We start from the raw sequence: 361,778 nt of genomic DNA on the forward strand, positions 1-361,778 counted from the left end.
AGCGTCGCGATGCCGGCACCGCTCACCTGCCCGCGCGCATCGACCAGACAGTAGAAGTCGACGTTGCAGGTGAACGATGGCAAAGGCAGCTCGGCCGTGGTGCGGGCACCACGACCGGCATTGATGTCCGCGTTCGAACTCCAAATGACGATGTTGCCGCCCTGCTCGGTGAACACGCGGCTCTGCGCCAGCAGCAGGCTGCGATCGGTGAACAAGCGGATGTCGCCCTGTTCCAAGCTCAGCAGACCCTGCGTGCCGGGGCCTGCAAACAGGCGGCCCTGGGCATCGGTCGCGAACGGCGGTGCCGACGTGCTGCCCAACAGCGCCTCGCCGCCGGGCCCGAAGATCGAGATCGTGCCGCCCTGCTGGCTCTGCACGGTGGTGCCGCGCAGATCCAGATTGCCGGTCGAGGCCAGCATCGGATTGCCGGCGGCATCCAGCAACGCGCCGTTGGCACCGACGCCGGTCAGATTATTCGCGGTGTAACCGAGTGCGCTCGGGAACAGCGTCTCGATCGCCTGATAGCCGCGCACGTACTGGCCGTTGAACGGGCTGTCCGGATTGCCGAAGTCAATGCCGACTGTCCGCAGCACGTCGAAGAACACCTGGCCGACGAAGCGCTGCTGGATGTACGTCGGCAATGCCCGGAACACGGCATAGGCCTCGCCCGGTAGCAGCGCTGGCGGCAACGGACGCTGATCGCGGACGAAGCCGGTGTTGACGTCGAGTCCCTGCTGGTAATCCTGAATGAAGCGCACCAGTTCCGCGTCATAGCGACGCACGCCGGGCGCCGGCGCGGCCGTTGCCGGATCGATGTAGCGATCGATGAAGGCCTGTGTCGCCATGCCCGGCCCGACGCCGAACTGCACGGTGATGTCGGCACCATCGCGCGGCAGGAATGGATTGAACAGATTGCCGACCGAGTTGATGCCGGTGATCGGCGCGCTGCCGACATCGCGCGGCACGCTGTTACTGGGGTCCACGGGCCGCGAGCGACCGTCGATGATCTGGTTCTGGTTGGTCAGCGGGCCGATGTTGCGGCCTGCCACGATTTGCAGCTCTCCCGGACCGGCCAGGACCAGACTCGGTTCGGAGCCGAAGACATTGCGGCCGTTGACCGATTCGTCGATGCCGCCCGTGGTGTCGAGCAGATCGCGACCGGCGACGATGCGGCTGACGTCGCTGTTGTGGACATGCTGGCCCTGGAATGACAGGTTGACGATGTCGCGCCCGGCCTGCACCAATGCGGCCTTGTCCGGCGCCAGCACCAGCGCATCGCGCAGGATGCCGTCGCTGCCGACCACGCCGCCGCGGATGTCGCCCGTCAGCGCGTAGATCCGTGCCGGGGTGTAGTCGGTGCCGTGCAGCGCCGTCTGCGCGTGCAGCAGCGCGTTCGACGTGCTGCTGATGTAGCGATAGCCGGTCGTCAGCGATGGCGCGAGGTTGGCGGCTCCGGCGGCTGTCGGTTGGTTGAGTGCCGATGGCAGGTTGGTCGGGTCCGCGTCGATCAGGCCGAAGTAGCGATCGTCGCGGCTGTCGTTGCCATCGTCGATCAGGTTGATCGTCATCGTGCTGGCGAACCGGATCGAATCATTCGCGAACAGGTTCAGATTGCCGATCGACGACGGGAACAGACCGCCGCTCTTCTCGATCGACAGCGATCCATCAAGCGCCGTCAGGCGCACCGTGGCCGGCAGGATGTCGCCATCGCGGCGCACGCTGCCGTTGCCGGGCAGACTCAGGCCGGTGCCAAAGACATCGTTCGAAAGATCGATCGGCAGGCTGCCGTAGCGCAGATCGCCAGTCGTGGCGGTGACACTGATCGCCGAGCGCGCGCTGTAGGCCTGCGAGTTGGCCGAGAACAGCGGTCCCGGCAGCGACGCCGGCAGGTACGACGGGTTGTACAGGCCGGCCAAGGTCACGCTGCCGCGCGCGGCGACATCAAGCACGCCGTCCTGCACGGCAAGGATCGTGGCCAGTCCATTGACGCCAGTACCGCGACTGCTGCCGATCTGGCCATCGGTGCGGATGCGACCCTCGCCCTGCGCGACAAAATAACTACCGCTGAGCAGGTCGCCGCCGGCGTGCACACGCAGGTCCCCGCCGCCGGCGGTGTTGATGACCTGGCTGCCGTCTTCGCCGGTGCTGCGGAAGTAGGTCGTCGGCAGCGATACGCTGAGACTGGTGATGTTCCGGCCGGCGTCGATGTCGATATCGCCTCCAGCACTGAGGAAGCCCTGCCCGAACGCGCCGAAGTTGATCGAAGTCGACAGCACTTCGGCAATGCCGCCCGCCACCAACTGCGTGTTGCCGAAATGCAGTGAATCGAGCGAATGGCGCACGTCGTTGCCGGTATCGAGCCACTGCCACCAGTACTGGCCCGCGTTCGAACTGTTCGAGTAAGCGGACTGCACACCCGTGATGTCGCGCTGTGCCACCAGCCGGATGTCGCCTGCCGCTTCCGGCTGGACGATGCCGCTGACGATGTACTGGCCAACGGCGACATCGCCGATCACGCCATCGGTGTATCGCGGATCGAACAGGCCCGGCTGCAGGATACGGCTGCCGGTTTCGGCAACCGTGCCGGCGCGCGGTGCCCCGGCGGTGTAGACGACACCCGGGGCAATACCGTCGTTCAGCTCGAAATCACGGGCGGCGGCGATGTCGATGCTGCCAGTGCCCGTGCGGATCATCGTCGGCTGGAACGCAATGCCGCGAGTAACCGGATCGGTGTAGCTCGTGTTGCCGCTGACGAAGACATTGCCGCCGTTGGTCAGCACGCCAACCGCGCCCGTGAACGCAGAGCTCGGGCGCAGCGCGAGCACATTGGCACTGGTGCTTTCTGCGCCGGCAATCAGGCGGAAGCTGCTGCTGGCACCGCCGGCGAGGCTTGCCGCGGCCAACGGCAATGGGTTTTCGGCGGTCGAGACCGGGGACTCGCTGTTATCGACCGTTGCCAGCGCTGCGCCGGTGAACACCGGTGCCAGCATCGGCCGCGGCGCGTCCGGCAGTGCGATGCGGCGATTGAGGAAGCCACCTTCGATCCGCGCGAGATAGGCGTTGTAGTCGAGCAGATACTGGGCATAGCCCTGCGCGTTCAGCGGCAGCTGCGGCGCACCCAGACCGAGCCGCGCGACACCCAGCAGTTCGATGCGCGACGCGGGCGCCAGCGCCGTGATGGGCCTGGAATCGAGCTGCCCGACCGGCAGCAGCCCGTACAGCAGGTAGTTCAGATACTGCTCATACAGGCCGTAATACTGGGCGATCTGCGCATCCTGCGCGGGCGAGCCGTCGCCCGTCAGCATCGCTGGGGCATCGATCTGTCCGGCCAGCGCCGGGTACGCGCGGGTCAGCACCTCGTAGAGCGCTGCGACTTGCGCGAGGCTGCGCGCGCGCGGCGCCTGCAGGCCCAGCGGATTCGACAGCTGCACGAAGCCGTCGCTGAGGCTGGCATTGACCTGCACATTGTTCGCGGCCCGCAACGTGACCACCGGCGCTTCATCGCCGTGGCGGTAGCGGAAGCGCACGACGTTGCCGTTGGCATCGAGATCGGCCGCGCCAAGGTTCCAATTCGAGGCGACGGTGATGTCGCCGTTGTTGACGGTCAGATCCGGATTGCGCAGCTCGATGCCAAGCCGGGTCTTGAGCCCGGCAACGCCCGCCAGACGTGTCTCGAACGCCAGCGGACCCTGCTGCAGGAAGCCCTGCAAGTTGGTCGCATAGAACGCCGGGTTGCTGGCCGGATCGATCACGCCATTGAAGCCGCTGCCGGCATCGGCCGCGCTCCACACGGCATACGCCTCGACACCGACTTCGCGCGCGCCGGTGATGGTCGCACCGGCGTTGATCTCGACATTGACCTCGCCGCCGTCGACCAGACCGGCACGTAGATTCAGCGTGCCGCCTTCGAGCCCGCCAGCACGGCCACCGCTGACGTCGACCGTGGAACCAGACCCCAGCACGATGCGCCCGGCATTGGCCGCCGCGATCGCCTGATAGCCGAATGTCGGATCCAGGGCCGCGCCAGGGCCGCCGGTGGCTGGCGTTGCCACGGTGCCCGTCGACAGGCTCACGCGGCCGCCACGTTCGGTGGCCGAACTGCCGCGCGCCAGCAGGCTGCCGTTGACGGCAACGCCACTGAAACCGTTCAACGCGATCTGGCCACCCTTGATGCTGGAAGCGTCCAACGTGCCGTTGATCACGACGTTGCCATGCTCGGCGCTGATCGCCGGCACGGCGGCGGAACCTTCCACCGGCGTCAGCGGCACATCGGCGGTCAGACTGATGTCGCGTGCGCTCAGTCGATTGCCGCGGTCCAGCGTCAGGTTGCCGCGACGGCTGTGGATCGCGATCTGCTGATTGACGCCGCCGGCAGTCAGCGCCAAGGCAACCGCGTTCAGATCGACCGAGCTACCGATATCGAGCCGGTAGCTGCCGCCTTCATAGCTGCTGGCAGCACCGCCGAGCACGCGGCCCGTGCCGACAAAATCCAGACTCTGATTCAAGGCGCTGATCGCGATACTGCCGGCGTCGCCACCGGCTGCAGCGGCGCTGATGTCAAACGTGCTGGCGCCGTCGAGCACGACATTGCCAAGCGTGGCATCGAGGCTGATCGCTCCGGCGGACGCAAACTGCGTGGTGTCGAAGAACGTGCGCGCCAGACCGGACACGCTCAGCTCGGCCGCCGCCCCGAGGCGCAGGTCAGCGGATGTGGCCTGCAGGTTCAGCAGGCCGGCACGCGCGGCAACGCGCGAGTCGATGTCGAGGGCCGCCGCGGTCAGGCTCAAGGCACCGCCGAGGCCACCGTCGAGACTGGCCGCAGTCGATGCCGCATCGCTCAGCGACAGGTTGCCGAGCGTCAGCAGCCGAGTGTCGGCAGCGGTATCGACTGTGAACAGCGGCGCGGTCAGCGCCACCGTGCTGCGATCGAAATCGAAGCGGCCGATGCCGCTGCCGATGATCCGGTCGCGCACCGCGGCATTCACCGCGCCAAAGCCGACGAAGCGGGTGCTGCCGGCGCCGAAACGCAGGCTACCGACATTCAGCTGCAGGGCGTTCGTCGATTCGCCAGGTGGCGCGACGGCCGAGGCGCTGTCGCCGATGCCGCCGAACGACAGGCTGCGCGCGGTGATCGAGACCGCGCCGCCATCGCTGACGAAGCCGGTGGCGCGCAGATCAAGCGCGCTGTTGCCGAGCACGATATCAAGCGGTGCGAGGTCTGGCGTGGCGGCGCTGCCGCGCTGGCCAAGGAACGAGATCAGGCCGCTGCTGCGCAGGCGGATGCTGTCCGAAGCGGCCAGCTGTGCGAGCGTGCCGCTGCCGATTACGAGGCCGCCGGTCGTGGTGCTGACGCCATCGGCGACAAAGCTGATCGAGCCGGCATTGGCCTCGATCACGCGCGCCGAGAAGCGGGCTGTCGGGTCCACGATGACATCGCGGCTGGCATCGAGCACCAGGCTGCGGCCGCCGGACACGCGGGCGCCGTTGCCGAGCTGCAGCAGGCCCCGCCCGCCGTCGGCGCTGACGTTGCTGCGGATGATGGGCGCCGCGTCGCGGTTCGAGACCCGCAGCAGCGCGCCGTCGCCAGCGAGCAGCAGCGGCGCACCGGTGGCAACCGGCTGGGCCGCGTCTTCGTCGGACAGCGGTGTCGTGCGGATCACCGAACCGCTATCGATCAACAGGCCGTTCGCGGCATTCGGATCGGCGTCCGCGCTGCCGGCGGCGGCAGCGTCAGTGCGCGTCACGAGAATCAGCTCCGAGCCGGCCAGTGCGGACGCTTCGTCGTTGCTGACGACGACGCTGTTGGCCAGCGCACGGATCGTGGTGCCGGCGCTGTCGGTGCTGCGCACACCGCCCACGAGCAGGCTGGCCGCACCAATGCCGTTGAGATCACCGACCGCGAGCTGCACGTAGCCATCGCGCGTGGTGGCGCCGGCACCGATGATCTGGATGTCGCGCGCGGCGATGTCGACCTGCGCGGTGGTGCCGCGTTCGATCACGGTGCTGCCGTCGGCGCGGACGATCGAGCGCTGGCCGCCGCTCGCGTTCAGCGTGGCATCGAGATTGACGCTGCGTGTCGCCGCCAGCACCAGCTGCCCGGCATCGAGCGGACGCTGGGCGGCCACGGTGCCAGCATCGGCAGCGAGCCGCGAGAAGTAGTCGTTGGCGCTGGTCAGCGTGTACTGCGAGTACTGCTGCCAGACGGCATTTGTCTGCACGATGAAGCGGGTGCTGCGGGCATCGCGCGCCGACTCGTTGCGGCCCACGCGGGCGTAGCCGTCCTGGAAGTAGCCGGCACTCAGATAGCTGCCATCAGGCAGTACGACGTTGGCCGCGGCGATCGAATCACGAGCGCCGGTGTCCTGCACCACGCGGTAAGCGCCAGGCAAGGTGGCGTAGCGCGCCGGCAGCAGGATGTAGTCGCCCTCGGGCAGGTCGCCGACGCCGCTCAAGTGCACCGAGCGGCCGACCAGCGCACCGCTGCCGCTGCTGTCGATCGCCGGATCGTAGGCGCCCGCTGGCGCTCGGTACCCCGGCAGGATCGCGTAGACCTCGCGACCGTCCGGGAACAGGCTGGTGGTCTGCGTGCCGCCGGGCGCGGTGCTGCTGCGCGCCAGCACGTCACGCGTGCCGCCCGTGCCGGGCACGAATTCCTGCGCCTGCAGGTCACCGCCGCCGGACAGATCGACCTGCGCGCCGGCATCGAGCGCAATGTTCGCGGCCTCGATCGAGACCTGCTTCGCCGGTGGCGCCGACAGCAGACTGGCCGCCGCCGGCAGCTGCGAGCCGAACACGGCGTCGTATTGCAGTTCGCGGCCATCCACAGTGAAGCCGTACGGCACCACCAGCCCGGCGCTCGACACCGAGGTCAGGCTGCCGCGAGCCAGTTGGACATCCGTGGTCGCGACCAGCGGCAGCGCGCCGACGCTGACGGTGCCATCGCTCGTCGCCAGCCGGAAGCCGCCGAACAGCGCCAGCGATGCCGGATCGAGCGGATCGCTGATGCCGAGCCGAATCAGGCCGGACGGCGCGCGCAGGGTGCCGGCCTGCTCGATGGTTGCCGCATCCACCAACAGGCTGCCCCCGGCCGAAAGCGGCAATGCGGTGGGTGCTGCAGCGGTCTGCTCGAAGCGGATCGTGGTCGGGTTCGGGCCGGCAGCGGCGAGGATGTAGCGATTGCCGGACGCCGGATAGATTTGCGCAGCGGCGAGGGTCAGGTTGCCGCCGGTGAACAGCGACCCCGGCACCAGCGCGGTGCTGGCCGAGTTCAGGTTGTTGCCGACCGGCGAATACAGGCGGATATCGCCCTGCGTGCGGAACGTCGACTGGGCGAAGTTCTGCAGCGCGAAGTTGCCGACCAGATCCAGTCCGCGCGTCGCGTTGACGGTCAGCACGGCATCGTTGACCCGGGACTGCACATCGAGGCCAAGGCGGCTGTTGAACGTGGTGCCACCGAAGCTGACATACGCTGCTTCGAGGTTGATCTGCGGCGCGCCGATCGACTCGGCATCGGCAGCAGGAATGATCAGGCTGCCAGCGGGCAACGCCAGGTAGCGGTGCGCGGCAATGGTGATCGAGCCCGGCACGGCCAGCCGCACGTCGCCGGCGAAGGCGATGGTCAGCGGCTGGGTCAGCGGCGACAGGTCGAGCCGCTGGCCGATCACCAGGTCATCGATGCCGGAGCCGTTCAGGCGGTCGGCCGCGAAATACAGCCGGCCGGAGGTCGATGGCGTGGTGCTGTCAGGCCGGCTGATGCCTTCCTCGATCTGCTCGCCCGGCAGCAAGCCTTGTGGCACGAACGTGCCGCTCTGGCTGAACAGGATCGAGCGCGCGGACGCCACGAAGAAGGCCGATTCACTGCCTGCGCTGTCGGCAGGCTGACGCAGGTTGAACGGTGCGTCCTCGGCAATGATCGACAGCCGCCCGCCGCGGGCCTCGGCGCTGCCGGCCGTCGCACGCAAGGTGCCGTCGAACAGCAGGCCGCCGGCGGTGCCGAGCCGGATCTCGCCGCCGTCGCTGTAGACCGCGGTCGACGTACCGCTGCGGCGGAAGCGCTGGCCAGGAATCAAGGAGCCGGTGGCTTCCAGCAGGTCGTAGCGATCCTGCGTGCCTGAAGCTTCGATCACCGAGCCGGCAAGCGCGATCACATGGCCGCTGTCGCTGGTCAGGGTCACCGTGCCGCCGTCGAGCACGCGGCCGATGCGCGGCGTCACGCGCTCGCCGCTGGCGTCGAGCACTGATGCCGCCTGCGGGTCGAGCAGCGAGACGCCGGAAACGTCGAGCCGCGCCTGCGCGCCCAGCCACACCGACTTGTCGAGCGTGGTGTAAATCAGCGCGAACGGATCGCTAGGCGGCGACAGTCCGCTATTGGAATTGCTGCCGATTGCCCGGGAGCTGTCGCCACTGAGCGTGATGCTGCCGCCGCGAGCGGTGATGCTGCCGAGCACAGTGACCTGATTGGTCGACGCCAGCCGGATGTCGGCCCCGGCATCGGCGACGATCGAAGACCCGGCGCTGAGCAGCGTGGTGCCGGTCACGTCGCCATCGCGCGGCGCGTTGCGGCGCGTGAAGATGTTGGCGTTGAGGTAGTCGCCGGACGTCAAGTTGAAATCGGTCGCCGTGCGCCGGAAATCGTCGAGCGTCGCGAGCGTCGAAAACACGGTACCGTCGGCCGCTGGTGCGTACAGGTCGGCGCCAGTCGCGGCTGACAGGATGTCGACAAAGCCGGCCACGAGATTGCGATGGCTGACGCGCACCGTGGTGTCGCCGGCGATCGTTGCGTCCCATGCGGCAGACAGATCGTAGTTCGCGAAGCCCTGGCGGCTGAAGAAATCCGGGCTGAGATACAGCGCTTCACCGACCTGTGCCGGATCGCCGCCAATCTGCAGGCCCAGCGTGCGCAGGCGCAAGGTGCCGCCGCCACTGAAGCCATAGGCCAGCAGGTGGCTGGCGAGATCGCCATCGCCGGGCTTGATCCTGCCGACTTCCGCCTGTGCCGTCGGCAGGATGCCGATCGCGCCCTGCTGACCGACGCGAGGGTAAGTTGCAAGGCTGATGTTGCCGCCGCTGCCGAGCGGCACGAGGTCGCGCTGTGCAACGCGGCCGTCGGCATCGACATAGCCGCCGCCGCTGACATCGAGGAGGCTGCCGATGCCGAGAACGAGGTTGCCGGTCGTGTCGAGCGTATCGCCGAGCACCGGCGCATTGTCCCCGGTGCCGCCGCGGATGCCGGAGATGAGCGGACGGGCTTCGGTAGCACCCACGCTGAGCGAGATGCTGCCGCCATCGATGAAGGCGCGGCCATGGCGCAGATCCGGCGAGAGATAGGCGTCGTTGACAAAGCGGCCGCGGGTGCTCAGCGTCACGCCATCGCGGATCACGAGGTCGCCGGTCAGCAGCGGCGCGGTGCTGGCGGGATCGACGAAGCTGATGCTGGTCAGATCCGGTCGGCCGGACGCAGCCGATTGCAGCGTGATGCTGCCACCGGCAGTGACCAGATCGGCACCAATGTCGATCCGGCCACCGCTGAGCGCGATGCGGCTGCCGGCCTGCAGTTGCAGGCCCTGCCCCGCTTCGACGATCACCTGCGACGCCGCGAGGTTCAGTAACGAGAAGCCGGCATTTGACAGTTGCACGCCGGACAGCGCCGTCCAGTACTGCAGGTTGGCCGGGTCCTGCGGGCTGCGGCCGGCCGCGATCGCCGGACTGATTTGCGTGGTGGCGTTGAAGTTCGCAGCCAGATCGCCGGGCAGTGGGCTGGTATCCCGGATAACCAGCGCGCTCAGCGTGTCGAGATCGAAGCTGCCGCCACTCGGCAGCGAACCGTTGCGAACCTGCTCGCGGCCGGCCAAGGCTTGGGCGCTGACATCACCGCCGAATAGCAGCAGTCCGTTACCGCTGCCGGGCGCGCCGACATTGGCCGTGACCTGCAGCGAACCAGCATTGCCGCCTTCGATGTAGCTGTCGGCGAGTCGTGCGGCGCGGCCGCCGATGATCGGATCGACGAAGGTCTGGGTGATGCTGTATCGCGAATGCTCGATCACCTGCGTGCCGGCGAAACCGGCGATCGCGCGCAGGGCATCGGCCTCGCCGATGTTGACCAGGTGACCGTCGGCGGTGATGAGCCGGGTGCTGGCACGAGCGGCATCGCCGTAGCGCAGGTAGCCGCCATCAAGATTGATCAGCGAGCCTTCACGGGTGATGAACTGTGCGCCGCTGATGCTGATCGAGCCGCCGCGCGTCAGCAGTTCGTCGATCGCGCGCGGCGTCTGCTCGACAAAGCCGGTGGCGTTCAGCAACGGGCTGCCAACCCAGGGCGTGCCATCGGCGCGCACGCCGCGAAGCTGGCCATCGACCACGACATTGGTCTGGCGGAATAGGAAGGCGTTGCGCTGTACCGGCGAGTTCGCCAGTTCGTTCTGGCCGACGCGGGCCACGGTGACCAGGGTCGAGCCGGCCAGCGGCGTGACATTGGCGAGGCCGGACAGATCAAGCTGGGCACCGCGATCGACGAACACGCGGCCCGGCAGGCCTGCTTCGACAACCTCGGTCGGCAGGCCTTCGGCCCGGATGTCGAGCCGGGCACCCGGCGCCTTCAGCAGTGCGTTCTCGCCGAAATTGACGATGCTCGCATCGATCTCGATCCGGCCCGGCTGGAAGCTCTGGGTCGCGGCACTGCTGGAAGTGGTGGTCTCGCTGACCGCGCGATCCGGCAGAATCGCGGTCACCGCATCACGGCCGAAGCTCACGCGGCCGGTGCCGAGGCCACCGTCGCTGCCGGCGACACCGGATCGGCCATCGCTCAGCACGATACTGCCCGGGTTGGAGATGCCGCTGGTGACGCTCAGTACGCCGTTCTGCTGCACATCGCGAGCGATCAGCGTTGCGTTGCCGCGCGTCGATTCGATCAGGCCGGTGTTGCGCACCGAGGTATCGGCAACCATGCCGGCCACCGTGGCGGCATACGGACGCAACCGGGCAGCGGTTCGCGTGGCGTTGCCGCCATCCGGCTCCAGCAGCACGTTGCGGGCACCGATCAGGATGGTTTGGCCATCCTGCGCGCGGATACGGCCAGCGTTGGTCACGTTCGGGCCAGCGATCAGCGAAAAGCCCAGCGGCGCAGTAGTGATGCTGGCGCCGCGCTCGATCTCGATGTTGCCGGCAGCACCGCCCGCCACGCCTGGATCGACCAGAACGCTGCCCGGCGGCAGCTCCTGCGATACCTCGCCTACGAAGCGGGTGATGCCCTGGTTCGGATCGAGGAAGGTGCGATTGCCGCTCGCTGCGTCGTTGCTGTAGAGGTTGAGCGACGTCGCAATCAGCGAATTGGTGTTTACCTGGCTGCCGGCACCAAACACGATTCCGTTGTTGTTGATCAGGTAAACCGTGCCTTCTGCCTGCAGCTTGCCGAGGATTTGGCTAGGCGCTGCACCATTTCCCTCGACCCGGTTCAACGCGATCCAGTCGTTGCTGCCGCGCGTGGTGGTGCCACCGCTCTGGTCGATGTGCAGCGTGGTATCGCGGCCAATGTTGAAGCTGTCCCAAGTCAGCAGTGCTCGGGCTGCCGTCTGTTCGACCGTGACCACTGTGCCAGCGCTGCCAGAGGTCTGCGTCGGCAACTCGGCGTTCTGCCACGAGCTGGGATCGATCGCGACGCGCGCCGCCACTTGAAGGCCGCCCGGAGCGAGCCCGTTTGGCACGTCGGATGGCAGATCCAGCGCGATCGCTGCCGCCGCATTCTGGGCACTGCGTGCGCCGGCAATCGCTTCTGCCGCGCGCGACAGATTGGCCACCGACCGTTGCGTGCGCTGAGTGGCCAGTTCCACCGTGGTCACCGATCCGGTGCCGCGAGTGACGTCGATCCGTCCCGCCCCCGCGGCTGCCGTTCCCGCCGGAGCCTGAGCGCCGGCGCGCTGGGCGCTCCAAGCTGGTGTGCCGAACGCAGGCCCCGCAGCCTGCGAGGATGGCGACGCCATCGCGAAGCCACCCAGCGAAAGGCCCATGCCGCTGAGCAGCGCCAGCTGCCGCAGACGACCCGCGGGCGACAGGTTCAGGCGCGGCTCAGCAAGCCCTACGTCAGCACGTGACGACTTCGTTGCCGGGATCGCGTGTCTGACCATCGCCTTCTGCTCCGCTGGTGTGGGGGACTGCTGGTTGTGCAAGTACTGCGTGCGCCGTGAGGTGTGCGCCGATCAGGGCGATGGTGGTGGCGGCACCGGCGCGGCCTCGAGCGGCACTTCCGGCAGACGCTGATCGGCGATCTTTCCAGCGAACTCCTGAGCCAGGTTTTCGTAGCGCACCTTGGCCAGACCGGTTAGCGGCTCGGATGCGACGAGGATTGCAAACACGCCCTTGTCGCGATAACGGTCCAGCACCTGCTGGCTGATCTGCACCAGCTCGTGGTTCTTCGCGGTGCAGGATTTCTCGAACGCGGCCGCTTGTGTCGCGAGGTCGCCTAGCCGCCGCAGTTCGCCATCACGCTGACGGGCAACGTCGGCTGCCTCGCGGTAGGCCAGCTCCCACTTTTGCTGGGTCTGCCTAGCCGTCGCCAGTTCCGCATGTGCGGCATCGAGTTCGCGAGTCTTCGCTTCCAGTGCCCGCACGGTGCGGGGATCGACCACTGGCGCGACCGGTGCCGGCTTGGCGGCGACGGCGGCCGCCACGGCCTTCAGCGCTTCGTTCTCGGCCTTGAGCCCCGCCAGTTGTTCGCGCGCGGCACGCAGCTCGAGCGTGGTCTGCTTCAACTGGTTGCGCAGGCGATCATCGCCAGCATTACCGCCGCTCTGGGCCAGCACCGGCAGCGTGCAGACGCTCGCCACGATCCATAGCAATCGGGACACACGCATGCTCAGAACCTCGCTTCAAAGTCGAGCTGCAACACGTCGATGGCCAGCGGCGCACCGGTGACTTCGGTGGCGCTGAGCCAGCGCGTCTGCAGCCAGATGTTGTGACCGACACCCAGACGGCCGCCAATGGTGTAGCCCTTGGCATTGGTGCCACCCAGGCGGAAATCCGAGTCGGTGAAGGCATCCACCACGGCGTCGCTTTCCAGTCGGCGATAGCTGCCGCTGATGCTCCATTGGCCAAGCTCGCTCGCATCCGGATAGCCGACGAGCAGATTCACGCCATAGGCCGCGCGTCCGCCGCTGTAGACCCCGTTGTCATCGAAGTTGTTGACCGGCGAGAGTGCTGCCACGCGGCCCTGCCGGTAGCCGAGGTTGTAGACGTACTCACCGGACAGCACGCTGTGGATGCCGCCGCCATAGACGGCGTCGAAGCGCGTGGTGAACGCCAGCTCGCGGAATGACGAGGCCAGCCCGAAGTACTGGAATTGCGGACCGTCAGGATTGGCGGGATCGACCAGCAGGTTGCGCAACGCGAACTGCGTGTTGCCGCCTTGACTGAAGCCGGGGCGCGTCAGGTCGCTGTCGCAGGCGTCCAGATCGGTCAGCGCCAGACATGGTGACGACAGCTCGCCATTGAGCTTGTCGAAGTAGTAATACGCCACTCCAAATTCGGCCTTGCTGGAATCGCTGAAGTCGATCCGGCTGCCGAGTTGCGCGCCGTACAGATACTTGTCGCGGCTGGCCACCTTCTGCGCTTGCGCCGACGGGAAATCGAGATCGGTGTTCTGCACCGAGTACGCGCCCACCGTGATGAACGGCGTCACTGCACCAAGTCGGTAGTCGTAACGAGCGGTAATGCCATCGAAGTTGAGGTCTTCGTCCCAGACCAGATCGGTGGACAGCCATGGGTTGGGACCGCGTCCGCCGCGCAGGTTCAGTCCGGGCAGTGCGCGCCATTCGATGTACGCAGTATCCAGCGTCAGTGTCGTCCGGTTGAACGTGGTTCCGAGTGTCTGGTTCGTCGATACCGGATTGCGCGCGTTGCCGGAGGCCAGCCGGAAAACCGCATCGAGATCGTCATTGACCGCAGCCTTGATGTCGAGCCGCGCGCGGAAGCGCGGCACGGCCCGGTCACGCTGTGTGTTCAGCAGCGGCGGCAGGTTGACGTTGTTCTGGCTGACGTCATACGCGTTACCGGCATTGAGCGTGTTGAAGTCGATGAAGAACGGGCTGTTGTTCGAATCGAACAGATCGCGCTCGAACCGCAGCCGAAGGTCGCCGCCAATGGTGATGCGGCGGGTCCACGCCGGCAGCGTGTTTGGCTGTGCCCAGTTCTCGGCCTTGGCAGTTTCCAGCACTTCGGCCTTGATCTCTTCGCGGATGCGCTGCTTTTCGGCTTCCGGCAGGTAGACGACGCGCACCGTGCCCCTCTTCGGCGCATCCGCTCCGCCTGGTGCTGCGGCAGCGGCTGCGGCGGCGATCTCCTCGGCGCTGGCGGCCACAGCCGAACCCGCCGCGGGAACCGACTTGGCCGCAACACGTTTCGCCGCCTGCTCGCGCAGCTTGCCGACGAGGCGCGTGGCTTCCGTTTCGTTCAGCAGTCCCTTGGCGGCGAGGATGTCGATCAGTTCGCGGGTGACATCGTCCTGCGCCTGAGCCACGGCCGGCGGCGTTGCATCGGTCACCGGCACCACGGCCAGCGGCGTCGATGGCTTGCGCGCGGCCACGGCCTCGTCGACCGGGGCTTCGGCTGCCACGGCGCGGCCAGCCGACAGGAACAGCAGCGCGGCGATCGTGGACAGGCGCGGCGTGCGCAGTCGGGAAGACATGGTGACCACTCCGGCAGGGTTCGGGTTCATCGGATTCAAGGCGTTCAGCGAATTCAGGACGAGCTGACCTGCAGCACGACGGGCTGCGGCAGGTCGCTCGGCGGGGTCTGCGGCACGCGAGCCATCTTCAGCAGCGCATCGCGCAAGTTGCGGTCGGTATCGCTGCTGCCGGTCGAGCCGATCAGCTCGACCCGCTCAGGCTCGCCGTCGGCCTTCAGCCAGATCTGCACGCCAAGGCGATAACGGGCGCTCTGCAGCGATTTCTTCTTCTGCAACTGCTGCTGGATGTGGCTCTGGATCAGGGCGGCATAGGTGCCGAACTTGCTACCGCCACCACCGCTGCCGGTGCCGTCACCACCGCCGCCGAACGCGGCACCGCCGGGCTTGCCGGCAAGGCCGAAACCATCGGCCGGGCCTTCGCCCTGCGCGTCGAGCGCCGCAGGCCCCGGCGGTTCCGGTGCGGATGCCTTGGGCTCGACCCTTTCCAGCGGCGCCACCTGCACCACTTCCTGCTTGAGCTTCGGTGTCTCAACGGGCGGCGTCGGCGGCGGGGGTGGCGGGGGTGGTGGCGGCGGAAGCAACTTGATTGCAACCGGCTCCGGCGCCTTCTTGCGCTTGGGCTTGCTGTCACCGCTGACCAGATAGACGAACGCAACGAGCGCGAGCACGGCTGCCCCGCCGATCGCCAACCGCTGACGCCAGCGGCCTCGGCCGCTCGTGTCGTCGCTGTCGTCGTGGCCACGGTGCGGGGCGTCGTCGCGCATCGCTACTGCACCAGCTTCTGGGTGACGAGGCCGAGCTGCGTGATGTCGAGCCGCTGCAGCAGCGCCAGCACGTCGATCACGTTGCGGTACTGGGTTTCGCCATCGCCGCGCACCACGACCGGCAGATCCGGGTTCTGGGCTTTCTTCTGCTGCAACCGCGTCGACAGTTCGTCAAGCGATACTGGAATGGCGTCCATGAAAATCTTGCCGTCGCTGGCGATGGTGATCGCCACCGTCTTCGGCTTTGCCAGACTCGGCGCGTCAGCTGCCTTCGGGAGGTTGACCTTGATGCCCTGCACGGCAGCCGTGGTCATGATGATGAAGATCACCAGCAGCACGTACGACAGGTCCAGCATCGGCGTGATGTTGATGTCGTCGTATGGCTTCGCGTCGCCCTGTGCCTTCATGAGTAGGTCTCGGCGATGCGGGTGACGTACGCATCGAGGAACACGGCCATTTCATTGGTCGCGTCCTTGATCCGGGTGAGCAGGTAGTTGTAGCCAAACAGCGCCGGGATCGCGACAGCGAGACCGGCGACGGTGGCCAGCAGCGCGGCCGAGATACCCGGGGCGATGGCGTTGACGTTGACGTCGCCGGCGGCAGCGATCGACGCGAACGTGATCATCACGCCGACCACGGTGCCGAGCAGGCCGAGAAACGGGCCGCCGGAGATGGCGATGGTCAGCATCACGATCAGCTTGTTCAGCGACTGCGACTCGCGATTGAGCTGCGCTTCGAGCGTCGCGCGGATCGCGGCGATGGCCTGATCGGACAGCACCGGCTTCGCTTCACCACGGCGCGCCGCCGCATCGATGCGCTGCTGCACTTCTTCAAGGCCGACGGCGAACAGTGCCGTCAGCGGCGCATCCTGGGCGCGCTTGCCTTCGCCATTCGCAAGCCGGGTGCGCAAGCCTTCGAAATCGCCGGCGCTCTTGCGGAACAGGTCTAGGAACACGGCGTTGCCGCGCGTCACACGGCCAAGCTGTTGGCCTTTGGACCACATCACGTACCAGGAGTAGATCGCCATCAGCGCGCATAGGCCGATCACGACCCAGGCATCGATGGTCACCGACTGCACGATCACCGCGAAATGACTGCCGCCACCGCCGCCGGCTTCATCGGCACCGAAGCTGACCAGCTTGTCGCCGGTACCCTGGTTCAGCGCCAGCAGCGCGATGTAATCCGGGCCACGCGCAACCTTGGCAATGGCGAGTTCGTCAATCTCGCCGCTGTACGCTGCCCCGCCCTGCGCTGCCGCAGCGCCCAGCGAGGCGGTCGCCGACAGTGCCGGCAGTGCTGCAGGCACCGTGCCGCTCGCAGCACCATCGATGTACAGGGTCACCGCCTGCGCCGTCGCAACGACCGCGACATGGTGGTAATTGGCGAGATCCAGCGGCGCCAGCGGCGCGCTGCGCTGTCGGGCGCCATTTCTCGTCAATTCGACGAACGGCGCACCGTTGGCCAAACCAATCGCCAGCGCAGTCACCGCATCGCCCTGACGCAGCAGCACCACTTCGTTGGCCGCACTGGCCGGCTTGATCCACAGCGACCAAGTGCGCGACTCGCCGGCGGCCACCGCTAGGGACGCAGAATCAGGCAGCGCCAAACCGATGGCGCCGTCGAACTTCGCGCTGGAACCGATCAGGCCGCTGTCGACCGAGCCGATCGGAGCCGTCGCATTGTTGGCGTAAACCGTGGCGTCCTGCGCAGGCGTGCCGCTTTCGGCGAAGTGCCAGTCGAGAATCTGGCTGGAATCAAAGGTCTTCTGCGGCTCCGAGCCCTTCGGCGCGCTGGCATTGCCGTAGTACATCCAGATTTTTTGGATCTGCCCCGGCGCAAGCTTCGGTACCTGCACCCAGACGAAGCCCAGATTGAAAACCGAGTCGAACTTTTCGACATGGAACTTCAGCGGAGTCTTGTCATCTTCGGCGACGAAGCGCAGATCGCTGCCATCTTGCGCGGCCTGCGCGAAGTCGAGCACGCCTTCGTGCAGCCTCACCAGGACCGGGAATTCGTCGACCGGACCCTGCAGCGCGGCCCCAGTGGCGCTGGTGTCGATCGTGATTTCCTTGCGCGCAGTCCATGCCTCGTCCCACCAGGCCTGCGCTGTGATCGGTGCGATCAGCAGGGCCACTGCCAGTAGCGGCAGGCCCTGTGACAGCGAGCGGAGAACACGGGCAGCGAATGTCGAATGGGCCATCGATCAATCCATCAATAAGAACTGGAAACACGGAACAGCAGGCGGCCGTCGCCCTTGCGCTGCGACGGTCCATCGAGCAGCGGCACGGCGTAGTCGAGATTGCCGTCAAGATGCGAAAACAGCGTGAAACTGAAGCCGGCGCCGCTGCTCAAGAGGTCGAAGCGCGACTGCTGATCCGGCAGCGCGTCGCGCACGCGCAAGGACGCTCCGTCCACAAATCCATAGACGCGCAAATTGCTTAGCGGCGAGAACCCTTCGGCGAACTCGAAGCCATCGGCCAGCGGGGCATAGCGCAGTTCGGCGCTGCCGCTGAAGCCGTAGTCGGCCAGCGCTTCAGATTCCAGATAGCCGCGCACGCTGTCGGCGCCGCCGACGCTGTACTGCTCATTCGAGATCAGCGGCTGGTCGGTCAACTGGCTGCTCAGGCGCACGTCGGCAGTGAAGCGGTACGGGAGCGACTGCGTGCGCGAGATCGACTGCTTGAACGTCAGCTGTTGGCCACGCGCTAGGAAGCGGCTGTCATCGAAATCCCGCGTCGTGCTGCCGATCTGCGGCGATGCCGCGCTGAACGTGAAGCTGCCCTGCGTCACGCCGTTGCCGCCGGGGGCCACGAAGTTGAAACCGGCGATGATCGGCACGTAGGTAATCGGCGTGTTCAGCGAATTGCCGTCTAGCGCAATCGAGCTGCGGAAGTGCTTGTAGTCGAAGCCGATGCTGGCCGACGGAAAGTAGCTGTCACCGCCCGGCAACGTCGCCAGCAGGCGCAGACCGACAATCTCGCCTCGGCCGAGCACGGCAGCACCGCCGACGGTCGAGACATTGCTGTTCGACTTGATGCCATTCAGCAGCAAGCTGAATGGGCTGCGCCCAAGCGGAGCCAGATAGGACACGAATAGCACCTTCGCGTCTGCCGGATTCCGCGGCGCGGTCTGGTAAGAAACCGACAGGCTGTGGCCGATCTGGAAGAGGTTGTTATAGGAAACCGAGCCCAACACGCGCAGGTCAGTCGTGTTCTGGCTTCGCCGGTTGTTGACCTCGACCGAGGCCTTGATCGGGAGTGAATCGGTCACCGCCAGATCCACCGCAACCGTGCCCGGCGTGCTGCCGGCACGGATGCTCGGCGTGACCTTGCGATCGTCGCTGCGATTGAGCGCGACGATATCCTTCTGCACTTCGTCGAAATCCGGGACCTGACCTTCGGCCAGCGACGGCGCCTCGAGCTTGATCTGCTCCAGCGAGTGATAGCGCGAGCCGACGACCGTCAGCCGCTCGACTCGCCCTTCGACCACCTGCAGCCGGACGATGCCGTCCTTTGCCGTCTGCCGCGGAATGGTGACCGACACCGTCTTGTAGCCGAGGCTGCGATAGCGGGCCTCGAGCGCGTCACGGGCGCGGTCCACATCATCGAGCGTGCGGTTCGGCCCGAGGTAGGCCTGCAGAATCGAATACAGCTCGACTTCGCCGAGCAGCGAATCGCCCTCGACATCGATCGCCCACAGGTCCAGCCGGGGTGCCGACGACGGTGCCGCGGGTCGGTCGGCACCACCCGCATCCCGCAATGGTTCCGCAGCTAACGCAAGCGGGCACAAAACCCCGGCCACAAGGCTCAGGCACGCCGCCACTGTCGCCGCGTGGCGCCTGGTTTTCGATCGATTCATGGCCCTGGCAGTTGATGACGAACCTCACGTCACCCCTGTCAACGGAACAGGCGCGCGCATCGTCGTTTTCACGCGCACCTTAAGAATCGGCAATGACATCCTCATGACATCTCGATTGCGGGATTACGGGGTGGTCGGGAATCTGCCAACAGCCGCTTCAGCCGGCTTTTTTCCACCTCTAGCGCCTTCACCCGCCGCGAGTCACTGACGTCCATGCCGCCGAACTTGCGGCGTCACAGGTAGTAGCTCGCTTCCGAGAATCCATGTCTCCGGCAAAGATCCTTCACCGCAACCCCGGCATCGACTTCCCTCAGAGACCCGATGATCTGTGCTTTGCTGAGCCGCATCTTCACGTCCGATTTCCGACTTCATGATCGGACGCTAACAGCCACTGCTACTCAATTTCGGGGGAAGTCGGGTCGACCATCGGTGAGCCGCGACAGAGCAGATCCGCCGCATGCCGCAACGAAGTCATGGCTCCGCCTAAACGGCAGGGCTCGCGCGAATCGGTTCGGTTTTTCGTACTTCCCGAGTAAACAGGTCATCTCAGCCGGACACTTCGGACGCCGCCGACACGCGAAATTTTTCCTTCCCCGGGGCGAAACAGGTCACTCCCTCGCCCCATTGATCGGTTCGTCTGCGGTTGAGGTACGCAAACAGGATAAGACCCGGGAGGAAGCCGACACGCTCACATGAGCAGACCCATCAGATGATCAGAACCTACAATCCAAAAGCACCGAGGGCTACCGCCCTCGGCTTCCAGCCCTGATCAATTTTCAATCGGTACGGCTGGTCAACTTTCGGTCGGCAGCAACAGGTACTGGGCCGGGCCTCGATACTCGATCCCTGACGGAAGTTTTTTGGCAGCAGGCACTGGCGGCAACCGGTTCAATTTGCACCAGGATTGCACCAAAAAACGGCCGGACAAAAACAAAGGGGCCTACATCTTCATGTAAGCCCCTGAATTTACTACCACTTTGTTTGGCTGGGAGACTAGGACTCGAACCTAGATAAACAGAGTCAGAATCTGTTGTCCTGCCATTAGACGATCTCCCAAAAAGCTTGAAGCCCTCGATGCTGGCGACGCCGGTGATGGCATCGCCAGACACATCGATTAACGCTTCGAGTACTGCGGAGCGCGACGGGCGCCGTGCAGGCCGACCTTCTTGCGCTCGACTTCGCGCGCATCGCGGGTCACGAGACCGGCGGCACGGAGGCCCGGACGCAGCGCTTCATCATACTTGATGAGCGCGCGGGTGAGGCCGTGGCGGATGGCGCCGGCCTGACCGTTCGGGCCGCCACCGGCGACCGTCACCTTGATGTCGAAACGGCCGACGCAGTCGGAAACTTCCAGCGGCTGGCGAACCAGCATGCGCGAGGTTTCGCGGCCGAAGTAGTTCTCGACGGTCTTGCCGTTGATCGTGATGTCGCCCTTGCCCGGGCGGATGAAGACGCGGGCCGAGGCGGTCTTGCGACGGCCGGTGCCGTAATGCTGGTCAGCGGGCTGCTTGAGCGTGGCCATGATTAACCCTTGATCGTGAAGGTGGTCGGCTGCTGGGCGGTGTGCGGGTGCTCGGCACCGGCGTAGACCTTCAGCTTGCGGTACTGCGCGTAGCCCAGCGGGCCCTTGGGCAGCATGCCCTTGATCGCCTTCTCGATGACGCGTTCCGGGTGCTCGGCCATCATCTTGCCAAGCGTGGTGAACTTGATGCCGCCCGGGTATTCGGTGTGGCGCCAGTAGATCTTGCCTTCGGCCTTGTTGCCGGTGGCGCGGATCTTGTCGGCATTGATCACGATGACGTAGTCACCGGTATCGATGTGCGGCGTGAATTCCGGCTTGTGCTTGCCGCGCAGGCGACGCGCGACTTCCGAGGCGAGACGGCCAAGAACAACGCCTTCGGCGTCGATCAGGGTCCAATCACGCTTCGCATTTTCATTCGTTGCGAAATAAGTGCTCATTTTCGGCTCAGATGCCTCGCAGGCTTGCGTCTGGAGGTGGTTATTGTTCGGTCGCTGCGATGCCCTGCAGGCGACGTCGGGTACAAAGAGGCGCGGATTGTAGTGTGCGAGCCGGCGCCGCGCAACCAAAAAACGGGGTTTGCGGAGCCGTCCGGCAATTTGAGCCGGCATTCCGCCGGATTCCGGGCATTGCGGCGTTCAATTCGACAGTTTCGGGACACCACATCGAGCGGATGGGCCATCAGTCACCGCCACCACCGCCGCCGTCATCCCCGCCACCGCCGCCACTGTCGCCACCGCCACCGCTGCTGTCATCGCCACCGCTGGCCTCAGCGGCGTCACCGTTGCCGATGTGACTGCCGGCGTCGTCGATGATCGCGTCGGAACGACTGCGTTGGCCTGCGCTGGCCTTCGGGCCGAGGTTGCGGCGACTGCCGGCAGATCGTGAGCCCGCAACCACGATGAAGAGCAGGACGAGCGCCAACAGGATGATCGCCGCACCGCGGGATTCCGACATCGCCCGTCCTCCATTCAGGGCATACGAACGAGTTGGCGAACTCGAAGACTCCGGTCAGTGGCCGAAGTTGATCTTCGCTTCGAGATTGGTTCTGGAGTCAGCGTTCGCCAGCGCCTCTTCAAGCTCGATCTGACCATCCTTGTACAGCTTGAACAGCGACTGGTCGAAGGTCTGCATGCCGCGGTCGGACGACTGGTTCATCGCATCGCGAATCTCCTCGATGCGCTGGCCGAGGATCAGGTCCTGGATGTACGGCGTGTTGATCAGCACTTCGACTGCCGCCACGCGCCGGCCATCCTTCTTGCGCACCAGGCGCTGCGAGATGATCGCCCGCAGCGTCAGGCTGAGATCGAGATACAGCTGCGGCCGCAGGCTGTCCGGATACAGGTTCACGATGCGCTGCAACGCCTGATAGGCGTTGTTCGCGTGCAGGGTCGAGATCGCGAGATGGCCGGTGTTGGCCAGCTGCAGGCAGGCGTCCATCGTTTCGCGCTTGCGCACCTCGCCGATCTGGATCACGTCCGGCGCTTCACGCAGGCTCGACTGCAGCGCGCGGTCATAGCTCAGGGTATCGACGCCGACTTCGCGCTGGTTGACGATCGACAGCTTGTTGCCATGCACGTACTCGATCGGGTCCTCGATGGTCAGGATGTGGCCGGCCGAGTGCTCGTTGCGGTGATCGACCATCGCCGCCAAGGTGGTCGACTTGCCGGAACCGGTGGCGCCGACCATCAGGATCAGGCCGCGCTTCTGCATCACCAGCTCGCGCAGGGTCTCCGGCATGTTCAGCTCGGCCAGTTTCGGGATCGTGGCGCGCACATAGCGCAGCACCATTGCGATCGAGCCGCGCTGGGTGAAGACATTGACGCGGAAGCGACCCAAGCCGCCCGCTTCGGTGGCCACATCCAGCTCGTGCTGCACGCGCAGCTGTTCGTGCTGATCCGGCGTCAGGATCGACTCGGCCAGCTCGCGGATAAACTCGCCGGTCAGCGGCGTGCGGCCAACGCCGAGCATCTCGCCTTCGATCCGCAGCATGGCCGGCGCACCGGCGCTGAAGTAGATGTCGGAAGCGCTGCGTTCGACCGCGAGCTTCAGGTACGGAATGATCTTCTGCATGGTTCCGGGCGTTCGATCAGCGGCGGACGAGCTGTTCGCGCTCGGTTTCCGGCTTCATCTGCAGGCGCTTCACCGCCGGATCGTCGAGCAGGTTCTCGCGCATGCGGCGCGACTCCAGCTTGACCTTGAGGCGCAGCTCGTTCTGCGAGTCGGCATTGCGAATCGCTTCCTCGTAGCTGATCGCGCCGGCCTCGAACAGCTGGAACAGGTACTGGTCGAACGTGACCATGCCCTGCTCGCCCGAGCGCGCCATCACTTCCTTGATGCCGATGACCTCGCCCTTGAAGATCAGGTCCGCGATCAGCGGCGAATTCAGCATGATCTCCACCGCCGGCACGCGACCGCCGCCCTCGCGCCGGATCAGGCGCTGCGAGATCACCGCGCGCAGGTTCAGGCTCAGGTCCATCAGCACCTGCTCGCGCTTGTCCTCCGGGAAGAAGTTGATGACGCGATCGAGCGCCTGGTTGGCGCTGTTGGCGTGAAGCGTCGACAGCACCAGATGCCCGGTTTCCGCGAAGTTGATCGCGTACTCCATCGTTTCTCGCGTGCGGATTTCGCCGATCTGGATCACGTCCGGCGCCTGACGCAGCGTGTTCTTCAGCGCGTTTTCCCAACTCAGCGTGTCGGCGCCGACTTCGCGCTGCGTGACCATGCAGCCGAGATGCGGGTGGACGTATTCGACCGGGTCCTCGATGGTGATGATGTGGCCGCGCGAATTGGCATTGCGATGGCCGAGCATTGCCGCCAGCGACGTGCTCTTGCCCGAGCCGGTGGCGCCCACCATCAGGATCAGCCCGCGCTTGGCCATCACCACGTCGGCGAGGCGCGCCGGCAGCGCCAGCTGTTCCAGCGTCGGAATCTCGGTGGTGATGGTGCGCAGCACGCCGCCAACCTGCCCCATCTGCACGAACGCGCTGACGCGGAAGCGGCCGATGCTCGGCGGGTTGATCGCGAAGTTGCACTCGTTGGTCGCTTCGAACTCCTTGATCTGGCGATCGCTCATCAGCGCCCGCATCAGCAGGGCGGAGTTCTGCGCGGTCAGCGGCTTGTCGGTGACCGGCGTCATCTGGCCATCGAGCTTGATCGCCGGCGGAAAGCCTGCGGTCAGGAACAGGTCGGACGCGCCGCGTTGCCGCATCTGCACCAGCAGGTGCTGGATCAGCTTGATTGCTTCGTCGCGTTCCATGATCGATCCCGAATCAGTTCAATGAATGCCCGTCCGGGCATGAAACAACCGCTGCGAACCGTGTTCGCAACGCGCTTTTGCGCAGCGCCGTTACGACGCGAAGTCCAGCTTGTTCTCAGCCTTGGCGCGCGCTTCGGCACTGCTGACCACACCCTTCTTGACCAGCTCTTTCAGGCATTGATCGAGCGTCTGCATGCCGTCCTTGGAACCGGTCTGGATCGCCGAGTACATCTGCGCGATCTTGTTTTCCTTGATCAGCGAGCGCACCGCCGGATTGCCGATCAGGATCTCGTGCGCCGCAACCCGGCCACCACCGTTGCGCTTCAGCAGCGTCTGGGCGATGACCGCGCGCAAGCCGGTCGACAGCATCGCGCGAACCATGTCCTTCTCCGCGGCGGGGAACACGTCGACCACGCGGTCGATGGTCTTCGCGGCACTGGTCGTGTGCAGCGTGCCGAACACCAGATGGCCGGTTTCGGCAGCGGTGAGCGCCAGCCGGATCGTTTCCAGATCGCGCATTTCGCCGACGAGGATCACATCCGGGTCTTCACGCAGGGCCGAGCGCAGCGCTTCATTGAAACCCAGCGTGTCGCGATGCACTTCGCGCTGGTTGATCAGGCACTTCTTCGACTGATGCACGAACTCGATCGGGTCCTCGACGGTGAGGATGTGCCCGTAATCGTTCTCGTTGATGTGATTGATGATCGCGGCCAACGTGGTCGACTTGCCGGAGCCGGTCGGGCCGGTCACCAGTACCAGGCCGCGCGGCGTTTCCGCGATTTCGCGGAAGATCGGCGGGCACTTCAGGTCTTCCAGCGACAGAATCTTTGACGGAATGGTGCGGAACACGCCGCCGGCGCCACGGGCATGGGTGAAGGCGTTGACGCGGAAGCGCGCGAGGCCGGGAATCTCGAACGAGAAGTCGGTTTCGAGAAACTCGTCGTAAGCCTTGCGCTGCTTGTCGTTCATGATGTCGTACAACATCGCATGAACCTGCTTGTGCTCCATCGGCGGCAGGTTGATGCGCTTGATGTCGCCATCGACCCGGATCATCGGCTCCACGCCGGCGGACAGGTGCAGGTCGGAAGCGCCCTGCTTCACACTGAACGTCAACAGCTGCGCGATATCCAAAAGCGATTTCCCCCGATCCCGGTTTCAACTGGCAGAACGCGCCCAAGTGGCGGTCATTGCTGGCAAATTATCGGCAATGACACCCTACAGCAACCACCATGACCGAGCTTTGTGACCGGCTGACGGAGATTCGCCGACGAATGGCCGCGGCCTGTGCCCGTGCAAGTCGCGCGCCGGCTGACGTCGAACTGATCGCCGTCAGCAAGACCTTCGACGCCGACACCGTCGCGCAGGCTGCCGACTGCGGCCAGCGGTCGTTCGGCGAAAGCTACATGCAGGAGGCGATCGACAAGATCGGTCTGGCCGAAACGCTGGCCGCGACACGGCTGGACTGGCATTTCATCGGGCCGATCCAGGGCAACAAGTGCCGTGCACTGGCCGGCGCGTTCGCGTGGGCACACGGCGTCGATCGCCTGAAGATCGCCGAGCGCCTGTCGAGCCTGCGCGGGGACGACCAGCCGCCGCTGAACGTCTGCGTGCAGGTCAACATCTCCAGCGAGGACAGCAAGGCCGGCGTGCCGGTGGCGGAGGTCGCCGCGCTGTGCACGGCGATCCGCGCCCTGCCGAACCTGCACCTGCGCGGGCTGATGTGCATTCCGGCCCCGGTCGATGATCCGGAGGCGTCGCGCCCGGCGTTCCGCGCGATGCGGCACCTGCGCGAACGGCTGATCGCGGAAGCTGTCGTCGACGGCGCCAGCTTCGACACCCTGTCGATGGGCATGTCCGACGACTTCGAAGTAGCGATCGAGGAAGGTGCCACCCTGATTCGCGTCGGCTCGGCGATCTTCGGCAGCCGCCGCGGCTGACCGACGCGCGTCTCGCGGAAAAAGCATGCGCCGCGCGCAAGCCTCAGCCACACTGCCGCCGTGGTTTCCCACCTGAACTTCCCTGCTCCATGGACCAGAATCAAGCCAAGCAAGCCGCTGCCGAAGCGGCGCTCAAGTACCTCGTTCCCGGCGAAGTGATCGGCGTCGGCACCGGCTCGACCGTCAACTTCTTCATCGACGCGCTGGCCGCGCATCGCGATGACATCGCCGGCGCCGTGTCGTCGTCGAACGCCAGCACCGAACGCCTGAAGAAGGTCGGCATTCCGGTGGTCGAGCTGAACGACGCGGGCGAACTGTCGATCTATGTCGACGGCGCCGACGAATCGGACCCGCACCTGCGCCTGATCAAGGGCGGTGGCGGCGCACTGACCCGCGAAAAGATCGTGGCGGCGGCCTCGCGGCAGTTCATCTGCATCGCCGACGAATCGAAGCTGGTGCCGGTGCTCGGCACGTTCCCGCTGCCGGTCGAGGTGATTCCGATGGCGCGCAGCTATGTCGCGCGGGAGCTGGTCAAGCTCGGCGGCCAGCCGAAGCTGCGCGAAGGCTTCGTCAGCGACAACGGCGGGCTGATCCTCGACGTGGCCGGCCTGTCGATCACCGATCCGCGCAGCCTCGAAACCGCGATCGGGATGCTGGCAGGCGTCATCAGCGTCGGCCTGTTCGCGCACCGCGGGGCCGACGTGCTGCTGCTCGGCGGTCCGAACGGCGTGCGCGAACTGACCGCCTGAGCCAGCGATGCAGGACGATCCGGATGCCTGGGTGACCGTTGCCCGGTTCAATGACCCGGTCGATGCGCAACTGCTGCAGGGTCGGCTGCAGGCCGAGGGCGTGACCACGTTCCTCGCCGACCAGAATCTGGTGCAGACGCATCAGTTGCTGGCGATCGCGGTCGGCGGCGTCCGGGTGCAGGTCGCGGCCCGAGATGCCGATCTGGCCGCCGAGATCATCGCCGCGCTCGACAGTGGCGACTACGCGCTGGACGAGGATTTCGATCCGGGGCCCACCGTCGACGACTGACCTCGGGGACCGGGCGCCCACAAAAAAGCCGCCTCGTCCGGCGATGCGGGCGAGGCGGCTGATTGAAGCGCCGGACTTCCGCGCTTCGGTTGCCGATCAGTGGCCGTTTAGTGGCCGATCATTGGCCGATCAGCGACGCGGACCGCCCGGGCGGCCGCCCTTCTTGTCGTCCTTCGGGCGCTCTTCGTTGACGCGCAGCAGGTTGCCGCGCAGCTCCTTGCCATTCAGGCCGGCGATGGCGGCACGTGCTTCGTGACCTTCCATCTCGATGAAACCGAAGCCGCGGCACTTGCCCGAGAACACGTCATGCGCCAGCTTGATCGAGCGGACGCGACCATGCGTCGAGAACAGCTCGGTCAGTTCCTTCTCGGTGGTGTCGGTCGGCAGGTTGCCTGCGTAGATACGCTTCATCCAAATACTCCTTCTTCGATAAATCGTTGACGAACGGCGCGAGCGCCGCTCCCTGGAAACCGCGTCAGCGAGGACGCTGGCTGCTGCTGTTGCTGCGGCCGGCCGGACGGGCCGCGCCACCATCCCGCGATGCCGGACGGGCATGGCGGGCATTGCCATTGCCGGCGCCGGCACCACCGCCACCCGGGCGACGGTTGCCACCGCTCGGGGCATGACCACGGCCACCCGGCGCGCGCGGGCGATCGCGCTCCGGCGGCATCGGCGGACGCGCTGCCGCGGCCGCCCGCTCTTCCGCGCTCGGCTGCGAGCCCGGCTCGAAGCCCGGCACGGTCGACGACGGAATGTCCCGCTTCAACAGGCGCTGGATGTCCTTCAGCTCCTGCCGCTCTTCGCTCGACACGAGGCTGATCGCCTCGCCTTCGGCACCGGCGCGACCGGTGCGGCCGATGCGGTGGACGTAGTCCTCCGGCACGTTCGGCAGCTCGTGATTGATGACGTGCGGCAGCTGGTCGATGTCGATGCCGCGGGCAGCGATGTCGGTGGCCACCAGCACGCGAATCTTGCCGGCCTTGAAATCGGCCAGCGCGCGGGTGCGGGCATTCTGCGACTTGTTGCCGTGAATCGCGTCGGCCAGGATGCCCTCGCGCACCAGCTGCTCGGCCAGCCGATTGGCGCCGTGCTTGGTGCGGGTGAAGATCAACACCTGCTTCCAGTCGCCCTGCTTGACCAGATGCGCGATCAGCGCGGTCTTGCGGCTCTTGTCGACCGGGTGCACGCGCTGGGCGACGGTCTGCGCCGCGGTGTTGCGCGGGGCCACGTCGACACTCGCCGGGTCGTGCAGCAGGCCTTCGGCCAGCGCGCGGATGTCCGGATTGAAGGTTGCCGAGAACAGCAGGTTCTGGCGCTTCGACGGCAGCGCCTGGATGACCCGACGGATGTCGCGGATGAAGCCCATGTCGAGCATGCGGTCGGCTTCATCGAGCACCAGCATCTGGATGCCGGACAGGTTGACGGTGCGCTGCTGCAGATGGTCGAGCAGGCGACCCGGCGTGGCGACGATCAGGTCGACGCCGCGACGCAGCTGGTCGATCTGCGGATTGATCCCGACGCCGCCGAAGATGATGGCGGTCTTCAGCGCCGGCAGGTGGCGGCCATAGGTGCGCACCGACTCACCGACCTGCGCGGCGAGCTCGCGCGTCGGCACCAGCACCAGCACGCGCGGCAGCAGGCGCGGTCCGGCCGGCGGCGGTACCGACTGCAGCTGCTGCAGGATCGGCAAGGTGAATGCGGCGGTCTTGCCGGTACCGGTCTGCGCCGCACCGAGCAGATCGCGCCCCGACAGCACGACCGGAATGGCCTGCGCCTGAATCGGGGTGGGCTGCGTGTAGCCTTCATCAGCGAGGGCACGCAGCAATTCGGGGCAAAGCCCCAGATCAGCAAACAGCATTCTTTGATAACTCCTGAAGCCGCCACACCGCGCACGGATCGCCGCACACAGAACCGGTTCAGGCAGTGGACTGAGAGAGTTCGAACGCACCAGGCTGGCACGCCGAAGGTCTGCTACTGGAGGACAACGGGGACCCGGCAGGCCAGCGTGGCCGCGAATCCGAAGGGGTCATCAAGCAGGGGCGCAACCGGAGCGCCTCGTCAAACGCCGCTGAGTATACGCGATCACTCGTCCCCTTGCCCTGAGCGCGCACGCGATGCGGCGCGGTCAGCCGGTATGCTGATGTCGGCAACCCCGCCCACATTGGAATCACCCCCATGACGAGAAAACCGCTGCTGTCGCTGTTCCCGACGCTGCTGCTGTCCGCTGCCGTGCTCGCCGCCGGCTGTGCCAAGAAGGAAGAACCCGCCGCCGCACCTGCCGCCGAACCTGCTGCAACACCGGCCGAGCCGGCGGCCGCCGCACCGGCAACACCGTCGCCCGAGGCACCGGCCGGTGCCAAGGTGTTCTTCGTCGACCTGAAGGATGGCGCCGAGGTGAGCAGCCCGCTGGTGGTGAAGTTCGGCATCGAAGGCATCGAGATCGCCCCGGCCGGCGACGAAAAGCCCGGCACTGGCCATCATCACCTGATCATCGACGCCGAACTGTCGCCGCCGGACGCACCGGTGCCGGCGAACGAGCACTACATCCATTTCGGCAAGGGCCAGACCGAAACCACGCTGACCCTGACCCCGGGGCCGCACACGCTGCAGCTCGCGTTCGCGAACTATCTGCACGTGCCGTTCAATCCGCCGCTCGCGTCGGACAAGATCACGGTCATCGTGAAGTAGCCAGAGGTCGCATTCGGCAACGAAAACAAGGCGGCGACGGACCGTTCGTCGCCTTGTTGATACAGCCCGGCGGCTCGCGTCCGGGCCGCTGTCGCAGCACGAAAGCCGTTCATCGAATGGCGCGACAAGGGCAGAAAAGCGCCCTCATAATCCGGTGAATGCCGACCGTTGCCGTGACATCCTCCAGCGCGTGATCCGGACCATCGACCTCGTCCGGGCGCGTTGCTGCGGCCCGGTTCCCTGCCGTTGCACAGCGCCGGTGCCCGCCCGGACGGGCGTCGACCGCGCGCCGTGAATGCACCGCTCTACTTCGGCCCGATGGCGCAGCCGTTGTTCGGCATGCTGCATCGGCCGGCGGGTGCCGTGCGCCGCACCGGCATCGTGCTGTGCACGAGCTGGGGCACCGAATACCTGCGCAGCTATCGGGGTCTTCGCCAGCTCGCACAGGCCTTGAGCCACAGCGGCTTCCCGGTACTGCGCTTCGACTACTCCGGCACCGGCGATTCCGGCGGCGATGGCCGCAGCGCCCGGGTCGATACCTGGACTGCGGACATCACGCTGGCGGCCGCCGAGCTGCGCACCAGCACCGGCTGCGACAGCATCTGCCTGCTGGGCCTGCGCTTCGGCGCACTGCTGGCGCAGGAAGCGATCGCCACCGGCGCGGTCGCGGCATCGGCCATCGCGCTGTGGGATTCGCCGCCGAGCGGCGAAGTCTTCGTCCGCAATCTGCAGCAGATGGACGAGGCACTGAACGAGAAGGTCAGCCAGCAGCGCCGGCGCCGCTCGCAGCTGCCACCACCGGCGCGCGACGAACTGCTCGGTCACGAATGGCCGGAAGGCCTCGCCGCGGACATCGGCCGCCTGCCCGGCCTGCGCAAGGAACTGCCGGGCCGGGTGATCTTCGTCAGCCGCGATCGCACGCCGCCGGACAGTGTCGAGTCGATCCGGCTGCCGGACGCCGGCCACTGGAGCGATGTCGAGCGCATCCACTCGCCGTGGATTCCGGGGCCTTCGATCCGGATCGTCGCCGAGCGTCTCGCCGACGGCCTGCCATGAACGAGCGGGCAATCTCGTTTGGCGAAAGCGGTTCGCTGTTCGGCATCCTGAGCCAGCCGGACGTCGCCGATCCGCTGCGCCCGGCGGTGCTGATCCCGAATACCGGCGTCAGCCACCGCGCCGGCCCCAGCCGCATGCACGTCGAACTGGCGCGCGCGCTGGCCGCCGCCGGCGTCGTGTCGTTGCGGATCGACAATGCCGGTCTCGGCGACAGCGAGCCGATTCCGGGTCGCCTCGGCGATCCGTTCGCGCCGGACCTGCGCGCGGCGATGGACGCGCTGGACGCCCGAAACCTGTCGAGCGGCTACATCGTGCTCGGCATCCACAGTGGTGCGCACGATGCCCATCAGGCCGCGCGCGGCGATCCGCGCGTGGTCGGCGCCGCGTTCATCGACGGCTACACCCATCGCACGCCGCGCTACTGGATCAACCGGACAATGGACCGCCTGGCCGACAGCGCCCGCCGCGCCAATGCCGAGCTGCGTCCGCAGATCGGCCTGACCCGGCAATCCGGCGATGCGCTGCACGACGCGCTGCTGAACGAGATCCACTATTACGATCTGCCGACGGCCGCGCGCATGCAGCTGGATCTGGTCGAATTCATGCGCCGCGAGATGTCGCTGCTGTACATCTACACCGGCGATGTCGAGAACGAATACAACTATCCGGGGCAGCTGATCGAGGCATTTCCGTTGCTGCGCGGCTACCGCCGCATGACCTTGCGTCACATTCCGGAGGCCGATCACCGCTTCATTCGCCGCGCGTCGCGCGAAGCGATGATCGACGTGCTGGTCAGCTGGGTCATCCGCGTTCCCGGGCAGCCGCACTAGCTGCGCGGCGCGAATCACGACGCCGGCTCAGCGGCCGGCCAGCAAGGTCAGCACGAAGCCATTCCGGCGCTGCCAGTGGCCGTGCCAGTGCAGGCCAGCGAACGCGCGGCGGGCCTGGTCGCTCAATGCGGTTGCGGTGAACGTGGTGCCGTCAGGATCGAAACCGATGGCCACTTCATCGAACTCCAGAAAAATCTCGCGCAGCGGATGCACGCACTTGTGGACGCATTCCTTCGCGCCGAACGCGGGCAGCGCCCAGTGCGCGAGCCCGCCCGGCAGCGCGGCCAGCGCACGGCGCTCGGCCTCGGACAAGGCATAGCCGGCAACGTCGTCCGGCAACGGCACGTCCGGCTCGATGTCGATGCCGAGCGCCTGCCAGTGAACCGTCGCCGCGACAACGGCCAGTGCCGCGCCTTCGCAGTGGGCCACGCTGCCGACAACGTCGGCCGGCCATTCGACACCCCCGCCGGGCGCTCGCCGCAGCGCGGGTACCGGGCGGCCCAGCGCCTGCAGCGCTGCATGGGCGCAGGCCCGGCCCGCAGCAAAGTGCCGGCGCCGACGCGGGGCCACGGCCGCCACCACGGCCGCCTCGTCCGCGGCCAGCGGGGCATCGTCCGGCATCGGCTGGGCCAGCACGCAGCGGCTGTGGGGCAACCAGGGAAGCGTCTGCAGGCTCATGACCGCATCATCGACAAATCCGCCGCAACGCGCACCGGGCATGCGCAATCACGCACACTGCCGGCCATGACTCCGACACCGTTGTCGCGCCTGCCGTCCGGACGGCCACGGCTCCCGCGCGCATGAATCTGCTGCTGCTCGATGCCACGGCGGATTCCGCGTCGCACGCGGCCTTGCACCGGCTGGCCGTCGCGCTCGCGGATGCCGAACACGGCATCGCGATTGCCGGTGCAGCAGGCAGCGCACTGCTGATCGACGCACCGTGCGCAGCATTTCCGATTGCGCTCGGCCCGCGCTGGACGCTGCGCGCATCGCGCCAGATACGCGAGCTTGAACGGCGCGCGGCGATCGACGTGATTCTGGCGTTCGACTCCTCGAGCCTCGCCGCCTGCCTGCCGCTGCATCTCACCGGCACGCCGGTGTTGTTCCTGTGTGCCGAGCCACGGTCCGACAATGGCGCAATCCGCTCGCCTTGGCGGCTGAACCACGGCTGCCGGGGCGTGATCGCCGGATCGCAGGGCATCGGCAACCGGCTGATCGCCCGCGGCGTTGCGGCACGCCGCATCCATGTCGTCGATCTGACGCGTCCTCTCGCGGCGGCCGTCGCGGTGGCAAGGATCTGCACGGACAGCATCGGCTGAGCCCGTCCGGCCGGCGCCGGATCAGTGCCGCCGGAGGAAATCCAGCACGTGCGCCGCGAATGCTTCCGGCGCTTCCAGATTCATGAAGTGGCCGACACCCGCCATCTCGACCAGCTCGTAGCCGGCGCTGAACAGGTGTTCGGACTCGCTGAACGAGTCGCGCAGGATGCAGGCGTCGTGCTCGCCGATGACCACGCGCGTCGGCACCGCGATCGGCTGCAGCAGGAATTGCCAGGCCACCCGCTTGAACAGCGTGGCGGGCAGCGCGCGGTAGTAGCCGATGGCCGCCTTGACGCGCGCCGGATCGGCGAAATTGGCCTTCAACGGCACCAGATAGTCGTCGCCGGGAATCCAGCCCGGCGACCAGCTGCGCGCGAGGTCGACCAGCCAGGCGAAATCGTCCTCGCGGATCGTGCGCTCGGGCCACAGCGGCAGCTGGAACTTCCAGATGTAGTGCGAGGCGCGGAGCTGCGCCCGCGACGGGCGCAGCAGGAAGCGGCGCAGGTGCGGCACGGCCGACGTCACGATCGCGCGAATCCGGTCCGGCCGCAGGGACGCCGCAGCATATGCGGTGACCGCACCCCAGTCATGGCCGACGATGTAGGCGCGATCGACGCCGAAGTGCTCGATCAGCGCCAGCACGTCCTGACCGAGCGTCGGGATCGAATAGTCACCGCTGTCCGGAATCTCGGTCGGGGCGTAGCCGCGCATGAACGGTGCGATGGCGCGATAGCCGGCGGCGGCCAGCGCATCGATCAAGGGGGCGAAGCTCCACGCCGTGTCCGGAAAGCCGTGCAGCACGATGACCAGCGGCGCCTGCTCAGCGCCCGTCGCGGGCAAGGCTTCGAGGTAGGCGAACTCGAGGCCGTTGGCCTGGATGTAGCGCGGCGTGCGCGGTGCGACGGGTTCGGGAAGATCGGTTTCAGTCATCGGTTGCGGTGCAGTCGAAGGGCGGCGCGACGGGCTCGCTAAACTAACGCATGACGTCCTGCTGCGGAGCGCTGATGGAATTCTCGCTGGAACAACTGAAGACGCCGGAGCGCTGGATCGAACTGGCCTTGCCGGTCGGCGTGAAGATTCTCGTCGCGCTGCTGATCTTCTACCTGGGGCGCTTCGTCGTCCGCACGGCGGTCAAGGTGCTGCGCACGGTCATGCAGCGCAGCAAGGCCGACGAGACGCTGACCGGCTTCCTCGGCAACGTTGCCTACGGCCTCGGCTATGCGCTGGTGATCATTTCCGCGCTCGGCCAGATCGGCATCAACACCAATTCGCTGGCGGCGGTCGTCGGTGGCGCCGCGCTGGCAGTGGGCCTGGCGCTGCAGAACCAGCTGTCGTCGTTTGCAGCCGGCGTGCTGCTGATCCTGTTCCGGCCGTTCAAGGTCGGCGATTACGTCGATGCGGGCGGCATCAAGGGGACGGTCGAGGAGATCAAGATCATTCACACGATCCTGCGCACGCAGGACAACCAGGAAGTGATCGTGCCAAACAACACGATCACGGCCACCACCATCACCAACTACAGCGCCCGCGCGACGCGCCGTCTCGACATCACCATCGGCATCGACTACGGCTCGGATCTGAAGCTCGCGAAGTCGATCCTCGACGAACTGCTGGCAACGCATCCACGCGTGCTGACCGCGCCGGAACCGAAGGTGCAGGTGCGCGCGCTCGGGGCCAGCTCGGTGGATTTCGCGGTGTGGCCGTGGGTCGCGACGTCCGAATGGTTCGAGGTGCAGTGCGAGCTGCTGGAACAGATCAAGCTGCGCTTCGACGCTGCCGGCATCGTCATCCCGTATCCGCAGATGGACCTGCATGTCCGCAGCGATCGTGCCGACGTGGTTCACCTGCGTGCGGATCGCGAGGGCGAGCCCGCAAGCTGAGTGCGCGCCGCGCAGGGCGGCGTCAGTTCTTCATCAGCCAGCGCGTCACCGACGCCCCGAGCGCGCGCGGCATGAAGCGCGTGCTGAACGCCTGCACGGCGTTGATCCAGCCGGTGACGAGGTGCGACGAGCCTCGCAGCATGGCATTGATGCCGCTCGCGGCAACCGAGGCGCTGCTCATCATCGTCGCCCGGTGGTACCAGTTGCGCTTCTGGCCGGAGACCAGCAGGAAGTCGGTCGCGGTGACGCCCGGGCAGACCGTGGTGCAGGTCACGCCATGCGGCTTCAGTTCATTGTTCAGCGCGATGCCGAAGCTCAGCACATAGCTCTTCGATGCCGAATACGCGGCGTATGTCGGGCTCGGGCTGAAGGCGCCGGTCGACGCCACCTGCAGGATGCGGCCATGGCCGCGCCGGATCATGCCCTCGGCGAACAGGCGGCTGAGATGGGTCAGGCCGACGACATTGACCTGCAGCATCTGATCGAGCCGCGGCCAGTCGGTGTCGGCAAATTCGCCATAGACGCCGAAGCCGGCATTGTTGACCAGCAGGTCGATCGAGGTGCCGCTGGCAGCGAGATCCGCGACCAGTTTTTCGCGCGCTTCGGCCACGCCGAGGTCGGCCGGCAGCACCTGCACCGCCGTGCCGTAGGACTGCTTGAGCTCGCTGGCCAGCGCCGCCAATGCTTCGGCCCGCCGTGCGACCAGCACAAGGTTGGCGCCGCGCCGCGCCAGTTCCCGAGCGAAGTCGATGCCAAGGCCGCTCGATGCGCCAGTGACCAGCGCCGTCCTTCCTTTCAGTTCCTGCGTCATCCTGTGATCTCCTGAGTGTGCCGCGGCAGACCGGCGAGCAGCGGCGTCAGCACGCTGCGCAGTTCGGGGCCCAGCGTGATGTCGAACAGCGTCAATCCGGGGTCATGCGCCATGGCCCGCTGCACCATCGGCGCCGGTGCGGCCATGTGCTGCAGACCGATCGACAGCGCATGCAGCCACAGCAGCAGCCGCGCACCGGCTGCGGCATCGAGCAGCTTCAGGCGCGCGGCGAGCGCGCTGCCGGCCTCGATCACATGCCGCGCCAGCATCCGCTTGAAGCGCAGGGCCGCGTCGAACGCGATGTTGTGCTCGAGCACGGTGTGCAGCAGCGCGATCAGGCGGAGGAACAGCGGCCGAGCTTCGAGCGAGGCGATCAGCCAGTCGACGAACGCGGCATCGGCGCTGTCGTTAGCGTCGGCCGGAGACGGCTGACGCAGTTCGTCGTGAAGCGCGGCGAACCAGTCCTCGAACTGCGCATCGAGCAGTTCGAGAAACAGCGCTTCCTTCGTCGGGTAGTACAGGTAGACCGTGCCCTTGGCGATGCCGGCCTCGGCCGCCACCTCCGCCATCGTCAACCGCGCGAACGGCACGGTCTCGAACAGGCGCAGCGCCGCTGCCGTGATCGTCTCGCGGCGGATGTCCTTGTCGCGGTCCTGCCGCGCACGACGACCGGCTTCCAGTACTTTGCTGACCATGGGTCATTTTTAACTGACCACGGGTCATTTGACAACCGGCGCTTGCTGGATCGCCGTGATCGACACCATCGGGCGCTGCGGCAGCACCTCGCTGCCGCCACGAAAAAGCCCCGGACCGTCATCGACGAGCCGGGGCTTCGGCGTGCGGCGGCCAGACGCCGCCGCCACGTGCAGGACCTTACTTGGCCTTCTTCTTGGCCTGCTTCTCCGCCTTCTTTTCCTTCATCGTCTTCAGCGGCGCTTTCTTCTCGCTCTTCTTTGCATCCATGCCTTTGGCCATGGCTTCGCTCCGGTGGTGGTGGGTGGTGCCCTAGTCTTTCACAGAGCCCGGTGTTGCACGAGATTCAGCACGCGTCGCGATTGGCGCCCGTGCGCAGACGCTGGCCGTTCAGGCGAATCGGCAGCAGCGCGAGCCCTCTGGCGAGGGACCCACCGGGCTTTTCGGTGGGATCGGCAGCAAGTCGAGCGCTGCCAGAGGGCTTCGCTGACCGACGCTTCAGCGTCCGTCGCGATTGGCGCCCGTGCGCAGACGCTGGCCGTTCAGGCGAATGAAGCAGCAGCGCGAGCCCTCTGGCGAGGGACCCACCGGGCTTTTCGGTGGGATTGGCAGCAAGGCATGCGCTGCCAGAGGGCTTCGCTGACCGACGCTTCAGCGTGCGTCGCGATTGGCGCCCGTGCGCAGACTCAGACCGTTGAGGCGAATAAAGCGGCAGCGCGAGCCCTCTGGCGAGGGACCCACCGAGCTTTTCGGTGGGATCGCCAGCAAGGCGAGCGCCGCCAGAGGGCTTCGCTGACCGGCGCTTCAGCGTGCGTCGCGATTCGCGCCCGTGCGCAGACGCAGGCCGTTGAGGCGAATGAAGCGGCAGCGCGAGCCCTCTGGCGAGGGACCCACCGAGCTTTTCGGTGGGATCGCCAGCAAGGCGAGCGCTGCCAGAGGGCTTCGCTGACCGGCGCTTCAGCGTGCGTCGCGATTGGCGCCCGTGCGCAGACGCAGGCCGTTGAGGCGGATGAAGCCCTCCGCGTCCTTCTGGTTGTACGCGCCGCGATCGTCTTCGAAGGTCGACAGCGTGGCGTCGAACAGCGAGTCCTTCGAGCGGCGGCCGAGGTTGTAGACCGCGCCCTTGTACAGCTTCAGGCGCACATCGCCATTGACGCGCTGCTGCGAGTCGTCGATCAGCGCCTGCAGCATGCGGCGTTCCGGGCTCCACCAGTAGCCGTTGTAGATGAGGCTGGCGTACTTCGGCATCAGCTCGTCCTTCAGGTGCGCCTGTTCGCGATCGATGCACAGGCTCTCGATGGCGCGATGGGCCTTCAGCAGGATCGAGCCGCCCGGGGTTTCGTAGCAGCCGCGCGACTTCATGCCGACGTAGCGGTTCTCGACCAGATCGAGCCGGCCGATGCCGTGGCGGCCTCCCAGCGCGTTCAGGCGATCGAGAATCTGGAACGGCGTGCCGGTCACGCCATTGATGGCGACCGCGTCGCCCTTCTCGAAGCTGACGGTGATCTCTTCGGCTTCGTTCGGAGCGTCTTCCGGGTTCTTGGTCCAGCGCCAGATGTCGTCCGGCGGGCACCACCACGGATCTTCCAGACCGCCGCCTTCATACGAGATGTGCAGCGCGTTGGCGTCCATCGAGTACGGGCTGCCGCCGCCCGGCTTCTTGGCGATCGGAATCTCGTGCTTCGCGGCATACGCGAGCAGCGATTCGCGCGAATTCAGATCCCACTCGCGCCATGGCGCGATGACCTTGACCCCCGGCCACAGCGCATAGGCGCCGAGCTCGAAGCGGACCTGGTCGTTGCCCTTGCCGGTGGCACCGTGGCTGATCGCATCGCAGCCGGTGGCGCGGGCGATCTCGACCAGACGCTTGGCGATCAGCGGCCGGGCGATCGAGGTGCCGAGCAGGTATTCGCCTTCGTAGACGGCGTTGGCGCGGAACATCGGGAACACGAAGTCCCGCGCGAATTCCTCGCGCAGGTCGTCGATGAAGATTTCCTTGACGCCCAACTGCTGCGCCTTCGGCCGCACATGGTCGAGTTCCTCGCCCTGGCCGATGTCGGCCGTGAAGGTCACGACCTCGCAGCCGTAGGTGTCCTGCAGCCACTTCAGGATGACGGAGGTGTCGAGGCCGCCGGAATAGGCGAGCGCGACTTTGCGGACCTGGGGTTTGCTCATTTGTGCGGACACCGGCGGCAGGGGGACAGGGCCGCGAATTATAGCGATGCCGCGTTGGCTGCACGGAAACCGGGCCGCGTCGCAGCGCCCACTCGGGAGAGCCGCGGGCGCGGCCGTTCAGCCGCCGATCAGCGTTGAATCAGCGCTGGATCGGCGCCAGCTCAGGCAGGCAGTGCCGCCGGAGGACCCGGCAGGCGCACGGTTTCGCCATCGTCGATCGCGACACCCTGTCGCATGCTCGCTCGATACAGCATCAGCAGGACCATCGCCGCGCCGAACAGGATCGACGACTGCAGCAGGTTGAACGGCGCGGCCACCCACTGCTTGGTCACGCCGAAAAACGAATCGGCGACCAGCACGAAGGCCACCACGAACCAGGCTTCCGAGCCGCGGCCGAACGGACGGCGGCGCAGTGCCTCCGGCGCCAGCAGCAGCAGGATCGGCAGGACCACGCCGTAGTGATGCTCCCAGGCCACCGGCGAGGCCATCGTCAGGCTCAGGATCGCGATCGCCAGGTCGAGCACACCCGGCGTCTCGCGCCAGCGGTGGAACAAGGCCAGACCGATCAGCAGCAGCGAGGTCAGCAGCGAACTGACATGCACCGGCAGCTGGTAGTCCGGGTAGCGATGGTCGTCGAAGCTCAGCAGGTCCTGCGGATTGACCAGGCGATTGACCAGTCCGTTGACCGACTGATTCGCGTAATACGCTTCGCCATGCTCGCTGATGTAGCGCAGTACCGACAGATAGCCGGTGACGCTGTCGGTGCCGTAACGCGCGGCGGCAACGGCGGTCAGGGCGCCGAACGTGGCAGCCAGCGCGGCTGCCATGCCGACCTGCCGCCGCAATAGCGCCCATGGCAGCATCACCAGCCACTGCGGCTTGAACGCGCAGCAGATGCCGAGCAGCACGCCGGCGAGCACCGACCAGCGCTGCTGCCAGGCGACGAAGGCCAGCACCACCAGCAGCGTGATCGGCGTCTGGATCTGCCCGGCCTGATACGACAGCAGCAGCGGATAGAACGTGATGGTGGCGATGCCGGTGATCAGCAGCAGCCCGGCGGCGTAGACCAGCCGCTGGCTTTGCGCGATCGGTTGCAGCGCGGTGGCCTGCGTCCAGACCAGCCGGGCACCGAGCGGCACGGCCATCAGCAGCACCAGCCAGCACAGCTTGTTGATCAGTACCGTCAGATGCGCCCAGTCCCAGCCCAGCCGCTGTTGCAGCAAATCCATCCAGACCAGCGAACTGATCGGGTAGATGAACTTCAGATGCATGTTGAAGAACAGCGACTGATACAGCGGCACATCGGGATGCTCGCGCAGATGGTCGATCGCGGTGGCCATGAACCGCCACGAGTCCGCCCAGGCGTTGCGCGTGGCGAAGTTGATCAGCGATGACAGTGAGGTTTCATCCAGGTGTCCGGCGATGCCGACCGAGATCAGGCAGGAACCGAGCGCAGCGAGTACGGCAATCCCGATCAGTGCAACCGAGCGGTCGAGCAGATGGCCGTCTGGGTGCCGCTGACGCGCAAGCCTGATGACGACCCGAGTCACCCAGACCAGAGCCAGACATCCGACCAGCAGACAGACCGAGCGGCCCGCAGTCCCCACACCGTACTCCGCATCATCCCCTGCGTCATTGTCAGGTCAACGCAGCGCGGAACACGACTGCAATTCATCAGATGGACGAAAGTTAATGTGACAATCGAGCCGCCCGCATTGTCGCTTATGCACGGGAATGAGCGTGGCGCTCTGCGTCACTCCGGCAAGCGGGGCGACGCGCTGTCATCCGACTCCGCCAGCACCGCGAAACGGCTGCAGCCGAAAAGAATTGCCGCAACGCCAAGGTAGGACAGCGCCAGCAACGGCGTCTTGCCGATGCCGATCGCCTCGGCATGCATGAAGCCGAAGAAGGTCAGCACGGCACCGGCCACGGCGAAGCCCGCGGCCCTGGCAAACGCGCGATCGATGACGAAGGCTGCGATGGCGGCGAGAATCAGGCTGCTCAGGATCGCACCGCTGCCCAGCAGTTCCAGCCCGCGGTACAGCACGCCCGCCTGTCCGAGCTTGTCGATGCCGACGGCATCCGCCGTGGTGCCGGCGGCACCGAGCGCGTTGTCGATCATCAGCTTGCCCCACGCCGCCACGTGCGGGAGCAGCGACAACACCACCGCCGGAGCATGACGCTTCGGCGTTTCCTGGAACGCCTGCGCACCGATCAGCATGCCGATGTACAGCAGGATCGGCGAGATCGCGACCACCGGAATCAACGCCATCAGCAGCGCGACGATGCCGAACCATGACAGCACCAGAATCATCACGCCGGTTGCGGCGGAATAGCCGATCCGTCCGCCAATCGCCTTCCAGCCCGGATGGCCGATGTAGACGGCATTGATGAACGGATTGCCGAGGCAGCAGCCGATCAGGCTGACCACGCCATCGGCGGTCAGCACCCGTGTGGTCGGGAAATGGTCGCCGCCAGCATCGGCGCTTTCGACGTTGTCCATCGCTTCGACGAGATCGTAGATGCCGAATGGAATCGCGGTGACGAGAATCACGCCCAGATGCTCGAAGCCGGAAAACACATGGCCGAGCTGCGGCAATGGAATCGAGAACCCGAAGCTGGCCATTGCATCGCGGACGCCGGCCGGCGACAGGCCACCGAGGTCGAGTCCGAACAGCGTCGAGCCCCACGCGATGATCGAACCGACGGCGATGGCCACCAGCCCGGCCGGCATACCCCTGTAGTAGCGAACGCCGCCGAACCAGCTCGCCAGCAGGATCGCGAAGCAGACCATGCCGATCGCCGGCTGCAGGTACATCTCCAGTGCCGGGCGCATCGAGATGAGCGCGATCGACACGCCCGCCAGAGCACCCAGCAGCGCTGCGCGCGGCGTGATCCGTCGAATCAGCGGGGCCACGAAGCCACCCGCCATCAGCACGAAGCTCTGCACGAAAACCCAGGTCAGCCCGGCTTCCCAGCCCTTGATCGCATCGCCGGTGCTGCTGGCGATCGGCAGCATGATCACGAACACGACGACGAACAGGTGCGGCACGCTGATCCCGGACGGCAGCGCGCAGACGGTATCGCGCTGTTCCCGCTTCGCCAGCCGGTACGCGAGCCACGCGTAGTAGACGGTCGACAGGAACAGCATCAGGCCCGTGGCCGGCAGGATTCGGCCGAAGATCAGCGTGTCCGGCAGCTTCAGCACGTAGCGCAGCAGCGCGGTCAGGGTCAGCAGGTTGACCAGCACATTGGTGCCGAAGCCGAAGAGCGCGTTCCAGTCGCCCGGCGTCCACAGTCTCGGCGTGAAGCCGTTCGATGACGCCGTCGCTGCGGTCGCTGCCATGGCAGTCCTCTCGTGGCCGATTGATCGACGCGCTATCGACTGCCATCCGACGGCAGTGCCGCGAGCAGATCGCGCGAATGCCCGACCCAGCCGAAGATTCCACCCTGCGCCTTGATCATCCGCAGGCCGCAATCCTGAAATTCCGGGAAGTACGAACCCACGCAATCTTCGGGCACGAAGCAGTCGTAGCCGCGATCGTTCGCTTCGCGGACCGTGGTGTGGACGCAGACCTCCGTCGTCACGCCGGTCACCACCAGTTGCCGGATGCCGCGATGCTGCAGGATCGCGTGCAGATCGGTCGCCCAGAACGCCCCCTTGCCCGGCTTGTCGATCACCGGCTCGCCGGTCATCGGCAGCAGCTCTGGAATGATCTCGTGCCCGGCCTCGCCACGGACCAGGATGCGCCCCATCGGCCCGTGATCGCCGATGCCGGTCTCGCCTCGGCCACGGCGCTTCTTGGACGGCGGCAGGTCGGCCAGATCGGCGCGATGACCTTCGCGCGTGTGCAGCGCGAACAGCCCGGCCGCCCGCCAGGCCGCAAGCAGGTGGACATTCGGAGCGATCGTGCGGCGCAGCTGCGACACGTCATTGCCGAGCCTGTCGCCGAAGCCGCCGGGCTCGAGGAAATCGCGCTGCATGTCGATGATCAGCAGCGCGCAGTGCGCAGGCTCGAACGTGAAGGCGTAGGGCTCGGCGGGGACTTCCAGCGTCAGGACATCGTTCGGCATCACGGTTCTCGGGCAGCGACCCGGCCAAAATAGCCGGTCTCGCCGCCGATTCCGATACCCGCAGGCGGCGGACGCGGCCTGCGGCGGCGTGCCTCCTGCACTGCCTTCGGCGGCACGACTGGGTGCGCTTCGTTGACGATACTGCGTCGGCAAATGCCAGTGATCGGCGACCCGTTGCCAGCCCGCGAGATCGAGACCCGACGCGAGGAATCGGTGTTCGGCGGAAAGCCGCAGTCGCGATATCCGGTCGTGGCGGCGGCTCGGCTCGATCCATCCTGCGTGGCCTGCACGCGCCCGCACCGTTGGCGCAATCGCGTGCATTGCCAACGTGCGATGGAGCCCTGCCTCGTGCCCGTCGTGCTCGATCAGGCAGCCGGCTCGCCCGCTTCGCGCACCCGGTCGGTGCGGACCGCACCGCCTCAGCGCAGGCTGCTTTTCTTGGCCGCCGCCTTGCCCGTGCTTCGGGCAGTACTTTTCGCCGCGCGCTTGGCAGCGGCGAGCTTGGTCATCGTGATCCGCGCCTCGTGCAGCATGTGCAGGGTGATCTTGCGGACCTCGTTCTTGCTCTGCGTGATGTGCGCGCGCAGCAGGATCGACGCCTCCGCGCTCTTGCGCCGGAAGATCAGGCGCAGGATCTTCGCGTGTTCCTCGTAGGTGGCGTCGATGCGCTTGTCCTTGAGGAAATCCAGCCTGCGGATGATCCGGATCTTTTCGGTCAGCTCCAGATGCGCCTTCAGGATCTCGCGATTGCCGGCGGCTTCGACCAGCGCGCAGTGGAAGCCTTCGTCCAGCGCCGCCATCTTGTGCGCATCGGTCTCGCGATCGGCCAGCGGCACCAGCCAGATCGCCCGAAGGGCATCGAGCGGCACGGTTTCCATCTGGCACAGGCGGGTGATCGCGGCTTCCTCGAGCAGGATGCGCAGGTCGTACAACTCGTCGAATCGCACGAAGTCGAACGGGCTGACGCTCCAGCCGCTGCGGAAGCCGACGTCGAGATAACCCTCGCGTTTCAGCCGGTACAGCGCGTCGCGCACCGGCGTGCGCGACACGCCGAGTCGACCCGCCAGATCGGTCTCGGTGAATCGATCGCCCGGCAGCAGGTGAAAGTCGAAGATTTCATCCTTGACCCTCAGGTAGACCTGCTCGGCGAGCGGATTGGCGGGCTGCAGGGCCATAACGGGAACGCGGCGATCAAGAGGGACCTGACAAGCTTATCAGCAGCGGCCGTGCCATCCGGCCGGGACCGACCCGCGGCACCGGCCTTGCGGGCGAGCGGATCATTGCGCCGAGACGGCCGATGGATCGATCAGGCTGACGTGCGCGGCAACGATCAGCCAGCGTCCGTCGAACCGCACCCAGGTCTGCGTCTGGCGGCCGATCATGGCCGTGTCCGGTGCGGTGAATTCGCAGCAGGCGCTGCCGAAATCGTCGCCGAAGGTCTGGATCACGACCCTGCGAAGGCGGCGGCCGGGATGCACCGGCACTGCAGTCGCCCGGTAGCGACGGATGGCGTCGATGCCGTAGCCATGCTCGGCGACGCCGTAGCGAACGGTGGCAGCGTCGTCATTGAAACAGGCGTCGAGAAAGGCGATGTCATGCCGCAGCAGTGCCGCTTCGTAGGCGTCGAACGCCTCGCGCAGCGATGACAGCACTGCAGGCCGGTTGATCAGGTCCGGGCTCATGGCGCTTGGGCGGAAGGAAGCCCACCGTGTTCGCGACGGCTGGATTCCGCTGCCGGGTCGGGGACCGGGACGACCTGCGCGAGCGCAGCCAGCACGGCGTCCGACGTCGCCACCGCGCCGAACACCCCGCCCTGCATCTTGATCATCTTCAGCGCCGCTAGATGGTTGCCGTGATCGGTGGCGCCGCAGCAGTCCTCGATCAGCACGCATTCGAAGCCGCGGTCGTTCGCTTCGCGCATCGTCGTGTGCACGCAGACATCGGTGGTGATGCCGGTCAGCACCAGATGGCTGATGCCGCGTGTCCGCAGGATCAGCTCCAGATCGGTCGCGCAAAAGCTGCCCTTGCCCGGCTTGTCCAGCACGATCTCGCCGGCTGCCGGAAACAGCTCCGGGATGATCTCCCAGCCCGGCTCGCCGCGAACCAGGATGCGACCGCAGGGCCCGTCGTCGCCGATGCCGGCACCGATCCGGCGTGAACGCCAGCGCTTGTTGGCCGGCAGGTCCGACAGGTCCGGCCGGTGACCTTCGCGGGTATGGATGATGGTGAAACCGAGTGCACGCATGCGGCCGAGCACTCGCCGGATCGGCTCGATCGGCGCCCGCGTCAGCGACAGGTCATAGCCCATCGTGTCGACATAGCCGCCGATGCCGCAAAAATCGGTCTGCATGTCGATGACGATCAGCGCCGTGTCCGCTGGCGTGAACTGGCCATCGAACGGCCATGGGTATGGCTCGGCGGCAATCGCTTGAAACGGCATGTCGAAGTCCTCGATCGGAGACCGCACCGCGCGGCGCCGGCAACAACGAGTGTGCCAGCGCGCACGGCGTACGCGGAAGCCTGCTGCGAGCATGGCTTGCCGAGCGGTGATTGCCGCGTTGCCGTCCTCGCTCGGCCTGTGTGTCGTATCTCCAGCGGCATCTTGAAGCTATCGCCGCATGCGAAGTCGCTGCAGGAACGGCTGCTCGTGCATCCCGCGGCAGTGGGATCGTCGACAAGAATCGCGACTCGGCAAAAGCTGCGCGTGGCTTGCTGATCAATGCTCGGATCAAGGTGCATCTGACAGTCCGACCACAGCGCGGGCCACCGGATTAAGCTGGGGCATGAATGTCTCGATTGCCGAACCCTCGATGAACGCTGCCGCACCGACGGCGCGGCCGCATGCTGCGCCGGGCTGGCACGCCGAACTGGCGCTCGGCTTCACCTGCGAAACCGTCGATGGCGCGACCCGCACCACGCTGAGTCACCGCCGGCACCTCGGCCCGCTGCGGGTGCAGCGGCCGTTCTACCCGGACGGCCCGGTCTGCAATGTCTACATCGTTCACCCGCCCGGCGGCATCGTCGGCGGCGATCGACTGGACCTGCGGGTGAAGGCGCATCCCGGCGCCCATGCGCTGCTGACGACGCCGGCCGCCGGCAAGTTCTATCGCAGCGCCGGCCCGGACGCGCGACAGCGGGTCGAGATTCGCGCCTGCGACGCGACCATCGAATGGCTGCCGCAGGAAACGATCTACTACCCCGGCGCGGCAGTGCGGCAGCAGACCGTGATCCGGCTCGACGGGCAATCCCGATTCATCGGCTGGGACCTTGGCTGCTACGGGCTGGCGTCGCGCGGCGAGCATTTCGACAGCGGCCAGATCCGGCAGGATTTCGAGCTGTGGCGAGATGATCGCCCGCTGCTGCTCGATCATCTGCGGCTGGCCGGCGACGGCGCCGCGTTCGGCAGCGCCTGGGGACTCGCCGGCCACCCGGTACTCGGCACGTTTGTGGCATGTCCAGCGACGGCGGCGGATGTCGACGCAGCGCGGGAAGCTGCGACAGGTCTGGCCGATGTCACGGTCGGCCTGAGCCTCGTGGATGGCGTCATCGTCGGACGCGTGCTGGCCATGCAGGCCGACGCCGCGATGCGCGCGTGGCTCGCGATCTGGCGCGTGCTGCGGCCACGGCTGATGCAGCGCGACGCGGTGCTGCCGCGAATCTGGGCGACCTGAGAACGACAAGAGACGACACGAAATGGAACTGAGTCCCCGCGAGAAGGACAAGCTGCTGATCTTCACCGCCGGCCTCGTGGCCGAGCGGCGCAAGGCGCGCGGCGTGAAGCTGAACTATCCGGAGGCCGTGGCCTACATCTCGGCGGCGATCCTCGAAGGCGCGCGCGACGGCAAGTCGGTCGCCGAGCTGATGAGCTACGGCACCACCTTGCTGAGCCGCGCCGACGTCATGGACGGCATCCCGGAAATGATTCCGGACGTGCAGGTCGAGGCGACGTTCCCGGACGGCACCAAGCTGGTCACCGTCCACAACCCGATCCCGTGAGGCGCTACCGATGATCCCCGGCGAACTGCTGCCTCTGGATGGACCCGACATCGAACTGAATGCCGGTCGCGCGACCGTCAAGCTGCGGGTCGCGAACCTCGGCGACCGGCCGATCCAGGTCGGCTCGCACTATCACTTCTTCGAAACCAACGACGCGCTGCGCTTCGATCGCGCCGCCGCGCGCGGCTGCCGCCTGAACATCCCGGCCGGCACCGCGGTGCGCTTCGAGCCGGGCCAGGAACGCGACATCGAACTGGTCGCCTATGCCGGCGACCGCATCGTCCACGGCTTTCAGGGCAAGGTGGAGAGGGCACTGTGAAGATCAGCCGCGCCGACTACGCCAGCCTCTACGGCCCGACCACCGGCGATCGCCTGCGCCTCGCCGACACCGCGCTGATCATCGAGATCGAGCGCGACCACACCGTCTACGGCGACGAAGTGACGTTCGGCGGCGGAAAGGTGATCCGCGACGGCATGGGCCAGAGCCAGCGGATCAGCGCGCTGACCGCCGACACGGTGATCACCAATGTCGTGATCGTCGACCACTGGGGCATCGTCAAGGCCGACATCGGTTTGAAGCGCGGGCGCATCAGCGGCATCGGCAAGGCCGGCAATCCGGACGTGCAGCCGAACGTCGACATCGTCATCGGCCCGGGTACGGAGATCATCGCCGGCGAAGGCCAGATCATCACCGCCGGGGCGATCGACTCGCACATCCACTACATCTGCCCGCAGCAGGTCGAGGACGCGATGATGTCCGGCACCACGACGATGATCGGCGGCGGCACCGGGCCGGCCACCGGCACCAACGCCACGACCTGCACGCCGGGGCCGTGGCATCTCGCGCGGATGCTGCAGGCGGTCGAAGGCCTGCCGCTCAACTTCGGCTTCCTCGGCAAGGGCAATGCGGCCCTGCAGCCGGCGCTCGACGAACAGATCGAAGCCGGCGCCATGGGCCTGAAGCTGCACGAGGACTGGGGCACGACGCCGAAGGCGATCGATACCTGCCTGAACGCCGCCGAGAAGTACGACGTGCAGGTGGCGATCCACACCGACACGCTGAACGAGTCCGGCTTCGTCGAAGCCACGCTCGCCGCGTTCAAGGGCCGGGCGATCCACACCTATCACACCGAAGGCGCCGGCGGCGGCCACGCGCCGGACATCATCAAGGCGGCCGGCGAGCCGAACGTGCTGCCGTCGTCGACCAACCCGACGCGGCCGTACACGGTCAACACCGTCGACGAACACCTCGACATGCTGATGGTCTGCCACCACCTCGACCCCGGCATTCCCGAGGATGTGGCCTTCGCCGAGTCGCGCATCCGCCGCGAAACCATCGCTGCCGAGGACATCCTGCACGACCTCGGTGCCTTCTCGATGATCTCGTCGGATTCCCAGGCGATGGGCCGGATCGGCGAAGTGATCACCCGCACCTGGCAGACCGCGCACAAGATGAAGGTGCAGCGCGGTGCGCTCGGCCCGGACCCGGCGCGGCACGACAACTTCCGGGTGCGCCGCTATGTCGCCAAGTACACGATCAACCCGGCGATCACCCACGGCGTCGCCCATGAAGTCGGCTCGATCGAGGTCGGCAAGCTCGCCGATCTGGTCATGTGGCGACCGGCGTTCTTTGGCGTGAAGCCGTCGATGATCATCAAGGGCGGCATGATCGTCGCCGCGCCGATGGGCGATCCGAATGCCTCGATCCCGACACCGCAACCGGTGCACTACCGGCCAATGTTCGGCGCCTTCGGCAAGGCCGTCGCCGAGACCTCGGTGAGCTTCGTGTCGCAAGCGGCACTCGATGGCGGCCTGCGCGAGCGGCTGGGGCTGGGCAAGCGGCTGGTCGCCTGCCGGAACACCCGCGCGATCAGCAAGCGCGACCTGATCCTCAACGACCTGATGCCGAAGATCGAAGTGGATCCGCAGACCTACGAGGTGCGCGCCGATGGCGTGCGCCTGCATTGCGAGCCGGCGGCGGTACTGCCGCTGGCACAGCGCTACTTCCTGTTCTGATCGGCGGCCCGATGCTCACGATCACCAAGCATCTCGGCGGCAACGACAGCGCCGCGACCGTCCGCATCGAGCTGCCGTTCGACCTGCGCACCCGCAGCCGCCAGTTGGCGAAGCTGTCGACCGGCGAGGAAGTCGGGCTGCATCTGGAACGCGGCCTCGTGCTGCGCGGCGGCGACCGGCTGCTGGCGGATGACGGCCGCATCGTCGAGATCGTCGCGGCGAACGAGGAGGTGTCGACCGTCACCTGCGACGATCCTTGGCGGCTGGCGCGCGCCAGTTACCACCTCGGCAACCGCCACGTGCCGGTGCAGATCGGTGCCGGCTGGCTGCGCTTCCGCCATGACCATGTGCTGGACGACATGCTCAGAGGCCAGGGCTTCGACGTGATCGTCGAGGAAGCGCCGTTCGAGCCCGAAGGCGGTGCCTACGGCGGCGGGCACGGGCACGGCTGATGGCCGGCACGCCGCTGCTGCATCTGCTGAAGCTGACCAGCCCGGCGCTGCCGATCGGCGCCTATCACTTCTCGCAGGGGCTCGAAGACGCGGTCGAGCATCGGCTGGTCCATGACGAGCGCAGCGCCGCCGCGTGGATCATCGGTCTCGCCCGCCACAGCCTCGGTACGCTCGATCTGCCGATGCTGCTGCGCCTGCACGCGGCATGGCGCGAGCGCAACGCGAAGCGGGCGTTCAAGCTCAGCGCGCGCCTGATCGCGTCACGCGAGACCGCGGAGCTGCGTGCCGAGGATCGTCATCTCGGCAGTTCGCTGGCGCGGGTGCTGGTCGAGCATGGCGTGACGGATGCGCAGGCCTGGCTGCAGCACCCGGACGCCACGCACGCCGCGCTGTTTGCGCTGGCAGCCGTGCACTGGGACATCGGCGACGGCGACGCCGCCACTGGCTACTGCTGGGGCTGGTGCGAGAACCAGGTGCTGGCCGCGATCAAGCTGGTACCGCTCGGCCAGAACGCCGGCCAGCGTGTGCTGACGCAACTGATTGCGGTGATTCCGGAAATCATCGAGCACGCCGCGATGATCGAGGACGACGACATCGGCATCGCGACACCGATGCACGGCATCGCCAGCGCGCGGCACGAAACCCAGTATTCGCGTCTGTTCCGGTCCTGAGCGCGGCGCGCACCGGCCGCGCGCCAGGCCCCGTCGTCGCGCCGCTCAGGCCGCTTCGCGCAGCATGCCCTGCTTGACGATGAAGGCGATGACCTCGTCCAGCCCCTGCCCGGTCTTCAGGTTGGTGAAGATGAACGGGCGCTCGCCGCGCATCTTCCTCGCGTCGCGGTCCATCACGTCGAGCGACGCACCGACATACGGTGCGAGATCGATCTTGTTGATGATCAGCAGGTCGGACTTGGTGATGCCCGGCCCGCCCTTGCGCGGCACCTTGTCGCCGGCGGCGACGTCGATCACGTAAAGCGTCAGGTCGGACAGTTCCGGGCTGAACGTGGCGGCCAGGTTGTCGCCGCCGCTCTCGACGATGATCAGGTCGAGATTGTCGAAGTCGCGGTTCAGTTCGTCGATCGCCGCGAGGTTCATCGAGGCGTCCTCGCGAATCGCGGTATGCGGGCAGCCTCCGGTTTCGACGCCGCGGATGCGCTCGGCCGGCAGGGCCTGACTGCGGATCAGGAATTCCTGATCCTCGCGCGTGTAGATGTCGTTGGTGACCACGCCGATGTTGAAGCGGTTGCGCATGCGCTTGCACAGATTGTCGACCAGCGCTGTCTTGCCGGACCCCACCGGTCCGCCAACACCGAGTCGCAAGGCTTCGGTCCGCATCGTCATCATCTCCCGATCATCGAGCGCGGCACCCGAATGGCACCGCTGGCCGATGTTGACGCAAGCGCCGTACCGCGGCGAGTCCGATCGAACGGTTCAGAACGCCGGCAGCACCGCGGCCACGATGCCGCGCCCGGCACCGTCGCGCTCGTAGTCCTGCCAGACCACGCTGGCGCGGCCGACCGCGTCGAACGCCAGATTCGGAAGCAGCACATTGCCCGGCGCCGCGCCCTGGTCGACGCGTCGCTCGCTGCCTACCGCCGCGCCCTGTGCGTTGTAGCGCTGCAGCACGATGCCGGCACCCTGAGCGACGACGGCGAAACCGCCATCGGGCGTCGTGGCAACCGCTGGCGAGCGCAACGGCAGGTTGCCGCTGCCAATGCGGAACTCGCCCCCGCGCGCGACGCCATCGGCGCCGTAACGACGTCCGTAGGCGCCGAGCGACGAGAAATCGGTGCCGGTGCGCTGCCAGACCACGACGAAGTCGCCGGCCGGCCCGACCGCGATGTTCGGGCGGTCGGAGAACATCGTCGGCGGGCCATTGCCGATCGGCAGACGCAAGCCCGCGAGCGGGTTGCTGGCGGCTGCCGCGTCGACCTGGAACGAGGCGCCCTGCGCCACGCCGGCCGCGTTGTAGCGGCGGCCGTAGATGCCGACGCCGGTGCTGTTGAAGCTTTCGACCGGGATCAGCGGCGCCGCGGTGGACTGCCAGACGATGACGAAATCGCCATTCGCGGCGACCCCGACCGTCGGCAGGCGCAGGTTGGTCGGTATCGATTCCTCGACCTTGAGCTGATCGAGCTTGATCGCGTTGCCGTTGTCGAAGATGCGCAGATTGATGCTGGCCCGACGAATCGACGCGAACACCGGAATCGGTGCCAGCCGTTCCGGCCAGACGAAGATCGCGTTGCCGGCATCGTCCAGCGCCACGCTGATGCGGGTGAAGATGTCCTCGCCCCCATTGTTGATCCGGAACTCGCCGCCGCGTGGCGTGCCATCGGCGTTGTATCGCTGGGCGTACGCGTTCAGCGCCGGCGTGTCCTGACCATCCGAATCCCAGGCCACGATGAACTCGCCGGAGGCATTGATCGCCACGGCCGGGAACACCTGCCGGTTGGCGCGGAAGCTGTTGACGATGAATTCCGGCCCCAGCGGCGTGCCATCGGCGGCGTGCCGGCGGGCAAAGATGTCGGTCACGCCGCGGCCATCGACGTCCCCTTCCCAGACCACGACGAAGCGACCGTCCGGCGCTCGTGCCACGGCGGCGTTCTGCTGGTCACCGGCAGTGGTCTCGTTGACGCGGACTTCGGTCAGCGGCAGCACCGGCGGGGTCAGCGCCTGCGCCACGCCGGCCACGAACGCCGCCGCCAGCAGCACGGCGGCCAGCGGGCGGCGCACGCGTGGCCGCTGTTGCGCGGCGCACGAGGCAATGGCGGCGGGCGCGTCGCAGGTCCGGATTCGCGCGCGGGTGTTGTCCTGCATGGTCGGCTCCGGGCTCATGGGCGCGCGAACTGGCGGAAGAACTGCCACATCGTCGGCGTTGCCGCGACGTCCTGCGTGGTCAGCCCGAGCGGCGTGGAAAAGCTCAGCGAACCCGGCCAGGTGTGGCCGCCGCCGGCGATGATGTAGTGATCCACCCGCGCGCCGCCGCTGCAGTTGCCGTAGCGGTTCAGCTGCACCGAAGTGCCGTCGTCGGTACCGTCGATCACGCCGAGGTTCTGCGGCACCAGGCTGCAACCGGCGCGGCTTGCCCAGAGTTCGGCAGTCTGCAGCGACGAACTGAACAGCAGGTTGCCGTTGAAGTTGATCTGCTCGTCTGCGGTGCCATGGAAGATGATCATCGGCGTCGGGACGGAGGCCGCGCAGCGCAAGCGATCATCGTGATGGATGCTGCCGGAAATGACCGCCCCGGCCGCGATGCGCGACGGCTGATCGCAGATATAGCGCTGCGTCATCTGCGCACCGTTGGAATAGCCGCCCATGTAGATGCGGCGGGCATCGATCGGGAAGCGCCGCACGGCGTCGTCGATCACCGCGGTGAGGAAGCCGACGTCGTCCTGGGTCAGCGCGAACGAGGTGGCGCCGTAGTTCCAGCGGCCGTTCGACGAGGCCGGCAGGATCACGTAGACCCCGAAATCCCGCACCAGCGCGGAGGCTTCGGTCAGGTCCGCCATGTCGACCGGCGTGCCTCGCAGGTACTCGAGCAACAGGATCGCCGGCACCCGCTCGGTCGTCGTCGGGACCGTCGGCTTCAGCATCATCACGCTTCTCGGCCGGCCGTTGACGACCAGCTGCTCCTGCACCGCCGTGACATTCTCGAAGCTGCCGATGTCGCGCGCCTGCACCGGGCCGAGACCGGCGATGACCAGCATCGTCGCGAGACACCAGCGTCCGATGCCGGAACTGAAAAACTCCCTGTCCATGACTGACTCCACGCGGTTATTCCACTGCCGTCGACGTGACGCTCTCATGATCCGTGCCGGACGCCGTTGATGCTGCTCAAGCCGATCGCCTGCCGCCTGCCACCTGCAAGGATAGGTCATCGGTTCGACGGCGACCGTCGAAAAAATCTCCGCTTGGGCATCGCATGCCGCGCGGAAGCAAGCGGTCAATGCCGTCTACGGCTTGATCGACGGTTTGGATCAGGTCCGCGTGCGCGACCATGATCCGGATTCAGAGCAGCAGCGCACCCTCGTGCCGCAGCAGCCATTCCTTGCGATCGAGCCCGCCGCCATAGCCAGTCAGATTGCCATTGGCGCCGATCACGCGATGACACGGGATGATGATCGAGATCGGATTGCGGCCGTTGGCGAGACCGACCGCGCGCGAGGCCTTCGGATCGCCGAGGCGCGTCGCCAGTTCGCCGTAGCTGATGGTCACGCCGTGCGGAATGTTGAGCAGGGCCGTCCAGACCCGCTGCTGGAACGGCGTGCCGACCGGCGCCAGCGGCAGGTCGAACACGGTCCGCCGGCGGTCGAAGTAGTCGTGCAGCTGGGCGATCGCGGCCTTGAACGGCGCTTCGTCCCAGCGCCAGTCGGGCTGCTTCTGCGGCCAGACGTCATGGCTTTCGAGATACAGACCCTGCAGCGCGTGGCCGTTGCCGAACAGCAGCAGTTCGCCGATCGGGCTCGGCGCAATGCAGTAGACCGTGGCCTCGATGGCCCGCGCGGTCGGCACGACGCCGGCCACTGCCCGCTTCAATTCCCCGCGTCCCAGGGTCATGGTTCAGCCACCCGCCTCGCGCCCGGCATTCGATGTTGCAAGGCTGCGCCACAGATACAGCGCCGCGTAGGCCCGCCACGGTCGCCACGCCGCGCTGCGGGCTTCGGCCTCGCGCGGCTTGACCCCGCCCAGCGCCTTGCACAGCGCCAGATCGCCGGCCGGAAAGGCATCGGCATCGCGCAGCGCCCGCATCGCGACATAGCTCGCAGTCCAGTCGCCGATGCCGGCAATGGCCTTGAAGCGCGTTAGTTCGGCCGTCGTGTCGACACCCGGTTCCAGCCGCAGCGCGCCGTCGGCGTGATGCTGCGCAACGTCGCGGATGGTCTGCGCCCGACGCTGGGTGAGCCCCAGATCGATCAGCTGCTGCAGCGGCGCGTCGGCAACCAGCGCTGCCTGCGGGCTCAAGTGGCGCAGCGCCTCGAACGGCGTCTCGATCGGCTCGCCGTAGGCCTTCGCGAAGCGGCCGAACAGCGTGGTCGCGGCCTTGACCGTCACCTGCTGACCGAGAATCGCGCGCAGCACCAGTTCGAAGCCGTCGAAGGCGCCGGGCACGCGCAGGCCCGGCGTCGCCTGCAGGTGCGGCGCCAGCACCGGATCCTGCTTCAGATGCCCGGCGATCGCCGGCGGCGACGCCTGCAGGTCCAGCAGCTGTCGCAGCCGCTCCGCGACGTTCGCGGCCACCGGCGCGAGCGACGGCGACAGTTCCACGGCCAGCGTGCCGTCATCGCTCGGCGGCGAGACCGCCAACCAGCCGCGATGCGGGCCGATCCGCACCGTGCGCAGGTAGCGATCGTCGACCACCGCTTCGACCCCGGCCGCACCACGCCCGCCGAGAAACGCCAGCAGCGCGTCCCAGGCCAGCGGCGGCTGGTAATCGAGCCGCAACGACGGTGCCGCGGACGCGGCAGCCCGGCTCATCGCCGCGTCACGACGCGAACCGCCGGACGCGCCATCAGTCGGCCTTCGCGTCCGGCTTGGCCAGCGCCTGTCCGGTCAGCAGGCGCGCGCGCAGGCGACGCAGCGCATCGGCATCCACCTCGTCGCCGAACAGTGCGCGGCTGCGGCGACTGCCGTCGGCGAGCCTGAAGTTCAGCACCAGCACGCGCCCGTTCACCAGCGATGACGGCAGCAGTTCGGCGTCGCGCTTCGTACCGCGTGCCGTTTCGAGACTCCACGCCGTGCCGCCGGCATGCCAGGTGAGCCGCGTCAGTGCCTTCGGCCCGAAGCCGATGATCGGATGCCGGCGCAGACTGAACCACGACAGCAGCAAGGCACCGGACAGCAGCAGCCCGAGCTGATCCGGCGGCTGCGCGAGAAAGGCCAGACCGATGGCGGCGACATGCAGCACGACGAGCGCCTGCATGCCGCGCAGGCTGTGCGTCGGCCGCAGGTCAATCGTTGCGCTGAAGGCGTTCGATGACATGGGCGTACTGGGCCGGTGGCGGGGTCTGACCGATGATCCAGGCCCAGAGGTCCGGGTCCTCGCATTCGAGCAGGCGCAGGAACACCCACTTTTCTTCGGAGGTGGCGGTTTCGTAATGGCGGGCCAGGAAGCCGCCGAACAGCACGTCGAGTTCCTTCATGCCACGGCGGCACAGGAAGCGGAGACGGTCGAGATCGCTCATGAACGGGAGGGGTTGGAAAGTGGTGCCCGATTATCGCCGATGGCAGGCAATCGAGGCGCAACGGTCCTGTCGCTCGGCCGTCGGAGCGACGGGCGCGCGGCGTTCAGACCAGCACTTGCCGCGTCCGCCTGGCGAACCAGTGAATCCGCTGCTCGACCACGGGCGCGATCATCCGCTCCGGCTTCGCGCCGCGTGGACACGGCAGGCTCGGCGTGGTGCCGAACAGCCGGCAGATCAACGGCCGCTGGTCATAGACGGTGCAACCCTGCGGGCCAAGATGCGGGCAGCTCAGGGCTTCTAGCGCTGCGTCTCGCGCCGCACGGCTGCGACGCGGCAGCCGCGCCATTTCCGTCGACGAGGCCGTGACCGGTCCGCAGCAGTCGTGGCAGCCGGACACGCAGGTGAACGCCGGAATCCGCGCGCGCAGCGTGTCGATGATCAGGTCGTCTTCGGACAGGCTCATGTCGGAACTCCGGGCGGCGCACGGCGCAGCTTGCGCCAGAACGACAAAGGCGGCCCGAAGGCCGCCTTTGGGTTCCACGTGGTAACGGCCGGAAATGCGGCTTTGTGCTGTCCTTGCCCTTCGCGTCGCTGCGGGCGTTCGAAGCTGCTGCGAACGGTGCCTTGCGCGCCGGTCAACCTCGCCCCGGCCCGCCCGCTACCGCGGACGGGCGTTCGCGAGCGCGCGAGGCAGTGCTCGCAAAGCCGCAGCTTCTGTGCCGGCCCTTCGCTTCGCTGCGGGCGTTCGAAGCTGCTGCGAGCAGTGCTCGCAAAGCCGCAGCTTCTCCGCCGGCCCTTCGCTTCGCTACGGGCGTTCGAAGCTGCTGCGAGCAGTGCTCGCAAAGCCGCAGCTTCTCACCCCCTCCGCTCGACGAGCATCTTCTTGGTCTCGGCGATCGCCTTGGCCGGGTTCAGACCCTTCGGGCAGGTCTTCGCGCAGTTCATGATCGTGTGGCAGCGATACAGCTTGAACGGGTCTTCGAGCTGGTCCAGACGCTCGCCCGTGGCTTCGTCGCGCGAGTCGACCAGCCAGCGGTACGCGGCCATCAGCACGGCCGGGCCGAGGTAGCGGTCGCCGTTCCACCAGTAGCTCGGGCAGCTCGTCGAGCAGCACGCGCACAGGATGCACTCGTACAGGCCATCGAGCTTGGCGCGGTCTTCTTCGCTCTGCAGGCGCTCGCGGGTCGGCGCCGGCGTGTCGGTCTTCAGCCACGGCTCGACCGAGGCGTACTGCGCGTAGAAATGGGTCAGGTCCGGAATCAGGTCCTTGATCACCGGCATGTGCGGCAGCGGGTAGATCTTGACCTCGCCTTTCACGTCATCGCAGGCCTTGGTGCAGGCCAGCGTGTTCGAGCCGTCGATGTTCATGGCGCAGCTGCCGCAGATGCCTTCGCGGCACGAGCGGCGGAAGGTCAGCGACGAATCGATCTCGCTCTTGATCTTGATCAGGGCGTCCAGAACCATCGGACCGCACTTGTCCATGTCGATCTCGTAGGTATCGACTCTCGGGTTGGCCTGGGTGTCCGGATCGTAGCGGTAGATCTTGAACGCACGAACGTTCTTGGCACCCGCCGGGGCCTTGAACACCTTGCCGGCGCTGCGATCGATCTTCGAGTTCTTGGGAAGCGTGAGCTGTGCCATGACGATGCTCCTTCAATGAAACGCAAATGGAAACTTAGTTCAGGACGGAATCTTTGAGCTGGTCGTACGCGGTCACCGGCAGCACGATGTCGACCAGCCGCCAGCGCAGGCCGGCGCGGTCCATCACGATGGTTGCGGCGACCTGCCCGCTGCGGCTGAGCGCGGCGCTGAAACGGTTGATCGACTCGAAGCGGACATCGCTCAGGGAGCCTTCGATGTCGCAGCTGGTGGGCACAGTGCCCTGCACGGTCAGCGCGCCGCCGTCGCAGATCGCGGCGATCAGCCCGGACGGCGTCAGCAGGCGTTCGACCACCGGCTCTACCGGCACCCGCACGGCCACCTGCTCGTAGCGCGCGTGGATGCGCGCCGCGATGTTGCCGCGCAGCCGGTCCGGTTCGACCAGCGCCGCCAGCGCTTCGCTGTTCCGCGCCACCAGGGCATCGCGCAGGGCCTGCAGCCCGAGCAGCGGTGACGCCACGGCCGCCGTCACGCCGATCAGCGCGACGACGACGACAGCAGTGATGACGGAGCGGCTCATGGGCTGCGCGGCGACGATCGACGGCTCAGTACGTGCGCTTCTGCGGCGGGATGACCTTGGCTTCGTCGTCGAGCACGTTCATGTGCACCGGGCGATAGCCGAACTTCACGCCGGTGTTGCCGTCGCGCCAGGCCAAGGTGTGCTTGGTCCAGTGGTCGTCGTCGCGGTCCGGGAAGTCCTCGTGGGCGTGGGCGCCGCGCGACTCGTGGCGGTTCTCGCCGGAAGCCACGGTGATCAGCGCCTGACCGAGCAGGTTGTCGAGCTCCAGGGTTTCCATCAGGTCCGAGTTCCAGACCAGCGAGCTGTCGTTGACCTTGACGTCGGCAAACGACTCGATGGTCTTCTGCATCTTCCGGACGCCTTCGGTCAGCGACGCCGAGGTGCGGAACACGGCCGCGTGGTTCTGCATCGTCTTCTGCATCTCGAGACGGATTTCCGCGGTGCCGCGGCTGCCCTTGGTCGAGTGACGCAGCTTGTCGAAGCGGGCGATCGCCTTCTCTTCCGATTCGGTCGAGATCTTGCCGTGCTTGGAGCCCGGCTTGACGATCGTCGCGGCATGGAGTGCTGCGGCACGGCCGAACACGACGAGGTCGAGCAGCGAGTTCGAGCCGAGACGATTCGCACCGTGCACCGACACGCAGGCGGCCTCGCCGACCGCCATCAGGCCCGGAATCACGGTATCGGTCTTGCCGTCGAGGCTGGTGACCACTTCGCCGTGGAAGTTCGCCGGGATGCCGCCCATGTTGTAGTGGACGGTCGGCAGCACCGGGATCGGCTCCTTCGTGACATCGACGTTGGCGAAGATCTTCGCCGTCTCGGAGATGCCCGGCAGGCGCTTGTGCAGCACGTCCGGACCGAGGTGCTCGAGATGCAGGTGGATGTGGTCGCCTTCCGGACCGACACCGCGGCCTTCGCGGATCTCGATGGTCATCGAACGGCTGACGACATCGCGCGACGCGAGGTCTTTGCGGTTCGGGGCGTAGCGCTCCATGAAGCGCTCGCCCTTCGAGTTGGTGAGATAACCGCCTTCACCGCGCGCGCCTTCGGTGATCAGGCAGCCCGAGCCGTAGATGCCGGTCGGGTGGAACTGCACGAACTCCATGTCCTGCAGCGGAATGCCGGCGCGCTGCGCCATGGCATTGCCATCGCCGGTGCAGGTGTGGGCGCTGGTCGCCGAGAAATACGCACGGCCGTAGCCGCCGGTGGCGAGGATGACCTGCTTGGCGCGGAAGCGATGCAGGCTGCCGGTGGCCAGATCCCAGGCCAGCACGCCGTGGACCGAGCCGTCGGCGTCGGTCAACAGGTCAAGCGCGAAATACTCGATGAAGAACTCAGCCTTGTTCTTGAGGCTCTGCTGGTACAGCGAGTGCAGCATCGCGTGGCCGGTACGGTCGGCGGCGGCGCAGGTGCGCTGCGCGGTGCCCTCGCCGTAGTTCGTGGTCATGCCACCAAACGGACGCTGGTAGATCTTGCCTTCCGGCGTGCGCGAGAACGGCACGCCCCAGTGTTCCAGCTCGATGATCGCCGGGATCGCTTCGCGGCACATGTACTGGATCGCATCCTGGTCGCCGAGCCAGTCGGAGCCCTTGATGGTGTCGTACATGTGCCAGCGCCAGTCGTCCTCGCCCATGTTGGCGAGCGCGGCCGAGATGCCGCCCTGGGCAGCGACGGTATGCGAACGGGTCGGGAACACCTTGGTCAGCGCCGCCGTCTTGAGGCCGGCCTGGGACAGGCCGACGGTGGCGCGCAGGCCAGCGCCGCCGGCACCAACGACGACGACGTCATACTCGTGATGAACGATGTTGTAGGTCATTTCTATCAGGCTCCGAGGGCGATCTTGAGCACCGCGAACACGGCCGCGGCACCGAATGCGAACAGCGCGAACTTGGACAGCACGATGCTGACCAGCTTCACGCCTTCATTGCCGACGTAGTCCTCGATCACGACCTGAACGCCGAGCGCGGCGTGATAGAACATCGCCGCGAAGTACAGCACCAGCGCCACCGCGACCAGCGGCGACTTGATCCACGCGATCATCGTCGCGTAATCGAGCAACGGGAACCGCGCGACGCTGAACACGAACCACAGCGACAGCGGAATCAGGGCAATGGCGGTCATGCGCTGCATCCACCAGTGACCGACACCCTCCTTGGCTGAACCCAGGCCACGGGCCTGTGACAGCGGCGATCGAAGACTCATGCGGCTAGCTCCTGACAATCAAGTGAAATCGGGGTTGCGACGGGGACTGCGGCGCGCGCTTCAGAGCGCGAACGCGGCGACCCAGGTCAGCACGGTCAGCACGATCGACGCGCCGACGACGGTGTAGCCGCTGGTGTACGCGGCCTTCAGCTCGAAACCGCGGCCGGTATCCCAGACCAGGTGACGAATGCCGTTGCACAGGTGATAGGTCAGCGCCCACGTGTAGGCGAACAGCAGGATCTTGCCGACGATCGAGCCGGCGATGGCCGAGAACGTGCCGAACGCGTCCGGCCCGGTGGCGGCGGCGGTGACCCAGGCGGCGAGGAAGATCGTGCCGAAGGCGAGCGCCAGCCCGGTCAGACGATGGGTGATCGACAGCATCGACGTCAGCTGCGGCCGGTAATACGGGCCGATCATGAACGGTGACAGCGGACGGTTCGACGTTGCGGGCTTCACGGACATGGGTTGCGTCACCTAGGGTCTGAGGGGATTACGTGCGAGGCGGCTGTCGGGAGGCGCCTAGAAATCGATGCAGCGACCGCCCTTCTCCCAGTCACCGAACCGCGTCGGGTCGGTACCGTCCCGGCGTCCGCCAATCTCGGGAACGGTTTCGGAAATGGCTTCGGGCGCGGCTTCCGGCGCTGGCGGCACGGCGATCAGGCCGTCAGTTCCGCATTGCGGTGCAGCATTTGGCGGGGTGCCGTCTGCTGCGGGTACGTCGGAAGAGTTGGGGGAGGTCACGGAGGAGTGCGGTCTGCGAAACCCCGTTAGTGTGACAAAATTCACGCATTCATGGCAACGAAGCGTGTCAGTTGAACCACCTATGCCCGGCCTCCATGCCTCCTGAAACCGTTGCATCGCCCTCCCTTTTCCCGACCACGGCCACCATCGACCCGGTCGCGTCCGAACGCCGCTGGCCCACCGGTTTCGACTGGCTCGCAGCCCTCGGCGCGCGGCTCGGAAACGACGGCCTGCCGGACTTCGGGGATCGGCGCGACGAGGCCGCCGCCGTGCTCGCCGCCGATGTCGTCGCCCCGCTGGCCGATCGCGGCACGATCCGGGTCACCGGGGCCGATGCCGATGCCTTCCTGCAGGGCCAGTTCAGCGCCGACATCCGCGAGCTGACGCCGACCCGCGGCCAGCTGACCAGCTATTCGAACCCCAAGGGCCGGGTCCTGGCGATCTTCACCGCGATTCGGGCCGGCGATCAGATCTGGCTCGAAACCAGCCGCGCCGTGCTCGGCGACGCGCTGAAGCGGCTGCGGATGTACGTGCTGCGCTCGAAGGTCAGGCTCGACGATGCCGGCGCCGAGGTCGTGTCGATCGGCGTGGCCGGCCCGAATGCCGACCGGGTGCTGGCCGAGGCCGGCCTGCTGGTGCCGAGCGTGCTGTGCCTGTGCGCGGAAGTCGGCGGCATCGTCGTCATGCGCCGCCGTGGCGAGCGCAACCGCTACACGCTGCACGGCCCGGCCGCGACACTGGCCGCGCTGTGGCCGAAGCTTGCGGCACATGCGCGGCCGGTCGGCACCGAAGCCTGGCGGCTGACCGACATCCTCGCCGGCTTCCCGTCGCTGAGTGCGGAAACGCGCGAGCAGCATGTCGCGCAGATGATGAATCTGGACAAGCTCGAAGGCATCAGCTTTTCGAAAGGCTGCTACCCGGGTCAGGAGATCGTGGCGCGGCTGCATTACCTCGGCAACCTGAAGCGCCGGATGTATGTCGGCCGCACGGCGGCAGACGCCGTGACGCGCGGCGCGCCCGTGTTCGTCGCCGGCAGCACGGCGCCGGTCGGCGATGTGCTCGACGCCGCCATGAACGCCGATGGCGGCCACGCCGTGCTCGTCGTGCTGCAGACGGCGCAGGCCGAAGCCGAAGACCTCCGCATCGGCGCGCCGGATGGCCTGCCGCTGACGCTGATCGCCTGAGCCGCCGCCGGCAGGCGGTGATCGAGGGTGCCCCGTTTACGGCCCGGGGCGCGGCCTGATCGGCCGGCGTCGCGCCGCGCGAGGCGATTCGCGCGGCGGTGGACGCCGGTCGGTCAATCGAAGCTGTACTTGATGCTGCCGACGACGTTGATCAGCGGCTGCGGATCGAAGATCACCGGGCCGTTCAGGAACGCGAAGTCCGAGGTGAAGCGGTTCGGCTGGTAGTCCACGCCGAGCGTCGCCGCGATCCGGCCGCGGCTGACCCGGCTCTTGATGCCGTAACGGATGAAGCCGTCGTCGTAGACCCGGCCGTCGGCCGTCAGCGGTCGCTGGCCGACGCGCTGGCCGAAGAGATCGACATTGACCCGATAGCCGCGGCCGACATCGCCGAACCATGAGGCGCTGAAGGTCTGCGTGTTGTCCGGCACGGTGATGATGCGGCTGGCGCCGGCCACCGCGATGTCCTTGATCTCGGTCTCGACGCCGACATGGCTCGCCTGGAAGCGCAGGTTGCGCAGCGCCTGCCATTCGATCGACAGCTCGTAGCCATCGCGCTGCGAGGTGCCGATGTTGACGACATCGAACGAGTTGTTGGCATTGGCGCCACGCCGCAGTTCGCGCTTCGAGGTGGTGGTGAAGACATCGCCGGACAGCTTCAGGCCGAACGGCAGCCAGGCGTTGACGCCGGCATCGGCACTTTCCAGCTTGGCCACGCCGAGCGCGTCGTTGAACGTGGCGCCGGCACGGTTCTGCGACAGCTCGGTCGCCGCCGCGGTGCGGAAGCCGCCGCCATAGTTCGAGAAGAACTCGAGTTGCCGGATCGGCGTGAACACGGCGCCGATCTTCGGCGTCAGCGTGCTCTGGTCATGCTGGCCGGAGTTGTTGGCATAGCGGTTGTTGATGACGTCGGTGCCGGCGTAATCCCAGCGCAGGCCGCCGACCAGCTTGAAGGTCTTGTGCAGCAGCACCTGCCCCTGCGCGAAGACACCGGCCTGGATCGTTTCCGCTCGCTGGTTGCGCGACTGGTTGGCGACGACATCCTCGATGCCGCCCGTGGCCGTGGCGGTGCCGGAGACCACGGTGCCATCGTCGAACTGGCCATCGCTGCCGACGGTCAGCAGCACCCGGTCCTGCCAGAGGTCGTTCGACGTGTGCTGCACGCGCCAGCCGGCGTAGCTGCGGTCGGATCGCGCGAACGACGCCGGTTCGTAGGTCGGGTCCGCCGGGTTGGGCGAAGCGCTCGGCGTGTTGAACGCGGTGTCGACGAACAGGAATTCGTCGCGGCCGGCATACGCCGTTGCGGTGACGCCGGTCGGGCCTTTCGGAATGTAGTTGGCCACGAACGTGTAGTAGTCGTTCTTGCCGCGATCGAACTGCGAACCGGCCGTGGCGCTGCGTCGGTCGACCACGCCGGCGCGCACGTCGTCGGCGCTCAGGAAGCCATTGCCGCGGTAGTCGCGGAAGCTGGCGTTGAAGCGCAGCGACAGGTTGCCGTCGAGCACCGGAAAGGTGAACTTGTTGAAGCTGTTGACGCGCTTGTAGTCGCCGCGCTCGCGGTAGCCATCGCGGTCCAGATAGTCGAAGGCCACGAACGGCGTGATGCCCTGATGCTCGCGGCCGTAGATCGCGCTGCCGCTGTAGTTGCCGTACGAGCCGGCCTGCGCCGAGACGCTGGTCTTGTCCTTCGACTTGGTGATGATGTTGATCGCGCCGGACAGGTTGTAGTTGCCGTACAGCGCCGAGAACGGACCCTTGACGATCTCGATCCGCTCGATCAGTTCCGGCGTCAGCCAGTTTAAATCGACCGCGCCGTGGCGGTTGGCGCCGTTCGGCGCATTGACCGGCACGCCGTCGATGAACACCGCCGCATCGGCGCCGTGGAAGCTCGAAAAGCCGCGGATGCTGATGTCGTCGCCGATGTCGCCGGTCGGGCTCGACGGCCCCAGCGTGATGCCCGGCGTCTGGCGCAGCAGATCCGTCGCATCCGAAAACGGCAGCGCCTGAATGCGGTCCCGATCGATCACGTAGGTCTGGCCCGGCAAGCCGTCGATCCGGTCGGTCAGCTCGATCTTGCCGGCATCGCGCTCGCCGGCCACCTTCACTTCGGACAAGGTGGTGACGGTGGCGACCTCGGTCGCTTTCGGCGCAGCGTTCGCGGCTTCGGTCTGGGCCAGCGCCGGCAGGCTGACGGCGGCGGCAGGCAGGCAGAACGCGAGGCGGATGGCTGCCGTCATCGCGGCAGCAGGAGTCGTCTTCATGGGTGCGGAGCGGGTGTGGGCGAAAAGGGGAGGAAGCGCAGCCGTCCGCCGTCGCGGACCGGCGAGGTCGCGGGTCAATCGCGCATGTGTTCGAGGTACAGCGCTTCCAGATCGGCATGGCCGATCTCGCTGGCACGCAGGGTCTGGCGCAGCTTGCCGGCGCGCATGATCCCGATCCGGGTGCCGGTTTCGCGGGCGCGGAACAGGTCGTGGGTCGCCATCAGGATCGCCACGCCTTCACCACTCAGGCGGGTCAGCAGCTCGCTGAATTCGTTCGACGCCTTGGGATCGAGTCCGGAGGTGGGCTCGTCCAGCAGCAGGGCCTTGGCGTCCTTGGCCATGGCGATGGCAATGCCGACCTTCTGGCGCATGCCCTTGGAATAGGTGCCGACGCGCTTCTCGGCCGCGCCGTCCGGCAGGCCCGCGGATTTCAGGATGCTGCGCAGCTTCGTCATGCCGAAGTCCTCGCCGGTGGCGAGGCTGGCGAAGAAGCGCAGGTTCTCGAGCCCGGTGAGGTTGCGGTACAGCGTCACCTGTTCCGGGATGTAGGCCACGAACTGCTTGGTTGCGAGCCCGTTCTGGTGGACGTCCAGGCCGTTGATCAGCGCCGCGCCGGAGGTCGGCTCGATGAAATCCAGAAACAGGTTGATGGTCGTGGTCTTGCCGGCACCGTTGGCGCCGAGCAGGCAGAAGATCTCGCCCGGCGCGATCTCCAGATCGAGGCTGTCGAGCGCCGTCTGATCGCCGTATTTCTTGGTCAAGGCTTTAGTTTGCAACACGTTATTTCCCCACACGAAAACGGCGGAAGCCGCGCGCGGCGAGCAGCGCGAGCAGCACGGACGGCCATGCGAGACCGAGCCAGTCGGCGATCAGGGCCGAGCCGCGCCGCGGTGCCGGCATCACGAACGCCGGGATGCGGTCGAGATCGTCGGCGGTCATCGAGGCACCGGCTTCGATCTTCGGAACGAAGTAGCCGCGAAACGCGGCCTGGTAGTCGCGCACCGCGGCGATGAACTGCTCGGTGCGACTGCGATCGGCCCCGGCCAGCCGGTTCAGGGCCGACTGGAAACTGAGCGCCGGCGACAGGAAGCGCAGGCGCTCGGCCAGCCGCTGCTGTGCGGACAGCCGCCGCTCGAAGGCATCGGCGATCGGCGCGACCGCCGCTTCGCTGGCCTGCGCGACCAGCCACGACTTCAGGATCGCCTTCGGGCTGTCGAAGTTGTCGCGGCCGTTGGCATCGCCGCGGATCGGCTGCTCGGCATGCTGCAGGTTGAAATCGCTGACCAGATTCTTGCCGCCGTTGCGGGCGTTGACCACGGTGGCGCGCAAGCGGTTGGTCAGCTCGGCCCGATCCGGTGGCGGCTGCAGACCCAGCACCAGCAGGTTCAGCAGCGACGGAATCACCAGCACCAGCGCCAGCCACCAGCCGCCGAGCCGCAGGGCATTCGACGACGACGAGCGACCGCGGACATTGACCCAGGCGCTCAGCAGCAGCCAGAACAGGCTGTAGCTGACGATCATCAGGAGCAGCGCGCCGAGATCCCGCCAGGCCGCGGCCGAGGCCGGCACCCCGGCGAACAGCAGCAGGCCGACGACGATCACCGACAGCGCCGGCAGCAGCAGCACCGCCGCGCGCGACAGCAGCTTGGCCAGCACCACCCGCGTCATCGCTACCGGCTGCACCGCGACCAGCGCGAGCGTGCCCTGCTCCAGTTCCGACGACAGCAGGTTGTGACTGAACGCGAGCAGCAGCAGCGGCAGCACGGCCGTCAGCAGGAACACCAGATCGAAACGGCCGACCGCCAGCGTCGCCGGGTTCTGGGTCGAGGCCCGGGCATCGTCGAACAGGGCGTAGCGGCTGGTGGCAACGCGCATCGTCGCGAGCGCGGGCTGGACCTCGCCGGCATTGCTGGCCATCAGCGCCAGCGGCAGCGATGCCAGGCCCGGCCGGGCATCCGGCGCCAGCGGCGACTTGATCCAGCCGGGGTACCAGCCGGGCTTTTCGCCCAGCGTGGCGCCCTGCCCAGCTTCATAGATGCGCAGGTCCGTCTGGAAGTCCGCCGTGCGCTGTTTCGACTGCGCGGCGGCGAGCGCCACATCGGCCTCGCGGCCCCGCAGCCAGGCCGCGCCGGAAGCCAGCGCATACAGCGTGGCGGCGGCGAAAATCGCCAAGGCGATCAACAGGCTGCGATCGGCCAGCGCCATGCGGCGCTCATGCCGCAGGAGGATCGACAAGGTCTTCGGCGGCGCCATGCGATGGGTCGAGGCGCTCATCTCAGATCTCCACCGACGTGCGGCGAATCGCCCACAACGCCAGCCCGAGCGCCGCGCCGGACCACAGCACCAGCAGCGCGAAATCCGGCAGCGTCGGCATCAGCGCGGCCTGCATCGACGGCTCGACGTACTGGAAGCGCGGCACCTTCGCCCACAGCTCCGGGCCGCCGGCGTCGTCGGTCCACTGATCGAGCTTGCCGTTGACCGTGTAGTCGTCGTTGATCAACTGGATCGACTGGCGCCGGTACCGCTCGGCCTGCTCGGTGAAATCGCGCTGCACGGTGAGATCGGTGCCGGCCAGCGCCATCGAGACCGGCTTCACTGCCAGCAGCGGCGTCAGCAGCGCGAAAGCGCGCTGCACCAGCGCCTGCCGCTGGTACTGCTGCCAGAGTTCGCCGTAGCGCCGATCCATCACCAGCGCGCCGTAGCGCTCGCCTTCCGACAGCGCGATGCCGTCGAAATTGATCGGCAGATCCTCGATCCGGCTGACGCCGTACTGCTTGAACAGCGCGGCCTTGACGCTGCTCAGCCGCGCGTCCTCGGCATCGTGACCACTGATGCCGTTGCGGACGTCGTCGGCCAGCACCTTGCGGAAGCTGGCCACGGTCGGCACCGGTGCGAGGTGGTTGGCGGCGTCCACCGCGAGGCGCGGCAGCAGCAGGCTGGACAGCAGCCAGAAGCCGAGCAGCACGACCAGCGCCTGTCGCGAGGACGGCGCCCGCGCCGACACCGCCAGCGTGATGCCGGCGAAGGCGATGAAGTACAGCAGGTAACCGACGCTCATCAGCGCCAGCCGCAGCAGATCGATCGCGCCATGGCCGCTGACCAGCAGCGCCGCCGAACCGATCACGGCCACCGGCACCAGGATCGCCAGCAGGCTCGCGCTCAGGCCCAGCGCCTTGCCGAGCACCAGCGCCCGGCGCGTCACGCCGACACTCAGCAACTGCCGGAACGTGCCGTTCTCGCGTTCACCGCTGAAGCCGGCGAACGCCACGAGAATGATCAGCAGCGGCACCAGCAGCTGCAGCACCAGGGCAGCGGTCAGTTCGCCGAACACCGGCAGCAGCGCGGCATCGTCGGCCGGCCGCGCGCGCGACGGCGTCTGGACATGCGCTTCCAGATACACGGCGCTGCCGGCATACGGGTTGACGCCTTCGTCGACGAACGCCAGCGCTCCCTGTGGCTTGAAGATGTAGCGCCCGAAGTGCGCCGCGCTGTGCGGGTTGAGCTTGCCCTGCGACAGCCAGATGCGCGTGTCTTCCGCCTGCGCGGTCTTGCGCGCCGCGTCGGCCCGGGCCTGATGCTGCAGCCCGACGGCCAGTGCCAGCAGCAGCAGGCCGATCAGGATGGCGCCGGCAAGGCGCACCTGCCCGCCACGCCAGGTGTCGAGGATCTCTCGACGGGCGATGGTGATGATCACGTTGTGAATCCCCGGTACCGCGTGAAAGGAGTGACGCCGCCGGCCGCGTCGAACGCGCGTCACGGCTTCGTTCGCACAAGTGCGGACGTATGAAATTTATATCTTACGTGTGACACATCGGCGATTGATCGCGATCAGCGGCGTCGCGCCGCATCGGCGCTGCTCGGCGCGGCGCGGCCAGGGCTCGGCGGCGTCCCGTGCAAATCACTGATAACGAAATATTTTTTGCGCGGCAGATGCCGGGTGCGCGGTCGGTGACCAGGTGATGGCGCCGTCCCAGCGCGATGTCACCGACGGCGGCATCGCGCCGGTGCCTGCCCGTCGGGACGCCGTTCGACGCGTCATTGACCGATGTCGCTGGCGTCGGCGCCCCACCGCAAAACCCGTGTTAAGCGAAGTCACGACATCGTATGATCGGCAGCTCTCCCGACGTGCTGACCGTGCTCATGGCCTGTTTCCGGTTTCTCCGTTCGTGCGCCGCGGTGCGCCGCGACACCTGGCGGCTGCCGTGGCCGGTTGCGCCATTGGCACCAACGCGGGTGCCGCAGATGGTGCTTGCGGCGCTGCTGCTGATTCCGTCGCTGGCCATGGCCCACAGCGGCGCCGGTGGTCTGAACGGCTTCCTCAGCGGCTTCCTGCACCCGGTCTCGGGCCTCGATCACGTCGTCGCCATGGTGGCGGTCGGCATTTGGGGCGCGCAGCTCGGCGCGCCGGCACTGTGGGTGCTGCCGGCGACGTTCCCGGTGGTGATGGCGTTCGGCGGCGTGCTGGGCGTTTACGGCGTGCCGCTGCCGGCCATCGAATACGGCATCGCCGGCTCCGGCATCGTGCTGGGCCTCCTGATCGTCTTCGCCGTGCGCCTGCCGCTGTCGCTGGCCGGCATCGTGGTGGCGATCTTCGCCATCTTCCATGGCTATGCCCATGGCGCGGAACTGCCGTCGTCGATCGATCCGATCTCGTACTCCGGCGGCTTCGTGCTGGCCACCGGCCTGCTGCACCTCGGCGGCATCGCCATCGGCCTGCTCGATCACTGGAAGGCCGGCGCGCTGTTCATGCGCGCCTGCGGCGCGGGCATCGCGATGGTCGGCTTCCATTTCCTGCGAGAAGCGCTTGCCTAGCCGTCGTCGGAGACTACCGATGGGCTGGCTGAGCCTGCTGCTGGCGCTGCTGCCACTGCACGCGGACGCCCATCTCGGCGGCGTCAAGACCGATGATTTCTGGCTGGGCGTGCTGCACCCGCTGACCACGCTGGAGAACGCGCTGGCGATGCTGGCGCTTGGCCTGCTGGCCGGTCAGAACGGGGAAAAGGCCGGGCTCCGGGTGGCTGGCGTCTTCGCGCTGGCGATGACCGCCGGTGCCGTGCTCGGCATGCTCGGGCTCGCCGGAGCCGGGGCGACGTGGGCCAGCCTGCTTTCGCTGATCGTGCTCGGCGGACTGGTGGCGCTGGCCCTGCCACTGCGCCCGTCGCTGCTGATCGGTCTCGCCGTGCTGTGCGGCCTCGCCCATGGCGCGACCAACGGCGTCGAGATCGTGCCCCCGGTCAAGCCCGTGCTGTTCATTTCCGGGCTGACCATCGCCGGCTTCATGGCGACGTTCTACGCCATGTTCGTCATGCTGCACGTCAAGCCATGGTGGCTGCGCATCGGCGTCCGCGTGGCCGGCAGCTGGATTGCGGCGATCGGGCTGCTGGTGACCGCGCTGAACAGTCTCGGCAGGCCGTCCGGCCTGTAGCGCACCGCGCAGCCAGCGCGCGTCAGCCGGCCTTGTCGTCCGGCGTCTCGTGGTCTTCCCACAGGCCTTTCTGCTTCTCGCAGGCCGCACGGCTGCGGATGTCCGGATGGTCGACCGACTTGCCGCTGGCGTCGGCGATGTGACAGTGCAGCTCATGATGCGACCAGTTGCCGCCCTTGGCCTTGCAGTCCGACTTGCGGGTCAGCGACTTGTCGTCGACCGAAACGCCTTCGGCATTCGTCACATGGCAGTGGGCGCTGTGCGCGGCGGCGGAACCGGCGAACAGCAGGGCGATGACGGTCAAAGCAATCTGGGATTTCATCGAGTCTCTCGATCGGATGGCGGGAACGGCCGGACGCCGGCTGTCGCGGATGGCAGCAGTCTGTCGGCGGAAACGGCGATCGGCAATCGGTTGAAGTCAATGCCGATTCGGCGGGTCCTGTGCTGTCGGCCGCCGTTCCCGACGATCACGGCGTTGCCGCCGCAGTCGTCCGGACCCGCGGCCCCGCCGGGACGGGCCGCGCCCGGCCGTGGCTCGGGCGAGCGTCAGAACGCGCTGTAGGTCAGCTGCACGAACAGCAGGTTCGAGGTACCGCCCCGCCCGGCCTCGCGCAGGAACTCGCCCGCCTTGAAATAGGCGTACAGGACCTCGGTCTGGAAGTGCCGGGACTGCCGCCAGACCACGCGCGCGTCGACCTCGTGGCCGAGATAGGTCCCGCTCCGACCACTGGGATCGCGCAGCCCGGTGTTGTTCCAGCGGTCGGTCGCCGAATTCAGCGAATACCAGTTGAAGCCGGCGTCGAGCTGCAGGTCTCGGGTCGGCGAGATCTCGATCCTCACCTTCGGCGCTTCCAGGTTCTCGAACACGAAATAATCGTTCTGCGAGAACGGCCGTGCGAAGCCGAACAGGCGCTCGAATCGGCCGCTCTGGCTGTCGGTCGGGTTGTCGTCGCCGGACGCGTAGTTGTACGCGGCGCTCAGCCGCGGCTTCCACGGATGGGCGAAGGTGTAGCCGAGTTCGCCGGTGTAGGCCTGCGAGTCCTGCTTGCGCGGACCGTCGTTGCCGCGCTGGCGGTAGTACGAGAAGTCGTAGTCGAAGCCGGTCTTGGCGACGACGCCGTAGCCGCGCACGCCCAGGGTATGGATTTCGCGTTCGACGCCGCTCGGCGCCCGCTCGCCGTCCTGCTTCAGCACCAGATACAGCGGCTGCACGGTGATGATGTTGGAGAACTGGCGGTAGTCGCCGATCACGCCGACCAGCGTGTTGGCCTTGTCGCGGCGATCGAAGCCGTTGTCGTCGCGCAGCACCGGCTGCAGCAGCAGCGCATCGACCTGCCAGGCATCGGACTGCTTGCCGAGGATCGCCCGGATGCCGTCGAAGTTGTTGGTGGTATTGCGGAATTCGTTGCGCGCCAGCAGTCGCCGATCCAGATATTCGAACGCCTGCCGGCCGAATTTCACGCTCAGCTGCTGGTTCGCCAGCCACGACTGCTTGAAGAACAGCTCGCCGTAGAGCTGGATCGGTTCCTGGAGATTGGTATCGCGCACGTCGCGCGCGAAATCGGTGTTGTAGCGCCGCGCATCGCTGAACTCGACGGTGAAGCGCAACGGATCGAACCGGTTCTTGACCGCGAGAAAGGCGCGCGTGCGCAGCAGGAACGGCTGGTCGACGGTGTTGATGCTGCGCCGGAAATCGTTGTCGCGAATCTCGAAACGGGTGCGGTGGTCGAGGCCGATGTCGAGCCAGTCGATGTCGCCGAAGCCGTCGAGCTTGCCGAGCCAGGTCTGGTTCAGCTGCTGTACGTACGACGGCGGCTCGCTGACGCGACGGGTGCCGTAGCTGCGGCGTTCGACGTAGTAGTTCCGGCTGTCTGCGGTGGCGCCATCGGCCGGAACCGGGTCCGCGGCCCGCACCGTCGCGCACGGCACGCCGGTGGCGGCAACGATCGGAAGACCGACCGCGACAGCGCGCAGCAGGGTGGACTGCCACCGACGTGCCGTGGCCGGACTCAACAGGCGAGTGTTCATCTGCGCGGGACCTGGAAGGGCCGCAGACAATCCCGGCTTTTGCCGCGCGATGCAAGTGCTTGACGCCGGTCGGGCCACCCACCTCCGAAAACGAGCAAGGCCCCTGTCGGGGCCTTGTCGTGACAACGGCGCCGGCCGGAACCGGCGCCTGGTCAGGTGCTGCTGGCTCAGAACTCGGTGCGGAACGTCACGCCGAAGGTCCGCGGATCGCCCGGCTGGCCGACGTAGACGCCAGTGCCACCGAAGCCCGGCGACAGCAGTTCGAGGTACTCCTTGTCGAGCAGGTTGCGCGACCAGAACCACAGGTCCCAGCCGTTGGCGCTGCGGAAGCCGATGCGGGCGTTCACCAGTTCGTAGCCCTCGACGTTCAGCACCGTCGACGGCGTGGCCGATGACGAGAAGCCCGAGCGGTAGCTGACATCGACGCCGAAGAAGAAGTCGCCTTCGCGCTTCAGGAACGAGGTCGGCGTGAAGAACTCGCCGCCAAAGCTGGTCGAGAACTTCGAGATGCCCGGCAGACGCTGGCCGGAAACGTCCTGAATGTCGTTCGGGCGTGCCCGGCCGGTGTTTTCCAGCGACAGCGGCGCGTTGGTGAACCGCACGTACTTGCCGTCGGTGTAGGCCGCCGACACGTAGGTGCTGAAGTGCTGACCGATCCGCGCATTGCCGTCGAACTCGACGCCGCGAACGCGAACCTTGTCGGCATTGGCGAGATAACCGCGCGACGTCGCCGCCGTGTTGTCCTGCACCTGCGCCTGGAAGTCCTTGATGTCGGTGTTGTACAGCGACAGGTTGGCGGTCACGCGGCGGAACGGCCGGGTCTTGATGCCGATCTCGTAGTGCGTCACTTCTTCCGGCGCGACGGTGGCGAGATCGAGGCGCGGCTGGTTGTTATCGGTCGGCACGCCGGCCGTGTTCAGACCCACGGTCTTGAAGCTGCGCGAGTAGGTGGCGTAGGTATCGACGTTGTCGATCGGGTTGTAGGCGATCGTGATCTGGCCGGACACGTTGGTGTCGTCGATGTCGGCGAAGTAGGTCTGCTGCGGCAGCTGGGCCAGCTGCACGGCGCGCAAGGTCGGGTTGTTGCGGGTGTCCTGACCGCCGGTCACCTGCGCGTCGTAGTCGACTTCCTTGCGGTCGTAGTTCAGACGCAGACCCGGCAGCACGCGAATCTGGTCGGTGAGCTTCCACTCGAGCTGGCCGAACAGCGCGGCGCTGTCGAAGATCGACTTGACGTCGATCTGCTGGGTCAAACCATCCAGGAGCGCGGCGTTGTTGGCGTTCGCGGTGCCCGCCAGCAGGTAGCGCGAGGCCGCCGAACCGAGCGCCGTGGTCTGGCGCGGATTCGACTTGATCGTCTGGCGGAAGCCGAACAGGCCCACCACGTAGTTGATGTCCTTGGTGATGTCGCCGGCGAAGCGGAATTCCTGCGAAATCTGCTGCTGGTACGAGGTTGCGGCCGAGACCGTGTTGACCGGAATGCCGAGGAAGTCACGATCGTTCGACGGGTTCCAGTCCCAGAGGCGGTACGCGCTGATCGAGCTGAACTTGCCGTAGTCGGAGGTCCAGTCGACCGTCACCGAGCCGCCACCGAGGTCCTGATACGAACGGATCGGGGAATCGACGTCGGTGAGGCGGGCGAACGGGTTGAAGCTCGGCGGGGTGTAGTTCAGCGACGCTGCGATCGCGGCGTACTGGCGGTTCGCCGCGCGCAGCGTCGGCGTGACGCCGGCGACGACCTGCGTGTAGCCCTCCGGCCGCTGGCTCGTCCAGTCGGCCGACGCGGTGATGGTCACGTCTTCCGAGGCTTTGATCAGGAACTGACCGCGGATGCCGAGGTTGCTGAGGTCGTTCAGATCGTCCTGAGTGCGGACGTTGTAGAGGAAGCCGTCGCGCTGCGTCCCGACGAACGAGATGCGGGCGGCCACATTGTCCGACAGCGGGCCGGTCAGCGAGGCCTTGGCCTGAATGAACGTGTAGTTGCCGTAGGACAGCTCGACCGTCGAGCCCGGCGTGAAGCTCGGCTTCCTGGTGGTGACGTTGACCGCACCGGCCGTGGTGTTCTTGCCGTACAGCGTGCCCTGCGGGCCGCGCAGCACTTCGATCTGATCGATGTCGATGAAATCCAGCGTGGCGGCGGCCGGACGGGCGTAATAGACACCGTCGATGTACAGGCCGACACCCTGCTCGATGCCGTCGTTGGTCAGGCCGTACGGCGCACCGAGGCCGCGAATGTTCAGAGCCGAGTTGCGCGGGTTGGTCGAGTAGAACTGCACGCTCGGCAGCACTTCCTTCAGGCGGTTGACGTTGAAGCCGCCGATTTCGTTGAGAAAATCGCCACCGATGACCGACACGGCGATCGGCACCTTCTGCACGCTTTCGGTCTTGCGACGCGCGGTGACCTGCACTTCCTCGAGCACGGCCGCGACGCGGCTGCCCGACTTGCCGGCCTGCGCCACCTCGGCCTGCGCGACTTCGGACTGGGCCACTTCGGCCTGTGCGACCTCGGTCTGGGCAACATCGACAGCGGCCACGCCGACCGATTCGGCGGTGGTGGCCGGTGCGGTGGCATCGGTGGCGGCACCCGCAGCCTGCGCCGTGGCGCCGAACAGGAACAGGGCGCTGATCGAGGCGGCAGTCCCCAACGGCAGGCGACGACGCAGCCGGCGCGGCGCCGGCGAAGTCGGAACATCACGGGAAAGCAGGGTGTCTGGGGTACTCATCGTCTTCGGAGCAGTGAAAAGCCGTTGGAGGTGTCGTGGCGCCAGAGACTACCGATCTTAAAAAGAAAAATTAAATATCCAAAAGCGCTAATAAAAGACGCAGAAAATGCTGACGGTTTCCTTTTTTATTCGGTTATCGAATAATTGGTCGGACGGCGGACCGGGGGCTTATGTTTCTTTATGCTTCCAAATAATCGAAACAGTCTTTTTTGTTCTAACGCCGTGCCGACGCACTGCCGCCCTGTGTCACTCTGTTATTAATGCGCGCCCGCCACCTGACCCGACCCGCATGAACGTCCGCCCACTGCTGTCACGACTGATCCGCCCCGCGCTCGCCGCCGTTCTCGCGGGTACGGCCGCCGTCGGCCACGCCGATCTGCTCAATGTCAGCTATGACCCGACCCGCGAGCTGTACAAGGCGGTCAACGCCGAGTTCTCGGCCGACTGGAAGGCCAAGTCCGGCAAGGGCACACGGATCCAGACCTCGCATGGCGGGTCCGGCAAGCAGGCGCGGTCCGTGATCGACGGCCTCGAAGCCGACGTCGTGACCCTAGCGCTGGCCTACGACATCGATTCGATCGCCGAACGCGCGAAGCTGCTGCCGACCAACTGGCAGCAGCGCCTGCCGAACAACTCGTCGCCGTACACGTCGACCATCGTGTTCCTGGTGCGCAAGGGCAACCCGAAGAACATCAAGGACTGGGACGACCTGATCAAGCCGGGCATCGCGGTGATCACGCCGAACCCGAAGACGTCCGGTGGCGCGCGCTGGAACTATCTGGCGGCCTGGGGCTACGCGCTGCGCAAGTACGGCAACGATCCGGCCAAGGCCGAGGCCTTCGTCGCCAAGCTGTTCAAGAACGTGCCGGTGCTCGACACCGGTGCCCGCGGATCGACCACCACCTTCGTCCAGCGCGGTCTCGGCGACGTGCTGATCGCGTGGGAAAACGAAGCGTTCCTGTCGGTGGAAGAACTCGGCCCGGACAAGTTCGACATCGTCGCCCCGCCGCTGTCGATCCTGGCCGAACCGCCGGTGGCGCTGGTCGACGTCAATGTCGACAAGCACGGCACCCGCAAGGAAGCCGAGGCCTACCTGCAGTATCTGTACACGCCGGCGGCCCAGAAGCTGATCGCCCGCAACTTCTATCGCCCGTATCGGCCGGAAAACGCCGACCCGGCCGACCTTGCCCGCTTCCCGAAGATCGAGCTGTTCAAGCTGAACGACGTGTTCGGCTCGTGGGCCAAGGTGCAGGCCACCCACTTCGCCGATGGCGGCGTGCTCGACCGGATTCTTGCAAAGTAGCGCGCTGGACCCCGCCGCCGGCGCCAGCGCCGTGCGGCCCGGGCATTTCACGACCTTTCGATTCCCGACACGATGAGCGCCACCGCCACGCTGCCTGCCCGGCGCCCGACGAAGCGAGCCATACCGGGCCTTGGGCCGACGCTGGGCTTTTCGTTGTTCTACCTCGGCCTGATCGTGCTGATTCCGCTGGCCGGAGTCTTCTTCAAGGCCTCCGGCCTCGGCGTCAGCGGCATCTGGCACGTGATCACGTCCGAGCGCGTGCTGGCGGCCCTGCGCCTGAGCTTCGGTGCCGCGCTGATCGCGGCACTGATCAACGTCGTGTTCGGGTCGATCGTGGCCTGGGTCTTCGTCCGCTATGACTTTGTCGGCAAGCGCCTGTTCGATGCCTTCATCGACCTGCCGTTCGCGCTGCCGACGGCGGTGGCCGGCATCGCGCTGACGGCGCTGTACTCGCCGAACGGCTGGATCGGCTCGCTGGTGGAGCCGCTCGGCATCAAGATCGCGTACACCCCGCTCGGCGTGATCGTGGCGATGACCTTCATCGGCCTGCCGTTCATCGTGCGGACGGTGGAGCCGGTGCTGCGGGAAGTCGACCGGGATCTGGAAGAGGCCGCCGCCACCCTCGGCGCCTGGCGCTGGCAGACGGTGGTCCGGGTGATTGCGCCGGCGGTGTTTCCGTCGGTGGTCACCGGCTTCGCGCTGGCCTTTGCCCGTGCCGTCGGCGAGTACGGCTCGGTGATCTTCATCGCCGGCAACTTTCCGCTGGTGTCGGAAATCGCGCCGCTGCTGATCATCATCAAGCTCGAGGAGTTCGACTATCAGGGCGCCACCGCGGTGGCCGCGACGATGCTGGTGATCTCGTTCGTGCTGCTGCTGATCGTCAACCTGCTGCAGGCCTGGGTGAGGAAGCGCTCGTGAGCCAGATCGAAAACACCGCGCCCGCCGACCCGGCCCCGATTCCGTTCGAGCCACTGAAGCAGACCAACTCGGTCGTCACCGAAGCGACGTGGGTCCGCTGGCTCCTGATCGCCATCGGCGTGGCCTTCCTGAGCCTGTTCCTGATGCTGCCGCTGCTGTCGGTGTTCGTCGAAGCGCTGCGCAAGGGCTTCGGGCCGTTCTTCGACGCCTTCAGCGATTCCGACACCATCGCGGCGATCAAGCTGACGCTGCTCGCCGCAGCCATCGCGGTGCCGCTGAACCTCGTGTTCGGGTTGTGCGCGGCCTGGGCGATCACCAAGTTCGAGTTCCGCGGCAAGCAGTTGCTGATCACCCTGATCGATCTGCCGTTCTCGGTGTCGCCGGTCGTGGCCGGCCTGATCTATGTGCTGATCTTCGGCGCGCAGGGCTGGGCCCAGCCGTGGTTCGGCGACCACGTCGGCAAGGTGCTGTTCGCCGTCCCCGGCATCGTGCTGGCGACGATCTTCGTGACCTTCCCGTTCATCGCCCGCGAGCTGATTCCGCTGATGCAGGAACAGGGCACGGAAGACGAGCAGGCGGCGCTGAGCCTGGGCGCCACCGGCTGGCAGACCTTCACCCGGGTCACCCTGCCGAACATCAAGTGGGGCCTGCTGTACGGCGTGCTGCTGTGCAATGCCCGCGCGATGGGCGAGTTCGGCGCGGTCAGTGTCGTGTCCGGCCACATTCGCGGGCTGACCAACACCATGCCGCTGCACATCGAGATTCTGTACAACGAGTACGAGTTCGTTGCCGCGTTCGCCGTGGCCTCGCTGCTGGCGATGCTGGCCATGGTGACCTTGGCCGCCAAGTCGTTCCTCGAGTGGCGCTACGCCGACCAGCTTGCCGCCTCGCGCCGCCACTGACGCGCCGTCCCGCTTCGGCGGAGAATCACGAAACACCGTTCTCCACCGCGTTCCGACTCCCATCTGACGCTTCCTGCCTCACGAGCCCATGGACATCAAGATTCGCGCCGTTCACAAGCACTACGGCAGCTTCCACGCGCTGCGCGGCATCGATCTCGACATCGAATCCGGCGAACTGCTGGCGCTGCTCGGACCATCGGGCTCGGGCAAGACCACCCTGTTGCGCGCGATCGCCGGCCTGGAGCCGCTCGATGCCGGTCAGGTGCTGTTCGGCGACATCGATGCCACTTCGCTGACCGTGCAGGATCGCAAGGTCGGCTTCGTGTTCCAGCAGTACGCGCTGTTCAAGCACATGACGGTGTTCGACAACGTCGCGTTCGGTCTCACCGTGCGTCCCAAGCACGAGCGTCCGTCGACGTCCGAGATCGCCAAGCGCGTCGGCGACCTGCTGGAACTGGTGCAGCTCGGCGGCCTCGAAAAGCGCTATCCGGCGCAGCTGTCCGGCGGCCAGAAGCAGCGCGTGGCGCTGGCCCGCGCGCTGGCGATCGAGCCGCGCGTGCTCTTGCTCGACGAGCCGTTCGGCGCGCTCGATGCCAAGGTTCGCAAGGACCTGCGGCGCTGGCTGCGCAAGCTGCACCGCGAAACCGGCTACACCACGATCTTCGTCACGCACGATCAGGAAGAAGCGCTGGAACTGGCCGATCGCGTCGTCGTGATGAGCCGCGGCCGGATCGAGCAGGTCGGCTCGACCGATCAGGTCTATGACTATCCGCAGACGCCGTTCGTGTTCGATTTCCTCGGCTCGCCGAACGTGCTGCCAGCGGTCGTGCGCGATGGCCACGTCTACCTCGATGGCGCGACCGCGCCGCTTGACTCGTACAGCGGCCCGCTCCTGGGCCCGGTCGACCTGTACGCAAGACCGGACGATTTCCGCGTGGTCCACTCCGACCCGGCCGGACTCGCCGGCACTGTCGTGGAAACCCAGCGCACCGGCGTGCTGATCCGCCTGACCATCACGCTGGCCGCTGGCGGCCACGGCATCGAGATCGAGATTCCGAACCCGGACCCGGAAATGCAGGTCTGGGGCGCTGGCGACACGATCAGCGTGCGGCCCGCGCACTTCAGCGTGTTCGCGGTCGGCACCCCGGCCAATGGCACCGCCTCGCAGGCCCCGGCGGCGACGACGCCGGGTCTTGGGACCTCCCACACGGTGGTGGAAAGCCGTTCGCGCGGTCGTTGACCGCCAGCTACCGAAAACTTTCACCAAGGACGGCCTGCTGTTTGCTTAGACTTGAGCGAACAGCAGGGAGTCGTCAGGGATGGGCAATCAGGCAAGCAAACCGGTGATCGCGATCATCGGCGGCGGATTCAGCGGCACGATGATCGCGGTGCACCTGCTGCGGACGGCCGTGACGCCGCTGCGCATCGTGCTGATCGAACGTCATGACGAACCGGGGCGCGGCGTCGCCTATCGCGATCAGCCGGAATGCCATCTGCTGAACGTGCGCGCCGAGGCCATGAGCGCGTTTCCGGCCGAGCCGGACCATTTCCTGAACTGGCTGAACACGACGTACAGCCCGTGCCACCCGGTCGGCACCACCGAATTCGTGCCGCGCCGGCTGTACGGCGCCTACGTCCAGTCGATTCTGGAGCAGGCGCGCAGCACCGCCCGCCGCGGCGTGAGCCTGGAACAGCGCGCGGACGAGGTGCTGGGCCTGCGCCGCACCGAGGCCGGCACCCGCCTGCGGTTGAAGACCGGCGCCACGCTGAACGTGCAGCAGGTGGTGCTGGCGCTCGGCAATCCGGGGCCGGCCGATCCGCCGATCAGCGATGCCACGTTCTATTCGAGCGCCCGCTATCAGGGCCATGCCTGGTCGACCCAGGGCCTGCTGTCGATCCAGCGCGACGATTCGGTGCTGCTGATCGGTTCCGGCCTGACCACCCTGGACTGGCTCGCCGCACTGCGCGATCGCGGTCATCGCGGTCAGGTACATGTGGTGTCGCGTCGCGGCCTGATGCCGCAACTGCATCGCGCCGCGCCGGCCCATCACCTGAGTTTCGACCCGTTGAGCCTGCCGCCGCGCGTATCGCTGCTGCTGAAACGCCTGCGCAGCGAAATCGAGGCTGCCGAGGCGAAAGGCGGCGACTGGCGCGGCGTGATCGACAGCCTGCGCCCGTATACGCAGCGCCTGTGGCAGCGCCTGCCGGCCGCCGAGCAGCGGCGCTTCCTGCGCCACGTCCGCCCGTACTGGGAAATCCATCGCCACCGCGCCGCACCCAAGGTCGTCGAAACCGTCTACGAACTGATGCGCGCCGGCCGCCTGCAGACGATGGCGGCACGCCTGCTCGGCTTCGAGGAAACCGCGGACAGCGTCAACGTGCTGCTGCAGCCCCGCGGCACCGAAAAGCTCGTGACCCGCACGGTGCAGCGCGTGATCAACTGCACGGGCCCGGAATCGAACTACCGCCGTCTGAACCATCCGCTGGTGCGCGATCTGCGCGAACAGGGGCTGATCGAAGCCGATGCCCTCGGCCTCGGCCTGAACACCGACGATCACGGCGCGCTGCGAGCGACCACCGGCGAGGTTTCGCGCTGGCTGTACACGCTGGGCCCGTCACGCAAGGGCCAGCTCTGGGAAACCACCGCGGTGCCGGAAATCCGCGTTCAGGCGCAAGCGCTGGCGCACCGGATGCTGGCGGAACTGCCGAGCGTCACCGTGGACCGCGCCGTACGGAAGCTGGAGCTGCGCTCGCAGCCCTGAAACCCGGCACGCGGCGATCCGATGATCGTCGCGTCTGCGTGACACCGGCCGGCCGATGACCGTCGCGTCGGCTACCGACGCCGGCGTCGCGCGATCGATCAGCAGTAGTCCGGATGCCGCCAACGACTCACTTCTTGCGCCCGCCGATCGGCCCCGGCGGCGCTGGACAGGCACAGCACGGTGTAGCTGAGCTCGCCGTGGTGCTCGATCAGGTAGTCGTCGCGACCGTCGCCGTCGGCATCGCCGACCCAGATCGCCGCATACGCTTCCGGGCGTCGCGACGCCACGTCATCCGCCATCGGCGTGCGGTCTGCAACCCCGACCCGGCAGGTGGGCGGACCGTCCTCGCGCGATACACAGGTATCGACGATCGCCAGATTCGACGGCAGCGAAAGCGTGCTGTGTCGGCCATCCGCGTGCTCGGTCAGGCCGCGGCCGGTGAAGCCATGCGGAGACAGTCCCGGCACGTTGCGAAGGACATAGGCCGGCTTGATGGCGCCCTTCGCGACGATCTTGAACAGCGACTGGCCGGAGCCCTCGCCGAAGTAGAGGTCGCCATCGACCGCCTGCGCCTCGACCGTGACCGGGCGAAGCGCAAACCGATGGTTGTCGAGCCGGTAGAACCCCAGCCAACCGTCGGCGCTCGGCACGTCGGCGGGATGGACAGTGGTCTCAGGCGCGAGCATTTCGGGCGCCGCCGGTGGCAGCGCGTCGGCAGCCGCGATCAGGGCCAAGCCACCCAACCTGAGAACCCACGGTTTCCGCAGCTTCATCGCGCACACTCCTTATGCCGAACGACGTGCGGATGCTGCGCCGGTCGACGTCAGGCCGGCAATCGCCGGCGGGCCTCGACTGCGATGCAGGTGACGCTTGGCACTTCATGCCGGACAAGCGCGTGGGGCTTGGGGCCCCGCGCACTTTTTCCGTTCGCCGCGCTCGGCTCAGGCTTCCGGACGCATCTGCGGAAGCGAGCCCGGGATTTCAGGAAGTGCCAGTGGCACTTCCTGCCGGGCGAGCGCGTGGGGCTGGGGCCCCGCGCACTTTTTCCGTTCGCCGCGCTCGGCTCAGGCTTCCGGACGCATCTGCGGAAGCGAGCCCGGGATTTCAGAAAGTGCCAGTGGCACTTCCTGCCGGGCGAGCGCGTGGGGCTGGGGCCCCGCGCGCTTTTTCCGTTCGCCGCGCGCGGCTCAGGCTTCCGGACGCATCTGCGGAAGCGAGCCCGGGATTTCAGGAAGTGCCAGTGGCACTTCCTGCCGGGCGAGCGCGTGGGGCTGGGGCCCCGCGCGCTTTTTCCGTTCGCCGCGCTCGGCTCAGGCTTCCGGACGCATCTGCGGGAAAAGCAGCACGTCGCGGATCGACGGCGAGTCGGTCAGGAACATGACCAGACGGTCGATGCCGATGCCGACGCCGGCCGTCGGCGGCAGACCGTATTCGAGGGCGCGAATGTAGTCGGCATCAAAGTGCATCGCCTCGATGTCGCCGGCGTCCTTGGCTTCGACCTGCTTCCTGAAGCGTTCGGCCTGATCGTCCGGGTCATTCAGCTCGGAGAAGCCGTTGGCGACTTCGCGGCCGCCGACGAAGAACTCGAAGCGATCGGTGACGTCCGGGTTGCTGTCGGAGCGACGCGCCAGCGGCGAGACCTCGGTCGGGTATTCGGTGATGAAGGTCGGCTGGATCAGGTTGCCTTCGACCGTCTTCTCGAACAGCTCGGTCAGGAGCTTGCCGGCACCCATGTCCGGCTTCACCGGCACGTGCAGTACGCGGCAGGCTTCGGCGAGGTATTCGCGATCGGCCAGACGGCTGCGGTCGAGGTCCGGATTGCGTTCGGCCACGGCGTCGGTCATCGACACGCGGCGGAATGGCTGCGACAGGTCGAATTCCACGCCCTGATAGCTCAGCTGCGTCGTCCCGAGCGTGGCACGGGCCGATTCACGGATCAGCGCTTCGACCAGATCCATCGCCTCGATGTAGTCGGCGTAGGCCTGATAGAACTCCAGCATCGTGAATTCGGGGTTGTGCCGGGTGCTCAGGCCTTCGTTGCGGAAGTTGCGGTTGATCTCATAGACCCGCTCGAAGCCGCCGACGACCAGCCGCTTCAGGTACAGCTCCGGCGCGATGCGCAGGAACAGGTCACGGTCGAGCGCGTTGTGATGGGTCACGAACGGGCGCGCGGTGGCGCCGCCGGCGATCGGCTGCAGCATCGGCGTCTCGACCTCGACGAAGCCCAGCGCATCGAGATGCGCACGGATCGTGCGCACGGTGCCGGCGCGAATCTGGAACGTGCGCCGCACCTCCGGATTGACGATCAGATCGACGTAGCGCTGGCGGTAGCGAATTTCGGTATCGGTGAGCCCCGCCCACTTCTCCGGCAGCGGCCGCACGGTCTTGACCAGCAGTTCGATCGCATCGGCCTTCACCGACAGCTCGCCGGTCTTGGTCCGGAACATCGTGCCGGCCACCCCGATGATGTCGCCGACGTCCCAAGTCTTGAACTCGGCATAGCGTTCGGCGCCGACGGCATCGGTCTGCACGAACGCCTGGACGCGGCCGCTCATGTCCTGGATCTGGGCAAAGCTGGCCTTGCCCATCACGCGCTTCGCGATCAGGCGGCCGGCCAGCACATGGCGGCCGCTCGCGGCTTCGACCTCGGCGGTTTCGGCCAGCGCGCCGTAGCGGTTATGGAGTTCGTCGGCCAGCGTATCGCGGCGGTAGCCGTTCGGAAACGCCTGACCGGCCGCGCGGAGCTTTTCGAGCTTTTCGCGGCGCGTCGCAATGATGTGATTCTCGTCCTGCGGCTTCTGGTCGTCGGTCATGGGGGGGGGTGAAACTCGTGCAGCTGAACAGGGGATGACGCCGCGAACGGCGTCCGGTGCTTTACAGCCCGGACTTCAGGCTCGCTTCGATGTACGGATCGAGATGCCCGTCGAGCACTTTCTGCGTGTCGGCGATTTCGACGCCGGTGCGCAGGTCCTTGATCCGGGACTGGTCGAGCACGTACGAACGGATCTGGTGACCCCATTCGATGTCGCTCTTGGAGTCCTCCACTTTCTGCTTTTCGGCGTTGCGTTTCTGCATTTCGCGGTCGAACAGCCGCGAACGCAACATTTTCATCGCGGCGTCGCGATTCTTGTGCTGGCTGCGCTGGGTCTGGCAGGCCACGATGATGCCGGACGGCACGTGCGTGATGCGGATCGCCGATTCGGTCTTGTTGACGTGCTGGCCGCCGGCACCGGACGAACGGAAAGTGTCGACCTTCAGGTCCGCCGGGTTGATGTCGATCTCGATCTTGTCGTCGATTTCGGGCGAGACGTAGACGCCGGCGAAACTCGTATGGCGGCGGTTGCCGGAATCGAACGGCGACTTGCGGACCAGACGGTGCACGCCGGTTTCGGTGCGCAGCCAGCCGTAGGCGTACGCGCCCTCGATCTGCAGCGCGGCCGACTTGATGCCGGCGACGTCGCCATCGCTCAGTTCCAGCAGTTCGACCTTGAAGCCCTTGCCCTCGGCCCAGCGCGTGTACATGCGCAGCAGCATCGAGGCCCAATCCTGCGCTTCGGTGCCGCCGGCGCCGGCCTGGATGTCGAGGAAGGCGTTGTTCGCGTCGGCCTCGCCGGCGAACATGCGCTTGAACTCCATGTCCTCGGCGCTGGCGCGGAAACTGTCGACTTCGCGGGAAATCGACGCCACCGTCGCCTCGTCGCCCTCGTCGGCCGCCATCAGCAGCAGTTCAAGGGCATCGGCGAGGCCGGACGTGGCCTTGTCGATCGGCTCCAGAATCTGTTCGAGCGCGCCGCGCTCCTTGCCGAGTGCCTGGGCCCGCTCCGGGTTGTCCCAGACGTCGTTCTGTTCGAGTTCCTTGATGACTTCGTCGAGGCGCTCGCGCTTGACGTCGTAGTCAAAGATAGCCCCGCAGGGCGTCGAAACGCTCCTGCAGGGCTGTGATCTCGCTCTTGATCGGATTGATTTCCACGATGAAACCGGGAAGTTGAGGGGCGCGCAGTATAGTCAAGGGCGCGCAGGCGGTCATTTTCAGGTTTTCGCGCCGCAGGCCCTTGGCCGGCCGGAAGTCTGGCCCCGCAACTTGAACAGTTGTCCGCCATGCGAGGCGCGTGATAAAAACCGCTTCGCGAAAAAGTCGCGGCATTGCCGTGTGCGGCACCGCCTTCCTACAAAATTGTCAACAAAATCGCAGGGGACCCGATGAACAACTTCCGCATCCGACCCTATGGCCTGCTGCTGGTCGCCATGGGCACGGGGGTGACTGCCACCGCCGCCAACGCTGATGCTGGCGACCGTCGCTTCTATGTCGCGCCGCTGGGTTCCTACACCATCGCCGACAACAATCGGGGCGGCGACAACGGCTACGGCGGCAGCATCGCCGTCGGCAAGCGTTTCACCGATGCGCTGGAACTCGAACTGCTCGGCTTCTACACCAACTACCAGTCGAAGGGCAGCGTGCCGGACGCGCGCCTGTACGGCGCCGGCGGTGCCGCGAACCTGTTCCCGTTCTCGTCGTCGCCGATCTTCGGTGGCCTGCATTTCCACCTCGGCGTGGCGCGCGGTCAGGGCAAGGATTCGCCGGGCCTGCGTCCGGACTACACCAGCACCGTGTTCGACGCCGGCATCGGCTACGACTTCGTGCTGACCAGCTCGTCGTTCGGTCCGTTCGCACCGGGCATCGCGCTGCGCGCCCAGGCGCTGTACCGCCATGACGCCCACGGCACCGACCAGGTCGGTACCGGCAACAACCAGTATTTCCAGGACGTGGTGTTCAACCTCGGCTTCCGCATTCCGCTGGGCGGCCGCAGCTCGCCGGCTCCGGTCGCGCCGACCGAGGAAGTCGCCGTTGTGCCGGTCGAGGAAGCCCCGGCTGAAGCCGCACCGGAAGCCCCGGCCGCCGCTCCGCCGTGCGAGCCGCCGGTTCCGGGCCAGCCGATCAACCTCGACGGCTGCAAGGAAGGCGACACCATCGTGCTGCGTGGCGTGAACTTCGAGTTCAACAAGGCCAACCTGACCCTGAACGCGAAGGCGCTGCTGGATCCGGTGGCCGATGCGCTGATCGCGCGTCCGGGCATCAAGGTCGAAGTCGACGGTCACACCGACTCGAAGGGCAGCGACGCCTACAACCAGAAGCTGTCCGATGCCCGCGCCGCATCGGTCATGCAGTACCTGGTGAGCCGCGGTGTCGAGGCCGGCCGCCTGACCAGCAAGGGCTTCGGCGAATCGAAGCCGATTGCCGACAACGCGACCGACGAAGGCCGCGAAATCAACCGTCGCGTCGAACTGACGATCACAGACGACGGCAGCGCGGCGGCGGCTCCGGAAGCGACTGCCGAGGCGGCGCCGGCTGAACCGGCGGCCGAGGCCGCCCCGGCCGACGCACCGGCGGACGCCGCCCCCGCCGAAGCGGCGCCGGCCGATGCGCCAGCCGCCGATGCAGCCCCGGCCGATGCCCAGGCAGCGGATGCAGCACCTGCGGATGCTGCGGCAGAGGCCGCACCTGCGGACGCGGCGCCGGAGGATGCCGCGCCGGCCGAGGCAGCGCCGGAAGAAGTCGCACCGGCCGATGCAGCGCCGGCGGATGCTTCGGCCGAAGCCCCGGCCGAAGCGCCGGCGGAAACGCCGGCGAACTGAGTCCTGACGCAGCGGGCGATCCGGCAACGGATCGCCGATGTCGCCGCTGCAGAGTCACCGGCCCCGCATCAGTCGCCTGATGCGGGGCTTTTTCATGGCCGAGCGATCAGCCCGCGCGACGGCCGTAGACGTGGATCGTCGGCAGGGTGCCGAGATCGGCGACCAGGCGCGCCGGCGCCGCATCCTGGCTTGCGTAGACGTTTTCGCCGTCGGTGCCGGCCTTGATCAGCGCCAGTGCGAACGACATGTGGAAGGCCACCGCCGCGGTGACGGCGGCGGCATAGAGCAGGATCGGGTTTTCACCGTGGCTGGTGAGGCGGTTGCGGATGGTGGTCATGGCGTCTCTCGGTCGGAGGGCCCGAAGTCCCGGGCCAGGGTGGTCGTGTCGTGCGCCGCTTCTGTTGTCGGCACGTTTTGGATGCGGCGGAAGTGCCCGCCGGATTAAAGCGATTCGCAGAAATTTTCGTGACGCCAGTCACTTGCGTGAGCCGAGTGTCCGCGGTCACGGCGGATCTGTCCGGGGACAGCGCCGCGAACCCCTTTGGCGGCGCAAACGGGTGCCCGGCCCCCGTTCGCTATAATCACGCCCTTCCCTCCCCGCTTCGCCATGAGCACGACCCCGCCCTCCAAGGTCTTCATCAAGACGTTTGGCTGCCAGATGAACGAGTACGACTCGTCGAAGATGGCGGACGTGCTGAAGGCTGCGCGCGGCTATGAGCAGACGCAGGAACTCGACGACGCCGACCTCGTGCTGCTGAACACCTGCTCGGTGCGCGAAAAGGCGTCGGAGAAAGTGTTCTCCGACCTCGGCAAGCTGAAAGCCTGGAAGGCCGCGAAGCCGGGCCGCATGGTCGGCGTCGGCGGCTGTGTCGCCAGTCAGGAAGGCGATGCCATCATCCGGCGCGCACCGGCCGTGGATCTGGTGTTCGGCCCGCAGACGCTGCACCGGCTGCCGGAGCTGATCGACCAGACGCAGCGCACGCAGCGCCCGGCGATCGACGTGCGCTTCCCGGAAATCGAGAAGTTCGACCGCCTGCCGGAACCGCGCGCCGAAGGCGTCACCGCCTATGTCTCGATCATGGAAGGCTGCTCGAAGTACTGCACGTTCTGCATCGTGCCGTACACGCGTGGCGAGGAAATCTCCCGCCCGCTCGACGACGTGTTGGCCGAAGTCGATGCGCTGCTCGCGCAGGGCGTGCGCGAGATCACCCTGCTCGGCCAGAACGTCAATGCCTACAACGGGGCGATGGGCGACGGTGGCCGCTGCGATCTGGCACTGCTGCTGCACATCCTCGCCCGCTTCGACGGCCTGGGCCGCGTGCGCTACACGACCTCGCACCCGGCGCATTTCACCGATGCGCTGATCGAGGCCTACGGCGCGATCCCCCAACTCGACAACCAGCTTCATCTGCCGGTGCAGAGCGGTTCCGACCGCATCCTGGCGATGATGAAGCGCGGCTACACGCAGGCCGAGTACCTGCAGAAGATCACGCGCCTGCGCAAGCTGCGTCCGACGATCAGCCTGTCGACCGATCTCATCGTCGGCTTCCCGGGCGAGACCGACGACGACTTCGAGCAGACGATGCAGCTGATCCAGCTCGCGAAGTTCGACGCCGCGTTCTCGTTCGTCTACTCGCCGCGCCCGGGAACCCCGGCCGCGAACCTGCGCGACAGCGTGCCGGCCGACGTCAAGCAGGCGCGGCTCGAACGGGTGCAGGCCGCGGTTCGTGCCCATGGCGATGCCTTCGCCGCACGCCTCGTCGGCACCGTGCAGTCGGTGCTGGTCACCGGTGCCTCGCGCCGTGGCAACGGCCAGCTCACCGGCAAGACGCCGTGCAACCGCGCGATCAATTTCGATGGCCCGGCGATCGGCGGCGAACGACTGATCGGCCAGTTCGTCGAGGTGCGCGTGACCGACAGCCTGACCAATTCCCTGCGTGGCGACATCGTCGTTGCCGACGCCGCCCTGATGTCCTGAACTGGCCTCTTGAACAAGACCCCCTACGAATTGAACACGCCGAGCCTGAGCCAAGCGGATCCGGTCGCGATCTCGCGCCGCGACTTCACGCTGGAACCGGACGATGCCCTTCGCATCGCCAATCTGAACGGCGCGTTCGACTCGCACCTGCGTTCGCTCGAAGTCGGCCTCGGCATCGAGATCCGCAATCGCGGCAATCGCTATGTCGTGATCGGCCCGGAAGACGAGGCCGACGCCGGCGAAGCGGCGCTGCAGGCGCTGTACGAGCAGACCGAAGACGGCCCGATCGACGCCGAACACGTGCACATGACCTTGCGCGAGTTCTCGCCGCGCAACCGCCTGAGCGCGATCCCCGGCGCCCGCCATGGCGACGACGTGGTGATTCGCACCAAGCGCGGCGTGGTGCGCGGCCGCTCGGCGCTGCAGAAGGCCTACCTGGCCGACATCGCGAACAACGTGCTGAGCTTCGGCATCGGCCCGGCCGGTACCGGCAAGACCTATCTGGCGGTCGCCAGCGCCGTCGAGGCGCTGGAACGCGATCGCGTGCGCAAGCTGGTCCTGGTGCGTCCGGCGGTCGAGGCTGGCGAGAAGCTCGGCTTCCTGCCGGGCGACATGGCGCAGAAGATCGATCCCTATCTGCGCCCGCTGTACGACGCGCTGTACGAAATGCTCGGCTTCGAGAAGGTGGCGCGGCTGATCGAGCGCAGCGTGATCGAGGTTGCGCCGCTCGCGTTCATGCGCGGCCGCACCTTGAACGAAGCCTTCGTGATTCTCGACGAGGCGCAGAACACCACGGTCGAGCAGATGAAGATGTTCCTGACGCGCCTCGGCTTCGGATCGGTGGCCGTGGTCACCGGCGACGTCACCCAGATCGACCTGCCGAAGCATGTGCCGTCCGGCCTGACACACGCGATGAACGTGCTGCGCGGCGTCGGCGAAATCGGCTTCACCCAGTTCGGATCGAGCGATGTCGTGCGTCATCCGCTGGTGCAGACCATCGTTCGCGCCTACGAGGATTACGAGGCCAGCGAACGGGCTTCCAAGGACTACCGCTGAGATTCAGGGAATGAGCGTCAGCCACAACATCACGATTCAGCGCCGGGTGCCGCCGGCCGGCGTGCCGGCACCGGCCGCGCTGCGCGAGTGGGCGCTCGCCGCGCTCGGGCATACCCACGGCGAGCTGACGATCCGCATCGTCGACGAAGCCGAAAGCGCGCAGCTCAACAGCCGCTATCGCGGCAAGGACTACCCGACCAACGTGCTGTCGTTCCCGTACGACGCCGAGGGCTTCGAGGAAACCGAAGACGGCCCGCCGCTGGGCGATCTGGCAATCTGCGCGCCCGTGGTGGCACGCGAGGCCGACGAGCAGGGCAAGGACCCGCGCGCGCACTGGGCGCACATGGTCGTGCATGGCGTGCTGCACCTGCTGGGTCGCGATCATCTCGACGACGCCGAAGCCGAGGAAATGGAAGCCGAGGAGCGCACGATCCTCGCCGGGCTCGGCTTTCCGGATCCGTACTGACGGCGCCAGCCGCCGCAAAGCCCCTCGCAGGCCGACGCAAGCCGCCACAAAGCCTCGGAAAAGCGCTGTTCGGCAGCGCCACGGAAGCGCAAACCGTTTGCGCTAGACTTCGTCAACCCTCCAGAGCGCGCGCGGCCCGGTCCGTTGCGCGCCACGACGCTCTCCGCCGAACGCGGCCGCTGCACCGCGGCGTTCGGCATGGTTCTTGGTATCACCTTCTGCTTTATGAACGACGGCCCCAGTAGCCCGCACACCGAACGCGACCACGATGCCGGCCCCGCCAGCTGGTGGCGGCGCCTGACCCAGCGTCTGGCCGGTGGCCCGCGCACCCGCGAGGACCTGAACGACCTGCTCGACGGGGCCCACGAATCCGGGTTGGTCGACGCCGATGCCGCGTCGATGATCCGCGGTGTGTTCGAGACCGGACAATTGCAGGTGCGCGACATCATGGTGCCGCGCGCGCAGATGGTGGTGGTCGAGCGCGACTGGCCGCTGGAGCAGCTGCTGCGCGAAGTGGTCGACGCGGGTCACTCGCGCTTTCCGGTGATCGGCGATTCGCGCGACGAGATCATCGGCATCCTGCTGGCGAAGGACCTGCTGCGCTTCACCTCGTCCGATGTCGAGACGTTCGATTTGAACCGCTGGCTGCGGCCGGTGGCGTTCGTGCCGGAATCCAAGCGCGTCAACGTGCTGCTGAAGGACTTCCGCAAGAGTCGCAATCACATGGCGCTGGTCGCCGACGAGTACGGCGGCGTCGCCGGCCTGGTCACGATCGAGGACGTGCTCGAGCAGATCGTCGGCGAGATCGACGACGAGCACGACGAATCCGAAAGCGCGCAGATCCAGAAGCAGGACGATCGCCGCTTCCTGGTGCAGGGCCTGACGCCGATCGACGAGTTCAACCGCTACTTCAATGCCGAGTTCTCGGACGAGGATTTCGACACCGTCGGTGGCCTCGTCATGCACGAGCTGGGTCACATGCCGCGCCGTGGCGAAAGCATCCAGATCGACCGTTTCCAGTTCAATGTGCAGCGGGCCGACAGCCGTCGCGTGCATCTGCTGCAGGTGATGCTGTCGCAGACTTGAGCGTTGTCTCCACCCACCTGACCCCGGATCGGATCGTAAGGATGCTGCCGCGCCTGTCGTGTCTCGTGATGAGCTGGCCCGCCCGGCTCCGGAAGGCGGCGCTGGCCGCATGGCTGTTCGTGCTGGTGCCGCTGCAGCTCGCCGCGGCGCCGTTCGCGCCGAGCAACCTCCCGGCCGAGAACCTGACCGCCAGCATCGTCACGTTCCAGCCCGGCACTGCGTACTGGCAGCGCTTCGGCCACAACGCGTTGCTGCTGCGGGAAGCCGCCACCGGCACCGCGATCACGTTCAACTACGGCATCTTCGATTTCGGCGCGCCGAACTTCTTCGCCAACTTCGCGCGCGGCCACATGGTCTATCGCGTGGTGCCAAACCATCTGCAGAACGATCTCGTCGGCTATCAGGCCGAGGGTCGCTGGGCGGTCGAGCAGCGGCTGAATCTCGATGCCCGACAGGTCGGCCTGCTGCGCGACTATCTCGAATGGAACGTGCTGCCGGACAACACGAACTATCGCTACGACTATTTCCTGTCGAACTGCTCGACCCGCGTGCGCGATGCGCTGGACTATGCGATGGGCGGCCAGCTGAAGTCGCAGCTGCAGGGCCGCGCGACATCGGCGACCTATCGCAGCGAAGCCACGCGGCTGATTTCGCCCGATGCGCTGCTGATGGCGGCGATGGATCTGGCGCTCGGCCCGACCGCCGATCAGCCGATCGATCTCTGGCAGCAGAGCTTCGCGCCGCTGGTGCTGATGCAGGCGCTGCGCACGTCGACCGTCAGCGACGCCGGCGGTCGCACCTTGGCCTTGGTCGGCCACGAAGTGCGCCTGCTGAACGGCAGCACCGCGCATGACCCGCCGGACCGAGCGCCGGACCTGCGCCTGCAGTTCCTGATGCTGGGCCTGCTGCTCGCCGCGATCCTGATCGGCCTGTCGCAAGTCCGCGCGCTGGCCACCGCCCGCTGGGCGTTCATGCTGATCGCGTCGACCTTCGTCCTGCTGTGCGGAGCCGGCGGCGCGATTCTCGCTGCGCTGTGGGGCTTTACCGAGCACTGGGCCGGCTGGCGCAACGAAAGCCTGCTGCTGATCAACCCGCTGTGCCTGCTGCTGCTGCCGGCGCTGCTGATGTACCCGCGCCTGCGCTGGCGGCCGGCGCTGTTCACGCGGCGTGTGGCCCTCGTGATCGTCATCATCGCGCTGGCGGCGCTGCTGCTGCGGGAACTGCCGGGCATGGCGCAGTCGAACCTGCACTGGGCGCTGCTGGTGTTGCCGGTGCACGCCGCCATCGCCCTGATCTTCGCGCGAGCGAAGCGGCCGGACGACGAGTTCTGAACCGCGTTGCCCCGCCCCCGCACCTTCCGCCCGAGCCGACCATGACGATCGCCTGCACCGAATCCCTGCTGGACCAGTTGCCGGAAACTGACCGCGCGCTGATCGCCGCCGCCCGCGCCGTCGCCGCGAACGCCCATGCGCCTTACTCGAAGTTCCATGTCGGTGCGGCTGGGCGCTACGCCAGCGGCGAGACCGTGGTCGGCGCCAACTTCGAGAACGCCTCGTTCGGCCTGAGCCTGTGCGCGGAGACGGTGATGATCGCCACCGCCAGCGCCCAGGGCCGCTTGCGCGAGCTGACCGCCGTCGCGATCTTTGCCGACGGCGATCTCGATGGCGCCGACATCGGCGCCTTCATCGCGCCGTGCGGCCGCTGCCGCCAGATCCTCGCCGAAGCCGTCGGCCTGTGCGGGCGTGATCTCGACGTGCTGATGATGTCGATGGATGGCTCCAACCGCGTCCGCCGCACCACGGCGAAGGCGCTGCTGCCGCTGGCGTTCGGTGCTGGCTGAAGCCTGCGGTCGCCGTCGAGCAGACTGCGCGAACGGCTGAGCGCAGCATCGGTCCAAGCGGTAATCCTTTCCCGCTACGAGATCCCCCGATGACCCCGAGCTTCCCCGCTTCCCGAACGCGCCTGCGTCCGCTGCTGCTGACCGCGTTCACTGCCGCGCTGCTGTCCGCCTGCGCCGGCTCGCCGGCGCGACCGCCGATCCAGACGGCTGCCAACGTCGACCTGCCGCGCTTCATGGGCGACTGGTACGTGATCGCCTACACGCCGACCTTCATCGACAAGGACGGCTACAACCAGATCGAAAGCTACAAGCTCAACGAAGACGGAACCGTCGCCACCACCTTCACGTTCCGCGATGGCGGCTTCGACGGCAAGCCAAAGAAGTACCAGCCGAAAGGCTTCGTCGTGCCCGGCACCGGCAACGCCGAATGGGGCATGCAGTTCATCTGGCCGTTCAAGGGCGAATACCTGATCACCGAACTGGCCGACGACTATTCCAGCGTGGTCATCGCCCGCAACAAGCGCGATCTGGTCTGGCTGCTGGCGCGCAAACCACAGATGAGCGATGCCGACTACCAGCGCCATCTCGACCGCATCGCCGCAATGGGCTACGACCTGTCGAAGGTCAAGCGTGTGCCGCAGCAGTGGCCGTGAGCAGCTGAGCGGTTCCGAGCAACCATCGCCCCACCCCGGCTCAGTTCGCCAGAATCTCCGCCCGCACATCGCGCGGCACACGCGGCGGCGGTCGTGGCGGACGCGGGCCGGTTGGCACGCCCGGATTGAGGCCAGGATTGACTACCGGCTTGCTCGGGACATTGCCGTTGTAGCCGGAGCCGGGCGGCAGGTACGGCCCGCGATCATTGCGGGGGCGGAACGGCACGAACACCGGATAGGCAGGTTCGAGCACGATGCAGCGGCCGTCACCGTCATAGGCCTCGCAGTCGGCGCGACGCGGGGGCAGCGCCGGGCTCAGCGCGGCGGTGGCGGCCTGTGATTCGGTTTGTGCCCGCAGGCGTGCGGCCTCGGCGTCATCAGCGGCCGCCTGCTCGCGGCGCTCGGCGGACTTCTGATCGAGAAAGCGCTGGTAGCGGGCGCTGACCGCCGCGCCATCCTCCGCCGGCGGCGGCGCGTTCGGCACGACCTCGCCTTCTCGGCCATCGCGCGCTTCGCGGGTGCCCGGCGATTTCGCGCAGGGCTGGTCCTGGAAGATCGGCGAATTGTCGAGCGCGTGGCAGCGGTAGATGGTGCCGTCGGCGGCGATGGCCGATGACGGGGCGCAGGCCGCGAGCATCAGCAGCCCGGCCGCCGTCAGTCGCTGGGTTATGGCGTTCATGTCTATTTGGACCCCGCTCGTCCCGTGAAATTCCGGCGCGACCCTCAGCCGCGCGTGCCGCGCATCGCCCGCACCTTGGCTTCGAGCGCGGCGGCGGTCAATCCGTCCGGCGCAATCGGCGCGTCGCCGACCAGTTCGATCTCCGCCCGGAACCGGCGCGGCAGGCGCGCGCGGCGCATCCGCGTGTCGAGGCGCGACCACATGCTGCCCCACAGTCCGCGCACGGCGAGCGGCACGACCGGCACCGGCGTCCGGGCGAGGATCTTCTCGATGCCCGGCTTGAATGGCTGGATGTCGCCATCCGGCGTCAGGCCGCCTTCCGGGAACAGGCCGATGATCTCGCCGTTCTTCAGCGCCCGGTCGATTTCTTCGTAGGCGCGTTCGAGCATCACCGGGTCTTCCTTGAACGGCGCAATCGGGATCGCGCGCGCGGTGCGGAACATGAAGTTCATCACCGGCACCTTGAAGATCTTGTGGTACATCACGAAGCGCAGCGGCCGGCGCACGCTGCCGCCGACGATCAGCGCATCGACGAACGACACATGGTTGCAGACGACGATCGCCGGCCCTTCTTCCGGAATGTTCTCGAGGCCCGACACGCGGATGCGATACAGCACGCGGATCAGCATCCACGCCATGAACCGCATCAGGAATTCCGGCACGAGGCCGTAGATGAAGACCGCGACCCCGGCGTTCAGGATCGCTGCCGCCAGAAACAGCTGCGGGATGTTCAGGCCGGCCTTCAACAGCACGATCGCAAGGATCGCCGACGCGACCATGAACGCCGCATTCAGGATGTTGTTGCCGGCGATGATCCGCGAGCGGTGGCTGGCTTCCGACCGCGTCTGGATCAGCGCGTACAGCGGCACGATGAACAGGCCGCCGGACACGCCGATCAGGGTCAGGTCGATCAGCAGTCGCACACTGCCGGGCTGCGCCAGCCACGCGGCAGCACCCAGCCCCGTCGCCGTCGCATTGCCGGGCGCTGCGAAGTACAGATCGATGCCGAACAGCGACAGGCCGATCGAACCGAGCGGCACCAACCCGATCTCGACCTTGTGGCCGGACAGCCGCTCGCACAGCAGCGAACCGAGGCCGATGCCGAACGAGAACACCGTCAGCAGCACGGTCACCACTTCCTCGTTGCCGCCGAGATTCAGCTTGGTCCAGTTCGGCAGTTGCGCGAGGAACGTCGCGCCGTAGAACCAGAACCACGAGATGCCGAGCACCGACAGGAACACCGTACGATTGCCGCGCAGGAACGCGATGTTGCGGCCGGTTTCGGTGAACGCGTTCCAGTTGATCTCGAGTGCCGGCGCGGCCGCCGGCGCGTCCGGAATCGCGCGAGCCGCCACGTACCCGAGAACCGCCACGCCCACGACCACCGCGCTGACGCCGGCCAGCCCGAACGACTGCGCGATCAGCCAGCCGCCGAGCATGGTGCCAAGCAGGATTGCGAGGAACGTTGCCGCCTCGACCCAGGCGTTGCCGGTGATCAGCTCGGACGGGTGCAGCGCCTGCGGCAGGATCGAATACTTCACCGGCCCGAACACCGCCGCCTGCGCACCCATCAGGAACAGCACGGCGAGCAGGAACGGCACGTGGCCGAGATACAGGCCGACGACGCCGAGCAGCATGATGCCGATCTCGGCCAGCTTGATCCACCGGATCAGCTGCGATTTCTCATGCTTTTCAGCCAGTTGCCCGGCCGTGGCGGAGAACAGGAAGAACGGCAGGATGAACAGGCCGGCGGCGAGGTTCACGTACAGGTTGATCTGATCCTGGCTCAGGCCGGCGATGCCGAAGCTGACCAGAATCACCAGCGCATTCTTGAACACGTTGTCGTTGAACGCGCCGAGTGTCTGGGTCCAGAAGAACGGGCCGAATCGGCGGGTGCCGAGCAGGTTTTCGCGCGGGTGCTCTTGCATGCGGGGTCTCGTCCTGAAGACGGCCGAAGCGTGGCATGAAGCCTCTGTCGCGGCCAGACAGCCACCGTAGGGCCGGATCGGCCCGAACGACGCGGCGAGCCGATGTGCGGGTCGATCGGCGCGCTCCGCATCGCGGCCCGAACGAATCCGTGCGGATGTCGATCGGTAAGCCGACGTACCGCCATCGACGCGCTATCGTGTCGCCCTCGCAATCGCAACATGAACGGATCACGCCCATGGATTTCTCGCCCAGCCCGCGCACGCAGGACCTGCTGCGCCGCATTCGCGCCTTCATCAAGGATCGCGTCCTGCCGGTGGAGGAGCAGCATTTGCGCGAGATCGCCGAGCGCAAGGTCGGCGGCGACTGGACGCAGTGGACGGTCAGCCCCGAATTCGAGGCATTGAAAGCCGAAGCCAAGGCGCAGGGCCTGTGGAACCTGTTCCTGCCGGACGAGGAACTGGGCGGCGGCCTGAGCCATGTCGAATACGCGACCCTGGCCGAGGAAATGGGCCGCAGCCTGCTGGCGCCGGAAGTGTTCAATTGCTCGGCCCCGGACACCGGCAACATGGAGGTGCTCTACAAGTACGGCAGCGCCGAGCAGAAGGCGACCTGGCTCAAGCCGCTGCTGGCGGGTGAGGTCCGCTCCGCGTTCTGCATGACCGAGCCCGATGTCGCCTCATCCGACGCCACCAACATGCGCGCCACGGCGATCGTCGAAGGCAACGAGGTGGTGCTGAACGGCAAGAAGTGGTGGTCGTCCGGCATCGGCCACCCGAACTGCAAGGTCGCGATCTTCATGGGCCTGTCGGAGCCGGAATCGGCCCGTCACAGCCAGCATTCGATGGTGCTGGTGCCGCTCGACACACCCGGCGTCACGATCAAGCGGATGCTGCCGGTGTTCGGCGAATACGATCCGCCGGCGGGTCACGGCGAAGTGCATTTCGACAACGTGCGGCTGCCGGTGTCGGCCATCATCAAGGGCGTCGGCAAGGGCTTCGAGATTGCGCAGGGTCGCCTCGGGCCGGGCCGCATCCACCATTGCATGCGCTGCCTCGGCGCCGCCGAACGTGCGCTGCAGCTGCTGATCGAACGTGGGCTCGATCGTGTCGCCTTCGGCAAGCCGCTGATCAATCTCGGCGGCAACCGCGAGCGGATTGCCGACCTGCGCATCGCCATCGATCAGGCGCGCCTGCTGACCCTGTATGCCGCGTGGAAGATCGACAAGGTCGGCGCGCTGGCCGCGCTGACCGAAATCTCGGCGATCAAGGTCGTCGCCCCGAACGTGCTTCAGAACGTGGTGGACGCGGCGATCCAGATCCACGGCGGTGCCGGCGTGGCCTACGAAACGATCCTGCCGATGCTGTTCGCGCAGGCCCGCGTGCTGCGCCTGGCCGACGGCCCGGACGAGGTGCATCGCGGCATGATCGCGAAGGTCGAGCTGGCCAAGTACGGCAGCCGTCTGGCCAAGCTCAAGGAGAGCCAGTCATGACCCGCGTCTTCATCACCGGCGGTGCCTCAGGCCTCGGCCGCGCACTGGCCGAAGCCTATGCCCGCGATGGCGCGAAGGTCTGCATCGGCGACGTCAACGCGATGCGGGGCAGCGAAACCCTGGCCGCTCTCGATGCGATGGGCGCCACCGCGCATTACCTGCCATGCGATGTCACGAAGGAAGCCGATCTCGAAGCCGCCGCCGCGTGGCTGCAGACCCATTGGGGCGGCGTCGATCTGGTGTTCAACAACGCCGGCGTCGCCGATGCCGGCGGCATCGACGAGATGCCGATGGCCGACTGGCACTGGATGGTCGACATCAACCTGCTCGGGGTCGTGCGCGGCTGCAAGGTGTTCGCGCCGATGATGAAGGCGCAGGGCAGCGGCCATCTGGTCAACGTCGCATCGATGGCGGGGCTGATCCATCCGCCGATGATGTCGGCCTACAACGCGACCAAGGCAGCGGTCGTCGCGCTCAGCGAAACCCTGCAGGCCGAGCTGTTCCCGCACGGCATCAAGGTCAGTGTCGTCTGCCCGGCGTTCTTCCGGACCAACCTCGCCGAATCGGTGCGCACCGCCAACAGCGACATGGCGGCAATCACCAAGAAGCTGGTCAACAAGTCGAAGATCGGTGCCGACGAGATCGCGGCACTGGTCAAGGCCAGCGTCGCCAAGGGCGATTTCCACGTGCTGACGCATCCGCGCGAAAAGCGCATCTGGCTGTTCAAGCGCGCCGTGCCGTTCCAGGTCTATGCCGCGGCGATGCGGCGGCAGATGGCGAAGATGATGAAGAAGCGGCCCGCTGCGCCGGTGCCGTCAGCGGACGCCCACAAGGCCTGATCAACCCCACCGGTACCGCGAGCCGCCGAGCAGCGGCGCGCGGCTCCGCATTGACGCGTCAGTCGATATATATGACGCTACATATCGTATTGACTGAAGCCTCGCCGCCATGTTCCGGATTGCCCGCGCTGCCCGCCTGATCGGCTTCGCCCTGCTGGTCGTCACGGCAGCCCGCACGGAGGCCGAAGACGCGGTGCGCGTGTTCGCGGCCGCCAGCCTGACCAACGCCCTGAACGACATCGGCAAGCAGTGGGCCGATGCGGGTCACCGAACGCCGAGCCTCGCGTATGGCGCGAGTTCGGCGCTGGCGCGGCAGATTGCCGCCGGCGCGCCGGCCGATGTCTTCGCATCCGCCGATCAGATGTGGATGGAGCACGTCGCGCAGAGGGGCAAGGTTGCCACCGGCTCGCGGATCAACATGCTCGGTAACACGCTGGTGCTGATCGCGCCGAAAGGCCGCGCATTCTCCGTGAAGATGGACACCGGCTTCGACATCGCCGGCGCCTTCACCGGCAAGCTCTGCACCGGCGAGCCCGGCGTGGTGCCGGTCGGCATCTATGCCAGGCAAAGCCTCGAAGCACTCGGCTGGTGGCAAGCGCTGCAAGGCCGGATCGTCGGCACCGACGACGTGCGCACCGCGCTCGCCTTCGTCGAACGCGGCGAATGCCCGGTCGGCATTGTCTACGCCACCGATGCCGCGATCAGCGACAAGGTCGACGTGCTGGCGACTTTTCCGTCCGCGAGCCACTCGCCGATCGTCTACCCGTTCGCGCTGATCGCCGGCGCGCGCCCGGAAGCCGTCGCCTTCCTGACGTATCTCAGGACCTCGCCAGCGGCGGCCGCCACGTTCCGGCGCCACGGTTTCGCCGTGCTCGCGCAGCCGTGACCCGGGTTCCGATCACGCAATGAACCTGACTCCCGAGGAATGGCAGGCGCTGGCCCTGTCGACCCGTGTCGCCTTTTTCGCCACGCTGATCTGCCTGCCGTCCGGCATCGCGCTGGCGTGGTGGCTGGCGCGTCGCGATTTTCCCGGCAAGCTGCTGGTCGACGCGCTCGTGCAGTTGCCGATGGTGTTGCCGCCGGTCGTGCCCGGCTATCTGCTGTTGCTGCTGCTCGGCACGCAGGGGCCGGTCGGGCACTGGCTGGAAGCGACGTTCGGCATCGTGCTGGCGTTCACCTGGAAAGGCGCGGTGCTGGCCTCGGCGGTGATGGCGTTTCCGCTGATGGTGCAGCCGGTCAAGCTGGCGTTCCGGATGATCGACCAGCGCCTCGAACAGGCCGCGAGCACGCTCGGCGCGCGACCGTGGCGGGTGTTCGCGACGGTGACGCTGCCGCTCGCCGCCCCCGGCATCATCGCCGGCACCTTGCTGACGTTCTCGCGCAGCCTCGGCGAATTCGGCGCGACGATGGCCTTCGTCGGCAACATTCCTGGCGAAACCCGGACCCTGCCGCTCGCGATCTACAGCTACACCCACGTGCCGGGCGGCGAAGCGGCGGCGATGCGGCTGACGGGGCTCTCGATCGCGCTGGCCTTCGTCGCGCTGATCGCGAGCCACCTGATCACGCGGCGCACCGAGCGCCTGCTCGGCCAGTTCGATTCGAGGGGGCGCGATGGCCGCGCCTGAGTCCGTCGCCGCCGCGCAGCAGGCTGCGCCGGAGCTCGCGTTCGATCTGCGCTTCACGCGCGGGGCCTTCACCGTGCAGGCGGCCGCGACCATCGGCCGCGGCGTCACCGGCATCTGCGGGCCGTCCGGCTCCGGCAAGAGCACGCTGCTGGCGCTGATCGCCGGTCTGCTGAAGCCGCAGCACGGCAGTCTGCACTTCGGCCACGACACGCTGGTCGATACCGCCAACAAGCGCTTCGTTCCGGCGTGGCAGCGGCATTTCGGCCTCGTGTTCCAGGACGGCCAGCTGTTCCCGCATTTGAGCGTGCGCGACAACCTGCTGTACGGCTGGCGCCGGCTGGAACCGGGCACGCGGCGCTACGAACTGCGGCAGATCGCCGAACTGCTCGACATCGCGCCGCTGCTCGACCGGCGGCCGCTTCAGCTCTCCGGCGGCGAGCGCCAGCGCGTGGCGCTGGGCCGGGCGCTGCTGTACTCGCCGCGCCTGCTGCTGCTGGACGAGCCGCTATCGTCGCTCGATGACCGCCTGAAGCAGCAGATCCTGCCGTTCCTGAAGCGCATCAAGCTCGAGACGGGCATCCCGATGATCTATGTCAGCCATGCGCTGGCGGAGGTCGATTTCCTGGCCGATCGCGTGCTGACTGTCGACGCGGGGCGCCTCTCCGGAGCTGGTGCCACGCGCTGACCGCGGCAACCGCTGCGCGTGGCCCGACGCTACAGGCTGACGCCGAGGATCACGCTCGACGCCTTGAAGATCGCGGTGGCCGGCATGCCCGCCACCAGCGCCAGTTCCTGCGCCGAGGTGTTGGTGATGATCGCGGCGACCGAATTGCCGCCACCGAGCGCGATGACCACTTCCGTGTTGACCGCGCCCGGCGTGATCTGGCGCACCGTGCCGCGCAGCTGATTGCGGGCGGACAGCTTGAGGTGCGGGCCGTCGCCGCTTTCGGTCGCCACGATCACCCAGGACGCCTTGACCAGCGCCACCGCCGGCGAACCGAGTTTCAGGCCGAGGTTCTCGGCACTTTCGTGCGTGACGGTCGCGGCAATCCGGTCGCCGCCGGACAGTTCGAGCTCGACCTCGTCGTTGACCGCACCGGCCTTGATCGCGACCACGGTGCCGGAAAAATGGTTGCGCGCGCTGGTCATCATGGTCAGTCGTCCGAGGATCGTCAGGTCCTGCTGCTTGTGACCGCCGCCGCTCTCGATGCGGGCATTCATCATCGACAGGAAGCGCTGGTTCTCCGCTTCCACGGCGCGAAACGTGGCAACCAGTTGCTGCCCGCGCGCGGTCAGCACGGTGCCGCCGCCGCCCTTGCCGCCCTTGGTCCGCGCCACCAGCGGCGCATCGGCGAGGTTGTTCATCGCATCCACCGCATCCCAGGCCGCCTTGTAGCTCAGATGCACCGCGCGGGCCGCAGCCGAAATCGAGCGGGTCTCGCCGATCGCGGCGAGCAGTTCCATCCAGCGCTTGCTGGTGGAAACGCCGGCGCGCAGCTCGACCGTGGTCGCACTGCCAACGACGATCGGTGCCGGATCGGTCATGCGCTCACATCACGCCGCTGGCGACTTCCGGAATCTGTTCGAGTGCGTCCTCGATGATCTCCAGCGAATGCAGGCACTCCTCCCGGGTCGAGATGCCGCCGAGGCAGACCCGCACCGCTTCCGGCGCCGGACCGGTGACGGTGAAGGCGTCGGACACCACGACACCGACGCCGCTGGCGCGCAGATGGGTCGAGAACTCGATGCGGTTCCACGGCGGCGGCACGTTCAGCCACAGGTGGAACGCTTCCGGATCGGCCTTGAAATCGGCCCGGCGCAGGATCTTCCGGGCCAGCGCCTGCCGCGCGCGCGACTCGTCGCGGATCGCGTCGGTGGCCTGCTTCACGGTGCCGTCGTTGATCCACTGCGTGGCGAGGAACGTCGTGATCGGCGACGCCATCACGCTCGACGTGCGCAGGCTCGACGCGAGGCGCGCCGTGTAGCGCGTGTTCGGCGCCGCGAGATAGCCGACGCGCAGGCCGGCACCGACGCACTTGGCGAAGCCGGTGACATGAAAGGTCAGCTCCGGCGCCAGCACGGCCAGCGGCGTCGGCGGCGCACTCGGCAGGAATCCGTAGGCATCGTCCTCGATGATCGGTACCGAATAGCGGCGCGCGATCTCGACGATCGCTTCGCGACGCGCCTGCGACATCGTCACCGTGGTCGGGTTCAGCATCGTCGGATTGCAGTACAGCGCCTTCGGCAGCAGCGAGGCGCAGGCGGCGCCGAAGGCTTCCGGATCGATGCCTTCGTCGTCGCACGGCAAGCCCATCAGGCGAATGCCAAGCTGGGCCGCGAGGCCCTTCACGCCGGGATACGTGACCGATTCGCAGCAGATGGTCTCGCCGGCGCGCGCCAGCACGCTGAACAGCGACAGCAGTGCCGACTGCACGCCGGGCACCACCAGCACGCGATTCGGCGGCAGCGCCGGAATGCGCTCGCCGAGCCAGCGGGCACCGGCTTCGCGATCCGCCGGACCGCCGCCGAATTCCTGATAGCGCAGCAGCGCGTGCAGGTCCGGCACCTCGCGCAGGGATCCGAGCCCGTTGCGCAGCATCTGGTGGATCGCCGATTCCTGCGGCTCCGGCGGCATGTTCATGGTCATGTCGATCAGGCCCACGGCCGCCGGCGAGCGCACCACCGTCGACGGCACCGGCGTGGCGGGCACCACGAACGTGCCGCGGCCGGCCTGGGAATCGATCAGCTTGCGCCGCTGCGCTTCGGCATAGCCGCGCGAGACGGTGGTGAAGTTCAGGTCGAGATGCTTGGCCAGCGCGCGCAGCGGTGGCAGGCGCTGCTCGGCGGCGAGGCGGCCGGCGGCGATGTCCTCAGCGATGGCGTCGGCAATCGCGAGATATGCCGGCTTGGTGCTGGCGCGGATCATCGCGGCCCAGCGGTTCGGCGTCGTGCCCATCGTGGCTGTCCTGTCGTGCGGCGCCGCGTTAGTCGCTGCACCGGGAACGGGCAGCGGCAACTGCGGATTGGAGTTCGGTGGGCCATCGCGAGACGTGCAGCCGCCGCGAGATGGCGGATCGAACCGACGCCTGGCGCGGTGCCGTCGCCTACGGCGTTGCCGGGCGGCCAACAAATATCACGTCATTTCATCGGTCTGGCGCAATGATCGCACGATGATCGCAGACCAGAAAGCGGGCCTTGGCACATCGCTTGCGCGGGTTCGATCACTGCGCCGTGCAAGGCGCAGCAATTCGATCAGGCAGCATTGTCCGAGGGCTGCCGCTCGCATCCGCACAGGAGACTGGACATGCCCGAAGTCCATTTCCGCGTTCGCTGGCCCGATCACACGGCCACGCGCTGCTATTCCCCGTCCACCACGATTCGCCGCACGCTTGGTGCCGGCCGCAGCTTCCCGCTGGGCGAGTTCGTCGAGATCAGCCGCGCCGCGCTCGAACGCGGCAGCGAGCGAGTGCGCCGCAAGCACGGCTTCGCCTGCGGCCGGGCGGAAATGCAGATCGCGATCATCGAAAGCTTTGCCGCGCGCTACGCCGGTCAGCCGGATGCGCGGGTGACGATCGAGGCGTACGAGGAATAAGGCTGCCTCGCGGTGCCTGCGCACAAGATCAAGACGCAGACGGAAGCGACGCCCTGCCCTTCCACCCGCGTGACCTGCCTCGAGCGTGCCCCCCAGCGGGCCTGTCGGCTTTCGATCAGGCAGCCACCGGCTTGGCCAGCTTGCCGGCGCTCAGCAGGTAGGCAAAGGTCGAGGCATAACCGATCACCGTCGCCGGGATCGCCGAGAACACTGGCAGATTCGCGGCCAGCGCCATGCAGGCCGTGGTCGCTCCGACGACGATCGCCGGCCACATCGCACCCGGCAACGGCACGGGCACGTTGAGAATGATCAGCGATGCCACCGACGCCAGCACCACGCCGAGGCTGCCGCAGATCACCCGATTCTTGAACGCCTCCTTGCTGCCGCCGAGGGCGACACCCATGCAGGTGGCGAGGAATACGGCCCAGATGAAGAACAAGCCGTAGGACAGCGCGAGGCAGGTGAGCAGCGCACCGATCACACCGAGCGGAACCGCAAGCGCATTGACGAATTTCATGAAGTGACTTCTCGGCAATTGGATGAGCAACGAAGGAATGGAAACTTCATGACGAGAACGGCCGGATGCCCGCAGCAGCGCGCGAGACCCGCAGGTCACAAAGACCGGATGCCTGACGCGGCCGTTTCACGGCAGGCATCCGGGTACCGCGACAACTCGGTTGCAGCCCATCGATCAACGCGACGGCGCGCGTCGACCTCACGCAAACATCAGAACGAGATGAAGAAACCGAAGTTGAAGTTCGAGGTATCGACGGTCTGATTGTTGTTGGCCTTGGACTTGGCGTCGGTGTACTCGCTGGTCAGCGTCAGGTTCGGCAGCAGCTTGTGGTACAGGCCGACCGTGTACTTGCTGTTGGCCTTCAGCAGCGTGCCGCCATCGACATCGCCATCGGTCGAGTTCAGGCGGCTGATGCCGTAGTTCGCGCCGAGCGTGGTCTTGCCGTAGGTGTACGTCGCCTGGATGTAGCCGCCTTGCGAGATGCGCGCCTTGCCGGTCGGCGAAAAGCCTTCGATGAAGTACGAGTACGCCCCCAGACCTTCGCCGTAGTAGTAGTGACCCACGAGTGCGGCGCCGCCGTACGCGACCTTGCCGGTGAAGTCGACACCGATCGCGACCGGGTTGCTGTCGGTCAGTACGGCACCGCCGCCCGGCGCGGTCAGCTCGTGCTTCTGGTACAGGCCGCTGAATGAGCCGAAGCCGTTGAGACCCTTGGCATCGCCGAACTTGTACTTCACCTGGCCCTGCAAGCCCGGCGCCGGCTTGGCGGAACTGGACGAACTGGCGCTGATGCCGGTCACGCTCAAGCTGTCCAGCGGCTGGAAGATGCCGATCGCACCGCTCAGGCCGCCGAAGTCCGGCGAGAGGTAGGTGATGCCGGCGTTCGGGGTCGAGAACAGATGGCCGAAGCCGATGGTGCCGAGCGTGGTGTTCGCCGGCGACAGCGCCGTGCGGACGCTGGCGACACCGACGGCGATCAGGGTGATGTCGTTGACGATCGCATCGAAGCCGAGGAACGAGTAGTCGCGGCCGATCTTCAGCGTGCCGAGCGACTTGTTGCCGAACGTCGCGTACAGCTGGCGAACATCGAGATTCGGCGTGCCGAGGGCCACGTTGCCCGAGCCGCCGGTCTGGATGTTCGGGCCGTTGCCGAACGCGAAATCATTGTTCGCGACACCCGGGTAGAAGCCGTAGTACACCGCCGAATCGATGCCTTCGAACGTGGTCTTCACGCCGAGCACGATGCCGTTCGGCAGGTTGCCGGAGTTCAGGCTCGACGCGTGGTTCGACGCGCCTGGCGGTGCGGCGCACAGCAGGCTGCCGGCCACCGCACCGGGCGTCTTGTCGCAGGTCGTGAACGTGTAGTTGGTGTTGACGTTGCCCGTGACGCTGAACGTCACGCCATTGGTTTCGACGGCGAAGGCCTGGGCGGCACCGCTGATGCCGAGGCCAGTGCCGAGGAACAGCAGGGCGGCGCTGCCGCGCGTCAGGATGCGGGTATTGCAGGTCATGGTTTGACTCCCTTGTGGTTGAGCGATCGGATGCCGCGTGGCTGAAGGTCGAACCGGCAGCCCGTGCCGGATTCGCTGATCGCCGGAGCAACCGATATGCCAACTGTTTCGTTTTTTATGCGATCACTTGACCCAAATGTTTCGCAATGTGTTGCTGCTCAAGGGAATTCCGGGCCGAACAATTTTTTCGGAAGCGTCGCCCGCCCGGCGAACGAGGGACGACGCGTCGCGACGCGGGCAGACCGCATTGCGGTGACGGGTTTTAGAGTTCAATGAATTGATTTTATTGAACTTTAACCGGATACACCGTGCGGCTCGCCGGATCTTCGCCAGCCTCGCCACATCGCGCGGGCCGCTGCGGCATTCGCGATCACACAGCGATCACGCTGCTCGGAGACACCGCGGTGCCCGACCGGACGGCGCTTGCACCACAACGGATCGCACGCAGAACACCGTGCAACAGTCAGTCGACTTGAAATCGCGATCTATCAATCACTTGGGGTGATTGTTTCATCGTGGTGCGCATTCGCGCGATCACGGTGCCGCGCCAGGCGCTGCCACGCATGCCGCTCGATCGGATCGACCGACTCTTGCCCTGTGGTTTCGAGCGTGCAGCGGCTCGCGGCTGGCGAAGGGCATTCACGCGCGATGCGCCGGAATCCTCGAGAAAAACAGGCCCTGTCGATCTCGCGGGACTTGTGCACCGTTCGCGAGCACCCATTCGGACCGCCTGCGCCGTTTTCTGGCATGCGCAGGCAAGGCAAGTCGTCCGCGTGGCGACGCGGCGCGATCACGAACGGCGGCGACCGCAGCCACAGGCCGCAAATCTCCTGAAAAACCAACAGTCTTGCCGATTGATCGCATTTTGATCGCATTTTCGGGCGAAGCGATGGCACACGGCTTGCGATGACCCTTCCGTGCAGCCGGACCCGGCGCACAGCCCGCCGTCCCGCAGACCCCACCGCCGATTCCCAACAGGAGCAAACGCCAATGCCAGCCGTCACCACCCCGCCGACCAAGAAGGGCGATTTCTTCGTCGATTACGAACAGAAGGTTTTCGAAGATGTGAAGGCCAAGCCGGGCGAGAAGGCGCTGGTCACCTTCCACACCGTCGCCTTCGAAGGTTCGATCGGCCTCGTCAACATCCTTCAGGCCAAGCGCCTGCAGCGCAAGGGCTTCGAGACCTCGATCCTGCTGTACGGCCCGGGCGTGACCTTGGGCATCCAGCGCGGCTTCCCGACCATCGGCGATGAAGCCTTCCCCGGCGCGCAGAACTTCTCCGGCCAGCTGAACGCGTTCATGGCCGAAGGCGGCAAGGTCTATTGCTGCCGCTTCGCGCTGCAGATGCTGTACGGCCACGGCGAGCATTCGCTGCTGCCGGGAATCATTCCGATCAACCCGCTCGATGTCCTGGACCTGTGCCTGCTGCATCGCGAAGGCGCGTTCGTGATCCACACCTGGACGGTCTGAAGCCGGTTTCTTCCTGCCCCACCCGCTGATCGTGCCCGTCGTGACCACGTTCCCCAATGCGTGCGAACGACGCTCGATCAGCCGGGTGGCGGCGTTTTTGCTGCATTGAACTCGCGGCCACCCGCCCTCCGCCACGGACCCCGCCATGCCCGCCAGAAACATCGTCAGAGTCGCCGCCGCCCAGCTGAATCCGGTGCTCGACTCCGCGACCGGCACCGTCGACAAGGTGCTGGAAGCGATCGCCGACGCCGCGCGTGAAGGCGCGCAGCTGATCGTGTTTCCGGAAACGGTGGTCCCGTACTACCCCTATTTCTCGTTCGTCACGCCCGCCGTCTCGATGGGCGCGATCCATCTGAAGCTCTATGAACACTCACCGAGCATTCCCGGGCCGGTGACCGATGCCATTGCTGCCGCCGCCAAGGCGGCCGGCATGGTCGTCGTTCTTGGCGTCAACGAGCGTGACCACGGCACGCTTTACAACGCGCAGGTGATCTTCGATGCCGACGGCACGATGCTGCTCAAGCGCCGCAAGATCACCCCGACCTACCACGAGCGCATGGTCTGGGGCATGGGCGACGGCGCCGGCCTGAAGGTCGTAGACACCGCTGTCGGCCGGATCGGCGCGCTGGCCTGCTGGGAGCACTACAACCCGCTGGCCCGCTACGCGCTGATGGCCCAGCACGAGGAAATCCACTGCTCGCAGTTCCCGGGCTCGCTGGTCGGCCCGATCTTCGCGGACCAGATGGAAGTGACGATGCGTCACCACGCGCTGGAATCCGGCTGCTTCGTGGTCAACGCCACCGCCTGGCTGACGCCGGAGCAAAAAGCGGCGCAGGCGCCGACGCCGGAGCTGGAAAAAGCCTTCGCCGGCGGCTGCTACACCGCGATCATCACGCCGGAGGGCCGCCACGTGGTCGAACCGCTGCGCGACGGCGAAGGGCTGCTGATCGCCGACTGCGACCTCAACCTGATCACCAAGCGCAAGCGGATGATGGATTCGGTCGGCCATTACGCGCGCCCGGAAATCTTAAGTCTGGTGCTGGATTCGCGCGCCACCACCCCCGCATCCGGTCTGCCTGCCGCCACTGCACCGCTGCCGATCACCGTTCAGGACAACGCCGAACAGGCGCCGTCCGAGCGCGTCGTTGCGCTTCCATCCGCCACCGACGCCCGCAAAACGGCGCTGCGCTGATTCTTGCTTCACCGCATCACCCGTTCACTGCCGGAGCTGTCCATGGAACCCGCCAACACCTCGCAGTTGCTGACCGAGCTGCAATCGCAGGGGCTGCGTCTGGCCGATGACAGCGCCGGAGCGCCCAGCCGCCGCGGCGGTGCCGGACCCAGCGATCACAAGGCCGTGACCATTGACGGCCGCACGATCATGGTCCCGGTGCATTCGGCCGATGCGCGTGCGTCCGCGTTCGAAGTCGGCCTGCCGCGCGCCGATGGCGGCGTCACGCTCAAGCGCAACAGCATTCCGATCAAGGAAATCTCGTTTCCGAAGCAGCCCCGCTTCTACAAGCTGCAGACCTTCGATGGCGTGCCGTACTGGAAGATCGCGACCCTGCATGGCGCCGACGTGCTGGCGACCACCGTGCTGCAGACCTGCGTGCGCTACGGCCGCCGCAGCACCTCGTGCCAGTTCTGCGCGATCGGCGAATCGCTGAAGGGCGATCGCACGATCAACCGCAAGACGCCGGAACAGCTCGGCGAAGTGGCGCGCGCGGCGATGCTGCTCGACGGCATCCAGCACATGGTGATGACCACCGGCACGCCGAACTTCACCGATCGCGGCGCGGAAATCCTGCGCGAAAGCGCGTTCGGCGTGAAGGCGGCAACCGTCAACCACGCTGGCTTTGCCAGCGGCCTGCCGATCCAGGGCCAGTGCGAGCCGCCGGATGATCCGCGCTGGTACCAGCGGATGAAGAACGCCGGCATCGACACGCTCGGCATGCACATCGAAGCGGTGTCGCAGTCGGTGCGCGAGCAGATCATGCCGGGCAAGGCGACGGTCACCGTCGATCACTACCTGACCGCGTTCGAGCAGGCGGTCGCCGTGTTCGGTCGCGGCCAGGTGTCGACCTACATCCTGTACGGATTGGGCGACACCCGCGAAGCGGTGCTGTCGATGAGCGAAAAGCTGATCACGCTCGGCGTCTACCCGTTCGTGGTGCCGTTCGTGCCGATCGCCGGCACGCCGCTGGAAAACCAGCGCTCGCCGGATGCCGCGGAGATGCGCGAGCTGCTGGCCCCGCTTGGCAGGATGCTGGTGAGCGGCGGGCTCAAGTCGGCCGAGATCAAGGCCGGCTGCGGCAAGTGCGGCGCCTGCTCGTCGCTGTCCGCCTACGAGAAGGCCTAAGCGATGCGCGCCGCCGACTGGATTCCCGCCTGCGCCGCCAGCGAAACCGTCGCCGACTATCGGCCGGTCGAGTACCGCGTGAAGCTGGCGACCGAAGCCTGGGAACTGCGCGAAGCGCGCGCCTTGCGCCGCGCGGTGTTCTGCGCCGAGCAACGCTTGTTCAACTTCACCGATGCCGACGATGTCGATGACGACAAAGCTGCAATCACGCTGGTCGCCGTGTCCTGCATCCACAGCATGTCCGAGGATGTGGTCGGCACGGTGAGAGTCCACGCGCTCGGCAACGATGTCTGGCAAGGCTCGCGGCTCGCCGTGCGCCGCGACTATCGCGGCCAGGCCTGGCTCGGCAGCGAGCTGATCCACCTCGCCGTCAGCCTCGCCCATGCGCGCGGCGCGCAGCGCTTCGTCGCCCAGGTCCAGCAGCAGAACGTGGCGCTGTTCGAGCGCCTGCACTGGCGCGCCCTGGAAGCGATCGAACTGCGAGGGCGACCGCACTGGCGGATGGAAGCGGATCTCGCGCATTACCCGCCGTGCGGAAGTGTCGAGCGCGGCTTCATCACAACCTTGCGGAGTGCCGCGTGAGCGCGTCGCTGTCGCAATTGATCGCCGCCCTGCACTGCAGCCGCGGGGTTGCCCACAAGCGCGACATCAGTGCCGTGGTTGCCGCACTCGGCATTGGTGGCGACAGCGCCATCAAGGTCGGCGATGACTGCGCGGCGATCCCTGACCCGTCCGGCGACGGCTGGCTGCTGCTGGCGATCGAAGGCTTCCTGACCGAGTTCGTCGAGCGCGAACCGCGCTTCGCCGGCTGGTGCGGCGTGATGGTCAATGTCTCGGACATCTATGCGATGGGCGGCCGGCCGATCGCCGTCGTCGATGCGATCTGGAGCCGCGATGCCGTGCACGGCAAAGCGATCCTCGACGGCATGGCCGAGGCAGCACGCGTCTACGGCGTGCCAGTGGTCGGCGGTCATGCCAATGCCCGCGCCGGCCATGAGCAACTGTCGGTGGCGATCCTCGGTCGCGCCAGCGCGCTGCTGTCGAGCTTCGACGCGAAGCCCGGCGATGTGCTGATCGCCGCCACCGACCTGCGGGGCGGCTATCGCCCGCATTTCTCGAACTGGGACGCCGCCAGCGGCAGCGACCCGGAACGCCTGCGCGGCGATCTCGACATCCTGCCGACACTCGCCGAAGACCGGCTGTGCTGTGCCGCCAAGGACATCAGCAATGCCGGCCTGCTCGGCACGCTGCTGATGCTGCTGGAGTGCTCGAACGTCGGGGCCGAGGTCGATCTCGATCAGGTACCGATGCCGGCGGACGCTGACCCGCTGCGCTGGCTGCTGCACACCTTTCCGAGCTACGGCTTCCTGCTGGCGGTGCGGCCGAGCAAGGTCGACGACGTGCTGGCGCGTTTCCTCGCGCGCGACATCTCGGCATCCGCCATCGGCCGTTGCACGGCGGCGCGACAACTCCATCTGACCGACGACGGCGACCGCGCGCTGGCCTGGGATTTCGAGCAGCAACCGCTGATCGGCTGCGCGCCGACGATCGCAGCACCGGTCGCACAGCGCCGCGCCGCCTGATCACGACCCTTCATCCTTTCGAATCCCGATGCCTGAACTCCGCTTCGAAGTCCGTTGGCCCGATGACACCACGACGCTGTGCTATTCGCCGTCATCGACGATCCGCGACTACTTCACGCCCGGCCAGCCGTATCCGCTGAAGGACTTCGTGCGCCTGAGCCAGGCCGCGCTGCATCTGGCCAGCGAGCGCGTGCGTCAGCGTTACGGGTACGCCTGTTCGAGTGCCGCGCACCAGATGTCCGAAATCGAACGGCGCGCCAGCCAATACCAGACCGATCCCGCCGCGACGGTCACCGTCGTCCGCTTCAGTTGATTGCCGCGCCTCACGCACACCCCTGGAATCCATGAACGCCATGACTCGCTCGCTGCCACCCAACCACTACCCCGTCATCGTCATCGGTGGCGGCCAGGCCGGCCTGTCGGCAAGCTGGCATCTGAAGCAGCGCGGCATCGCCCACGTGGTGTTCGAGAAGCAGCGCATCGCCCATGAATGGCGCGAGCATCGCTGGGATTCGTTCTGTCTGGTCACGCCGAACTGGCAGTGCACGCTGCCCGGCTTCCCGTATCAGGGCAACGATCCGTACGGCTTCATGCTGAAGGACGAGATCGTCCAGTACATCGAGGCCTTCGTCGCGAGCTTCGAGCCACCGGTGCTTGAAGGCGTTGCCGTCACCCGCGTCAGTCAGAACGACGGCGGTGGTTACACCGTGATGACCTCGATCGGCGAGTACACGGCCAATGAAGTGATCGTCGCCAGCGGCGCGTATCAGGTGCCGGTCAAGCCGGCCAGCGCCGAGCGCCTGCCGCAGACGATGCTGCAGATGCATGCGCCGCAGTACCGGAATGCCGATGCGCTGCCGCCCGGCGCGGTGCTGATCGTCGGCACCGGCCAGAGCGGCTGCCAGATCGCCGAGGACCTGCATCTCGCCGGGCGCAAGGTGCACCTGTGCGTCGGCGGTGCGCCACGCGCACCGCGCCGCTATCGCGGCAAGGATGCCGTCGAGTGGCTGAACCAGATGGGCTATTACGACATCGGAATTCACGAGCATCCGAACAAGGAGCGCGTGCGCTCGAAGTCCAACCACTACCTCACCGGCCGTGACGGCGGCCGCGAGATCGACCTGCGCAAGTTCGCGTCCGAAGGCATGGAACTGTATGGCCGGCTCGACGACATTCGCGGCACCACGATCACCGTCAAGCCGGATCTGGAAAAGAACCTCGACAGCGCCGACGCGACCCTGGAATCGATCAAGGACAGCATCGACGCCTACATCGCCCGCGCCGGCATCGACGCGCCGACCGAGCCGCGCTATGTGCCGGTTTGGAAGCCGACCGCCGAGCGCACGGCGTTCGACTTCGCCGAAGCCGGCATCACCACGGTGATCTGGTGCATCGGCTACAAGGCCGACTTCCGCTGGATCGACGTGCCGGTGTTCGACGGCCGCGGCTACCCCGGGCACGATCGCGGCATCACCACCGTACCCGGCCTGTATTTCATCGGCCTGCCGTGGCTGTACACCTGGGGCTCGGGCCGCTTCTCCGGCGTGGCGCGGGATGCCCAGCACATCGTCGATCGGATCGCGTCACGGCTGCACAGCACGCCGCGGGTGGCGACCGGCCTGAATGCGCTGGCGCTGGGCAGCTAGACGACGCGGCCGGCCGGCGGTCATTCGTCGTACGGGTCCTTGACCTTCGGCAGGATCAGGTCGCGGGTGCAGAACAGGAACTTCGACACGACTTCGCGGTGCGGCAACGGATGCGGCAGTTCGAAGCGCTCGACACCCTTGGCGCGCTTCACTTCGAGGCGCCCGCCGACCGTCGACAGCTCGCGCACGAGCAGCGCGAGGGCATCGTCATCGCCGAGCAGCGCTTCGGCGCGCAGGGTTTCGCCAGCACGCGGCGCCACCTTCTTCAGCATCTTCGCGGTATCGGCACTCGGCGTGACCAGACGCGCCGAGCGCACGCCGACGCCGGTCACCGCGAGCGCGGTGACAAAGCCTTCCGGCGTCTCTCGTTTCTCCAGCACGGCGACGAGGCCCTGCGCCGGGTCGTCGAAACGCATCGCGCAGACACCGGGCTGCGGCGGCTGCAGATCGCGCACGGCAGTGGCGTTCCATGTGACGGTCAGCAGCAGCGAGGCCAGCAGGTTCATCGGATGCTCCGAAAGGAAGTGGCGTGTCGCGCGTCGGCATCCAGCTCAGGGCTGGACCAGATCGCCGGCGCAGTTCAGATAGCCGCCGGTGACGTCGCGCGGCAGCGGATGCGGCAGTTCATGATGACTTTCGGTGCCGTTCCGCGAAACGGTGAGCTGGCCGCCGGCCACCGCCAGATCGCGAATCAGCAGCGCGCCGGCATCGCGATCTTCCAGCAGTGCTTCGGCACGAAACTGTTCGGTGGCGCGCGCCGCGACGGGCTGCAGCACTCGCGCGCTATCGACGCTGGCGGTCTGCAGCCGCGCGTCGGTGACTCCGGCACCGGTGACCGCCAGTGCGGTGACGATGCCTGTCGGCGTCACGCGCTTCTCGATCAGCAGTGACAGGTCGGCCGCGGCGTCGTCGTAGCGGATCACGCAGGCCACCGGCATCGACGATCCGGGCTGCCGGCCGAGATCGGCAATCGCCTGCGCCTGCCAGGCCGCCAGCAGCACGGCCAGACTCATGGCGTGCCGAGCCGCTCGTGGAACGCGAGGAAGGCGTCGAGTACGGCCTCCGGCGCTTCGGTCTGCGGGTAGTGGCCGATGGTCGGCAGCAGCACGATGTCCGGATTCGGGATCAGCTCGCGGTAGCGCTCGGCCATGTGCGCGCCGGAGATCGGATCGAGGGCGCCGTCGATGAAGCGGCGTGGCACGCCGGTGTGCTGCAGCGCGCCGACCCAGCGTTCGCGGTTCGCGCGGCGCTCCGGGATGTAGCGGATCAGCCGGTGCATGTTGCGCTGACCGCGGTTGAAATCGATCGTGCGCCAGAACGCCCGCAGTTCCTCGGTCGACGGCTTCGTGTCCGGTCCGAACACGGCCGAGAACTTCGGCATGAAGTTCTGCTCGGTGGTCAGCCACGAGATCAGCGGCCCGATCGGCGACAGCAGCAGCTTCTGCACGCGTGCGGCCCGATGGGTTTCCGGAAACAGGCCGCCGTTCAGGAGAACCACGGACTGCAGGATCAGCGAATCGTCGCCGCGGGCGCGACGGTCCTCGTGCCGCGCGATCAGTTCCTGCGCGACGGTGTCGCCGTAGTCGTGGGCGAAGATGTGGAATCGGGTGATGCCGCGCGCACGCAGCAGCGATTCGAACAAGTCGGCCTGGTCGAATATGGAGTAGTGGTAACCGCGTGGCTTGGCAGAAAACCCGAAGCCGATCATGTCCGGCGACAGCACGCGGGCGAAGCGCCGCTGCAGTGCCGACCACAGTGGCTGCCAGTCGAACGACGAGGTCGGAAAGCCGTGGATGCAGATCAGCGTCTCGCCGCCGGCAGCGGTCGGGCGGCCGGCTTCGGCGAGAAAGACTGTGTGGCCCCGGTGGTCGACCTGCCTCCCGGCGCGCTGCCACGCTTCCAGTCGCTGCAAATGACTCATCGACATTCCTGATCGCGGGCGCCCGACCGCCGGGCGCTCGCGGCACTGTACCGGTCGTCGACCCTGATCGCGAATGGAACGTCACCGTGCACCGGAATTGGGCGCGCGGACGCGGTGCTGCGCGGAATCGGTTCATTTCCGAGCGACGCGAAGTGGAGACCACGCGTCGCTCCAGTCGGCGTCAACGTAACGTTCAAGCGCCTTCTATGCGCTTGTTTACATTGCTTAACGAATCTGTAATAACTCGCGTACGGGTGATTGGGCTGCTCGGGTGGGGCAGCCGAAAGGGACACGTCGACGACCACGATAAGGTCGCGGCGCTTATCAATTTTTCTTAGTTCGGGGGTTACATGAGCAAGCACAGATGGGCTCGCACGGCGAGTCGGGGCAGCGCGTTCGTCGCGCTTGCATCCATTGCATCGCCTGCGCTGCATGCGCAGGAAGGCGCACCGGCAGCGCCTGCGGCGCCAGGTGAAGTCAAGGCACTGAATGAAGTCACGGTCACCGGTTCGCGCATCAAGCGCGACGGTTTCGTGTCGCCGACTCCATTGACGGTGATCAAGGCCGAGGACATCAAGGCCAGCGGCGCGACCACGATCGGCGAACTGCTGACCAACACGTCGCAGCTCGCATCGACGTTCACGCTGTCGAACTCCAATCGGTTCATCGGCACGGCCGGTCTGAACCTGCTCGACCTGCGCAACCTCGGCACCTCGCGCACGCTGGTGCTGGTCAACGGTCGTCGCCATGTCGGCGGCTCGGCCGGCGACACCGCCGTCGACGTCAACACGATTCCGATCGAACTGATCGAACGCGTCGAAATCATCACCGGCGGTGCCTCGGCCATTTACGGTGCCGATGCCGTCACCGGCGTCGTCAACTTCATCCTGAAGGACAGCTTCAGCGGCTTCACGGCGCGCGCGCAGTCCGGCAAGGCGGACGACAGCGACTTCTCCCGTACCCTGTTCGGCTTCACCGCCGGCCGCAATTTCGATGGCGATCGCGGCAATGCCGTCGTCTCGTTCGAAACCACGCAGCAGGATCGCCTGGTTGCCACCGAGCGCAAGTCGACGCGGATCCAGACCACGACCATCGTGCGTCCGAACGATCCGTTCAACACCCAGTACATCGGCCTGAACGGCGGCAACTACGCGATCACCGCGGGCGGTCGCTTCACGACCACCAACAGTGCCACCACCGGCACGCCGTACGTGTTCAATCCGGATGGTTCGGTCCGCCTGCAGAACATCGGCAACCTGGCCGATGGCACCCGCTCCGTCGCCGGCACCAACTGCCTGAACTGCGACTATTTCGACAGCCGTCGTCATACCGACCTGCAGCCGGACTTCGACACGTACAACTTCAACACGGTGTTCAGCTACAAGCTGACCGACTACGCCCGTGTCTTCACTGAAGCCAAGTACTCGCGCAACAAGGTCTTCACCCTGACGCAGCCGGCCTTCAATGCCGGCAACTCGGCCCCGGCCAGCAACAGCCGCCCGATCCGCATCGCGTCGGACAACGCCTACATCGGCGCTGACCTGCGGCAGATCCTGACGGCGAACAACCTGAGCTTCATCAACGTCACGCGCCTGAACTTCGACGCCGGCTTCCGCGGCGAAGACATCTCGCGCGAGACCAGCCGACTGGTCGTCGGTGTCGACGGTACGCTGTGGGACAAGTGGGACTACACGCTGTCCGGCAACTACGGTCGCCTGTCCGAGCGTCGTGACAACCTCAACAATCGCATCAACGACCGCTTCTTCCTGTCGACCGATGCCGTGCGCAACTCGGCGGGCCAGATCGTCTGCCGCGCCACGATCGACCCGAACGCGGTCGTTCCGGGCACGCAGGCCGCGAACGGCACCGGTGGTCGTCGTCCGTCGCAGAACGACATCAACGGTTGCGTGCCAACCACGGTGTTTGGCGACGGCCGGCTTGATCCTCGCGCAGCCGCCTACTTCAACAGCCGCGCGTTGTCGTCATCGACGGTCGAGCAGGGCGTGTTGAGCGGCTCGTTCGGCACCAACGACCTGATCGACCTGTGGGGCGCCGGCTCGATCGGCACCGCCGCAGGCTTCGAGTTCCGCAACGAAAAGAGCGTGCAGACCACCGACTCGCTCGCTGCCACCGGTGCCACGTTCCTGAACGTGATCCCGGGCTCGGGCGGCAACTACAACGTCGCGGAAGGCTTCGCCGAAGTCGACGTGCCGCTGCTGAAGGATCTGCCGCTGATCAAGTCGCTGAACGCGAACGCCGCAGCCCGTTACGCCGACTACAACACCATCGGCTCGACGCTGGCCTACAAGTTCACGCTCGACTGGACCGTGACCGAAGACGCGCTGTTCCGCGGTTCGTATTCCCGCGCACTGCGTGCTCCGAACATCGGCGAACTGTTCTCGCCGCAGAGCCAGAACTTCTTCGCGATCAACGATCCGTGCTCGCAGCAGTTCCGCACCACGGCACCGAACCGCGCCGTGCGTGATGCCAACTGCGCCGCGCTCGGCATTCCGGCGAACTACGTGTCGACCGTCACCGCGACCCGTCAGGGCGTGTCGGGCGGCAACCCGGACCTCGACCGCGAACGCAGCACGGCGTACACCGCCGGTCTGGTGCTGACGCCGCGCTACATCAAGAACTTCGGCGTGTCGATCGACTACTGGTCGATCCAGATCGATGACGTCATCAACTCGACGAGCGGCCAGCAGATTGCCAACCGTTGCGTCGACGCTGCCGGCGGCATCAACAACGAGTTCTGCGGCCGCGCCCAGCGTGCGCCGGGCACCGATCCGAACCAGCCGTACGAGATCATCTTCATCACGCAGACCTTGCAGAACCTGACGAAGCTGAAGGCTCGCGGCATCGACCTGAACGTCAACTACACGACGCCGGTTCCGTATGTCGGCGGCAGCCTGTTCCTGACCGCCACCGGCACCCGCCTGCTCGAACGCCGCTTCTTCCCGTTCCAGGGCGAGAACTCGAGCGAGCAGTACAACGGCCTGCTCGGCGATCCGGAATGGGATTTCCAGTTCAGCGCGACCTATCGCCTGAAGCCGGTCCGTTTCCGTGCCAACGTGCATCTGCTGGATGACCAGATCATCGGTCCGACCACGCGTGCCTCGTTCAACGCGAACCAGAACCAGCGCAATCCGATCTTCACCGGCGTCAAGATCTACACCGACTTCAACGTCGCGTACGAGATCACCAAGAACCTCGAGTTCTACACCGGCATCAACAATGCCTTCGAGGAAAATGGTCCGCTCGGCCAGGTCGGCAATGGCGCCGGTTCGGCGATCTTCGACAACATCGGCCGTTACTACTACGGCGGCATCAACGTGAAGTTCAAGTAAGCCTCGGCGCTTACCGCAGCACGAAAAAGCCCGGCATTGCCGGGCTTTTTCTTGGGCGCTCGGTATCGAACGCGTCAGTCGCGGTACGACGGATCGATCCGGTCGAGCTTGCGCAGCAGCCCCGGCCAGACGAGGCCGGCGCCCAGACCCTTCGTCACCTGCGCCAACTGCGCCTTGGCACCGTCGAGGATCGGCTGCGGAATCCGGATCAGCTCGCCGCCGCCGGCTTGTGCCTTGATCTGGATCGCGCAGGCGCTTTCGAAGATGTACATCGACAGCCAGGCCTCGGCCGGCGAGCTGCCAACGGTCAGCAGGCCGTGGTTGCGCAGCATCAGGAAAGTGTTGTGGCCGAGATCGCGGACCAGCCGCGGCTTCTCATCATCGTTCAGCGCCACGCCTTCGTAGTCGTGATACGCAAGGCCGGCCTGCACGAAGATCGACTGCTGCGAGATCGGCAGGAAGCCCTCCTTCTGCGCCGAGACCGCGATGCCGTTCGCCGAGTGCACGTGCAGCACGCACTGCGCGTCGGCGCGGGCAGCGTGGATCGCGCTGTGGATGGTGAAGCCGGCCGGATTGACCGGGAACGGCGAGTCCATGACCTTGCGGCCGTCGAGATCGATCTTGACCAGGCTCGACGCGGTGATCTCGTCGAACAGGAAGCCGTACGGGTTGATCAGGAAGTGGTGATCGTCACGGCCCGGCGCCGACGGCACCTTGGCCGAGATGTGGGTGAACACGAGGTCTGACCAGCCGAACAGCGCGACCAGCCGGTAGGCGGCAGCAAGATCGACTCTCAGCGCCCATTCCTCCGGCGACACCTGGTCGCGGACACTGGGAATCTGCAGCTTTTCGTGGGCAGTCATCGGGGTCTCCTCGGTCGTGGCCATGGCGGCTCTGGTCAGCGCAGACGATGCCACGCGGCCAACAAAAAAGGCAGCGCGGGAGGACCGCGCTGCCTTTCGCTTGCCTGCTCGAATCCGTTCGCCGCAGGTCGGGCTTCCGCCGGACCCGCGAACGCTCGGATCAGCCGGCCCGCCGCTCGCTCAAACCGTTTCGAGCGTCGCCGTCGCGACCCGGCTGCGGCCGCTGATCGCGGCAAGCGCGTTCAGCACCCGTTCGACATGCTGCTCGCTGCAGCTCTGACCCATCAGGCCGATGCGCCAGACCTTGCCGGCGAAATCGCCGAGGCCGCCGCCGATCTCGACCCCGAACTCGTTCAGCAGACGGCCGCGACCGGCGGCGTCGTCGATCCCTTCCGGAATCCAGACCGAGTTCAGCTGCGGCAGGCGCTCGCCTTCCGGCACCACATAGCGGAAGCCCAGCGCTTCGAGCCCGTCGGCCAGCTGCTTGTGCACGCGCGCATGCCGCGCCCAGCTCGCTTCGAGGCCTTCCTCGTGCAGGATCAGCAGCGATTCATGCAGGCCGAACAGGGCGTTGACCGGTGCCGTGTGGTGATAAGTGCGCCGCGCGGTGGAGTTGCCGCCGCTGCCCCAGTAGCTCATCACCAGCGCCAGATCCTGGAACCACGAGACGACCGGCGTCTTGCGCGCCTTCACGCGCTCGACCGCCCGCGACGAGTAGCTGACCGGCGACAGGCCCGGCGGCGCCGACAGGCACTTCTGCGTCGCGCTGTACACGGCGTCGATGCCCCAGGCATCGACTTCCAGCGGCACGCCGGCGAGCGAGGTCACGGCATCGCACAGCGACAGCGCACCGTACTGATGGGCCAGCGCGCTGAGCGCCTTGGCATCGGACAGCGCGCCGGTCGAGGTTTCCGCCTGCACGAACGCGACGACGCGAGTGCCCGGATTGGCCTTCAGCGCCGCTTCGACACCTTCCAGATCGACGGCACGGCCCCACGGCGTGGCGACCTTCACCACCTTGGCACCGGCACGCTCGGCCATGCTGACCATGCGGCCGCCGAAGACGCCGTTGACGCAGATGATGATGGTGTCGCCCGGCTCGACCAGGTTGATGACGCTGGTCTCCATGCCGATCGAGCCCGGTGCCGAGATCGCGAACGTCAGATCGTTCTCGGTGCGGAAGGTCGCGCGCAGCAGCAGCTTGATCTCGTCCATCAGCCGGACGAATTCCGGATCGAGGTGGCCGATGGTGTTCTGCGCCATCGCGGCCAGCACGCGCGGGTGGACATCGGACGGGCCCGGACCCATCAGGACCCGTTTCGGGGCCGAAAACGCGCCGACCGAGGCCAACACGCCACTGCGGGCGGCGGCGCTCATGACGCGCGCTCCGAACGCGGCAACGAGCGGGAAAGCGGCTGCGACGCCGCAAGGTTCAGTGAGGACAAGGCGTTGGCGCGCATCGGATACCTGCCGGTGGTAGTGGAATCCCGTGCATCTGGAACAGGCTGCTGCCGATACTCGCGTCTACCGTCTCGTCTCGACGCCGCGGCACTGAGGCCTGCTGACACATGCTGCATATATGCTTTTATTAGCCGAAAGCCGAGGTCAAAACGGCGACCGGCACTGCAGTACAAGCCTCAGGCGCTTTCGCGTCAAGGGTTTTGCAACTGTCGGGGTCTGTCGCAATCGGCTGTAGGACAGCCGATGGCTGTCGTGAAGGCCGCATCTTGCCGCTTGGAAAGCCCGCAGCCATGCGGCATCGTCGCAGCATCTCCGACCTCGATCCGGTGCCGTTCGATGGCGAAAGCCCAGCCGTATTTCACTCCGAAGTCCCTCGCCTTCCTGCGCGATCTCGCGGCCAACAACAACCGCGCGTGGTTCACCGCGAACAAGGCCGAATACGAGCAGCACGTGAAGCTGCCGTTCCTGCGGCTGATCGGCGATCTCGATGCGCCGCTGAAGGAACTGAGCGGGCATTACGTGGCGAACCCGAAGCCGGTCGGCGGCTCGATGTTCCGGATCTACCGCGATACCCGCTTCGCGGCCGACAAGACGCCGTACAAGCCCTGGGCGGGCGCCAGCTTCTACCATCAGGCCACGCGTGCGGTGACGCGCGGCGGCGACGCCGATCAGGGCACGATGGGTCGGCTCGATGCACCCGGCTTCTACCTGCATCTGGAGCCCGGCGGCACCTTCGTCGGCGGCGGGCTGTGGCATCCGCAGCCGGAAACGCTGAAGCGCATCCGCGCCTATCTGCTGAACAACCCGGCGAGCTGGAAAGCGGCCACGCGCTCGGCCGCGTTCAGGAAGACCTTCGGCACCTTGGGCGGCGACAGCATGAAGCGCGTGCCGCTCGGCTTCGACCCGGCGCACGAGCTGATCGACGACATCAAGCGCAAGGATTTCGTCTGCTCCGCACCCCTGGCCGACGAGGCGCTGTTCGCGCCGGACCTGCCGAAGACGATCATCAAGCACTTCAAGCTCGCCAGCCCGCTGATCGACTGGCTGTGCGGCGCACTGGACCTGGATTTCTGAACCGCCGAGGCCGCCGCCGCAGACCGTGATTCAGTCGGCGGCGGCAGCGCTCACCGCCACGCCAGCCGATCGCGCAGCGTCACCACTTCGCCGACGATGACCATGCTGGCGCCCTTGACCCCGGCGGCGATCACCTCGGCCGGCAGGGTCGCCAAGGTGCCGGTCAGCACGCGCTGCTTTGCCGAAGTGCCTTCCTCGATCAGCGCGACCGGCCAGTCGCCCGGCAGACCGTGCTCGATCAACTTGGCGCACAGCATCGGCAGCGAGCCGAGGCCCATGTAGATCGCGAGGGTCTGGCCGGGCCGGGCCAGTGCGTCCCACGGCAAGGTCAGCTGGCCGTCGGCGCGTGGGTGGCCGGTGACGAAGATGCAGGCCTGGGCGTAGTCGCGGTGGGTCAGCGGGATGCCGGCGTAGGTCGAGCAGCCGCTGGCGGCGGTGATGCCGGGCACGACCTGGAACGGAATCCCGGCCTGCGCCAGCCGTTCGATCTCCTCGCCGCCGCGGCCGAAGATGAACGGATCGCCGCCCTTGAGGCGCAGCACGCGCTTGCCCTGCCGCGCGAGGCGGACCAGTTCCTCGTTGATCTCGTCCTGCGGCACCGTGTGCTGGTTGCGCCGCTTGCCGACGAAGATGCGCTCGGCATCGCGCCGCACCAGATCGAGGATGCCCTGCCCGAGCAGCCGGTCGTACAGCACGACATCGGCCTGCTGCATCAGGCGCAGCGCGCGAAACGTCAGCAGATCCGGATCGCCCGGCCCGGCGCCGACCAGATAGACCTCGCCGAGCGGGGTGTCATCGGCCAGCAACTGATCGAGCACGGCGTCGGCCGCCGCGGTGTCGCCGCGCAGCACGGCTTCGGCGCCGGCGCTGTCGAGGAAACGTTCCCACAGCGCACGCCGGGCCGGGGTGGCGAGCACGGCCTTGACCTGGTCGCGCCGGCTCTGGGTGTAGGCGGCGAGGTCGCCGTAGGTCTGCGGCAGCGCCGCTTCCAGCCGCTCGCGCAGCCGCCGGGCCAGCACCGGCGCGGCACCGCCGGTGGAGATCGCGACGGTCAGCGGCGGGCGTTCGATGATCGCCGGCGTGATGAAGGTGCTCGGTTCCGGGTCATCGACGACGTTGACCGGGATGTTGCGCGACCGCGCCTCGGCCGCCACCTGCCGATTCAGTGTCTGGTCGTCGGTGGCCGCGATCACGAGCCGCGCGCCGTCGAGCTGTTGCGGCTCGAAGGCCTCGGCGAGATGGCGCACGCGGCCGGCTGACGCGAGTGCGGCGACTTCCGGATTCAGCTCGCGCGCGACGACGTCGGCCTGCGGCCCGGCCTTCAGCAGCAGGCGCAGCTTGCGCGCGGCGATCTCGCCGCCGCCGACGACGACGATGCGGGCATCGTCCAGCCGCAGCGTGATCGGGAAATAGCGCGGCGTGGCGTCGACGGAATCGGTCATGGCGGCAGCAGTCGGAGAGCCGGAATTCTGAGCGAATTTCGACGGCCGGGGAGCCGTTGGTCACTTCCGATCAAAATTACTTACATTGAATAACAAAATGCTTTTATAGTTCTTTATTGCATAACTCGACGCGCCTACAGTGCCGCATCAAATCGCCAGCCCGTCGTTTTTCGAAAAAAAGGAATAAGCAATGGTCATCCACGCCATCAACAGCCGCAACCAGCTGCAGGGTCGCATCGTCGAGATCGTGCTCGGCCCGGTGGTGTCCGAAGTCGATGTCGAAACCGACTCCGGCATCGTCACCTCGATCGTCACCACCCGTTCGATCCGCAATCTGAATCTGCAGGTCGGACAGGACGTGCTCGCGATCTTCAAGGCCACGGAAGTGATGATCGCCAAGATCTGACGGCGGCGTCCCGGCTCGAAACACGTTTGCAAGTGACGGAAAACATTCGCGCATGTGCCTGATCATCCATCAACCCGAGGGCGCCGTGACGCCCGTGGCGCTGCTGCGCTCGGCGGCGGAATACAACCCGGACGGCTTCGGATTCATGGGTTTCGATCATGCCGGCCGCACGCGCATCGAGCGCTCCGGCGAGCAGGGGCTGGCGCTGGCCACGCGGCTGGCCGACGAGTTCGCCGGCCGCAACTGCGTGTTCCACTTTCGGCGCCGCACGCGCGGTTCGTCGAACGACGAGAACCTGCATCCGTTCAAGGTCGCGCCGGGGTTGTACCTGATGCACAACGGCACGGCGCGGGTCGAAATCCGCCTGGCCGGCCGCTCCGACACCTGGCATCTGGTCAACGACTACCTCGGGCCGTTCCTGAGCAGCCGGCGCCGGCTGATCTATGACCGCAGCTTCCGCCACATCCTCAATGCCTGGCTCGGGCCGCAGAACCGGATCGTGTTCCTCGACGAAAGCGAGGGCCGGATCGAACTGCTGCACCGCGCCGAAGGCCTCGAATGGAACGGCCTGTGGCTCAGCAACGCCCGCTGGGTCGATCGAGCGCTGCTGTCGCTCGACGGCACCGACGGCGTCTACCGCGCGACGGACACGGCGTTCTGCTGATGCCTCCGGCGATGACAGTCCGCCGCGCTGCCGGCACCTGCAGGCCGATGCCCGGCCTGGCCGGCGATCACCTCCCTACTGAATCCAAGACCGAGTATCGGCCATGAAACTTCGCCAATTGCACTACATCCAGGAAGTCGCCAAGCGCGGCCTCAATGTCACCGCGGCCGCCGATGCGATGTTCACCTCGCAGCCCGGCGTGTCGAAGCAGGTGCGTCTGCTCGAGGAAGAGCTCGGCGTCGACATCTTCATCCGCAACGGCAAGCACATCGCCGAGATCACCCCCGCAGGCAAGCGCATCCTCGAGTACACCCGCCGCCTGCTGCTGGAGGCGGACAACATCCGCAACATCGCCGAGGAGTTCCGCCAGACCGACAAGGGCGACCTCAGCGTGGCAACCACCCATACCCAGGCGCGCTACGCGCTGCCGGCGGTGATCCACAAGTTCCGGACGGTCTACCCGCAGGTGGCGCTGCACCTGCATCAGGGCAGCCCGCAGCAGATCGCGAAGATGGCGGTCGAAGGCACGGCCGATTTCGCGATCGCGACCGAAGCGCTGGAGCATTTCGACCAGCTGGTGATGCTGCCGTGCTACCACTGGAACCGCAGCGTGCTGGTGCTGCCGGATCATCCGCTGGCCAAGAAGTTCGGCCCCGGCGCGCCGGCCGGCAGCCCGAAGATGAGCCTCGCCGACATCGCCGAGCACCCGGTCATCACCTACACCTTCGGCTTCACCGGCCGCTCGAAGCTCGATCAGGCCTTCGCCGCCCATGGCCTGCGCCCGGACGTGGTGCTGACCGCGGTCGACGCCGACGTGATCAAGACCTATGTCCGGCTCGGTCTGGGCATCGGCATCGTCGCGTCGATGGCCTGGGACGAGAAGCTCGACGCCGATCTGGTGCACCTGCCGGCCGATCACCTGTTCGAGCCGAGCACCACGCACGTCGGCTTCCGGCAGGGCATGTTCCTGCGCGGCTACATGTACGATTTCATCGGTCAGTTCGCACCGCACCTGACGCGCGAGCTGATCGACGAAGTCAGCGAGATCACCGACGCCGAGGCCCGCCAGCGCCGCGTGCACGAGCTGATCGCCCGCCTGCATCTGCTGTGACGGAATCCGCGCCGGGCCTCGCAGTCGCCCGGCGAACGGCATCCAAGCTCCGGAAAGCACAGTGTTTTCCGGAAAGTTATTAGGATATTCCGGTTCACTGCAATTACAGTGCGCACCCGCCAGCCACGGGCGGCCTGAGGGTGGACGTTCATGTATCAGTACGACGAATACGATCAGAAGCTGGTCGACGAGCGCGTTGCCCAGTTCCGCGACCAGACCCAGCGCTTCCTCGCCGGCCAGCTGCCGGATGACGAATACCGCATGCTGCGGCTGCGCAATGGCCTGTACGTGCAGCGTTTCGCGCCGATGCTGCGCGTCGCCGTGCCGTACGGCCTGCTGGCCTCCAAGCAGCTGCGCATGCTCGGCCACATCGCCCGCAAGTACGACAAGGGCTACGCCCACCTGACGACGCGCCAGAACGTGCAGTTCAACTGGCCGACGATCGAATCGGTGCCGGACATCCTCGCCGACCTCGCGACCGTGCAGATGCACGCGATCCAGACCAGCGGCAACTGCATCCGCAACTTCACCTCGGATCACCTCGCCGGCGTGGCTGCCGACGAACTGGTCGACCCGCGTCCGTACTGCGAGATCGCGCGCCAGTGGGCGACCTTGCATCCCGAATTCAACTGGCTGCCGCGCAAGTTCAAGATCGCGATCAGCTCGTCGACCACCGACCGCGCCGCGACGCGCGTGCACGACATCGGCGTCCACATCGTCCGCAACGAAGCCGGCGAACTCGGCTACACGATGTATGTCGGCGGCGGCCTCGGCCGCACCCCGATCATCGGCGTCAAGATCCGCGACTTCCTGCCGGAAGCCGACCTGCTGAGCTATTGCGAAGCGGTGCTGCGCGTCTACAACCGCCTCGGCCGTCGCGACAACATCTACAAGGCGCGGATCAAGATCCTGGTCAAGGAAACCGGCCCGGCCAAGTTCGCGGAACTGGTCGAAGCCGAATGGGCGCAGATCAAGGACGGCTATCTGAAGCTGACGCAGGCCGACCTCGATCGCGTCAAGAAGCACTTCGCGCAGCCGACCTACGCGAGCGACGCCGCCGACGACCCGAGCTACTCGCAGCATCTGGCGAGCCACCCGGCGTTCGCGGCCTGGGCGCGCCGCAACATCAAGGCTCACCGCGTGCCGGGCTACTTCGCCGTGTTCGCGTCGCTGAAGGCCAAGGGCGTGGCGCCCGGCGACATCACCGCCGACCAGTTCGATGCCGTCGCCGATCTGGCCGACCGCTATTCGTTCGGCGAGGCCCGCGTCACCCACACCCAGAATCTGGTGTTTGCCGACGTGCAGCAGAAGGACCTGTTCGCGGTCTGGCAGGCGCTCGACGCGATCCAGTTGGCCACGCCGAACATCGGTCTGCTGACCGACGTGATCTGCTGCCCGGGTCTCGATTTCTGCAGCCTGAGCAACGCCAGCTCGATCGCCGTTGCCGAGGAAATCTTCGAACGGTTCGAAAGCCTCGATGACCAGTACGACATCGGCGAGATGAAGCTGAACATGTCCGGCTGCATGAACGGCTGCGGTCATCACAGCGTCGGCAATATCGGCATCCTCGGCGTCGACAAGAAAGGCGAGGAGTGGTATCAGATCACGCTCGGCGGTTCGTCCAGCAACGATGCCAGCCTCGGCGACCGCACCGGGCCGAGTGTCTCGCGTGCCGACATCGCCGACGCCGTGCAGAACCTGATCGAAACCTATCTCGACGAGCGCGCGAACGAGGACGAAAGCTTCGTCGCCTGCTATCGCCGCGTCGGCATGACGCCGTTCAAGACCCGGCTGTACGCGCAGGTCGCGGCGGAGGCATGAGCATGACCCTGATTCGCAACCTGCAGCTCGATGCCGACGACTATGCGCGGCTGGCCGATGACGCGCCGTTGCCGGCGTCCGGCAAGGTCATCGTCAGCCTCGCCCGCTGGCAGCAGGATCACGCCACGCTGGCCGCGTCCGGCCTGACCATCGGCGTGCAGGTGCCGAACACGGTCGATGTCGCCGCCGTGCTGCCAACCCTGGCCGACCGGCCGCTGATCGCGCTCGAGTTTCCGGCGTTCCCCGATGGCCGCGCCTACTCGCAGGCGCGCCTGCTGGCGGAGCGCTTCCAGTTCCGCGGCGAACTGCGCGCCACCGGCAAGGCCGTGGTCCGCGATCAGATCGGCTTCATGGCGCGCTGCGGCTTCACCAGCTTCGAACTGCGCGAAGGTCAGGACCCGGCCGCGTGTCTGGCCGCGGTCCACGAATTCACCGTGCCCTACCAGCAGGCCGCCGACGCGGTGACGCCGATCTTCGTCCAGCGCCGCCGCAGCGGGCAGTGACGCGCATCAAGTGCGCGCCCATCGGCTGAAAGCAGCATAAGCGCGCGCTGCCATCACGCCGATGGCAAGCCGTATAATGGCGGATGACCTTGCTGCCCCGCCCGACCGCCACGCCTCCGGCCCCGATCCACGATCGGTTCGGCCGCATCAAGCGCAAGCTGCGGATTTCGCTGACGGATCGCTGCAATTTCCGCTGCCCGTACTGCATGCCGGAAACCCCGGAATTCATGGAACGGGCCGATCGCCTGAGCCGCCCGGAGCTGTCGCGCATCCTGATGCTGTTCGTCGCCGAACTCGGCGTGAACCGGCTGCGCCTGACCGGTGGCGAGCCGCTGCTGCGGCGTGACCTCGAAGGCATCATCGAAGACGCGCAGGCGCTGCGCGCGTTCGGGCTCGAACGGATCAGCCTGACGACCAATGCCGCACTGCTCGAAAAGCGCGCCGCCGGGCTGAAAACTGCCGGCGTCGATGACCTGAACATCAGCCTCGATGCGATCGACCCGACGATCTTCGCGAAGCTTTCCGGTGGCCGTTCGATCAAGCCGGTGCTCGCCGGCATTCCCGCCGCCCGCGACGCCGGCATCCCGATCAAGCTGAACGCGGTGATCATCCGCGGCATCAACGAAGGCGAAATCCTGCCGCTGGCCCGTTACGCCGCGCGCGAACGGTTGCCGTTGCGCTACATCGAATTCATGCCGCTCGACGGCCGTGGCGAATGGACGCGCGAAAGAGTCGTGCCGCAGGCCGACATCCTGGCCGCGCTGCGCACCGAATTCGCCGTCCATGCGCTGCCGCGCTCGAACGATCCCGCGGCGTACTACGAACTCGACGACGGCAATGCCCAGAAAAACGACGTCGGCATCATCGCCACCGTCAGCAACCCGTTCTGCGCCAGCTGCGACCGCCTGCGGATCACCGCCGACGGCTCGCTGTACCCGTGCCTGTTCTCGAAGACCGGCATCAGCCTGCGCGATCCGATGCGCCGCGGCGCCGACGATGCGGCGCTCGCGCAGCTGATCCGCACCACGGTCTGGAACAAGGACGCCGGCTACGCAGCCAATCCGGGCTATTCGGATCGGCCGATCGCGATGAACTCGTTGGGTGGGTGAGCCGATGCGCTTTGCAATCACTGATTGCTGCATCGGCGAACGCCCGAGCGCTGGCGCGAGGGCCGGACACGCCATGCGCTTTGCCATCACCGATCGCTGCATCGGCGAACGCCCGAGCGCTGGCGCGAGGGCCGGACACGCCATGCGCTTTGCCATCACCGATCGCTGCATCGGCGAACGCCCGAGCGCTGGCGCGAGGGCCGGGTAAGCGATGCGCATCACCGTCGAGTGCTACGGCGCCAGCGCGCGCTGGTGCGGATCGGACGCGATCACGCTGGACCTCGCGACCGGCGCCACCGGCAATGACGCGCTCGATGCCCTCGCCGACCGCTTTCCGGATTTCGCGGCCCGTCGCAGCAACGTGGCGATTGCCAGCGGTGACGCCATCGCCTCGCCGACCGCGCCGCTGGCCGATGGCGACGTGATCGCGCTGATTCCGCCGGTCAGCGCCGGTTGATGCGATGAGCGAACTCCGGTCCCGACCGCGCCTGCGCGACGGTGCGCTGAACCTCGCCGACTGGCTCGCCGAACCGCAGCCGGCCACTGCCGGCGCGCTGAACGTGTTCGCCGGCACCGTCCGCAACACGCACGAAGGCCATGCCGTCGGCAGCATGACCTACCACGCCCATCGCGCGCTTGCGGAAGCGCGGCTGCGCGAAATCGAAGCCGCGGCGGAAGCGCGCTTCGGGGTCAGCGCGCTCGTGGCGCATGCGGTCGGCAAGCTCGAGATCGGCGAGATCAGCGTCATCGTCGTGATCCGCGGCGGCCATCGCGCCGAAGGCTTCGAGGCCTGCCGCTGGACCATCGACGCAATCAAATCGGCCGTGCCGATCTGGAAGGAAGAACACTATCTCGACGGCGAGGCGCGCTTTCTCGAAGGCGTGCCGATCCAGCCGGTGGAATCGCTGTGAGTGTCGCCAAGGTCCCGTCGTCCCCGCGCAGGCGGGGATCCAGTCTTGCCGACTTCGGTACCGCGCGCACCGTGGATTCCCGCCTTCGCGGGGATGACGCCGGAAGTGACCGTCGTCCCCGGTCTTCGCCTGACACCCACCTTTTGAATTCGCTGAAAGCCCCATGAGAGACGTCAGCCCCAAGGAAGTGACCCTGCGCGTGGCCGTGGCGCAGGCGGTGGTCGACGTGCCGCCGGATGTGCTGCAGCGCCTGAAGGACCGCACGCTGGACAAGGGCGATGCGCTCGAGATTTCCCGCGCCGCCGGCATTCTGGCCGCCAAGCGCACCTGGGAACTGCTGCCGCTGTGCCATCCGATTCCGGTCGAGCGGCTTGATCTCACGTACACCTTCGGCGCTTCCAGCGTCACGGTGCTGGTCGAAGTGGCGACCCACGCCCGCACCGGCATCGAGATGGAAGCGCTCACCGCCGCGAGCGTGGCGTCCCTGTGCCTGTACGACATGCTGAAGCCGCATGCCGGCACCGACCTGCGCATCCGCGATGTGCTGCTGCTGAAGAAGACCGGCGGCAAGTCCGGCGATTTCCTGCGCGCCTGACGCGCGCCTCCCCCACCAGGATCATGACCATGTCCGTTGACGCCACCCGCAAGCTCCTCGCCGACTACTACGGCGCCTTCAACCGCCGCGACTGGCCGACGTTTCTCGGCCTGCTGACCGACGACGTCATCCACGACGTCAACCAGGGCGGCCGCGAAATCGGCAAGGAGGCGTTCGGCAAGTTCATGGACAAGATGAACCGCTCGTACTCCGAGGAGATCGTCGACATCTCGATCAACGTCAATCTCGACGGCTCGCGCGCGGCAGTCGAATTCCTCGTGCTCGGCAAGTACCTGAAGACCGACGAAGGCCTGCCGGAAGCGAACGGCCAGACCTATCGCCTGCCGGCCGGGGCCTTCTTCGACATTCGCGACGGCAAGGTCGCCCGCGTCACCAACTACTACAACCTGAATGACTGGTTGAAGCAGGTCGGGGCCTGAGAGCCACATCTTTGCGTTGAGAAACAGCAACGGCAACCGTTAAACGCGGAGGCGCAAAGGGAAAAGAAAGGACGCAAAGAAAATTGTCGATAAAGCTGAAAGTCGACGCGCGGGCCGTACCGCGCTTCGGCAAAAGGCTTTCGCTGTCCCTCTCTTTGCCGTTCTCCTCTTGGCTGTTCTTTGCGACTTTGCGTTGAACTTTTGACGTTGCTTTTCAAGCAATCACGAGCGCACGGCCCGATGCCTGAACTCAGAATCGAACAACTCCGCGGCAGCGAGATCGCGCGCCAGATCGACGCGCTGGCCGACGTGAGGATCAACGTGTTCCGCGCGTTCCCGTACCTGTACGAAGGCTCGCGCGCGTACGAGGCGCATTACCTCGATCTGTACGTGAACTGCCCGCGCAGCCTCGCGATCCTGGTTTGGGATGGTGATCGCTGCATCGGCGCCTCGACCGTGCTGCCGCTGGCCGATGCCGGGGCCGAGGCACAGGCACCGTTCATTGCCGGCGGTCATGCGATCGACGAGATCGACTACTTCGGCGAGTCCGTGTTGCTGCCCGAATATCGCGGCCACGGGTTGGGCGTGAAGTTCTTCGAACTGCGCGAAGCGCATGCGGCGGCGCTGGGCCTGAAGGTCTGCGCGTTCTGCGCCGTGCAGCGGCCGGACGATCATCCGGCCAGGCCCGCCGCCTACGTGCCGAACGATCGCTTCTGGGGCAAGCGCGGCTACGTCAAGGCGCCGGAAATCGTCACCACGTTCTCGTGGCCGGATATCGGCGAAACCGAGAACACCGCGAAGCCGATGACGTTCTGGCTCCGTCGCCTGCCGGACGCCACGTCATGAGCATCACGCCGAGCCGCGTGTTCACGGTGGCGGCGGCCCAGTTTCCGGTGTTCTCGCCCGGCGCCTGGGACGATGTCGAAGCGCTGGTCACGCGCTGGGTGATCGAAGCGGTGGGCCGCGGCGCGAAGCTGCTGGTGTTCCCGGAATACGGCTCGATGTCGCTGGCGCATCTCGATGCCGCCACGCGCTCGGACCTGCATGGCCAGATCGCAGCGATGCAGCGGCATCGCGACGCCTGGAAGGATCTGCATGTCGCGTTGGCGCAGAGGCACCGCGTCTACATCGTCGCCGGCAGCTATCCGTGGACGCTCGACGACGGCCGCACCGTCAACCGCGCGTGGTTCTGCGCGCCGGACGGCACGGCGGACTATCAGGACAAGTCGGTGATGACGCGCTTCGAGCGCGAGCAGTGGAACATCGCGTCCTGCCCGCCGCTGAAAGTGTTCGACACCGCGCTCGGCAAGATCGCGATCAACATCTGCTACGACTCGGAATTCCCGCTGCAGGCGCGTGCGCAGTGCGAAGCCGGCGCGGAAATCATTCTCGTGCCGAGCTGCACCGACACGCTGGCCGGGTACTACCGGGTCAAGGTCGGCGCGCAGGCGCGGGCGCTGGAAAACCAGTGCTACGTGATCCAGTCGCCGATCGTGGGTGAAGCGGCGTGGTCGCCGGCAGTCGACGTCAACATCGGCAGCGCCGGCGTCTACGGCCCGCCGGATCGCGGCTTTCCGGACGACGGCGTGATCGCCCTCGGCCCGCTGAACGAGCCGCTGTGGCTCTACGCCGAGATCGACCCGGCCAGGGTCGCCGACGTGCGAGAACACGGCGCAGTGCGGCCGTTCCGGCACTGGCCGGAGACCGAGCACGTCGCCGTGAGCACCGTCCGGCTGTAGCCCAGCGTTCGCAGCTGGATCACAGGGTCGATCACGCCGCCTAAACTGAAGCGCGTCTGCGGATCGCTCGTCGCCACTCGCCCCTCTCTTCCCGCCTCCCACCTGCATGACCACCCCCACCCACAAGCAGCTGCTGACCCTGCAGCGGATGGAAATGTCGCTGGTGCGCGCGGTGCTGGCGCTGCCGAGCTTTCTCGTCCATCGCGAATACAGCCAGCTGCGCTATCTGCTGAGCTTCGCCCGGCTGCACGTGTTCGCGCCCGGCGGCGTCGACGGCAGCCCGCGCCGCGCCGATGTCGAACTGGCGCAGGACATCATCGCCCCGCTGCGCGAGCAGGTGCTGGCCCATCTGTTCAAGCCGCTGCGGCGCGAGGACAAGCCGGATGCGCGGCTTGGTGGCGCGCTCGAAGCGCTGCGCGCGCTGTATCCGTCGCTGGTGTCGTCCCGGCGCACCCTGCTGCGGCGGCACCAGAACGATTTCTCCGAAGCCGAGCTCGATGCCGAAGTCGGCCGCAAGGCGCTGGTCACGATCGCCGGCGGCGGTGGCGGCGCCGGCTATGTCTACATCGGCGCGGCGGCGCGGCTCCGGGCCGAGGGCAAGGCCTCGGACTATCTGGTCGGTGCCTCGATCGGCGCCCTGATCGGTGCCTTCCTGACCCGCTCCCGCCAGCTCGACATCGACGCCGTGCTCGACTGGGCCAAGTCGCTGAAGACGCGGGACATCTTCGCGCCGACGCACGTCGGTGCCGCGCACACGCTGCCGGGCCTGATGCGCCTGCACCTGTCCGGCATGCAGCGCACGATGAGCCACCCGGACGGCACGCCGCTGCGGATCAGGGATCTCGAGATTCCGTACGAGGCGGTGATCGCCGGCGTCCGCAAGAGCATCTACGACCACATGCCGGCGACGATGCGCGAGCTGATCGGTGCGCGCATCCGCGGCCGGCGCCTGTCGCGGCTGGTGACCGAACGCATGCTGCTGGTCGGCACCTTCTTCAACCCGCGAGTCGTGAAAGCGATCGTGCTCGGCCGCGACGACGCGACGCGCGACCTGCGCGTGATCGATGCCGTCGGCCTGTCGGCGGCGATTCCGGCGGTGCTGCAGTACGAGCCGCGCCAGCGCGACGCGATCAGCGACAGCATCCTCGCCGACCTGCGCCAGCAGCACGACGTGGCGCTGTTCGCCGATGGCGGCGTCGCGGCGAACGTGCCGGCGCGCATCGCCTGGGAAGGCGTGCACGGCGGCCGCATCGGCACCCGCAACGCGTTCTATCTGGCGCTGGACTGCTTCCACCCGCAGTTCGATGCCCGCCACCTGTGGCTGTGGCCGGTGACGCAGGCGGTGCAGCTGCAGCTGCCGTCGCAGCGCCCGTACTTCGACTGGCTGATGCGCTTCGAACCGACGCTGTCGCCGGTCAATCTGCTGCCGTCGGCCAGCGATTTCGACCTTGCGTTCCAGTGGGGCTGGAATCAGGCCGACGTGATGATGCCGTTCCTGCTGAAAGCGCTCGAACCGATCGAATGGGTGCCGTGACGCGCGGCAACGCCGGACGCGCCGCCGCGTGATCGGCCTCGACCCGAGCATCCGCTTCGGGCCGTGGAGCACCACGCTCGGGCTGGGCGCGCTGTTCGGGCTGGTGGTGGCGCTGCTGCTGCTCGGCACGCGGCGCAACCGCAGCGCGAACCGGCTGCTGGCGGCACTGATCCTCGTGCTGGTGCTGCTGCTGATGCCGTACGTGATCGGCTTCGCCGGCTTCTACGACGCCTATCCAGGCCTGAGTTTCGCGCCGTTCGGCTGGGCGCTGGCGATCGGCCCGCTGTTGTACCTGCACGTGCTGCGGCAGACCTCGTCCCGCCTGCCGCCCGGCTGGGGCTGGCATCTGCTGCCGGTCGCCGTGAAGATCGTCTACACGACGGTGATCTTCGTGCAGCCGCTGCCATTCAAGGACGACTGGGATACGCGCATCCATTCCCCGATCATCAGCCCGATCGAAAACGTGCTCGCGTTCGGCGGCATGGCGATCTACCTGGTGCTGGCCTGGCGCGTGCACCGCCGCTACCAGCGCTGGCTCGCCGACCATGTCAGCAACCGCGAGGAATTCCGCCTGACCGCCCAGCGCAACGTGCTGATCGCGCTCGGCATGCTCGTGTTCGTCTGGATGCCGTACGACCTGATCGGCACGCTGCTCGATTTCAACTACTTCGACCGCTACCCGCTGTACGTGCTGATGGCGGCACTGGTCTGCGCGCTCGGGCTCGAAGGCTGGCGCAACGCCGAACTGCGCTACCCGGTGCCGGATGATCTCGCCGAAGCCGCGCCGGCATCGTCGAAGCCCGAGCCGCCGGCTGCGGCCGAGCCACCCGAAGCCGCCAGCCGCGACTGGTCCGCCGACGGCGCACGCTGGTACGCGAAGACTCGCGACGCCGGCTGGTGGCGCGATCCCGAGCTGAACGTCGAGCGGCTGGCGCGGCATCTCGGCACCAACACCGCCTACCTGTCCCGCGCGTTCAATGACGGGCTGGGTGTCAGCTTCAATGACGGGATCAACCGCCTGCGGGTCGAGGCCGTGCAGGCGCAACTGGCGGACCCCTCCGACACGCGCGACCTGCTGGAGATCGCGTTCGCCGCCGGCTTCAGCTCGAAGTCGAGCTTCAACCGGGTATTCAAGGCGCAAACCGGCGAAACGCCGTCCCGTTTTCGCGAAAAAGCCCGCGGCTGAGCGCCCTCGGCGTCCCAATTCCCGAATTTCACGCCGGTTTCCCGCTTTCAGGACGCCGGTTCGAGGGCCGCAGGCGACGCTGGGGCACCTTTCCGAACCCGGACACCCTGCAATGATTCGCGCCCTGCTCGCTGCCGCCCTGCTGACCGTCACCACGGCCCTTGCCGCGCCGCTTCCAAGCCAACCACACGCCAAGCCGCTGACGGCCGCCGATGCCCAGCGCGACCTGCGCATCCTGCGCAAGGCCCTGGTCGAGATTCATCCGGGCAACGACCGGTACGTGACGCTCGACGCGCTCGAAGCCGAATTCGCCCGCGCGCAGGCCGAGGTCGCGAACGGCGCGACGCAGGGCCAGATGGTCTTGATCGCCAGCCGGCTCGCCGCCTTCGTCCGCTGCGGCCACACCTGGACCAATCCGCTGAACCAGCGCGGCGACGTGCAGGCCGCGGTGTTCGGCGCCGCCGACAAGCTGCCGCTATGGCTGAAGCGCGTGGCCGGGCGCTATCTGGTAACGGCCAGCAGCGATCCGCGGATCAAGGCCGGCGACGAACTGCTGTCCATCGAAGGCCGCGCGATGACGGCACTGACCGCCGAGATGCTGCCGTACCTGCGCGCCGACGGCAGCAGCGACGGCAAGCGGCTGGCGCAACTCGATACCGACAGCAACGGCGGCGCGCTCGATCGGCTGTTGCCACTGCTGCACGCGCCGGTCAACGGCCGGTACACGCTGCAAGTCGCAAATCTATCGGGCAAATCCCGCGTCGTGACGGTGGCCGCGACGAGCGTCACCGCGCGCGACGCGCTATTGGCCAGGCGCGGCATCCAGCCCCGCCGCGACGACTGGGCGTTCCGGGTCGATGCCGACGGCATCGCCGTGCTGACGATGCCGACCTTCGCGTTCTGGAATGACCCGTTCGACTGGAAGGCCGCCATCGATCGCGCGTTCGCCGAAGTCGATTCCGGCCGCGTGCGCGGGCTGGTGCTGGACCTGCGCAACAACGAAGGCGGCAGCGACACGATCGGCGACACCGTGCTCGCGCACCTGATCAAGGCGCCGTACACCAAGCCGGCTGCGGTGCCGTACGTCCGCTACGAGCGCATGCCGTACACCTTGTCGCGCTACTTCGACACCTGGGACTACGACTACTTCGACCGCACCGGGCAGGTCACGAAGCTGGCCGAGCGCTGGTACCGCGCCGACAACCGCGTCGAGCCCGCAGAAGTGATCCAGCCGATTCCGGGCTTGGTCGCCGCCGGCAAGGTGCCGACAGTCGCGCTGACCGGCCCGCAGATGAGTTCCGCCGGCTACATCATCGCGCGCGACCTGCGCGACAGCGGCGCGGCGCATCTGATCGGTCGCACCACCGGCGGCAATCGCCGCGGCCTGAACGGCGGCGAACTGGCCTGGCTGACCCTGCCGGCTTCAGGTGTGGCGGTCGACATCCCGCTGATCAGCTGGCGCCCGACGAGCGATCAGCCGGACATCGGCATCGTGCCGGACCTCGACGTGCCGGAGGATTTCGACGCCGCCCGCGCCGGGCGCGATGTCGACATGGAAGCCGCCCGGGCCTGGCTGGCAGACGCCGCGCGCTGAGCCGTCGGGCTAGCCGTCGCCGAGACGCTTGCGGAACAGCAGCAGCGAGAACGCCGCGTTCGTGGCCAATGCCGCGCGGCGTTCGAGCGCGGCGCGGCGCTCGGGCTTCGCCTTCCAGACGTAGGGCGTCATCGCGAGCAGCGCGCGCAGCTGGTCGCCGGTCAGCGCCAGTTCGGCGCGGACGTCGACCCGGTCGACCCGGTCGAAGCGCTCGCCGAAACTGGCGATGAACTTGTCCGGCGCATGCGGCTGCACGTCGTCGAACAAGCCGGCGCGCAGCGACCACAGATGATCCGGCGCCGGTGTCACCACCAGCACGTGGCCGCCGACGCGCAGCGCGCGGTGCATCTCGTCGACATGCAGCTGCGTGAACAGGCAGGTGATGACGTCGAGCGACGCTTCCTCCACCGGCAGCGCCGCGCCACTGCCGACGATCCACGTGATCTCCGGGCAGGCAATCGGCGCGTAGGCCTTGGCCGCCATCCGCACCGCCGGCTTGGCGATGTCCAGACCGATGATGTCGCTGGCGATGTCCGGGAAGGCGCTGGTGTACCAGCCTTCGCCGCAGCCGATGTCGAGCAGGGTTTCCGCGCGCAATGGCTTCAGCATCGCGAGCACGGCGGACCGCAGTGGCTGGTAGTGACCGGCGTTGAGAAAGGCGCGGCGCGCGGCCAGCGACTCGGCACTGTCGCCCGGGTCCTTGCTGGCCTTCTGCTGCACCGGCAGCAGGTTGATGTAGCCCTCGCGGGCAACATCGAAGCTGTGCCGGTTCGGGCAGGTCCAGGTCTTCGGCGCGCGATCCAGCGCCTGCTGGCACAGCGGGCAGACGATGGTCAGCCGCGGGGTCAGCACGCTGGGCGCGTCGTGCGCGGACTCAGCCAATGCGTTCGAGGCCGCCGAGGTAGCTGCGCAGCGCGGTCGGCACGGTGATCGAGCCGTCGGCGTTCTGGTAGTTCTCGAGAATCGCGACCAGCGTGCGGCCGACCGCAAGCCCGGAGCCGTTCAGAGTGTGCAGCAGCTCGGTCTTCTTGGTTTCCGGATGGCGGTAACGCGCGAGCATGCGGCGAGCCTGGAAATCCTCGAAGTTCGAGCAGGAGCTGATCTCGCGATAGCGGTTCTGGCTCGGCAGCCAGACCTCGATGTCGTAGGTCTTGGCCGCGTTGGCACCCATGTCGCCGGTGCACAGCACGACGGTGCGATACGGCAGTTCGAGCTTCTTCAGGATGTTTTCGGCGTGCGCGGTCAGTTCCTCGTGCGCGGCGTACGAGGCGTCCGGCGTCGTCGCCATCACCAGCTCGACCTTCTCGAACTGATGCTGGCGGATCATGCCCTTGGTGTCGCGCCCGGCCGAGCCGGCCTCGGCGCGAAAGCACGGCGTATGCGCCACCCACTTCTTCGGCAAGTTCGCGGCGTCGAGAATCTCGTCGCGCAGCAGGTTGGTCACCGGCACTTCGGCCGTCGGAATCAGGCCCCACTGCGCGCCGTCGCCCGGCACGTTGGTCAGCCAGAACAGGTCATCGCCGAACTTCGGCATCTGGCCGGTGCCGCGAAAGCTCGCGGCATTGACGATGAACGGCACGTACAGCTCTTCGTAGCCATGCTCGTTGACGTGGACATCAAGCATGAACTGGCCGATTGCCCGGTGCAGCCGGGCCAGCCCGCCGCGCAGTACCGTAAAGCGCGCGCCGGTGAGCTTGGCGGCGGCGGCGAAATCCATCAGGCCGATCGCCTCGCCAAGATCGGCGTGATCCTTCGCACCCTCGCTGGCCCGCGGCGTGCCCCAGCGGCGGATTTCGACGTTGTCGTCTTCGCTCTTGCCGTCCGGCACCGACGCGTGCGGAACATTCGGCAGGCCGCTGGTGAGTTCCTCGAACTCGGTCTGCAGCGCGGTCAGCGCCGTTTCGTTGCTTGCGAGCTGGGTCTTGATCCGGTCCATGTCGGCCAGGATCGGCGCAACGTCCTCGCCCTTGGCCTTCGCCTGACCGATGCGCTTGGAGCCGCTGTTGCGCTCGGCCTGCAGGTTCTCGGTTTCGGTCTGCAACTGCTTGCGCCGCGCTTCCAGCGCGTTGAAGCGGTCGAGATCGAACACGTAACCGCGGCGCGCAAGCTGCGCGGCGATCGCGGCGGCATCGGTACGAAGGCGCTTGGGATCCAGCATCGAAGAAATTCCGGGCGAAAAGTGCCGCGAAGTATAGCGGCGCAGGGGCAGCGCCCCGCCCGGCGTGTTGACTGATCCGCCGAGCCGTCGGCCGGGATGTCAGCCGACTTGGCGTCCGAGCCACAGGCCGATCGCGCAGGCCGCGAGGCTCAACACGACATTCGCCGCGATGTTCGCAAACGCCGCCGCAGCCGCGCCATCGCGCCACAGCAGCATCGTCTCGACCGAAAACGCCGAGAACGTGGTGAAGCCGCCGAGGATGCCGGTGGTCAGGCCGAGCCGCAGCGGGTCCGACAATGCCCCCGGCTTCGCCAGCGCATAGGCCGTGATCGCGCCCATCGCCAAGCCGCCGACGACATTGACCAGCAAGGTGCCCCATGGAAAGCCGGGCGCTGCGGCACGCAGCAGCGTACTTGCGACATAGCGCGCCACCGACCCGAGCGCGCCGCCGGCGGCGACCGTCAGGATCGTGATGAGGTTCATGGGATGTGGACTTCTGCACCATGGGTGCAAGGCAGCAAGCCCATCTCGCGCCAGTGATCACTCATGTTCGTGCGCCATCGAGTTTTCATTGATGGAGTCCTTGAACATCAGGATGGACGCTTCTACCGTCGCGAGATCGACGTCTTTCGCGAAAACGGTCATGTAAGTACGACGCTCCGAGTCGTCCCGGAATATTTCCATGACGCAACATTCGTCGACATAGGTTTCGAGGCCGATGCCGTCTCTGGAGCCAACATCGCTCGCGACCAAATAGCTGATGCGTGGTGCCGATTTCACTTCCGCGTTCATCCTAGGCCCAACCTCCTCATTTCGAACACGCTCGCTAAAGCCTAGGCATTGAATCTGCTGAGTTTTGTGCCAGCATCCAGAGCCGAATCAGGAAATCTTCAACCGTTAATCAGCGGGCTGCCGCGGCCATTGCCGGCTGTCCTCACCATGACCGTCCCACGCGATGGAGCCGCGCAATTTGCGCAGTTCCTGCTGATGATGGGCTCGGATCAGCATGCGCAGGCCATCTTCAATGGCCTGCTTGCGACTGAGTGCTCCGGTCACGGACATCGCATCGCGCATCAAGCTGTCATCGATTTCGAGCCGGATTCGCATCGAATCTCACCTGCAGGTTGGGGTCAGCAAATCATGAACGAGCGATGGTGTGCCGTCAGCGCGTCGGCTTCTGCCGCGCCACCGCCCGCAACTGCGCCAGCCGCTCGCCGATCTTGATCTCCAGACCTCGCGGCTTCGGGCTGTAGAACTCGGTGCCGAGCAGCGCGTCCGGCAGGAACTGCTGGCCTTCGGCGACGCCGCCGTCCTCGTCGTGGTCGTAGCGGTAGCCATCGCCATAGCCGAGGTTCTTCATCAGCTTGGTTGGGGCATTGCGAATGTGCAGCGGCACGTCGAGCGAACCGTGCTTTTCGACCGCCGCGCGCACGTTCTTGTACGCCCGATAGACCGAGTTGCTCTTCGGCGCCACCGCCAGATAGACCACTGCCTGCGCCAGCGCCAGTTCGCCTTCCGGGCTGCCGAGGCGCTCGTACGTGTCCCACGCGGCGATGCACATGGCCTGCGCGCGGGGATCGGCGAGGCCGATGTCCTCGACGCTCATCCGTAGCACGCGGCGGGCGATGTAGGCGCCGTCGACGCCGCCATCGAGCATGCGCGCGAACCAGTACAGCGCAGCGTCCGGATCGCTGCCACGCACGGATTTGTGCAGCGCGCTGATCTGGTCGTAGAAGTTCTCGCCCTGCTTGTCGAAGCGGCGCAGGCCCTTGCCGATCAGCTTGTCGAGCAGTGCATCGTTCTTGTCACCCGCGGCGCGGCTCAGTTCGACCGCGGTTTCGAGCAGGATCAGCGCCCGTCGCGCGTCGCCGTCGGCCGAGTCGGCGATGCGCGACAGCCAGCTTTCGGGAATGGCATCGGCCGCCTGCCCCATGCCGCGCTCGGTGTCGGTCAGCGCCCGCAGCAGCAGGCCGCGGATCGCGGCTTCATCGAGCGAACGCAGCACGAACACGCGCAACCGGCTGAGCAGTGCGCCGTTCAGCTCGAAGCTCGGGTTTTCGGTAGTGGCACCGATCAGCGTGACGGTGCCGTCCTCGACATACGGCAGCAGCGCATCCTGCTGGCTCTTGTTGAAGCGATGGATTTCATCGATGAACAGCACCGTACGGCGCGGCGGCTTGGCGTTGCGCTCCATCTGCGCGTTGACCATCGCCTCGCGTATGTCCTTCACGCCGGCCATGACCGCCGACAGCGTCAGGAACTGTGCATCCGAGTGGTTCGCGATCATCCGCGCCAGCGTGGTCTTGCCGACCCCGGGCGGGCCCCAGAACACGATCGACGGAATCCGGCCGGATTCCATCGCGATGCGCAGCGGCGAACCGGGGCCTAGCACGTGTTCCTGCCCGACGACTTCGTCGAGCGTGCGCGGGCGCATGCGTTCGGCCAATGGCGCGTGAGCGTTCATCACGGGATTATCGCCGTTGTCGGTGAATCATCGCGCGGGCGCCGGCGTTGCGGATCGCCGCGTTTCGCGGCGAGACCCCTCATGAAATGCCGCCCGCCGAATCCGTCATTCCCGCGAAAGCGGGAATCCATGAACCGCCGTATCGCGCGTAAGCGTCAAGCGATGGAAGCAAGCGCTGGATTCCCGCCCTCGCGGGAATGACGAGGTTGAAGGGGGCGGCGCGTGGCCGACTCAGTGCTTGTCGACCGTCGCCCCAGCCTGCGGCGCGCTGTCGCCATCGACCACTTCGGTACCCTTCGGCGGCGTGAACTGGAACTGCTTCGCGTCGATCGGCTGATTGGTCTTCGTGGCACTGAACTGCACCACGGACGAGCCGCCGATCGGGTCTTCGAAGCGCATCTTCTGCGGTGCGCCGGACTTGTCGAGCGTCAGTTCGATCAGCTTGAAATCGCCGTCCTTCGCCTTCGGCAGCAGGCGTACGACGCGCCAGTCGGCATTGCCGGCGCTGTCGCTGCCGCCGTCCTGGACGATGAAGGCCTCGGTCAGGCCGCCGCGCTGCGACAGCAGCGCCGCCGGCGTGCCGGCCAGTGCCGTGCGGGCATTGCGGACGGTCACCTGATTGAGGTCCGGGTCATAAGCCCACAGCTTGCTGCCATCGCAGATCGACAACTGCTCGTACGGCTTGACGTAGGCCCAGCGGAAACGGCCGACGTCCGAAGCCTTGGCACCCGGCGGTGGCCGCGACAGCAGAAAGCTGCCGTTGGAGCGCCCGGTGACCTTGCCGCGCTCGTCGGTCTGGACCTGCTCGAAGGCGGCATCGAAGGTCTGCACGCCATCGACGAAGCGCTTCAGCGCGTCCTGAATCGACTCGGCACGGGCCGTGCCGGACAGCAGCGCGAGCGAGACCAGCAGCAGCGATGACAGCGTCTTGACCATGGGCGGAGCGTGCAGTCCTTGTCGATTCGGGGCTTCAAATTATCGCCGGGATGCTGAGGCCCTGCTGAACCGGCCGGCAGCCCGATGCGCTTCGATCGCCGATCGACACCCAAGAAAAAAGGCCCCGAAGGGCCTTTTCTCGTGCTGCAGTGGAACGGGAAACGAAGGCTTACTTCGTTTCGAGCAGCTTCTTCAGGTTGTCGAGACCCGAGGTGTACACGCCTTCGATCGCGGTGGTCGCGGTCGCGTCATCGGCGCCGTTCGCCTTGAACTTGCTCGACCAGGTCACAGTGGCCGACTTGCCATCGGCATCGGCGGCCACGGCGAAGGTCGACGAGTAGCCGGCGACCGGCAGCGGGCCTTCGAGGATTTCGTACGAGAAGGTCTTGGCGGCGTCATCGAGGGCCGTCAGCTTTTCCTTGATCGTGGCCGGGGTTTCGCCGGCCAGCGTCAGCACGCGCACGGCGCCGACGGTGTTGTTGGTGCCTTCGACGATTTCCGACTTGGCGATGGCCGGGTGCCAGGTGCCGAGGCCATTGAAGTCCTTGGTCTTGGCCCAGACGGCGTCGGCGGTGGCGGCGATCGTGATCGACTTCGAGACCGACAGCTCGGCGGCGGCAGCCGGAGCAGCTTCGGCAGCCGGGGCAGCTTCAGCCGGCGCAGCCGGGGCGGCTTCCGGAGCCGGGGCCGGCTTGCAGCCGACGGCGACGATCGAAACCAGAGAAATGGCAGCAGCGGCGTAGATGGACTTCATGGACAGTGTTCCTCTCGGGGACGTTTTGCAGTGATGTTGGGGCCAGCGATCGACGACCGTGATCGCCCGGCGGCGTCTTTTTTCGGCCCCGGGGAGCCGAAACGCGGCGTAATTTGACACAGCGCGCGGGCCCGCGAAAGGCAAGCGGCGCAATCGGACTATCGATGGAAGGCGCGCCAGACCCGAAGGACGGGCTAATCGCGACCGCCCGGCGCCAGAATCTCGCGATTGCCGCCGGGCCCGCTTGGCCCGACGATGCCGGCCGCTTCCATCTGTTCGACCATCCGCGCCGCGCGGTTGTAGCCGATCGACAGCCGCCGCTGCACCCACGAGACACTGGCCTTGCGCGTTTCCAGCACCACGGCGACGGCCTTGTCGTACAGCGGATCGGATTCGGCTTCCGCGGCCGACGGATCCGGCGCTTCGCGCTGTTCGGGTTCGCCGGCGAGAATCTCCGGCAGGTAGTTCGGCTCGCCGACCTGCTTCAGGTACGCCACGACCTTGTGCACTTCGTGGTCATCGACGAACGCGCCGTGCAGACGCTGGATGCGCGAGGCACCGATCGGGCGATACAGCATGTCGCCATGGCCGAGCAGCGTTTCCGCGCCCATCTCGTCGAGGATCGTGCGGCTGTCGATGCGGCTGGCGACCTGGAACGCGACGCGGCTCGGGATGTTGGCCTTGATCAGGCCGGTGATGACATCGACGCTCGGGCGCTGCGTGGCGACGATCAGGTGGATGCCGGCGGCACGCGCCTTCTGCGCGATGCGGGCGATCAGCTCCTCCACCTTCTTGCCGACGACCATCATCATGTCGGCCAGCTCGTCGATGATGATGACGATGTGCGGCAGCGGCTCCAAGGTCAGCGGGTCCGGAGCGCCGACCAGGTCGGTGTCGGCGAACAGGTCCGGCACAGCCGACAGCGGATCGACGATCGGCTCGCCGCTTTCGATCGCGTCGAGCACCTTCTTGTTCATGCCGGCGAGGTTGCGCACGCCGAGCGCGGACATCAGCCGATAGCGCCGCTCCATTTCCGCCACGCACCAGCGCAGCGCGTTCGCGGCGTCCTTCATGTCGGTGACGACCGGCGTCAGCAGGTGCGGAATGCCCTCGTAAACCGACAGCTCCAGCATCTTCGGGTCGATCAGGATCAGGCGCAGCTGCTCTGCCGTCGACTTGAACAGCATCGACAGGATCATCGCGTTGATCGCCACCGACTTGCCGGAGCCGGTGGTGCCGGCCACGAGCAGATGCGGCATCTTCGCCAGATCGACCGCCAGTGGATGGCCGGCGATGTCCTTGCCCATGCCCATCGTCAGCGGCGAGGACCCGCTGGTGTACGACGACGACGCGAGAATCTCCGACAGGCTGACCATCTCGCGCTTCTGGTTCGGAATTTCGAGGCCGATCACGCTCTTGCCTTCGATCACCTCGACCACCCGGACCGATGCCACCGACATCACGCGTGCCAGATCGCGCGACAGGTTGGTGATCTGCGACCCCTTCACGCCGGACGCCGGCTGCAGCTCGAAGCGCGTGATCACCGGGCCCGGCATGGCATCGACCACTTCGCCCTTGACGCCGAAACTGGCCAGATGCCGTTCCAGCTCGCGCGACAGGCGATCGATCTCTTCCGGCGTGTAGCGACGCCCGCCCGGCTTCGGCGGGTCGAGCAGATACAGCGGCGGCAGCGGATCGCCGTTGTAGGCCGGCATCGGCACGGCATCGGGCTTGGCCAGCTTCTTCGGCTTCGGCGCGTTCGGCGGCGGCATCATGGTCGCGACCGTGGCCGGCACCGGCGCGGGAGTCGGGGCCGGCTCGACGTACGGCTCGGCTTCAGGTTCGAACCTGATGTCCGAAGCCCACGGCGGAGCAGCGTCGGCGTCCAGCATCGCGGCGTCGGCTTGCACGACAGCCATCGGCACCGCCGGACGTTCGGCTGCCGACGGCAGGTCCTCGTCGTCATCCGGCGCGAAGCTGGCAATCGCTTCGGCGCGCGCATCGGCCTCGGCCAGCGTCGGCGGCGTTTCGCCGAGCGTCGGCATCGCGCGCGCGGCGCTGACCGGTTCGGGCACGGCGAGGTCGAGTTCCGGCGTGTCGAGCGACGGCTCGACCCGGTTCCGGCGGCGGCGTGGCTCCTTGACCACCGGTTCGTCGAGCGTGGTGTCCACTTCGTCGCCGATCACCGATTCGGCGATGACCGTGCGGCTGGCCTGCCAGCGCTCCCACAGCTTCAACGAATGGCCCCCGACGAAATCGAGCACGGTCATCCACGAAAAGATCATCGCCAGCGGCAGCGCGGTGACGAACAGGGTCAGCAGCACCAGGGTCGCGCCAACCGGATTCAGCACGCTCTTCAGGCCGCTGCCGAACAGGCTGCCGGCGATGCCGCCGCCGCCCTGCGGCAGCCAGCGGCTGGCGTCGCCCCCGTACAGCGCGGCAAGTCCGGCCAGAGACAGCGCGGCGATGAACCAGGCGGTGGCACGCACGCCGATCGGCAGATGCAGCGGCGCGGAAAAGCCCTGGAACGCGCGCAGGCCGAGCCACATCACCGCCCAAGGCGACAGGAACGCAACGTAGCCGACGCCGCTCAGCAGCGCGTTTGCCAGCCAGGCGCCGGCCGCACCGGCCAGATTGCGGGTATCGCCGCCGACGCCGGACGACGACCAGCCCGGATCATCCGGATGGAAGCTGACCAGCGCGACCAGCAGGAACAGGGCAAGGCCGGCGCAGCCCAGCAGGACGGCCTCATTCGGCAGTCGTTCGATCCACGTGGCATCGGCGGCGGTCGCGCTGGCAGCCCCCTTCCGTGTCAACGGTTTGGCGGCTTGTTTCTTGCTTCCGAAGCTGAAGAATCGAGCGATCGAGGGCACGGTGGCGGGGCTTGCGAGGTCGGCCGAGTATATCAGCGGCTCCCGCGCCAACCGGCCGTCGCTCGGCCAGCCGGCACCGGCCACCACTTGTACGTTTCGTCTCTTGAAAACGGTCGGCAAAGGCTCATTCTTCGATCATCAGGAATTCAATTCGGGAGCAAGGCCATGTCGATGGAAGTTCGTCATTACGTGCTGGCACCCAGTGGCGAGATCCGCGAGTTCTCGCCGGAGGAAGCCGCGCTGATCGCGGCCGGCTCGAACCGTCTTCCGGAGTTCGCCGAGCGCCGCGTCCGCTACCTGCAGGTCTCGTGGGATGACGAAGCCGCGACCGAACTGAAGATTCAGACGGCCGGTGCCGCGATCAAGTTCGACGCCGAAGGTCGGCTGGCCGAAGCGGCTCCGCCGTCCGAGGACGAGAAGATCTCGCGCTTCGAGCACGACACCTGCGTGCAGTGGGCGCTGCGCGGCGCGGAAGTCGCCGCGCTGACGTTCCACTGATCGTTCGCTGCTGACCGCCGGGATCGCCCCCGGATCACCTGCACCGGAGTCCCGTTTCGCGCATGCGCGTCCGACACCTCGAACGCGCCTCGGCGCTGTCAGCCGATATCTGGGATGCGCTGTTTCCCGCCAGCTATCCGTTCACCCGTCACGCCTTCGTTGTCGCGCTGGAAGAACACGGCTGTGTCGGACCCGAGATTGGCTGGTCGCCATGTCACACCGTGCTGTCGGATGACGAAGGCATCGCCGCGATCGCGCCGATGTACGCCAAGGGGCACTCGTACGGCGAATTCGTCTTCGACTTCGCGTGGGCCGATGCCAGCCGCCGCATCGGCCGGCCGTACTACCCGAAGCTGATCAACGCGATTCCGTTCACGCCGTGCAGTGGTCCGCGGCTCGGCGCGCGTGACGACGCCGCCCGGCGCCAGCTCGCGGCGCGCCTGCCGTCGGTCGCCAAGGCGTCCGGCCTGTCCGGCTTTCACGCGCTGTTTCTGGATGAGGCCGACTTTGCCGCGTATCGCGATGCCGGCATGGTCGAACGCAACGACGTGCAGTTCCACTGGTACAACGCGCCGGCTGCGGATGGCCGCGCGGGCTACGCCGATTTCACGGCGTTCGTGGCGACATTCACCAGCGACAAGCGCAAGAAGATCCTGCGCGAGCGGCGCCGCGTGGCGGAAGCCGGCATCCGCTTCGAGGTCCGTCCGGGCGATGCCCTGAGCGAGGCCGAGTGGCACCGGGTCTACGCGCTGTATGCGAACACCTACGCCGAACGAGGACAGGCGCCCTATCTGACGACAGAATTCTTTCTCGACTACGGACGACAGCCGAATACGCCGGTTAGACTCGTGCTCGCTTGGGAGGGCACGACGATGGTGGCAGTCGCGATCACGCTGGAGGGTGGCGATACGCTGTACGGGCGTCACTGGGGCGCGGCCGACCACTACCACAGCCTCCATTTCGAGACCTGCTACTACCAGGGCATCGACTACTGCATCGCAAGGGGACTGCGACATTTCGATGCCGGCGCCCAGGGCGAGCACAAGCTGTCGCGCGGCTTCGTGCCGACGATCACCCGTTCGATGCACTGGCTGGCCGAGCCGCGGCTGTTCGAGGCGGTGGCCGATCATCTGGAACGCGAGCGCGAGTACGTCGGCCAGCGCGAGGCCCTGCTCGACGAACATTCCCCGTACAAGCGCGTGGCGGGCACGACGCCCGCCGCCAACGATGGCTGAACCGCGACATGGATAATCCCGTCCGCCTGCACTGGCTCGATCCGCGTGATCCGAACCAGCCATTCCCGGCCCCGAACCGCGCGATGCGCGATCCGAACGGCCTGCTCGCGATCGGCGGGGACCTGTCGGTCGCACGTCTGGTGCGGGCGTACTCCGGCGGAATCTTCCCGTGGTACAACCCGAACGAGCCGATCCTGTGGTGGTGCCCGGACCCTCGCGCGGTGCTCGCGCCGGGCGATTTCCACGTGTCGCACTCGCTGGAGAAGCGCATCCGCAAGCCGGATTACGCGGTCAGCCTCGATCGCGCGTTCGGTGACGTGCTCGAAGGCTGCACCGCCACCCGGCGCGGCAGCCACGGCACCTGGCTCGGTGCCGACATGAAACGCGCGTATGTCGAACTGCGAGAAGCCGGCCACGCTCATTCGGCGGAAGTCTGGCGAGACGGTCGCCTGATCGGCGGGCTGTACGGCGTCGCGCTCGGCCGCGCGTTCTTCGGCGAATCGATGTTCTCGACCGAGACCGACAGTTCCAAGCTCGCCCTGTACTGGCTGTGCCAGCAGCTGAAGGCCTGGGATTACGAGCTGATCGACTGCCAGATCGCATCACAGCATCTCAAGACGCTCGGCGCGGTCGAGATTCCGCGCGAGCGCTTCCTGCAGCGCCTGCGTGCCGCGCTCCAGCATCCGGGCCGCAGCGGCCACTGGCGCTATGAGATTCCGGTGCCGGATGGCGACACCCATCTGAGCGGGCCGCATCGCGCCGTCGCGGCGCGGGAGACGCAGTGATTCCTCGCGCATCGTTCTTGCATCGAATTCCTTCATGAGCATGCAAAGCCTCCGCCTGCTGATGGGAAGCGCCCACGCCTGCGGCTATCTGCCGGAGCGCCACGCCTGCAGCGCCTTCGTCGACCCGGCGTTCCCGCTGGAGCCGGCGCTGTACGGCGCCCTGCTCGATCAGGGCTTCCGCCGCAGCGGCGACTACGCCTACCGGCCGATGTGCCTGAACTGCCGTGCCTGCCAGTCGGCCCGGATCGTCGCCGACGAATTCGTGCCGGATCGTGCGCAGCGCCGCTGCGCCCGGCGCAATCTCGATCTGAACCTGACGATTTCGACCCGACTGACCGACGAGCACTACGCGCTGTATCGGCGCTATCTGGCGTCGCGTCATCGCAATGGCGGCATGGACCCGGACGATGCCGAGGCCTTCCGCGAGTTCCTCGCCTGCGGCTGGGGCGCAACCGAATTCTGGGAATTCCGCCTGGGACCGGACGCCGACTCGCCGCTGATGGCGGTCTCGGTCGTCGATCGCATTCCGCGCGGGCTGTCGGCGGTCTACACATTTTTCGAGCCGCAGGCGCCCGAGCGCGGCCTCGGCACCTACGCGATTCTGGCGCAGGTCGAGCGCGCGAAAGCCGAGGGGTTGCCGCATGTCTACCTCGGCTACTGGGTGCCGGGCAGCGCGAAGATGGATTACAAGAAGCGCTTCCACCCGCTGGAAGTGTTGCGCAACACGGGCTGGCAGCGGCTGCCGGACGACTGAGCCGCGCGCGAAGCCATCGCTTCCGCGCGTCTGGACCCGGCATCGGGGTTGACAACGCATTGCCAGTCCGGTGCGCTTCCCGGATAATCCCCGCTCCCCAAACTCTGTGGCCCTAATGGCAAAAGAAGATCACATCGAAATGCCCGGCATCGTCGCCGAAACGCTTCCGAACACGACGTTCCGAGTCAAACTCGAAAACGGCCATATCGTCACCGCCCATATCTCCGGGCGCATGCGCAAGAACTACATCCGCATCCTGACCGGTGACAAGGTCACGGTTCAGCTGACGCCGTATGACCTGACCAAGGGTCGCATCACGTTTCGCGACAAGTGACATGGTCCGGGCGCTGACGTTGGGATTGCTCCTTTCGTTGGCCGCCTGCGACAAGCAGAAGCAACAAGAACGGCTCAAGGAAGCCGGCATCGACCCCAATTCTCCAGTCGGTGTCATCGCTGCAATCCCGACCAGCGACAACATCGAGAACACTCGGCTGTTGCTGACGCAGCCCGCGGTGCTTGCGGGAAAGATAGTGCAACCGCTGCAGGATTCGATTCCTTCCGACGAGATCGTCCAAATCCCGCCTCAGACCATCGAATCCTGCTTCGAGAAGTCCGGGAAAATCATCAACGAAGTCTTCGCGAAATGCCGCCGTGGCAGCCGCGAGCGGTGGCACGTCTATCGCGACGGCCGACGCGTGTTCATTCAGGAACTGCCGGTCAACTAATCGACGGTTTCCCATGGCGCCATTCAAGAAAAAGCCCGCTTTCGCGGGCTTTTTCATTTTGCAGCAGCGACTCAGGCCGGCTCGACCACCGGTGCCGCCTTTTCCTTCGCTTCGATCTCGAAGCCGATCTTGTCGTCGTCGGTGACCTTCACCGTCACGCGGCCACCATGGGCGAGCTTGCCGAACAGCAGTTCCTCGGCGAGCGGGCGCTTGATGCTTTCCTGGATGGTGCGCGCCATCGGGCGAGCACCCATCTTGACGTCGTAGCCGTGCTCGGCGAGCCAGTCGCGAGCTTCCTGCTCGACTTCCATCACGACATGCTTCGCCGCCAGCTGCTCTTCCAGTTGCATCAGGAACTTGTCGACGACACGGGCGATCTCGGTGCGGCCGAGCGGCGCGAACGGGATGATCGCGTCGAGACGGTTGCGGAACTCCGGCGAGAAGCCGCGGCGGATCACTTCCAGCGCGTCGGTAGAGTGGTTGGCCTCGGTGAAGCCGATGCCGCGCCGCGACGATTCCTCCGCACCGGCGTTCGTCGTCATCACCAGGATCACGTTGCGGAAGTCCGCCGCGCGGCCGTTGTTGTCGGTCAGCGTGCCGTGATCCATGACCTGCAGCAGCAGGTTGAACACATCCGGATGCGCCTTCTCGATTTCATCGAGCAGCACCACCGAATGCGGGTGCTTGATCACGGCCTCCGTCAGCAGGCCGCCCTGATCGAAGCCGACATAGCCCGGAGGCGCGCCGATCAGGCGCGACACGGTGTGCCGCTCCATGTACTCCGACATGTCGAAGCGGATCAGCTCGATGCCAAGCTGGCTCGCCAGCTGGCGCGTGACTTCGGTCTTGCCGACACCGGTCGGACCGGCCAGCAGGAAATTGCCGATCGGCTTGTCCGGATTGCCGAGGCCGGAGCGTGCCAGCTTGATGCACGACGCGAGCGTTTCCACCGCGTGGTCCTGACCGAAAATCACGAGCTTCAGATCGCGTTCGAGCGTCGCCAGTCGGTCCTTGTCGTTGCTCGACACGGACTTCGGCGGAATGCGCGCGATCTTGGCGATGGTTTCCTCGATGTCGCGAACCTGCACGGTCTTGCGGCGCTTGGCCTCGGGCAGCAGGCGCAGGCGGGCCGCGGCTTCGTCGATGACATCGATCGCCTTGTCCGGCAGATGCCGGTCGGTGATGTGCTTGGCCGCCAGCTCGACCGCGCTGCGGATCGCGCCGCTGGTGAAGTGCACCTGGTGGTGCTCTTCGAAGCGGGCGCGCAGGCCTTCGAGAATCTGGATCGTTTCCGGCACGGTCGGTTCCGGCACGTCAACCTTCTGGAAGCGGCGCGACAGCGCGCGATCCTTCTCGAAGATGCCGCGGTATTCCTGATACGTGGTCGAGCCGATGCAGCGCAGTTCGCCGTTGGCCAGCATCGGCTTCAGCAGGTTCGAGGCGTCCATGACGCCGCCGGAAGCGGCACCGGCGCCGATGATCATGTGGATCTCGTCGATGAACAGGATCGCGCCCGGGGTGCGGGCCAGTTCCTGAATCACGCTCTTGAAGCGCTTCTCGAAATCGCCGCGGTACTTGGTGCCGGCGATCAAGCTGCCGAGATCAAGGCTGAACACGACGCCGTCCTTCAGCAGTTCCGGCACGCGGTTCTCGGTGATCAGCCAGGCCAGGCCTTCGGCGATCGCGGTCTTGCCGACGCCGGCTTCGCCGACCAGCAGCGGGTTGTTCTTGCGCCGACGGCAGAGCGTCTGCATGACGCGCTCCATCTCGTGCGCGCGGCCGATCAGCGGATCGATCTGGCCCCGGATGGCGCGCTGGTTCAGGTTGACCGCGAACTGCTCGAGCGCGGACTTGCCGCTGCTCTTGCCGCCGTCGTCCTTGTCCTCGGCCTCGTTCTGCTGCTCCTGCGGCGCAGCCGGCTGATTGTTCTTGGCAATGCCATGGCTGATGTAGTTGACGACGTCGAGCCGCGTCACGCCCTGCTCGTTCAGCAGGTAGACGGCATGGGTGTCCTTCTCGGCGAACAGCGCCACCAGCACGTTCAGGGTCGAGACGCGCTTCTTGCCGGAAGCCTGCACGTGATAGATCGCACGCTGAAGCACCCGCTGGAACGACAGCGTCGGCTGCACTTCCTGATTGCCGGCGGCGTCCTTGTTCGAGTGGATGTTCTGGGTGATGTACTCGCGCAGCCCGGTTTCGAGCTTGTCGAGATCGCCACCGCTGGCGGTCAGCACTTCGCTGACGTTGGAATCGGACAGCAAGGCCAGCAACAGGTGTTCGACGGTCAGAAGTTCGTGACCATCGCTGCGTGCCGCCAGAAACGCGGCATCGAGGGCTTTCTGCAGTTCGTCGCTGAGCATGATCGCTTCCTGATTAATGGCTGAACATCACAGTGGGGCCGGGGGCTACCTTTTCCAGTCCCATCATGCATCGGTTTCCCGCGGATTGGGAACACGCAAAAGACGCACCACGTCAACGGAAATGAATAGCCGCAGGCTATGCCCTGCCCACGTCCCGGCAGACGGTATTGATGCTGGTCATGGACGTATGGACAGGCCTCGAAGATCACGCCTCAATGCGGTTTCCGCAACGCTGAACGGCGTTCCGACACCGGACGCAGCGTTGCACTATCCGTCAAAAATACGACGGCGCAACTGACAAAAAGCGGCGGCTCGATCCGCCACTCGCCATTGGAGGATGCTCATGCCTTTACTTCATCGATTCAGAATTTTTGCGGCGCTGCTGCTGCTCGGCTTCGGCGGCGCGGCTCAGGCCATGCCCTGCCTGATCTTCGTTCACGGCAAGTCCACCAACACTGGGACCTTTACCAGCTACACGACGGCCCGCAACTACTGGGTCAACGGGTCGGCCGATTTCGTCCGCACCGCCACCCGCAACCTCACGGTTCCGTACTACGTGGTCGGCTACAACGGCACGCAGCGCTATTACGAGAACAATGCCGCCGGTGAAGTGGCGCGCGAAATCGTCGCGGCGACCAATGGCGTGGCCGATGGCGGCGGTCGTCGCTGCGCCACCACCTTTGCCAACGGCGGCACGTTCGTCGTCGTCGCCCACAGCATGGGTGGCACGGTGATGGACTACATTCTCGGCAACAACGACGCCAGCGATCCGAACTTCAATTTCGGCGGCGCGCCGTTCTCGACGGTGGCAGCACGGGTCAGCTACGTCATCACCACCGGCGGCGCCCATCGCGGCTCGCAGGGTGCCGATGCGGTCTGCGGACAGTCGAGCGGCGGCTGCAACTTCGCCGCCAGCTTCATCCAGAGCTGCGATGACGCGACCTACTGGCTGCGCTCGGGCGAAGACGTGCAGGTGCGCAACTTTGCCAATGCCCCGGCGCGGCTGATCTATCTGACCGGCGGCTACGAAGCGATCTTCGGCGCCAGCGTCTGCCTGTCCGGTGAAGACGACGGCGTGGTCCAGTACGCCTCGCAGTACGCGTGCGGCGGCTCGGCCGGCGCCAGCTACGACAACAGCAACGTCTGCCGCAACAACGCGAAGCAGGAAACCAGCGGCTTCCGCAATCTCGACGCCGCCCACGAGAACCACAGCGACGAGCGCGACGACAGCGATTCCGACGTGCGTCGGTCGATCCCGGATGGCAACTGGCAGTGCAACGGCGTCGCCTGCGCACCGAACACCCAGGTGCAGAGCTCGATGACCACCGCGCGCTACATCAGCACGCTGTACTGATCCCGGAATCCCGATCCATGAAAATCCAGACTCTCGTTGCACTGGCTGCCGGCATCGTTGCCAGCTCCGCTGCCGTGGCCCAGACCGCGGTCAACGCCACGCCGCGGCCGCTGGCGGAAGAAGCCGCCGCCGCCTACCGCGATCAGGCGCGCTACCCGCGTTCGTCGCGGCCGATCCTCGACGCCGTCGATCCGATCCTGAAGAAGCGCGAAATCTCGAAGCAGACCCTGCCCGGCCCAAACGGCGAAGGCCCGTTCCTGTCGGTGTGGACGTCGGCGCTGTCGTACGAGCCGGGTGAAACCGCCGAGCTGTATGCGGAGCTGACCGATGGCCCGACTCGCGCGCCGAGCCTCGCCAACCTGCTCGACAAGACCCGCCGCGACGAAGCGCAGACCATCACCGCCAAGCTGATCGCCGAAGAGAGCGGCCTGCTCGGCGAAGTGACGTATCGCGACGACGGCCAGAACGGCGATCGTCGCGCCGGAGACCGCATCTACACCGCCCGCTTCACGATGCCGCAGGCGCGGGCGCCGGAAGCCGGGTTCGCCGAATCGATCGCGGTGCATGTGCAGGCAGTCACCGCGCGCGACGGCGCGCGTGCCGCGCTCGGCGGCCTCCTGTACTCGAACCCGGGTGCGCAGCTGACCGGCCGTTACAAGGACACGATGCGCGACGGCAACCTGGTGATGTCAGCGGAAATCGACGTGAAGACGCCGGGCCGCTATCACATCGCCGGAACGCTGGCCGGCAAGGTCGGCCGCCTCGCAGGCGAGCGTCCGATGGCCTGGGCCCAGAACGCGCAGCTGATGACCGCCGGCAAGCAGTGGATCGACCTGCCGTTCTACGGCCTGATCTTCCGCGACATGGACACCGCCGGCCGCTACACGCTGAGCTCGGTCACGCTGACGTCGGCGCTCGGCATGCCGAACGCGATGTCGTCGGTGCGGCGCGATGTCCATCAGACGCGCAGCTACGCGCTGGCGGAGTTCCTCGCCCGCCCGTTCGGCGACACGCAGCTGCTGGAGTCGGTGAAGCGCCTCGAGAACAGCGCCAACTGAGCTGACGAAAAAGGCCGGGCGGATCGTCCGATCCGTCCGGCCTTTGCGTTTTCGAAGGACTGTTGCCGCGAAACAGGACCACCGCTGCCGGCGCCGGTCCGCCGTTCAGGTCTTTTCCATCACCGTCAGCAGCGGGTGGTGGTTCTTGCGGGCGAAGCCGTTCGCCTGCGCCACCTTGGTTTCGGCGATCTCCGCCGGATAGATGCCGGCGGTGCCGCGGCCAGCCTGATGCACCTGCAGCATGATCTGCACCGCCTGCTCGCGCGAGTGGTGAAAGAACGTCTGCAGCACCTGCACGACGAATTCCATCGGCGTGAAGTCGTCGTTGATCATCACCACCTTGTACATCGGCGGCTGTTGCAGGCGCGGTTTCGCCTCCTCGACGGCGAGGCCACTGCCGGAATCCTGGTCGGTACGGGTATTGCGATCAGCCATGAGAGAAGTGTACCGCAGAGCAATTGCGTCAAGACCTCTGACAATGCGGCGGCTGCCGCGGCATTCAAGCTACCCGGCGACGGCAGCGGATCGGCGGTGATGGGCCTGCCGGCGGCGCAAGGTCGACAGCACGGCCGCTGGCCCCGGCGCCAGCCTGTCTGAACCTGCGTCAAGACCCGCAGTCCGGGCCATGCAGCAAATGTTCCCGCCCGTCACAAACCCCCGTTATGATGCTGATGATGGCTACTTTTTCCCCGCCCAGACTCAATACCCTGCCCGCCTCGGTGCCGGCGCTGTACGCCCGCTACGGCCGACGGCTGCCGGAACTGGCGAGCCTCGTGCTGGTCATCGTCATCGCGAAACTGGCGGCGCAGCTGCTGTGGGCGCTGGTGCCGACGCCGGAAGCCGCGCGCTGGCAGCCGGCCCCGCCGACGCAGCCGAAAGTCACCGCGGCCGCCGGCGTCGACCTGAACCGCATTGCCGGCGCACACCTGTTCGGGCAGTACACGGCACCGTCGGACCCGGCGCTGAGCGATCTGGCCAACGCGCCGGAAACCCAGCTCAACCTGACCCTGCTTGGCATCCTGTCGAACGGCCGCAACAACAAGGGCTCGCGAGCGCTGATCTCGACCCAGGGCGGCGAAGAAAAGCCGTACTCGGTCGGCGACGACGTCGGCCGCGGCGTGCAGCTGCAGGCGATCTTTGCCGATCGCGTGATCCTGTCGCGCGGCGGCAAGCTCGAAACGCTGCGTCTGGACAAGGACAGCACCGGTGGCCTGCCCGGCCTGCCGCCGCAGCAGCTGCAGGAGGAAACCGGCCAGGCCGACGGCGGCGCTGCCGAATCGCTGGCCGCGATCCGCACGCAGCTGCTGACCGATCCGTCGAAGGTCGCCGACTACATCCGCGTGCAGCCGGTCAACAACGGCAGCGGCATCAGCGGCTACCGCATCTACCCGGGCCGCGATCGCTCGGTGTTCGCCGCTGCCGGCCTGCGCCCGGGCGACATCGTGACCTCGGTCAACGGCGTGGCGCTGAATGACCCGTCGCGCTCGCTGCAACTGCTGTCCGATCTGAGCCAGAGCCCGCAGATCAACCTGACCGTCGATCGTGGCGGCCAGCCGCAGAACTTCAGCCTCAACCTCGCCCAATAACACCCGCGCCGCACGGACGCGCCGTATCGTCCGGCTGCCGAATCGCCGCTCAGCCCGAAGCCCGCCATGAATGCACGCAACACCCTGAAAACGCTAGGCCTCGCGCTGCCATTGGCCGCCGTCGTCGCCCTGTCGGCCGGAAGCTCCTGGGCGCAGGGCCGCAGCCGCGGCGCGGAAGTGACGCTGAACCTGAAGGACGCCGAAATCTCGACGCTGATCGCGACCGTCAGCGAGGTCACCGGCAAGAACTTCATCATCGATCCGCGCGTGCGCGGCAAGGTCACCGTGGTCTCGGCGACACCGATGGATGCCGCCGGGGTCTACCAGACGTTCCTGGCCGTGCTGCAGGTGCAGGGTTTCGCGGCGATTCCGGCAGGGGATGCGATCAAGATCGTGCCGGAAACGAATGCCCGCACCGACGGCGGCGGCCTGATCTCGAACGGGCGCGGCGTGCCGCTCGACGAAATCGTGACCCACGTCTACACGGTGCAGAACGTCTCGGCGTCGCAGCTCGTCGCGATCCTGCGGCCGCTGATTTCGCAGAGCGGCCACTTCGCCGCGTATGCCGGCAACAACTCGCTGATCATTTCCGATCGCGCCTCGAACGTCGCCCGCATCGAGCGCCTGATCCAGCAGATCGACCAGAGCGGCGACCGCGAAATCGACGTCATCAAGCTCGAGAACGCCGCCGCGACCGATGTCGTCCGCATCCTCACCACTCTTTCGCAGGCCAGCAAGCAGGCCGACCCGACCGCGCAGGCCGGCACCACGATCGCCGACGAACGCAGCAACAGCGTGCTGATCAGCGGCGAGAAGTCCGAGCGCGCGCGCATGGCCGAGATCGTGCGCAAGCTCGATGCGCCCGGCCCGAGCGGCGGCGACACCCAGGTCTTCTATCTGAACTACGCCAGCGCCGAAAATCTCGCGCCGATCCTCGAAGGCTATGCCAAGGGTTCGAGCTCGACCTCCCGTGCCGGCGCCGGCGGCGCGGCCGCCACCATTCCCGGGCAGGCCCCCGGTGCCGCGGCGCCATCCGGTGGCGGCGGCAGCCCCGACGGCACCCGCGTGATCGCCGACAAGGACACCAACTCGCTGGTCGTCACCGCGACGCCGAAGGCGATGCTGGCGATCCGCAACGTCATCAATCAGCTCGACATTCGCCGCCGTCAGGTGCTGGTCGAAGCGATCATTGCCGAAGTCAGCGCGACCAAGGCCAGCGAACTCGGCCTCGACTACGCGGCGTACAGCCCGAACACCGGTGCGATCACCGGCATCCTGAACCAGTCGACGCAGAGCGCGCTGTCGAGCCTCGGCACCGCCGCGGCCGGTGCCGCGACCGGGGGTGCCAGCACCCTGGTGACGGCGGCGGCCTCGCTGATCGGCCAGGGCGCGACGGCGGCCGGTGGCGGCTTCACCTCCGGCGGCTCGTTCTTCGCCGTGCTGCTGCGGGCACTGGCCTCCGACGGCGACACCAACATCCTGTCGACGCCGCAGCTGACCACGCTCGACAACGAGGAAGCGAAGCTCAGCGTCGGCCAGGAAGTGCCGTTCCTGACCGGCAGCTTTTCGAACTCCGGTTCCGGCGGCAACAACGGCTCGGTCAACCCATTCCAGACGATCGAACGCAAGGAAGTGGGCCTCAAGCTCGGCATCACGCCGACGATCAACGAAAACAACGGCCTGAAGCTGAAGATCGACCTCGAAAGCTCGGGCATCGCCAGCGGCGGCGCCGGCACCGCGAGCCTGATCACGAACAAGCGCACGGTCACCAATTCGGTGTCGGTGGAAGGCGACCAGATCCTGTTCATCGGTGGCCTGATCGACAACCAGCTGACCGATTCGCAGAGCCGCATCCCGCTGCTGTCGAGCATTCCGGGCATCGGCGCGCTGTTCAAGTCGCGTTCGGTGCGCAAGGCCAAGACCAACCTGATGATCTTCATCCATCCGGTGATCCTCGACGACCGCAGCGACGCCGATTACTACACGAAGAAGCGCTACGACGGCGTGCGCAATGCCGAAGTCCGCGCCGCGCAGGGTGCGGTGCCGCTGATCGGCGGTGCCCGCCCGGTGCTGCCGCAGTTCGATGGCTACGACGTGCCGCCGCCGGCAGCGCCGAAGGCCGCCGATGCCGCCCCGGCCGGTCCATCGGCATCGACTGCTCCGGCAGCCGTCCCGCCGTCTGCCGATGCCGCCCCGGCCGCCGCCGCAGCGCCGGCCCCCGCGACGCCGACGGCGGAAGCGCCGGCGGCCGCGCCGTCTGCCAGCCCGTCCACCGCACCCGCACCGGAAGCAGCGCCGGCACCGGCCGCCACGCCGTAAGCTGCCCGCCATGGAAGCTGCCAGCACTGCCCTGCGCCGGCCGCCGTTCGCGTTTGCGAAACGGCATGGCCTGATCGTCGCCGATGACCTCGGCGATGCCGTCGAACTCGTCTGCCGGCCCGGCATCAGCATCGATGCCGTGCAGGAAGCACGGCGCTTCGTGCGCCGCCCGGTCAAGCTGAAGAACGTCACGCTCGATGAATTCGATGCGCTGCTGCAGCGCACCTACGAAGGCCAGACCGGCGCGAGTGCCGCGCTCGCCGACGGCCTGGAGGAAGACAAGGCCGATCTCGACACCCTGAGTCAGGCGCTGGCCGAAGCCCAGGATCTGCTCGAAACCGACGACGACGCGCCGATCATCAAGTTCATCAACGGCTTGCTGGTCGAAGCAATCAAGGAGAACGCGTCCGACATCCACATCGAGACCTTCGAGACCCGGGTGACGGTGCGCTTCCGCATCGACGGCGTGCTGCGCGAAATCCTCAATCCGCCGCGCTCGCTGGCGCCGAAGATCGTGTCGCGCGTCAAGATCATGGCCAAGCTCGACATCGCCGAGAAACGCCTGCCGCAGGATGGTCGCATCAGTCGCGCGTTCGGCGGCCGCAAGGTCGATGTCCGTGTCTCGACCATCCCCACCGGCGGCAATGCCGAGCGCGTGGTGATGCGTATTCTCGACAAGCAGGCCGAGCGACTGGACCTCGAGCAGCTCGGGCTCGGGCCGGTGCAGACCGCGACGCTGAAGCGGATCATCAATCGCCCGTACGGCATCATGCTGGTCACCGGCCCGACCGGCTCCGGCAAGACCACCACGCTGTATTCGGCGCTGTCGACGCTCAATGACCGCAGCCGCAACATCATGACGGTCGAGGACCCGATCGAGTACTACATCGACGGTGTCGGCCAGACCCAGGTCAACCTGCGCGTCGAGATGACCTTCGCCAAGGGCCTGCGCGCGATCCTGCGTCAGGACCCGGACGTGGTGATGGTCGGCGAAATCCGCGACCTCGATACCGCGCAGATCGCCGTGCAGGCATCCCAGACCGGTCACCTCGTGATGTCGACCCTGCACACCAACACCGCCGTCGGCGCCGTCACCCGCCTGCGCGACATGGGGGTGGAGCCGTACCAGTTGTCGTCGTCGCTGGTCGGGCTGATGGCGCAGCGCCTCGTCCGCACCTTGTGCAAGCACTGCAAGGCGCCGTACCAGCCGAAGCTGGCCGAACTGGAACAGCTCGGCGTGCCGCAGATGACCGATCTGGTGCTGTACAAGCCGGTCGGCTGCCCGCAGTGCCGCCACACCGGTTTCGCCGGCCGCAGCGGCATCCACGAGATCATCGAAGTCGATCGCCGGCTGGAATCGCTGATCCACGACAACGCCTCCGAGCAGATTCTCGAAGCCGCCGCGCGCGAGCGCAGCCCGGGCATCCTGCAGTCGGGCCGCAACAAGGTCATCGCCGGCGACACCACGCTGGCCGAAGTGCTGCGCGTGACGATCGAGGAATAAGCGCGTCATGGCGGCCTACGAATACAGCGCGCTCGACGCTCGCGGCCGCCAGCTCAAGGGGCTGATCGAAGGCGATACCCAGCGTCAGGTGCGCCAGACGCTGCGCGAACGCGGCCTGACGCCGCTCGACATCAAGGAAGTCGCCGAGAAGGCACTGCGCAGCACCAGCGGTGGCGGTTTCAGCCTGAACCGCGGCGGCAGCTTCAATTCCACCGAACTGTCGCTGTTCACCCGTCAGCTGGCCACGCTGACCCGCTCCGGCCTGCCGCTCGATGAAGCGCTGGCCGCGGTCTCGCAGCAGAGCGAATCCAAGCGCGTGCAGCGCGTGACCCTCGGCGTGCGCTCGCGGGTGACCGAAGGCAACAGCCTGGCCCGCGCGATGAGCGATTTCCCGGGTGCCTTTCCGACCCTGTTCCGCGCCACGATCGAAGCCGGCGAATCGGCCGGCAAGCTCGATTCGGTGCTCGAGCGCCTCGCCGACTACGCCGACCGTTCGCAGGCGATCAAGAGCAAGGTAATGCTCGCGACGTTCTACCCCGCGACCTTGACCCTGGTCGCGATCGGCGTCATCAGCCTGCTGATGTCGTACGTCGTGCCGAAGGTCGTCGGCGTGTTCGACTCGATCGGCGCCGACCTGCCGCCGCTGACCAAGGGCCTGATCGCCAGCAGCGAGTTCCTGCAGAACTACGGCCTGATGCTGCTGCTGGCACTGATCGCCGGCATCGTCGTCTTCACCCGCGCGCTGAAGAACGATGCCTTCCGCCGCAAGTATCACCTGTGGCTGCTCAGCGTTCCGCTGATCGGCCGTCTGGTGCGCGGCGCCAATACCGGCCGCTTCATGCGCACGCTCGGCATCCTGTTCGGGGCCGGCGTGCCGATTCTCGATGCCATGCGCATCGGCGCGCAGGTGGTCGAGAACCTGCCGATGAAGGAAGCGATCGACGCGGCGGCCAAGCGCGTTCGCGAAGGCGCGTCCCTGAACAAGTCGCTGGCCGAAAGCCGCCTGTTCCCGCCGATCACGATGCACCTGATCGGCTCCGGCGAAGCCTCCGGCAAGCTCGACGAGATGCTCGACCGCGCCGCCGAGAACCAGGAAAAGGAACTCGAGACGCTGATCGCCGCGCTGATGAGCCTGTTCGAGCCGGTGCTGATCCTGACCATGGGCACCGTCGTGCTGCTGATCGTGCTCGCGATCCTGCTGCCGATCTTCAACCTGAACCAGCTGGTCCAGTAGCGCCGAGCCATCGCCGCAGCGCGACCCGGCCCCACCGGCGCGGCGATGGCGACCCTCCCGGCATCCGCGGTCAGACCGCGGGCAGACCGCGAGCAGACCGGGCGCACGGCGTGGGCACACCGGGAAGTTTTCCCATGGGCCTCCGACCAGGCATTGCCTAGCATCCCCCGACATCGCCCGACACGGGCATGAGCGCTGACCGGCACTCGGCAGCCTGACGTGACACCAGATCACGACCGCAAGTCACTCGGGGAGCACTATTCGGATGAATTCGCCGCTGGCGGGCTGGCGCTGCCTCGCGCGCACGGGCGGGTTGAGCCTGTGCCTGCTGCTGGCCGGCTGTCCGGACGATGACGGCCGGGCCGCGACGCCGCCGCCGGCACCGCAGGCATTCGGCGGCGTCATCGCCCTTGCCGGGGAGATTCCGACCACGAGCGTCACCATCGGCGGCAACGGCGTGTCGCCGCGCTCGACCCGTGCCGATGCCGATCGTCGCTACCGCGTGTCGGCGTCCGGCCTGACCGCTCCGGTGGTCATCCGCCACGAACTCGGGCCGACCTACGCCGTCGCCGCGACCGTCGGTGCGGTCGGCAATGTCAGCACGCTGACCCAGCTTCAGGCGCTCGAAGCGCTGCGCGATGAACCGGAAACCGTGCTGCAGAACGCGCTCGACCCGGTCAGCCGCGGCGTCGCCGTCGACTACTCGCCGCTGACGCCCGCCGGGCTCGATCGTGCCCGCCGCCGCGTCGCCAGCCTCGTTGCCGAACGCTTCAACTACACCTTGCCCGCAGCCATCGCCAACGCCGACTTCGTCTCGACGCCGTTTGCCGCGGTCGCCGGCGATCCCACGTTCGATGCCTTGGTGGCGCTCGACACTGCGATCGCCGCGTCCGGCACCGACCTCGCAAGCTTCACCCGCAGCCGCGCGCGCGAACTGGAACCGTGCCGCCGCTTCTTCCTCGACCTGAGCCTGCCGCAGGGCCTCAACGAGTTCTGCGCCAACACCCGCGAAACCATCGCCACCGGCGGCGGACGACGCGAGTACCGGCAGGTGGCCCGCGACGGCGCCACGCTCGTCATCGCCGCGGACGGCACCGGCATTCTGGACGCGGCGCTGTCGCTGGCCGACGGCCGCAGCTTCACCTGCAGCGGCAGCGGACCCGGCGCCGGCACCTGCGCCGGGCTGACCGCGATGCCGGAACAGGCCGATGGCAGCCGCACGCTGGTGTTCGCGGCGCTGGCCCTGATCGATGCCGGCACCGGCGACCGCGCCGTGCTCGATGGCCGCTTCGTCACTGCGATTCCCGGCCTGCCGCCACTGGATTGCGATGGCGCCGCCCGCAGTCCGCAACCGCTCTATCGCGTCGATGACGACGGCAGCATCAGCGGCGTCTGCATCGGCCTGCAGCCCAGCGATGCCGGCGAACGGACGCTGTACGGCACCGTCTTCGGCAGCGAACCGGAACTGGAACTGCTGGCCGATGACAGCACCTTGCACGGGCTGACGATTTATCAGCGCGGGGCCCTTGGCGCGCCGGTGGCGCAGTACCGCTGCGTGGCACCGGCCTGCACCGGCTACCGCGTCACGCCGTTCTTCCCGCTGCCCGGCTTCCCGCGGGTGCGCGAGTTGGTGCTCGACAACACGCCGGTGACGCGCGTCGGCCTCGGGCCCGGCAGCACGAGCCAGCGCCTGCGCGGACGCTTCGTCGTGCTGTTCGGCAGTGCCCGGGGGCGACCCGATTGCAGCCGCTCGCCCGAAACCGAGCGGGTCCGGGCCCGGGTCAGCACCGAATCCGCCGATTGGGATGTCTGCCCGCCGTACGATCTGGTCGAGAACCAGCGCGTCACCGTGCGCCGTGTGCTGCCGGCCGATTTCGGCGGCCGCTATCTCGGCGGCACCGTCTACGAATTCCGCAATGCGCTGAACAGCAGCGGCCAGATGCTGGTGGTGACCACGCTCGGGCTGGTCCGCCGGGTCGAATACGGCCGCAGCGAAGCCGAACGTTTCGTCTGCGAAGACCTGCAATGCCGGGGCGCGCGGTTCGGCGCGGCCGATGCCAGCAGCGCCCATCCGATCACCTTCGCCGGAACCACGCTGGTCGACCAGCGGCTCGATGGCTCGGCGACCGATCGCAGCGTGACGCTCAACGGCGCGCTGCGCTCGGCACCGGATTGCCTGCTGAACGAGGCCGGCTGCCCGTGAGCCGTCCGGTCTGGCTGGCCGGGGCGCTGCTGTGGCTGACCGCGCCGGCCGCCCTCGCGGCCGACAGCCGCGCCAAGTCGCCGCCGCAAACGCCGCAGGTGGTGCCGCTGTCGGGACCGGACGAAGGCGATGCGCCGACCCGGTCGCCCAGCGGCAGCGCCGATGTCGCGCCGCCGGCGACGATTCCGGCGCAGCCGGACGCCGTGGTCGCGGTGCCGGCGGTGAAGCTCGGCACCGTGGCCGTGAAGGGTCAGCGTCGGCCGGTGCAGGTCGGCCCGCTGCCGGGGCTGAACCTGACCCGCGACCAGATTCCGGCCGCGCTGCAGAGCGCCACCGCCGCGGACATCGCCGAATCGCGCGCGCTGAGCCTGACCGATTTCCTCAACACGCAGCTGCAGTCGGTCAACGTCAATGATTTTCAGGGCAACCCGTTCCAGCTCGATCTGAGCTTCCGCGGCTTCACCGCCGGGCCGCAGGTCGGCACGCCGCAGGGCCTGTCGGTGTTCTTCGACGGCACCCGCGTCAACGAGCCGTTCGGCGATGTCGTGAACTGGGATCTGATTCCGCTGAACGCGATCGACCGGCTCGATCTGTTTCCCGGCTCCAACCCGGTGTTCGGCCTGAACACGCTCGGCGGCGCGATCGCGCTGCGCAGCAAGAGCGGCTTCACCGCACCCGGCGTCAGCGCCGACGCCAGCGGCGGCTCGTTCGGACGGCGGCAGGCGAAGGCGGCCGTCGGCGCCAGCCACGGCCCGCTGGCCGGCTTCGCGGCGCTGACCTACTTCGCCGAGGACGGCTGGCGGCGCAACTCGCCCAGCGAGGTGCAGCAGGGCTTCGCCCGTGCCGACTACGAGCTGGGCTTCGGCCAGATCACCGCGAGCGCGCTGCTGGCCGACAACGATCTGGTCGGCAACGGGCTGGTGCCGATCGAGGATTACGAAGCCGACCGCCGTGCGGTCTACACCTCGCCCGATCGCACCCGAAACCGGCTTCACCAGTTCAACCTGTCCGGGCTGTTCGAACTGACGCCGACCTTCAACCTGACCACGCAGGGCTATCGCCGCGACAGTCGCCGTCGCGGCGTCAACGGCGATGTCTACGAGGCGTTCGACGACATCGGTCCGAGCAGTCCGCTGGGCAACCGCTTCATCCGCAATGGCGACCAGCCGATCTGCCAGTACGCCGACACCGATGGCGACGGCCGGCCCGACACGCTGTCCGACGGCACCACGCAGGCGCCGCCGCTGAACGATCCGTTCCGCACCGGCCAGTGCGAGAACGTGCAGTACGCCGGCACCCCGCGCAATGGCGCCTACGTGACCCGCGATGGCCAGTTCGGCGTCGGCCCGGGTGTGCCCGACGGCTCGCCCGTGGGCCTGCTGACGCGGACCCGCATCGGTCAGGTCACCTACGGCGGCGCGGTGCAGGCGAACTGGAATCTCGACCGGCATCGCCTGCTGATCGGTGCGTCGGTCGACAGCGGCCGCGCCGGCTATTCGGCCGAGCAGCAGCTCGGCCTGATCGACGCCCAGCGGCGCGTGTTCACCGATCCGTCGCAGGTCGATGAACTGTTCCGCGCCGCGCAGATTCCGCTGACGATCAATCGCTTCAACGGCACGTCGCGCACGCTCAGTGCCTATTTCAGCGAGACCTGGACCGCGCGCGACAACCTGTTCGTGACCGTGGCCGGCCGCTACAACTGGACCCGCGTGCACAACGAGGTCGATGCCCGCATCGGCATCGACCTGCACGAAGTGGTCAATCGCCTGCCGACCTTCATCCTGTGCCCGGAGAACGACGTCGCCTCGTGCCCGTCGACGCTCGGGCCGGTGGTGATCAACGACCTGTCGCGGGAGACGCTGGCGCCGACCGAGGAGCGCTTCACTTTCTCGTCGCTGAATCCGTCATTCGGCTTCAACTGGCTGCCGTGGAAGGACCTGAACCTGTTCGGCAACGTCTCGCGCGGCGCGCGGGCGCCATCGGTGATCGAGCTCGGCTGCGCCTTCGACGCCACGCCGGTGGTGATCGTGCCGGCGTTCGTCGATCCGGCCACCGGCGTCAACGTGCCGGCGCAGACCGCGCCGCGCAGTCTCGTCGGCCCGACCTGCAGCCTGCCGACCTCGCTGTCCGGCGATCCGTTCCTGCCGCAGATCCGCTCGCTGTCCGGCGAAGTCGGCGCCCGGGGCCGGGTGTTCGGCGGCGTGCAGTGGAACCTGAGCATCTATCAGACGGACATCCGCAACGACATCTACTTCGTCGGCGCCTCGCCGTCGCGCAGCTACTTCGACACCATCGACAAGACCCGTCGGCGCGGACTCGAACTGGGTTTCAAGGGCCGCTGGCGCTGGTTCGACTACAAGTTCGGCTACGCCTACACGGCGGCGACGTTCGAGTCGGAGTTCTTCGTGCTGAGCCCGCACAACGCGAGCGCCGACTTCAACCGCACCAATGCCGGCAGCGGCAGCGGGCCGACCGCCACCTCGAACAACGGCCTCGGCACCTTCCGCACGATCCGGGTCGAGCCGGGCGCGATCCTGCCGGCCAGCCCGCTGCACAACCTGAACCTGAATCTCGATTTCGCGCTGACCGAACGGCTGAAACTGGGCCTGACCACGGTGTTCCATTCGAAGTCCTTCGTGCGCGGCAACGAGAACAACGCGCACAGCCCGACCGGCACCGATCAGGTCACCGACGGCTTCGGGCCGGTGACCGATTTCGGCAGCTTCAATGGCGGCCGTCCGTTCACCACGCAGGGCTCGCTGCCGGAGTACGCGGTGGTCAATCTCGATCTGACCTGGCAAGTGCTGCCGACGCTGTCGATCTACGCGCAGGTGACCAACGTCCTCGATCAGGACTACGCCAGCGCCGGCCGCCTGGGCATCAACCCGTTCGTGGCCGGACCGAACGGCGCGCGCGGCGACAACGGCTTCAACTACAACTCGATCGAGCACCGCAACACGACCTTTGTCGGTCCCGGTGCGCCGCGCGGCTTCTTCGCCGGCCTGAACTACGACTTCCGGTTTGCCCCGCCGTGATCGGCTCGATCGTCCGGCTTCACCCACCGTCGTCCGGAATCTCCGGTCGGCGGTCATTTCCCTAGGTACGACAGGAGTCTCCCCATGCGTCATGCCCCGCTGTATTCCGCCGTTGCCGCCGCCGCGCTGTCGCTGGCGGCAGCCCCCAGCCACGCCGTCGGCTTCGAGACGGTGACCAGCACCGGTACGCCGGTGCTGACCCTGTGCGCCGGCACCGAGTCCAACCCGAATCCGACCAACAACGTCTGCCGCGTGTTCGGCAACCTGCCACAGGGTCGCTTCGCCGGCACCCTCGCCGGCCGTCAGGGCCTGTGGCGCCTCGTGCGTTCGAACCTCGGCCAGAACATCGTGGCCAATGGCACGGTCATCGGCCGGCTCGACGATCAGGTCTGGCAGCGCAACAACACCAACGAATACGTGTTCGGCATGCGCGTGACCCTGGTCAACGCGCAGTGGACGCCGCCGGCTTCCGTGTGCGGCAGCGCGACCGAGCCGGACTACTTCGAGATCAACGACATGTTCCGCAGCGGCTTCGGCGCGGTGCAGAACCTGTCGGTTGCCTATCGTCAGGGCAATGCCGAGGAAGGTGCCTGGCTCGCCGGTCGCACGGCGCAGGGCCTGAACCAGTACGCCGGCTCGCCGGATGGCCTGAATCCGCTGCGCAACAACAGCTTGGTCGACTTCCGGACCGACGTGAACTTCGAGGATCCGGATGGCACTTCGGTGTTCAACTCGTCGTTCATGCTGGTCACTGCGACCTTGCCGAACGGCGTGACCACGAACCCGGTGGCGAATGCCGTGCGCCTGTATCAGGGCGGCGAGGAAGGCCAGTGCCAGTTCTCGGTGAATCTGTCCGGCTTCCAGCCGAACTGAGCCTGCGGCAGCGCGCAGCCCGGCCCGCTGGTCTCCGGTCATGACCGGGCGAGCGGCGCTGGTCTGCGCGCTGCTGCTGGTGGCGCTGCTGGCCGGCGTGCTGTGGTGGCCGGCCGAATCGCTATCGCCGCCGGCGGCCGGTTCGATCGCAGCACCGCCAACGGATTCTGGCGCGCCGGTCCCGGTGGCGACCGGTGGCAGCGCCACGGCGGCTCCGCTCGCGACACTGGCGGCCGCCGGAGACTGTGTCGAACCGTCTGCCGGCGTGAACCTGACGATCGGTGCGAACGTGCTCGGTCTCTGCGTCGGTCCGGCGCAATCCACGCAGAACGGCGGCCGGCGCGAACATCGGTATGTCGCGGCCGACGGCGGTTCGCTGACGATCAGCGCCGAAGCCGGCGCTGTCGCCAGCATCGTCATCGCTGCCGGCAACACGGCGACGGCCATCGACGCCGCCTGCGACGGCGCAGGCTGCAACGGCGCCACGCTCGGCCCGGCCGATGCCGATGGCCGGCAGGACCTGAGCCTGCGTGGCGTGCAGCTGACCGCCGCCGACGGCCGCGTCGTGCTGCTCGAAGCCCGCCTGCGAACCGGCCCCGGGCTGGCCTGCGCCGATGTCGGCATCAGCCTGCTGTACAGCGATCAGCGCAGCGCCTACTTCTGCCCGCTCGGCGGTGGCGGCACGATCTGGCCGGACGACGATCACGCCGTGCACACCGTGCGCTCGTTCGACGGCGAGACGATCAGCATCGACACGGATGCCGCGAATCGCGTGATGGCCGTCCGCTATGGCACGTTCGCCTGTCGCCGTGCCGCTTGCCGCGGCGCGACCTACGACGGCGCCCGCACGTTGCAGTTCGCCGGCACGCGGCTCGATGGCCCGGATCGCGGTGGCGGTGCCGAACTCAGCGTGCAGCTCGATGGCCGCATCGTGCTGCCGGCAAGCAGCGTGATCGAATGACGCGCGGCGAGCGGCCGGCCGACGCGGTCAGCGCACGCTGGCCGAGGACGGTGTCGGTGCCGATGCCGGTTCGAGCGCTGCGCTGACCACCTGCAGCTCCGCGTTCGGCGTCAGCCGCAGGTACAGGCACCACAGTGCGAAGCCCGCTCCGGTCATCGCGGCGGCGGCCAGCGCCAGCCCGATCGGCGAGGCATGGACCAGCGGTGCCACCACGCCGGACACGACCGCCGACACGGCGAGGCTGATCGTCGCCTGCACCGAGGCCGCGGCTCCACGCACCGCCGGGAAGCGGTCGAGCATCAGCAGGGTCAGCGTCGGGAACGCCAGGGTCACGCCAATGCCGATCACGCCGATCGGCAGCACGAACCACGGCACCATCGGAGCCAGCAGGGCACTGCCGGCCAGATTCAGCGCCGTGCCGAGACCCATCAGCGAAAACCCGATGGTGACGGTGCGCACCGGTGTCAGCTTGCCGGCCATGCGCGCGGACGTGGCCGAGCCCAGCATCATGCCGGCGATCACCGGCACGAACAGCCATGCGAACTGCCGTTCGTTCAGGTGCAACAGGTTCAGCACCACCGACGGTGCCGCGGCGATGTAGGTGAACAGCGCGCTGAAGTTCAGCGCCGCACCGAAGCCGAGCAGCATGAAGCGGCCATCGCGCGCCACGCAGCGATAGGTGCGGCCGAGCGGTCCCCAGGCGAGACGCGTGCGCCGTTCGCGCGGATGCGTTTCCGGCAATGCGGCGAGCGCGGCCAGCACCAGCAGCACGGTGAAGCCGGCCAGCAGCCAGAAGATCGCGCGCCAGCCGGCCGCGCCAAGCACGAAGCCGCCGACGATCGGCGCGATCGCCGGCGCGAAGCCGAAGATGAAGCTGACCTGCGACATCAGGCGCTGGGCATCGGCGCCGTCGTAGCGATCGCGAATGATCGCGCGGCCGACGATCATGCCGGCGCCGGCGCAGACGCCCTGCATCGCGCGGTAGACCAGCAGCAGCTCGTACGACGGCGACAGCGCGCAGCCGACCGTCGCCAGCGCGAACAGGATCAGCGACCACAGCACCACACCGCGCCGGCCGTAGGCATCGGACAGCGGTCCGTGCAACAGCGACATCGCCGCGAACGCGATCAGATAGACGCTGAGCGATTGCTGCATGACTTCCGGGCTGACGCCGAAATCGGCTTCCATCGCCCGGAACGCCGGGAAGAAGGCATCGATCGTGAACGGCCCGAGCATGGCCATGCCGGCGAGGATCGGCGCCAGCAATCGCGGGTTGGCGCGGAAGCGGTTCATCGGCAACGCGGCCCTAGCGGGCGGCGGACTGCGGCACGGTGACCAGCGTATCGGCCAGAAGCCGGGAAATGCGCGCCGGCACGTCGTGCTCGACTGCCCGCATCGCCACCGTGATGGCATTGGCGAACGCCAGCGCATCGGCACCACCATGACTCTTGATCACGGTGCCGTTCAGGCCGACCAGGCTGGCCCCGTTGTACAGGCGCGGATCGAGCCGCTGCTGGATCCGGCGCAGCACCAGATACGCCGCCGCGCCCATCAGCTTGGTGGCGGCGTTGCGCTCGAATTCCTCGCGCAGGAAGCGCCCGATCATTTTCGCGACGCCTTCCATGGTCTTCAGCGCGATGTTGCCGACGAAGCCGTCGCAGACGACGACATCGACCGGATTCAGGTAAACGTCATTGCCTTCGATGAAGCCGCCGTAGTTCAGCTTCGGCGACGCCGAGATCAGCGCGGCCGCCTGCTTGACCGTCTCGTTGCCCTTGATCTCTTCCTCGCCCATGTTCAGCAATGCCAGCCGCGGCCGCTCGATGCCGTGCAGGGCCGTGACCATCGCCGAACCCATCACCGCGAATTCGAACAACTGCTCCGGCGTGCACGCGGCGTTGGCACCGAGATCGAGCACGTGGGTGCTGCCTTCGACCGTCGGGAACGGCGAAATGATCGCCGGGCGGTCGATGCCGGGCAGCGTCTTCAGCACGAACTTGGCGATCGCCATCAGCGCGCCGGTGTTGCCGGCGGACACGGCGGCCTGGGCGCGACCGGCTTTCACCAGATTGATCGCGACCCGCATCGACGAATCCTTCTTGTTGCGAAGCGCCTTCGACGGCGCTTCATCCATCGCCACGACTTCCGAAGCCGGCTCGATCGAGACCCGGGGGTCCTGACCGTATCCGTGAGAAATCAGTGACTTGCGCAGCTCGGCTTCGTTGCCGACCAGAATCAGGTTGAGCTGCGCATGCTGGTCCAGCGCGCGCACGGCCGCTTCGACCACGATCGGATGACCGTGGTCGCCGCTCATGGCGTCGAGAGCCAGCAGGACAGGCGCGGTCATGAGAGTGTCATGAAGGCACCGGCGCGGCGGCTGTCAGGCGGGGGCCGTTCAGCGCACCGCGAAGAAGCTCAGGCTTCTTCGGAAACTTCGACCGTCTTCAGCTCGATCACGCGCTTGCCGCGGTAGAAACCGTCGGCGGTGACGTGATGACGCAGATGGGTCTCGCCCGAGGTCGAATCGACCGACAGGGTCGGGCCGGTCAGGGCGTCATGGGCGCGGCGCATGCCGCGGCGGGAACGGGACTTCTTGGATTTTGCGACAGCCATGGGGAACTCCGGTGGGCACAGGGATCGCCCAGGGGCGCGAATTCTACCCTGATTGTCCTGGAAAGTGTGCGGCAATCACGACCGGCCGCCAGGCCGGCGACTGTCTGGCGGATGGGCTCGTGTCCGGCGCCGCGCGCGGCGACCGCATCAGCCGGGCCGGCAGTCGTCCTGCTCGCAGCGCGGTGCGTACGGCAGCGCCAGCAGCACTTCTTCCTCGACCACCGTGTGGAACATCAGCTGGTCGTCCTCGATCAGCCACGGCTCGGCGTCCTTCAGCACACGGTTTTCCTCGTCCTCGTTGAACACGAGGCGCAGGTCGACGATGGTGTCGAGCGGCATCAGGAAGGGGCGCAGGCAGCGCTGGCAGATCAGCGGCAGCTGGCCGGTGACCGTGCCTTCGAGCTTCGGCGCACGGTTGGCATCACGCCGCAACTGCAGGTGAACGTGGAGATCGACGGTGTCGTCGACCACCGCCGCCTTCAGCCGCTCCAGCCGCGCCACCGGCAGCGTGCCCTCGTAGATCGCTTCGCGCGCCAGCGCACTGGAAACCTTGGCGTGCAGCGGCAGGATGCGTTTCTGGGGTTCTCGAATTTCTGGGGTCATCGTCAGTGCATTATCGACCGCCCTCATCGACAAGACAAAAGCATGCTTCCGATCACTGCCGATTCACCGCTGATCCTCGCCTCCGGCTCGCGCTATCGCGCCGAGCTGCTGTCCCGGCTCGGCCTGCCGTTCGTGGCGATGCCGTCGCAGGCCGATGAAACGAGGCTGCCGCGCGAATCGCCGCTGGCGCTGGCGCGACGACTGGCCGAGGCCAAGGCGCGGGTCATTTCCCGGCACCATCCGGACCGCTGGGTGCTCGGTTCGGATCAGGTCGTGGCCTGCGGCGATGAGGTGCTCGGCAAGCCCGGCACACGCGAAGCCGCCATCACCCAGCTGCGCCTGCAGTCCGGCCGCAACGTCGAGTTCATCACCGCCGTGGCGCTGATCCATGAGGCGACGGCGACGATCCTGCGTCATGTCGACCGCACCCATGTCCGCTTCCGGGCGCTGGGCGATGACGAAATCGCACGCTATGTCGATGCCGAGCCGGCGTTCGACTGCGCCGGCAGCTTCAAGAGCGAGGGCCTCGGCATTGCGCTGGTCGATGCCATCGAAAGCGAGGACGCCACCGGCTTGGTCGGCCTGCCGCTGATCGCGGTGCGGCGCATGCTGGCGGAAGCCGGTCTGGCCATTCCGTAATCCTGCCGGCGGCCGATCCGCTGGCGGTGGTCATTCGCGGGTGAACGCCGCAAGCTCCGCCAGTTCCCGTTCGGCGCGGACGATCCGCCCGCCGAGCGCGCTGTCGCGCAGCCACTGGCCCCAGCGGTTCGCGGCCGGATCGCGCCCGGCACGGGCGATCAGCCGCAAGCCGGCGATGACCAGACCCAGACAGGCGAAGCCGCTGGCGATGAATCCGGCCACCACGCCCGGCGCATGGCGCCAGAGATCGGCCCCGATGCCGCCGAACAGCACCAGCGTCAGCGGAATCCAGATGAAGCAGCCCAGACTGGCGAACACCGGCCACTCGACCGACAGCTTCCAGCGCGCGAGCTGCGCCATCCGCTGCCGGATCGCCAGCAGCGGCGCGCCGTAGTCCAGCTGCCGCAGGCGCAGCATCGTGTGGATCGAGAACGCGATCAGCAGCACGCCGTAGCCGTGCAGCGCGAGCCCGCAGATCAGCCACTGCAGCTCGGCGCGATGGGCAACCCAGTACGGCGCGAAGATCAGGCACAGGATCACGCCGGTCAGCAGCTGCAGGCCCTGACCGAGCAGCAGCCAGCGCAAGCTTCGCTGGATGCCGCCGAGCCGCGACTGCCGCTGCCGGCCGAGTTCCAGCGCGTCGAGCCGCTCGACCCGGCGATCCAGCACGTGCCAGGCGGCTTTCAGGTCATCGAGTTCCATCGGGGCGGGCTCCGGTCGGGTTCGGCTTCGGGTCGGGTTTCGGGTTGGGATGGGCGTCGGCAGGCGCCGTCAGGCGCGTCCGCAGCTGCTGCTTGATGCGGCTGATCCGGGTGGCGACATTGGTTTCGCTGATGCCGACGATGTCGGCGATCTCGGCGTAGCTGCGCTCTTCGAGCAGCAGCAGGATCAGCGCGCGGTTCAGCGGTTCGAGAGTGTCGATGAGCGCCTGCAGCACACGCAGACGTTCGTCCCCGTCGTCATCGGCCGGCATCGCGGCCAGGCCCGGGAATGCGTCGATCGGCGCCAGCGGCGCGGTGAGGCGCTGCTCCCGGCGCAGGAACGAGATGCCGACGTTCAGCGCCACCCGGTACAGCCAGGTCGAGAAGCGACGGCTGTCGTCGTAGCTCGGGAACGCGCGCCAGAGCTGGATCGTGATGTCCTGCGCCAGATCGTGGCGATCGTCGGCGCTGCGGGCATAGACACTCGCCACCTTGAACACGATCTTCCGATGCGCGTGCAGCAGCGCCTCGAATCGCCGCTCCCGCGTGACATCCCGCTGCTTCATGCCGATCTCTTGCCGTCCTGTCACCTGCATGATTCGCAGCGGCCGCGAAAAAATCACGGCGATCGACGAGGTTTCGATCGGCGGTCAGCGCATCAGGCCGTTCAGCCAGTCCGGCAGATGGCCGACATGCGGCAGCACCGCCGCCGCACCCGCGCGCTGCAGACGCTCCGGCGCGTGCACGCCGCAGGACACGCCGAGCGCCGGCACGCCGAGGGCGCGCGCCATCGCCACGTCGTATTCGGTGTCGCCGATCATCAGCGCCCGCTCGGCCGCAACGCCGGTTTCGCGCAGGATTTCCTCGAGCATCCGCGGATGCGGCTTGTCGGCCGTTTCGTCGGCGCAGCGGCTGGTCTCGAACAGCGGCCGGATGTGGTGATGCACGTCGAGCGCGCCATCAAGCCCGGCGCGCGGCTTGCCGGTGGCGACCGCCAGCCGGTAGCCGCCGGTGTGCAGCGCATGCAGCGCATCTGCCGCGCCGTCGAACAGCGGCGCGATGTAGATCGCGGTCGGGTTCGCGCGGCGATGCTGCATCAGCATCTTCATCAGCACCGGCGTCTCGATGTCCGGATACAGCCGCTGCATGCCATCGGCCAGGCCGAGGCCGATCAGCTCGGCAATCTGCTGATCCGCGCGCGGCGGCAGGTTCAGATCGCGGATCGCGATCTGCATGCTGGACACGATCTCGCCGGCGGAATCGGCGAGGGTTCCGTCCCAGTCGAAAATCAACAAATCGAATTGCATTGCGCTCCCCGAGCCATCCATGGCGGATTGTCCGGCCCGGCATCCGTGCCGGGCGTTCGATCACGCTGCGAGCCGTGCTCGCAAAGCCGCGTGATCTCACCCGTCCCAGTCGAAGATCAGCAGGTCGTACGCCGCCACGCGTTCAGCGCCCGGGCCCGAGCACGTCGAGAAACTCGCGCAGCTCCTCGGTCATCGGCGCGTTGATGATCAGCTTGCCGAACTCGCCATCGGCCGGCAGCTGCAGGAAGTGCGAGTGCAGGAACATGCGGCGCAGGCCCTTGTCGCGGATCGGCTTCTGATCGTCACGCAGGCCGTACTTGCGGTCGCCCGCCACCGGATGGCCGAGCGCCAGCGCGTGCACGCGGATCTGGTGCGTGCGGCCGGAGAAGATGTGCACTTCGCAAAGCGTGGCGTCCTTGTAATGCGCCTGCGGCACGAAGCGCGACTTCGACGGCTTGCCGTCTTCCTCGTCGATGTCGATGAAGCGCTCGCCGCCGGGGATCGAGCGCTTGACCAGCGCCGCGTCGACATCGCGCGCCCCGCCCTGCAGCCGGCCGACGATCAGCGCGAAGTAGCGCTTGTCGGCCAGACCTTCACGGAACGCGCGCTGCGCGCGCAGCAGGCCCGGCCGGGATTTCGCCAGCAGCAAGACGCCGCTGGTGTCGCGGTCGAGGCGATGGGCGAGTTCGAGGAAGTCGTACTTGCCCCAGCCACGCGCGGCCTCGATCACGCCGTAGGCGATGCCGGTGCCGCCATGCGACGCGAGTCCCGCCGGCTTGCAGATCGCGAGGTAATGCTCGTCCTCGTACACGATCGCTTCGCGCAGGCGATTCAGCACGGCATCCGGCGCACGGATCTGCTCGCTCTTCTCCGCAATGCGGACCGGCGGGATGCGGATTTCCTGATCGAGCGCGATCTTGTGGTCCGGCTTGACCCGGCCGCCGTCGACCCGCACCTGACCGGAGCGCAGGATCAGGTAGACATGCGACTTCGGCACGCCGGGCAGGCGCTTCATCAGGAAGTTGTCGATGCGCTGACCGTCCTCGTTCGCCGTGACCTTTACGTGCAGCACCTGCGTCGGCAGCGCTTCGGCCGGGGCCTCGGTCGACTTCGACGGCCGGTTGGCCTTGGTAAACTTCGGGGCTGACACCTTCTTCGTCGCCGGCTTGCTGCCGAAGCGGGCGCCAGGCCTGCCGGTCGACGGACGGCCCCCGGACGGCCGCGGCGGCCGCGCCGCCGCCGGCTTGCCGTCACCATCGCGAACCGGAGCCGGTCGCGCAGCCGCCGACGGGCGCGCGGTCGAACGAGCCGGAACTCCCTCTTTCGAGCGAGGCGGCGGCGCGTCGTTCGCCGCCGCAGGCGCCGGACGGCCACCCGCGCGGCGATCGTCGCGTGCCGGACGGCCGTCGCGAGCGGCGGCGCGGGCATCGCGATCGGGCCTCGGGCTCGGTGCGGCCGGGCGTCCCATGAACTCGGCGTAACCGGCGGAGTTCAGCACCGTTTCACGCCTTTTCGGCGCCGATGCGCCCGTTCTGGCGCTTTTCGGGCGGGCCGAATCCGGTCGCGATGTCCGCGATTTCGCGGATTTTGGCGCTGTTTTGACGGCAGATCGCGTCGTGTTGGCCGATCTTGCGGCTGGCTTGCTGGGAGTTTTGCGATTCACGGTGATCTCGGCATGCGCCGGGTGATCCCGACGAGGGTGGGTGCAGATGCCGAGTCAGCTTCGGCGAAAACAATCTCGATTGACCGTGTCGCGCCGGAATCGGCCGGGCAAGAACCGGGAAAACGCGGTGACGATCGTCCCTGTTTCGTTACCGGAACGGCCCCTTGCCGATGATCAACAGGCTGCGCCATGCCTTTGAGTGGCAACGAAAAACGCTACCTTGGTCGAGGAATTGTATGGCACACTCCGGAATGTTTGCCGCGACAGCGGCCGACATCCACCCGGCGGCGGACACATGTCCATGCCGGGTCTTTTGGCGGGTCAAACGGCAGGCATGGTAGCAAACCGCCCGCCTGGTCAGCGCCGAATCAAGTCCGTCGACCACGGTTGGTCGACGCTCCGTACACATCCAGCGTTCCCGCGCGAGGCGGGGATGAATCGACGATCGAATCCAGTCATCTTCGTAACGATCGAGGCGCGCCACAGACGCGCCGCATCCCGTTTTGCGCGGTCGAGCGTGTCAACAGACAGCAATCGAGACCGCATCAATGAAAAGAATCCTGATCAACGCCACACAGCGCGAGGAATTGCGCGTGGGCATCGTCGACGGGCAGAAGCTTTACGACCTTGACATCGAACTGGCCTCGCGTGAACAGCGCAAGTCCAACGTCTACAAGGGGAAGATCACGCGCGTCGAGCCGAGCCTCGAAGCCTGCTTCGTCGATTACGGCGCGGAACGTCACGGCTTCCTGCCGCTGAAGGAAATCCACAAGGACTACTACCGCTCGACCGCCAGCGGCGCCGGCAAGGGCAACATGCGGGAACTGATCGCCGAGGGTTCGGAGATCATCGTCCAGGTCGAGAAGGAAGAGCGCGGCAACAAGGGCGCGGCACTGACCACCTACGTCAGCCTCGCCGGTCGCTATCTGGTGCTGATGCCGAACAACCCGAAGGCCGGCGGCATCTCGCGTCGGGTCGAGGGCGAAGAACGCGAAGAAGCGCGCGAAGTGCTGAACGCGCTGGTGATCCCGGAAGGCATGGGCATCATCGTCCGGACCAACGGCATCGGCCGCGCCGCGCCGGAGCTGCAGGCGGACCTCGACAACCTCGCCGGCACCTGGAACGACATCTACGCCGCCGCCAAGGAACTCCCGGCGCCTTTCCCGCTGTACAAGGAAAACAACGTGGTGCTGCGCGCGCTGCGCGACTACCTGCGCCCGGACATCGGCGAGGTGATCGTCGACAACGTCGAGATCTACGAGGAAGCGCGCACCCAGATGCAGCGCTCGATGCCGGCCGAGCTGAACAAGCTGAAGCTGTACCGCGACGACATTCCGCTGTTCTCGCGCTATCAGGTCGAAAGCCAGATCGAATCGGCCCACGAGCGCATGGTGCGCCTGCCGTCGGGCGGCTCGATCGTGATCGACCCGACCGAGGCGCTGACCTCGATCGACATCAACTCGGCCAAGGCCACCGGCGGTGGCGGCATCGAGGAAACCGCGCTGCAGACCAATCTGGAAGCGGCCGAGGAAATTGCCCGCCAGCTGCGCCTGCGCGATCTCGGCGGCCTGATCGTGATCGATTTCATCGACATGAACTCGACCAAGAACCAGCGCGAAGTCGAGAAGGCGATGCAGGAAGCCTGCGAGATCGACCGCGCGCGCGTGCAGGTCGGCCGCCTGTCGCGCTTCGGCCTGCTCGAGATGAGCCGTCAGCGTCTGCGCCCGTCGCTGTCCGAACACACCCAGATCGCCTGCCCGCGCTGCGAAGGCCGCGGCCAGATCCGCTCGGTCGAATCACTGGCGCTGGCGGTGCTGCGCCTGATCGAGGAAGAGTGCATGAAGGACCGCACCGGCCGCGTGATCGCGCAGTTGCCGGTCGACGTCGCCACCTACCTGCTGAACGAGAAGCGCGGCGTCATCGCCGAGCTGGAATCGCGCTACATGGTGGTGGTGTCGCTGGTTCCGAACGAGACGCTGGAAACGCCGAAGTACGAGATCACGCGCATTCGCGCCGATCATCTGACCCAGGACAACAACAACGGCCTGAGCCACCGTCTGGCGCAGGATTTCCGCGCCGACGCCCGCGCCGCGATGATGCCGAGCGGCACGCCGACGGCGCCGCGCAGCGCTTCCGGCGAAGCGGCGGTGAAGCAGATGCTGCCGAACGCCCCGGCTCCGTTGCCGCTCGATGCGCCGGATCCGACCGTCGCTGCAGCGCCCGTGGCGGCCGCGATGCCGGCACCGGTGGCGGTGCTGAAGCCGGTCGCCAGCGGCGGCGGCTTCTGGGGCTGGCTCAAGCGCCTGTTCGGCGGCGGCAGCAGCGAGCCGGCACCGGTCGAAACGCCGGCGCCGAAGTCCGCGCGTCCGGGAGCGCAGGGCCAGCAGCCGCGGTCCGACCGCAATGGTCGTGACGGCGGCCGCGACGGCAGCCGCGATGGTCAGCGCGACGGTGGCCGGGGCGACGGTCGCCGCGACGGTCGTCCGCAGGACGGCCAGCGCCGCGATGGCAACCGCAACGAGGGCCGCGGCGACAACCGCGGACCGCGTCCGCAGGACGGCCAGCGCCGCGACGGTCAGCGTGACGGCGGCCGCGATGGTGGCCGTGATCGCGACCGCAACGGCAACGACGCGCGCGGCGATGGCGGCAACCGCCCGCCGCGTGACGGTCAGCAGGGCCAGCAGCCGCGCGGCGAACGTCCGCCGCAGCAGCCGCGGGGCGAGCGTCCGCCGCAGCAGCCCAAGCCCCAGAACCAGAACCCGAATCCGCGCCAGAACGCCAATCCGAACGGCGGCCAGAACAGCGGCCAGAACAGCGGCCAGAACGGCAACGCCGCCAACGGCGCTGCGGCTGCGCCAGCGGCCACCGGTGAGGCGCTCGCCACTGCAGCCGTGGTCACCGCCGTCGCCGCACCGCAGGTGTTCGGCGACGTTGCAGCGCCAGTGGAAACGATGTCCGACCTGATGGCGACGACGCCGGTCGACGGCGAAGCGGCCGACGGCGCGCAAGCCGCCGGTGCCGGCGAAACCCGCGAAGGTGGTGGCCGTCGCGGTCGCCGTGGCCGGCGCGGTCGTGGTCGCGGTCGCAATGGCGAGAACGGCGAAGCCCGCAATGCCAATGGCGCGCCGGGCAGCGAAAACGCCGCCGGCGATGACAGCGGCAACGGCGCGGACGACGGCAGCGATGACGCCGACGCCGCTGGCCTGAACGTGGCCGACGACACCTCGCCGATGTTCGACCCGGCCGCCATTGCGCCGCGCGCCGGCAGTGACGAGCCGGGCTATGCCCCGCGCCGCGACCAGCGCCCGGTCCGCATCGAGGTCGCGCCGGAAGCCGACGCGGCAGTCGACGCGATCGCCGTCCGCGATTCGGCGCCTGTGGCCGTAGCGGCCGTCGTGGCCGAAGCCCCGGCGGTCGCTGAAGCCGCGGCCGTGGCCCCGGCTGCAGAAGCGGTCTCGACGGCACCGGTCGAAGGGGTGACGGACGCGCCCGCCGTGGTCGAAGCGCCGGCAGTGCCGGTGATCGCGGATGCGCCGGCAGCGGCGGCCGATGCAGTCGCGGCAACCGCAGCCAGCGACGCGCCGGCGGCGGAAGCCGTGGTGGCCGAAGCGCCGGCTGCCGCAGCGGTCGAGTCGGCGCCTGCGCCGACGATGGCACCGGCGTTCGTTGCCGACATGCCGGCCGCAGCGCCGGTCGTCGCCGACGCCGCTCCAGCAGCCGTCGACGTGCCCGCCGCGCCGGTGGTCGAAACGCCGGTGGTCGAAGCGGTGGTCGCCGCGGCCGTCGTCGCACCGGAAGTGGTGGCGGAAGTCGCGCCCGTCGCCGAGGCAGCCGCGTCCGCAGCCGAAGTCGCGGCCGCGCCGGAAGCGCCGGTTGCAGTCGCCGCCGCAACGGAAGCGCCGGCCGAGCCGGCAGCAGCGGCCGATGCCGACGCGGCGCCGGTCGTGAAGAAGGCTGAAATCGCGGCGGCTGCGGCCGTTGTCGTGGCGGCCGTCGAAACGGACGCGAAGAAGCCGGACACCGCCGGCTGAGCCGGTCTGGCGCGGGCCTCGATCGATCGCGATCAAGCCTCGCGCCAGCACGCAGCGACGCAAAAAAGCCGCGCCGATCTCCTCGATCGGCGCGGCTTTTTTCATGGCCGGTGCGCGGCGCGGCTACTCGCGCCGCAGGATCCGGTCGACCAGCTGGTTGGCCCAGAAATTCGACTTGAACGAGGCGCGCACGGCCGCCGCGTCGTAGTGATTGGCGACCCAATCGCGGAACGTGGCACCCGGGTGGGCGTCGCGCCAGTCGCGCCAGCTGTAGAAGAACTGATCGAGCACGCCGGTCTTCGCGGCCTTGATGTGGCCGTGACGCCAGAAGTCCATCTGCCGCATCGCGCTTTCCACCGGCTCGCCGCGCATCATCAGCCAGATCGTCGACACCAGCCCGGCACGGTCGGCGCCGGACTTGCAGTGGATCAGCAGCGGCTTCGGCAGGCTCTCGAGCAGATCCATGATCGTCAGCACCTGTTCGGCCTTCGGCTCGCTGCGGGAGGCGATCGGGAAATGCACGAGCGTCAGGCCGATGCGCTTGCAGGTGTCCCATTCCAGCTGGTTCGAGCCGAGATGGGTCTCGTTGCCGCGCAGGCTCAGCACGGTCTTGATGCCGGCGCGCTTCGCCGCGCGCAACTGATACGGCATCGGGTGCCCGCAGCGATGCAGTTCCGGCGTCACCGCCAGCCGCGTGTTGTAGATGAAGCGGAACAGCGAGTGATCGACGAAAAGCATGTTGAGCCAGGCCTTCACGCGCGCCCAGCCACGGAGCAGCGGGACGTCCGGCGGCGGCAGCGGTTGCTGGCTCATGCGCGAACTTCCAGCGCGGCAGCGACGGCTTCCAGATCGGCTTCGGTATCGACGCCACGCGGTGGCGGCACGGCCGAGATGCCGACGCGAATGCGCAGGCCCGCTTCCAGCGCGCGCAGCTGTTCCAGCGCTTCGCACTGTTCGAGCGACGACACGGGCAGCCCGCTGAACCGGCGCAGCGCCCCGACGCGATAGGCGTACAGGCCGATGTGGCGGAACGCGAGCCCGGCCGGCAGCGGCGAAGTCGGGCTCGTCCCTTCCCGCTTCCACGGAATCGGCGCGCGCGAGAAATACAGCGCGTGACCGTTCGCGGACATCACCACCTTGACGACATTCGGGTTCAGCCAATCCTGCAGCTCATGCAGCGGATGGCACAGCGTGGCGATGTCGGCCGTGGCATCGCTGGCGAGCAGCTGCGCGGCTTCGAGCACCATCGCCGCCGGCATCAGCGGCTCGTCGCCCTGCAGGTTGACGACGATGGTGTCGTCCGGCCAGCCGGCGGCGGTGGCGATCTCGTTGACGCGATCGGTGCCGGACTGATGCGCCGGATCGGTCATCCGCACGTCGGCGCCGAACGCTGCGCAGGCGGCGCGGACTTCCGCGTCGTCGGTCGCGATGATCACGGCATCCGGCGCGGCATCGGGCATCGTCATGGGGCCGACGACGGCGCGCGCGGCTTCCCAGGTCCATTGCACCAGCGGCTTGCCGGACAGCGTGCGGAGCACCTTGCGCGGCAGGCGGGTCGAGCCGAGCCGCGCCGGAATCACGATTCGGAACGGCGGTGGAGCAGCCACGCTCACTTCAGTTCGTCATCGCCGAGCGGGCGCGCTTCTTCCTCGAGCATCACCGGAATGCCGTCGCGCACCGGGTACGCGAGGCGCGAGGCCTTGCACCACAGCTCCTGCACGTCCGGATGCCAGGTCAGCGGCCCCTTGGTCACCGGGCAGACGAGAATGTCGAGCAAGCGCTTGTCCATGGATTCAGTCAGGTTTCAGTGAGGTGTCAGTGAGATCTTGCGGGGGAGACCGGACAGCAATTTTCGCACATGCGCCGTGTCGGCCTCGCCGAACCGCGCTTCCGCCGGCACGCACCACAGGCCTTGGCGCGCGAACGCCGCGCACTTCACTGCGTCCTTCTCGGTCATCAGCACCGGCAGGTCGTCACCGAACGCAAGATCGCTCGGGACGTAACGATGGTGATCCGGGAACGGTTGCGGAATGACGACAAGGCCCTGCGCTTCCAGCGCCGCGAAGTAGCGCGGCGGATGACCGATGCCGGCAACGGCGTGCACGGTCCGCCCGGCGAAGGCCGACAGCGCGCGCGCGTCGCCATCGACCAGCGACAGTGCGTTCTCGATGACCAGCTGCATCGCGAACTGCGGCCGGCCGTGCGCCGGCAGCGGCGATCGCAGCGTGCCGTTGACGATCACGGCATCGACGCTCGCCAGACGCGATGGCGCATCGCGCAGCGGCCCGGCTGGCAGCCGCGCGCCATTGCCGAGCCCGCGCGCGCCGTCGACGACGCAGAATTCAAGATCGCGCGCCAGCCGGTGATGCTGCAGGCCATCGTCGGCGATCAGCAGATCGACCCCGTCTTCTTCGATCAGCAGCCGCGCCGCCGCCACCCGATCCGGTGCCACCGCCACCGGCACGCGCGTGCGCCGCGCGATCAGCGCCGGCTCGTCGCCGCAGGCGGCGGGATCGCTGCTCGCGGTCACCCGCAGCGGGTACTGCGCGGCTCGTCCGCCGTATCCGCGGCTGATCACGCCGGGCCTGAAGCCGAGGGCGAGCGCCTGCTGCACCAGCCAGATCGTCACCGGCGTCTTGCCGGTGCCGCCGACGCTGAGGTTTCCGACCACGATCACCGGTACCGGCAGCCGCACGGCTTGCGCCCGTGTCGTCGCCGCGATGCGATCGGCGATCAGGCCGTACAGCGCGGCCAGCGGCCGCAGCGGCAGCGGCGCGGGTTCCGTCGAATACCAGCGCTGTTCGAGCCACGCCTTCACGCCGCAACCGGCTCGTCCCGGAACTGCAGCCGATGCAGCGCCGCGTAGGCGCCATCGCGGGCGATCAGTTCGGCATGCGTGCCCTGCTCGACGATGCGGCCCTGATCCATCACCACGATGCAGTCCGCGCTCTGGATCGTCGACAGCCGATGGGCGATCACCAGGGTCGTGCGGCCACGCATCAGTTCGGTCAGCGCCTGCTGGATCGCGCGTTCGGATTCGGTATCGAGCGCGCTCGTCGCCTCGTCCAGGATCAGGATCGGCGCGTCCTTGTACAGCGCGCGGGCAATGGTCAGGCGCTGCTTCTGGCCGCCGGACAGGTTCGCGCCATCCTGCCCGAGCACGGTGTCGAGCCCCTGCGGCAGCGCGGCGATGAATTCCCAGGCATGGGCGCGGCGCGCGGCCTGCTCGATGCGCTCGCGGCTGACGTTCTCGCTGCCGTAGGCGATGTTGTCGGCGATGGTGGCGTTGAACAGCACGATGTTCTGATCGACCAGCGCGATCTGCCGCCGGAGATCGCTCAGCCGATAGTCGCGCGCGTCGAAGCCATCGAGCAGCACGCGGCCGGCGCGCGGCTCGTAGAAGCGCGGAATCAGCGACAGCAGGGTCGACTTGCCGCTGCCGGAGCGGCCGACGAAGGCCACGGTCGAACCCGGGGTGACGTCGAGCGTCACGCCGGCGAGCGCGTCGCGGCCGTCCGCGTCATACGCGAAACGCACGTCGTCGAAGCGCAGCGCGCCATTGGCGCGGGCCAGCGCGCGCGTGCCGCTGTCCTGCTCGACCGGCGTGTCGAGAAAGCGGAACAGGTCGGCACCGGCGACGAGGCCGCGCTGCAGGCGCTCGCTGATGCCGGTCATCGAGGCCATCGGAGCGCGCAGGCTCAGCATCGCGGCGATGAACGAGGCGAACGTGCCGGCGGAGACCGTCTCGATCATGCCCGGCGCGGTCGCGACATAGACCAGCATCGCCACGCCGATGGCGGCGATCACTTCCAGCGCGCTGTTGCTGGCGGCACCGCTCGCGGTCATCTTCAGGCTCTGCCGGCGCAGGTAGTCGTCCATGCGGCGGAAGGCGTCGAGCACCACTTTCTCGCCGCCGTAGAGCTTCAGGATCCGGCGACCGGTGATCGCTTCGTCGGCCGAATGCGTGATGCCGCTGACCGAGTTCTGCACGCGGGCGGACAACTTCCGGAAGCGCCGGTTGACCCAGGTGATCGAGCCGCTGACCAGCGGCGCGATGATCAGCGTGAACAGCGCCAGCTTCCAGCTGGTCCAGAACATCAGGCCGAGCAGCCCGAGCGCCGACAGGCCGTCCTTGATGATCGAGGTCAGCACGCCGGTGGCGCTGTCGGCGACCTGCCCGGCGTGATAGGTCAGCTGCGTCTGCAGATCGGCATTGCGCGCCTTGTCGTGATGCGTGACCGGCACCAGCAGCAGGTGCTCGAACACCTCGCAGCGCAGCCGCGACACCACCCGCTGGCCAACGGCGGCGATGCCGTAAGCGGCGGAAAAGCCGGCCAGCCCGCGGAGCAGGAAGATGCCGAGAATCGCGAACGGCATGATCGCGATCACCTTCGGATCACGCTCGACGAAGATCGAATCGATCAGCGGCTTGATCAGCCGCACGAAGGTGATGTCGGTGGCGGCGAACGTCACCATGCCGATGACGGCGAGCAGGAACAGCCGCCAGTGCGGCGCGCCGTAGCGCAGCAGACGGCGCCAGACGGCCGATGGACGATAGGGGTCGCGATTCGCGGCAGGAGCACTCATCGCGAAATGGTAGCAGTCGCGTTCCGTCGTCTAAGATCGCCCTGCCGCGCGCGGCCGTGATCACGGGTGCCGAGCGCCCGCGGCCGCCGCGTCCCGCCCACCGTCATTCGCCGCCCTCCACCAGGAACCGCCATGTCCAGCCCCCCGGCACCCAGCGCTGCCAAGACGCTGTTCGAAAAGATCATCGCTCGCGAGATTCCGGCGACGATCGTCCATGAGGACGATCTCTGCATCGGGATCCGCGACATCAATCCGACCGCGCCCGTCCACATCCTGCTGATTCCGAAGAAGCCGATGCCGCGCCTGTGCGACGCCGTGCCCGAAGATCAGGCCCTGCTCGGCCACCTGATGCTGAAGGCCACGGCGATTGCCGAGGCCGAAGGCTATGGCGACGCCTATCGCCTCGTCGTCAACAACGGCGCCGCGGCAGGACAGAGCGTGTTCCATCTGCACCTGCACATCATCGCCGGCCGCCCGCTGAAGTGGCCGCCGGGCTGAGCGGACCGACGAGCACCGGCCCCGAGGAGGCCCACGCGCCATGACGCGATCGATCACCCGCCGCTGGCTTCCCGTGCTGGCCGTCATCGGCATCGTCCTGGGCCTCGCTGCCTGCAGCAGCGCCACGCTCGATGGCCCCGGGCCGGCGCTGCGCATCACGCAGTCCGATCTCGATCAGGCGCTGCGCTGCATCACGCCCAGCGCCGCGGCGCCGGCCACGCCCAGCGGGCGCAACCCGGTGCTGCTGATCCACGGCACCGGGATCACCGCCAGCGAAAGCTGGGACGGCAACTATGCGTCCACCCTGCCCGCGCTCGGCTACGCGACCTGCACCGTGCAGTTGCCGAACCGTGCGCTGGATGACATCCAGCTTGCCGCCGAATACGTCGTCGCCGCCGTGCGCCAGCTGCGCCGCGACCACGGCCGGCGAGTCAATCTGCTGACCCACAGCCAGGGCGCGCTCGAAGCGCGCTGGGCCCTGAAGTACTGGCCGGACATCGCCGGTGCCGTCGACGACTTCGTGTCGATGGCCGGCTCCAATCACGGCACGCCGACCGCGGACGTCATCTGCCTGCAGACCATCGCCGCCTGCACGCCGGCGATCCAGCAGCAGCGCCCGAACGCCAATCTGCTGGCGGCACTGAACGCCAACGAAAGCGTGCCGGCCGGTGTTTCGTACACCAGCCTCTACAGCCTGACCGACGAGATCGTCACCACCCTGCCGCCGAACTACTCGCCGGCGGTCAATGGCGCGACCAACCTCCTGATCCAGAGCCTGTGCCCCGCCCGGCTCGTGACCCATCTGCAGTTCCTGACCAGCGGCGCGGTCTATTACGCCGTGCTCGATGCCTTCGAGCATGACGGCCCGGCCGATCCCGCGCGGATCGATACCGCCACCGCCTGCCTGAGCCTGTCCGCGCCCGGCGTGCAGCTGAACGACTATCTCGCCGCCAACGGCACCAGCTATCTCGCGGCGCTGCTGTCGGTCGCCACCGGTCGCGGCGCCGAAGAACCGCCCCTGCAGGCGTACGCCGCACCGCGCTGACCGCCTTCGCGGCATCGATTCCATAACCACAAAAGCACTTCGAGGAGAAACCATGTCATCCACCGCCCACCGCGCGATCCGTCGCGCGCTGCTGTCCACCGTGCTGGTCGCGGCACCCGCGTTCGCCGCCGATCCCGCCCCTGCCGCCGGCCTGACCGGCTGCCCGCCGTTCGAAGAACTGCGCAAGCAGGAAAGCGAGAAGATCGCGGCGAAGGAGGTCAAGACACCGGAAGCGAAGCCGACGAAGCCGGAGCTGCGTGCCGAACTGCTGGCCATGAAGGACAAGGACCAGCAGGCCCGCGCCAATGCCGCCGCCAACGCCAAGGCCAATGGCGGACGCCCGGAAACCGCGCTGATCCTCGCGATCTTCCAGGCCGATCAGGACAACACCCGGCGCATGCGGGAACTGGTCGATGCCGGCGAGTTCCCGAATGCCGCGCAGGTCGGTCGCGATGGCATTCGCGCCGCGTGGCTCGTTGCCCAGCACGCCGACAAGGATCCCGAACTGCAGCAGAAGCTGCTGAAGCTGCTGGAACCGCTGGCTGCCAAGGGCGAGATCGTGCCGCAGGATTTCGCGATGCTGGTCGATCGCGTCAACACCACGCAGGGCAAGCCGCAGGTCTACGGCAGCCAGTTCCGCTCGGTCGGCGGCATCAGCCATCCGCAGCCGATCGACGACGCAGCCGGCCTCGAGAAGCGCCGTGCCGATGCCGGCCTGATCCCGATGCGCGACTACGGCTGCCTGCTGCAGCAGTTCCACGGCATTCCGGTGGATCTCACGCCGCACGCCAGCGTCATCCGCTGAACCCGTGCCGGGCGAATCGCGTGACGATCCGCCCGGCTTCTCTTCTCTTGCCAACCGTGACCGACACCCTCGCATGAGCGACGACGCCCGCGCCCGCTACCCGCACTTCCTCGCCATTCCCACGCGCTGGAAGGACAACGACGTCTACGGCCACGTCAACAACATCGACTACTACTCGTTCTTCGATACCGTCATCAATCACTATTTGATCCGACACGGCCAGCTCGACATCCACCGTGGCGCGGTCATCGGCTTCGCCGCCGAATCGCACTGCAAGTACCTGAAGTCGCTGGCCTATCCGGAAGTGGTCGATGCCGGCCTGCGGGTCGCGAAGCTCGGCAATTCCAGCGTCCGCTATGAAGTCGGCCTGTTCCGCGAAGGCGATCGTGAGCCTGCCGCCGAAGGCTGGTTCGTGCACGTCTTCGTCGACCGCGAAACGCAGAAATCCCGCCCGATTCCGGAGGCCATCCGCAGCGCGCTGACCGCGCTGCTGGTCCCGTCCGCCACGCCCTGACCCCCCGCCGAACCCGACTCTCGCCATGATCAAGACCCGCGCCGCCGTCCTTCGCGAAATGGGCCTGCCGGCTCCGTATGCCGTCTCCAGGCCACTGCAGATCGACACCATCGACCTCGCCCCGCCCGGCCCCGGCGAACTACTGGTCAAGGTCACTGCCGCCGGCCTGTGCCACTCGGACCTCAGCGTGATCGACGGCACCCGCCCGCGCGTGATGCCGATGGCCCTCGGCCATGAAGCCGCCGCCACCGTCGTGGAGTGCGGCGCAGGCGTTTCCGGCTACCAGCCGGGTGATGCCGTCGTGTTCTCGTTCGTCCCTGCCTGCGGCCACTGCCAGCCCTGTGCCACCGGCCGCGCAGCGCTATGCGAACCGGGTGCGAAGGCCAACGTCGCCGGCACCCTGCTCAGCGGCGCGCGACGACTCAAGTTCCCGAATGGAGGCGTCGAGATCAATCACCATCTCGGCGTGTCGGGCTTCGCCGAATACGCCGTGGTCGCCGCCGCATCCGCGGTCAAGATCCGCCCCGGCCTCGCGCCGGAGATCGCCGCGCTGTTCGGCTGCGCCGTGCTGACCGGCGTCGGTGCCGTGGTCAACACCGCCAGGGTCACCCCCGGCTCGACCGTCGCGGTCTTCGGCCTTGGCGGCGTCGGCCTCGCCGCCCTGCTCGGCGCCCGCGCCGCCGGCGCCGGCACCATCGTCGCAATCGACCTGCTGGACTCGAAACTCGAACTGGCGAAATCGCTCGGTGCCACGCACGTCATCAACGCGAAAACGTCGGCCGATGTCGTCGCCGCAATCCGCGAAGCCACCCATGGCGGCGCCGAGTTCTCATTCGAAAGCGTCGGCAACGAACGGGTGCTGCAACAGGCCTACGCCGCCACCGCGCGCGGCGGCACGACCGTGACGATGGGCCTGCCACACCCGTCCAAGCAGTTCACGATCCCGGCCGTCAGCCTGACCGTGGAAGAGCGGACGGTGAAAGGCTCCTACATGGGCTCCGCCGTGCCCAGCCGCGATATCCCGCGCTTCGTTGCGATGTACGACGCAGGCCTGCTGCCGGTGGATCGCTTGCTGACACACCGCTTGCGGCTGGAGGACATCAACGAGGGGTTTGATGTGCTGGCGCGGGGCGAGGCGGTGAGGCAAGTGCTGGTGTTCTGATCGCCCGAGTGTTTATACGTTGCAAATACGGTCGAATTGGCCTCGGCACATGATTGCTGAAGGCATCTAGAGCCGCCTGAACAAGGATCGGCCGATGACCATCGCTAGGCTGCGCATCCCGGTCAAAATCGTCGAATCGCTGAAGGAACCACCTCCCAAGCCCAGTTACAGCGGCAAGCAAGTACTGCTGAAAGACTGTATTAGCGAATGCCTGTGCCGTGATGAAACCAAGTGTTTCTTCGCGTCGGTAGAGCAGTCAGCGGATGCCTTGCGAAAGCCCGACGCACCAAATGGTTGCTGGGAGATACGCCGCGAGATTTGGCCGCTCGAAAAAGCTAAATTATTTGAACCCGGCCTATTAAATCTCGGAGCCTGCTCCCTTAGGTTCGTTCCTATTTTTGGATGGCTAGGATCGCTCACGAGTCGTGCGGTAGGATAGCTAATTGCCACCACTACAAGAGGTAAATGTATGAGCTCTGGTGATCAAAGAGATATTAACGCTGTATTTACTCCTCGCAGGAATGATGTCAATGCGAAAATGTATGTAGACAGAGCAGATCTTGAAAAAGCTCTAACCAACGCAGTTAGCCGCTCTACACACTTGTTGCTCTTCGGCGAGAGCGGCAATGGAAAGTCTTGGCTCTACAAAAGAGTTCTTGAGATAAATAAAATTAATTACGTAGTCGCCAATTGCGCAAACGCGTCAATGAAGAGATCGCTCGTGGCAGAAATATGCTCCGTCGCACTACCGTCTGGGACTGCTATAAAGACATCGTACAGTGAAAAAAAAGGTGCGGAAGTAAAAGCATTTGGATTCGGCGGAAACCTAGGCCACGAAGAAAAATATGATGTCAAACAGCCCGATCCTCTGTATTCCGCATTTGAGGCTCTGTACTCATCCGCTAACGGTAAAACGTCTGTCATCGTATTTGATAATTTAGAACAAATATTTTCTTCTTCCGAATTAATGGCGGAACTTGCAAGCCTGATAATTTTGTTAGATGACTCTCGATATGCCAAGCTAAATGTAAAGTTTTTGATTGTGGGAACGCCAACAGGAATTCTTGATTACTTTCAAAAATCACCCAATATGGAGTCAGTTGCAAACAGAGTCACAGAATTGCCAAAAGTAGATTGTCTTAGCCATAGTCAAGTTCACCAACTAGTACATAAAGGGTTTGTTTTACTGCTGCAAGCGAGGATAAGTGCAACACAAGTAGATGATTTAGCCTCGCATATTTTTAACGTCACTCTTGGTGTTGCACAACGCGTGCACGAGTACTGTGAAACTCTTGCATATCTAATGCGGGATAGAAACTGGAACTACGAAGCTACTTATCTAGCTCAGGCTGATAAAGTTTGGCTAATGAATGGGCTTCGGCAATCCTATTCAGTGGTCGAAACTCATCTTAATAGCAAGAACACGGCGATTGCACGAAAAAATCAAGTTATATTTTCGATTGGCAAGGTTACCTCGCATCAATTTGACAGTAGCAGTATTGAAGGCTTAATCAATAGCCATTTTCCTGAGACTGTCCCAAATACAAATATGGGTTTGGGATCTATATTAGGAGAGTTATCGAAAGGCGAGACTCCGCTTTTAGTAAAAAACTTAAAAACAAATCAGTACAGAGTTAAAGATCCTCGATTTGTAATGTGTATTAGAGTAATGCTTTACAAGGATCGCGCCGGTCGAGTCGCTCGCAAACAATTTACTGCCTCGTAAACTGATCGCCGAGCGAACCCTCCGCGATCAGTAACGTAACGTTCGCTCTGCGCACGCTGCAGTAGTGCCACGAGACGAGGCTGCGCCGCAGAACGAGCGTCGGAGCCTCGGACCGCCCGGCTGGCCCGATCAACCCGCGGTGAACACCCGCTCCTCGGTCCGGCGCATGGTTTCCCGCAAGCCGCTGTTCGATTCGATGAAGCGCAGCGGATTCCGGATCAGCAGGCTGCGCGAGTTTTCCGCCAGCACGCGGCTTTCGAGATAGCGGGCGCTGCGCTTGTCGTCCTTCGTGGCCAGCTGACTGCGGCCGAGCTTGCGAGCCGCCGCGTCGCGATAGATGACATGGGACCGTTCGAACCATTCTGCGAGGCCTACGCGGATGGCGCCGCGCAGATGGCTGACGCTCCCGGCTTTCTCGCCGAGCAGCCGGCCCATGGTGCGGACGGCGGTCGCGAATTCGGCCTTGAGGCCGGGCTTGCCGTTTTCGGCTTCGGAATCGGCCTTGTTGAAGCAGGCCGGCAGGCTGCTGGTGTCGGCGAAGGCTTCCATCAATTCGCCGCTGAGCCGGAAGGCATCCGGCAGCTTCACATCGCGGTCGATCAGGTCCCAGGAGTTGTGGCCGTTGATCAGCAGGTTGCCGGGCAGCAGATGCGCAGCTTCCTGACGGAACGCGTGCGCCGTCAATGGCGCATTGGCTGCGCCGCTGCCGGGCGCGGTGTCGATCGACAGCGCACTCGTCTTCTGCAGCCGTGCGGGACCGGCTGCGATCGAGGATTCGGTCCAGTGCTTGCCGAGCCAGACACGCGCGGCGGCAAACAGCAGCATCGCCTTGCAGACCGCTTCGGCCTTGGCGATGGCGACGTCCTGCGCCACGGCTTCGAGCCGGCCGTGTTGATCGAGCGTGCGGCCACCATGGCCATCATCGACCCAGTCCTTGAGATCGACGATCAGATCGGACTGGCTGTAGCTGAAGCTTCGAGTAGCCATGGCATTCATGCCTCGTGCGGCAGGTGGATGGGCACGCGTGACGTCGATGCAACCGCGCAAACGGTAAACCGGGCGGCTGGGCTTTTGCCAGTGACGTGATGTGACAGGGCGTGCCTGCGCTGAGCGCGCGACGCGTCGTCGCGCCGGAATCGCCCAGCGCTTGTGCGCGGCGCACGCGTTGATGGCGCTGCGCAAGAAAAAGGCGGGGTTGCCCATCGGCAATCCCGCCTCGGTCCATCAACCGCGTCGGGCGATCAGACCGGCAACTGCATGTCCGCCACCATCGCCGACAGGAAGCGCGTGGCTTCGCCGCCGGTGACGCAGCGGTGGTCGAAGCTGACGGAGAGCGGCACGATCTTCGAGATGACGATCTGGCCGTTGACCGGCACCACGGCGTCGCGGATCGAGCCGGCGGCAACGATCGCGACGGTCGGCGGCACGATCACCGGCGTGGCGTATTTGCCGCCGAAGCGGCCGAAGTTCGACAGGGTGATGGTGTAGCCGCGCAGTTCCTCGGCCGGCACATTCCGGCTGCCGACGGCTTCCTTCATCTTGATGAGACCGGCGCGCAGCGAGTCCGGGCTGCGGCTGGCCACGTCCTGCAGCACCGCCACGAACAGGCCTTCCGGGGTGTCGACGGCCACGCCGAGGTGGATCTTCTCCAGCACGCGACGGCCGATCTCGGCCTGGTCGTACCAGGCGTTCAGCGACGGCTGCGCCTTGACGCCGGCGACCAGCGCGCGGATCAGGCGGATGGTCAGGTCCTGCTTGCCTTCCCACGCATGCAGCACCGCGTCGTCGGTGACGGTGGTCGGCATCACTTCATCGCGGGCCTGCGCCATGCTCAGCGCCATCGCCTTGCGCGGGCCACGCAGCTTTTCCATCGGGCCGACGTCGGTCAGGATCTTGTGCACGCGCTGCACGTCCGGCGCGGTGATCATGCCGTCCGGGCCGCTCGGCGTGACGATGGTCAGATCGACGTTCAGGCGATGCGCCAGTGCGCGCACGGCCGGCGTCACCTTGATGCCGGCGGCGGTGCCGACGGTGGTGGCCTTCTCGGCGACAACATCGTTGCTGCTCTTCATCGCGCCGACGACGGTGCCGGTATCGGTGATCGCGCCCGTGCGCGCACCGCCGTGGTCGACCACTGCCGCCGGTGCGGCTTCGGCGGCGGCATCGCCTTCGAATTCGACCAGCGGCTTGCCGACATCCATCGTGTCGCCGACCGCGCCGAACAGCTTCTTGATGACGCCGGCCTGCGGGCTCGGCACTTCGACGACGGCCTTCGCGGTTTCGACCGCGAGCAGCGGCTGGTCGACGGCGACGGTGTCGCCGACCTTGACGTGCCACTCGCGGATATCGGCTTCCTGCAGGCCTTCGCCCAGATCGGGGAGTTTGAAAATGCTCATGTGTTTCGGATTCCTGAATGCTTGAATGGGGCGGCGGCTTACTTCGGCGCGATGTCGAACACCTTGCGCACTTCGCGCAGGATGCGGTCGACATCCGGGATGTAGACGCGCTCCTGCTTGGCGAGCGGCATCACGGTGTCGTAACCGGCCACGCGCATCACCGGGGCGAACAGGGTCAGCAGGCCGTGTTCGGCAAGATTCGCCGCCACTTCGCTGGCCCAGCCGCCGGCGCGCGGCGACTCGGAGACGATCACGCAGCGGCCGGTCTTGGCCACGCTTTCGAGGATCGTGTCCATGTCCAGCGGCTTGAGCGTGGCGATGTCGACCACTTCGGCGCTGATGCCTTCTTCGGCAAGACGGTCGGCCACGAGCCGCGTGTCGTGCATCATCGCGCCCCAGCTGACCAGCGTGATGTCGGTGCCTTCGCGGTCGATGAAGCAGGTATCGAGCGGCAGCGCTTCGCCGGTGTCTTCGACCGGCTGCTTGAACAGGCGATACAGGCGCGTCGGTTCGAGGAAGATCACCGGGTCCGGGTCGCGGATCGCGGCCAGCAGCAGGCCGTAGGCGCGCGTCGGACTGCTCGGCGACACCACGCGCAGGCCCGGCATGTGGGCGAAGGTCGTTTCCAGCGATTCCGAGTGGTGTTCCGGCGCGTGGATGCCGCCGCTGTTCGGCGCGCGGATCACCATCGGGCAGGTCAGGCGGCCGCGCGTGCGATTGCGGTAGCGCGTGGCGTGGTTCACGACCTGATCGACACAGGGATACAGGAAACCGGAGAACTGGATTTCGGCCACGGCCTTGATGCCCTGCGTCGACAGGCCGATCGCCATCGCGGCCACCAGGGTTTCGGCCAGCGGCGTGTCGATGACGCGATCCGGTCCGAACTCGTCGAGCAGACCGAGCGTGGCGCGGAACACGCCGCCGTTGCGGCCGATGTCTTCGCCGAGGACGACAACCTCGGCATCGCGGCGCATCTCGCTGGCCATCGCCAGGTTCACCGCTTCGATCATGGTGAGATTCGGCATGTCAGTGCCCTCCCACCGGGCCGCGCGCCGCCACTTCGTCGCGCTGCCATTCCAGCGACTTCGGCAGTCGTTCGTACAGGTGCTCGAAGATCGCCTCCGGCGCCTGCGGTGCGGTCTTGAGGAATTCCTGCGCCGTGCTTTCGGCAATGGCGGTGCCGTCGGCGATCAGGGCGTCTTCGTCGGCCGCGGTCCAGAAGCCCCGGGCTTCGAGATAGGCCTTGTAGCGCTTCACCGGGCAGCGATCCCAGGCATCGGTCACTTCCTGTTCCGGGCGATAGCGGCGGGCATCGTCGGCGGTGGTGTGATCGTGCAGGCGGTAGGTCAGCGCTTCGACCAGGCTCGGGCCTTCGCCGTTGCGCGCGCGTTCGATCGCGCGCTCGAGCACGAAGCGGGTGGCGATCACGTCATTGCCGTCGACCTGTTCGCCGCTGATGCCGCCGGCCAGGCCCTTCTGCGCGAAGGTCTGGGCGCCGGTCTGGCGGTGGCTCGGCATCGAGATCGCCCAGCCGTTGTTGTTGACGAGGAACACGATCGGCAGGTTCCAGACTTTCGCGGCGCTGACCGCTTCGTACCAGTCGCCCTTCGACGTGGCGCCGTCACCGCAGGACGCCAGCACCACGCGCTTCTCGCCGCGCAGCTTCATTGCGTAGGCCACGCCGATGGCATGCGGGATGTGTGTCGCGATCGGCACCGACAGCGGGAAATCGTGATGGCTCGGCGTGCCGGCCGGGTAATCCATGCCGCGCTCGTCGCCGCCCCAGTACTGCAGGATGCGCACCATCGGCACGCCGCGGGCGAACTGCGCGGCGTATTCGCGATAGGCCGGAATGAACACGTCTTCCGCCTTCAGCGCATGGCCGATGGCGACACCGATCGCTTCCTGACCCAGCACGGCGGCATAGGTGCCGAGCTGGCCGGTGCGCTGCAGCGCCACGGCCTTCTTGTCGAACAGGCGCGTGCGCACCATCAGTTCGTACAGCGCGCGAGCCTGTTCGCGATCCGTCGCGAAGGCGGGCGGTTCGGCGGCGAGCGTGCCGTCCGGGTTCAGGAATCGGGTGAGATAGATGTCGTAGCTCGCGACTTTCGTCGTCGCCGAGCCGGGTGAGGTGTCGGGAATCGTCAAGGGCTCCACCATAGGTTGTTGAGACCGCGCGATTGCGCGCGGCCTGCGATGGGCGGACGGTAGCACGCGATTTGGACCGCTTGAATTCACGCAGTGCAGCATTTGGCCGCTCGCGAACCCGGTCTTGATCGATGTCAGGAAGTCTTGTCGGATCAGCGATTTATGCGATCCGGCGGCGCCGTGGGACGGGCCGCGAAGCCCGATTGCCGAGTCAGGTCGAGGAATCGAGCCAGCCGCGGCGCCGGGCCAGCCGGAACAGCAGCACGTTGCACAGCGTGACGACGAGGGCGGCACCGAGCACGTCGCTGACGAAATGCCCGCCCTGGATGATGCGGCCGAGGCCGATCAGCCCGCCGAGCGCATAGCCGCCGATCAGCCAGCGCCGCCGCTGCGCCGGGAACAGCCACGCGCCGGTGATCCAGAAGAAACCGGCACCGGCATGGGAGCTGACGAACGAGCAGTTGCGCCGGCACTGGTCGCTGATCGCGCCGGGTGCAACGTAATGACCGCTGCCGCCGTAATCGACGATCTGCGACGGCCGCGGCCGACCCCAGTGATCCTTCAGCACCGGGTTGATGACGATGCCGGGACCGATCGCCAGTGCTGCCACTGCGAGCGCGGCGCGGTTGCGGGTGAGTCGCCGGGCCGGGTCGCGGGCGGCGTGAATGATCACGCCGAGCAAGGCGAGCACGACCGCGATCGTCAGCCAGCGCGTGCCGAGATAGACGAAGCGCACCGGGCCGGCATCGCGCCAGAAAAAGCCTTCCGCCGCCGTGTAGAACGCGCCGCTGGCGATCGGATCGATCAGCGGGCCTGCGACATGCAGCGCCGTGAATGCAAGCGCAGCAAGCGCCGCGATGACCGCCAGCGGCAGCGGCCTGGCGGCGGGCTGCGCCATCAGTAGCCCTTGAAGCCGGCCAGATGCCAGACGTGGAAATCGAGCGCGTAGTCGCGGTGGATCGCGATGTGGATCGGCTCGATTTCCGCGGCGCTGTCGAAGCGCTCGGCCATGCCGGGCGGCAGCGCACCGTCGCGGCTGACGAAGACGAAGCTGCGGCCTTCGAGGCCGGCGAGCGTCGTGCTCATCGCGTAGTAGTCGTTCGGAATGCGGCGCGGGTTCCACTTCAGCATCGCCCGCCCCGCAGCGCCGGCATAGAAGCGGGCTTCGGCGATCAGATCGCGCGCATCGCCGAGCAGGATCGCGTCCGGATGCGCCGCCTGCCGCGCAGCGAGGGCTGCGCCGTACTCGCGCCAGCCGCGCACGCGCTTGTTCAGCACATCGTTCTTGCGCGTCAGCTCGATGCCGGCGGTATCGGCGATGACATCGAAGTGATAGGCCAGCGCGCCGACGACGACGTTCAGCGCGATGGCGGCCTTGAGCAGCCGCATGCGCTGGGCCTCGAGCAGCCGGGCGACGACGAAGATCGTGCCGCCGACATAGGCCATCGCCGACCAGTTGGCGTTGGCGCGGCCGAGCAGCGACTGCGCGGTGATCGCGCCGAGGAACGGCAGCGCGAAGCAGGCCAGCAGGCGGTAGCGCTCGTCCCGCATCCAGCCACGCGCGGCGGCGAGCTGCACCAGCCAGGCGATGAACAGCACCGGCCCCATGATGCCCAGCTGACCGGCGACGAAATCGCCGAAGGACTTCCAGTTCAGGCCCTGATGGCCGCCGTTGACGCCGTTCTCCAGCCCGGAGATCTGCGCGGTGTGGGCCAGGGTCGGCCAGCCGTTCTGCGCATTCCAGACGAGGTTCGGCGCGAACACGAGGGCAGCGACCAGCATCGTCGCGTACAGCTTCGGATTCGCGAAATGCCGGCGCAGGCTCGGGCTGATCGCCAGGTGCAGCAGCACCGACACCGCGAAGATGCCCATCGTGTACTTGGTCAGCAGGCCGAGTCCGCTGGCGAGGCCGGCGGCCAGCCACCAGTGCCAGCGATCGTCGTCGAGCGCACGCAGGTAGGCGTACAGCGCGGCGGCCCAGCACAGGAACAGCGGCACGTCGGTCGAGATGATCGCGCTCGACAGCGCGACACCCGGCAGCGTGATGAAGGTGATCGCGGTCCAGAACGCGATGCGCGCACCGAACAGCCGCTGAGTGATCGCCCAGATCAGCAAGGTGGTCAGCGGATACAGCAGCAGCGCGCCGCTCTTCACGCACAGCGCGGTGTCGCCGCAGACCGCCGTGGTGCCGGCTATCACCGCCGCGATCATCGGCGGCTTCGAGAAATAGCCCCAGTCGAGTGCCTGCGACCAGGTCCAGTACTGCGCCTCGTCGACGTACAGGTCGAGCCCGCTGGCGGCGATCGCCAGCGCCCGGTACACGGTCAGCGCCAGCAGGATCGCGAGCAGCCACGGCAGGCCGCGGCGGTCGGACGGGTGCGGCGGCGGAGGGATCGGGGAGGCGGCCAAGACAGGGGATCGGGGCGGTGAAAGCTGGGGCATTCTAGCGGCGCGCTGTGGTCTAATCCGCGTCATGACCCTGATGATCCGACTTCGGCAGCCGTTGCCTGCCGTGCTTCACGTGTCCCCGTCCCCCGCCGCGCACGTGTTGTCGCGCGGGGTGCCGCCGGCATGAAGGCCCGCTACTACGAGTTGCTGCTCGGCCTGCGCTATACCCGCGCCAAGCGTCGCAACCACTTCATTTCGTTCATTTCGCTGGCCTCGATGCTCGGCATCGGGCTGGGCGTGGCGACCTTGATCGTCGTGCTCAGCGTGATGAACGGCTTCGAGAAGGAACTGCGTTCGCGCATCCTCGGCATGGCCTCGCATGCGACCATCTCCGGCAACAGCGAAGGCCTGCCGGACTGGCCGTCGGTCGCCGCGATGGCGATGCGCAACGGCAAGGTTGCCGGCACTGCGCCGTACATCGAAGGCGAGGCGCTGGTGAAGGTCGGCCCGGAAATCTCCGGCACCGTGATGCGCGGCATCCTGCCGGAAGAGGAAGCGAAGGTTTCCGAGATCGGCGTGCACATGCAGAGCGGGTCGCTCACCGACCTCAGGCCGGGCGAGTTCAACATCGTGCTCGGCTTCGAGCTGGCGCAGCAGCTCGGCGTGGTGCCGGGCGAAAAGGTCGACCTGATGATTCCGCAGCTCAGCGTCACGCCGGCCGGCGTGCTGCCGCGCTTCCGGCGCTTCAACGTCGTCGGCGTGTTCCGCATCGGCATGTACGAGTTCGACCGCGGGCTGGTGCTGATCCACATGGCCGATGCCGCTGCGCTGTATCGCCTTGGCGACAACGTCACCGGCGTGCGCCTGAAGCTGAACGACCTGTTCCAGGCGCCGAAAGTGGCGCGCGAAATCGCCGAAGCGACGCCCGGGGCCTTTTTCGTCAGCGACTGGACGCGCAGCCACGCGAACTTCTTCCGCGCCGTGGCGACCGAGAAGACGGTGATGTTCCTGATCCTGTCGATGCTGGTCGGCATTGCCGCGTTCAACATCGTCTCCACGCTGGTCATGGTGGTGCAGGACAAGCAGGCCGACATCGCCATCCTGCGGACGCTCGGCGCCACGCCGCGCTCGATCATGGCGGTGTTCATGGTGCAGGGCTCGGTGATCGGCGTGATCGGCACCGTGGTCGGCGTCAGTCTCGGCGTGCTGCTGGCGCTGAACGTGCAGACCCTGGTGCCACTGCTCGAAGCCGCGACCGGCCGCCAGTTCCTGTCGCCGGACATCTACTACATCAGCGACCTGCCATCGGACCTGAAGCTGGCCGATGTCGTGCAGATCAGCATCCTGTCGCTGGCGCTCGGCCTGCTGTCGACCCTGTATCCGGCGTGGCGGGCTTCGCGCGTGCAGCCGGCGGAGGCGTTGCGATATGAGTAGCGCGATGAATCCAGACATCGTCATCGCCTGCCACGGCCTTGCCAAAACCTTCGACGACGGTCGCCTGAACCTGACCGTGTTCGAGGGCATCGATCTCGAACTGCGCCGCGGGGATCGCGTGGCGATCGTCGGCTCCAGCGGCGCCGGCAAGAGCACCCTGCTGCACATCCTCGGCGGCCTCGATTCGCCGTCAGCCGGCACGGTGTCTGTGGCCGGGCGCGAAATGAGCGCGCTGAGCGATGCCGAACGCTCGCGCGTGCGCAATGCCAGCCTTGGCTTCGTCTATCAGTTCCACCATCTGCTGCCGGAGTTCACGGCGCAGGAAAACGTGGCGATGCCGCTGCTGATCCGGCGCACGCCGCAGGCGGAAGCGTACGCGACGGCAGCGCGGCTGCTGGAGCGCGTGGGCCTTGGCAAGCGGCTGGATCACAAGCCGGGCGAACTGTCCGGCGGCGAACGTCAGCGGGCGGCGGTGGCGCGGGCGCTGGTGACCAAGCCGGCCTGCGTGCTGGCTGACGAGCCGACCGGCAACCTCGACACGCGCACCGCCGAAACGGTGTTCGAGCTGATGCTGGAGCTGAACCGGGAGCTGGGCACCAGCCTGATCGTGGTCACCCACGACCTGAAGCTGGCCGCACGCATGGATCGCATCTGGTCGTTGCAGTCGGGCGGCCTCGTGCCGATAACCCCCGAACTGCTGGCAGCGGGTGCCCGGCCGGGCTGATTCCGCCCCGCTGCCCGGTGCCGCAGGACGCGGCACCCTCGCCGCCCCTTGGTCGCCGCTGCCGCTGGTCATCGCGTTCACGATTGGCGCGCTCGGCCTGCTGCAGTGGCCGTCAATCCCGTCCGTGCGGTGGCTGCTGCTGGCGCTGCCAGCGCTGCTGGTTCCAAAACCGTGGCGATGGCTGACGCTGGCCGTGATCGCCGGTGCGGCGCTGACCGCGATCCGGGCGCAATCCGTGATCGATGCGCGCTGGCCGGTCGAGCGCTTCGGCGAAACGCGCTGGGTCGAGGGGACGATCGCTGCGCTGCCGCAGGCCAGCGCGGGTGCTGCGATCGAGCCATCGGCAGCGACCGACAACCCGGGCGACGCGCCCGACACCCGCACCTGGCGCTTCCGCTTCGATCCCGCTGCCAATGCGCGGGCGGATGGCCTGCCGCCGCATGTCCGCGTTGCCTGGTATCGCAGCGACGAAACCCTGCGTGCCGGCGAGTGCTGGCGGCTGCGGCTGAACCTGCGCACGCCGCACGGCAGCGCCAATCCGGGCGCGTTCGACTACGAGGGCTGGCTGTTCCGGCAGGCGATCGGCGCAACGGCAACGGTGCGCGGCGCCGAGCGCTGTGCTGCGCATCACGGGTACTGGCTGCTGCGCGGGCGGCAGGCGTTCGCCGATCAATTGTCGACCTGGCTGCCGGGCCACCCCGCCCTGCCGATGGTCGCCGCGCTGACACTCGGCGACACCTCCGGGCTCGACGACGAGGACTGGCAGGCGTTCCGGCTGACCGGCACCACGCACCTCGTCGCGATCTCCGGCTTCAATGTCGCGATCGTCGCCGGCGTGATCTTTTTCCTGCTGCGCGGCCTGTGGCGCCGCTCGACGCGGCTGTGCCTGTGGCTGCCGGCGCCGCGGGCGGCCATGATCGGATCGGTGCTGGTCGCGCTGCTGTATGCGCTGCTGGCCGGCTTCGATCCGCCAGTGCAGCGCGCGGCGCTGATGTTGTTGCTGCTGGCATTGGCCGGATGGTGGGGCGGACTCGGTCAGCCGGCGCGCGCGCTGGCCCTGGCCTGGCTGATCATCGTCGCCGGCGATCCGCTCGTGCTGCTGTCGCCCGGCCTGTGGCTCAGCTTCTCGGCGGTCGCCGCGATCTTCTATGTCGCCGGCGGCCGGCTCGGCGCGGTGTCCGGCTGGCGCGCGGCGATTCAGGTGCAGTTGAGCTTAAGCCTGATGCTGGCGCCGCTCGCCCTGTTCTGGTTCCAGGGCACCAGCCTGACCGGGCCGCTGGTCAACCTGCTGGCGGTGCCGGCAGCGGCGGTGCTGACGCCGGCGCTGATCGGCGCGCTGCTGCTGGCCTGGGTCGTTCCGGTGATCGGCCTTCCGGTGCTGGGCGGCGTCGCCGACGTGCTGGCGTACTCGCAGGACGGCCTGATCGCGCTTGCGCAGGCCACGCCGCAGGCCTGGGCGGCGGCCAGTCCAGAAGCGGCGGCGCTGCTGCTGGCACTGATCGGCGCGCTGGCGCTGTTCGCGCCGGCTGCATTGCCGCTGCGCGTGTTCGGCGTGATCGCGTTCGCCGCCGTGCTGTTGCCGCCGCCACGCGCGGTCGATTCCGGCTTCCGGCTCACCGTGCTCGACGTCGGTCAGGGCCTGGCCGTGGTCGTCCAGACGCGCAATCACGCGCTGCTGTTCGACGCCGGCCCGGCCTACGCCGGCAGCTTCGATGCCGGGCGCGCGGTGGTGGTGCCGGTCCTGCTGCGCAATGGCGTGCGACGGCTCGATCGCCTGATCGTGTCGCACGGCGATCTCGACCATCGCGGCGGTGTCGATGCCGTGCTCGCCGCCATTCCCGCGACCCAGCGCAGCGGCTTTGGCAGCGATCAGCCCTGCGTGGCGGGCGACCATTGGCAATGGGATGGCGTCGCCTTCACCGTGCTGGCGGGGCCGGAACCGGGGCTGTCGGACAATGACGGCTCCTGCGTGCTGCGCATCGCGTTCGGGCAGCAGGCGGCGTTGCTGACCGGCGACATCGAGGCCGAAGCCGAAGCCCGGCTGCTGGCGCGCGAGTCGCCGGACGCGCTGCGGGCCGATCTGCTGGTGGCCCCGCATCACGGCAGCCGCACGTCGTCGAGTGCCGCGTTCATCTACGCGGTGCAGCCCAGGCTCGTGGTCTACAGCGCTGGCTGGCATCACCACTTCGGACACCCGGCCCGAGTCGTCGTCGATCGCTATGCCGAGCTTGATCTGCGTCAGGTTTCGACCGGCGACGACGGCGCGGTGGCTGTCAATTTCGGCATGACGAAATTACGCTTCGATCTATACCGACAGACGTCGCCGCGACTCTGGTCGACCCCCGCCGATCACGCGTGGTGGCCGCGACCGGATGTTGCGGAATGACGCAGCGCTGGCCGACACCGTGCACCATGAGGGCTTCCGATGATCCGCTTTTCTCGCCGCGCTGCCGCGCTGCTGCTGTTAACCGCCGCCCCGATGCTGGCATCCGCGTTGGCCGATCTCAGCGGCACCCGCACCGTCACGCTGCACGGCAATGGCGGCGAAAAGGTGGTGATCGGCAAGGTCACGTTCGCGCGCAATGGCGATGGCTACCGCTTCACCTACATGGCGGACAAGCAGGCGTTCGAGGAGCGCTTCCTGGCCATGCGGCCGTTCGGCTGTCTGGACGGCGAGACCGTCAGCCTGTGCCATTTTCCGTTCGCGTCGCCGCAGGTGATCACCGCCAGCGACCTGACCGATCTCGAATACCAGTTCATGTTCCTGCAGAAACCGCGCGCCTCGGTCAGCCTGAACCCGGATGCCGGCGTGTACTACGAAATGAAGCTGGTCGACGGCCACATCGAGGGCGTGCTGAAGGAAGTCGACATGGGGCCGATCGTCGCCCCGGAAGGCAAGCAGGCGCGGCCGATCAAGCGCGAAGACCTGTTTGCCGTCGACACGAGCGGCAAGTGGCTGCCGCGCCTGACGATTGACTGACGATCGACTGACGATCGACTGACCCCCGCTGTGGCAGTGGCGCCGCTGGCGCGGACAGGCCGCGATCAGGCGGCCTGCGCGGCCCATCCGCAAGATTCGGTGCCGCCCGCGGTCAGCGGGCCGGCAGCCGGACTTACCAGAGCACCTTCGGCCAGTTGCGCTGGCCATCGGCGATGAACTGCTCGCGCTCGGCAAGCCATTCCGTGCGGGTATCGAGGTCGTAGTTCAGGTACAGCTTGCCGTCGACCACCGACCAGGCTTCCGGATCGGTCTTGGCCGTGTAGTTGTGCGAGACCGCGTACGCGCAGTAGCCGCCGAACTGAGGCGCGTACTGCTCCGGCGCGGCACGGAACAGGTCGCGATGTTCAGCCGACGCGAACAGCCAGCGCGCGCCATTCCATTCCTCCGCGAACTCGGGCGAGCCTTTGACCGGCTTCTGGTCGGTGAAGTACGCCACGGCGTCATAACCGCCGATGGCCGCGCCATTGGCCACATGCACCGACTGCGTCGCGAACATCCCGATCGATCGCAGCCCGAGCACGACCGCCACAGCCAGCACGGCCACGACACCAACGCCAACCCACAGTTTCTTTTTCATGAATTTTCCCTGATCAGTGAATGTTCCCGGGCCTTGCCCGGCGTAGGGCTACGCCATCCGGCAGTGCCCCGCTGGCGCCAAGCCCACCGCAAGAACGTGGAACGATGATCCAGTATATGCATGCTGCATGCATTTTACCAGCAGCGAGCACCGCGTGGCGTCGGTTTCGGTGCTGGATCGGCAATACGGGCACCCGCGTGCTGGCGCAGGAACCCCGGCGTCGACCCGGTGCCGCGCGTCAGTCGTCCAGCGGACAGTTTGCGCAAGCGCGCTCGTCGCACAGGCGGCAGATCGTGAACGCCCGCCGGGTGTCGGTGCCGCGCAGCGACTTCAGCAGCACTTCGGCGATCGTGGCCAGCTGCTCGCGCTGCGTCGGCGACAGCACGGTGACCGCCTTGTCCAGCGCGGTCTGCCGGCCCGCCAGCAGCTTGCGTCGGCGTCGCGCGCCGGCGTCGGTGAGATGCAGGGCCACGGCCCGGCCATCGCTGGCGGCGCGACGTTCGACCAGTCCGGCAACGACCAGCCGATCCACCAGCCGCACCGTGCCCGGATGCGAAAGCCGCAGCAGTCGCGCGAGAAAATCGATGGAGCAACCGGGCGCATGACCGATGGAGACCAGCGCGGCCGGCGCTTCCCCGCCGATCTCGGTCCGGGCTTTCGCGTCGTCGTGGATTTCGTCCGCGAGCGCCACGGCCAGGGCACCCAGCAGGTTGCCGGTGCGCGCGCTCAGCGTCGCCTCGTCCAGATCCGGTTCCATGGTCCGCTCCCATATGTATGCGGCCTGCATACTACAAGAAGCGTGGGAAGCGCCTGCGACTCGTCCATGGACGCGCCGGCGTGGCGGACGCCGGCTGGCGGGTCGGCGGCGGTGCGGCCGACGACTGCCGCCGACGGCCGCGCGATCAGCGAACGATCAGAGAATCGTCGGGTTCGGCGCGTCGCCATAGACGGCGACCGGGTCGAACATCTTTTCGCTTTCCTCGAACTTCAGCACCCGCTTGAAGTCGCCATCGGCTTCGCTGGCACCGGTCGGAATCGAGCGATAGAAGCACGAGCGATAGCCGACGTGGCAGCTGGCATCGCCCGGGATTTCGACGCGCAGCCAGACCGCGTCCTGATCGTCGTCGATGCGCATCTCGACCACCTTCTGCACCAGGCCGGAAGTCGCGCCCTTGTGCCACAGCACCTTGCGCGAGCGGCTGTAGTAGTGCGCTTCGCCGGTGACGATCGTGCGCTTCAACGCTTCGGCGTTCATGTAGCCGAGCATCAGCACTTCGCCGGTCCTGGCCGCCGTGGTGACGCAGGCGATCAGGCCGTGCTCGTCGAACTTCGGCGCCAGGTCATGGCCTTCCTCGACCTGCTCGATGGTCTTGCGCGCCTCGAACGCGACATCGCCGGTCGCGGTGCTGACGGAAGCGGGAGTGGCGGGGTTCGAAGCGGCAGTCATGGCAATCTCAGCGGTGAACAGGCCCGAAACGGAGCCGGCGGGCGGCGATTATAAACGCGCCGCCCGCACCATCCGCCGCCGACCGCCGCCGCTGCCGCGAAATCGCGGCGCCGATCCGGCGCCTGCCGAGCCGACTACCGCGGTTGCCGCCCTCAGTTCTCGACCTGGCGGCCGGGCGAGTACCGGTCATCGCGACGATCCTGCTGGGTCGGCGGCGTCGGCGGTGTCTGCTTCGGCGGTCGCGTGCCGTTCGGCGGGAAGCCCGGCGGCAGACGCGGCGGCGCGTCCTGCTGCGGACCGCCCGATCCACCGGGACCCGGACCCGGCGGCGGGCCCGGACGAGGCTCGGGGCGCGGACCCTGCGGCGGATACTGGCGCGGCGGCGGCGGTGGCGGCGGCTCGGTCGAGCGGTCATAGATCGGCGGCGGCGGACGGCTGCCGCCACGACCGCCACCACTGTTGCCACCGTCGCGGTCCGGGCCACGATCGTACGGATTGCCGTTCCCCGGCGGCGTCGGGCGCGGCGGGTAGCCGTACGGCAGCGGCGGCGTGCGGCCGGGCGACTGCGGACGATCATCCGGATCGCGCGGCGGACGCCGCGGCGGGTTCGGATCACCCGGAATCGGCGGCTCCGAGTACGGCGGACGCTGGCCATGATCGCGGTCACGATCGTGATAGCGGTCGTCGTTGCGGTCCGGACGGTACGGCCGGCCGCGGTAGTAGCCGCCGTTCGGTCCGTAATACGGCCGGCCATCGTAGTAGCCGCCGCTGTAATAGAAGCCGCCGTAATAGCCCGGCGAGTAGTAGCCGGGGCCGTAGTAGCCCGGACCGTAATAGCTTTCCGGGTAGCCGTAGGACTCGTATCGGTACTCGCTGTAGCCGCCGCCCTGCACCTCGTCGTAGTCGCGGCCGTCGTCGTAGACCTCGTACGGCGCGCAGGCGCTGACCAACGCGGCAAAGCCAAGGAGAGCGGCGATACGGGCAGTCACGGCGGTTCTGTTCATGACTCCGCAGCTTACGCCGGCGATCTGAATTGCTGCTGAATCCGCGCGCCGCTCATCGGCTGGGACCCGCCCAGCCCGCCTTGATCAACCCGGGTTCCGCGCCACCGCGCCTTTCATCACGCCTTCGTAGGCGCGCACCTGCACCGAGCGGCCGGGCCGGCGCGCCGCGAGCTGCATCGCGAGGTGGTCGGCGATGCATTCGACGGTGGTGTCGGCATCCAGCACGTCGCAACGCGCCGCCGGCAGTTCGATCGCGAACGCGCCTTCGGCCGCGGTGTACTCGTAGCGATGGCGGCCGTTGGCGGCCGACACCAGATCCTCGCGGGTGCCGAGGTAGATATCGGCCCAGCGCGCGGCCTGCTCGGCCTCCAGCGCGGCATCGCGCTGACCATCGACCCGCAGCTCGATCCGCGAACGATGGCCGTGGGCAATGCGCTGGCAATGCCCATCATGCTTTTTCAGGCCGTGCGTGTAGTGGTAGTAGGCGCCATCGATGCGTTCGGTGCGCAGGGTCAGCCCGATCTCGGCGACGTTCGGCGGGACGACTTCCGCCAGCACCGGCTTCAGGAACGCGATGACGGCATCGGCCGTCACGGTCTCGGCATCGAGCAGGCTGATCGCGATCGCCGGCGAGGCGTGGATGATCGGTCCGGCGGCCGGCCCGCGGAATTCCAGCTCGACCCGACCACCGGCTTCGTGCAGCGACAGCCCGGCGTGGCGGCGCGGTACCAGCAGCGTGTGATCGGCGCTGTTGTCGAGCGCTCGCTTCAGCCGTTTCTTGACCTCGCCGAAGTCCAGCACCATCGACTGCGCGTCGAGTTCGCCGGTCAGTTCGATGTCGACGATCCAGCTTTCGCCGACCACCCCGCGAACCGCGTCGAGATAGGCGCAGTCGATGACGGTCAGTTGCTCGACGAACAGGCTGGACAAACGGGAAGCCGCGCGAAACATGGCGTGTGGCGTGTGGGAAAAGCGATGCACAGTGTAGCGCCGCAGGACCGGCCGGCTCGAAGATGCGCTGTCGGCCGCATCGGCCGCGCTGCCGGAGGCCTCGATCATGTCGCGCATCATCGCTGCGTCGCTAGCCGTCCTGACCACCCTGCCGGGCCTCGCCGCCGCCGAGGTGCTGTCGGCGTCCGATACCGCCTTCGTCGCCCGCAATCGCGCGACGATCGACGCTCCGCCGGCCAAGGTCTGGGCGCAGCTCGTGCAACCCGCGCGCTGGTGGAGCCCGGCGCACAGCTGGTCCGGGGATGCCGCGAACTTCTCGCTCGATCTGCGCGGCGGTGGCTGCTTCTGCGAACGCCTGCCGAACGGCGGCGGGGTCGAACATCAGCGCGTCGTGCAGGTGATGCCGGAGCGCCTGCTGCGCCTGTCCGGCGGCCTCGGCCCGCTGCAAGCGGAGGCGCTGGCCGCCGTGATGAGCTGGGACCTGAAGGCCGACGGCGAGCGCACCGTGCTGACCCAGACCTACAAGGTCGGCGGGACTGCCGATGGCGGCCTGAAGGGCTGGGCGGCGCCCGTCGACGGCGTGATCCGCGAGCAGTTCGAACGGCTGCAGCGGCTGATCGAGACCGGCTCGCCGGAGCTGCCCAAGCCGCCGCCATCGACGACACCGTAGCGATCCGTCCGGGCGGAATCCGTCCGGCGACCTTGCCGAACGGTGGCGTTGCGACGCGGCAGTTTAGAATCGCGACCTTTCCAGCATCCGCCGCGCTCGCCATGTCCGTCACTACCCGCTTCGCTCCCAGCCCGACCGGTTTCCTGCACATCGGCGGGGCCCGCACGGCGCTGTTCTCGTATCTGTACGCGCGGCGCTTCAACGGCAGGTTCCTGCTGCGGATCGAGGACACCGACCGCGAGCGCTCGACCCAGGAAGCGGTCGACGCGATCTTCGAAGGCATGGCCTGGCTCGGCCTGAATGGCGACAACGCCGAACCGATCTACCAGACCCAGCGCTTCGATCGCTACCGGGAAGTGATCGCGCAGATGCTCGAAGCCGGCACCGCCTACCACTGCTACGCCAGCAAGGAAGAGCTCGACGCATTGCGCGCCGAGCAGATGGCGAACAAGCAGAAGCCGCGCTACGACGGTCGCTGGCGGCCCGAAGCCGGCAAGGTGCTGCCGGCGCCACCGGCGGGCGTCAACCCGGTCGTGCGCTTCAGGAACCCGGTCGAAGGCGAAGTGGTGCTGAACGATCTGATCAAGGGCACGATCACGTTCGCCAGCGATGAGCTCGACGATCTGATCATCGCCCGCGCCGACGGCACGCCGACCTACAACTTCTGCGTCGTCGTCGACGACATGGACATGGGCGTGACCCACGTCATCCGCGGCGATGACCACGTCAACAACACGCCGCGCCAGATCAACATCCTGCGCGCGCTCGGTGCCACGCCGCCAGCCTACGCGCATGTCTCGATGATCCTCGGCGGCGACGGCGCCAAGCTGTCGAAACGCCACGGCGCGCTCGGCGTCATGGAATACCGCAGCATGGGTTTCCTGCCGGAAGCACTGCTGAACTACCTCGTGCGCCTCGGCTGGAGCCACGGCGATCAGGAACTGTTCACGCGCGAGGAGATGATCGCCAAGTTCGACTTCGATCATGTTTCGGCGAGCCCGGCGCGCTTCGACATGGAAAAGGCCTGGTGGGTCAACCACCAGTACCTGAAGTCGGTCGATCCGCACGTGGTGGTGCCGGAATTCCAGTGGCATCTGGAAAGGATCGGCGTCGACATCAGCCAGGGCCCGAGCCTGATCCCGATCATCGAGCAGCAGCGCGAGCGCTGCCGTTCGCTGGTGGAGATGGCCGAGAAGTCGAAGTTCTTCTTCGCCGAGCTCGACGGCTACAACGAGAAGGACGCGGCCAAGCACTTCAACCCGGCAGCCCTCGCGCTGCTCGACGAACTGCGCGCGCAGCTCGAAGCGCTGCCCGACTGGACCACCGAAGCGCTGCATGCGGCCGTCAACGGCTTCGCCGAAGCCAAGGGTCTGGGCCTCGGCAAGATCGCGCAGCCGATCCGTGTCGCGGTCTGCGGCATGGCGGTATCGCCACCGATCGACGCCACGCTGTTTCTCGTGGGACGTGAGCGAACGCTTGCGCGGCTGGCAGCCGCCGTCGCCCGCCTGTAATCGCAAGCCCTACGAAGCTGCACCACGAACAACGGAACACCAACACCATGTCGATTCAAATCACTTTTCCGGACGGCAACATCAAGTCGTTCGAGACGCCGCCCACCGGCCTCGCCATCGCCACCGGCATCTCGCCCGGCCTCGCCAAGAAGGCGGTGGTGGTCAAGGTCAACGGCGAACTGTGGGACCTGACGCGGCCGATCGATCGCGATGCCGCGTTCGAGATCGTCACCCGCGACAAGCCCGAGGCGCTGGAAGTCATCCGCCACGACGCTGCGCACGTGCTGGCGCAGGCGGTGCAGGAACTGTTTCCGGGCACGCAGATCACGTTCGGGCCGTCGACCGAATACGGCTTCTATTACGACTTCGCGCGCGACGTGCCGTTCACCGATGCCGATCTGGCAACGATCGAGCAGCGCATGCGCAACATCGTCAAGCGCGATCTGCCGATCGTGCGCGAAGTCTGGTCGCATGAAGACGCGGTCAAGCATTTCGAGAAGGCCGGCGAAAGCTTCAAGGCCGAATGGATTCGAGACGGCATCAAGGCCGACGAAGAACTGACCATCTACAAGCAGGGCGATGCCTGGCTCGACATGTGCCTGGGCCCGCATCTGCCGTCGACCGGCAAGGTCGGCACCGCGTTCAAGCTGACCAAGGTCAGTGGCGCCTACTGGCGTGGTGATGCCAACAACGCGCAGTTGCAGCGCATCTACGGTCTGGCCTTCGCCAACGATGCCGATCTGGACGCGCACCTGAAGATGGTCGAGGAGGCCGAGAAGCGCGATCACCGCAAGCTCGGCAAGCAGCTCGATTTCTTCCATCAGCAGGAAGAAGCGCCGGGCATGGTGTTCTGGCACCCGAAGGGCTGGGCGATCTGGCAGGCGGTCGAGCAGTACGTCCGCAAGGTCTACAAGAAGAGCGGCTACCAGGAAGTGAAGGGGCCGCAGATCATGGACGTGAGCCTCTGGAAGAAGAGCGGTCACTGGGACAACTACCAGGACAACATGTTCTTCACCGAGAGCGAGAAGCGCACCTACGCGGTCAAGCCGATGAATTGCCCGGGCCACGTGCAGATCTACAACGCCGGCCTGCACAGCTACCGTGACCTGCCGATCCGCTACGCCGAGTTCGGCGGCTGCCATCGCAACGAGCCGTCCGGTGCACTGCACGGGATCATGCGCGTGCGCGCGTTCACGCAGGACGATGGCCACATCTTCTGCATGGAAAGCCAGATCGAATCGGAAGTCACCGCGTTCCATTCGCAGGCGATGCAGGTTTATTCCGACTTCGGCTTCACCAATGTCGACGTCAAGCTGGCGCTGCGCCCAGACAAGCGTCTCGGTGACGACGCCACCTGGGATCGCGCCGAGGACGCCCTGCGCGCGGCATTGCGCGCTGCCGGTGTCGCGACCTGGACCGAGCTGCCGGGCGAAGGCGCGTTCTACGGCCCGAAGATCGAATACCACCTGAAGGACTCGATCGGCCGCGCCTGGCAGGTCGGCACGATGCAGGTCGACTTCATGATGCCGGAGCGTCTGGACGCGAACTACATCGACGAGCACTCGCAGCGGCAGCGGCCGGTGATGCTGCATCGTGCGATCGTGGGGTCGATGGAGCGCTTCATCGGCATCCTGATCGAGCATCACGCCGGTGCCATGCCGTACTGGCTGGCCCCGGTGCAGGCGGTGGTCACGCCGATCGTCTCCGATGCCGACGGCTACGCCAGCGAAGTGGCCGCGGCGCTGTCGGAACTGAACGTGCGCGTGCAGACCGACCTCCGCAACGAGAAGATCAACTACAAGATCCGCGAGCACAGCCTGCAGAAGGTACCGGTGATCCTCGTCGTCGGCCGCAAGGAAGCCGAGGAGCGCACCGTCACGATTCGCCGCCTCGGCTCGGAGCGTCAGGAAACGCTGTCGCTGGCGGAAGCGCTGGACCAGCTGAAGCCGGCCTGAAGCCTGCTGGACCGTGGCCGAAGGCATTTCGGCCACGTTCTTGCTAAAACGGATGCATGAGGCTGCCGACCGCCGGGCTGATCCCCGGCGGTTTTGCGTTCAGCCACCCGACTCTGGAGCGAATCTGGTCATGCGAAACCTGTCTTGTCCCGCCCCGTCGACGGTGTCGATCTCACGCCGCATGGCGGTCGTTGCAACGGCGTTCGCAGCGGTCGTGCTTGCTGGCTGCGCCAGCCTGCCGAGCCTGCCGTTTGCGTCTGCCCCGAAGCCGCCGATCGCGAAGCAGGTGCCGTACACGGTGACCTCGCCGAACGGCGACCGGGTCGATCCGTACTACTGGCTGCGCGACGACACCCGGCAGTCGAACGACGTGCTGGACTATCTGAAGGCCGAAAACGCCTATCGCGATGCCGTGATGGCTCACACCGCGCCGCTGCAGCAGAAGCTGTACGACGAGATGGTGGCGCGGCAGAAGCCGGACGACGCCACGGTGCCGGTCTGGGACAACGGCTACTGGTATTGCAGCCGCTTCGAGCCCGGGAAGGAGCATGCGATTCAGGCCCGCCGCCAGGGACAGCGCGACGCGCCCGAGGAAGTCCTGATCGACGGCAACGCGCGCGCGATCGGCGCCTCGTTCTATTCGCTGGGTGGGCTCGATGTCAGCCCGGATGGCCAGAAGCTGGCGTTCACCGAAGATCTGGTGGGCCGGCGCCAGTACGTGATCAAGGTGAAGGATCTGGCGACCGGCGAACTGCTGCCGGACGTCATCGAGAACGCCGAGCCCGATGTGCTGTGGGCGGCCGATGGCAAGACCTTGCTGTACATCGAGAAGGACCCGGTCACGCTGCTGTCGACGCGGGTCAAGCGTCACCGCCTCGGCACCCTGTCGGTCAGCGATGTCGTCGTCCATGACGAGAAGGACACCAGCTACTACCTGAGCCTGAGCCGCGCCAGCTCCGGCAAGATGCTGTTCATCAACTTGACCAGCACGCTCCAGAGCGAGGTCCGCTACGCCTACAGCAGCGACGCCCGACTCGCCTTCAAGCCGGTGCTGCCGCGCGAGGCCGGGCACTTGTACAAGGCCGATCACGATGGCCGCGACTTCATCGTGCTGAGCAACTGGAAGGCGCAGAACTTCCGCGTGCTCCGCGCGCCGGTGAAGACCAGCAGCCGCAAGGGAACCTGGAAGGAAGTGCTGCCGGCACGCCGCGATGTGCTGATCGACGGCTTCGAGATCCATCAGGACGCGCTGGCGCTGAACGAGCGTGCCGATGGCCTGCTGAAGCTGCGCGTGCATCCGTGGAAGGCCGGCACCTCATTGAAGCAGGACGTCGTCATCGCGGCCGACGAACCGGCGTACACGATGGATCTCGTCGAGACGCCCGGCATCACCGGCCCCGGTGGGGCGCAGAAGCTGCGCTACCGCTACAGCTCCCTGATCACCCCGGCGACGACCTACGACTACGACCTGAAGACCGGCCAGCGCGAACTGCTGAAGCGCACCGAGGTGCTTGGCGGCTTCGACAGCGCGAACTACCAGACCGAGTTCCGCATGGCGACCGCTCGCGACGGCACGAAGGTGCCGGTCTCGCTGGCCTATCGCCGCGGCACGCCGCTCGACGGCACGGCGCCGCTGTACCAGTACGGCTACGGCTCGTACGGCTTCTCGAGCGATCCACGTTTCCACAGTGACTGGCTGAGCCTGCTCGACCGCGGCTTCGTCGTCGCCATCGCCCATGTCCGCGGCGGCCAGGAACTGGGCCGCGCGTGGTACGAGCACGGCAAGCTGCTGGAGAAGAAGAACAGCTTCACCGACTTCATCGACGTCACGGCGTTCCTGACCCTGGAAAAGATCGCGGCAGCCGACAAGGTCTTCGCCGAAGGCCGCAGTGCCGGCGGGCTGCTGATGGGTGCTGTGCTGAATCTGGCTCCGGAGCGCTATCGCGGCGTGGTTGCCGGCGTGCCATTCGTCGATGTCGTGACCACGATGCTCGACGAGTCCATTCCGCTGACGACGAACGAATTCGACGAATGGGGCAATCCGAAACAGAAGGCCTACTACGACTACATGCTGTCGTACTCGCCATACGACAACATCCGCCCGCAGGCCTACCCGGCGATCTACGTCCATACCGGCCTGTGGGACAGTCAGGTCCAGTACTACGAGCCGGCGAAGTGGGTGGCCAAGCTGCGCGCGATGAAAACGGATCAGCACCCGCTGATCTTCAGCATCGATCTCGCCGCCGGCCATGGCGGCAAGGCCGGGCGCTACGAGCGCCACCACGAAACCGCGCGCAGCTACGCGTTCATCCTCGACCAGATCGGAATCACGCAATGACCAGTTCGACCGTGCTCCGTGCCCTCGGCCTGCTGCTGGCCGCCGCAACGGCGACCGCGCAGGCCGCTCCGCCGGCCACCTATCAGGGCGACTGGGAGCAAGGCAGCCTGCTGATCGGCCACACCACGCCCGGCGCCAAGGTGCGGCTGGATGGCCGCGTGCTGCGGGTCTCGCCGGAAGGCCTGTTCCTGATCGGGCTTGATCGCGACGCCAAGCCCGTGGCGTCGGTCACGATCACTGTGCCCGGCGGCACCGACACGGTGGAGACGCACGATGTCGCCAAGCGCGAGTGGGACGTGCAGCCGCTGACCGGCATCGCGCCGAAATACGTCGATCCACCGGCCAAGGTGCTGGCGCGGATCAAGGCGGAGCAGGCGCAGATCAACGAGGTGCGCAAGCGCGACACCGCGATCACCGATTTCGCGACGCCGTTCGCGTGGCCGGCGCTCGGGCGCATCAGCGGCATCTTCGGCAGCCAGCGCATCCTGAACGGCACGCCGAAATCGCCGCATTACGGTGTCGATGTCGCCGTACCCACCGGTACGCCGATCACTGCGCCATCCGGCGGCATCGTCGCGCTGGCGGAGCCGGATTTCTACTACACCGGCGGCACCGTGATCATTGATCACGGCCACGGCCTGCAATCGATCCTCGTGCATCTGTCGAAGGTCAACGTGAAAGTCGGCCAGCGCGTGGAGCAAGGCGAGCCCGTGGCGCTGAGCGGCGCCACCGGCCGCGTCACCGGCCCGCACCTGCACTGGGGTCTGTACTGGTTCGGCGAGCGGGTGGACGCCCAGAAGTTCACCGGGCCGATGCCGGCGAAGACGGCGGCTGCGCCTTGATCGGGCGCTGAACCCCGATCAGCCGTTCGCGGCGCGCGCGGCGGCCAGATCGGCTTCCAGCGCCGCGATTCGGGCTTCCAGCGGCCCGACGACCTGCCGCAGTTGGGCATCGGTGTAGCGCGGCGTGATGTGCTGGTTGCAGTTCCAGTCGAAGGCTTCGACCGTGATCAGCGCCACGCGCTCCATCGCCGCACGGTACGGGTACGGCCGCAGCAGGTCGACCAGCTTCGGATCGGCCTCGGCGATGTCCACCAGCTTGATCCGGCCGAGGATCTTGAGCCGCTGGCGGCTCGGATAATCGACGAGAAACAGCGCCACACGGTCATTGCCGGCGACATTGCCAGCGGAGATGTACTGGCGATTGCCACGGAAATCGGCATAGGCCAGGGTCTTCGGATTCAGCGGCTTCAGAAAGCCCGGCGGCCCGCCGCGATGCTGCACGTAAGGCCAGCCGGTTTCGCCGACGCTGGCTTGATAGAAGTGATCGCGATGGGCGATGAACGCCGCTTCCACCTGCGTCAGCTGCGCATTCGGGCCGAAATCGGACTGGTAGCGCTCGTTGTCATGCAGGGCGCCGTAGTTGTCCTGCACGGCCTTCACGGCGGGCGTGAAGGCGAGTTCTGCGTAGCGGTGCGGCATCGGGTCGTTCCGTCGGTGATGACTGCGGCTTGTCACGGCGCAGTCACTGAAGCTCAATATCGTGACCGGCATTGTTCTTCATTTCCCGTTCCGATTTCGACACCGGCAGGTTTTCCATGCAGTTCGATTCCCATTCCGGCCGCTGGCGCCGTTCCGCTCCGATGCTGCAGCAGACGCTCGATCGTCGCCGCTTCCTGCGCGACAGCTTTCTGGGCCTCGGCCTCGTCGCCATCGGCGGCTCGCTGAGCGGCTGCAGTGGCGGTGGCGGCCCGCTGGCCAGCACTGCACCCGCGCTCAGCGGCACGCTCGGCAATCTGTCTCCGACGCCGGACGCCAACGGCCTGCTGCTGCCGCCGGGCTTCACGGCGCGGGTCATCGGGCAAGCCGGGCAAGTCGTGCCCGGAACCAACTTCCGCTGGCATACCGATCCCGATGCCGGGGCCGTGTTCGCGCGCCCGGGTGGCGGCTGGGTCTACACCTCGAACCGCGAGTTCCTGCCGGGCGGGGTCGATGCCATCGAATTCGACGCCAGCGGCCAGATCAGCCGTGCCTACAACATTCTCCCCGGTGCCCAGAGCCGCCTGAACTGCGGCGGCGGCGTCACGCCGTGGAACACCTGGCTGAGCGGCGAGGAATACGATCTCGGCGTGATCTGGGAATGCGATCCGTTCGGGGTCGATGCGCCGCGCCGACTGCCGGCGCTCGGCACCTTCTCGCATGAAGCGGCCACCGTCGATGCCACCAGCAACATCGTCTACCTGACCGAGGACCAGCCGGACGGCCGCTTCTACCGCTTCGTGCCGACCACGCCGAACATCGGCGGCCGCGCCGATCTCACCGCCGGACGGCTGCAGGCGCTGCGCATCCTTGCCGACCCGGCCACGGTCAACGCCGAAGGCCGCGGCGGCCGCTGGGCGGTCGAATGGCTCGACATCGCCAACCCGAACCCGGTGCTCGGCGGCGTGCTGTTCGGCACCCCGACGCGCCTGCAGGCACCTGACAGCTTCGCCTTCGATGGCGGCGAAGGCGTCTGGTACCAGCGCGGCATCGTCTACTTTGCGACCAAGGGCGACCGCCGCGTCTGGGCGCTGGATGTCGCTGCGCAGCGCATCGAAGTGATCTACGACGACGCCGGCTTTTCCGCGCCGGTGCTGAGCAGCGTCGACAACATCGTGCTGACGCCGCGCGGCGACATCGTCGTCTCCGAAGACCAGGCCGCCGATGCGCAGGTCGTCGCCATTCGCCCGGACGGCCGCATCCAGCCGCTGGTGCAGCTCGGGCCCGCACACGCCGGCTCCGAGGTCACCGGCCCGGCATTCTCGCCGGACGGCCGCTTCTTCTATTTCAGTTCCCAGCGCGGCACCAGCGGCCGTACCGGGGTCGACGGCATCACCTACGCCGTCGAGGGGCCGTGGTTGGCGAGCTAGTGCAGTCGCGGCCGCACCCGTTGGGGGGGCTTGTCTATGCAGCCGGATGACGATCCCGGTCAGCGCACCCGCCAGCAAGGGCCAGCACAACAGGAACGGCAAGGCTCGGATCGGCGACGTGGCGGCAGCCGGCGCAGGCGTCACCGGATCGTCCTCGGGCGGAACGCTTGCAAGCATCTGCGAATCGGCTTCGCGGGAGCTGCGGGGGCGCGTGCCGATGGCGGCAAGACCACCAGCTCCGCCCGGAATGGTTGATCTTCGGGAAGGCGAAGATTCCACGCCAGCCCCACCCGCGCCAGCGCGCACAGGAACCACCAGCCGGGGTCCCATTCGCCGGCCCGCAATCCGAGCTTTGCGGAGCCCGGCCACGCGTGATGATTGTTGTGCCAGCACTCGCCCATCGTCAGCAGCGAGGTCAGGCGGATGTTGCGCCCCTGCACCGCAGCGCCGGAAACCATCACGGGCACGCCGCCGTGGTTGTGCGCGAGGTAGCCGATCAGCCAGTGTCCGAACACGCCGGCCGTGACCCGTGCACAGACACCCCAGAACACGAAACCCCAGCCGCCCCAGGCGAACAGCAGCAACGCCCACGGCAACTGCTGCGCCATCCAGGTGGCTTGCAGGAATCGGTAGAAGCGGTCGTCGGCGATGGCCTGCTCGATGCGGATATCCGGCGGGTTCGCGAGCTTCAGGTCGCCATGCAACTGCCACCAGGCATCCCGAAACAAGCCGCTGCGATGCGCGAGGAAGTCATGACACAGGGGCCGACGCTGCGCGTAATCGCGCAACTCGTGGCTGCGCAGCAAACCCAGAGGTCCCGCCAGCCCGACCAGCACGCCGCAATAGACCAGCAGGTATTCGAGCCACTGCGGCGAATCGAAACTGCGGTGGATCAGCTTGCGATGCATGCCCACCGAATGGCCCAGCAGCAACACCAGCATCGTCGAGCCGACGAACAGCGCGAACGCAGCCCACGAAAACCACAGCGCGCCACCCACCACGGCCGAGACCGCCATGGCTGAAAACCACAGCGACCGGACCGGTTCCCAGACGACGTGTCCGATCAGAACACTGTCGTTGCCGGTCGATCGAACCCGGTGCTGCGCACAGCGCTCGGCAATCTCCATCGCCACGCCCCTTGTTCCATGGTCTGGGAGCATCACTTCAGCGCATCTCCTTCGTCCTACGATACGGCCGCGCGGCGTCGAACGCCAAAGCGGCACCTGGCCCGAACGCCGGTCGAAGACACCCCCGAATCACGACGCGCAGCACCGCGAACGATGCCGCCGAGCGCCACGCCGCCGCGTCATCGCCGTGGATTGATCGCGACACCGTGTTTCGTGAACACTGCCGACAGCCTTGGCAGCAGCGGAGCATCCGGCGATGGCGGTCAGCGAACACATCCGGCACGTGCAGATCGACGATGTCATCGTGCTGCTCGATATCCGCGCCGGGCGCTATCTGCTGATCGAGGACGTCGCGGCCGAGATGTGGGATGGCATGTGCCGGGACCGGACGCCGGAGCAGATCGTCGACGACATCAGCGCCCGCTATGACGCGGCGCGCGATCAGGTGGCGCAGGACTTCGCGCAGTTCCTCGCGTCATGCCGCGCCAACGGTTACTGGGACGATGCGCCGGCCGCGCCGGCCTTGCCGGTGGTGCCACGCAGCGCAAGCGCGGTTGCAGCCGGCCGCCATTTCCTGACCTTGCGCGCCTGGCTGGCCTTGCTGGCGAGCTGGATGACCCTGAAAACCGGCGGCTTCCATGGCCTGCATGGCGCGGCGCAGCGGCTGGCAGCGATGCCGCGCGGCGCGGGCCAGCCGGATGCGCAACTGCTGCAGCGTGCGGAAGCGGCCTTCCTGCGCGCGGAGAACTTCTTCATCTTGAAGAGCGCGCCGCAGGATTGCCTGCCGCGCTCGATGGCGATGTACCGCTTCCTGCACGGTCTCGGCCTGCCGGTGCGGCATCGGATCGGGGTCGAGCGCTATCCGCTGACGATGCACGCCTGGGTCGAATGCGACGGCGAGCCGGTGCTGAACGATCCGGACGCCGGCCGCATGACCGTGATCGCGACCACCGGCGCATGAGCCGCTTCGCGGGCCGGGTGGCGCGCACGCCGCAGGCGGCGCTGACGGCGCAGCCGGCCCCGCTGCTGCGCGATGGACTGCAGGTGCTGCTGCGCGGCTTCATCGGCAACCGGCAGACGCTGCTGCGCGAAGGCCGCGCCCTGGGGCTGATCGGCGAGCACGAGGACGACGCCGCGCTGTGTGCCGTCGCGTACCGGCGCTGGGGAGCCGACCTGAATGCCCACGTGCTGGGCGAGTACGCCGTGGCGCTGTTCGATCCAGCCGCGCAGACCTTGCTGCTGACCCGCGACGGCCTCGGCCTGCAGCCGCTGTTCTACAGCGGTGATGGCGAACGCCTCGCGTTCGCCTCGCATCTGGACGCGCTGCTGACGATCGTCGAGCCCGGCGCGCTGGACACGCGCTATCTCGGCGAACATCTGACTTTCGCCCCGCATGCCTTCGACCGCACGCCGTTCGTCAACATCGCGAAACTGATCCCCGGGCACAGCCTGCGCTGGACACCGGGCAGGCTCGAACAGATCCGCTCGTGGCGGCTCAGTCAGGCGCCGGACGTGCCGGATGCCACGGATCGCGAGCACGAAGCACGCTTTCGCGAACTGCTGGCCGAAGGGCTGCGCCAATGCATTCCGGCAACCGGGCGGACCTGGTCGGAGCTGTCCGGCGGGCAGGATTCGTCATCGATCGTCTGCGCGGCGGCCGATGCCGGCATCACCGGGCTCGAAACGCTGTCGTTCGTGTTTCCGCACTGTCAGGAAGCCGACGAAACGCCGTACATCGAGGCCGTGACCGCGCGCACCGGCTATCCCGCGCATCGGCTCGACATCCAGCAGACGCCCCCGTTCGCGCGCGTGCCCACGACCTTCCACGGCGAGCCGAACCTGGTGCTGCCGTACACCGCGTTCATCGAGCGCTACGAAGACCTGATGCGCGAGCATGACGTGCAGGTGATGCTGTCCGGCAATGGCGGCGATCACGTGATGATCGGCGATGGCCTGTTTCCGCTCGATCTGGCCGACCACCTGCAGCGCGGGGATGGCCGCGCGCTGTGGCAGGGCCTCAAGGACTGGCAGGCTCATGCCGAGCACCGGCGCTCGCTGCGCTTCCTGTTCGGTCATTACGCCTGGACGCCGGCTTGGCGCCATTGGCGACGGCAACCGGTGTCGCCGCGCTTCACGATCCCGGTGCCGGAATGGATCGCGCCCGACTTCCTGCGCCGCTTCCGGGCCGCGGCCGCCGACGCGCGATGCGAGCCACCGGACCATGGATCGTCGCCAAGCCGGCAGTACTTCATCGAGCGCGTCCACGATTTCTCGGCGCTGATCAGCCAGAACGCGCATCAGGCCGTGCGCGGATTCGAGTTCCGCTATCCGCTGATGTACCGGCCGCTGGTCGAGTTCCTGTACGCGCTGCCGTGGCGGCAGAAGCTGCGGCCGGACGGCGATCGGCATCTGCAGCGCCGTGCCATGCACGCGCTGCTGCCGGCCGAGGTGCGCGATCGCGTCGACAAGGCCGTGATGACGCGCCCGGTGCTCGAAGGCTTTCGCCGTTCGCCGGCGTGGTTCGATCTGCTGACGCGCCAGCCGCAGCTCATCGAGCACGGGCTGGTCGATGCCGCGCGCTGGCAGGACGCCGTCCGTCGCGCGCGCCTCGGGCAGATCGAAGGTGTTTCGCTGTTCCTGGCTGCGGCAGCACTGGAAGCCTGGCTGCAGGGGCTGTGCGCGCATCGCGCCGATCGGCCAGCGGCAAACCCGGAAGTGGTGGGCATATGAACAATCCCGGCCTTTGACAGCGTTTCCGGCCGGTGCTGCCAAATTCTGCCGGTAGCAGCGTCCGGTTCCGTTGGGTGGTCTCGCGCTGCATGTCGGCATCGTGCAGTTCTTTCGTTTCCAGTCTTCACCCCGCAGAAGGAGATGACATGAAGAAAACGTACAGCGCACCGCGAGTGCACGACCTTGGCTCGGCCGTCGTCCTGACCAAGGGCAGCTACCCGCACACGCCCGAAACCCACGGCACCACCGATCACAAGATCACGCGGGTCCGTACCGCATCGACCGTCCGCAAGGACCACGGCAAGGGCTGAGGCGACAGGCGTTCGGTCAGGCCCGCGCGAACACGGCGGGCCTGACCGTTTCGGCCCGGCCCTCGTGGCCGCGACGTGCAGGAAACGATGTCGGAAGCACCTCACGCTTCATGGCGGCCGACGACTTCGTTCTACCGCCGGACACAGCCGTCGAACGAGCGGACATTCGCGCGCCATCCAAGGCGCGCGCCACATTCACCATGAAAGCCCGTCCGACCGTCGCGACCGACGTCCTGATCAGGCGGCCTTCGGGATCGACGATCTGAAACTCGCCGCAGGCAGGCGGATCGTTGAGCCGACTCGCGAATTCGGCCCGCGATCAGTCGCGAGCGGTCGCCATCGAGATCGACCGGGCCGTCAGTTCGTGCCCGCAGCCGCCGCCACCGGCGCATCGAAACTGCCGACGAAGCCGGGGAACACGACCGGGCTCTCGGCGCCGTCGGTGCTGATGCTGGAGACGCCGAAGAACCAGTTGTCGATGACGATGTTGGCGAGCTTCGTGGACGTGGCGTCGGCGCCGACGCGGCGCGAGTGCTGCCATTGCGGGGCGGTGGTGTCGCGCCACCAGACGCGATAGCCGGCGGCACCGGTGACGGGTTTCCACTTGACCACGGTGTCGGGCGTCACCGCCCCTTCGATCTCGACACCACTCGGCGGCGCCGGTGCGGCGGCCATCGAGGCCATCGTGATCGCGTTCAGACGGGTGACCTGCGCCAGATAGTCGAAATCGACGCCGTCGATGGTGTCGCCGAACGTCACGCCGTTTTCGGTGCGCAGATCCTGATGCTGGCGGTGGTAGTGCTCGTGCGGTTCGGACACGCGCACCGCCGGGTAGCCGGCTTCGAGCAGCGGCACCTGATCGCCGCCGCGGGCGTAGCGATCGGTGCGGTAGATCATCTGCACCCTGAAGTTGCTGAGGTTTTCGTCGGCCAGACGCGCCATGTAGCGCGCGATGTTGCGCGATGGCGAATCGACTTCGCCGCCGTTGTAGCCGCGCTGCCTGGCCTGCTCCGGCGTTTCGGTGCGACGCGTGCCTTCGCTAAGCACGCGGACTGTGGTGGTGTCGGTGACGCCATCCTGTCCGGTGGAATTGCCGACGATGTCGTTGTTCAGATCGGCCACCACCTGCCAGCCCTGCGCCTTGGCGTAGTCGGCGAGGATCTTGCCGCCGAGCAGTCCCTGCTCCTCGCCGGACAGCGCGGCGTAGACCAGGGTTGCGCCGAAGCGATGCTTCGACAGCACGCGCGCCGCTTCGATGGCGGCGGCAACGCCGGAGGCATCGTCGTTGGCACCGGGCGCGTCGCTCTTGAAGTTCATCACCTCGCTGACCCGGGAATCGAGATGGCCGGCAATGATCACGACCCGGTTCGGCTCGCGGCTGCCGCGCTGGATCGCCAGCACGTTGACCACTTCGGTCGGCGTCGGCACGCGCTTGCCGGTGACGACATCGGACGGCGTGACGATGTCCAGACAGCCGCCGCAGGCCTGGCCGATGCGGCCGAACTCCGCCGCGACCCAGCGCCGTGCAGCGCCGATGCCGCGCTTGTCGGACCGGGTCTCGGACAAGGTGTGGCGAGTGCCGAAGCTGACCAGCTTCTCGATCGTCGCCCGCAGCGCGGCGGGGCTCACGGCATCGGCAATGGCCGGCAATGCGGCGGGTATGGGCGACAGCGCGGCCTCGGCTGGCGGCGGCTCGGCAGCCCGGGCGACGACGGGCAGAATCAGGGCAACGGCAGCGGTTGCGACAGCGGTCGAAACGGGGTTCATCGGCGAATGCCTGCGGGGAAAGGACGATGCGCGAGCTTATCGCCCGATTCGCGGCTCCGGCGATGAAACTGCGCGGCTTTTCGCGAAAAGACGGGCAGCGGCCAGCGCCGGGCAAAAAAAACCGGCTCGTCTTGCGACGAACCGGCAACCTTCCAACCCCTGGGTGAACTGGTGACCGGCGATGACTGCATCGGCCGGCATCGTCGGCAAGCGCAATGGCGGCTCGCCGGTGACTGATTCGGTTACGGGCGACCGCTGGAAACGGATGCCGAGGCTGCTCATGCAGCGCAGCGATGGTCGATCCGGGCCGGATTCTTCGATATGTCCGTCAATCCCCGATTTATGCCATTTCGTTCAGCCGGCCGAGGCCGGCCAGACAGGCTGCGCGACGCCGGGAACCGCTGCGCACGCCGCCGTCGGCGCGATGCACGGCCGCGCTGCCGCGACGAACGCCCGTGTCGCGCCGCCTTCGCCGCTTGGGAGGCGTTCGCGCGGGTGCTATCCTTTTCACCGGGTTTCGACGGCAAGTCCTTCTATGCAAAACAGAATTCTGGCCCTCGGGCTGCTGCTGGCAGGTGTCGCGGCTTGGCCGGCCCGCGCTGACGAACTGTCGATCCCGACGGCAACGGCGGACCGCGAGCAGGCCGCACCCGCGGTCGTGCTGCCGACGCGCGGCGCGACGCAGGCGGCCGTGGTCAAGACTTACGGACAGCCGACGAAGCGTTATCCGGCCGTCGGCGGCGCATCGCCGGTGCAGCCGCCGATCACGCGCTGGGACTATCCGGGCTTCTCGGTGTTCTTCGAGAACGCGCATGTCGTCGATGCCGTGGTGCCCGGTCGGCCAGCGCAGATTTTCCACGCCGACCAGCTGAAGACCACGGCGAACTGACGCCGTCGCCCGAGCGCCGTCCGGTTGCGGTTGCGCAGCCGGCGCGCCGCCGTTCATGCTTTCATCATTCGCGGCCCGCAGGCTCTGCCCGCTGCCGCGCGACTCTTTCACCCCGATCCTTCCTTCGATGACCTTTGCCCAGACCCTGCCGCCCGAGTGGGCGCCGCAAGCCGCGATCATGCTGACCTGGCCGCGTCGCGACGGTGACTTCGCGCGCCATTTCCCGGCCGTGGAGCGCAATTTCATCGCGATCGCACAGGCCATCACCCGCTTCCAGAACCTTCACGTGAACGTCGCGGAACAGGGCGATGCCTTGCAGGCGCAGCTGATCGCCGCCGGCGTCCCGCGCGAGCGCCTGATCGTCCATGAAGTGCCGAACGATGATGTCTGGGCGCGTGACCACGGGCCGATCACGGTCCGGCGCGGCAATGGCTTCGTCCATCTGGACTTCACGTTCAATGGCTGGGGCAACAAGTTCTCGGCGGCGCGCGACAACGCGCTGACCCGGAAACTCGAGCAGTACGGCGCCTGGCAGTCGCCTGTCGAGACGATCGATTTCGTGCTCGAGGGCGGCGCGCTGGAAGTCGACGGCCACGGCACCCTGCTGACCACCGAGCGCTGCCTGCTGGCACCCACGCGCAACCCGCACTTGAACCGCGAGCAGATCGAGGACGTGCTGAAAGCGCAGCTCGGGCTGAACCGCGTGCTGTGGCTGAAGCATGGCGATCTGATCGGCGACGACACCGACGGCCACATCGACACCATCGCCCGCTACTGCGATCCGACGACGATCGCCTATCAGGCCTGCGAAGACCCGTCCGACGCGCACTACGAAGACCTGGCGGCGATGGAGGCGGAACTGCGGGCGCTGCGCGACTGGCAGGGCCGTCCGTACAAGCTGGTCGGCCTGCCGCTGCCGGCGCCGATCGTCGACGCCGACGATGGCCGTCGCCTGCCCGCCGGCTATGCCAATTTCCTGATCATGAATGGCGCCGTGCTGGTGCCGATCTACGGCCAGCCGCTCGACGAGGAAGCGCTGCGCCGCCTGCGTCCGCTGTTCCCGGATCGCGAAGTGATCGGCATCGACTGCAACGCGCTGATCCAGCAATACGGCGGCCTGCACTGCATCACGATGCAGCTGCCGGCCGGCGCCTGAGGAGATCGACGATGACTGCGAAAACCCTGCGCGTGGGGCTGGTCCAGCAAGCCTGCTCGAACGACCGTGCGGTCAGCATCGCCGCCAGCGAGGCCGGCGTGCGCGACGCGGCGGCGCGCGGCGCGAAACTGGTGATGCTGCAGGAGCTGCATACCTCGCTGTACTTCTGCCAGCACGAGTCGACCGATCTGTTCGATCTGGCCGAGCCGATTCCCGGGCCGTCGACCGAGTGGCTGGGCCGGCTGGCCAAGGAACTGGACATCGTGCTCGTCGGCAGCCTGTTCGAACGCCGTGCGCCGGGGCTGTATCACAACACCGCCGTGGTGATGGATCGCGACGGCACGATGGTCGGCAAGTACCGGAAGATGCATATCCCGGACGATCCCGGCTACTACGAGAAGTTCTACTTCACGCCGGGCGACCTCGGCTTCACGCCGATCGCGACCAGTGTCGGCAAGCTCGGCCTGCTGGTCTGCTGGGACCAGTGGTATCCGGAGGCCGCGCGGCTGATGGCGTTGGCCGGGGCCGATCTGCTGCTGTACCCGACGGCGATCGGCAACAATCCGGAAGACCCCGAGGACGAGCGCGAACGCCAGCGCGAGGCCTGGGTGACGATCCAGCGCGCGCATGCCGTGGCCAACGGGCTGCCGGTGCTGGTTGCGAACCGCATCGGCCACGAGCCGGACCCGACCGGCCAGACGCCGGGCCAGCGCTTCTGGGGCACCAGCTTCGTCGCCGGGCCGCGGGGCGAGTTTCTCGCGCGCGCATCGACCGATCAGCCGGAAGTGCTCGTGGTCGACATCGACCTCGCCCGCTCCGAGAACGTGCGCCGCTGGTGGCCATTCCTCAGGGACCGCCGGATCGAGGCCTACGGCGATCTGGTCAAGCGCTTCCGCGATTGACCGCGAACGCGGAGCCACGCGGATGACGTTTGTCATCCGCGTTTGCTGACGCCGGAAACTGCTGCCGGACCGCGCGCGGCGCGAGCATTTCCCCATCGCACCCGTACCCGATGGAGGACTTTCCGATGCGCCCGTCGCCCGATGCCGTCGCCACGCTGAAGCTGGCCATCCAGACCGTCACCCAGAGCGCCTTCCAGACCGTTCTGCCGCTGCTGATCCGCGCCGGCATCCGCCGGTTCATCGTCGGCCTGTGGTTCGCCATCATGTTTTCGCTGTTCGGTCTGCCGTGGACGCAGCGTGGTGCCGATCACGGCGGAGCGAACGGGGCGCGCGTCACGCCGTGGTCGGTCATGGCACGGCAGCACGAGGCGCGTCCGGCGGCCGTCCCCAATGAGCAGACACGCCATGACGACATGACGGCCGACATCGCCGCCGGCTCTGCGCGCGCCGACCGCGAGCCGGCCGACGCCGGCAGCGAGCGCCGACGGTTCAAGACGCGCGGCCCGGCCGTCTGGTGGCTGTGATGAGTCGACCAGCGCCCGCGCTTGCACCGGCCCACGGGGATCGTCAGCATCACGACGATCTGCTGGTGCCGCCATCGATGCTCGAACGCCTGCTCAAGCCACATCCGAACTGTCTGGCGATCGTCATCGGCCGCGGCGGCCGACTGTCCAGCAACAGCTGGTTTCCGGTGATCAACCTGGTCTGGCTGTTCTGGGTGTTCGCCGCGCCGTGGTTCGGCAATTCGTTCAAGTGGTCGCAGCTGCTGATCACCTACGCCTCGGTGCTGCCGTTCCTGTGGCTGTATCTAAGCGCCTGGTATCGCGACCGGCGGCATCTGCAGCGATTGACCGCGGCGCTCGCGGCGTTCGCGCTGATCTCGGTGCCGGTGATCCAGAGCTGGTCGTACATCATCTACGCGAGCGTGCTGCTGATGTACGAGCGGCCGCCGCGGACGGCGCTGATGCTGCTCGGCGCGTACATGGCCGCGTTCGTGGCGCTGTCGCTGGTCAATGGCTGGCCGCTGCTCGGCACCGGCGGCGCCGTGCTGACCTGTGCCGCCATCTCGCTGATCAATCTGTTCTTCATCATCGATGCCCGTCACGACCACGCGCTGCGCCTGACGCAGGCGGAAGTGCGGCGCCTCGCCGCGAGTGCGGAGCGCGAACGCATCGGCCGCGACCTGCACGACCTGCTCGGGCACACGCTGTCGCTCATCGCGATCAAGAGCGAACTGGCCGATCGCCTGTTCGAGCGGGACCCGGTTGCCGCACGCCGCGAACTGCGCGAGCTGCATACCGTGGCGCGCGATTCGCTGGCGCAGGTCCGCACCGCAGTCACCGGCATCCGCGCGACCGGCCTCGCGGCCGAGCAGGTTTCCGCGCGCCTGCTGCTGGAATCGTCGAACGTGGCCTTGTCCGGCATCGAGCCGATCGGCCCGCTGCCCGCCGAAATCGACGCCGCGCTGGCGATGTGCCTGCGCGAAGCGGTGACCAACATCCATCGACACGCCAACGCCCGGCAGGTGCAGCTTGAACTGCGTCAGGAGCCGGGCCTGATCGAGCTGCGCGTGACCGACGACGGCTGCGGCGGCGTCGACCCGCGCCGCTACGGGAATGGCCTGCAAGGCATGCAGCAGCGGCTGGCGGCGCTCGGTGGCAGTCTTGTCGTCGAATCCCCGGCCGGCCGCGGCACGACGCTGCGCCTGCGCCTGCCGCAAGCGCAGCAGGCCGCTGCCAGTCCGCAAGCGCGCGCCTCCGATGCTGCACCGATGCAGGAACCCGCCGCCGCCGTGATCGCCCATGAACCCGGATAGCGCGAGCGGCAAGCAGCTCGGGGCGCTGCGCGTGCTGCTGGCCGAGGATCAGGCGATGGTGCGCGGCGCGCTGTCGGCACTGCTGAATCTGGAGCCGGACATCGACGTGGTCGGGGCCTGCGCCGATGGCGAAGCGGCATGGCTGGCGCTGCAACAACTGAAGCCGGACCTGCTGGTGTCGGACATCGAGATGCCAAAGCTCAGCGGCCTGGAGCTGGCGGCACGCATCGCCGAGCGCGGGCTCAAGACCCGCGTCGTGATCGTCACGACCTTCGCCCGCGCCGGCTACCTGCGGCGCGCGCTCGATGCCGGCGTGGTCGGCTATCTGCTGAAGGACGCACCGGCCGAACAGCTGGCCGAAGCGCTGCGCAAGGTCAGCCGCGGCGCGAGGGTGATCGATCCGCAGCTGGCGCTCGAAGCCTGGTCCGAGCCGGATCCGCTGAACGAGCGCGAGCGCCGCGTGCTGCGGCTGGCCGGCGAAGGCGTGGCCTCGGCCGACATCGCCGCGCAGCTGCACCTGTCGCACGGCACGGTGCGCAATTACCTGTCGGAGGCAATCGGCAAGCTCGGCGCGGCCAACCGGATCGAGGCCTATCGCATGGCGCGCCAGAAAGGCTGGCTGTAGGCGTTCAGCCGGCCGCCACTGCCGCACGATCGACAGGCCCGTCATTCGGCCGGCCTTTCCGGCCAACCCGGCATCGAACGGGACACGGGCGGCCACGCGCAGCGGCAGAGAAGGCGCTCTGCGGCGATACTGGTGACCTGATTCGCCGATCACGCGGCCATCGCCTGCCACGGTACCGATGGCGACGCTCTTTCCGGCCCGACTTCCGCCTCTCTCGTTGACCATGCCCAGCGTCTCGAATCCCGATTTCACCGTGCCTTACGAACGGGCCGGCAGCGGCCCGCCGCTGCTGCTGATCCACGGCACCGGCGGCGACGGCCGCAGCAGCTGGGCCAGCCTTGCCCCGAAGCTCGGTGACCAGCGCACGCTGCTGATGCCGAGCTATTCCGGCAGCAATGGCGCCTGGGACGCCGGAATCGACGCCGGCGCGCCGCTGACCGTCGAGCTGCTGGCGCGGCAGGTCGGTGCCGTCGCCGACGATGCGGCGCCGGATGGCGTCGTCGATGTCATCGGCTTTTCGCTCGGCGCGGTCGTCGCGGCCGCCTACGCCGCGCGCGAGCCGCGGCGCATCCGCCGGCTGGTGCTGCTGGCCGGCTGGCCGAGCAGCGCCGACGCGCGTCTGCAGCTCGGCATCCGCCTGTGGCTGGACCTGCACCAGTCCGATCCCGCCGCATTCGTGCGGCTGGCCACGACCTTGGCGTTCAGCCCGGGTTTCCTCAGCACCATCGGCGAGGTCGGTGTCGCGGAGCTGCTGCGCTGGCAGCCGTCCAGCGACATCCGCCGTCAGCTGGAGCTCGATCTGGTCGTCGACCTGCGCGCGGAACTGCCGAAGATCGTCGCGCCGACCCTGGTCATCGGCTGCCGTCAGGACCAGCTGGTGCCGGTGGAAAATGCTCGGGCGCTGCGTCAGGCCATTGCCGGCAGCGACTATCTGGAACTCGATTGCGGCCACATGGCCGGCATCGAGCAGCCCGAGGCCCTGGTGGCTGCGCTGCGCGGTTTCCTGTTCGACTGAGGCGCAGCACCTGCGCCGGCATTGGCGGCCCGGCCTTGGCGGCAACGATCGCTCCCGGACATGAAAAAGCCGCGCCCGGATCGCGCCGGACGCGGCTTTTTCACACCGTGGCTCAGCGCGAGAAGTTGCGCACAAAGTCGTAGATCACGCGGGTGCCGTCGATGTCCTGCGTCGTGCGGCCGATCAGGCCGATCTGGTAGTCGTTGCCCGGCCAGGTATGGCCGCCGCGATTGATCGTGTAGAAGCGCACCGGGTCGTTGCTGGCGCAGCTGTTGTAGCTGTCGAGTTCGACCGTGGTGCGGTCGTTCGCGACATCCGGCAGCAAGGTGTGCACCGGCGGCGTCAGGCAGCGGTTGAGGTTGGCGAAGAACAGCGCGCTGTCCGGTGCCGACGACAGGCCGATGCGCTGGTTGTAGTTGACGCGGGTATCGGCCGTGCCGTTCATCGCCAGAACCGGCGTCGGCAGCGACGGCGCGCAGTTGTCGCGCAGCGTGTTCAGCAGGGTCGACGACACGTAGGCGGCGGCGGCAATGCGGTTCGGACGCTCGCAGACGTAGCGCATGGTCATGAAGCCGCCGGCGGAGAAGCCGAACATCCAGACGCGGCGGGAATCGATCGGATACGCCGCGACGGTGCCATCGATGATCGTGGTGATCAGGCCGACATCGTCCGCCTTGCGGCGATCACGCACCGGATCGAAGCTCCAGGTGCGGCCCAGCGCATCCGGAATGACGGCCCAGATGCCGGTGTCGCGCACCAGCTGGCTGATCGCGATCAGATTCGCCATCTCTTCCGGATCGCCACCGGCGTAGTGCAGCACGACCATCGCCGGCACGCGGCCAACCGGGTTCGCGACCGGGCGGATGTACAGCACGCGGTTCTGGCGGCCATCGAACTGGACCTGCGTCTCGAAGCTGGTGACGCCATCGACCGGGATCAGGCGGGACAACTGGGCCTGAGCCGGCATGACGGTCGTGGCGCCGGCGGCGAGCACGACAGCGGCGATCTGGGCGAGCCGACGACGGGCTCCGGACACGAGTTTCTGGATCAGCATGTTGGGGACTCCACCTGAACGATTGATGCCGCGATCTGTCTGTGCGCACCGCGCGGCTGGCGATGCCTCGGTTTGAAGTCTAGAGGCCTCGCGCGCGCGCTTCCTTGCACAAATCAAGAACTTGAGCGCGTCGGTCGGTTTCCCGCTACCGGTCATCCTGTGAAATAGTTGTCAACAGACAGGCGGCGGAGCAGCGGCCGTGAACGGTCAGCGGCCCGGTCGCGCGGGTCAGCGCAGCCGCGTGCGCTCCCACGAGCCATAGGTCGGATTCGGCAGCAGCACGTAATCGCGACCGAAGCGCCCCGGATCGCCCGAGTTCGCCTGCGTCAGGTCCGGAAAGTCCTTGATGTTGTCGCCGACGAACAGCACGACCGCCAGCGGCGGCAGCTTCGCGTCCGGAATGCCGCGCTTCTGCACCTGTTCGAAGCGGCGGGTCTTGTCGCGATCCTTCGCGCCGGTCGACAGCAGCACGGCATCGAACTGGATGCCGATCGCCGCGAGGTTCTCGCGGGTCGCCTGCAGATGCTTCGGCGCTTCGCGGTTGCTGACCACGATCAGCTTGCCGCCGAGCTTGCGCACCACTTCACTGAAACTGACCGCGCCGGGCAACGCCGTGGCCAGCCGGGCTTCGACCCACTGCGTCCAGCGGGCGTCGTCGAACGTCGTCCAGTGGCGGAACTGCGATTCGCACTCGAACACGCTGTTGTCGATCAGCGTTTCATCGGCATCGGCGATCACCGCCCAGGTGCCCGGCGTGCGGCCTTGCGCCGCCTGCTCGACCAACTGCGTGGCGCGCTGATAGGCCTGCCGGTACGCGACCTTCTGCTCGGCCGACACCCGATACCAGCGCAGCGCGCGGCTGGCGTCGCCGCGGGCATCGAGGCGGCTGCAACTGGTCTTGAAGTCCGGCGGATACGGCGACTCGGTCGCGCGTTCGACACCGAGAGTGGAACAGCCGGCGAGGAGCGCGGCGGCGGCAAGCAGGAACGGACGAAGCATGGCGAACGGGACGTGGCGGAGGGTCAGCCGCCAGCGTAGTGGCCGCGGCATGGAGCCGCCACCCCCGAACACGTCCGCCGCTAGCCGCGCGCGCGCTCGATGATCCGGGTCGTCGAATAGCCGTCGTGAAAATCGAGGATCACGACCTGCCCGCCGTTCGCCTTCACCACCTCGTGTCCCGCGACCTGCTCGGGCCGGTAGTCGCCGCCCTTGACCAGCAGATCAGGCAGCACGGCGGTGATCAGCCGCAGCGGCGTGTCTTCCGAAAACGGTACGACCCAGTCGACGCACTTCAGCGACGCCAGCATCCGCATGCGGTCGTCGGTGGTGTTCAGCGGCCGGGTCGGGCCCTTCAGGCGCTTGACCGAGTCATCGGTGTTGACCGCCACCACCAGCACGTCACCGAGCTTGCGCGCCGCCTCCAGATAGCGGACGTGGCCGACATGCAGCAGATCGAAGCAGCCGTTGGTCATGACCACGACCTGCCCCTGCCCCTGCGCGTGACGGACCCGCTCCAGCAACTCCGGCTCGCTCAGCACTGCGCTGTCGTCCTCGTGCTGGCGGCGGATCGCGCGCAGCAGCTCGGCCTGCGTGACGGTGGCCGTGCCGAGCTTGCCGACGACGATGCCGGCCGCGAGATTGGCGATGCGCGCGGCGTGCGCGAAGTCGTGCCCGGCGGCGAGCGCGGCGCCGAAGGTCGCGATCACGGTGTCGCCGGCGCCGGTGACGTCGAACACCTCGCGCGCTTCGGTCGGCAGGTGCAGCGGTGGCTGGTTCGGCGCGAGCAGGGTCATCCCGTTCTCGCTGCGGGTGACCAGCAGCGCGTCGATACCGAGGTCATCGCGCAGCTTCGTGCCCTTGGCGACGATCGTCGCCTCGTCCGGGCACGGGCCGACCACCGCTTCAAGCTCCGACAGGTTCGGCGTGATCAGGGTCGCGCCGCGGTACGGCCGCCAGTCGCTGCCCTTGGGATCGACCAGCACCGGCCGGTTCGCGGCGCGGGCGGCGGCAATCATCGCCACCGTGTCGACCAGCGTGCCCTTGCCGTAATCGGACAGGATCACGACCTGGGCGTCGTCCAGCGCCGCCTTGAAGCTGGCGAGGTAGTCGGCACGGTTGAAGGCGCCGTCGACCGCCAGCGATTCCTCGAAATCGAGCCGGATCAGCTGCTGGTTGCGGCTCAGCACGCGCAGCTTGGTAATCGTCGGACACGACGCGGTGTCGGTGAACACCGGGATGACCTGACGCGCCAGCAGTTCGGTGCGCAGCTTCGCCGCCGCCTCGTCGCGCCCGACCACGCCCAGCAGCCGGGTCTGGCCACCGAGCGACGCGATGTTCAGCGCCACGTTCGCGGCACCGCCCGGACGGGTCTCGTCCTTCTGGATGCGCACGACCGGCACCGGCGCTTCCGGCGAGATGCGGCCGGTCGGCCCGACCCAGTAGCGGTCGAGCATCACGTCGCCCGCGACGAGCACCCGGGCGTCGGAAAATCGGGGGATCGCAGTCTGCATGCTCGTCACCGGGCGCCGTGAGCCGCCTGACCGCTCGCGGTCAGGCGTTCGGAGAAGCTGACGATGCCATTCAAGGCATCGTCAAAACGCTTCCCCTCACCATCGCCCGCGACGAGCACCCGGGCGTCGGAAAATCTGGGGATCGCAGTCTGCATGCTCGTCACCGGGCGCCGTGAGCCGCCTGACCGCACGCGGCCAGGCGTTTGGCGAAGCTGACGATGCCATTCAAGGCATCGTCAAAACGCTTCGCCTCACCATCGCCCGCGACGAGCACCCGGGCGTCGGAAAATCGGGGGATCGCAGTCTGCATGCTCGTCACCGGGCGCCGTGAGCCGCCGCGATCACTGCATCCCGGAAGCTCACGCGGCGCGACCGGTCAGGCGGCCTTGGCGGCGGCGGCGTTGGTGTAGGCCAGCCACTCCGGGTATTCGCTGCGCTGGCCCTTGACCGTGGCCGCGTACAGCGCCTGCAGCTTGGCGGTGATCGGGCCGCGCGTGCCGTTGCCGACGGCACGGTTGTCGACTTCGCGGATCGGCATCACTTCGGCGGCGGTGCCGGTGAAGAAGGCTTCGTCGCAGATGTACAGCTCGTCGCGCGTGATGCGGCGCTCCTTGACCTCGATGCCTTCGTCGGCAGCGAGCTGCATGATGGTCTTGCGGGTGATGCCGTCGAGGCAGGAGTTCAGGTCCGGCGTGTGCAGCGCGCCGTCCTTCACGAGGAAGATGTTCTCGGCGCTGCCTTCGGCGATGTGGCCGCTCATGTCGAGCAGGATCGCCTCGTCGTAGCCGTCCTTGATCACCTCGTTCAGCGCCAGCATCGAGTTGATGTAGTTGCCGTTGGCCTTGGCCCGGCACAGCATCGAGTTGACGTGGTGGCGGGTGTAGCTCGACGTGCGCACGCGGATGCCGCGCTCGACGTTGTCCGCACCGAGGTAGGCGCCCCAGGTCCAGGCGGCGACCATGACGTGGGTCTTCAGGTTGTCGGCCCGCAGGCCCATGCCTTCGGCACCGTAGAACACCATCGGCCGCAGGTAGGCTTCCTTCAGCTTGTTGGTGCGCAGCACTTCCAGACAAGCCTCGTTGATCACCTCGTGCGAGAACGGCATCTTCATGCCGAGGATCTTCGCGGAGTTGAACAGGCGCTTGGTGTGGTCTTCCAGCCGGAAAATCGCCGTGCCGGTCGGCGTGTGGTACGCGCGAACGCCTTCGAAGCAGCCGACGCCGTAGTGCAGCGTGTAGGTCAGGACATGGGTGTTGGCTTCGCGCCACGGCACCATTTCACCGTCCAGCCAGATGAAACCATCACGGTCGGCCATCGTCGTCATTGCATCAATCCTCGAAGTTTCGCGGTCCGGACCGGTGGATGGAGTGCTGCGGGCGTCCGGGGTGTTGCTGATGAGCCGCGCATTATAAATTGGCAAGCGCCCGAACACTGCCGAAAACGGCATCCGGGCGGATTTCTTTCAGGCAGTGGGTGTGGCCCAGCGGGCAGACCCGCTCGAAGCACGGGCTGCACGACAGCCGCAGGTAGTGAATGACGGCGGTCGGCGTCATCGGCGGCGTGTGATCCGGCGTCGACGAACCGTAGATCGCGACCACCCTCGCGCCGGCCGCGGCGGCGATGTGCATCGGCCCCGAATCGTTGCAGACCACTGCCTGCGCGACGCTGACCAGATCGATCACGTCGACCAGGCTGGTGCGTCCGCAGAGGTTGATCGCGGCACCGTCGGAGGCCTGCGCGATGGCCTCGCCCAGCGCCTGTTCCTTGGCCGAGCCGATGATCCAGCTGCGCACGCCACGCTGCCCCAGCTGGGTGGCGAGTGCGGCGAAGTGCTCGGCCGGCCACTGCTTGGCCGGGCCGTATTCGGCCCCTGGCATCAGCGCCACGGCCGGCTCAGAGCCCAGCTCCAGATCGCGCACCAGCCGCAGCGCGCTCGCCGGATCGGCCCGGAAGCGCGGCGCCGGCACCGTCGGCGCAGCCCCGGCATCCCCGTCGTCGGCCAGCGCGACGAAGCGCTGCGGCGTGGTTTTCAACAGCGACTTGTCGAGCCGGCGCAGGTCGTTCAGCAGGCCGTAGCGCAGTTCGCGGGCATAGCCGGTGCGCCGCGGAATGTTGGCGAAGAACGGCACGACGCCAGATTTCCACGAGTTCGGCAGCACGATGGCCTGGCCATAGCGCTGATCGCGCAGCGACATTCCGAGCCGGCGCCGCCCGCCGAAGTTGAACTCGCCATGGGCGAACGGCAGTTCGATGCCGCGGCGAACCTCCGGCATGCGGCCGATGATCGGCAGCGACCAGCCGGGGGCCAGCACGTCGATCGCGGCATCCGGATGCTGCTGCCGCAGCCGGATGAACAGCGACTGCGCCATCACCATGTCGCCGACCCAGGCCGGTCCGACGATCAACAGGTCATTTGCCATCGGGTCAGGATTCAGCGGCGGGCTGCGCGGACGGGGCCGGGGTTCGATCAGGGCCGACGACGGTGCCGCCGGTCGCGGCAGTTTATCGCGGCGCAGCAAGCCGCCTTATCCTTGCGCGCCCGCCGCGGCCTCCACTTCACCCGGTGCCGCCTACCCGACCTGCCCGACGATGCGTTCCGTGACTTCCGCGGCATCCCCAGCACCCGCCTCCTCCGCTCGCCCGTGGCTGGCCGCCGTCATGGGCCTGAGCTTCGTCGTGATCTGGTGCACCGGCTACCCGGCCGGCAAGATCGTGGTCGGCCACAGCGGCCCGTTCACCGCACTGTGCCTGCGCTTCGCCGCTGCGGCCGTGATCTTCGGCGTGCTCGCGGTGGTTGGCCGCGTGGTCTGGCCGGGCTGGCGCGAAGGCCGGCACAGCGCCGTCGTCGGCCTGCTGCAACTGGCGATGCAGTTCGGCGGGGTCTACGGCGCGATGCGGCTCGGCGCCAGTGCCAGCCTCGCGGCCCTCGTCATCGGCGCGATGCCGCTGAGCGTGTCGGCGTTCTCGCTCCTGCTGGGCGAACGGATCGGCCGGCTGCAAGGGCTCGGGCTCGCCGTCGGCTTCAGCGGCGTCTGGCTGGTGATCGGCGACAGCATCGCCGATGCCCGTGCGGACATCTGGTCGATCGTCGCCCTGCTGGTCGGCCTGCTCGGCATTTCCTGCGGCACGCTGTACCAGAAGCGCTTCGGCTCGCAGGTCGATCTCAGAGTCGGCCTGTTCATCCAGAACGTCGCCGGCGCGGCCGTGCTGCTGCCGCTGGCGCTCGGGCTGGAAGGGCTGTCCTTCGATGGCAGCACGAGGTTCTGGCTGGCCAGCAGCTGGATCGTGCTGGTGAACTCGGTCGGCGGCTTCGCGCTGCTGTTCCTGCTGATCCGCAATGGCGCGGCGACGCAGGTGGCCGCGCTGTTCTATCTGGTGCCGGCGGTCGGCGCGATCATGGGCCACTTCACGCTGGGCGAAGTGCTGACCCGGATCGAGATCATCGGCTTCTTCGTCGCCGCGCTCGGGGTGTATCTCGGCACGCGGCCGGTCAAGCCGGCCGCAGCCTGAGCCACGCGCCGCCGGGCGGCTGCGCGTGGCCCGGTGCGATCAGGCGTCCTTCTTCGCCGCCGCCTTCTTCTTCGACTTCTTCGCCGGAGCCGGCTTCTCGACATCGGCCGCGACCTGCATCTTCACGATCTTGCTCGGGTCGTTGACCGCGCCGTTGGCGGACGGATCGCCCTTCTTGATCGCGTCGACGAATTCCATGCCGCTGACGACCTTGCCCCAGACGGTGTACTGACCGTCGAGGCGCGGCGCGTCGCCGAACATGATGAAGAACTGACTGTCGGCCGAATTCGGGTCCGAGGCACGCGCCATCGAGACGACACCGCGACCGTGATGCTCGGATGAGAACTCGGCGGCCAGCGTCTTGCCGGAGCCGCCGCTGCCGTTGCCGTACGGGTCGCCGGTCTGGGCCATGAAGCCGTCGATGACGCGGTGGAAGGTCAGACCGTCGTAGAAGCCTTTGCGGGTCAGTTCCTTGATCCGGGCGACGTGCTTCGGGGCCAGGTCCGGACGCAGCGCGATGACCACACGGCCGGCCGGCACGTCGAGATAGATCGTGTTTTCGAGGTCAAGCGGCTTCGCGGCATCGGCCGGTGCGGCAGCGGCAAGGGTGGCGGCCGAAAACAGCGCGGTGGTGGCCAGCAGCAGGCGGGCAAGCAGTTTGTTCATGGGTGTGGGCACTTTCACGGGCTCGGGTGGGCATCGACCGGGCGCGCAGGGCGCGGCGACCGACGAAATGGGCGGCGAAAGTGGACCACATTGCCGCTGGCGCCGCCAAGACCGGCGCCGACCCTTGAATGACGCAGCGCAACAACGGCGCGAAAACGCTGCGCTAAACTCGCGGCATGAATTTCTTCATCGTGGTGGGCGGGCTGATCGGGCTCGCGGTGAATGGCTGGAAAGGCGCGCTGTGGGGCGCCCTGATCGTCTGGGCGGTGCTGCCGCTGCTCGGGCGCCTGCTGCTGCGCACGGCGGTCAAGAAGATCACCAATGTGCAGTCGCAATTCCTCGACGCGACGTTCGCGGTGATGGGCGCGATGTGCAAGGCCGATGGCCAGGTCTCCGCCAACGAGATCAAGGTCGCCGAGGCGCTGTTCGATCAGCTCCGGCTCAGCGGCGAGGCGCGCGACGCGGCCAAGCGCGCGTTCAATCGCGGCAAGGCACCGGAATTCGATCTGGACGCCGAGGTCGACCGCTTTGCCCAGGTCACGCGCGGCCAGCGCGTGATGCAGCAGTTGTTCCTGCAGGTGCAGGTGTCGGCCATCGCGGCCGACGGCGCGCTCCACCCGGCCGAACACGAGATGCTGCTGCGCATCGCGCGCCGGCTCGGACTGTCCGAGCACGACGTGACCATGCTCGAGGCGATGCTGCGCGGCGGCGGACCGTTCGGTGGTGGCGACGGCGGCTCCGCCGGCAGCGGCGGCAGCCATCGCCGCAATGATCCGAACGCATTGGCCGACGCCTACGCCGTGATCGGCGTGCCGCCGACGGCCAGCGATGCCGAGGTGAAGAAGGCCTATCGCCTGCTGATGAGCCAGAACCACCCGGACAAGCTGGCCGCGAAGGGCCTGCCGGAAAGCATGCGGGCGATGGCCGAGGAAAAGACCCGGCAGATCACCGCCGCGTACGACCGCATCGAGCAGCACCGCCGCGCCACGGCCAGCGCCTGATCGATGTCGCCACGGCAAGGCCAGCGATCATCGATACTCGCGCGATGAAACCGGGATCGATCGATGCGAACGCTGCTGACTGTCGTGGCAAGCCTGTGGCTGTTGACCGGATGCGCCGCTAACGTGAAACCCGTGCCCGAATTGCCCGCAGCGGTCTCCGGCGAGCGTCGCGAGATCGACAGCGCCGCCGGCCGCCTCAGCTATTACGCGGCGGCGCCGCAGCAGAAATCGGATCAGCGGCCGCTGCTGCTGATCCACAGCATGAACGCCTCCGGTTCCGCCTACGAGATGCGGCCGATCCACGAGCACTGCCGCGAGCAGCGCCCGGTCTATACGGTCGACCTGCCCGGCTTCGGCTTTTCCGAGCGCAGCGATCGCGTCTATTCGCCGCGCCTGATGACCGACGCCGTGCTGGCGATGGTCGACGAGATCCGGAAAATCCATGGCCCGGGGGCAATCGATGCCGCGGCGCTGTCGCTGTCGGCGGAATTCCTTGCCCGCGCGGCGGTCGAGCGGCCGGATGCCTTCGCGCACCTCGCACTGATCAGCCCGACTGGTCTCAGCGGCAAGAAGAAGCGCCTCGGTCCGGCCGGCGCCAGCCGCGGTCAGGGCTGGCTGTACAAGACCTTCACCTGGTCCGGCTGGGACGATGGCGTCTACGGCCTGCTGACGCGGCCCGGCACCATCCGCTACTTCCTCGAACGGACCTGGGGCGGCAAGAACATCGACGAAGGCCTGTGGGCCTACGACGTGCTGAGCACGCAGCAGCCGGGGGCCAAGCACGCGCCGTTCTATTTCGTTTCCGCGTTCCTGTTCAGCGCCGACGTCAACGCGCTCTACGATCAGCTGCGGATGCCGGTCTGGGTGTCGCACGGCGTGAAGGGCGACTTCGTCGATTACCGCGGACAGGTCTGGTACGAAGACCAGCCGAACTGGCAATTCACCGTGTTCCAGACCGGCGCGCTGCCGCAGTTCGAAGCCGAAGACGCATTTCTGACGGCTTTCGATCGCTTTCTGGCTGGTGAGCGGCCGTAGACCGAGGCATTCTGCGAGCTCACGAGGAGATCGCACCATGCGCGCAACCAAGCGCCAGACCGTCGCCAAGCGACTGAATCCGCTGGACTGGACCTTTCTCGCCGGCGAGTCCGGCGACACCATGATGCAGGTCGGCGCGCTGATGCCGTTCTCGCCGCCGCCGGATGCCGATCCGTCGCTGCTGCGCGATCTGATGGACGAGGTGCGCGAGACCGCGCGTGCCTACGCGCCGTGGAACCTGAAGCTCAAGCATCCGAACTGGCTGGCCTCCCCACTGCAGGGCTGGGTCGAGGACGACGACTTCGACGTCGAGTACCACATCCGCCGCTCGGCACTGCCGTCGCCGGGCGACGAGCGCGAACTCGGCATCCTGGTGTCGCGCCTGCACAGCCACCGCCTCGATTTCCATCGCCCGCCGTGGGAAGTGCACTTCATCGAAGGCCTGGAAGGCGGCCGCTTCGCGATCTACTTCAAGGTGCATCACGCGCTGGTCGATGGCTACACCGGCATCCGCCTGCTGTCGAACAGCCTGTCGACGTCGCGCAAGGATCGTGAAACGCCGATGTTCTTCAGCATTCCGCCCCAGCCCCGCGAACCGCGCGCGCCGAAGCCGGTCGAGGACAAGGCCGCGAAGACGCCGACGCTGGAAGCCCTGCTGGCGCTGGCACGCGAGCAGATCGGCACGTCGCGGACGATCACCAAGGTCGTGTCGCAGACCGTGATGGGTGCCTGGAAGCCGGAAAAGGCGCTCGATCCGGCGCTGAAGGCGCCGATGCAGGCACCGAAATCGATCCTGAACCAGAAGATCGGCCGCAATCGCCGCTTCGCCACCCAGCAGTTCCCGCTCGAAACGCTGAAGGCCGTGGCCAAGCAGCACGGCGGCACCCTGAACGACCTGGTGCTGGCGCTGTGTGCCGGCGCGCTGCGCCGTCTGCTGCTGGAACTCGGATCGCTGCCGAAGGAACCATTGACGGCGATGCTGCCGGTCAACGTGCGGCCGAAGGACGACCCCGGCGGCGGCAATGCCGTGGGGGCGATCATCGCGTCGCTGGCCACCGACATCGCCGATCCGCAGGCGCGCTTCGCCGCGATCATCGCGTCGACCAACGCCGCCAAGGCGCAGCTGCAGGGCATGACCCGCAACGGGATCATGCAGTACGGCGCGGTGCTGATGGCGCCGCTGCTGCTGTCGCAGGTGCCGGGCGCGGCCGGTCGCCTGCGGCCGGCGTTCAATCTGGTCATCTCGAACGTGCCGGGACCGAGCAAGCCCCTGTATTTCCGAGGCTTTCTGCTCGATGCGTATTACCCGCTGTCGATCCCGCTGGCCGGCTACGGACTCAACATCACCGTGGTCAGCTACGTCGATCAGCTCAATTTCGGCTTCATCGGCTGCCGTGATGGCCTGCCGCACCTGCAGCGGCTGGCGGTGTACGCGAAAGCAGCCCTCGAAGACCTCGCCTGATCGCGCTCAAAATTCGCCTGCCCGTGTGAAGAACTCGCGTGACGGCGTCCGGCCGGGCACACTGTCGCCCGTAACAAACCATCCGTTCAATTCTAGCGGCCGATCCGGTCAGGATCAGGCTGCGCTCAGGGGAGATGTCGATGACCGGTTTCGAAGCGGTGCTGCTGTACATCGTCGTGATGATCGTGCTGGTGCTGAGCTACGCACTGCCACGCGTGCCGCAGGTGCTGATGGGCAAGAACAAGCCCGATGCCTGGGGCCGCGACAAGCCGTCGATCGACCCGGCCATCCTCGTTCGCGCGCAGCATGCGCATGCCAACGCGGTCGAGAACTTTCCGCTGTTCCTCGGCGTGGTCGTGATCGGCGCGCTGATGAACAAGAGCGCGGCCGTGATCGATCCGCTCGCGTTCTGGGTCGTCCACCTGCGCATCATGCAGGCCGTGATGCACCTGATCGGCACCTCGTTCTGGCTGGTGATGGCGCGTGCCACGTTCTTCCTGGCGCAGATCGCGCTGATCGCGACCATGGTCTGGGGCCTGCTGCACTGAGGCAACGCGACCGTTCGAGGTCTTGCAGGAGATCGGCCGCGCCGCCGAAGATCGCGTCATGGCCGATCTCCTGAATCTGAACAAGGCGCGCAAGCGCAAGGCTCGCGCCGAGGCCGAGGCCCTCGCCGCCGCCAACCGCGTGAAGTTCGGCCGGACCAAGGCCGAGAAGCAGCGTGACGCCGCGGCCGAAGCCGACGCCGCGCGCCGGCTCGACGGTGTCAAGCGCGAACGGCCGGCGATCGACGAGCCCTCGTCCGGCGGCGACACGCGCTGATCGTGTTTCCGCCCGCCCCGCCGCTGAGCCCGCGTCAGCGGGCCATCGTCTGGACCTGCGCACTGGCCGGCGGCCTGCTGCGGCTGATCTACGTGCTGGTGCTGCATCTGCCGACGCAGCACGTCTACAGCGACATGGGCGGCTACGTGCAGCGCGCGCTCGACCGTGTGGCCGGCAAACCGGAAGGCATCGCCGATTCGCTGTACCCGCCCGGGGCCTCGTGGCTGTTCGCGCAACTGCATGCGCTGGACCCGAATTCCGGGCTGACCGTCATCGCCCAGTGGCTGCTGTCGCTCGGCACGATGGCGCTGATCTTCGTCATCGCGCGTCGGCTGTACGGCAATCGCGCGGCCGTGCTGGCGCTGGTCGCGGTGACGCTGTACCTGCCACTGTTCCACTACGCCGGGCTGTTCCTCGCCGAAAACCCGTTCACCTTCTGCCTGCTGGCCGCCTACGCGCTGCTGATCGCCGCGCTGGAAGCGCCCACCCCGGCCGGTACGTTGCTGCTGGCGGCGGCGACCGGCCTGATGGCCGGCCTTGCGGCGTCGCTGAAGGCGACGATCCTGCTGCCGGTCGCGCTGACCGGCATCGTCACCATCGTCTGGCTGCTGAAGCAGAAGCGCCGCGGCGCGCTGACCCTGAGCTTCGGCGTCGCACTCGGGCTGGCGACCGTGCTGCTGCCGCTGTCCGAGCGCTGCACGCGGCTCGCGGAAGGCCAGTTCTGCCTGGTCAGCACCAACACCGGCATGAACGCGCTGATGGGCCATTACGGCGAGCGCGGGCCGTTCCAGTGGGTTGATGCCTCGCGCAACATCACGTTCTCGTTCCAGAGCCCGAGCGCCACCCTGCGCGGCTACACCGCCGGCGCCAACTTCAGCTTCGGCGCCTACGACGTGCCGGCGAACGTCGCCGTGCTCGAACGCGAGATTGCCGACCATCCGCTCGACGCCCTGCGCCTGAGCCTGCGCAACGTCGCCGATCTCGTCGTCGGCGGCACGCTCTGGCCCGCCGCGGTCTACGGCGGGCGCGACTGGGGCGCGGCCTACCAGATCGCGTTCTGGATCTTGCTGCTGCCGGCCGCCGGCGTGTGGCTGCTGCGGCGGCTGCCGCGGATGCTGCGGCTGCGCGAGGACACGCTGGCCGACTGGCTGCTGCTGACGCCGCTGCTGGGGCTGGCGCTGACCGCGTTCATTTCGCTCGGCGAAGTGCGTTTCCGCATTCCGTTCGATGGCTTCGTCATCGTGCTCGCCGCTCAGGGCTGGCTGATGCTGCTGCGCCTGCGCGAGCGGCACCGGCCGACGGCGGCACCGCCGCCGACGGTGCAGCGGCGCTAGCCCGCCGGCGCGACGATCCGCGCGCGGATCGCCTTCAGCTTGTCGATCACGGCCAGCCGATGGTCGCGGCCGATGCGCCACAGCAGGCGGCGTCCGGCGGAGGCGTTCTCCAGCGCCGGGTCGGCGTACTCGTTGTAGACCTTCGGCTTCACCAGCGCGATCGGTTCCGGCACGTCCGGTGTCGCGATCAGGTGATCGAGCACCTCGACCACACGATTGTTGAAGCGTCCTTCGGGGTAGCCCAGTTCGCGATACGCCTGCTGGAAACGCGGATACCAGCGGAAGTACAGCGCGACCAGCGCGTCGGTATCGATCACCTGCAGCACCGTCACCGCCGAACCGTAGCGCGGCGCATTCAGCACGCCGATGGTCCAGCCGCTGGCGGCGGGGTCGACGTCGAACGGACCCTCGACCGGCTTCAGCGGCCGCAGCTTCAGCGCCACGCGATCACGCGGCAGGTTGTCGATGGTGACGACGATGCGCCGCACCAGCAGATCCGGAATCAGCCAGCCGTCGAGCGTGGCCGCGCCGGGCACGGCGAGCAACGCTTCGCGGAAGGCGCCGTCGCTGTCATCCAGCGCAGGCATCGGGGGCGCGTCCGGTGCCGGCGGCGGCACCGGGAAGTCCGGCGCGGGCGGTGCCGGCTCGGTCACTGGCGTGGCCGCCACCGGAACCGGTGCCGGCGGGGGCGGCGGCGGCGGTTGCAGCCACAGCCAGACGCCGATGGCGACGGCGACGAGTGCCGCCAGGACCAGACCCCAGCGCGTCGCAGTCATCGCAGTCTCCGGCTTGCGTTGATGTCCGTCGCCGACGGGACGGCGCGGGCTTCATGAAGATTCATGACCGGTTCATCATTGCCATGATGAACTCTTGGCAAATCGTCGCGCTTTTTTGCGAATTGCGCCAATCGACCACCATTTTCGCGAAATCACCCGAGTCCGCTTGTCATGACACCCGAAGTAGAACGTGCCCGCTCCGAGCTGATCGAGCGGCTGATGCTCACCGACCCCAGCTATGACGAGAGTTTCGATCGCATTGTCCGCCTGCTCAAAGCGCTGACCGGCGCCTCCGCCGCCGCCTTCACGGTGCTCGATGGCGGCCGCCAGTTTTACAAGGCTCATGACGGACTTTCAGCGCGCGAGACCCCGCGAGATATCTCTTTCTGCACCCACACGATCGAGCAGACCGATCTGCTCGTCGTTCGCGATGCGCGTCACGATCCGCGCTTCGCCAGCAGCCCGCTGGTCTGCACAGAAGATGGTCACTGCTTCTACGCCGGCATGCCGGTGCGGGCGCCGAGCGGCCTGCCGCTCGGCGCGCTGTGCATCCTCGATGCCCAGCCGCGCGAGATCGGACTGCGCGAACGCGAAGCGATCGCCGATCTGACCGGCGCGCTCGAGGAAGCGATCATGCTGCGCAGCCTCGCCGTGATCGACCCGCTGACCGGCCTGTTCAACCGCCGCCATTTCGAGGACACGGTCGGCCGCGAATGGCTGCGCGGCTTCGCGGCACAGAAGCCGCTGAGCCTGTTCATCGTCGACGTCGATCACTTCAAGAAATACAACGACGCCTACGGCCACCCGGCCGGCGACGCCTGCCTGCGGGCCGTGGCCGGCGCGCTGCGGATCGGCGCGCGCCGCGTCGGCGACGTGCTCGCGCGGATCGGCGGCGAGGAGTTCGTGCTGCTGCTGCCGGGCACGACGATGGCCGATGCGCTGGAAGTCAGCGACCGCATCCGCGAAGCGATCGCGCTGCTGGAGTTGCCGCACAGCGCGTCGCCGCTCGGCACCGTCACGATCTCGATGGGCGTCTCGCTGGTGCCGGACCCGACGGCCGAAACGCTGGCGTCGGCGATGGCGCGGGCCGATGCCTCGCTGTATCGCGCCAAGCAGCACGGCCGCGACTGCGTCGTCATCGCCGACGACTGAGCGCCGCGCGCGATCACGCGCGCGACGATGCGGATCAGGCGGCGAGGCGCTGCTCGGCCAGGACCTGCGTCAGCAGTTCGTACGAGCGCAGCCGCGCCGCATGCTCGTGGACGTTGGTGACGAGCATCACTTCGTCGGCGCCGGTCTCGCGCACCATCGCCTCGATCCGCGCCTGCGCGGTCGCCGGCGAGCCGATGACGCTGAGCCGGCGCGTGGCCCGGGCCTGCTCGCGCTCGTACTCGGACCAGTCGTACGCCGCCGCTTCTTCCGGGCTCGGAATCGGCAGGAACTCGCCACGGTTGATCCGCAGCCAGGTCAGGTCCATCGACTGCGCGAGACGATCGGCCTCGGCATCGGTTTCGGCACAGATCGCCGACACGACGAGGATCGCGTGCGGCTTCGGGAACTGCGCGCTCGGCCGGAAGTTCTCCCGGTACGCCGCGAACGCCGGCGCCGGCGGCTCGGGGCTGAAGTGGCTGGCGAAGGCGTAGCCGAAACCGGCGCTGCCGGCCGACGCGGCACTGGCGCCGCTGGAGCCGAGAATCCAGACCGGCGGCAGGTCGATGCCGGACGGCATCGGCTTGACCTTGCCGTACGGATGGCCCTGCTGGAAACCGCCGCGGCCGAAGCGGATCAGCTCGTTCATCAGGGTCGAGAAATGTTCGAGGCCGACCATCCGCAACGCGCGGCTGGCATCCGGATTCGAGCCCGGGGCCCGGCCCACGCCGAGATCGATGCGGCCCGGATACAAGGCTTCCAGGGTCAGGAAGTTCTCGGCGACCTTCAGCGGCGCGTGGTTCGGCAACATGATGCCGCCCGAGCCGACCCGCAAGGTCGATGTCGCCGAGGCGACGTGCGCGATCAGGATTTCCGGCGCACTGCTGGCGACACTGGCCAGCGCGTGATGCTCGGTGAACCAGTAGCGGGCGTAGCCGGCACGCTCGGCCAGCCGGGCCAGCTGCACGGTGTTGCGCAGCGCTTCCGCCGGCGTGGTGCCGGTCGACACCGGCACGAGGTCGAGGATCGACAGAGGGGTGGACATCGAGCAACTCCGGGCGTCAGGTCGGCGACAGGCAATCGTCAGCGCTGACCGGAGAATAGCGAACCCGGCCGCAGCCGGAAAAGCCGCTGCGGGGCGGGAACGGTGCGACCCGTTCGGAAGGACGCATTCGACCGGTCGCGGCTGACGGTCGTCGATCAGCCCGGTTGCCGCACGCCGGCCTCCGGCGCCTTGCGCCGCGCGAGGCGGGCATCGGCAATCCGCTGCGCCGTTCATCCAACGCCCTGCCGTCAAGCCAGCGGCCACCGTGCTCGCTTCGCAACTCCGAGCCGCCGAAACCGATGATCCGCTCGTTCGGGCGCACGGTGGACCGCCACTCCGGCAGCGGGCGCCGACAGTCATCGTCGGGTCCAAACGGGAAAGGCCGCTTTCGCGGCCTTTCGTTTCACATCCGCGCGGGGCTCAGAACACGCGGCCGAAGCGGTAGCGGATGCCGGCTTCGAAGCGGTCATCGTCGCCGCCCTGCACCGCTGCGACCAGTGCGAACTGCGGCGTCAGGTTGTACGAGCCGCTGAGACGCGCCGAGAACTGGCCGTCGCCCACTGCGTCGTAGTAGCGCAGTTCCGGCGTCAGCGTGACCAGCTTGGACGGGGTCCAGTGAATGCCGCCACGCAGGCCGAAGCCGAGGTCATCGGTATTGCCGACATCAACGTATTCCAGACCGCCGCCGGCAAACCAGTCGACTTCGCGCGTGATCGGGTTGTGGAACACCGCGCCGACGCTGAACTGATTGACGTCGTTGTTGGTCGTGAACTCGCTGTACGCCGCCAGCGGGCCGGTCAGTTCCACCGAGCCGCCCACGCGGAAGCCGCCTTCGCTGCTGCCGTAGTTGTCGCGCAGCAGGAAGCCGCCCTCGATGTAGTTGTAGTCGGCGGCAGTCGCCAGACCCGGGGCCAGTGCGGGAATCAGGGCCAGTGCGGTGATCGCCGGAACGCGGCGCCATGACGACGGAAGTTTCATCGTGTGTCTTCTCCTTGAGTTTTCGTGGGGGTGCGGGCGGTGCGCGAACCGGAGTGCCGGTTCATGCACGCGCCGCGGCGCGCGGCTCTTCAGTTGGCGTCGCGCCGCCCGAGCAGCGGTTCCAGTCGTGCTGCCGTTCCCAGGGGTGGGGTTGCCGGGCACGTGCAGAGTGCCGGTCCCTGCCTGAATCGAACATGAACGCCGGATGACCTCGCGCTGACGGCCCGATGCGGCCGCTTCCGCGTGCGGGCGGCGGAAACGCGCGCCCACGAAAAAGGGGAGCGATCGCTCGCTCCCCCTGTGTTGCGTCAAGCCTTGCGGCGAGAACTTACCGGCAGACGATGTCCGCGTGAGACGTGGCCAGCGCCAGCGCGGTGAGGTTCTTGTCGCGGTACTCCTCGAGCTGCGCCGGGATCACCAGATGCAGCGCGGTGACCGTGATCGACGCGATGTTCGGCGCAGTCTGCGTGACCACCTGCTCGTCCAGCACCAGGCTTCCACCCAGCGGCAGCGGAATCGTCAGACCGCGGGTGACCGTCACCGGCCGACCGTTGATCTGCAGATTCGCCAGCGACGACGCGCCGGTGACCGTGGCGTTGTTGTTGGCATCGCAGCTGGCATGCGCTTCCGAGCTGATCACCTGCGCGCTGATGTTCGCGCCCCAGGCGGTCAGATTCAGCGTCTGCAGCGAGGCTTCCGAATCGCTGCGCTCGCCCGCTCCGGTGGTCGTGGCCTTGCCCGTGGTGCCGGCCAGGATGATGCCGCCGGCCGCCTGCGAGATCGTCTGGACCGACGCGTCGAGCGAGCCGCCGGTGCTCGGCAGCGCGCCGGTGTCACCGGCCGCGAAGATGAAGAAGCGCTTGACGTTGGCCTTCGCGACGATCGCCTGACCGCTGAACAGGTTGCCGACCGGCTGGTTCGGCAGGCTCAGCGTGGCGGTGATCCAGGTGAAGTTCTCGAAGGTCGAGACCAGTTCGACGGTCACGGTCGTGGCACCGGCCGGGATCGGCACAAACAGGCGCAGGTTGTCGAACTGCGGACCCGCGGACGAGTTCAGCAGGTCGCTCTGCGACAGCACGAGGTTGCCGTCGACCCGGATGTCGATCCGCGTCGTGTCGCCGGTCACCGGATCGATCGTGGCGCCGCTGACGAACAGGTCGAGCTGGGCGGTGCGGGCAGTCTGGCTGGCCGGGAACGTGAAGGTCTGCGGCTCGGTGCGGGCCAGCGACGGCGGGAAGCTCGAGCCCTCGAGCACGGCGAACGCGAAGTCATGGCCATCGCGCACTTCGATGTACGAGGAGCCGGTGCCGCCCGAGCAGCTGATCTCGGCCTCGGCCGAGCCGATGACGACGTCGATCGGCAGGACCAGACCCAGCAGCGGCGACGACACGTGCAGCGCGTTCACGAGAATGTTGCGGGTGGCGCCCGTGCCCGAGACCGTCTGCTCGTTGGCGACGATGCGGATGATGCCCGGGATGTTCAGCAGCACGCGGTTCGGTTCGAACGACTGGGCCTGATCGACCGAGCCGATGCGCAGGCGCGAGAAGCGCGACGAACCCGACACGACCGGACCCGATGCGGTGCAGCTGGCGTTGGCCTGGGTTTCGATCAGATCGGCGCCGATGCCGATCGACGACACGACGAGGCCGGCGTTCGCCACCGACGTGGTCGACTGGGTGACACCGCCGGTGCCGATGGTCCGGCTGCCGATCACGCGGGCCGAGACGATGCCGAAACGGGTCGACTCGGTCGGCGCCGGGTTCAGGTCACCGCCCTGCGGCGGGAGGTCGCCGGTATCGACGACGCGGGTCTGGTTGCCGCCGACTCGCGACTGCACGGCGAACGCCCGGCCGCCGTAGGCCTGGCCGGTCGCTTCGCTGTAGATCACCAGAACGCCCGCGCCATCGATGCCGCTCGCGACACCGGCGATCGAACGGACGCTGAGATTGGTGACGCCAGGGCCGACCAGATTCAGGTTGGTGATGTCGACGCGGTAGCTGCGGGCGTTCGGAAACGGATTCCCGCCGATCACCTGCCCGAACACGAGCTGGTCATTGATGACGAGCTGGTCGTTGTTGTTGAACGGTGTCGCGTCCCAGTACAGCAGGACCTGACGAACCGCCGCATTGGCCGGCACCGAGATGGTGGCGGTGTCCGAGCCGGTATCGGCAAGGCCGAAGCCCGCGGTGGCGACACCGTTGCCGCTGGCAATGGCAATGCTGGGCGTGCCGAGCGTTTCGCTGCCGTCGGCATGGACGGCGGGCGATGCCAGGCCGCCGACAACGGCTGCGAGTGCCACGCAGCCCAGACGAAGGACCAAGGTGTTGATGGAGCGGTGGAGTGGCATGACAAATTCCCTGTTCGTGGACGGCTGAAGTGGCAAATGCCCGTGATCGGCATCTGGTGCCGGTCGACATCGCGTCCCTGAGGCATGTGCCGGACGATGCCAACTGGCGGGGGCCCGTCTGGAGCGCGCGGGCTAGTGGTGAGACTTTCACCAATTGTTCGTCGCATCGAATGTCCAATCAAGGGGGCTCGCCGCCACTTCTGTGACGCGAGTCGGGAAACTCACGAATTCCTCATGTCAAGAAGTGTTGCACCTTCCGTTCGGAGCCTTCCCGTCTCCACATGACAGGAAGAATACCTTATATTTTTCAATGTCTTGAATTCAAACAGCAGATTCTCGGCAGCGCCTCGACCAGCGCGGCCACTGACAGCGCGATCGGCATAATAATTATTGCCTACGGCACCATTGACCGACTCCGAGTTGACGCGTGTCAAGCCGATTTCGGCGACCGCGGAACGAATGCCGGTGAATTGCAAGTGATCGTGCCGCGAAACGCCGTCCGGGCTGCAGAAAATGCTGCGAACAGTGCTAACGTCAGGCCCCATCGTTCCATTGGAAATTCCGATGATCTTCCGTTCATCAAAGCGCCTTCCGGCATCGCTTGCGGCACTGCTGGTCAGCCTGTCCGGGATCGGCTGCAGCACGCTGGAAACCGCACCCTCTCCGCCCGCCGCGCCGCAGACGGCGGCCGCGGCAACGGCGCTCGATCGCCTGTTCGCCGACTACTGGGAAGCGTCGCTGGCGATGAACCCGCTGCAGGCGACGTTCATCGGCGACAAGCGCTACAACGACCGCCTGCCGAACACGCTCGGCCCGGAGTTCCGGGCGCAGGAAGCGGCGTTCAACACGGCCTGGCTGGCACGCATCAGGACGATCGACGTCGCCCCGCTGAGTGACAGCGAACGGCTCAGCGTCGAGATCCTGCGGCGCAACCTCGAACGGGCGATCGAAGGCGACCGCTTCCCGGATCATCTGATTCCGATCAACCAGTTCTACAACCTCGCCAGCACCTTCGCGCAGCTTGGCTCCGGCACCGGCGCGCAGCCGTTCAAGACCGTGCAGGACTACGACAACTGGGCGACGCGCGCGGCGCAGATTCCGGTGCTGTTCGATCAGGCCATCGTCAACATGCGTGAAGGCGTGGCGCAGGGCATCACCCAGCCGGATGTGCTGATGGTGAAGGCGATCGGCCAGCTCGATGCGCTGGCCACCGCCACGCCGCAGGACAGCCTGTTCTGGAAGCCGGTCGCGCAGTTCCCGGATGACGTCAGCGCGGCCGACAGGGCTCGGCTCACCGAGCGCTACCGGACGCTGATCGCCGACACCGTGCTGCCGGCCTACGTGAAGCTGCGCAACTACCTGCGCGACGAATATCTGCCGAAGGCGCGCAAGACCGTCGGCCTCGATGCCCTGCCCGATGGCGCGGCCTGGTACGCCTCCCGCGTGAAGGCGATCACCACGACCGATCTGACGCCGGCGCAGATCCACGAGATCGGCCTGTCGGAAGTCGCGCGCATTCAGGCCGCGATGCGCGGCGTGATGCAGCAGGTCGGCTTCAAGGGCGATCTACCGGCGTTCTTCACCTTCGTCACCAGCGATCCGCGCTTCACCTATCCGGACGAGGCGGCGGCGCTGAAGGCGTACAACGACCTGTCGGCCAGCCTGAACCAGAAGACGCCGAAGCTCTTCGCGATCCAGCCGAAGGCCGGTTTCGAGATTCGCCCGGTCGAAGCGTTCCGCGCGCAGAGCGCCGCCGGCGGCAGCTACCAGCGGCCGAGCGAGGACGGCACGCGGCCCGGCATCTTCTACCTGAACACCTACGACCTGCCGTCGCGCAAGACCTGGGCGGCGGAGTCGCTGTTCCTGCACGAAGCGATCCCCGGCCATCATTTCCAGATCGGCATCCAGCAGGAATTGCAGGGTGTGCCGGCGTTCCGCCGCTTCGGCACGGTCACCGCGTACGTCGAAGGCTGGGGGCTGTACGCCGAGTCGCTCGGCACCGAGCTGGGCGTCTACACCGACCCGTACCAGTACTTCGGCCGGCTGCAGGCGGAACTGTTCCGCGCGGTGCGGCTGGTGGTGGACACCGGCCTGCATTCGAAGGGCTGGAGCCGGCAGCAGGTGATCGACTACATGCAGGCGAACTCGGCGCAGGGGCTGACGCCGGCGATCTCCGAAACCGAGCGCTACATGGCGATTCCGGGACAGGCGCTGGCCTACAAGATCGGCGAGCTGAAGATCCGCGAGCTGCGCACGCGCGCTGAAAAGGCGCTGGGGCCGGCGTTCGACGTGCGCGGCTTTCACACCGAAGTGCTGAAGGACGGCGCCGTGCCGCTCGACGTGCTCGATGCCAAGATCGAGCGCTGGATCGCGGCCCGGAAGGCCGGCTGAGTCAGCGCGCCGCCAGTTCGGCGGCGATGGCGGTGGCCGCCTTGTCGAGCAGGCCGATCATGCGGCGCTCGGCGGCGGCCATCTGCTTGAAGCAGTTCTCGGTCAGCCGCAGATCGCGGCTGCTGTCCTTGTCGTCGGTCTGCAGTGTCGCTGCGGCGAACATGCGCAGGTTCTGCGTGTATTCCTCCTGCTGCGTGTACAGCACGGACAGGGCCGACAGGGTTCGTGAATCCAGATGCGGCAGCGTCTGGCTCAGCAGCGCCGCATCGTAGGCGGCGCGCTGGAACAGGATCTGGTTCAGGCCGTCGAACGCCGCCGGATATTCCCAGGTCTCGCCTTTCGCCAGCGCCTGGCGGGACTTGTGGAAGCTTTCGCGCATCTGCTCGTGGTAGCCGAGCACGTCGTCGATCGCCTTGCGGTTCTGCTCGACTTCCACCTTCAGTTCCAGCAGCACGCGACCGGCCAGCCGGCCCCGCGCACGGTCGTCGTTCCAGTCATCGACGGCCAGCGCCAGCATCGCGCTCGCGATCAGCAGCACGATCTCGATGACCAGCCGCTGCCAGCCGTGCCGCTCGCCACCGTGGCGCGACGGCAGCGCGGTGGCGGCGGTCGGCGACAATGCCTCGGCGGCCGCCACAGCCGATGGCGACAAGGCGGGAGCATCGGCAGATTCGGAGCTTGAAGCCATGCGCGCCGTGGGTCAGGGAGTATCCGGAGTGTAGCGAGGCGTCAGGGGCGCTCACCACTCTCTCGGATGCCGGATGGCGGCGCCGGGTTTGCGCCGACAGGTCACCGGGCCGCCACCCGGCACCGGCGACCTACTCCGGCTGGCCACCGATTGCCGCCGCAAACGCCGGCGACGCATAGAAGCCGCCGAGACGACGGCGGACGATCGGCTCCAGCAGCTTCTTTTTCTTCAGCACCTTGATCACGTGCGGGGCGTAGCGCTGCGCTTCATCGATCATCCGCGCGCGGTCGATGCCGAGGTCCTCGAGCAGCGCGGCCAGGGTCGCGTCCTCGTACTTGTCGAAGAAACCGTCGATGCCGGCGTCGATCATCACCCGGTACCAGTCCTGCTGGCGCAGGTGGCGCCAGGCCTCGAAACCGGTGACGAACAGTTCCTCGACCCAGCGCGACGGCACGTCCTCGCGCAGCACGCCGATCGGCTCGTCCTTGAGCTTGTCCCAGGCATCGGTCGCCAGCGACTTGAGCTGTTCGGAATCGGCGTGGTTCAGCAGGAACTCGGCACTGCGCGTGGTCGAGGCCTGCACCGCCTTGGCGATGTACTTGCGCAGGCCATCCTCGATAGACGATTCCAGCTTCGGCGTCGCCACGCTGAGCGCGGCGCGGCCGAGCTTGAGCATCGAGCTGGCGCCGGGGATGTTCTTGGTGACGGTGTTCTGGGCCAGATAGCCGGTGATGCCGCTGTACAGCAGGTCGCCGGCGAAATCGGCATACAGCGGGCTGGTGATGACGGCGCGGACGATCTTCTCGCGCAACGATTCCAGTTCGAGGATCTGGGTCGCGAACTCGTCGAAGTGGGCGTCGGTCAGCAGGTCGCCGGGCGAGGTCTTGTCGTGCACCTTGTGCGCGTACAGCGCGCGGGCGATGTCGCCGACCAACTCCGGCAGGCCGGGGCCGAATTCGACCTCGCTGGCGAACACGGCGGCGGTGTCCTTGATCTGCTTGCGGGTGACGACGGCGCCGAGCGTGAGCTTGCCGGCCACGACCAGGGCGGCGTCGACTTCCTCCTCGATCACCGCCTTCAGGCCGCTGCCGCTCAGCTCGTCGACGATGTAGTTCACATGCGCATCGAGCAGCGTCTGCGCCAGCGGGTGGGTCTTCTCGGCCATCGGCTCGTCCTCGTTCGGATTTCTGGAATTGTTATGGGAAACAACTGTGCACTAGCTTCGCATACCGGCTGCGCGGACCGTTATGCTGACCGAGATTTCCGGCGTCGTCCGGCCGCCGCTCCGCCCGCCACCGCGCTTGCCCCTCCGAACGCGTGACCGACTCATCGATACACCCCGACCTGCCGCCGAAACCGCAGCCGCCGGTCGACTACGACTGCTGCGGCGGCGGCTGCGCCGACTGCGAACTGCGCATCTACCTGCGCGAGCTGGCGCGCTGGCAGAAGCAGGCGCGGCAACTCGGGGTCGCGCTCGATGACTGACGCCGCATCGGCCCTCGCCGCGTTGCTCGAGCGCACGCCGAAGCTGATGCTGCTGACCGGCGCCGGCGTCTCGACCGGCAGCGGCATTCCGGACTACCGCGATGCCGATGGCGCCTGGAAACGGCGGCCGCCGATCACCGGCCAGATTTTCCGCAGCGACCCCTTGCAGCGGGCGCGCTACTGGGCGCGCAGCCTGATCGGCTGGCCGCTGCTGGCCACGGCGCAGCCGAATGCGGCGCACCGCGCGCTGGCCGCGCTGCAGGCGCAGGGTCGCGTCACGCGGCTGGTGACGCAGAACGTCGACGGCCTGCATCAGGCCGCGGGCAGTCCGGACGTCATCGACCTGCATGGCCGGCTCGACGTGCTGACCTGCCTTGCCTGCGGCGACCGCTCGCCGCGCCACGCCTTCCAGCAGCGCCTGCTCGCGCACAACCCGGACTGGGCGCCGGGCAGTGCCGCGCCGCTGCCGGACGGCGACGCCGATCTCGAGAACGTCGATTTCAGCGCCTTCGTCGTGCCGCCGTGCACGCTCTGCGGCGGCCTGCTGAAGCCGGATGTCGTGTTCTTCGGCGAGAACGTGCCGCGCAACCGCGTCGACGCCGCGTTCGCCGCGCTGCACGCCGCCGACGGCCTGCTGGTGGTCGGCTCGTCGCTGATGGTCTATTCCGGCTACCGCTTCGCCGTCGCCGCCCGCGAGCGCGCCCTGCCGCTGGCGGTGCTGACCCGCGGCCGCACGCGGGCCGACGAGATCGCCACGCTCAAGCTCGATGCGCCGTGCGCGGAAACCCTGGTCGGTGCACTGGATCGGCTGGGCGAGGCCGCCGCGGCCTGAAGCGGCGGATGCGGGTCCGGGTCCATCCGGACCGCGCCGGCGTCACCGGCACGATCCCGGGCACCGTCGAGCGGAACCGCATCTGGGCAAGCAACACGTCCGCGAATCAATCGCCGATGACGGCTTCGCTCAGCGCGCCGGATCAATCCCCAGCAGCGCCCGCGCGCGAACCTGCTCGGTGCCGCTGAAGCGCCGCTCGACCATGGCCGACAGCTCGCGCAGCCGATCGCCGGCCGCAAGCCCTGCCGCGTTGATCGTGGCCTGCTCGCGGGCGGCCGCTTCGAGCCGCTGCTTCCACATCGCGTCTTCGGCATCGACTGCGGCCAGCCGCGCCGCCGCTTCCGGGCCGACGGCACGCTCGCGCAGCGCCTGCCGCTGGGCCGGGTCCGACAGATTCGCCGCCGCCGACAGGATTTCCAGCGCCGCCCGATCTTCCTCGACCTCGCGCAGCGCCGGTGGCGCGCGATGCGCCAGTTCCGCGAGGCGCGCGGCACGGGTTGCCGGATCGAGCGAGGCGTCCTGCGCCAGGGTCATCCGTTCGAGCAGCCAGGCATCGCGCGCCTCGTCGGCCGCGAAGAAGGCCTCGGCCGCGGCCACGCCGAGCTTTTCGCGGCGCAGCACGCGGCGCCGTTCGAGCACTGCCGCCAGTTCCGCCGGCGGCCGATCGCTGCCGGGGCGATCGCTGGCCAGCGGGCCGGTCGCCTCGATGTAGCCGACATAGCGATCGAACAGCGCGATCAGCGCCTGCTGTTCCGATTCCGGGAAACGCGCGCTGCGGGCGTCCTCGGCCAGGCGTGCGCGCAGCACGTCCGGGCCGAGTTTGGGCACGGCCGACAGCAGCCAGTCGAAGCGACGACGCAGGGCGAGATCGATGACCAGATGGCGGCTGGCGTCGAGCGCCAGCACGCCGTCCGGCTGACCGTCCGACCACGGACCGACCAGCGGCGTCGAACCGCGGGCCGCCGCCGTCGCAGCGGTGCCGGCGGCGGCCGTGGTCGCGGGGACCGCCGCCGTCACCTTCGGCGAGATCGGCTCGACCGGCGTTTCAGACGGCCGCAGGCCAATCCAGCCGGCGATGCAGACCAGTACGGTGCCGGCGACGGCCCAGTCGAGGCGAATGACGAGTGGCCGCTCAGTAACCGGCGTTGCGGAGTCGGTTGGCCTGGGCACGGAACAGCGTCACCGGGTTGCTGGTGAAGGGGCTGACCAGCCCGAACACCTGATCGACCTCGTCCAGATGGTTCTGGAAGTAATCGTCATAGATGATCGTGCCGAGATGGTTCGAGCAGCGTCCGACCAGACCATCGTTGTCCTCGTCGCCGAAGACGAGGCCGGTCGCGCCGAGAATGGCGTCGGAAACGTCGTAGAAGTTCGTGTAGTTCGCAATGCCGCCCCACGAGTAATACGCCACGTTGTTGACCCGGGCCGCGCCACTGCCGCAAGCCGTGGTCGGCAGGCCGGCCGGATAGCGGGTGTTGAACGTCCGGGTGCCCGGCGTGGTCAGCGCATCGAGTGCCGCCAGCGGGTTCTGCGGAAGATTGCCGCCGGAAATCTCGTCGATCAAGTCGGCCACGCCCTGGATGACATCGCGCGCAACACTTTCGCTGACCGAACCCGGCGGCAGGACGTTGCGCACCAGATCGGCAACGCGCGAGCCCTTGTGCGGCGTGCCGACGCTGGTGACCGAGGCCACGAGGTCCGGCCGCACGGCGGCGACATAGCGTGCCGTCAGGCCACCCTGGCTGTGGCCGATCAGGTTGACCCGGGTCGCGCCGGTGATCGCCAGCACCTGGCGGACCTGGCTCAGCAGCTGCTCGCCACGCACTTCATTGCTGTTGGTCGCCGAGACCTGGGCCAGGAACACGCGGGCGCCGCCGGACGCCAGACCATCCGGAATGTCATAGAAATAAGGAATGCCGGCGATCGAGTCGAAGCCGAACAGGCCATGCACCAGCACGATCGGGTAGCGGGTCTGGGTGTAGCCGGCGGCCTGCGCGTTGAACGACAGCGTGCACAGCAGCATCAGGCCGGCCGTGATGCCGGCCAGTAATTTGTTGAACATGGACTCTCCTCCTTGTGTGATTGCGGTGTGGCCATACTCAGCCGTATGCCGCCCGCTTTTTGCGCCCTGCCACCGGCGGCGTCAAGCGCGGTTGATCCACCCCAATTCCGATCGTTCAGTTCATCCGCGCCCCGCCGGATGGCCTACCAGTGCGGCGGAATCTCGTCCCGCGCGGTGCCGCGGAACACCGGTTCGTCGGCAGCGGTCAGACGATCACCGAGCGCCTTGAGCCGCTGTTCAAGCTGCTCGATCAGCCGCTGCTGGCGCTGGATTTCCGCGCCGAGCACGTTCAGCGCGTCTTCCTGCCAGGTCATGCGGGTTTCGAGTTCGATCAGGCGGTCGTCGGCGCTGCGGCTCATCGGGATCACGGTCAGGGGAACGGGGCCGAGTGTAGTCCCGGGGCCGCGATCGGCACAGGCTATGCTTGATCCTTGAACACCGACATGAACACGCCTTTCATCGAGCCCGAAACCGCCGTCGCTGCCGAGCCCGGGCTGGTCGTCTGCGAGCACTGCGATGCCGTGCACCAGCGGCCGCAGCTGGCACCCGGCGAAGCAGCCGACTGCACGACCTGCGGCGCACTGCTGTATCGCCGCTCGCGGCTCGATCGCGATGCGATGCTGGCGCTGACCGTGGCGGCATTGATCGTGTTCGTGATGGCCAATGCCATGCCGATCGTCACCATGGAAGCCGGCGGCGTCGTCACCCAGGGCCGCCTGACGACGATGGTGTCGGCCGCATGGAACTCGGGCATCGGCGCCGTCGCCGCGATCGCGGCGGCGACCGTCTTCCTGTTCCCGCTGGCCCAGCTGACGCTGTACCTGTACGTGCTGATGGCACGGCAGCGGCAGACGCTGCCGGCCGATTTCGCGCTGGCGATGCACGGCCTGAGGCTGCTGCGGCCGTGGAGCATGGTCGAGGTGTTCCTGATCGGCGTGCTGGTGTCGGTGGTCAAGATGACCAGCCTCGCCATGGTCAAGCCGCAGGCCGGCCTGTGGGCCTTCGGCGTGCTGACCATCCTGCTGACCGCGCTCAGCACCTTCGAGCTGCGCGAGCTGTGGGCCGACGACGACCCGCCGCCGGAGCCGCATCGGTGACCGGGACCGTGATCGCGCAACCGCGCGCCGCGAGTCTCGGCCTGATCGGCTGCGACGCGTGCGGCCTCGTGCTGCGGGCACCGTCCGCACCGCAGCACACGGCATCGTGCCCGCGCTGCGGCAGCGCGCTGCACCGGCGCCGGCCGAATGCCGTGAACCGGGCCTGGGCCTATCTGATCGCCGCCGTGATCCTGTACATCCCGGCCAACGTGCTGCCGGTGCTGCGCAGCACCAAGCTGTTCGACACCAGCATCGACACCATCATTTCCGGCGTCGTCTCGCTGTGGGATGACGGCTCCTGGGACCTCGCGGTGATCGTGTTCACCGCCAGCGTCGTGGTGCCGGTGCTGAAGATCGGCGCGCTGGCGCTGCTGCTGCTCAGCGTGCAGAACGGCTGGCAGACGGCGCCGCGCGAGCGGGCCCGGCTGTACCGGATTCTGGAGTTCATCGGTCACTGGTCGATGCTCGATGTCTTCGCGATAGCGCTGCTGGTCACCTTGGTACACTTCGGCGCGTTCGCGTACGTCGAACCCGGCCCGGGCATCGTCGCCTTCGGTGCCGTGGTGGTGCTGACCATGCTCGCGACGATGAGCTTCGACCCGCGCCTGATCTGGGATGCCCTCGAAGTGCCCGCTCCGGCGTCCGATGCCGGGGCTGCCACTGCCTCGCCTCCCCTGCCGGCACCGCCTGCGCTCACGGAAGACCTGCCGACATGACCTCGTCCCCTTCAACCCCGGCTTCGCCGTCACCCTCCGGGCCGCCGCTGCCTGACGTGCATCCGTCCGGGCGCCTGCGGGTCTCGCTGATCTGGCTGGTGCCGCTGCTCGCGGCACTGGTCGGCCTCGGCCTCGTGGTCCGGACCTGGCTGCAGACCGGTCCGACGATCACCATCAGCTTCAACACCGCCGAAGGGCTGGTCACCGGCACCACCGAAGTCCGCTACAAGGACGTGGTCGTCGGCAAGGTCAGCGGCATCGTGCTGAACGACGACGACAGCGGCGTCATCGTCACCGTCGAGCTGACGCCGAGCGCAGCCCGGCTCGCGGTGCAGGACACGCGCTTCTGGGTGGTGCGGCCGCGCATCGGCATCGGCGGCGTGTCCGGCATCTCGACATTGCTCTCCGGCGCCTACATCGGCGTCGATGTCGGCCGCTCCAAGGAAGTCCTCAAGGCCTTCAAGGGCCTGGACAAGCCGCCGGCCGTGACCCACGACCAGAAAGGCAGCAAGTTCACCTTGACCACGCAGGACGCCGGTTCGATCTCGATCGGCGCACCGGTCTACTACCGGCGCGTCGCAGTCGGTCAGGTGGTCGATGCCACGCTCGATCCCGATGGCCGCCGGATCACGATCCAGGTCTTCGTCGAAGCGCCATACGACCGCTTCGTGACCCGCAACACGCGCTTCTGGAATGCCGGCGGCGTCGATCTGGCGGTGTCCTCCGAAGGCCTGAAGCTCAACACCCAGTCGCTGGCGACGGTGCTGGCCGGCGGCATCGCGTTCCAGCCGGCGGACGAGAACAACCCGGGCGAACCGGCGCCGCTCGACAGCACGTTCGAGCTGTATGCCGATGCCGGCACCGCACTGGCCCCGGCCGACGGTCCGTCGATCGAAGCGCTGCTGGTGTTCCGCGAATCGACCCGCGGGCTGGCCATCGGCACGCCGGTGGATTTCCTCGGCATCGTCGTCGGACGGGTCAAGGACATCCAGCCGGAATACGACACCTCGCGCCGCAGCTTCTTCGCGCGCGTGCGCGTCGAGCTGTTTCTCGAACGGCTCGGCCCCGCCTACCGCACGCTGACCGGGCTGGATGGCGATGCCGCCGAAGCCGGCATGCAGCCGCCGCTGCGCGTGCTGCGGCGCCTGATCGATCAGGGCCTGCACGGCCAGCTGCGCGCCGGGAACCTGCTGACCGGCCAGCAGTACGTCGCGCTGTTCTTCAAGCCGGGCAATCGCAAGCTCGTGGTGCAGCGCAAGGACAGCGTGCCTGAAATTCCAAGCGCGCCGGGCAGCCTCGAGGAAATCCAGACCCAGATCGAAAGCATCGTCACCAAGCTCGATTCGATTCCGATCGTCGACATCGCCAACGACCTGCGCAGCACCGTGCAGAGCGCGAACAGCCTGCTGAAATCGCTCGATGGTCAGGTACTGCCGGAAACGAAGCAGACCATCGTCGAGGCGCGGCAGCTGATCCGCTCGCTCGACCAGAATCTGCTGTCGCCGGATTCCGCGCTGCAGCAGGACCTCGGCCGCACGCTGGAACAGCTGAACCGCACGGCCGCGTCGTTCCGCACGCTGGCGGACTACCTCGAGCAGCACCCGGAAGCGCTGCTGCGCGGCCGCCCGGCCGAGCCGGAGCCGGCATCGGCCGCACCACCTGCGCCCGAGATCCCGCCGTCGCCGCCGCTGCGCGCCCCCACTGCCGATGCGCCCCGGAACTGATGCCATGACGCTCGCCCGCCTTGCCGCTGCATCCGTTGCCGCCGTCCTGCTCGCCGCGTGCCAGTCCGCCGCGCCGATCCGCTTCTACACGCTGCTGCCGCCGGCCGCCGTCACGCCGCCTCCGGCGCAGGACCCGGCGTTCCGCATCGCCGTTGGCCCGGTCGGCATTCCGGCGCAGGTCGACACGCCGAAGATTGTCGTGCGCGAAGGCAATGGCCGGCTGATTCCGGTCGACGGCCAGCGCTGGATCGCCCCGCTCGCCGATGAAACCCGCAACGCGCTGCGTGCCGCGCTGACCCAGCGTCTCGGCGTGCCCGACAGCAGCGATCTCGGCGACGCCGGCAGCGCGCTGCCGCTGTACCGGGTGCGGGTGAACCTGCAGCGCTTCGAATCGACGCTCGGCCGCAGCGCGCGGATCGACGCGACGTGGACCATTGCCAGCGCACGCGATGCCGCGCGCAGCGCCACCTGCGACAGCCGCGCCGAAGTCGCCGTCGGCCCGGGCTTCGAGGCCCTGGCCGAAGGCCATCAGCGGGCGCTGATCCGCCTCGCCGACCAGATCGCCGCCGGCCTCGAAACGCTGGCGGCGGGCAAGCCGGCGCTGGTCTGCGCCGCGGCCGATCCGGCGCGCTGACGGATTCGCGGACCAACGCGCCGACCGACGCACTGACTGGCCATGCTGACGATCAACGATCAGGTTTCGGTGCCGCTGACCGACATCGAGATGACCGCTATCCGCTCGCAGGGCGCCGGCGGCCAGAACGTCAACAAGACCTCGACCGCCATCCATCTGCGCTTCGACATTCGCGCGTCGAGCCTCAGCGACGAGATCAAGGAGCGGCTGCTGCTGAAGGCCGATCACCGCATCACGCGCGATGGCGTGGTCGTCATCAAGGCGCAGCAGCACCGCAGTCAGGAAGGCAATCGCGACGCCGCCCTCGCCCGCCTCGCCGACCTGCTGACCCGCGCGCTGCATGTGCCGACGCCGCGCCGGGCGACGAAGCCGTCGCGTGCGGCGAAGCGCAAGCGGGTCGATGACAAGACCCAGCGCGGCGGCCTGAAGCGGCTGCGGCGCTCGGTCGACGACTGACCCGAGCGCGTCCGCGGCGCCGCCGTCTCAGTCCACGCGCAGCTCGATCAGTTCCGCCGTCGCGGTTCCGCGCGCCACGCGCAGTTTCGCGACCGTGACCGGCAGGCTGAACCGGCGCGGTCCGGCGCTGCCCGGGTTGACGAACAGCCGGCCGTCGCGCGGCTCGATCCGTGGCCGATGCGAATGCCCGGTGACGATCACCTGCGCCCGCGCCGCCTCGTCCGGGTGCAGCAGTTTCAGGTCATGCAGCAGATGGATCGCCACGCCGTCGACGTCGTACCACGCAGTTTCCGGCACGGCATCGAACGCGGCAGCGCGATCGTTGTTGCCGCGCACGGCGGTGACCGGTGCCAGTTCGGCGAGCTGCGCGAGGATCGCGACATCGCCGATGTCCCCGCCGTGCAGGATCGCGTCGCAGCTGTGCAGCGCCGCCAGCGCCTGCGGTCGCAGCAGGCCGTGGGTGTCCGAGATGAGACCGATCGTGATCATGCAAAGAAGTGTAGCGGCGTGCCGTGGTACCTCATCCGAATCCGGAGGTCGCTGCATCGAAGGAACGTCGCGAATGATCGCGGCCTTGTTCCCGAGACCTCCGATGAACCGTACGCAAGCTCCGACTTCCCACCGTTCCACCCGGCGCAGCGCCGTTTCGGTGCGCCACGTCATCGCCTTTGCGGTCGCTGCCGTCATCAATGCCGGCGCGATTCTGGGCGCCGCCCAGCTCGAGACGCGCGGCGAGCGCGCCTACGCCGCGCGGGCCGTCGCCAGTCTGACGCAGGTTGCCGCGATCAAGCCCGACGCCGCGTCGGGCACGGTGAAACTGGCTGCCAAGCCGGTCGCACGCGGCTGATCCCCGTTGATGGGCGCCGGCACGCGGCGGACCGCGCCAGCGCGATGACCGGCGCGCTGGCGCTTGCCGCAGCGCGACATGCGCCCGGCATGGAATCTGGATGACAATGTGCGGGTATCCATCGAAGGCCCGCGCATGTCCCGCAACACCGTCACCCGTCGTTCGGCGATTCACGGCAATGGCGTCTTCGCAGCGCGCAAGCTGCCTGCCGGCACCGAAGTGATGGAGTACACCGGACGACTGCGAACGCACGCGTACATCGACAAGGTCTATGCCGATACCGTCGAGTCCGGCCACACGTTCCTGTTCACCCTGAACGAGCGCTATGTCGTCGACGGCAACTTCGATTCGAACGATGCGCGCTGGATCAATCACAGCTGCGATCCGAACTGCAAGCCGTACATCATCGAGAACGAAGCCGGCGACAAGAAGCTCGACCGCATCGTCATCGAGACCCAGCGCGACATCGAGAAAGGCGAAGAACTGACCTTCGACTACGGCATACGCCTGGACTGCCGCCACACGGCACGGCTGAAGAAGATCTGGGCTTGCCGCTGCGGCTCGCCGAAGTGCATCGGGACGATGCTGAAGCCGAAGCGCTAGGCCGTCGGTTTCAGCGGGCCGATCCTTCAGCCGCAGCGGTTCGAGATCACCGTCAACAACCGGCTCAGCGCAATCAGGTGCGTGCCGAGGATCGCCTTGCCGGTGGTCAGCAGCGCGGCCGACAGATGGCGCGACGGATCGGCCCAGCCGAGCACGTTCATGAAGCCGAGATGGCCGAAGGCGTCGGCGGTGTCCGGGCCGTACAGGCCGGCAGGACGGGCGCCGAGCATCATCCCTTCGCTGTAGCGCATCGGGATCATCAGGGTGCGGTCGAGATTCATCCGGCCGACCGGGCGCGCGATGCGGGCCACGGTCTCGACTTTCAGGATGCGCTTGCCGCCGACCACGCCGCCATCGAGCAGCATCTGGAAAAAGCGGCTGGTCTCGTCGGCCGTGGCGAAGATGTTGCCGGCCGGGATGACGGCGGTCTTGAAGCTGTCCGTGTTCGAGGCGCGCACCACTTCCGGGAACGGCACGAACAGCGCGCGCTCGGCGACGGTCGAGATCGGGAAGCGGACCGGCGCGCCGGCCTCATAGTTGATCGCCACGTCCGGCCAGTGCTTCTTCGCGATGCCGTAGGTGAAGTGCTTCATCTTCAGCGGCTTGCGGATGTGCTGATCGAGGAATTTCGCGATCGGCTCGCCAGTCACGCGCTGCAGCACCTCGGCCAGGATGAAGCCGCCGGTGATCGCGTGATACGACATCTGCCGGCCCGAGGTCGGCGGCGCTTCGCAGATCAGGCGGATCACGCGATCCCAGTCCTCCATCAGCTCGACGCGGCGCTCGGGTTTCGGCAGGTTCATCGTCGGGAAGCCGCCGCGATGCGCCAGCACGTCGCTGATCGTGGTCTGCTGCTTGCCGGCGGCACCGAATTCCGGAAGGTAGTGGCTGACGCGCTGGTTCAGGTCGATGCCGCCGTCCTCGGCGAGCTTGTGGATCAGCACGGCGGTGACCGCCTTCGACGCCGAGAACAGGCAGACCGGCGTGTCCGGCGTCAACAGCCGCTTCGGCGCCAGCGGCGGGTCGGCCGGACCATTGCCTTCGGCATGGCCGATCGAGCGGTTGAACACGACTTCGCCATGCCGGCGCAGGCAGAACGACACGCCGGGATGCGCGCCGCTGCGATACAGACCCTTCAGCGCGGCCCAGATCGCCTTGGTGTCGGTGCTCGACAGTCCGGCGCGCGGCCCGGCCTGCTCGACGTCATCGGCGGTGGTGGTGATGGCGTGCAGGTCGCGCGGCACGCGGACCTTCATCGGCTGGGAAGCGGACATGGGTTCGGATGGATCGATCGGGTGAGTTGTCGCAAAACCTTAACAGAACGATCGTGCACCCAAGGCTCAGCCGGCCGTGCGGTCATTGCCGTCCGGCGCACTGCCGGCCGCGGGACCGGGCCGATCGCCGCGCAGGCGACCGGCCCGTTTCAGGGCCTCGTGCAGCAGGAATTCGATCTGGCCGTTGACGCTGCGCATGTCGTCTTCCGCCCAGCGGCGCAGCGCGTCGTACAGGTCTTCCCGCAGTCGCAGCGGATAGGCTTTGCGCTCGGCCGCCATCAGCTGTACAGCGTGCCCGTGTTGACCACCGGCGCCACCGAGCGCTCGCTGCACAGCACCACCAGCAGGTTGCTGACCATCGCCGCCTTGCGCTCCTCGTCGAGCGTGACGACCTGGTTCTCCGCCAGCCGCGCCAGCGCCATCTCGACCATGCCGACCGCGCCGTCAACGATGCGCTTGCGGGCGGCGAGGATCGCCGCCGCCTGCTGCCGCTGCAGCATCGCGCTGGCAATCTCCGGCGCATACGCCAGATGGCTGATGCGCGCTTCGAGAATGTGCACGCCGGCATCGCCGACTCGGGCCTCGATGTCCTGCACCAGCTGGATGGCGACCTCGTCGGCGTGGCTGCGCAGGGCAACGCCGGCATCGTTCTCGTCCAGATCGTAGGCATAGCGCGTGGCTAGGCCGCGCAGCGCGGATTCCGTCTGGATCCGGACAAAGTGTTCGTAATCATCGACTTCGAACACGGCCGCGGCGGTGTCGCGAACCTGCCAGACGACCACGGCGGCGATCTCGATCGGGCTGCCGTGCAGATCGTTGACCTTCAGCCGTTCGCAGTCGAAGTTGCGGATGCGGGTCGACACCGCTTTCTTCGAGTAGAACGGGTTGGCCCAGCGCAGGCCCGGGCTGCGCACGGTGCCGACGTAATCGCCGAACAGCTGCAGCACCTTGGCCTGATTCGGCGAGACCATGAAGAAGCCGCACAGTGCGAGACTGAACACCACCAGCAGCGGCGCGCCGATCAGCGGTGCACCGCGGATCGACAGCAGCGTGCCGGCCACCAGCCCGGCCAGCGTCAGCAGCAGCATCGGAATGCCCGACATCGCAGCGATTTCTTTTTCGCGGATCATGGCCACCATCAACTCCCTGTCTGAAGTGATCTGAGATTAAAGTGATATCACTTTGACGTCAATCTCGAGCGGATGTCAGGTCGAACCCGTCGTCGGAAACCCTCATGAATCGAATCGAATGCGAACGCCCCGGTGGTCCGGACGTGCTGAAGCTGGCCACCGCGCCGCACCCGGAGCCCGGCGCTGGCGAAGTCCTGATCAAGGTCGCTGCCGCGGGCGTCAATCGTCCGGACGTGCTGCAGCGGATGGGCGTCTACGCGCCGCCACCGGAGGCCTCGCCGATCCTCGGACTGGAAGTGGCCGGCACCATCGCGGCGGTCGGTTCCGGCGTCACGCAGTGGCGCGCGGGCGATGCCGTCTGTGCGCTGACGCCGGGCGGCGGCTATGCCGAGTTCTGTCGCACGCCGGCCGCGCACTGCCTGCCGATTCCGGCCGGTCTGAGCCTGAGCGAAGCGGCCGCGCTGCCGGAAACCGCGTTCACGGTCTGGGGCAACCTGTTCGACCGCGGTCGGCTCGCGGCCGGCGAAACCGTGCTGGTGCATGGCGGCACCAGCGGCATCGGCACGATGGCGATCCAGCTCGCCAAGGCGTTCGGCGCCACGGTGATCGCGACCGCGCGCGGTGACGACAAATGCGCCGCCTGCCGGGCGCTCGGTGCCGATGTCGCGATCGACTATGCCGCCACCGATTTCGTCGCCGCCGCGATGGCGGCCACCGGCGGCCGCGGCGTCGACGTGGCGCTCGACATCGTCGGCGGCGACTACACGGCGCGGAATCTCGCCGCGCTCGGCATGAACGGGCGGCTGGTGCTGGTCGGCTTCCAGCGCGGCCCGGCAGCGACCGTCGACCTGACGATGATCATGCGCAAGCGGCTGGTGATCACGGGCTCGATGCTGCGGCCGCAGAGCCACGACGAGAAGGCGGCACTGGCAACGGCGCTGCGCACGAAGGTCTGGCCGCTGATCGAATCCGGGCTGATCCGGCCGCTGATCAATGCGCGCTTTCCGCTGGCGGAAGCCGCCGCCGCGCATCGGCTGATGGAAAGCAGCGCGCACATCGGCAAGATCGTGCTGACCGTCGCCGATTGACCGACCCCGCACGAAAAAACCGCAGCCGAGGGATGCTCGGACTGCGGTTCGGGAGGCGGCCTGGCAGCGGCGGAATCAGGCCGGCTGCCAGTGCATCGTCTGCATCCGCTCGCGCTGCTCGCGCAGGGCCTGTTCGAGAGCCAGCAGCTGCTGGCGCATCTCGCTGTGCTGCCACTGGTCGTTCAGCTTGTCGCGCGCCGCTTCGATGCGCTGGGCCTGCAACTGGCTCCAGGCATTGACCGTGACCTTGAATGCGTCGAGTTCCTGCTCGAACTGCTGCTGCATCGCTTCGAGGCGGCTCGGGTTCTTGCAGGCGTTCAGACGCTCGCGCACGCGTTCGAACTGGCGCTGCAGCATCGCGCGCTGGATGCGGAATTCCGGCACGCGCTTCAGGTTGCGCGTGACGCCGATCCACGACAGCGAAGCAATCATCCACTTGGTCGGATCGAACTGCCACCAGCGCACGCCGTTGCGGTAGTCCCACTGAAACAGGTGGTGATAGTTGTGATAACCCTCGCCGTAGGTCAGCAGGGCAATCAGATCGTTGTCGCGCGCGGTGTTCTCGATCGTGTACGGACGGCGGCCCCAGTAGTGGGCCAGCGAATTGATCAGGAAGGTCACGTGATGGTTGACCACGAGGCGCAACAGGCCGCCAACCATCAGCCAGCCCATCGCATCACCGAACGCGAGACCGAGCAGGAACGGGAAGCCGATGTTCATGAACAGCGCCAGCGGCAGGTAGTAGCGGTGCTGGAACATCACCAGCTTGTCGTCGAGCAGGTCGCGGGCATTCGAGTAGTCGAGCCGGGCGCTCGGATAGTCGCGCAGCATCCAGCCGAGGTGGGCGTACCACAGTCCGCGGTTGATCGAGTAAGGGTCGTGGTCGACATCGTCGACATGGCGGTGGTGGATCCGGTGGGTCGAGGCCCAGATCAGGATCGAGTTCTGGAACGCCATCGCGCCGAACAGGACGTAGAACAGCTTCAGGCTCCCATGCGCCTGATAGGCGCGATGCGCCCAGAGACGGTGGTAGCCACCGGTGATCGACAGGCCGCAGGCGTACAGCAGCACCACGCCGCCGATCCAGGCGCCGGCGCTGACGTCATGCGTGAGCAGGTACCACGGAAACACGGTCAGCAGCAGCAGCGTGCTGATCGTGAACATCAGCAGCGCCGGGGTGTTCAGCGGGGGGCGGACATCGGTCTTTGCAGCGGTCATTCTTCAGTGCTCGGTCGAGAACTTTGATGCGGTATCGGCCAGACAGGGTGAATCTTGATGCAGGCGCGGAGCGCCGGGCGTCAGCCATAAAAAAACCGCGGCCTAAGCCGCGGTTTTCTCAGAAGCGACTGCCTTAAGCGATGAGCTTAGAGCGGGCGGATCTGGGTGGCCTGCATGCCCTTCGGGCCGCGCTGCGCCTTGTACTCAACGCGCTGGCCTTCCTTCAACGTCTTGAAACCCGTGCCCTGGATTTCCTTGAAGTGTGCGAAGAGGTCTTCGCCGCCGTCGGCCGGGGTAATGAAACCGAAGCCCTTGGCATCATTGAACCACTTAACGGTGCCGCTAACCAAATCTGACATTGCTACATTCCTTTAACGAGTAAATAACGATCGAGGGAAGAGAGGTTCCCTCGTTTTTGGTGCGGACGATCAAGAAATGTAGCCGGACTACAGACAGCGCCCGTTGATGCGGGAAAACTGACCACGGTGAATACCTTGCTTGAAACGACTGCAATTGCACTGTACGCGCTAATTTTCCCCCTGTCTAACTGCTCTGACAGCGGGCGAATCAGGCCGCCGTCCCGTGATTGAGCCCCTATCGACCGGAATTCGCGCGTGCCGCCAGCGCAGATCCGGCCGAGGTTCCGGTTGCCACCCGCCGATGGGCCGGAGTTCGCGGGGTGATGGCCATCACGCCGCCACCAGCGAGCGCGAGACGGCGTCGATCAGACCTTCCGCCTGCCAGCGCGCCAGCGCCCGATCGACCGCCGCATAGCTGCCGGACAGCAGCCAGGCATCGCCGAGCGACTGCAGGCTGACATCCGTCATCGCCGGCAAACCGGCGCGCGCATGGCAGATGGCGATCGCCCGAAGTTCCGGAGAATCGGCCGGCAGTGCGCGCACGCGCTGCACATCATGCAGCCGGGCCAGCACCTGCCCGACCAGCTTCTGCTGGCGCTGCGTGCCCTCGAACACGGCCAGCACGCGGGGTGGGCGGCGGTGCGCGTCGGCAATCAGGGCCCGCATCGACAGCCCGCGATGCGCAAAGACGGCCGAGATCGCGTGGGCGATGCCGGGCCGCTCCGCAACGTCCATCACGTAGACGATGCATTGGGCATCGCGGGCCGCGCCCGAGTCGGAGACGGCAGGAAGGTCCACCGCCAGCGGATTCCGGTCAGTCATGGCTCCAGTCCTCCAGCCGGGCGGCAATCGCGGCCTGGGCGGCCAGCAACTGCACGCGTTCGTCGTCGCTCATGTCGAGATCGGTGACCTGCGACCAGCCGCGCAGGCTGCAGATCACGGGAACGCCGAGCACGCCGCGCGGCCGCGCCGCCCCGCTCGGCTCGCCCCAGTCGTCCGGCTCCAGCCAGACCTGCGCCGGGATCACCGCCTGAGCGCCACTCAACAATTGTTCGACCATTTCCGCCGTGACCGCGGCCGTCGAGATCGCGGTCTTGGCGCCGGAGATGTGCGTGATCAGCGGCAGCAGCACGGCACGCAGGTCCGGCGGCTGGGCCTCGGCATGGCGAAAGGCCTCCTCGACCCGCTCCTCGACCAGCAACTGCGCGAGATAGCGCTTGCCGGCCGCGAGTGCCGGTGCGAAATCGGCCGGCCGTCGCGTGCCGCAAAGCCGCGCCCGGGCCTCGCGATTCTCCGCGTCATCGAAGCCATGGATCCACAGCCGGCTGAGGATCGGCACCAGCGCATCGCCATGCTCGCCGAGCATGTAAGCCTGCACGCGCTGGCGACGCACGCCGAAATCGGCGGCGATCTCGCGCCGCAGCCGCATGCTGTCCTGCCAGGCCCCCATGCCGAGCACGCGGCGGCGGCCGAGGTGCTGCGCGAACACCGCCACCCCGAGCTCGACCGGGTTGGTGACCATGATCACCAGTTCCTGACCGTTGCCACGCTCGGCAATCACCCGGGCATAGCTTTCGAACACGGCACGGTTGGCACGCGCCAGTTCCTGCCGGTTGACGACCTGGTTCGGCGCGGTCGGCGCGGTGCGGCCGGCGCAGAACAGGATCAGATCGGCCGCCACTTCTTCCGGGGTCAGCGCGACATCGATTTCCGGCGTGATCTCGGCGAAGGCGTCGTACAGGTCGGCACGCAGACCGTGGAGCGCGCGGTGACTGGCGCCATCGCGACGACCCACCAGTTGCAGGCGACTGCGCGGCGACAGCAACTGATGGGCAACGATCTGCACGGCGAGTTGCCGGCCGACGTCACCGTTGGCTCCGATGATGGCGATATCCAAGGACGATGCTCAGGAAAAGGAATGGCGACGATGATCCGACATTGGCGAGGACAAATGCTGCAACGCAAGGCGCATCCGGCCGTCCGCTCGGCCGGCCCACGGAGCCGACATTTGCTTCCGGTGCCGGTTCGGCAGGCATCGCGGACCCGCTCCCGACACTCTTGCAGCATGCGCGCCAACTCCATGAACACGCTCGCTTAAGGCAGCGATCGAATCAGGATTTCATGGACCGCCGAAATGCCACCGGTCGGCCGTTTGTGCGCCGTGTATCGAAGCGCTTGATCGAGCGCCCTACTAGATGTTGTGTTTCATGTAAAGCGGTGACACTATTGGATGTGACCTCGTCATTGTCAGCGACAGGCGTTGATCAAACGGGTCATTTCCTTTGAAAGTTGGGAGGTTCCCATGGCTGTGAAGAAAGCTGCTGCCAAGAAAGCCGTCGCGAAAAAAGCGGTCGCCAAGAAGGCTGTTGCCAAGAAGGCTGTCGCGAAGAAGGCTGTTGCCAAGAAGGCTGCTGCGAAGAAGGCCGCTCCGGCCGCTTGATCCGCCGCACCCGCGCTTCGGGCTCGGCGCCAACATCGCCGGGCCTTTTTTGTCGCTGAAATCCCGCGTTCACGCCGCCTGGCATTTCCGCACGTCGATCGGGAATCGCAGCGCAGCGTCACGCTTGCATGGCCAGCGGCGCCGACAGTGCCAGATGCAAAAGGCGACGATCGCGGCTCAAGCCGCCGCCGACAAAACCCCGAAACCGTCGTCGACCCCGAAGAACCGCGCCACCGCCTGCTGCTGCCGCTGACTGACGGTTTCCGTGCTGACCACACGCCAGAAATCCTCGACGCCGTCGTGATCCTCGCAGTACCAGCGGATGTGCTTGCGCCCGATGCGCACGCCCTGCGCCTCGCCGTAGAGCCCGACCATCGCCTGCAGGTGTTCGAGCAGCAGCCGGCCGATCCAGTCCCGCTCCGGTGGCGGCAAGTGGGTGCCGGTTTCCAGGAAATGCCGGATTTCGCGGAAGATCCACGGTCGCCCTTGCGCGGCGCGGCCGATCATCAGGGCATCGGCGCCGGTGTGACGAAGCACCCGCTGCGCCTGCTCCGGTCCGCGGATATCGCCATTGGCCATCACCGGTATCCGCACCGCCTGCTTGATCGCGGCGATCGTGTCGTACTCGGCTTCGCCTTCGAAACGATCCTCGCGGCTGCGGCCGTGCACGGCGAGCGCGGCGATGCCGGCGTCCTCGGCGATTCGGGCGATGCGAACGCCGTTGCGCTCGCTGCGTGACCAGCCGGTGCGGATCTTCAGGGTCACCGGCACCGGCACCGCCGCCACCACGGCCGCACAGATCCTGGCCACCAGTGCCTCGTCGCGCAGCAGCGCCGAGCCGGCGTCGACCTTGCAGACTTTCTTGGCCGGGCAGCCCATGTTGATGTCGATGATGTCGGCACCGTGCCCGACGTTGTGACGCGCCGCCTCGGCCAGCAGTGCCGGATCGTGCCCGGCGATCTGCACCGAAACCGGGCCCGCCTCGCCGGCGTGGTCCATCCGGGTGCGCGATTTCTCCGTCTTCCACATCCGTGGATCGGAAATCGTCATTTCGGACACGGCCAGCCCGGCACCGAGGCGACGGCACAGCACGCGGAACGGACGATCGGTGACGCCGGCCATGGGCGCCAGCACCAGCGCGGGTTCGATCAGATGAGGACCAATCTTCATGCCGCGCATTTTCACCGATCGTCGCCGCTGCCGCCCGTCGGCACCGTGAGCGACCGCCCGCCGTCACGGACCGCGCTCTATGATGTCGGCCAATCTGATGCCACCGACGCCGCAATGACTGCCACTCCGAACGGCCCGCGACTGGGCCGGCTTGACGCGCTGACCCTCGCTGCCGCCGCCGTCCTGATGGTGGTCGTGCTGACGCTGCACCTGCTCAGCGCCTTGATCGCCGGCCTGCTGGTCTACGAACTGGTGCATGTGCTGGCGGCGCGGCTGCGCGTGGCCTCGCTTGGACGGGAGTCGGCCAAGGTGGTCGCCGTGGCGCTGCTGGCCAGCGTCGTCGTCGGCCTGCTGACCATCGCCGTGCTAAGCCTGGTGGCGGCGATGCGCAACGGCAGCGACAACCTGCCGGCGCTGATCGCCCGGCTGGTCGAGGCGATCGACGACTCCCGCAGCCGGCTGCCGGCCTGGATCGTCGACTACCTGCCAACCGACGCGGAAGACCTGCGCCGCGATCTGGTGGCCTGGTTGCGCGAGCATGCGAGCACCGTGCAGGGATTCGGCAAGTCGTTTGGCCGCGGGCTTGCGCACATCCTGATCGGCATGATCGTCGGCGCGATGCTGGCGCTGCGCGAAGCGACGCCGATTTCCGCGCGCGGGCCGTTCTCGCGCGCCGTCGCCGAACGCGCGGGTCGTCTCGCCGAATCGTTCCGCCGCGTGGTCTTCGCCCAGACCTGGATCGCGACGATCAACGCGCTGTTCACCTGGCTCTACCTCGGCGTGGCGCTGCCGGCATTCGGCGTCGACCTGCCGCAGGTCAAGACGCTGGTCCTCGTGACCTGGGTCGCCGGCCTGATTCCGATCCTCGGCAACCTGATGTCGAACACGGTGATCGTTGCCGTCAGCCTCGGTCATTCGCTGGAACTGGCGGCGATCTCGCTGCTGTATCTGATCGTCATCCACAAGCTCGAGTATTTCCTGAACGCCCGCATCATCGGCTCGCAGATTCGCTCCCGCGCCTGGGAACTGCTGATCGCGATGCTGGTGATGGAATCGGCGTTCGGCATCAGCGGCATCATCGCCGCGCCGTTCTTCTATGCCTACTTCAAGGAAGAACTGTCGCGCCTGCGCATGCTGTAACCCTTTTCTTTCCCAATCTCCAAACATTCATGGTCAGTGCCCACGATCCGGCCGCCGACGCGCCGCCGCCGCATCCCCACGATTTTTCCGAGCAGCTGATCCGCCAGTTGTACGAGGACCTCGACGGCCTGCTGTTCGACGGTGCCGATGCCGTCGACGAAGCCTGGCCGCTCGTGGTCGACGCCGCCCGCTCGGCCCGTGCCCGCGGCGCGGTGCTCGTCGTGTTCGCGCGCGCCACGCTGGCCGCGCATCACCTGCTGGTCTACGGCGAAGCGCCAGACGAATCGGTCGCGCTGGATGATGCCGCCGACGCCGTCGCCAGCTTCGTACCCGAAGCCGCCAGCCAGCTGTCGGCGCTGAAGGCCCACGCCGAACGCCTGACCCGGCACATGGCGATTGCCGAGCAGTCGCCGGACGCGATCCATGTGCCGCTGTCGAAGACCATCCAGCGCTTCTACAACGCGCTGGCCGACGAGGACGCCGTGATCGGCGGCCGGGCGCTGATCGAGATGCGCTCGATCATCCTGCATCTGGACGCCTGCGCCAGCGCCCTCGATCTGGCCACCGCCGAACCGGAACCGATCCGCGTGATTCGCCCGGACCGTTTCCACGACTACTTCATGCAGTACGCCAGCCTCGCCCAGAAGCAGGATGGAGCTGCCGGCGAGCAGGCGGTGGCCACGCTGACGCAGGACGGCCGCATCGCCGCCGTGATCACCGAGGACACCCATCCGCTGGAAGCCGCAGCGCGCGCCGTGCGGGAATCGATGCACGGCGACGACACCACGCGCAGCCACGCGCTGGCGCGAATCCGTGCGCTGCTGGACGTGCTCGATGGCCTGCGCCGCTCGCCCAACCCGCTGCTCGGCGATGCCATCAACGACACCACCGTGCACCTGAGCCTCGTGCTGGCCGCCGCCACCGCGCCGCTGCAGGCGGCCTCCGGCTTCCGGTTCCAGGCCATCGCCCAGATCGCCCGCTACAACCAGCAGCTGCTGCGCAACGCCGCGCGCACCGACGGCGCCGCGCACTGAGTCGAGGCGAGCCGGGCTGTCGAGACGCATCGGTCCGGCGAGATCGGTCTCGGCGGCCCCGGCAGCAGCCCTCCGCCCAACGCTCAATGCGGCTGCCGTCGCGCTCGCCGCGGCGCGGCATCCGTGCATCCGGCACGGGAATCGACGCGTAGCAAGAAAGCCGACAACCGCGTCGGGTTGATGCCTCGAGGCGTGTGCTGCGACGCAACAGAAAAGCCGTCATTTCAGGTGTTTGCTTTAAGGCGCGCATCCCGCCTATTCTCGAAACAGCAATGAAATGAGGAGGTCCTGATCGTGGCCCGAACGTGGCTGCCGATCCGGATCGCCTGACTTGCAGAACATCTCCCGCCTGAACCGGATGGTGGTCCGGCCAGTGCGGCTGTAGCAGTTCAATTCGCAACTATTTTGGGAGTGGGTCCATGAAGAAATACGCGATCGGCCTGATCGCCGCGACGCTGGGGGCTACCAGCGCCCTTGCGGCGCAGCAACCGGCCAATTACGACGCTGCGCTCAGCGTGCCGCTGCGCAACGGAAGCGGTGTCACGGGGGCGAAGAAGTCCACGGCGATGCTGCGCACGACCGACGCCCGTCAGGGTTCGGTCTCGGTGACCAAGCCGGTCTCGCTGACCGTCGCTGGCCTGCGCTCGGAGTACGACGCGCAGCTCGACGCGCCGACCTTCCTCTGGGCCGACGCCACGATGCCGGTGGCCGCCATCGCGCCGCTGAAGTCGCAGAACGTCGCCGAAGGTGCCGCCCGCCAGTACCTGAAGGCGCAGGCCTCCGCGCTGAAGCTCAGCAAGGACATGGTCGACGGCGCGCGGATGGTCGATCTGCATGACACCGGCAACGGTCCGATCATCGCCCGCTTCCGCCAGTATCAGGACGGCATCGAAGTGTTCGGGCAGGGCCTGAACGTGATGATGGACCGCAACATGAAGCTGGTCGCGACGTCCGGCTACTTCGCGCCGACGCCGTCGTCGGCTTCGTCGAAGCAGGCCAGCGCCGCCTCCGCCGGCAGCAAGTTCAGCCTCAGCGCCGAACAGGCGCTGGCCGCCGCCTTCAAGAGCGCCACCAACCAGACGATTTCCTCGTCGGTGTTCACCAGCAAGGGCGTTCGCGACGAGTACACCGACTTCACGGTTGGCGCGAACAGCGCCGAAATCGTGGCCTATGGCGAACCGCGCGCCAAGAAGGTCTTCTACTACAACGAAGGCAAGATGACGCCGGCGTGGTACACGGAAGTCAACGCGCGCAGCATCGATCTGGTTGACGACTACAGCTACGGCATCGTGGTCTCGGCGGTCGACGGCGACGTGCTGTTCCGCAAGAACCTCACCGAAGAGGCGACGTTCAACTACCGCGTCTATGCCGACGCCAGCGGCATCAATCAGCCGTTCGATGGCCCGATCGGCAACGGCACCGCCCCGTATCCGAACGGCTCGGTGGTCAACCAGCGCCTGCCGCGCGTGGCCGCGACCCCGAATCTCGTGACGCTGGCCTCCGGCCCGATCTCGACGCGCGATCCGTGGCTGGCCGACGGCGCGACCGTGACGACCGGCAACAATGTCGATTCGTACCTCGACATCGTCGACGGCAACACCAACGCGCCCGGAACGCCGCTCGATCAGCGCACCGACGGTTTCACGCCGAACAGCGCCGATACCCGCGGCAACGTCAACGGCTCGAGCACGTTCTCGTACCCGTACCTGCCGGACGCCGATCCGACCACCGCGACGCAGCGTCAGCATGCCGCCGTCCACCTGTTCTACATCAACAACTGGCTGCATGACTGGTGGTACGACAACGGCTTCGACGAAGCCGCCGGCAACTCCCAGGAAGTCAACTATGGCCGCGGCGGCGTCGAAGGCGACCGCATGCTGGTTGAAGGACAGGACTTCAGCGGCACCAACAACGCCAACCAGCGCACGCCGGCCGATGGCGGCCGTCCGCGCCAGCAGATGTATCTGTTCGATGGTCCGGTCAATGGCGAAGTCACCGTTTCCGCGCCGGTCGGCTCGGTGCCGTTCGGCACGGCGAGCTTCGGCCCGCAGGTGTTCGACGTCAGCGGCGCGGTCAGCGCCTCGGCACCGCTGAACGGCTGCACGCCGTTCACCAACGCAGCCGCCGTTGCCGGCACTGTCGTGATCATCGATCGCGGCGTCTGCTCGTTCCAGACCAAGACGGTCAACGCGCAGAACGCGGGTGCGATCGGCGTCATCATCGCCAACAACGCTGCGGGTGCCCCTCCGGGCCTCGCCGGTGATGCCACCCAGCCGGCTGCAACCATCGGCACGCTGTCGGTCGCCGACACCAGCGGTGCGGCGATTCGTGCGGCACTGGCGAATGGTCCGCTGACCGCTCGCCTGCGCCGGGCGGCGTCGATTCCGATCGACGGCACGGTCGACACGCAGATCATCGCGCACGAGTGGTTCCACTATGCGTCGAACCGCCTCGTCGGCAATGCCAGCGGCCTCAGCAATCAGCAGGGCCGCGGGATGGGCGAAGGCTGGTCGGACTTCTCCGCGCTGATCCTGTCGGTTCGCCCGGAAGATCGTCTGGTCTCCGGCAACAACAACTATCAGGGCGCCTACCCGGTTGCCGTGTATTCGACGCAGGATTCGTACTTCGGCATCCGCCGTGCGCCGTACTCGACGAACCTGAACGTTTTCCCGTTCACGTTCCGTCATATCTCTGACGGTGTTGCCTTGCCGACCAACGCGCCGATTCTGGTCTTCGGTGCCAACTCGCAGGTCCACAACACCGGCTCGATCTGGGCCAACACGCTGTGGGAGTTCTACGTCAACCTGCTGAACGATCCGCGCTACAGCTTCACGCAGGCGCGCGAGCGGATGAAGGACTATGTGATCGCCGGCCTGAAGATGACCCCGAACGCGCCAACGCTTCTCGAAGCGCGTGATGGCATTCTGGCTGCCGCCCTGGCGCGTGACCCTGCGGACTTCCGTCTCGCGGCAACCGCATTCGCCAAGCGCGGCATGGGTGCCGGTGCAGTGGCCCCGCCGCGTGGCAGCGCGACCAACTCCGGTCCGGCTGCGGTCGAAGACTTCACGGAGTTCGCCGGTCGCGTCCTGGTGACGTCGGCGTCGCTGGACTTTGGCTACGTCAACGGTGCCACCGGCTTCATCGACAACGACGGCATCCTTGATCCGGGCGAAACGGCGCTGCTGACGATCAACCTGGTCAATCTCGGTACTGCGCCGATCACGTCGAACGTCACTGCCCAGCTCAGCTCGGCGGCCGATCTGACTTACGCCAACGGTGGTGTCGTGACGTTTGCGGCGTCGCCAACGGCTCCGATTGCCATCGGCGGCACGGCAACGGGAACGATCGAAGTCACGCTGCGCAGCGCCACCAGCACCGCTCAGCAGATCACGCTGAACATCGCGTTCCCGCAGGTTGGCGCCACCGCCAACGAGGTGTTCGAAGCCGCCGGTCGGACGATCAACCTGACCGTCAATTACGACATCGTCCGCAACAGCCGCGCGACCGACGACCTGAGCCAGCCGATTGCCTCGACGTTCGACTGGGGTCGCACCCTCATCGGCGGCGGCACGGGCTGGAACATCGTCAATGGCGACCCGGCACCGTTCCTGTTCGCCACCGGCAACATCTGGTACGTGCCGGACAACGGCAGCGCGAATGACATCCGCTTGACCACGCCGCCGGTGGCCCTGGCTGCAACGGGCCCGAGCCAGATGACGTTCTCGCATTACTTCGAGTTCGAACCGGATACGGCCGAGCTCGGCTTCGACGGCGGCGTCATCGAAATCAGTTCCGATGGCGGCACCACGTGGCGGGACGTCATTGCAGCTGGCGGCGCGTTCGTCGGCAGCAACGGCTACAACGGCCGCATCGAAGCGTTGGAAGCGGACGGCACCTTTGCACCGGGTGGCGCGACGAATCCGGCACCGGGCTTCATCGCCGACAACTTCGCGGCAGCCAATGGCTTCCTCGATCCGGTGACCGTCACGCTGCCGGCCAGCCTCGCCGGCCGTACGGTGCGTCTGCGCTTCCGTCATGTCAGCGACGGTTCCGTCGGCGCCTTCGGCTGGTCGGTCGACAACATCACGTTCACGGGCGCAACCAACACGTTCAGCGTGGTGGCGGCCGAGAACGGTGTGCCCGACAACCAGGCGCCGGTCGCCAACGCCGGTCCGGATCGCGTGATCGCCAACGGTCGCGTGGCCAACCTGATCGGCACCGCCTCGACCGACGATGCCGGCATCACCAGCTACGCGTGGACCCAGGTCTCGGGCCCGACGGTGACGATTGCCAATCCGACGGCGGCCACGGCGAACTTCACGCCGACGGTCAACGGGACCTACGTGTTCAGCCTGCGGGTGACGGATGTCCGCACGCTGTCGTCGACGGATACCGTGTCGCTGACGGTGATCACGGCGCCGGTGGCCAATGCCGGTCCGGATCAGACGGTCGGCCTGCGTCGCACGGTGAACCTCGATGGTCGCGCATCGACCACCGACGCCAGCAGCACGCTGACGTACGCTTGGACCCAGGTGAATGGTCCGGCAGTCACGTTGAATGGTGCGACCACGGCCACGCCGTTCTTCTCGGAGACTGAAGTCGGCAGCTATGTGTTCACGCTGACCGTCACCGATTCGCGTACCCGCGCCACGTCGACCGATTCCGTGACGGTCAACGCGCAGGTGCCGACCGGCGGTGGTTCGTTCGGGTTCCTGATGCTGGCCCCGGGTCTGCTGGCGGTGCTGCTGCGCCGTCGCCGCAAGGCCTGAAGTAAGTCACAGGCCGGCCTGAACAAGGCCGGTTGCTGAAACGATCCCGGGGAGGCTCGCCTCCCCGGGATTTTTTGTGCCCGGCCGATCCACGTCGATGGCTGCGCTAAGCTCGTGGCCTGTCACGGATGCCACGCCATGTCGACGCTGCCCCTGCACCACCCTGTTGCACGCCGACCCCGGCTCGGCTGGCTCATCGCGCTGCTGAGCCACACGCTGCTGGTCGCATGCGCCGCCCCCCCGCCGCCAGCGCCCGCGCCGGAACCGACGGCGACCGAAGCTCGAGCGACGACCGCGACAAGGCCACCGGCTGAAGTCGAGCGTCTTCCGGCGGCCGATGCCCCCGCCCCGCCCGTCCAGAAGAAGGCTGGCCCCCGCTCACAGGAGCCCAACGTGAACCCCTCCGACATTGCCGTGCGGTTGAGTCGCGGCCCTTGCTTCGGCCGCTGCCCGATCTACTCGGTGGCGATTGACCCCCGCGGCAGTGTCACCTTCACCGGCGAGCGTTTCGTCGCGGCCATTGGCGAGCATCACGGCACGGCCGATCCAGCGGCACTGGCCGCGTTGCGAGCGCTGCTGGCCGATGCCGACGTCCGGAAGCTTGACGGCGACTACACGCCAGCCGACAAGCGTTGCGGCCAGTACGCCACCGACATGCCGATGGTGCGCATGGAAGTGGTCGAGGGCGGGCGTCGTCGACAGATCGATCACTACACCGGCTGCGACGCGGCGCCGGAATCATTGACGCGACTGGCCAAGGCCATCGATGCCGCTGCCGGCAGCCAGCGCTGGATCGACGCCGCTCGGGAATGATCGTGCACCGCGTCGCTCGACGCGGAAGGACTGGCCGAGCAGGCTCTGCCCGAACGGGATCAGTCAGCGCCGACCCAGTCCGCCAGCGCCGGCTGAAACTTGAGCGGCGAGAACTCGATGATCCGGTAGTCGGCCAGGCCCTCGCGCTGATACGGGTCCAGCGCAAAGAACTCCTCGACCCGTTCCGCCGCATCGGCCCGCAGCAGCACGATGCCGCCAAGCCGGCTGGCTTGCGGCCCGGAACAGAGCACGATGCCGTGATCGATCCCGGTCTGCAGATAGGCCCGGTGCGCGCCGACAACGTCCTTCAGCTCGTCCGCGGGTACGCGATACGTGATCTCGACGACGAAATGCTTCACGGCGGCAGCCTCGGGCGATTGACGGGCGACGAGTGTAGCGAGCGCAACCGGGCTCGTCTTCCGGCCCATGTCGCAGCCAGTCGAGCGGTCAGGCCTCGCGCCAGGCCGCCAGCGCCAGCAGCAACCAGCCGGCCAGAAACAGCAGGCCGTCGATCGGCGTGATCGCACCCAGCACCCGGACGCCGCTGAGTGCCAGTGCGTAGAGGCTGCCCGAAAAGATCAGCACGCCGACGGCGAAGCACAGTCCGGACGCGCTCAGCAGCCCGGACGGCCGGAGCAGCGCGAGCACGCCGACGGCCAGCAGCGCCAGCGCGTGATAGAAGTGATATTCGACGCCCGTGCGATAGACCGCGAGCAACTCCGGACTCAGCCGCGCTTTCAGCGCATGCGAACCGAAAGCGCCCAGTGCCACCGCGAGAAAGCCGAAGATCGCGGCGGTCGCCAGCATCAGGCGTGCGGTCAAAGTCGGCCGTCCTTCTTCACACGGCTCAGGATCTTCTCGACGGCTTCATCGGCGGTGAACTTGCTGGTATCGATCGACAGCTCCGGTTTTTCCGGGGTCTCGAACGGGTCGTCGATGCCGGTGAAGCCCTTGATCTCGCCGCGCCGAGCCTTCTTGTACAGGCCTTTCGGATCGCGGGTTTCGCAGACGGCCAGCGGCGTCGCCACGTAGATTTCGTAGAACTCGCCGAACTGGCTGATGCGCGCCCGCGCTTCGTCGCGCGCGCTGCGGAACGGTGCGATCGCGGCACAGATGCAGATGCCGCCGTGCTTCGTCACTTCGCCGGCCACGTAGCCGATGCGCCGAATGTTCAGTTCGCGATCGGCCCGCGAGAACGTCAGGCCGCTCGACAGCATTTCGCGAACGATGTCGCCATCGAGAATCGTCACTTCGCGGCCGTGTTCGCGGCGCAGCGCGCCGGCCAGCCGCTCGGCAATCGTCGACTTGCCGGCGCCGGACAGGCCGGTCAGGAATAACGTAAAGCCGCGGTTTACCGCTGCGTTCATCAAAAACTCCCCGGAAAAACGGAAGAAAACCTGCCAAAAATCGCACCAGCGTCCGCGCGACTCCAATAATCTTATCAAGCGAAAGAATGGCGCCGAGCGGCAAGCACCGCAGCGCGCCCTGACCGATGTCCATCCGGCTTCGGGAGCGCCCCATGGCTTCGGCGTGTCGTGCTGCCGGGCTTATCGCGGGTCGTAGCCGCGCCCCTCGCTCTCGGTGTACGCCACGCGGCCATTTTCCAGAATTACGCGGCTCAAGAACGATCTGGACCCAAAGTTATAACGCCATTCCTCGCGATATTGGACGGTGAACGTCGCCGGGCCACGATATTTTTCGATCTTTCGATAGCGCCGTTCGGCAGGATACGGCGTTACTGGACTCAGCACGCGCCGCGTTTCGGGTTCCCCGCAGAACGCGAGCAGCCGGTACTTCGACTCGCCGTTGACGATGTCGTACGGCGTGCAGCGCGGATTTTCGGGGGGGCGGAAGCCGTAGCCCTCGGTCTCGATCTCGACCAGCCGGCCGTTCCGGAAGCGCAGCAGCCGCAGCAGCTGGCTCGATCCGAAGTTGTAGGTCCAGACCTCGACATCGTCATAGCGGTCGCCGGTCTCGGGATCGACTTGCGGCAGCACGTCGCGCAGCGCCGGCTCGCCGCACACCGCCTTCACGGCGGCCGTGCTGTCCTCGGTCGACACGATTCGGGAGCCGCAGCGCAAACTATCCGACGCAGCCGTGCCACCTTGCCCGAGAATGAACAAAAACGTGAACGAAATCATGGACAAACCACGTAGCGGGCGGAATGAACCCCTGATTCCTTTTGCGGTCTTCTTGCAGCGTTGGCCTGCATACACTGCCGCGCACTCCTGAACCGAGACTGTCCATGCGCTTTTTACCGTACATCGCCGCTGCCGTTGCGTGCGCCGGCCTGCTGGCAGCGCCGGCGCAGGGTGCCGCTGTCGAAACCGAACATGTCACGGCCGAGCTGATCGCGGAGAACACGGCGCTGGCCGCCGGGGCCGACAACACGCTGGCACTGCGGCTGGTGCCGGAGCACGGCTGGCACATCTACTGGCGCAACCCGGGCGATTCCGGCAAGCCGACGTCGATCGCCTGGGTGCTTCCGGACGGCCTGCAGGCGGGCGAGCTGCAGTGGCCGTATCCGCACCGCGAAAGCCTGGGCGACATCGTCAACTACGGCTATTCCGACGCCGTGCTGATGCCGGTGACCCTGGCGGTGCCGCAGCCGCTGCCGGCCGGCGTTGCCGCCGATCAGCCGCTGCGCTTGAAGGCCAAGGCCAGGTGGCTGGTCTGCAAGGACCTGTGCATCCCCGGTTCCGCCGAGCTCGAGCTGGCGCTGCCAATCGCCGAGAAAGGCGCACCGACGATGGCGGACGAGCGCTGGCGGGATGCCTTTGCCAGGACCCGCGCCGCGTTGCCGCAGCCGGCACCGGCGGACTGGACCCTGCGCTTCCAGGTGCACGCCGAGGGCGCCGACAAGGCATTGGCGCTGGCGATACGCCGCGGCGGCATCAGCAGCAGCGGCGAACTCTCGTTCTTTCCGTACGCCAGCGATCTGATTGCGCACTCCGCACCGACCCGCTTCGCGCAGGACGCCGATGGCAACCTGCGCCTGTCGCAGAAGCTCAGCGACTACTTCGTCAAGGCGCCGGATGTCGTCGAAGGCGTGCTCGTGGTCCATGACGGCGATACCGACAAGGCCTGGGAAATCCGTGCGACGCTAGGCCCGGTCGCCGTGGTGCCGGCTTCGGCCGCTGCGCCAACGATCGAAGCTGCGGCCACCAGCGCGCCGCCGGTCGAACCGATCAACTATTTCCTGGTGCTGCTGTTCGCGCTTGTCGGGGGCTTGGTGCTGAACCTGATGCCCTGCGTCTTCCCGGTGCTGTCGATCAAGGCGATCAGCCTGGTCGAGGCGCGTGGTGCCACGGCGCGGCGGCAGCGGGCGCACGCGCTGGCCTACACCGCCGGCGTGCTGCTGACCTTCACCGGCCTCGCGGCGCTGCTGCTGATCCTGCGCAGCACGGGCAGCGCCATCGGCTGGGGCTTCCAGCTGCAGCATCCGGTGTTCATCGCCGGCCTCGCGTACCTGTTCTTCGCGATGGGCCTGTCGCTGTCGGGCGTCGTCGAATTCGGCACGCAGCTGATGGGCGTCGGCCAGTCGCTCGCCGATGGTTCGGGTTATCGCAGCTCGTTCTTCACCGGCGTGCTGGCGGTCGCGGTGGCCAGCCCGTGCACGGCGCCGTTCATGGGCACGGCACTCGGCTATGCGCTGTCGCAGCCAGCGCCGGTGGCCCTCAGCGTGTTCGTCGCCCTGGGCCTCGGGCTGGCGCTGCCGTTCCTGCTGATCGGCTTCCATCCGCCGCTGGCGAAGGCTCTGCCGCGGCCCGGCAAGTGGATGGAAACCTTCAAGCAGTTCATGGCGTTCCCGCTGTACCTGACGACGATCTGGCTGCTCTGGGTGCTCGGCGGCCTGACCGACCGCAACGGCATGACCGTCGCGCTGCTGGGCCTGACCCTGATCGCGTTCGCGCTGTGGCTGTGGAATCGGCCGGGCAAGGTTGCCACCGTGGTCAAGCTGGCCGCCGTCGCCGGCGCGCTGGCGCTGCTGGCCAACCCGCTGATGCAGAAGGCCAGTGCCGGCCCGTCGAGCGTGGCTCATCAGGGCAATGTCGAGCCGTATTCGGACGAGCGCCTGGCCCAGCTGCGCGCGGAGGGCCGCACGGTGTTCGTCAACTTCACCGCGGACTGGTGCATCACCTGCAAGGTCAACGAGCGCGTGGCGCTCGATTCGGCCTCGGTCAAGGCCGCGTTCGCCGAGCGCAACGTCGTCTGGCTGGTCGGCGACTGGACGCGCGAAGACCCGCTGATCACGCGAACCCTCGAACGCTTCGGCCGCAGCGGAGTGCCGCTGTATCTGCTGTACGGCGACGGCGCGGAACCGCAGGTCCTGCCGCAGGTGCTGACGCCCGCCACCGTGCTGGCCGCACTGCCGCCGCTGAAAACGGTGGCCCGTCAGCCCTGATCAGGACTGTCGCGACGAATCGACGTTCACGGCCCGGCCGATGCCGGCTCAGCGAGCTTCGCCTTCGGCGTGACGACGGCAAGCAGCAGGTACGCGGTCAGCGCCGCCGCCAGCGACGCCAGATACGGCGCCGTCCAGCCGAAGACGTGGCTGCCCAGCAGATAGGTCGTCAGTGCCGCGATCAATGCCGCCGCGGCGCTCGCGGCGCCACCGACGCGCGGCAGCCACAGCGCGAACGCAATCAGCACCAGCACGCCGGCGGAGCCGATGCCCGATGCCTGCTCGACCAGCGCGTACATGCTGTCGCTGGTGAATGACAGCCCATAGGCGGCGATTCCGAAGCCGACCACCGCAGCGCGGTTCATCCGCAGCTTCGCGCGCTCGCTGACCGCGGTGCCGAGCAGCGGCTCGGCGATGTTGTGCGCCGCCAGCGAACCGGCGACCAGCAGCGCACCGGACAAGGTCGACAGGATCGCCGACACCAGCGCGCCGAGGAACAGCACGTACAGCGGCGTCGGCAGGCGGCTTTGCGCGAAGCGGGACAGCACCTGCTCGGGGTCGACGTCCGGGCCGATGAACGCGGCCGCCCCGAGGCCGATCACCACCGGAATCAGCCCGACGGCGAGATACAGCAGGCCGGCGCCGACAGTCGCCACGCGGGCCAGACGCGCGTTGCGCATCGCCAGCACGCGCGAGGTCAGTTCCTGCGCGGCGATCGTGCCGAAGATCGGCACCGCCAGGATCTCGATCAGCGGCCGGTCCGGCGGCGGCGCTTTCGCGGCGGCGGCAGCGGCGGTCTGCGGCAGGCTGTCGAAGCCGCCGAGCAGCGCGAACATCGCCCCGAGCGCGACGAGACCGGCGATCAGCACCAGGCCTTGTGCAAGATCGGTCCAGGCATCGGCCCACATGCCGCCGACCGCGGTGTAGATGATCACGACCAGCGCCGCGATCGCCGTGGCAGTGATCAGCCCGAGTTCGCTAACCGAGGCCAGCACCTGCCCGAACGCGCGGACCTGCGCCGCCGCCCACAGCAGCGACGACGGAATCATGATCAGCGCCGCCAGCCGCTCGATGCCCGGACCGTAATGATTGCGGAACAGGTCCGCCAGGGTCAGCAGATTGCGCTTCCAGAGTGCCGCCGCGAAGAACAGGCCGGTGGCGATGAGGCCGATCGAGTAGCCGAACGGGTCCGAACTCACCGCGTTCAGTCCGCCGCGGTACGCCTCGGCCGTTGCACCGATGCAGGTCTCGGCCCCGAACCACGTCGCGAACACCGAAAACACCGACAGCCACGGCCCGAGGCTGCGCCCGGCGACGAGATAGTCGGCCTCGGTCTGCGGCCGGCGCGCGATGACGAAGACCACGGCCAGCTGCAGCACGACATAGCCGAGGATGCACAGCAGGATCGGGTTCAAGGCAGGCAGTGGGCGCGGACGACGAACGTTCGGCAAGGCTAGCGGAAAGCCAGCGCGACAGCGCCTGCCGCAGCGTCGGCTCCGGCTTGGCCGGTGCCGTCGACGGGTCCGCAACGGGCGCCTGCACCAGAGCCGGCCTTGGACTCGATGAGGCTGCCGCGCGCGGCAAGGGCCGCGGGATCTTGCTCGGCGTCGGCTCCGCTGTGTCATCTGTCGCTGCCGTCACCCGCTTCTGCCGCACCGTCTCGACCGGCGTCCTGGTGAACACTTGCGCCTGGATCGGCGGCCGCACAGGGCCGGTGCCATCGGTGCGGAAACCGTCCAGATCGAGCCCGTGGGAGGCATCGCGTGTCGAACCCTTCGACGTCTCACGGCCGGACCGCACAAACGATGGATGCGAGGCGCCGCCTCGCGGTCGGGGGCCGCCGATGCCGACACACGAAAGCCGACGACGAAACTGGCCGACGACTGCCCGCGCCGCGCGCGGGCGGCAGCGGCGGCCAGAAACAGCCGGCAGGTCACAGTGTTGGCCGGCACGCCACCGAATTCGTGGCCGCGTACGCCGCACAGCGTGCCGGTCAGGAAGCCGAACGAATGGCCTCAGCCGGCGATGACCACTGCTGCCGCGAACCAGCCGGCTGCGCTCGCCGACCGCGGCATCGGGCGAAGCGGTGGCGAACGCGAGGATTGCAATCGCATTGACGATGACGCCGAGGGGCGTGCGCCGCCAGCCGCCTCGTCCCCCGGGACGTCCAGCGAGAACTGCGGAATCAGTGGCCAGACCGCGACATGACCGGTCGCCGCTGAGGTGAAGCCCAGCCCGGCAACGAGACCCAGCAGGCACTGCCCCGCATGGTGAAACGCAAGGCGCGAGCGGTGGGCAGCCGGCAGCGGTGCAAGGCCCATCGTGCTGTCTCCTGTCCTTGTGCGCGTGTGCATCCCGATGGCTGACGGTCACGCTCGCCCGTCGAGTACGCCCGCGTCGGGCCGTGCGCAAACCGCGGGAACGGATGGACCGGGCTGCACGCCATCGGCTGCGCATTCGGACCGGAATCCCGGCAAGATCGCGCCATGAATGCTCCTTTCGACGCTTCCCGAATCCGCTTCGCGCTGCACGGTGGCGCCGGCGAACTGCCCGCCAACGCGGGACCGCAGGATCGGCAGCGCGCAGCGCTGCGCGACATCGCCGAGTCGGCCTGCCGGGTGCTGCGCGAGGGCGGCAGCGCCGTCGACGCCGTGACCTTTGCGGTCGAGCGGCTGGAGCTTTGCCCGCTGTTCAACGCCGGCATCGGCGCGGTGCTGAATCGCGACGGCCTGCCCGAACTCGATGCCGCCGTTGCCCGCGGCGAAGATCGCGGCTGCGGTGCCGTCGCGGCCGTGTCGCGCGTCGCTAGCCCGATCCAGCTCGCCCGTGCGGTGATGGAACGGACGCCGCATGTGCTGCTCGTCGGCGGCGGCGCCGAGCGCGTCGCCGCCGATCTCGGGCTGACGATGGTCGAGCCGGCGCATTTCATCATTCCGCTGCGTCTGGAACAGCTCGAGGCCGCGAAGCGAACCGGCGCCATCGCGCTCGATCATGTCGACGACGACGTGCCCGATGCCGCCTTCGGCACCGTTGGCGCCGTCGCGCGCGACGGCCGCGGCCATCTCGCGGCCGCCACCTCGACCGGCGGGCTGACCAACAAGCTGCCGGGCAGGGTCGGCGACAGCGCCGTGTTCGGCGCCGGAACCTTCGCCGACGACAGCAGCTGCGCGATCTCGTGCACCGGCACGGGCGAAGCCTTCATCCGCGCCGCGTTCGGCCAGAACGTGCACGGCCGCATCGTGTTCCGCGGCCAGTCCATCGATCAGGCCTGCGCAGCCGCACTGGACGACGTGCGCCGCGCCAACGGCGTCGGGGGCTGCATCGCCATCGGCCGCGACGGCACGATCAGCCTGCCGTTCAACGCGGGCGTGCTCTACCGCGCCTGGGTCGATCAATCCGGGATTGCCAAGGTCGCGATTCGCCGCGACGATGCCGGCTGACCCTTTCGATTTTCGGAGTGCTTCGATGCGTCTGATCGCCGTGGCTGCGGCCCTGCTGTGCACCCCGGCGGCATTCGCCGCGCCGGTGATCGTCGATTGCGGACGCCTGCTCGACGTCAAGGCCGGCGTCTGGCGCGAGCGCACCAGCGTCACCATCGACAACGGCGTGATCACGGCGGTCGGCCCGACCCTGCCCGGACCCGGCAATCGGATCGACCTGAGCCAGCAGAGCTGCCTGCCGGGTCTCATCGACATGCACGTGCATCTGACCAGCGAAACCGCGAAGCAGGCCGATGCCTTCCGCGACGAGCTGACCAGCAACCCGGCCGATGACGCCTACCGTTCCGTGGCCTACGCCGAGCGCACGCTGAAAGCCGGCTTCACCACGGTGCGCGATCTCGGCGGCAGCGATGGCGTCAACATCTCGCTGAAGCGCGCGATCGCCGCCGGGCGCGTGCCCGGCCCGCGCATCTACACCGCCGGCAAGGCGATCGCGACCACCGGCGGCCACGCCGATCCGACCAACAGCCTGTCGCAGCGCTTCAGCACCGCGCTCGGCATTCCGGGGCCGGTCGACGGCGTGATCGACAGTGTCGATCAGGCCCGGCAAGCCGTGCGCGCCCGTTACAAGGAAGGTGCGGACCTGATCAAGATCACCGCGACCGGCGGCGTGCTGAGCCAGGCCGCCAGCGGCCAGAATTCGCAGTTCACCGAAGAGGAAGTGCGCGCCGTCACCACCACCGCGCACGACTACGGCTTCCGCGTCGCCGCCCACGCCCACGGCAACGAGGGCATCAAGCGCGCACTGCGCGGCGGTGTCGATTCGATCGAGCACGGCACCTACATGGACGACGAAGCGATCGCGCTGTTCCGGAAGACCGGCGCGTTCTATGTGCCGACGATTTCCGCCGGCCGCTATGTCGCCGAGAAATCGAAGGACGCCGACTACTACTCGCCGCTGGTGCGTCCGAAGGCCGCCGCGATCGGTCCGCTGATCCAGCAGACTTTCGGTCGGGCCTGGAAGGCCGGCGTCAAGATCGCCTTCGGCACCGATGCCGGCGTCTTTCCGCACGGCGAAAACGCCAAGGAATTCGCGTACATGGTCGAAGCCGGCATGCCGGCGATCGACGCCATCCGCGCGGCGACGATCAACGCGGCCGAACTGCTCGATCAGCCGAAGCGGCTGGGCCGGCTGGAGCCCGGCTTCGTCGGGGATCTGATCGCCGTCAGCGGCGATCCGCTGGCCGACATCACGCTGCTGCAGACGCCGATGTTCGTAATGAAGGACGGCGTGGCCTTCCTGCGCCCCTGAGCCGCCATCGGCCGCGACGGGTTCGTCAGGCCACCGGAAGCGCAAACAGGCGGATCGGCTCGTCGAAGCCTTTCACGTCGATCGGCGGGCGCACCTCCAGCGGCACGTCGCCAGCCAGTTCACGGGTGCGGCCGTCGATCAGGATCTCCAGATCGGCGGCCTGCTCGCACAGCCGCGAGGCCAAGTTCACGGCCGGGCCCACCGCGGTGTATTCCAGCCGTGACGCGCCGCCGATGACGCCGACCGTGACGAAGCCGCTGGCGACGCCGACGCCGATGCCGAGCCGGTGGCCGTCGCTGCTCCAGCGGGCGTTGACCTTGGCGGCGGCGTCGCGCACGCGGTGGGCGATGCGCAGGCCGGTCACCGCGTGGTCGGCGATCGACAGCGGTGCGCCGACCAGAATCAGGATGCCGTCGCCGGCGTAGTCCTTGATCGTGCCGCCGTACTCGGCCACGACGGTGCCGACGGCGTCGTAATACTCGCGCAGCACCTCGATCACGCGGGAACTCGGATGCGCCTGCGCGTAGGCCGTGAAGCCGCACAGATCGCTGACGACGACGGTGATCTCCAGATAGTTCTGCTCCATCGCGTGCTTCAGGCCGCGCCGGCGCACCAGTTCGGCGACCTGCGTCGACAGGAAGCGCGACATGAACTGCCCGCGCTGACCCTGCAGCACGTGGTAATGCACGGCGCCGATCAGCGTGATCATTTCGCCGATCACGACACTGATCACCCCGACCGCTTCCGCCAGCACGAAGCTGACGATGAAGAACGGCATCGCGATCGCCAGACCGATCACGCGGATCCGTTCCGGCCGGTCCGGGTGGCGTCGCAGCAGCAGCAGGATCGACAGCAGGCCGGTCAGGGCCGAAAACAGGATCGGCCCGGCGAACAGCCAGAAGCCCGGATGATGCAGCGCATCGGGCGTGGTCGCCGCGAACTGGAAGTGCTCCGCCCGGATTTCGGGGGCGGCGATCGCGAACACGCTGTACAGCGCGCCGGACAGCTGCCCGAGCTTCAGCATGCCATCGCCGCCGCGGGTATCGAGCGCGCCGGCCGGGATCGTCCGGCGCACCCGCAGCACCCATTCCAGCACCGCGATGATCGCCAGCGATTCGGGAATCGCCAGCCAGCCGCCGAGCCGCGGATTGGCGGGATTGGCGAGCACGAAGCTCGAGTTCGCGAAGATCGAGATGCCGATGAAGGTCAGCGCCGCGGCCAGCGCGCGCGAGGTCGGCGACTCGCGGTCCGCCGAGACGAACGCCAGCGCCATGCCCAGTGCCACGAGCGAGACCAGCACCTGCGGAATGATCGCGTCCATGCCCCGGATTATGCGCACGCCCGCCGCGTTTCCGGGACCTCCCACTGATCACATCGCGAGATTGCGCGTCGAGTGCCATTTGTCGGTCATACGACGCCGCTCATTTCGGCAGGAAAACCGGATCGCTCCGCTCGTTGCCGGATCGGCGCCGATCATCGGTGATGACTCGATGGCCGCGATTCGGCGACCAGAATCGGCCTCATTCAAGAGGACCCCATGGCCGCAGTGTTCGACATCTCTCCCGCACTCGCATCGACCTGCATCGCAGGCGTGGCGTCGTGGTGCGTGCTGGATCTCGGCAGCCGCCTCGCCTTTTTCAACGGCCTGCGTCGTCGTCTCTGGCTCGTCGCCGGCGCCGCCGCGATCGGCACCGGCTGGGTGGCAATGTCGGTCGTCGGCCTCGGTGCGTTCGGCTTCGCCGTGTCGCTGGCCTCGAACGCCCTGACCGCCACCTTGGCCGAGCTGGCTGCCGTATCGCTGACCGCCATCGCGCTGATGCTGGTCGGACGTCACCTGCAGCTTGCCGGCCTGGCCAAGATCGGTGCGGCACTGCTGGCCGCCGCCGCCATCGGCACGATGCAGTACACGGCGATGTCGGCGCTGCAGATTCCGGTGGAAGGCACCCTGGTGCCGCCGGCCGCGGATCTGTCGCTCACCGTGCTCAGCATCGCGATGATGCTGTCGATGAGTTTCGCGTCGCGCTTCGATCTGCGTACGACCGAGCGCCGCGAAGCCATGGCCAGCGAACTCGCCGAAGCCGACCGCGTGCACCGCCTCGCCTACTTCGACAGCGTCACTGGCCTGCCGAACCGCAGCCTGTTCACCGAAAAGCTGCTGAAGCAGCTGGTCGACGCCGACAGCCGCGGAACGGTGCCGTTCAGCCTCGTCTACGCCGAACTGCGCGACTACCGGCCGCTGGTGCAGCGCCTCGGTGATCACCAGATGAACCGCGTGCTGCTGGCGCTGACCGACCGCATTGCCAACGAGTTCCGTGGCGATTCGCTGGCGCGCCTGTCGCACGATGGCCTGATCCTGATGGTGCAGGACCGTGAAGGCCGCGACCTGACTACCGCCGTCAGCACCCTGTGCGCCCAGTTGAGCACGCCGGTCACCAGCGACAGCGGCGATGTCTTCCGCTTCGCCTGGGGTATCGGTCACAGCCGCTTCCCGGACGATGGTCAGTCGACGCAGTCGCTGATCCGCGCCGCCACCACGATCCAGCGTCAGATCGGCATGGAACCGCCGAGCAGTGCTTCCTCCACCAAGCCGAGACTCGCGCTCGCCTCCTGATTCAACCCCGCATTCCGTCCCGGGCCATGGGGCCCCGAACGACAACGACCCTGAGCCTTGGGCCGCGACGAGCTAAATCCTCTCGCGGCCTCTTTTTTGGGCGACGCTTTTCCGAAACATATCGGATCGAACCGTACGGGGCCGCCTAGTTCGACTTCTCCGCCGCCACGGCATCGGCTTCGAACAGCTGCTCCAGTTCCTTCGAGAAATCCTTGGCGGTCTGGATCAGGGCCTTCTCGTCGCGATAGATCGCGTGCTGCTTCAGCAGCGTGTCCTGGTCGAAGCGGCGGAAGCGCTCGATTTCGCGTTCCACCTGCGCCTCCGGTTCACCGAGCGCCCGCAGCAGTTCGCCGGTCGTCTCCAGACTCGATGCGTACGAGCGGCGAATGATGTCGGTGATGCCGAGATCCATCAGCCGCATCGCGTGCTGGCGATCACGCGCGCACGCAAAAACGCGCAGGTTCGGGAAGTGGCGACGCACCACTTCGGCGATGCGCAGGCTCTGCTCGACATCGGCAATCGCGAGCACGAAGAAGCGCGCCTTGTCGACCTTCGCCGCTCGCAGCACTTCGAGACGGCCAGCATCGCTGTAGAAAATCGTGTTGCCGAACTGGCGCACGAAGTCCACCTGCTTGGCGTCACGCTCGAGCACGGTGTACGGAATCTTCTTGACCCGCAGCATGCGGCCGACGATCTGGCCGAACGGTCCGAAGCCGGCCAGCACGATGTCGTGCTCGGGCACGTCGATCACGTCATAGGCCGGGGCATCGCCATCGCGCTTGCGGAAGCGCGCCATCACCGCATACAACGGCGGCGTCGCGATCATCGACCCGGTGACGACGACGACCAGCAGATCACGCAGGCCTTCGCTCATGATGCCGGCCGTGGCCGCGACGCCGAACAGCACGAACGCGAATTCACCGCCCTGCGGCATCGCGAACGCCAGCGATCGTGCCGATTCGCCGCTGAGTCCGGACACGCGGCCGATGCCGTACAGGATCACGCCCTTGATCGCGATCAGACCGCCGACCAGGCCCAGCACCGCCAGCGGCTGCTCGACCACGAGGTGCAGCTTGGCCGACATGCCGACGGCAATGAAGAACAGCCCGAGCAGCAGGCCCTTGAACGGCTCGATGTCGGCCTGCAGCTCGTGCCGGTACTCGGAATCGGCCAGCAGCACGCCGGCGAGGAAGGCGCCGAGCGACATCGACAGCCCGACCGATTCCATCGCCAGCGCGGTGCCGGTGACCGTCAGCAGCGCCGCCGCGGTAAACACCTCCGGCATCTCGATCGCCGCCAGCCGCCGGAATACCGGCCGCAACAGCGTGCGGCCGCCGACCACGACCAACACCAGCGCGCCGATCGCCTTGGCACCGCCCAGCCAGCCGCCGCCACCGCCATGGCCATCGACCGAGGCCCCGAGCAGCGGCAGCAGCGCGAGGAACGGAATGACCGACAGATCCTGGAACAGCAGGATCGCGAACGACGCCCGGCCGTGGTGATCGGCCAGTTCCTTGCGCTCGGCCAGCATCTGCAGCACGAAGGCGGTGGACGACATCGCCAGCGCAAAGCCGGTGACGATCGCCGCCGCCGGCGGCAGGTCGAGGGCCAGCGCGACGCCGGCCAATGCGGCGGTCGACAGCAGTACCTGCGCGCCACCGAGCCCGAACACGTGCGTGCGCAGGCGCCACAGGCGGCTGATCTGCAGCTCGAGTCCGATGACGAACATCAGCAGCACGACGCCGAACTCCGAGACATGCAGCACGCGCTGCACGCCATCGATCCAGCCCATGCCGGACGGCCCGATCAGCAGGCCGGCGAACAGGTAGCCGAGCACCGCGCCGAGCCCCAGCCGCTTGAACAGCGGCACGGCAACGACGGCAGCGGCGAGGAACAGGGCAACTTCGGTCAGCATGGCGCAGGTCCGTCAGCGTGGTTGCGGCGGGAAGCCGCAGGATTTTCCGTTATCGTGCCGTTTCATCCCGACACAAGGACCCCGTGATGCCGATTTTCGGCCGATGGATTTCGTTTTCGATCATAGCCTGCACCGTCGGCACCCCTGCCATTGCCCGCGCCGAGGCAGCGGCCCCAGAGGCTCCGAACACGGCAAACGCCCCCGCGGCGGCCGCGGACCCCGATGCGGCGACTGCCGCAGCGAGCGAAGCGTCGACCCCGACGGCGAGCCCGGATTCGAACGACGCCAACGTCGGGCCGAAAACGCGCAAGCCGCGCAAGCGCTGGACCATCGACGTCGCCTCCGATTCGTTCGCGCTGGTCAACGATGCCAAGGGTCTGTCGCTGCACAAGCCGATGTTCCTGCTGCCGGCGACGTACTCCGGGCGCTATCCGGGCAACTCCAGCGAAGTGCTGTTCAATCTCAGCCTGAAACTGCGCGTGTTCGATACGCCGGTGTACTTCGCGTACTCGCAGAAGTCGTTCTTCCAGGCTCTGAACGGCGACAAGTCCAAGCCGTTTCGCGAGAACAACTTCAATCCGGAGGCGTTCTACCGCCTCGTGCCGGACGACGAGAATCGCGCGAAGTGGTGGTATCTGGCGTCCGATTTCGGCATCGAGCACGAGTCGAACGGCAAGTCCCTGCCTGACTCGCGCAGCTGGAACCGCATCTACATCGCGCCGTACTACGAACGCGACAACACGCTGGTCTACTGGAAGTGGTGGTATCGCCTGCCGGAGGAAAAGAACCGTGCGGCGACCGATCCGAAGCGCGACGACAATCCGGACATCCAGGACTATTACGGCTACACCGAACTGCAGGTGCAGCAGCGGCTGTTCAACCGGCACCAGATCAGCGCCACGTTCCGCTACAACCCGACCACGGCCCGCGGCGCCGTCGGCGTGAACTACACGATTCCCGGCAAGAACGACTACTTCTTCTGGACCTTCTATCTCTGGCAGGGCTATGGCGAAAGCCTGCTCGACTACGACCGCTCCGTGACCCGCGTCGGCGTCGGCATCTCGCTCGCGCGCTGAGCCACGCCGACTACAGCACGCGCGCGTGCCAGCCCGGCTGGCACCAGAGCGCGGAGATCATACGCAACGCGCCATCGGCATCACGGCGCAGGCTGTACTGCACTTCGATGGTTTCCATCAGATGGCCATCGCGATGGAAGCGGCGGATGTCGGCGACCTCGGCCAGCCACAGGCCGTCGGCACATTCGCGGACGGTGATCGCGCCGATCTCGGTGTGATCGAAGCCGGCGGCTTCGAGCGAGTCGAACACGCCGCGCAGGAAGGCCTCCAGCGCGGCGCGCGTCGCCAGCGCCTGGGTGCCGGACGCGCGGATGAACACCGCCGGCTCGGTGAAATGCGAAGCCATGGCCGTGAAATCCCGGGCATTCCAGGCGCGGATGTAGGCGTGGATCGTGGCTTCGAGGTCGTGGCGGATCATGGCGGTGCGGCGCGCGGTGGGTGACGGATGCGACCGATCATCGGTCATTTGCGACCGTCGCGAACGGTCCGGTCGCCGGGCCTTTGCAGCCGATGCCGCTGAGCCCGTGTTCCGTTCGCGTTCATCGACCGGGCGGCGCGCATGTCGTCGCACGGGCGCATCGTCTCCTCACGCCGGCACGTCGCCGACCCTGCCAGGAGAACCGCCATGATGAAGTCCGTCGCCATTTCCCGTGCGCTGCGTGAGGCTGCCGAGCGTCAGCGCCAGCAGCAGCAGCAGCAGAGCCAGCCGCAGGCCGCGCTGCAGGCGCGTCTCGAAGGCCGTGCGGCCGCAGTCGCCGTGCCGGTACCGTCGCTGCCGTGGCTGGGGCGCTGAACCAGACGCATCACCGCACCCGCTGACCCGAGGCCCGGATCGCGCCCAGCGCGATCCGGGCCTCGTCATGTGCGCGGCAGGTCTCAGTTGACCGTTGCGCGCGGCATCCGGCCCGTGGTGATCGCCTGATTCCGGATTTATCGTTTTCACCGCAGTCGAAAACGCTACCGCTCGCCGCGCCGTCCCTGCGCTGCACGGCGAGCCGACTTCGGAGTGCGCGCATGTCCAATGTCGCCGGCAAGGCTTACGGGATGAATGTCATCACCCCGATGAAGCCGTGGAAAACGTCGCTCAATACGCTGATCTTCCGCTTCGGCCGTCTGAATCCGGAGACCTTGTCCGGACTTCTGGGACTGTCGCTGATCCACTTCGCGCGCTGGGTGATGATCCGCCGCGATCAGTGGCCGGACCTCGGGCAAGGCAGCCAGCGCCACCTGCGGAACGACTACATGCTGTTCTGCTCGAACTTCAACGGCACCTGGGACCAGTACATCGATGCCTTTTCCGATGGCATTCCGAATGGACTCGACCTGTTCTGGTATTCGAGCACCGGCTATCCGCACTCGGTGCCGATCACGCCGTTCAAGGACTACATCCGTCACAACCAGCTCGACACCAGCTACTACTACAACGCGACACCGGGATCGGCGCAGCGCGACATCAAGAGCGCGCTGCGGGTGCTGCCGGCACTGCGCAGGCTGGCCGCGCTGCATGCCCGCCAGTCGCCTGCGGCGTTCGCGGCTAGCTGGCGGCGCAGCATCACCGCGCTGCAGAACGATCTCGGCACGCCGGGCGATGCACCGGTGGCGAGCAACGACACGCGCGAGGCGGACTGGAACCGCAAGGCGGCGGTCGAAGCGCTGATCCGCGAGCGCGCGAGCCGCGCACCCGACGCGCTGCCGCCGCCGGCGTCGGCACCCGCACCGAAGCCGCGGCCCGCGAAGACCACCAGCTTCGATGGCGGCCACTACTTCCTGACCCTGCTGATCCCGGTGCAGAACCAGACGCTGGTGAAGCACTACGGCATCGAATGTTCCGCCGTGCAGCGCCTGCGCGACGTGCTCGCGACCTTGCCGACGGCCCTGCAGTCGAAGGCGACGCGCGCGATCGGCCTGAACAGCCCGTTTGCGCGCAACCGCCGCACGCATCTGGCACGTCTGGTCGTGATCAACGACGTGCAGTACAACGGCCGTGAAGGCGAAGGCGCCGTGCTCGGCGCGATCAAGCAGACCTCGCTGGTCACGCCGCAGGCGCAGGATCGGCTGAGCTGTCCGTTCCTGTTGTTCGCCGCGGATTTCGATGCCGCCGACGGCAGCGAGGCGACGGTGCGCGGCTATCTGACCGAGCTGTGGCGGACGATGGAACCGGAGCTGCGTGCCGTGCTCGAGAACTGCTATGGCTACACGCGAATTCGCGACGCCGAGAGCTTCTGCGACTACGCACTGGCCTGCGAAGTCGAGACCACGATGCCGTTCAACGACTACTGGGCGAACGCGCCGGAACTGCCGAACCGCATTCCGGGCCTGCTCAAGCGGGCGGCGCTGATCGCGGCAGCGGCACTGGTGGCAAGTCTGGTGCTTGTTCACGCGTCCTCGATCGTCACCGGCGCGCTGGCGTATGCAATGGGCGCTGCCGCCGGCTGGCTGTTCCATCGCGCACGGGCGGGCAAGCAGCAGCAGCCGTCCGGCCTTCGATCCGCCGTGCCGGCCATGATCGTCGGTGCGCTCCTGGCTGCCGTGATCGCGGCCGGCCGCGATCCGGCGTCCCTCGTCGTCTCCGCGGCCGTCGCGCTGTTCGCGGTGCTGGCGGGCCGCAGCATCGTGCGCACCGGTCGCGAACCGTTCCCGACCGCCCCGGACTCCGATCTGCGCTCGGTGCTGAAGGCGCTGTACCTGCAGCAGCAGCTGGTGCCGTTCGTGATCGACCATCAGGGCGTCGACGATGCCGCGCTGCATGCCGGCTTCGCGCGCTTCATCGCCGAGCATGCCCCGGACAACGTCGATGCCCCGACGCAGCCGCCCGGCGTGATGCGAAGCCGCGGCGTCGATGGAGACCGGCCATGAGCTCCGTCGATCTCACGGCACCGCGCCGCGGCCTGAATCTGGCCGACATTCAGGGCAACGTGCTGCTGCCGTATGGCAAGCAGGGCTTTCCATACGCCCGCTACGTGTTCCTGCGCGTCGATCCGCACAAAGAGGAAGGCGCGCGGAAGTTCCTGACGCTGCTGCTGCCGAAGATCACGTCGGCCTTGCCATGGGACTCGAAGATCGCGTTTCCCGATGAAGTGCTGGAACCGCGGCCCGCCGTCGCCTGGAACCTCGCGTTCACCTTCCGCGGGCTGTACGCGCTCGGCCTGCCGACCACGACGCTGCGCGCGATGCCGGCGGAATTCATCGACGGCATGGCCGCACGCGCGCACATCCTCGGCGACCGTCCGGAGCGCGACCGGGGCGAGGAGCAGGCGGCGGTGCCGCCGCACTGGGACGCGATCTGGCGCCACGCCGCGACGCGCACCTGCGAACCGAGCGCCGGGCAGGTCCACATGCTGCTGAGCCTGAACGCCGGTTTCGATCCGAAGCGGCTAGCGCCCGATCGCGCGAACCTGTCGTCGTTGCTGGCCGAAGCCCGCGCCAGCCTCGAAGCGGCCTATGCCGATCTCGTCGGCCGTTGCGAGGCCACGGGCGGGGCCGTGCAGATCGTCCCGGGTCATGGGCCAGACCGGCTGCCGTATCAGGACGCCGCGGCGGTCTGCGACGCGAACGGACCCAGCAAGCGCGAGCATTTCGGCTTTGCCGACGGCTTCGGCGATCCGGTGTTCCACGGCCAGTATCCGGCCGGCGTGATCGCGGAGCGCGCGATCGGTCAGGGCAAGCTGAAGCCGGACCAGACCTGGGCGCCGCTCGCCACCGGCGAGTTTCTGCTCGGCTACGTCGACGAAGCGCAGGAGATTCCGGGCCAGACCTATCCGTTCGAGTTCACCCGTAACGGCACGTTCATGGCGTACCGCAAGCTGCACGAGAACCTTGGCGCGTTCGATCGCTGGGTCGAGACCACGGCTCGCGCCCTCGCCCGGCATCTCGGGCTGGACCCGGATGCCGATCTGCCGCGCGCGCGCCAGACGCTGATGGCGAAGCTCGCCGGTCGCTGGCCGGACGACGGCGTGCCGCTCAGCGTCGCACCGACCTGGGACGCTTATCAGGCCTTTCGCCAGCATGAAGCGGCGGTCGAGGCACGGCTCAAGGCCGATCCGGACGATCGTGCCGCCGCGGCGGAAAAGGCGGCGATCCGTCGGCAGTACGTCGATTTCACGTTCGCCGATGACCTCGCCGGCCACAAGTGCCCGGTCGCGGCGCACCTGCGCCGGGTCAATCCGCGCGATGCGCTGGATCCGAAGCTCGGCACGCGCGATCGGATGGGCTCCGCGCTGAACAATCGCCGCCGCATCCTGCGCCGCGGGTTGCCGTATGGCGGCCCCGACAACGCGACGCGCGACGATGCCGGCGAGCACGGCATCATCTTCATGGCGATCTGCGCCAGCCTGTTCCGGCAGTTCGAGTTCGTTCAGCAGCAGTGGCTGCAGTACGGGCTCGATTTCAATGTCGGCAACGACACCTGCCCGCTGCTCGGCAACCACGGGCCGGACGCCAAGATCGTGATACCGGCCGATCCCGGCAGCGACCGCCCGCCGTTCATCGCGGCGCGGATTCCGCAACTGGTCGAGGTTCGTGGCGGCGACTACTTCTTCATTCCGAGCCTGACCGGCCTCAGGATGCTGGCACTCGGCATCGTCGATCCGACCTGAAACGACGCGCGGGGCCCGGGCCGCGCCATCGGCGACCCGGGCCCCGCGAGTTCTCCGCCGTGGCCGCCGATGACCGGCGGCTGGCGGGTCAGCGTCGACTCAGTTCGACGCCCCGCTCCGGCCGAGCGGCACGGTGCGCACCTTCGACGGATCCGGCGCCGTCGCCGCCTCGCCACTGCCGCCGGACGTGCCCGACGCAGTCGAGGCACCGGACGCCAGCAGGGTGTCGCGCTTGGCCGCCGCCAGCAGCGGCTCGACATTCCACTGCGCCAGTTGGAAGTACTCCGGCCGCTGCGACCCCTTGACCACGTAGCCGTCACCGACGGTGCGCTTGCCGATCGCCAGGCTCACCGTGCTGCCGTCGGTGCGGGTGATCGTGGCCGACAGCGCCGGCATATCCAGCCCGTAGCCGGGGCTGGCCTCGCGACCGGCGAGGCTGTCGATCTGCAGGTTCGACAACTGGCTGACCAGCCGCGACACGGCGTCGGCATTCGGCACCTGACCGCCGTCGGACGATTCGACCTTCCACGTCGGTGCCGCCGGCGACGTCGACGCCGCACCGGGCTGGCCAGCCGCCGCCACGGCCTGCGTGACGGCGGCGGTGGCATTGCGCGTCAGCTTCAGGCCATCGAGCTCAATCGCCGCGATCTGGTCCTGCGGCACGGCGAGCAGCTTCTTGTCGAGCCAGTCGTCCGGCTTCGTCGGCAGGTCGTAGCTGGCCAGATCGATCTCGCGCACGGCCTTGTCGCCGGCCACGCGGGCGCGGGTCTGGCGCGCGCCCTGCGAGGTGCCGATCAGCAGCGTGCCGAGCGTCTTGTCGCCCTGCGCGAAGCGGATGCGCCGCTCGAAGCGGTCGTCCGCCACCTTGAAGCGCTCGGCCGCGCCGTCGCTGGTCGCCACCGGCAGGCCCTGCCGCAGCGCCACCGCGCGCTGCAGCAGCGCGTCGATGCGCGCGGTGTCGGCCGGCACGTCGCCGCCGGCATCGGGCAGCAGCCACTGGCCGTTGCGCCGGGTCAGCGCCACCTTGGCGTTGTCCGGGCCTTCGATCGTCAGCCGGTCGATCTGCGCGGCGTCCAGCGCCAGCAGCCGGGCATCGCTGGCGGTCGGTGCCAGATCGGTGCCGGTGCGGCTCAGCACGACGGCCAGCAGCACCTGGGCCGCAAGCACGCCGGCAAGGGTCTTGGTCGTGATCTTCATCGTTCAAACCTCCGCAAGAATGCGCTGATAGCGGCGCTGATCCTGCTGCGCGACACGCCGCCGCCACAGCCAGACCAGCCCGAGCCCGAACACCGCCAGCCCGTAGTTGGCGTACTCCCACAGCTGCGCCCGCGCTTCCGGCATCGGCAGCAGGGTGCGCGCGAACTGGCTGCGGCCCCGCAGGCTGAGCAGAGCCGGGTCTTCCAGCGACCAGTCGACCGCGTTCTGCAGGAACTCCAGCGGCTTGGTGTAGGCGGTGCCGAGGCCCTGCGATTCGAAATCGATCGCCGCGTCGCTGCCGAAGCTGCTGCTGGCGATCACCAGCAGCCGCGCGGAATCCGGCGAGCGCTCGATGACGCTGGTGACGGTATTGCGCGAGGCCGGCGGCGTGCCGTCGTTGCCCGGCGCCGGCACGGCCGCCGGTGGCGCCGATGTGGCCAGCGGCGACGGCTTGCCGGCGTAGAACGAGTCGAAGCGCCCTTCCAGCGCCACCGCCAGCACCTGCGGCTTGCGCTCGCCGGTGGCCGGGAAGCCGCTGTCCGGATTGAGCCGATAGTCCGGAATCAGGTCGAGGCTGTCGCTGGACCAGCTGCCGCTGGACGAGCGCAGCAGCTCGGTGGTCTTGCGCATCGTGTTCTTCGCCGGGTCGACCGTGATCGGCGACGCCCAGTTGACCGTCAGCTGGCCGAGCGAGCCGGTGACCGGATGGCCGGCGTTCAGGCCATCGCCGCGCAGATCCGGGAAGTGCGGATACGGCAGCATCCGGATCTCGCGCACCGGCAGCCCGCCGATCGAGCGCTCCACCGGCACCGGCAAGGCCGCGTTCTGCGCATCGAGCACCATCGTTTCGCCGATGCTGACGCCGTAGTGCGCCAGCCAGTCCTGCAGGCCGGAGCTCTGCTTGCTCGCGGTCAGCGTCTGGCCGACCTGAATGTCGAACGGCGACGTTGCCAGCACCACGCTGCCGCCGCGCATCAGGAACTGGTCGATCGCGAAGCGCTGGCGATCGTCGAGATCCTTCGGCGACAGCACCAGCAGCAGGTCGGCGTCTTCCGGCACGCGGCCGTCCTTCAGGTCGGCATCGCGCAGCTTCAGGTTCTGGCCCAGTGCGGCTTCCAGCTGGGCGTACTGCGGCCCGGCGCTGCGCGGCGCGTACGGGTTGGCCGGCGCCGCCGGCGATGGCTTGACCACGGCCACCGTGCGCAGGAAGCCCGGCGTGAAGCGCTGCAGCGCGGCGGTGATCGAGCGCTTCAGCGCGTCCTTGTCGAGCGTGTCCGGCAGCGGAATCTGGATCGTGTCGGCATCGGACTGCAGCAGCAGGTAGAACCAGAACGGCTTCGGATCATTCAGGCTCGCGATCTGCGGGCCGAAGCCGTAGCGCTGCGCGAGCTGCTTGGCCAGGGTGCCGCCGTCGGCGTCCGGATCCTCGAACCGGATGCTGAGCTTGTCGCCGGCCTGCGCCTTCAGTTCATCGAGCACCGTCTGCAGGTCGCCGCGCAGCTTCTTCAGGTCCGCCGGCAGCCGATCATCCGCCGACACGTAGCCGGCGAATGCGACCGGCTTGGCGAGCGCCTCGAACGGATTGCCGCCGGACTGGTAGCTGTTCAGCACCTTGCGGATGCTGCGGGTGATCGCGTACTCGGGGTTCTTCAGCGCCACGTCGAGATCGCGCTCGCCGCGCACCTTGACGTCGACCAGATCGCGGAAGCCGAGCTTCTCGTACTGATCGCCGTACGAGATCACCAGATCGAAATACGAGCTGACCACGGCCGACTGGTAGCGCGTCGCGGTCTGGAACGGCACCGGGCGAATGTCGTAGCGGCTGGCCGCTTCCGCTTCGGCGGCGCGATCGCGCGTCGGGTCGACGAACTCGATCCGCGCGCGGCCGCCCGCGGCCACGGCGTATTCCTCGAGCAGGTCCTTGATCTTCGGCACCAGCGGCGCCAGCAGCGGATGGGTCTTCGACGAGAAATAGCCGCGGATCAGCAGCGGCTCGCGCAGTTCGGTCAACTGCTCGCGCGTGGCCGCTGACAGCGAGTACTGCCCGCCTTGCGTGAGGTCCGCGCGCAGCACCGGCACCGGCGCCAGCCACAGGTTCGCCGCAACGAAATTGGCCACGGTCAGCGCCGCCAGCGCAGCGGCGGTGCGATGGCCCTGCGTGGCCGGATTGCCGGCGCGGCGCAGCCGCTCGAGACCGTACAGGTTCAAGGTCAGGAACACGCCGACGATCGACGCGTAGTAGTACAGGTCGCGCAGGTCGACGACGCCGCGGGTGATCGACTCGAAGCGCGAGCCGGCACCGAGCAGCGCCAGCACGGCACCGGCCTGATGCCCGAACAGCTGGATCAGCAGGTCCGCACCGATCAGGTAGAACAGCCCGCAGACCACCGTGGTGAGAATCAGCGCGACGATCGGGTTGTCAGTCCGGCCGCTGGTGAACAGGCCGATCGCGACATAGGCGGCGGCGAGGAACAGAGTGGCCAGATAGCCGCCGGCCACCGGACCCCAGTCGAGCGGCCCGAGCAGCGCGACGGTGATCGGCAGCGGCGCGGTCAGCGCCAGTGCCACGGCGACCAGCCCGAGTGCCGCGGCGAACTTGCCGAGCACCAGGCTCAGCGGCCGCACCGGCGCGGTCAGCAGCGTTTCGAGCGTGCCGGCGCGGCGTTCTTCGGACCAGGCGCGCATCGTCAGCGCCGCGACGAGGAAGATCAGCAGCAGCGGCAGCCACTGGAACAGCGGCCGCAGGTCGGCGATGTTGCGGGAGAAGAACGACTCCACCCAGAAGAACACGAACAGCGTCACGCCGAGGAACGCGCCGAGGAACAGATAGGCGGCCGGCGTGGCGAAGAAGCCGCGAAACTCCTTCGCGGCGATGTGGCGGATTTCGATCAGCGCCGGGACCGGGACAGACTCACGCATGGGCCACCTCCTCGACATCGACGGCCGCCGCCGCCTGCGCCGCGAGTCCGGCGCGGTTCAGCCGGCCGGCGTCGCCGCTGGCGTTGACTTCGGCAAACACGGTTTCCAGATCGCGCCGCAGCGGCGTCAGCTGGTGCAGGCGAACGCCGGCGCGGGCCAGCGCCTCGGCCACGTCCGGCGCGTGATCCGGATCGGCATCGATGCGATAGCGCTGCCGCGCGCCCGACGTTCCTTCGGCATCGACGCTGCGCACGGCCGCAAGGCCCGCCAGCGCCGGACGCGGATCGCGTTCGGTCTCGATCCGCAGGCCGCTGCCCTGGCTGAGCTGGTCGATCCGGGCATCGACCACGAGCTTGCCCGCCCGCAGGATCAGCACGCGTTCGCAGACCGCCTGCACCTCCTGCAGGATGTGGGTCGAGACGATCACGGTCGCGGTCGTCGCCAGCTCCCGGATCAGTTCGCGCATGTGGCGGATCTGGGTCGGATCGAGGCCGTTGGTCGGCTCGTCGAGGATGATGATGTCCGGCGCGTGCAGCAGCGCCTGCGCCACGCCGACGCGCTGGCGATAGCCGCGCGACAGCGTCTGGATCGATGCCGTCGCCTTCTCGCCGAGCTGCGTGCGACGAATGGCCTCCGCGACCGCGCGCGGCCGCTGGGCATCGGCCACGCCATGCAGCGCGGCCTGATAGTCGAGATAGTCGATGACCGTCATTTCCGGCCACACCGGGCAGTTTTCCGGCAGATAGCCAATGCGGGCCTGGATCGCGCGGGTATCGCGGCCGACCACGAGGTCGTCGATCCGGATGCTGCCGGCCGTGGCTTCGAGATAGCCGGTGATCATTTTCATGATCGTGGTCTTGCCGGCGCCGTTGTGGCCGAGCAGGCCCACGACCTCGCCGCGTCCGATGCTGAAACTGACGTCGTCGACGGCGGTGAACGCGCCATAGCGCCGCGTCAGGTGTTCTACCTGAATCATGGTCTGGATTGTCCTCAAGGAAGGATTTCCGGGAGGCAGCCGCCAGCGCGCCGCGAATCGCCTTGGATCAGCGGAATCGCAGAAAAATCAGGGAGCTGGCGGGGATCCCGGGCGAAGCAACCGGGCAGCGACGATCAGCGCGGCGGTGGCCGGCTCAGGATCACGGGGACAAATCGGGGCGAGGACGGATCAGTTCTTCGCGACATCTCGGGAACACCTCGGGCGCTACTCGAAGGTCGGTTTCGGCAACGGTGCCGGCGCTCGCCAGCCCGTTCTGCCGGCATGTGCGGATGACGGGTGCGATTTTCAAGCGTCGGCGGCTGAAGACCGCAGCGCCGGCGGCAGAGTTCCCGCAGCCACGACACTGCCGCGACGGTCGGGGTGGCTGGTCCGGATCAGCCGGCAGCCCGCGTGCGGCGCCGGCGCTCGCCGATCAGGGCGCGGCCGGTGCCGCGGCCGGCACTGCGCCAGCCGTTGCCGATCGACCGTCCGGCGACAGCGGCGGATCGCAGGCGAACGCGCGACCGGTCGTCGATTGCGCGTACGAACTGACCAGCACCGTGTTGCCGCCCTGCTGCACCGCCTGCTCGCGCAACTGGTTCAGGCCGGTGGTTCGCGTCGTCTCGGTGCTGTGGGTCATGACCGCACCCAGCGCGGTGCAGCGCTTGACGTCCTTCGGAACGGCGGTCACTACGGTTGCTTCGACCTGCGGCCGGATCGAGCCGCAGGCCGCAAGCCCGGCAGCAAGCGCGAGCAGAGCGATGGATCGGATGGCGGTCGTTCGGGCGGTCATGCGTGTCTCCGGTTGCGCGGTCCCGACCAAAGGACCGCGCGTGCCGGCTACATGTTCCGTCGGTATTCGCCGCCGACGTCGTACAGCGCGTGGCTGATCTGGCCGAGCGAGTTGTACTTCACCGCTTCGAGCAGCGACTCGAAGATGTTGCGGCGGTCTCGCGCCGTCTGCTGCAGGTTCTTCAGGCTGTCGGCCGCGAGCGTGTTGCGCAGCTTCCGGAACGACGCGACGTTCTCGATCTGCTGCGCCTTCTCGTCCTCGGTGGAGCGGATCAGTTCGATCGTGGTCGCGATCTCGCCGCCGTGGTCCTTCGGCAGGAAGGTGTTGACGCCGATCAGCGGCAGGCTGCCGTCGTACTTCTTGTGCTCGTAGTACAGCGACTCTTCCTGAATCTTGCCGCGCTGGTACATGGTGTCCATCGCACCCAGCACGCCGCCGCGCTCGGAGATCGACTCGAATTCCTTGTACACCGCGTCTTCGACCAGATCGGTCAGCTGGTCGATGATGAAGCTGCCCTGCCACGGGTTCTCGCAGTAGTTCAGGCCCAGTTCGCGGTTGATGATCAGCTGGATCGCCACGGCTCGCCGCACCGATTCCTCGGTCGGCGTGGTGATCGCTTCGTCGTAGGCGTTGGTGTGCAGGCTGTTGCAGTTGTCGAACAGCGCGTACAGCGCCTGCAGGGTCGTGCGGATGTCGTTGAACTGGATTTCCTGCGCGTGCAGCGAACGACCCGACGTCTGGATGTGGTACTTCAGCATCTGGCTGCGTTCGTTGGCCTGATACCGCTGCTTCATCGCCCGCGCCCAGATGCGGCGGGCGACGCGGCCGATCACCGAGTATTCCGGGTCCATGCCGTTCGAGAAGAAGAACGACAGGTTCGGCGCGAAGTCGTCGATCTTCATGCCTCTGGCGAGGTAGTACTCGACGAAGGTGAAGCCGTTGGCCAGCGTGAATGCCAACTGGCTGATCGGGTTCGCGCCAGCTTCGGCGATGTGGTAACCGGAGATCGACACCGAGTAGAAGTTGCGCACGCCGCGCTCGACGAACGACTGCTGGATGTCGCCCATCATGCGCAGCGCGAATTCGGTCGAGAAGATGCAGGTGTTCTGCGCCTGATCTTCCTTGAGGATGTCGGCCTGCACGGTGCCGCGGACGATGGCCATCGTCTCGCGCTTGATCTTGTCGTAGGTCTCGGCATCGACCAGCTGGTCGCCGGTGACGCCGAGCAGCGCCAAACCCAGACCGTTGTTGTTCGACGGCAGCTCGCCGGAATAGACCGGGCGGGTCTTGCCCTTGAACAGCTCGGCGATCTTCTGCTCGGCTTCCGCCCAACGCGCCGGCTCGGCCTTCAGGTATTTCTCGACCTGCTGGTCGATCGCGCAGTTCATGAACATCGCGAGGATCATCGGCGCCGGGCCGTTGATAGTCATCGACACACTGGTGGACGGCAGACACAGGTCGAAGCCCGAGTAGAGCTTCTTCATGTCGTCCAAGGTGGCGATGTTGACGCCGGAGTTGCCGATCTTGCCGTAGATGTCCGGGCGGGTTTCCGGGTCTTCGCCGTACAGCGTGACCGAGTCGAACGCCGTCGACAGACGCGTCGGCATGCCCGGCTGGCTCAGGTAATGGAAGCGCCGGTTGGTGCGCTCCGGCGTGCCTTCGCCGGCGAACATGCGGATCGGGTCTTCGCCGACGCGGCGATACGGATACAGACCGGCCGTGTACGGATAGCCGCCGGGCAGGTTTTCCTTGAGCAGGAAGCGCAGCAGCTCGCCCCAGCCTTCGAACTTCGGCGCAGCGACCTTCGGGATCTTCGAGTGGCTCAGGGACTCGGTGTAGTTCTCGCCCGACACCGGCTTGCCACGCACGTGATAGACATACTGCGGATCGGTGACGCCCTTCAGGCGTTCCGGCCATTCGCGCAGCAGGGCGATCGATTCGGACTTGAGCCCCTTGATCGCTTCGTTGTAGCGGCTGCGCAGGATCAGCAGGCTCTTGTCGCCGCCGGCCGTCAGGTCTTCACCGGCATAGACGTCGAGCGGCTTCGGCAGCTTCGGATCGTCGAGTTCCTTCAGCGCGTCCCACAGCGACTGGGCGCGGTCGGCGATGTCGTGCTGCTGCTCGACGTCGCGATTGATGCCGCGGCCGTTCTCGGCGATTTCGGCGAGGTAGCGGGTGCGGTTGCCCGGGATCAGCACCGTGGCGCGCGGTTCCTTCACCGTGGTGTCGAGCGCCGGGGTCCATTTGTCCGCCGGCAGGCCAAGCTTGTCGCGCAGCAGGCGGCACAGGTTGGTGAACATCCAGGTGACGCCCGGATCGTTGAACTGGCTGGCGATCGTCGGGTAGACCGGGACGTCTTCGTCCTTGAGATCGAAGCGCACGCGGTTGCGCTTCCACTGCTTGCGGACATCACGCAGCGCGTCTTCGGCGCCGCGGCGGTCGAACTTGTTCAGCACCACCAGCTCGGCGTAATCGATCATGTCGATCTTCTCGAGCTGGCTGGCCGCGCCGTAGTCGCTGGTCATCACGTAGATCGGGAAGTCGACGAGATCGACGATTTCCGAGTCGCTCTGGCCGATGCCGGCGGTTTCGACGATGACCAGGTCGTAGGTCAGGCTCTTGAGGAAGGCGATGCAGTCCTTGAGCACGGTGTTGGTAGAGGCATGCTGACGGCGCGTCGCCATCGAGCGCATGAAGGCGCGCGGATTCCGCAATGAATTCATGCGGATGCGGTCGCCGAGCAGCGCGCCACCGGAACGGCGGCGGGTCGGATCGACGGCGAGCACGGCGATCCGCATCGTCGGGAAGGCCTGCAGGAAGCGCAGCAGCAGTTCGTCCACGGCCGACGACTTGCCGGCACCGCCGGTGCCGGTAAAACCGATGACCGGGGTCTTGGCGCCGGCCACTTTCCACTCGGCGCGCAGCTTCGCCAGCTCGGCGTCGTCGAACAGGTCGTCTTCCAGCGCCGACAGCCAGCGGCCGACGCTGATCTCGTCGTCAATCGACGCCGGACCCGGCTTGGTGCTGCCCTTGCGGTGCGTCTCGGCGCGCTTGATCAGGTCCTCGATCATGCCGACCAGGCCCAGCTTGCTGCCGTCGTTCGGGTGGTAGATCCGCTCAACCCCCTGCGCGTGCAGTGCGGCGATCTCTTCCGGCGTGATCGTGCCGCCACCGCCGCCGAACACGCGGATGTGGCTGGCGCCCCGCTCGGCGAGCATGTCGACCATGTACTTGAAGAATTCGTTGTGGCCGCCCTGGTAGCTGGACAGCGCGATGCCGTCGGCGTCTTCCTGCAACGCCGCCCGCACCACGTCCTCGACCGAGCGGTTGTGACCCAGATGCACGACTTCCGCGCCCTGCGACTGGATCAGGCGACGCATCACGTTGATCGCCGCATCATGGCCATCGAACAGGCTGGCGGCCGTGACGAAGCGCAGCGGGCTGGTGGTCTGGGACGTGGCGGAGTCCTGGGTCAGGATCGTCGGGGCATCATCAGGCATGGCAACGGTCTTCGGTGATCTTGAGAAATTGACGCGCCCGCAGGCGCTCGAACGGCAGCCGCGCGGAGCGCAGCCCTACAACATTACCGGTACTTGAAATTACCGGCAGGAAATCGGCCGATCTCGCCGGCCGCGGCGCTCAGGCGCGCGCGGCGGCCGCCAGTTCGTCGCGGACGACGCGCTTCAGGACCTTGCCGGTCGCCGTCATCGGGAACGCGTCGACGAAGCGCACTTCCTTCGGCACCTTGTAGCCGGCGATGTGCTGGCGGCAGTGGCTGATGATCTCGTCGCCGGTCGGCGGCGCGGCATCGGTCGGCAGCACCAGCGCCACCACGCGTTCACCCCACTTCTCGTCCGGTAGGCCGATGACGGCGCACATGCGCACGGCCGGATGCTTGGCCAGCACCTGTTCGACTTCGGCGGAATACACGTTCTCGCCGCCGGTGACGATCATGTCCTTGACCCGGTCAACGAGGTACAGCAGACCATCGGCATCGCGCCGCCCGGCATCGCCGGTTCGATACCAGCCGTTGATCAGCACGGTGGCCGTCGCATCCGGCTGGTTCCAGTAGCCGGTGAACAGGCTCGGGCTGCGCACCCACAGTTCGCCGACTGCGCCATCCGGCACTTCATGGCCGTTCGGGTCCATCAGCTTCACGTCGATCAGCGGCAGCGGCGTGCCGCAGGCCTTGAGCTTGGCCTCGTCCTCCAGCACGTGCTGCTCGGGCCGCAGCAGCGTGATCGCGCCGGAGCTTTCGGTCGCCCCGTAGAACTGCATGAAGTGGCACTTCATTTCGACCAGCGCCCGCTGCAGCAGTCGCGAACTGATCGGCGAGCCGGCATACATCACCAGACGCAGGCTTGAGAAATCGGTGGTCTTGGCATCCGGATGGTCGAGCAGCATCTGGATCGCCGTCGGCACCAGCGCGACGATGCTCGGACGGTCGCGCGCGATCAGCTTCAGCAGCTGACCGGGATCGAGCGCCGGCAGGATCGACAGGGTCGAGCCGTTGTACAGGCTCTGGATGCTGAGGCCGGAGCCGACCAGATGGAAGTTCGGCATCACCATCATCATCACGTCGTCCGGCTGCCACTGCAGCGCCGGTTCGAGGTGTTCGCACAGGCGCATGTGATGGAAGCCGCCATGCGACAGCTGCACACCCTTGGGCTTGCCGGTGGTCCCGGAGGTGTAGATCAGCAGCGCCGTCTGCGCCGGGTCCACCGCGATTGCCGGATCGCTGTCGGCGACGGCCGCGAGGGCGACCTCGAACTCGCCGGCCAGACCCGATTCTCCGGTCGGATCGATCTCGACGATGCCGAACGCCTGCGGACAGCTCGCCTGCACGGCGCGGGCAGTGGCCGCGAATTCGCGATCGACGAAGATCAGCGGTGACTGGGCATCCGCGATCACCGACGACAGTTCGGGCGCGGCCAGTCGCCAGTTCAGCGGCGTCATCGTGCTGCCGGCCTTGTTGATGCCGAACAGGAGCTGGAAGTACAGCGACGAGTTCTTGCCGAGGAAGCCGATGTTCGAGCGCGGCGCAATGCCGAGCCGCGCGATCAGGTGCGCCACGCGGTTCGAGCGCGCGTCGAGCGCGGCGAAGCTCAGGCTGCCGGTGCCGTCGACCAGCGCCGTTTTCGTCGGCTGTGTCTTCGCATACAGGCGGGGAATGTCGCCCAGCGTCTTGATGTCAGCGTAAAGCCACATGCCGGTGTGCCCTCGTCATGAACAATCGTGTATCCGGAAGTCGTGCGAAACCGGTGCCGATGGCGTGCCGATCAGCGACCGACGAACTTGGGTGCGCGCTTCTCGACAAACGCCGTGATGCCTTCGCGGGCGTCGGCGCTGGCAGCGCACGCGGACAACAGTTGCGCCTCGTCCTCGAGCTGCGCTTCCAGCGGCTGGCGCAGGGACTTGTCGATCAGCCGGCGGATAGCGCCGAACGCGCGCGTCGGACCGGCGGCCAGTTGCAGCGCGGCCTTTTCCGCGGTTTCGGTCAATGCCGCGTCGTCGACCACGAAATCGGCCAGCCCGCATTCGCCGGCCTGTTCGCTGCTCAACATCTCGTTGAACAGCAGGAAGCGCCGCGCGCGGGCGATGCTCATCCGCGATGCCAGTCCGAACGAGGCACCGGCATCGCAGGAATAGCCGATCTGCGGATAAGCCGCGCCGAAGCGGGCGCTGCGGCCGGCATAGACCACGTCGCAGCCGGCGACCATCGCCACGCCGCCGCCCATGCAGATGCCATGGACAGCCGCGACCAGCGGCGCGTCCAGCCGCTTCAGTCGCGCCATGCCCATGTGCAGCCCCTGCGTCCACAGCAGGATGTCGCTCGGCAAGGTGTCGAGCGACGACGCGAACATGCGGATGTCGCCGCCAACGCTGAAGAACTTGCCGCGCGCCGTCAGCAGGATCGCGCGGATGTCGCTGCGCGCGCCGAGCGCGTTGCCGACCTGTCCGAACTCTTCGCAGAACCGCGCGTTGAACGGGTTGCCCGCCTCCGGCTGGTTCAGCACCAGTCGCGCCAGCCCGTTCTCGACCGTGAGGTCAATGGTGTCGTAGCTCACAGCTCTCGCTCCTGATCACGGTGCGGCCGCAAGGCCTGATGGACGCGCATGCCGGCGTGATTCCAGCGGATGCGCTTGTAAAAAACCCGCCGCCGGAGCGTTCCGGCGGCGGGTGTCGATACTTCCGGATGACCGCGGCCGAAGCCGGACGGTCAGACGCCGACGGTTGCCGCCTTGCCCACGTCCGCACCGGCCTCGCGCTGCCAATCCGGCCAGCCCGCCGCCTCGTTCTGCTTCGCCGCCAGCGCACGTTCCTCGCGGGTGGCGAATTCCAGATCCCAGCGCTTCAGCGCCGGCTTGATGATCACTTCGTGCCACAGCGGCGGGATCAGCGCGGCAAGGAAGCAGACGAACACGCTCGGCATCGGAATCGCTTCCTTGTGCGGCACGAGCTTGTAGTAGACCTGGTACGAGTTCAGGTGGTGATCGGCATGGTTGGTGATCTCGAACGCCATCGTCCGCGAGAACCAGCCGAGGTGATTCCACAGATGACGGCGGCCGATCGGCGCGCCCTTCAGACGCACCACACCGTAATGCTGGAAATAGTTGAACGACTCGACCCAGAACCGCGCGACGATCTGCCCGGCCAGCGCCACGGCGTTGGCGACCGGCCCGCCGATCGCGAAGATGATCGCGTGGAAGATCACCAGCGCCAGCAGCGCGCGCCAGACGCGGTGACCGAGGCCCCATGGCGCCTTGCCCTTCTTGCGCAGAGCGTTGGCTTCCATGTTCATCGCGTACTTGGTGCTTTCGAGAAAGGCATTCCAGGTGAACGAATACAGGTTCGTGCCGCGGGCGGCAGTATCGCCGTCATCCGGCGTGGCAACGTCGATGTGGTGACCGACGACGTGGCCGATGTCGCGCGTGCAGTCAAGGATGCACAGGTGCGAGTAACGGCCAACCGTGCGCGGCAGCGCGCCGCGCATGTGGTACAGCTCGTGCGCAGCCGGCACCAGCGGGATCACGCCCATCCACGCGAGGCTCAGCACCGACCCGACGAGCTGTGCCGTGCTCAGGTCGCCCTGCGACACGCGCCAGGCCATCGCGAAATACAGGCAGACCGGACCGACGGAGCACAGCCAGATCGGAATGTTGGCCAGGAACGCGTTGTTCATCTTGCGCATGCTGTAGTCGCGCCCGGCGATGACATCGAGCACGGCCAGCACCGGAAAACTGAGGATGCCGACCCAGACGTAATCGCCGCCGGCAATGAACCCGGCATACGCCATCGCCACCACGGCCACCGGCAACCAGTACTTCAGGTAGTCCATCGTCTCCTCCGTTTGTTAGTCAGTTTTACAGTCGGCAAAGCGCTGCCGACGGTCGGATTGCACTAATTTTCAGAGCATCAGATTACGGGGCTTCCGCGCAACGCTACCCAGCCAATCGTCTGGGGTCGGTCACGGTTTCGGCATTGATCGCTTTCACCTTTTCGTGCCCGGCCATGCGCCCGAACAGCGAACGTCCGATGATCAGCTTCATCACTTCGATCGAGCCGCCGGCGATCTTGACGATGCGCGAATCCGCAAACGCGCGCGAGATCGGGTATTCCCACATGTAGCCCCAGCCACCGAACAATTGCAGGCATTCGTCGGCGCACTTGCAGTGCAGGTTCGACAGCCACATCTTCGCCATCGCGGCGTCCACTTCGTCCAGTTCGCCAGCCATGAACTTGGCGATGCAGTGATCGGTGAAGACGCGGCCGATCACCGCTTCGGTATGCAGTTCCGCCAGCTTGAACTGCGTGTTCTGGAAGGCGCCGATGGTGGTGCCAAAGGCCTTGCGGTTCGCGGTGTAGTCGACCGTCATCTCGATCAGGGTTTCGGCCACCGTCGCCGAACGGATGGCCTGCGCCAGACGTTCCTGCGCCAGCTTGGTCATCATCAGCTTGAAGCCTTCGCCTTCCCGGCCGAGCATGCAGGACGCCGGTACGCGCATGTCCTCGAAGAACAGCTCCGAGGTGTCCTGCGCCTTCATGCCGAGCTTTTCGAGATTCTTGCCGCGCTTGAAGCCCGGCGTCTTGGTATCGACGAGGAACAGCGTCACGCCCTTCGAGCCGGCTTCGCTGTCGGTCTTCGTCGCCAGCACCAGCACATCGCACAGCTGGCCGTTGGAGATGAAGACCTTCTGGCCGTTGATGATGTAATCGTCGCCGTCGCGCACGGCGCGCGTGCGGATCGCCTTCAGATCGGAGCCGGCATGCGGCTCGGTCATGCCGAGGCTACCGATCGCTTCGCCGGACACCATCTTCGGCAGCCACTGCTGCTTCTGTTCTTCGGTACCGAAGGACTTCACATAGGTCGCGACCAGATCGCAGTGGATCAGGAAGCCCGGGCCGGTGAAACCGCTGCGGGCCATTTCCTCGAACACCACGACGTCGAACAGATAGTCGAGACCGAGGCCGCCGTATTCCTCCGGGATGGTGCAGCACAGCATCCCGGCTTCGCCGGCCTTCAGCCACAGATCGCGCGGGACAATGCCGTCGTGCTCCCACTTGGCGTGGTGCGGCGCGATCTCGCGCTCGATGAACTTGCGGACAGTGTCGCGGAACAGCTCGTGTTCGGAAGAGAACAGCGTGCGCTTGAACATGGGTCTGCCTCGGAAAATTTACCGTGATCGTATGGCACCATACGACTATTGTAAAGGCGATTACCGCCTCCGGCAGCCATGACGGTCGCGCCGGAGGCGGAATGCGGCTCAGTACGACTTCGGCTGATCCAGCACTTTTTCGGCGATGTACGACAGGATCAGCTGCTCCGTGATCGGCGCGATGCGGGTCACGGTCACTTCGCGCAGCAGGCGTTCGACGTGGTACTCCTTGGCGTAGCCGAAGCCGCCGAAGGTCAGCACCGCCTGCAGGCAGGCGTCGTAGCCGGCACGGGCACCGAGGAACTTCGCGGAGTTCGCTTCGGCTCCGCACGGCAGGTGCTGGTCATACAGCCAGGCCGCCTTTTCGGTGACGCGCTGGGCGGCTTCCAGATACATCCACTTTTCCGCCAGCGGATGCTGGATGCCCTGGTTCATGCCGATCGGCCGATTGAACACGACCCGCTCGCGGGCGTACTGCGTGGCACGGCGCAGCGCATCCTGTCCGATGCCGATCGCCTCGATCGCGATCAGCACGCGTTCCGGGTTCAGGCTGTGCAGGATGTAGCCGAAACCCTTGCCTTCCTCGCCGATGCGGTCGGAATCCGGAATGAACAGGTCGTCGATGAAGATCGCATTCGAATCGACCGCCTTGCGCCCCATCTTCGGAATCTTCTTGACCTCGATCTTCGTGCGGTCGAGGTCGGTGTAGAAGATCGTGATGCCGTCAGTCGGGCGCTTGCAGTCCTCGAGCTTGGTCGTACGGGTCAGCAGCATGATCTTGTTGGCGACCTGCGCGGTCGAGGTCCAGACCTTCTGACCCTTGACGATGTAGCCGCCGTCGACCTTGGTCGCGAAGGTCTTGATCGCCGTGGTGTTCAGGCCGGCGTCCGGCTCGGTGAATCCGAAGCAGCACTGATCCTGACCCGCGATCAGGCGCGGCACCCAGCGCGATTTCTGCTCGTGCGTGCCGTAGACCACGATCGGGTGCGGCCCGAACAGGTTGATGTGCACGCTCGACGTCGCCGCCATGCCGCCGCCGTGGCTGGCGACCTCGTGCATCATGATCATCGCTTCGGTCACGCCGAGGCCCGAGCCGCCGTACTCCTCCGGCATCGTCAGGCCGAGCCAGCCACCATCGGCCATCGCCTTGTGGAACTCGCGCGGGAACGCGCCGTCCTCGTCACGCGCCAGCCAGTAGTCGTCGCCAAACGAACGCACGACGGCACCGACACCGTCGCGGATCGCCTGATGATCGGGATTGATCGAGAAATCCATCGGATGCTCCGAAAGAAGGTGAAAAATTGGAGGGCGCGGGCGTGGCGGACCGGTGCCGCGCCGCCGCGCTCAGGCGGCCGGCTTGCGCAGCATCAGGGCCTGGCGCTGGGTGGTGCAGACCAGTTCGCCGCGCTGATTCAGCCCTTCATGCACGAAGGTGACGATGCCGGCGTTCGGCCGCGACTTCGAATCGCGCAGTTCGAGCACCGTGGTGCGCGAACGGATCGTGTCGCCGGCAAACACCGGCTTCGGGAAACGGGTGTCGGTCATGCCGAGATTGGCAACCGTCGTGCCGAGGGTCGTGTCCTGCACGCTGAGGCCGATGACCAGTCCAAGCGTGAAGATGGAGTTGATCAGCGGCTGACCGAACTCCGTACCCTTGCAGTACTCGGCATCGATGTGGATCTGCGCCGGGTTGTAGGTGGCGCCGCAGAACCAGACATTGTCCGATTCGGTGACCGTCCGGCGAATCTCGTGCTCGAAGATCTGCCCGACCGAGAACTGCTCGAAATGAAGACCCGCCATGGTGACTCCGCGTCGATCCGGCTACCGGATCATTTTAGTATGGTGCCATACTATCACCGATCGACGGCATCAGGTCAATCGTCTGGCCCTTGATTCTGTCAGGGAATGGCGGCGCCCATGGCGGCGCAAGGGCTACCGTCGCGTCCGCAGATGAGGGGATGAAAGCGGTCGGGATCAACGCCCTGTGCCGCCGAACTTCGGCCGCGCGGAGCGCGGTCGGCCGGAAGCGTCAGCCGGCGGTGGGCGTCTGCAGGTAGAAGCCGAGGATGGCGGCCGTCGCGATCAGCACCCAGGCCTCGAAGATCAGGCGCCACGGCGTCGGCGCGTGACGCAACTCCATGAAGTGCAGCAGCACGAACCGGATCTTGAACGCCGCGATCAGCACGATCGCCACCGTGCCGACCTGGGCCGAAACGCTGTCCTTCGACAGCCACCACGTGGTCGCGCAGGTCGCGACCATCAGGATCAGCCAGATCGTGTGCAGCCCACCGAAACGGGTCGTCATCGCATCACCGCAACAGGTACAGCAGCGGGAACAGCATGATCCACAGCAGGTCGACCATGTGCCAGTACGTGGCGCCGCATTCCAGCGTCACACAGTTGTCCTGCGTGAAGGCGCCGTTGCGCGCCTTGACCCACAGCACGACCAGCACGACGTTGCCGGCGGTCACATGAAACAGGTGGATGCCGGTCAGCGTGAAATAGAACATGTAGAAATCATTGGTCAGCATCGTGATGCCGGCCGCAAGCTTGCCGCCGTACTCGATCGCTTTCGACACCATGAAGGCGAGGCCACAGGCGAGCGCTGCGGCAAGCAGCGCCGGCAGACGCTCCGCCCGTCCCTGCCGCACCGCGACCACGCCGAGCGCCACGAGCCACGAACTGGTCAGCAGGATCAGGGTATTGATGCCGCCGAAGTTGACATCCAGCGTCTGGCGCGAAGCCTCGAACAGCGCCGGCTCGGCGAGCCGGCCCTGCATGAACGACACGAACAGGATCGCGAACATCGCCATGTCCGCGGCCACGAACACCCAGATCCCTTCGACACCGGGCAGGCGCCGCAGCGGCGCCGCCTGAGGCTTGGTGACGACCGTCACGACCTGCTCAGCGTGCGGCCGCCATCGGCGCATGGCCGTGGACCGCGGAATCGGCATGCTGGGCTGCGCCGTCCTCGATCTCGATCCGGCGCACGGCCTTGATGATGAAGAACGACATCGACACGATCCAGACATACCAGGTCGGGAATGCCACCCAGAAGTTGAACAGGCCGTTGAATGCGAACGGGCCGGTCTTGAAGAACGGAATCAAGCTGACCGGGAAGAACGAGGCGACCGTGACGAAGCCCCACCAGCTGACCCAGCTCGGCACCAGCTTCTTCTCGCGCTTGTCGCGCAGGAACACGACCGCCGCAGCGATGATCTGCCAGCTCGTGACCATGTAGGCGAGGTCGATGATCATCCATGCAACGTAGTACGCGGTCTGCACCATGTCCGGGCTCAGCACGTCGATCTGCATGGCGGTCACCAGCCAGATGCCGCAGGCCACGACGATGGGGCAGTATGTAATCGTCGCGCCCATCATTTCCAGATTCGACAGCATGCCTTCCGGGCCTTCGATGCGGCGCATGACACGCGACACCGCTGCCCCGAACGCCATGTAGCAGGACCCGAGCACCATGCAAACCGACATGCCGACCATGATCGGAATCCGCAAATCCTTGTAGTGCTGCCACATGTCCTGCGGGCTGGTATTCGCCGCCATCGGCGGAAAGTTGTCGGCCAGCAGGCCCCACATGCAGAAGAAGCCGATGAAGAAGACCGGGCCAGTCCAGGCCAGCAGCTTCCACATGCTGTAATCGACGGCGACGGGTTCCACTCTCATCTGCGTTCTCCTCCAGTGCCGATGGCGCCGATGGCCATCGAGGGTCAGGCGCGAGCGTGTTGGAAGCTTCTCGCCCGATCTACCAGATTCGGACCCGAGTCATGTCAGAATCGGCGCGTTGGCTATCGGAAGGGTCGGGCATGGGCAATGTCTACGGTCTGCAGTCGGCGGCGGCATTCTCCGAAGCGTTCCGGGTGCCGCCGGAAATGGCCGAGGAAAGCATCGTCGGCGGTGATGGCGAGCCGTCGCGCGCCGCCGGGCTCGGCATCTATCGCTGGAAAACGCCGTCGATGGAAAGCTTCCAGCTGCCGGAGACTGACGAGCTGATCGTCGCGCTGCATCTCGGTGGCTCGCGGCGCGTGCGCGCGATCACCGAACGCGGCCTCAGTCGCAGTTGTTCGGCCCCGGGCCTGTTGACCGTACTGCCGCCGAATCGCAGTGCCGCGTTCCGCACCGATGGCAGCATCAGTCTCGTGTCGCTGCACATCTCGCGCGCGACGGTCGACACCTTGCGCTCCGAGTCGCTGCGCCGGCTCGCCGATTCCAGCGTTCCGCGCTTCGCGTTTCGCGACCCATTCGTCAGCGCTGCACTGGAATCGCTGTTGCGCGCGGCGCGTTCTCGCCAGCATCTGCATGCCGAGTATCTGGGAGCGATGACCCATGCGCTGCTCAGCCACCTTGCGCAATGGCATCTGGGCAGTCCCGCCGACGGCGCGCTGTCGATGTCGCCGATCGTCAAGCTCGGCCGCAGCAGTGTCGGCGATCTGCTGACGCACATCGATCGCACGCTGTCGTCGCGGCTGACGCTGGACGATCTCGCCCGCCGTGTCGGTCTATCGCGCAGCAACTTCACGCGCGAGTTCCGCGCCGCGCTTGGCATCTCTCCGCATCAGTACATCGAGTCGCGTCGCATCGAGACCGCCAAGCGCATGCTCGGCGATACCGACCTGGATCTGTCGTTCATCGCGCAGGAAACCGGCTACTCCAGCCAGTCGCATTTCAGTGCCAATTTCCGGCGGCAAGTGGGTGTCACGCCAACTGGTTTCCGGGCGCAACGTTAGCGCGTGTACCCTTATTCGCGGCGCGGCGAATCAGGCATGATTCGGTGCTGCCCGAGGTCTCCAGTCGCATCTGCCCGGCACTGGATTCGACGTGGCGTTCCCCGCTCCAATGGATGTCGATCGTCATGCTCCGCGCTGCCTTGAAGCCGCCCGCACACCGCCTTGCCCTCTGCCTTGCGCTCACCGCTGCCGCGAGCGGATGCGCCGGTCAGCGCCAGATGATCGGCCAGGATCTGATCAGCAGCCTGGGTCGCAACAGCACGTACAGCGATGTCTTTCAGGTGCTGGGGAGACCGACGCACATCGACCGCGAGCGCGATGGCAGCCGAACCATGCTGTACCTGCGCAAATGTCCAGAAGGCAGTACCGCGACTGAACCCTGCGCCAGCGCGCCGCAGGGCGCACCATGGCAGCGTTGCGAGTTCCGCTTCGATCCGCAGGACCTGTGGAACGGCACCGCATGCTCGTGGACCGGCCGGCCGTGACTCACGCCGTTCCTGCCGCACGCGTCTGACGAAGATCGTTGCGCCCCGCCGCTGGCCGGGGCCCCAGCCTCAGGGCTGTCTCGCAATCCGGATCGGTTCGCTCGTGGTCTGGATCATCAGCGGGTCAACCTGCTTGCCGTTGACCATGACCTCGTAGTGCAGGTTGGGCCCGGTGGCATACCCGGACTTGCCGACACGGCCGACGATGTCGCCCGTTCGCACGACACTGCCCTCTTTCAGGCCCGGCGTGACCTTCGAAAGATGAAAGTAGCCAGTCGACACGCCATCGCCGTGATTGATGCGAACGATCAGTCCGGCGCCGCGCTCGCGGCCGATTGCCGCAATCACGCCGCCATGCGCGGCAGGCACCGGCGTTCCGATCGGTACGCCGAAATCGACACCGCGATGGATGCGCAGCGCCTTCAGGACCGGGTTCAGGCGGATGCCGTAGTGCGAGGTCAGCGTGCTTCGCGGGAACGGCGCAATCAGGCGCGCGAGACGCTCATGCGCCTTGGCCTCGCGCCGGCTCTGCGCGAGTCTGGCCTTCGGCGAGGCAAGGCGCGCGGAAGTCGATGCGATCGTCGATGGCGGCTTGACCGGCCGACTGACACCGGCGAGCGGCTTGATCATCCGATGCGTCGGCGCCACCGTTTGCGACGCGAGCGGCTTTCCGGCACCAGCCAGTGGTCGAGCAGGTGCGGCTTCGCTGGCCGGCGTGACACCTGCCAGCCCCCAGACGACGCAACCTGCCAGCAACCAGCAAGACCTCGACATGTCGTCTCTCCCCGTGCCGCGTCGTTGGCGTCTTCGCGCCTGATGCCGCTTGATCCGCCGGTGAACCGGTGGTGGCCGGATCAGCGCCCGGATCAGCGGCGATTATTCTGCCCGCTGCGCATCTAGCGTGCGCTGAGGGCCTGGTTACGTTCGATTTCCGAGTTGATGAATTTGATCCAGTTGCCGGCGGAGTCGGCGAGATTCGGGGACTCGGCGGCGGCCTGGAAGGCGACTTTGGCTTCTCCGAGCTTCTTGCCGTTGTACAGCGCCGTGCCGAGCTGCATGTTGATGTTCGGCGGGTTGGTGATGTTCTTGCCCTTGAGCGAGTTGCGGAAGGCTTCGGAGGCCTTCACCCAGTCACCCTTCTCGACATAGGCCTGCCCCAGATACAGGTAGTGCTTGGACTCGCCGGTGAGTCCTGCGAGTCGCTGCAGCACCGGGATCGACTGATCGGTTTCCTTGGCCAGACTCAGGCACTGCGCGAGCAGCTGCAGGTTGTCCGGATTCAGCTCGATGGCGCCGCTGCGCAGCTTGGCCTTCATCAGGTCGGCCGCGCGCTGCGGCGCGCCCTGCGCCAGATACAGGCGCGCCAGATTGACCAGATCGCCGGACTTGGTGACATAGCCGCCGAGGTAGGCCGCATGCATCACGCTGGCCTGCCGGCCCTGATCGCCGGACAGGCCATAAAGGCCCGACAGCTGCAGGAAGTACGAGTCCTTCGGATACTGCGTGGCCAGCACTTCCATCACCTGCGTGGCCTTCGGATACTCCTGCAGCTCGTAGTAGACCGCTCGCAGCAGGCCGAGCCAGTTTTCCTTCGGCGGCAGGTTGCGCTGCTTGGCGATCTGCAGCGCCTTGATGATCGGCTCCTTCGCGCCCTTGTAATCCTGCAGCTGGTAGTAGGCCTGTCCGAGCAGGATGTAGGCGTCCGGCTGCACGTCGCTGACGACGGACAGCCACTTGTTCATCACGCGGATCGCGTTCTTGTAATCGTCGATGATGAAATAGGTCTGCGCCATCGAAAACAGCGCGCCGTCCCGCAGGCCTTCCGGCAGGTTCGGCGTCTTCAGCACGTTCAGGTAGGCATTGATCGCCGGCTGGTTCTTGTCCTGGATGCGGTAGACCGCGGCATACAGGTTCCAGAGCGTGGCCTTCTCGTAATCGTTGAGCTTGTCGTAGCCGGCCTTGATGCCATCCAGCGCCACTTCCGCCGCCTTGTAGTCCTTGGCTTCGAAGGCTTTCTGGGCGACCTCCATCTGCTTGTAGGTCTTCTGGCTCAGTGTCTGGGTGACGGTGGTCTTCGGCTTGACCGGCTTGCCGTTGGCGTCCTTCTCCGCCGCCATGGCCGCCGGCGGCAGCAGCAGCGCCGGCAGGCCGACGGCGAGCGTCGCGGCGGTGCCGATGACCACGACTGCGGCGGAGCGCCGCAGCGCGCGTCCGGTATTGCGCATCGAGTTCAAGGCTGCGCTCATCTTTTCTTTTCCAGCTTGAAGGTGATGACGTGCGTCACGCCGGCGACACTGACCGGGCGGCCGTTCTCGACACGCGGCTTGTACTTGAATTTCAGCACCGCACGCGTCGCGGCCGTGTCGAAGACGCCCGGCGGCTGCGATTCGATCACCACCGGATCGGCGGTCGCGCCGGTCTCGGTGACGGTGAACGACAGCAGCACGTAGCCTTCGATGCCGCGCGACGCGGCACTCTCCGGATACAGCGGGGCCACCTTGACGATCGGCAGGTATTCGCCGTCCGACGCTGCCAGCGCGAAGCCGGTGTTCTTGGCCACGTCCTTGTCGACCTTGATCACGCCGATGTTGACGCCGCCGGTCACCGGCGCATCGACCGTGGTGCGGGTCGTGATGATTTCCGGCGCCTGCTCCTTCGCCGGCAGCTGCGGCGGCGGCTTGCGTTCGCGCGTCTCCACTTCGAAGCTCTTCTTCAGGCGGACGAAGTCCACCGTCGGCAGCACTTCGAGTTCGCCCGAGGCGACGGAGCTGTGCGTGATCAGCGTGTGCAGCAGCCAGAACATGCCGGCAATCAAACTGACGCCGACAAACAGCGCCGGGATGAAGCGCAACGGCGACGAGGTCACCGTGATCGACTGGCTGCTCATCCGCCGACTCCCTTGGTCGCGACCGATACCGTGGCGATGCCGCCGGCACGGACCTGATCCATGACCTGGGTCATGATGCCGGCTTCGGATTTCTCGTCGGCCGTGATCACGACCGTGTCTTCCGGGCGTTCCGAGTGCATGCGCTCGATCACCGAGCGCACCTGGTTGATCGGCACCTTGCGCCGATCCATCCAGACGTCGCCGTTCGGGCGGATCGCGATCAGGATGTTGCCGGTGGCGACGTTGACGCCGGTCTTGCCGTCCGGGCGCACGACCTGGGTGCCGGACTGCTTGACGAACGACGTGATGATGATGAAAAAGATCAGCAGGTTCAGCACGAAATCGAGCATCGGCGCGAGGTCGATGCCGTGATGGTCTGCGTCTGCATCGTGGCGGCGGGCTTGCATGGGATTCTGGCCTCTAGCGGGTCTTGGACGGCGTGACCGAGACGTTGGTGACGCCTCCCTGGCGCACGGCATCCATCACGCCGACGACGACACCGGTCGGGGCCCGGACATTGGCCACGACAATCACCGACGCCTCCGGCTTCTCGCCCTTGAAACGCTCGACGTTGGCGCGCACCGAGCCCTTGTCGACCACGCGCTGGTCGATGACGATGTCGCCGGTCTGCTGCACGGCGATGTACATCGTGCTGCTTTCCTCGTCGTTCTTCTTCGACTGGTTCGACGGTGGCGGACGGCTCAGGGTCAGGCCGACTTCCTTCACGAATACGGCCGTGATGATGAAGAAGATCAGCAGGTTCAGAACGAAGTCCAGCATCGGCGCCAGATCGATGGCTTCGCCGTCCTCGTCATGGTCGTCATCGGAGTGTCGTGCGAGACGCATGGAGTGGATTCCTAGAACTTGAACTGGTCAGCCAGCAATTCCGTCTGGTAACGGATCGACGCCTGAAAGTGAAACAGCGGATACATGCCGGACACGCTGACGGCCAGGCCGGTCATCGTGCAGTTCATGGCTTTGGACACACCGGTGGCCATCGTGCGGGCGTCGGCGGAGCCGAGAATCGCCATCGAATCGAAGACTTCCAGCATGCCGATGACGGTGCCGACGAGGCCCAGCAGCGGGCACATCGGCACCAGCACCTTCATCATCGGCAGGTTGGCGCTCATCTCGCCGTTGAGTCGCGAGATGAAGGCTTTCCGGACCTGGTGCGCGGACCACGAGTGGCGCTCCGGGCGCGCATTCCATTCCTTCAAGGCCGCCGCGGTGAGCTGCGGCAGCTTCGCGCGGAAGAACCAGATCCGCTCGAAGATCAGTGTCCACATCACCACGCCGGAAATGAAGATCCACGCCACCAGCTGACCGCCGGCCTTCATCAAGGCCGCAACGGCATCGACGGGGCCGAGCAGGAGCTCAAGCATGGGACGCACCGTTGCGCGCTTCCAGCGTCTCGGCGAGCAGGCCGGTGCTCTGCTGGTCGAGCACCTGCACCAGCCGCTTGGAGCGCGAGGCCAGCGCTGCATTCAGGAACAGGATCGGGATCGCGACACCGAGGCCAAGCACCGTCGCGATCATGGCCTTGCCGATGCCGGCCGCCATCAGCTTCGGATCGCCCGAGCCGGATTCGGTGATGGTCTGGAAGGTCTCGATCATGCCGATGACGGTGCCGACGAGGCCGAGCAGCGGACCGGCCGCCACCACCAGCTTCAGGAACGGCTGGATGCGCTGGATCGGCGGCAGCTCCTTCAGCACCGCTTCGGAGATGCGCAGCTCCACCACTTCGGTCTCTTCATCCTTCGGCACGTTCTGGCCCTTGAATGCCAGCAGCACGCGACCCAGCGGGTTGTTCGGGGCCAGCTGGTTCAGGTTCTTGAGCTGGGCATTGACCTTCGCCGAGGTCAAGGTCAGGTAGAAGAACTGGTACAGGCCCAGCGCCGCACCGATGGCGCCGACGACGAGGATCACGTACGCCACCCAGCCGCCGAGCTCGACGCGCTCGCCCACGGTCGGACGCTGCGCGTACAGGCTGACGATGACGCCGCGGGTCGGGTCGACCACCATCTGGTGGTAACCCTCGGTCTGGTTCTCGAAGGCCTTGGCGATGTCGTTGAAGTGGCCGCCCGGCTGTGTCGGCGGTGCCGACAGGCTGTCCGAGCCGGTTTCATACGCGAGGAACTTGCCGTCCGAGATCGCGACGAACGGGCCGATGCGCAGCACCGGCTTCTTCTCGCGCGTGCCGTCCGGGGCGACGACGGTCGCTTCGAAGCGCTGCACCTTGCCGCCTTCGGTCATCTCGCGCTGCATCTCGTACCAGAAGCGCTGCAGGTCCGGGATCGGCGGCATGGTCTTGGTCTGGGCCAGACGGTCGAGCTGCTCGATGCGGTCGGTGAACTGGGTCGACAGCAGCGAGTTGCGGGCAGCCGAGGCGAAGTCACCGGCGGTCTGGCGCATCACGCCGAACAGTTCGCCGAGGTTGCCGGCCGCGGCATCGCGCTGCTGCGTCAGCTCGGTGATCCGCCGATCGTTCTCCTCGAACTGGCGCTGCAGCGCCGCCGATTCGGCATCGAGTGCCGCCTTCTCGCGCTTGGCTTCGGCCAGCAGCGCCGCCTGCTGGTCGCGGGCTGCGGCGAAGCGCGCCTCGCGCTCGGCATTGGCGGCCGCGTCGCGCTTGTCGGCCTGCTGCACCTGCTGAAGCAGTTCATCCAGGCTCTTCGCGGTGCCCTGCGCCGAAACCTGCGGCGCCACCGATGCGAAGAAGAGGGTCGCAGCCGTGGCTGCGACAAGGGGGAGGGAGAAACCGCGTGTCAGATTCATTTTCGACATGATCAGGCGCCTTACTTGCCAACCGCTTTGACGGGAACGATCAACAGATCGGGGGACGATTGCTTGCGCGCGACCTTGATGCCTTCGGTGACGCCGTCGACATAGCGGTTGTCGACCACCCACGCCTTGCCGTCGACGTCCCAGTACCCGGTCTCCTTCTTGTCCGGCGTCTGGTACATCAGACCGACGCGCCCGACTCGCAGGAAGTCCACTTCCTTGCCTTCGAGCTGGCCGCGGTAGCTTTCGATCGTGCGGCCGTAGTCCACTTCGATCTGGTAGGCCTCGACGATGCGGCGGAATTTCTCGGATACCGTCACGTCCGCGCGCGGCATCATCTCTTCCAGCGTCTTCGACCGTTCCTTGCGCTCTTCCTTCAGGAACGGCACATCGAGTTCGACGAACTGCGTCAGCGTCGACAGCATGTCCTGCATCAGCGGCAGAATCTCGACATTGGTCCGCTCGATCTCGCGCGATTCGCCGCGGATCACGTCCATCTCGTTCTGCTGCGAGCGCAGCTGCGCCCGCAGCTGCTCCAGATACAGCTTCAGGCTGTCCGACTCGCGCAGCGTGTTGCGGTAGTCATCGGCCAGGCTGGTCTTGTCTTCCGCCAGCTTGTCGACCCGCTTCTGCGAATCGGCCTGCGCCACCATCCACGCGTTGGCGCCGCTCACGACATCGCCAAGCTTGGCGGCCGTCGCCGTCGTCGAAGACAGACACACCAGCGAAACCGCCAGACCCAGCCCCAAGCGAAAGCGTGTGCCGCCGAATTTGTACATGCTGTCCATCTCCGAATGAGTTGAAACATCCCGCTTGAATGAGGCCCGCTGCGGCCCCGGTCGACTTCGATGCGAACCGGAGCCGCGGTCCGGATCCCCCGGACCGCACCACCGGATCACGGTGCTGCCGGTGCCCCTGCCGCTGCCGCGTCATCGATCCCCTTGGTGATCTTCAGCTCGACACGACGGTTGAGTTCCTTGCCTTCCGCCGTGGCGTTGTCGGCCACCGGCGAGCCTTCGCCGAAGCCGGCGCTGACCATGCGGTTGGCCGCAATGCCCTGTGACACCAGATACGCCATCACCGATGCCGCACGACGCTCCGACAGCTTCTGATTGCTCGCATCCGATCCATCGCTGTCGGTGTGGCCGTTGATCGCGATCTCCACTTCCGGATGCGCCTTCAGCTCCGCCACCACGTCATCGAGAATCGTCTTGGCGTTGACCGTCAGCACCGCCTTGTTGGTCGCGAAGTTGACGCCGCGCAGCACGATGCTGTCGCCCGCGCCGCAACCCGCCAGCGACACCTTCTCGCCAGGGCCCGGCTGCTTGCAGGTCGGCGCCGGCGGCGGTGGTGGTGGCGGCGGGCAGCCCGTGGCATCCACCACGCTGCCGGCCGGCGAATCCGGGCACTGGTCAACGTCGTCCGGCACGCCGTCGCCGTCGGTGTCGACCGGGGCGACCGGCGCCACGACTTCGACCGGTGCGACCGGCTCCGCGGCAGGCGGCTTCGGCTTGCCGAAGATGAAGTACTGCACCGAGAACAGCACCGACTGCGCGTTGTAATGCGAGCGGAAGAAGGTCTGCGGCTGCTCCTCGTACGGGAACAGCTTGGTGTTGAACGTCTTGACCCAGCGATAGTCCAGACCGATGGAGAAGTGGCTGGTCAGGTCGAAGCGCACGCCACCGCCAAACTGGTAGGCCAGCGAGGCGTCATCGGCCTTGCGCGGCGGAGCCGTTTCGACGTTGGTCTGGAAGTTGTTCAGGATCTGGCGTGCCACACCGAAGCCGCCGCCCACATAGGGATGCAAGCGCCACTGCGGGAACAGGTCGTACCAGAGATTGCCGAAGCCGGTGGTCGTCGACAGCTGCACGCCCGCGTTGCTGCCGACCGTCTGATCCGGGAACGTGATCGTCTGCGTGCGCTCGCGGCGCAGGCTCAGTTCGAACTCCGGACGAAGACCATTCGCGAACTGCGTGCCGATCACCAGCTGACCCAACGGGCTGCGCTTGAACGTGTAGTCGCCGGCGGGACCATCGTTGTCGAACAGCGGGCGCTCGACCACCAGCGGTGGCTGCGGTCCGCGGGTGCTTTGTCCGCGATAGTCGAAATGCTGGCCGCGCGCGAGGTTGAGACCGCCGGCAACGCCGACATAAGGGCCGACATTCGCCATCAACGGACCCGACAAGGTCCCGAGGACGAGACCGACGGCAATCACGCTGCTGCGATTGTTTGGACGCTTCATTGTTCTCCCCACGGTCTGTTTCGGTGTTGGATGCACGGCTTTCTGATCGAGATCGAGCATCGGACTCACTTCCCGTAAGACCAGTTGACGATGAAGCCAAACGTGCGAGCGGCACCCCAGATCGCCGTGTTGCCGAAGTCCTGGCGATAGGCGTTGGTGTAGAACCCGGCGTCATTCAAGTTCTTGCCGAAGGCCGTGATGCGGATGTTGGTCCGCGGATCGAACAGGCCGACGCGAGCGTTGGTGATGAAGTACGAATCCTGTTTGAGCGTGTTCAACGGGTCGTAGAAGAAGCTGGTCGTGTAGTACACGTCCCCAGCAATTTCGCCTTCAAGACCCCAGAACGCCGGGAACGTGTAGCTGGCGGAGCCGGTGCCGGTGAACTTCGGCGTGCGAACCGTGGTGTTGCCGGAGAAATCCAGATTGCGCTGGTACAGGCCCGTCGGATCGGTGTAGCCGTCGCCGATGAAGGCATCGTATTTGCCGCTGAGGTAGACACCGGTGGCGCTGAACACCAGCGCATCGGTCGCGAACCAGTTCACTTCGATTTCACCACCGCGAACGGTGTACGCAGCAGCGTTCTGAAGACTGGTGACACCGCCCGAGGTCAGCGACAGCGTCTGCACCTGAGCATTGGTCACCGTGGTCTGGAAGATCGCGCCGTTGAGCTTCAGGGTACGGTCTTCGAGCAGTTCCGACTTGAAGCCCAGCTCGTTGCCGGACGCAGCTTCCGGTTCGACGCGGACCGGCGGATTGTTGATGTTCAGACCGTTGTAGTTGCCGGACTTGAACGCTTCCGAATACTTGTAATACAGCAGGATCGAGTCGGTCAGCTTGAAGTTCAGGCCGGCATTCGGCGTGAAGCTGTTGAAGGTCTTGGCCTGAGGACGATACGACACCAGCGGAACGCGCGGCGTCGTGGTGCCGGTCTGCGGAATGATCAGCTGGCCGTCCAGTGTCGAGAACTGGAGTTCGGTGCGCTCGGTACCGATACGGGCACCGCCGACGAGCGACAGTTGATCGGTCAGACGTGCCGTCAGCTGGCCATACAGCTGCTTGGCCGTGGTTTCGGTTCCCGAGGCAATGCCGGCACGCAGCAACGGATTCTGGTTGGTGTCGCTGTTGGTCGTGCAGTCACCGCCCAGCTGGGTGAAGATCGTGCACAGCGGCGACAGGCCGTTGAACGGCGGCAGCCCCGCCAGCGGCAGGCCGACCAGCGTAGCCAGCACGTCGACCGTGGCCGGATAGCGGCCGGTCTTCACCGTGTTCTCGAAATACGCGCCGCCCAGCCACTCGAGCCATTCCGGCGTGTTTTCCGGGTTCGAGGTCAGGATCATTTCAACCGAGTTCGAACGCGCCGTGTTCGGCACGGCGCTGATGTCCAGCACCGGCTCCGGTGCGGAGTCGTAGTCGAACAGAATGGTCGACTCGGCTTCGGTGTGACCGTACAGGACCTTCTGGTTGAACCACGGCACATACCGCGATTCCAGCGTGGCGGCGAGAATCTTGGTGCGGGCGAACGCGCCGACGTTGTTTGCGTTGCCACTTTCGTGCGGAACGTTGTGATCCGTCAGCGTGCCCTGGAAGGCCGGCGCGGTCTGCACGAGCACGGTAGCCACCGAGTCGGCATCCTGACTCTTGAGGTTGCTGTACGACGCCTTGAACGTCAGCTTGTCGGTCGGGTCGTACTTCAGCGCACCGCGATAGCCAACATTGCGATACGAGTGATAGCGCTGTTCCGGGTCGATGAAGTTCTGCGTGAACGGATCGCGCTGCTCATAGAGGAACGAGCCGCCGTAGGTCAGCGTCTCACCGGTGAACGGCACGGCGCCGTAAGCCGACAGCTTGGTCTTGATGCCGTTGTAATTGCTGAACTGCTGCAGCACGCTGGCATTGAAGTCCTTGGTCGGCTCCTTCAGCTTGACGGTGATGGCACCGGCAATCGCGTTGCGGCCGTAGAGCGTTCCCTGAGGGCCCTTCAGCACTTCGATCTGCGACACGTCGCCCAACGCCTGCGCGGCGGAGAACGTGAACGGCAGATAGAGACCGTCGACATAGGTGGCGACCGAGGAATCGACCGCGGCCTGGAAGGCGTCGCCACCGATGCCGCGGATGAAGATGATCGAGTAGCTGGCCATCGAGTCGTACTGCAGACCCGGCGTGACCAGCTGCAGATCCTTGACGTCCGAGACACCCTTGGCATCGAGCACGGCGCCCGAGAATGCGACGACACTCGAAGGCACTTCCTGCAGGCTCTGTTCGCGCTTCTGCGAGGTGACGACGATTTCCTCGGTCAGGCGGCTCTTCGAACCCTTTGCAGCCGGCGCGGCGGCCGTCGCGGCAACATCCGCCGTTGCAGCGTCGGCGGGGGCAGCTTCAGAGGCGGCGATCGGTGCCGGAGTCGGCTCCGATGCTGCTGGTGCGGCTTCCGCCGGTGCGGCTGCGGGCGCTTCGGCAGGCGCTGCTGCCGGCGCGGGTGCTGGTGCCGAATCGGTTGCCGGACCCAGAAGCGCATCGAGATCGGATTCCGCCGGAACCTCCTGCGCGCAGATCGGCTGAACGAATGCAGCCTGGATGGCCATCGACCATCCGAACGCCCCAAGCAAACGTTTCTTCATCTACTTCCCCCTGAAAGAACTGAACCTGTTGCCGTTCAAGCGATGCCGCGGCGGCAACACCGCTTCGCATTCGCCTCGATTGACACCTCGCACCGCATGACCGCCGAACTGCCGTTGACCTGCCGTTCATCGTTGAAAAGCGGTCACGCGTTTTTTATTAGTACGGTACGCTACCATCATGAAATTGGACGCGCAAGCAATCGCGTCGAGTTTTTCGCAATCAGACGGGGCACTCCGATATTCACACCGAACTGGCGCGATCCGGACGCTTCAACCCGCTGCAAAGTGATATCCATTGCCATGTAACCCCATGTTTCTGTTTAATCTTATCGGGATGATCCGACAAAGAGCCAAGCTTGGCGACGGCCTTCTTTTTTGCCGCAATGCAGCAAGGATGGTGCTTGTCGCCATCATCGCCTGCGGGCTTTCTAGATTTTGCAGCGCAGCAATTGCGGCCGATGGAACGTGAATTTTCGTAGCGGCGCGTACTATTATGAAGGTGTCAAGCGACTTGACTTGCTTGCGCTGCATTCATCGTGGCGGTCAAGACCGACGGTCATCTCGCACGGCAAATGGCGTGTCCGCATCGGGCGCGCCCGCCATTGCGGCAGTCGTCGTCGACACCTGCCGAGTCGAGGCCGGCAAGCGCCGGCATCACCATCGTCATCATTCAAGGCCCGCTGTGCGCTGACGGCGGACATCAAGAACAGAACGGGCACCGCACCGGGTGCCGGAGGAATCCATCGTGACCGAAGCCATCCCATCTGCCGCTGAACCGTCCGCCATGGCATCGCCGTGGCTGCCTGGCCACGGGGCCGGCAGCGGTCGACTCGCCCGAGCGCACCTGCGCTCGCAAGCCGATGTGCAGTGGGTCGAACAGGTGTCGCCCGATGCCGTGCTGCCGGGCAACACGATTCACGCCTGCATTCAGGCATCGGCCCGGCAGACACCCGACAAGGCCGCGATCCTGCACATGGTGTCGGCCAATGTCGCCGACGCGCCGCGGACGATCAGTTACGCGGAACTGATCGCGCAGATCGAGCAGGCCGCCAACCTGTTCCGCGGCATCGCAGGCGAACAGCGGTCGGCCGTGTCGATCATCCTGCCGATGCTGCCGGAAGCATTGATCGCGGCCTGGGCGGGGGCCACCGCCGGCATCGCCAATCCGATCAATCCCTATCTGGAAGTGAAGCAGGTGGCGGCGATCATGAACGCGGCGAAGTCGACCGTGCTGGTCACCACCACGCGCAAGTTCGGACCCGGCGTGTGGGACAAGCTCGATGAGTTGACGGCACTGGTGCCGAGCCTGAAGCGGGTGCTGATCGTGGCAGCGGACGATGCCGCGAACGACTTCACGACACAGGTCGCCACCGAATCGGCAGGTCTGCGCTTCACGCCGACCGATGACCCTCAGGCCGAAGCGGTCTATCTGCCGACGGGGGGCACCACCGCTGCGCCGAAGCTGGTTCGGATGACGCATCGCGGCCAGCTGCTCGCAGCATGGATCATGGGTGCCCTTGCCGATCCGAGCCCGGATGGTGTCGTCGGTCATGCCATGCCGAACTTCCATGTCGGTGGCGGCGTGATCCTGTCGCTGCGCGCGATCCTGTACGGCCAGACGATCCTGACCCTGACCACGGACGGCTTCCGCAACCCGGGCGTGGTCAGGAACTTCTGGGACATCGCCCGCCATCACCGCATGACCAGCGTCATCGCGACGCCGGCCACGGCGGCCGCGATCCTGGCGTTGCCGGACACCACATCGGCGGGTCACTGCATCAAGAGCTTCAACTGCGGCGGCAGCACCATTCCGGTGGAACTGCTGCGCAGCTTCCACGCGCGCTTCGGCGTGTGGCTGCGCGAGCTGTGGGGCATGTCCGAAATCCATGGCGCGGTCTCCGGCCATATCGACGACGGCAGCGAGCCGGTCGCCGGGTCGGTCGGCCGCCATCTGCCGTGGCATCCGGTGAAGACCATCGAGGTCGACGGCAGCAATCGGTTCGTGCGCGAATGCGCGCCGGGCGAGCGCGGCGTGCTCGCGATCGGCGGCCCGGGCGTGACGCCGGGCTACGTCGAGTCGACGCTCGACGACGAGTTCTTCGTCAAGGGCATGCCCGGCACCCTTCGCTGGGCCAACACCGGCGACCTCGGCACGGTCGACGAGCACGGCTACATCTGGCTGTTCGGACGCTCGAAGGACGTGATCATTCGCGGCGGCCACAACATCGACCCGCGCATGATCGAGGAAGTGCTGGTCTGCCATCCGGCCGTCCAGGTGGCGGCGGCGATCGGTCGTCCCGATGCCTCGAAGGGCGAGATGCCGATCGCGTACGTGCAACTGAAGGAAGGCACGACGACCACGCCGCAGGCGCTGATCGCGCTGTGCAGGGAACGGGTGCAGGAACGCGCGGCGGTGCCGGCTGAAATCCTGATCGTGAGCCAGATCCCGATGACGGCAGTCGGCAAGATCAACAAGCCGGCGCTGAGAATCGACACCCTGCGCCGCGTCGCCCGCGAGCTGGCGGCAGAACTGATTGGCGACGCCGGCCGCTTCGACGTGGTTTGCGATGAAAGCGGCAAGCGGCCGAAGGTCGTGGTCACGGCCGCACTGGCGGCTGCCGATGCCGAGCGCATCGAAAGCGCGATGAAATCGGCCTTCGGCAACTACGAGTTCCAGACCGAGATCCGGGTGACCGTCGACGCTTGAGTCAACTCGGCGAGTCCGGCGCGTGTCGGACTCGCCGCAGACACTTGCAACGCGGCGACCCTGAAAAACCCGCCTGCGCTGGAATGGCGCAGGCGGGCTTTATCGGGCGATCGACTAGCCAGCCGGCAGGTAGATCGACTTCAGCTGCTGATACGCGGCCAGCGATTCCGGACCCATCTCGCGGCCGAGACCCGATGCCTTGATGCCGCCGAACGGCGAGGCCAGATCGATCATGTAGCCGTTGACGCCGATGGTGCCGGTCTGCACTCGGCGAGCGATGCCCTGCGCGCGCTTGCTGTCCGACGACCAGACGGTGCCGCCGAGACCGAATTCGGAGTCGTTGGCGATCTTCACCGCCTCTTCCTCATCCTGATACTTGATGACCGACAGCACCGGCCCGAAGATTTCTTCCTGCGCGATGCGGGCCTTGTTCGAGACATCGGCAAACACGGTCGGCTCGACGAACCAGCCATCGCCCACGCCCTTCGGACGACCACCGCCAGCCACGAGGCGGGCCTCGGTCTTGCCGACGGCAATGTAGTTCTCGACTCGCGTGCGATGCTCTTCCGAAGCCAGCGGGCCGATCTCGGTGGTCTTCTCCATCGAGCTGCCCACCTTCAGGCCCTTCGCCAGACCGGCGATGGCATCGACGATTTCGTCATAGCGGCTGGCCGGCGCCAGGATGCGCGACGACAGCGCGCAGATCTGGCCGTTGTTGCCGAACGATGCGAAATGCAGGCCTGGCAGCAGATGTTCGATGTTGACGTCGTCGAGGATGATCGCCGCCGACTTGCCGCCGAGTTCGAGGCTGACCGGCCGCAGCAGGCGACCGCAGACTTCCGCCACCTTGCGGCCGGCGCCGGTCGAACCGGTGAATGCGACCTTGTCGATGCCCGGATGCGCCACGAGGTAGGCACCGAGTTCACGGCCGCCCGGCACCCAGTTGATGACACCGGCCGGAATGCCGGCTTCCGCTGCGGCCTCGGCGACGATGTAGCAATCCAGCACGGTGCCCGGCGACGGCTTCAGCACGATGGTGCAGCCGGTGGCCAGTGCCGGCGCGATCTTCATGATCGACAGCACCACCGGGAAATTCCACGGCACGATGCCGCCAACGACGCCGACCGGACCCTTGCGGATCAAGGTATCGAAGCCCAGCGGCGAGGCGCGGCGCTCTTCAACCACCATGTTCGAGGTCAGCGCGGCGTAGTAGCGGAGCACTGCGACGACATAGCCGCATTCCAGCTGCTCCGAGAGTGCCAGCGGCATGCCGTTCTGGGCGCTGACGGCGCGGCTCAGGCGATCCGAGCGCTTCTCGATGGCATCGGCAAACTTGTTCAGGTATTCGGCGCGCTGCGCCTGCGTGGTGTCCGACCAGCCGCCATCCAGCGCCTTGCGCGCGGCTGCGACGGCGCGATCGATATCGGCATTGCTGCCGTCCGGCACGCTGCCGATGCTCAGACCGGTGTTGGCACCGATGACGTCGATGCGGGCGTCGGTGGCGGGCTTGACCCAGTCACCGTCGATGTAGAAGGCGTCGTGATCGATATTCTTGTCTAGTGACATGGTGAGGCTCCTCTCCTGGTTACGTCGCTCGATTCTCGGAAACGCTGCTGCCGGGCTGCCCGATCGATAGTTAGGGGTGCGGCCGCGAAATTAGTATGGCACATTACTATTTTGACGCCGCCAGACCGAAGAAGACCGCCAGATGGCTGAAGCATCGAGTGTCGTTGTCCAACCGTATGCCGACAGCGGCGTCCTGATCACCGGCGGCACGTCAGGTGTCGGCCTCGCCAGCGCCGTGCAGTTCGCGCAGGCGGGCGTTCGCCGCATCGCGCTCGTCGGTCGCAATGCCGAACGCGGCGAAGCCGCGCGGCAGGCGGTGCTGGCGGCCTGTCCGGACGCGCAGGTGCACTTCATTCAGGGCGATGCCAACGTGCTCGAACAGGCCCGGAACGTGGTGACCGAAGCGGCAGAGAAGCTCGGCAGCATCGACGTGCTGCTGAATTCGACGATGGACATGAGCCGCTACACGCCGGAGCCGCTGATCAATCTCGACGCTGCCGACATCGGCCCCACGATGATGTCCGTGGTGCTGGCGCCGATGCACATGAGCCGACTGGTGCTGCCCTACATGAAGGCGCAGCGGGGCGGCGCGATTCTTAATGTCGCCTCCGACGCGGCGAAGGTGCCCACCCCGGGCGAAACCATCCTCGGTGCGGCAATGGCCGCGATCTGCGTGTTCTCGCGGACGCTGGCGATGGAGGCGAAGCGCTTCGGCGTGCGCGTGAACTGTCTGACGCCTTCGCTGATCGGCGGCACCGCCACCGCAGCACATGTCCAGAAAGGCGGCTTCAGCGCCAAGCTGTTCGCCCAAGTGGAAAGCATGGCGAGCTTGGGGGTCTGCACGCCGGACGATCTGGCGGCAATGATCGTCTTTCTCGGTGGCCCGCAGGCCGGCAAGCTCACCGGCCAGGTGATCAGCGTCAACGGCGGCATCTCGGCCGGCTGACCCGGCCGCACAGTCGATAGGTCGCACCGGGCGCCCGCCGCCCGGCCGCCAGACGACAGGGAACGAACCGGCCAGCCAGCCGATCAGCCGCCGTCCAGTTTCCGTTCGAGCCGCGCGGCCAGTTCCTCGAGCCGGGCGATCGCCATGCCGATGTCGCTGCGCGTGGCGACCTGCTGCGCGAACATGCCGCGGTAGATGACACGGGCGATGCCGTCCGCGACTTCGTCGATGTCGAAATCACCCTCGCCGCGCAGGAACGCCCAGGTCCGGTGTTCGATGCAGCCATGCAGCATGTCGCGCAGCATGTTCGGCGACACGTCGTTCAGGAACTCGCCGCGTTCGGCCGCGTCCCGGCACAGCGCAAGCACCTCGTGCGTGAAACGGCGGTTCATCTCGAAGAACGCCGTGCTGCGGTAGTTCGGGTCCGGACGCAGTTCCATCAGCATGAAGCGGGCAAGCACCGGTTCGCGGCGGATGATGTCCAGGGTGCGCCAGGCGATGTAGCGAAGCTTGTTCTGGGTGCCGCTGATCGATTCCAGATGCGAGTCGATCGCCAGCTGTTCGCCGAACCAGACCTCGACCACCTTGACCAGCAGGTCGCGCTTGTTCGCGAAGTAGCGGTAGATCGTGCCTTCGACCACGCCGGCCTGCCGTGCGATATCGGACAACAGCGTGTTCTCGTAGCCCTTGGCGCTGATCACCGCACGCGCGGCAGCCATGATGTCTGCCGTGCGGTCGTCGTTCGAAAGTCGCGATACCAGCTTGCGGGTGCTGCGAGTCGCCATGAGGGTCTCCGTTTCGGCTACTAATGAAGCCGATTCATTAGCGAATGATAAACTTAAAAATCATATGCAACAATGGTTTGCAATTGTTATTCGCTCGCACTCAGGCTCATGCATTGACTTGAATGAAAGGTGTTTTTAGTATGGAACCATACCTAGACGGAGGAGCGTGGCGACATGTCGATCGAAACCTTGTTCGCAACGCTCGAACAGGCCGCCGAAAAGCCGCTTGAATCGGCGCGTGCCTGGAAACAAGCGCACGGCACCCGTGTCGTCGGCTCGTTCCCGATGCACTTCCCCGGCGAGCTGGCCCATGCCGCCGGCGCGTTGCCGGTCATCCTTCAGGAAAATCACGATCCGATCACCGTCGGCCACGGGATGATCTATCCGTTCTACTGCGGCTACACCCGCAGCGTGGTCGATCAGGTGTGCAAGGGGGACTACGATTTCCTGGACGCCATCATGTTCGGCGACCACTGCGTGCAGGTGCTCGGCGCAGCCGACGTGGTTCGCGCCAAGCTGCCGGGCACGCGCGTCCATTTCTACCAGCTGATCTCGTCGATGAGCGATCCGTGGAGCCTCGGCCGGGCCCGCGAAACCTTCCTGAACCTCAAGGAAGGCCTCGAGGAGATGATCGGCCACACGATCGACGACGAAGCGATCCGCGCCAGCATCAAGCTGTTCAACCGCAACCGTCAGCTGCTGCGCGAACTCTATGATCTGCGCCGCTCCGGTGCTGCGCACATCAGTGCCAAGCAGATGCAGCTCGCCGTGAAGTCGAGCATGGTGATGGACAAGGCCGCGCACAACGCGCTGCTGGAAACGCTGATCGGCGAGATCGAGGCGCGGGCAGCCACGGCGCCGGCCGGCGTCCGCCTCTACCTGTCGGGCCACTTCTGCCAGGCACCGAAAGTCGGGGTGCTGGACATGATCGAGAGCTGCGGCGCGATCGTCGTCGACGATGACCTCTATCACGGCCAGCGCTTCATCTCGACGGATGTCGAGGAAGCCGGCGACCCGCTCGATGCGCTTGCCGGCTGGTACCTGCAGCGCAATCTGAAGGTGCCGTGCCCGACGCGCGTCGACCAGAACGCGGACTGGGACGGCTACCTGCTCGACGCGATGAAGCGCTCGAATGCGCAGGGCATGGTCGTGCTGATGGCGAAGTTCTGCGAACCGCACATGTACTACTACCCACTGATCAAGAAGGCTTTCGAGCAGCGCAATGTGCCGCACCTGCTGATCGAGACCGAACACGAACTGACGGCACTCGAAGGCCTGCGCACCCGCGTCGAAACCTTTGTCGAAGTCGTCAAGCGCCGCAGCAGCACCCGGAGAGCCGCCGCATGAGCATCATCATCGAACCGTTCGCCGCACCGCAGAAGAAGGCGAACCGGCTGAAGACGTCATCGCTGAACAACAAGCTGGTCAACAGCTACTGGAGCGATGTCTTCGGGGCCCGCGAGCAGGGCCGCAAGGTCTGCTGGTACGAAGGCGTGGCGATCAACCCGCTGATGCAGGCGGCCGACATGGCCTGGGTGCATGGCGAGGCGTGGTCGGCCCTGCTTGCCGCGCGCAATGGCGAGGCCAGCTCGCAGGCGGCCGCCGAGAACGGCGCCTACATGAAGGAACTGTGCTCGTACGCGCGCACGTCGATCGGCTGCAGCCTGGTCGCCAACAACCGCAGCGGCGAAGCGTCCGGCGCAAGCTTTTCGGATGCCCTGAACACCGGCACCCTGGCCGAGAACTGCCCGGCCCCGGACATGCTGATCAGTGCGTACCCGTACTGCAGCACCGGCCAGCAATGGGACGAAGCCCTGTTCCGCCTGTTCGGCAAGAAAGTGCCGATCTTCAACATCTCGGTGCCCTGGGTCTGGGGCAACAAGAAGGACGCCGTCTACCTCGGTGGCTCGGAGTTCAAGGAAGCGACGGCCTACATGGTTCGCCAGCTCAAGGAATGCATCAAGTTCATCGAGGAGCAGACCGGCAAGCCGTACAACTGGGATCGTTTGTACGAGATCATGGCGTACACCAAGAAGGCCGGGCAGCTCCGGATGGAAGCGATGGAACTGTGCCGCGTGAAGCCGGCGCCAGCCAGTTTCTTCGACTGGACCACCAGCCTCGCCCCGGTGAACTTCGTGCCCGGCGGTCCCGAGATCGTCGACTACTTCGAGCAGGTCAAGGCCGAGATCCAGGAGCGCATCGCGCTCGGCGTCGGCGCGGTGCCGAACGAGAAATACCGTCTGTTCTGGGACGGCATCATGAACTGGAACAAGATCGGCTGGCTTGCGAACAAGTTCGCCGGCTGGGACGCCAGCATGGTCGCCGGCCGCTACACCCACATGGGCTTCTGGCACGAGTACGAAAGCATCAATGCCAAGGATCCGCTCGAGGGCATGGCGATCAACTATCTGGTCTGCCCGATCAATCTGTCGGCGCCGCTGATGATCGAGGAGATCATCAAGCTCTGCCGGTACTACGAGATCGATGGCGTGGTGCTGCATGCGGCCCGCACCTGCCGCGCGTTCTCGAATCCGCAGTATCTGATCGCCGAGGCTGTCGGCAAGCGTCTGGGCCTGCCGGTCGCGATGTTCGAAGGCGACATGGTCGACGAGTCTTTCTACAAGGACGAGATCGTCAACAGCCGCGTCGAGGCGATGCTCGAAGCGATCGAAAGCCGCAAGCGCATGCGCGCCGCGTGAGACAGGAAATCCCGGCCATGGCGACAGGCAAGATTCACGTGATGGGCATCGACTTCGGGTCGACCACGGCGAAGACCGTGATCCTCGATGGCAACGGTGTCATCGTCGCGTGGAGCGTGTCGCACAAGGGCTCGGTCAGCGATGAAGGGGCGCAGGCATCGATCGCCGAAGCGCTGGCCCGCGCCGGCCTGAAGCAGTCCGACATCACCCGCACCGTCGCCACCGGCTACGGCCGCCGCATGCTCGACGTGGCCGACAAGTCGTACACCGAGATCACCTGCCATGCCCGCGGCGCCGTCTCGATGGTGCCGCACGCCCGGCTGGTGATCGACATCGGCGGGCAGGACAGCAAGGTGATCGCCGTCGATCCGCAGGGGCTGGTCTCGCAGTTCGCGATGAACGACCGCTGTGCGGCCGGCACCGGCAAGTTCTTCGAAGCGCTGGCCCGAGCCGTTCAGGTACCGCTCGAAGACATGGGCCCGATGGCGCTGGACGCCCGCGAGAACATCGTGATTTCGAGCATGTGCGCGACGTTCGCCGAGACCGAGGTGATCTCGCTGCTGGCCGAGGGCAAGTCGAAGCCGGAAGTGCTCGGTGCCGTGCACGCCGCCGTCGCCAGCCGCACGGTCGGCCTCGTCGCGCGAGTCGGCAAGCGCGACCCGATCGTAATGACCGGCGGCGTGGCCAGGAACATTGCAGCCGTGCATTACATCGAGCAGGCACTCGGGACGACGCTGATCATTCCGCCCACGCCGCAGATCGCCGGCGCGCTGGGGGCAGCGCTGATCGCGCTCGACGAGATCGAGATCACCGTCGGCAATGCCGATGAGGACGATCGGGTCGACGGCGCCGTGGCGGCTGCCAGAGCCTGCGGCACGCCGGCCTGCAAGACGCCGCCGGCCACGTCGGCAGTGCCGGCCGGCACGGTGCCGCTGCACGGTCCGATCCGCGCGGTGCCGCCCGTACCGACGTCGATCTAGTCCGCGCCGCACCCTTCAATCGTTGGCTTCCCGCATCGCGAAGCCGACAACGATCAATAACGCAAACCAGGAGAACGTGTCATGAAGGACTACCTGAAGTACTACTCGGCAACGGTGCTGCTCGCGATCGGGCTGACCGGCTTCATCAAGGGTGGCGACTGGGTATGGCTCGGCTTCGCCACCTTTCCGATCATCACCCTGATCGACTTCGTGTTCCCGCGCGACTACAGCGTGCGCAAGATGAATTCCGCGTTCTGGGCCGCCATTCCGGTCTGGCTCGGCGCGCTGGGCCCGATCGTGCTGTTCCTCGCGTTCGCGTGGCGCATGTCGGTGGAAGAACTGACCACGTCGCAGCTGATCGGCGGCACGCTCAGCGGTGCCTGGCTCGCGCTGATGCCCGGCATCGCCGCCCAGCACGAGATGTTCCATGCGCGCGGCGTGATCACCCGCACCGTCGGCCGCTACGCGCAATTCACGCTGTTCGACGGCATGCGCGACATCGAGCACGTGATCTATCACCACATCGACGTGTCGACGCCGCATGACCTGAGCACCGCACCGCGCGGCACCTCGATCTACAAGTACACGCCGAAGGCGGTCTGGGGCACGATCTCGTACGCCGTGAAGGCCGAGAGCATGGCCTTGCGCAAGCGCGGCCTGTCCGGCTGGAACTGGCGCCATCGGGTCTGGAAGATCCTCGCGATCCAGATCGTGTTTCAGAGCATTGTCTACTCGCTGGCCGGCTGGACCGGCGTGCTGTGCATCCTCTCGGCGATGTTCATTGCCAAGACCTGGACCGAGTCGTTCAGCTACTTCCAGCATTACGGACAGACCCGCGTGCCGGGCACGCCGGTCGGGCGTCGCCATGTCTGGAACCATCTCGGCGTGACGACGCGCGTGCTCGGCTTCGAGCTGACCAACCATGCCGATCACCACATGAATTCATATGCGCCGTACTACAAGCTGATTCCGCACAAGGACGGCATCGAGATGCCGAGCGTGTTCGTCTGCTTCCTCGCGGCGCTGATTCCCCCGGTCTGGGAGAACCTGATCATCAAGCCGGCCCTTAAGCGCTGGGACATGGAATTCGCCACGCCCGCCGAGCGCAAGCTGGCGCGCGAGCAGAACCTCGCCGCGGGCTGGGAAGACTGGTTCTCGAACGAGCAGCAGTGGTCGAACGAACTGAAGACGGTCGGCTGCTGACACGCTGACGATGCTGGCGAAAGCCGCCGGAAACGCGCGTTTCCGGCGGCTTTCTGCTGTCTGCGGGCCGATGCCGGCCATGCGCCGGACACAAGAATGCCGCGGGTGATGACGTCGCCCGCGGCGCTGTCAAGCGTGGCGGTCAGGTGTCCCGACCGCCGCGAAACACCGTCAGAACGTCAGGATCGGCTTGATCACCTGGCCGCTTTCGGCCGCATGCGCCGCCTCGTTGATCTGCTCGAACGGGAACTTGCGGGTCAGTCGGTCGAACGGGAACTTGCCGGCCTTGTACCAGCCGGTCATCCGCGGAATGAATGTCTGCGGATCGGAGTCGCCTTCGATGATGTAGCGGACGGTGATGCCGCGAATCAGCATGCTCATCATGTTGGCGGGCACCGTCGCTTCCGGCGGCGGCACGCCCAGCAGGCCCAGCACGCCCCTCGGCAGCAGGGCCTCGACGGCCGCCGCCATCACCGGCGGAATGCCGGTGGTATCCAGCGCGTAGTTCACGCCGCCGACCAGTTCCTTGATCTTCGCCAGCGTGTCCGGCGTTTCCTTCGGATTGATCCAGTGCGTGGCGCCAAGCTCCAGCGCGAGCTGGCCGCGAGCGACGTTCGGTTCGACCACGATCACCGTGCCGGCCCCGACCGCGCGCGCGCCGAGCAGCGCACTCAAGCCCACAGCGCCGCCGCCGAAGATCGCCAGCGACTCGCCGGCACGAATGCCGAGTGCATTGACGGCGGCACCGGCGCCGGTCTGCACGCCACAGCCGAGCGGCCCGAGGATCTCGAGCGGCAGGTCCTTGTCGACCTTCACCGTGTTCTTGGTCCGGGCCAGCGCATAGGTCGCGAACGAGGACTGGCCGAAGAACGCGCCATTGATCGGCTGCCCGTTCTGGGTCACGGTGTTCGAGCCATCGACCGCGCGCACGCCACCGAGATTGCGCGGATAGAAGGTGAAACAGTACGCAGGCTGATCATCCGCGCAGTTGCGGCATTCGCCGCAGGAATCGAAGCTCAGCACGACATGATCGCCCACCTGCAGATCGGTCACGCCCGGCCCCACCTGCTCGACGACGCCGGAGCCTTCGTGGCCGAGCACGATCGGCATCGGCACCGGAAAACCGGTGCGGCACGCCGTATCGGTATGGCAGATGCCGGCGCCGACAATGCGCACCAGCACTTCGTTCGCCTGCGGTGCAGAGATCTCGACGTTCTCGATGGTCCACGGCTCGCCGACATTGCGGACGATGGCGGCCTTTGCGGCAATGCTGGTACTCACGGTGACTCCTCCTGGGTTCGCGACACGAATGGGCGCTGACGCCCCGTCTGTCGGAGGCGTTCACGCGTGGTTCGACTTTTTTGATTGTACGAGGGCGAAATCACCCGTCGGACAGGCACAAAGTCTGGTTTTCGTCTGGTACCATACCATCATAATCAAGCTCCGATACGTGTCGCGCGCGTCCGCCCAACAGGTCCGCCGGCCGTGAACGGGCACCCGCTTCGTCGTCGCTCCGCAGGTGGTGTGGCTGGAACCGAATGACACGATTGGCGCAAGCGCCGGCCACCCGGACGCGCCAGCCTGATCAGCACGCGTTCCCCCGCGGCCTGCAGCGTCTCGTTCCGCCAGAGGAGAACTGCCGTGCTGACTGCCCCGACCGACCATCCGCTCGACCTCACCACCCAGACGATTCTCACCGTCGGCAGCTACGGCCTCTGGGTCGTGCTGCTCGGCATCGCGATCCGCATGGGGATCCAGCAGCGAACGCCGTTCTACGCGCTGCTGATCTTTGCGGCCGCGTTCGGCGCGTTCTTCGAACCGCTGTACGACGTCGGCATGGCGCTGTGGTTCTACACCCCGGGCCTGTGGACGACGTTCACCGCCTTCGGCATTCCCCAGCCGGTCTGGGCGCACAGCGGCTATGTCGTGCTCTATGCCGGGCCGGCCATGTTCATCTGCGACCGCATCGCCAAGGGCCTGACCCGGACCGGGCTGTTCCAGTGGGCGGCGATCGAACTGGCCTGCTCGTGCATTTTCGAGATGGTCGGCATCAACGGCGGCGCCTACGAATACTGGGGCCCGCACGTGTTCCGCATCTTCGAATACCCGCTGATCATCGGCGTGCTCGAAACCGCACAGGTGATCTGCTTCGCGGTGGCCGCTGCCGAGTTGCGTCGCCGCAGCACCACGGTGGCGCCGCTGTTCGGCCTGTTCGCGCTGTTCCCGTGCACGTTCTACCTCGCGAACTTCGGTGCCGGCGCACCGACCATCGTCGCGATCCACCTTGATCAGCCGTCGCCGCTGCTGGTGACGCTGGCCACGCTGTTCAGCATCGCCGCCGCCGGCCTGCTGATCTGGAGCGCCAGTTGCCTGCTGCCGGCGGAAGCGGCGAAGGCGCGGGTCGGCCACGCCACCGGCGCGCGCAGCCCCGGTGCCGCCGCCACGGCCGTCTGATCGCGTCCCGCCGCTCCCCGCCCTTTCTTCCGATCCGTTCCGGTCGCGTTCGCGGCCTCCTGCGAAGTCGAGCACCTCATGGTCGACACCCTGGCGACAGCCGTGCAGCCCAGCAGTCGCGGCGACGACGCGATGACCGGCAGCGAGCCGCCGAGGCCACCGCCCGATGCCGGATCGAGTCCGGCGTCGGCATCGGCCGCGCGGCGCGGCATCCGCATCGCCGCCAAGATCCACTCGGTGGCGCGAATGCGCCGCAAGACCTTCGACCAGATGATGAAGCCGCACGGCGTCACGCGTGCGCAGTGGTGGGTGCTGGCGCTGCTGTCGCGGCACGACGGCATGATGCAGACGCAGCTCGCCGACGTGCTGCAGGTCGGCAAGTCCAGCGTCGGGGCGCTGATCGAGCGGCTGGAAGCGGCGAAGCTCGTCGAACGCCAGCCCGATCCGATCGACAAGCGAGGCAAGCGGGTATACCTGACGCGTGCAGCGCACCAGCTGGTCAAGCGCATGATCGACGAGGAGAACCGGTTCAACCGGCAGATGCTGAGCCGGCTGACGGCGGACGAAGGGGACCAGCTGATCCGCCTGCTCGACAACATCGAAACCGCGATCACCAAGATGGTGCCGATCGAACCGGCGCAGGAGCCCGAGCGGCGCTGATCCGGCCGGCAGGCAGTCGCCGTCTTCGCGTCAGCGTGCGCGGAAGTCCTCGTGACAGGCCTTGCACGCGGCGCTGGTCGTCGCCACGGCGGACTTGAAGGCGTTCTCGTCCGACGCCTGCACGCTGCGGGCAAGGGCCGCCAGTTCGGTCTGCAGGGCGCGCTCGCGCTGCGCGAAGTCGTCCGGCCGCTGCCAGATCGCAGCGCTGGCCTTGGTGTTGCCCTGATCGCTGCCGGCTGGGAAAAATTCGGCAGCCATCTGAGACAGGGCGGTCACGCGAGTCACCAGCGCGTCCGCACGTCTGGTGTCGAACGCGACGGCACCGGCGGCCATCGGCTTCAGCTGCCCGAAGTACTGGCCCTGCAACGCGAACGCGGCACGGCGCAGCTTGATCGCATCGTCGACCGTCAGGGGCTCGCCTTGGACTGTGCCGAATGCCGCCACCAGCGCCGCGACCACGGCCAGCGCCATACCCGGCCCCGAGGCACGGCGATGTCGAGGCTCATTCGGCCGCATGGCGGTTCTCCCAGTCGCGAGCGGCGGTCAGGATCGCCTCGAAGGCTTCGGCTCGCGCGAGCAGGCGCTGCTTGACCGCCGGCGGCAATGGCTTCTCGATGCCGGTATCGTCCTGCGGCATGTCGCCATTGCGCACCGATTCGAGAATGCGGCGGATCTCGCCCGCGGCATGAGCCGGCGTCTGCAGCAGCACCAGCCGTTTCAGCTTCTGTGGGTTGCCCGGCACATGGCAGCTGTCGCACTCCGCCTCGCGCATCTCCAGTGCCAGCGCGCGGTACCGGGACTCGATCTCGGCGACATGCGGATTGTCGGCGCGATACAGGCCATCGAACAGCGTCACCTGCGGCTGGGTGCGGCCGTTGCCATCGGTCCACAGCCAGTGCCCGTCAAAGCTTGCGGCGGCTTCCATGGCTTCGGCCAGTACCGTCGGACTCGGCGCGCCGGGCACGAACTGAGCGACCTTGATCAGATCGGAGTCTGGATCGATGAAGAACTGCAGCGCTACCGTGGCCTGATAGGAACTCCACTTGGTCTTGTCGTGCCAGAACGGATACGGAAACTGGCCCGGCGGCAGCCGGTTTCGGAAGCCGACCGGCAGCACGGCCTTGTACAGCTGCTCGTCTTCGTCGAACGTCACCGTCGCCGTGCCCGCAAACATGAACAGCGGCGCGTACAACCCGGCGTAGACGTCCGGCGCGAACTGCGTCAGCGGCGTTTCCGTCAGCGCCGCGCCACGAGCGCGGCCCCACAGGATGATCGGCGACAGGCTGCTGCGCAGCACCGAGGCACCGAACAGCGCTTGCCGGCAGCGATCAAAAGCCTGCTGATCACCCGGGTTCGACATCGGGCAGCGTTGCGCAAGTTCGGCGGCGAGCGCGGCATAACGCGCCTGTAGACGCTGCTGCACCGCCGGCGAGGCGCTCGTTCGGACGAGATCGACATCACGCGACGCGGCATGAGACACGGAGAGGATCGGCACGATCAGCAGTACCGTCAGCGCGGAAACGCGCAGGAATCGAACGATCACGAGAGCCGCCTGAAGTTGCCACGGGAATCGATGGTGAACGCGAATCTTAATGGTGCCGACCTCGGCAATCGAGACCACCCGGCTGTCAATCAGACAGGCCTGAACACCTGCGCGCCGACGGGCTGTGAACCGATGCTTGATCGGCTCTGTCGAAGGCGTACGCTGATCAGCCTGCGTCCAGGGAGTCACGTCATGATTCGATCGTTGCCATCCACATTCACCCATGCCCCTGCGCGTGCCTGCACGCGCGCATGGCGCGGCGGAGCGGCCACGCTGCTGCTGACGACCGCGATGCTCGGCATGGCGTGCGCGGAGGCCGCGGGCGGCAAGGCGGTCACGCCTGCGGATGCCACACCCGCCGTTCCCGACAGCGCGGCCTGGCATCAGTGGCAGGACTCGTTCCGGTTCTTCGGCGTCGGCACCCGCTACTCCTGCGACGAATTGCGCCGCAAGCTGAAGAGGACGCTGATCCATCTCGGCACGCGCGAAGCCGATCTGTCGCTCATCGCGGTGAACTGCGGCTTGTCGCCGCTCAATGCCAGCGGCCTGCCGCGCATCAAGATCACGGCGTCGACCCTGCGCCCGATCGCGTTGTCGGCCACGCCGGAAGGCACGCGCGAGGCCGCCGCCGCGCTCGGCATTCCGGTCCAGTGGAAGAAAGTGACACTCGGCATGGGCCCGAGCCGCGACGAGCGCGATTGCGAGTTCAACCGTCAGGTGCTGCAGGTGCTCGGCACGCATTTCTCGATCCGCAAGAAGACCGGCGATCTGGTCTGCGTGCCGAACAATGTCGGCGCATTCCACGACGCCGCGTTCTTCGAAGTGCTGGTGCCATCGGCGGCGACTGCGGTGGCGCCGGCTGCGGCCGGCGGCGCACCGTCATCAACCGCTGACGCCAACCGAGATTCGGCCAGCGCAAGCTGAGGCAGTGGCCGGCACGACTGCCGGCAAGCGCAGCCGCAAGAGAACCCGCTACAGCGAGCGCGAAATCAGCTCGCGCATGATTTCCGATGTGCCACCGTAGATCCGTTGCACGCGGGCATCGGCATACAGGCGGCAGATCTCGTACTCGCGCATGAAGCCGTAGCCGCCGAAGAACTGCAGGCACTGATCGACGACCCGCCCGTGCATCTCGGTGCACCAGAGCTTGGCGATCGAGGCATCGGCCGATGTCAGTTCGTGCCGGTCGTGCTTGTCCAGGCATTGATCGACGAAGGCCCAGCCGACCGACAGCTCGGCCTTGAGATCAGCCAGCTTGTAGCGCGTGTTCTGGAAATCCATGATCGTCTTGCCGAACGCCTTGCGCCCGTTGACGTAATCACGGGTGATGTCGAACGCCTTCTGCGCCGCGGCCATCGACGACACGGCGAGGGTCAATCGCTCCTGCGGCAGTTCGTTCATCAGGCTGGCGAAGCCGGTGCCCTCCGGGCCCAGCAGGTTGCTGGCCGGCACCCGCACGTCATCGAAGAACAGTTCCGAGGTATCGGACGACAGGTGACCGAGCTTGTCGAGATTGCGTCCGCGCCGGAAGCCGGGGGCCGTCGTGTCGACCAGCAGCAGGCTGATGCCCTTGGCACCCGGAGCGTCCGAGGTTCGACAGACCACGATCACCAGATCGGCGTGCTGGCCGTTGGAGATGAAGGTCTTGGCGCCGTTCAGGATGAAATCGTCGCCATCGCGCACGGCCCGCGTGCGGATGCCCTGCAGATCGCTGCCGGTGCCCGGCTCGGTCATCGCGATCGCGCAGACGGTGTCGCCGCTGACCATGCCGGTCAGCCAGCACTGCTTCTGCGCTTCGGTGCCGATCGACATCAGATAGCCGGCGCAGACATCGTTGTGTACCGACAGGTCGGTCTGCGGGCCGGCGAAACCGGCGTAGGCGAACTCCTCGACCACGATCGCGTTGTGCCGGAACGTGCCACCGACGCCGCCGTACTCCGGGCCGACCTGCGGACACAGCAGACCGGCCTCGCCGGACTTGCGCCACAGCACGCGATCGACGATGCCGGACGCTTCCCAGCGCGCGAAATGCGGCGCGACTTCGGCCTTGATGAAGCCGCGCACGGCGTCGCGGAACATGCCGTGTTCTTCGTGGTAGACCGCGCGATGTGGAAGCATGAAGTGGACTCGAATCGGCGAAATGGAGTAATCAGGAGGAGCGCTTGCCGGCCTTCTTCGGGCCTTCGGTCAGCAGCTTCGGCGGCGCATCGAGATGGAAGCCGCCGTACGGCCTGGACTTGTCGGCTGCGAGGCCGTCCTTCAGCGGCTGCGGCGGGTTCCAGCAGTGGCGTGCGTTCGGCGAGCCCCCGTCGACCCGGATGCACGAGCCGGTGATGAACGAGGCCACCGGCGACAGCAGGTAGACGATGGCTCCGGACATCTCGGCCACATTGCCGTAGCGCTGCGCCGGAATGGTCGGCGGGAATTTCAGGATCTCGGCCTGCGCGTCCGGCTCGTAGGTATCGAAGCCGCTGCTGGCGATGCCGCCCGGCGCGACGCAGTTGACGCGTACGCCGGACGGGGCCCATTCGGAAGCGGCGGACTCGGTCAGGGTCCACATGCCGCCACGCGCGGCACCGGAGTGCGCGTAGTTGGCCCAGCCGCCCCAGATGTCGGCGATGATGTTGACGATGGCGCCGCCGTTTTCCGCCATCCAGCGGTTGTAGACCTCGCGCATCACGACGAAGCCGGACACGAGATTGAGCTTCACCACGGCCTCGAAGCCCTTGGTGCTGATCCTGTTCATCGGCTGGCGATACTGGCCGCCGGCGTTGTTGACGAGGCCATCGATGCGGCCGTGCGTGGCCAGCACGGCGTCGATCATCGCGATCACGGCCGCCTCGTCGCGGATGTCGCACGGATGCACCGTGACCCGGCCGGGGCTGCCATCGGCCTCGACTTCCGCCCGGGTCTTCTCGAGCTTGGCGACGTCCTTGCCGATGATCGCGACCGTGGCGCCGAGCGAGGCCAGCTCGTGCGTCGTGCAGCGGCCGATGCCACTGCCGCCGCCGGTGACGATGAAGACCTGACCGTCGAACAGACCGGGACGGAACACGGATTGATAGCCCACGGATGCCTGCCTCGCACGGATGATGGTTGACGCGCTGCGCACCTTAGTCGTGGCGCGCGCAGCGGAAAAGATCGGGACCGTAACTAAATGCCGGCGCTGCGCCGCTCGCTTGCCAGTGCGCTCGCACCCGCACGATCAGCGGGAATCAGCCGGCGCTCGGGTCGCGATCGAGCAGGCAATCGATGAAGGCGCGCAGCGCCGGTCGCGGGTGGCGACGGTTCGAGTAGTACAGGTGCAGGCCCGGGCTGGTCAGCGACCAGCCGGGCAGGATGCGGCGTAGCGCGCCCGAGGCGACAGCGGCGGCGATCTCGCCGTCGTCGAAGGCGTACAGGATGCCGAGCCCCTGAAGTGCCGCGGCCATCATCAGGTCCTGATGATTCGCGATCAGCGGGCCCGAGACCGCCAGTTCCAGCGCGTCGTCGGCCGACGCCATCTGCCAGCGATAGATCCGGCCGCTGCCCGGGAAGCGCCAGTTCAGGCAGGCGTGGCGGTGCAGATCGGCCGGCGTCGCCGGTTCGCCGCAGCGCGCCAGATAGGCCGGCGCTGCCAGCGCCGACAGGGTCATGTCCGGCGTCAGGCGCACCGCGTACATGTCCTGCTCCAGACGCGCGCCGAAGCGGATGCCGGCGTCTAAACGGCCGGCCACGATGTCGCTGAGGGCGTCGTCGACGACGAGATCGAGCGCCACATCCGGATGCGCCGCGTGGAAGCGGCCCAGACGCGGCGCGATGAGGGATCGCGCGGCAAGGCTCACGGTGTTGATGCGCAGCGTGCCGGCCGTGCGGCCGCTGCTCGACGCCGCTTCCGAAACGGCCTCGCGGATCTCGTAGAACAGCGGGGCGATGCGTTCGTGCAGCCGTAGCCCGGCCTCGGTCGGCGCGACGCTGCGGGTGGTGCGGTTGAGCAGCCGCACGCCAAGCCGCGCTTCGAGCTGCCGGATCGTCTGGCTGAGCGCGGACGGTGTCAGCCCGAGCGCATCGGCCGCCCGCGCAAAGCTTGCCCGCTCGACCACGGCGGCGAAGGCTTGCAGCTCGGCGAATTCGGCTCCGCGCATTATGTAATTGAGCTAAATAGCGTGTTCAGATCCTAGCGGATTCTCTACGCAATCAGCACCGATCACCATCAGCGCTCACCTCGATGAGACCGCCCGATGATCCACCTCCCGTTACCCGCCGCCGTGGCCGCGTACTTCGCGGCCGACCAGCAGAACAACCCCGAGGCGGTCGCGCGCTGCTTCGGCGCCGACGGTGTCGTCGTCGACGAAGGCGCCGTGCATGTCGGCCCCACGGCCATCGCCGCGTGGAAGGACAGCGCCTCGGCCCGCTTCCGCTATCACTGCGAACCGTTGCATCTGGCTTCGACATCCGAAGATCGCCATACGGTCACCGGTCGCCTGACCGGCGATTTCCCCGGCAGCCCGATCGAACTGCGCTACGCGTTCACCGTCGATGGCGACGCGCTGGCGCGGCTGGAGATCGGCGCATGAGCACGTTCCTCGATCTTGCCGGCCGTCGTGCGCTGGTCACCGGCGGCACGCGCGGCATCGGACGTGCCGTCGCCGCCACCCTGCGCGACGCCGGTGCCCGGGTGCTGGTCGCGGCGCGCAGCCTGCCGGCGCAGCCCGCGTCCGACATTCACTACATCGCGGCCGACCTGACCACGGCTTCCGGTGCCAGCGCCGCGGCACAAGCGGTCGACGCGCAATTCGGCGGCGTCGACATCGTCGTGCATGTCCTCGGCGGCTCCAGCGCCCCCGCGGGCGGCCACGCCGCGCTCGACGATGCGCAGTGGGCGATGGCGCTGGACCAGAACCTGATGCCGGCGGTTCGGCTGGATCGCGCGCTGTTGCCCGGCATGCTGGCGCAACGGGCCGGCGTCATCGTGCATGTCAGTTCGATACAGGCCGTGCTGCCGCTGCCCGAGTCGACCCTCGCCTACGCCGCTGCCAAGGCCGCGCTGACGACCTACAGCAAGGCCTTGTCGAAGGAGGTATCGTCGCAGGGCGTGCGGGTGCTCCGGGTATCGCCCGGTTGGGTCGAAACCGAGGCCGCGACCGACCTGGTCGCGCGAATCGCCAGCGCCGCCGGCACCGATCACGACGGTGGCCGCAAGCTGATCATGGACAGCCTCGGCGGCATTCCGCTCGGTCGCCCGGCGGCACCGGTTGAAGTGGCCGAACTGATCGCCTTCCTGGTGTCGCCACGCGCGGCCGCGATCACCGGCGTGGACTACCGCATCGACGGCGGGACCGTGCCGACGGTCTGACGCGGTCAGGGCTGCTTGCGCCAGGCGCGCGTGAACAGCGTCACCAGCGACTCGACCGAGCGTTTGCGGCTGACCGGATGACGACCGGGTGTCAGCAGCAGATAGCGCCCGGCGCCGCTGGCGAGGCCGGAGATCTGCACCGCGGCGTCGTACGGCGAGTCGATGTCGATCTGGCCGGCGTCCTTCAGCGCCTGCAGATAGGCCACCAGAGGCTCGGAAATCTGGGCGGAATCGTCGAGCATCGCGCGGCCCAGCGCCGGGAAACGACCGGCTTCGGCGATCACCATCCGCATCACCGCGAGGTAGTCCGGATGGGTGTAGCCCTCGACCAGCCGCGAGATGATGGCGCGCAGCGCGGCTTCCAGCGGCAGTCCGGCATCGGCCACCGTGCCGAGTCGCGCGCGCACGCTCAACTGCGCGCGGCGGGCGACCTCGACGAACAGTTCGTCCTTGCTCGCGTAGTGGCGATAGACCGTGACCTTGGCGACACCCGCGACCTTGGCGATGCCTTCGATGCTCGCCGCCTCGAAGCCGCGCGCGATGAACACCTGCAGCGCGGCATCGAGCAGGCCGGTGCGCAGCACTTCGCCTTCTTCCCGCGTCGGGCGGCCGCGGGCACGGCGCGTTGGTCGCGCGGCCGCACTGGCCGGTGCGGCGGGCGCCGGTGAACTCGGGGATCGCGCGGTCATCGGGCGATGATAGCGGCCCGGCGGCGCGCCAAGACCGGCGCCGGGAGCACGATGCGCCGAACGATAGACCGGGCCGTTGCCGCAACCACACGGCTATCGTATGGTTCCGTACGACTATTCGAAGAATCGAGGAGACTCCCGATGGCGCTTTACGCTTCCGACGCACTCGCCGGCAAACGCATCCTGATCACCGGCGGCGGCACCGGCCTGGGCAAGGGCATGGCCGCGCATTTCGCGTCGCTGGGCGCGAAAGTCCACATCTGGGGCCGGCGCGCCGAGGTGCTGCAGGCCGCTGCCGACGAGATCAACGCGCGGCATCCGGGGGCCGTGGCCTTCCAGACCGTCGACATCCGCAAGGCCGACCTGGTCGACGCGGCCGTCGGCGAAATCTTCGACACGCATGGACAGCTGACCGGTCTCGTCAACAACGCCGCCGCGAACTTCATCGCGCCGACCAAGGACCTCAGCGCCCGCGGCTTCGAGGCCATCACCTCGACCGTGATGAACGGCGGCTTCTTCACCACGCATGCCGTCGGCAAGCGCTGGATCGCGCAGGGCCTCAAGGGGTCCGTCGTGTCGACGCTGGTGACCTGGATCTGGACCGGCAGCGCCTACGTGGTGCCGAGCGCGATGGCCAAGGCGGCGATCAACGCGATGACCATGTCGTTGGCGGTGGAATGGGCCAAGTACGGCATCCGTCTGAACGCCGTGGCACCCGGCCCGTTCCCGACCGAATACGCCTGGCAGATGCTCAGCCCGACCGGCGATGCGGCAGTCGGCGCCACGCAGGCCGACGAGGTACCGGCCGGCCGCTACGGCCGGATCGAGGAACTCGGCAACCTGATGACGCTGCTGATGAGCGACGGTGCGGACTACATCACCGGCGAAACGATCTGCATCGACGGTGGCCACCATCTGGCCGCGCCGTCGACCTTCGCCGGCCTGAACAAGCTCGACGATGACGCCTGGGCCAAGATCAAGGCCGCCGGCGTGGCCGCCACCAACGCGAGCAAGGCCCAGCGCACCGTCTGACGCGCCGGCAACCGGCCACGGCCGCCGCGCCCGGATGCCGGGCGGCCGTGCCGACGGTACAGTCACGCTTCCCGAAGCACACGCGAATCGCCCCGTCCCGCAGCGGCAGACCGTCCGGGCGTGGCCCCTCAGCGAGGATCGAGCGCATGAACCCGCCCAGCACTGCCCCGGCCGGCACGGTCGAACGGAAAACCTTTTGCGGCATCTGCGAAGCCGCCTGCGGCGTGATCGTCACCGTGCAGGGTGACGAGGTGCTGAAGATCCGCGGCGATGTCGATCATCCGAACTCGAAGGGCTTCCTGTGTCCGAAGGGCGCAGCCTTCGGCGCCGTGCGCGACGACCCGGACCGCGTGCTCACGCCGCTGCAGCGCCAGCCTGACGGCCGCTTCGTCCCGGTCAGCTGGGACACGGCACTCGACGACATTGGCGCGCGCCTGCGCGGCATCATCCAGCGCCACGGCCGCGAGGCCATCGGCGTGCATCTTGGCAATCCGAACGGCTGGAACTACGGCGCGTTCATGTGGCTGCTGGGCATGGCGGCGGCCCTGAAGACCAAGCACCTGTATACGGCGTCGTCGGTCGACATCAACAACTACTGGGTCGTCGGCGAGTTGCTGTACGGCCACAACCTGGTGACGCCGTTCCCGGACATCGCCCACACGCAGTTCCTGATCGTGCTCGGCGCCAATCCGGTGGTCACCCACGGCAGCATGATGACCGCCGGCCGGGTCAAGGAGCAGATGGCGGCGATCACTGCGCGCGGTGGCCGCGTGGTGGTGATCGACCCGCGCCGTTCGGAAACCGCCGCGCAGTTCGAATGGCAGCCGATGCGCCCCGACGGCGATCCGTGGCTGCTGGCCGGGATGCTGAAAACCATCCTCGACGAAGGGCTGGCCGATCAGGACGCGCTGCGCAGGCAGACGCGCGGTGCGGACGCGCTGCCGGCGCTGCTGAAGGACGTCAACGGCGACAGGGTCGCGGCCGAGACCGGGATCGCCTGGGCCGATGTGCAGGCGCTGGCCCGCGCCTTCGCGAAGTCGCCGACAGCCGCGCTGTACGGCCGCTGCGGCGCCTCGCTGGGGCCGTTCTCGACCTTGACCAACTATCTGATCAATGTCCTGAACATCGTCACCGGCAATCTCGACCGGCGCGGCGGCATGGTCTTCGGCCAGCCGATGCTCGACACCGAGGGCTTCACGCGGCTGTTCAAGGTCAACGGCTACGACCGCTGGCGCACCAGAGTCGACGGCATTCCGGAAGTGATGGGCACCTCGCCGCTGGCCACGCTGCCGCGCGAGATCCGCACGCCGGGGAAGGGTCAGCTGCGGGCGCTGCTGATCGCCTCCGGCAACATCGCGACCACCTCCTGCGCGTCCGGCGAGGTCGGTGCCGCGCTCGACGAACTCGACCTGCTGATCTCGCTCGATCCGTACCTCACCGAAACCAGCCAGCACGCCCACTACATCCTGCCGCCGACCCTGTGGCTGGAGCGCGACGGCATGCCGATCTTCAGCCAGATGCATGCCGGCGTACCGTATGCGCAGTGGACGCCGGCCTCGGTGGCGCCGCGCGGCGAGGCCCGTGACGACTGGTGGATCATCGACGAGATCTGCAAGCGCATCGGTCTGGTGCCGTCGGCGTCGAAAGCGGCGCAGTGGCTGGGCAAGCTCGGCATCCGTCTGACCCCGGCCACGGCGGTCGATCTGTTCCTGCGTACCGGCCCGGCCGGCGACTGGTTCGGACTCAAGGCCGGCATCAGCCGCAAAAAGCTGTTTCAGCAGACCAGCGGCGTCGCGCTGTCCGCCGAGCCGCCGGTCGGCGTCAGCCGCCAGCGCGTGCACTTCAAGGACGGGCTGATCCCGCTCGCGCAGCCGCTGATGGCACGCGAGATGGCGCGGCTGATCGCCCGTCCGTCATCCGATGACGACGCCGAGTCGAAACGCTGGCCGCTCAGGCTGATCTCGATGCGCGAACTGCGCTCGCAGAACAGCTGGCTGCACAACGTGCCGAAGCTGACCACCGGCGATCGCAGGCCGCATCTGCGCATCCATCCGGACGATGCTCGACCGCTTGAGCTCGAGGACGGCAGCGAAGTGTCGATCACCTCACGCTGGGGCGAGATCACGGTGCCGGCTCGGATCAGCGATGAAGTGATGCGCGGCACCGTGGCCCTGCCGCACAGCTGGGGTCACCGCGGCGGCTGGCGCCGGGCCGTGGCGATCGGCGGCGGTCGCTACAACGACCTGACCTCGAACGACGCGACCGAGATCGACCTCCCGTCCGGCAATGCCGTGCTGAACGGCCTGCGCGTGCGGGTGACGCGTCGAGCGAACGCGCCGGCGCTGGCCAAGGCCAGCTGAGCCGCTGCAGCATTCCCACTTCCGCGCGCGAGGCCGCCAGTTCGCCGGCCTCGCGTCACGCCTTTCCGCGCCGACACGCGGCATTCCGACTCAGGAGCCATAACATGTTACGGATTCACCACCTCGCGCTGTCGCGCTCCGATCGCATCGTCTGGCTGGCCGAGGAGCTGGGCATTCCGTACGAGCTGGTCACCCATCTGCGCGATCCGGAAAGCTTTCGCGCACCGCCATCGCTGTTCGCCGTGACCCCGCTCGGCAAGGCGCCGGCGATCGAGGACGATGGCAACACCGTGATCGAGTCGGCGCTGATCTGCGACTACCTCGTCGAGCAGTACGGCAACGGCCGCCTGCGTCCTGCCGCCGGCACCGCGGAACGACGCGCGCACGACTACTGGATGCACTGCTCGGAATCGACGCTGATGGTGCCGGTGCTGCTCGACCTGCTGACCACGCTGACGCAGTCGGAAGCGCCGGCGCTGCGCGCGTTCGCGGCTGCCGAGTACAAGACGATGTTCGACCATGTCGAACGCACGCTCGACGGCCGGGACTATCTCGCCGGCGATGCGCTGACCGTCGCCGATGTCATGACCTACTACACGCTGGCGATGGCCGCCGGCACGGCGATCCCGATGCCGACCCACGCGCCGCTGGCGGACTATCCGCGCATCCGCGCCTATCTCGCGCGCATCGAACAGCGGCCGGCGTGGAAGAAGGCGGCGGCGCTGTGCGCGCCACCGGCAGCGGCCTGACCGCTTCAGCCGAGCGCCGCGATCCGGTTCTGATCGAGCCACTGCCGCAGCCATGACGGCAGCGGCACCGGCTTGCGCGTGACCTCGTCGATCATCACCACCACGGATTCGGCGGTGCCGACGCAGCGCTCGCCCACGAACAGCGCCTGCCCGGTACGGCACGAGCTGCGGCCGATCGACAGGCAACCCGTGCCGATGTCGATGACATCGGGCCAGTGCATCTCGCCGAGGAAGTTGATCGTCAGCTGGGCCAGCACCAGCAGCGCCCGCGGTTCGGCATCGATCGCGACGACGCTGCGCATGAAGTGCGAACGGCCGGTCTCGAAGTAGGCCGAGACCGCGACATTGTTGGCGTGGCCGATCAGGTCGGTATCGGACCAGCGCACGCGCTCCTGCATCCAGTGGCCATACGCGGCACGCACGTGCGGCGGCGACGGCGCTGGCTGCGCCTCGTCGGGATGGGTCATCGGGCCGCGCTCAGGCCGCGAGCCGCGGCGTCAGCCACTCGGTCAGATCCCGGAACACGCGCGCCCGATCGGCCGGGAACTCGTTGAAGATCTCGTGATACAGGCCGTCGTAGACCTTCAGGGTCTTGTCGGTCGACGAGATCCGTTCAAGGATCATGCGGCTGCCGGCAACACCGGCGAGCTTGTCGTCGCTGCCGTGCAGCAGCAGCGTCGGCACCGTGATCACCGGCAGCAGCGCCGGCACCACTTCGACGAAGCGAACGATCTCGGCCAAGGTTCGCACCGGCACCTTGGCGTGCGCGTTCAGCGGATCGTTCGCGTACTTCGCCACTTCATCGGGATCGCGGCTGACCAGACTCGGGTCGACCTGGAACATGCCGAGCTTCGGCGAGACCGATGACAGGAACTTCGCAACCGGCGGCAGGTAGGCCGGCGCCCCATCCAGCGCCACGGCCGGACCGGACAGGATCAGACCGCTCAGCTTCTTGCCGTGCTTGATCGTGTAGCTGAGACTCAGTGCGCCACCCATGCTGTGGCCAAGCAGGAACAGCGGCTTGCCGGGCAGCGCGCGCTTCGCGGTCTCGACCAGCGTGTCGATGTCGGCCACGGCATTGGCGAACTTGTCGACGAAGGCGCGCGCGCCGTCCGACTTGCCGTGGCCACGATGGTCGATCGCATGCACTGCGCAGCCGAGCGCGACCAGCTGCGCGGCGACTTCGGCATAACGCCCCCCGTGCTCGCCGAGGCCGTGGGCGATCACCACGCTCGCCTTCGGGGCGGCGGATGGCAGCCAGCTCTGGAAGAAGATTCCGGTCTTGTTGACGCCTTCGAAGCGGCTTTCGCGATGGTTCATGGCAACTCGGTTTTCGTGGGTTCAGTGCGCGGCCTTTGCAGCAGCGGCGGTCCTGCGCGTCGGGGCCGCTGGTAACGGTGTTGCCGGCGCGCGACCGAGCGCCAACACTTCGTCCAGGCCTTCGCGGAAGCATTCCAGCAGCAGGTCCGGTTCGGTGACGGCCGCGCGATCGCTGTTGATGCCGATGCAGCAGCGGCCGTTGTGCGACAGCATCGCAATCATCATTCCGCAGCCCGGCACCGGCGCATACGGCCAGTACTGCCGCACCTCGGCGCCGGCGAAGTAGACCGGATACGGAATGCCCGGCACGTTGCTGATCTGCGCATCCTGCGCGGTGGTGAAATCGGCCGTGAGCCTGGTCACCACGCCGATCGGCAGCTTGGTGACCACCGGCATCATCCGGATCATCACGTCCAGCGCCGGCTCGGCGCGGGTGTCGCGCACGAACTGCTGGATGTGGCGGATGCGGGCGATCGGGTCGCGCTCGGCCACCGGGGCCGCGTACTGCGAACCGGCGAACTTGTTGCCGCCCATCGCATCGGCGTCGGTGCGCAGGGAAATCGGAAAGCCGATCGGCATCTGCTTGATCGCCACCCCGAGACGCTCGTGGTAGAGCCGGAAGCCGCCGATCAGGCCGGCGAGGAACAGATCGTTGATCGAGGCATTCGCCGCCTTCGACGCCGCCTTGAATGCGGTCAACGGCAGTTCGATGCCATCGAGCCGCCACGACAGGCTGCGGCGCTTGAACAGGCCCGAACCGGCCACCGGCTTGATGCCGAGCATGCGCTTCGCCGACGCCAAGTAATCGAGCGTCTGCTGCACGTCTTCCGGGTACTTGATCAACGCGGAGGCCTGACGGCCAAGCGCGTTGGCAGCTTCGATCGCCGTCGCGGGCAGCGCGGTGATGCGGCTGCGCAGTGCCTTCAGCCCGAGGCTGCGTGCAGTCGCGGCCCTGCGGCTGCGCGGGATCGTCGGCACGGCGCGCGGCAGGGCATCACGCTCGCGATGGAAGATGCGCTGCAACAGCTGGACGATGCCCAGGCCATCGGTCGCGGCATGGTGCATCTTCAGCACCAGCGCCGCACGCCCCCCGTCGAGGCCTTCGATCAGCGTCGCTTCCCACGGCGGCCGGGACCGGTCGAACGGCGTCATCGCGATGATGCCGGCGGCGTCGAACATCTGGCGCTCGTTGCCCGGCGCCGGCAATTGCTGACGCCGCACGTGATAGTCGAAATCGAAAGCCGGGTCCTCGACCCAGGTCGGATTGCCGACACCCTGCGGCACCACCACTTTCTGCCGGAAGCGACGCACCGCGGCCACCAGCCAGCGGAACTCGGCCTGCAGGCGCTGCCACGCCGGCGTGGTGTCGAAGACCATGACCGAGACGATGGTCGAACGCAGCCGCGGATCGACCTCGGCCAGCCACATCACCGCTTCGAACGCGCTCATCTCGTCTGGGCCGCCCCATTGGCGCAGTTCCTCCAGCAGCGGGTCTGCGGGTGTTCTCGACTGGCTCATCGTGCGGGCTTCATTGTGGACATCATCAAGGGGAAAGACTCAGCCAGCGCTGTCTTCGGCGCCGGCAGCCAGCTTGCGCAGGCCGCGGAACGCCTGCACGGCACCATGCTCGCCGTTGACCACGGCCGCGACCTCGGCGGCGATCGGCATCACGACGCCATGCATCGCGGCCAGTTCCATGACCACGCTCGAGGTCTTGATGCCTTCGGCAACCATGTTCATCGACGCGACGATCTCCGCAGTCGTGCGGCCCTGCGCGAACTGCACGCCGACCTGCCGGTTGCGCGACAGCGGGCTCATGCAGGTGGTCAGCAGGTCGCCGAGGCCGGTCAGGCCGGAGAAGGTTTCCGCGCAGCCGCCGAGCGCGACACCGAGCCGCGTGATCTCCGACAGGCCGCGGGTGATGACCATCGCCCGGGTGTTCTCGCCCACGCTCAGGCCCTCGGCCATGCCGGCGGAAATCGCGATGACGTTCTTCAGCGGCCCGCCGAGTTCGCAGCCGATCACGTCGCGGTTGGTGTAGACCCGGAACACGGCGCTGCTGAACAGCGGCTGCAGCGCCTTGGCGACGGTCTCGTCGGTCATCGCGAGGACTGCGGCGGCGGCGTATCCCTGCAGCACTTCGCGCGCGATGTTCGGCCCGGCCAGCAGACCGGCCGGGTGACCGGGCAGCTCCTGATGGATGATCTCGGTCATGCGATTGTGCGTGCCCTGCTCCAGCCCCTTGGCGAGGCTGATCACCGGCACCCACGGCCGCAGGTACTGCGAAACCGTCCGCAAGGTCTCGCGAAAGCTGTGCGACGGCACGCCGACGACCAGCACATCGCAGTCGCGAACGGCCTCATGCAGCGACGCGGTGGCGATCAGGCGCGAACACAGCGGCAGTTCCTTCAGATAGGCGGAATTGCGATGCTCGCGGTTGATCTCGTCCGCCGTCTCGGCACGGCGCGCCCACAGCGTGGTCTGGGTATTGCGCGACGCCAGCGACGCCACCGTCGTGCCCCAGGAGCCGGCGCCGAGCACCGCAACGCGTATGCGCCGACTCATGCGATCGATTCCGGCCAGTCGTTCAGCGTGTCGATGTACTGCTGGCGTACCGCTTCGATGCGCGCATCGAGTTCGTCGGGCTTCCAGCGGCTGACGTCGACCGGCGGCAGGACGGCCACCTGCACCGTGCCCGCGCGCATCGCCTGATCGTTGCGGCCCATGATCTCGCCGGCATTGCGGATCACGACCGGCACGATCGGCACGCCGGCCTGCATCGCCATGTGGAACGCGCCCTTCTTGAACTTGCCGACCTTCGGCGTCCACGAACGCGTGCCCTCTGGCGCGATACACATGCTCAGGCCCGACTTGATGCGTTCGACCGCCGGGCCCAGCGCATCGATCGACAAGCGCGAATCGGCGCGATCGAGAAACGCCACGCCGGCCATCTTCATGTAGCGCCCGAAGCCCGGCACCCGAGCGGCTTCGGCCTTGGCGACACCGCTGAAGCGGGTGCGCACGATGTTCATCATCACGAACAGGTCGAACTTCGACTGGTGATTGATGATGAACACGCAGGGTCGATGCTGGTGCAGATGCGCCTCGCCGATCACGTCGATCTTCACACCCAGCACGGCCATCGCGGCGTCGCTGGCGGTGGTCGTGATGAAGTCGGCGGCGCTGCGATCGTCGCCGGTGATCCGGGCCAGGCCAAGGCCGGCGACGAAGCTCGCGCCCATCGCGGCGTAGGCACCGACGGTGCGTGCCATCGCCGCCGCCGATGCGCGCGAGCGGCGCGGGAAGCGCAGGATCGGCCAGCCGGATGCGGCTGCCACCTGTTCGAGCTGCGGCTTCGGCTGGATCGCGCTGGGGCGACCCACCGACTTCAGGAAGGCGATGTCCTCGTTGCCGTTGGCATAGCCGAAGCTCGCCTTCAGATTCACGCCCTGCGCCTTGGCGAATGCCTTGACGCCGGCCGCCTTGCCTTCGCCCCAGGCCGGCTGGCCATCGAGGCCGCCCGTGAGCCTGCCGTTGCGGATCATCGCCCGCGTGCAGACGATGTGTTCGATGCCGTATTCCTGCGCCAGCGGCTCGATCTGGTACAGCGTTGCCGATGACGCAATCGCCACCGTGTGCCCCTTCTTCTGGTGCGCGTCGATCAGCTTCCACGACTCCGGGAACAGCGTCGTCGCGGTCTTCTCCAGCCACAGGCGGCGCCACAGCGCGCGCAGGTCGGCCTCGGTCTCGCCAGCCCAGTCGAGGATGCCGTTGGCGATGACGTCGAAGAACTCCTCGTCGGCGAGATCGGCCTTGCGGCTGAGCTTCAGCGTGTCGAGGATCTCCTGCGTGCTCATTTCGCCGCGCTTGATGCGATCGAAGAAATAGGCGGCGGCCGAGTAGCCGTCGATCAGCGTGCCGTCGTAGTCGAAGAAGGCACCGATCTTCGGGCCGGACGGACTCTCGGCGATGCGGCGCAGTTGCTGCTCCAGAGCCGGGTTGGATTTCATGCGCTGACGGTGTCCGGTGCAACGGCGTGGGCGGCGGCGTGGCGGGCCTGATCCACCGTGTCGATGGCGGCGAGTCGCTCGACCACGGAAGCGAGTTCATCGGCAAAGGCGCGACGACGCTCGGCAAGGTCAGACCCTCCCGGTTTCAGCAGACCGCGATTGGCTGCCAGCGACAGCGCGTTGCCGAACACTTCACGCGAGACGCACTCCGGGCTGCTCAGCCGCTTCTGCAGCACATACTGGCGACCGACTCTGACGCATTCCTCGGTCAGCTTCTTCTTGTCGACCGCCGTTTCGATCGGCTGTGCCGCCAGACGATCGGCCACGATGTAGTAGGCCTCGATGAACGGCGTCAGCACGCGATGCGCGATCAGGAACGGCGCACCGAGCAGCAGGTTGCGCCGCCCTTCGGCGGTGACCGCCTTCTGCCGGAACTTGGCATCGAACAGGCGCGACTCCGCTTTCTGCTCTTCCCGATAGGTCGCCTTGTCGCTGAAGAAGAAATCGAACTTCAGCAGATCGCGCAGCGCGAACGCCGACTGCCAGGCGCGCTCCAGCGGACCGGTGATCTCTTCCTTGGCCGTATCGAGCAGCGCCAGTTCGAAGATCGCGCGATTGATGAACCAGTGCACCGCAGAGTTGCGGTAGAACGCGGCCACCGAATGCTGGCCCGGTTCTATGGCGAACACCACGTCGGTCCCGCCGTCATAGCGGCTGACGACGCCGCCCGCGTTCAGGCTGCCCAATGTGGCCTCAAGCCCGTCACGGCCCCGCAGGTCTTCGAGATGGGAACTCGGCAGCCCGCGGGCATCGGCGTAGTCGAGCAACGGCAGCACCAGTTCGTGGACTTCGGCCAGGGTCAATGCACGATCCTTGACCCCGAGCAGCGCCAAGGTCACGAGCGCGTTGGCGGTGACCGGCGTCGCCCGGTTGATCCGCTGGAACACTTCGAACGCGATCTTGGCGACCGTCCACTTGCCGCCGCCCTCGGCATCGGCGCGGGCCAGCGCTTCCTTGAGGCTCAGCGGCTCACCGAAGCGCACGTAGGCATTGCCGATGCGCTTCTGCTGGGTCCGCGCATAGCCCGCCAGCCACAGCAGATTTTCCTTGGCCTTGGCGGCGCCGGCTTCCTCGGCCGCCATCACGCCGACCTCGTGCATCTGATCGTAGGTGGTCGCGACCGGCACCAGCAGCATGTCGTCGGCGCCGCCGCTTTCGATGGCCGACACGAGGTAGCTCAGCAGGCCGTACTTGGGCGGCCTGAGCTTGCCGGTGCGGCTGCGGCCGCCTTCCATGTACCACTCGAGGTTCTTGCGCTGCGACGCAAGCCAGGCCAGGTATTCGCGGACCACCAGCTTGTAGATCTCGTCGTCCTGAAAGCTGCGTCGGATCAGGATGCCGCCGGAGCGGCGGATGATCGTGCCGAGCGGCCAGAAGCCGAGATTGTTGCCGCCGAGGATGTGATTGCGCGCCAGTCCGTTGTCGCGCAGCAATCGCGACAGGATGAAGGCATCGGCATACGAGCGATGCGTTGGCAGATAGACCAGCGCGTGGGACCGGTTGAGCGCTTTCAGCCGGGCCAGCGCCGCGAGATCGGCATCGATGGTCCAGGCGCGCGTATGCAGGGGCCCGAGGCCGTAGTCGAACATCGCCGCGAACGCCGGGCTCTGCACGGTCACGATCTCCTCGAGACCCTTCAGCGCTTCAGTCGCAACCTGCGCCACCGGCAGCTTCAGCTGCTTCGCGAGCTTGTCGATCTGCTCGACAAACCGTGGCGACTTCGACACCTGCTGCGCCACCTGACGACGCTGGATCAGCGTCGCCGCCAGCACCGGATTGAGATCGGCCAGATTCATCTGCCGATGCTCGCGGACGATGCCGGCGGCACGTACGGCGCACGTGCCACGGTGGTGGCGATGATGGCCGCCACCTGTTCCGGATCGTCGTACATCGGCACGTGGCCGCAGCCGGTCACGGTGAGGGCTTCGGCGCCTTGCACGATGTCCGTCAGTGCGGCGCCATAGCGCGCGTACGGAATGACCTTGTCGTGCTCGCACCAGGCGATGCGCACCAGCGGCGGATTGGCCACGAACGGCTTGATCCCGCCGATGCGCTTCATGCTGTCGAGCAAGGCGGGAAGCATGATCGTGTCGCGCATCGAACGCATCGCGCGGCGACTCTCCTCGGCCGGCACGCGATCGCCATGCTCCATCGCCTGCCGGTTCAGGAGCCGGCGAATGAAGCCGAATGACAGCAGCAGCGTGAACAGCACGATCAGGATCGGCAACAGCGTGAAGATGATCCGGAACGACTTGGCAACCGCGTCGTAATCCTTCTGCGTCTGCCAGCCACCCGCTGGCGACAAGGCGGTGACCGACTGCGCGAAGCCGCGCCGCGCCAGTTCCAGCGACAGCCAGCCGCCGAGCGAATTGCCGGCCACGTGCGCCCGTTCGATGCCGCACGCCTTGAGGTCCGCGATCAGCAGGTCGGCCATCGTGTCGACTGTCGGCGCCGCACCTTCGGGAATCGGAACGCCGCCGACGTGACCCGGCAGTGTCGGCGCAATCACGCGGTGATGTCGCTCCAGCAACGGCAGCACCGGCTTCCAGACGTGCCAGGTGCCGCCGAGCCCATGCAACAGCACCAGCACGGGGCCGCTGCCGCCTTCGTGAGCGTCTGCTGCGGGCTGCTTGCGGTTCACGCCATCCCCTGCACGTTGATTGTCACGGAACGGGCTTGATGCTCTGGTCGCCGCCACCGGTTATCTGGATTATCGTCGGCACGGACGCACGCCGACCCGTACTTCGGTTGTGGTCCGCCTTCTCGGCCAACGCTCGTGCCACGCGATTCCAGTCCCGCGTTGTTCGGCTTGGTAGTATGGTGCCATACTATGTCGCACGGCCCTGCCGAACAAGCGCTGCAGGTGCACAAGCGTTTCGGCACCGCCGTGACCTGCTGGGTCCGATCAACGAGCAGCACCCTCAATCCGGAGAAGAATCTTGCGTGGACTGAAAGACAAGGTGGCCCTGGTCACCGGCGCGGCGAGCGGCATCGGGCTTGCGATCGCCAAGCGTCTGGCCGAGGAAGGCATGGTCGTCGGCGTGCTCGACATGAATGCCGACGCGGCGACCAAGGCCGTGGCCGAGATCGAGGCCGCAGGCGGCAAAGCGACCGCCGGCATCTGCGACATCACCGACTACGAAGCAGTCAAGAAGACCGTGGCCGAAGTCGAAGCCAAGATCGGCCCGACCTGGGCGCTGGTCAACAACGCCGGCTGGGACAAGCCGATCCCGTTCCTGAAGACCACGCCGGATTTCTGGAAGAAGGTGGTCGACATCAATTACATGGGCCCGCTGCACATGACCCATGCCGTGGTGCAGGGCATGGTGGCCCGTGGCGGTGGCCGCGTGATCTTCATCGCTTCGGATGCCGGCCGCGTCGGATCAAGCGGCGAAGTCGTGTACTCGGGCACCAAGGGCGCGACGATCGCGTTCGCGAAGGCGCTGGCCCGCGAAGTGGCGCGCAAGAACGTGACCTTGAACTGCGTCGCCCCGGGCCCGACCAACACCCCGGCGATGGACGCCTTCGTCGGCACCGGCGAGGAAGGCCAGAAGATCCGCGATGCGATGGTCCGCGGCGTGCCGCTGGGCCGCATCGGCGAGCCGAGCGACTATCCGGGCCTCGTCGCATTCCTCGCGAGCGACGATGCCGCGTTCATGACGGGCCAGACGATTTCGGTCTCCGGCGGCTTGACAATGCACGGCTAAAAGCCAAATCAACCGTTAAACGCAAAGGCGCAAAGGGAAAAGAAAGGACGCAAAGAAAGCCAGAAGCTTGATCGACAAATTGCGACTTCAATCAAGCTTTTCTTTGCGTTCTTATCTTGGCTTTCCTTTGCGCCTTTGCGTTGAACCGTTGCTTTTGACCCGAGCTAGCAAATGAACAACCGCCAGATCACCCTCAAGTCCCGTCCAGTCGGCATCCCGCAGCCGGCGCACTTCGAGCTGAAGACGGTCGCGGTGCCGGACTTGAACGACGGCGAGTTCCTGGTCGAGAACCATTACCTGTCGGTGGACCCGGCCCAGCGCGGCTACGTCAACGACGAGAACAATTACGCCCCGCCGGTGCCGATCGGTGCGGTGATGCGGGCGATGGCGGTCGGCCAAGTGATCGCATCGAAGCATGCGGACTTCGCCATCGGCACCTTCCTGTATGGCTGGTTCGGCTGGCAGGACTACTGCGTCGCCACGCCGGCCAGCGTGCTGCGGCGGGTCGATCCGGCGCAGGCGCCGCTGTCGACCGGTGCCGGCCTGCTCGGCATCAACGGCCTGACCGCGTATCTGGCGCTGCACGACATCGGCAATCCGAAGCCGGGCGAAACGGTGCTGGTGACGGCGGCAGCGGGAGCGGTCGGCAGCATCGTCGGCCAGCTCAGCCAGCAGGCCGGCGCGCGGGCAGTCGCCGTGGTCGGCTCGGATGACAAGGGTCGGCAGGCGATCGCCGACTACGGCTATGAAGCCTTCATCAATTACCGGCAGCCGCTGGAACCACAGTTGAAG

The 361,778-nt window shown here is 67.1% G+C and carries 335 protein-coding genes, 1 tRNA gene and 1 pseudogene (1 of these 337 only partly in view); 157 read left to right on the top strand and 180 right to left on the bottom strand.

Translation table 11 applies throughout. The features are described from left to right. The 15 genes and pseudogenes from QZ951_RS00690 to QZ951_RS00760 form a co-directional block, all read right to left on the bottom strand. Window positions 1-11,825, bottom strand: partial view of a filamentous haemagglutinin family protein gene (locus QZ951_RS00690; protein WP_292997481.1) — the 5' portion only. Its footprint begins 346 nt before the window's first position; 11,825 of the gene's 12,171 nt are visible here — the first part of the coding sequence; the start codon lies at window positions 11,823-11,825; its stop codon lies off the left edge, out of view. Window positions 11,826-12,191: 366 nt separating this feature from the next. Further along, window positions 12,192-12,845 carry a hypothetical protein gene (locus QZ951_RS00695; RefSeq protein WP_292997483.1) on the bottom strand — a complete coding sequence of 218 codons (654 nt, stop codon included), beginning with the start codon at window positions 12,843-12,845 and terminating at the stop codon, window positions 12,192-12,194. Window positions 12,846-12,847: 2 nt separating this feature from the next. Continuing rightward, on the bottom strand, window positions 12,848-14,674 hold the full coding sequence (locus QZ951_RS00700; RefSeq protein WP_292997485.1) for a putative porin: 1,827 nt from the start codon (window positions 14,672-14,674) through the stop codon (window positions 12,848-12,850). Between the two features lie 53 nt (window positions 14,675-14,727). Further along, window positions 14,728-15,438, bottom strand: a complete 711-nt coding sequence (locus QZ951_RS00705; RefSeq protein ID WP_292997487.1) for an energy transducer TonB — start codon at window positions 15,436-15,438, stop codon at window positions 14,728-14,730. A gap of 2 nt (window positions 15,439-15,440) precedes the next feature. Continuing rightward, complete coding sequence (locus tag QZ951_RS00710) at window positions 15,441-15,845, bottom strand: biopolymer transporter ExbD (RefSeq protein WP_292997489.1); 405 nt, start codon at window positions 15,843-15,845, stop codon at window positions 15,441-15,443. Then, window positions 15,842-17,638, bottom strand: coding sequence for a DUF2341 domain-containing protein (locus tag QZ951_RS00715; protein WP_292997491.1), 1,797 nt, complete (start codon window positions 17,636-17,638; stop codon window positions 15,842-15,844). Before QZ951_RS00715 ends, QZ951_RS00710 begins: the two co-directional genes overlap by 4 nt. 11 nt (window positions 17,639-17,649) lie before the next feature. After that, entirely contained in the window at window positions 17,650-19,197 is a 1,548-nt protein-coding gene (locus QZ951_RS00720; protein ID WP_292997493.1) for a ShlB/FhaC/HecB family hemolysin secretion/activation protein, read from the bottom strand. 239 nt (window positions 19,198-19,436) lie between these two features. After that, window positions 19,437-19,643: pseudogene (locus QZ951_RS00725) on the bottom strand (transposase); the annotation flags it as partial. Window positions 19,644-20,278: 635 nt separating this feature from the next. Next, a tRNA-Gln gene (locus tag QZ951_RS00730) sits at window positions 20,279-20,352 on the bottom strand. 58 nt (window positions 20,353-20,410) lie between these two features. Further along, window positions 20,411-20,818: a 30S ribosomal protein S9 gene (rpsI, locus tag QZ951_RS00735; RefSeq protein ID WP_292997495.1), complete on the bottom strand. Its 408-nt coding sequence runs from the start codon at window positions 20,816-20,818 to the stop codon at window positions 20,411-20,413. 2 nt (window positions 20,819-20,820) lie between these two features. After that, a complete protein-coding gene (gene rplM / locus QZ951_RS00740; RefSeq protein WP_292997497.1) occupies window positions 20,821-21,255 on the bottom strand; it encodes a 50S ribosomal protein L13 in 435 nt (144 codons plus the stop codon). Window positions 21,256-21,496: 241 nt separating this feature from the next. Then, window positions 21,497-21,772: a hypothetical protein gene (locus tag QZ951_RS00745; RefSeq protein ID WP_292997499.1), complete on the bottom strand. Its 276-nt coding sequence runs from the start codon at window positions 21,770-21,772 to the stop codon at window positions 21,497-21,499. Between the two features lie 54 nt (window positions 21,773-21,826). Next, window positions 21,827-22,888: a PilT/PilU family type 4a pilus ATPase gene (locus QZ951_RS00750; RefSeq protein ID WP_292997501.1), complete on the bottom strand. Its 1,062-nt coding sequence runs from the start codon at window positions 22,886-22,888 to the stop codon at window positions 21,827-21,829. A gap of 16 nt (window positions 22,889-22,904) precedes the next feature. Then, complete coding sequence (locus tag QZ951_RS00755) at window positions 22,905-24,074, bottom strand: PilT/PilU family type 4a pilus ATPase (protein ID WP_292997503.1); 1,170 nt, start codon at window positions 24,072-24,074, stop codon at window positions 22,905-22,907. A gap of 90 nt (window positions 24,075-24,164) precedes the next feature. Next, window positions 24,165-25,205 carry a type IV pilus twitching motility protein PilT gene (locus QZ951_RS00760; protein WP_366943763.1) on the bottom strand — a complete coding sequence of 347 codons (1,041 nt, stop codon included), beginning with the start codon at window positions 25,203-25,205 and terminating at the stop codon, window positions 24,165-24,167. 98 nt (window positions 25,206-25,303) lie between these two features. On the opposite strand from QZ951_RS00760, the gene QZ951_RS00765 reads away from it, so the two are divergent. From QZ951_RS00765 to QZ951_RS00775, 3 genes are all read left to right on the top strand, one after another. Next, window positions 25,304-26,011 (top strand): YggS family pyridoxal phosphate-dependent enzyme, encoded by a 708-nt coding sequence (locus tag QZ951_RS00765; protein WP_292997507.1) that lies wholly within the window; start codon window positions 25,304-25,306, stop codon window positions 26,009-26,011. 89 nt (window positions 26,012-26,100) lie between these two features. Next, window positions 26,101-26,760, top strand: a complete 660-nt coding sequence (gene rpiA, locus QZ951_RS00770; RefSeq protein ID WP_292997509.1) for a ribose-5-phosphate isomerase RpiA — start codon at window positions 26,101-26,103, stop codon at window positions 26,758-26,760. Window positions 26,761-26,767: 7 nt separating this feature from the next. Beyond that, entirely contained in the window at window positions 26,768-27,049 is a 282-nt protein-coding gene (locus QZ951_RS00775; protein WP_292997511.1) for a DUF2007 domain-containing protein, read from the top strand. 129 nt (window positions 27,050-27,178) lie between these two features. Here the strand turns inward: QZ951_RS00775 and QZ951_RS00780 are convergent, their stop codons facing one another. Both QZ951_RS00780 and QZ951_RS00785 read right to left on the bottom strand, forming a co-directional pair. Next, window positions 27,179-27,460 carry an RNA-binding protein gene (locus tag QZ951_RS00780; RefSeq protein WP_022977859.1) on the bottom strand — a complete coding sequence of 94 codons (282 nt, stop codon included), beginning with the start codon at window positions 27,458-27,460 and terminating at the stop codon, window positions 27,179-27,181. 64 nt (window positions 27,461-27,524) lie between these two features. Beyond that, window positions 27,525-28,907, bottom strand: a complete 1,383-nt coding sequence (locus QZ951_RS00785) for a DEAD/DEAH box helicase (protein ID WP_292997519.1) — start codon at window positions 28,905-28,907, stop codon at window positions 27,525-27,527. A gap of 317 nt (window positions 28,908-29,224) precedes the next feature. On the opposite strand from QZ951_RS00785, the gene QZ951_RS00790 reads away from it, so the two are divergent. From QZ951_RS00790 to QZ951_RS00800, 3 genes are all read left to right on the top strand, one after another. Continuing rightward, a complete protein-coding gene (locus QZ951_RS00790) occupies window positions 29,225-29,737 on the top strand; it encodes a DUF4399 domain-containing protein (RefSeq protein WP_292997521.1) in 513 nt (170 codons plus the stop codon). A 291-nt stretch (window positions 29,738-30,028) separates the two neighbouring features. Continuing rightward, complete coding sequence (locus QZ951_RS00795) at window positions 30,029-30,793, top strand: alpha/beta hydrolase (RefSeq protein WP_292997523.1); 765 nt, start codon at window positions 30,029-30,031, stop codon at window positions 30,791-30,793. Continuing rightward, a complete protein-coding gene (locus QZ951_RS00800) occupies window positions 30,790-31,623 on the top strand; it encodes a hypothetical protein (protein ID WP_292997525.1) in 834 nt (277 codons plus the stop codon). Before QZ951_RS00795 ends, QZ951_RS00800 begins: the two co-directional genes overlap by 4 nt. Before the next feature lie 27 nt (window positions 31,624-31,650). Here QZ951_RS00800 and QZ951_RS00805 read toward each other — a convergent pair whose 3' ends face one another. Beyond that, window positions 31,651-32,301 (bottom strand): 4'-phosphopantetheinyl transferase, encoded by a 651-nt coding sequence (locus QZ951_RS00805; protein WP_292997527.1) that lies wholly within the window; start codon window positions 32,299-32,301, stop codon window positions 31,651-31,653. Between the two features lie 122 nt (window positions 32,302-32,423). On the opposite strand from QZ951_RS00805, the gene QZ951_RS00810 reads away from it, so the two are divergent. Next, the gene (locus tag QZ951_RS00810; protein WP_292997529.1) at window positions 32,424-32,942 is read left to right on the top strand and encodes a glycosyltransferase; all 519 of its coding nucleotides are present in this window, start codon (window positions 32,424-32,426) and stop codon (window positions 32,940-32,942) included. 21 nt (window positions 32,943-32,963) lie between these two features. On the opposite strand, the gene QZ951_RS00815 is transcribed toward QZ951_RS00810, so the two are convergent. Continuing rightward, the gene (locus QZ951_RS00815) at window positions 32,964-33,872 is read right to left on the bottom strand and encodes an alpha/beta hydrolase (protein WP_292997531.1); all 909 of its coding nucleotides are present in this window, start codon (window positions 33,870-33,872) and stop codon (window positions 32,964-32,966) included. A gap of 74 nt (window positions 33,873-33,946) precedes the next feature. On the opposite strand from QZ951_RS00815, the gene QZ951_RS00820 reads away from it, so the two are divergent. Continuing rightward, on the top strand, window positions 33,947-34,822 hold the full coding sequence (locus QZ951_RS00820; RefSeq protein WP_292997533.1) for a mechanosensitive ion channel domain-containing protein: 876 nt from the start codon (window positions 33,947-33,949) through the stop codon (window positions 34,820-34,822). A 22-nt stretch (window positions 34,823-34,844) separates the two neighbouring features. Here QZ951_RS00820 and QZ951_RS00825 read toward each other — a convergent pair whose 3' ends face one another. From QZ951_RS00825 to QZ951_RS00865, 9 genes are all read right to left on the bottom strand, one after another. After that, entirely contained in the window at window positions 34,845-35,633 is a 789-nt protein-coding gene (locus QZ951_RS00825; protein WP_292997535.1) for an SDR family oxidoreductase, read from the bottom strand. Continuing rightward, window positions 35,630-36,328 carry a TetR family transcriptional regulator gene (locus QZ951_RS00830; protein ID WP_292997537.1) on the bottom strand — a complete coding sequence of 233 codons (699 nt, stop codon included), beginning with the start codon at window positions 36,326-36,328 and terminating at the stop codon, window positions 35,630-35,632. The genes QZ951_RS00825 and QZ951_RS00830 overlap by 4 nt, the downstream gene beginning before the upstream one ends. A gap of 955 nt (window positions 36,329-37,283) precedes the next feature. After that, window positions 37,284-38,501 carry an argininosuccinate synthase gene (locus QZ951_RS00835; protein WP_292997539.1) on the bottom strand — a complete coding sequence of 406 codons (1,218 nt, stop codon included), beginning with the start codon at window positions 38,499-38,501 and terminating at the stop codon, window positions 37,284-37,286. 161 nt (window positions 38,502-38,662) lie between these two features. Beyond that, window positions 38,663-40,108 carry a glycosyltransferase family 87 protein gene (locus tag QZ951_RS00840; RefSeq protein WP_292997541.1) on the bottom strand — a complete coding sequence of 482 codons (1,446 nt, stop codon included), beginning with the start codon at window positions 40,106-40,108 and terminating at the stop codon, window positions 38,663-38,665. Between the two features lie 146 nt (window positions 40,109-40,254). Further along, a complete protein-coding gene (locus QZ951_RS00845) occupies window positions 40,255-41,847 on the bottom strand; it encodes a regulator (RefSeq protein WP_292997543.1) in 1,593 nt (530 codons plus the stop codon). A 32-nt stretch (window positions 41,848-41,879) separates the two neighbouring features. After that, the gene (locus tag QZ951_RS00850) at window positions 41,880-42,575 is read right to left on the bottom strand and encodes a cysteine hydrolase (RefSeq protein ID WP_292997545.1); all 696 of its coding nucleotides are present in this window, start codon (window positions 42,573-42,575) and stop codon (window positions 41,880-41,882) included. Window positions 42,576-42,994: 419 nt separating this feature from the next. Next, window positions 42,995-43,750 (bottom strand): GntR family transcriptional regulator, encoded by a 756-nt coding sequence (locus tag QZ951_RS00855; RefSeq protein ID WP_292997547.1) that lies wholly within the window; start codon window positions 43,748-43,750, stop codon window positions 42,995-42,997. 102 nt (window positions 43,751-43,852) lie between these two features. Further along, window positions 43,853-44,257, bottom strand: a complete 405-nt coding sequence (locus QZ951_RS00860; RefSeq protein ID WP_292997549.1) for an AtzH-like domain-containing protein — start codon at window positions 44,255-44,257, stop codon at window positions 43,853-43,855. Further along, the gene (locus QZ951_RS00865; RefSeq protein ID WP_292997551.1) at window positions 44,254-45,015 is read right to left on the bottom strand and encodes an isochorismatase family cysteine hydrolase; all 762 of its coding nucleotides are present in this window, start codon (window positions 45,013-45,015) and stop codon (window positions 44,254-44,256) included. The genes QZ951_RS00860 and QZ951_RS00865 overlap by 4 nt, the downstream gene beginning before the upstream one ends. A gap of 370 nt (window positions 45,016-45,385) precedes the next feature. Here QZ951_RS00865 and QZ951_RS00870 point away from each other — a divergent pair, with 370 nt between their 5' ends. The 6 genes from QZ951_RS00870 to QZ951_RS00895 are packed head-to-tail and all read left to right on the top strand — an operon-like array spanning window position 45,386 to window position 49,710. Beyond that, complete coding sequence (locus tag QZ951_RS00870) at window positions 45,386-46,246, top strand: urease accessory protein UreD (RefSeq protein WP_292997553.1); 861 nt, start codon at window positions 45,386-45,388, stop codon at window positions 46,244-46,246. 22 nt (window positions 46,247-46,268) lie between these two features. Further along, complete coding sequence (gene ureA / locus QZ951_RS00875; RefSeq protein ID WP_292997555.1) at window positions 46,269-46,571, top strand: urease subunit gamma; 303 nt, start codon at window positions 46,269-46,271, stop codon at window positions 46,569-46,571. Between the two features lie 10 nt (window positions 46,572-46,581). Next, window positions 46,582-46,890: an urease subunit beta gene (locus tag QZ951_RS00880; RefSeq protein WP_292997557.1), complete on the top strand. Its 309-nt coding sequence runs from the start codon at window positions 46,582-46,584 to the stop codon at window positions 46,888-46,890. After that, entirely contained in the window at window positions 46,887-48,587 is a 1,701-nt protein-coding gene (ureC, locus tag QZ951_RS00885) for an urease subunit alpha (RefSeq protein ID WP_292997559.1), read from the top strand. The genes QZ951_RS00880 and ureC overlap by 4 nt, the downstream gene beginning before the upstream one ends. Window positions 48,588-48,598: 11 nt before the next feature. Further along, window positions 48,599-49,039, top strand: a complete 441-nt coding sequence (ureE, locus tag QZ951_RS00890) for an urease accessory protein UreE (RefSeq protein ID WP_292997561.1) — start codon at window positions 48,599-48,601, stop codon at window positions 49,037-49,039. Then, window positions 49,039-49,710 (top strand): urease accessory protein UreF, encoded by a 672-nt coding sequence (locus QZ951_RS00895; protein ID WP_292997563.1) that lies wholly within the window; start codon window positions 49,039-49,041, stop codon window positions 49,708-49,710. The genes ureE and QZ951_RS00895 overlap by 1 nt, the downstream gene beginning before the upstream one ends. A gap of 45 nt (window positions 49,711-49,755) precedes the next feature. On the opposite strand, the gene ureG is transcribed toward QZ951_RS00895, so the two are convergent. From ureG to QZ951_RS00965, 14 genes are all read right to left on the bottom strand, one after another. Next, window positions 49,756-50,373 (bottom strand): urease accessory protein UreG, encoded by a 618-nt coding sequence (ureG, locus tag QZ951_RS00900; protein WP_366943775.1) that lies wholly within the window; start codon window positions 50,371-50,373, stop codon window positions 49,756-49,758. 96 nt (window positions 50,374-50,469) lie between these two features. After that, the gene (locus QZ951_RS00905) at window positions 50,470-51,855 is read right to left on the bottom strand and encodes a hypothetical protein (protein WP_292997567.1); all 1,386 of its coding nucleotides are present in this window, start codon (window positions 51,853-51,855) and stop codon (window positions 50,470-50,472) included. A 14-nt stretch (window positions 51,856-51,869) separates the two neighbouring features. Then, window positions 51,870-52,796 (bottom strand): PHB depolymerase family esterase, encoded by a 927-nt coding sequence (locus tag QZ951_RS00910; protein ID WP_292997569.1) that lies wholly within the window; start codon window positions 52,794-52,796, stop codon window positions 51,870-51,872. 250 nt (window positions 52,797-53,046) lie between these two features. Further along, window positions 53,047-53,595 carry a methylated-DNA--[protein]-cysteine S-methyltransferase gene (locus QZ951_RS00915; protein ID WP_292997571.1) on the bottom strand — a complete coding sequence of 183 codons (549 nt, stop codon included), beginning with the start codon at window positions 53,593-53,595 and terminating at the stop codon, window positions 53,047-53,049. Window positions 53,596-53,598: 3 nt separating this feature from the next. Further along, complete coding sequence (locus QZ951_RS00920; protein WP_292997573.1) at window positions 53,599-54,513, bottom strand: DNA-3-methyladenine glycosylase; 915 nt, start codon at window positions 54,511-54,513, stop codon at window positions 53,599-53,601. Between the two features lie 34 nt (window positions 54,514-54,547). Then, window positions 54,548-55,018, bottom strand: coding sequence for a protein YgfX (locus QZ951_RS00925; RefSeq protein WP_292997575.1), 471 nt, complete (start codon window positions 55,016-55,018; stop codon window positions 54,548-54,550). Further along, window positions 54,987-55,220: a succinate dehydrogenase assembly factor 2 gene (locus QZ951_RS00930; RefSeq protein ID WP_292997577.1), complete on the bottom strand. Its 234-nt coding sequence runs from the start codon at window positions 55,218-55,220 to the stop codon at window positions 54,987-54,989. The genes QZ951_RS00925 and QZ951_RS00930 overlap by 32 nt, the downstream gene beginning before the upstream one ends. A gap of 103 nt (window positions 55,221-55,323) precedes the next feature. Beyond that, window positions 55,324-55,683 carry a YkgJ family cysteine cluster protein gene (locus QZ951_RS00935; protein WP_292997579.1) on the bottom strand — a complete coding sequence of 120 codons (360 nt, stop codon included), beginning with the start codon at window positions 55,681-55,683 and terminating at the stop codon, window positions 55,324-55,326. Window positions 55,684-56,075: 392 nt separating this feature from the next. Continuing rightward, entirely contained in the window at window positions 56,076-56,861 is a 786-nt protein-coding gene (locus tag QZ951_RS00940) for a succinate dehydrogenase iron-sulfur subunit (protein WP_292997581.1), read from the bottom strand. Between the two features lie 34 nt (window positions 56,862-56,895). Further along, the gene (locus QZ951_RS00945) at window positions 56,896-57,399 is read right to left on the bottom strand and encodes a DUF2939 domain-containing protein (RefSeq protein ID WP_292997583.1); all 504 of its coding nucleotides are present in this window, start codon (window positions 57,397-57,399) and stop codon (window positions 56,896-56,898) included. Between the two features lie 25 nt (window positions 57,400-57,424). After that, on the bottom strand, window positions 57,425-59,212 hold the full coding sequence (gene sdhA / locus QZ951_RS00950) for a succinate dehydrogenase flavoprotein subunit (RefSeq protein WP_292997585.1): 1,788 nt from the start codon (window positions 59,210-59,212) through the stop codon (window positions 57,425-57,427). A 5-nt stretch (window positions 59,213-59,217) separates the two neighbouring features. Further along, window positions 59,218-59,598: a succinate dehydrogenase, hydrophobic membrane anchor protein gene (gene sdhD / locus QZ951_RS00955; RefSeq protein WP_292997587.1), complete on the bottom strand. Its 381-nt coding sequence runs from the start codon at window positions 59,596-59,598 to the stop codon at window positions 59,218-59,220. Between the two features lie 60 nt (window positions 59,599-59,658). Continuing rightward, window positions 59,659-60,060, bottom strand: a complete 402-nt coding sequence (gene sdhC, locus QZ951_RS00960; protein ID WP_292997589.1) for a succinate dehydrogenase, cytochrome b556 subunit — start codon at window positions 60,058-60,060, stop codon at window positions 59,659-59,661. Between the two features lie 57 nt (window positions 60,061-60,117). After that, window positions 60,118-60,339 carry a succinate dehydrogenase assembly factor 4 gene (locus QZ951_RS00965; RefSeq protein ID WP_292997591.1) on the bottom strand — a complete coding sequence of 74 codons (222 nt, stop codon included), beginning with the start codon at window positions 60,337-60,339 and terminating at the stop codon, window positions 60,118-60,120. Window positions 60,340-60,434: 95 nt separating this feature from the next. Here QZ951_RS00965 and QZ951_RS00970 point away from each other — a divergent pair, with 95 nt between their 5' ends. Next, the gene (locus QZ951_RS00970) at window positions 60,435-61,523 is read left to right on the top strand and encodes a hypothetical protein (protein ID WP_292997593.1); all 1,089 of its coding nucleotides are present in this window, start codon (window positions 60,435-60,437) and stop codon (window positions 61,521-61,523) included. Between the two features lie 113 nt (window positions 61,524-61,636). On the opposite strand, the gene QZ951_RS00975 is transcribed toward QZ951_RS00970, so the two are convergent. From QZ951_RS00975 to QZ951_RS00990, 4 genes are all read right to left on the bottom strand, one after another. Then, on the bottom strand, window positions 61,637-63,781 hold the full coding sequence (locus QZ951_RS00975; RefSeq protein WP_292997595.1) for a TonB-dependent receptor: 2,145 nt from the start codon (window positions 63,779-63,781) through the stop codon (window positions 61,637-61,639). 74 nt (window positions 63,782-63,855) lie between these two features. Further along, complete coding sequence (locus QZ951_RS00980) at window positions 63,856-64,560, bottom strand: ABC transporter ATP-binding protein (protein ID WP_366943765.1); 705 nt, start codon at window positions 64,558-64,560, stop codon at window positions 63,856-63,858. A 1-nt stretch (window position 64,561) separates the two neighbouring features. Continuing rightward, window positions 64,562-66,055 carry a DUF3526 domain-containing protein gene (locus tag QZ951_RS00985; RefSeq protein ID WP_292997599.1) on the bottom strand — a complete coding sequence of 498 codons (1,494 nt, stop codon included), beginning with the start codon at window positions 66,053-66,055 and terminating at the stop codon, window positions 64,562-64,564. Window position 66,056: 1 nt separating this feature from the next. Beyond that, window positions 66,057-67,475, bottom strand: a complete 1,419-nt coding sequence (locus tag QZ951_RS00990) for a DUF3526 domain-containing protein (protein WP_292997601.1) — start codon at window positions 67,473-67,475, stop codon at window positions 66,057-66,059. A gap of 548 nt (window positions 67,476-68,023) precedes the next feature. Here QZ951_RS00990 and QZ951_RS00995 point away from each other — a divergent pair. Together QZ951_RS00995 and QZ951_RS01000 are read left to right on the top strand one after the other, a co-directional pair. Then, window positions 68,024-68,593 carry a HupE/UreJ family protein gene (locus QZ951_RS00995; protein ID WP_366943776.1) on the top strand — a complete coding sequence of 190 codons (570 nt, stop codon included), beginning with the start codon at window positions 68,024-68,026 and terminating at the stop codon, window positions 68,591-68,593. A gap of 19 nt (window positions 68,594-68,612) precedes the next feature. Beyond that, window positions 68,613-69,206 carry a HupE/UreJ family protein gene (locus QZ951_RS01000; protein WP_292997605.1) on the top strand — a complete coding sequence of 198 codons (594 nt, stop codon included), beginning with the start codon at window positions 68,613-68,615 and terminating at the stop codon, window positions 69,204-69,206. Window positions 69,207-69,228: 22 nt separating this feature from the next. On the opposite strand, the gene QZ951_RS01005 is transcribed toward QZ951_RS01000, so the two are convergent. The 3 genes from QZ951_RS01005 to QZ951_RS01015 form a co-directional block, all read right to left on the bottom strand. Further along, a complete protein-coding gene (locus tag QZ951_RS01005) occupies window positions 69,229-69,528 on the bottom strand; it encodes a hypothetical protein (protein WP_292997607.1) in 300 nt (99 codons plus the stop codon). A gap of 224 nt (window positions 69,529-69,752) precedes the next feature. Beyond that, entirely contained in the window at window positions 69,753-71,234 is a 1,482-nt protein-coding gene (locus QZ951_RS01010) for an alginate export family protein (protein WP_292997609.1), read from the bottom strand. A 167-nt stretch (window positions 71,235-71,401) separates the two neighbouring features. Next, window positions 71,402-73,957 carry a TonB-dependent receptor gene (locus tag QZ951_RS01015; protein WP_292997611.1) on the bottom strand — a complete coding sequence of 852 codons (2,556 nt, stop codon included), beginning with the start codon at window positions 73,955-73,957 and terminating at the stop codon, window positions 71,402-71,404. Between the two features lie 289 nt (window positions 73,958-74,246). Between QZ951_RS01015 and QZ951_RS01020 the strand changes: the two genes are divergently transcribed. From QZ951_RS01020 to QZ951_RS01040, 5 genes are all read left to right on the top strand, one after another. Further along, window positions 74,247-75,260 (top strand): sulfate ABC transporter substrate-binding protein, encoded by a 1,014-nt coding sequence (locus tag QZ951_RS01020; protein WP_292997613.1) that lies wholly within the window; start codon window positions 74,247-74,249, stop codon window positions 75,258-75,260. A 72-nt stretch (window positions 75,261-75,332) separates the two neighbouring features. After that, a complete protein-coding gene (cysT, locus tag QZ951_RS01025; RefSeq protein ID WP_292997615.1) occupies window positions 75,333-76,178 on the top strand; it encodes a sulfate ABC transporter permease subunit CysT in 846 nt (281 codons plus the stop codon). A 38-nt stretch (window positions 76,179-76,216) separates the two neighbouring features. After that, on the top strand, window positions 76,217-77,080 hold the full coding sequence (gene cysW / locus QZ951_RS01030) for a sulfate ABC transporter permease subunit CysW (RefSeq protein ID WP_366943777.1): 864 nt from the start codon (window positions 76,217-76,219) through the stop codon (window positions 77,078-77,080). Between the two features lie 88 nt (window positions 77,081-77,168). Further along, window positions 77,169-78,320: a sulfate/molybdate ABC transporter ATP-binding protein gene (locus QZ951_RS01035; RefSeq protein WP_292997619.1), complete on the top strand. Its 1,152-nt coding sequence runs from the start codon at window positions 77,169-77,171 to the stop codon at window positions 78,318-78,320. 79 nt (window positions 78,321-78,399) lie between these two features. After that, window positions 78,400-79,842 (top strand): FAD/NAD(P)-binding protein, encoded by a 1,443-nt coding sequence (locus QZ951_RS01040; RefSeq protein WP_292997621.1) that lies wholly within the window; start codon window positions 78,400-78,402, stop codon window positions 79,840-79,842. Window positions 79,843-79,940: 98 nt separating this feature from the next. Here QZ951_RS01040 and QZ951_RS01045 read toward each other — a convergent pair whose 3' ends face one another. The 4 genes from QZ951_RS01045 to QZ951_RS01060 form a co-directional block, all read right to left on the bottom strand. Further along, window positions 79,941-80,624, bottom strand: coding sequence for a hypothetical protein (locus tag QZ951_RS01045; protein WP_292997623.1), 684 nt, complete (start codon window positions 80,622-80,624; stop codon window positions 79,941-79,943). A gap of 528 nt (window positions 80,625-81,152) precedes the next feature. After that, a complete protein-coding gene (gene lysS / locus QZ951_RS01050; RefSeq protein WP_292997625.1) occupies window positions 81,153-82,655 on the bottom strand; it encodes a lysine--tRNA ligase in 1,503 nt (500 codons plus the stop codon). Window positions 82,656-82,716: 61 nt separating this feature from the next. Further along, a protein-coding gene (gene prfB / locus QZ951_RS01055; protein ID WP_292997627.1) for a peptide chain release factor 2 occupies window positions 82,717-83,812 on the bottom strand; the annotation gives its coding sequence in 2 pieces (ribosomal slippage) (window positions 82,717-83,739 and window positions 83,741-83,812; 1,095 coding nt in all). Next, the gene (locus QZ951_RS01060) at window positions 83,738-83,986 is read right to left on the bottom strand and encodes a hypothetical protein (protein WP_292998154.1); all 249 of its coding nucleotides are present in this window, start codon (window positions 83,984-83,986) and stop codon (window positions 83,738-83,740) included. Before QZ951_RS01060 ends, prfB begins: the two co-directional genes overlap by 75 nt. Window positions 83,987-84,042: 56 nt before the next feature. Between QZ951_RS01060 and QZ951_RS01065 the strand changes: the two genes are divergently transcribed. Further along, complete coding sequence (locus QZ951_RS01065; RefSeq protein ID WP_292997629.1) at window positions 84,043-85,476, top strand: OmpA family protein; 1,434 nt, start codon at window positions 84,043-84,045, stop codon at window positions 85,474-85,476. Window positions 85,477-85,582: 106 nt separating this feature from the next. Here QZ951_RS01065 and QZ951_RS01070 read toward each other — a convergent pair whose 3' ends face one another. Beyond that, a complete protein-coding gene (locus QZ951_RS01070; protein ID WP_292997631.1) occupies window positions 85,583-85,813 on the bottom strand; it encodes a hypothetical protein in 231 nt (76 codons plus the stop codon). A 270-nt stretch (window positions 85,814-86,083) separates the two neighbouring features. Here QZ951_RS01070 and miaB point away from each other — a divergent pair, with 270 nt between their 5' ends. The 7 genes from miaB to QZ951_RS01105 all read left to right on the top strand — a co-directional run bounded on the left by miaB (window position 86,084) and on the right by QZ951_RS01105 (window position 92,555). Continuing rightward, the gene (gene miaB / locus QZ951_RS01075) at window positions 86,084-87,454 is read left to right on the top strand and encodes a tRNA (N6-isopentenyl adenosine(37)-C2)-methylthiotransferase MiaB (protein ID WP_292997633.1); all 1,371 of its coding nucleotides are present in this window, start codon (window positions 86,084-86,086) and stop codon (window positions 87,452-87,454) included. A 9-nt stretch (window positions 87,455-87,463) separates the two neighbouring features. After that, window positions 87,464-88,510, top strand: coding sequence for a PhoH family protein (locus QZ951_RS01080; RefSeq protein ID WP_292997635.1), 1,047 nt, complete (start codon window positions 87,464-87,466; stop codon window positions 88,508-88,510). Window positions 88,511-88,520: 10 nt separating this feature from the next. Then, entirely contained in the window at window positions 88,521-88,976 is a 456-nt protein-coding gene (ybeY, locus tag QZ951_RS01085; RefSeq protein ID WP_292997637.1) for an rRNA maturation RNase YbeY, read from the top strand. Window positions 88,977-89,174: 198 nt separating this feature from the next. Next, complete coding sequence (locus QZ951_RS01090; protein WP_292997639.1) at window positions 89,175-90,062, top strand: transporter associated domain-containing protein; 888 nt, start codon at window positions 89,175-89,177, stop codon at window positions 90,060-90,062. A gap of 68 nt (window positions 90,063-90,130) precedes the next feature. Next, on the top strand, window positions 90,131-91,393 hold the full coding sequence (locus tag QZ951_RS01095) for a DUF4105 domain-containing protein (RefSeq protein WP_292997641.1): 1,263 nt from the start codon (window positions 90,131-90,133) through the stop codon (window positions 91,391-91,393). 41 nt (window positions 91,394-91,434) lie between these two features. Continuing rightward, window positions 91,435-91,902, top strand: a complete 468-nt coding sequence (locus QZ951_RS01100) for a cytidine deaminase (RefSeq protein ID WP_292997643.1) — start codon at window positions 91,435-91,437, stop codon at window positions 91,900-91,902. An 89-nt stretch (window positions 91,903-91,991) separates the two neighbouring features. Further along, a complete protein-coding gene (locus QZ951_RS01105) occupies window positions 91,992-92,555 on the top strand; it encodes a lipocalin family protein (RefSeq protein ID WP_292997645.1) in 564 nt (187 codons plus the stop codon). A gap of 40 nt (window positions 92,556-92,595) precedes the next feature. On the opposite strand, the gene QZ951_RS01110 is transcribed toward QZ951_RS01105, so the two are convergent. Both QZ951_RS01110 and QZ951_RS01115 read right to left on the bottom strand, forming a co-directional pair. Then, the gene (locus QZ951_RS01110) at window positions 92,596-93,234 is read right to left on the bottom strand and encodes a hypothetical protein (RefSeq protein ID WP_292997646.1); all 639 of its coding nucleotides are present in this window, start codon (window positions 93,232-93,234) and stop codon (window positions 92,596-92,598) included. A gap of 44 nt (window positions 93,235-93,278) precedes the next feature. After that, window positions 93,279-95,162, bottom strand: a complete 1,884-nt coding sequence (locus QZ951_RS01115) for an MFS transporter (RefSeq protein ID WP_292997648.1) — start codon at window positions 95,160-95,162, stop codon at window positions 93,279-93,281. Between the two features lie 236 nt (window positions 95,163-95,398). Here QZ951_RS01115 and QZ951_RS01120 point away from each other — a divergent pair, with 236 nt between their 5' ends. The 5 genes from QZ951_RS01120 (at window position 95,399) to QZ951_RS01140 (ending at window position 99,801) form a co-directional block, all read left to right on the top strand. After that, the gene (locus QZ951_RS01120) at window positions 95,399-96,652 is read left to right on the top strand and encodes an acyl-CoA dehydrogenase family protein (RefSeq protein WP_292997650.1); all 1,254 of its coding nucleotides are present in this window, start codon (window positions 95,399-95,401) and stop codon (window positions 96,650-96,652) included. Further along, on the top strand, window positions 96,649-97,491 hold the full coding sequence (locus QZ951_RS01125; RefSeq protein WP_292997652.1) for an SDR family oxidoreductase: 843 nt from the start codon (window positions 96,649-96,651) through the stop codon (window positions 97,489-97,491). Before QZ951_RS01120 ends, QZ951_RS01125 begins: the two co-directional genes overlap by 4 nt. A gap of 109 nt (window positions 97,492-97,600) precedes the next feature. After that, window positions 97,601-98,377 carry a molybdate ABC transporter substrate-binding protein gene (gene modA / locus QZ951_RS01130; RefSeq protein ID WP_292997654.1) on the top strand — a complete coding sequence of 259 codons (777 nt, stop codon included), beginning with the start codon at window positions 97,601-97,603 and terminating at the stop codon, window positions 98,375-98,377. A gap of 19 nt (window positions 98,378-98,396) precedes the next feature. Continuing rightward, window positions 98,397-99,116: a molybdate ABC transporter permease subunit gene (modB, locus tag QZ951_RS01135; RefSeq protein ID WP_292997656.1), complete on the top strand. Its 720-nt coding sequence runs from the start codon at window positions 98,397-98,399 to the stop codon at window positions 99,114-99,116. After that, complete coding sequence (locus QZ951_RS01140; RefSeq protein ID WP_292997658.1) at window positions 99,103-99,801, top strand: ATP-binding cassette domain-containing protein; 699 nt, start codon at window positions 99,103-99,105, stop codon at window positions 99,799-99,801. The genes modB and QZ951_RS01140 overlap by 14 nt, the downstream gene beginning before the upstream one ends. A gap of 29 nt (window positions 99,802-99,830) precedes the next feature. Here the strand turns inward: QZ951_RS01140 and QZ951_RS01145 are convergent, their stop codons facing one another. Then, on the bottom strand, window positions 99,831-100,661 hold the full coding sequence (locus QZ951_RS01145; RefSeq protein WP_292997660.1) for a TOBE domain-containing protein: 831 nt from the start codon (window positions 100,659-100,661) through the stop codon (window positions 99,831-99,833). A 4-nt stretch (window positions 100,662-100,665) separates the two neighbouring features. Next, window positions 100,666-102,072 (bottom strand): PLP-dependent aminotransferase family protein, encoded by a 1,407-nt coding sequence (locus QZ951_RS01150; RefSeq protein ID WP_292997662.1) that lies wholly within the window; start codon window positions 102,070-102,072, stop codon window positions 100,666-100,668. A gap of 348 nt (window positions 102,073-102,420) precedes the next feature. Between QZ951_RS01150 and QZ951_RS01155 the strand changes: the two genes are divergently transcribed. Continuing rightward, window positions 102,421-102,708, top strand: coding sequence for an MSMEG_0570 family nitrogen starvation response protein (locus QZ951_RS01155; RefSeq protein WP_292997664.1), 288 nt, complete (start codon window positions 102,421-102,423; stop codon window positions 102,706-102,708). A 115-nt stretch (window positions 102,709-102,823) separates the two neighbouring features. Here the strand turns inward: QZ951_RS01155 and QZ951_RS01160 are convergent, their stop codons facing one another. Beyond that, window positions 102,824-103,225 carry a DUF1097 domain-containing protein gene (locus QZ951_RS01160; protein WP_292997666.1) on the bottom strand — a complete coding sequence of 134 codons (402 nt, stop codon included), beginning with the start codon at window positions 103,223-103,225 and terminating at the stop codon, window positions 102,824-102,826. 209 nt (window positions 103,226-103,434) lie between these two features. After that, window positions 103,435-104,736: a porin gene (locus QZ951_RS01165; protein WP_292997668.1), complete on the bottom strand. Its 1,302-nt coding sequence runs from the start codon at window positions 104,734-104,736 to the stop codon at window positions 103,435-103,437. A 990-nt stretch (window positions 104,737-105,726) separates the two neighbouring features. Here QZ951_RS01165 and QZ951_RS01170 point away from each other — a divergent pair. The 7 genes from QZ951_RS01170 to QZ951_RS01200 all read left to right on the top strand — a co-directional run bounded on the left by QZ951_RS01170 (window position 105,727) and on the right by QZ951_RS01200 (window position 111,794). Beyond that, window positions 105,727-106,206 carry an MSMEG_0572/Sll0783 family nitrogen starvation response protein gene (locus QZ951_RS01170; RefSeq protein ID WP_292997670.1) on the top strand — a complete coding sequence of 160 codons (480 nt, stop codon included), beginning with the start codon at window positions 105,727-105,729 and terminating at the stop codon, window positions 106,204-106,206. A 145-nt stretch (window positions 106,207-106,351) separates the two neighbouring features. Further along, a complete protein-coding gene (locus QZ951_RS01175; protein WP_292997672.1) occupies window positions 106,352-107,398 on the top strand; it encodes a Nit6803 family nitrilase in 1,047 nt (348 codons plus the stop codon). A gap of 42 nt (window positions 107,399-107,440) precedes the next feature. Further along, on the top strand, window positions 107,441-108,565 hold the full coding sequence (locus QZ951_RS01180; protein WP_292997674.1) for an MSMEG_0568 family radical SAM protein: 1,125 nt from the start codon (window positions 107,441-107,443) through the stop codon (window positions 108,563-108,565). A gap of 3 nt (window positions 108,566-108,568) precedes the next feature. After that, window positions 108,569-109,147 (top strand): MSMEG_0567/Sll0786 family nitrogen starvation N-acetyltransferase, encoded by a 579-nt coding sequence (locus QZ951_RS01185; RefSeq protein ID WP_292997676.1) that lies wholly within the window; start codon window positions 108,569-108,571, stop codon window positions 109,145-109,147. After that, window positions 109,144-110,148: a sll0787 family AIR synthase-like protein gene (locus tag QZ951_RS01190; RefSeq protein ID WP_292997678.1), complete on the top strand. Its 1,005-nt coding sequence runs from the start codon at window positions 109,144-109,146 to the stop codon at window positions 110,146-110,148. The genes QZ951_RS01185 and QZ951_RS01190 overlap by 4 nt, the downstream gene beginning before the upstream one ends. Window positions 110,149-110,176: 28 nt before the next feature. Further along, window positions 110,177-110,461 (top strand): MSMEG_0570 family nitrogen starvation response protein, encoded by a 285-nt coding sequence (locus tag QZ951_RS01195; protein ID WP_292997680.1) that lies wholly within the window; start codon window positions 110,177-110,179, stop codon window positions 110,459-110,461. A gap of 31 nt (window positions 110,462-110,492) precedes the next feature. After that, window positions 110,493-111,794 carry an MSMEG_0569 family flavin-dependent oxidoreductase gene (locus QZ951_RS01200; RefSeq protein WP_292997682.1) on the top strand — a complete coding sequence of 434 codons (1,302 nt, stop codon included), beginning with the start codon at window positions 110,493-110,495 and terminating at the stop codon, window positions 111,792-111,794. A gap of 20 nt (window positions 111,795-111,814) precedes the next feature. On the opposite strand, the gene QZ951_RS01205 is transcribed toward QZ951_RS01200, so the two are convergent. Genes QZ951_RS01205 through QZ951_RS01215 form a run of 3 tightly spaced genes read right to left on the bottom strand, consistent with a single transcriptional unit; the run spans window position 111,815 to window position 113,715 of the window. Continuing rightward, entirely contained in the window at window positions 111,815-112,300 is a 486-nt protein-coding gene (locus QZ951_RS01205) for a hypothetical protein (protein WP_292997684.1), read from the bottom strand. A gap of 45 nt (window positions 112,301-112,345) precedes the next feature. Continuing rightward, window positions 112,346-112,807 carry a hypothetical protein gene (locus QZ951_RS01210; protein WP_292997686.1) on the bottom strand — a complete coding sequence of 154 codons (462 nt, stop codon included), beginning with the start codon at window positions 112,805-112,807 and terminating at the stop codon, window positions 112,346-112,348. Beyond that, window positions 112,804-113,715 (bottom strand): alpha/beta hydrolase, encoded by a 912-nt coding sequence (locus QZ951_RS01215; RefSeq protein ID WP_292997688.1) that lies wholly within the window; start codon window positions 113,713-113,715, stop codon window positions 112,804-112,806. The genes QZ951_RS01210 and QZ951_RS01215 overlap by 4 nt, the downstream gene beginning before the upstream one ends. A 350-nt stretch (window positions 113,716-114,065) precedes the next feature. Here QZ951_RS01215 and QZ951_RS01220 point away from each other — a divergent pair, with 350 nt between their 5' ends. Continuing rightward, complete coding sequence (locus QZ951_RS01220; protein ID WP_292997690.1) at window positions 114,066-117,065, top strand: TonB-dependent siderophore receptor; 3,000 nt, start codon at window positions 114,066-114,068, stop codon at window positions 117,063-117,065. A 74-nt stretch (window positions 117,066-117,139) separates the two neighbouring features. On the opposite strand, the gene QZ951_RS01225 is transcribed toward QZ951_RS01220, so the two are convergent. Next, window positions 117,140-117,928, bottom strand: a complete 789-nt coding sequence (locus tag QZ951_RS01225) for a class II aldolase/adducin family protein (protein ID WP_292997692.1) — start codon at window positions 117,926-117,928, stop codon at window positions 117,140-117,142. 180 nt (window positions 117,929-118,108) lie between these two features. Beyond that, window positions 118,109-119,305, bottom strand: a complete 1,197-nt coding sequence (locus tag QZ951_RS01230; protein ID WP_292997694.1) for an alanine--glyoxylate aminotransferase family protein — start codon at window positions 119,303-119,305, stop codon at window positions 118,109-118,111. Window positions 119,306-119,725: 420 nt separating this feature from the next. Between QZ951_RS01230 and QZ951_RS01235 the strand changes: the two genes are divergently transcribed. Then, window positions 119,726-120,463: a DUF2461 domain-containing protein gene (locus QZ951_RS01235; protein WP_292997696.1), complete on the top strand. Its 738-nt coding sequence runs from the start codon at window positions 119,726-119,728 to the stop codon at window positions 120,461-120,463. A 50-nt stretch (window positions 120,464-120,513) separates the two neighbouring features. On the opposite strand, the gene cysG is transcribed toward QZ951_RS01235, so the two are convergent. Further along, entirely contained in the window at window positions 120,514-121,905 is a 1,392-nt protein-coding gene (gene cysG / locus QZ951_RS01240) for a siroheme synthase CysG (RefSeq protein WP_292997698.1), read from the bottom strand. Between the two features lie 190 nt (window positions 121,906-122,095). Between cysG and QZ951_RS01245 the strand changes: the two genes are divergently transcribed. The 15 genes from QZ951_RS01245 (at window position 122,096) to QZ951_RS01315 (ending at window position 135,518) form a co-directional block, all read left to right on the top strand. Continuing rightward, a complete protein-coding gene (locus tag QZ951_RS01245; protein ID WP_292997700.1) occupies window positions 122,096-122,311 on the top strand; it encodes a TOBE domain-containing protein in 216 nt (71 codons plus the stop codon). Window positions 122,312-122,363: 52 nt separating this feature from the next. After that, complete coding sequence (locus QZ951_RS01250; RefSeq protein ID WP_292997702.1) at window positions 122,364-122,975, top strand: hypothetical protein; 612 nt, start codon at window positions 122,364-122,366, stop codon at window positions 122,973-122,975. A gap of 103 nt (window positions 122,976-123,078) precedes the next feature. Further along, window positions 123,079-124,086, top strand: a complete 1,008-nt coding sequence (cysB, locus tag QZ951_RS01255) for an HTH-type transcriptional regulator CysB (protein WP_292997704.1) — start codon at window positions 123,079-123,081, stop codon at window positions 124,084-124,086. A 150-nt stretch (window positions 124,087-124,236) separates the two neighbouring features. After that, window positions 124,237-125,907 (top strand): nitrite/sulfite reductase, encoded by a 1,671-nt coding sequence (locus QZ951_RS01260; RefSeq protein ID WP_292997706.1) that lies wholly within the window; start codon window positions 124,237-124,239, stop codon window positions 125,905-125,907. Window positions 125,908-125,909: 2 nt separating this feature from the next. Next, complete coding sequence (locus tag QZ951_RS01265; RefSeq protein WP_292997708.1) at window positions 125,910-126,410, top strand: DUF934 domain-containing protein; 501 nt, start codon at window positions 125,910-125,912, stop codon at window positions 126,408-126,410. Between the two features lie 83 nt (window positions 126,411-126,493). Next, on the top strand, window positions 126,494-127,519 hold the full coding sequence (moaA, locus tag QZ951_RS01270; protein ID WP_292997710.1) for a GTP 3',8-cyclase MoaA: 1,026 nt from the start codon (window positions 126,494-126,496) through the stop codon (window positions 127,517-127,519). Between the two features lie 211 nt (window positions 127,520-127,730). Beyond that, window positions 127,731-127,976: a MoaD/ThiS family protein gene (locus tag QZ951_RS01275; protein ID WP_292997712.1), complete on the top strand. Its 246-nt coding sequence runs from the start codon at window positions 127,731-127,733 to the stop codon at window positions 127,974-127,976. Between the two features lie 4 nt (window positions 127,977-127,980). Beyond that, window positions 127,981-128,430: a molybdenum cofactor biosynthesis protein MoaE gene (locus tag QZ951_RS01280; protein WP_292997714.1), complete on the top strand. Its 450-nt coding sequence runs from the start codon at window positions 127,981-127,983 to the stop codon at window positions 128,428-128,430. 163 nt (window positions 128,431-128,593) lie between these two features. Beyond that, window positions 128,594-129,025 (top strand): cyclic pyranopterin monophosphate synthase MoaC, encoded by a 432-nt coding sequence (gene moaC / locus QZ951_RS01285; RefSeq protein WP_292997716.1) that lies wholly within the window; start codon window positions 128,594-128,596, stop codon window positions 129,023-129,025. Between the two features lie 29 nt (window positions 129,026-129,054). Further along, a complete protein-coding gene (locus QZ951_RS01290; protein WP_292997718.1) occupies window positions 129,055-129,465 on the top strand; it encodes a ketosteroid isomerase-related protein in 411 nt (136 codons plus the stop codon). Between the two features lie 240 nt (window positions 129,466-129,705). Further along, complete coding sequence (locus QZ951_RS01295; RefSeq protein ID WP_292997720.1) at window positions 129,706-130,311, top strand: GNAT family N-acetyltransferase; 606 nt, start codon at window positions 129,706-129,708, stop codon at window positions 130,309-130,311. After that, on the top strand, window positions 130,308-131,204 hold the full coding sequence (locus QZ951_RS01300; RefSeq protein ID WP_292997722.1) for a carbon-nitrogen hydrolase family protein: 897 nt from the start codon (window positions 130,308-130,310) through the stop codon (window positions 131,202-131,204). The genes QZ951_RS01295 and QZ951_RS01300 overlap by 4 nt, the downstream gene beginning before the upstream one ends. A 106-nt stretch (window positions 131,205-131,310) precedes the next feature. Beyond that, complete coding sequence (locus QZ951_RS01305; protein WP_292997724.1) at window positions 131,311-132,738, top strand: patatin-like phospholipase family protein; 1,428 nt, start codon at window positions 131,311-131,313, stop codon at window positions 132,736-132,738. A gap of 28 nt (window positions 132,739-132,766) precedes the next feature. Then, window positions 132,767-133,924, top strand: coding sequence for an AraC family transcriptional regulator (locus QZ951_RS01310; RefSeq protein WP_292997726.1), 1,158 nt, complete (start codon window positions 132,767-132,769; stop codon window positions 133,922-133,924). A 112-nt stretch (window positions 133,925-134,036) separates the two neighbouring features. Continuing rightward, window positions 134,037-135,518, top strand: a complete 1,482-nt coding sequence (locus QZ951_RS01315; RefSeq protein WP_292997728.1) for a S41 family peptidase — start codon at window positions 134,037-134,039, stop codon at window positions 135,516-135,518. 9 nt (window positions 135,519-135,527) lie between these two features. On the opposite strand, the gene QZ951_RS01320 is transcribed toward QZ951_RS01315, so the two are convergent. From QZ951_RS01320 to QZ951_RS01360, 9 genes are all read right to left on the bottom strand, one after another. After that, window positions 135,528-136,400: a putative RNA methyltransferase gene (locus QZ951_RS01320; protein WP_292997730.1), complete on the bottom strand. Its 873-nt coding sequence runs from the start codon at window positions 136,398-136,400 to the stop codon at window positions 135,528-135,530. Next, entirely contained in the window at window positions 136,393-137,676 is a 1,284-nt protein-coding gene (gene serS, locus QZ951_RS01325) for a serine--tRNA ligase (protein WP_292997732.1), read from the bottom strand. The genes QZ951_RS01320 and serS overlap by 8 nt, the downstream gene beginning before the upstream one ends. 99 nt (window positions 137,677-137,775) lie before the next feature. Then, window positions 137,776-138,159: a fluoride efflux transporter CrcB gene (crcB, locus tag QZ951_RS01330; RefSeq protein WP_292997734.1), complete on the bottom strand. Its 384-nt coding sequence runs from the start codon at window positions 138,157-138,159 to the stop codon at window positions 137,776-137,778. Between the two features lie 57 nt (window positions 138,160-138,216). Then, window positions 138,217-138,468, bottom strand: coding sequence for a hypothetical protein (locus QZ951_RS01335; RefSeq protein WP_292997736.1), 252 nt, complete (start codon window positions 138,466-138,468; stop codon window positions 138,217-138,219). Window positions 138,469-138,573: 105 nt separating this feature from the next. Next, on the bottom strand, window positions 138,574-138,783 hold the full coding sequence (locus tag QZ951_RS01340) for a type II toxin-antitoxin system VapB family antitoxin (protein ID WP_292997738.1): 210 nt from the start codon (window positions 138,781-138,783) through the stop codon (window positions 138,574-138,576). Window positions 138,784-138,838: 55 nt separating this feature from the next. Continuing rightward, entirely contained in the window at window positions 138,839-140,140 is a 1,302-nt protein-coding gene (locus tag QZ951_RS01345) for a replication-associated recombination protein A (protein ID WP_292997740.1), read from the bottom strand. A gap of 231 nt (window positions 140,141-140,371) precedes the next feature. Next, window positions 140,372-141,076, bottom strand: coding sequence for an outer membrane lipoprotein chaperone LolA (gene lolA / locus QZ951_RS01350; RefSeq protein ID WP_292997742.1), 705 nt, complete (start codon window positions 141,074-141,076; stop codon window positions 140,372-140,374). Between the two features lie 169 nt (window positions 141,077-141,245). After that, on the bottom strand, window positions 141,246-141,830 hold the full coding sequence (locus QZ951_RS01355) for an SRPBCC family protein (RefSeq protein WP_292997744.1): 585 nt from the start codon (window positions 141,828-141,830) through the stop codon (window positions 141,246-141,248). A 194-nt stretch (window positions 141,831-142,024) separates the two neighbouring features. Further along, complete coding sequence (locus QZ951_RS01360; protein ID WP_292997746.1) at window positions 142,025-144,646, bottom strand: DNA translocase FtsK 4TM domain-containing protein; 2,622 nt, start codon at window positions 144,644-144,646, stop codon at window positions 142,025-142,027. A gap of 222 nt (window positions 144,647-144,868) precedes the next feature. Between QZ951_RS01360 and QZ951_RS01365 the strand changes: the two genes are divergently transcribed. The 6 genes from QZ951_RS01365 (at window position 144,869) to QZ951_RS01390 (ending at window position 148,700) form a co-directional block, all read left to right on the top strand. Then, on the top strand, window positions 144,869-145,201 hold the full coding sequence (locus tag QZ951_RS01365) for a hypothetical protein (protein ID WP_292997748.1): 333 nt from the start codon (window positions 144,869-144,871) through the stop codon (window positions 145,199-145,201). Between the two features lie 62 nt (window positions 145,202-145,263). Beyond that, the gene (locus QZ951_RS01370; protein ID WP_292997750.1) at window positions 145,264-146,436 is read left to right on the top strand and encodes a GNAT family N-acetyltransferase; all 1,173 of its coding nucleotides are present in this window, start codon (window positions 145,264-145,266) and stop codon (window positions 146,434-146,436) included. Between the two features lie 8 nt (window positions 146,437-146,444). Then, entirely contained in the window at window positions 146,445-147,221 is a 777-nt protein-coding gene (gene aat / locus QZ951_RS01375) for a leucyl/phenylalanyl-tRNA--protein transferase (protein WP_292997752.1), read from the top strand. 34 nt (window positions 147,222-147,255) lie between these two features. Further along, window positions 147,256-147,975, top strand: a complete 720-nt coding sequence (locus tag QZ951_RS01380) for an arginyltransferase (RefSeq protein WP_292997754.1) — start codon at window positions 147,256-147,258, stop codon at window positions 147,973-147,975. Between the two features lie 115 nt (window positions 147,976-148,090). Continuing rightward, complete coding sequence (infA, locus tag QZ951_RS01385) at window positions 148,091-148,309, top strand: translation initiation factor IF-1 (protein ID WP_022977766.1); 219 nt, start codon at window positions 148,091-148,093, stop codon at window positions 148,307-148,309. Window position 148,310: 1 nt separating this feature from the next. Further along, complete coding sequence (locus QZ951_RS01390; protein WP_292997759.1) at window positions 148,311-148,700, top strand: hypothetical protein; 390 nt, start codon at window positions 148,311-148,313, stop codon at window positions 148,698-148,700. 71 nt (window positions 148,701-148,771) lie between these two features. On the opposite strand, the gene clpA is transcribed toward QZ951_RS01390, so the two are convergent. After that, window positions 148,772-151,060 (bottom strand): ATP-dependent Clp protease ATP-binding subunit ClpA, encoded by a 2,289-nt coding sequence (clpA, locus tag QZ951_RS01395; RefSeq protein WP_292997761.1) that lies wholly within the window; start codon window positions 151,058-151,060, stop codon window positions 148,772-148,774. Between the two features lie 343 nt (window positions 151,061-151,403). On the opposite strand from clpA, the gene QZ951_RS01400 reads away from it, so the two are divergent. Then, complete coding sequence (locus tag QZ951_RS01400; protein WP_292997763.1) at window positions 151,404-152,414, top strand: hypothetical protein; 1,011 nt, start codon at window positions 151,404-151,406, stop codon at window positions 152,412-152,414. A gap of 17 nt (window positions 152,415-152,431) precedes the next feature. Then, entirely contained in the window at window positions 152,432-153,472 is a 1,041-nt protein-coding gene (locus tag QZ951_RS01405) for a choice-of-anchor X domain-containing protein (protein ID WP_292997765.1), read from the top strand. Window positions 153,473-153,577: 105 nt separating this feature from the next. Here the strand turns inward: QZ951_RS01405 and clpS are convergent, their stop codons facing one another. After that, entirely contained in the window at window positions 153,578-153,907 is a 330-nt protein-coding gene (clpS, locus tag QZ951_RS01410; protein ID WP_292997767.1) for an ATP-dependent Clp protease adapter ClpS, read from the bottom strand. A gap of 239 nt (window positions 153,908-154,146) precedes the next feature. Between clpS and gspC the strand changes: the two genes are divergently transcribed. The 8 genes from gspC (at window position 154,147) to QZ951_RS01450 (ending at window position 167,187) form a co-directional block, all read left to right on the top strand. Continuing rightward, a complete protein-coding gene (gene gspC, locus QZ951_RS01415) occupies window positions 154,147-155,058 on the top strand; it encodes a type II secretion system protein GspC (RefSeq protein ID WP_292997769.1) in 912 nt (303 codons plus the stop codon). A gap of 66 nt (window positions 155,059-155,124) precedes the next feature. Then, window positions 155,125-157,377, top strand: coding sequence for a type II secretion system secretin GspD (gene gspD, locus QZ951_RS01420; protein ID WP_292997771.1), 2,253 nt, complete (start codon window positions 155,125-155,127; stop codon window positions 157,375-157,377). A 10-nt stretch (window positions 157,378-157,387) separates the two neighbouring features. Beyond that, complete coding sequence (gspE, locus tag QZ951_RS01425; protein WP_292997773.1) at window positions 157,388-158,881, top strand: type II secretion system ATPase GspE; 1,494 nt, start codon at window positions 157,388-157,390, stop codon at window positions 158,879-158,881. 7 nt (window positions 158,882-158,888) lie between these two features. Then, a complete protein-coding gene (gene gspF, locus QZ951_RS01430; protein WP_292997775.1) occupies window positions 158,889-160,115 on the top strand; it encodes a type II secretion system inner membrane protein GspF in 1,227 nt (408 codons plus the stop codon). 265 nt (window positions 160,116-160,380) lie between these two features. Continuing rightward, a complete protein-coding gene (locus tag QZ951_RS01435; RefSeq protein ID WP_292997777.1) occupies window positions 160,381-162,318 on the top strand; it encodes a hypothetical protein in 1,938 nt (645 codons plus the stop codon). Further along, window positions 162,315-165,353, top strand: a complete 3,039-nt coding sequence (locus QZ951_RS01440; RefSeq protein WP_292997779.1) for a TonB-dependent receptor — start codon at window positions 162,315-162,317, stop codon at window positions 165,351-165,353. The genes QZ951_RS01435 and QZ951_RS01440 overlap by 4 nt, the downstream gene beginning before the upstream one ends. 84 nt (window positions 165,354-165,437) lie before the next feature. Further along, window positions 165,438-166,226 carry a hypothetical protein gene (locus QZ951_RS01445; RefSeq protein WP_292997781.1) on the top strand — a complete coding sequence of 263 codons (789 nt, stop codon included), beginning with the start codon at window positions 165,438-165,440 and terminating at the stop codon, window positions 166,224-166,226. A gap of 40 nt (window positions 166,227-166,266) precedes the next feature. Then, window positions 166,267-167,187: a hypothetical protein gene (locus tag QZ951_RS01450; RefSeq protein ID WP_292997783.1), complete on the top strand. Its 921-nt coding sequence runs from the start codon at window positions 166,267-166,269 to the stop codon at window positions 167,185-167,187. Window positions 167,188-167,214: 27 nt separating this feature from the next. Here the strand turns inward: QZ951_RS01450 and QZ951_RS01455 are convergent, their stop codons facing one another. The 4 genes from QZ951_RS01455 to QZ951_RS01470 all read right to left on the bottom strand — a co-directional run bounded on the left by QZ951_RS01455 (window position 167,215) and on the right by QZ951_RS01470 (window position 170,403). After that, window positions 167,215-168,480, bottom strand: a complete 1,266-nt coding sequence (locus QZ951_RS01455; protein WP_292997785.1) for a multidrug effflux MFS transporter — start codon at window positions 168,478-168,480, stop codon at window positions 167,215-167,217. Window positions 168,481-168,493: 13 nt separating this feature from the next. Then, window positions 168,494-169,534: a phosphate acyltransferase PlsX gene (plsX, locus tag QZ951_RS01460; protein ID WP_292997787.1), complete on the bottom strand. Its 1,041-nt coding sequence runs from the start codon at window positions 169,532-169,534 to the stop codon at window positions 168,494-168,496. 68 nt (window positions 169,535-169,602) lie between these two features. Next, a complete protein-coding gene (gene rpmF, locus QZ951_RS01465) occupies window positions 169,603-169,800 on the bottom strand; it encodes a 50S ribosomal protein L32 (protein WP_292997789.1) in 198 nt (65 codons plus the stop codon). Window positions 169,801-169,947: 147 nt separating this feature from the next. After that, complete coding sequence (locus QZ951_RS01470) at window positions 169,948-170,403, bottom strand: YceD family protein (RefSeq protein WP_292997791.1); 456 nt, start codon at window positions 170,401-170,403, stop codon at window positions 169,948-169,950. Window positions 170,404-170,445: 42 nt separating this feature from the next. On the opposite strand from QZ951_RS01470, the gene QZ951_RS01475 reads away from it, so the two are divergent. After that, on the top strand, window positions 170,446-171,042 hold the full coding sequence (locus QZ951_RS01475) for a nucleoside triphosphate pyrophosphatase (protein WP_292997793.1): 597 nt from the start codon (window positions 170,446-170,448) through the stop codon (window positions 171,040-171,042). Window positions 171,043-171,072: 30 nt separating this feature from the next. Here QZ951_RS01475 and QZ951_RS01480 read toward each other — a convergent pair whose 3' ends face one another. From QZ951_RS01480 to QZ951_RS01500, 5 genes are all read right to left on the bottom strand, one after another. After that, window positions 171,073-171,744 (bottom strand): hypothetical protein, encoded by a 672-nt coding sequence (locus tag QZ951_RS01480; protein ID WP_292997795.1) that lies wholly within the window; start codon window positions 171,742-171,744, stop codon window positions 171,073-171,075. Next, on the bottom strand, window positions 171,731-172,309 hold the full coding sequence (locus tag QZ951_RS01485) for an RNA polymerase sigma factor (RefSeq protein WP_292997797.1): 579 nt from the start codon (window positions 172,307-172,309) through the stop codon (window positions 171,731-171,733). Before QZ951_RS01485 ends, QZ951_RS01480 begins: the two co-directional genes overlap by 14 nt. Window positions 172,310-172,393: 84 nt before the next feature. After that, window positions 172,394-173,050 carry an HAD-IA family hydrolase gene (locus tag QZ951_RS01490; protein WP_292997799.1) on the bottom strand — a complete coding sequence of 219 codons (657 nt, stop codon included), beginning with the start codon at window positions 173,048-173,050 and terminating at the stop codon, window positions 172,394-172,396. A 142-nt stretch (window positions 173,051-173,192) separates the two neighbouring features. After that, a complete protein-coding gene (locus tag QZ951_RS01495) occupies window positions 173,193-174,200 on the bottom strand; it encodes an RluA family pseudouridine synthase (RefSeq protein ID WP_292997801.1) in 1,008 nt (335 codons plus the stop codon). A gap of 352 nt (window positions 174,201-174,552) precedes the next feature. Then, window positions 174,553-174,786 carry a hypothetical protein gene (locus tag QZ951_RS01500; RefSeq protein ID WP_292997804.1) on the bottom strand — a complete coding sequence of 78 codons (234 nt, stop codon included), beginning with the start codon at window positions 174,784-174,786 and terminating at the stop codon, window positions 174,553-174,555. Between the two features lie 475 nt (window positions 174,787-175,261). Here QZ951_RS01500 and QZ951_RS01505 point away from each other — a divergent pair, with 475 nt between their 5' ends. Beyond that, complete coding sequence (locus QZ951_RS01505; RefSeq protein ID WP_292997806.1) at window positions 175,262-178,744, top strand: Rne/Rng family ribonuclease; 3,483 nt, start codon at window positions 175,262-175,264, stop codon at window positions 178,742-178,744. Window positions 178,745-178,867: 123 nt separating this feature from the next. Here the strand turns inward: QZ951_RS01505 and QZ951_RS01510 are convergent, their stop codons facing one another. Genes QZ951_RS01510 through msbA form a run of 5 tightly spaced genes read right to left on the bottom strand, consistent with a single transcriptional unit; the run spans window position 178,868 to window position 183,331 of the window. Then, window positions 178,868-179,557 carry a sulfur transferase domain-containing protein gene (locus tag QZ951_RS01510; protein ID WP_292997808.1) on the bottom strand — a complete coding sequence of 230 codons (690 nt, stop codon included), beginning with the start codon at window positions 179,555-179,557 and terminating at the stop codon, window positions 178,868-178,870. After that, complete coding sequence (kdsB, locus tag QZ951_RS01515; protein ID WP_292997810.1) at window positions 179,554-180,351, bottom strand: 3-deoxy-manno-octulosonate cytidylyltransferase; 798 nt, start codon at window positions 180,349-180,351, stop codon at window positions 179,554-179,556. The genes QZ951_RS01510 and kdsB overlap by 4 nt, the downstream gene beginning before the upstream one ends. 2 nt (window positions 180,352-180,353) lie before the next feature. Continuing rightward, complete coding sequence (locus tag QZ951_RS01520) at window positions 180,354-180,533, bottom strand: Trm112 family protein (protein WP_292997812.1); 180 nt, start codon at window positions 180,531-180,533, stop codon at window positions 180,354-180,356. Window positions 180,534-180,548: 15 nt separating this feature from the next. Beyond that, window positions 180,549-181,562 (bottom strand): tetraacyldisaccharide 4'-kinase, encoded by a 1,014-nt coding sequence (gene lpxK / locus QZ951_RS01525; protein ID WP_292997814.1) that lies wholly within the window; start codon window positions 181,560-181,562, stop codon window positions 180,549-180,551. Then, a complete protein-coding gene (msbA, locus tag QZ951_RS01530; RefSeq protein WP_292997816.1) occupies window positions 181,559-183,331 on the bottom strand; it encodes a lipid A export permease/ATP-binding protein MsbA in 1,773 nt (590 codons plus the stop codon). The genes lpxK and msbA overlap by 4 nt, the downstream gene beginning before the upstream one ends. A 132-nt stretch (window positions 183,332-183,463) precedes the next feature. Between msbA and QZ951_RS01535 the strand changes: the two genes are divergently transcribed. The 7 genes from QZ951_RS01535 (at window position 183,464) to QZ951_RS01565 (ending at window position 189,081) form a co-directional block, all read left to right on the top strand. Beyond that, window positions 183,464-183,829 carry a histidine triad nucleotide-binding protein gene (locus tag QZ951_RS01535; RefSeq protein WP_292997818.1) on the top strand — a complete coding sequence of 122 codons (366 nt, stop codon included), beginning with the start codon at window positions 183,464-183,466 and terminating at the stop codon, window positions 183,827-183,829. 40 nt (window positions 183,830-183,869) lie between these two features. Further along, window positions 183,870-184,874, top strand: a complete 1,005-nt coding sequence (locus tag QZ951_RS01540) for an alpha/beta fold hydrolase (RefSeq protein ID WP_292997820.1) — start codon at window positions 183,870-183,872, stop codon at window positions 184,872-184,874. A gap of 52 nt (window positions 184,875-184,926) precedes the next feature. After that, window positions 184,927-185,679 (top strand): DUF6624 domain-containing protein, encoded by a 753-nt coding sequence (locus QZ951_RS01545; RefSeq protein ID WP_292997822.1) that lies wholly within the window; start codon window positions 184,927-184,929, stop codon window positions 185,677-185,679. Between the two features lie 73 nt (window positions 185,680-185,752). Further along, on the top strand, window positions 185,753-186,193 hold the full coding sequence (locus tag QZ951_RS01550) for a thioesterase family protein (protein WP_292997824.1): 441 nt from the start codon (window positions 185,753-185,755) through the stop codon (window positions 186,191-186,193). 28 nt (window positions 186,194-186,221) lie between these two features. Further along, window positions 186,222-187,355 (top strand): zinc-dependent alcohol dehydrogenase family protein, encoded by a 1,134-nt coding sequence (locus tag QZ951_RS01555; protein ID WP_366943778.1) that lies wholly within the window; start codon window positions 186,222-186,224, stop codon window positions 187,353-187,355. Window positions 187,356-187,449: 94 nt separating this feature from the next. Beyond that, complete coding sequence (locus QZ951_RS01560; RefSeq protein ID WP_292997828.1) at window positions 187,450-187,794, top strand: hypothetical protein; 345 nt, start codon at window positions 187,450-187,452, stop codon at window positions 187,792-187,794. A 30-nt stretch (window positions 187,795-187,824) separates the two neighbouring features. Next, window positions 187,825-189,081 carry an ATP-binding protein gene (locus QZ951_RS01565; protein WP_292997830.1) on the top strand — a complete coding sequence of 419 codons (1,257 nt, stop codon included), beginning with the start codon at window positions 187,825-187,827 and terminating at the stop codon, window positions 189,079-189,081. Between the two features lie 129 nt (window positions 189,082-189,210). Here QZ951_RS01565 and QZ951_RS01570 read toward each other — a convergent pair whose 3' ends face one another. The 6 genes from QZ951_RS01570 to QZ951_RS01595 all read right to left on the bottom strand — a co-directional run bounded on the left by QZ951_RS01570 (window position 189,211) and on the right by QZ951_RS01595 (window position 196,034). Beyond that, window positions 189,211-190,068 (bottom strand): hypothetical protein, encoded by an 858-nt coding sequence (locus QZ951_RS01570; protein WP_292997832.1) that lies wholly within the window; start codon window positions 190,066-190,068, stop codon window positions 189,211-189,213. 254 nt (window positions 190,069-190,322) lie between these two features. Next, the gene (locus QZ951_RS01575; RefSeq protein WP_292997834.1) at window positions 190,323-191,477 is read right to left on the bottom strand and encodes a dihydrolipoamide acetyltransferase family protein; all 1,155 of its coding nucleotides are present in this window, start codon (window positions 191,475-191,477) and stop codon (window positions 190,323-190,325) included. A 38-nt stretch (window positions 191,478-191,515) separates the two neighbouring features. Then, window positions 191,516-192,502: an alpha-ketoacid dehydrogenase subunit beta gene (locus tag QZ951_RS01580; RefSeq protein ID WP_292997836.1), complete on the bottom strand. Its 987-nt coding sequence runs from the start codon at window positions 192,500-192,502 to the stop codon at window positions 191,516-191,518. Between the two features lies 1 nt (window position 192,503). Further along, window positions 192,504-193,619: a pyruvate dehydrogenase (acetyl-transferring) E1 component subunit alpha gene (gene pdhA, locus QZ951_RS01585; RefSeq protein ID WP_366943779.1), complete on the bottom strand. Its 1,116-nt coding sequence runs from the start codon at window positions 193,617-193,619 to the stop codon at window positions 192,504-192,506. A 217-nt stretch (window positions 193,620-193,836) separates the two neighbouring features. Beyond that, a complete protein-coding gene (locus QZ951_RS01590) occupies window positions 193,837-194,523 on the bottom strand; it encodes a phosphatase PAP2 family protein (RefSeq protein ID WP_292997840.1) in 687 nt (228 codons plus the stop codon). Further along, the gene (locus QZ951_RS01595) at window positions 194,523-196,034 is read right to left on the bottom strand and encodes a glycosyltransferase family 39 protein (RefSeq protein ID WP_292997842.1); all 1,512 of its coding nucleotides are present in this window, start codon (window positions 196,032-196,034) and stop codon (window positions 194,523-194,525) included. Before QZ951_RS01595 ends, QZ951_RS01590 begins: the two co-directional genes overlap by 1 nt. A gap of 162 nt (window positions 196,035-196,196) precedes the next feature. Here QZ951_RS01595 and QZ951_RS01600 point away from each other — a divergent pair, with 162 nt between their 5' ends. Genes QZ951_RS01600 through QZ951_RS01615 form a run of 4 tightly spaced genes read left to right on the top strand, consistent with a single transcriptional unit; the run spans window position 196,197 to window position 201,151 of the window. Then, complete coding sequence (locus tag QZ951_RS01600) at window positions 196,197-197,447, top strand: lipoprotein-releasing ABC transporter permease subunit (RefSeq protein WP_292997844.1); 1,251 nt, start codon at window positions 196,197-196,199, stop codon at window positions 197,445-197,447. A 4-nt stretch (window positions 197,448-197,451) separates the two neighbouring features. Beyond that, the gene (gene lolD / locus QZ951_RS01605; RefSeq protein ID WP_292997846.1) at window positions 197,452-198,171 is read left to right on the top strand and encodes a lipoprotein-releasing ABC transporter ATP-binding protein LolD; all 720 of its coding nucleotides are present in this window, start codon (window positions 197,452-197,454) and stop codon (window positions 198,169-198,171) included. Further along, window positions 198,155-200,557 carry a DNA internalization-related competence protein ComEC/Rec2 gene (locus QZ951_RS01610; protein WP_292997848.1) on the top strand — a complete coding sequence of 801 codons (2,403 nt, stop codon included), beginning with the start codon at window positions 198,155-198,157 and terminating at the stop codon, window positions 200,555-200,557. The genes lolD and QZ951_RS01610 overlap by 17 nt, the downstream gene beginning before the upstream one ends. Before the next feature lie 39 nt (window positions 200,558-200,596). Further along, window positions 200,597-201,151 carry a hypothetical protein gene (locus QZ951_RS01615; protein ID WP_292997850.1) on the top strand — a complete coding sequence of 185 codons (555 nt, stop codon included), beginning with the start codon at window positions 200,597-200,599 and terminating at the stop codon, window positions 201,149-201,151. 133 nt (window positions 201,152-201,284) lie between these two features. Here QZ951_RS01615 and QZ951_RS01620 read toward each other — a convergent pair whose 3' ends face one another. The 5 genes from QZ951_RS01620 to QZ951_RS01640 all read right to left on the bottom strand — a co-directional run bounded on the left by QZ951_RS01620 (window position 201,285) and on the right by QZ951_RS01640 (window position 205,151). Further along, on the bottom strand, window positions 201,285-201,668 hold the full coding sequence (locus QZ951_RS01620) for a YHS domain-containing (seleno)protein (RefSeq protein ID WP_366943780.1): 384 nt from the start codon (window positions 201,666-201,668) through the stop codon (window positions 201,285-201,287). Window positions 201,669-201,987: 319 nt separating this feature from the next. Beyond that, a complete protein-coding gene (locus tag QZ951_RS01625; RefSeq protein WP_292997854.1) occupies window positions 201,988-202,506 on the bottom strand; it encodes a MarR family transcriptional regulator in 519 nt (172 codons plus the stop codon). 156 nt (window positions 202,507-202,662) lie between these two features. Next, window positions 202,663-203,196, bottom strand: coding sequence for a phosphoribosyl-AMP cyclohydrolase (hisI, locus tag QZ951_RS01630; RefSeq protein ID WP_292997856.1), 534 nt, complete (start codon window positions 203,194-203,196; stop codon window positions 202,663-202,665). A gap of 152 nt (window positions 203,197-203,348) precedes the next feature. Beyond that, window positions 203,349-204,185 carry a hypothetical protein gene (locus QZ951_RS01635; RefSeq protein WP_292997858.1) on the bottom strand — a complete coding sequence of 279 codons (837 nt, stop codon included), beginning with the start codon at window positions 204,183-204,185 and terminating at the stop codon, window positions 203,349-203,351. A 99-nt stretch (window positions 204,186-204,284) separates the two neighbouring features. After that, window positions 204,285-205,151: a 6-carboxytetrahydropterin synthase gene (locus tag QZ951_RS01640; RefSeq protein WP_292997860.1), complete on the bottom strand. Its 867-nt coding sequence runs from the start codon at window positions 205,149-205,151 to the stop codon at window positions 204,285-204,287. A gap of 106 nt (window positions 205,152-205,257) precedes the next feature. Between QZ951_RS01640 and QZ951_RS01645 the strand changes: the two genes are divergently transcribed. From QZ951_RS01645 to QZ951_RS01665, 5 genes are all read left to right on the top strand, one after another. After that, complete coding sequence (locus tag QZ951_RS01645) at window positions 205,258-205,821, top strand: SRPBCC domain-containing protein (protein ID WP_292997862.1); 564 nt, start codon at window positions 205,258-205,260, stop codon at window positions 205,819-205,821. Between the two features lie 101 nt (window positions 205,822-205,922). Further along, on the top strand, window positions 205,923-207,332 hold the full coding sequence (gene gltX, locus QZ951_RS01650; RefSeq protein WP_292997864.1) for a glutamate--tRNA ligase: 1,410 nt from the start codon (window positions 205,923-205,925) through the stop codon (window positions 207,330-207,332). A gap of 47 nt (window positions 207,333-207,379) precedes the next feature. Next, the gene (gene thrS / locus QZ951_RS01655; RefSeq protein WP_292997866.1) at window positions 207,380-209,287 is read left to right on the top strand and encodes a threonine--tRNA ligase; all 1,908 of its coding nucleotides are present in this window, start codon (window positions 207,380-207,382) and stop codon (window positions 209,285-209,287) included. Window positions 209,288-209,468: 181 nt separating this feature from the next. After that, complete coding sequence (locus QZ951_RS01660) at window positions 209,469-211,625, top strand: S9 family peptidase (RefSeq protein WP_292997868.1); 2,157 nt, start codon at window positions 209,469-209,471, stop codon at window positions 211,623-211,625. Continuing rightward, the gene (locus QZ951_RS01665; protein ID WP_292997870.1) at window positions 211,622-212,467 is read left to right on the top strand and encodes a M23 family metallopeptidase; all 846 of its coding nucleotides are present in this window, start codon (window positions 211,622-211,624) and stop codon (window positions 212,465-212,467) included. The genes QZ951_RS01660 and QZ951_RS01665 overlap by 4 nt, the downstream gene beginning before the upstream one ends. An 18-nt stretch (window positions 212,468-212,485) precedes the next feature. On the opposite strand, the gene QZ951_RS01670 is transcribed toward QZ951_RS01665, so the two are convergent. Further along, the gene (locus tag QZ951_RS01670; protein WP_292997872.1) at window positions 212,486-213,106 is read right to left on the bottom strand and encodes a pyridoxamine 5'-phosphate oxidase family protein; all 621 of its coding nucleotides are present in this window, start codon (window positions 213,104-213,106) and stop codon (window positions 212,486-212,488) included. Between the two features lie 116 nt (window positions 213,107-213,222). Here QZ951_RS01670 and QZ951_RS01675 point away from each other — a divergent pair, with 116 nt between their 5' ends. Further along, the gene (locus tag QZ951_RS01675) at window positions 213,223-214,533 is read left to right on the top strand and encodes an alkaline phosphatase PhoX (RefSeq protein WP_292997874.1); all 1,311 of its coding nucleotides are present in this window, start codon (window positions 213,223-213,225) and stop codon (window positions 214,531-214,533) included. Between the two features lie 140 nt (window positions 214,534-214,673). On the opposite strand, the gene QZ951_RS01680 is transcribed toward QZ951_RS01675, so the two are convergent. Next, window positions 214,674-215,549, bottom strand: coding sequence for an acyl-CoA desaturase (locus QZ951_RS01680; RefSeq protein WP_292997876.1), 876 nt, complete (start codon window positions 215,547-215,549; stop codon window positions 214,674-214,676). Between the two features lie 367 nt (window positions 215,550-215,916). Here QZ951_RS01680 and QZ951_RS01685 point away from each other — a divergent pair, with 367 nt between their 5' ends. The 3 genes from QZ951_RS01685 to QZ951_RS01695 all read left to right on the top strand — a co-directional run bounded on the left by QZ951_RS01685 (window position 215,917) and on the right by QZ951_RS01695 (window position 218,701). Continuing rightward, complete coding sequence (locus tag QZ951_RS01685) at window positions 215,917-216,621, top strand: lasso peptide biosynthesis B2 protein (RefSeq protein WP_292997878.1); 705 nt, start codon at window positions 215,917-215,919, stop codon at window positions 216,619-216,621. Then, the gene (locus QZ951_RS01690) at window positions 216,618-218,390 is read left to right on the top strand and encodes an asparagine synthase-related protein (protein ID WP_292997880.1); all 1,773 of its coding nucleotides are present in this window, start codon (window positions 216,618-216,620) and stop codon (window positions 218,388-218,390) included. The genes QZ951_RS01685 and QZ951_RS01690 overlap by 4 nt, the downstream gene beginning before the upstream one ends. A 146-nt stretch (window positions 218,391-218,536) precedes the next feature. Next, window positions 218,537-218,701 (top strand): hypothetical protein, encoded by a 165-nt coding sequence (locus tag QZ951_RS01695; RefSeq protein ID WP_292997882.1) that lies wholly within the window; start codon window positions 218,537-218,539, stop codon window positions 218,699-218,701. Between the two features lie 357 nt (window positions 218,702-219,058). Here the strand turns inward: QZ951_RS01695 and QZ951_RS01700 are convergent, their stop codons facing one another. After that, window positions 219,059-220,468 carry a M28 family peptidase gene (locus QZ951_RS01700; protein WP_292997884.1) on the bottom strand — a complete coding sequence of 470 codons (1,410 nt, stop codon included), beginning with the start codon at window positions 220,466-220,468 and terminating at the stop codon, window positions 219,059-219,061. A gap of 181 nt (window positions 220,469-220,649) precedes the next feature. Here QZ951_RS01700 and QZ951_RS01705 point away from each other — a divergent pair, with 181 nt between their 5' ends. From QZ951_RS01705 to QZ951_RS01735, 7 genes are all read left to right on the top strand, one after another. Then, entirely contained in the window at window positions 220,650-221,357 is a 708-nt protein-coding gene (locus tag QZ951_RS01705) for a hypothetical protein (protein ID WP_292997886.1), read from the top strand. A gap of 127 nt (window positions 221,358-221,484) precedes the next feature. After that, the gene (locus tag QZ951_RS01710; protein WP_292997888.1) at window positions 221,485-222,513 is read left to right on the top strand and encodes an agmatine/peptidylarginine deiminase; all 1,029 of its coding nucleotides are present in this window, start codon (window positions 221,485-221,487) and stop codon (window positions 222,511-222,513) included. Between the two features lie 11 nt (window positions 222,514-222,524). Beyond that, window positions 222,525-223,415 (top strand): carbon-nitrogen hydrolase, encoded by an 891-nt coding sequence (locus QZ951_RS01715; RefSeq protein WP_292997890.1) that lies wholly within the window; start codon window positions 222,525-222,527, stop codon window positions 223,413-223,415. Window positions 223,416-223,540: 125 nt separating this feature from the next. Continuing rightward, window positions 223,541-223,939, top strand: coding sequence for a hypothetical protein (locus tag QZ951_RS01720; protein WP_292997892.1), 399 nt, complete (start codon window positions 223,541-223,543; stop codon window positions 223,937-223,939). After that, window positions 223,939-225,231, top strand: a complete 1,293-nt coding sequence (locus tag QZ951_RS01725) for a sensor histidine kinase (RefSeq protein WP_292997894.1) — start codon at window positions 223,939-223,941, stop codon at window positions 225,229-225,231. Before QZ951_RS01720 ends, QZ951_RS01725 begins: the two co-directional genes overlap by 1 nt. Then, on the top strand, window positions 225,218-225,856 hold the full coding sequence (locus tag QZ951_RS01730) for a response regulator transcription factor (RefSeq protein ID WP_292997896.1): 639 nt from the start codon (window positions 225,218-225,220) through the stop codon (window positions 225,854-225,856). Before QZ951_RS01725 ends, QZ951_RS01730 begins: the two co-directional genes overlap by 14 nt. A 223-nt stretch (window positions 225,857-226,079) precedes the next feature. Next, window positions 226,080-226,871, top strand: coding sequence for an alpha/beta hydrolase (locus tag QZ951_RS01735; protein WP_292997898.1), 792 nt, complete (start codon window positions 226,080-226,082; stop codon window positions 226,869-226,871). A 112-nt stretch (window positions 226,872-226,983) separates the two neighbouring features. On the opposite strand, the gene QZ951_RS01740 is transcribed toward QZ951_RS01735, so the two are convergent. The 7 genes from QZ951_RS01740 to waaF form a co-directional block, all read right to left on the bottom strand. Next, window positions 226,984-227,925 (bottom strand): PHB depolymerase family esterase, encoded by a 942-nt coding sequence (locus QZ951_RS01740; RefSeq protein ID WP_292997900.1) that lies wholly within the window; start codon window positions 227,923-227,925, stop codon window positions 226,984-226,986. Between the two features lie 228 nt (window positions 227,926-228,153). Then, the gene (locus QZ951_RS01745) at window positions 228,154-228,924 is read right to left on the bottom strand and encodes an HAD family acid phosphatase (protein ID WP_292997902.1); all 771 of its coding nucleotides are present in this window, start codon (window positions 228,922-228,924) and stop codon (window positions 228,154-228,156) included. 80 nt (window positions 228,925-229,004) lie between these two features. Then, window positions 229,005-230,435 (bottom strand): bifunctional D-glycero-beta-D-manno-heptose-7-phosphate kinase/D-glycero-beta-D-manno-heptose 1-phosphate adenylyltransferase HldE, encoded by a 1,431-nt coding sequence (gene hldE / locus QZ951_RS01750; RefSeq protein ID WP_292997904.1) that lies wholly within the window; start codon window positions 230,433-230,435, stop codon window positions 229,005-229,007. A 5-nt stretch (window positions 230,436-230,440) separates the two neighbouring features. Further along, window positions 230,441-230,590 (bottom strand): hypothetical protein, encoded by a 150-nt coding sequence (locus tag QZ951_RS01755; protein WP_292997906.1) that lies wholly within the window; start codon window positions 230,588-230,590, stop codon window positions 230,441-230,443. A gap of 5 nt (window positions 230,591-230,595) precedes the next feature. Then, complete coding sequence (locus QZ951_RS01760; RefSeq protein ID WP_292997908.1) at window positions 230,596-230,745, bottom strand: hypothetical protein; 150 nt, start codon at window positions 230,743-230,745, stop codon at window positions 230,596-230,598. Between the two features lie 66 nt (window positions 230,746-230,811). Continuing rightward, window positions 230,812-231,759 (bottom strand): branched-chain amino acid transaminase, encoded by a 948-nt coding sequence (locus QZ951_RS01765; RefSeq protein ID WP_292997910.1) that lies wholly within the window; start codon window positions 231,757-231,759, stop codon window positions 230,812-230,814. Between the two features lie 82 nt (window positions 231,760-231,841). Then, window positions 231,842-232,855 carry a lipopolysaccharide heptosyltransferase II gene (waaF, locus tag QZ951_RS01770; protein ID WP_292997912.1) on the bottom strand — a complete coding sequence of 338 codons (1,014 nt, stop codon included), beginning with the start codon at window positions 232,853-232,855 and terminating at the stop codon, window positions 231,842-231,844. 169 nt (window positions 232,856-233,024) lie between these two features. Here waaF and QZ951_RS01775 point away from each other — a divergent pair, with 169 nt between their 5' ends. Next, a complete protein-coding gene (locus QZ951_RS01775; protein ID WP_292997914.1) occupies window positions 233,025-233,945 on the top strand; it encodes an EamA family transporter in 921 nt (306 codons plus the stop codon). 39 nt (window positions 233,946-233,984) lie between these two features. Here the strand turns inward: QZ951_RS01775 and QZ951_RS01780 are convergent, their stop codons facing one another. After that, on the bottom strand, window positions 233,985-234,611 hold the full coding sequence (locus QZ951_RS01780; protein ID WP_292997916.1) for a peptidylprolyl isomerase: 627 nt from the start codon (window positions 234,609-234,611) through the stop codon (window positions 233,985-233,987). A 176-nt stretch (window positions 234,612-234,787) separates the two neighbouring features. Here QZ951_RS01780 and djlA point away from each other — a divergent pair, with 176 nt between their 5' ends. The 6 genes from djlA to QZ951_RS01810 all read left to right on the top strand — a co-directional run bounded on the left by djlA (window position 234,788) and on the right by QZ951_RS01810 (window position 240,265). Beyond that, window positions 234,788-235,612, top strand: a complete 825-nt coding sequence (gene djlA / locus QZ951_RS01785; RefSeq protein WP_292997918.1) for a co-chaperone DjlA — start codon at window positions 234,788-234,790, stop codon at window positions 235,610-235,612. 132 nt (window positions 235,613-235,744) lie between these two features. Continuing rightward, window positions 235,745-236,647, top strand: a complete 903-nt coding sequence (locus QZ951_RS01790; RefSeq protein ID WP_292997920.1) for an alpha/beta hydrolase — start codon at window positions 235,745-235,747, stop codon at window positions 236,645-236,647. A gap of 37 nt (window positions 236,648-236,684) precedes the next feature. After that, the gene (locus QZ951_RS01795) at window positions 236,685-238,109 is read left to right on the top strand and encodes a wax ester/triacylglycerol synthase family O-acyltransferase (RefSeq protein WP_292997922.1); all 1,425 of its coding nucleotides are present in this window, start codon (window positions 236,685-236,687) and stop codon (window positions 238,107-238,109) included. A gap of 140 nt (window positions 238,110-238,249) precedes the next feature. Continuing rightward, the gene (locus QZ951_RS01800; protein ID WP_292997924.1) at window positions 238,250-238,657 is read left to right on the top strand and encodes an MAPEG family protein; all 408 of its coding nucleotides are present in this window, start codon (window positions 238,250-238,252) and stop codon (window positions 238,655-238,657) included. A 58-nt stretch (window positions 238,658-238,715) separates the two neighbouring features. Beyond that, a complete protein-coding gene (locus QZ951_RS01805) occupies window positions 238,716-238,931 on the top strand; it encodes a DUF4169 family protein (protein ID WP_292997926.1) in 216 nt (71 codons plus the stop codon). Between the two features lie 2 nt (window positions 238,932-238,933). Then, a complete protein-coding gene (locus QZ951_RS01810) occupies window positions 238,934-240,265 on the top strand; it encodes a glycosyltransferase family 39 protein (RefSeq protein WP_292997928.1) in 1,332 nt (443 codons plus the stop codon). Here the strand turns inward: QZ951_RS01810 and QZ951_RS01815 are convergent. Further along, entirely contained in the window at window positions 240,262-241,041 is a 780-nt protein-coding gene (locus QZ951_RS01815; protein ID WP_292997930.1) for a DUF3014 domain-containing protein, read from the bottom strand. The genes QZ951_RS01810 and QZ951_RS01815 overlap by 4 nt on opposite strands. Before the next feature lie 171 nt (window positions 241,042-241,212). Here QZ951_RS01815 and QZ951_RS01820 point away from each other — a divergent pair, with 171 nt between their 5' ends. Then, window positions 241,213-242,193, top strand: a complete 981-nt coding sequence (locus QZ951_RS01820; RefSeq protein ID WP_292997932.1) for a diguanylate cyclase — start codon at window positions 241,213-241,215, stop codon at window positions 242,191-242,193. 34 nt (window positions 242,194-242,227) lie between these two features. Here QZ951_RS01820 and QZ951_RS01825 read toward each other — a convergent pair whose 3' ends face one another. The 3 genes from QZ951_RS01825 to QZ951_RS01835 form a co-directional block, all read right to left on the bottom strand. Continuing rightward, entirely contained in the window at window positions 242,228-243,235 is a 1,008-nt protein-coding gene (locus QZ951_RS01825; RefSeq protein WP_292997934.1) for an LLM class flavin-dependent oxidoreductase, read from the bottom strand. A 420-nt stretch (window positions 243,236-243,655) separates the two neighbouring features. Further along, on the bottom strand, window positions 243,656-244,213 hold the full coding sequence (locus QZ951_RS01830; RefSeq protein ID WP_292997936.1) for a hypothetical protein: 558 nt from the start codon (window positions 244,211-244,213) through the stop codon (window positions 243,656-243,658). 328 nt (window positions 244,214-244,541) lie between these two features. After that, complete coding sequence (locus tag QZ951_RS01835; protein WP_292997938.1) at window positions 244,542-246,560, bottom strand: choice-of-anchor P family protein; 2,019 nt, start codon at window positions 246,558-246,560, stop codon at window positions 244,542-244,544. Window positions 246,561-247,124: 564 nt separating this feature from the next. On the opposite strand from QZ951_RS01835, the gene QZ951_RS01840 reads away from it, so the two are divergent. Then, window positions 247,125-248,951 (top strand): DUF885 family protein, encoded by a 1,827-nt coding sequence (locus QZ951_RS01840; RefSeq protein WP_292997940.1) that lies wholly within the window; start codon window positions 247,125-247,127, stop codon window positions 248,949-248,951. A 1-nt stretch (window position 248,952) separates the two neighbouring features. On the opposite strand, the gene QZ951_RS01845 is transcribed toward QZ951_RS01840, so the two are convergent. Then, the gene (locus QZ951_RS01845; protein WP_292997942.1) at window positions 248,953-249,603 is read right to left on the bottom strand and encodes a hypothetical protein; all 651 of its coding nucleotides are present in this window, start codon (window positions 249,601-249,603) and stop codon (window positions 248,953-248,955) included. A gap of 166 nt (window positions 249,604-249,769) precedes the next feature. Continuing rightward, window positions 249,770-250,804, bottom strand: a complete 1,035-nt coding sequence (locus QZ951_RS01850; RefSeq protein ID WP_292997944.1) for a hypothetical protein — start codon at window positions 250,802-250,804, stop codon at window positions 249,770-249,772. Between the two features lie 152 nt (window positions 250,805-250,956). Between QZ951_RS01850 and QZ951_RS01855 the strand changes: the two genes are divergently transcribed. Together QZ951_RS01855 and QZ951_RS01860 are read left to right on the top strand one after the other, a co-directional pair. Continuing rightward, window positions 250,957-251,124: an oxidoreductase-like domain-containing protein gene (locus QZ951_RS01855; RefSeq protein WP_292997946.1), complete on the top strand. Its 168-nt coding sequence runs from the start codon at window positions 250,957-250,959 to the stop codon at window positions 251,122-251,124. After that, entirely contained in the window at window positions 251,117-251,956 is an 840-nt protein-coding gene (locus tag QZ951_RS01860) for an NAD-dependent protein deacetylase (RefSeq protein WP_292997948.1), read from the top strand. Before QZ951_RS01855 ends, QZ951_RS01860 begins: the two co-directional genes overlap by 8 nt. A 129-nt stretch (window positions 251,957-252,085) precedes the next feature. On the opposite strand, the gene QZ951_RS01865 is transcribed toward QZ951_RS01860, so the two are convergent. The 3 genes from QZ951_RS01865 to QZ951_RS01875 form a co-directional block, all read right to left on the bottom strand. Continuing rightward, window positions 252,086-253,126: a lipase secretion chaperone gene (locus QZ951_RS01865; protein ID WP_292997950.1), complete on the bottom strand. Its 1,041-nt coding sequence runs from the start codon at window positions 253,124-253,126 to the stop codon at window positions 252,086-252,088. After that, the gene (locus tag QZ951_RS01870) at window positions 253,089-253,979 is read right to left on the bottom strand and encodes a triacylglycerol lipase (protein ID WP_366943781.1); all 891 of its coding nucleotides are present in this window, start codon (window positions 253,977-253,979) and stop codon (window positions 253,089-253,091) included. The genes QZ951_RS01865 and QZ951_RS01870 overlap by 38 nt, the downstream gene beginning before the upstream one ends. 182 nt (window positions 253,980-254,161) lie before the next feature. Next, a complete protein-coding gene (locus QZ951_RS01875; RefSeq protein ID WP_292997954.1) occupies window positions 254,162-254,377 on the bottom strand; it encodes a SlyX family protein in 216 nt (71 codons plus the stop codon). Between the two features lie 84 nt (window positions 254,378-254,461). Between QZ951_RS01875 and QZ951_RS01880 the strand changes: the two genes are divergently transcribed. From QZ951_RS01880 to arfB, 5 genes are read left to right on the top strand one after another with little or no spacing between them, the layout of a single operon-like run. Further along, complete coding sequence (locus QZ951_RS01880; protein ID WP_292997956.1) at window positions 254,462-255,115, top strand: paraquat-inducible protein A; 654 nt, start codon at window positions 254,462-254,464, stop codon at window positions 255,113-255,115. A gap of 8 nt (window positions 255,116-255,123) precedes the next feature. Beyond that, window positions 255,124-255,831, top strand: a complete 708-nt coding sequence (locus QZ951_RS01885; protein ID WP_366943782.1) for a paraquat-inducible protein A — start codon at window positions 255,124-255,126, stop codon at window positions 255,829-255,831. Continuing rightward, window positions 255,828-257,555 carry an MlaD family protein gene (locus QZ951_RS01890; protein WP_292997960.1) on the top strand — a complete coding sequence of 576 codons (1,728 nt, stop codon included), beginning with the start codon at window positions 255,828-255,830 and terminating at the stop codon, window positions 257,553-257,555. Before QZ951_RS01885 ends, QZ951_RS01890 begins: the two co-directional genes overlap by 4 nt. A gap of 4 nt (window positions 257,556-257,559) precedes the next feature. Continuing rightward, window positions 257,560-258,189, top strand: coding sequence for a membrane integrity-associated transporter subunit PqiC (locus tag QZ951_RS01895; RefSeq protein ID WP_292997962.1), 630 nt, complete (start codon window positions 257,560-257,562; stop codon window positions 258,187-258,189). Between the two features lie 42 nt (window positions 258,190-258,231). Continuing rightward, window positions 258,232-258,645 carry an alternative ribosome rescue aminoacyl-tRNA hydrolase ArfB gene (gene arfB, locus QZ951_RS01900; protein WP_292997964.1) on the top strand — a complete coding sequence of 138 codons (414 nt, stop codon included), beginning with the start codon at window positions 258,232-258,234 and terminating at the stop codon, window positions 258,643-258,645. Between the two features lie 27 nt (window positions 258,646-258,672). On the opposite strand, the gene QZ951_RS01905 is transcribed toward arfB, so the two are convergent. Continuing rightward, window positions 258,673-259,134, bottom strand: coding sequence for a metallophosphoesterase family protein (locus QZ951_RS01905; RefSeq protein WP_292997966.1), 462 nt, complete (start codon window positions 259,132-259,134; stop codon window positions 258,673-258,675). 73 nt (window positions 259,135-259,207) lie between these two features. Here QZ951_RS01905 and QZ951_RS01910 point away from each other — a divergent pair, with 73 nt between their 5' ends. Both QZ951_RS01910 and QZ951_RS01915 read left to right on the top strand, forming a co-directional pair. After that, complete coding sequence (locus tag QZ951_RS01910) at window positions 259,208-259,492, top strand: hypothetical protein (protein ID WP_292997968.1); 285 nt, start codon at window positions 259,208-259,210, stop codon at window positions 259,490-259,492. A gap of 135 nt (window positions 259,493-259,627) precedes the next feature. Next, window positions 259,628-260,095: an SET domain-containing protein-lysine N-methyltransferase gene (locus tag QZ951_RS01915; protein WP_292997970.1), complete on the top strand. Its 468-nt coding sequence runs from the start codon at window positions 259,628-259,630 to the stop codon at window positions 260,093-260,095. Window positions 260,096-260,121: 26 nt separating this feature from the next. On the opposite strand, the gene QZ951_RS01920 is transcribed toward QZ951_RS01915, so the two are convergent. The 3 genes from QZ951_RS01920 to QZ951_RS01930 all read right to left on the bottom strand — a co-directional run bounded on the left by QZ951_RS01920 (window position 260,122) and on the right by QZ951_RS01930 (window position 262,496). Next, window positions 260,122-261,369: a serine hydrolase gene (locus tag QZ951_RS01920; RefSeq protein ID WP_292997972.1), complete on the bottom strand. Its 1,248-nt coding sequence runs from the start codon at window positions 261,367-261,369 to the stop codon at window positions 260,122-260,124. Between the two features lie 66 nt (window positions 261,370-261,435). Beyond that, a complete protein-coding gene (locus tag QZ951_RS01925) occupies window positions 261,436-261,648 on the bottom strand; it encodes an Arc family DNA-binding protein (protein ID WP_292997974.1) in 213 nt (70 codons plus the stop codon). Continuing rightward, window positions 261,648-262,496 (bottom strand): SPFH domain-containing protein, encoded by an 849-nt coding sequence (locus QZ951_RS01930; protein WP_366943783.1) that lies wholly within the window; start codon window positions 262,494-262,496, stop codon window positions 261,648-261,650. The genes QZ951_RS01925 and QZ951_RS01930 overlap by 1 nt, the downstream gene beginning before the upstream one ends. A gap of 107 nt (window positions 262,497-262,603) precedes the next feature. On the opposite strand from QZ951_RS01930, the gene QZ951_RS01935 reads away from it, so the two are divergent. Then, entirely contained in the window at window positions 262,604-263,587 is a 984-nt protein-coding gene (locus QZ951_RS01935; protein WP_292997978.1) for an NAD(P)H-quinone oxidoreductase, read from the top strand. Window positions 263,588-263,662: 75 nt separating this feature from the next. On the opposite strand, the gene QZ951_RS01940 is transcribed toward QZ951_RS01935, so the two are convergent. The 4 genes from QZ951_RS01940 to QZ951_RS01955 all read right to left on the bottom strand — a co-directional run bounded on the left by QZ951_RS01940 (window position 263,663) and on the right by QZ951_RS01955 (window position 267,061). Then, the gene (locus QZ951_RS01940; protein WP_292997980.1) at window positions 263,663-264,805 is read right to left on the bottom strand and encodes a fatty acid desaturase; all 1,143 of its coding nucleotides are present in this window, start codon (window positions 264,803-264,805) and stop codon (window positions 263,663-263,665) included. A gap of 146 nt (window positions 264,806-264,951) precedes the next feature. Continuing rightward, entirely contained in the window at window positions 264,952-265,155 is a 204-nt protein-coding gene (locus tag QZ951_RS01945) for a cold-shock protein (protein WP_366943784.1), read from the bottom strand. 339 nt (window positions 265,156-265,494) lie between these two features. Further along, window positions 265,495-265,986 carry a hypothetical protein gene (locus QZ951_RS01950; protein ID WP_292997984.1) on the bottom strand — a complete coding sequence of 164 codons (492 nt, stop codon included), beginning with the start codon at window positions 265,984-265,986 and terminating at the stop codon, window positions 265,495-265,497. Then, complete coding sequence (locus QZ951_RS01955) at window positions 265,979-267,061, bottom strand: hypothetical protein (RefSeq protein ID WP_292997986.1); 1,083 nt, start codon at window positions 267,059-267,061, stop codon at window positions 265,979-265,981. Before QZ951_RS01955 ends, QZ951_RS01950 begins: the two co-directional genes overlap by 8 nt. A gap of 405 nt (window positions 267,062-267,466) precedes the next feature. On the opposite strand from QZ951_RS01955, the gene QZ951_RS01960 reads away from it, so the two are divergent. Then, a complete protein-coding gene (locus QZ951_RS01960) occupies window positions 267,467-267,604 on the top strand; it encodes a hypothetical protein (RefSeq protein WP_292997988.1) in 138 nt (45 codons plus the stop codon). A gap of 177 nt (window positions 267,605-267,781) precedes the next feature. On the opposite strand, the gene dusB is transcribed toward QZ951_RS01960, so the two are convergent. Next, window positions 267,782-268,774 carry a tRNA dihydrouridine synthase DusB gene (dusB, locus tag QZ951_RS01965; protein ID WP_292997990.1) on the bottom strand — a complete coding sequence of 331 codons (993 nt, stop codon included), beginning with the start codon at window positions 268,772-268,774 and terminating at the stop codon, window positions 267,782-267,784. A 114-nt stretch (window positions 268,775-268,888) separates the two neighbouring features. Here dusB and QZ951_RS01970 point away from each other — a divergent pair, with 114 nt between their 5' ends. The 4 genes from QZ951_RS01970 (at window position 268,889) to QZ951_RS01985 (ending at window position 276,530) form a co-directional block, all read left to right on the top strand. Next, window positions 268,889-269,914, top strand: a complete 1,026-nt coding sequence (locus QZ951_RS01970; protein WP_292997992.1) for an AI-2E family transporter — start codon at window positions 268,889-268,891, stop codon at window positions 269,912-269,914. Between the two features lie 29 nt (window positions 269,915-269,943). After that, complete coding sequence (locus QZ951_RS01975) at window positions 269,944-270,948, top strand: hypothetical protein (protein ID WP_292997994.1); 1,005 nt, start codon at window positions 269,944-269,946, stop codon at window positions 270,946-270,948. Window positions 270,949-271,367: 419 nt separating this feature from the next. Continuing rightward, complete coding sequence (locus QZ951_RS01980) at window positions 271,368-275,717, top strand: M36 family metallopeptidase (protein ID WP_292997996.1); 4,350 nt, start codon at window positions 271,368-271,370, stop codon at window positions 275,715-275,717. A gap of 393 nt (window positions 275,718-276,110) precedes the next feature. Next, window positions 276,111-276,530 carry a DUF6438 domain-containing protein gene (locus QZ951_RS01985; RefSeq protein ID WP_292997998.1) on the top strand — a complete coding sequence of 140 codons (420 nt, stop codon included), beginning with the start codon at window positions 276,111-276,113 and terminating at the stop codon, window positions 276,528-276,530. Between the two features lie 59 nt (window positions 276,531-276,589). Here QZ951_RS01985 and QZ951_RS01990 read toward each other — a convergent pair whose 3' ends face one another. From QZ951_RS01990 to QZ951_RS02005, 4 genes are all read right to left on the bottom strand, one after another. After that, window positions 276,590-276,889: a YciI family protein gene (locus tag QZ951_RS01990; RefSeq protein ID WP_292998000.1), complete on the bottom strand. Its 300-nt coding sequence runs from the start codon at window positions 276,887-276,889 to the stop codon at window positions 276,590-276,592. A gap of 88 nt (window positions 276,890-276,977) precedes the next feature. Further along, the gene (locus QZ951_RS01995; protein ID WP_366943785.1) at window positions 276,978-277,337 is read right to left on the bottom strand and encodes a DUF423 domain-containing protein; all 360 of its coding nucleotides are present in this window, start codon (window positions 277,335-277,337) and stop codon (window positions 276,978-276,980) included. Window positions 277,338-277,348: 11 nt separating this feature from the next. After that, window positions 277,349-277,897 (bottom strand): adenylyl-sulfate kinase, encoded by a 549-nt coding sequence (gene cysC / locus QZ951_RS02000; protein ID WP_292998004.1) that lies wholly within the window; start codon window positions 277,895-277,897, stop codon window positions 277,349-277,351. Window positions 277,898-278,077: 180 nt separating this feature from the next. Beyond that, window positions 278,078-278,671, bottom strand: a complete 594-nt coding sequence (locus tag QZ951_RS02005) for a DUF2845 domain-containing protein (protein ID WP_292998006.1) — start codon at window positions 278,669-278,671, stop codon at window positions 278,078-278,080. A gap of 104 nt (window positions 278,672-278,775) precedes the next feature. On the opposite strand from QZ951_RS02005, the gene QZ951_RS02010 reads away from it, so the two are divergent. After that, window positions 278,776-280,935 (top strand): protein-disulfide reductase DsbD domain-containing protein, encoded by a 2,160-nt coding sequence (locus QZ951_RS02010; RefSeq protein WP_292998008.1) that lies wholly within the window; start codon window positions 278,776-278,778, stop codon window positions 280,933-280,935. A 26-nt stretch (window positions 280,936-280,961) separates the two neighbouring features. On the opposite strand, the gene QZ951_RS02015 is transcribed toward QZ951_RS02010, so the two are convergent. Both QZ951_RS02015 and QZ951_RS02020 read right to left on the bottom strand, forming a co-directional pair. Then, a complete protein-coding gene (locus QZ951_RS02015) occupies window positions 280,962-282,350 on the bottom strand; it encodes a sodium:solute symporter family protein (protein WP_292998010.1) in 1,389 nt (462 codons plus the stop codon). A 600-nt stretch (window positions 282,351-282,950) separates the two neighbouring features. Further along, window positions 282,951-283,256, bottom strand: a complete 306-nt coding sequence (locus tag QZ951_RS02020; protein WP_292998012.1) for a hypothetical protein — start codon at window positions 283,254-283,256, stop codon at window positions 282,951-282,953. 165 nt (window positions 283,257-283,421) lie between these two features. On the opposite strand from QZ951_RS02020, the gene QZ951_RS02025 reads away from it, so the two are divergent. Together QZ951_RS02025 and QZ951_RS02030 are read left to right on the top strand one after the other, a co-directional pair. Next, the gene (locus tag QZ951_RS02025) at window positions 283,422-284,375 is read left to right on the top strand and encodes an isoaspartyl peptidase/L-asparaginase family protein (protein ID WP_292998014.1); all 954 of its coding nucleotides are present in this window, start codon (window positions 283,422-283,424) and stop codon (window positions 284,373-284,375) included. 25 nt (window positions 284,376-284,400) lie between these two features. Continuing rightward, window positions 284,401-285,687: an amidohydrolase family protein gene (locus QZ951_RS02030; RefSeq protein WP_292998016.1), complete on the top strand. Its 1,287-nt coding sequence runs from the start codon at window positions 284,401-284,403 to the stop codon at window positions 285,685-285,687. Window positions 285,688-285,712: 25 nt separating this feature from the next. Here QZ951_RS02030 and QZ951_RS02035 read toward each other — a convergent pair whose 3' ends face one another. Beyond that, window positions 285,713-287,026: an adenylate/guanylate cyclase domain-containing protein gene (locus QZ951_RS02035; protein WP_292998018.1), complete on the bottom strand. Its 1,314-nt coding sequence runs from the start codon at window positions 287,024-287,026 to the stop codon at window positions 285,713-285,715. A gap of 198 nt (window positions 287,027-287,224) precedes the next feature. Here QZ951_RS02035 and QZ951_RS02040 point away from each other — a divergent pair, with 198 nt between their 5' ends. Next, window positions 287,225-288,298 (top strand): diguanylate cyclase, encoded by a 1,074-nt coding sequence (locus tag QZ951_RS02040; RefSeq protein WP_292998020.1) that lies wholly within the window; start codon window positions 287,225-287,227, stop codon window positions 288,296-288,298. Window positions 288,299-288,443: 145 nt separating this feature from the next. Here the strand turns inward: QZ951_RS02040 and QZ951_RS02045 are convergent, their stop codons facing one another. Then, window positions 288,444-290,213 carry a monovalent cation:proton antiporter-2 (CPA2) family protein gene (locus QZ951_RS02045; RefSeq protein WP_292998022.1) on the bottom strand — a complete coding sequence of 590 codons (1,770 nt, stop codon included), beginning with the start codon at window positions 290,211-290,213 and terminating at the stop codon, window positions 288,444-288,446. Between the two features lie 86 nt (window positions 290,214-290,299). Here QZ951_RS02045 and QZ951_RS02050 point away from each other — a divergent pair, with 86 nt between their 5' ends. Further along, window positions 290,300-291,289, top strand: coding sequence for a phospholipase A (locus tag QZ951_RS02050; protein WP_292998024.1), 990 nt, complete (start codon window positions 290,300-290,302; stop codon window positions 291,287-291,289). Between the two features lie 10 nt (window positions 291,290-291,299). On the opposite strand, the gene QZ951_RS02055 is transcribed toward QZ951_RS02050, so the two are convergent. Further along, window positions 291,300-291,707 carry a nuclear transport factor 2 family protein gene (locus QZ951_RS02055; RefSeq protein ID WP_292998026.1) on the bottom strand — a complete coding sequence of 136 codons (408 nt, stop codon included), beginning with the start codon at window positions 291,705-291,707 and terminating at the stop codon, window positions 291,300-291,302. A 207-nt stretch (window positions 291,708-291,914) separates the two neighbouring features. Between QZ951_RS02055 and QZ951_RS02060 the strand changes: the two genes are divergently transcribed. The 3 genes from QZ951_RS02060 to QZ951_RS02070 all read left to right on the top strand — a co-directional run bounded on the left by QZ951_RS02060 (window position 291,915) and on the right by QZ951_RS02070 (window position 295,884). Further along, the gene (locus QZ951_RS02060) at window positions 291,915-292,082 is read left to right on the top strand and encodes a hypothetical protein (RefSeq protein WP_292998028.1); all 168 of its coding nucleotides are present in this window, start codon (window positions 291,915-291,917) and stop codon (window positions 292,080-292,082) included. 221 nt (window positions 292,083-292,303) lie between these two features. Then, window positions 292,304-294,145 (top strand): hypothetical protein, encoded by a 1,842-nt coding sequence (locus QZ951_RS02065; RefSeq protein WP_292998030.1) that lies wholly within the window; start codon window positions 292,304-292,306, stop codon window positions 294,143-294,145. Beyond that, on the top strand, window positions 294,142-295,884 hold the full coding sequence (locus QZ951_RS02070) for a hypothetical protein (RefSeq protein WP_292998032.1): 1,743 nt from the start codon (window positions 294,142-294,144) through the stop codon (window positions 295,882-295,884). The genes QZ951_RS02065 and QZ951_RS02070 overlap by 4 nt, the downstream gene beginning before the upstream one ends. Window positions 295,885-295,983: 99 nt before the next feature. Here QZ951_RS02070 and QZ951_RS02075 read toward each other — a convergent pair whose 3' ends face one another. The 14 genes from QZ951_RS02075 to QZ951_RS02140 form a co-directional block, all read right to left on the bottom strand. After that, entirely contained in the window at window positions 295,984-297,081 is a 1,098-nt protein-coding gene (locus QZ951_RS02075) for a DUF4340 domain-containing protein (protein ID WP_292998034.1), read from the bottom strand. Between the two features lie 3 nt (window positions 297,082-297,084). Beyond that, complete coding sequence (locus tag QZ951_RS02080) at window positions 297,085-300,000, bottom strand: Gldg family protein (protein ID WP_292998036.1); 2,916 nt, start codon at window positions 299,998-300,000, stop codon at window positions 297,085-297,087. Then, the gene (locus QZ951_RS02085; RefSeq protein ID WP_292998038.1) at window positions 299,993-300,976 is read right to left on the bottom strand and encodes an ABC transporter ATP-binding protein; all 984 of its coding nucleotides are present in this window, start codon (window positions 300,974-300,976) and stop codon (window positions 299,993-299,995) included. Before QZ951_RS02085 ends, QZ951_RS02080 begins: the two co-directional genes overlap by 8 nt. 433 nt (window positions 300,977-301,409) lie before the next feature. After that, entirely contained in the window at window positions 301,410-301,769 is a 360-nt protein-coding gene (locus tag QZ951_RS02090) for a hypothetical protein (protein WP_292998040.1), read from the bottom strand. Between the two features lie 47 nt (window positions 301,770-301,816). Next, on the bottom strand, window positions 301,817-305,269 hold the full coding sequence (locus tag QZ951_RS02095) for a methylmalonyl-CoA mutase family protein (protein ID WP_292998042.1): 3,453 nt from the start codon (window positions 305,267-305,269) through the stop codon (window positions 301,817-301,819). 139 nt (window positions 305,270-305,408) lie between these two features. Further along, complete coding sequence (locus tag QZ951_RS02100; RefSeq protein ID WP_292998044.1) at window positions 305,409-306,977, bottom strand: long-chain-fatty-acid--CoA ligase; 1,569 nt, start codon at window positions 306,975-306,977, stop codon at window positions 305,409-305,411. Between the two features lie 71 nt (window positions 306,978-307,048). After that, a complete protein-coding gene (locus QZ951_RS02105) occupies window positions 307,049-307,837 on the bottom strand; it encodes an enoyl-CoA hydratase/isomerase family protein (protein WP_292998046.1) in 789 nt (262 codons plus the stop codon). A gap of 152 nt (window positions 307,838-307,989) precedes the next feature. Beyond that, window positions 307,990-309,108 carry an alkane 1-monooxygenase gene (locus tag QZ951_RS02110; protein ID WP_292998048.1) on the bottom strand — a complete coding sequence of 373 codons (1,119 nt, stop codon included), beginning with the start codon at window positions 309,106-309,108 and terminating at the stop codon, window positions 307,990-307,992. A 103-nt stretch (window positions 309,109-309,211) separates the two neighbouring features. Then, entirely contained in the window at window positions 309,212-310,426 is a 1,215-nt protein-coding gene (locus QZ951_RS02115; RefSeq protein ID WP_292998050.1) for an acyl-CoA dehydrogenase family protein, read from the bottom strand. A gap of 108 nt (window positions 310,427-310,534) precedes the next feature. After that, window positions 310,535-311,701, bottom strand: coding sequence for an acyl-CoA dehydrogenase family protein (locus QZ951_RS02120; protein ID WP_292998052.1), 1,167 nt, complete (start codon window positions 311,699-311,701; stop codon window positions 310,535-310,537). A gap of 69 nt (window positions 311,702-311,770) precedes the next feature. Continuing rightward, a complete protein-coding gene (locus QZ951_RS02125) occupies window positions 311,771-312,226 on the bottom strand; it encodes a MaoC family dehydratase (RefSeq protein ID WP_292998054.1) in 456 nt (151 codons plus the stop codon). 229 nt (window positions 312,227-312,455) lie between these two features. Then, complete coding sequence (locus QZ951_RS02130; RefSeq protein WP_292998056.1) at window positions 312,456-312,731, bottom strand: cytochrome C oxidase subunit IV family protein; 276 nt, start codon at window positions 312,729-312,731, stop codon at window positions 312,456-312,458. 4 nt (window positions 312,732-312,735) lie between these two features. Then, complete coding sequence (locus QZ951_RS02135; protein ID WP_292998058.1) at window positions 312,736-313,323, bottom strand: cytochrome c oxidase subunit 3; 588 nt, start codon at window positions 313,321-313,323, stop codon at window positions 312,736-312,738. Between the two features lie 7 nt (window positions 313,324-313,330). Then, window positions 313,331-314,107 carry a hypothetical protein gene (locus QZ951_RS02140; protein ID WP_292998060.1) on the bottom strand — a complete coding sequence of 259 codons (777 nt, stop codon included), beginning with the start codon at window positions 314,105-314,107 and terminating at the stop codon, window positions 313,331-313,333. A gap of 140 nt (window positions 314,108-314,247) precedes the next feature. Here QZ951_RS02140 and QZ951_RS02145 point away from each other — a divergent pair, with 140 nt between their 5' ends. Then, entirely contained in the window at window positions 314,248-315,168 is a 921-nt protein-coding gene (locus QZ951_RS02145; protein WP_292998062.1) for an AraC family transcriptional regulator, read from the top strand. A 44-nt stretch (window positions 315,169-315,212) separates the two neighbouring features. Then, entirely contained in the window at window positions 315,213-315,653 is a 441-nt protein-coding gene (locus QZ951_RS02150) for a hypothetical protein (RefSeq protein ID WP_292998064.1), read from the top strand. A 69-nt stretch (window positions 315,654-315,722) separates the two neighbouring features. On the opposite strand, the gene QZ951_RS02155 is transcribed toward QZ951_RS02150, so the two are convergent. From QZ951_RS02155 to QZ951_RS02200, 10 genes are all read right to left on the bottom strand, one after another. Next, entirely contained in the window at window positions 315,723-316,283 is a 561-nt protein-coding gene (locus QZ951_RS02155) for a M23 family metallopeptidase (RefSeq protein ID WP_292998066.1), read from the bottom strand. A gap of 266 nt (window positions 316,284-316,549) precedes the next feature. Next, on the bottom strand, window positions 316,550-317,899 hold the full coding sequence (locus QZ951_RS02160) for a hypothetical protein (RefSeq protein WP_292998068.1): 1,350 nt from the start codon (window positions 317,897-317,899) through the stop codon (window positions 316,550-316,552). Further along, a complete protein-coding gene (locus tag QZ951_RS02165) occupies window positions 317,896-318,540 on the bottom strand; it encodes an energy transducer TonB (protein ID WP_292998070.1) in 645 nt (214 codons plus the stop codon). Before QZ951_RS02165 ends, QZ951_RS02160 begins: the two co-directional genes overlap by 4 nt. After that, a complete protein-coding gene (locus QZ951_RS02170; RefSeq protein ID WP_292998072.1) occupies window positions 318,537-318,947 on the bottom strand; it encodes a biopolymer transporter ExbD in 411 nt (136 codons plus the stop codon). The genes QZ951_RS02165 and QZ951_RS02170 overlap by 4 nt, the downstream gene beginning before the upstream one ends. 13 nt (window positions 318,948-318,960) lie before the next feature. Continuing rightward, complete coding sequence (locus tag QZ951_RS02175) at window positions 318,961-319,386, bottom strand: biopolymer transporter ExbD (RefSeq protein WP_292998074.1); 426 nt, start codon at window positions 319,384-319,386, stop codon at window positions 318,961-318,963. Window positions 319,387-319,397: 11 nt separating this feature from the next. After that, window positions 319,398-319,922 (bottom strand): MotA/TolQ/ExbB proton channel family protein, encoded by a 525-nt coding sequence (locus tag QZ951_RS02180; RefSeq protein ID WP_292998076.1) that lies wholly within the window; start codon window positions 319,920-319,922, stop codon window positions 319,398-319,400. Beyond that, the gene (locus tag QZ951_RS02185) at window positions 319,915-321,315 is read right to left on the bottom strand and encodes a MotA/TolQ/ExbB proton channel family protein (protein ID WP_292998078.1); all 1,401 of its coding nucleotides are present in this window, start codon (window positions 321,313-321,315) and stop codon (window positions 319,915-319,917) included. Before QZ951_RS02185 ends, QZ951_RS02180 begins: the two co-directional genes overlap by 8 nt. A 20-nt stretch (window positions 321,316-321,335) precedes the next feature. Then, window positions 321,336-322,100, bottom strand: coding sequence for a DUF3450 domain-containing protein (locus QZ951_RS02190; protein WP_292998080.1), 765 nt, complete (start codon window positions 322,098-322,100; stop codon window positions 321,336-321,338). 116 nt (window positions 322,101-322,216) lie between these two features. After that, window positions 322,217-323,563 (bottom strand): OmpA family protein, encoded by a 1,347-nt coding sequence (locus QZ951_RS02195; protein WP_292998082.1) that lies wholly within the window; start codon window positions 323,561-323,563, stop codon window positions 322,217-322,219. A gap of 65 nt (window positions 323,564-323,628) precedes the next feature. Next, entirely contained in the window at window positions 323,629-326,145 is a 2,517-nt protein-coding gene (locus QZ951_RS02200; RefSeq protein WP_292998084.1) for a TonB-dependent receptor, read from the bottom strand. Between QZ951_RS02200 and QZ951_RS02205 the strand changes: the two genes are divergently transcribed. The 3 genes from QZ951_RS02205 to QZ951_RS02215 all read left to right on the top strand — a co-directional run bounded on the left by QZ951_RS02205 (window position 326,138) and on the right by QZ951_RS02215 (window position 328,888). Next, the gene (locus QZ951_RS02205) at window positions 326,138-326,281 is read left to right on the top strand and encodes a hypothetical protein (protein ID WP_292998086.1); all 144 of its coding nucleotides are present in this window, start codon (window positions 326,138-326,140) and stop codon (window positions 326,279-326,281) included. The two genes, QZ951_RS02200 and QZ951_RS02205, sit on opposite strands and share 8 nt — an antisense overlap. 210 nt (window positions 326,282-326,491) lie before the next feature. Further along, the gene (locus tag QZ951_RS02210) at window positions 326,492-326,650 is read left to right on the top strand and encodes a hypothetical protein (protein WP_292998088.1); all 159 of its coding nucleotides are present in this window, start codon (window positions 326,492-326,494) and stop codon (window positions 326,648-326,650) included. A gap of 276 nt (window positions 326,651-326,926) precedes the next feature. Beyond that, the gene (locus QZ951_RS02215) at window positions 326,927-328,888 is read left to right on the top strand and encodes an AMP-binding protein (RefSeq protein ID WP_292998090.1); all 1,962 of its coding nucleotides are present in this window, start codon (window positions 326,927-326,929) and stop codon (window positions 328,886-328,888) included. Window positions 328,889-329,002: 114 nt separating this feature from the next. Here QZ951_RS02215 and QZ951_RS02220 read toward each other — a convergent pair whose 3' ends face one another. Further along, a complete protein-coding gene (locus QZ951_RS02220; protein WP_292998092.1) occupies window positions 329,003-330,454 on the bottom strand; it encodes an aldehyde dehydrogenase in 1,452 nt (483 codons plus the stop codon). A 142-nt stretch (window positions 330,455-330,596) separates the two neighbouring features. Here QZ951_RS02220 and QZ951_RS02225 point away from each other — a divergent pair, with 142 nt between their 5' ends. Then, window positions 330,597-331,400 (top strand): SDR family oxidoreductase, encoded by an 804-nt coding sequence (locus tag QZ951_RS02225; RefSeq protein WP_292998094.1) that lies wholly within the window; start codon window positions 330,597-330,599, stop codon window positions 331,398-331,400. Window positions 331,401-331,483: 83 nt separating this feature from the next. On the opposite strand, the gene QZ951_RS02230 is transcribed toward QZ951_RS02225, so the two are convergent. After that, entirely contained in the window at window positions 331,484-332,185 is a 702-nt protein-coding gene (locus QZ951_RS02230) for a TetR/AcrR family transcriptional regulator (RefSeq protein WP_292998096.1), read from the bottom strand. A 174-nt stretch (window positions 332,186-332,359) separates the two neighbouring features. Between QZ951_RS02230 and QZ951_RS02235 the strand changes: the two genes are divergently transcribed. The 4 genes from QZ951_RS02235 to QZ951_RS02250 all read left to right on the top strand — a co-directional run bounded on the left by QZ951_RS02235 (window position 332,360) and on the right by QZ951_RS02250 (window position 337,067). Continuing rightward, on the top strand, window positions 332,360-333,532 hold the full coding sequence (locus QZ951_RS02235) for a 2-hydroxyacyl-CoA dehydratase subunit D (protein ID WP_292998098.1): 1,173 nt from the start codon (window positions 332,360-332,362) through the stop codon (window positions 333,530-333,532). Then, window positions 333,529-334,884: a 2-hydroxyacyl-CoA dehydratase subunit D gene (locus tag QZ951_RS02240; protein WP_292998100.1), complete on the top strand. Its 1,356-nt coding sequence runs from the start codon at window positions 333,529-333,531 to the stop codon at window positions 334,882-334,884. Before QZ951_RS02235 ends, QZ951_RS02240 begins: the two co-directional genes overlap by 4 nt. Window positions 334,885-334,901: 17 nt before the next feature. Continuing rightward, window positions 334,902-335,864, top strand: a complete 963-nt coding sequence (locus QZ951_RS02245) for an acyl-CoA dehydratase activase (protein ID WP_292998102.1) — start codon at window positions 334,902-334,904, stop codon at window positions 335,862-335,864. An 81-nt stretch (window positions 335,865-335,945) separates the two neighbouring features. After that, window positions 335,946-337,067: an alkane 1-monooxygenase gene (locus QZ951_RS02250; protein ID WP_292998104.1), complete on the top strand. Its 1,122-nt coding sequence runs from the start codon at window positions 335,946-335,948 to the stop codon at window positions 337,065-337,067. 171 nt (window positions 337,068-337,238) lie between these two features. Here QZ951_RS02250 and QZ951_RS02255 read toward each other — a convergent pair whose 3' ends face one another. Beyond that, window positions 337,239-338,348 carry an NAD(P)-dependent alcohol dehydrogenase gene (locus tag QZ951_RS02255; RefSeq protein WP_292998106.1) on the bottom strand — a complete coding sequence of 370 codons (1,110 nt, stop codon included), beginning with the start codon at window positions 338,346-338,348 and terminating at the stop codon, window positions 337,239-337,241. A 360-nt stretch (window positions 338,349-338,708) separates the two neighbouring features. On the opposite strand from QZ951_RS02255, the gene QZ951_RS02260 reads away from it, so the two are divergent. After that, the gene (locus tag QZ951_RS02260) at window positions 338,709-339,521 is read left to right on the top strand and encodes a hypothetical protein (protein ID WP_292998108.1); all 813 of its coding nucleotides are present in this window, start codon (window positions 338,709-338,711) and stop codon (window positions 339,519-339,521) included. Window positions 339,522-339,599: 78 nt separating this feature from the next. Further along, window positions 339,600-340,181, top strand: a complete 582-nt coding sequence (locus QZ951_RS02265; protein ID WP_292998110.1) for a MarR family transcriptional regulator — start codon at window positions 339,600-339,602, stop codon at window positions 340,179-340,181. A gap of 30 nt (window positions 340,182-340,211) precedes the next feature. Here the strand turns inward: QZ951_RS02265 and QZ951_RS02270 are convergent, their stop codons facing one another. Next, window positions 340,212-340,697, bottom strand: a complete 486-nt coding sequence (locus QZ951_RS02270; RefSeq protein ID WP_292998112.1) for a cytochrome c — start codon at window positions 340,695-340,697, stop codon at window positions 340,212-340,214. After that, window positions 340,684-341,724 carry a hypothetical protein gene (locus QZ951_RS02275; protein ID WP_292998114.1) on the bottom strand — a complete coding sequence of 347 codons (1,041 nt, stop codon included), beginning with the start codon at window positions 341,722-341,724 and terminating at the stop codon, window positions 340,684-340,686. Before QZ951_RS02275 ends, QZ951_RS02270 begins: the two co-directional genes overlap by 14 nt. A gap of 192 nt (window positions 341,725-341,916) precedes the next feature. Here QZ951_RS02275 and QZ951_RS02280 point away from each other — a divergent pair, with 192 nt between their 5' ends. After that, window positions 341,917-342,648, top strand: coding sequence for a hypothetical protein (locus QZ951_RS02280; protein WP_292998116.1), 732 nt, complete (start codon window positions 341,917-341,919; stop codon window positions 342,646-342,648). Between the two features lie 48 nt (window positions 342,649-342,696). Here QZ951_RS02280 and QZ951_RS02285 read toward each other — a convergent pair whose 3' ends face one another. The 3 genes from QZ951_RS02285 to QZ951_RS02295 all read right to left on the bottom strand — a co-directional run bounded on the left by QZ951_RS02285 (window position 342,697) and on the right by QZ951_RS02295 (window position 345,848). Further along, entirely contained in the window at window positions 342,697-343,842 is a 1,146-nt protein-coding gene (locus QZ951_RS02285; RefSeq protein WP_292998118.1) for an acyl-CoA dehydrogenase family protein, read from the bottom strand. Between the two features lie 31 nt (window positions 343,843-343,873). Next, window positions 343,874-344,794 (bottom strand): SDR family oxidoreductase, encoded by a 921-nt coding sequence (locus QZ951_RS02290; protein WP_292998120.1) that lies wholly within the window; start codon window positions 344,792-344,794, stop codon window positions 343,874-343,876. A 145-nt stretch (window positions 344,795-344,939) separates the two neighbouring features. Then, entirely contained in the window at window positions 344,940-345,848 is a 909-nt protein-coding gene (locus QZ951_RS02295; protein ID WP_292998122.1) for a LysR family transcriptional regulator, read from the bottom strand. A gap of 96 nt (window positions 345,849-345,944) precedes the next feature. Here QZ951_RS02295 and QZ951_RS02300 point away from each other — a divergent pair, with 96 nt between their 5' ends. Next, window positions 345,945-346,280: a nuclear transport factor 2 family protein gene (locus QZ951_RS02300; RefSeq protein ID WP_292998124.1), complete on the top strand. Its 336-nt coding sequence runs from the start codon at window positions 345,945-345,947 to the stop codon at window positions 346,278-346,280. Continuing rightward, on the top strand, window positions 346,277-347,059 hold the full coding sequence (locus tag QZ951_RS02305) for an SDR family oxidoreductase (RefSeq protein WP_292998126.1): 783 nt from the start codon (window positions 346,277-346,279) through the stop codon (window positions 347,057-347,059). The genes QZ951_RS02300 and QZ951_RS02305 overlap by 4 nt, the downstream gene beginning before the upstream one ends. A gap of 5 nt (window positions 347,060-347,064) precedes the next feature. Here QZ951_RS02305 and QZ951_RS02310 read toward each other — a convergent pair whose 3' ends face one another. Beyond that, window positions 347,065-347,748 (bottom strand): TetR/AcrR family transcriptional regulator, encoded by a 684-nt coding sequence (locus QZ951_RS02310; RefSeq protein ID WP_292998128.1) that lies wholly within the window; start codon window positions 347,746-347,748, stop codon window positions 347,065-347,067. Between the two features lie 141 nt (window positions 347,749-347,889). Here QZ951_RS02310 and QZ951_RS02315 point away from each other — a divergent pair, with 141 nt between their 5' ends. From QZ951_RS02315 to QZ951_RS02325, 3 genes are all read left to right on the top strand, one after another. Next, window positions 347,890-348,780 (top strand): SDR family oxidoreductase, encoded by an 891-nt coding sequence (locus QZ951_RS02315; protein WP_292998130.1) that lies wholly within the window; start codon window positions 347,890-347,892, stop codon window positions 348,778-348,780. 146 nt (window positions 348,781-348,926) lie between these two features. After that, window positions 348,927-351,140 carry a molybdopterin-dependent oxidoreductase gene (locus QZ951_RS02320; protein ID WP_292998132.1) on the top strand — a complete coding sequence of 738 codons (2,214 nt, stop codon included), beginning with the start codon at window positions 348,927-348,929 and terminating at the stop codon, window positions 351,138-351,140. 104 nt (window positions 351,141-351,244) lie between these two features. Beyond that, window positions 351,245-351,889 (top strand): glutathione S-transferase family protein, encoded by a 645-nt coding sequence (locus QZ951_RS02325; RefSeq protein ID WP_292998134.1) that lies wholly within the window; start codon window positions 351,245-351,247, stop codon window positions 351,887-351,889. A 5-nt stretch (window positions 351,890-351,894) separates the two neighbouring features. On the opposite strand, the gene QZ951_RS02330 is transcribed toward QZ951_RS02325, so the two are convergent. From QZ951_RS02330 to QZ951_RS02360, 7 genes are read right to left on the bottom strand one after another with little or no spacing between them, the layout of a single operon-like run. Then, window positions 351,895-352,356: a thioesterase family protein gene (locus QZ951_RS02330; RefSeq protein ID WP_292998136.1), complete on the bottom strand. Its 462-nt coding sequence runs from the start codon at window positions 352,354-352,356 to the stop codon at window positions 351,895-351,897. A 10-nt stretch (window positions 352,357-352,366) separates the two neighbouring features. Then, window positions 352,367-353,209: an alpha/beta hydrolase gene (locus QZ951_RS02335; RefSeq protein WP_292998138.1), complete on the bottom strand. Its 843-nt coding sequence runs from the start codon at window positions 353,207-353,209 to the stop codon at window positions 352,367-352,369. A gap of 21 nt (window positions 353,210-353,230) precedes the next feature. Further along, window positions 353,231-354,727, bottom strand: a complete 1,497-nt coding sequence (locus QZ951_RS02340; protein ID WP_292998140.1) for a wax ester/triacylglycerol synthase family O-acyltransferase — start codon at window positions 354,725-354,727, stop codon at window positions 353,231-353,233. Between the two features lie 39 nt (window positions 354,728-354,766). After that, window positions 354,767-355,774, bottom strand: coding sequence for an NAD(P)H-dependent glycerol-3-phosphate dehydrogenase (locus QZ951_RS02345; protein ID WP_292998142.1), 1,008 nt, complete (start codon window positions 355,772-355,774; stop codon window positions 354,767-354,769). After that, a complete protein-coding gene (locus QZ951_RS02350) occupies window positions 355,771-357,219 on the bottom strand; it encodes an HAD-IB family hydrolase (protein ID WP_292998144.1) in 1,449 nt (482 codons plus the stop codon). The genes QZ951_RS02345 and QZ951_RS02350 overlap by 4 nt, the downstream gene beginning before the upstream one ends. Beyond that, window positions 357,216-359,075 (bottom strand): 1-acyl-sn-glycerol-3-phosphate acyltransferase, encoded by a 1,860-nt coding sequence (locus QZ951_RS02355; protein WP_292998146.1) that lies wholly within the window; start codon window positions 359,073-359,075, stop codon window positions 357,216-357,218. Before QZ951_RS02355 ends, QZ951_RS02350 begins: the two co-directional genes overlap by 4 nt. Then, window positions 359,072-359,920 carry an alpha/beta fold hydrolase gene (locus tag QZ951_RS02360; protein ID WP_292998148.1) on the bottom strand — a complete coding sequence of 283 codons (849 nt, stop codon included), beginning with the start codon at window positions 359,918-359,920 and terminating at the stop codon, window positions 359,072-359,074. The genes QZ951_RS02355 and QZ951_RS02360 overlap by 4 nt, the downstream gene beginning before the upstream one ends. Before the next feature lie 298 nt (window positions 359,921-360,218). Between QZ951_RS02360 and QZ951_RS02365 the strand changes: the two genes are divergently transcribed. Next, complete coding sequence (locus tag QZ951_RS02365) at window positions 360,219-360,986, top strand: glucose 1-dehydrogenase (RefSeq protein ID WP_292998150.1); 768 nt, start codon at window positions 360,219-360,221, stop codon at window positions 360,984-360,986. A gap of 171 nt (window positions 360,987-361,157) precedes the next feature. Further along, a partial coding sequence (locus QZ951_RS02370) for an NADP-dependent oxidoreductase (RefSeq protein WP_292998152.1) occupies window positions 361,158-361,778 on the top strand: 621 nt, incomplete at its 3' end.

It is taken from the genome of Nevskia sp., from assembly GCF_021732705.1.
Taxonomy (GTDB): domain Bacteria; phylum Pseudomonadota; class Gammaproteobacteria; order Nevskiales; family Nevskiaceae; genus Nevskia.

What these genes read in the sequence shown, in the direction of transcription:
- QZ951_RS01145 (WP_292997660.1), bottom strand. Translation starts at nt 100,661, where the DNA reads ATGACCGATCCGGCACCGATCGTCGTTGGCAGTGCGACCACGGTCGAG.
- QZ951_RS01155 (WP_292997664.1), top strand. Translation starts at nt 102,421, where the DNA reads ATGCCCGAAGTCCATTTCCGCGTTCGCTGGCCCGATCACACGGCCACG.
- QZ951_RS01115 (WP_292997648.1), bottom strand. Translation starts at nt 95,162, where the DNA reads ATGCAAGAGCACCCGCGCGAAAACCTGCTCGGCACCCGCCGATTCGGC.
- QZ951_RS01315 (WP_292997728.1), top strand. Translation starts at nt 134,037, where the DNA reads ATGATTCGCGCCCTGCTCGCTGCCGCCCTGCTGACCGTCACCACGGCC.
- QZ951_RS00830 (WP_292997537.1), bottom strand. Translation starts at nt 36,328, where the DNA reads ATGGTCAGCAAAGTACTGGAAGCCGGTCGTCGTGCGCGGCAGGACCGC.
- QZ951_RS02055 (WP_292998026.1), bottom strand. Translation starts at nt 291,707, where the DNA reads ATGATCCGCCACGACCTCGAAGCCACGATCCACGCCTACATCCGCGCC.
- QZ951_RS01895 (WP_292997962.1), top strand. Translation starts at nt 257,560, where the DNA reads ATGACGCTCGCCCGCCTTGCCGCTGCATCCGTTGCCGCCGTCCTGCTC.
- QZ951_RS01345 (WP_292997740.1), bottom strand. Translation starts at nt 140,140, where the DNA reads ATGAACGCTCACGCGCCATTGGCCGAACGCATGCGCCCGCGCACGCTC.
- aat (WP_292997752.1), top strand. Translation starts at nt 146,445, where the DNA reads ATGGATAATCCCGTCCGCCTGCACTGGCTCGATCCGCGTGATCCGAAC.
- QZ951_RS02190 (WP_292998080.1), bottom strand. Translation starts at nt 322,100, where the DNA reads ATGTACAAATTCGGCGGCACACGCTTTCGCTTGGGGCTGGGTCTGGCG.
- QZ951_RS01725 (WP_292997894.1), top strand. Translation starts at nt 223,939, where the DNA reads ATGAGTCGACCAGCGCCCGCGCTTGCACCGGCCCACGGGGATCGTCAG.
- QZ951_RS02120 (WP_292998052.1), bottom strand. Translation starts at nt 311,701, where the DNA reads ATGGATTTCTCGATCAATCCCGATCATCAGGCGATCCGCGACGGTGTC.
- QZ951_RS00855 (WP_292997547.1), bottom strand. Translation starts at nt 43,750, where the DNA reads ATGGCCCTGCAGCCCGCCAATCCGCTCGCCGAGCAGGTCTACCTGAGG.
- QZ951_RS00815 (WP_292997531.1), bottom strand. Translation starts at nt 33,872, where the DNA reads ATGACTGAAACCGATCTTCCCGAACCCGTCGCACCGCGCACGCCGCGC.
- QZ951_RS02325 (WP_292998134.1), top strand. Translation starts at nt 351,245, where the DNA reads ATGTTACGGATTCACCACCTCGCGCTGTCGCGCTCCGATCGCATCGTC.
- QZ951_RS00695 (WP_292997483.1), bottom strand. Translation starts at nt 12,845, where the DNA reads ATGCGTGTGTCCCGATTGCTATGGATCGTGGCGAGCGTCTGCACGCTG.
- gspC (WP_292997769.1), top strand. Translation starts at nt 154,147, where the DNA reads ATGGCTACTTTTTCCCCGCCCAGACTCAATACCCTGCCCGCCTCGGTG.
- QZ951_RS01570 (WP_292997832.1), bottom strand. Translation starts at nt 190,068, where the DNA reads ATGGCTACTCGAAGCTTCAGCTACAGCCAGTCCGATCTGATCGTCGAT.
- QZ951_RS01290 (WP_292997718.1), top strand. Translation starts at nt 129,055, where the DNA reads ATGTCCGTTGACGCCACCCGCAAGCTCCTCGCCGACTACTACGGCGCC.
- QZ951_RS00805 (WP_292997527.1), bottom strand. Translation starts at nt 32,301, where the DNA reads ATGAGCCTGCAGACGCTTCCCTGGTTGCCCCACAGCCGCTGCGTGCTG.
- QZ951_RS01065 (WP_292997629.1), top strand. Translation starts at nt 84,043, where the DNA reads ATGAACAACTTCCGCATCCGACCCTATGGCCTGCTGCTGGTCGCCATG.
- QZ951_RS00910 (WP_292997569.1), bottom strand. Translation starts at nt 52,796, where the DNA reads ATGGACAGGGAGTTTTTCAGTTCCGGCATCGGACGCTGGTGTCTCGCG.
- QZ951_RS02330 (WP_292998136.1), bottom strand. Translation starts at nt 352,356, where the DNA reads ATGACCCATCCCGACGAGGCGCAGCCAGCGCCGTCGCCGCCGCACGTG.
- QZ951_RS00750 (WP_292997501.1), bottom strand. Translation starts at nt 22,888, where the DNA reads ATGCAGAAGATCATTCCGTACCTGAAGCTCGCGGTCGAACGCAGCGCT.
- QZ951_RS01565 (WP_292997830.1), top strand. Translation starts at nt 187,825, where the DNA reads ATGAGCTCTGGTGATCAAAGAGATATTAACGCTGTATTTACTCCTCGC.
- QZ951_RS01000 (WP_292997605.1), top strand. Translation starts at nt 68,613, where the DNA reads ATGGGCTGGCTGAGCCTGCTGCTGGCGCTGCTGCCACTGCACGCGGAC.
- QZ951_RS01920 (WP_292997972.1), bottom strand. Translation starts at nt 261,369, where the DNA reads ATGTCCGCTTCCCAGCCGATGAAGGTCCGCGTGCCGCGCGACCTGCAC.
- gspE (WP_292997773.1), top strand. Translation starts at nt 157,388, where the DNA reads ATGGAAGCTGCCAGCACTGCCCTGCGCCGGCCGCCGTTCGCGTTTGCG.
- QZ951_RS00905 (WP_292997567.1), bottom strand. Translation starts at nt 51,855, where the DNA reads ATGCAGGACAACACCCGCGCGCGAATCCGGACCTGCGACGCGCCCGCC.
- modB (WP_292997656.1), top strand. Translation starts at nt 98,397, where the DNA reads ATGAACCTGACTCCCGAGGAATGGCAGGCGCTGGCCCTGTCGACCCGT.
- QZ951_RS01225 (WP_292997692.1), bottom strand. Translation starts at nt 117,928, where the DNA reads ATGACTGCCCACGAAAAGCTGCAGATTCCCAGTGTCCGCGACCAGGTG.
- gltX (WP_292997864.1), top strand. Translation starts at nt 205,923, where the DNA reads ATGTCCGTCACTACCCGCTTCGCTCCCAGCCCGACCGGTTTCCTGCAC.
- QZ951_RS02200 (WP_292998084.1), bottom strand. Translation starts at nt 326,145, where the DNA reads ATGGCCATCCAGGCTGCATTCGTTCAGCCGATCTGCGCGCAGGAGGTT.
- QZ951_RS02075 (WP_292998034.1), bottom strand. Translation starts at nt 297,081, where the DNA reads ATGAAGATCACGACCAAGACCCTTGCCGGCGTGCTTGCGGCCCAGGTG.
- QZ951_RS02010 (WP_292998008.1), top strand. Translation starts at nt 278,776, where the DNA reads ATGCGCTTTTTACCGTACATCGCCGCTGCCGTTGCGTGCGCCGGCCTG.
- QZ951_RS01370 (WP_292997750.1), top strand. Translation starts at nt 145,264, where the DNA reads ATGCGCGTCCGACACCTCGAACGCGCCTCGGCGCTGTCAGCCGATATC.
- QZ951_RS01690 (WP_292997880.1), top strand. Translation starts at nt 216,618, where the DNA reads ATGAGCCGCTTCGCGGGCCGGGTGGCGCGCACGCCGCAGGCGGCGCTG.
- QZ951_RS01235 (WP_292997696.1), top strand. Translation starts at nt 119,726, where the DNA reads ATGGCGAAAGCCCAGCCGTATTTCACTCCGAAGTCCCTCGCCTTCCTG.
- QZ951_RS01015 (WP_292997611.1), bottom strand. Translation starts at nt 73,957, where the DNA reads ATGAGTACCCCAGACACCCTGCTTTCCCGTGATGTTCCGACTTCGCCG.
- QZ951_RS00925 (WP_292997575.1), bottom strand. Translation starts at nt 55,018, where the DNA reads ATGTCATCGAACGCCTTCAGCGCAACGATTGACCTGCGGCCGACGCAC.
- QZ951_RS01660 (WP_292997868.1), top strand. Translation starts at nt 209,469, where the DNA reads ATGGCGGTCGTTGCAACGGCGTTCGCAGCGGTCGTGCTTGCTGGCTGC.
- ybeY (WP_292997637.1), top strand. Translation starts at nt 88,521, where the DNA reads ATGAGCGTCAGCCACAACATCACGATTCAGCGCCGGGTGCCGCCGGCC.
- QZ951_RS01830 (WP_292997936.1), bottom strand. Translation starts at nt 244,213, where the DNA reads ATGAAACTTCCGTCGTCATGGCGCCGCGTTCCGGCGATCACCGCACTG.
- QZ951_RS00915 (WP_292997571.1), bottom strand. Translation starts at nt 53,595, where the DNA reads ATGACCCTGGGACGCGGGGAATTGAAGCGGGCAGTGGCCGGCGTCGTG.
- hldE (WP_292997904.1), bottom strand. Translation starts at nt 230,435, where the DNA reads ATGCAGACTGCGATCCCCCGATTTTCCGACGCCCGGGTGCTCGTCGCG.
- QZ951_RS02020 (WP_292998012.1), bottom strand. Translation starts at nt 283,256, where the DNA reads ATGGGCCTTGCACCGCTGCCGGCTGCCCACCGCTCGCGCCTTGCGTTT.
- QZ951_RS01380 (WP_292997754.1), top strand. Translation starts at nt 147,256, where the DNA reads ATGAGCATGCAAAGCCTCCGCCTGCTGATGGGAAGCGCCCACGCCTGC.
- clpS (WP_292997767.1), bottom strand. Translation starts at nt 153,907, where the DNA reads ATGGCTGATCGCAATACCCGTACCGACCAGGATTCCGGCAGTGGCCTC.
- QZ951_RS01150 (WP_292997662.1), bottom strand. Translation starts at nt 102,072, where the DNA reads ATGGGCACGACGCCGAACCGCTGGGCCGCGATGATCCGCGCCAGCACC.
- QZ951_RS01125 (WP_292997652.1), top strand. Translation starts at nt 96,649, where the DNA reads ATGACCCGCGTCTTCATCACCGGCGGTGCCTCAGGCCTCGGCCGCGCA.
- QZ951_RS01645 (WP_292997862.1), top strand. Translation starts at nt 205,258, where the DNA reads ATGTCGCGCATCATCGCTGCGTCGCTAGCCGTCCTGACCACCCTGCCG.
- QZ951_RS02100 (WP_292998044.1), bottom strand. Translation starts at nt 306,977, where the DNA reads ATGTGGCTTTACGCTGACATCAAGACGCTGGGCGACATTCCCCGCCTG.
- QZ951_RS01675 (WP_292997874.1), top strand. Translation starts at nt 213,223, where the DNA reads ATGCAGTTCGATTCCCATTCCGGCCGCTGGCGCCGTTCCGCTCCGATG.
- ureG (WP_366943775.1), bottom strand. Translation starts at nt 50,373, where the DNA reads ATGCGGACCGAAGCCTTGCGACTCGGTGTTGGCGGACCGGTGGGGTCC.
- QZ951_RS00705 (WP_292997487.1), bottom strand. Translation starts at nt 15,438, where the DNA reads ATGCGCGACGACGCCCCGCACCGTGGCCACGACGACAGCGACGACACG.
- QZ951_RS01575 (WP_292997834.1), bottom strand. Translation starts at nt 191,477, where the DNA reads ATGAGCATTTTCAAACTCCCCGATCTGGGCGAAGGCCTGCAGGAAGCC.
- QZ951_RS01505 (WP_292997806.1), top strand. Translation starts at nt 175,262, where the DNA reads ATGAAAAGAATCCTGATCAACGCCACACAGCGCGAGGAATTGCGCGTG.
- cysB (WP_292997704.1), top strand. Translation starts at nt 123,079, where the DNA reads ATGAAACTTCGCCAATTGCACTACATCCAGGAAGTCGCCAAGCGCGGC.
- QZ951_RS02240 (WP_292998100.1), top strand. Translation starts at nt 333,529, where the DNA reads ATGAGCATCATCATCGAACCGTTCGCCGCACCGCAGAAGAAGGCGAAC.
- QZ951_RS00790 (WP_292997521.1), top strand. Translation starts at nt 29,225, where the DNA reads ATGACGAGAAAACCGCTGCTGTCGCTGTTCCCGACGCTGCTGCTGTCC.
- QZ951_RS01455 (WP_292997785.1), bottom strand. Translation starts at nt 168,480, where the DNA reads ATGAACCGCTTCCGCGCCAACCCGCGATTGCTGGCGCCGATCCTCGCC.
- QZ951_RS01755 (WP_292997906.1), bottom strand. Translation starts at nt 230,590, where the DNA reads ATGCAGACTGCGATCCCCAGATTTTCCGACGCCCGGGTGCTCGTCGCG.
- QZ951_RS02310 (WP_292998128.1), bottom strand. Translation starts at nt 347,748, where the DNA reads ATGACCGCGCGATCCCCGAGTTCACCGGCGCCCGCCGCACCGGCCAGT.
- QZ951_RS00895 (WP_292997563.1), top strand. Translation starts at nt 49,039, where the DNA reads ATGGCCGGCACGCCGCTGCTGCATCTGCTGAAGCTGACCAGCCCGGCG.
- QZ951_RS01200 (WP_292997682.1), top strand. Translation starts at nt 110,493, where the DNA reads ATGAACGCCATGACTCGCTCGCTGCCACCCAACCACTACCCCGTCATC.
- QZ951_RS01580 (WP_292997836.1), bottom strand. Translation starts at nt 192,502, where the DNA reads ATGCCGAATCTCACCATGATCGAAGCGGTGAACCTGGCGATGGCCAGC.
- QZ951_RS00930 (WP_292997577.1), bottom strand. Translation starts at nt 55,220, where the DNA reads ATGAGCGATCTCGACCGTCTCCGCTTCCTGTGCCGCCGTGGCATGAAG.
- arfB (WP_292997964.1), top strand. Translation starts at nt 258,232, where the DNA reads ATGCTGACGATCAACGATCAGGTTTCGGTGCCGCTGACCGACATCGAG.
- QZ951_RS01670 (WP_292997872.1), bottom strand. Translation starts at nt 213,106, where the DNA reads ATGCCGCACCGCTACGCAGAACTCGCCTTCACGCCCGCCGTGAAGGCC.
- rpsI (WP_292997495.1), bottom strand. Translation starts at nt 20,818, where the DNA reads ATGGCCACGCTCAAGCAGCCCGCTGACCAGCATTACGGCACCGGCCGT.
- QZ951_RS00985 (WP_292997599.1), bottom strand. Translation starts at nt 66,055, where the DNA reads ATGAGCGCCTCGACCCATCGCATGGCGCCGCCGAAGACCTTGTCGATC.
- QZ951_RS00745 (WP_292997499.1), bottom strand. Translation starts at nt 21,772, where the DNA reads ATGTCGGAATCCCGCGGTGCGGCGATCATCCTGTTGGCGCTCGTCCTG.
- QZ951_RS01710 (WP_292997888.1), top strand. Translation starts at nt 221,485, where the DNA reads ATGACCTTTGCCCAGACCCTGCCGCCCGAGTGGGCGCCGCAAGCCGCG.
- QZ951_RS01715 (WP_292997890.1), top strand. Translation starts at nt 222,525, where the DNA reads ATGACTGCGAAAACCCTGCGCGTGGGGCTGGTCCAGCAAGCCTGCTCG.
- QZ951_RS02025 (WP_292998014.1), top strand. Translation starts at nt 283,422, where the DNA reads ATGAATGCTCCTTTCGACGCTTCCCGAATCCGCTTCGCGCTGCACGGT.
- QZ951_RS02235 (WP_292998098.1), top strand. Translation starts at nt 332,360, where the DNA reads ATGTCGATCGAAACCTTGTTCGCAACGCTCGAACAGGCCGCCGAAAAG.
- QZ951_RS01835 (WP_292997938.1), bottom strand. Translation starts at nt 246,560, where the DNA reads ATGCCACTCCACCGCTCCATCAACACCTTGGTCCTTCGTCTGGGCTGC.
- QZ951_RS00700 (WP_292997485.1), bottom strand. Translation starts at nt 14,674, where the DNA reads ATGTCTTCCCGACTGCGCACGCCGCGCCTGTCCACGATCGCCGCGCTG.
- QZ951_RS01305 (WP_292997724.1), top strand. Translation starts at nt 131,311, where the DNA reads ATGACCACCCCCACCCACAAGCAGCTGCTGACCCTGCAGCGGATGGAA.
- QZ951_RS02165 (WP_292998070.1), bottom strand. Translation starts at nt 318,540, where the DNA reads ATGAGCAGCCAGTCGATCACGGTGACCTCGTCGCCGTTGCGCTTCATC.
- QZ951_RS02315 (WP_292998130.1), top strand. Translation starts at nt 347,890, where the DNA reads ATGGCGCTTTACGCTTCCGACGCACTCGCCGGCAAACGCATCCTGATC.
- QZ951_RS01535 (WP_292997818.1), top strand. Translation starts at nt 183,464, where the DNA reads ATGTCCAGCCCCCCGGCACCCAGCGCTGCCAAGACGCTGTTCGAAAAG.
- QZ951_RS01215 (WP_292997688.1), bottom strand. Translation starts at nt 113,715, where the DNA reads ATGAGTCATTTGCAGCGACTGGAAGCGTGGCAGCGCGCCGGGAGGCAG.
- QZ951_RS01040 (WP_292997621.1), top strand. Translation starts at nt 78,400, where the DNA reads ATGGGCAATCAGGCAAGCAAACCGGTGATCGCGATCATCGGCGGCGGA.
- QZ951_RS02220 (WP_292998092.1), bottom strand. Translation starts at nt 330,454, where the DNA reads ATGTCACTAGACAAGAATATCGATCACGACGCCTTCTACATCGACGGT.
- QZ951_RS00935 (WP_292997579.1), bottom strand. Translation starts at nt 55,683, where the DNA reads ATGAGCCTGTCCGAAGACGACCTGATCATCGACACGCTGCGCGCGCGG.
- QZ951_RS01260 (WP_292997706.1), top strand. Translation starts at nt 124,237, where the DNA reads ATGTATCAGTACGACGAATACGATCAGAAGCTGGTCGACGAGCGCGTT.
- QZ951_RS02285 (WP_292998118.1), bottom strand. Translation starts at nt 343,842, where the DNA reads ATGCTTCCACATCGCGCGGTCTACCACGAAGAACACGGCATGTTCCGC.
- QZ951_RS01720 (WP_292997892.1), top strand. Translation starts at nt 223,541, where the DNA reads ATGCGCCCGTCGCCCGATGCCGTCGCCACGCTGAAGCTGGCCATCCAG.
- QZ951_RS01365 (WP_292997748.1), top strand. Translation starts at nt 144,869, where the DNA reads ATGTCGATGGAAGTTCGTCATTACGTGCTGGCACCCAGTGGCGAGATC.
- QZ951_RS01795 (WP_292997922.1), top strand. Translation starts at nt 236,685, where the DNA reads ATGCGCGCAACCAAGCGCCAGACCGTCGCCAAGCGACTGAATCCGCTG.
- dusB (WP_292997990.1), bottom strand. Translation starts at nt 268,774, where the DNA reads ATGAAGATTGGTCCTCATCTGATCGAACCCGCGCTGGTGCTGGCGCCC.
- QZ951_RS01740 (WP_292997900.1), bottom strand. Translation starts at nt 227,925, where the DNA reads ATGCTGATCCAGAAACTCGTGTCCGGAGCCCGTCGTCGGCTCGCCCAG.
- QZ951_RS01445 (WP_292997781.1), top strand. Translation starts at nt 165,438, where the DNA reads ATGCGTCATGCCCCGCTGTATTCCGCCGTTGCCGCCGCCGCGCTGTCG.
- QZ951_RS01550 (WP_292997824.1), top strand. Translation starts at nt 185,753, where the DNA reads ATGAGCGACGACGCCCGCGCCCGCTACCCGCACTTCCTCGCCATTCCC.
- QZ951_RS01390 (WP_292997759.1), top strand. Translation starts at nt 148,311, where the DNA reads ATGGTCCGGGCGCTGACGTTGGGATTGCTCCTTTCGTTGGCCGCCTGC.
- QZ951_RS01180 (WP_292997674.1), top strand. Translation starts at nt 107,441, where the DNA reads ATGGAACCCGCCAACACCTCGCAGTTGCTGACCGAGCTGCAATCGCAG.
- QZ951_RS02125 (WP_292998054.1), bottom strand. Translation starts at nt 312,226, where the DNA reads ATGGCGGGTCTTCATTTCGAGCAGTTCTCGGTCGGGCAGATCTTCGAG.
- QZ951_RS01625 (WP_292997854.1), bottom strand. Translation starts at nt 202,506, where the DNA reads ATGGAACCGGATCTGGACGAGGCGACGCTGAGCGCGCGCACCGGCAAC.
- QZ951_RS01615 (WP_292997850.1), top strand. Translation starts at nt 200,597, where the DNA reads ATGATCCGCTTTTCTCGCCGCGCTGCCGCGCTGCTGCTGTTAACCGCC.
- QZ951_RS00995 (WP_366943776.1), top strand. Translation starts at nt 68,024, where the DNA reads ATGGTGCTTGCGGCGCTGCTGCTGATTCCGTCGCTGGCCATGGCCCAC.
- QZ951_RS01480 (WP_292997795.1), bottom strand. Translation starts at nt 171,744, where the DNA reads ATGGAACTCGATGACCTGAAAGCCGCCTGGCACGTGCTGGATCGCCGG.
- QZ951_RS02040 (WP_292998020.1), top strand. Translation starts at nt 287,225, where the DNA reads ATGGCCGCAGTGTTCGACATCTCTCCCGCACTCGCATCGACCTGCATC.
- QZ951_RS01165 (WP_292997668.1), bottom strand. Translation starts at nt 104,736, where the DNA reads ATGACCTGCAATACCCGCATCCTGACGCGCGGCAGCGCCGCCCTGCTG.
- QZ951_RS01800 (WP_292997924.1), top strand. Translation starts at nt 238,250, where the DNA reads ATGACCGGTTTCGAAGCGGTGCTGCTGTACATCGTCGTGATGATCGTG.
- QZ951_RS01590 (WP_292997840.1), bottom strand. Translation starts at nt 194,523, where the DNA reads ATGGCGCAGCCCGCCGCCAGGCCGCTGCCGCTGGCGGTCATCGCGGCG.
- moaC (WP_292997716.1), top strand. Translation starts at nt 128,594, where the DNA reads ATGAGAGACGTCAGCCCCAAGGAAGTGACCCTGCGCGTGGCCGTGGCG.
- QZ951_RS02230 (WP_292998096.1), bottom strand. Translation starts at nt 332,185, where the DNA reads ATGGCGACTCGCAGCACCCGCAAGCTGGTATCGCGACTTTCGAACGAC.
- waaF (WP_292997912.1), bottom strand. Translation starts at nt 232,855, where the DNA reads ATGGCAAATGACCTGTTGATCGTCGGACCGGCCTGGGTCGGCGACATG.
- QZ951_RS02185 (WP_292998078.1), bottom strand. Translation starts at nt 321,315, where the DNA reads ATGAATCTGACACGCGGTTTCTCCCTCCCCCTTGTCGCAGCCACGGCT.
- QZ951_RS01915 (WP_292997970.1), top strand. Translation starts at nt 259,628, where the DNA reads ATGTCCCGCAACACCGTCACCCGTCGTTCGGCGATTCACGGCAATGGC.
- QZ951_RS01450 (WP_292997783.1), top strand. Translation starts at nt 166,267, where the DNA reads ATGACCGGGCGAGCGGCGCTGGTCTGCGCGCTGCTGCTGGTGGCGCTG.
- QZ951_RS01005 (WP_292997607.1), bottom strand. Translation starts at nt 69,528, where the DNA reads ATGAAATCCCAGATTGCTTTGACCGTCATCGCCCTGCTGTTCGCCGGT.
- QZ951_RS01910 (WP_292997968.1), top strand. Translation starts at nt 259,208, where the DNA reads ATGATCGCGGCCTTGTTCCCGAGACCTCCGATGAACCGTACGCAAGCT.
- QZ951_RS01825 (WP_292997934.1), bottom strand. Translation starts at nt 243,235, where the DNA reads ATGTCCACCCCTCTGTCGATCCTCGACCTCGTGCCGGTGTCGACCGGC.
- serS (WP_292997732.1), bottom strand. Translation starts at nt 137,676, where the DNA reads ATGCTGGATCCCAAGCGCCTTCGTACCGATGCCGCCGCGATCGCCGCG.
- QZ951_RS02160 (WP_292998068.1), bottom strand. Translation starts at nt 317,899, where the DNA reads ATGAGCGCAGCCTTGAACTCGATGCGCAATACCGGACGCGCGCTGCGG.
- QZ951_RS02305 (WP_292998126.1), top strand. Translation starts at nt 346,277, where the DNA reads ATGAGCACGTTCCTCGATCTTGCCGGCCGTCGTGCGCTGGTCACCGGC.
- QZ951_RS02045 (WP_292998022.1), bottom strand. Translation starts at nt 290,213, where the DNA reads ATGCTGACCGAAGTTGCCCTGTTCCTCGCCGCTGCCGTCGTTGCCGTG.
- QZ951_RS02130 (WP_292998056.1), bottom strand. Translation starts at nt 312,731, where the DNA reads ATGACGACCCGTTTCGGTGGGCTGCACACGATCTGGCTGATCCTGATG.
- QZ951_RS02065 (WP_292998030.1), top strand. Translation starts at nt 292,304, where the DNA reads ATGTCCAATGTCGCCGGCAAGGCTTACGGGATGAATGTCATCACCCCG.
- QZ951_RS01760 (WP_292997908.1), bottom strand. Translation starts at nt 230,745, where the DNA reads ATGCAGACTGCGATCCCCCGATTTTCCGACGCCCGGGTGCTCGTCGCG.
- QZ951_RS01925 (WP_292997974.1), bottom strand. Translation starts at nt 261,648, where the DNA reads ATGGCGGCCGAGCGCAAAGCCTATCCGCTGCGACTGCGGGAAGACCTG.
- QZ951_RS02245 (WP_292998102.1), top strand. Translation starts at nt 334,902, where the DNA reads ATGGCGACAGGCAAGATTCACGTGATGGGCATCGACTTCGGGTCGACC.
- QZ951_RS00880 (WP_292997557.1), top strand. Translation starts at nt 46,582, where the DNA reads ATGATCCCCGGCGAACTGCTGCCTCTGGATGGACCCGACATCGAACTG.
- QZ951_RS01815 (WP_292997930.1), bottom strand. Translation starts at nt 241,041, where the DNA reads ATGACTGCGACGCGCTGGGGTCTGGTCCTGGCGGCACTCGTCGCCGTC.
- QZ951_RS01335 (WP_292997736.1), bottom strand. Translation starts at nt 138,468, where the DNA reads ATGAACGCGGAAGTGAAATCGGCACCACGCATCAGCTATTTGGTCGCG.
- QZ951_RS01120 (WP_292997650.1), top strand. Translation starts at nt 95,399, where the DNA reads ATGGATTTCTCGCCCAGCCCGCGCACGCAGGACCTGCTGCGCCGCATT.
- QZ951_RS01035 (WP_292997619.1), top strand. Translation starts at nt 77,169, where the DNA reads ATGGACATCAAGATTCGCGCCGTTCACAAGCACTACGGCAGCTTCCAC.
- QZ951_RS01775 (WP_292997914.1), top strand. Translation starts at nt 233,025, where the DNA reads ATGCGTTCCGTGACTTCCGCGGCATCCCCAGCACCCGCCTCCTCCGCT.
- QZ951_RS01685 (WP_292997878.1), top strand. Translation starts at nt 215,917, where the DNA reads ATGGCGGTCAGCGAACACATCCGGCACGTGCAGATCGACGATGTCATC.
- QZ951_RS01890 (WP_292997960.1), top strand. Translation starts at nt 255,828, where the DNA reads ATGACCTCGTCCCCTTCAACCCCGGCTTCGCCGTCACCCTCCGGGCCG.
- QZ951_RS02280 (WP_292998116.1), top strand. Translation starts at nt 341,917, where the DNA reads ATGATTCGATCGTTGCCATCCACATTCACCCATGCCCCTGCGCGTGCC.
- QZ951_RS01205 (WP_292997684.1), bottom strand. Translation starts at nt 112,300, where the DNA reads ATGAACCTGCTGGCCTCGCTGCTGCTGACCGTCACATGGAACGCCACT.
- QZ951_RS00920 (WP_292997573.1), bottom strand. Translation starts at nt 54,513, where the DNA reads ATGAGCCGGGCTGCCGCGTCCGCGGCACCGTCGTTGCGGCTCGATTAC.
- QZ951_RS01435 (WP_292997777.1), top strand. Translation starts at nt 160,381, where the DNA reads ATGAATTCGCCGCTGGCGGGCTGGCGCTGCCTCGCGCGCACGGGCGGG.
- QZ951_RS00825 (WP_292997535.1), bottom strand. Translation starts at nt 35,633, where the DNA reads ATGACGCAGGAACTGAAAGGAAGGACGGCGCTGGTCACTGGCGCATCG.
- QZ951_RS01175 (WP_292997672.1), top strand. Translation starts at nt 106,352, where the DNA reads ATGCCCGCCAGAAACATCGTCAGAGTCGCCGCCGCCCAGCTGAATCCG.
- QZ951_RS01355 (WP_292997744.1), bottom strand. Translation starts at nt 141,830, where the DNA reads ATGAAGTCCATCTACGCCGCTGCTGCCATTTCTCTGGTTTCGATCGTC.
- QZ951_RS02030 (WP_292998016.1), top strand. Translation starts at nt 284,401, where the DNA reads ATGCGTCTGATCGCCGTGGCTGCGGCCCTGCTGTGCACCCCGGCGGCA.
- QZ951_RS02210 (WP_292998088.1), top strand. Translation starts at nt 326,492, where the DNA reads ATGTTTCTGTTTAATCTTATCGGGATGATCCGACAAAGAGCCAAGCTT.
- QZ951_RS01275 (WP_292997712.1), top strand. Translation starts at nt 127,731, where the DNA reads ATGCGCATCACCGTCGAGTGCTACGGCGCCAGCGCGCGCTGGTGCGGA.
- QZ951_RS02175 (WP_292998074.1), bottom strand. Translation starts at nt 319,386, where the DNA reads ATGCGTCTCGCACGACACTCCGATGACGACCATGACGAGGACGGCGAA.
- QZ951_RS01860 (WP_292997948.1), top strand. Translation starts at nt 251,117, where the DNA reads ATGACTGACGCCGCATCGGCCCTCGCCGCGTTGCTCGAGCGCACGCCG.
- lolA (WP_292997742.1), bottom strand. Translation starts at nt 141,076, where the DNA reads ATGGTCAAGACGCTGTCATCGCTGCTGCTGGTCTCGCTCGCGCTGCTG.
- QZ951_RS02270 (WP_292998112.1), bottom strand. Translation starts at nt 340,697, where the DNA reads ATGCGGCCGAATGAGCCTCGACATCGCCGTGCCTCGGGGCCGGGTATG.
- QZ951_RS00835 (WP_292997539.1), bottom strand. Translation starts at nt 38,501, where the DNA reads ATGAGCAAACCCCAGGTCCGCAAAGTCGCGCTCGCCTATTCCGGCGGC.
- rplM (WP_292997497.1), bottom strand. Translation starts at nt 21,255, where the DNA reads ATGAGCACTTATTTCGCAACGAATGAAAATGCGAAGCGTGATTGGACC.
- QZ951_RS01090 (WP_292997639.1), top strand. Translation starts at nt 89,175, where the DNA reads ATGGTTCTTGGTATCACCTTCTGCTTTATGAACGACGGCCCCAGTAGC.
- QZ951_RS00970 (WP_292997593.1), top strand. Translation starts at nt 60,435, where the DNA reads ATGCCTCCTGAAACCGTTGCATCGCCCTCCCTTTTCCCGACCACGGCC.
- QZ951_RS01095 (WP_292997641.1), top strand. Translation starts at nt 90,131, where the DNA reads ATGAGCTGGCCCGCCCGGCTCCGGAAGGCGGCGCTGGCCGCATGGCTG.
- QZ951_RS00810 (WP_292997529.1), top strand. Translation starts at nt 32,424, where the DNA reads ATGAATCTGCTGCTGCTCGATGCCACGGCGGATTCCGCGTCGCACGCG.
- QZ951_RS00780 (WP_022977859.1), bottom strand. Translation starts at nt 27,460, where the DNA reads ATGAAGCGTATCTACGCAGGCAACCTGCCGACCGACACCACCGAGAAG.
- QZ951_RS00775 (WP_292997511.1), top strand. Translation starts at nt 26,768, where the DNA reads ATGCAGGACGATCCGGATGCCTGGGTGACCGTTGCCCGGTTCAATGAC.
- QZ951_RS01265 (WP_292997708.1), top strand. Translation starts at nt 125,910, where the DNA reads ATGACCCTGATTCGCAACCTGCAGCTCGATGCCGACGACTATGCGCGG.
- QZ951_RS00765 (WP_292997507.1), top strand. Translation starts at nt 25,304, where the DNA reads ATGACCGAGCTTTGTGACCGGCTGACGGAGATTCGCCGACGAATGGCC.
- QZ951_RS01940 (WP_292997980.1), bottom strand. Translation starts at nt 264,805, where the DNA reads ATGACCGCTGCAAAGACCGATGTCCGCCCCCCGCTGAACACCCCGGCG.
- QZ951_RS02095 (WP_292998042.1), bottom strand. Translation starts at nt 305,269, where the DNA reads ATGCCTGATGATGCCCCGACGATCCTGACCCAGGACTCCGCCACGTCC.
- QZ951_RS01295 (WP_292997720.1), top strand. Translation starts at nt 129,706, where the DNA reads ATGCCTGAACTCAGAATCGAACAACTCCGCGGCAGCGAGATCGCGCGC.
- QZ951_RS01070 (WP_292997631.1), bottom strand. Translation starts at nt 85,813, where the DNA reads ATGACCACCATCCGCAACCGCCTCACCAGCCACGGTGAAAACCCGATC.
- QZ951_RS00940 (WP_292997581.1), bottom strand. Translation starts at nt 56,861, where the DNA reads ATGGCACAGCTCACGCTTCCCAAGAACTCGAAGATCGATCGCAGCGCC.
- QZ951_RS02145 (WP_292998062.1), top strand. Translation starts at nt 314,248, where the DNA reads ATGGGCAATGTCTACGGTCTGCAGTCGGCGGCGGCATTCTCCGAAGCG.
- QZ951_RS01960 (WP_292997988.1), top strand. Translation starts at nt 267,467, where the DNA reads ATGGCTGTGAAGAAAGCTGCTGCCAAGAAAGCCGTCGCGAAAAAAGCG.
- QZ951_RS02050 (WP_292998024.1), top strand. Translation starts at nt 290,300, where the DNA reads ATGCCGATTTTCGGCCGATGGATTTCGTTTTCGATCATAGCCTGCACC.
- QZ951_RS00785 (WP_292997519.1), bottom strand. Translation starts at nt 28,907, where the DNA reads ATGCTGTTTGCTGATCTGGGGCTTTGCCCCGAATTGCTGCGTGCCCTC.
- QZ951_RS01195 (WP_292997680.1), top strand. Translation starts at nt 110,177, where the DNA reads ATGCCTGAACTCCGCTTCGAAGTCCGTTGGCCCGATGACACCACGACG.
- hisI (WP_292997856.1), bottom strand. Translation starts at nt 203,196, where the DNA reads ATGACTGCCGCTTCGAACCCCGCCACTCCCGCTTCCGTCAGCACCGCG.
- thrS (WP_292997866.1), top strand. Translation starts at nt 207,380, where the DNA reads ATGTCGATTCAAATCACTTTTCCGGACGGCAACATCAAGTCGTTCGAG.
- sdhC (WP_292997589.1), bottom strand. Translation starts at nt 60,060, where the DNA reads ATGTCCGTGAAGCCCGCAACGTCGAACCGTCCGCTGTCACCGTTCATG.
- QZ951_RS01210 (WP_292997686.1), bottom strand. Translation starts at nt 112,807, where the DNA reads ATGAGTCTGGCCGTGCTGCTGGCGGCCTGGCAGGCGCAGGCGATTGCC.
- QZ951_RS01975 (WP_292997994.1), top strand. Translation starts at nt 269,944, where the DNA reads ATGGTCAGTGCCCACGATCCGGCCGCCGACGCGCCGCCGCCGCATCCC.
- QZ951_RS01980 (WP_292997996.1), top strand. Translation starts at nt 271,368, where the DNA reads ATGAAGAAATACGCGATCGGCCTGATCGCCGCGACGCTGGGGGCTACC.
- QZ951_RS01230 (WP_292997694.1), bottom strand. Translation starts at nt 119,305, where the DNA reads ATGAGCGCCGCCGCCCGCAGTGGCGTGTTGGCCTCGGTCGGCGCGTTT.
- QZ951_RS01620 (WP_366943780.1), bottom strand. Translation starts at nt 201,668, where the DNA reads ATGTTCGCGACGCAGTCGGTGCATGTGGCCAATGGCGCGGCCATCGGC.
- QZ951_RS02265 (WP_292998110.1), top strand. Translation starts at nt 339,600, where the DNA reads ATGGTCGACACCCTGGCGACAGCCGTGCAGCCCAGCAGTCGCGGCGAC.
- QZ951_RS01510 (WP_292997808.1), bottom strand. Translation starts at nt 179,557, where the DNA reads ATGAGCCAGCAACCGCTGCCGCCGCCGGACGTCCCGCTGCTCCGTGGC.
- QZ951_RS01640 (WP_292997860.1), bottom strand. Translation starts at nt 205,151, where the DNA reads ATGTTTCGCGCGGCTTCCCGTTTGTCCAGCCTGTTCGTCGAGCAACTG.
- QZ951_RS00800 (WP_292997525.1), top strand. Translation starts at nt 30,790, where the DNA reads ATGAACGAGCGGGCAATCTCGTTTGGCGAAAGCGGTTCGCTGTTCGGC.
- QZ951_RS01020 (WP_292997613.1), top strand. Translation starts at nt 74,247, where the DNA reads ATGAACGTCCGCCCACTGCTGTCACGACTGATCCGCCCCGCGCTCGCC.
- infA (WP_022977766.1), top strand. Translation starts at nt 148,091, where the DNA reads ATGGCAAAAGAAGATCACATCGAAATGCCCGGCATCGTCGCCGAAACG.
- cysT (WP_292997615.1), top strand. Translation starts at nt 75,333, where the DNA reads ATGAGCGCCACCGCCACGCTGCCTGCCCGGCGCCCGACGAAGCGAGCC.
- QZ951_RS01245 (WP_292997700.1), top strand. Translation starts at nt 122,096, where the DNA reads ATGGTCATCCACGCCATCAACAGCCGCAACCAGCTGCAGGGTCGCATC.
- QZ951_RS02005 (WP_292998006.1), bottom strand. Translation starts at nt 278,671, where the DNA reads ATGATTTCGTTCACGTTTTTGTTCATTCTCGGGCAAGGTGGCACGGCT.
- QZ951_RS00945 (WP_292997583.1), bottom strand. Translation starts at nt 57,399, where the DNA reads ATGAGCCGCTCCGTCATCACTGCTGTCGTCGTCGTCGCGCTGATCGGC.
- QZ951_RS01100 (WP_292997643.1), top strand. Translation starts at nt 91,435, where the DNA reads ATGACGATCGCCTGCACCGAATCCCTGCTGGACCAGTTGCCGGAAACT.
- QZ951_RS02345 (WP_292998142.1), bottom strand. Translation starts at nt 355,774, where the DNA reads ATGAGTCGGCGCATACGCGTTGCGGTGCTCGGCGCCGGCTCCTGGGGC.
- QZ951_RS02115 (WP_292998050.1), bottom strand. Translation starts at nt 310,426, where the DNA reads ATGTTCAAGCGCACGCTGTTCTCTTCCGAACACGAGCTGTTCCGCGAC.
- QZ951_RS01905 (WP_292997966.1), bottom strand. Translation starts at nt 259,134, where the DNA reads ATGATCACGATCGGTCTCATCTCGGACACCCACGGCCTGCTGCGACCG.
- gspF (WP_292997775.1), top strand. Translation starts at nt 158,889, where the DNA reads ATGGCGGCCTACGAATACAGCGCGCTCGACGCTCGCGGCCGCCAGCTC.
- QZ951_RS02070 (WP_292998032.1), top strand. Translation starts at nt 294,142, where the DNA reads ATGAGCTCCGTCGATCTCACGGCACCGCGCCGCGGCCTGAATCTGGCC.
- QZ951_RS02155 (WP_292998066.1), bottom strand. Translation starts at nt 316,283, where the DNA reads ATGATCAAGCCGCTCGCCGGTGTCAGTCGGCCGGTCAAGCCGCCATCG.
- QZ951_RS01880 (WP_292997956.1), top strand. Translation starts at nt 254,462, where the DNA reads ATGAACACGCCTTTCATCGAGCCCGAAACCGCCGTCGCTGCCGAGCCC.
- moaA (WP_292997710.1), top strand. Translation starts at nt 126,494, where the DNA reads ATGACCTTGCTGCCCCGCCCGACCGCCACGCCTCCGGCCCCGATCCAC.
- QZ951_RS01665 (WP_292997870.1), top strand. Translation starts at nt 211,622, where the DNA reads ATGACCAGTTCGACCGTGCTCCGTGCCCTCGGCCTGCTGCTGGCCGCC.
- QZ951_RS01170 (WP_292997670.1), top strand. Translation starts at nt 105,727, where the DNA reads ATGCCAGCCGTCACCACCCCGCCGACCAAGAAGGGCGATTTCTTCGTC.
- lolD (WP_292997846.1), top strand. Translation starts at nt 197,452, where the DNA reads ATGAATCCAGACATCGTCATCGCCTGCCACGGCCTTGCCAAAACCTTC.
- QZ951_RS01140 (WP_292997658.1), top strand. Translation starts at nt 99,103, where the DNA reads ATGGCCGCGCCTGAGTCCGTCGCCGCCGCGCAGCAGGCTGCGCCGGAG.
- QZ951_RS01405 (WP_292997765.1), top strand. Translation starts at nt 152,432, where the DNA reads ATGAAAATCCAGACTCTCGTTGCACTGGCTGCCGGCATCGTTGCCAGC.
- QZ951_RS02060 (WP_292998028.1), top strand. Translation starts at nt 291,915, where the DNA reads ATGATGAAGTCCGTCGCCATTTCCCGTGCGCTGCGTGAGGCTGCCGAG.
- QZ951_RS00755 (WP_292997503.1), bottom strand. Translation starts at nt 24,074, where the DNA reads ATGGAACGCGACGAAGCAATCAAGCTGATCCAGCACCTGCTGGTGCAG.
- QZ951_RS02205 (WP_292998086.1), top strand. Translation starts at nt 326,138, where the DNA reads ATGGCCATCGACCATCCGAACGCCCCAAGCAAACGTTTCTTCATCTAC.
- QZ951_RS01110 (WP_292997646.1), bottom strand. Translation starts at nt 93,234, where the DNA reads ATGAACGCCATAACCCAGCGACTGACGGCGGCCGGGCTGCTGATGCTC.
- sdhD (WP_292997587.1), bottom strand. Translation starts at nt 59,598, where the DNA reads ATGAGTCTTCGATCGCCGCTGTCACAGGCCCGTGGCCTGGGTTCAGCC.
- QZ951_RS00715 (WP_292997491.1), bottom strand. Translation starts at nt 17,638, where the DNA reads ATGGCCCATTCGACATTCGCTGCCCGTGTTCTCCGCTCGCTGTCACAG.
- QZ951_RS02110 (WP_292998048.1), bottom strand. Translation starts at nt 309,108, where the DNA reads ATGGACTACCTGAAGTACTGGTTGCCGGTGGCCGTGGTGGCGATGGCG.
- plsX (WP_292997787.1), bottom strand. Translation starts at nt 169,534, where the DNA reads ATGACCGCGCCTGTCCTGCTGGCTCTCGACGCCATGAGCGGCGACCAC.
- QZ951_RS01840 (WP_292997940.1), top strand. Translation starts at nt 247,125, where the DNA reads ATGATCTTCCGTTCATCAAAGCGCCTTCCGGCATCGCTTGCGGCACTG.
- QZ951_RS01995 (WP_366943785.1), bottom strand. Translation starts at nt 277,337, where the DNA reads ATGCTGGCGACCGCCGCGATCTTCGGCTTTCTCGCGGTGGCACTGGGC.
- cysC (WP_292998004.1), bottom strand. Translation starts at nt 277,897, where the DNA reads ATGAACGCAGCGGTAAACCGCGGCTTTACGTTATTCCTGACCGGCCTG.
- QZ951_RS00850 (WP_292997545.1), bottom strand. Translation starts at nt 42,575, where the DNA reads ATGCCGAACGATGTCCTGACGCTGGAAGTCCCCGCCGAGCCCTACGCC.
- QZ951_RS01780 (WP_292997916.1), bottom strand. Translation starts at nt 234,611, where the DNA reads ATGAACAAACTGCTTGCCCGCCTGCTGCTGGCCACCACCGCGCTGTTT.
- QZ951_RS01875 (WP_292997954.1), bottom strand. Translation starts at nt 254,377, where the DNA reads ATGAGCCGCAGCGCCGACGACCGCCTGATCGAACTCGAAACCCGCATG.
- QZ951_RS01735 (WP_292997898.1), top strand. Translation starts at nt 226,080, where the DNA reads ATGCCCAGCGTCTCGAATCCCGATTTCACCGTGCCTTACGAACGGGCC.
- QZ951_RS01695 (WP_292997882.1), top strand. Translation starts at nt 218,537, where the DNA reads ATGAAGAAAACGTACAGCGCACCGCGAGTGCACGACCTTGGCTCGGCC.
- QZ951_RS01950 (WP_292997984.1), bottom strand. Translation starts at nt 265,986, where the DNA reads ATGACTGACCGGAATCCGCTGGCGGTGGACCTTCCTGCCGTCTCCGAC.
- QZ951_RS01730 (WP_292997896.1), top strand. Translation starts at nt 225,218, where the DNA reads ATGAACCCGGATAGCGCGAGCGGCAAGCAGCTCGGGGCGCTGCGCGTG.
- QZ951_RS01765 (WP_292997910.1), bottom strand. Translation starts at nt 231,759, where the DNA reads ATGACGACGATGGCCGACCGTGATGGTTTCATCTGGCTGGACGGTGAA.
- QZ951_RS02335 (WP_292998138.1), bottom strand. Translation starts at nt 353,209, where the DNA reads ATGAACCATCGCGAAAGCCGCTTCGAAGGCGTCAACAAGACCGGAATC.
- QZ951_RS01060 (WP_292998154.1), bottom strand. Translation starts at nt 83,986, where the DNA reads ATGCCGCGACTTTTTCGCGAAGCGGTTTTTATCACGCGCCTCGCATGG.
- QZ951_RS01185 (WP_292997676.1), top strand. Translation starts at nt 108,569, where the DNA reads ATGCGCGCCGCCGACTGGATTCCCGCCTGCGCCGCCAGCGAAACCGTC.
- sdhA (WP_292997585.1), bottom strand. Translation starts at nt 59,212, where the DNA reads ATGACCTACAACATCGTTCATCACGAGTATGACGTCGTCGTCGTTGGT.
- QZ951_RS01105 (WP_292997645.1), top strand. Translation starts at nt 91,992, where the DNA reads ATGACCCCGAGCTTCCCCGCTTCCCGAACGCGCCTGCGTCCGCTGCTG.
- QZ951_RS01600 (WP_292997844.1), top strand. Translation starts at nt 196,197, where the DNA reads ATGAAGGCCCGCTACTACGAGTTGCTGCTCGGCCTGCGCTATACCCGC.
- crcB (WP_292997734.1), bottom strand. Translation starts at nt 138,159, where the DNA reads ATGAACCTCATCACGATCCTGACGGTCGCCGCCGGCGGCGCGCTCGGG.
- QZ951_RS01470 (WP_292997791.1), bottom strand. Translation starts at nt 170,403, where the DNA reads ATGACCCCAGAAATTCGAGAACCCCAGAAACGCATCCTGCCGCTGCAC.
- QZ951_RS01745 (WP_292997902.1), bottom strand. Translation starts at nt 228,924, where the DNA reads ATGCTTCGTCCGTTCCTGCTTGCCGCCGCCGCGCTCCTCGCCGGCTGT.
- msbA (WP_292997816.1), bottom strand. Translation starts at nt 183,331, where the DNA reads ATGAGTGCTCCTGCCGCGAATCGCGACCCCTATCGTCCATCGGCCGTC.
- QZ951_RS02085 (WP_292998038.1), bottom strand. Translation starts at nt 300,976, where the DNA reads ATGATTCAGGTAGAACACCTGACGCGGCGCTATGGCGCGTTCACCGCC.
- QZ951_RS02080 (WP_292998036.1), bottom strand. Translation starts at nt 300,000, where the DNA reads ATGCGTGAGTCTGTCCCGGTCCCGGCGCTGATCGAAATCCGCCACATC.
- cysG (WP_292997698.1), bottom strand. Translation starts at nt 121,905, where the DNA reads ATGACCGATTCCGTCGACGCCACGCCGCGCTATTTCCCGATCACGCTG.
- miaB (WP_292997633.1), top strand. Translation starts at nt 86,084, where the DNA reads ATGAGCACGACCCCGCCCTCCAAGGTCTTCATCAAGACGTTTGGCTGC.
- lysS (WP_292997625.1), bottom strand. Translation starts at nt 82,655, where the DNA reads ATGACCGACGACCAGAAGCCGCAGGACGAGAATCACATCATTGCGACG.
- QZ951_RS01340 (WP_292997738.1), bottom strand. Translation starts at nt 138,783, where the DNA reads ATGCGAATCCGGCTCGAAATCGATGACAGCTTGATGCGCGATGCGATG.
- QZ951_RS02090 (WP_292998040.1), bottom strand. Translation starts at nt 301,769, where the DNA reads ATGACCGCCCGAACGACCGCCATCCGATCCATCGCTCTGCTCGCGCTT.
- QZ951_RS01700 (WP_292997884.1), bottom strand. Translation starts at nt 220,468, where the DNA reads ATGAACCCCGTTTCGACCGCTGTCGCAACCGCTGCCGTTGCCCTGATT.
- QZ951_RS01475 (WP_292997793.1), top strand. Translation starts at nt 170,446, where the DNA reads ATGCTTCCGATCACTGCCGATTCACCGCTGATCCTCGCCTCCGGCTCG.
- QZ951_RS01490 (WP_292997799.1), bottom strand. Translation starts at nt 173,050, where the DNA reads ATGCAATTCGATTTGTTGATTTTCGACTGGGACGGAACCCTCGCCGAT.
- QZ951_RS01280 (WP_292997714.1), top strand. Translation starts at nt 127,981, where the DNA reads ATGAGCGAACTCCGGTCCCGACCGCGCCTGCGCGACGGTGCGCTGAAC.
- QZ951_RS01970 (WP_292997992.1), top strand. Translation starts at nt 268,889, where the DNA reads ATGACTGCCACTCCGAACGGCCCGCGACTGGGCCGGCTTGACGCGCTG.
- QZ951_RS01300 (WP_292997722.1), top strand. Translation starts at nt 130,308, where the DNA reads ATGAGCATCACGCCGAGCCGCGTGTTCACGGTGGCGGCGGCCCAGTTT.
- QZ951_RS01400 (WP_292997763.1), top strand. Translation starts at nt 151,404, where the DNA reads ATGCCTTTACTTCATCGATTCAGAATTTTTGCGGCGCTGCTGCTGCTC.
- ureA (WP_292997555.1), top strand. Translation starts at nt 46,269, where the DNA reads ATGGAACTGAGTCCCCGCGAGAAGGACAAGCTGCTGATCTTCACCGCC.
- rpmF (WP_292997789.1), bottom strand. Translation starts at nt 169,800, where the DNA reads ATGGCTGTCGCAAAATCCAAGAAGTCCCGTTCCCGCCGCGGCATGCGC.
- QZ951_RS01545 (WP_292997822.1), top strand. Translation starts at nt 184,927, where the DNA reads ATGTCATCCACCGCCCACCGCGCGATCCGTCGCGCGCTGCTGTCCACC.
- QZ951_RS00860 (WP_292997549.1), bottom strand. Translation starts at nt 44,257, where the DNA reads ATGAGCCCGGACCTGATCAACCGGCCTGCAGTGCTGTCATCGCTGCGC.
- QZ951_RS01250 (WP_292997702.1), top strand. Translation starts at nt 122,364, where the DNA reads ATGTGCCTGATCATCCATCAACCCGAGGGCGCCGTGACGCCCGTGGCG.
- QZ951_RS02225 (WP_292998094.1), top strand. Translation starts at nt 330,597, where the DNA reads ATGGCTGAAGCATCGAGTGTCGTTGTCCAACCGTATGCCGACAGCGGC.
- QZ951_RS02340 (WP_292998140.1), bottom strand. Translation starts at nt 354,727, where the DNA reads ATGAGCCAGTCGAGAACACCCGCAGACCCGCTGCTGGAGGAACTGCGC.
- clpA (WP_292997761.1), bottom strand. Translation starts at nt 151,060, where the DNA reads ATGCTCAGCGACGAACTGCAGAAAGCCCTCGATGCCGCGTTTCTGGCG.
- modA (WP_292997654.1), top strand. Translation starts at nt 97,601, where the DNA reads ATGTTCCGGATTGCCCGCGCTGCCCGCCTGATCGGCTTCGCCCTGCTG.
- QZ951_RS01520 (WP_292997812.1), bottom strand. Translation starts at nt 180,533, where the DNA reads ATGGACAAGCGCTTGCTCGACATTCTCGTCTGCCCGGTGACCAAGGGG.
- QZ951_RS00975 (WP_292997595.1), bottom strand. Translation starts at nt 63,781, where the DNA reads ATGAAGACGACTCCTGCTGCCGCGATGACGGCAGCCATCCGCCTCGCG.
- QZ951_RS01820 (WP_292997932.1), top strand. Translation starts at nt 241,213, where the DNA reads ATGACACCCGAAGTAGAACGTGCCCGCTCCGAGCTGATCGAGCGGCTG.
- QZ951_RS02300 (WP_292998124.1), top strand. Translation starts at nt 345,945, where the DNA reads ATGATCCACCTCCCGTTACCCGCCGCCGTGGCCGCGTACTTCGCGGCC.
- QZ951_RS00865 (WP_292997551.1), bottom strand. Translation starts at nt 45,015, where the DNA reads ATGCCGTTTCAAGCGATTGCCGCCGAGCCATACCCATGGCCGTTCGAT.
- QZ951_RS02320 (WP_292998132.1), top strand. Translation starts at nt 348,927, where the DNA reads ATGAACCCGCCCAGCACTGCCCCGGCCGGCACGGTCGAACGGAAAACC.
- QZ951_RS02195 (WP_292998082.1), bottom strand. Translation starts at nt 323,563, where the DNA reads ATGAAGCGTCCAAACAATCGCAGCAGCGTGATTGCCGTCGGTCTCGTC.
- QZ951_RS01010 (WP_292997609.1), bottom strand. Translation starts at nt 71,234, where the DNA reads ATGAACACTCGCCTGTTGAGTCCGGCCACGGCACGTCGGTGGCAGTCC.
- QZ951_RS02355 (WP_292998146.1), bottom strand. Translation starts at nt 359,075, where the DNA reads ATGAATCTGGCCGATCTCAATCCGGTGCTGGCGGCGACGCTGATCCAG.
- QZ951_RS01935 (WP_292997978.1), top strand. Translation starts at nt 262,604, where the DNA reads ATGAATCGAATCGAATGCGAACGCCCCGGTGGTCCGGACGTGCTGAAG.
- QZ951_RS01485 (WP_292997797.1), bottom strand. Translation starts at nt 172,309, where the DNA reads ATGAAGCAGCGGGATGTCACGCGGGAGCGGCGATTCGAGGCGCTGCTG.
- djlA (WP_292997918.1), top strand. Translation starts at nt 234,788, where the DNA reads ATGAATTTCTTCATCGTGGTGGGCGGGCTGATCGGGCTCGCGGTGAAT.
- QZ951_RS01560 (WP_292997828.1), top strand. Translation starts at nt 187,450, where the DNA reads ATGACCATCGCTAGGCTGCGCATCCCGGTCAAAATCGTCGAATCGCTG.
- QZ951_RS02350 (WP_292998144.1), bottom strand. Translation starts at nt 357,219, where the DNA reads ATGAAATCCAACCCGGCTCTGGAGCAGCAACTGCGCCGCATCGCCGAG.
- rpiA (WP_292997509.1), top strand. Translation starts at nt 26,101, where the DNA reads ATGGACCAGAATCAAGCCAAGCAAGCCGCTGCCGAAGCGGCGCTCAAG.
- QZ951_RS01805 (WP_292997926.1), top strand. Translation starts at nt 238,716, where the DNA reads ATGGCCGATCTCCTGAATCTGAACAAGGCGCGCAAGCGCAAGGCTCGC.
- QZ951_RS00870 (WP_292997553.1), top strand. Translation starts at nt 45,386, where the DNA reads ATGAACGCTGCCGCACCGACGGCGCGGCCGCATGCTGCGCCGGGCTGG.
- QZ951_RS01540 (WP_292997820.1), top strand. Translation starts at nt 183,870, where the DNA reads ATGACGCGATCGATCACCCGCCGCTGGCTTCCCGTGCTGGCCGTCATC.
- QZ951_RS02180 (WP_292998076.1), bottom strand. Translation starts at nt 319,922, where the DNA reads ATGCTTGAGCTCCTGCTCGGCCCCGTCGATGCCGTTGCGGCCTTGATG.
- QZ951_RS01680 (WP_292997876.1), bottom strand. Translation starts at nt 215,549, where the DNA reads ATGGCGGTCTCGGCCGTGGTGGGTGGCGCGCTGTGGTTTTCGTGGGCT.
- QZ951_RS01220 (WP_292997690.1), top strand. Translation starts at nt 114,066, where the DNA reads ATGAGCAAGCACAGATGGGCTCGCACGGCGAGTCGGGGCAGCGCGTTC.
- gspD (WP_292997771.1), top strand. Translation starts at nt 155,125, where the DNA reads ATGAATGCACGCAACACCCTGAAAACGCTAGGCCTCGCGCTGCCATTG.
- QZ951_RS00845 (WP_292997543.1), bottom strand. Translation starts at nt 41,847, where the DNA reads ATGGCAGCGACCGCAGCGACGGCGTCATCGAACGGCTTCACGCCGAGA.
- QZ951_RS01160 (WP_292997666.1), bottom strand. Translation starts at nt 103,225, where the DNA reads ATGAAATTCGTCAATGCGCTTGCGGTTCCGCTCGGTGTGATCGGTGCG.
- ureE (WP_292997561.1), top strand. Translation starts at nt 48,599, where the DNA reads ATGCTCACGATCACCAAGCATCTCGGCGGCAACGACAGCGCCGCGACC.
- QZ951_RS02250 (WP_292998104.1), top strand. Translation starts at nt 335,946, where the DNA reads ATGAAGGACTACCTGAAGTACTACTCGGCAACGGTGCTGCTCGCGATC.
- QZ951_RS01705 (WP_292997886.1), top strand. Translation starts at nt 220,650, where the DNA reads ATGACTGCATCGGCCGGCATCGTCGGCAAGCGCAATGGCGGCTCGCCG.
- QZ951_RS00820 (WP_292997533.1), top strand. Translation starts at nt 33,947, where the DNA reads ATGGAATTCTCGCTGGAACAACTGAAGACGCCGGAGCGCTGGATCGAA.
- QZ951_RS02170 (WP_292998072.1), bottom strand. Translation starts at nt 318,947, where the DNA reads ATGCAAGCCCGCCGCCACGATGCAGACGCAGACCATCACGGCATCGAC.
- QZ951_RS02140 (WP_292998060.1), bottom strand. Translation starts at nt 314,107, where the DNA reads ATGAGAGTGGAACCCGTCGCCGTCGATTACAGCATGTGGAAGCTGCTG.
- QZ951_RS01850 (WP_292997944.1), bottom strand. Translation starts at nt 250,804, where the DNA reads ATGGCCGAGAAGACCCACCCGCTGGCGCAGACGCTGCTCGATGCGCAT.
- QZ951_RS02295 (WP_292998122.1), bottom strand. Translation starts at nt 345,848, where the DNA reads ATGCGCGGAGCCGAATTCGCCGAGCTGCAAGCCTTCGCCGCCGTGGTC.
- QZ951_RS00710 (WP_292997489.1), bottom strand. Translation starts at nt 15,845, where the DNA reads ATGAAGGCACAGGGCGACGCGAAGCCATACGACGACATCAACATCACG.
- QZ951_RS01870 (WP_366943781.1), bottom strand. Translation starts at nt 253,979, where the DNA reads ATGCTGCTGTGCACGCTGTCGTTCAACGCGCAGGCCGCCGGCTACACC.